This window comes from Candidatus Rickettsia kotlanii, from assembly GCA_030295365.1.
In the GTDB taxonomy this organism is placed as follows: domain Bacteria; phylum Pseudomonadota; class Alphaproteobacteria; order Rickettsiales; family Rickettsiaceae; genus Rickettsia; species Rickettsia kotlanii.
This window is the reverse complement of the sequence record AP027062.1, coordinates 826,687-1,204,030: the sequence shown is the minus strand read 5'-3', so window position 1 is coordinate 1,204,030 and position 377,344 is coordinate 826,687. Positions and strand designations below refer to the sequence as shown.

Genomic DNA, 377,344 nt, shown 5'->3' with positions numbered 1-377,344 from the left:
TTAAAACTGCCACGGTAAGTTATTTTGTTTCCAGCCTTTATCTTGATTATTTCCTTCAAAGCCGTCACTAACATTATAACAATTTTTATAACCTATATTAGTTATAAAATTTGCTGCGATAAATGACCTACATCCTGAACGGCACAGGAAAAATATTATTGCATGAATTTTATCGTTAACGATAGATAAAAAATTATCTTCAAAATCTTTATTCAATTGCCAACTTAGAAAGACCACCTTATTTTTATTATCTAAATGAGGTATCCCCACTTGCTGCCACTCTTCTCTAGTTCTAACATCTACAAGAAAAGCATTATCATTTGAAATTAGCATATCATAAGCTTTTGTAGAACAGATATTTTGAACCGACATATTTACGCTTTTTTGCTGTTATTGATAATAAAAGTTAATAGAATTTTACCCATGTAGAATGGATTTATTAGAGTGCTGAATTATTAAAGCATTTTAAAATGATCTTGGTATCTGATTGTTTTAATAATATTATTATAAAAAAATTTTGCAAGATGTTATAGATGAATAAATTAAATAAAAACTCTTTACAAAAGAAACTTTTTTACCGTAGTAAAAATCGCGGTTGCAGAGAAATGGATTATATACTCGGTAGCTTTGCTGAAAAGTACCTATCCTTAATGGATGAACAAAAACTTGGAAGCTATTCTTTAATACTTGATCAAAATGATAATGATCTTTATAATTGGATTAATAATAAATCTTCTGCTCCTTCTTATCTAGATGCCGAAATAATTGATAAATTACGCAAAATAGCAAAAATATAAACTCCTGTAGAATGTTACAACAAAAAGTCCCGGCAGCTGCTAAATCTTTCTTTGCAATTGATAATTTTACTAAGAATCTTAAGCAAGATCTCATCTTGAGTGCGAGTAATGAAGAGGAGGCGTTGCAATTATACAAGCAAGCTTTATTTTTTTCTTCTAATGAAAATATTTATTATTTTCCAAGCTATGATACCATTCCTTATGACCATACGTCACCAAATGCCAATATCTCATCTAGACGTGCAGAAACATTAACCAAGCTAACAACAAATAATAGTAATAGCAAATTACTCATCACTCATACAGCGAACTTATTAAACAGATTACCACCGAAAGATTTTTTTGCTAAATATTTTTTGAAATTATCCCCTAAAATGAAATTTACTACGGATGAGCTTGCTATGTTTCTAGTAGAAAATAGTTTTACAAGAAATGCGAGTAGCATCGATGCCGGGGAATTTGCGGTTAGAGGCGAAATCATTGATATAATATTGCCCGGTCCTAAAGCTTATAGAATTCATTTTAGCTGGGGTTATATTGAATCAATAAAAGAATTTGATATTGATACACAAATTTCGACTAAATCTTGCAAGGAGCTTATTATTAGTCCTGCAAATGAGATAGTTTTAAATAGTGAAACTATAGGTAATTTTAAGAATAATTACTTACGAAATTTTGGAGTTAATCATACTGATAATGCTTTATATGAGGCGGTAATATCTGGAAGAAAATTCGCAGGATATGAACAATTACTCCCGTTATTTTACGATTCCTGCTCTAACTTAATAGATTATTTAAACGATCCTATTTTCATATTCGATAATTTGTCAAAACAAGCCATTTTAGAGTTTGAACATAGTTATAACGATTTTTATTCAGCAAGGTCAGAGGCAAATAAACTTAAATTTAATAGTTTCTATCCCACCCTTTCACCGACTAGCTTATACTTTACCGCTTCTGAAATAACGGAATTACTAGAACGAAAAAATAATATACTACTTACTTTTGAAAACTCAGAGCAAGCTAGCTTAATTGAAAATATAGCTGCTACAAGTTTTATAGAAAAGAAAACGGTTTTCGATAAATTATTTGAGGTTATTAAAGCAAATTCTCATAAGAAAATTATTATAGGCTCAAGCGTTTTAAGTAGTTTTGAGCGAATCAAAAGCATAATTCAAAATTATGAATATAAATATAATGAGATAAATAAATTAGATGAGGCTAAGGCTTCAATAATAAATGTTGGGATAATTCCTTTAAATCAAAGCTTTTATACAAAAGAATATTTATTTATTACCGCTAGCGAATTATTAGAAGAAAAACCTGGTTCTACAAACACTGACAGAAAACTTAAAAATATCTTGTTGGAGCTTGATAATTTAGCTGAAGGCGAATTTGTTGTTCACAAAGATCATGGAATAGGGCAGTTTTTAAAGCTAGAAGCTTTAGAAATCAAAGGTAAACCACATGATTTTTTAAAGATTTTATATGCCGGTAATGATAAATTATATATACCAGTTGAAAGTATAGAGGTAATAAAAAAATATGGCAATGATAATGCGGAGCTTGATAAGCTGGGTAGCGTTGCATGGCAAAGAAGTAAGGCAAAGCTTAAAAATCGTATAAAAGAGATAGCACTGCATTTAATACAAATAGCAGCTAAAAGGAAACTTAATAGTAGTGCTCCCATTGAATTTGACCTTGAAGAATATGATAAATTTTGTGCTAATTTTCCTTTCAGCGAAACGGAAGACCAATTAACCGCTATAAACGATATTAAAGAAGATCTAAGAAACGGTATGTTAATGGATAGGTTAATATGCGGTGATGTCGGGTTTGGTAAAACAGAGGTAGCAATGCGTGCCGTCTTTATGGTAGCAAAATCTCTAAATGAACATTTACCTCAAGTAGCCGTAGTTGTACCGACAACTATTTTATGTAGCCAACATTTTTCAAGGTTCATAGAAAGGTTCAAAGGTTTTGGTTTAAATATCAAGCAATTATCTAGCATCATTAGTTCTAAAGAAGCAAAAATTATAAGATCGGAGCTTGAAAGCGGTAAAATAAATATAATAATAGGCACTCATTCTTTATTACATAAAAATATAAAATTCTTTAATTTGAAATTGTTAATAATCGATGAAGAACAACATTTCGGTGTCAGTCAAAAAGAATTTCTTAAATCACTAAAATCCTCTTCCCATGTACTTGCAATGTCGGCAACACCGATTCCTCGAACGCTGCAAATGTCAATGACCGGTTTAAAAGAACTTAGCATTATTGCAACACCGCCTCTAAACAGGCTGGAAGTTCGTACCTCGGTTATACCGTTTGATCCCGTTATTATCAGAGATGCATTATTACGCGAACATTTTAGAGGCGGAAGAAGCTTTTATGTAGTCCCAAGAATTAAAGATATAGAGGATATCGAAAGACAATTAAAACAAATTGTGCCGGAATTAAGCTATAAAATAGCTTACGGAAAAATGACTCCGAGTAAAATTGATGAGGTTATGAGCGAGTTTTATGCCGGCAAATTCAATATACTAGTCTCAACTACTATTATAGAATCAGGGATTGATATAGCCGAGGCAAATACCATGATCATACATAAGGCTGATATGCTGGGTCTTAGTCAGCTATATCAATTGCGTGGTCGCATAGGTCGAGGTAAAATGCGGGGTTATGCCTATCTAACGGTAGCAAGTCATAAAAAGATGACATTGCACTCCTTAAGACGCTTAGAGATAATACAAAATAGTTGTACTTTGGGCTCAGGTTTTACTATTGCAAGCCGTGATATGGATTTACGAGGTTTCGGTAATTTGGTAGGTGAAGAACAATCAGGACAAATTAAAGAAGTAGGTACAGAACTCTATCAAGAAATGCTAGAAGAACAAATAGCTATTTTTAAAGATGAACCGATTGTTTCAGAACAACCATTTATCCCGACTATTAATTTAGGATTATCCGTCTTTATTCCAGATAGTTATGTAGCCGATGCAGCTCTTAAACTTGGACTATATAGAAGAATAGGTAATTTAAGTACAGAGATAGAAGTAGAGACATTTAAAGATGAGATGATTGATAGATTCGGTTTACTACCGATTGCATTTAATAATTTACTTGATATTGTAAAAATAAAACTATTATGCTTTAAATTAAATATTGAAAATCTAGATTCAGGAGATAACGGATTTGTAATTAAATTTTATAAAAATGCCGATATGACTGATAAAATTTTAAAATTCGTTAGTACTTACTCTGATCAGGCAAAAATCAAACCAGATAATAAATTAGTATATATCAAGAAATTAGTAGATAAAAATATAATTGTTGAGGCAAATCAACTACTTTGGAATTTATCAGAGGTGTAGACTCGATGTCATTCCTGCTCCGTTATTGCGAGCAGCCACAGGCTGCGTGGCAATCTCATGAAATAATAACGAACTCCTGAGATTGCTTCGTCAATTGCTATGCAATTTCCTTGCAATGACGGTAACACATTTTTAACATAATAAATATGTCCCATAACCTAAAGCAATTATTTCAACAACATAACGTAAAAGGTTTGTCGATTAATTCTAAAACCGTTAAGGATAAAGACGTCTTTTTTGCGATTAAAGGACGGAATACTGATGGAAATGATTTTATTCAGGATGCTTTAAGCAAAGGTGCAGTATTAGTAATTACGGGCAATAAAAAAAATATTGTTATAGATAAAGTAATTTACGTAAAAGATGTGCAGGCAGCTTTATATGAAGCCATAGAAATATTCTATCCTAAAAAACCAAAGGATCTAATAGCCGTAACCGGTACTAATGGTAAAAGCTCGGTAGTATCCTATATAGCTCAAACGTATTCATTACTTGGGCAAAAGGCAGCATCTATAGGTACGATAGGGGTAGAAATATTTGGCTGCGTTAATCTTATAAATAATAATGTACCGGAATTAACAACTTTAGACTATTTAAGCTTTAGAAAAATTGCTCATAATTTAGCTGAACATGGTATAGAATATTTAGTTTTTGAAGCTTCTAGTCATGGTCTTGATCAAGCAAGACTTAGGGAAATAAAAGTAAATATTGCATGTTTTACTAGCTTTAGTCAGGATCATCTAGATTACCACCATACAAAAGAAAATTATTTATTAGCCAAACTGAAATTATTTATAAATCATTTATTACCGAACGGCATCGCAATATTAAATTCTGATATAGAAGAAATAGAGTTTGTTAAAGATTATCTACATAATCATAATATTGAATTTATAACCGTTGGGAAAAAAGGTGATTTAGAAATAACTAGAATTAACGGTTCTTTAAAAGGACAAAATATTAATTTTACATTTAATAATAGAGAATATAATTTTAATACCCCGATAATTGGTAGCTTTCAGGCTAGTAATTTATTAATTGCCGTGCTTAGCATTCATTATATTGGTTTTGCTTTTGATGATGTCATAGATTCTTTAGTAGAAGTTAAAGCAGTAAAAGGCAGAATGGAGAGAATAGATAACACTAATATCTTCGTTGATTATGCCCACACTCCGGACGCTCTTGAAAAAGCTTTAACGGAACTGAAAAATATTAAATTACGTGATAGTAAGCTAAGTGTAGTTTTTGGTTGCGGCGGTAATCGTGATAAGGCAAAGAGAAGTCTTATGGGGCAAATAGCTGCAAAACGTGCCGATGCCATTATAATTACAGATGATAATCCACGCAATGAAGACCCAAAGCTTATTAGAGCTGAAATCATAAGCGGTATAGAGAAAGCAGATTATACAGAAATAGCAAATAGAGAAGATGCTATTAAATACGGTATAAATAATTTAAAACAAGATGATATCTTATTAGTTGCCGGCAAAGGTCATGAAAATTACCAAATTATAGGCGATAAGAAACTACCTTTTGATGATGCTGAGGTTGTGAGGAAGTGTGTAAAAGTTTGTCATTCCGTGGCTTGACCCATGTATACCGGACAGTTTTAAAAAAACTTGATGTCATCCTCGCGGAAACGGGGATCAAATAACTTCAATATTAATACAGAAGTTACATATTTGATAAAATAAAACAATATAAAAAGCAAGCTTTTTATATGTTTACTGGCTTCCCCGCCTACGTGGGAATGACACAAACAAGCCATACAACAACACATAAATAACAAAAACATATGATCTGGAACTCTAAAACTTTAAGTGCTGTTCTCGGTATAACAATCTCTAATTCTATAAATTATAATGAAGTACAATTTAATTCCAAAGATGTTAAAAAAGGTGATTTATTTATAGCACTTCACGGTAATAGAGATGGTCACGATTATGTTCTAGATGCAATAGATAAAGGAGCAGCAGCCGTAATTATTAGTAAGCGAGTAGAAATCAATGATAAAGATAAAATTATCTTAGTCGATGATTGTTTTGAAGCTCTACAAAAAATGGCTTTATATAAACGAAAGAATTCAAAAGCTAAATTTATAGCTATAACAGGCAGCGTCGGTAAAACTTCTACCAAAGAAGCACTGAAAATATTATTACAACATGATTTTCTAGTTTTTGCTAGCCGAGGTAACTTCAATAACAAACTCGGTATGCTTGTTAATCTTGCTTCAATGGCTGATGATGCGGAATATGCTATTTTTGAGCTTGGCATGAACCATAAAGGTGAAATAAGAGAGTTGGTTCAAATATTAAAGCCGCATATTGCCATGATTACTAATATTTCGGAGGCTCATTTAGAATTTTTTAACTCGCTTGAGGAGATAGCTGAAGCTAAATGTGAGATTTTTGCAAATTTTAGCAAAAATGATATTGCCGTTATTAATGCCAATACTAATTGCTATAACAAAATATTATCGATATTAAAAAACCTTTCTATCACCGATATACATAGCTTTGGTAGATCATCTAAAACTTCAGCAGAATTAATTTTATATGAGAACCTAGGAGAGCAAGTCTACTTAAAGTATAAGATAAATAATAAAGTCTTAGATGTAACGATACCGTTTATTCCTCGGCATTTTACTGAAAATTATACCGGTGTACTTTTAATTATCGATATATTAGGTAAAGATATAGAGATAGCTGCAAATCGCTTAGCAAATATTTCTCCTACTAAAGGAAGAGGGGAAATTATCAATATACAAAATTGTCGTGTAATTTGTGATTACTATAACGCAAGTCCGCAGTCAATGAAAGCTGCATTAGAATATTTAAAACAAGTACCTGCTGAGAATAAAACTGCTATAATAGGCGATATGCTAGAGCTAGGAGAAAATTCTAAACGATTACATGAGACACTAGTGCAGTACATATTAGATGCCGCTTGTTCTAAGGTCTATTTAGTAGGAGTAAATACTAAATATATTGATGATTTACTACCTTCCAAAATAGCTAAAAAATACTTTAAAAGTGTTGATGAATTAATTACGCATATTACGGATTTATTTGAAGGTAATGAGCTTATTCTAATAAAAGGGTCCAGAGGCATAAAACTTGATAAGATTGTTGATTATTATAAATAAATACACTAGGATATTCTTAATATTGTATGGTTTGATTGCCCGTCATTGCGCGGAAATTACGTAGTAATTGACGAAGCAATCTCAGAATGTTTGACAAGATTGCCGAGCAGTCTACGACTGCTTGCAATGACGATTTGGTATCCATGCACAATAAATAGCATCAAAATATACTTTTAAATTTAAATCTACAAATGTTATACAATCTTTTACTCCCTCATATCCATAATTCACATATAGCTAATTTATTTCACTATATTACTTTTCGTAGCGGTCTTGCTATTATTATAACTCTAAGTCTTAGCTTTATCACGGGTCCGATATTAATAGAATTTCTGCGATCTCTTCAAAAAAACGGTCAGCCTATACGCTCAGATGGACCTGAATCACATCAAACAAAAGTAGGTACTCCGACAATGGGGGGTATTATGATTATTTTGTCTAGTTGTCTTTCTACTTTATTACTTGCTGATTTAACTAATGAATATATTTGGATTACGTTATTTGGTTGTATTAGTTTCGGTATTATAGGATTTATGGATGATTATGCTAAGGTAACTAAAAATAATCATTACGGAGTAAGAGGGAAAAGTAAGCTTTTACTTCAAGGAATTATTAGCTTCATTATATGTGTTTTACTAGAATATCTAGATAAAAGTCCAAGTCATTTACTTAACATACCGTTTTTTAAAAATTTAAGTTTGGATCTTGGTTATTTTTATATAGTTTTTGCTATATTTGTTATAGTCGGCTCTTCCAATGCCGTGAATCTAACAGATGGGCTTGATGGTCTTGCTACCGTTCCTATTGTCTTTACTGTCGGTTCTTTTGCTTTAATAAGTTATTTAGTAGGAAATCTAATTTACTCGAACTACTTACAGCTAACCTATATACCGAATACCGGAGAGTTAACGGTGTTATGTGCGGGATTAGTCGGTAGCTGCCTTGGATTTTTATGGTTTAATGCACAACCGGCAGAAGTTTTTATGGGCGATACCGGTAGTTTAAGTCTTGGTGGTGTGCTTGGTATTATTAGCGTTATTACTAAGCATGAAATAGTTTTAGCTATAGTTGGCGGCTTGTTTGTTATTGAAACGGCATCCGTAATTTTACAGGTATATTACTTCAAAGCTACTAAAGGAAAAAGAATATTTAAAATGGCACCGCTCCATCATCATTTTGAAAAACACGGCTGGGCAGAATCAAAAGTCGTAATAAGATTTTGGATTATTTCAGTTATATTTGCTCTTATAGGCTTATCATCCTTAAAATTACGTTAATTATATTCGTTTATCTATCTTTTTATCAAAAATACATTACATAAATTAACTTTCTTTTTGCTTTTGTACAAGAAACTTATTATAATACTGATATTAATTTATAGTAGGTGTATGGCATGGCTAAAGAAATAGATATAAATAAATTATTAGTACAAGAAAGCAATGCTTTAAATACTATATTAAACCAAGTAAATGAATTATGCGAACAAAATAAGCATTTGCAAGGTTTAATCGAAATACAAAATGAAACTAAAGCACTAGCAAAAGAACATAATAGATCGCTGCCTTGGTTTAAAAGATTTGTAAAAACAGTTTCTAATGTAAAGTATATTTTTATAAAAAGTGAAGAACAGTTAACAAATGAAGCAATAAAGTATAATAATAAAATATTAAAAGATATTGATAATAAGATATATAATATAGCGGAGAAATCTTCACCTTTAAAGCAAGAATTACAAGAAGAAATCGCAAAAAATTTTAAGGATTTAGCAAAGAAAGATTTATCTAAAGATCAAAGAGAAAGATTATCGGCAGTATTTTTTAGTTATAAGAGTAAACCTGAAAGATTTTCAGCTCTATATATGACAAATCCCTTACAATTCATTAATGCTGAAGAACTAGAGAAACAATATAATTCTTTAAATGCTACAAAACAAAACATCCAAAATTTAATATCCGCAAATTTTAATATCAAAGAACTTAAAGAAATACAAAAACAGGTTGCTGAAATTAGGGCAGAAGTACCTTATACATTTTTTGAAAAATTAAATAATATTTGGCAAAATGTTAAAAATGTTTTTGTAAATAATAGTGAGCAGGTTTTAGCAAAAAACAAAGAGAGTAATACTAGAACAATTAGAAAGATTGATGAACAGTTATATAAAACAAAGCATAAATTTGAGGAATTAATTAAAAATAAAGAAAGAAATATTAGTGATATAGTTGCAAAATTACCTGACAATGAGGAGTTACAAAAGATAGTAAGTAACCTTACAAATCACATGGCTTCAAAAAAAGAACCAATATTAGCAAATTCATCCTTAGCTAAACCTTTGGAAAATAACATTCCACCGCCACCGCCGCCTCCTTCTTTACCGGAAAATAACGTTCCACCACCGCCACCGCTGCCTCCTTCTTTATCGGGCAATAACGTTCCACCACCGCCACCGCTGCCTCCTTCTTTATCGGGCAATAACGTTCCACCACCGCCACCGCTGCCTCCTTCTTTATCGGGCAATAACGTTCCACCACCGCCACCGCCACCACCACCTATGCCTACGATGACTCCGGCTGAGACATTATCTAAGCCTGTAGAAGCTACTACGGTTAAAACACCAGAAAATCAACCACGTCCTTCTATAGATACTGCTGATTTAATGAGAGAAATAGCAGAGCCAAAAAAACTAAAAAAAGTTGAATTTGACCCTAATACAGGAAAACCAGTTGCACATCCTCATAGTAAGCCTGCTCAGAATGTTGACAAACCTAATGGAGTTGCATCAATTTTAGCACGAAGAATTGCTATAGAGGTGAGTGATAGTAGTAGCAGTGAAAGCGATAGTGGTAACTGGAGTGATGTTAGTGTTAATAGGCATAAATCAAAAATGCTAAAAACTAAAGGAGAACGAGATGCTAAAGTGACTGTGCATGCTCAAAAAATTCTAAATAATAAGCACTCACAAAAACCATCATTTGTTAGATAATAAATGTCATTCCCGCAGGAGCGGGAAGCCAGTAAAATCTATAAAAAACTTGTTTTTTAGGTTTATTTTATTAATTATAGTTATGCCGTCATAAAGAAGTCCTTTAAGAGCAGCTTCAGCCGAAGGATATAAGTTTTAAATTATTTAATATCTATTATTTAAGAAATAAGGAGGATTTTCAAAAGCAGTCAAGGACATACACAAGTTTGGTATATTAAAGAAATACTTTACAAGAAATTAAATTTAACCATTGCTGCTTGTTTTTTGTATTCATCAACAGTATTAGTAACTGCATCAAATATTAATGACGATATAACAAGAAAATTCTAAAAAAATTATAGTTATGTAGTGACTTATGATAAAGATATGTCCTCAAGAGCGAGTAGCGATGCTGCTATGTCATTAATTGAAGGTTACCGTCAATTAGATGATGCTATGTTTGCCGATTCAGATAATATAGCTGTATGTAGCAGTAAAGAAGATCTTAAGTTATATTACAAGGTTTACTGCTACATCTTGGATTATGGTAGGTAATCATGAAATAGGAGGTTATGGAGCAAGAGCAAAGCATTCGATTTAAAAGTAACAAAATATGCAGTAGATCCTTTTGAGGGTACAACATATTTTAAAACTAAAGATTTTAATTCTTTGCAAGTTCATAAGCAAATTGCTATAGATATAGGGGGAATGCAAGCAAGTTATTTGTTATCTGAAAATATTAAAGATAGATACATGACAAGTAATAAAATTAATCCTACTTACGGTATAGGTTATTTATAGACAAGACTAGATCAAGCAGGTTATATTTTTAGTACTAAGTTTGATGGCAAAGATAAAAGCGGTAATGATATAAATGCATATGTAAAAGCGATTAACTCCATATACGGTAAAAATTATATTACTAAAAATAAAATTCGTTCATATGCTTCTTTAGATTTATTTGATCCATTTTTATTCTATTCAGGATATTCATTTATAATGAATACTAACTTAAATGATATTCCAATGATTGAATTAGAACCGGTTAAATATTTACCGGCTACTAGAGCGATACTTGCTCCATACGGTTTAGAGCGTGGTTTAGTTAACCATTTTGTCATTGATAACAAATATTTAAGTTAATATTAATTACGGCAAAAATCAAAAATTTAAGTCTTACGGTGTTGGAGTTAAAGCTAATAACTTAATCAAAGTTGAATTTATTGGTTTAGGTTTAGAAGCAATATTTTGGAATCAGCCTAAAATGTTAACTGCTGCCCCTTTAAAAGAAAGTTGTAAGCAAGATGGAATTGAAGCCGTTAATTTTGAGCTTAGCTTAAATGAAACATTTAAGAGAGTCAGCTCGGACAGTTACAAAACAGCGTGATTTATAGAAGGTATGGCCTTTAAAATCCTCAGCTATAGTTAGAGTAGGGTTAGAATTAGATTTATAAGAGAGAGCTTTGTTGCATGATTAATATGTCATTCCTGTGAAAGCAGAAATCCAGAAAAAAGCACAATACATCGAGCTTTTAATTTTAAAAACTTACTGTGTATGTACCGTTTAATTACTGGATTCCCGATTTTGCAAGAATGACATATTAGTCATAATTTGTATATTTTATTATTCTTCTTTTATTATAAAGTGTATATAAAAGTGTATATATTTGTATATAAGATAATTATGACTATATATGCTAACTATTTTAGAAAAATTCTTATTCTCTTCTGTAAAAACGTTTATCAATATACGTGAAGATACCGTATCTGCTCTTAAAAGGCTTGATATTAACAATATTCGTGATTTATTATTTTATCTACCTGTTTCATATCAAAATAAAATATTATCGCCTAATTTAACTGAAGTTAGAGACGGTGACATAATCCAAACAGAAATTGTAGTTGAGAGCATTAATTTACCACAGAAAAGTAGTCAGCCTTTAAAAATTACAGCTAGAAATAATACTGGTTCTTTGTTATTAGTGTTTTTTCATAAACCCCCACCGTTTATTTTTAATAAGCTGCAAGTTGGTACTTCTCATATTATCAGCGGAAAGGTACAATTTTTTGATCATTACTTACAAATTTCGCATCCTGAATTTATTGTAAATCCTAAACTCACAAAAGAAATAGAGCCGATTTATTCCCTGACATATTTACTTAGTAATAAGCAGTTATATTCATATATCATAAAAGCAATAGAGATATTTGAAGAGAAGTGTAAAAGTATAGAAGATAAAGAAGTAAAAGATTATTTAGATATTATATTGCAGAATTTGCAAATGTTGCATGTTTCCCGTCATTGCGAGGAGGCATGTATGCCGACGAAGCAATCCAGTAATGTAAAATTAATAAATTCTAAATTGCCGCAGCCCCTAAAGGGGCTGCGCAATGACGATTTATATACTAACGCCAAAAAACAACTAGCAGCTAAGGAGCTTATCGCTAATCAAATATCTCTTTTAAATATACGTACGCAAATAAGTAGAAGACGAGGTAATATTTACTCTAAAGCTGTATCTATTCAAGCAAATATATTAAATGAGTTAGGATTTGAGTTAACTTCTTATCAAAAGCAAGTCATAGAAGAAATAGAGCGTGATCAAAGAGATAAAATAGAAATGATGAGATTGTTGCAAGGCGATGTTGGCTCCGGTAAAACTTTGGTAGCTCTGTTGACGATGGTAAATGTGGTAGCCACTGGATTTCAAGCAACGCTTATGGCTCCAACTGATTTGCTTGCCAATCAGCATTATGAGTTTTTTGTTAAAGCTTTAAAAAATACTAATATAAGAGTCGGATTACTTACAGGTAAGATACTGGGGGCAGCTCGTAAAAATATTATGATACAACTTGACAACGATGAGATTGATATATTAGTCGGCACTCATGCTTTATTTCAAGAAAAAGTAAGTTTTAAGAAACTAGGTTATATAGTTATTGATGAGCAGCATAGATTTGGGGTGCAACAGCGTTTGAGTTTAATAAATAAAGGAGTAAATCCCGATGTGTTAGTTATGACTGCAACGCCGATTCCTCGAAGCCTTGCACTTACTATGTTTGGTGATATGACTATCTCAAAGCTAATGGGTAAGCCGAAAAGTCGTTTACCTATCGCTACAAATACCATGTCCGTTAATAAGATAGAGCATATTATAGCAGCAATAAATAAGAAGCTTATTGCAGGTGAGCGGGTATATTGGATTTGTCCATTGATAGAGCAGGGAGAGAAGAAAGAAACGCTGGAAGAGGATAGTTTTTTGATGGATGTGATGAATCGTTTTAACTCTATTGACAATATCTATCAAGGTTATACCGGTATTATTCACGGTAAGATGAAGAACGAGCAGAAAGACCAAATAATGAAGCAATTTAAGGAAGGTGCAATTAAGATATTAGTTGCAACAACCGTTATTGAAGTCGGAATAGACATACCTGAAGCCACTTTGATAATTATTGAAAATGCTGAGCAATTTGGTCTCGCTCAACTTCATCAGCTTAGAGGTAGAGTAGGGCGGGGTAGTTTGCAGTCATATTGTATATTGTTATACAACCCTAAAAGGCTTAGAAAAGTTGCACGAAGTAGGCTTGAGATAATGAAACAAACTAATGATGGATTTTATATAGCTGAGCAGGATTTAAAACTTCGAGGTAGCGGTGAGATTTTAGGAGTAAAACAAAGCGGCGAAATCGCATTTTTCTTCGCCGATTTAGCGGACGATTATGACCTACTTCTTAAAGCGCATAAATTTGCGGAAATAGGCTCAAAAGGTAATGTAAATTTTGTTAACTTTCAGATAAAGCTCTTCGCCAAATCTCAAGTAAGCGAGTTAGTTTAGTTTGAAGATGCTATTTCCGCTTGGTATTGGCGGGTTGTTGCGTGGTTTGATTTTTACCGTCATGGCGAGAAGAATTACGCAGTAATTCGATGAAGCAATCTCGTGCCAAAGTCCTGAGATTGCCGTATTCCTTTCAATCGCTTGCAATGACGAAAAACCACACCGTGCAAGTAAGCTTTTTTATAAAATGAAAATCTAGAATACTATAAGTTAAAACTAATCCTGTGTGATTTCAGCAAGTCTAGTAAACAGAGCATCAATCATATCCCAGCTTTTTTTGAATAGTGAGTAAAGAAGAATCATTAATGTTTATTTGTTTTAATAAATCTATTCCCATTTGTTCATGTCCAGGATCAAGATGCATATGTGTTTTGAAATGTTTTGCTGCTTTATGATTCAAAAATATTGATCCTAGTTTTTCATAAAATATAGTAGTACAAGACTCTATTACTAAATGGACAAGGACGGCTCTTTCACTATCTCCAAGAGTCATCGTGTAAACCAAGAACCTAAGGGCTTAAAAATAGAATCTGTAGTTTCTTCATTATTTTCTAGATTTTGGAATAATTCTATATTATGTCCAAATTCATCGGTAAGATGCTCCCATGCAAGTTGTTGAAATTCTTTTGTTTCAGAAAACACTACTCTTGCTAATACCATTTTTTGAAATTCGTCTGATCAAATCAGAAAATGTTTAAGAAATTTATTTTTTCGTAGCATACTATCTAACTTAATTTTAAATAGTTTGTTTTTTTTAATTGCTCTTTATATTGTTCATTATCCAAAATTAAATGATTTATTATATTCATATATTTAATTATCAATTTATTTAAATATATTATAATATTAACTAAATTACGCTATCACTAATTATTAATGTTTATTTACCAATTTTTAAAACCATATGTGTGTTTATAGATGAATATGAATTGTAAGATCATAATGTGTATGCAGTAAATATATAAAACATTGCGACTTATCCATTTTAGATTTATAGCTACTTTTTGTAAATAATTGCTTAGGATCATTAATATATAGGTCATTATTAAGAAATTGAAGTTTAAAATTAAGTCGGTATTTGAAAAATTAAACTCATTAAAGGAAATCGCAAGAGTAAAAAGAGTTGAATGCACGAACAAGACAAAAATTGCTATAAAACAGCAAAGTTTTAAGTTTGCCTGCTCATGTTTTGAAATAAATCCAAGTATCATTATAGCAATTACAAGAGTCCCGTAATCAATCAAAGTCCAGCTAATATGCCACAATAGTACCATTATAATTGCATGACAATAACCGCTATAGAAAAAGCGAGTTAAAAAATTACGAAAATAATAAATATACCATTGCCCTAAATAGATAGAGATTAGAATATTTGTAGTAAGAAACTGTTTAAATAGTACAGTGGTATATATTTGTAATAAAACACCGAATATTATTATATGGGTTTTTGGTTTCTCATGAAAATTATAACCGGCAAAAAAGCAAAATATTGGCATAGCTGTACGACCTATGATCCGCATAATTGTTAATTCAGGATATAGATATAAACCTACATGATCAATGATCATGGCTATAATAGCTAAGGCTTTTAGCCAATCCTGATAATTTGATTGGTGCTTATTGCTTGTTATTATCATAATTAACCGCTTTTAATAAATATGCCATACCGAAAAATGCTCCCATTCCAACTGCAATTGTACTACCTAGCATACAGACTTTAATCAGTAAATATTCTGAATAAAAATATTCTAAATAATAATGCTTTATTAAAGCAATTATAATAGACATTAATGTACAGCATAACAAAATTTTACCGCAGAAAAGTTTTATACCGGCTTCTATATGAAGCTTATTTTGTTTTGTAGTATAGCTATATAATAAACCTAGATTATACCAAGCTGCAATAGATGTACCAACTGCAATACCGATATGTTTCAAACAATCCATTAATAATAGGTTCATGCCAGTATTAATTATTATTGAAAATAAGGTTATTTTGAGCGGTGTTTTAGTATCTCCGTTAGCATAAAAAATAGGAGTTAAAATTTTTGCCAAAATAAAAGCAGGAAGCCCAAGTGCAAATGCAGAAATAGTTTCAGCTGTATTTATAGTATCTTGGCTTGTGAATACTCCTCTTTCATAAATTATATTAATAATCGGATGAGATAGAATTATAATACCGAATGTAGCAGGCAACGATAATAACAATCCAATTCTAATAGCATTATTCTGTATTTTTTTTGCAGCTACTATATCATTTGATTTATAGATTTTTGACAGCTCAGGTAGCAATATAGTAGAGAAGCTAGTACCTATTATTGATAAAGGAAATTGATATATCCGGTCGGCATAAGCTAATATAGAAATAGCACCTTCAATAAAGCTAGCAATAGATTGGGATATGAAAAGGTTTAATTGCTGTATGCCAGAGCTAATGGTTGCCGGTCCCATATTAATCAAAAGCTTTTTTACATCGGGATCGCTTGGATTAAAAATTATCGGAAAGTTTAAATCTGCTCTTTTCACACAGACAAACATAAAAGAAACTTGTAATATTCCGGCCATTATTAAAGATAAGCTTATTGAGATAGTAGATTCTATATAATGATCAAATGTTAAAGTAAAAATTATTACGCATATACTTAAAATAACCGGTGAAAAAGCAAATGCAGCGAATTTTTTTACAGAGTTTAATATTCCGCCAAGTAGAGCTGTTAATGACACAAATATTAAATAAGGTATTGTAATTCGGCATAAAAATACCGTAAGCTCAAACTTTTCTTTTTTACCGTGAAATCCAGGAGCAATAAACAGCATTAATTGTGGCATGAAGATTTGCATTAATGCTATTATTACTATTAATGTCAGAAGTAAAAGGGTAAAAACCTCACCTGAAAAATTATTAGCGGCTTTCTTAGAAATAAGCATTTTTTCATTATAAATAGGAATGAATACGCTTGATAATGCTCCTTCTGCAAAAATTCTTCTAAATAGATTCGGTAGTTTAAAAGCAACATTAATGCTATCACCCATAGGCGTAGAGCCGAATAATGATGCAATAAACTGTTCACGCACTAAGCCAAATATGCGAGAAATTAATGTGAAAAAAGCTACTACGACTCCTGAACGAAATAATCGACTTCTTGCATAACGTGCTCCTAAAGGTAATTTGTGCGTCAATCCGGTACTCGCATCCTCACGTACTAAAGTGTATGCTGCGGTGTTGCGTTCTGTGTTTCCTTCAAATTCCTCTTTATTAGCTACGTTATGCAAGAAGTCTGTCACTGTTTGTTTTTTATCTTATTTTTCTGATGTCATCCCCGCGGAGGTGGGAATCCAGTAAAACCTATAAAAACAAGTTTTTATAGGTTTATTTTGTTAATTAATATATCATTGTTGAGATTGGGATTAAGGCTACTTTTGCTGGATTCTCGCCTCCGCGGGAATGACATCAAGCACCATGCAAGCAACGTCGTGAATTCTTATCCCTAGCTGACCCTATCTATTCCTTCATTGATTAAAGCGTCTGCTTTTGATTTATTTTCCCATCCAGTAACTTTAACCCATTTGCCTTTTTCTAAATCTTTATAATGCTCAAAGAAATGCACGATACGTTTCTTGAGCATGTCACATAAATCATCTAGCTCTTGAATATGATCAAAAGTAATATCGAGCTTAGAAGTTGGTACTGCGATTATTTTCTCATCAAGCCCTGATTCGTCTTCCATCATCAATACGCCGACTGCTCGGCATTTTATAACCGACCCAGGCACTACCGGATGATGAGCTACAACAAGTACGTCTACCGGATCACCGTCATTTGAAAGAGTATGAGGAATAAAACCGTAATTGCATGGATAGCTCATGGTAGTTTGCATAAAGCGATCAACAAAAACTGCTCCTGATTCTTTGTCAAACTCGTATTTGATTGGACCGCTATTCATCGGGATTTCGATAATTACGTTTATTTCGTAATTATTTGCTTTTGCTTTGATTTTATCTATAAACATATTTTTATTTATTTGGTTGGTTTAGTGATTTTGCGTCATTGCAAGGAGAATTACAACGTAATTCGATGAAGCAATCTCAGGCCTATTTTACTAGATTGCCACGTCGCTTCGCTCTTTACAATGACGTTGTTATTGCGGAGGTCTGTAATTCTCATCATGCTTTGCAAGTAATTGTTTTGCTATAAATTTCCCGTTCGATAATTGCCCGATGGCAATAATTCCTTGTCCTTTACGAAATAGAGCCGGAAGGGTTCCTTGATATAATATCTCTAAATCCTTAATATTATCGGTAATAACAAAACTTATCTTATCATCAGCAATTTTATTTATTGAGTCTGTTTTAACAAGCCCACCGACTCTTAATTCTTTGTCTTGTTCTATTTCATTAATTTTTGACGGTGGCAAAAAAAATACTATATTTTTCTCTAAATTGTAAAGTATTATACTAATTCCTAAACATGCTGAGCAGAAACAAACAATTATTGTTATTAATCTATTGCTTACTCTCTTTTGCATTCAAGTTCTGTTTATTTTTCAATGACTTGTAATTTAAAAAACTTACAATTAACAATATCGCTAAGGTTAAAAAGGTAAATAAATACGCTACCGATATATAATTATTCATTTCTTAAAAATTCCATAATTTCCCTAGGTGAAGAATCTAAATAGAAATGTTTCAGATATTTTCCGTTTGCATCGATTAAATATGTAAAAGATGAATGATCAAGCATATAGTTCGGGTCGTCATCATCACCATGCACACGAGCATAGAAAATCTTGAATTTATCAGTTACATCTTTTATTTGCTGTTCGTTACCGGTAAGACCTATAAATTTCGGATGAAAATGTTTTAGATATTCTTTAAGTGCTATAGGAGTATCACGTTTTGGGTCAATAGTAATAAAAACAGGTAGAATATCTATTTGATGTTTATTTAAAATTTCTACAATCTCCGTCATTTTATTTAGAGAGGTTGGGCATATATCAGGACAATTAGTAAATCCAAAGTAAATGAGGCTTAAGTTGCCTTTCAACTTATCACTATTAAATATCTCTCCATTTTGGTCTATTAGTTCAAAATCACCACCGATTTTTACGTTATCTTCATAGATATTAACTTGACCAGCAAGCGGTTTTTTAGGCGTTCTTAAAGATAACAACAAATATAATGCTCCTACTCCTATTAATAAGCTAATTACGATAATTATTTTTATAACATTTGACTGTATTTTCATAAGATATTATCCATTTTTGCGTTGTTATCCTAGTGGGTCCTGCTGTATGGCTCTTATGTCATTCCTGTGAAAGCAGGAATCCAGAGAAAAGTAAAAATGTTATACCTGTGGCTTGACTACGGTATCTTGTATCATAGGCCGTGTCCTGAGATCCCGCAATCAAGTTGCGGGATGACATTAAAGGTTACTGGATTCCTGCTTTCGTGGGTATGACATAAAAAGACCATACAACAAAGTCTACTCTTTTACACAAGCCTTAATTTTTTAGGTTTAAAATATTTGACCCAAATATCTATTAACAATTTAGTAATGATAATCGCCGAAAACATTGAAGATATAATCCCGATCGTTAATGCAACGGCAAAACCTTTTATTGCACCTACTCCAAATATATAAAGTAAAAAAGCGACAATTAAAGTAGTTAGGTTAGCATCAAGGATAGTGGCAAATGCAGATTCAAAACCGGTTCTAATAGCATAAAGATTAGAAACTCCTTTATGCAGTTCCTCTTTAATTCTTTCGTAAATCAATACATTAGCATCAACAGCCATACCCATAGTGAGTATTATTCCTGCAATTCCTGGCAGAGTTAAAGTCGCTTGGAAAAGTGAAAGTAAAGCTAAAATATATAACAATGCAAGGCTTAAGGCTATATTGGCAAATACACCAAGCACACCGTAAGACCAAACCATAAATATACACACTGCTATAAATCCTATAAGTCCTGCCTTTTTGCCCGACTCTATAGAATCAGCACCCAAATTTGGACCTATACTTCTCTCTTCAATAATTTTAAGTGGGGCAGGAAGCGAACCGGCTCGCAATAATAGTGCAAGCTCATTTGCCGACTCAACGGTAAAATTCCCTGTTATTATACCACTTCCGCCCATAATCGCTCCGTTTATCGTTGGAGCACTTAGTAATTTATTGTCTAAAACTATAGCAAGGCGTTTACCGGTATTATTTTTGGTTATTTCACCAAATATTTTACTACCTAAATTGTTGAAAGAAAAAGCAACTACCGCTTGCGAATTTTGGTCAAAAGAAGCTGAAGCAGTTGTAAGCTGATCCCCACCCAAAACAACTTTTTTCTTTATAACGACATAATACTCCCCATGACTTTTGCTATCTCCCTTAACTAGCATTGAACCTACAGGGACATGTCCTTTTACTGCTTCTTCGATATTGGCATTTTCATCAACTAAATGAAAAGTTAGCTTTGCAGTTTTCCCTAATATATTTTTTAGGTAAGAGGGATTTTCTTCACCGGGAACTTGCAGTAATATATGCTTATCACCTTGTTTCTGTAGGATCGGCTCTTTAGTGCCGGTACTATCAACTCTCATGCGAACGATCTCAATAGATTGGTCTACTACCTTATTAAGTAAGTCATTTAATCTAGATTTGCTGTAGCTAAGCTTTATTTTATTTTCATTGACTTCAGCGATAATTTCTGGATCGATTTTATTAATTATTTTCTTTAACGGCTTTAATTTCTCAGGCGATTTTACTTCTAATTGAATGCTATTTTGTCTAACTAACAGATTTTTATAGCCGATTTTATCCTCACGAAAATTTTTGCGTAAAGTGTCGGCAAGATTTTCCATTGAATCATTTAAATAGGTGTCAAAATCAACATCGAGTAATAAATGGGCTCCTCCTCTAAGGTCAAGTCCTAGATTTACTGAATCATGAGGCAGAAACTTAGAGTTTACCTGCATGAAATTAGGTAAGGTACAAATAACCGCAAAAACCGTACATATAATTGAAAGAAAAATTTTCCACTTAGGAAGATTTTGCACCGCCTACCTTCTTATCTTTTTTGTTGTTTTCTTTTTTTACTGCTACTTCTTTTGTACGACTAGTTATATCGATAATAGCACTTTTTAAAACTTTAATACGTACGTCTTTAGCTATTTCGATTTCAATATTATTGTCATTTTCACTTACTTTAGTCACAATACCGTAAATGCCACTATTTGTTAGAACTTCTTCACCTTTTTTAACTGTACTTACTAATTTCTCTCTTTCTTTGCGTCGTGTTTCTTGTGGACGTAATAATAAGAAGTAAAATACAGCAAAAATTAAAATCATCGGTATTAAGCTTGTTAACCCCGATTGTAAAGAATTTGTTTCTACAGGCACTCCCTCAGTGTCTTGTATTGCTATAGTGTCGTTATTATTTGCCTGACTATCTTGCATATTTGCTGACATATGTAATTTCCTAATTGTTGCGTCTTCTCTGTATAACCTCTTTCTAAAAGTAATTTGTATACCGCAGATACTTCAAAAGTTGGAAGCCAAATAAGTAGTGAGCTTGCGGAGCGTAGAAAACTACGTGAACAAAGACGAAGCCCAAAATTTGACGTACCAAATCTTGAAGTATCTGCGGTATACATCAATCCGGTACATCTCACGTACCTTTTTGTATGCTACGGTGCTGCGTGCCGTATTTCCTTAAAATTTCTCTTTATAAGATAGGTTATGCACTAAGTCTAATAAAATAAAAATAGCTACCTAATAGCTTTAATGCAAGGGTAAAATAATAATATTAAATATATTTAAATGTATTGTATACTAATATAAGTTATCACAAAACCGATAAATGGCTATTTTTATGATAGTTATAACTACTAGAATTTCTAATGAACTAGATATGATACTTTCTAATGTTGCTAAGGAAATCGATAGACCAAAAGGATATACTATACGTAAAGCAATAGAAAGTTATATAGAAGAAAAAGCAGATTTATTAATTGCTTTGTCTCGTATAAAAAAAGGAGAAGAAGTAATTTCATTAGAAGATATTAAGAAAAAATATGGTTTAGAAGATTGAATTTATGATAAACTTACACTGATGTCATTTGCAAAAGGGCATTTGTTGCTCAGCTCGAAAAGCATGCTCTATATCATCCCCGCGTAGGCGGGGATGACATAAAACGGAAAAAATCATTCGGAAAAAATCATTGGAGCGGGTGAAGGGATTCGAACCCTCGACTTCGACCTTGGCAAGGTAGCGCTCTACCCCTGAGCTACACCCGCTTAAATAAAATAACGGTATTTTAATGTAAAAAGTTTAAGGGGGATCATTAATTACATATAAAGTGCCTTAGTGTTTTTTAAGCTAAGCGAGTCTGAATATAAGTAATTATAAGATAAATTGCAAGTATTAAATTAGAAATTTATTGGCATATTGCTAAATAAAGATAGATTATTTAATAAATTAACGCCATTGCATAACGCCATTGCAAGGAAATTACAAAGTGTATTGACTAAGCAATCTAGTTAAAAACTCTGTAAACTAGAATTTATTATTATTTTTTTTAGATTGATATGCTCCAGTCGCTCAGCTCATTACGACACCTGTCTTGAGTTAGCAATGTTATAAAATCTAATTTTGTTAAATTTATAGAAAACAGTATAGTTCTTTATTAATTTTAACTAATCTGTAAAAAAGTATGTGAAGTTACGCAAAAGAGCAAAAAAGTTTAGTCCGTAATCAAAAAGAAGCAATAGGGCTACTATTGATAGGTACGTTTCTTGAATATTTTGATCTCATGCTCTATGTACACATGGCGGTACTACTTAACAAGCTATTTTTCCTGAAGCCGATGCACGAGCAGATTCTCTATATTCTGCCATTGCATATCGTGCAACATATGTGTTTAGACCTATCGGTGCTTTAATATTCGGTTGGATAGGATACTATAGGTCGTAAGGCCACGGCCATTATTACAACTTTTTTAATGTTGCTTTGTTGTTGTATAATTACGACGACTTTTGTAGTAACTGTGTATCGTATCGCTCAGGGGATGTCCTTTATAGAGGAGGTAGTAGGTGCCGAGTTTTATCTAGCCGAAATAACAAAAATTCTTCAACATTATTGGGTAGTGGCTTCGCTTGTTGTTTTTGTAATGTTAGGTGCAACCGTAGCCTTGGTGGTATAGGAACACTTGTTACTTCTTTTGGACTTGATTGGCGTATTGCATTTTGGTTTGGAGCAGCTCTGTAGCACAAGCGGGGATAAATAGTAATCGGCTAAAATCAAGCCCTATTTGGAGTGAAAAAATTAATAAACCAACAGCAATAGTTTTCTTTTTTATATATTGTGGAGCTCCGTTATGGTTTTATATTGTTTATATTTATTGCGGTAATATGTTAAACCCATTTCTTATTTCATTATAATTTTTGGGCTATTAATTAAAAAATTAGGCATTGCCTAGAAAAAGTTGATAATTTGAACAGTTTACGTCATTACCACACTCTTTGCAGTCCCTTATTAATCCTAAAGTCAAAATATAACTATGTCAAACCGTAATAGTTTAGAAGTACAAAAGAGTACGCACAAGCTAGCTCCTTAAATAATACTAATCTAACTGCATCACAGAGTGAGTTAATACTAACTGTTGCAAATTTATTGTTCAAAGAGTCAAATATTAATAATAATCAGAATATACAAAGAGATCATAATATATCTTATGAAAATAATATTACCGACTTTGAAAATCAGGATACAAGTTGTGGTATATGTAAATGTCTTGGAGCTATAGCTACTGTTTGCTGCAATGTGTATGTATTTTTATTTGAATAAACACCAAATTTTACACTAAAAAAATATGAGCAAGGCTTAAGAAAGTTAGGAAACCTAGAGCATCGGTTATAGTTGTTAGAAATACACTAGAGCCTGTAGCGGGGTCTATATCAAAATAATGCAGTATTATAGGAATAGCAGAGCCAAATAATCCGGCTACTAAAAAATTTAAAATAACTGCAATAGCAAAAATAATGCTAAGATTTAAGTCAAGCAACATCACAAAGCTAAGTCCTGCTCCGATAATTGCAAGTACAAAACCGTTAAAAGCTGATACGGCTATTTCTTTTAATATAACTTTATTGACATTATTATAATGAATATCTTTATTAGCAAGGGCTCTAACCGTGACGGTCATGGCTTGTGTTCCAGCATTTCCGCCCATTGAAGCTACAATAGGCATAGTGGCTGCAAGCGTTACAAGTTTTGCAATAGTATCGTTAAAATGGTTAATGATAAGTGAGGTCATGCAGGCAGTGATTAGATTAACAAAGAGCCAGGGAAAACGATGTTTAACGGTATACAATACATTGAAGAAAGTATCTTGAGTGTGTACCCCGCTTAATGATAATATATCTTTGCCGGCTTGTTCTTCGATAATATAAATTATATTATCGATTGATACGCTACCTACTAACTTACCGTTTTTACTTACTACCGGTACAATAGTTAAAGCATATTGTCTAAAAATGAAGCTTAGTTCATTTAAGTCGGTAAAAGCATCTGCAAGCTTAAAATCTTTGCTCATCAAATCTTGTATCAATTCATTTTTTTTGCCTTTAATTAGCGTGCTAAGAGAAATAATACCGATAGGACGTAATTTATTATCCGTAACGATTGCCGCATAAAAGTCATTCTTTACGTTCTTGATAAAATTTAATGATTCCTCGACCGTCCATCCTTCTTGAAGATTAATAAAATCTCGCTCAATTACCCTACCTACCGTATTTTCGGGATATGTACAACCTACGGTAATTTGGTGTTTTTTTTCTTTAGTAAGATTATTTAGGATAAGCTCTTTTATACCATCGTCTAGATCGATTACTACTTCAATAGCATCTTCTATAACTAGCTTATTGATTAATTCTGCAGATTTTTTTATGCCTAAAGTTTCTATTATTAAAGGTTTACTATAAGCATTTAATGATACTAACGTTTCAGGCTTAATTTCATCCTGTAATAAGGGAATAATTATTTTATATGTTTTATTGTTAAGATTATCTAAGAAATCTGCTAAATCGGCATAATGAAGCTTGACCAGCCTGCTTGCAGCAGCATCATAATTGTGATCTTCAATCAGATCGTTAATTTGATCAAAAATTTCAGCAAATTGATCGTGATGATCTGGTAAGATGCTTTTAAATATATTGAAATTAGGCATAGCCTATGGACCTAATAGTTTTTATAGACTTATTATAATTATTTAAAGCTAGTTAGCTAGGCTTGGTACAGAATTGTGTACAATTTACCAGTCAATATAAATCACAGAGTACAAATAAGCAATAGTTTTTATTTCAACTCTTTTTCATTTATCAGGAGTATACAATTAGCACAAACATTTGCTAACAAGAAGAACTTAGGAGTAAATATAAAATCTGAAGTGTCGAAACAGACAAAAACTTGACTTTGTGAAAAACCGGCGAATGGTGCGGTCGAGAAGACTTGAACTTCCAATCTTTTTACAGAACAGCACCCTCAATGCTGCGCGTCTACCAATTTCGCCACGACCGCTTAAGTTTTACTCTATAGCAGATTATGAGTAAAATATCAATAGAGCTCTTTTTATGTCATTCCCGCTTCCGCGGGAATGACATAAACTAGCCATGCGACAACACCTTTAGTCGTTCGCAATGACTGGCAAAGCTATTTAAGATAAATCAACAACAAAACTAGGTGTAATCGATTGCTTAACAGCAGCTTTCATTAAACTATCTAGTTTTTCATCAATATTATCAAAATCAATATGATATTCTCTAGAATTTCCAGTTAACACTAGGGCAGAGTCTATACCAAGGCGATTTGCTGCAAGTATATCAGTGTAAATAGTGTCCCCAATCATTAACATGCGATTCTTAGGGATATTATGACATTCTTTTAAAATTTTGCTATATATTTCTTCATATGGCTTCCCGCTATAAATTACTTTTCCGCCAAGCTGCTTTATTTTTTCGGCATAATAGCCGCTACAATATCTATAAACACCGTGCTGATTTATTCCAAGGTCAGGATTAGCGCAAATATTGACCATTTTACGTTGTACAACAATTTTAAATAATTCATCGAATTCGTTTAAATCTAAATTTTCGTTTTCGTCTCTGTAAATAGTCATTAAGAAAATATTAGCTTTGTTAATATCATCAGTGATAGGACATTGCATTCTGTTTATTATATCATTTTCTAAATGTCCTAAATAATATATTACTGGTTTTTCTATACCGAGCCGCTCTTTACTTTCTAGTATCATTTCTACTGCTATTTCGCCTGAGCTAATGATCATTTCCGGTTCTGCATTTAATCCCCATGATTTAATTATTTGATGCAGTGAAAAAATATTTCTTGGAGCATTAGTAACAAAATATACTTTTTTTCGTTCAATAATCTTGTTGATATTTTGTACGACGCACGGATAGGTACGCTCCCCTTCGATTATTACCCCCCAAAGATCGAATAAGAACACGTCATAATCATTAATTACGTCGAAAATATTTTTTAACTTTAATACATTCATTGTTATCTCGCTAATTTTAAATCAAGAAACTTTACTATTTTAATAAGTTACGTTATAGTCATTTTTATTATTTCTAGCAACAAGTAATAGAGCCAAATACCAAATATATAATATGTCGGAAATTGAAGAAAAATTTAACGCATCATCATACGGTGCTGATTCCATAAAGGTTTTAAAAGGTCTTGAAGCCGTAAGAAAAAGACCAGGAATGTATATCGGGGATGTCGGAGACGGGTCGGGTCTACATCATATGATTTATGAAGTAGTCGATAACGCTATCGATGAGTCACTTGCCGGTTATTGTGATCTAGTACGAGTAACATTAAATAAAAATGGTTCAGTAACCGTATCCGATAATGGGCGAGGTATACCCGTTGAAATTCATGAAGGAGAAGGAATATCGGCAGCTGAAGTTATTATGACGCAACTTCACGCCGGCGGTAAGTTTGACCAGAACACTTATAAGGTTGCAGGTGGTCTACACGGTGTTGGTGTATCGGTTGTAAATGCTCTTTCTGAATGGCTTGAGCTACGTATTTGGCGTAATAATAAGGAATATTTGATTAGATTTAATAACGGTATAACGGAAGCTCCACTTGCGGTTGTCAAAGAAAATATTGATAAAAAAGGTACAGAAGTTACTTTTTTTCCGTCTGTAGAAACGTTTACTAATATAGAATTTGATTTCGGCACTATAGAGCATCGTCTTCGTGAACTTGCTTTTTTAAATTCAGGCGTAAAGATTTTACTCGTCGATAATCGCTTTGAAGAAGTTAAAGAAGTAGAGTTTTATTATACAGGCGGTATAGAAGCTTATGTAAAATATATAGACAGAGCGAAGCACGCTATTCATCCATGTATAGTAGTTAATACGGAGAATGCTGAGTCCGGTATAAGCCTTGAGCTTGCGATGCATTGGAACGATTCTTATCATGAAAATATTTTATGCTTTACTAATAATATTAGGCAGCGTGATGGCGGAACTCATCTTAGTGCTTTCAAATCAGCGATAACACGTGTTATTACCTCGTATCTTGATAAAAAAGCTAAAAATGACTTTAGTGGTGAAGATACTAGGGAAGGGCTATGTTGTGTGCTTTCCGTTAAAGTGCCTGATCCTAAATTTTCTTCTCAAACAAAAGATAAGCTAGTAAGCTCCGAAGTACGACCGGTTGTTGAGAATACCGTTTATACAAAGGTGCTTGAGTGGTTTGAAGAGCATCCAGCAGAAGCTAAGGCAATTATAGCTAAGATTATGGAAGCTGCGAATGCTCGTGAAGCTGCTAGAAAAGCAAGGGAATTCACTCGAAGAAAATCAGCTTTAGAAGTTTCGAATTTACCAGGTAAACTTGCAGATTGCCATGCAAAAGATCCTACTATTTCAGAATTGTTTATTGTTGAGGGGGACTCTGCGGGCGGTACTGCAAAGCAGGGTAGGGATAGCAAAATTCAGGCTATATTGCCTTTGCGTGGTAAAATTTTGAACGTTGAGCGTGCAAGATTTGATAAAATGCTCAGTTCGGACCAAATCGGTACGTTAATTACAGCTCTTGGAATTAGTGTTGAACGAGAATTTTCCCTAGAAAAGCTTAGATACCATAAAGTTATTATTATGACCGATGCTGATGTTGACGGTTCGCACATTAGAACTTTATTACTCACGTTTTTCTATCGTCATATGCCTGAGCTAATAAATAAAGGCTATCTATATATAGCTCAGCCACCGCTTTATAAAGTAAAGAAAGGAGCAGCCGAGCTTTATTTAAAGAATGAGCAAGCTCTGCAAGATTATTTGATCACATCAACTATTAATGATGCAACCTTAATTCTAGATGGTAAAGAGCAGTTAGTGGGTGATAATTTAGAAGAGTTAATTAATAAAGTAGTTAAGTTTAACGGCTTGCTTGACCATGCTAGCAAAAAATTTAATTGCTCAATTACTGAAATTCTTGCGATTAATGACTTACTTAATAACAAAATATTTGAGCCTGAAAGTGATTTAAGACTTAAAAAAGCTTTAGATGTTTTAAATAGCTTAGGAGATTCGCCTGGTAAGACTAATTGGGAAGTTTTAAAACATGAAAATAAAATAGAGTTCTTCCGCTTTAGTAGGGGTTTAAAAAAAAGTGAAATATTATTGAAAGAGCAGTTAGAATCATTTGAGTTTGTACAAATATCAAAGCTTGCTTTAACGATTTTTGATATATTTAGTAAGCCATTAAAGCTTATAGTGAAAAGTCAGGAATTCGATATTTTAACACCGAGTCAGTTGTTAAATACCATTATAGAATGCGGGAAAAGAGGTATAAATATTCAGCGTTTTAAGGGTCTTGGTGAGATGAATTCTGACCAGCTATGGGAAACTACTCTTGACCCTACAAAAAGAACTTTGCTTCAGGTAAGAGTCGCAGAAATTGATGAAGCAGAAGGCATTTTCTCTACTTTAATGGGTGACGTTGTTGAACCTCGCAGGTTATTTATCCAAGCGAATGCGTTGAATGTCGTGAATTTGGATGTATAATCGGTGTCATACCGTGGCTTGTCCACGGTATCCAGAAAATAACTAAAAATACTAATAATATTTAGATTTAATATAGTATTTTTAACTGGATCCTGTGATCAAGTTGCGGGATGACAATTTAATCGGTTTCTCCTCGCAATGATGTTACAATTTTATCAAAATAATTTATGCACAAATTAATTATTCACGGTGGTACACCTCTTAAAGGTAGTATTAATATTAGCGGTGCTAAAAATGCCGTGCTACCTATTATGGCAGCGTCTATTCTTACCGATCAACTGCATATTACTAATGTTCCAAAGTTAACGGATGTTAGTACTATGAAAGATTTGCTCCGAAGTCACGGGGCAGATATTGAAATAATAGAACATCAAGATGAATTTGAGCTTATAATTAATACCAAAAACATAAATAACTTTACTGCAGATTATGAAATAGTCCGTAAAATGAGAGCATCGATTTGGGTGCTTGGTCCTTTGCTTACCAAATACGGTAAAGCAAAAGTATCGCTTCCGGGTGGTTGTGCTATTGGAGCAAGGCAAGTAGATTTGCATATTGCTGTATTAAAAGCTATGGGAGCTACGATTGAAATAGAAGATGGTTATATTAACGCTTCAAGTAAAGGACGCTTAAAAGGTACTCATTTTGTTTTTGATAAAGTTTCCGTAGGTGCTACGATTAATGCAATACTTGCAGCTGTTTTAGCAGAGGGGGAAACTATGCTTTTTAATTGCGGTCGAGAGCCGGAAATAGTTGATTTATGTAATTGTCTTATCACAATAGGAGCCGATATTGCAGGTATCGGCACTAGCGAAATAACAATTAAAGGCAAGGATTCTTTAAATAAAGCGAGCTATAAAGTACTTTCTGATCGTATTGAAGCCGGTACTTATATGTTTGCGGCAGCTATTACTAAAGGTGATGTAAAAATTTGTGGGATTGATTACCATATTATAGAAAATATAGCTTTAAAACTTATCGAAACGGGTATAAAAGTCGTGCCGATCAATAACGGAATTCAAGTAACTTATGAAGGGAAGTTAAATTCAGTTGATTTAGAAACTAATCCCTATCCTGGCTTTGCTACTGATTTGCAAGCACAATTTATGAGCCTTATGACGCTTAGTAGCGGTGTTTCAATGATCACCGAGAATATTTTTGAAAATCGTTTCATGCATGTTCCTGAATTATGTAGAATGGGAGCAGATATAGTAGTACGAGGTAATAAGGCAGTTGTTCGAGGTGTAGAAATGTTAAAAGGCGCAGAAGTTATGGCAAGTGATCTTAGAGCTTCGGTATCGCTAATACTCGCCGGTCTTAGTACTAATAGCAAAACTGTATTACACCGAATATATCATTTAGATCGTGGCTTCCAAGATTTAGAAAAAAAATTAAATAATTGCGGTGCAGATATAAAAAGGGTATAATATACTCGATCAACTTCAAAAATTGGCTACGTCGTTCTACAAGAGCTGCGGTACTCACGTATTAAGTATACGCTGCGTTCCCTTGTGAACTCCTTACTTTTTTTGAAGTTGATCTGCGTGTGCTCGTTTCCTATTTATTTGTAGTATACTATTTTTAATGGAGAAAGATTATGGCAAGGATTACAGCAGAAGATTGTAATAAAATTATACCGGATAGGTTTCGGCTTGTTGTCCTAGCAACAAGATATGCTAAATTATTAAATTATAAAGTAGAAACTAATCAAATCAAAAAAGAAAAGCGTGATAAGCCTCCTGTTATCGCATTACGTAGAATTGCTGCTGGAAAAGTATTAGTAGCTCAGTTAGAACAAGATTTAATAAATAGTCTACGTACAAGAACTATGATAGAGCCGCTTGTTAATCAAGATGCATCAGAAGCTGTAGAAGAAAAATTTGAGTATTTACCTGAAGTTTATATCGGGGACGATTATTCTGATTTAGATGATCAAATCTTTATTGATGAGAATGGCGAAGATTATGAAACTGGTAAGTAAATGCTTATTGGTGTTGGTATTGATATAGTACAAATTCCTAGAATCGAGAAAATATTACATTTATATCCAGAACTTTTTGCTAAAAAAATTCTAACTTCAAGGGAATTAAAACAGTTTGCTTTGTTGGGGAAAATAAACCATGCTGCTTTTTTAGCCAAGCGTTTTGCTGCTAAAGAGGCTGTTAGTAAAGCCTTTGGAGTTGGTATAGGTCGAGGTATAAATTTTAAAGATATTACTATACTAAATAATGATTTAGGTAAGCCTATAGTAGAAGTTAGCTCAAACTATACAAACAAACTCTCTCCTTTTAGTCTTCACCTTTCTCTTGCAGATGATTACCCTGTATGCGTAGCATTTGCTGTGATTGAGAGTAGTTATAATGTTATTCTTGGGTAGAGGTATTACTGTGTGAATCTTATGTCATTCCCGCGTAGACATTGTTACGTGGACACCTAAACCGTCATTGTGAGGAGCGGAGCGACATGGCAACCTCATGCAGTAACAACAAGCCCTTGGAATTGCTTCGTCACAACTTACAGTTTTTCCTCGTAATGGCACTTGGTATATGGGTAATACCCGCTCTCGCAATGACAAAATATAAATTACGATCCGGCTTTGCTGTCTGCTTTAGGTAACATGATTTTTAAATCAGCTTTAGCTTCTAAATCAGCAATATATTTCTTTAGTACTTCTGCAGCTAATATATTATCAATAGTTACTTTTGCTTCTTCTTTTGTTGGAATAGACACAGGTTTTTTCTCAAGCACTTTAATAATATGCCAACCGAAATTGGTTTTTACAGGAGTTGAAACTTCATTTACTTTTAAAGCAAAAGCTTTCTTTTCAAATTCCGGTACTAACTGCCCAGGTTGATTTAGTAGAATGTAACCAATAACGCCGCCGTTTGAAGCTGAAGCTTTATCAAGAGATAACTCTTCTGCAAGCTTAGTAAAGTTTCCGCCTTTGCTTAATTTGGTTTTTACATCATTAGCTTCTTTTTGAGATTTAACTAAAATATGAGCAACTTTTATTTGTTCTTTACCTTTAAGATTATCGACATATTTATTATATTCGTCATCAAACATCTTATCTGTAATGTTAGATTTTATGTAGCTTGCTAGTAATTCTTGTTGAGCTAATTGACTTTTTGCATTTTCAAGTTTTTCTTGGAATTCTTTAGAAGCAGTAATATTTGACTTAGCAACTTCTTCTTTTAACAAAAGATTATTAACATAAATTTTTATTAATTTTTCCTGATCTTGTGGTGGGAAATCATCAAAATTTTTGATTGTTTCACCTGATTGAAGATTAAGCTGAGGCTTAAATTCTTTCATAATTTGCGATTCTTTTACTTCACCGCCTTTATAGGTAGCAACTACCTTGTCTTTATCAGCAAAAGCAATACCGGAAAGCATGCTAACTGATAAAAACATAACAGATAATTTTTTCATTTATGACTCATCATTGTGTTAAATATAAGCTTAAATTTTATAAAAATAATATATAACCGTCAACAGCTATTTGAGAATATTTTATTTATTAATAATAATTTACAAATATTTGTAGTAAAAAATTATTCATTTAAATAAAATTATAACATTTGATAATTTTATAAAATATACCTATACTTAAGTACTAAAATATTAAAAGTATCATAAGGACTTTAATGCTTTCTATTTTAAAAAAACTTTTCGGTACTGCAAATGATCGTACTGTAAAAAAACTATTTTCTGAAATTACAAAAATTAACTCGCTTGAACCTGCTATACAAAAATTATCAGATGAGGAGTTAAAGAATAAAACTGTGGAGTTTAAAGAAAAGCTTAAAAACGGAGCTACTTTAGACGATATAGTATATGAGGCGTTTGCGGTAGTTAGGGAAGCAGCTAAAAGAATTTGTGGTATGCGTCATTTTGACGTTCAGCTTATAGGCGGCCTGATATTACATCGAGGTATGATTACCGAAATGCGTACCGGTGAGGGTAAGACCTTAGTTGCAACGCTTCCTGCTTACTTAAATGCTTTAACTGGAAAAGGTGTACATGTTGTAACCGTAAATGATTATCTAGCACGCCGTGATTCTGCTTCCATGGGTAAAATTTACAATTTTTTAGGTTTATCGGTTGGATGTATTGTTGGCGGTATGCCTGATGAAGTAAAACGAGCCGCCTATAACGCCGATATTACTCATGCAACAAATAATGAACTCGGTTTCGATTATTTAAGGGATAATATGAAGTATAGCTTGCAGGAGCGGGTACTTCGTCCTTTTAATTTTGCTATCATCGATGAGGTTGATTCGATTTTGATAGATGAAGCAAGAACTCCGCTCGTTATCTCGGGCCCGGTTAATGATAATGCAGAATTATACGGTAAAATTGATAAAATAGTACGTTTGCTTAATGCAAGTGATTTTGAAAAAGACGAAAAATTAAAAACTATCAATTTAACGGAAAACGGCATTACACATATAGAATCGCTTCTAAGTAAAGAAAATATTATAAAACCGGATACCAGTTTGTATGATTTTGAGAATTTAACTTTAGTACATTATGTTAACCAAGCCTTAAGAGCTCACAATATGTTTACTGTTAATGTAGATTATTTGGTGCGTGAAGGTAAAGTAATGATTATTGATGAGTTTACCGGTCGTGTAATGGAAGGGCGTAGATATTCGGAAGGGTTACATCAAGCATTAGAAGCAAAAGAAAATGTGAAAATTCAAAATGAGAACCAAACTTTAGCATCTATTACTTTCCAAAATTATTTTCGTAATTATCCTAAATTATCGGGTATGACTGGTACGGCTATGACCGAAGCATCGGAACTAAAAGATATATATAATCTCGATGTGGTCGCAGTCCCAACCCATAATAAAGTTACAAGGCTTGACCTTGATGACGAAATTTACGGCAGTAAAAAAGAAAAATATGATGCTATCTTAAAGCTAATTAAGGATTGTTACGATCGTGGACAGCCTATACTTGTCGGTACGATAAGCATAGAAAAGTCAGAAGAACTTTCAAGCGTTTTAAATAAAGAAAAAGTCCCTCATAAAGTATTAAACGCCAAATTTCATGAGCAGGAAGCTTTTATTATTGCTCAAGCAGGTAGGTTTAAGGCAGTAACGATTGCAACTAATATGGCAGGGCGTGGTACTGATATTATGCTTGGCGGTAATCCTGAAATGTTAATAGCACAGCTGGATAAAGCACATAATTATGAAGCTAAAATAGCTGAAATAAAAGCTCAAATTGCCGCAGAAAAGAAGCAGGTTATTGAAGCAGGCGGCTTATTTGTGATAGGTACGGAAAGGCATGAAAGCCGTAGGATAGATAATCAGCTAAGAGGAAGATCAGGTAGACAAGGTGATCCTGGTAAAACTAAGTTTTTCCTATCACTTGATGATGATTTAATGCGTATTTTTGCATCAGATCGTATATCAGGAGTCCTTAGAACACTTGGATTGAAAGACGGAGAGGCTATCCACCATCCGATGATTAGTCGTTCACTTGAGAAAGCGCAGCAAAAAGTGGAAGGACATAACTACGAAATGCGTAAAAATTTATTACGTTTTGATGATGTAATGAATGACCAACGTAAGATAATATACGAGCAACGTACTGAAATTATTAAATCTAAAGATAGTCACAGTTTCTTAAATAGTACTACTGAGGAACTTGCCAAAAAGATAGTATTAACTTTCATGCCGGTAGGCTCTTATAGAGAAGATTGGGATATAGAGAATTTAAGTGTAGAATTACATCGTGTTTTTTCTATAAAATTTGATCATAATGTAGTAAGTAAAAATGATGTAACAGGAGAAGAAATCACGAAGACCGTTATACAAATGGCTTATGATATATATAAGTCAAAAGAAGAAGCCTATAGTAGCGAGTTAATGCATAATGCCGTGAAATATATTTTATTAACTACCCTTGATCAAGTTTGGAAAGATCATTTATATAGCTTAGATCATTTAAGACAAGGTATATCTCTTCGAGCTTATGCCCAAAAAGACCCTCTGAGTGAGTATAAAAGAGAAGCATTTAACTTATTCGAGCAGATGCTTAATAATTTAAAAGAATTATTTATTCAAACCGTATACCATTTCCATATTGACTTAAAACATGTTCAAAAAGAAGATGTTTTGCTTGAGTATAAAAAACTTCAGAAAAATATGCGTGAGAGCCGGGAAGATCCGGCATTTAGTAAATATAACGCAGGAAGTAGCCTTGAGACTGACCTTAAACCAGTCGTATCACGCATTGACCCAAAAGATAGGAACCCTGATGATCCTACTAGTTGGGGTAGGGTATCTCGTAATGAGCTATGCCCGTGCGGTTCAGGCAAGAAATATAAATATTGTCATGGTGCAAATGAATAGATGAAAACCTATAATACCCTACGATTTCTACTCTATGTTATTCCCGCGGAGGTGGGAGAATCCAGCAAAACTCGAAAAAATCAAAAGGTTATAGCTATTTCTTAAAATTTCTTTACATTCTTAGAAAAAGTAAAAATTCTTCAAGATTTTTATACTTTCTGGATTCCTGCTTTCGCGGGAATGATATAAAACGAGCCATTAATTCTTAAGACAATACAACCTTTTTAAAAAAGTGGATGCGGGTTTTTTATTGATTGCAAATATCCATTTGAAAGAGGCGAATTAAACAAAAGTGTTTTTTATCTTCATCAAGACAGTAGAAAAGTTGAAAAAAATCACCGAAAGAATCTGCATGGTAAGGATTAATCAGTAGGAGTTCTCAGTATTGTCTACGTGTCTTCCTAATTGTCATTGCAAGGAAATTGCATAGCAATTGACGAAGCAATCTCAGGAGTTTGTTATTATTTCATAAGATTGCCACACGGCTTACGGCTTGCTCGCAATGACGATTTGGGTATCCAAGCAAGTCTTTTGCAGGAATGGCAATGAGATCTTTATCACCTTTAAGAAATACAAAGTATAAATAAGTAGAATATGATAAAAGAACTATTAAATAGTAATTTAACTCTGTTGCTAAAGTCAAAAGAGTAGTGCAAGATATAGAACATTATGTAAAACAATGTAGCTTTGACAATGTTTTAAAATAGTCTATTTTTCTTGACTATTAAACTATTTTCGGTATCTACAAATAATACACTAAAAATTGTTAAATGGTTAGTTGAAGCAAAAAAGCAAATGTTAATATGTGTAGTGATATTTTGAAGGATACTCCTTGACATTTAGCCGCACGTCACGGAAATTACAAAGTAGCAGAATATCTAATATCAAAAGGCACTACAGTAAATGGGAACGATGGAGCTTGGCTAGGATCACCTTTATATGAAGTGGTAAGCACTTTAATGTAGCAATTACTTAAGAACGGAGCTAAGGTGGATCAAAGAAAATCCGGAGGAATACCTTTGCATGCGGTTGCTAAAAACGTTCGATGTACTTCTAAAGATATTCAGGATGATGAAATATATAAGCTGTTAGTATCATATGGTGCTGATATCAACGCAAAAGTAGAATTTAAAGGAGTAGGGTTTAGTATATATGATGGAAAAACGATATCAGAAATAGTAGAATTTAAATAGTATTCGTCGGTGAAAGTGAAGTATAATAACGGAAGAATAATGATGTTTTGAGATATCTTAACATATTTATAGGCATTGCCTAGAAATCGTTGATACCGTCATTGTAAGCGGCTGTAGGCTCCTGTTGCATGGATACCAAATCGTCATTGCAAGCGACTGTAAGGAGCGTGGCAATCCAGAAAAATGATAAAAATGCTATGCATTTTACTAGATTGCTTCGTCAATTACTTTATAATTTTCCTCGTAATGACGTAAACTTTTCAAATTATCAACTTTTTCTAGGCAATATTTATTTATCGACACGGTAGTTATTGACAAGTTTAGGAAAAAGTTTTATATTCCCCACAAGTTTAAGAAAAAGTTAATAGTATATGTCTAAAGCAAAAACAGCTTCCAAAAATAACCCGACTTCTAGGGAACAGGCTAAAGAATATTTTCATAACGGTCAGAAAATCAAACCAGTCAAGCTTATTGCTGCTCAAAAGTCTTTTCTAGCTGCCGAATATGAATCTTCCGGAGATTTAGTCGTAGGGAGCAATGGTCAGCCATTACCTTGGGGATTGGTTAAAAGCTTATCTTAATATTTTTACTTCTCAAAACCTCGTCAATAAATAATCGGGGGCATAGCTCAGGGGTAGAGCATCTGCTTTGCACGCAGAGGGTCAAGGGTTCGATTCCCTTTGCCTCCACCACTTCCGATAAGTGTTTCAAAGCTTTTTGAAATTTAGGGCTTTGAATATTCCTTTTGTTTTAATTTGCATCCCATGTCTTGCTAAAAAAATATTCTGTACCTACTATTGGCTATGGGAAGTATTTACAACAGCAGAATCTAGGCAAAAACAATAATCTACATACTTAAAAGCTTAGGTTACTATTACTTGAGAAAGAAATATACGAAGCTTTGCTAGAAACTCAGTAATTATAGCAGTGAAGAGAATAATAAATGATTAAATACAACTTATTTTCTTATAAATTAACAAAAAAATAAGGACATAACATGAGTGATACAACAAAAAATATAAATGCAAAGGGAGCAGCAAACATGGGTCTTGATAGTTGGCTTGGCGTTACTGTAGGTGATAATATTACTCACTCTTTTAGTTTAGATACTAATAGTAATATTATTTTAGGTATCACCGATACTAAAAACAAAGTCGTCCCCTGATGTAACGTGAAGTAAATTCATGTTGTGTGGTTCATTTTGTAAAATCGTACATGTATGAATATCACAATCACTTTCTGAATTATCTTCTTGTATATGGTTTCTGCCGCTACCACCTTCCATTAAGGATTTTAAGCTAGCAACTACTGGTAAAAGCTTTGTTTGGTGTTCCCAGCTATTATGTGATTTAGAAGTATTCCTTGAAGTATTAAGATTAGCTTTTTTGTGTTTTGATTGTTCAAATGGTGCGTAGGAATTAGATTGGTTTGTCAACTTTAGCTAATTTCTGCGTTTTATGTTACCTTATGCAATATTGCCGGATCTATATCTAGTTCAAATACTTTAATAAGTCTAGTATTGTTTTTACTTTAAATTGAAAATTATATTAAATATATTTGGTCTATCGAATAAAATAATGACCTACTTTTTCTAGGACTTGGAAATACCCAGTCGCTAATTATTTCTTTTGTGTCGGCTTCTTTTTGTCTTCTTTCTAATATATCTATAGCTGGTGGCAATAGTGGTATTACATGCGGTTTCCCATTTTTAGTATTTGGAATTTCCCAAGTCTTTTTTTCCAATTAATATCTTGCCACGCCATTGCCAATACATTTCCTTTCCTAGTGGCAGTATAAAGAGAAATACAAACATAATCTCTCATTAACGGTGTATAGCATTTTTAAATGCTTAGAAAAAGCTTGTATTTCTTTTTCTAATAAGTATCTAACTCGTTCTTCTTCATCATATATAGGGTTCTTTTCAAGAAAACCCCATGTAATAAGTTTATTAAATATTCTTTTAAACCTTTCCATTGCTACGTTTGCAGTTCTAAGTTTTTTAGCATTAGTTAAGTCATTACTTTAATTTGTACCTAGCGTTTATTTTTTTACCATAATAAAAAGTTTTACTACTGCCATAATATGCTATTAATACTAAGTCTTGTAATTTATCGTCTTTATATTTTACTTGACCTTCTTTGGGCATTGTAATTTTAATAAGCCCGCTATGTGTAAAATCAAGTGAGTCCTTAGTCATAATTATTTTTTAATTTAAATTTTATATTTAACCATAAGTTGACTGATATAACGCGATTAAAAAGGATATGCAAGTCCTAATTTTAAAAAATATTATGGCATTGCTAACTAAAAACAAATTAGTTAATAAATTAACATCATTGCAAAAAATTCATAGCAATTGACGAAATTATAATGTTCTCAATATGTCCCATTTAATTAAAATTTGACTTGGAATTTAATAATCATTGCTAGATAAGGCAATCTAAAATAGTATTCAAGGACTATTTGATTAAAACGTTATAATTATTAGGATTTCAAGGAGTAAATAAGAAGAAATTATGATAGTTCTCAAATTATATCAAAATAGATCCTCTGCCTGTCACGCAGAAGGCCGCGGGTTCAAGTCCCGTCATCACTCCCACCAAAGACTTATTAGGGTTTTAGGACTTTTCTAATTTCACTAAAAAATCCATATGTGTTCTATATGTGTTATTCAAGTTAAAATTTCTGACATATAACATCCTAAAAAGTCCATCTCTAACTGGTCTACAGAGGGAGGTTATATGACGGAAATTTTAACTTTCCCCTTCACTTTTGTCGATAATCGTGATACTATCTTTTACAATGTAGTTGACAATTTCATTCCATATGAGTGGCGAAATCTTACTAACAATTGTGGCAAGCGATTAAGTATCACCGCTCGTCAACTTTTGTCGCTGATAGTTTCTCGCCTACAATTTGATAACAAGAGGGATAAGCAAGTAGAAGAATTACAGGAAGGCTATCTTTTTTTTCAGCAAAAGCTAGGAGTTGGTCAAAGACGGGTAAGGCAATGTCTATTAGAACTGAAAGATAGTGGTTTGATTGATTTTTATTCAACTTTTGATTATACGTAATATGAGATGTCCTCATATTCAATGTATCAAACTTCTTAAAAATTTTGTCAGTTCCCGTAAAACTAATTATCACTCTAATCAACAAGAATTTTTAAAACAATCTGAAATAAACCATAACTCAATAGGTCAAAATATTCAGCCTAACCCGCAAAAAATTTCAGGTCAACCTGAAAAAAATTACACCTCAACTGAAAAAATTGAAAAAATTTTCCCCCACTCAATATAATAGATAATAATATATTTATATCTAGATATGGCAAAAAAAATTTTTTTGAAGAAAATTGTGGACAAAGTTTGGAAGAGAGTAAATCAACGGAAGAGCAAAGTTTACAATCGGAAGCAACGGTAAGTTCAGTAAGTAAGATACCACCCATAAATTCTAGTGAATCCTCTCCAATCAGCGATTCAGGCAGTGACTCAGACTCTGACTCAAAAGATGATGATGCAGGTAGTGGTGGGGTTAATCAACAATCTTGCCACAAATTTGCTGGTGTGATTAGTAAAATTACCAGCAAGGTTAAAGGTTGGGGTTTGCCTCAGAAGTTAGAAGAGTTTCATCCATTGACTGAAGACGATAGCGATGTGCTAAGAATGAGATCAGGACGTGACTTCAACTTGAGTTTTATCAACAAGTTGTTGATGAGACTAAGCGAGCAACGTCCCAATAATTACTTTTGCAATAAGCAAGCCGTGTTAAGTTACATAACTTTGGCTTTGATGCATGAAATGCGTCAACCGACATTGGCAAATAACGAGAGCTTTAAGTTCAAAATGGATGATACTACTAGGACTAGAGAGAGTTATTTGCAGAAGGTAGAAGCGAGTCTAGACACTAGTCCAACAAATCAACTGAAATATAAGATTGCTGGAGTCTTTGAGCGTGATACTGCATATAAGTTGCTGACTAGTTGTAGTTTCTTAGGGGTCTTTGGCGATGCATACAGGATTAAGCTAACACAGGATATTAGCTTGCTTGAGCATGAAAAAAGCAAATTATTCAATCAAGTACAAGCGGTATACGGCAACAAGGTACAGCACTTGGAGATTATTAACAAACTACCACAACTACCGATAAATCAAAATCAAGCTATTTAGGACTAAGCCAGCTAAATCCACAGTCAGTGTGGTACAAAGTACGGCAATATTTACTGGAATCTTATGGTGAATTTGTTGATAAAGCATGGTTTAGCCAGTTAGAAGTGGTTGAAGAGGATATGAGTTGCAAAAAAAACCATTCTCAAGCCAGCAACAGCCTTTATTGGTGATTACATTAAGCAGAAGTATGGTATGGATCTAAGGCATGCTTTTAACAGTCATAATTTTACTTTTAAGTTTATGAAAGTTGATAATGGTGCAATGGCAATTTAGAGAGATAGCACTTAAAGCTATTTTAAGCGTATTATAAGAAAAAAGGTATATTATAAATAACACTATTATACGAGCCTGTATTTGCGAAATTTTAAGATGTTATTTCAATAATTGACCAATTTGTTTTAAAAAAACATAGTTTAAAGTGATGAAACGTGAGAAAAGCGAAAATTTGAGTTGGCAGTTATAGTTTGATAAAACTAATTGTATTAGTTGAGAAGAAAATAATTACGATATGGTTAATAAATAATAGAAATTTGGTTAATGAAGGTGAAAAATACATATAGAACACATATGAAATTACAAGAATGTGTTAATTCTAAGAGTTATAGGGTTTACAAGACTTTAGTCTTCTGCCAGTTTGGCAAAGACTCTTGCCCTAAATTAGTTATTGATAGCTATTTTAGCAAGATTTTATACTATTTTTAGTGGTTTTTTCATTTTTTTTGCAAAAATAAACTTCGTAAAGTCAATAGGGGGCTATGCGGCATAAAATCAAGTGTAGGGGGGGGCTTTTTGTAAACTTTTTTTTAAGGTAATTAATCGCTTATTATTAATAATTTTTATTTTTTTATTACTAGCAATAATTTGTGTTATTTGATAAAATTAAATCTAAAAAAAGGGAAAGTTATGAGTAATATTAAAACTAAGTTTTACATACCATTGGTGTCACTACTTGGTATATTCATTTATTTACTAAATTATTTTAATAAAATATCTCAGTGTTCTTTAATATTTGTGTGTTTAGCTTTAACTACCAATATTATATCTGAGCTATATAGTAGAAAGAAAGCTTTGAGTGCTGTGGCGTTATGTATAATAGTAAGTTTTGGTTTGTTATGGAACTTCAATTATTATATTCATGGTCGTGTTATTAAAGGAGTTGTTTTTGCATCTTTTGTATCTGTATTATTATCAACATATTGTAGTACAAGTGTATTTTCACAACTTAAGCCAAGATGTTCTTTGAATACAAGAAATTTTGCTAGTTTAATAATCTGTGCGGTCGTAGATGGTATTGTGATGTCAGGATTTTTTATAAATGTATTCTCTACAAGTAGAGTTTTTTCGATATTTTATAAAGAAGTATCATATAAATGTGCATATTCATTAACAGTTTATATATGTATATTTTTAGTTCAAAAATTATATGGCAATAATTGGAGTATCCGCGAACTGAAAAATTTTTGAGTAAAAATATATAGCTAACCTCAGCTCGATGTAACAAGCTATATAGCAAATTCAGTATTCCTGTGAAGGCTGATATAGTATTCTTGGCTATAAGAATATAAAAATGTAGGACGTAATTCATTTGCAAGTAACACTGAAAGCGCTATAATATAAGATATTACAGGTATTCTATGGATTATTAATGATCAAGAATTACAGTTTATTTGAAAAATATTTAGAAAAGATATCATCCAACACTATCAGCAAGTTTTGCTCAATAGATAAGATCTCTAGTTTTCTGTTATATCTTGGAGAGTGTGGCAACATCATTACTGCTGTTAGCAAGGCTGGGTGTATTTCGCCGCTTATGTTACACCGGATCATTCACAGTGATAAGTATCTAAACAAATGTGTTAATTTAGTTTTGCAATGTGCAGTAGATAGAGCAGAAGAGGTTTTGTATGATCGAGCTATTAACGGCTATGAGGAAATAACCTATAACAATTATTAATAGCAATGGCGAACTTGGAGGCTATGGCGGGGGGATTACATCGTAAAAAATGGCTTATTGAACATGAGAGAAAATTTACAACAAATTAGAAATATTTTACTTGAGAATGCTACTATTCCTGTAGAACGTAGAACGCTATTCTTGAAAACTAGAGAAGGAGAGTATGACCTACCGTGCCGACTTTATGTATAATAGCTAAAAGTTATTATAATTTGGATATGGAGGATTGAAGCCGACTTATTACTTTAGAATTTAATGAAGAGAGATTTTTAGCGTTAGCTATTTTGATTATGCAATATCAGACAGCATAAGATAAAGAGTTTTTGTATAATTTTTATTTAAACAATATAAAACACGTAAATAATTTTAATGATAAACATGATTTAATGCATAAAACAGTAGGTTGGATGCTACGTGAAGCAGGAAAAAAGATGAAAAACAATTAATAGATTTTTTGGATCGCTATACTTTACAAATGCCCAGAACCGCAGTTCGTTATGCTATAGAGAGATTACTACAAGAATTGTACAAAAAATATCTTTTAAAAAACTAGATTTATATTTAATCTATGCTAATATTTAATTTTAATTTATTAAGGGTATTATTATGCTAAAAACATTACTAATTAGTTTTATAACTTTAATTTGTGCAGTAAGCTATGCTGATAACCAAACAGCTCAAAATCCTAATTCTACAAATTCTTCTTCTGATCAGTCCGATGATTTACCTGCAGAGGCAGCCGTTCACTTTGTACAGCCTTGGGCAAGACCTACAACAAACGTGCAAGGTAAAGTTCACAATTCTGCTATGTATTTTACATTAATAAATAGTAGAAGTAAGAGTTATAATTTAGTGAATATATCTTCAGATAAGATAAGTGGAATAGAAATTCATCAAACAATTAATGATCAAGGGGTTAGTAAAATGGTAAAAGTGGATTATCCATTTTTAATTGCTGGTAATATTAATGTTGATTTTAAGCCCGGTGGCATGCATATTATGCTTTATGACCCAAAAGTAGATTTAAATGTAGGAGATGAGTTTAAAATAACCTTTTTCTTTGATGACAATACACACAAAATAGTGAATGTTAAAGTCGCAAATGACAATCCATATAATAAAACGGGGAATTGAGGGTTATTGTTACATGGTGCACTCTTCTATGTCATGTCCGCAAAGACAGGAATCCAGTAAAACCTATAAAAAGCTTGTTTTTTAGGTTTAATGTGTAATTTTTATATCAATATTAAGGTTATTTTTTCTGGATTTCGGCTTTTAGCTAAGAATGACATAGGACACTATACACATGACCCTAGAAATTACCGGAAGTGAGTTAATTAAATCTAAACTTATAGATGCTCCTGAACATTCAGGGGTTTATCGAATGTTTGACGTTAACAAGCAAGTTATTTATGTCGGTAAAGCTAAAAATTTAAAGAAACGCCTTACTAATTACATTAAAAGCAATTTGGATAATAAGACACTTCGGATGATTGCAAATACTTGTTTTTTAGAGTATAGCATCACTAATTCCGAAGTTGAAGCACTACTTTTAGAAGCACAGCTAATCAAGAAATTTCAGCCAAAATTTAATATTCTTCTTAAGGACTGCAAGTCTTTTCCTTTCATTAAGTTACGTTTAGATCATGATTTCCCACAATTACTAAAGTATCGAGGTAAAACTCTAAGTGACGGAAAGTTTTTTGGTCCTTTTGCCTCGAGTGCAGCAGTTAATACTACTTTGACCGAACTACAAAAAATTTTTAAATTACGTTCCTGCGCGGATCATTATTTTAATTCACGTACTCGCCCTTGCTTACAATATGAAATAAAACGTTGTTATGCTCCTTGCGTTGGTAAAATAAATAAGGAAGACTATAGAGACTTAGTAACTCAGGTTAAAGATTTCTTACAAGGTCGCACTAAAGAACTCCAAGAGAACCTATCTAGAAAGATGGAAGAGCTAAGTAGTCAGATGTGTTTTGAAAGGGCAGCAGAAATTAGAGATCGCATTAAAGCACTTAGTTATGTGCAGCTTAAGGCAGAGATTTCAGATGTCGTTAAAGACGCAGATATAATTGCTATTGTGGAAAAGAACGGGCATTATTGCGTGGAAGTGTTTTTATATAGGGCAGGGCAAGCATGCGGTAATATTCCTTATTTTCCTACTTCTGCCGCAAATAGTACCAAAGAAGAAGTATTAGAATATTTTTTATTACAATTTTACCAAAAACAACACGTGCCTGCGGCAATTATAATTAATCATAAAATTAATGATAAAGAGAATGTGATAGAGGCGATTAAGAAAATCAACAATATACTTCAGCTTAATATTACAGTACCTAATAAAGGCGGTAAGGCTAAATTAGTTCAAAATGCCGAGACAAATGCTTTATTTTCTCTAGAGCAGTATTTGAAGAAATTTACAAAAAATCAAGAGATTATGTTTGAAATTAAAGAGCTATTTGGTCTTTCTGAAATTCCTGAAAGAATTGAGATTTATGATAATAGCCATATTCAAGGTAAGTTTGCGGTTGGAGTGATGGTAGTTGCTGGTAAAGTCGGTTTTGATAAAAAAGAATATCGGATTTTTAATGTCAATGCTTCCTCTCTCGTATGTCATTCCCGCGAAAGCAGAGATCCAAAAAGGTTAATGGATTTCCGCTTTCGCGGGAATGGCATAAAGAACTACAGGGGTGACATAAAAGGTGACGATTATGAGATGCTCCGGCAAGTCCTAACAAGGCGGCTTACAAGGTTAAGGCAAGAGCCGCATAAATTGCCAAGCTTAATGATTATAGACGGCGGCAAAGGGCATTTAGGTGTCGTTAAAGAGGTAATGGATAAATTTGAAATGAATATTCCTTTTGTTTGTATGTCAAAAGGAGTAGATAGAAATGCTGGTTTTGAACAGTTCCATGTGATAGGTAAGGCAGTATTTACTCTAGATAAGAATTTGCCGGTTATGAAATATTTACAAATCTTGCGAGATGAGGCACATAATTTTGCCATAAAGAATCATAGACTAGGTAGATCACGTGCTATAAAAATATCAAGCCTTGACGATATAGAGGGCGTAGGTGAAACTCGAAAAAAAGCATTACTGCATTATTTCGGTTCGTATAAAGCAGTATGCGATGCAACCATAGATGAGCTTGCTAAAGTAAATGGTATTAACAAGTCACTTGCTGAGATGATTTTTAATGTTTTGCATAGAAAAAACTAATATTATAACTCATGCAAAACCTAGTTGTATGAGTCGCGATGTCATTCCCGCGGAGGCGGGAATCCAGTCACTAAAAAGTCTAGACATACTAAATTTTAAAAATTAAAAGCTCGATTTTCCTACTTGTCACTGAATTCCCGCTTCCGCAGGAATGACATCGAGCAGGTTTCTGGATTCATGCAATAAGGCTAGTTTTTTATATCCTCAATAGGATTTTTAAATTCTTGGCATACTTCGCCTATTAATTTAGGTTCATCATTCTGAGATAAATCATTAATATTAAATTTAGTTAAGTCAGGATAATATGGAGTCATTGTACCATGAATGGAATAATTTAAAGCTCCTGTCATTAAAGAGTTAACAGCATCATTTTTTTTGCTTAGTAGAGTAATACATATTACGCATATTTTCTGAATATGTAGCTATATCAGCTAAAGTGCTGCCATTAACGTCATCACATGAAATAAGCTTAAATTTTATTCTCCCATTTTCGTCTTCAATAGGAATTATTATGCTATATTTTCCTTCAATACTATTTTGCTTAGACATAAAATCCTCATAATTCAATTATTAACCTTGAGTTAATATGTTAAATTATTAAAACTTCAAGTAAATAGATAATATATTTTATATGGCTTTCCTCGTAATGACATTAGAATAACACCATCCTAGAATAAATATCATAAGACTCACCATCGTCCCTATAAACGCTCCTCTAAGGTTGAAATATTGCAACGATAAAGAATAATATTCCCATATTAAGAAGATAGCTGCTCCGCCAAGTGATGATAAGACCATTATAGTTTTAGATGTTCTGATACCAAAAAGTGTTGTTATTAACGGTACTAATATTACCGGTCCCCAGAAACCAGTGAAGAATACTACTAAGTCAATTACATTACTAAATTTTAAAGCTACAATTATTGCAAAACTTCCTATTATAACGTTAATAATTCGAGCAATTAATAATAATTTTTGCTGATTTTTAATCTTAAAAATAGGATTGATGATATCTTTAACAATAGCTATAGAAGTAACGTTTAAATCAGAATCAGCAGTAGATATAACGGCAGCTAAGAGTCCGCTCATTACTATCCCTTGAATTAAAGTTGGGATGATTTGGTTGATTAAATAAAGTAATACTAAATTTGACGGTTGGTTTGGATAAAGCTTATAAGCAATTAAACCATTTAAAGTAATGCAAATCAAGAAGAAAAAATATATAGCGGATTTTGCATATATTGCTTTAGTTGTTTGTGTAGGATTTTTATTAATTAAAGCTCTTTGAATGAATGTAGGATATAGATTCATGACGCTAAAGCTTAAAGCTGCTGCAATTGTATAAGAAAATAGGTTGCTCTGATCAAAATTTGTATTTTCCGTAGGTAGGTTATTAATAAAATTTACAAAACCGATTTTATTTAAACTGATAAAAGTTATGGTTGGTATAGCGATTATCATCGCCAAAAATTGTAGTAAGTTAGTAAAAATAATAGATTGTAAACCGCCTATTGTAGTATATATAAGTACTATACTATAACTTAAAATTACCCCATTTACATCATTTATTTCTAAGATATATTGAAAAATATAGCCGCTAACGCTTATTTGAGCAGCCAAAAACCCCACTGAAACGATAACCGCACTAACCCCTCCGATAAAACGACCTATATTACCGTAATATGTACTCAGGATATCACCGATGCTTTCAACTCCGTAATGTTTGGCAATTAAAGGTACTATATAGATTGCAATTAATATATCTATAGGTATTGTAAGTATAAGAGCGTAAGCATAATATTCATGCCCCAAAAAAGTCTTTTCCATAATGCCAAAAGTGGTGGCTCCTCCGACAGAACTTACAAATATCGTAGCTATTAATAACAGCTTACTATTTTTCGCTTTACTTTCAACATTTGCATAGTTCTTAAAACTACTATGTTTAGCTCGGTAATATATACCAATAAGTAGAATAGATATTAAGTATATGAATACGATAATATTATCAATAGGTAAATTAAACATAAATTAGATTTTAAAGCTCAAACTTAGCATTTGTTCACAATATATAGTCAAGAATGCTAGATTTATAATTATGTGTCGTAATCTGTTCCAAGAAGTTCAGTATTCAGTGTCCAAATATCTTGGTTGGGATCATGTTTATATATTTTACCGTGGGGTTTAATTTTTTTTTTAGTAGTTTTTTTCTTTAGGGGATAGTTAGCGTTTGATTGAGTTGTAGTTTTTATATTTTTACAATATTTATGTATTTTAAAAATACTTATTTTAAGTTGCGGCATAATTAACCTTTATTTATGTAAAAAATAAAATCATTATTAACATTAATCAATAATTATTTCAAATAAAACATAATAAAAATTAATAAGTCAATATTTTTTAAATTAACCTATATTAAAATAGTTCTATAGGTCATTATTGAGTATGTTTAAGAAACCTATTCATGTACTTCACCAGCTAATTCAAGTCCCAACTCTTCAGGATTTTCGTCAGCAACCACAACAATTTTAGATATTTTGGAACCTGTATAGAAATTTGTAGTATCATTTAATTTTTCTATATCTTTAGTGGTAACAAGAGAATTATCTATTGTGCTAGAATTATTATTTTGAGACGCTATTGCAAGGCTTAAAAAAGCTTTTAATTCAGGTTTATCATCGGGTACTAATCCTATTAGTTTTTTATCTCGATGATCTGCTCCATATATTATTAGTAATTTAACCATTTCTGTGTAGCCTTCATGAGCAACTAATTTAAGAGGTGTATATCCATCTAAATCTTTTAACTCGGTTGAAGCTCCTTTTTCTAGTAAAAATTCAGCTATATCATAAAGTTTGCGGTAAATAGCCTTATGTAGAACCGTGTGATTAAACGAATCTTGAATATTGATATCATCACCTTGATCTAAAACCTTTTTTATAAGATGTTTTAGTTGAGTGGTTTGAAAAAACTTGGATTGGTAAAAAGAATATGCCCCATAAGTGATGTGAAACTGTTCGAATAGTTTATCTAGTGTAATGTAGCCGGAGTCTTGTGCAGAAGATGAAGATATCAGTGGTACTTCTTGAATGGCCGATAAACTAATGCTAGGGATAAAATTGGAAGAAGAAATAGGAGTTAGGGTGTCGTCTTGCTCTAGTAAGGTAATATCCAGACACTATACCTGTATCATAAGAAGATGTTTGTTCTGTTATTAGAATAGCCATGTTTGTTTCTATTTCTCTAACTTTAGCCATAAAATTACTATAATCATTTACCTTAAATTAATATATTAAATAATATGAATTTTCAAAGTGAAAATCACTTAAAAAAATCCATAAAATCATTGGATTAAGCTTTGTTGTGTGGTTCGATGTTATTCCTGTATGGTGTTGTTGTGTGGATCAATTTCTCCTCTGTCCTCCCGCGACTTGATCGCGGAATCCATTCTAAAATACTAATATTATTAGTATTTTAAATTATTTTTTTGGATACCGTGGTCAAGCCATGGTATGACATCTTAATAATTTACTTCATCCTTGTTAAAAACCCTTGACTCCTTGATATTCCTATAATATCCTATAGTTTCCCATTAAATCCCAAATTAACCCAAATTATACCCATGAATGTATTTTTATCTAAGTATGTAAATGGTGTTGATAAAAAGAGTAGGGTGTCGGTACCGGCGAATTACCGTGCGGTACTAGGGAAAGAATTATTTAACGGTGTAATTGCTTATCCGTCGATTAGGAATAATTGTATAGAGGTGTGCGGTATTTCGCATATCGAGAAATTAAGGCAGATGATAGAGACACTTGATCCTTATTCCGAGGAGCGTGATGCGTTTGAGACTATGATATTCGGGGAAGCTGTACAACTTCCCTTTGATGGGGAGGGAAGAGTTATATTGCCGCAATCTTTAATGAAGCATGCAGGAATCGAAGAGCAAGCATGTTTTGTAGGTAAAGGGGTAATTTTTGAGATTTGGCAGCCGCAGAATTTTGAGAAATATTTAAATGCCGCTCAAAAAATTGCTCATGAAAAGCGGTTAACTCTAAGGAATGCTCATTAATGATACAATCTCACGTGCCTGTAATGCTAAATGAAATGTTAGAGGCCTTAAGCCCAAAAGACGGTGAGTCTTATTTAGATTGTACGTTTGGAGCAGGAGGGTATAGCAAAGCAATATTAGAAAGCTGTAACTGTTATGTCACAGCCTTGGATCGTGATCCAAACGTGATTAAAAGAGCTGAAGAAATTCAGCAAAATTATAGTGAGAGATTTGATTTTGTAGAAACAAATTTTGCAGATAGTTTTGCAAAGCTTAAGGGAAAAAAATTTGATGGGATAGTACTGGATTTAGGCGTTTCATCAATGCAGTTAGATATAGTAGATAGAGGATTTTCGTTTTTGCATGACGGACCACTCGATATGCGTATGAGTGGGCAAGGGCTTAGTGCCGAGGAGTTTGTAAATACGGCAGAGGAAAAAGAGCTAGCTGACGTAATTTACCAATACGGAGATGAGAGCTTTTCACGAAGAATTGCTAAGAGAATTGTAGAATATAGAAAAACGGCGAGAATTGATAGTACATGCAAGTTAGCTAAGATTGTTAGAAGTAGTATAGGATTTAGAAAAGGCAAAATTGATCCTGCAACTAAAACCTTTCAAGCCATTAGGATTTATGTAAATGATGAGCTTGGGGAGTTAGAGCAGTTTTTAGTGAATGTAAAAAATATATTAAAGAAAGACGGACGTTTAGTTGTGGTGTCTTTTCACTCTTTAGAAGATAGGATAGTTAAGAATTTTTTTAAAGAAAATTCGGGAAAGCCGGTAGTAAGATCAAAATATGCTAAAGACGACGTGACGATTGATCCAAATAAGTGGCTTAAGATTATTACTAACAAAGCTCTAGCACCGTCAGATAAAGAAGTAGGGCTAAATATTAGAGCGAGATCGGCAAAACTTCGAGCAGCAAAAGCGATATATGAGTAATTAATTATGAGTATAAGAAAGCTTCACTATTTAACATTATTGATAACAATTATAGTAATATGTAGTTTGTTTAGCATAAAGGAGCGAGTTTCAACTCTTGATTATCAATTAAGTAGCGTTGTAAAACAGATAAATAGTGAGAATAATAATATTCATATTTTAAAAGCAGAGCAAGCTTATCTACTTTTGCCGGCTAGGTTGGCAAAACTTGCGGAGGCTTATTTAAAATTAGAAACAGTTAAATCTTATCAAATGATAAAAGACCCGTTAGGGCCAAATATCGATCAAAATATTAAATTTAATCATAACATTAGTATTTCCAAGAGTGGTAAATGGCGTTATAAAAGAATTACAAATAATAAGTATATACAGACTGTTTCGAGTAGAGTAAAGGATACTCAATGAACTTCAAAAACTGGCTACGTCATCCTACAAGTACTATGGTACTCACGTATTTAAGTATACGCTCCGTTCCTCGTCTTGTGGATTCCTTGCTTTTTGAAGGTAGGATTGTTGCATAGCTTGGAAAAAGCGTTCGATGTCATTCCCGCGTAGGCGGGAATCTAGAGTAAAGCGAGATAAATTGAGCTTTTCAAAAAATCTTGATTTCAAAGATTTTTGATTTTTCAAATCAAGTTTTGAAAAGGTTTTAAAATACTGGATTCCTGCTTCCGCGGGAATGACATAAGGATTGCGGAAATATTAGTGTTTGAAACACCATAAATGACATATGAAACAAATTTTGGAAAAATGGAAACCTACAATTAAAAGTCTAACAATTTGGAATGTTTGTAGTAAAAATACAAAAATCCGATTATTAATGGTTATTTGTGGCTTTGCTTTTCTTTTTTGTACTTTATCTTACAGATTGATAATCGTTGCTACGAATGTTTACGATAAAAATATTAATTCCTTTAAAAAAAATCGTCAATTTAGAAAAGAAATAGTTGATCGAAACGGTAATTTATTAGCAGTGAACCTACCTTCTGCCTCATTATTTGCTAATCCACAAATAGTACTTGATCCTGAAACTTCCATAAAAAAGCTAGCAGAAATTCTACCTGATATTAATAAAGATAAATTACTTGCAGAACTTAAGTCAAATAAAAGCTTTATATGGGTAAAAAGGGATTTACTACCTAGTCAGCAAGAAAAGATAACTAGCCTTGGGTTACTTGGTTTTGAATTTGAAGAAGAGCAAAAACGAATTTATACCTTTTCTAATTTATTGTCGCATGTTGTCGGTTATGTAGGTAGAGACTTGGTAGGGCTTAGTGGCTTAGAGCTCGCGTATGATAAGTATTTAACTAATTCTGATTATGAATTAAACGAACCAAAGAATCGGAAAGAACCACTTCAATTATCTATTGATATCAGATTACAAAGTATTTTAAGTGAGGAGATTGATAAAACTTTAAAGCAATTTAAAGCCATAGGAGCAGTAGGCATTATTGCTGATCCAAATAATGGCGAGATTTTAGCATTAGTAAATAAGCCTGATTTCGATCCGCATTATCCGAGTTTAGCCAAACCGGAAGAGCTGTTTAATATAGCAAGTCTTGGCATTTATGAAATGGGTTCGGTGTTTAAGGCATTAACTATGGCAGTCGGCTTTGATACCGGTGCAATAAATATGAATGATGCTTATGATATAAGCTATATGAAAGTAGGAGGATTCCAGCTTAAGGATTATACGCCAAGGCAAGGATGGCATAGTGTACCTGAGATTTTTCTATATTCTTCAAATATTGGCACAAGTCAAATTATGCTTGAAATCGGTAAAAGCAATTTTAAAAAATACCTAAAGAAATTAGGTCTATTAGATCAGTTACAAATAGAATTACCTGAACGAGGTACTCCGTTATTTCCTTCTGAGAAAAGATGGAATGAGTTAACGAGTGTTACTATGTCGTATGGCTACGGCATTTCGATTAGCCCTTTGCATTTTGTTAGAGCAATGTTACCGGTTGTTAATGGCGGTACTTTATATGATCTTACTTTATTAAAAAGAAAGGATGAAAAAGTAATAGGTACAAAAGTTTTTAGTGAAAATACCTCTACCCAAATGAAGAAATTATTTAGAGCGGTAGTAAAAGAAGGTAACGGTAAAAGAGCAGAGGTCAAAGGCTATCTTATCGGCGGTAAGACCGGTACGGCAGAAAAACTTTCACAAGGGGCAGGGGGGAAAAAGAAATATCTAAAAAATAGTAGAGCGTCATCGTTTTTAGGTATGCTGCCTGCATCTAACCCGCAATATATTATTTTTATTAGATTTGATGAGCCAAAACCGACTAAAGAAAGCTTTGGCTTTGCAACCGCAAGCTGGACGGCTGCCCCTACTGCCGGTAGAGTATTTGAACGTATGATATCTTTATATGGTTTAGAACCGATAGAACAAAGTGAGGAAGAAAGTTAAAATATTATTTAATAATTATAGATTGTGTCATTGCGAGCAGGCATTGTTGCGTAGATCGGTAAAACCTACTTGATGTCATCCCTGCCTATACGGGAATGACATAAAACGATCTGTGCAACAAAAAGCCTAAATTTTCTAGTAATGACGTATTTATAAGCTAAAAAGGAGGTCTTTATGTCAAAAAATAAAAATATAACAGATAAACCTAGTATACCTATCCCACGGCTTAAGTCTTGTGATCTAAATAATATTATATTAAAATAACTACTTATATCCACAAGTTCCGAGGCACAAGAAGAATTAGAGCTTAGCGGTAATGATACAAGACCTAACCCTAGTTGTTGTAAGTTATTGTAGAATCCATATTCATTTTTTAAAACTGTACAAAATAGAAAATTAATTTATATTTTGTATATGGTTGATATGGTCGTTGGGTGACTTCGATTTTTTTATTGTCACCCCGTGGCTTGACCACGGGGGCCAGTAAAAATGACCACACAAAATGTTGTTTATATATTCCGCAATCAAGTCTTGGAATGACACAACCTAATTGCCGATCAAGTCACGGTATGACACAACCTAATTGCCGATCAAGTCACGGTATGACACAACCTAATTGCCGATCAAGTCACGGTATGACACAACCTAATTGCCGATCAAGTCACGGTATGACACAGTACAAAACTATATAACAAAAAACTATTTATGTTGAAGATAAAACAAGAAATATATAAAAATAGCTTACAAATAATATTAAAATTGCTGTTTGCTTTGCTATGTTTTTTTATAATATTATTTCCGCTAGTGAGTTATAAAATAAATATTCATAGCAGAATCTTTCCGGCAATGGAAATGATATTTATTTATTATTTTATGTCATTATATTCCTTAAATATTTTTAGCATATTTTTTCTCGGTCTATTTATAGATCAAATGAGTGGTATACCTATCGGTACAAATTCGCTAGTTTTTTTATCAGCATATACGATTTATAAGTTATCTTCAAAATATTTTGTAGCTAAAAACTATTTAATAAATTTCATTATTTTTTGCGTTTATTGTTTATTTATATTGAATTTTAAATATTTACTAATAACGATCAAGAAGTTAGAAGCAGATGAATATTTAATAATTTTCTTTCAATTTTTAACAACTATATTTTCTTATAATATAATTCGTCTTATACTTGACTCTCCTATGAATTACTTTAAAAAGTATGCTAAATAAGAAAATACTACATGGTGAGTTAATTTCACGAAGAGCCTTTGTAATCGGATTAGGTAAACTCGGATTTTTATCGTTGCTTGGAATAAGAATGTTTTATTTACAGCTTATTAAAAGCGAAGAGTATAAGACTTTATCGGATAAGAATCGTATTAATTTCGTTGTACTTCCACCGACTAGAGGAAGAATTTACGATGTAGACGGCAATATTTTAGCTACTAATAAACCATGCTATCAGCTAGTAATAGATAGGAGCATTAATAATAATTATAGGGATGAATTAGAAATAATTAGTAATATTCTAAATTTATCTCCGGAAAAATATAATTATATTGAGCGAAAAATTAAAAAATCTAGTCGTCACACTCCTTTAATAATATTTGATCAACTTGATTGGCAGCAAGTATCAATGATTGAAGAACAAAAGCATAAACTCGCTTCAATATTTATTGATATAGGTTATTTAAGGTTTTATCCTTTTTCAAGCATTACTTCTCATTTAATTGGTTATCTTGGTCAAATAAATGAGCAAGAGAAGCAGGAATTAAATATACATAGTCTAAGCGATTTTAATATCGGTAAATCCGGTATTGAAAAATATTACGATAACAAACTACGAGGAGCATTTGGTTATAAAAAAGTTGAAGTAAACGCTTACGGTAAGCAGGTAAGAGAAATAGCAGGAACCCCTACTAAATCGGGTGAAGATATGCATTTAAATATCGATGCGTCTCTTCAGCAAAATATCCAGCAATATTTAAATCCTAAAGGTTCTTCGGCAATAGTTATGGATACTAAAACTGGAAATGTACTAATTTGTGCTTCCACCCCAGGTTTTGAATCAAATCATTTTAGTAAATTATCGGAAAATTATTGGCAAAGTTTAACGAGTGATCCTTATAAGCCTTTAATTAATAAGGTAATACAAAATTCTTATCCTCCAGGCTCGGTTTTTAAAATAATTACCGTACTTGCCGCCCTTGAAGTAGGCATTAATCCTAATAAAACCGTTTTTTGCGATGGTAGCTCTGCTCTTGGTACTAATAGCTTTAGATGTTGGAATCATAGCGGACACGGAACGTTAGATATGATGTCTGCTTTAAAGCATTCTTGTAATATTTATATGTATGAATTAGCAAGAATAGTAGGTCCGGATAAAATTCTTGAAGTTGCAAAAGAATTTGGCCTCGGCTCAAAAACTGGTATTGATTTAGCTCCTGAAAGTAGTGGGTTTGTACCGTCAAAAGAGTGGAAAAAGAAAAAATTAAAGCTTCCTTGGTCAATAGGAGATAGTTTTAATTTAGCAATAGGACAGGGGTTTCTAGGGGTAACACCGATGCAGCTTGCAAGGTTTATTACGGCTATTGCAAGTAACGGTAAACTGTATACGCCTAGAATATTAAAAAATGATCCGGAATTTTATAATGTCAATATTAAGCCCAAAAATATCACAATAATCCAAAAAAGTTTGTATAATACCGTTAATGTTGTGGGAGGTACGGCGTATTATAATAGAATTTTAGGCAAAAATAGGCAGCTCGCTGGTAAAACCGGTACTTCGCAGGTACAAGGTAAACTAAATGCTAAAGATGATTTAAGCCGTAAATCTATTGTTTGGGAGAGGCGTAATCATGCCTTGTTCTTAGGCTTCGCTCCTTATCACGATCCTAGTTATTCCGTTACCGTCTTTATTGATCATGGCGGAGGCGGTAGTAAAGTCGCCGCCCCTGTAGCTCGTAAAATTATGTCGGACGTGTTGGATAAATATTTATAGCTTTTTTCAGTTTGTAGTTTGTGCTATTATGGTGTCGTAATGTGTTATTAATTAAAGATAGGTCACAGGATGGCAAGACTGAATTTAACTATTCTGGACGAACTAAATAATAGTTTAGCATAGTCAGCAAAAAACTTAGACAGATCAAAAGGGTATATTAGTACGTAAAGCAATTGGATATTATCTACAGGAAATATAAGAAGATTCAGAAGATGCTAAAATTGCTTTGCAAAGAACTTAATGCCCCTGGTTTTAAAACTTACACTACTGATGAAGTTAGGGAATGTTAAAAAGACAAATGTTTAAAGTTATATGAGAAAATAAGGCACGTGCAGAATTAGCTGAATTGTGTGGTATCCAGAAAACAACTTAAAATACTAATAATATTAGTATTTTTAACTAGATCCCGTGATCAAGGAACTAGGTGACAATGGCAAAACTGATCCAATGCTAGCTTTATATAATTATATCTTAACTCATATTATAAAAAATACTTTATTTTAGTTAGTAGTTTGTGTTATTAATAACTAGGCTTTGCGTGCGGAAAATTAAATTAATCTATTTTTTGTTGTAAATCATAAGATTTTTTTGAAATAGGAATAACTACAAAAATCTTATTAATTTTCTTTTACAAAACCTAGGATTATTATAGAGGTATATATGTCTAAGAAAAAGCAGGACGACCAAATAATAAAAGAATTAGAAGAAAGACTAGCAAAACTTAAAGGTACTCCTCCATCACTTGAAGAATTAGAAGAAAGGTTTGCAAAGCTCCAAGATAGACCTTATATCCCCACAAAAAAATCCAATAATGAGGTAGACGATCTAATTGAGCAGCTACAATCTGAGCTTAAACTAGAACAAAAAAGTAAAAGCCTTAGTGATCAAAAAGACCAAGCAATACGTGATAGGCTAGATAAATTGAGAGAAGACAGCCCTATAATGCAAAAAAAGACACTTATAGATCTTTCTTTTAATGATACTAAATCAATAATTACCGATACTATAGATTCTCAGGCAGATATAGCTAGTTCATATGCTAATTGCTCTACCGAGTTAGAGGAGAAAAAAGCATTACTCCATTTAGCTAATAATCTAACTGAAGCGAGAGATATTATTAGGGATATACCTCCTATATCTAAAGAATATGCGCCTAAACTATTAGATGTTATTGCTAGTGGGTTAGGTAAAATTTATGAAGGAATAAAGAAAATAGCTTCGCCTGCAGTTAATATTATAAAAGACATAGGTAGTAGTCTTGTTAATTCGATTAAATCACTTCCGCACAAATCTGCCAAGCAACAAATAAAATTAAAGAAGTTATATAGAACATATGCTGATTTGAAAGGAATAAAGCCAAAGATAAAAGAAGAGTTTCTTAAAAAACATTATGAGCGAATTGATCAGCTACAAACTCCTAAGGAAATATTTGTAGAAACTGTCAAAATTACTAAGTCTATAAGGATAGCTGGAAAACAAAAGATAAATAATCTTAAACAACAAATGATTAATAGAATGAAGCAGCAAAGTCCTACTACTTTTATAAATAATAATTCATTTACACCGTCTAATACTCCTGCTAATAAAGCAAGGTCTCCCAAGAGCAACCAAAGGTAAATGCTATGTCATTCCTGCGAAAGCATGTATCTAGAAAAAGAACCCTTAATATTGGACAAAATTATACCCTTAACAAAATAAGCATATAAAAAATTTTTTATATATTCTACTGGATCCCCGCTTCCGTGGGGATGACATACTGAATGTTTGTATAAGGACCAAGATATTTAAAGATTATTCTACTCCTTTCATTTCACTTGTCTTAGCTTTATCAAACGAAGTATCTTTAATTGATGCTTCGGTAAAATCGGCATTTGTTAGGTCGGAGTTATTAAAACCCACCTGATCAATTTTAGCTAATTTAAATATACTATCTGTTAGTATTGAGTTTGAAAAATCTGTTTTAGTAAGTATTGCTGCAGAAAAATTAGCCTCTTTTAAAATAGAATTTTTTATTACCGTATTTGTTAGGTTAGCATTTTTAAAGATACTATTTGAAAAATCTACTCTATCAAATATTAAGTTGCTCAAGTCAAAATTTGTTAAATTCATATTTGCTAAGTGAGTTATTTTTTGCAAATCTTTTACCGAATTTATTACTATATTATTTGGTAGAATTTTGTTCGAATTATCACTATTAAAAATAATATTATTAGAAACATTAGTATTAATAAAACCGGAATACGCTTGGTAGTTAATATTATTTATTTGCGAATTAGAAAGGACGGAGTTAATAACCGCAGTATTTGTTAGATTGGAATTTATTAGAGCTACTTGGTTTAAATTGCCTAAAATAATTTTAACATCTGAAAAATTTACGTTTTGTATTAAAGATTTAGAGAAATTTATATTATTAAATTGTCCGTTAGTTATATTTGAGTTTATTATTTCACTACTGTTTAAGTCAGTATTAATCACTATAAATTGTTTAAAATCATTATTGCTAAAAGTATTATTAGTACAGCTAATATTATCTAAAGTAATATTTGAGCCTTTAGTTTTATTAATCCTTACAAAATTAGCATGACTATTTTTTATTGATAAATTATTAAATTTATTATCATTTAGACTCATATTATTTAATATAGCATTATCGATTTTAAAATGATTTAAAACTGAACTACTAATTGTACTATTTTGTAAATCACATTTAGTAAGGATAATATTTTGTAATGTTGAATCTTGAAAGGAAGCGTATGAAAAGAAAGAGTTATTACTTTGTACGTTATTAAAATTTACTTCATTAAAAATACTTTGTGTGAAGTTAGAATCCTTAATTATTACTGCTGTTAATTTAGTTTGACTTAGGTCGCTAGATTCAAAATAATTATTAGTAAAATTGGTATTATTTATTATACTTTTTTCTAAATCTGTACCGTAAAATATTGAATTTGTTATATTAGTATTTTTAAAGCTATTATTCTTTAGGTTAGCTTTTTGAAAATTAACACTGTCGATAGTATTATTGCTCCATAATACATGACTCAATTTAGAATTTTCAAAGTTGACATTTCTTATAGTAGTTTTATTAAAAGCAGTATCACTAAAATTTGATTGAACAAAATTTGTATTTTGTAATGTTATATTGTGAAAAATTGAACCTTGAAAGTCAGAATTATATCCAGAAATATTTTTTATTACCGAATCTGCAAAATTACTTTCTTGAATTATAGCATTTGTAAATATTGCTTTTTCTAAATTGCTACCTGCAAAATCAGCACGTAATATTTCGCAGGAAGTCAAATCTATTCCTGATAAATCTTCATGTGTTAGCTGTACTCCTATTAATTTTACTCCTTTTAAATTTGAACCAAACTTCTTTTTAAGGTTCACTTTAAGGTTTTTAGAATTTTGCGATATTATATAATTCTGAATTACCGTGCTTTGGCTATCCGTAAGTAATCCGTTCGCATCACGAGTAGATTCGGAGCAGCTGCTTAATAACAAATAAATTGTAATTATTGATATGACTTTAAGTATTTGCTTCCTCATATTCTTCTTTATTTATTCTATTTGTAGGAGGTATATGTAAGTTTAATAATTTTAATTTACGATGCAAAGCCGACCTTTCCATACCGACAAATGAGGATGTTTTTGAAATATTATTATTAAAACGACTCATTTGTGCCGATAGATATTGACGCTCAAAAACTTCTCTAGCTTCTCTAAGCGGCATAGATAACATATCAAAGCTATCTTCAAGTTTTTTAAGATTAGCACTATGTGCTAATATTTCAGAAGGTATCATATAAGGTTTGATAATTTCATTATTACCTGTAATTAACGGATTCATAATTAAAGTCCATTCAACAACGTTACGTAATTGTCTAATATTGCCCGGCCATTCATAGGATTGAAGAGCAGCGATAGTTTCATCGGCAAAGCTACGTTCTTTTAAACCTGAAAATTTTGAAAGTTGCTTAACAAAATACTTAACAAGTAGCGGTATATCTTCTTTTCTTTCATATAATGAAGGTACTTTTATAGAGGATACATTAAGGCGGTAATATAGATCTTCTAGGAATTTGCCATTATTAACTTCATCTTGGATATTTTTAGAAGTACCAGTGATGATTTTTATATCAATTTTAATATTTTTTCCGCAAGGTTTTGTAATAGTTTGATCTTTAAGGAATTTTAATAATTTTACTTGGATAGGAATAGGAATATTACTGACCTCATCTATATATAAAGTACCGTTATTGGCAAATTCTAAGATAGTAGGGCGTTTATTATTGTTTGCCTGCTTTTCCGATTCGCCGAATAATTCTTGATTGATTTTTTCCGTAGTCATACAGGTAGGGCTAAAAATAATGAACGGATTATTAACCCTTTTAGATTGTTTATGAATTAATCTTGCTGCAAGTTCCTTACCGCTACCGACTTTACCGTGAATCATTATACGACTGCTAGAGCTAGCTGCCTTTTCTATTGCCATTTTATATTTTAAAGTTACCGCACATCTGCCTACTAATTCAGTTTTATCTATAACCTTTGATTTTAAATCTATATTTTCGCGTTTTAACTTTGTTACTTCACAAGCTCTTGTAAGTAAAATAACTAATTTATCATTATTAAACGGTTTTTCTATATAATCGTAAGCACCCATTTTTATAGCATTTACTGCTGTTTCTATAGTACCGTGACCGCTAATAATTATTACCGGCATTAAAGGATAGCGTTTTTTAATTATCTCTAAAATCCCAAGCCCGTCAATTTCACTTCCTTGAAGCCAAATATCGAGTATAACTGCAGAGACTGGTTTTTCGGAAAGTATTTTAAGGGCTTGAGTACTATTAGCGGCAACCTTAGGGTTAAAACCTTCATCTTTCAAATTTGCAGCAATGAGATTTCGTATACTCTCTTCATCGTCTACTATTAAAACATCTAGTTGTGACATTATAATTTACCTTAAATATTAATACTAGGTTCTTACGCACGATTTCTAAAAAGATTTAATTTTAGCCATTTTTGCTACAAATTATAAGATTTTTTTTGAAATATGAATAACTAATTCTTTCAAAAATCTTATTAATTTTCGCTAAAAAATATTGTAAAATAGTAAATCAATTAGAAATCGTGCGTAAGAACCTAAATATATACGTTAATGCCGAATGTAAAAGAAAGCAACATTTTTTTATAACATTTTTGTCACAATAGCTATTTATAATGCAAAGGTTGGCTAAGATTACATAATATTAAAATTATTTAAGGAATTTTAATTAATTTTATTTACAGTTTGTAGTGTTATAAATGATTATATATAATGAGGGGGGAGGATATCCAAGTCGTTATTGCAAGCGACTGTAGGGAACATAGCAATCTCATGAAATAATAACAAACTCCTGAGATTGCTTCGTCAATTATTTCGTAATTTCCTCGTAATGACGACGACGATTGTGTATCCAACACTAAAACCGATTTTAAAAATTATGCTTAACATCTTTTTAATTATTATTTCATTATTTATTTGCTTAATAACCTACCTATTTATCAGCAAAACGGATATTTTTACAAATTTATTAATTTTAAATAGCTTCACGACTTTAGCGAGTTTATTTATTTGTTGTTTAGGTTTATACTCGGGCAATAGTTCATATTTGGATATAGCAATTATTTATTTTCTTCTAAGCTTTATAGCAACAAACGGATATTTAAAATATTTCATAAATGAATCGAATGAAAACAAAACAGATTGATAGACATCTTTCCAAATTACCTCTAGAAGTAGAGTTTGGGGAGATGTCTAATACGGTAATTTTAGGGTGCGGTCTGAGCGGCATGTTAACAGCGCTTTCTTTCGCCCAAAAGGGTATAAAAACTACTATATTCGAGAGTAAATCGGTAAAAAGCCTAGAGTTTTTTAAAGATATAAGAACTACTGCTTTAACACCACATTCTAAAAATTTCTTATTCTCTATTGATATATGGGAAGAGCTTGAGAAGTTTGTAGCAGAAATGCAAGACATATATGTAGTAGATAATAAGGCTTCAGAGATATTAGACTTACGAAATGACGCTGACGCTGTACTTGGATATGTGGTTAAGAATAGCAACTTTAAAAAAATGCTATTGTCAAAAATAACTAATAATCCGTTGATAACATTAATTGATAATAATCAATATCAAGAGGTTATAAGCCATAATGACTACTCGATTATAAAATTTGATGATAAACAAATTAAGTGTAATTTATTAATTATATGTGACGGAGCAAATTCAAAAGTGAGGTCTCATTATTTTGCTAATGAAATTGAGAAATCTTATCAAACTGCTCTTACATTTAATATTAAGCATGAAAAGCCGCATGAAAATTGTGCTATGGAGCATTTCCTGCCGCTTGGTCCTTTTGCTTTGCTGCCTTTAAAAGATCAATATGCTTCATCCGTAATATGGTCAACTTCTTCTGGTCAGGCTGCTTTAATTGTTAATTTGCCTGTAGAAGAAGTTAGATTTTTAACTCAAAGAAATGCCGGTAATTCCCTAGGTAAAATTACTATTAATAGTGAGATTAATAGTTTCCCACTAAAAGCCCGTATAGCAAATAGATATTTTCATAACCGTATAGTGCTTATTGCCGACACTGCCCACACAGTACATCCGCTCGCCGGACAAGGGCTTAATCAGGGTATAAAGGATATAGAGATTTTGAGTATGATCGTTAGTAATAATGGCACATTACAAGAATATCAAAAGCTAAGGCAAGAGGATAATTTTATTATGTATAAGCTGACTGATGAGTTAAATAATATTTTTTCAAATTATTCCAAAAATTTAAGATGTTTAAGACAAATAGGATTTAAGGTGATAAATAATTTTAAACCTGTAAAAAACTTGATTACTAGCTATGCGATGGGGCAGAGGTGAGTGTTTTTTGTATTATTTCTAGCTAGTTCTTGATGTCATCCCCGCGCAAGTGGGAATCTAGTAATCAAGTAATCAAGAATCGATAAAAGCATTGTTTGTTTATACTTTTTAAAAGATGGATTCCCGCTTCCGCGGTAATGACATAGAATATGAAATAACATAGAGCATAATTTTATGAGATATGCATGAGTAAAGAAAATTTAAGCAGTAAATCATCTATGAATACTCCTGAAGCAGGAATAATGCAGCAGGAAAAAGAACGCTGCAAGAGGATACGGCACTTTACGGTGTTAGAGTTGCTCGTGCCGGGATCGTTACAATTGGAGTAGCAATCGAATTGGTACAGGAGGGCAGTAAAGTTATCGTTAGTTCTAACGTTGAAAAAAAGTAGCAAAAGCTTATGATCAGGTTAACACACTTCAGCAAGGTGCAAAAATTAAAGAAAAAGGTTCCCCAAGTTTCGGTTTAGCCGATAAGGCATTAAATAAAATCAGGACACTACCCAGTGGTGAAACTGCAGCAAATGTTCTAGAGAAAACAGTAAGACATGCGGCTAGAATTGGTGGCGTTGCAGTATCGTTAGTCCTTAATCCTGCTCCCATCGGGGTTGGGCTTGCTGCACTTTCTTTATTAGCCGTTGCTTATAGTGTTGGAAGAGAAACTTTAGAAGTAACAGAAGATAAGCGTTTAGATAGAAAGAAAAAAACTTTAGAAAATATTAAAGCTAATTATGTGAAGCAAGCAGAGTTAGTAGTTACTACTCGAATAGATATAGTCCTGAACTTAAAAATTTCTTGGATACTCAATTACCTAAAATTTACCAAGAAAAAGTTGAACCTGAAAAATTAAATACAACTAGAACTAAAGAGATTTTAAAAGCAATACAAGGAAGGATACTACCTTAGAGACGTTATCTTTAGTAGCGTGAGCAAGTTCTGTGGGTGGTATTGATGCCACGATCGGAAAATAAATAAGCTTTTTTAATCCTTGATCAGAACTAATGGCTCCTGCTACATCAAACCGAGAATAATTAACTTGTCTATCAATTCTACTATACGGCATAAATGAAAAATCATCCTTAGTAGTTAATATGTTTTTTCTTTTGTAAAATCATTTATATTTGATAAAACGGCATGTCCTTTACTATCGGTTTTTACTATAAAACCAAGATCGGTAACTAAAATTAATCTTTTATCTTGAGATATAATGTTATTATTGTCTTTAGCATAAACTTTTGCTAGAAATAACCCCTTGGAATAGCTGCCTGCTTCTTCTAAATTAAAATATTTACTGAAATCTAAATCGGTATAATGAAGTAAATTTAAATTTTGAGAGTTAACTATTACTGCCTCTTGAAATACCTCGGAAATATTATACTCATTAAAGGTATATTCATTTATAAAAGTCGGATTTTGGAAAATATTATATCTATTTGTTTGGCTGATTAAATGATTAACTTTTTGCTGATTAATCTTATCGATTTCTAAATATAATTTATCTATGTCAAGTGAATATATGGGAAGCTTTCTTTCGCCGGCTAATGAAAGAATAGAACCGTTGGACATTAGCTTAACTTCTTTAGGGTTACCCGGTATTTATACGATTTGAAAATAATCTGAGCCGAGTGTTAAATTATCCGATGTTTTAACACCTTGATTTACTTTAACAAGTAAAGCTCTTGAGGCAAACGTATCTACTTTAAAACTATGCATAGTAGTAATACTTTGGGATGGAAGATAAAAGCTCAAAATTTATTTTTTACTCGATTTAAGAATATCATCGGTTATTTCTTTCGGATTTTGCCATGTATAGTTTTTTGCCTGCAACTCCTAAGAAAGCCAGTTTATCCTGCGGTAATAAAAATAATTCTAAATGTTTTTTTATTTCCTCACCCAAAACCGGTATATTTGTGGTAATTATAATTATCTGTTCCGGTTTTAGTTTATTATCTTTAACAATTGTAGCAGTACTATTAGTGATTTTTAAATATGAGGATAGACTTGGAATTAATACATTTTCTTTATAAGAATATCTTATTATTCGTATTGAATTTGATAGAAAACAGTAATTTTTCTTTAGTTGAAAATTTTATAAACTCTATTCTTTCTTCTAGAGTTTTAGGATCGATAGGATAGTTAAAAGCTATTTTAGTTTGAACGAATTTTTTGGAAATATCGATATTATCCTGTAGATAATTCATTTCTTTAATTATGTATGCTACTTACACAGCTTTACCTACAGAAGAGCAAAAAAATTTTCTACAACAACAAAATCTATCTACTCAACGAAAAGCGCTACTTCTAGGTGTTGCACAATATTATTATAAAAATAATAGTGACCATAAGGATATATTACCACGCATTTTGCAAGAGCTAGAAAGATATCTGAATAATAATCAAGAGGTTCAATAAAAAGTCTGTAATGTAACCAGTGTAAGTCCAAAAGTAGTTAAGGCAGTAGCTAGAGCTAGAAGAGATTTGATGAAATGAGAAGATGCATTAAACCCTGATACTATTGATGCAAGTAAAAAATTTGCTCCTTCAATTATTGAGGTTATAAAACAACCATATAAAATTGTATTAGATGGTCCACTTAGCAATAAAGCTCATGCTGAAATGAGAATAATACAGTATATAAAAGCACAACTTCTAGATCATGATAATCAATTAAATGCAGTAAGATATATAGGAAAAGGGGGGAATTAAAGATTAAGGACGCCCCGCTTAAAATAAACCGGAGAAAGAACATAGCAAAGATAAAGAAAATGAACCTTTGAAAAAACAAAGACAAAAGAAATTGACTGCTGACACTTCTTCTAGTGAAGCTGAAGCAAAAAATGAACCTAGGCAAAAGATAATTGCTGCTACAGTTTATAACTTTCCCTTTTCTGCAGCACAAATACAGCCTATCATTTCTATAATACAACCAAATGTACCTTACTACACTTGGAGGAAATTACAAGCTGAAAAACAATACGATGAAGTAACTTAAAAGTCAAAACTTAGCTTTTGAAAAAACAAAAGCAGATCTTGTTTATGCACAAGAAAATACCATAAAAATCTTTCAGCGGATGGGTTATACCAGGAGCTGTTAAGATATCCTGATGTGTCGGTAGAATTTCTTCAACTTCCTATTTCAGAAAAACAACAGCTAAATAAAGGAAAAGGAGCAAATAGTAAATCTAACGGTATTACTGCAGAAGACAAAGAGAATGCTTATAACAGATACTAAATATCTTTATGAGGCTCGTGATATTAAAACAATCGCTCCGGCATTAATAGATGAAACAAAAACTAATTTGGCAATTTTTCCCCAGATCAAAATGATCCAGATTATGAAACGAAGAGTGAAAACATAAAAAATATACAAGAGTCATTTCCAAAATTAACCAAAGAAAAGCCTATAATAGGAATTTATCATATACCTGGGAGGATAGGACATTGGACAAGCTTTGCTATCTTAAAAGACGAAATGATCAAAGTGGTACTACTTTATAAAGCTTCTATGGGAGGTAATTGTCCAAAAGATATTCAGAAAGCAGCAGAAATGTATTCTAATGGTCAAACTGTAAAACCCATTGTAAATAACTCCAAAGAATCAGGAGGACATTTAACTAATAAGGGCGTTGATGTTAATTGTGGTATATATGCTTTAAAAAATGCCCAAATAATATATCAAAATAAAAATAAAAAATTTTATTGAAAATTTTACAACTTGGGGCTTTGGCCCTTTTACTGAAGCACAAGCAGCAAGAAATGATCAATTTTAAAAAATATGTAATTGGTACATAAATCAGTTACTTGATCAGAAGATAGAATCACAGTTAACGAAATACATCTCTGACTACCATAAAGAAGAACTTAAAATGCTTCAAACAATATTAGGCATAGAGAACTGTGAAATATTAGATAGTACATTCTCGACTACTAAATATAATAAATAATAAGCCTAAATTATATTTGGACCTTGTGGGAATAAAAGAAAAATCAGGTGAGTATAGCTATAAATATCAAATATCTACTCCTATAAGCAATGCAAAGTTGGTAAAAGAAAAATTAGAGAAAGTTCTTGGTATATCATATGATGAATCAAAAGAGACTAAGCCTATAGAAGGCATAAGTTATATTGTAGCTCCTGATGAAATTAAAACACTGATAAAACTAACATCACATATTGAAAAAAAGAATGTTGAGGCAATTAAGATAAATTTAAAAGCTGCTTATAAAGCTGATGTTGTTAATCTACCAAATGTTCTGAATGTTAATTACGATTAAGAAATAATAGCAGAATATACAATGAGTGTATCCCAGCCGACTTCACATGTAAATCCTCTCAATTTATCTTCTCATTTGAGTCCTAGGAATCGTGATAAAGAAACACTGGATCCGTATCTTAACGCACAAAATAAGGATATAAATTTTCCAGGAGACTCTAGTCATCAGTTAAGTTCTAATAGTAGTGATAAGGATATGCAAACTACACCCCCACCTGAATTTAATGAAACGATAGATGACTTAAAAGCAGAAAATCAAATCCTCCAGCAAAAAAATGAAAACCTAGAAAAAGATAATAACAGCAACGAAGAACTAAGTATAATCTGTAAACCTATAAATTTTTATGATAACATTATGGCGGTCCCTTCAAAAAGCCTAAATCCTACTTCTTTCCGCTTTCAACCACTTGGCAGCTCACCTCAAGATACTCCCCAAGCTCTGTTCCTACTGATGATGTAGAAAGTGGTGAAATGCGCTCTACACCTAACAGTATTGAGGAGTTGCAAAGTAAAAGCTCTAGCGCTTCTCAAGACTTATTATCTAGTAGCAGTAGTGAAGAAGAACTAATATTTAATAGGAACATATTACCTCCCGATAATGAGTTGCCACGTAAAAATTCTAGCACAAATACAAATAAACGCAAACATATTGCCCGTGAGAATGAAGAGTTAAAGCTAAATGATAGCGAAGATGAGGTAATAGCAGTGTTAAGCAGCAGTTAAGTAAAAAACTTAAAGTAAGCAACTTTGATGAGGTGATGCCCATACTTTTTGATCTAGTCAAAAACTTAAAATTTAGTAATCTTACTCGCGTCGGAAAAGAAAACCTTACTAATTTATTATTACGAGAAGAGCTAAATATAAATGGAAAATATAATTGAACCGAGCGTTTAGCGGCTGTAAATGATAATAAAGAGTTACTGAATAAGTTTGATAGAGAAGCGGTAATTACGGCAAATATAGCTTTTAAAGCAATTGATACAAAAGCAGCTGCAAAAACAGGCTCAGTAGAAATTAGAGCAGAACATAATCATTTAACTAATTATACTAATAACACTAAAGCACTAATCGCTGAAATTCAAGCAGGTACTATTAATAAAAATACGGTAATAGCTACTGAACATAAGCAAATATGGCGAAAATCTTGGTATGAAAGACGTAATTAAAATAACAACTATATTAGAGTATAATGAAAAAAATCCTGATACTCCTATAAAACGACCTGCAGAACTAGAAAATACACCTATATTATAAGATGCTCTTTATATATAAGATAGCTAAAGACAATAAAAATATGACGAGCGTAATTAATGAGATTCGTGGTACAGGATATAATGTAATTGCAAGTGTAGGCTCTAGTCATCTGGTTAATTTAGAGAAAAACTTAGAAAACGGTAAAAAACATGATATAGAATTTAGTCACATACCTAGAAAAATACTACAGAAAGCTTTAAATATTGGAAGTGCCATTCCAACAGGAATGGTTAACATGAGAGCAAGCACTAAAGGTAATAGCATGGTACAACAGAAAGCTTTAAACGATCAGTCAAGAAGAAATATCTCAACGGGGAGATAACTCTATATAGAAGAAAAATCTTTATTTCCCAGGAATAAATGTGTTTCTTTTTTGCTTAAATCTCACTTGGTAAAGCTAAATCCACCTCGCTCAAAATAAGTTCTTTATCCTTTACATAGGTAATTGTGTTTAAGAAGTCAAGATAAGAGCTAATTTTTTGGCTTTTCCTTTTTCTACAAGTCTTTTATAAAAAGGGTTCACTGCAGCATTATATCCTACAGACGTAACAGTTGCCATATATAATGCTACCCGCATCGTTTTTCTACCATCTTTAGTTTTTGCTAACCTAACACTTAAACCTGAAAAACTTGATTTTCTGCATCCGCCGTTTGATTTATTCATAAAAGTGAAAGAAATTGAAGAATGGCGCACCCGAGAGGAGTCGAACCCCTAACCTTATGATCCGTAGTCATATACTCTATCCAATTGAGCTACGGGTGCTAAGTTTGAAGTATTTTTAAGCCTTATTTCTTGTTGCTAACATACGAAGGAGCATATATAAAAGCATAGCATTTGTCAAGAAACATAGAGTATTCTTATGTTTCTCTGAATAATAAAATATAAAAGAGGTTCATAAATTGATATGAGAAATAAAATTAATCATAATTTACTTACTTTGGATTAATATGACTGCACAAGCAGACAATATATCGGAAAGTGCTAAAAAAAATTTAGCGATAATTAACTCTTTAAATGTTGAGGAAAAGTGGCAAAAAGGTAATGCAATAAATTGTAAGTCGGGAGAAACTTTATTAGGAGAAACAGAAAAATATAACTCTCCTAAGTTAAAGCGTTTGACTCATTGTAGTTGTTTTGCATATGCTGTTAGTGCAGCCTTAGGGCTTCCAAATCAGTCTCTACTTCCTCATCCTAAAAGCGATAAAGAATTTATACCTACTTTATCAAATAAGCAAGCTGAGTGGCTTGAAACAGACGGAATCAAGAACGGATGGCATGTTATGAAAGTAGGAAATCGTGATGATAGTTTTATTCAAGCACAAAAATTTGCTAATCAAGGATATTTTTTTGTATCCGTATATAAAAATGCTAATCCAAAAAGAGCAGGGCATATTGCCGTTGTAATACCAAGTAGTAAGGATATAGAGAAAATAAAAAATGAAGGACCGGACACGGCTCAAGCCGGTAATATTAATTTTTCCTGTGGCTCTTTGAAAAAGGGTTTTAGGAATAAAAAGGATGCATTTAAAAACAACGAAATAAAATTTTATTATTATAAAATATAACAGATGTCATCAGTAAGGTAACCGGATAGTTTTTATTCTATGTCATTCCTGTGGGGCATTGCCTGTGTGGATCGATTTCCTGTTGTCATCCCGTGGCTTGACCATGGGATCTATAAATATGATAAAAAAATACTAGTATTTTTAACTGGACCCAGCAGGTACAGGCTACGGGGTGATAATAGTGGAGTCGATCTATGCAGGCAATGTCTTCCTGCAGCAACGGGCCCACCAGTGTTTTAAGTTATTTTTTTGGATACCGTGGTCAAATCACGGTATGACACAGTGGATTTTACTGATTCACGCACCAATGTCTTGCGGGAATGGTGCCGATTTATGCAACAACGTCCCTGGTTTGTAGGGATGACATAATCAGCTTTTTTAGTTATTGGCTATTTTAGAGATTTATGCAACAGCATCTACCCATGAAATTTCTATGCTACCGGTGAGATCCACTTGAGGAGTTTCGCTGTAGCTTGGTAAGCTATCATACACAAGATGAGCTAAGCCGGCTATGCCGTTTACTATCCTTGCTGTATTTTCATAAGCAAATTTTGTTGCTTCTATTCCTGTATAAGTCGTATTTTTTAATAACTCAAATGTATTCTTCGGCGAATATGCAAGAGCTGCTCCAGCGCCAATCCCTATATCAACTGTAGGATGAGCATAAAATTTCCATGCAGCTGTTGGATATTGATGCTTTTACAAATGTAGGCATAGCCCATCCAAAAGCGTGTCCTGTCATTACTTTACCGGCTACTACTTCATAAGTACAAGCACCCATAAAAGCACTACCAAGTACTTTATAACCGTAACCAGCTGCTGTACCAGCAGATGTTGCACAACCTACAGCAGCTTCTATAGCATTTGCAAAATGAGCTGTAGCATTAGCAAAATACTCAAATGTTGCTTCAGACGCTTTTACTCCTGCATATGTAGTCGAATTATTTACTACTTTTTCAGGTGATATGTTATTAGAAATTGTATTTAAATTTAAATAGATCGCTAAATATAATTTTCCCCTTTTAAAAATTTTGATTAAATTTAATTTTTACCTAAAAAAGTAATAATTAATATATTCTCACTGAATATTATAATGCGTTATTGATAGTTCCTTTTGTGTCTTAAGTGCATTACGCACTAATAGACTGTCGCGTGTCAAGAGAGAATATAAATTTTTACTGCAATACCTAACAAATATATTCTATCATTGACCGTCTATCTCATATGTGGTTATGTCTATACTATTCTAAAAAATATTATATGTAATGATGTTATTTAAAATAAATCCTGAATGGATATTGAATTTTAGAAGTGAAATGTTAACTAGCTGGTTTAAAATATTTCCCTTTTCCGCTAGTGATTATTTTTACATTACAATTATTGCGATTGCTTACTGGCTAAATTCAAGAAAGAGATTATTTTTGGATTTAGGCTGGCTTATATCATTTGCAACATTATTGAATGTTATTATTAAAAAAGTTTTTTCTATTCCTCGTCTGTCTAGTACATTACATATGTTACCTATTAATGATGGATCATTTGGTTTCCCTAAAAATAATATCTATCACAATTATTATTAATATTATGCTTTCACGCCTATATCTTGGAGTACATAGTATATATGATATTATAGGTGGTATGATTTTTGGAGTGTTAATTGTTTTGGTTTATAGAAGTAATTTTATGTAAGCACAAATAAGTAGATGGGAAAATAGTGCTAAATCTTATCATTATATATTGGCTTTTGTGATAGGTATATGTTTCTTTTTATGGAAAGACAGTCCTTTTCCCTTACTGCTTTTATTACCAATAGGAACTTTATTGGGTTATGGTATCGTATATATTTATTTTTAAATACTGATTTGATCTTAAATAATGCTCAAAAAACTATAGATATAATTATTAGTTTCATTCTGTTATTCTTTTTTTATAAAACTTTTCCTATAATAAAAAATTCAACAATATTATTTAATTTTACACTTTTGCTTAAATTTGCTTTATTACCTGTTTTGATTTATATTTTACTTCCTATGATGCAAAGAGAACTAAAAAATAGATTAAATTTCTTTCACAAAATACCAATGTACAGATTTACAACTATTCACATGATAATCTAATATATCAAGTATTGACAAAGTACTTACATTCCTTATAACATTGAGAATGGTTGTATTATGAGTATCAAACTAGATTCTTACAAACAAGATATTGAAGATAATTTTGAAAAGCAGTAAAAAATTGATGATAGAAGTGAAATAGCTTTGCTTCAAAAATTTGCAAAAGCACATCTTAGTAAAAAAGGATCTGTTACTATTAAGATCGCAGAACATAACATAGAAGCAATAAAAATTAAAGATTCTAAGCATGGTTTGCCTTATCAGACCTATCTTAATATGCTAATTCATTCAGACGCTACTAAACTCTAAATATTATGACCACGTATAGATATAATCATGAAAAGAACGTTAAGTTATTGCATGAGCGTGGTATAGGCTTTGAAGAAATAATACAGAAATTTTATATGTTCGCATGATTACGCAAGTATATGTAGTACTTTATAAAAGGTGATAAAGATGCTATTTCCCTTAACACTTTATTTCCTAGCAGAAAAGCAAAAAAGGAATTTTTAAAAATAAGAAATAATATATGTGTTTTATAGAAGAATTCGTAAATAAAGGATATTTCCATCAATGTACCGATTTGGATCGGTTAACTGCTATAATGACAGAAACAAAAATAGCTGCGTATATAGGCTTTGACTGTACTGCTACATCACTCCACATCGGTAGTTTAATGCAAATAATGATTCTGCGGTTGCTCCAGCAGCACGGGCATAAGCCTATTGTAATTATCGGTGGTGGTACGAGTAAAATCGGTGATCCTACTTGGAAAGACGAAGTGCGCAAAATTTTAAGCAAAGAAGATATAGCTAAAAATGCCGAAGGTATTAAAAAATCTTTGTCAAAGTTTATCAAATTCGGTGACGGTAAAAGTGATGCTATTATGCTGGATAATGCAGAGTGGTTAGATTCATTTAATTATCTAGATTTTCTACGGGATTTCGGTAGCTATTTCTCGGTAAACCGTATGCTGACTATGGATTCGGTAAAACTAAGGCTTGAGCGTGAGCAGCATTTAAGCTTCTTAGAATTTAACTATATGTTATTGCAAGCCTATGATTTTTACTATTTAAGCAAGCATTACAATTGCAGCTTGCAGCTTGGCGGTAGTGATCAGTGGGGCAATATCATAATGGGAGCGGATTTAATTCGTAAAATAAGTGGCAAAGAAGTATTCGGTATGACGACACCGCTACTTACGACTAGTTCCGGTGCTAAAATGGGCAAGACTGCTGCGGGAGCAGTATGGCTTAATGAAGATTTGTTAAGCCCGTATGATTATTACCAATATTGGCGTAACTGCGAAGATGCCGACATAGTTAGATTTGCCAAATTATATAGCGAATTCACTCAAGAAGAGCTTAATAGGTTTGAGAGTTTAGCGGCAGAAGATGTTAATGCAGCTAAAAAACAGCTTGCTTATGAGCTAACTAAGCTTTGTCACTCGGAGCAGGCAGCAAAATCAGCTCTAGAAACTGCAGTAAAGATATTTGAAGAAGGACAAATCGATGAGAATTTATCTACAGTTGTTTTAGAGCAGGAAGTATTACAAGCAGGTATTAGTGCATATGAATTATTTCATGAAGCAGGGCTTGCTACTTCTAAATCGGAAGCACGCAAGCTTATAAGAGGGAATGGTGCTAAGATAAATGATAGATTAGTCGAAGATGAAAATATGATAATTGACACTAATTTCTTACTCGATAAAAATATTATAAAGCTCTCTGCCGGTAAGAAGAGACATATATTGGTTAGGGTTTGAATATTTCCCTAGATTACCATGCTCCCTTCAGTTGCAGCATTATTGTATGGATCAAATATATTATGTCTAATTGAAACTACAACTTTCAATTAGACAAATTGTATATTTTCTATCTAATGGGCCCTTATAACATAAGTTAAATTCAAATTTAAACAGTAATGACTAAAATAAGGCTTGATGAATATTTGCTGCAAAAAGGTTTTGTAACAGATATTACCATAGCACGAAGTTTGATTATCCAAGGTAAAGTACATAATAAGCATGAGCAGTTAATTAAGCCTGGGATACAGGTTAATATAAATGACACCGACATTAAGGTAAAGCTACCGAAGCATAATTATGTTTCAAGAGGGGCATTAAAATTAATTGCTGCTTTGGATTATTTTAAAATTGATCCCGAAAATTTAGTTTGTATTGATATTGGTAGTAGCACCGGCGGTTTTACAGAAGTATTACTTGAGCGTAAAGCAAAATTAATTTTTGCTGTAGATGTCGGTTATGGCGAACTTCATCCTAAATTACGCGATAATCCACACATTAAGGTGCTTGAGAAGACTAATGCACGATATTTAACCAATAAACAAATAATAACAAAGCCTGATTTAATTGTTTGCGATGCCAGCTTTATTAGTTTAACTACTATATTACCGACTGCACTAAATTTAGTTAAAGAAGATTGCATGCTTATTGCTTTAATAAAACCACAGTTTGAGGTCGAAAAGCATGAAGTAGAGCAGGGAGGAGTTATTAAAAATCCTCTCTTACATCAAAAAGTATGCGATAAAATCAAAGATTGGCTTGAGAAAGAGCATAATTTTAAAATATTCGGTATAATAGCAAGTCCAATACTAGGAGCTCAGGGGAATCAAGAGTTTTTAATATGCGGAAAAAGAAAAACGGTTATTTTTCTATAGTTTATCCTTAATTAAATTTTTATGGAAATTTAGCAACTAAATATGAAGCAGTGGTAAATGAATTTTTTAATAGTAATAGTTTTAATACTGAAAAACCTGAGAAAGGAATACAGCCACATGAAATGAAAAATTTTTTAAATCTTACCAGCAGTAGTATTCTAAAGGTTTTAAGTGCATATAGCGAAACAGATGAAGTAGATCTTTTAGAAGTGATCCAATCAGCATTAGAGAATGATCATAAATTTAAAAGGGCGGTATCAAAAATTGTTGGTATACACATGTAGGGCGTAATATGCCTTCAGAGTTATATCAACCTTGTTGCTGAAGAGCTTATATCAAATGTAGATGAGGGTAACAAGCTGGTAACGGAAATATTAAATATAGTAGGAAAGCATTTTGTCAGTGCTGAAAAGAAGCAATATGATGAATTAAAAGCAAAGTATAATATAGAAAGTTTTGAAAGTCATAAAATAAAAATCGAAATAGAAAGTGCTGATAAAAATACGGCAAAAATAAAATTTTATAGACAAAATGAACAAAAGTAATACCACACAAATATGGGCATTATTACTGTTAAAGTAGGAGAAAAATACAGTGAATTTACAGTTATAAAAACCGGTCATGATGAAGAAGGTCATTATTATGAATGTTTAATAAAGCAAAATCCTAATGGAACTGTAACAAATTATTTATTTGATTCTGAGAATCAGCTGGCAAAAGTACACCCTTCATATATTGAATCAGATATCGAAAACAATAAAGACATCGTTCTTATCAGCGGTAGGTCGGGGGAGAGAGCCATTCTCTATTTCTATAATTAATAGTATAACAAATGAAGAAAATGTTAAGCCTCCCGCCGTTATGCACATTATTCACTCTACTAGAAATAAAAACAGTGATACATTTCAATTAGATACAGTTGTAAAAAAATTAACTGATATTGCAGCAATATGTGATACTGAAATTCACTATGATAAATTTTATACTCAAGATAGTTATAATAATATTAATGAGAACGATAATATACATAGCTTCATGTAGAAGCATTTTGTTCATCAGGAAGAGACTATGATCCATCTCTAAGTGGACCAGGAGGATTATCGAGTATTTGTCCCTTTATGAATATAGTTTTACAAAAATATAAAGTTAAATATTGCTTATATATTCTAATTAGTGTATTTTTGTTGCGGATAAGCATTATAAAAATTATAAGAGGTGGGTTTATCCCACCTTTTTTGTTATAAATATCAAATATGCAAACTATTGAACAACAAATAACAAACGTAATAGAAGAATCCTTGACGGATATGGGGTTTGAGTTAGTTCTTGTTAAGTGTAAAGGTGTTAACCCTAAAGTAGTCGAGATATTGATTGATAGCTTAAACGGCGAAAAAATATCTGTAGAAGATTGTACTAAAGCAAGTAGGACTATCTCCGCTATTCTAGATGTTGAAGATTTAATAGAAACTGCATATTCTTTAGAGGTAGCATCAAGCGGTCTTGAACGTCCGTTAGTAAAGTTTAAAAATTATAATAGATTTTTAACAAGAGAAGTTAAAATCAAACTTAAAGCATTACTGAACGGCAAAACTCGTTATCAGGGTAAAATAATTAAAGCCGAAAATAATGAAATATATTTAAAATGTGAAGAACAAGAAGTACTAATTGATTATGATTTAATTAAAAATGCTAATCTAGTTTTAACTGAAGAAGTATTTAAAAAATTGCTAAAGCAATAAGAGATAATGTATGTCTAGTATAGGTAATGTAGAAATTTTACAAATTATAGATTCTGTAGCCCGTGAGAAAGGAATATCAAAAGAAATTTTGATTTCAACGGTTGAACAAGCGGTACAAGCAGCAGGACGAAAAAAATACGGTAATGAATATAATATTAAAGCTCAGATAAATAGGAAAACCGGTGAGATAAATCTTTTAAGGATCTTAAAAATAGTAGAAGATGTAGAAGATTACTTGACGCAAATCTCACTTGAAGAAGCTTTAATAAAGAATCCGGAAGCTAAAATCGGTGATGAGATATATGAATATTTACCGCCGATTGATCATGCTAGAGTATCGGCTCAAGCTGCAAAACAAGTGATAACTCAACGTGTTATAGAAGCTGAACGTGAAAAACAATATCATGACTTTAAAGATAGAAAAGGCGAAATTATAAACGGGATAGTTAAGAGAATAGAATACGGTGATATAATAGTTGACTTGAATCGTGCTGAAGCAATAATAAAAAAAGATCAATTAATTAAGGGTGAGAATTTTAAACCTAATGATCGTATAAAAGCATATGTACAGGATGTAAGGCAAGAAACAAAAGGACCGCAGATTTTCTTGTCTAGAGTAGATAACCAAATGCTAGTTAAACTATTTAAGCTGGAAGTACCTGAAATTCTTGAAGCTATTATTCAAATAAAATCAGTAGCACGTGATCCCGGTTCAAAAGCAAAAATAGCGGTATTTGCTTCGGATAGTAGTATAGATCCTGTAGGCTCATGTGTAGGTATTAGAGGTAATAGAGTAAAAGCCGTAACAAATGAATTAAACGGAGAGAAAATTGATATAGTATTATGGAGTAATGATCTTGCACAGTTTATAGTTAATGCTCTTGCACCGCTTGCCCCTGGGGAAATCACAAAAATTTTGATTGATGAGGATAGGCATAAGGTAGAAGTAGTAGTTTCGCAAGAAAATCAAAGTATTGCAATAGGTAGAAGAGGGCAGAATGTTCGTTTAGCTTCTCAGCTTACAGGTTGGAATATCGATATAATGACCGAAGAGCAAGAATCAAAAAGACGAAATGAAGAGTTCTTAACTTCTACGGAATTATTTATGGAAGCTTTAGATGTTGAAGAAGTTATAGGTCAGCTTTTATCGGTAACGGGTTTTAATTCAGTAGAACAAATTGCTAGTAGTGAGATTAGTACTTTAACAAGAATCGAAGGCTTTGAGGAAGAACTTGCCATAGAGATTAAAAATCGAGCTATTAATTACGTCGACCTTAAGAATGAAAAGATTATCAAAAAGCTAGAGGATCTAGGAGTTGAGCAAGAATTAATAGATATATTAGAATTATCGCTTGAATTAATATTAAAATTTGCCGAATATGGTATAAAGACCATAGAAGATTTAGGAGAGATGAGCGTAAATGAATTTAAAAATTTAGCTCCAAATTCTAATATAACGGACGAAAATATTAAATTGCTGATTAAAACTGCTAGACAGCATGGTGAATTGAAGGATAGTTAGTGGGTTGAATGTATGGTGTATGTCATTCTTGCAAAAGCAGGCATCCAGAATAAACAGCTTAGTAATTAGGGTATCCTATAAAAATAAATTTTAGTAGATTCCCGCTTTCGCGGGAGTGACATAAACGAGCCATCAAGCAACGCTGCTTTTAGCTAGGAATGACATAATCAAGTAGTAGACGGAAAAAACAGAAACACAAAGGTTTTAAATATGACGGATAACCAGGAAATCAAACCCAAAAAGTTGACACTTGGCAATTCAAAATTATCGCTTAATAAGTCTTTTGACTCTCTTACAGGAGCTCAAAGCTTTGTTAATGCTAAATCTAAAACGCTAGTAGAAGTTAGAAAAAGCTCTACCGGTAGTGCTACTACCCTTTCATTAAATAAAGAAAGGAATAGCTTAGATCAAACTGTTATTGATGCTAATAAGGAAGAATTTAACAGACGTTTATCTATTCTTAAAAAAGCTGCTGAGCAATCTAAATTAAATGACCCTTCAAAAATAAGCACTTTAAGTAAACTTGCAAGTATTAACCAGTATGCTAACTCCAAAATAGAACCGCTAGAAACTGATAAAGAAGTTGAACAAAAACAGCAAAATACCGAAGAAAATAAAGTAGAAGTTAGTGCTAAAATCGTTCAAGATGATGAAGATATACTATCACAAATACCTAAAAAGAAAGACGAAACTTTTGTAAAGTCTCCTTTAGTAGGAATGCGGACACGTTATGGTATAGAATCAGAGAAAGAATTAGATAAAACAGCAGATAGTAAAATAGTCGCACCAAAAATTAAGCTAGAAGAGCCACAAAAAATCAAAAAAGCTGATCTTTTCAATATGCTTAGCGACGACGAAAGCGGTAGCGGTAGAACTAGAAGTCTTGCTTCTATAAAAAGAGCTAGAGAAAAAGAAAAGCGTAAATTGGTATCACAAGCACCTGAGAAAGTATATAGAGAAGTGACAATCCCGGAAGTTATCGGAGTCGGTGATCTTGCAAATGCTATGTCTGAAAGAGTGGCTGATGTAATTAAAGAATTAATGAAACTCGGTATTCTTGCAAATGCTAGCCAAACAATAGATGCCGATACGGCAGAACTAGTTGCAACAAATTTAGGGCATACGGTAAAAAGAGTCCAAGAGTCAGATGTTGAAAATGTTTTAATTAGTGATGATAAGGTTGAGGATTTGAGAACGCGTGCTCCGGTTGTGACAGTAATGGGTCATGTCGATCATGGTAAAACCTCATTGCTTGACGCTCTTAAGTCTACAGATGTTGCTGCAGGTGAGCTAGGCGGAATTACACAGCATATTGGGGCTTATAGAGTAACTCTTGCAGACGGTAGAGCAATTACTTTTATTGATACTCCGGGGCATGAAGCTTTTTCGGAAATGCGGTCAAGAGGTGCTAAAGTAACGGATATAGTTATTATAGTGGTCGCAGCAGATGATGGAATCAAAACGCAAACGGTTGAAGCAATTAATCATGCGAAAGCAGCAGGCGTTCCTATAATTGTAGCTATTAATAAGATTGATAAGCCTGATATTGATATTGAGCGTATAAAGAACGAATTATATGTCCACGGAATTATCGGCGAAGAGGCAGGTGGTGACGTTATGATTATTCCTATCTCGGCACTAAAGAAAATTAACTTAGATAAACTTGAAGAAGCAATTTTATTAATTGCAGAAATGCAGGATTTAAAGGCAAATCCTTTCGGTGCAGCTGCCGGTGTTGTAATCGAGTCAAAAATTGCACAAGGAAGAGGAACACTAACTACTATATTAGTTCAGCGAGGTACTTTAAAAAACAGTGATATTATAATAGCTGGTACTTCTTACGGTAAAGTTAAAAAGATGACTAATGATAAGGGCCTAGAAATAGTAGAAGCAACTCCGTCTGTTCCTGTAGAAATTCAGGGTTTAAATGAAGTGCCTTTTGCCGGTGATAAATTTAACATAGTACAAAATGAGAAACAAGCAAAAGATATAGCCGAATATAGAATGCGTCTTGCTAAAGAAAAAAAAATATCTATTGCACCGCGTTCAAGTTTAGAAGATTTGTTTTTAAAAGCTTCCGGTAATAGTAAAATTAAGGAATTACCTTTAATTATTAAAGGTGATGTTCAAGGGTCGGTTGAAGCTATTTCAGGTAGCTTATTAAAATTACCAGGTGATGAGGTAAAGCTTCATATACTTCATAGCGGCGTAGGTCCGATAACGGAATCCGATGTATCTCTTGCACATGCTTCTTCGGCTATTATTGTCGGCTTTAACGTTAGAGTAGGAGCAAATGCCTTAATTGCCGCAGAAAAAGAAAAAGTCGATATTCGATATTATAGTATAATATATCATTTAATTGATGATATAAAAGCCATTATGAGCGGTATGCTTAATCCGATCGTTAGAGAGCAGTATATCGGAAGCGCAGAAATTAGACAAATATTTAATATTACCAAAGTCGGCAAAATCGCCGGTAGCTATGTAACTAAAGGGATTATTAAGAAAGGCGCGGGCGTACGCTTATTACGTGATAATGTAGTCATTCATGAAGGAAAACTCAAAACTTTAAAACGCTTTAAAGATGAATTTAAAGAAGTTAGAGAAGGATATGAGTGTGGTATAGCATTTGAAAATTATGAAGATATTAGAGAAGGAGACACAGTTGAAGTTTTTGAGCTAATTCAAGAACAAAGACAATTATAATATACTCGTTGAACTTCAAAAATTGGCTACATTATCATATAAGTACTGCGGCGTTGTTGTATGGATACTACTAAATTATCATTGCGAGTAGTCATAGACTGCATGGCAATCTCATGCAATAATAACAAACTTCTGAGATTGCTTCGTCAATTACTTTGTAATTTCCTCATAATGACGAAAAGTGAGAACCACGCAACAACGTCCTGCTTTCGCGGGCATAACATTTAGTAGAATGTTCCTTTTTGATAAATTAGTCAGTTTTAAGTAAAATATAATAAAAGTTAATAATTATTAGCCTTTATCTTGACCTCCTCATAATTTCTATTATAATGCAGTGCTGATTATAATCAGACATGAGGAAGAATTATGGCCATAACATTAATCTTTAATAAGTTACAAAATTTAATCCCACATAATACCGCTCCGAAGTCAGCCTCCTATCTTGCTAACGATGAATTTGAGTTTATAACTTCTCCAAAGCAAACTACTAATCAAGAAGAAAATACTAATCAAGAAGAAAATACTGATCAAGAAGAAAATACTGATCAAGAAGAAAATACTGATCAAGAAGAAAATACTGATCAAGAAGAAAATACTGATCAAGAAGAAAATACTGATTTTTTAGCAGCGTTAGATAATTCAATTAAGCAGTATGATGAACAAAGTGCAAGATGTAATAAAAAAATAGTAGAAGCTCAAGCTAAATATCCTTTTTTAAATTCTAAAATAATCTTCCAAGAAGCAGTAAAAGGTCAGCCAGATACTCTAGGCATCTCTCAAATCAAATTTACAGATATTTTAAATGAGCTTGATGGTAGTGAAAAAGTAACTAACACACCTAAAAGTAAAGGTTTTTTCAGTACATTTAGTTCATCATTACAAACAGTTTATGATTTGGGAGTAAAGAGTTGTAATATTATAAAAAATATATCTAGTGTTCTTTCTTCTAAAGTGGCTGAAACTTTTAATTTTGTGAGTAATAAAGTTTTTTCTTATTTAAATAATAACGCTGAAGAAACATTTAATCTCTTAGATCAACTTGAAACTTTTTCTGATAATGAGTTAGTAGAAGCAATTTTAAACACGCCTGAAAATGCATTAGATGAAGTTTTTGAAAAGATGACATATAAAAAATTGGTAGAATTAATTAATAATATTTCCGATGAACAAGCACAAAAATTAGTTAATTATATTTTACCGGAGCATTTTGAAAAATTAATGAAATTTATTCCATTAGATAAATTAAATACATATATAGATACTACCATTTCTTTAGAAGAGCTTACCGAGCAGGAACTAAAAAAATTATCAAATGAGGATATTTCTGATGAACAGCTTGAAAATATAATTATTTTAGCAGGAGAAGAAAAACTTGCAGAAAATTTTGATATTATTCCAAATAAAAATTTAGTAAGAATCATGAGTAATATTTCAAATGATAAGCTAGCAACAATAATTTTGTACGCCTCAGATGAAAGTCTAGTAAGAGTCATTGATATTATGAGCTCGGATAATCATGATTTATCGAAATCATTAGTTAGGCAAATAATAGCCTTAATACACGATAAGAAGTGTGTAAAGCAAGAATCAGGTGCAGTATCTGATAGTGATTTCGGATTCTCTGATTGTGAAGATGAAATAGAAGTATCAGACAATCAAGTAGAACACTCTAATAGTGATTTTACTATGACGTTATCAGGTGAGAAATTACCTTGTAATTATTTGGGAGTCTTTAATTATGAAGATGATGTAGTATACGTGTAATAAAGCTCTTATGTCATTTCGCTGATTACAGAAATCCAGTAATAGATTCCTGCTTTTAGCTAGGAATGGCATAATTAATTGCGATTTTAGCATCAGGAGGGCGTATGTATAGTGGCTCGATAGAGCTATTTAGTTTTATATCGCTCGACAGTTTACTAGCAATATATCTACAGATCACCCAAGCTTTAACTCGTGCAAAACGTGGCAAGGTTATTATATTCGGCAAATGCATAATTTGGTGATATATAAATTCAAGTCCGCTACCGCAACAAACTATGTTCCCTTTCTCATTTGTAAGCAGTTTTATAGCATACTCGAAATTTATCAATAACGGTTCTTCTATTTGTCCTGATTTATGAAAGACTTGCATATAAAGCTGTGAGCGATAAGCGTTTAAAAAGACATATACTTTATCATAATCTTTAACTTGAGTTATGGCTCTAAAATAAGCATATTCAAAATTGCTAACTGCTACTGCTTTAATATTCTCTTTGGAAAATAATATACCTTTAGCACTAGCAAGTCCTATTCTAATGCCGGTAAAGCTACCGGGTCCGTTAGTTACCGCTAAACAATCTAAATCATTATATGAATATTTAGCTAATTTCATCACGTCTTCTATCATCGGCATTAGATTTTCTGCTTGCATAGACGGACGTAATTCTTCTATATATGCAAGGATATTCTCATTTTCGGATATTGCTACCGATGCAGTATTATTGGTTGTGTCAAATGCTAGTATTTTCATAGGTTATTATTTGAATAAGTCACTATGTGTACCGGTATGTATATAGTGTACCAGGAGATTTTTGAAAAGCCCTTATGTCATTCCTGCGAAAGCTGGAATCCAGGCTAAAAAAATCTTGATTTTAAAGATTTTTATTATATTACTTTCTTCTTGAGTAAAGCTTTTAAGAAGCTTTACTCAACTAAATATGGAATAAAATAGTAGAGGTTTGCAGAATTAAATTAAGCTTTTTATACATTTCTTTATACGTAGAATATTTATTAATATTTAAACCTTTTGCTGATTCTTCTAATATTTTTATTGATTCTGCATTTAATGCTTTTTCCTGTTCTATTTTATGATATATCGCTTCTCTTACAAAATGCATAATAGTATCATTTTTATGTGCAGTGTGAACTTTAAGAAAATGATGTAATTCGTTTGGTATATCTATGCTCTTAGTCTAGTCATATTACATACTTATTTAATTAATTACTTAGGTAAGCATATCATAAGATAAGAAAAATAAAAGTAAAATATAGTCTCTAAAAATTATTTAAAGTATATTCAATAAAAGTTTGGCGTGCTTCAACCTGTCTATTATTATGAAATAAATATCTATTAAAAAAATAGTTTGTTAGAGCTAAAGCTTGCCGTTTTTCTTCTAATGTAATCTCACTATTATCTGAAAGTAAAAATCTTGGTAACATCAATAATTTATCTTTATAAGGTTTCCCTACTTCATATGATAATGCTCTAGCTGATTTAGGTGATACATAGATTAAATCAGTTGTAACATGGCTCACGCCGCACTTGGTAAGATCAAGCTTATAACCCGTCTCGGCAAGTAAAGCTAGCTCAAAATTAATATAGTCACGAAAACAAAAATTCTTTGATAAATTATCTAAATAGTTAATTAGAAATGAAAAAAATTTAGAATGTTCTTCTCTTTCATGAAATAATTCTTTGATTAAAGATATAACGGAATTAAAGGCATATAATTTAGCTTTATTTGTGATAAAATAACCGGTGTAAGATTTAATGAGTTCACATTTAGCCATGCCAATATGTTCATGTAATCTTGCCTGCCAAAGAAAATCTATAATATTCCCTTCTTGATATATAAATTTACTTTTTCTAGAAAATTCTTTTACAACTCCCGAATATAAACCATGATTTTTAGTAAAAACCGTAATAATAAATGTATTTTCTTTCAAAGGTTTTTTAGCAATTATTACTCCTATATCTTTGATATTCATGGTTTTTTTTATTAAATTTTCATTATTGCAAGGTAATGTAGGTTTTGTTGCATGGATAGGTTTATCCGTCATTGCAAGGAAAATTACGGAGTAATTGACGAAGCAATCCAGTTAAAAATGCTAATTTTTAACATTTTTTTAATTATTTTCTGGACTGCCGTGTTCCTTTTCAGCCGCTCGTAATGTGACGGTTTGATATCCGTACAACAACCCCCTAGCTTCCTCAGAATTTCCTGTATATGATATATTCTTATACCCTAGTTTGATTGCAGTAAATAAAGCGGCGTGATCCTCTCCTACATTTACGGTAAAATCTAAAACTTTTTCTGGAAATTCTTTACTGAGAGTTTTAAACATGTAATCAATTGCTAGCATACCGTAATATTTTACGCTAGAGGCATGATTTGTTAATATCAGCTGCTCTTCTACACTAGATAAAAAATTACGTGCTTCTTCCAAATTTCTTATTTCATAAACTATACTCATTTAATTATCTCTTTTAGGTCCTTTAAATGTGAGACGGGAGATATAAAGTCATACGTTAAATTTTCAAATTTAGAGCAGATAATCTTATTAAATCCAAGTTTTACGGCTTCTTTTATTCTTGTTTCTGCTTTTGCGGTTTTTCTTATTTCACCCGATAAGCTTATTTCGCCGAAAAAGACGCTATGTTCGGGTACAGGTTTGCCGGTTGCAGCAGATATTAAGCTCGCTGTTACTGCTAAATCAGAAGCAGGATCGGCAATCTTAAGTCCCCCCGCAATGCTTAAATATACCTCATAATTAGCAAGGTTAAGTCCTATCCTACTACTAAGCACGGCAAGTATCATTGATAACCTATTAGCATCCCAGCCCACTGCAGCGCGTCTAGGAGTTACCATATTTGAGGGTACTATAAGGGCTTGTACTTCCATAAGTAATGGTCTTGAACCTTCGATTCCTGCAAAAATAGACGTACCTATAACGTTCTGTTCTCGCTTCATTAAAAATAGTTCAGACGGATTTGTTACTTCAATAAGCCCGCTGCTGCTCATCTCAAATACTCCTATTTCACCCACACCGCCAAAACGATTTTTATATGAGCGTAAAATACGGAAATGATTATTATGATCTCCCTCAAAATATAGCACGGTATCAACTAAATGTTCAAGTATCTTAGGACCTGCTAGTTGTCCGTCTTTAGTGACGTGACAGCTTAATAAAATAATTATATTATTTTGCTTAGTATAATTAACAAGCTCATTTGCACATGTACGAATTTGCGAAACAGTGCCTGGAGGCGATGATAATTCTTTTGTGGTAATTGTTTGAATAGAATCAATCACTATTAAATTAATATTATTTTTATTAGCTTCTATACTCGCAATAATATCTTCCAAATTAGTAGCTGCTAAAATATCGGTATTATAGTGAGTTAGGTTTAGCCTTATGGCCCTTAATTTTATTTGGTTTAACGATTCTTCGCCCGTTATATATAAGCAATTCACCCTTGATGCAAAGTTACTTGCTGCTAGCTGTAGTAACAAAGTAGATTTGCCTATACCAGGGTCTCCTCCTATTAATATAGCAGAACCAAGCACTAAACCGCCACCTAGTACTCTATTTAATTCACCTATAGGAGTAGGGATGCGTAACTGCTCGGTTACATGCCCTAAAAGCTTATCGAAGTCTTGCTTGCTACCGGCTTTAACAATTTTTTGATTTGCGCTTACTATCTCTTCGACAATACTACCCCATACACCGCAATCAAAGCACTGCCCTGACCATTTAGGACTAATATTTCCACAGTTAGAACATATGTAATGCTTTTTGGTCATGTTTGTTTTTTTATGTCTTGTTACGCGGTTCCATGTCATCCCCACGAAAGCGGGAATCTAGAAAAAATAACGTTAATACAGGTACAAAATTATATACTATTAATAAAATAAACATATAAACAAGTTTTTATATTTTATATGTTTTACTGGATTCCCGCCTTCGCAGAAATGACGGTAAAGCTCAAAACCAACAGCTTACTCTTACCATATAGTTTTTCACATATAATTTCAATATTGTCATCTAAAACATAATCATCTGTTTTAGCCATCTCAATAACTATAATAGCACCGTCTTTGAGCCAATTATTTTTTATCAGCAGTTTCATTACTTTAGGCACTATATTTTTATGATAAGGGGGGTCTATAAAGACAAGATCGAATGATTTATTCAACATCTTCTCAAACTTTGCTTCTAGAGGTAGTTTAGACGTCGATCCGGTACTCGCATCCTCACGTACTAGTGTGTACGCTGCAGTACTGTGTTCAGGGTCTCCTTTAGATCCCTCTCTATAAGCTGGTTTAAAAAGATGTCTAGTAGCTTTCGGTAGATTTAAAGCATCAATATTAATGAAATTAACATTATTTTCAATGTTTAGAGATTTAGCAAATCCTTCTGCTATTTTTAATGAGGATATATCAATATCAATTAAGGTAGCAAAACCTGCTCCTCTTGATAGGCTCTCAAAAGCAAGGCTGCCGCTACCGGCAAATAAATCGAGAATATGAGTATTTTCATTAAATAATTTATTGCTGGTAAACTCACCGGAGGTCAATATACTAAATATTGCCTCTTTGAGCTTACCGGTGGAAGGTCGATATTTGATATTTTTAGCGGTAGGTATAATTTGGTTTCTATATTTACCGGATATTATTTTTAACACTTATTTAGTTATATGCTTCTTTTGTTGAGCATGATTTTTTTTCATCTTTTATTTTTGTGGCAAATCCTTTACCTTCAGTGTTAGGCTTAAATTTTGCTGCGAATGTATTAGATTTTGCTTGTTGTTTTTCTACAGTTTTATCTTGCTTTTCTTTTATTTCTACTTTTGGCGTTGTTTGGTTTAAATTATTTTGTGCTTGTTTTAAAAGATCTGGTTCTTTAGCTTTATCAATATTATTGTTATTTACATTATTTAAATTTTCTTCCCTTTCTTTAGATTTTTCTGTCTCAGCTTTTTGTCTTGCTTGTTGTTTTTCTGTTACTAATTCATCAATATTTTCAGGAGGCGGTGAGATATAGTTATCTATCCTAATAGCTAAGTTTTCAAATAACTTCTGAAGATTGCGTAAAGGTTTTTGAGTGATTTTATAAGTTCCGGTAGCGACTAGCCCTCCGGCCAAAATACCTGCTCCTAGAATTACGGCTTTAGTAGTAAGGGCCGTGCCGGTAGCCAATAACACAGGCATTGCTACGAAAGGTGCAGCTGCTACTGCAAGACCCGCTACTACGGCAAGTCCTACTAAAAATTTTTTACTTGCTAAAAAATTTGTTACGCGGCCCATGCTTGATATAGTACTTTTAGCAAGTTTTGTACAAAGCTGTCCTACTCCGGTTTTCAGAAACCAACTGCTTTTCTCTCTTGCATGAATTTTATCTTGTAATTTAGCATGTTCGTTAACATTGACAGATGTTTTTTTACCGTCTTTATCTTGATGCTCTAAATTCCCTTTAGCCTCACCTTTAGTATCATGCATCTTTGTAGCATCGTTGATTTTTGCTTTATCAAAATCTGCTCCTTCTTTATTAATTCCAGCTAGATTTGCTGCTTTTAGATTTGCTTGTTTTAGCTTTGCTTCTTTAAATATAGCCTCGGCTGCTTCTACTGCTTGCATATCGGCATTTTCCAACACTGCTTTAGTGAAATTGGCTTTAGTAAGATCGGCACGCTGCATAATTGCATTTTTAAAGTTAGCTTCCTTAGCATTAATATTTTTAGCAATAGCATCCGAAATATTTAATCCTTCGGCTTCTGCTTTTTCTAAAGTAGCATTACTTAACTTGGCAAATTGTGCAGTTGCATTAGTAAGCGTAGCGTTTGTAAGATCGGCATACTCAAGATTTGCTTTATCAAGCTGTGCTTTTGTTAAATCAGCGTTCTTAAGTTTAACACGCTGCATTATAGTTTCTCTTAAGTCAGCTTCTTTTAAAGATAGTATATTTTCAAATTCAGCATCGCTAAAATAGGCATTTCTTGCAGTTATGCCTTGCATATTACATTGTTCTTTAAATTTTGCTTCTAATGCATGTGTTTTATTCATAAAAACACCTTCAAGATCAGTAGAAACGATATTTGCTTGATCTAGAAGTGCATTATTTAAAACTACCCCCTGCATTTGAACTCTTTGCATATCTGCGTAAGCAAGCGATATACCGGTAAGATTAGAATTTTTCCATTCTGAATCTTTAATAATTAACTTTTCGGCATCGGCATTAACCATCATAACTGTATTAAATTTGCTATTTGTTACCTCTACTTCAGATAAATCTACTTTAGGCATGTAAGCTCTTGACATATCACTATTTTCAATTTTACTCTTTTTAAGATCAGCAAAAAGAAATCCTGCGTTACGAGCCGTAACATTTTGAAAAACGGCATTTTGTAAATTAGCTCCTTCAAAATTAGTAAAATCTAAATTACAATTTGAGATTTTGATATTCTCTAAGTTGGCTGAAGCAAATAATGTATTTTTCAGGTTAAGATTAGTAAGAGTTTTACCTGATAAATTAATCGCTGAAAGATCAGGAACTATATTTAAATCTTCTGAAAGATTTTTTTGCTTTCTAACAAATTCGGTAAGAGATAATTTTGTATTGGATTGTTTGGCTGCTTCAGCTAAATATAGATCAAATTCAGCAGAAGTTAATTTTATATATTCTTTCGGTATATCCCGCTCTTTGGCAGTTGAACCTATAATATATGATGGGTCTAGTTTTATTTGTATTTCTTCATCTTTTAACTGCTCAAAAATACCATCTAAACCCTTACCGCAGAACATTCTAAGATTATCTAAAGCATATACTTCAGTTTCTAATTTGTTTACTTCATGCTGTAACTTATTGATTTTTTCTAGTTCGTTTTGTTTGTGTCTAGCAATAGTTTCTGTACTATACCAAAAAGCATTTAAAAGATTGGTAGCAATCCCAGGATTATCTAAATTTTGCTTTAGAGTTTCTAACTCTTCTTGCTTAGTCTTTAGCTCTTTTGATTTGATTTCCCATAAAGTGTTTTCGCCTTCTCCAGCCAAAATATATTTCTTTGTCTTCGTAGTTTCGTCTATAACTATTTCTTTGATACGTTCTTTTTCTAAATCTTTATCTATATATTGATTTAATCTTTCAAGATCTGAAAAAGATAGTTTTATATCTCGTATTTTATCTTTGAGATTGGGGATTTTATAGTTATCATAATCATAATCTTTATAATTAAAATCTGTATAATGAAGATTTGCTCCTCTAAAGTCGGTACCGATAAATGTACAATCATTAAATTTTACATTTGTTAAATCTGAATCACATAATATGGTATTTGTTAAGTCACAATTATTAAATACGGCATCTGTTAGTATTGTACCTTGGAAATTAGCATTGGCTAAATCTGCGTTAATTTCCATATTTTCTAAACTAGTAATGATAATTTTATCATTATCTTCAGCAAAATATTTATTTTTGATAAAATCATTTAGCGAGACACTAGGGTTATCTTTTATATAACCAAGGTAATCGTTTAGGTCTTTTTCTTCACATTTATATATATTAAGATTTGTCATGTGTATTCTATATGATTAGTTAAAATATGCTAACAATAACACATTACTAATTATTTTTCCAGTATCTTATTATTTATTTCTTTATAATCTCCGGGTCTTAGATTATCTATTGTAAAACTACCATATTGAATCCTAATTAATTTGTTAACTTTTAGTCCAAAATGCTCGAATATTCTTCTAATTTCACGATTTTTTCCTTCAAATAAAACTACTTCAAACCAAGAATTAGTCTTATTTTGCTTAAGTAATTTTATCGAATGAGGATTATAAAACATCCTGTCAATTTCTAAATTTTTATAATTGCTTTTTAGTAAAATATCAGACTTACCATACGCCCTAACATGATATACTCGCTTTAACCTACTTGAGGGGAGCTCAAACTGGCGAGCTAAATCACCGCTATTAGTTAGTAATAATAAACCTTCGCTATTTAAATCCAGCCTACCTATTGAAATAACACGAGGTAAACCGGTTAGCTGTTCAAACACCGTTTTACGAGATAAAGGATCCTTATGAGTGGTAATTAAACCAACAGGTTTGTAATAAATCCAAAGCCTTGGTTTGTGTATATTATTGATTAATGTGCCTGATACTTCAATTTGATTACTAATATCAACATTTGTAGCCGGTGATAAAATTGTAATGCCGTCTACTTTTACCTGTCCTTCAACTATCAGCTTTTCAGCATCACGCCTAGAACAAACTCCTGCATTACTAATTATTTTAGCTAATCTATGCATTTTTAAATATAGTACATTTCAATAGACCTCTTCCCAAGCGTCGCTTCGAGAGGTAATTTATACGTTGATCCGGTACTCGCATCTTCACGTATTTCTATATACGCTGTGGTGCTGTGTTCCGTGTCTCCTTTAAATTCCTCTCTATAAGCTGGTTTGGGAAGAGATCTAATAAAAATATATAAAAATATCCTTAAAAAGCAATATTAATATAATTATACTATACCGCTATATATGTTTTAACAAAATTATACGAATGTTAATTTTACTTATCAAAACTTTTTATTCTTTAAAATTCTTATCTTCTTTTTTTAGCTGATTTTCTTTTTAGCAAAAATTAAGTCCTTTGCTTTAATCTAAACTTCATTAAATTATGCAAAAACTTATTGGTTCAATCCTGTTAATTTCAGGTACACTTGTATAGGTAGTGGTATGATAGCACTACTCATCATGGTATTAGCAAAGTTAGGTATAATACTTTAGTATAATATTAATGTTTATAATTTGGTTTATAATGTATTATACTTCTTTAATTAACCTAGAGCTTAATCTTCAAGCTGGTAAAGGCTTGACACTGGGCATTGGGAAAATATTTTTCAGGACATACTGCTCAAATCATCGGTACGGTAAACCTTAAGCTCTTTTCATATGCTTTACTTGCAGTATTTATGTACGGAGGCTCTTCAATATTACAGCAGTTATTAGCTTTAAATACAAGTATAGCTTATATAGGAGCATGGTGTATTATTACCTCTAAAGTTAGTAGATTATATAAATCGGGTACTATTTAATCGGATTGCTTATAATAATTGCAATTTTAGTTATTGGACTTGTTTCTATGATTCAGTTGGATAATTTACTGTTATTTTCACCAAATTATAAAGAAATATCTATATGTGGTATAATCACTCCGGTAGTGTTTACTTCATTTGGTTTCCAAGTAATCTTCCATACCTTAACTAATGATTGTAACAAAAATGCTAAAGACGGCGTTTTTATTTGGAAGCTTAATTCCTGCAATAGTATATATAATTTAGACTTGTAGTATTCTTATTGTAGCACATCATAATAATCCAATATTTGATCAACAAATGATTACCAGTAATGTAGAAGTCGGAGATTTAAGGAGTTAAGTAATACAGCAAAATGGCAGTCTGTACAATTATTAGTTTGGATAATTTCAACTCTTGCTATCGTTATATCAATACTCGGAGTAGGATTAGGGCTATGTGATTCCCTTAAAACTATGTTTATGAATTCGATACCAAATGTAGTCGTAATATGACCGCTTCTATCGTTACTATATTACCAGCTTATATTGTAGCAGTAGTAGTACCTAATGCTTTTATTATAATTTTAGGATTTGCTGGTATGATTCTTGTAATTATTGCAATTTTATTACCGGTTTATCTGTTATATAAAGCAAAGATAAATAATTTATTATCTTGAATTACAAATGAATTACAAAAACAATATCTAATTATTATATGCGTAATTGTCGAAATGCTTATAATGGTAATGGGCTATGAACTTGTTAATATAGTAACTAAATAATGAGGCTATTTATTATTAATAAGTATACTAATAATATTGAAAAATAGGAATTTTGTAAATATAAACATTATGAGATAATAGGAAACAAACATGTAGGAAATAACGGGTAAATATCCCTGGGGAAGAAATATGCAGGAAAACAGATACAAGTTTTAACCTTAAGTGGCGGTACTATAATAATAAAGCCCGGTAAGTTCATTCCTGATAATGAGATGTGGCTTTATAGGAACAATAATAACGGGATGCTTGATAAAGTAATAGGATGGACAGAAAAAAATAAAAGATAAACATCGTCATTGCGAGGAAGGTATGAAGTAACTGACGAAGCAATCTCAGGAAAAACTCCTGAGATTGTCATGCTCACTAACGTTCGCTTGCAATGACGATTTGGTATCCACGCAATAATGATGTAAAGCAATTCTGATTTAATTAGAGTTAAAAGTTCTTGTCTCTAAATTACCAAATTTAGAAAATTGACTATCATAATAAAGCGGAACATTTCCAACTGGTCCGTTACGATGTTTTGCAACAATTATATCGGCAATATTATATACTTTGTTAAGCTTATCTAACCATTCGGCATGTTTAGCATTGCCTGCTGCCGGTTCTTTTCTAGTTAAATAATATTCTTCACGATAAATAAACATTACTATATCAGCATCCTGTTCTATAGTTCCAGATTCTCGAAGATCGGATAACATAGGTTTTTTATCCTCACGTAGTTCTACCGCTCTTGAAAGCTGAGATAAAGCAATAACCGGAATATTTAACTCTTTTGCTATTGCTTTTAAACCTTGGGTTATTTCTGAAACCTCGCTAACTCTATTTTCAGATTTACTTACTCCTCTAATTAATTGTAAATAATCAATAAATAATATACCGAGATTATGCTTGCGTTTCATTCTTCTAGCTCTTGTTCTTATAGCGGAAATAGATAGAGCAGGGGTATCATCGATAAAAAATTGTAATTCCGATAAAGTATTTGCTTCCTTGCGAAGACGGTTATATTTTTCTTCACCTAGAATCCCCGTACGAAGAGAAGTAGAATCAATTTCTGCACACATTGAAAGTAGACGTGTGGTTAGCTGTTCTGAGGACATTTCTAAAGAGAAAAAACCTACTGACTGGATTTCTTGATTATCTCTAATATTTTTAAGACGCATATTATTACAGGCATTAAGTGCAAGATTTATAGCAAATGCCGTTTTACCCATCGACGGACGTCCTGCAAGAATTATAAGATCGGAATTATGAAAACCGTATAATTTATTATCTAGATCAATCAAACCGGTAGATATACCGATTACATGATCATTATTTTTCATAGCCCTATTAATACTAGCTAGTGACTCTGAAATAGATATACCGATTTTGGTAAAACTTTTTTCATTCAAGCCCTCGCTAGCTAAATCGTAAAGTTTAGCTTCAGCATATTCAATCTGTTCCTTTGCTTCAACTTCTAATGAAGAATTATAGGCATTATTTACTACTTCTTCACCGATATTTATTAAATTACGCTTTATTGCTAAATCATATATTATTTTACCATAATCAACTGGATTTATTACCATCATTGACATAGTTATCAATTTTGCTAAATACTCTGCTCCTTCTACTTCTTGAAATAGTTCATCTTGAGTTAACATACTACGTAAAGTAATAGGTGTAGCTATCAGCCCTTTTTCAGTAATTTTCTCAATTGCCTTATAGATTTTTTGATGAATAGGTTCAAAAAAATGTTCATCACGTAAAAATTCCGATACGTAATTTAGTAATTCGTTATTGGTTAAAATCGCCCCAAGTAACATTTGCTCTGCTTGAACATTTGAAGGTAAAACCCTTGGTATAGGTAAATTATCTTCGTTATCAGCTAATATATTTGTTTCGTTATTTATTTTATTACGTGCCATTGTTGTTTGTTAAATTATTATATGGTGTGAAAAAAGAAGCCCTTTATGTCATTCCCACGAGGTATTGTTTCGTAGACACCGAGTCGTCATTGCAAGCAGTCGTAGGCTGCGTGGCAATCTAGGAGAATGATAAAAAAATTCTGTAAATCAGAATTTTTACTGGATTGCTTCGTCAATTACTTATGTAATTGCCTCGCAATGACGTTAAAACCGATCCACACAACAAAGCCCAAAACAGAACATTTTACATTATTCATTCTTTGCTTCATTTCTATGTTTATCTACTAAACTTTCTTCCGGTGAAAAATATTTATTGATGATATTACGGGCTTTTTTTAATGCAAGTTTTAATAGTAAAGTTGATACTTTATTGCTCATAACTATCCCAGCGTTTAATTAAATTAGTTTCGATATTGAAAAAATCTAAAACTCTAGTAATAGAATGATTCACTATATCATCTATACTTACAGGGTTATTATAAAAAGCCGGCATGGGCGGTGATATAATGCCGCCGTAACTCGCTACTTTTAACATATTTTCTAAATGTCCAATATGTAAAGGAGTTTCACGGGTCATTAAAATAAGTTTTCTTCTGTCTTTAAGTACAACACCTGCCGCTCTACTAATTAAGTTATCTTCCATTGAGTGAGCAATACTTGCTAAGGTCTTCATACTACAAGGGGCTATTATTATGCCTGAAGTTTTAAAAGAGCCGCTTGCAATAGTAGCACCTAAATCTTTATCGTCATAATAATAATTAGCTAGTAACTTAACTTCATCTATAGAATATTTAGTTTCAAGTTTTATAGTAAGAGCTGCTCCCTCTGAAATAACCAAATGAGTTTCGATATTTTGTTGCTTTAGTACTTCAAGCAAACGAATACCGTATATTGCTCCTGAAGCTCCAGAAATTGCTATAACAATTTTTGTTTCTTTATTCATCTAGGTTTCTATAATTTATCAGTTTAGTATATAATAAAAAAAAAATTATAAAATACATTATATATGCGAATAGCAAAAATATTATTACCGGTAGCAAAATTATTTCCGCTAGATTATTTAATACCTGAAGATTTAGAGCTAAACATAGGTGATCTTGTTGTAGTGCCTTTTAGAAATAAGGAATTAACCGGCATAGTATGGGAGCTTGTTTCAAATTCCGAGGCAAAAAAAATAAAAACTATTATAGCGAAAGTACCGTTAAATTTAAATATTACTTCAGAAGTTTTAGGATTAATTAAATGGATGAGTAGCTACTATATGTCAGAGCTTGGGAGCATAGCCAAGTTAGTATTACCTATAGATATTGCTGAAAAACCGATTAAAGTTAAGGAGCAGAAAGTCAATAATAACTTTATGCTGCCTGATTTGTCAGAAGAGCAGAAACAAGCAGTAACAATTTTAAGTGAAAGTAATAAGCCAACACTTGTTAAAGGTGTTACAGGATCAGGTAAAACAGAAATATATTTTCATCTAATAGCAAATTACTTAGCAAAAGGTAAACAAGTGCTTGTTATGTTGCCTGAAATTGCTTTAAGTACACAAATTATTAATCGTTTTATAGAGCGATTCAGTTTTGAGCCTATCATATGGAACTCAAGCGTTACCAAAGCTCACAAGAAAATGATTTTAAGAGGTATATTAAGCGATAAAGTTAAAGTAGTAATTGGGGCTAGAAGTAGTTTGTTTTTACCTTTTAAAAATCTTGGTTTAATAGTTATAGATGAGGAGCATGATGATTCCTATAAACAAGATGACGGTATATTATATAATGCTAGGGATACGGCTATCGTAAGAGGTACATTTGATAAAGCACAAATTGTTTTGTGTTCGGCAACACCATCTATTGAAACAATACATAATATAGAAATGGGTAAATATCAATTGGTTACATTGGTTAATAGATATAAAAATGTCAATTTGCCAAATATAGAAATAATCGACATGACTAAAGAAAAGCTATCTAAGAATTCCTATTTATCCAAGCTTCTTATAGAAGCGATCAAGGGTAATTTAGATAATAAAAAGCAAGTCTTATTATTTCTTAATAGGCGTGGTTATGCTCCGCTCATGCTATGCAAAGCTTGCGGTCACAGATTTACCTGTAAATTCTGCTCTTCTTGGATGGTAGTACATAAAGCGACTAAAAAACTTGAATGTCACCATTGCGGTTATCAAAGTAAAATTTTTAGTTCTTGTCCTGAATGTCTAGAGGATAAAACATTAACTATCTGTGGTCCAGGTATAGAGAGAATAGAGGAAGAAGCAAAAGCACTTTTTCCTGAGAGTAAAATTGCGGTGATAAGTAAAGATCATGCTAAAAGCCCAGAAAAAATAGCACAGCTTCTACATCAAATGGAAAATTTAGAAATTGAGATTTTAATAGGCACACAAATAATAACAAAAGGTTATCACTTTCCAAATCTTACTTTAGTTGGAGTAATAGATGCCGATCTTGGAAGCAATAATGCCGATCTTAGAGCATCTGAGCGAACTTTTCAGCTACTACATCAAGTAGGTGGTAGAGCTGGTAGAGGAAATAGTAAAGGTGTAGTATATTTACAAAGCTATTATCCTGATAATGCAATTTTTAGTTATGTTAAAGCCGGTGATGAAGATAGTTTTTTTGCAAATGAACTTGAAATAAGAAAATCAGCAGATATGCCGCCATTTTCTAAAACAGCAGCGGTAATTTTATCAGGTTCCAGTGAGGCTAAAATTCTAGAAATTGCTAGGGATATGGTTCGAATTGCACCAAAAGCAAACGTGAAAATTTTAGGACCGGCAAGCTCATTAATGTCAAAGCTCGCTGGTAAATATCGTTACCGGATACTTATTATAGCCGATAAGAAATTTAATTTGCAGAAATATTTAAAATTTTGGCTAAGTCTCATAAAAATTCCTTCTTTTTGTCATCTAAAAATAGATATCGATCCTAAAAGTTTTTATTAGCTTTTTATATCTTGCTCCTTAATTTCTGCGACGGTGGAACATTAGATGAATGAGGAGTAGGATTGGTAAGAGATTTTTGTATTTCTGCTATAGCTTTTTTAGTATTTTGAGTAGAATTTTTTATAGCATCTTTATAAAAAGCAGCTTTAGCTTTATCTCCGGTAAAAGAATATTTTATAAAATTACCAATATTTTTCCAAATAAGATTATTATCCATTTGTGTAGTTTCTTCACACCATTTTACCTACCTCTTTTAGTTTTGCTTCAACTTTAGCTATAGCAGCTGGATTATATTTATTATCATCATAAATCTGAATAATATTATTTACTTTTTCTTTAAATTCAATGTGTTTTCTACTTTGTTTCAAATGAGCTATTATATAATCATTGTTTACTAATTCTCTAAGATTATCAATTATATCAGATAATTTAGGTGGTTCAGGTAATTTATAATGTTGATTGATTTTTTCAGATGTATCTTTGTGTGGATGATTCTTTATTAGATTATCTTCTATATAAAGAAGCAAACTCTTTTTGAGGTACTCCTACTTGTTTTATTAGCTGTCCTAATGATTGTTCATAAGCTTTAATAGTAACATCAAGACGCGCTGCCCTGCCATAGAACCGCTTAATGCTATATAGCGGCTAAATTCTGGAATCAAAGCATCTTTGGTATCAATATTATGATCTTTAAAAAATTTCTCTATTTTCTCTTTTACGGTTGAATTAGATTGTTTTTTAGGTGTTTCTTCCGGTACTTTTGTTTCTTCCGGAGCCGGTTTTAAAAAAATAATAAGCCTTTGGGTTTCAACGTGCGGAGATGGGGTGTTGACAAATATACCAAGTGCTTGGGAACGTGTAGTTAAGTCAGTCTATTTTTTATGTGCCTCGTTCCATGCCTTTATTTGCTCAGAAGTGGGTTTTGGAGGAACAGCCGGTTTTGTATTTTTTGTTGGGTTATTTGACGTATTTTTTGATTTTTTTCCTACTCTTGTATTCTATCTTTTACTGATTTTGGAATATTATCTTGTGTCATATTAAGCTCCTATGTTTATTTACATAATTAAACAGTTTGCTTAAATTTTTTATAAATTGCAAGCAAAATTTCTTTTTGTAATGCAATATTTTTACTATAAGATAGTTAGCTTATATATTAGAATCCAAGTTATTAACTAAAATGAGATATGAATTTTATGTACCCCCATATTAGACTTAGAAGAAATAGAAAAGCTTTTTGGCTTAGAGAGTTAATATCCGAAAGTAATTTATCGGTTAGTGATTTAGTGTTACCTTTATTTGTTGTTGAAGGATATAATGAAAGGCAAAAAATTAAAACTATGCCTGGTATATATCGTTTATCGATTGATCAAATAGTAGAAACGGCAAAAGCAGCAGCAGAGCTTGGTATTAATGTTATTGCATTATTTCCGAGTATTGATCAAAGTCTAAAAAGTGAAAATGCCGATGAGGCTTATAATTTAGATCATTTAATATGTAGAACTATTAGAAGCATCAAAAACGCTAATATCGATATTGGTATAATATGCGATGTAGCACTTGATCCTTATACTACACATGGTCATGATGGTATTGTGCATCATGGGGAAGTTGATAATGATAGATCAGTAAGAGCTTTGTGTAATCAAGCATTAGTGCTAGCAAAAGCTGGAGTAGATATTGTTGCACCTTCCGATATGATGGATGGAAGAATCGGGGCCATAAGGGAATATCTTGACAAAGAGGGATTTATAAATGTTGGAATTCTTGCTTATGCCGCTAAATATGCTTCAAGTTTTTACGGTCCGTTTCGCGATGCTGTTAAGAGTAATAAAAAGAATTATTTAGATAAATCAAGCTATCAAATGGATGTACGTAATATTAAGGAAGCAATGCTTGAGATTGAGCATGATATAGCCGAGGGAGCCGATATGGTAATGGTGAAGCCTGGTATGCCGTTTTTGGATGTTATTCGTGAAGCGGCAAATAATTTTAATGCTAAAATTTTTGCATATCAGGTTAGTGGAGAATATGCAATGTTAAAATTTGCATCAGAAGCAGGGGCAGTTAATTGGGAGAGAGCTTTGATGGAGTCATTAATTAGTTTTAAACGTGCCGGTGCTACAGGTATATTTACCTATGCAGCTCTTGAAGTAGCTGAAATATTAAAGAACAATAAAATTAAGTAGAGAATGGCTTCTGTCCTTGATATAAAATAAATAATATGTTTTATAATTATATCAAAATTATCAATTTGATATAAATCATTATAAAGAGGCGAAGATGACGCAAAATAAGAAATCAGTATTTAAAGGTTGGAATTTTTTAAAACCTAAAGAAGGTGGAGCTAATGAGGTAGGAGAGCATGGCGGAGTATATCAAAGCTTAGACGGTAAAATTACGGCGATGATAAAAAAAGAGGCTTCAAGCTCAAAAAATATAGCCGAGTTTTTAGGATCTCAAATTTTTGAAGCTATAAGTCCTGGAAATGGAGCAAAGGTTAATTTAATTGCTCCTGATGATTTTAATAAATCTAAAGCCGTTGATGCGCAAATATATGTCAAATCTGAATTTTTTGAGAATTATAGTAGCGATATGTATGTGGACATGGATAAACATATGTCTGCTAAAACTAAACCAAGTTCTTGGTTTAGAAAGGACGGCGGTAGACCGCTTTTTATGGGGACTAGAAATAAATTATTTAGAACCTTAGAAAATGCTTTTAAGGAAATTAAGTATCAGAACTTTGAAAACATTATGCCGGCAAGTTTATTGATCGGCGATTTTGATGTACATGTTGGAAATATAGGAGTTATCAGAGATCAAAAAAAAACAAAAATTTTACCTAAATTAGTAAGAATTGATTTTGCTGGTAGTTTTGATAATTTAACAAATAATATATATCCGCATTCAAGAGCTAAACATTTGCCTGGATTCGGCCCCACTAACCATTTTAGAGAATTTCCTTCTAATTTCAGAACAAAAAATCCTAATTTTGCTGATAGCTTACTTGCAGTTTCTAAAATTGATTTAAGCAAAACTATTGATAAAAGTTTTGATGAATTAACTAAATATTATAGTAATGAAGCAATTGCAGAATTTGCAAAACAAGCGATGCCAAAGCAGTTTAATAATAAACAATCTAAAGAAATAACGCCTGAAGAAATTAAGGCTAGTTTAATAGATACAATGAAAAAAAGGCAAGAATCCTTAAAGGAATACGGCTTAGAAATTAAAGTAAATAGTTTAATTTCTAAAAAATATAGTTGTCCTTATTACGAAGTAAAAGAGCAAGAATTAAAAACATTAATGAAAGAGTATCCTGATTATTTTGCAAAAATTTTTAATTATGAAGAAAGAAAAAAAGGAGGACAAAAACTTAAATTAAGAAATAAAATTGCTACTAATTTTGCAAGAATTTTAGAAATATTTGGTATTAGAGATAGTGCGAAAAAACATTTAATCAAGACAATAAAAAGTTTAAATGAAGATATTAAAGATGAAAGAAATTTAGTTAGTTCTTCTGATAAAATAAAGAAAGAACCAAAACAAAAATCGGTAAAGACAAATATATATGCAAACAGAGAATATATAGATGCTCTAGAAAAATTTAAGAAAAAAGTTGGAACGGATGATATTGTTAGTATTATTCCAAGTCAATTAGGTCTAGCTAAAAAAGCTAAACAAAGAGATCAAGATTTATTAAAATTAGATGGAGAAAATCTAAACCATACACTAATAAAGAATCTAAAAGAAAAGATTATGAAGCCTACTCAAACTACTGCAGCTAGTATTGTTAATAAAAAGTCTACACCGGCTAAAACGAGATAATAAATGAACCAAGCAGCAAGAAGCCGATAACTAAGTAATTAATCAGTAAAAGCCCATATTGCATTGGCAGCTTAATTATCTCAATCTTTTTAGAAAAATACATGGCTTTTACTACTTTAAGATAATAAAAAGCAGCAACTACGCTGGTAAAAATACCACAATAAGCTAATGCGAATTCTTCTTGATTAATTGCTTGGTAAAAAAGGTAATATTTACCGAAAAATCCTGTAAGAGGAGGGATTCCAATCATTGAAAACATAACTATGCTAATTATGGCAGCTATAGTTTTATGATGCTCTGCAATCCCTTGTATAGTTTTAAAACTAGCTTTATCGGCGTCTTTACCGAGCAGTATAATTAAGCAAGTAAAAAATCCTATACTCCCTACCACATATATTAGAATATATAGTAGAGCTGCTTTATATCCTTCTTGATTATGCAGAAGAATGCCGATTAATACATAACCGATATTTAAAATAGTACTATAAGCCATTAATCTTTTTAGAGAAGTTTGACGAATGGCTCCAAAAGCTCCAAACAGCATAGATAATATAGCAATTATCTTTATTAAATTATAATTAATAGGGTAGTAATTACCTATAATTAATTTGCTGATATTTAATAAAACAATAACCATACCTATTTTTGAGGCAGCAGTGAAATAAGTAACCGAAGTAATCGGTGATCCTTCATATACGTCAGGGGCCCAAAAATGGAGTGGAACACTTGAGAGTTTAAAGAAAATACTACTTAAAAATAGTACAATACCGATTATTAAACCAAGATTCATTCCGGAATTATCATTTAGTTTATATAAGATATCCTCAAATTGTAGGCTCCCGCCGAATCCGTATATAAAAGAAATACCGAATAATGATAAACAACTAACTAAACTACCTAAGATAAAATATTTTAAAGCACCTTCCGATGATTGCATATCATTTAATTTGAATCCTGCAAGTGCATATGAAGTTAAAGCAGTAAGCTCCATACCGCAGAATAATAACAGAAAATTCCGTGATGAAATTGCAACAAAAATACCTACGACCGATAATAACATTAAAGTAATAACTTCAAACTTTAATTCCTCAGCAACAAGAATAGAGTAATCACGGTATATAATCATGGAGATAATAGTGAATAGTAGCACTATGCTTTTACTAATACCGATATTTATTCCGGTAGCAAATGAGTACCATACTTCTTCATAACTTGAGTACTTAAAGGTAAGAAAAATTGATAATATGCATAGTAAAATAATGATATTAGAAATAATTCTATTTTTATTTGGGATCATTACGGCAAAAAACTGCCCTAAAAGTGCTATTAAAGTCAAAGTTATTTCAGGAAGTAGCAATAGCATATAAAACTAATATTATTTATGAAAATATAGATATTAGTAAATAAATCATTTTTTATCAACAAACTTATATATAATATTGAACTTTAATACTACCTCTAATTAAAATTATTTTCTTTGTAAAATTATATTATACAAAAAACGCCTAAACATGATGAGATTGTACGTAGTGCATTTGAAAACCCTATAGTTAATATTTTAGATGTTCGTTTCATATTTTTATATTTCATAACCATAGGTGCTAATTTTGTTGGGTGCATAATTTCTTATATATTAATAATTAATAGTTGCGATAAATAAAAAATAAATTATTTTGGTTAATCAATTTTAAATTGCTTAAATAAAATTAAATTCTTAAACTCACACCTATAATTGTTTTAATCTAATTAGGTTTCCTAATAAAAATATACTTTCTACCATTAAGTAAAAATATGAAGCCTTCTGCTTCAAAATCATTAACTGACAAGTTAAGAACCTTATATAGCTCTCACGATACTTTACCAAAGCTAATAGAAGATACGAATACGTAAAATTACAGATATTATTGAGTGAAAATTAAAGCTCAGTCTTTAGATGAATATGACGATGAAGCAGTTAAAGCAGCATTACGCGATAAAGTTGTCGGAGAAAAGAGATCGATAGAAATTTTTAAAGCCATAGATACGGAAAGATAAGAGAGCTGTTTAATAAAAATTATCAAGTTCAAGAAGAAATAATATAGTTAAGTCACTAAATGAAGAGCATAAGTTTGGGATACTTTGCAGAAATCTACCTAATAAAAGTGAATCAGAAATAAAAAATATCATTGAGCAAGTAAACAGAATAAAAGCAGATGTCGGTAAAGTACTGTTACTCGGTAGTGTAGGAATAGGTAAAACCACGTTAATGCATTATATATCTTATAAATGGGGAAAAAGGGAGTTATGGAGCGATAAGTTTGATTATGTTTTTACAGTTAGGTTAAAAGAATTATTAAATGAAAATTGGAAAGACGGTTATAGTGGGTATTTTGATATTAATAATTTATCTCAAAGTAAGCTTAATTGTTTTATCCATTATTGTTTAGGCAGTAGTGAAAGTACCTTAAGTGTTAAGGAAATAATGGATATCCAAAATAAAGATAAGATATTGTTATTACTTGACTGGTATGGCAAAGTAGCAAATCTAAGTCTAATGTTAATCTCTTCTGACACCTAATAAATGTAAAATCAGATAAGCAGCAATTGCCACTCTCCTAAGAATCGTGTATGCTGGTTTTCCCGCACACAGCTCAAACCTTGTTAGACCCAGCTATTTGGTTATGTGTCACCTTACTCCCATTCAATGGAGCGTTTTATTATGAACCTAATGCACATGTGATGAGTTTCTTTTGAGTCGGCTCACGCTTTTCAAAATATTTCTTATATGCCGGATCATATATTGTTAGTATCCATTTTAACTTTCACATGTCTTACAATCGGTAAATATTTCATTTTGAGTTCTTTATTCATGCTCTTAGGTTTATCTAGTGACATAGATAGATGATTGCCTAGCGGAAATAACTCTTTGATACCAACCTCGTGTCACACACTATTATGTGGTTTTTCGGTTATTTAGGTATATGTTAAATATTGCTAAATATCATAGAAAGTACTAAAAAACACAAAATTTCCTTTCATATATCCTTTAGTGTTTTATAATGGCATACAAAAATATATTGCTCTTTTAAAAATTTATGGGAATTATTTGAAAATAGTAAATTAGTAAAAGCTATTTGGATTAATGATTATTAGCTAATTAATGTTCATGAAATTCCTGATGAAAAATTGACAGAAAATACTTGGCCTGGAATTTTATAATTTTTTATGAAGCACATTCATACACGAGATTTATTAAAGAGATGGTAAGAAATAGCAGACCTTTTACCTATATTTGCTGAGGTTGATATAGGGATTGATTATATAGAGTTAATTTTATTCTACATTTTGACCAAACTTAGTCAAAATGATATAATATAGTATAGCCAAAAATTTAATCACAGTCGGTGTAAAAACTGATTTAATAGCTACCTCAACCGGATTAAAGAAGGAAGAGATTGAAAAACTTAAATAAATTACTTATACATGTATTTATTATTATTTATATTAGGAGGATTAAATGCATTACTCCGTCAATTATATTTATCAATTAGCTCTATAGAGTTTTATAAAGACGTATATAAAAACTATCAAGGGTACGGAATAAGATATGTATTTACCTTATCTTTTATCCCATCAATAATGTATTGTATTTTTATATTAAATTACATAATAACTTTAAAAGACTATTTTAACGGAATACAATCATCAAAAGTTACAGCCAACATTGAATATATCATCAATCAATTACCGGAAATTAAATATAATAATTCAAACATTTCAGTTGAAGAAGTAGAGCCTATATATTTATATAGCAAGAATAACAATAAAATAGTCGTCATTGATACAAAAAATCAAGTTTCTAACAAAGAAAAAAGCGAAATACCGTTTGTACTTGAAGAGAATAAGCTGAAGATAAATTTAATTGTAGCCAATACTAAGAAAAATTTCCTAAGTACTGTTAACTATTCTGAGATATTCAAGCAAAATGACGTAATTTTAACTCCTGAAATAATAAAAAAATATTTTGCCGATAATTTATTATATGCACCAAATTTATTTATTTATTTCGGTATGCCGGCTATTGTATTATTTTGGTTTGTAACATTCTTATTAGAGAGAAGTATTATAATTTTGTTAGTATATAGCTTAGCCAATTTACTTACTACTAAAACTTCAATACAAACTTCTATAAGGCTAGTAATGTTTTCAAGCGGAGTCCCGATAATATTACAACCGGTTATTATTATATTAATACCGGAATTAAGCATGTTATTACAGCTACTACAAATGTTTACAACTTGTTTAGTATTTGTCGCTATTTGGCAAATTAACAAGAACCTATCGTACCATATATAAGAAAAATCAGTTATCATACAATATGTGATTTTACATCCTCAATTTACTAAAAAACAGCCTGTTATTAAAAAAATAAAAGTTTTTATTGTTAAAATGAAACCTAAAGTTATTTATAAATTTAGGTCATTTAAATGGGTAAGCAAAAAAGAAAGTAAGGTTTGCAGAAGAGCCGCACAGAAGAGCCGCAAGTTAAGGAATTTTCACAAGATAAAGAAGCAATAGAAGTAGACCTTGATAAGAGGAAGAGTAATTAATATTTATGATAAAGGTGGTTACTTAAAGCCAGATCAATTGGTAATTCATGAACGCGAAGTTATTGGAGTAAAAAATGTTGAAGTAAAGAGCAATCTAAGTTTCTTTCAACAAATTTTTGCTGCAGTAGGTCTTATAAAAGACACAAAAACAATCCAAGAAGAATTTACTTATACTACCGGCGATATACAAGGAATATTAGAGGATAACGGTCAATTTATTAATAATTCTGAAGAAATTAGAAAATTTGTTGATAAAAATAGAGATATTCAAATTGCAGATATTGACGGTATCGGTATTGGTAATTTAAATCATCAGGGTAAAATACAAATTAATTTAAAGTTTGGACTAAGTAATGAAAAAATTATTCTTTATAAGGATGGTCAATTAGCTGCTATTGAAAGAAAAGGTCCACTTATAAATCAAGAAGGAGAGCCTTTATACAAAGATAACTTAGTCTAAAAAGATAATAAAGTTTATCTAGTTGGAGATGCCGGAAGAAATATTGATATACCTTTTAGAGATCCAAAAACTAGAGCTAGAGATAATTGGAAAAGATTAATAAAGAAATTTAAGCATGCTTTAATACCGGAACATGAGTTAGGAAAATTAAACGATGCAATAGTAGATTCTGTAAGAGTTAAAGTAGTTCATCCAAAGCCAAAACTTGCAGAACATCATCTTCAAGAAATAGCTCAAGGTAAACAAATATGGGATGGGCATGAATTTAAAATATTACGTATGGGACCAGAGGAAAAAAATCACCAATTATTCTATGATACCTCCTCTCAAAGATTACTTGATGCTAACGGTAAAGTAGCTTCTACTATCGGTAAAGACAGTAAAAGCATGAATAATGTTCAAGCATTTGTAATGGGAGAGGATGGAACAATTTATATGGGTATTCATAAAAATCAATATTTGCCAAATACTAAAAATCTTGTTCATGGTTCATTTTTAAGTGGGAAGCCTGTGGAAGCAGCAGGAGTTATAGGTATAAATGATAGGAGAAAAATTGATTACCTTCGTAATAATAGCGGTTATTATTAACCTGAAGCTTTAGATATATACTGTGTTGTAAAAAAATACAAGAAACTATGTCCGGTGCTTTAGATAAAAATTGTCAAATCGATATTCAAAGGCATCTACGAATACTTGTTACTGATTTTGTAAAAAATATGGAAACCAAAGTAGGTTTCAGAAAAAATGCTAAAACTCATTATGAAAAACTAAGAGAGGGAAGAATAAATTATCAAGCTAATTTAAAAATATTACTGCTTCTTCAAAACCTAAAGCTAAAAATAGAACAACAAACAGAGGGCATAGATAATCAAATAATTAACTACTTATAATTAAATGTCATTCCTACGAAAGCAGGAATCCAGCTAGATGTCATACCTCGGCATTGTTGCGTGGATTGGTAAAACTCATGTCACCTAGTTCGCTTGACCACCGGGACCATAAAAATAATTGAAAGTACTAATATTTAAGTTGGGGCCCGCTACAAGCTTCTGGGATGATGACAAAGCAATTTTGGATTCTCGCTTCTAGCTAGGAATGAAGGTGTTTTTTGCACCATGCAACAATGTCCCTAGGTAATTTTGGATTAATCACTTATTTATAACATTCTCTCCATCTTTTCTACTTCTACTAGTTTCTACACAATTAAATTTTAGTTTATATTAACAAGCTAATTTTTTATTAAATAATATAATTATATACTTGACTAAATTACTTGGGTATTGTAAACATAAAACTATTTTAAGTTTTAATAGGTTGGTTATATGATGCTGACGACAAAAGGAAGATATGCCGTAATGGCAATACTTGAAATGGCTTCAAAATCAAGTGCCGAACCGGTCACTTTGAATGAAATGTCCGTAAAACAAAATATATCGCTTAACTATTTAGAGCAGATATTTTCTAAACTTAAAAAAGCTGATCTAGTCAAGGCTATTAGAGGATCGAAAGGTGGGTATATTTTAATCGGTAACCTAGAAGAAATAAAAATTTCTGATATTATGGATGCCGTTAACGAAAATTTTATAATGACTACCTGCTATAAGAAGTCAGTTAAAACTTGCGTGCCTGATACAATAAAATGTAATTCGCATAAATTATGGCAAGGTCTTGGTAAGCATATTAGAGATTATTTTGAAAATATCTCAATTAAAGATGCTTTAACTCAAATTTAAATATATGATATATTTAGACCATAATGCTACTACTTTTATCGATCCTAGAGTTAAGGAATTCATAATAAGTTTAATGGACAAGGAGCTTAACCCTTCATCAGTACATAGTTCAGGTAGATTTGCTAAGAATCTCATAGAAACGGTACGCGCACAAATAGCAGTGGCTCTTGGTATAACCTTATCATCTAGAGAATATGATATTACTTTTACTTCATCAGGGACTGAAGGTAATAATTTAATAATGAAAAATTTTTATGACGGCGATATTTTTATTTCAGCTATTGAACATTTATCGATCTATAACCATATAAACTACGCTCCAAATATTAAAGTTATAAGAGTTAATACGCAAGGACTAGTTGATTTAGAACATTTAGAAGAGTTACTAGCTCAAAGTAATACTAGTAAAAAACTAGTGTCCATAATAATGGCTAATAATGAAAGCGGAGTTTTACAAGATATAGCTGAGATAGGTAAAATAACTAAAAAATATGAGGCAAAATTTCATAGTGATTTAGTGCAAGGTTTTGGCAGAATACCAATAAATATCAAAGCATTAGGATTAGATTTCGCTACAATTTCAGGGCATAAAATAGGAGGGGGGCAGGGTGGTGCTGCTTTAATTTCTAGCTCTAATTTTCAAGTTACTCCAATGATTATAGGAGGAGGGCAGGAAAAATCAGTGCGCTCAGGCACTGAAAATGTTTTAGCAATTGCAGGATTTGGTTTAGCGTCTGTATTGAGGACAGACAACATCTCAGAAAATTATATAAAAATTAAAAAGTTACAAGAAAATTTAGAGAAAAGATTAAAAAAATATCCTAATGTAAATATTGTTAGTAATAATGTAGCTAGATTGCCTAATACTACCTTAATTACTATACCAAATACGGATGCACAAGCGAAATTAATCGGGTTTGATTTACATAATATTTGCGTAAGTTCTGGTTCTGCTTGTTCATCGGGAAAAATATCTAAATCGCATGTATTAACCAATATGGGTGTAGGGGAAGAAGAAGCAAAATCTTCGATTAGGATATCTTTAAGCCATACTAATACGGTAAGTGATATAGAGGCTTTTATAGAGGCTTTTGAGGAGATTTATGATGTCATTCCTAGCTAAAAGCGACGTTGTTGCACGGCTCCGTTTATGTCATCTCCGCTTTCGCAGGAATGACATCGATATCGATGACTTTCTAAACTATACCAAAACATGAATTAATTTAACTATATGAACCCACAATTAAACAATTTAACCTTACCGATATATATGGATTATCAGGCGACGACTCCAATAGATCCAAGAGTAATGGAGGCAATGTTGCCTTATTTTACTACCAAATTCGGCAATCCTCATTCACGCAGCCATTCTTTCGGTTGGGAGGCAGAAAACGCAGTTGAAGAGGCAAGGGCTATGGTAGCAAAGTTAATAGGAGCGGATACTAAAGAAATTATTTTCACTTCCGGTGCAACTGAGTCTAACAACCTTGCAATAAAGGGAATAGCAAAATTTTACAGCAATAAAAAGAATCATATTATTACCGTAGTCAGTGAACATAAATGTGTACTTGATGCTTGCAGGCATTTAGAGCAAGAAGGTATAAAAATCACATACTTACCGATTAAGCCAAATGGAATAATCGATTTAGAAACTCTAAAAAATGCTATTACTGGTCAGACTATGTTAGTTTCAGTTATGGTGGTTAATAATGAAATAGGTGTTATTCAGCCTTTAAAGGAAATCGGGAAAATTTGCCGTGAAAAGGGCGTTTTTTTTCATTCCGATATTGCTCAAGGTTTTGGTAAAATTCCAATTGATGTTAACGCGTTTAATATTGATCTTGCCAGTATCTCAGGGCATAAAATTTACGGCCCGAAAGGAATAGGGGCATTATATGTAAGGAAAAAACCTCGTGTGCGTGTTACACCGCTCATAAATGGTGGTGGGCAGGAAAGAGGTATGCGTTCAGGTACGCTACCGACTCCTTTAATCGTAGGGCTTGGCATGGCTGCTGAAATAGCGTATAGTGAGATGGAAAAAGATACTAAGCATGTAAATTACTTATTCGACAGATTTTTAAATAATATACATAAGCGAATTTCAAAAGTTTATTTAAACGGCGATAAAAATCAAAGATATAAAGGTAATTTAAATTTAAGCTTTGCCGGAGTTGAAGGAGAATCAATTATCCTTGCTATTAAAGATTTAGCGGTTTCCTCTGGTTCTGCTTGTACTTCTGCCTCTTTAGAGCCGTCATATGTTTTACGTTCTATGGGGATCGGTGAAGAGCTTGCCCATACTGCAATTAGGTTCGGTATAGGTAGATTTACTACTGAGCAGGAAGTTGACTACGCAGTAAATTTAATATGCTCAAAAATCGATAAACTAAGGGAATTAAGCCCTCTTTGGGAAATGATGCAAGAGGGAATTGATTTGAAAAAGATTAAATGGGCTGTACATTGAGAATATCGTCATCGCGAACAACTATAGGCTGCGTGGCAAATATACTGAGATTGCTTCGTCAATTACTTCGTAATTTTCCTCGCAATGATGGTTCAGATATTCACGCAAATATAACATACAAAACCAAATTTTAGAGAATAACAATGGCTTATAGCAAAAAAGTGATAGATCATTATGAAAATCCTCGTAATGTTGGGTCGCTTGATAAAGAAAATAAAAATGTTGGTACAGGACTAGTTGGAGCTCCTGCTTGCGGTGACGTTATGAAGTTACAAATCGCAGTTGATGATGATGGGATTATTACAGATGCTAAATTTAAAACATTCGGCTGCGGTTCAGCTATTGCTTCAAGTTCTTTAGTAACGGAGTGGGTTAAAGGAAGATCGGTAGAAGATGCCAAGACTATTAAAAATACCGAAATAGCAAAAGAATTGTCACTTCCACCGGTAAAATTACATTGCTCACTACTTGCTGAAGATGCAATAAAAGCAGCTATAGCCGATTACAAACAGAAAAAAGAAAGCAAAAAAGACTCTTAAAACATGAAAAATGTTATTTCATTAACCGATTCTGCTGCAAAGCAAGTAAAATTGCTAATAGAAAAACGTGCCAAGCCTACCTTTGGTATTAGGGTAGGGATTAAGTCAGGCGGTTGTGCCGGTCAGACTTATTACGTGGAATATGCCGATAGTAAAAATCAATTCGATGAAGTAGTTGAAGAAAAGGGCGTACGGATACTAATCGACCCAAAGGCATTAATGTATATGTTAGGTTCTGAAATGGACTATGTAGAGACTAAATTCAAATCCCAATTCACTTTCACCAATCCCAGCGAAAAAGCTAATTGCGGCTGCGGCAAATCTTTTAGCGTGTAACACTTTAAAATCAATAAAGGTTTTAAAATATGTTTAACTTATATTATTTAATAATTTGAAAATTCTTTTTACTATTCAAGCTAGTAAAGATTTGGAAGAACTCGAAAATAATAAAGGATTAGAAAAACGTTTAAAAACAGTAAAAAACACTGGCATATCTACAGGCAAACCCTCGTCATTCTAGTTTAAATACCCATAAATATAAATCTGTTAAAGGACATAACGGAAAAGAAATATTTGAAGCTTATGCTGAAAATAATACTCCTGCTGCTTATAGCATTTTTTGGTATTATGGACCAAACAAAGATAATATCACACTTAGTGGTGCGATTTGGCATATTAATTCCTAAAATTATTTTTGATAATCAATCTTTTGTTTAGAAATCAAAAGTAAAATAATTATAGTAGTTTTAACTATTGCTAAAAATCATTATTTCAGCTATTTTAAAGCTGTTTCTTTAAATTAGATTAATATGTCACAAAAATTAGGTTTCTGGGCGGTTTTTGCCCTAGTAACCGGCAGTCAAATCGGTACTAGCATTTTTATATTGCCGTTAAGTTTAGCACCATTCGGTATATACAGCATTTGGGGCTGGGTACTTTCATTATTCGGTGCTATGAGTATAGCACTTGTATTTTCTACCCTTTGTGCAAAATTTCCTAAAACAGGAGGTCCGCACGTTTATGTACGGGAAAGTTTCGGGGATAAAATAGCTTTTTTCACTGGTTGGACTTACTGGGTTATATCCTTTGTCAGTACAAGTATAGTAGTCATTTCGGCAATAAGTTATCTAACACCTTTTTTTAAATCACAAGCGATTTTAGACTTAATATTACAGATCATATTATTAGGTGCTATTATGGTTTTAAATTTAAAAGGTCCTGACGTAGCAGGAAAAGCAGAGTTTTATTTAACTCTCTTAAAATTTGTTCCATTGCTTGTAGTAGGTTTATGTGCTTTATCACATTTTAATATAGATAATATAACTATTGCCGAGGAAGTAGAGCATTTAAGTATTCCGAGCATTATAGGAAGGGTTGCACTTCTTACTTTTTGGGGATTTATCGGCATAGAATGTGCAACTACCACGGCAGGTGCGGTAAAAGATCCGGCAAAAACCATTCCACGAGCCATAATAGTTGGAACTTTTTGCGTAGCAGTGTTATATATTATTAATAGCATAGGTATAATGGGATTAATCCCTGCTTCTAAACTTATTAGTGCTAAAGCTCCTTATGCCGATGCCGCTTCATTATTATTCGGAGATAAATGGTCAAGCGTAATTACGGTTATAGCCTCGATTATATGTATAGGTACGCTCAATGCTTGGGTGCTAACTAGCGGACAGATAGCTCTTGGGCTTGCAGAAGACGGTTTATTACCGAAATTTTTTGCTAAGAAAAATAGCAATAACGCTCCAACTTACGGAATTATTGTAAGCTGCCTTGGCATTATGCCGTTATTAGTCTTTACGGCAAATGATAATTTTGCCAAACAGATTACACAAATAATAGATTTCTCGGCAATAACATTCTTATTCGTCTATTTAATTTGTAGCTTAGCTTTCTTAAAGATGATTTTTAGCTCAAAAGAAAATTTTTCTTATTATTATTTACTTATAGCTATAATATCAATTATCTTTTGTGCATGGGTTATCTATGAAACACCTGTTAAAACTCTGATTATAGCTAGTTCTTTTACTATCTTTGGTATTCCTTTGTATCATGGATGGTATAAATGTCACCCCCGTCTATGAGCGTTGCCTAGTTGGATGCTGAGTCGTCATTGCGAGCGGCTGCAAGGAGCGTGGCAATCCAGAAAAAATAATAAAAAAATTCTGTAAATCAGAATTTTTTAACTGGATTGCTCCGTCAATTACTTAAGTAATTTCCTCGCAATAACGGCTTAGCCTCCCAGTGGGCAAAAGCTCGATATAAGAGATATAAACATGACAAAAATCCGCATTAATCTGCTTAGGAATTTATTCACAGAATATGATATAGACGGTTATATAATTCCGTCTAACGATAAATATATGAGTGAATATGTTCCAAGCTACGCAAAGAGACTTGAATATATAACAGGTTTTACTGGTTCAAACGGTATAGCTATTATATATAAAGATACAGCATTATTCTTTACCGATGGACGTTATTTAGAGCAAGCAAATAAAGAGCTGGATTTAGAGCTTTTTAAGCTTTTTGACTTAAAAGATATATCTAAGTTTGGTAAAGATGCAAAAATAGGATACGATTCTGAATTATTTACTTATCCCACTATATCAAATTTAAAGTTCAATTTTCAGAAGATTAATGGAAATTTAGTTGATAAGATTTGGCCAAATCAGCCGTTAGAGCCAAACTCTAAAGTTTATTTGCATGATATTAAGTTTGCAGGAGTTAGTCATACTGATAAAATAAGTAAATGTCGTGAAATTTTGTTGGATTCCCGCTTTTGCGGGAATGACACCGAGCAATCTGCCTTAGTCATTCTCGATAGCTCCTCCATATGTTGGTTACTAAATTTGCGGGCTAGTGACGTTGCTTATATGCCTTTAATGTTTGCAAAAGTTATACTCACTTCTACACAATTATATTTGTTTATAAATCCTACAAGAATCGATGCCGAAATTATTAATGCTCGTCCTGAAATAACGATTTTACCGGAAGAAGAATTTGAAAATATTTTAAGAGATAGCAAGAATAAACTAGAAGCGAAGTTTGGGAAGATGTCTAATATTTTTATTGATGATACTATAGCATCTGTTCATATAATGGACTTAGTAGCTGATAAAAAAGTACAAAAAATTACTGATCCATGCTTAATGCTTAAAGCTTGTAAGAACGATGTAGAAATTAAGCATGCAATCGATTTGCATATTAAAGATGCAGTAGCTTTATGTGAATTTTTTGCTGATTTTTCTCAATGTCATCTCCGTGAAAACGGGGATCTAGAAAAACAATTGACCGAGTATTCCCTCGGTTTAAAGCTTATAGAGCAACGCGCTAAACAAGAGGGATATGTTTCGGATAGTTTTCCTGCTATTTGCGGATTTCAGGAAAATAGTGCTATTATTCATTATAGAGCTGATCAAAAAACTGCTAAAAAAATTGAAGGGCAGGGGATATTACTGATAGATTCCGGTGGTCAGTATCAAGGTGCTACTACCGATATAACTAGAACAATAGTAATAGGTACGCCGACAGATGAGCAGAAAAAGCGTTATACGCAAGTACTTAAAGGACATATTGCTTTAGCTCAAGCCAAATTCCCAAAAAATATCATCGTAGGAGCTAATCTTGATATACTCGCTCGGCAATATTTATGGCAAGAAATGCTAGATTATCCACACGGTACAGGGCATGGGGTAGGGAGCTTCTTAAGTGTTCACGAAGGACCGCAAAGCATAAATCTTTGTAATAAAACAATACTTAAAGCAGGTATGATCTTATCTAATGAACCGGGTTTTTATATTCCTGGAAAATATGGTATTAGAATTGAGAATTTGATGTATGTAAAAGAAAATAAAGAAAATAATGGATGGCTTGAGTTTGAGACCTTAAGCCTCGTGCCTTATGCTAGTAAATTGACTGATATGAAACTACTTAATACTGATGAAATAAACTATATCAAGGAATATTATAACAAAATTAAAGCTAAAATTTATGATTTATTATCCACGCAAGCGAGAAATTGGCTTAATAATGAAATAAATTTATTTTTACAATCATTATTGTAATTGACGTTTCTGCTATTTATTGTTATTGTTATAAAGTCTACATTCTACTTATTCTACTTTTTTTTACATTGGGACGTCGCCAAGTGGTAAGGCAACGGTTTTTGGTATCGTCATCCGGAGGTTCGAATCCTCCCGTCCCAGCCAAGGTAATTGTTCTATAATCTATATTATGGAAAATAAATGATTTAGTGATGGTGCACTCGATTGGATTTGAACCAACGACCTTTGCCTTCGGAGGGCAACGCTCTATCCAGCTGAGCTACGAATGCAAATATTTAATAAGAGCGATCCAAAATAAATTTAATAATCGAAAACAAATAATCTTTATAAGTAATATTCTGAACCGGAATTTTATTTAATAACTTACTTGCTTCATTTTCTAAGTTACTCAAATAATTAACTGTTGCATTGTAAATTTCATGCTTTACCATTAAGTCATGTATTTTTATAAAGTCATCTTTAGTACGCTTATCACATTTAATTATATTTTCGAGCCAAAGCTGCTTATCTTGCTCTAGCTTATTATATAAAAAGATCAGCGGTAACGTAACTTTTCCTTCTAAGAAATCATCGCCAATATTTTTGCCTACCTGTTTATTATTACCCAAATAATCAAGCAAGTCATCTATAACCTGAAATATCGTACCGAGTAATTTCCCAAAGTCCTGCATATCTTTAGAAATATGGTCTACCTGCTCTGCTATAATAGCTCCAACTGTACAAGCAGCTCCAAATAGTTCGGCGGTTTTAGATTTAACTATTTGCTGATATTCGTCTATAGTTATAATACGTCGTTCATTTAACTTCACTAGCTGTACTACCTCCCCTTCGGAAATAATTGCCGAAGCTTTAGCTAGAACATTCATAGCTTTAATAGAGCCGGAAGCTACCATTAACTTAAAAGACTGACTAAAGAGGAAATCACCCACTAAAATACTTGTTTTACTGCCCCAAATAACGTTAGCCGTAGGTTTGAATCTTCTTAAAGTGCTGTCGTCTACCACATCATCATGAAGCAATGTGGCGGTGTGAATGAATTCAATGGCACTTGCGAGCTTTATATGATTATCGCCTTTATAATCAAACATTTTAGCAGTTATTATAGTTAAAAGCGGACGAATTCTTTTACCTCCTGCTTCTAGTAAATATTTACCGACCTTTTCTATTAACTCTTCATCACTTTTTAAACAGCTAATAATTAAATTGTTGAACTTAGTTACTTCATCTTTTAAATCTTGTTGTATTTTTACTATAATATTCATGGTATTTTTATAAATTGTTCTGTCATTACAAGAAAAAGATTAACGAAGTTCATCGAGTATACATTCCTCTAATATTTTTTGATTAACATTAGGAATTAACTCCATAATTTTTTCTTTTACATTTTCACCGGGTCGCACTTTTTTTACTGCTGCTTGATATAAAGATAAATAATATAAAGGTATAAGTTTATTTATATCATCTATATTACCTATTTTAGCTTTGTTTAAACCGGACAAATCAAACACATACTCAATGCTAGCATCAATTAAATTAGATGAATTCGGGTGATCGGAAATAGTTTTTAAAAATGCTTTTAAAGCATTCCCGTATACTTCCTTACTCTCTTCCGAAAAATTTTTAAAATCCCCTACTCCGTATATATATGCACTTAAAACATCTATTATTCTAGAGTAATCATTAATTACTATCGTACCTTTACTGTAAGAATCTTTAAGAGCATTTACTATAGTTTCATTTGTTATATTAAATCCCGATGCGTTTGAATAGAGACTTAAAGCATTTATCTGTGCTCTAGTTAATTTGTTTAATTCAGTCACTAAATTAATATTTAAATTAAAATTATATTCCCTATCTTCAAAAATACTAAAATTATATTGTTTATTATTATTTAAAATATAGCTTAGTTCATTATTAAAATCTTTATATAACTTATTATCAGAAAGTTTAAATAAATAGGTTTGTTTATCGTAATATTTCTTTATAAACTCTAATGAATCTATTATAAAACCAGGTTTTAGCTTAAATTGCGAATCTACCAAAAGATCAATATTATTATTGCCGAAATCGTTTAACTTGCCTTTATATAATAAATTAATATTATTTTCAAAGTTATTACTATTGATTTTTGCATTAGTAACTTCAATTGTTAAATCTTTAGCGATATCTTTAAAATGTACACTACTAGTACTAATCAAGAAATTACCGGAAAATTTGAAATTATTATTCCAAGCGGGTCTATATAATAATAAGCCGGCAGGTATTATTCTATCTTCAAGGTTACTTTGTACTATTTCGGTTTCATAATAAATTTCTAATTTTTGCGGTATGTTATCAAGGAAATCCTGTTTACTTGTATAATACTTACTTTTGTCAAATAACATAGTAAGTATAGTATGATCTTCTTCATATAATTTTTGATTATCGACTAAGTCAAAAATTTCTGTTTTACCGGAAGTAAATTTAATATTTTCTATTAAATTTATAACTTCAAATAAATCTTTTTTAAATCGTACTATTTCAAATAATTTAAAATTTAACGGTATTTTTGTTGATAATATACAGTTTTCATTATAAAATCTTACTCCAAAGCCTCTTTGAACCGGCTTAAATTTTCCGAATGCTTCTCCGGAAAAATGTATAAATAATTTCTGCTTAAGTAAATCATAACCGATATTTATCGGTGTGGTAAATTCAGTTGCTCTATTAATACTCTCTTCCTGCCAATTAATTACTGAAATACCTAATTTGAAAGGAAAACCATATGGCTGAACTTTAGAAAACTTAATAAGATATTGCTGATTAGGATTATTATCAGCTTCTTCTATATTAAGGTTGGTACCGGCATATTTTTGATTTATAGAGTGTGATAAAGAGAACATAATAGTAAACCACAGCCCACTATATGCAAGTATAATAAAGATAGTTATAAATAATATTATTTTAAGAATTTTTTTCATCTTTAAATCGGTATTATAGTGTGATTTTCGATAAGTTTTTTCATCATTGCAAGGCAAAGTTGAAAATTTTGACGAAACACAAAATCTCAGGAATTTTATATTACTTCATGAGATTGCCACGCAGTCTACGACTGTGCTCACAATGACTGGGTGGTATCCACGCAACAATACCCGCTCGCAATGACGTTTACTTACATAGCTCTATATATTCCTTATTCAATTTTATAACGTTCCAAATCCATAAACTCATCATAACTATAAAAGTTACTAATAAATATATTATAATAGAATCAAAGGTAGCAGTCGGAATAATAATAAATATCAAAGACTGTATAAATGCTCCAAGCGATTTACCGAATTTAGTACCTATTACCTCTACGGCAGCTTTTCCCTTAGTTCTAAGCTCTAAAGATAAAGGAATATACGCCATTTCTTTTGTTGAATCGAATAATGAATATTTGGACGATTTACTCAGTATGTTCTGAATTGCTCCAACAATAATCGCTGCACATAGAAGATTAAAATCACCGAAACATGCTCCTATTTCTTCAATAAAAATTATAAAGATAAAAAACATCAAGCTGGTAATAGACAACATAATAGGAGTGAATAATGCAGAAATGAGCCAACCGAGTCTTCTAAGCACATTACTGCCTATTATCATGAAAGTAACGCATGATATCCCCATCCAAATATTAAACCTGCCCATAAAGTTAACATAGTCTATAGTACTTGGATGTAATTCTTTTATTTTTGCTTTCCAAGGTCCTTCAACTATATTTATTAATAATCCATAACAGATTATTAATAAGGCAATACGACCTATATATTTTGAGTGAATTACTAATTTGATACTTTCAACTACCGAAAGTTTTGTTTTCATTTTAGCTGTAACTTTTTTTGCATCTAAAATATTTATGGAATCTGTTAAAATAAATCTATTTATTATTCTAAATAGAAGCATAGCAATTATTCCTGCAGTAACAATAATTGACATGATTGGTTGAAGCATTATAGCATTTCCAGCAGATGAATTAAAAGAATCCGGTAATAATTCTGAATCAATGACGTCCTGCCCGCTTGAGAAAAAGACTAGTACGCTGCCTGCTATTATAAGACCGATATTACCGACCATTCCAAGAACAGGATAGAATCTTTTAGCTTTAGAAGTATCAAAAATGTGATTGGCAAACTGCCAAAACATTAAGTTTATGACTACTGCACTCCATAATTCCGCGAAAATATACATCAGTGCATAACTCCATTGACTACCTATTTTAATAAACCATTTAAAATTAGGGTATGAAGCAATTAAGTTATTTATCATTTCATCATTAGGATGATAAATATCTTGATTTGGATAAATAATATAGGCAAATAATAAGAAAAATAGTAAAAAACTGCCGACTATAATGTAGAAAATATATTCAAAATTTAATTTATTACTAAATTTAACATAAAGTATGGTAAAAATTACGCACGAGGGTAATACTAACCATAATTTTAAGAAGCTAATAATTTCAGCCCCCATAGAGGGTACTACTAAACTATCTTTGATAGATCTTAAAGCACCAAAATTAAAAAGGATACATAACATCATTAAAGCCATAGGTATAAATAGCTTTAATTCTTTCCTTTCTATAGGCCACATTATTTCTTTAACTTTTGCAAAGAAAATTTTAGGCGGTAACATTTTTATTGTAACCTTACATATTAAAGTTAACTTTTAAATCTCTTAAGTGCTAAAGTCAATTAAAATAATTAATTTATGCTACTTATCGCCATAATATTTTGTGATCTTATCTAATTTGTCTTCCATAATTCCTGCTTATCGGTACTATAAAAGTTGCAGTAATTATTACTGCTAGAAAAATAAAAAAAGATAGTATTAAATTCGTACGAGACGTTTACATATTATAAAAAATTAATGCATGGATTTTAACAATTAATAACAAAAGCGCAATAAAAATAGCAATAAAAAATTTATTAGTTATTTATATACTCAAAAGAACCTATATAATGTTTTTTATCAAAATGATGAGGTTATAAGAGCTGCATTTGAAAACCCTATAGTTACTCAAGAGTTCTTTACTTTACTTTTTTGAAGCTTTTAGAATGGAAAAAAGATAGTTTTGTAGAGCGTAGCCTAAAGAAATCTAGATATTTATCTTTACTTCTGATCCGTAATTTATTAAATAGAGATGGCAAGAAGTAGCTGATCTTTTACCAGAATTTATTAAAGTTAATATCGGTATAGATTATATAGAGCTAATTTTGTCCTACACCTTGAATAAGATTAGGAAAAATGATAAAATAGAGATAGACAAAATGCTTAAATCGCATTTAAACCCTGCATTAGGAGGAAACCTTATGAATAGCTTAGCTCATAGCTGGCAACAAGAAGGTATTGAAGAAGGTAGAAAAAAATAGAAAATTACTATGGCTAAAGAAATGAAAAAAGAAGGATTTTCTTTAGAAGCTATTATGAAAAGAACACAATTAGATAAGAAAGATATTGAGAAATTAAAATAACATGATTACATTACATGCCGCAAATAAACAGGATCCTCACATTTTTACATATTAAGCCTATAGGAGCTTAGAGCTAAAGGCATATATACTTGATGAACTTCAAAAATTGGCTACGTTGTCTCATAAGTTCTGCGGTGCTCATGTATTAAGTATGCGCTCTGCTCCTCGCCTTGTAGACTCCTTACTCGTCTATCAATTCTTCATTTACTCGAAGTATATAATTCATGTTAAATAACTCTCGTTTATGTATTATTTGGTTTTTTGGGCTTATTAGCGGTTTTAATTTAATGATTACCGGTAATACTTTAAATTATTGGCTTGCTAAAGAAGGTATAGCACTGCAAACAATCGGTATATTATCATTCATAACGCTTCCCTACTCTATTAATTTCTTGTTAGCACCGATTTTTGATGCAGTGCAAATTAAATATTTAAACAAAATGTTTGGTCAGAGATTATCTTGGATTTGCTTAACTAGTAGTGCATTGATATTTCTTATATATGTTTTCAGTTTTCTAGATCCTAATACTAATCTATTATTATTTGCCTTCACAGCTTTAATTATTGCTTTTTTTAGTGCTGCACAAGATACTATATTAAGTGCTTTAAGAACGGAAATAGTACCTAAAGAATCGCTTGGGTTTACTTCAGGAATATATATATTCGGTTATCGGGTCGGTATGCTTTTAGCCGGTTCCGGAGCTATTTATTTATCTATTTATTTAACATTTAATGAAATATATAAAATCTTTGCCGGTTTAGTATTTGTTTATTTAATTTTATTGATTGTAGGAATTAAGTATTGTTATTTAAACGAGAACATACATATACAGATAATCAAAAATGATGTAAAAAATAATCAAAATAAAAAAAACATAATAAATTTTATATATAATGCGTTAAAACCTATAGGTTCTGTTTATTTCATTATGCTTATATTAATTTTCCTAGTATTATATAGGTTACCGGATCACTTAATTAATGTTATGATTAATCCGTTTTTGCTTCATCTTGAGTATGATGCTTTTGAAATAGCAAGCGTTGGAAAGTTGTGTGGAGTTGTAGGAGCTATAATCGGTGGACTTGTCGGCGGTGTTATTATGAAACATAAAAATATATTAAATAGTATATTTTTATTTGGTATTATTCATGCTTTAGGACATATTTTATTTATTTTTCTTGAAATAAACGGTAAAAATTCTTTATTATTATTTATTACGATAGGAGTAGCAAGTATTACTGGCGGTATGACGATGACTGCTTATATTGCTTTTATTTCTGCACTCTGTCAAGGTAAATTTCGAGCTACTCAATATTCTTTTCTTTCATCGATGATGGGGATTTCTCGCTCAATTTTTCCTATAATTTCAGGCTACATGGTAGTAAATTTCGGTTGGCAAAATTTCTTTTTATTTACTACTATTATAACTATCCCATCTTTATTAATATTATTAAAAATAAAAACTAAATTGCAATAATGAATGATATATTAAGTGCTTTTTTGCATGGCATCGTTTTAGCTCTCGGTTTAATAGTGCCGCTCGGAGTACAGAATATTTTTATATTCAATCAAGGAGCAAAACAGCCAAAGTTTAGCAAGGCTTTACCTAGCATAATTGCAGCCTCAATATGTGATACTATGCTTATATGTATGGCAGTTCTTGGGATATCTTTGTTAATTCTTGAAATTTCTTGGTTAAAATTATCTATATTTATTGTTGGATTTATTTTCTTAATTTATATGGGATATAATACTTGGAATCAGCCGCCTATTGATCTTACAATGAATTCCGGGGCTTTGTCAGCTCAAAAACAAATTTTACTTGCTATATCGGTGTCAATATTAAATCCGCATGCAATTATGGATACAATTATAGTAATAGGTATTAGTGCTTTAAAGTATAGCGGTATTGCAAAAATTATATTTACCTTAACTTGCATACTTATATCTTGGATATGGTTTTTTTCTTTAGCAGTTGCAGGTTATAATATCAGAAAGCTAAATAAAAGTAGTACGATTTTAACTATAATTAATAAAATAGCTGCTATTATTATTTGGGTAGTTGCTTTTTATATTGGAGTACAAATATTGTATGAAATCGGTTTTATTAACTAGACATATTGAAGAAAATGATGAAACTATAAAGGAAATAAGTAAATATAATTTAGATTTACGTGATATTCATTGTCCTTTAATTAAATATAAAACTCTAGATTTTAATATCGATATTTTAGATAATTACTCAAATATAATAATAACTAGTAAATATGCGGCAAGTATCTTAACCGGTCATAACTTAAAACAAGATATTTGGGTAGTAGGTAGTAAGTCAAAGCGATTATTAGGCAAGAAAGTAATGTATACTGCTAAAAACGTGGAAGATTTGATTAAGCATTTCCCTCCTGATTTATATGAGCAGACTATATACTTATCTTCAAATGAAATTACTAAAGATTTACCTAGCAAAATAGCTAGACGTATCATTTATAATGTAGAATATTTGAATGAGCTGCCCGTATCTATTATAAAAGAATTTAAAAATAATATTGATTTTATATTACTTTATTCTCAAAATAGTGCTAGGACTTTAGTAAAATTATTACTGCAAAATAATTTACTAGAGTACTTACAAGATAGTTTAGTTGTAGCCATAAGTTTGAAAGTTGCAAATATAGTTAGACCTTTTATAAAAAATGTGGTTTATTGTTATGATCAAAACCTTAACAATATAGTCAAATTATTATCTGAAAATGTACAAATTCGATAGTTTATTTAAAAACAAAAACATCTTTTTTACAGCAATAGTAATATTTGTCTTATCTTCTTTTACTCTTTATCATAATAAATCCGATATTTTAAAACTGTTTAAAAGTGAAAATAAGGATTTAAGCCAAATTCCTGATCAAGCAGTAGAAAATAAAGAAAATACTATCCTGGAAGAAAAGGAAGCAGCTCCTCTATTATCTACAAAGTCGCTTTTAAATTACGTAAGTTCTTTAAAGTTTTCTGAAGCACCGACTAATTTAGTAGAACCAAAATTAGAAATTGTAGTCAATTCAGCCTCATTCGGATACAAGGAACAAGGAGCAAAGCCTATAACTAATAGGAGAGCGACGAATGACGAGGTAGGCGGATGGGTATCACTTGACTATATTAATTACTTATTAAATGTAAATCTATTGGTATATAATTTTATGCAAGATAAGGATTATAGTAAAGAACTAAGAATGGTAAAATCCCGCCTGCTGCCTCAAGATATAAGGAATATTTTAAATAACTTAGAAGCATACAATAATTATCTTTTTTCTAAATCAAGTAGTACGGAAGTAATTTTTCCTACCAACCATAAGTGGCTGGAGAAGTTTATCAAAATTGAAAAAAAAACTTCTGCTATGATGATAAAAGAACAAGATAAAGCTCTAATTTTAGAGAACTTAAACTATCTAATCGATTGTCTTTATTCAGAAAAATTTATGCAGGAGTTTGTAAATAAAGATGTTTAGGTTATTATTAGTATGTATTACTTTTTTACTGCTTTATTTCGGGTTTACTTTTATAGAGAGTTTTGATTCAAAAGTTTTTATTAGTTTATATGATTATAATATAGAGATTACCTTGTTCTTTAGTCTTATTTTAGGGCTTTTATTACTAATTTCTTGTTTTATTGTCATTAGATTTCTAATATTAATTATCGATTTACCATCTAAAATACATAATATTTTTAGTAAACGAAAAATTAATCATGGTAAATATGCTTTAATTTTAGCTTGTGCTGAATATATTATGAATAATAAAGCTAAATCTGCTTCTATTGCTCGTAAAAATTTATCTTCTAGAGATCTAAAAGATTCACAAGAATTCCATAATTTAATCTTAGCCGTAACTGAAGAGGATATAGATAGAAAAATTTCCTATTTTCAAAAACTTGTTACATCTAAAGAATTTGCTTTTTACAGTAGCAAAAATCTAGCAAAACTTTATTATGATAAATCTTTGTATGAGAAAGCAGAAAATTACGCAACAAAGGCTTATAATTTCAATGAACTTGATATTGACAATTTAATTACTTTAATGCATTGTTATGCTAGACTTTCTCTATGGACGAAATTTATTTTTATAACGAATAAGCTCGCAAAATTTTATAAACATGAGTCTATGCCGGAAATTGCTGAGTATTATTTATTAGCAGCAAAGCAAGAAGTAGAAAGTAATAATACGGCTAATGCTATAGATTATTTAGCAACGGCTTTAGATTTAAATTTTTATAACGATGAATTACTGGAATTTTACTTTAATTTAAATAATAAGCTTAATGTTAATAAAAAGATCATAATATTAAAAGATGCTTTTCGTATTATCCCCTCTTTAAAATTAGTGCAGCTATTTAAAAAATTTACTTCTCTATCAGATAGGCAAATTTACGAAGAATTAACCCAAGAGTTAGATGCTAAAAAAGATGAAATATTAATTTTAGCAATAGGAGCTTATTTAGAATTGTAGACGTTGTGATATGGATTCTTTTATGTTATTCCCACGCGGATAGCAAATCGTCATTATGAGCAGCCGTAGACTGTGTGGCAATCCGGAAAAATAATAAAAAAATTCTGATTTACAGAATTTTTTATTTACTGGATTGCTTCGTCAATTGCTACACAATTTCCTCGCAATGACAGATGAGCCGAACCACGCAACAAAAACTAATATAAAAATAATTTCTTTGGGCTCTTACTAATTTCTTCATTTACATTATTATTATGGTGACGATAATTAGATTGAATTGTTATTAAATAAGCATTTATTGCTTTAGAAAATTCTTCAGTTTTATAACGAAAGAAATGATCAGCTCCATTGATAATTTTATAATCAATTTTAACATGGGATTGTTGCTTAGATAATCTATTTGCTAGGTCTTTTACATCATCTGCCGATACTATACTATCATTATCTCCCTGTAATATAAACCCTGGAATAGGACAAGGTGAGAGGAATGAGAAGTCATATTTATGAATTGTATTAACCGGTGGTGAAATAGCAATAAAATGATTTATTTCTGGACGTCGCATTACAAGTTGCATAGCTATCCATGCTCCGAAAGAAAATCCTAATATCAGATTAGACTGAGCATTTGGGTTATTCTGCTGTAACCAGTCGAGAGCTGCCCCCGCATCAACCACTTCACCGACTCCGTTATCAAATTTACCTTGTGATCCCCCTACTCCTCTAAAATTAATACGTAAGACGGTATAACCGTTATCTGCTAAAATCTTATAGGCATTATAAACTACTTTATTATTCATATTACCCTCATATAAAGGATGAGGATGAAGAACTAATGCAATAGGGGCATTAGGCGAGGTAGCTTTTGCATATCTTCCTTCAATTCGTCCTTCCGGACCGTTAAAATAAATTTGCGGCATAATTATTCATAATATTTAATTTGTTCGATATGACATTTTACCACTTTTTCTTATTAGTGCAACTATTCTTAATTAAAATATGATTGTATTGACGTATGCCGCCTATACTAAAATGTAGTCACAGTTGGATTTAATTACACGGAGCAAGAAGCGCAGTCTTATAGATAATAGGAGAGCGATGAGAGACGATGATGTAAGTGAATTCAAATCATTTGACTATAGCGGATAATAATAACTGAATGGAGCTATATTATGAATACAGTAGATATTAGATTACGTGTTTCAGCAGATATAAAAATTGAAGCAGCAGAAATATTTAAGCAAATTGGTTTAACTATCTCAAATAATACAAAAGAAATGTTTAATAAGTTAGGCACCTAATTTGTATCATCATTGCAAGCGACTAAAAACCTTGTTGTACGACTTCTATGTCATTCCTGTAAAAGCGGGAGTCTAGAAAAATCACCTTAATATTAGTATAAAAATTACAGATCATTGACAAAATAAACCTAAAAAACAAGTGTTGTATAGGTTTTTCTGGATTCCCACTTTCACGGGAATGACATATAAAGATTATCTAAGAAAATACTACTTGCTCCACTGCATCTACGCTATGTTGCAATACATCCTTAGCAATTTCTTTAGTAATCATCTTTTTTAGGCCGTTTTTAAGTTTTGGTCTAACACATCCAAGCATTTGCGGTTCTGCTACAATAATCAATTCCTTATATTTAGCTTGATCAGCAGTAATTACTTTCTCTAAATGTTTAATAATGCTCTTTGCTATTTCTTTATGTGCTATATCTTTTAGCAAAGTATGCGGTTCAAACAATGAAGTCGGTGTAGATTTATTTTGGTAAAGGCTTTGTCTTTTTTCTCTATGGTGGCGATGCTCCTCTCACTCCAAAGATAATTTTAAAGGTGTATTAGTAGTAATTTTGACTCCTTGAGCGTCGGTAAAGCATCGTTTGCTTACTATCGATAACCGCAATTAATTTTAACGGTGCTGTACTTATCATAAATACCTCCATAAGAACTAAGTTGTAATTTTATGATCATACTAATTATTTTTAAAACCTAATATTAATTTAATAATTTTTGCTTTTCACTGTTAATAATTTGCTCAACCTTGTCATTAAGTGTACGTACCTCTGTTTTCTCTATTTCGTCTTTTCCTATTACACCTATAATCTTTATCTTTATAGTTCCAGGTCGCTTAAACCAAAAACCTCTAGGCCAAAATAAACCAGCATTATGAGCCATCATCACAATTGGAACTTTAGTAATTGAAGCAAGCTTTACGGCACTTGGTTTAAATTTTACCGTTCTATCAGGCGGAATTTTAGTTGATTCCGGAAATATTATTAACCATAATCCTTCTTTTATTTTTTCCTGACCTTCTCTTAAAATCTGAGCAACCGAGCTATTAGTGCCACGGTCAACCGCAATAGGTTTAACCATCCGGAGTCCCCAACCAAGCAGGGGTATATTAAATAATTCACGTTTTAATACCCAAGAATGTTTAGGAATGATCAGTTGCATAAACATTTGATCCCAAAAAGATTGGTGATTAGACACGACTATTGAAGTAGTCTTCGGTAATTTCTCAAGTCCCTCTACTTCATATTTTAAACCGCAACAAATTTTTGCAAGCCACACAAAAGCATAAGAAAAGATAATGGCAATTCTATACCTTATTTGATAGTTGACATTGAAAAATGTTACGGGTATGTAACATATAAGAAAAAAAATAAATGTAAATAACGATAATAATCCATAAAATGATAAAATTCTTAAACGCCATAGCATAATTAGTGAGATAATTATATTAATTAAAATGGTATTTATAACATAATTTTACAATGAGTAAAATAAAAAGGTATTAAATGAAAAAAACTGTTCTTTCCGGTGTACAAGCAACCGGTTCTTTACATCTCGGTAACTATCTTGGTGCAATTAAAAACTGGGTTAAAATGCAGGAAGAATATAATTGTTTTTTCTTCTTAGCAGATTTGCATGCTATCACAGTTGATATTAAGCCATCAGAACTTAACAATTCAATTATGGAGGTGCTTGCTGTTTATTTAGCAGCAGGGCTTAACCCCGATAAAGTAACGATTTTTGCCCAAAGTATGGTGAAAGAGCATACTGAACTTGCTTGGCTACTAAATTGCGTTACACCGTTTGGATGGTTAAAGCGCATGACGCAATTTAAAGATAAAGCAGGTAGCGATCAAGAAAAGGCTTGTCTTGGGTTATTTTCCTATCCGGTGCTTATGGCAGCGGATATCTTAATATATAAAGCCGATATAGTGCCTGTAGGTGAGGATCAGAAGCAGCATTTAGAGCTAACAAGAGATATTGCAGGGGTAATAAATAGAAAATTTAACAAAGAAATTCTAAAAGTTCCTGAGGTTTTAATTAGTGAAACAGGCACAAGAATCATGAGCTTACGGGATGGATTAAAGAAAATGAGTAAATCTGATATTTCGGATTTTTCCCGTATCAATTTAAAAGACGATAACGATCTTATTCATCAAAAAATAAAAAAAGCCAAAACCGATCATTTAAGTTTTGTTAGCTATGATCAAGAAACAAGACCGGAAATTAGTAATTTATTAGATATTTATAGAAGTTTATCCGAAGAAAGCTTGGAAAAAATAATCGGTAATTATCAAAACCAAGGTTTTGCAAAATTTAAAGAAGATTTGACAGAAATTATTATTACAAATCTACAACCGATACGTGATAAATATTTAGAATTAATGAATGATAAAGAATATTTATTAAAAATACTACACAAAGGAGCAGAAAAAGCAAGAATTAGAGCTTCTGAAACGGTTAATGAAGTGAAAGACCAATTCGGATTTGTAATTTAAATGCATATATTGCAAGATTCCCCTTGAAATATATAAGATTATTTGGTATGAATCTTCTTGGGTAGGTGGCCGAGCGGTTTAAGGCACTAGTCTTGAAAACTGGCGTACGGGCAACCGTACCATGGGTTCGAATCCCATCCTATCCGCCAGCTCGGTTTATAGTATTATCTCGGAACATAAAACGGAAAGCTTTTTGAGCTTAATAAAAGCTTACGTTATGCTTACCATATTAATTTTATTTTTTTCTTCATCCTATTCAAAAGAAGCATGCATTTTTAGCCTTTAATCAATTAATTTAATAATACTTAGCTCTATACTAAATGTTCATATATTTATATGGGTAATAAACCATACTATTTAGTTTTAAATTAAAATTTAAGAAAAAATTTATTAATTATTTTATTGCCATATTTCATTATTCCAAAGAGTATCTAAAAATTCTTGAATAGGCCAAATGGTAATTTTTTATTTTCTAAATTAATTATACGTTTTGTTTTTTCAAAAGATATAACATGTCACTATCTTTACTAAATTTTTTAAATGATTTTTTTGTATAGAAGAAGCAATTTAAACTTCAAATGCATTATTTTGAAATATAAAATCAACCTCATATCCTTCTTTAGTACGCCAATAAAATCACTCATCTCTTTTGTCGTTTAAATATTTATAAGCTATTAACTCTAAGAATACATAATGCTCAAAAGATTTACCAGCATCAAACCCTGTCATTTCCTGATATTCATATTTTTGCTTCACACTGTACTTCAGGTAAAATATAGTCATATAAATAAGATGCAAGATATTTATGAATCTTTTTTGATGCAATATAATGCTCTATTAGTCCATGATTAAAAATTTTATGTCAATCAAGCTCTTTTATCTCAGAATAACATAGCGGTATCTCCAAGCTCTCCCGCCAAGTAAATTGCTACCTGTGTTGATTTTAAGCGCCTAGTACTAGAGCTACAAAGGATAAATTGTAAAGATTTATTAGATTCTATTAAATAATAAACCTCATCTAACAGTAAAGGAATTTTTTGCACCTCATCAATAATAATAGTTGAGATGCCGTCTTTTGACTTAAGCTCTTCTCTTAAACATTCAGGATTTTGAAAGTAAACTTTATAGATATCAGCTTGTAATAAATCTATATATAAACGTTTCAGATATGTTGACTTACCAGTTTTACGTGCTCTCTACAAAAAACAGGACTGTCCTTTTGGTAATTCTAAGTCTAAAAATCTTTGTATTGTCATGATAATGTCTTGCAAATTTAGAGATTTTAGGAGTATATTCCCTAAATATCTATTTATCTAGTTGATTTAAGAGGTTATATTGATAAGATTTTTGATAGGATGTTATTCATATTTCAAAAAAATCTTATAATTTGCAGCAAACAAGAATTAAATTATCGATTAAAATTTATTTACAGATAGCTTCCAACATCATTTTAGCGACTTTTATGCCTGCTTCTGTTGAAGTTTTTATATTGGTAGTTTCGGTATGGAAAGTTATTTTATTGCCGTCAAGGTTACCGAGCATAAAATCGGTTTGTATATTAGACATCTTCCCAAACTCTACTTCTAGGGGTAATTTGTACGTCAATCCGGTACTTGCATCTGTGTGATCGCTTTTGTACGCTGCGGTGGCAAGCGCTTCCGTGTTTCCTTCAAATGCCTCCCTATAAGCGAGTTTGGAAGGATGTCTAGGATCTGCATCTAGATATTGTGAATAAGCAGCAATCGGGGTGCGGCAATTAGCATCTAGATACTCTAAAAATGCTCTTTCGGGTTTTATTAGTTCAAAAGTGGGAAGATGATTAATTTGGTTGCATATCTCAAGCATAGCATTATCATCTTTTCTAATCTCAACTGCAATGACTCCCTGCCCTATACACGGTAACATCTGTGAATACTCTATCAAATGGCAATACTTCGGATTAAACACCTCTAACCTTTTAAGACCTGTATATGCTAAAATTGTTGCGTCAACTTCGCCGGTCATTAGCTTTTTTATTCTTGAATCAACATTCCCTCTAAAAACCGTTACCTTTAAATCCGGTCTTATTTTTTGGATAAATGCTTTTCTTCGTACTGCCGAGCTACCTATTACGGCATTTTGCGGCAGCTCTTCTATAGATTTATATTTTAGACAAACAAAAACATCTCTGGGGTCTTCACGCTCTAAAACAGCAGCTATTACTAGCGGTTCAGGTATTCTACCTGGTACATCTTTTAAAGAATGAACAGCTAAGTCAATTTTTTTATCAAGCAAGGCTTGCTCTATTTCCTTTAAAAATAAAGCTTTACCGCCTATATCGTATAATGGTTTATTTTGGATTAAATCCCCGCTAGTAATAATTGGCACTATTTTACAATGAATATCAGGAAAAAATTGTTTGATTTGCTGAATAACTAAATTAGTGTGTATTAAAGCAAGTGGACTTTTTCTTGTACCTATTTTGATAGAATTTGTCATTTGTTTTCTACTATTTCAAAAGGGCTAGTAAAACTTAAAACCTTACTGTTTATAATTACTTCATGATTTATAATAACCGGATGATTTGCTTCTCCATGCCCTGTTCCTGCTACTTTATAAGTTCCAATATTTTGAATATGATTTAAACAAAAACTTTTTATAGCTTGTTCTATAAACTCATCCCCTTTAGTAAAATCACCAAAGATTATTGCCTTTATGCATTCAAATATACCAGTATTTTTAAATTGAACTAGATTACGATGTACGGCATAGGCTTTTTCATTAACGTCTTCAAGCAATAGAATTTTATTGTCATCCCCGTGAAAATGGGGATCCAGTATTATTTTTTCTAGATTCCCGCGGAAGCGGGAATGACATAAGGAAGCATAGGAATGAAAATGAATTTGCAAACCAGTACTAATCCATTTAGTTAAAACTGTTAAATTTCCGTCTGTTATTGTACCTGTTATATTTCCCTCACTAATTTTCTTTATAGGTATAAATTGTATTTCACTCTTTTCTCCTTTAAGAACATTTATTATAGACATAATATCCTGATTAGTAGGCGGTAGTAACGAAGTTAACACTGAATTGTGAATAGTTGGGATATTATAATGGTTATTTAGTAATAAATGCAAAACGGTAATATCGCTATAGCATATTAGGGCTTTATCCTCTTTTTGTTCTATATTAAAACAATCTTCTACAAATTCACTGCATCCATATCTGCCGCGAAAAGCCCCAATTATTTTAACCTGTTTATTTTCCATAGCTTCTTTAAACATTCTCAACCTTTCTTTTTTAGAAGCAGCGAAAAAAAGTAATTTATCACCTGAAAAAATCTTATCATCTACTAAAGTTTTAAAACTATGCAACGCTAGTATTTCAATAGCTTCCTTTAATTTATCTTGTGCATCTAGACAGCTTGACGCCAGTGCTATTATTGATATAAAATCTCGTTGTTTATTAAAAATAATTTTTTTCATAATAATGTCATACCGTAGCCCCGCCAAGGTATGACAGCAAAAAATACTGGATTCCTGTGATCAACGGAATGACATTTTCAATTACAAAGGCATCATAAAAATAAAATTAGTCTTCCCCTGTTTATCGTTTTCTGCTCAAATTTTTCCAGCGTGCAGTTCTATTACTTTCTTACATAATGCAAGTCCTACTCTTCTACCTCCTGCCGGTGTACGTGTTTTAGAGCTTACGACCAATACACTGAATACACTCTGCAATTCCTCTTGCAGTACTCCTATTCCATCGTCTTTTATACTAAAACAAGATATTATTTTCTTGCATGTGTAGATCAATGTTTATTATTTCCTCACTACAATAGCTGATAGCATTGATTATTAGATTGTAGAATATAAAGCAATATAATTATCTTGACCAAGATCATTAATATCTAAACCTAATTGTATAAATTTTTCAATTTGTGTCTTACGGAAATCATCAGAAATATACGACTCCATAGCAACACGGAAAAAATTATGAATTTGTGCTTTCTCAGTTGAAACAAATTTTGCCATAAGTGCAGGGTTATGATGAAATACATCAATAACATTGGAGCTATTACTCCAAATACCCCATTCAAGTATAGTATTACCGTTTGTTTGTATCTTTCTTATCCCAATTAGTGTCAGGGATGAGGACAATTTTGTTTAATATCTGTACAGCAGCATTTTTTAAAATATTTTTAACATTTTGATCTTATTGTTGATATATTAAACTATAAAGAGCTTCAAATTAAGTTTGTTGTTAATATTAGTTCCGTTTAATATAGCCGGTATTAATTGTATGTTTCCTGAAGTTAATTATTAAAAATTAACTATTATTTAATACCAAGGTGCGAGCGATAAGTTTATTTTAATCCCTTTAACGGTAACATCAGCTTCTTTATTGGCACAATATTTTTCTTCTCTGATTAAGGCGATTGCTTTGTTGTGATAACTTGAGCATATTACACCGATTTGATTGTTATCTGCGAGTATTTCTTCATCTTTAACTAATGAAGATAAATCTTCATCTGCTGTAATTTTATATATCTTTCTTCTTATAACTCCTTGATATTTAGCCCTTGAAATCACTTCCTGCCCGACATAACAACCTTTATCAAAACTAATTGCATTTAACTCCTCAGCACCATACATATTTGGAATAGATTTATCTGTGATTAAATCTTCCACACCATCTATTATTGCAAAATTATATTTATCTTCTAGGTATATTGGATTCCCGCTTCCGCGGGGAGATGTTGTTGAGGGGGGTGGTCCGCCCTTTGTTACCCCGTGGCTTGACCATGGGGTCCAGTCTTTTTTAATTATTTTCTGGATACTGCGGTCAAGCTGCGGTATGACATCGAGCTTATTTATTGAGCGGAAACCAAGCTTAGCATAACGAGGATCACGAACCGTAATTAGCGAGTCTATATCTAATTTTTGAAGTGAGTAGATAACTTTATATTCGTCACTACAATCTATTACTTGTATTTTTGAACGAAATTTATAGAAGTTTAAATACTCTATCAAAGCAGCTTTATTACTTTTATCAATATCAAGGTAAATTTCCTCAGGGTTATGAACATACACGAAAAAATCAAATAAATATCTTCCTTGATTATTAAGCAAATAAGTATAGCAATAATTATAGTCAATTGATTGGGACTCGCCTACTGTGTTACTCGTCGTCTTGCCTATTATTATAGGTTTCGTTCCTCGTTCTGTGTATCCGAATTCAACTGAATTGACTATACTCTTATAAATATCGTTAGTAATGAGATTTTGTAGGAACTTTACGGAATCGAAACCTATTATTTTGATAACTTCTCTATTATTTAATATTTCATACATATTATAATATTATTGACTTTATAGGTTCCTAACTACTATACTCTAAATTTATATAAATTAAACTTAATAATCATGAGATGTTCATCTTACTGTACTTCGTCCGAATATAAGATGAGTGATCTAGTTACTAATTTAAAAAAGATTGGTCTTGAACCTCAACATTTTGACGATGTTTTATATATTCGGAAAGAGATAAATAAAGATTCTGATTTTATAGAGATATTTTTCTTCCCGTTTGGTTGTGTAACTATTTGGGGTGGCGATGAAATTCAAGAAAAAATAGTTTTAAGCGATACTGATTTAGTACCAGTAAATAAGCTTAAAGAGCCGGTATCCGATTATATTTATTTTGAATATAATATGGAAGTCAAGAAAACATTTATTGATGAAGAGAAAAATAAAATAATCTTAGCAGATAAATCAGTTTTTGTTAAACTTTCTATTTCTCATGCTCTTGCACAATCAGTTAAACTTAGCGTTCTTGAGCAATCTGTTAGTAACTTAATTGTTCAGACAACCCCTATACAACAGGAACTAGCTAGAACCGGTAGCGTATCGCTTTCTAAAAAGGAGATATTACAGCAAATAGGTATATTATTTAACGAGCGTTATTCAATCAGTTTGCATAGTGATATATTCGATACTCCGGAATTCTTTTGGCGTCGTCCGAGTTATGAGCCTCTATATCTCATGACGGCAGAGTTTCAAGACATAGAAATACGGCAAAATATAATGAATCATCGTCTTAATATGATTCATGAGCTTTTAGACATTCTTTCAAACGATCTTAATTATAAACATTCCACCAAACTTGAGTGGATTATTATTATTTTAATCGGTCTTGAAGTTGTTCTGTCGTTATCTCATACTAATCTTTTCTTAAAAATTATCGGAGCTTTATAAATAGCTTCTATGCAAATTATCGATAATCAAAAAACATTAGAAGAATTTTGTAACCGGTTAGCAAATAAGGCATGCGTAAGCATAGATACGGAATTTGAGCGTCGCTATACTTATTATGCTCAGCTTAGTATAATTCAAGTTAAAGCAGAAGAATATTGCGGAATAATTGATGCGTTAAGCAATTTAGATCTAAATATTTTTAATAAGCTGCTTGCAGATAATAATATTACTAAAATATTTCATGCTCCTCGTGAAGATTTAGAGATTTTCTATAATTTATTTAAAACACTACCTGCTAATGTTTTTGATATACAAATTGCAGCAAATATTTGCGGATTCGGTAAACAGCTAAGCTATGATGATCTTTGCTATAAGCTAATCGGTATTACTATCGATAAAACCCACCAAAAATCTAACTGGCTAAAACGCCCTATTACTAGTGATATGTTAAATTATGCAATGTTAGACGTGGAGTATTTGTATAAGATATATAAAGAGTTAAATAATATAATTATTAAAAATAATTTAACTAATAAATATCAAACTACTCTTAGTTTTTTATTAGATGTTAGAAATTATAAGGTTGAGCCGAAGGATGCTTGGAAAAAAATAAAATATAGAAGTGATGATAAGAGTTTTAATCACAAAATTCAAATGCTTGCAGCTTATCGTGAAGAGAATGCACAAACTATAAATATTCCTCGTAAGCATTTTATTTTAGATGAAGATTTAATAAAGCTTAGTAAATACCCGCCATTGAATCACAAGGATTTTAAAAATCTAAATTTAAAAAGCAAATATTTACACAAACAAAAATATAAAGATAAAATAATAAGTTTGTGTAATAACTTATAAGAAAAAAGCTATAAATCAAATAACTTGTAGCCTATTATGAATAGAAAAAAATTAGCCAACTAATGTAACTTGTATCTCACTACCTTGTACTACTTTGACATATTCGTTGTATACATTCCAGACAAGTTACTAAATGCCTGATCTATGGATAAGTGTCCCTACTCCTACTAATGCTAATTGAAAGCAAATATCTCCAGTCTGAGTATCGCCGGATATTTGTCCTGTTTCTAGCCACTCCCCAACTGCTTGTGCAAACAAAAAGCAAAAGGTACACCGGTCAATACGACAATTTTTTTATTATATCAACCATTTGACCCTAAGATAATATTTTACAAAATAAAAAAAGTTAAAAAAATTAAGGTTATTATACCGGAATCATACATTTAAGCTTACGATCATGAGATTCAATCAGAAAATTATCTATTAATTGTTCTTTTAAACAAACTCCCACGGTTAATATATTTCGGTTATTATTAAGATATTGGTCAAAATATCCTTTGCCGTATCCAAGTCTATAACCCTCCTTACTAAATGCAAGTCCTGGGATAATAACTAGCTCAGGAACAAAAAAATCATTATTTATAGGTTCATAGGTTTTAAAAGCACCTAAAGCCAATTGATCGTTATAATGATAAGGACAATATTTTATCTCATTTTTTATGATTTTCGGTAGGAAGAATCTTATTTCAGGATGTAAGTTTGTTATTTCAAGTAAGTTAATTTCGTATTTTAGAGGAAAGTAAAGTCCTACTGTCTTTCCTTTTAACTCCTGTAATAATCGGCTAATTTTATTAATTAGAGAATTTTTGACTAAATCGGAATTAATCTTATCTTGGTTTTTTATTAAAAATTCTTTGAAATAAAGACGTAGCTCTTGTTTGGTCATAAATATCCTTAAATTCGTTGTTGCAAGCAACTGAAGGCCTTGTGGCATGGCTCGCTGCATTTCTGTTATCCCGTGACTTGTTCGTAGGATCTAGTTAAAAATACTAATATTATTAATATTTTTAGTGGTTTTACTAGATACTGTGGTCGAGCCACGGTATGACACCGAACTGGTTTTTCAAGCCATGCAACAACGCCGCGACTGCAAGGAGCGTCGCAATATCATAGCAGGACGCCTGAGATTGCTTCGTCAAAACTTATAGTTTTTCCTCACAATGACGTAGAAATATATCACATATTAATAGTCCTCTTATCTACACTAAGTGCTGCCTCTTTTATAGCCTCGCTTAAAGTGGGGTGAGCATGGCAGGTTCTTGCTATATCCTCTGAAGCTGCTCCGAATGCCATATAAGCCGTAAGCGCGGCAATTAATGTACCTGCATCAGCTCCTATAATATGAGCTCCTAAAACCCTATCGGTTTTACTATCAGCAAGGATCTTAACCATCCCTTCCGTACTACCGATTGCTCTTGCTCTACCATTTGCTAAAAACGGAAACTTACCAACTTTATAATCAATACCTTTTTCTTTTAGCTGTTCTTCTGTTTCACCGACGCTTGCTACTTCAGGATAAGTATATATTACGCTTGGAATTAAGTTATAGTTAACATGTCCTGTCTGCCCTGCCATAATTTCCACGGCAGCTATAGCCTCTTCCTCGGCTTTATGAGCAAGCATAGCTCCTTTTACCACATCACCGACTGCGTAAATATTTGAAATTGCTGTTTGGAACCGGTCATTAATCTCAATGCTACCTTGCTTATCCGTAATAATACCGACAGACTCAAGTCCTAGATTTTGCGTATAGGCTTTTCTGCCTACTGCCATCAACACAACATCGCTTGTTATTATCGAATTCTTACCGCCCTCCTCTATTGTCAGATTTACTTTTCCTGACTTTACTTCAGCAGATAGCACTTTAGTATTCAGTTTAAACTCTATACCTTGTTTTTGCTGTAGTTTCATAAATTGTGTAGCAATTTCTTTATCAAGCATCGGTAAAATGCTCGGTGCATACTCAATAACCGTTACTTTAGCTCCTAAACGACGCCAAACTGAACCAAGTTCTAAGCCTATATATCCTCCGCCAACTACTATTAAGTTCTCAGGTACTTTAGAAAGTTTTAAAGCACCGGTAGATGAAACAATAAATTCTTCGTCTATTTTGATATTCGGTATTTCTATGACGCTGGAACCTGTAGTAATTAGGATATTTTTGGCGTTAATTTGCTCTTTATTTACTTCAATGATATTACTAGCGCTAATTTTAGCTTCACCTTTTATCCTAGTAATTTTGTTTTTGGCAAATAGACTTTCTATACCTTTTGTAAGATCAAGAACTACTTTATCTTTATTAGCTAGCATTTTTTGTAAGTCTAGTTTTACATCTACAGTAATACCTATATTCTCAAAATGTTTTAGAGCTGCTTCATATTTTTCCGAAGAATTAAGTAAAGCTTTCGATGGTATGCATCCTATATTTAAACAAGTGCCGCCAAGAGTATCGCTTTTCTCAATACACGCTACTTTCATACCAAGCTGAGCAGCCCTAATACTACCTGTATAACCGGCTGGACCGCTACCTATTACCACTAAATCAAATTCTTGCATATTTGTTTGACCTTAATAAATTGTTGGATCGTCATTGCAAGCAGCCGCAATCTTGTCAAATATCCTGAGATTGCTTCGTCAATTACTTACATAATTTCCTCGCAATGACGTAATACTGCTAAAAATACACTACTATCACCTTTATAACAACTTTAATCTTATACTATTCTTATTTGGTGAAGCAATAAAACTAATTAAATTAATATTATCTTCAAAGCCGTTTGTATAATTTTGTAGTAAAGAAAACATCTTTTTAGAAATAGCATAATTATGACTAGTATTTAGTGAATTTGCCTCACCTATATTTTTTATTGCTCTCATTAAAGCTAAAGGATTATCAAATTTTATCTCTATATTTTCATAGTCAACAATTACTTCGGCAAATCCTGCTTGCGAAAATAAAATCGGAACATGATCAAAATGAATAAAAGGAGCAATATGAGGAGAGTGTTTAAAATCACTTGCTATTTCGGCATCTATTAAGGATTTACGTAAACTCTTTAAGCTATTTCCTCCGACAAAATTACCGATAAAAATACCGTCAGACTTTAAAAATATTCTTATATTAGATAAAAAGTGTTGTACATCATTTATCCAGTGTAACCCTAATGAATAAATAATTAAATTAAAAGAGTCTTTTGGCAATTCTAAATCTTCATCATCGATTAATAATTTATGATTATGCTCAAAAGAATCAAGCAATAAAGGTGACATATCTGTTACGGTAATATTGGCACTGCGATAAGCATTTTTTAGTAAGCTCGTAAGATAACCGCATTTAGCCGATATTTCTAGAATATCCGAAAAATCCTTATCAATCATCCCTAATCGACTTATTATATCATTAGCTGCATACTTGATAAATAAGCTGTTACTTATCCCCTCTACTGCATTATTTCGGTGATTTTTTAGCTTTAGTCTGTTGAATATATAATCCTCTCCTATCTTGAATTTTCTCTCCTAAAATTTTTGGTGGCAGTCGAGAAATAAAACCCCCTAAAAAATCTCCTAGCAAACTATTTTGAACAAGTTCTCTCTGTCTTGCAGTGCGAATATCATCCCCTTTAACTCTATCTAGCCCTTCAAAATTCTCCTGAACATCTACAATTTATAGGTTTCGTATTGTTATTATTAGGTGATAAAGGTTCTAGCCTCAACAGGCTTTTTTCTGCAGGATTTAAATCCGAAGTTAGATCAACATGCTCCAAGTAGACAGGTTTTAGTTGTTTATCATTACTAGAAACTTTTTTTCTTTCTATCGCTGAAACATTGTTCTCGGACTTATTAGATTCTCCTAGAGATTTATAACTACTTATACACAACAATACTAATATAAATTTCTTTAACATAAACAACCCTGTATATTATTACAGTTAATATAAATTAAATAATATATGCATCGAGTACTGAAATAAATTAAGGGAATTATATACTTGTATAACCTATATTTTCTTTTTATTTATCCAAGATGTAAATTCAGACATACTAAACACTTCTATTAAATTACTGCCAACTTGATCCTTGAGCCGTTTCAAGGCTTTTTTCTTATATCCATCACCATCAATTATTATAGTATCATAAATTCCTTGTTTTTTTATGTTTAGCACAAGATAAGAATATTTTTCATCAACCGATCCTCTTGATTGTTGCCACTTAAATTCTATAACTAGGTAATTGGGGTGACGTTCTGGATGATATAATATAAAATCGCATTTCCATTTAGTATCATAAATATTTTTGCAACTTCAAACTGTCTAGTATCAATAGGCTACTTAAGGATCTTAGCTGCACTAAATCTTTTATTAGATACAAAACAATATCCTTCTCTTTTTAGTCGATCATGTATAAAAATCTCAAGTTCGTTTCCAGTTTTATTAGCTTATAAAATTGCAATTTGTTTTACCATTGTACTAATAATTTCTTATTAAAACTTCATTAGCTCCTTGCCTACTGTCGGATTTACAATTTATGCTTCTTGGTGCATTTACTATATCTATACCAAAGTTCTTTATAAAATCGCTATCTGAATTTGTAAAGCTTTACTACACGCAAGTATGTTGTCCTTATCAAGAATATTAGGATTCATATAAGTAGTGCCCATCGGGATATTGCACTCTCCTTTGCTATTTACTCTATAAAGACCATTATAATAAGTCTTGTTAAGGTATATGAAACGTGTTGCTATCTCAATAGGGTTATTGCTATTTGCGTTCTTTCTAACAGCATAGTAATAATCTTGAGAGTGATTAGCTTTATGCTTAGCTAACAGCTCAATTAATGCTCGAGTTTCATCCTTAACTTAAATATCTCTCTATGTGTTTTTTACTAATAGTATAATATACATGTTTATAGTCAAGCCGGCTTTAAACAGGTCGGAGAATATAAAGCTCAAAGCATGGCATTTTAAAGGTAATACAAGTTATTTAATGATAAGAAATATATTAACATAAGCTTTACCCCACTTTCTACTTCTCATTTTTTGCTTTTTTTAAAATGGCTAGAAATGCCACATATAAAACTATGGTGGGATAAGGATATAGGATGGAGTTTAGAATTGATTGCACAAAAATACTCAATCTATGTTAGAGGGCATAAGCTAGAAAATAATGAGCCTAAAAATATACACGCTTACATTATAGAAGCAGACTGTATTCCTATAGGATGCATCCAAATTTACAATGCTTATGATTTTGAACGTTCAGACCCATTAATAAACTTACCTTCAAAACTTGCAACACTTGATTATTTCTTTAATGCTTAGGTTTTGTGGACATTTAATAGAATCATCATAATTATAACTCTTTTTTGCTGTAAATTATAAGTTTTTTTGAAATATGAATAACTACTCTTTCAAAAATCTTATTAATTTTCGCTAAAGAATACTTCAAAATAAAAAATCAATTAGAAATCTTCACAGAACCTAGATATATTAATATATATTAAGTGTAAAAAGAATTAGTGAGAAAATGCTAAAAGATCAGAATTTAGATATAGAAAGAAAACAAGACCATATTGAAATTAATCTTATGAAAAACGTTGAATCTACACTTAAAAGTGGTTTTGAATCTATTCAATTTATTCATAATGCATTACCGGAAATTAACTACGATAGCGTAAATACAACTACTACTTTCCTCGGGAAATCTTTACAAGCCCCTATCCTAATTTCGAGTATGACCGGAGGCACGACTAGAGCTAGAGATATTAACTATAGACTTGCACAGGTCGCTCAAAAAGCCGGTATTGCTATGGGGCTTGGCTCTATGCGGGTTTTGTTAACGGAACCGGATACAATCAAGACATTTGCAGTAAGGCATATAGCTCCCGATATCCCTTTACTAGCCAATATCGGTGCAGTACAGCTTAATTACGGAGTGACACCTAAAGAATGTCAGTATTTAGTGGATGCTATTAAAGCCGATGCCTTAATTTTACACTTAAACGTGTTACAGGAACTGACTCAGCCGGAGGGTAATAGAAACTGGGAAAAGCTGTTACCTAAGATAAGAGAAGTGGTTAATTACCTCTCTATTCCAGTAATTGTTAAGGAAGTAGGATACGGTTTATCTAAAAAAGTTGCTGAGAGTCTTATTGATGCAGGGGTTAAGGTTCTTGATATTGCAGGGAGCGGTGGAACATCTTGGAGTCAAGTAGAGGCTTATCGTGCTACAAATTCGTTACAAAACCGTATAGCTAGTAGCTTTATTAACTGGGGAATTCCGACTTTAGATTCTCTAAAAATGGTGCGGGAAGTTTCAAAAGATATTCCGATTATTACCAGTGGCGGGTTAAAATCCGGTATTGATGGTGCAAAAGCAATTCGTATAGGAGCTAATATTTTTGGATTTGCCGGTCAATTTTTAAAAGCGGCAGATACTTCTGAAAGTTTGCTTTCCGAAGAGATACAATTGATAATTGAGCAGCTTAAAATTACCATGCTATGCACCGGATCACGCACTTTAAAAGATTTAGCAAAAGCAGAGATTAGGTTGTAGTAAAATTTATATTCATAATATATTGGCACCAAATTCAACAATAACTCTTTCAGCCTTATAATCACTCATTTGAACAAGTTTAACTGCTTCAAGATAATTACCTTTGGTAAATTCGTTAATGACTTTCTACCAAAGTATTAATGCCGATTTATTTTCAGGAATAACCGCAACTTCCCATAATCCTTTATGTATTTGCCAAATTTGCTTAGCTACTTTTATATTGATCTATGGAAAATTTATGTTTTTTCAATAAATATTTAAAATTTTCTATACATTCATATGTAGCAATTTGATGCCATATATCACTGACTTCTTTTTTCCATGATGAAGACCATTCGCCTTTAACTATATTTCGCACAGGATTTAAATATTCTTTTTTTTCTTCAATATCCATTATTAGGCAAAAGAGCCCATAAAACTTTGTTTGGATAATAATCTGTTAATGCTTTTTCTTGATTGAATTTGAAGGCATCAAGACTACTTGTTAAAGGATTAATTAATATAAAACCTCTACGACCTAGATGTCCTACAATATGATCATTTAAATCTTCGTTCGGTACTAAACTCGGTACGGAATATCCTTTTAAATATGGCTTTACAAATTCAAGATCTTTAGAAGCAGAATGTTCTACTACACTTAATAAATATAAAGTATCTTTTAGAGTTAATTCTTCAATTGGCGAAGCTTTATTTTTATACAGAAATGTATCTATTAAAATACGTCTTTTTGCTTCTGCTTTAGTTTGTTTTTTGTTTTATAGTTTTCTTACAATTATCACATGAACAACTAGAGTTATTGTTATGATTACATATAGGACCTAATAGAGCAAAACTCGTTTCTCTATAAACATAGCTATAATAATTTCTACTCTTTAGCTTAATAACTGAATTTGTATCTAGGCCGTATTTACAGAATAATTTATAATGCGTAACAAGCAGAAATAAACTAACTAAACTAATTAGGAGATACATTAACATTAAATTCTTCTAATAAATTAGCTATTTTCTCATAGTTATAATAACGTTTTATTAAATCTTTGATTTGTTCTCCTGTTAAATGTGATAAATCTTTATGAGCCATAACTTAATATAAATTAATTGATTATTAGATATATAATTGTGAAAATTACATCTGTAATATAAATATATAACTATTTTTATTATAAAAGTAAAAATAGACTGCAATAACAAATGCATATGAAACTTTTAAATACTCGACAGTGGAAACCTTGATTACTATTTGGCTTTCCGGTTCAATAAACTACAAAAATTGGCTAACTGTCCAAACTAGAGCATGGTAAGCTAGTATTACAGAAAAAAGATATTTTTGTTTAGGTAAAGTTGATGGTAATATTTTAACAGTCCGTTTTATGTTCCGAGATAATCATGTAAGAATTTTTGGAGCAGGATACTGGCGTAAAGGTAAGAGAATTTATGAGCAAGAGGAGTAAAATACACTAGTGGGGAAATAGGAGAAGTAAAAATAGTCAAAGACTTCTTGCTACACCCTAGAGAACTTTTATTAAAAGATGATTCAGTAAAAGTAACCATTTCTTTAAGTAAAGAGAGCGTAGAATTTTTTAAATCAGAAGCAGTAACTACACATGTTCCTTATCAAAAAATGATTAGGATTTTACTAGATAAATATACTAAGTATTATAAAGAAAATAAACAAGCATAACATACTCTTCTGCTTTTAAGAATTGCTTGTTGTTATCTTCATGAATTCACGTACTCACTTATTAAGTATCAGCTGTACACACTCACCATTTGATAACAAATTCAATTCTTGAAATCATTCGAGTATACCATAAACTGAGCTGGCGGAGAGAGGGGGATTCGAACCCCCGACACGCTGCCGTGAACACGCTTTCCAGGCGTGCGCCTTAAACCGCTCGGCCATCTCTCCCAAATTTTTAGCATTGCCTGTATGGCTTCCTATATCATTCTCACAAAGTATTGATGTTGTTGCATAGAGTAAAAAGCCTACTCGATATCATCCCAGCGGAAGCGAGGATCCCAAAAAATAAACCTATAAAAACAATTTTTTCGTAGGTTTTACTGGATGCCAGCCTTCACGGGAATGACATAAAACGATCTATGCCAAAAAGCCTTTAGTCGCTTGCAATGACGACTTGGGTATATCCATACGACAAAGCTAAGACTTATTCTGAAAAAAAATATTATTGGCTTCTTCTAGCTCATTTTTAGTATTAACACCAACAATTAAATCATGATCAGTAGATAATAAATATGAAACTTTTTCACCGTGATTTTTACATATTTTTACTATTTCAGTTAAATAAATTTCCTTATGACCGTTAGTATTAGTGGCAAATAAAGGTAAGTATTTATTTAAAATTTCGCTACTGAAAGCCATAATACCTGAATTACAAAGCTTTATGTTTTTCTCTTCTGCGCTTGCATTTTTATGTTCGATTATCTCTAAAAATTCACCATTTTTATCAGTAGCTATTCTCCCATATTGAAGCGGATTTGCTCTCTTAAAGCTTAAAGTCACTAATGCAGAATTAGTAAGGCTTAAATAAGCTATTAATTCATGCATAAGTTTTGGAGTAATAAGAGGATGATCAGCGTATAAAACTAATATTGTTTTATTTTTATTAATGAAATCTATTGCTGCATAAGTAGCATGAGCTGTGCCTTTAGGTTCTTCTTGCAGTACAAGGCGACACATATGTTCATAGGGCGTTAAATGTTTTTGAAGTTCTTCTGAATAAACTATAATTACATCATCTGTGACGCTAAGTGAATTCTTTAATACCGTTTCAAGCATTGGAACTCCACCGACTTTATGCATTACTTTTGGTAAATCGGACTCCATCCTAGTACCTTTACCGGCTGCTAAAATAATTATTTGATAATTTGCATTGTTATAAGTCATGGTTCTCCTTGTATTATTTCGTAAACATCATCAGATAACTCATAATTCCCAAAAACTCTTTGCACATCATCGCTTTCTTCTAAAACTTCTACAAGCTTTAGTAATTTTTCAGCTTTGTCCTTATCATCTATAATTATTGTATTTAATGGGATCCAGCCTATATACGAATCTTCAGGTATGCCGTATTTGCCAGTGAAAAATTCTAGAACTTTAGAGAAATTTTCAATATCCGTATAGATGGTATGGGTGGTATCATTAGATATAATATCATGTCCCCCAGCTTCTATGACTGCCTCTAAAACATCTTCATTAGATGCTATATTTACTGGATACTGAATAACTCCGCAATGGTTGAATAAATAATTGACACTACCGATTTCACCTAAACTCCCACCATATTTAGTAAAACTAGAGCGTACTTCTGCAGCAGTGCGGTTTTTATTATCGGTTAAAGCTTCAACTATTATAGCAATACCATTCGGTGCATAACCTTCATATCTAATTTCCGTATAATTTTCGGTATTAGAAGAATCATTAGCACTATTCATAGCTTTATCTATTCTTTCTTTAGGGAGATTTTGACTACGTGCGGCGGTTAAAGCATTTCTAAGACGTGGATTATTTTCAGGGTTATTAGAAGAACCGGTTTTAGCTGCAGTAACTATTTCACGAATTAATTTAGTGAAAACTTTTGCTCTTTTTTTATCTTGAGCCCCTTTACGATGCTGAATATTTTTGAACTTTGAATGACCGGCCATATTTATTTCTTTTTTTTAAAAGTAGTATTATATACTCTAAAGTAAAATGAAAAGTAATATACGAAGATCAACTTTAAAAAGAGCAAGGAATCTGCAAACCGAGGAACGGAGCATATAATAAACACTCAGCACTCGAGGACTTAAAAAGACGACGTAGCTAATTTTTCAAGTTCATCGAGTATATTTTTTTTTCTCCAAAAACGATTAATTAACCTTGTTTTGCTTTAAATCTTTTATTCTTTTTATTTATTACAAAAATTTTGCCTTTTCTTTTAACGATCTGACAATCTTTATCACGTTTTTTTAAAGATTTTAATGAGCTAACAACTTTCATAAAATATACTTTTACATTTAATTTGGATTGATAATAAACATTTTTATTTAATCAGTCAATTAGGTTTTGTACTCTTGTAATAGAATAATCATAATTATGGCTATTTTAGCTGCAAGTTATAAGATTTTTTTTGAAATATGAATAACTATTTCTGCAAAAATCTTATTAATTTTTGCTAAAAAATATCTCAAAATTATAATCATTAATCAAAAGTGTACAGGACCTAACAATTTAAAGCATTTTTAAAAATACCATGCTTCGTGGTTTTTAAATATAAATTCAACCAATAATTACAAAGGGATCAAATTATGAATAAATATTCATTATATAACTTTACTCAAGAAACTATAAATAAAATCAAGCAAAATGGAAGAGAATGGAGTTTAAACAAACCATATTATGATGAATTTCTTGTTGAATTACCAAAATTAGTTCAAAAATTTGATCTATCTGAGATAATTACAAAAGTAGGTTTTATCCAGGTAAACATGTATCCATATTTAATGTAGTAGGGGAGCTAGTATCATATGCTCAACTTGCTAAATGGGCTGGGAATGTTATTAAAAATGAGCAGCAAGGTGAACATGAAAAAGTTAATAATCAATGGAAAGCTATAAAAGCAGTATTGGAGCATGCTAAAACATCAAGTATAGATTATTGTAGTTTAATAAGAGGCTGGGAAAATAATAAAGGGTAGCACAAGGCGATCAGATACTAAAACTTCTTTTAAACAAAATATTGACTTAAGTATAGATGAGCTGAAGATAGCTAAAATCATAATAGACGAAGCAGATAAAGGAGAATACGGCTTATAAGTTATTCCAAATAATTATAAAAATAATGAAAATGCAAAACATGCAGCTAACGAACATAAAAAATGGTATGAAAGCGTAATTAAATATGATGATTTTTCAATGTTACAAGCTTTAAGCTATAGTGTGGATACAAGCTCTATATTGCAAGAAGCAGATCTTGATTGATCTATCTGAGAATGATTTGCTATATCTCCAGAAATGTCAAAGGAATAAAATAATCTTAACTATCAACAATTTGCAGCTTTGATTCATCAAGCAACTGCTCACGCTAACAGAGAGGAAATACCATAATCTTCTAATAGTTCTAATAGAGGAGAGAGTGGTACAGAAGATACTATTTGAGGTATGCAAGCTAAGGATTTAGTAACATTAATTAGTGCCAGAGTGCAAGCTTTAGATGGGATTACTAATCCTTCAAGATGCTCAAGGTAGCACTGCTGAAGACTTTGTAACATCAGTAAGTAATCTTTTGCAAGCGACAAGAGGCGATATTAATAATTTGTTGGATATGGTACCTGATATATTAGGTAATCCTCAAAACACTAATAATGCTGCTTGGGATTTAGATTAAATCCTTACCTCTTAAATGCTATAACTTCCCTTGCTTCATAAGATAAGTTATGGTATGCTAGTTTGTCTTATTGTAACTCAAGTTATTTTAGCGTTGCTGGTATGGTTTGGGAATTATGCCAAAATTGTCATTGCAAGCGACTACAAGGAGTGTGGCAATCCAGCACAACGATAAAAAAATTCTGTAAATCAGAATTTTTTACTGGACTGCTTCGTCAATTACTCCATAATTTTCCTCGCAATGATGTTAAAACCATGTTACTCCTATTATTATCCTTTATCCTCTTCTCTAAGCCGGCTATTGCCGATCCTGAAATAGCTGAATCCTTTAAATGTTCAAAACTTTTTCCTTACTTTGAAAAAAAATTTAATATCCCATCTAATACGTTACATTCAATAGCTTTAAAAGAATCGGGAAAAAAACATACAACCCGTAAAATTAGAGTAGTATGGCCTTGGACGGTAAATGTTGAAGGAAAAGGCTATTATTTTAACACAAAAAGAGAAGCTATAAGTTTTGCTAGAATAGAGCTTATAAAAGGACGAGAGAGTATTGATGTCGGATGCATGCAGATTAACTTAAGGCATCATTTAGGGGCTTTTAATTCCCTTGAACAGGCATTTGATCCAAATAATAACATTCGTTACGGTGCAGAATTTTTGCGTTCAAAGTATGATCAGCTAGGGAGCTGGCACAAGGCGATAGCTCATTATCATTCAGCTACACATTCTTTAGGGTTTAAATATAAACAAGATGTAGTTAAAATAGCAAGTAATATGGCGCTTTATAAAGCATTCTTACATAGTTATCTAAATAATAATGAAGGGGCTTTAGAAGATACAATTCCAGTAAATAATAACAAAGTTCAAAAAAAATCACTTTTTAGTGGCAATAAAAGATATAGAAGTAGTATTATGATACCGGTTCCTGCTAAAATTAATTAATTCTATGAATATTAAATTAATTACATGTTTTTTAATATTAGTAAGTGTGGTAAAAGTAAATGCCGATTTTAACAATATTCAAGATAATTTTAAATATCAGAAAAAGCAACTAATAATAGAATTGCCTTGGGGTGATTGTACCGAAATTCATAAATTATTAGAGAAAAAATTATCTTTTTCAGAACAACAAATAAAAAAAGAAAATAAAATTCATGAGAAATATAAACAATTTTATTTAAAACATAATAATCCTACTAATTTTTCTATGCAATTTCTTGAGAAAAAATCTGAGACTAATGGAGTAGAAACTTTAATATCAGGTTTTTTAAAATTTTGTGAAGATAATTTTCAAACTAGTAAAAGTAAATCTAATGCTCTAAATTATTATATTAAAAAACAACAAAACCAATGGTTTAATAATATAAGAAATGAGAATTACAAAATATATTATAGAAAAAAATACAAAGATAATATCCTTAGAAATAATTAATTAAGGCAACTATATATCTTGTATAACCTAAATATATGTTAGGCTAACGGAGCTTATTATCCGTATTGCAGCAACCAAAAGATTTTTCATTATGCAGATGGAACGAATCACATAGTATCAAAAGTCAGCACAATTTTTGAAAATAGTAAGATTTCTTTAAAGAAATGGTTTAGTTTACAGCAAGTTTTGCAAGTTACTACGCCAAAAAAAGTTTATCATCGTTACAGCTTTCAAGAGATATTAATATTACCCAAAAAACTGCATGGTTTATGCTTTTCATAGGATTAGAGATTGGTGGTAAAGAAAAGGTACACACATATTGAAACTAAGCTGTGCTGCTAAAGACTTAACAAATGAAGCGGAAGCTTTAAAAGTTTTTTCAGGGTTTGATGCTACAACTATTCTGGCCCAAAAAGATAATGCTTTATTACTTGAGAGAGTGGTATCCGGTATTGCCTTAAAAGAATATTCATCAGATAACAGAATTGCTATAGCTTGTTCTGTTATGAGCAAGCTGTACAAGAGCATCTATACCAAAAATGCACCAATCCCCTAATATCAAGGGATCAGCTGAAAGCTTTGGATAAAGAATGGGATTTGCCTAAAACTTACTTACAAAAGGCAAGAAAATTGAGAGATAAACTTCTTCACAATCCTGAACCTCAAATTTTACTTCACGGTGATTTACATCATGAGAATATATTACAAAATGATAAGCAATGGGTAGTCATTTTATTTTATTGCACTACTTCTTTCATCATATATTTCAAAAGCTATGTAAGCTCTTTCCCCTCCTAACATTGCCACATCCATATGCCATATTTTTGGCCACATATCAATAACAACTTTAGGCATTTGATCAGGATCGGATGTAAACTTTGCATAAGTTTGTCCTGGAATAGTAAGAGTGGAAAATTCTTTATCTATATTCTCAAAAGAAGTAACTTCTTTTCCAAGAAAGTAAGTATATTCCCCGGTAGCATCACTCTCATAATTTGTATAAACTGAAAAAACTTTTTTCGGAGTTTTTCTATTTAGGATTTTGTCTTGTAATTGAATATTATCTAACTTTTTTTGAAAAACAAAAAGTCCTTAGTTTATAATATGTTTATTGTGTGAAGTATTGAAATAGCAATAAGACATGGTGGAGCCAGGGGGAGTTGAACCCCCGACCTTTTGAATGCCATTCAAACACTCTACCAACTGAGCTATGACCCCAATATAGTCAATTGATTTGAACTCACTTGCATTGTCACTCGTCGTTCTCCTATTAGTTAGGCTTAACTCCTTGCTCCTGGTGTACAAATCCCACTGACTTGACTATAATTCTCTTATACTATCTTTATACTATAATAATAAAACTAAATCTATAAAATTTAATCTTTATTTTGCTAACAATGCCATAGCATCTCTAGAAGACATTATATTATCTACTAATCCAAATTTTTTTGCTTCTTCCGGTGACATGAAATTATCACGTTCCATACTTTTTTCGATATGTTTTAACTCTTGTCCAGTATGTTTACTATACAATTTGTTAAGTAACCTTTTAATTTTTAGGGTTTCTTGAGCGTGTATTTCTATATCGGTAGCTTGCCCTTTATAACCTCCTGACGGTTGATGGATCATAATACGACTGTGAGGTAAACTATAACGCATCCCCTTCTCGCCCCCGCACAGTAAAAGTGAACCCATAGAACAAGCTTGACCTATGCATAATGTAGCCACTTTAGGTTTTATATATTGCATTGTGTCATAAATCGCAAGACCTGCGGTTACAACCCCTCCGGGGGAATTGATATACATATATATATCTTTTTTAGGATTTTCTGCTTCAAGAAACAATAATTGTGCAACAATTAAGTTTGCCATATGATCTTCAACAGTACTACATACAAAGATTATACGTTCTTTTAGCAATCTTGAATATATATCATAAGCACGTTCACCGCGTGATGTTGGTTCAATTACTATCGGTACATACGACATTAATATTTTCTCCTGAAATTGATGAATTAAGTAGTTTTTCGTCATTACGAGGAGGTTATTGTAATAACCGACGTGGCAATCTCATGAAGTAGCATAAAACTCCTAAGATTGCTTCGTTGAAACTTACAGTTTCTCCTCACAATGACTTATAGATTATTACTTCTTATCTTCTAAAGCATTAGCAAGTATATCTCCCATATTGGTAGTATTATCACTAGAACCATATTCTTTGAGAGCTTTTTGACGTTCTGCTATTTTATGAGTTTTTACCGATAATAAAATTCTACCGGTTGATTTCTCGATAGAAATAACTTTTGCTTCTATTTCTTCGTCTATTTGAAACATTTCAGGCTTCTGCTCGTCTTTTTCATCTGATAGTTCAGTTCTTTTAATAAAACCTGTTACTTTATTGTTTAATAATACTTTGAGTCCCTCATCTTTAACTTCTTTTATAATGGCTTTAACTATTGTGCCTTTTTTATATTCATCACTGATTTCTTGATATGGATTCGGCGACAATTGTTTTATACCTAAACTAACTTGTTCTTTTTCAATATTAATGGCTAGAACTTTGCATTCTATTTCCTCACCTTTTTTGTATGATTTTAATAGATCCGTTCCTTTATCTTCCCAGCTAATATCACCTTCATGAATCATGCCGTCCATATTATTACCGAGTGCAACAAAAATACCGAAATCCGTAATATTTCTAATCGGTGCTTTAATTATAGTACCGACAGGATTATTTTCAGCGAACTTTGTTAAAGGATTTTCTTGGCATTGTTTAATACTTAAAGAAACACGATGCTTTTCAGTATCGACCTCTAAAACTACGAATTCTACTTCTTGCCCTATAGTTAGCGTTTTTTTAGGATTTTGATTAGATTTTAACCAACTAATTTCGCTTGAATGAACAAGTCCCTCAAGCCCGTCTTTTAATTCTATAAATACGCCGTAATCAGCAAAATTTGTAACTTTACCGGTCATTTGTTTACCGACGGGGAATGCTTCTTTAATTGCTTCCCATGGGTTAGAATCAAGTTGTTTTATACCGAGTGATATTCTTTTGGTTTTTTCATCAAACTTAATAACCATTACTTTAACCTTTTGGTTAAATTCTAACACTTCTGAAGGATGGTTAACTCTTCCCCAAGAAATATCGGTTAAATGTAATAAACCGTCAACACTTCCAAGATCGATAAACGCACCGTAATCAGTAATATTTTTTACGGTTCCTTCTAATACCATGCCTTCTTTAATTTTAGATAGCATCTCATCTCTAGCTTCGGAGCGTGATTCTTCTAAAATAGCTCTTCTTGAAACTACTATATTACCAAGCTTTTTATCCATACTTAAAATTTTAAACGGTTGCTTGATATTCATTATAGAAGTAGGATCTTTAATAGGTCTAACGTCAACTTGGCTCCCAGGTAAGAATGCTACTACACCAGATAAATCCACGGTAAAGCCTCCTTTTACACGACCGAAAATCGTACCATCAACAAATTCGCCCTTGGAACACATGATTTCTAATTGTTCCCATAATTCTTCTTTAACTGCTTTTTCACGGCTCAATATCGTTCTGCCGTTACGTCCTTCAATTTTTTCGATGAAAACTTCAACTACGTCCCCAACTTCAGGTAAAGCTAAAAATTCAGACTTAGGTATTCTACCTTCATTTTTTAATCCAACGTCAACAATAATTATATCGTTTTTTATTTCGATTACTTGACCTTTAATTACCGTTTTTTCTTTTATATGACTTGTATCAACGGTTTCAAGCATTTTAGAGAAATCTTCTTCAAATTTGTGATTCATTGCTGCAAGTTGTGGAACAAATCGTTGTTTTAGTTTTATTGACATATTCTTCTCGTAATATTAGCTAAAGTGCTTGGGCTAATAAAATTTTTTTGTAAGGTTAATAAAATTGGATGTTCTTGTATGGCTAAAAAAAGCGTTCTATGTTATTCCAGCGTAGATGGGAATCCAGAAAAAGCGAAACTATTTGAGCTTTTAATATTAAACATTCAGTGTGTTTTGACCTTTTAGTTATTGAATTCCCGTCTACGCGGGGTGGACATACTAGCCATGCAATAACGCCATAAAATCGAATAAAATAACCTAGCACTTTTTCAAGTTATTTTATTCTTTATATAATTTGTTACTTCTTCTACGACTTCCATAGCCGAAAGCTTTGAAGTATCGATAATTAAAGCACCCGAAGCTGGTAATAGCGGTGCAGCTTTTCGCTCTTTATCTCTTTTATCTCGCAAAATTATTTGCCGTAAAATCTCATCAAGTATACATGTTTTTCCTTTTGCTTGCAACTGCTTATATCGTCTTTCCGCCCTAATTTGAGGGTTTGCGGTTATAAAAATCTTTAAATCGGCGTCAGGTGCAACAACGGTGCCTATATCCCTACCCTCCATAATCATTCTAGGTGTTGTTTTTACTAGATTACTCAGATATTTGTTTATATTGTTTCTAATTTCACTTATTATGGCAATTTGCGATGCTATATTTCCTATATTCTCATTCTCTAAGTCAAAATTATTGTCGAGTTTTAATTCTTTAGATAAAGCAATTACCTCATCTATATCAGTAACATCTATGTTTTGACTAATACAGTCAAACGCAAGCTGCCTATAAACAATACTTGACTGAAAATATTTAAGAGCAAATTTCTTGGCCAGTATTAAACCGATAGTCCCTTTACCTGAAGCAGCAGGACCGTCAAGAGAAATAGTGAAATTTTGAGAAAAATTAAAGGCTTTAGTTTTTAAATCCACCATAAAATTATAGACTAAATAATAAAATATTATAAATAATGGAAATAAAGCTTGAAATCTAGTACATTAATGAATTTTAAAAAAAAACAAGGGTTAAAAACTACATATAGATTTAATAATACACCCTCCTATGGGGTAATCAACAAATTAATTTTTTGATTTACAGCTTAAGAAATTAGGAATATGATGTCCGCTTTCCATTCTTGCTATTTGAGCTTGAGAAGTAGACATTTTTAGTAACATCTGCCTGAGTCATATTAGATGCAAGACGAGCCTTTATTAAAGTGCTTGCTATCTCAAATTCCATTTTTTGTTCTTCATAAGTTTTTTTACTTCAGGGTTTTAACTCTTTTTTAAATTCGTCAAAGTTTTTCATTAAAACCTTCCTTTAATCTTAAGTTTTAGCTATTGAAATAGCTGTTTTAGGAGTTTTTTCTGTTTTTTTAATAAATGTATGCAATATAACTATTTTTTTATCCATAGCTAAATAATAGTTCCCAAAGTTTGCCTTCTATATAATCTTTTTAACATATAACTTGAACTAATCAATTGACACTTATCTTAATTGTAAATATTATAAGGTCCATAATTCGATAAAGCCAAAACTACATAAAGATTAAAAAAATTATAAGGGTGATTAGCTCAGTTGGTTAGAGCATTACGTTGACATCGTAAAGGTCGGTGGTTCGAGCCCACTATCACTCACCATTCTCCATTTTTCGGTATTTCTACAAAGGTATCAAATGGCGAACGCAGCATAAAGTAGAGGCTTTTCAGCGTTCAAAGAAAGGTTAGAGAATATCAATTAGATAGATAAATCAATTGAGAATAAAATTTATAAACCTTCGGTAGTTCGGTAGGGTAAATCTCCAAATGGTGACCGTTAATAAATACTCCAGCTTCTTTAGGGTTAGTCTCATAATTAAAATTTATTAATAACTCTTTTCTTGTGTTTTCATAAATTTTATCCGTTAATATACGTTTACCGGCGTTAATTTTTATTTCAACAGCATTCTCCTGCAAAAATTTAACTCCATTTATTCCATATTGATGATGTCTTATTCCTTCCTCCATAGCTTTCTCAAACTGTGGCAGTAAAGAATCAACAGCTTTCTTTATTTTTTCATCAATAATACTATAACAATCTTGACCTTTATATTTACCTATATAAGTAGGTTCAGTATTTTTAATATACCCTTTCTCTGGAATATTCCATGAAGTGATATAATGAGTAATTTTATGACTTAATATATGAAGCTGTTGTTTTTTAAGCTGATAATACTGATAAATTTTTTTGCATCATATTGCTTAAATAATTGATCTAAATCCTCTGCGTTATTAACCTCTCCAAAATCATTTGTAAAAATTTCTTCTTGTTTTTCCTTACTTAACTGGTTTGCATATTCCTTAGCTTTATTTATGTCATTATTAAGTAAAGCAGCATTTATTCCAATTGCTAAAGTTTCTTCATTTTGAGGGGCGTCTTCTAAAACTTTCTCTACATTTTGTAAAACGTTTTGAGCATTTTTAGAAACAAATTCTTTTGCATCTTCTGTTATTAGCGAGATGCTGGCAGCATTAAGGACTTCTGTTATTTCTTCTTTTTTTAATGTGTTTGCATTATAAATTATAGAATTTGGATCAGGAAAAACTGCTAAAGTAGATAAATTTAAACTTTTATAAATAGCAATATCGTTGTTAGGAATGTTATTTAATATATTACGTGCTACATCCAATTGTTTTGTATAAATGGCAACCGAAAGTACAAGTAACTCATCAGTATTATTGACATCAGTTTTTTAAATTATTGTATTTAAATCCTTTGCTAAACGTATTTTTTGTGCAATTTGCCTCTCATCTGAAAGAGTATTATATTTAGCAGTATATTTATAAAGCCCAAAACTTTGAACGTGGTAAGGTAATAAATTTTTAGAATTCATTGTCTCTAATTTTTCATTGGTTATTTAAGTCTCGACCTAATTTTAGTAAAGCTTTAAGGTTACCTTCAGGCATTTTATTTAGTAAATTTTCTATATTTTTTGAATCAGAGTGATAACCAGATAGTCTATAAATTATATATGATTTCTTCCTCTTCAGGTAACCTATCTATTGCACTATTATAATATTTTATAGCAAGTGCTAACTGACCAGTTTTATAATAAACAACCCTTAAGTTATACTGACACCAACCTATATCTTTGGCATTGACTTGATCATCAATCTTTAATAATTTTATCTCCATACTCCATTGATAAAACTGATTGACTAACTCAAATAAAGTATTGGTATAAGCTTTATGAATTTGAAATTCGTATTGGGAATATATTAAATTTAAATCTATATTTGTTTTTGACAATATATCTATAAATAATTTTCTGCTACTTCCACATGGTTATGCATTATACTGTAATGTATAGCAGTGATTATCCCTTGAAGTGTATTAAGTTTTAGGTTTGTTACTTGTGGAATACCCAATTTTTTTGTTATTTTGCTATCTAAAGAGTGTAAAAGAGTTGTTGCTATTTCTGCACTGGCATCTATAGCACTTTTTACATTTTTTAATGGTTCTATTTATTCCTCCACGACAATTAAAGACTTTTTTGATTTACACTCTATTATTTTATTGTGTGACAGTTATAGGATTAAATTTTGAGAATGCTAAAGATTTAGGATTTTTTAATCATAATACTTATTAATAAATAGGCATGTATTATAAAGTAAATCCACTAAAATACTCATTTTTTAATTAAAGTTAATAACTTGAAGCATTTCTATTGGTATTTCACCTTTGCTATTTTAACTCTTAATAAACACCAATTCGTTGTTGGATGAGTGTTTAGTACTAAATGTATGACCTAAATATGAGAAATTCTTAAGCAGCTCAGGTGAGTCAATTAGGTTGTTAGCAATAACCTTGATCATCGCCCCTCGAGCTTTTTTAGCATTTATACCGATTGTTAATAATTTACTGTTCCTATTTTCTTTAAAATGAACGTTAACTAATTGATATTTAAGTTTATTTGGATTTATTACAGATGAATATTCTTGTGATGCTAGGTTGAGTAAATATTTATTTTCCTGTTTAGCAAGAATTTTATTAATATAATTAGTAACTTCATCTTGCCAAAAGTTTGTTAAATTTACTTCATTTAATTTTGTTGCCATTTCTAATCTATACGGCTTAATAGTATCTAGCGGTTTTAAGACTCCGTAAAGTCCTGATATAATAAACAAATGTGATTGCAGGAAATTTAATTCATGATTAGTTAATTTTTCTATATGTATATTATTAAAAACATCTCCTGCATAAGCAAAAATAGCCGCTTTACTCTCTTGATTATCAAAATCCTTAAATCTTTCTTTATTTATATGTGCAAGTTTTGCACTTATATTCATTATTTTCGATAATTGATTCTCAGAATAGCTTTGGAATATAGAAAGTAGTTGATTAGTTAACGTAAGGAACATTGGAGTCGTCAGCTCCATCTTGGGAGCTAACTTCTCGAAATTTAAAGTTTTAGCAGAAGAAATAATAGCGAGCATTTCTACCTAACTGAAGTACTCGGAAGAGAAGAAGTAGTGCTAGCGATATTTCTGTTAGTACTATCAATTGTTTGCATAATTGCATAGCTTGGATCACCATCAAGCTCTACTACTTTTTTGGGTTTCGTAGTTTTTTGACCGGCACAGCCAATTAAAGCTATAGAAGCAAATAAAATTATTAAATATCTTACCATAAATACTTTGTTTTAATTTTACACTTAAGATAGCTACCTATTATTATAATGTCAAGTGAGAGGGAAATTTTATTACCCTACCCTATAACCTTTCAGTAATAGTCTAAAGATTCTTCATAATACTTAAAATCTAATTCTGCATAATTTAAATTAGGTTCATCTTCGCTTCTTTCTATTTCGGGTTCAGTTTTAAGCTTATCATAATTTTTTTTAGTTTTTAAATAATATTCTAAAGTTTCTTCATATTCCCATCTAGGTAGAGGGTGATTATCAGATTCTTTGTCTAAATATATCATTATTGATGATGTTTTTTCCTTTAAAGATTCATTACATAATTCTTCAACAATAGGATAATATTCTTTCTTATTTAGATACTAAAGGCATGATTGTTGATTTACTATCATTTAAGTAATTATATCATACTTCAAAAAAAGAATCATATTTCCCATTATCTATAATATCGTGATATATAAAAAAGTCTATATTAAGTGCTTGAATAATCAACTTCCCATCTAGCGATAATATTTTTTTGAAGAGTTCTAAATCTTCAATATGAAGAACCATGGAAAAAATATTATTATGTAGTACCATGCTTTTTATTATTTGCCACTTCTCTATAGTACTATATTTAGCCCATTCCATAACTTATTTAGTCCTTAAATAAATTTTTAGGCATTTTGTAATAAACCGTATTATAGAATTTTTTGCTTTCAGGAAATTTGCGTTTGTGGATAGAGAAATTACCGAAATTTCTGATTTCGATACGCTTTTGTTCTTTAAGAGATTCGTTTAAATAATCTAAAATTAAATCTACTGAATCTTTAACATCTTCTTTAGAAAGATAATTCAGCTTATCATGTATTTTATCTATTAAATAATTCTTAGTAATCATTATTAAAAAATCGCTTTAATTCCGTTAAAACTATTTCTAAAAAAACTAGGTGCTATACTATCAAACTCTTCAAGTATTATGTCCATTAATTTTGGTTTTGGTTTTAATTGATAATCTTTAACTATTAGATTAACATTAATTTTCTGAACTTCCTGTAACCATTTTAATGCAGTATCTTCCGAGCCTATAGCATCCACAAGCTTTAACTTTAAAGCCTGACGACCTGAATATACTCGTCCATCTGCGAGCTTTTTTACTTCTGCTATAGGAAGATTACGCCTCTCTGAAACAAGTTCAAGGAAGAAATTATAAGTATCTTCTATATTTTCCATAATGGCTACCCGTACTGCTTCTGTCAGTTTTTCAGTAGGATTTGGGACAGCTTTTAATTCACCTGATTTGAAATTATTAAATTTAATCCCCAATTTTTGAGCAAGCTCCGTTACCTCGGCTGTTTGTAGTATTACACCGATTGAACCCGTAATAGTTCCGTTATGGCTGATAATATAATCACCTCCAAGAGAGATTAAATAACCGCCGCTTGTAGCCACTGTTCCCATAACTATCACTACCGGCTTTTTTGCGGATATTTTACGCAGAATATTATAAATTTTTTCAGAGCCGACTACCGTCCCGCCGGGAGAATTTACGTTAACTATTAACGCTTTAATATGAGAATCATCGATTATTTTTTTGAGTTTTTTGTCACGCTTTTCGTCTTCAAGAATTATTTCGTCTATTAATACGGAAGCTATATAGTCTTCATTACTATTAATAGGTAAAACCTTTTTTAGAGCAAAATCTTTACCGACTAGTAAGAATACGATCGCAATTAAAATAATAGCTGCTAGCTTCCAAATTAACAAACGAGATTTTATTTGTCTTCTTTCAATTAAATAATCAGGTGTTATACTCATGATCTTATATACTTTTTTAGAATATTATAGTCAATTCAGACCTATACTGTGACAGGCGAGCCGACGAACAACGAAGCACAATATAGGTATCAATTGACTATAGACCGTTCTTAGAACGTTCAAGACTCTTCATCATCTCAAAAAACTCACCATTAGTTTTAGTATTTTCAAGTTTTTTGAGTAAAAATTCTATTGCTTCACTGCTACCCATCGGATCGATAATACGACGAAGAACCCACATTTTATTTAATATTATTTTATCTACTAATAAATCTTCTTTTCTAGTTCCTGATCTAGTTATATCAATAGCCGGATAAATACGCTTATCGGCAATCTTACGATCTAGAACTATCTCGGAATTACCTGTACCTTTAAACTCCTCAAAAATTACCTCATCCATACGAGAACCGGTTTCAATTAAAGCCGTACCGATTATAGTAAGCGAACCGCCGTTTTCAATATTTCTTGCTGCTCCGAAAAATCTTTTAGGTCTTTGAAGAGCATTAGCATCAACACCGCCCGTTAACACTTTACCTGATGACGGCACTACAGTATTATAAGCACGAGCTAAACGTGTTATCGCATCTACTAAAATTACCACGTCTTTTTTATGTTCTACTAAACGCTTTGCTTTTTTGATAACCATTTCTGCAAGCTGCACGTGCCTACTTGCCGGTTCATCGAAAGTAGAGCTAACAACCTCCCCACGCACGGAACGTTGCATATCGGTTACTTCTTCAGGTCTTTCGTCTATTAACAGTACTATTAAAAATACTTCCGGATTATTGGTTATAATTGCATGTGCTATATTTTGTAATAATACGGTTTTACCTGTACGAGGCGGTGCTACTATTAATGCACGTTGTCCTTTACCCATAGGAGCAACAAGTTCAATAACCCGTGTACTAAAATCCTTACTATCTTTACTATTATTTTCAAGTTCTAATCCTAATTTTTCATCAGGATATAAAGGGGTTAAATTATCAAAATGAACACGATGATAAGCTTTAGAAGGGTCTTCAAAATTTACTCTATTGACTTTCAGTAAAGCAAAATAACGTTCTCCGGCTTTTGGAGCTCTGATCTGACCTTCTACAGTATCGCCGGTACGCAGACCAAAGCGACGAATCTGACTAGGAGAAATATAAATATCATCAGGGCCTGCTAAGTAGTTTACTTCCGGCGAACGTAAAAAACCAAATCCGTCAGGTAGTACTTCAAGTACTCCCTCTCCCACTATTAAACCTCCCTGCTCTACGGATTTTTTCAAAATTGCAAAAACTAATTCTTGTTTAAGTAATGAATTAATATTTTCAACTTTTAGTTCTTCTGCTTGAGCTTGTAGTTCCTCCGGTAATTTACGTTTTAATTGTTTTAAATTAATAATATTACCGTTCTCTGCAAAATTATTATAATTGTTATTGGATTCGGTATTGTTAAGTTCTACTGTGGATTCTTTATTAGTTGTGTTCATTATTTTATTATTAATAGATTATAATTGAAAAGTTGAGTTAGCAATTAAGTTTAAAGGTAAGTAATATACTTATTTAAGTTAGGAATCAAATCAGATTTTTAGAAAGTTTTATTTATTCTTGCGGTTTGAAGAATTATTTATCTTGTTAGCTTATAAGAGCTGGCTATGTATGTAAAAGCATACTAACAACATTAATAGCACATTGTCAATCCAAATCGTCATTGCAAGCAGGTAATCGGTGAATGGTCATTGCGAGAAAATTACAAAGCAATCTTAGAAGTTTAGTTATTATTTCATGAGATTGCCCTGCAGCCTACGGCTGCGTCTCATGACGACTCTGGTAACCTCTTCTCGCAATGACGGATAAATCAATCCACATAACTCTAGCAATCCTTTGATTTTAACAATAACACATTTGTATTAAGTAATGGCATGCATACGTTTTTAAATTCATTTAGTAAGGTCTCGTTGCTTATTTCTTGATTTAATTCGTTGCGTACCGCATCAAATATTTCTCTTAAACTTTTCTCTTCTACCATATATTTAAAAATATATTTAGTGCTTCTAAATATCGACATTGAGATATTAACATTATTTAATATCCCATTATTAATAGTAAAATTAATAGCATTATTTACTGGTGAAGGATTAGATTCCAAATACTCATAAATTTGTTTAGCAAAATTGATAATATTATGGAAGTACGGTATATTATCAAGGTCATCAAGAGAGGCTACACTATCTTTTTGATTTGATACGTAAAATGAATGTTTAATAATATTACCGGTAAGTATTTCGGAAATTGCTTCTCTAGTTACTTTATCCATCTTTTTAACTTTTTGTAAAAGTGAAAAATCTTTTATATAATTTTCCGGTCTTAATAAAATTTTCTCTAAAGGATCAAGATAATCAACAAAATTTAAGCTTGCTTTTTCTACGAATGCATACAACTCAGGAACAGAATAGGCTCTATCCTGTTTGTGCAGGAACATATCATAAACTCCGACATCACCGAAATTTTGGTAATCTGAAAATAACTCCCAACCTCTTTTATACCAGTTAGTAGCAGGCAAATTATTTAGAATTAGCTTCCCGTTCATTACTTCTTCGACACGGTTCTTAGTATCTTTATTTATCATTTTCATTAAATCCTGAATTTGATAAACACCGGTACGTCCGTATTTAGCATATACCATTAAACCCATACCGCCGGTCGGCTTTAAAGAATCTTTTAGATTTTTTAAACCTTCATCAGGATTTGCTAAATGATGAAGCACGCCAGTACAATTTATGTAATCGAATTTTCCAAGTTTTAGATTAGGTATATTTAATATTGAATCATTAATCCATTTAATATTTTTAAGACCTCGTATTTCTGCACGTTTTTGAGCTACTTCCATGCTAGGTTTGCTGAAATCTAGATATATTATTTCGGCATTTTTATCTTTTAACTGTTCAGCAAGATAAATAGTCGAATCACCAGTGCCGCCGCCTGCTATTAAGCATCTAAAATTATTATTAAAATTTTCTTTTCCTTGATATAGAAAATGATTTAATTCTCCTAAGAACTCGCCGCATATTGCAAGTAAACGTTCTTTTTCTTGATTTGGGTCTCTGAAAGGATAAGGATAATCTTGATAATGCTCTTGTACTTCTACTAAGTCTTTAGAAATGGTAGTATTTTTTGTTTTCTTTAAATGGCTCATAAATTATTATTTTTAAAGTTATCATTATATATACTCGTCTATCTACTCTTTTAGCAGTATATCTTTTATAATTAATTGAATAGTATAATTACCTTGCCAATTATTAGTTTTTAACGTTCCTATTGCAGCAATATTTTTTGCTTTAGGGCTTAATAAAACATCTTCAAATACAGTTCCTACCGAATTAAAAGCAATAGCAGATAAGGCTTTATTACCAAATCCTCGCTTATTTGGAACAAGCATGCATTTAATATGCTTACTTCCAACTATATCTGCTTTTAATACAAATAAATTATCGAATTTAAATATAGGCTCATGATTTCCTTGACCGAAAGGCTCTAAAGTGTTTAATTCCTCCACTAAAGGGAAATGCACACTATTAACTGTTAAATCAATATCATACTCCGCATGCTTATAATTTTCTAGTTTATTTATACTAATTCTAAAAGCATTATTAAAAAAATCCTGCAATTCTTGTAATTTTTCAGCAGTTACGGTAAAACCTGCCGCCATAGCATGACCTCCGCCTGCTATTAGCAAATCTTTGCTTTTCGCATTGATAACTTCAGCACCAAAATCAATACCTAAAATAGAACGGCATGAAGCTTTACCAACCCCATCATTTAAAGCTATAACTGCCACCGGCTTATCAAATTTTTCTTTTAATTTGCTGGCGACGATTCCTATAACGCCTTGATGCCATCCTTCTTTTACGATAAATAATAAACTATTATCTTGTTGTGTCAAAGCAATTTCCATCGCTTCTTCTATCATTAATAACTCAATTACCTTACGCTCATTATTATGTTTTTCAAGTTCTTCAGCTAATTTCTTTGCTTCATTAGAACAACTAGTAGATAGGAGATTAGCCCCTAAACTTGACTTTCCTACTCTACCGCCCGCATTGATACGCGGACCTAGAATAAACCCTAAATGATAACATTTTGGTATTTCATTAAGTCCTGCTATATCATATAATGTTTTAATCCCTATATTTTGCATTTGTTGCATTACTTTCAATCCGTTTGCAACAAATGCACGATTTAAGCCTGTTAATTTCATCATATCGCAAACAGTACCAAGAGCCACTAAATCTAGATACTTCATTAGATTAGGCTGAAGCATTGTTTGTGTGAAATAATTTTGCTTTTTTAAATTCGATAATATTGCAGTTGCAAATAAGAAAGCAACTCCTACGGCTGCCAAATGTTTATATTCGCTTTGTTCATCAATACGATTTGGATTTACTATAGCTACTGCACCCGGTAATATTTCCGTAGCTATATGATGATCGATTACTATAACATCAAGGTTAACGTCTTTTGCGTATTTTAGGGCTTCATGTGCCATAGCACCGCAATCAACCGTAATTAATAATTCTGTGCCGTTATCTTTAATTTTTTGCATAGCAAAAGGAGTTGGACCGTATCCTTCAGCTATACGATCAGGAACATAAATATCACATAGTATATTTAAATCTCTAAAAATATTTTTAAGTAAAGCGGCTGAAGTAGCACCGTCTACATCATAATCGGCAAAGATACATATTTTTTGGTTATTTAAAATAGCTGTAACGGTTCTATCTACAGCCTTTTCCATATCAAGTAGATGAAAAGGATCAGGTAATAAATTTTTGATTTTCGGTATCAAGAAATTTTCTGCTTCCTCTAGATTATTTACTCTTAATGATACTATCCTAGCAAGTAAATCACTAATTTTGAAACTACAACATAACTCAGTGACTATATCTTCGTTAATCAGTTTCTGCTGCCAGATTTTACCGTTTATAGATGCTTGTGGTTTCATTTGTTTATTAGGCTGTATTGTTGCTGTATATCGTCATTGTGATTAGGCACGGGCTGACATAGGTGAAATTGATCTATGCGACAATGCCTAATCACAATGACGATATACACTTATATCTCCAAAAGTTTTTTAGCTTCATCATCTGCAATTAAAGCTTCAACAAACTCATCTAATTGTCCGTTTTTAACTACTTCGTCTATCTTATAAAGTGTTAAGTTTATTCTATGGTCGGATACTCTTCCCTGTGGGAAATTATAAGTACGTATCCGCTCCGAACGATCTCCCGAACCTACCTGCCCTCTTCTGCTATCGGCTCTTTCTTGTTCCTTTTTACGTCGTGCTTCTTCATAAATTCTAGCACGTAGAATTTTTAACGCCTTTGCTTTATTTTTATGCTGTGACTTCTCATCTTGCAAGGCTACGGTAATACCGGTAGGGATATGAGTTATACGTACGGCAGAATCGGTAGTATTAACGTGCTGTCCACCAGCCCCTGAAGCTCTATAAGTATCGATCCTTAAGTCTTTATCTTCAATTTTAATATCAACCTCTTCAGCTTCAGGAAGTACTGCAACCGTTGCTGCTGAAGTATGAATACGTCCTTGTGATTCCGTTTCCGGTACTCTCTGTACTCTATGAACGCCTGACTCAAATTTGAGCTTCGAAAATACATCTTTGCCTTTTATTGACGCCGATGCTTCTTTATAACCGCCTATTCCCGTATCAGAAATTGCTAATATCTCAAAACGCCATCCTTTTAACTCAGCATATCTTTGATACATATTAAAAAGTACGGCAGCAAAAAGTGCAGCTTCTTCTCCGCCGCTTCCTGCTCTCACTTCAATAATAGCACTTTTACTATCCGCATCATCTTTCGGTAATAAAGCAATTTTTACGGCTCTTTCAAGTTTTGGTAACGAATTTTCAAGAGTGTGTATTTCGTCTTCAATCATTTCTAAAGTGGCATTATCAAGCCCCACTTCTAGCTTAAAATTATTTGCTTCTTCAAGCTCAGATTTAGCCTTATTATATTCTTTAATTTTTGCTACAACATCTTCAAGTTCTGCATATTCTTTAGATGCCTTAACAAACTCGTCTCCCATAATGCCGGAAGATAGTTTGTTGCCTAAATTTTCATATTTATCTAAAATTTTTGCTAAATTATCTGAAAAACGCATGTTATTTTATTGTGATTTATTTATGGGTAAGATTTCAACGTTATTGCGAGAAGAAACTGAAAGTTTCGACGAAGGAATCTCAGAATATGTGACGAGATTGCCACGTAGCCTATGGCTGCTCGCAATGACGACTTATATCAACATCAAACAACATCAAAGCGGGACGCTCTATAAACTTTTTAAATGCTGCCAAGAACTCAGCACCGATTGCTCCGTCTACTACTCGGTGATCGGCAGAAAGAGTTACATCCATAATTGTTGCTATAGTTATTTGATCATTCTTGACTATAGCACGTTTTGTACTAGCTCCGACGCCCATTATACAACTTTGTGGTGGGTTAATTATAGCATTGAAATTTTTAATACCGTACATACCGAGGTTAGAAATGGTAAACCCTCCACCCTGAAATTCTTCGGGGGTTAATTTATTATCTTTTGCTTTTTTTATTAATTCTTTCATTTCACGAGATAGTTCTAGAATGTTTTTTTGATTGGCATTTTTAACTATCGGCGTAACAAGCCCGTTCTCAATTGCTACCGCTACTGAAATATCAACATTATTGTAGTATTCAATTGCATCTTCTCCCCAGCTAGCATTGGCATTTGGCACTTCTTGTAAAGCTTTGGCTGCTGCTAAAATAATAAAATCATTAACCGATATCCTTGTTGATTTATCTTCAGAAAAAGATTTATTAATGTCTTCTCTTATATCTAACAATTTATCGACATTACATTCTATAGATAAATAAAAATGTGGAACTGTTTGTTTAGATTTAAGCAGACGCTTGGCTATAATCTTGCGGATATTATTATTTGGTACTAAACGATATTCTTCAGGATTTCTGCTAACTATTTTATTATGAGCAGTGCTAGGAGTACATGATAAGATATCTCGTTTGATTATTCTACCGTGCGGACCGCTACCTTTCACGCTCTCAAGTCTAATATTTCCCATTTTGGCAAGTCTTTTTGCAAGCGGTGAGGCGAATATTTTACTAGTATCATGTTTTATTACTGTCACCTGTTCTTCTACATTAGCTATACTCTCATGGGGTTTCGGAAGATTAGCATCTGTTTTCGGTGACGGTGATACACTATTATTTTTTGCAATAAACGCATCAATGTCCGTTTTTTCTTCTCCCTCTTCACTTAACACGGCAATTAAAGAGTTAACAGGTACATTTTGACTATTTTGTGGAATAACTATTTTGGCAAGTATACCTTCGTCTACTGCTTCTACTTCCATCGTTGCTTTATCGGTTTCAATTTCAGCAATTACTTCTCCAGGATTAACTTTGTCCCCTTCTTTTTTTAACCACCTAGCTAGATTTCCTTCCGTCATAGTTGGAGATAAAGCAGGCATTAAAATTTTAATCGGCATAACTTGATTTAGATTTGATTTTTTATTGTTGTTATTACATGTCATTGCGAGGAGAAGCAACGCCTCGACGCGGCAACCTCATGAAACAGTAAAATTCCTGAGATTACCACACTATCTACGTTCGTGTGCAATGACGATTTGAGTAGCTATTGCACCTTAATACTAGGGCTAACGATCATTATCATCTGCTTACCTTCTATTTTAGCATGCTGATCAATTTTAATAAGTCCTTCGAGCCTTACTTCTATACGTTTAAATAGTTCTTGACCGACCTCTTTATGAAGAATCTCTCGTCCCTTAAACCATAAAGAAATTTTTACTTTATCCCCGTTTTTTAAAAATTCTTTTATTTTTCTTAACTTAGTTTCAAAATCACCTATACTAATATTAGGTTTAAATTTCATTTCTTTAAGTACGACAATTTTTTGCTTTTTGCGTGCTTCATGCAAACGTTTTTTGCTTTCGTACTTAAACTTACCAAAATCTAGAATTTTACAGACAGGGGGTACAGCATTCGGTGATATCTCGACTAAGTCAAGACCAGCTCTTTCCGCCATATCTAATGCTTCTTTAATATTTACGACGCCGTACATTGTGCCGTTTACGCCTACTAAACGAACTTCTCTAGCTCTGATTTCTCTATTAGCCTTAGGAAAATTATTTTTAGAAATAAAACTTCTCCGTATTATGTTTATAAATAAATATATATTGCATTTAACTTATTTTATTTAAAATTACAAGTAAATAAAATATTTTATCTTTAATTTTTATTTAGAAAGTTTTAAAAAAATTAAAACTACAAGGCAAATTCCAAATATTAATAAACAGATTCGTGTTAATTTAGCGACTCTTTCCTGTATTTTCAAGTTTTTTAAGTCTATAGCATGCTTATGAGCTTGTTCTTGCTGTGCCATATGCATTAATTCCTGTAAAGTACCGGGATAAATACTCTCATACTCACTGATTAAATCAATTGGTGGTAATATACGTTCAAATTTTTTACAGTAAAAATTATTATGAGGTTCGTTTACACTAAAAGTCTTAGCATAACCTTTATTTAATCTATTATTTTTGTTAAAAAAACGTTTAGTCTCTTTCATGTTCCTTTTTTATTTTTTGAAATGTATATAATATATTACTTTCAACTATTTTAAAATAATCAATTAATTGCGTTTCTTTTTTTTTTTGTTGTTTGGAGCTTTTCATATTTATTATATTCTTTAGCTCTGCATATACTAATTTTATAAAACTTTGTTTCATTGATTATACTAAATTTATAAAACCTGTTTTTGGTATTAGCGGTTCGTCCCTAAAATTTATAGCATTATTAAATTTATTGCAACAGGTTATAAAATTTTTATCACATCCGGCAGTAATTTTTACTTCCTCTGCATCTTTAACATAATCTGGTATAATATCCTCTAATATAATTAAATCACCGAAATTGCTTAGAACTTTAATGTTAAAACGATTTTCGCTGAATATAATTTGACCGCCGTTATAATAGCTGTTTTCTTTATCTAAATCTAGTATTCTTAAACTTTCCTTGAGCATTTCTTTAACCTGTTGTCGTAATGCCGTTTTCCTCAAAAATACCTTCAATGATTATATGGTTTTGTGCGGGATCGTTAAATTCCGCTTCTTTTAAATCTAAGTCGGAATTCGGTAAAAAACTCTCTCTTCACTTTTTATAGCATGATCGCTATTTGTTAAGTTTAGTGCCTCACTGCTAGCTCGCTTAATTTGAAAACAATAAACAAAATTCGTAAGCTTTGTAATTACCTCTTCAATCGCAATACTCATATAATCCCCTCCACTAACTCTATGTTGGATAACGCTATAGAACCATCATTACAATAAGAATATTCAAAACGATCTATTATTAGATAACTCGTTCGTAAGGAGCAATAGGATCGCTATATATCTTCCTTAGCTGAAATTTATTTAAATTACCATTCCTTTTAGCAATAACTTCGTTAATTCCTCTATAATCTGCATAATTCCTAAATTTCAAAGCAAAATTACTTCCACGTCTTGCTTTAAAAAAGCTATTAAATTGCTCAAATTCCATACTGCTAACCTTGCATTTTTAATTAAATATTTCTAACTCGTTAATTGCGAAAGGATCTTCACTATTTTGCTGTTGACATATTTCAATAGTTTTTACGTGAGTAACAACACTTGGTTTGAGAAATTTTTCATTAATACTTACTGACAATAAGGAGGTATTTATACATTTTCCATGCTTAAGTTCTCTTCCGACTAAGATCATAATATCTCTAAATTGTGTTATATTTATATTTTGAAGTTCATAATTAGGCATTTTTTTATTACTTCGTTACATAATCCTACTAAACCTTCACATGCTTATTACCCGTAAATAATGTACATTTAAAAGCTTTTTCAATTTTACAAAAATCTTGCATTAATGTACTAATGTTATTAGAAGAAAGTTTTTTAAATCCGTTTAATTGCTCATATGCATTTGTTAAAAACGCTTGAGACAGATAACTTGGATTGTTATTTTCTTGGAGCATATATTTATTACCTTGTTAAATTGGAGCTTAAGTAGAAGCTAACAAAATTAAATCTACAATTTAAATTTAGTAATATTTTTGCTCAATAAAAGTTCAGCAGTAGAAAAAGAGATTATTTGTTTGGAAGGTAGTTGCAATATTATTCTGCCAGTATTATCGATATCTTTAAAAAGACCGGTTACTATATCATTTTGATATTTAACGCTAATATTTTCATATAACTTATAAGCATGTTCTAACCATTTTATTCTAATAAAAGGAAAACCATTATTATGCCAAATTTGATAATATTCTTCAAAATTTTCTATTAATATCTCAAGTAAAGCTTGTGGTTCTATAGGTGGTAGATTTTCGCTTATTAAGCTAGTAGTAGGTTGGTCGATATTATCAGGGTGATAGGTAATATTAATGCCGATACCGATAATAAGGTAATAATTATTTTCTACTTTAACAGATTCAAGAAGTATACCGGCAATTTTCCGACCATTCATTAATACATCATTGGGCCATTTTAATTGTATAATGTTATTTTCGTTCCTTATGTCATTCCCGCTTTCGCGGGAATGACATAAGGAACTATGGGAGTGATATAAAGAGGTTATACTATCATAAACACTAAGTGCCGTAACAAAAGATAATTGCGGCAATAATGCTAGCTCTTTATCAGGCTTTATTAGTAAACTTACATGTAAGTTACCTGACCTAGATTGCCAGTGTTTGCCGCTTCTACCACGTCCATTAGTTTGAGATTTGGCAAGTACTGCATAGTTTGAATCAACTTTAGCATTCTGAGCTATTTTCATAGCCTCAGAGTTTGTACTTTCTAGCTTGTCAAAAACAATTAGTTTAAATTTACTAATATTCATTTTTTTAGTAGCCGTCAAGGCGAGCTTTGTTGCATGGCTTGGAAAATCAGCTCGATGTCATTCCTGCGAAAGCAGGAATGACATAAAAACACCTAACTCACCCCCTATTGACATGACTTGTAGCTACACTATGTTTGTTTTAAATTTTTGGTGCTGCGCTTTTACTCTTAGTTATAAAACTTGCTAAAGCTTGTTTAGTAAATTTAAACTTAGCAATATTTTCATCAAAGGTTTTTTAGTTTTATCAAATCTTACATCTTTATTTTTATCTATTCCAAATACCTAAATGAAACTATCTTTTATTTTAATTGAAGCAGCAGTATCACTTAAGGTATACAATAAAGCGTTCAATGAGTTTGTATCAGTTTTTAGTGTATTATTACGACTAGTTGCAGCAATAATTACATATTTTTAAGCTTTCCATTTGATTCTTTTTCGTTTAATGCTCCGGCTTTACAAAATGATAATAACATCTTTGCTTTATCATCATGATTTTCAATAACTCCTTCTTGCTATTTAGAAGTATTATTTTCTTTTGACAGAATAAACATTTCTAACAATTTAGTGCCAAATGTTTTATGTAGATTTTTATTATCATAAACTTCATAAACATTTAGTAGAAATTTTTGATGGTCAAATATTTTATCTACTTCTTTGCCAAGGGCATGATTATTCAAATGTTCTCTAGTTTGACAATATACTTTAATATGCAAATAATCAGAATATTTTTTGTGCATCTTTGAAATCCAAAGTATCTATTCCGACAGTATCTAAAACAACTTCTTCTACTTTTGCAAGCGTCTTAAATAATATATCAGCTAAAAACTTTACGATATCACTTGGGCTTTCAAATTTTTTTGCACTCTATATATAGTAATATTTGCATCAGCTTCCATACCCGTTTGCTTTTTAGCTAAGGTAACCTCCTCAATATTATCAGTTACTGCTAATTCTAAATCCTTATACTGCACTGGATCGTATTTTCGCAGTAACGCTATTATATCCTTAAAATATATTTTACCGCCTTTATTTAACTGTACTATAATCAGCAAAAAATCCTTTTTTTCCAAGTAAAGTTTGCAGATTTGTATTTTTAGAAATTTCTGCAAATCGCTCAGGTGGTGTCCCAAGAGCTACCACTGTGGCAGTTATAGCACCAGCGGAAGAACCTGCTACTGTCTTGACATTAGCTAAAATACCAGCTGTTTTTGCTGCCTCATAAGCTCCGGAATATATTGCTCCCTTAGCTCCTCCACTAAAAGCTATATATTCGATAGGAGCTTTTTGTGCTTGCTCTAACCCCTGCAATGTTTTTGTTTGATTGCTAGAAGATTGTTGAATTTTTTTAGGTCTTTTAATTCCTCTAATATATCAGATTGCTCATTAACTACAGGAGTTTTTGACTCTTGCTTCAGATTATTAATAATAGGATGTTTTCTTACCTTTATATCAGTCATAGTTTTATTTTATTAAGTTATCTTCTACAAACTTCCAGTTAATCATATGCTTAATAAATATGTCAACATAATCAGGTCGTTTGTTACGATAATCAATATAATAAGCATGTTCCCATACATCACATGCAAGAAGCGGCTTCATACCATTTGCTATAGGTGTACCGGCATTAGCAGTTTTTATAATTTGTAACCTATTATCGTGATATACAAGCCATGCCCAGCCACTACCGAACTGCCCTACTGCCTCTTGCTTAAACTGTTCGCAAAACCCTTCAAAACTACCGAAATCTTTATTAATTTGTTCTAATATTTTACCGTTTGGCTTACCTCCGCCCTGCGGCTTTATTGAATGCCAAAAAAAGGTATGATTCCATATTTGGGCGGCATTATTAAAAATAGCCGCATTTGAGTTTTGTGATGACCATTCTATTATTTCTTCTAAATCTTTTTTTTGTAATTCTTCTTTATCTTTGAGTAAATTGTTTAGATTTTGTACATAAGTATTATGATGCTTGCCATGATGATAATCAAAAGTCTCGAGAGTAAAATGTGGTTTAAAACTTTCTTTCTTATAAGGTAAATCAGGTAAGATAAAAGGATATAAGGTTTGATTAGATTTGTTGCAATAGGTCATGTCATTTTCTACTATGTTAGTTTTTATATATTTTATAGCAAGAACCAATACGTCATTGCAAGGGAAAACTGCAAGTTTTGACAAAGCAATCTCAGGAGTCCTACTTTATGAGATTGCCGTGCTCCTTGCATTTGTCCGCAATGACGATTTAGTATCTACGCAGGAATGACATCATAGTAACTTACAAAAATCGGAAGCTAAATAAAGTGATCCGGTTATTATAATATTTGCGTTATTATCGCCGTTTATCTTCTTTATATTACTAATCGCTTCTTCGAGTGAGTCGCTTTCGCTAAAATCAATACCACTCTTTTTGCCTTCCAAATTTATTGTTTCTGCACTATGGCTTAACGGTTCAGATAAAACTTTAACACCGTAACCTTTAATTGTCAAACCCTTAAAGTAAGAGCAAAATTCCTCGATATTCCTATTTTTAGTCATACCGAGTATTAAATATATCGATGATTTTAAATTATCACGTATCCAATTTGCCAAAACTTGAGCTCCACCATTATTGTGAGCTGCGTCTACCCAAATTTGAACATTATCACCTATTAATTTAGAATATTTGTTCGGTTCTATTTTTTCAATTCTAGCAGGCCAAATAGTATTTTGTAATCCTCTAGCAATAACCTCATTATTAATATTAAATTGTTTGTTAATAAGGCTTATTAAGGCAATAACGCTTGTAGCATTTATTAATTGATGATCACCAAGTAGCGAAGGAGTTGGAAACTCATAGGTAAAATTTCGTGATGAATAAATAAATCCGTTGTCCGTCTTTTTAATACCGAAATCATATTCATAACAGAAACTCGGTACTTTTAACTCTTCAGCCTTTGCAAATAATGTTTCATAAACTTCCAAAGCCTGCATACTTATAACGCAAGGAACGCAAGACTTCATAATACCAGCTTTCTCAACTGCTATTAGGGGTAATGTATTACCCAGTATATGCATATGATCATATGAAATAGGTGTAATTAAAGTAATTAACGGCTGTTCTACTATATTTGTTGCGTCTAATCGACCGCCTAGTCCCGTCTCTAAAATTAATATATCGGCTTTTGTTTTCTCAAATGCTAGAAACGCTGCTGCTGTAATACCTTCAAAGAAGCTAGGTTCAATATTAAATTTTTCGCTTACTACCCTCACTTGCTCACAAACCTGCCATAATTCATTATCCGATATTTTCTCACCTGCAACTACGATTCGTTCATTAAATTCTAATAAATGAGGAGATGTATAGCAATGTACCTTATAACCGGCAAGCGTAAAGATGCTTTTAAGCATAGCACTGCTTGAACCCTTCCCGTTTGTACCTGCTATATGTATGACGGGAGGAAGCCTTAAATGAGGGTTACCTAAGGCTCTTAAAAGTTTTGCTATATTTTCAAGATCATATTTAATGTTATTTTTCCAGGTCGGCACCGGAAAATGCGGCATTAGCATTGTTATTGATTTTTTTTATGAATAATAGAGTTATACCATATTTGTTGTCAACTTAAAAATCGATGCCATTCCTGCAAAGGTGGTGTTTTTGCATGGCTTAAAAAATCTACTCGATGTCATTCACGCGTAAGCGAGAATTCAGGGTAAAGTGAGATAAACCGAGCTTTTAAAAAGCTTAAAAGTAGTGGATCCCTGCTTGCACGGGAATGACATCGAAACTTTAGATCAACTGTTTTTAGGTAATACTGAAGTTCATCAAGTTTTTGGTTTTACTGCATTGATAAGTCCAATTAATAATACTGATTTAATTATGCCCGGTATTATAAAAGGTAATACGCCGCCGTAAAATGCACCGCTTGCTCCTAAGAATGTAGAGAGCCACATCCAGCCTAAACTCATAATAATTATATTACCGATCAAACATAAAGATATCTGATTTAACCATTTATTAGAAGTAAAAATTTTATCTTTTAAGCTAGCCATAACATATACGGCAATTACAAAACCTGCTAGATATCCTCCGGTAGGACCAAATAATATTCGTAAACCGCTTGAAAATTCTCCGAATACAGGGATTCCTATTGCCCCAAGAGTTATGAAAGATAATATTATTAAAGGTGCGGTAGTCTTATCATATGTAAGTCCGATGAATATCACTGCAACGGTTTGTAATGAAATAAATATAGGCTTTATAGGTATTACTATTTGTGAACCAATAGTAAGTAATGCTATTCCTAAAACTATTTCTATTGCTTGCCTTGTGGTTAATGGTAGTGAGATTGAATTAAGTTGCATAAAATTACCGTATAATTTATTTTTAAGTAATTACACTAAATAAAATTATATAATGTCCTTGTCAAGAGAATATAAAATGAAAATAAAAGTTTATAATGATCTAGGTGTTTCAAAAGAAAGTATTAAGCATTGCATGCATACCTTAAGACTTTATGCTCCAAAGTATAACGTAGATTATATTACTGCACAAGAAATTATAGACGAAAAGTGGGTTCAAAACACCTTATTACTTATTTTACTCGGTGGAAGAGATTTATACTATGTACAAAAATTGCAAGGCAAAGGAAATGCTAATATAAAAAATTATATTAAAAACGGTGGTAATTTTCTTGGGATATGTGCAGGCAGTTACTACAGCGGTAACTATGTAGAATTCGCTAAAGGAACAGATATAGAGGTTATAGGTAAAAGAGAATTAAAGATTTTCAATGGAACGGTTAGAGGACCATTGCTTGCTCCTTATTGTTACAACTCACATAAAGGAGCAAGAGCCGCTTATCTAAAAATAAATCCAACACTTAATTTAAATATTAAGGATTGTTATGCTTTTTATAATGGCGGTGGATATTTTATTGATGCAGAAAATACCAAAGATACTGAAATAATAGCAAGTTATGAGGATTCTCAGGCTGCAATAATAAAATGTACTTACGGTGACGGGACAGCTATTTTAAGTGGAGTGCATCTTGAATATGAGCCTGCACTCATAAAAAATCAATCTTTTAATAATATTCATAAAATACTAAAAGCTCATGATACGAAAAGAATCAAATTATTAAATTATATATTAGACTTCTTCAGAAACTCGCTTATAGAGAGGAATTTGTAGGAAATACGCAGCACAGCACCGAAGCGTACATAGAAGTACGTGAGAGGATGCGAGCAGCGAATTGACACAAAATTACCTCTAGAAGTAGAGTTTCTGAAGAAGAATATTCAAAAATCTAAATCTGTATAATAGTTTGGAGGGGTAAAGCCAGGGATTCTATCTTGTAGTAATAACCTAAAAGCCGGTCTTGATTTAATTAATGAATACCAATGTTTGATAAGCGTCCATTTATCCCAATAAATCTCACCGAAATAATCGAGTACCGATAAGTGACAACTTACGGCAATATCGGCAATAGTTAGTGAATCCAATACAAGATAACTTCTTTTTTCTAGTAAAGAAGTTATATATTCTAAGTGATAATTTAAATTATTTTTTGCAGCACGTAAAAACGCGGTTCGTGGGCTGCTCATTTTAGCAATTGATCTTATAACTTTTTCATCGATGATAATCTTAGTAACTTCACGATAAAATTTATCATTAAACCAAAAGAATAATCGTCTAATTTCACAACAAATATCAATATCTTCATCTAAAAAATTAAAATTCGGATATTTGCTATTAAGATATTCAACAAAAGGATAAATGCCTACCACAAATAAGCCGTATGATTCTGCTAAAATAGGTAAAGTTCCGGCAGGATTTATTTTTAAGAAATCTTTATTGAATTGCCAATAATCTTCTTTAATCGTAGTAAATTCTACATCTAATTCTTTTAAGAAGACACGGGCTTGTCTTGAAAGAGGACAAATAGGATTATGATATAACTTTTTCATTAAATTGTGTTATAGCCCTAGTCATTCCGCGACTTGATCGCAGGATCTATCAATATTTATTAAGCTGTTTTCTAAGCTCCCACGATCAAGTCGCGGGATGACGGTCTATAAGCCGGATTCTGTATGAATATAAATTCATTGCAGTTATTTATCTAGGATAAACGTTACCGTTTACCTCAAGCGATCTACCCGCATTACAAACCGGTTAGAGATAACCCGGGAACTTGATAAGTTCTGTAACGCCTATTTGATCTTGCTCTTGGTGGGGTTTACCATGCGTAATTTGTTACCAACTTACCGGTACGCTCTTACCGTACCTTTTCACCCTTACCAAAAATACTTGATCAACTTCAAAAATTGGCTGCGGCATTCCACAAGTACTATGGTACTCACGTATTAAGTATACGACGCTTCGTTCCTCGTCTTGTGAACTCCTAGCTTTTTTTGAAGTTGATCTTCGTATTCATACTTGGCGGTGTATTTTCTGTGGTACTGTCCCTAAAGTAATAATACTCTGCCGGAGGTTAACCGGCACCATACCTCTATAGAGTCCGGACTTTCCTCGTGATCTATAGCTTTGCTATATCATCACGCAACTGCACGACCATTTAGAATTATGGTCAATTTTCTTAAATTAGTCAATAACATTTAGAATAAGTTCAATTAACTTATTAGGTTCTATGAAGGTTTTTAATTGATTTGCTATTTTGAGATATTTTTTAGCGAAAATTAATAAGATTTTTTTTAAAAATTTGACTTTTGTACACAGAATATAATTAAATTAATAATAATAACAAATTTAAATTTAACGTTGCTACTATTTTTTTCATAATGTATAAACATGTATTTAATACTCCTAAACACATAAATTGTTAGCAAATTTTGATATATGATATGAATAAATTAATTTATTATTTTGGCAGTAATGGTAGTGATGGAAACGCTAGCATGAAAAATATACTTGGTAACAAAGGTGCTGGTCTTGCTGAAATGTCCAACCTAAAGCTACCTATTCCTGATGGTTTTACAATAACTACAGAGCTATGTAATTACTTTTATACCCACAATAATAACTTTCCTAAAAACTTTCAAAGCGACTTAAAAAAAGCTATCACCGAACTTGAAATAACTACCGGTAAAATTTTCGGCAGTACAAGTAATCCTTTGTTATTATCGGTGCGTTCGGGCTCTACGATTTCAATGCCTGGAATGATGGATACTATCCTTAATCTTGGAATGAATAACGAAGTGTGTAATGCTCTTGCGGATTCCTGCGGTGATAAACGATTTGCTCTTGATAGTTACAAAAGATTTTTAGAAATGTACGGTTCAACGGTATTATCTATACCTAGTGATCTATTTGAACAAATTTACGAAAAGCACAAGATACAAGCCGATATTCATAAAGATAGTGATATTACCGTAGAATTGTTAGAAAAAATTATTGATGATTTCAAACGGTTGCATGTTAAGTATACTAAGCAACTAATTAATGATCCTTATGAACAGTTAGAATCGGCAATTACAGCGGTGCTACATTCTTGGATGAGTAATAGAGCGGTTATATATAGAAAAATCAATAATATTTCGGAGGATTCCGGTACGGCTATTAATATCCAAGCAATGGTTTTCGGTAATTTAGGTAAAACTTCAGCTACGGGAGTTGCTTTTACTAGATCACCTTCTACAGGAGAAAAAAAGCTCTTTGGAGAGTTTTTAATAAATGCTCAAGGTGAAGACATAGTATCGGGAACTAGAACACCTATACCTATTATTGCAAATGATTCAAATTCTATGCAAGCAATGATGCCGGAAGTGTTTAAGGAGTTATCACAAATTGCGCAAAAGCTTGAAGAACATTACTTAGATATGCAGGATATAGAATTCACTATAGAAAATAATAAGCTATATATTTTGCAAACACGTACTGCAAAAAGAACAGCCATCGCTGCTATTAATATTGCCGTACAAATGGTAGAAGAAAAGCTTATTTCTAAAGAACAAGCCTTAATGCGAATCGATCCGGAATCATTAAATCAATTATTGCATACAAGAATTGATTACAGTAAGGGGCTTACTTCTATTGCTGAGGGGCTACCTGCTTCTCCTGGGGCTGCAACAGGTATGGCAGTATTCTCACCTTATGATGCCGAAAAATTATCTCATCATCATAAAGTAATTTTAGTACGCCATGATACTAGTCCTGAGGATATTAACGGAATGCATGTTTCTTCAGGTATTTTAACTATTAGAGGGGGAATGACTTCACATGCCGCAGTTGTGGCCAGAGGTATGGGGAAGCCTTGTGTTTGCGGTACAAGTAATTTATCTATAGATGAGAAAAAGCAAATATTAACAGCAGGCGACATAGTTATTAAACAAGGTGATATTATAACGATTGATGGAGGTAGCGGTAAAATCTTCTTAGGTGAAATGCCTTTAATTCAACCTACTTTCAGTGAGGAATCAAAATTAATTTTAGATTGGGCGGATGAGATTAGTAGCTTAAAAGTTCGTGCAAATGCTGAAACAGTTAACGATGCTTTAGTATCTATAAAGTTTGGAGCTCAAGGTATAGGTTTGTGTCGTAGCGAACATATGTTTTTTGATAAAAATAAAATTCCTTTAGTAAGAGAAATGATTATTGCTCCTAATATAGAACGGAGAAAGCTTGCTGTGCAGAAATTATTACCTCTGCAAACTGAGGATTTTAAAGCTTTATTCAGAGTAATGAAAGATAAACCGGTGAATATTAGATTACTTGATCCGCCGTTACATGAGTTTTTACCTGCCACTGAAGAAGATAAAAAGAATTTGGCCAATAGCTTAAATCTACCTTTATCCGTGATTAATCAACGTCTTCATGCTCTGCATGAAGTAAATCCTATGCTTGGTCACCGTGGATGTAGACTTGGTATATGTTCGCCGGAAATTTACCAAATGCAAATTGAAGCAATTTTTACAGCTATTTTTGAGCTACATAAAAAAGAACATATAGAATGTAACTTAGAATTAATGATTCCTTTAATTAGCAATGTAGGTGAAATAAAAAAGCTTAAAATGGATATTTATGCAGTAATAGAGGAATTAGAGCAACGTTATAGATATAAGTTTTCCTTTACGCTTGGTACTATGATAGAACTACCCAGGGCAGCACTCAGCAGTAAGAAAATAGCTAAGGAAGTTGACTATTTTAGTTTTGGTACTAATGATTTAACTCAGACTACATATGGAATTTCTAGAGATGATATTGCCTCTTTTCTTCCATATTATTTAGAAGAAAAGATTTTTGAATCCGATCCATTTACTACTCTCGATGAAGAAGGAGTAGGAGAATTAATTGAAATTGCTATAAAACGTGGAAAAAGCAGTAATGCTAATTTAAAACTCGGAGTTTGTGGAGAACATGCAGGGAACCCTGCCTCTATAGCATTTTTTCATAGAATGAATTTAAACTATGTTTCTTGTTCTCCATACCGTATCCCTATAGCAAGAATCGCCGCAGCACAAGCTAAAATTAAACATGGGTGATAAAGGCGTTGTTGCGAGCGGGTATTGAGACCTATAATACCGGACATTTTCGTTCTATGTCATTCCTACGTGGCCTTGTTGCGTGAATCAATTTTACCTCTGTCACCCCATGGTCAAGCCACGGAGTGACATAGTGGGTTTTACCGGTCCACACAATGATCAAAAAATTATTTACAAATTAATATGATCATAATACCGATATTAAGCATTTTTGGGTTTTCATCTTTTTTGGCCAAATATTTCAAAACAAAATTGACTTTCGCTATTCCTGTAACAATCAGCATATTAGTACCGATTTTATATTGTTTTGCTATGTTAAAGTTATTACCGGCTGCAACATATATATGTTATTTCATCGGTATATTTTTAGCTTTCATGTCATTCTTGCATTTCATAGGCGTTGTTGTAGGGGGTGGCTCCGCTCCTGTTATTCCGCGACTTGATCGTGGGATCCAGTTAAAAATGTTTAGTATTTTAAAGTTATATTTTAGGATACCGTGGTCAAGCCACGGTATGACATTGCATGCATTTCTTGATCTACGCAATAATACCTCCTTCATGTCATTTCTGTGGAAGCAGGAATCTAGAAAAAATATAATTGAAATCATTGTATTTACTTTATTGATTCTTTTGTTTTTTTTTTATACCAGAGATGCATCGCTGCATGCTTATGATGATTTTTCACATTGGGGAATATTTACTAAAGAATTGTTATATTTCGGTGTTTTTGAAAATCAGTCTTCGTTAACTTCTATTATTACTACTCATGCCCATTATCCAAGAGGAGCGGCCGTTTATCATTATTTTATGCTGCTACTTTCAGGTTATTCGGACGGTAACGTATTATTTGCTCATTTCTTATTACATTTAGCATTTCTAGCTCCTTTGGCCGCAAATAAGAAATTGTGGCAAACCGGAATGTTGTTTTCACTTTTACTTTGCGGCGTAGTATTATATACGACCGGAATTCGTTCAATATATAACGATAGTACTATTGGCTTAATGTTCGGAGCTATTTTTGCAATTTATATCCTTGCGGCGGAAGACAAGAAAAAAGCATTATTGCTTATTTTACCTATTACGATATTACTTGCCTTTTTCCGAGAAATTGGAATATGGCTTGCTAGTTTTGCTTCGATAATTCTTATAACTCATTATACAATTTTTTATAAAAAGCCTAAAAAATCAAGTGATTATATTACGTATCTGATTTTACTTACTTTACCTATTTTGTGTAATTTTATTTGGATGAGTTATTTTAAAAATACCCATGATTTTTTTGACAGATGCGAACATAGTTTTAGCAATTTAGTATATATTGCTGAAAATTTTAATGAACAGCATAGATCATTATTACTAAATTACGGTAAATTTCTCTTATTATTCTTATTAAAAGAAGGAAGTTTAGTTGTATATACTATTTGTATAGCTGCATGGTACGGAATTCGTAAATATAAACTGGATTTGTTGAAAGAGTATAAATTTTTCCTGATAAGTACGTTTGCGTGTTTTCTAATTTTTGTTTTGTGGCGGTTATATTTATATTTCTTTACCTTTAGTTATGAAGAAGCAATTAGAGGGGCATCGTTACTTAGATATCTTGGATGTTATGTTATAGCTATCGGAATGATTGCAGCTTCATATGTTAAAAATAGTATTTTCTTACACAAGCAAAGTAATAAAGAGTTATTTATATTCCTTCTGCTTCTTGCTGTTTCTACGTTTTCCGTAGTAAAAAATATACTAAGAATCAAACACTTAAACTTAGAACAAAAGAATTTTATCCAGCAAACAACAGAAGTTAAAAAGCTATTGGAGCAAGGCAATAAAATTGAATTTAACTTTAGCGGTAAGAAAGATAATTTACAATGTTATATATTAAATTACAATCTAGTACCGTATTTAAGTAAGAAATCCTTACAAGAATGCATAAAAGCCCCTAAAGAAGCGATTATAGAAACAAAAGAAGAAGCGGTATACGCTCCTTTTAAATAGCGTTGAGGATTTGTTGCACAGCTCCTATGTCATTCCTGTGTGGCTTTGCTGTGTAGATATTACCCTATCATTGCGAGCAGTTGTAGTACTTGCGTGGCAATCTCATAAAATAATAACAGACTTCTGAGATTGCTTTGTCAATTGTTATGCAATTTCCGTAGCTTAGACGGGAAAGCTGATTCACGCAACAACATCACGCGATGAATAACATAAAACCAATATAGATTTTAACAATTATGGATATAAAATATAATTTAGTTGCCGCTTACCGAATAATGGTGTATTTATCGCTGGATGATCATACTTATATACGCATCTATCCGCAAGACCTAAAATGCCGCGTTTTACTATATTTTATCCTTTTGGACTAAGATTTGAAGAAGTAACTACAGAGAATCTTTTAAAAGTTAGTTTAGACGGACAAATTTTAGAAGTGGAAGAATATCAATATAATAAAACCGGTTACTTTATGCATGGTAGTGTTTATAAAACACGCCTTGATATTTCTACCATTTTTTATTATCGTGCTCCTGCAGCTATTGCCGTTTCTGCTTTAAAATGCGGACTTTTACCGATCAGTCAATGGGCATTACATTTTTACGACAGAATATCATAATTATAATTCTCTAGTACTAGATGTTGACAAACAGAGTAATAGACTTATTACTGACCTTAAACAGAATTATGTGATGTTACTTCGTAATCTTGTAAAACACAATGCCTACTAAATTCTACAAAAGAACAAGAGCTTACAACCCCTTCCGTAGCAATATGTAAGCAGACGGTAAAAAGCTTATTATCGTTTGAAGAAGATTTAGGCAAACGTGACTGGGCAGCTTGGCTACGACTTGTGAAGATGTGATCACAATACTACGACTCCAGCGACTTTACTTGCTTGTTTTAAGGATTTATCAAGTGTTGCTATTGGTAACCCACAGCGTGATGCTAGCTCTAAATAACTAGCATCATAAAGTGTTAATCCATATTGTACAGCTAAATCCATTGTCTTAAACCATATATGTTCCAATGTTATTTAATCAATTTTGATGTAAAGATCCTTTAAAATGTAAATTGCTTGGTGACGTTGATTTGCAGTAAGACGTTTTGCATGCTCTGCACATTGCCATGCAGCCTATGGCTGCTCACAATGATGACTCAGTGTCCATGCAACAACGCCTCCTTGCAATGGCGTAGCTTTTTCAAACCATTAATATTTATTTAGCAATGCCATTATTTCATTACAATAGCTGATAATATATTCTGATTATAAGGTTCTTGCAAATGATATGAACGTCTTTTACTTGGATATTTTAACGGATTTGTGTAAGTATCTTCAGCAATATTTTTTATATCTTTGACGCCTGCTTCTTTAAGTTTTAACTGTACAAAAGCCGGTAAATCAAACATATAATGATTTTCTTTTATAGAGTTTATAAAAAACTGTTTATTGTTAATATCCTTACTTAAGAAAGCTTTATAATATTCATCATCAACTTCATATGAACTTTGAGCTATAGCAGGACCTATCACTGCTATTAAATTCTTTGCTCCTTTTTCTGTTATTTTAGTAACTATATTACTAATAATATTATTTATACTTCCTTTCCAACCTGCATGTGCTGCTCCGATTATTTTACCGTCGCCGCTTGTAAGTAATACCGGTACACAATCTGCCGATTGTACCGCTAATACTAAATTTTTCTTAGTTGTAATGCTGCCATCTGCTTCAGGTACGGCAATTATAGACTCATCAGCATTAACAATTTGATTGCCATGTACTTGGTTTAAAATTAAAATATCTTGTGCTTTAAAATAAGTAGTAATAGATTTTTTGTTTTCAACTATTTCTGTTTCATTTATAGAGTTATTTTTTTTTATATATCTATGACTAGAATTATTGAATGTTTTATCAAAAATTTTATAATAAACTGATCCGTTTATTAATCCTTCCATGAAAATACCTAATATTGATTATAATAGTTTTATTAATACTTTATCCGGTCGTTTACAAAAAAATAAACAGCTAGAAAGAATAATAGCACAATTTCATCAAGACTATAACCTAATCCCTATTATCGGCATAGAAATAGAGTTTTATTTAAGTCACAATATTGATATAGCTAAATTTGAAATACTTTCAAGAAAATACTTAGCTAGATTTAAAATTGCTAAAATAAAAAAAGAAAAAGGCAATAACCAATTTGAAATAGATCTTCCCCCTTCTGTAAACTTAATACAATATATAAAAAATATATTAGAAGTTAAAACTATTTTAAAAAAAATGGCACAGCAGTTAAACGGTTATATAGATTTTTCGCCTAAGCCATTTTTGGATGATTATGGTAATAGTATGCATTTTCATATTAATTTTAATTCCGAGTTCAATGATCATTATATAATTTTAGCAGCACAAGGGCTATGTCACTATATGTTAGACACTCTACTCGCTTTTATGCCTACTACTCTAGATTATTCACGGATCAATAAAAAATTTATGGCTCCTACGCATATATCGTACGGTGGAAATAATAGAAGCGTAGCCGTACGAACTCCAAATGCTTTTCCCAAACGTTTAGAACATCGCTTATCTTCCCCCGAAACTGATCCATATATAGCAATTTTTACGATTTTAAAGTCAATATTATTGGCTTTAAAATCTCCAAGTGCTCTCCAAACAATAGAAAAAATTTACGGGAATGCTTTCGATCCACAATATAATTTAACTCCATTACCGACATCATCTCAGGAGAGCTTTATGTTATTTAAACCGGATTTTTTTAAATAATTTGTATTTTGTTTACAAAACTTAAAAGCTAAACAATAATTGTTTTTTTACAACTAAAATAAAGATTGATATAAAATATTAAATATAAAACTGCTGAAATTATTTCAATTAATTATTTTATTTTTGTAAAACTAAATACTAATGAAGTGCTTTAAGCTGCACTTCACTCTATATTTTCATAATTTTTCATTAGATAATTAAACTCCGCACCATAGATAAATATCATATTTATAATATAGAAGAATATTAATGTAACTATTATACTACCAAGGGAACCATACATTAGATTTAATTGATTATAGTAGACTATATAACTTGAAAGCAAATAGCCGCTTATTATCCATAATATCACAGTTAATAAAGCCCCTGGAAATACATCAATAAAATTTAGTTTTACATTAGGTAATATATAATACAAAGACGAGGCACCTAAAAATAATAAAATTAAAATTAAAGAATATCTTACAAAATTTAAAATGATCTTATATTTTTCAATGGTCTCTAATATTATCGGAATTTTTGTAAATAATATTGGAATCACCACTAAAAGAAACATAGTAAAGGTAATCAAGACACTAATTATAAGAAACTGTATAATACTAAGTAATCTTCTTCTTATATAAGGGGGTGGAGATTTTATTTGATATACACGATTTAAAATAGTCCTTAAACATTCTACAAAAGAAGAAGCAGTCCAAATACTGCCTACTATGGCAAGATTCATTAAACTTTGAGGAGGAGTACTTAGTAATTCTCGTATTCTTTTTTCTATTGATTCCGTTGCTTGTTCCGGAAGACTCTCTAGAAAAATTTGTATAAAATTTTGACCAAGTTCTGAAGCTCCTAAAAAGCTTGTTAAAGCTAATAAGAATACTAGAAAAGGGAAAATGGATAAAAGTATCATGAATGACATATATCCCGAATGTTCAATGCCATCATCTTCTATTGTTCTAAATAAGGCTACGTAAAGACAATTAAAAATTTTTCTCATGATAAAAGCTAAGTGGTTATTATTAATTTTATATTTAATCTTAAATAAGTTCGCTGTAAATAATTAATTTATAATTAAAATGAAATTATACTTTATCCTTGATTTGAAATATTAATATAGAAATGAAATTTTTTCTTGCATTAATTTTATATTTTTCTATAACACACCAAAATTTTATTTTTTTTATAAATTGTAATTTTTAGTAAATAAGTTTTTAAAACATATTCATATTTTAGAAATAATTTTAAAGTTCTTATGATATTTTTATTTGATAAGAAATAATTTTATTCTTTGATAATTATTTACCAAATGATTACAAAAAATGTTATTTTATAATTGCTTATAATATTAATTTATGGTATTATTTCTACTTACACTTGGATAAGTTTAATAGTATTAAATTATTAATAACCATATTTTGTTCAAAGAAAATTTTTAAATATAGATATAATTAGTAACTAAGGAGAGGATAATGGGTAGAAAAAACGATATTATACAAAAAATCGATAGTTTTATTGGTGAGAAAATTTATTCTTTAAGACTCGCTAAGGGGTTGTCTCGTCAACAACTGGCTGAAGTAATTGATGTTACGCATCAACAATTACAAAAATATGAAAAAGCAATTAATAGAATTTCTGTAGGAAGGCTAGTACTAATCGCAGAAGCTTTAGATAGGAATATTGATTATTTCTTTGAAGGTTTAGAAGAAGCTAATAAACCGAAGCCTGTACATACTCAACATCAACGTATGTGCATTGAAGTTTCAAGAAATTTTATGAAAATTAACAGCACGGAAGAACAACAAGCCGTTAATAATTTAGTAAAATGTTTAGCTGGGAAAAAACTAAAAACTAATGCATAAAGGCAAGCTGCCACCCTGATTATGTTGTAGTATCATTTATGTCATTCCCGCAGAAGCCGGAATGACATTGCTTGCCTTAATAATATACAGAATACAAATCTTGATCAGCGTTGTGGAGAGGAAGACTCTCTTTTAATAGGTATTGATTTATTTAAATTTTCTGACTGAATGCTATCCCTTGCATTCATTAATGCGCTCATAATTTTTACATTCTCTTTGATATTAACTCTATCTCTTCCTACTACCATTTTAGCTTTTTCAATATCCGGCCTATCTTTACTTATAGGTTTTAATTTAGATTTGCCTGATACTACCCTTACATCTTCTGTTTTAACACTAGGGTTTTTAATTGCTTCTGCTCGTTTTTGTTCTTGTAATAACTTATCTATAACTTGTAAACGTACCTCTTTAGATAAAGTTTTATCATCAATTAAATTAGCTTTAATGAAACTTTGCTGTTCTTCAATAGAAGATTTAGTACCAAATACCTTTACCAGCTCATCTACTTTTTTTATTGATTCTTCTTTTTTTTCTTCAAGAGTTTTAAGGTGACCATTTGGAGAAAGCATAGCACGAAAATTATTGACTTTCTCAACTGCAAGCTTAGAGATATTATTTAATATACTAGAAGTTTCTTGTACAATTCTTTCTTCTGCCGACACTACCGGTCCTTTAGATTTTTCTAATGCTTCTATAACAGGATTAACAGCGTTAATTACTTCCTGAGCTTTGTTATATATATCATCGCGAGGCTGATTTTCTTCTATATTTTGTCCTTTTAACCCTTCAGTTAAATTTTGAATTTCTCTATCTAAAGCTACCTCATTCGCTGCATCTTTAGCTTTTTTAAGTGCCTCTTTCTCGGAGTCATTAATATTACTATTATCGATTCCGCTAGAAACTGCCTTAGTTATTTCAGGACCTCCTTTGCCTTCATAAATACCGTCTACTAACTCTTTAGTCATTAGCTCTCTATCAGGTAAATTGGTCTTACTTTCTGCAATACCTTTTTCCGCTGATGCCATAATAAGTGCTTTATTAGGTAAGGATAAAGAGGCATCACTATGAGTAGCTATAGTTTCGCCTGCCCCTTTAACAATCGCTGCTTTGTCTTGAGCTTCAAGTGAGCTCCCTGCAACTGTGTTAGTAATTTCTTGAATTATTTCGCCTTTAACTTTTGCTGTAGCCGGACCATCTAAAACATTAGATATAATGGCTTGTACGTTTGTTGTTTTTAATGCAGTATTACTTAGAGGATCAAACAAAATATCATTTACCTTTTTTATTGTATCTTTTTTAGTTTGTTCCGCTATAATCTTAGCTAAATTCTGCTGCATCAATTGTTGTTGTGCCGGACTGAGAACTTGGGCTTCTACACCTTTCTTTAATACAGAACCTAATAATTTTTGTTTTCCCGCATTGCTTAATGCAGAGACATTAACTTCATCACCTACTGCTATAAGCATTGTCCCTTTATCTTCAGTAGGAAGGTTACTTTTTATTACAGCATCCATAATACCGTCAATTGCTGTAGCTCTACTTGTATCATCTTTAAGACTTAAACCGATACCTACTGCCTTTTCTAACATCTGCTGTTTTTGCTTCGACTCAAGATTCTCTGAATTTAAAGCGATAGCTACTGTAGCTTCAAGCATTTTTGATTTTTCTAGGTCTGGGGTATTCTGATCATTTTTTATGGTTTCTAATACTGCATTGATTCCAGCTACTTTTGCATCCGGTGTGAGATTTTTATTATTGACCATATTTTCAGCTAAAGCAATGATATTAGCCTGCTTTTCAGCAATATCACTTTTCTCATTATTAAGAATTGCCGTGGCTGCTTCTTTAATTAAATCAATTTCTTTTGTTAATAAATCCTGCATGTTGCCTGATAAAGCCATAGCGGCATTAAGAATGTTTGGATTCACTTGTTGCGACTGTGGCATTTGTGAAGTCTCAGGTTGCAATGGTTGGTTAGTAGGAGTAATTGGCGGTACTTGTTGTTTATACTGAGGTGGTTCAACCGATGAACTTGCTGTTTGCTGTGGAGTTATTAGCGGTTGTTCCTTACTTTGTCCTTGTTCTATTATAATATCTTCAGCTTGTGATAAATCAACACTCTGCCCTTGGTTTAGTTCTACCTCTTTCATCATTTCTTTATATTTACCGCGTGTTACCGCAAGTGTATAAATTTCTCCACCATGCTCTATATAAGCTATTGCGTCATCTCCAGTTCCAGCAAATTTTAAAGGTTTTGGTGAGCTTATTTCTTTAAGTTGAGGTTTACCGTTTGGCCCTTCTTCGTAGTGGGCAGTGAAATATACGGCTTTATCTTTGGAGGGCTTTGTGCCATTAGCTTTTAATGCTACCATCGATAAATGCATTGACCCATTGGCTTTATCAAGTTTTATAGGAAAATCTATTCCCCTATATGAGCTGATCTGAACCTGAGTACCGTCTTGTTTAGCTACAGTAAAAGGCTTGGTTTTAACAGTTGTTTCATTTAAGGTACAGAGTTCATCACCTGCATCGTTTTTAACTACTGTTGCTCTAAGATCGCTTGCACTTACTTGACTTTCCCACTGTACCGGTTTAAATCCACCAGGGTATCCACTAGCGGCACTAAATGTATTATGAACATTTTTATAGCCGGCTATTTCTATTGATTCTAATTTCTTTTTAAGCTCAGGATTTTCTAAAGCTTTATCAATAAATTCTCTATTAGTCGGATTACCGAAAAAAGTACTTAATGTTTTATCTTTTTCTTTTTCTTCTTCTATTTCTTTTCTTTTTTGTTCAGCTAAATCACGGTCTGTAAGGGCTGCCAGGTCTTTTAATATTTGTTCTATTAAATTATCTTTTTGCGGTTGTATAATTGTTGCTCTTACAGCCTTGGTTATTGGGTCTGATGTCTGACTGTCAGGAGAGATATTGCCCGATAAAGCACTAATTGAATGGGTAGATTGAGCAGAAGATGCAAAAGTAACGATAAAACTATCGTCAGCTTCTAGTGAGGGGGTTGTAGTTTGAGATAAAAATTCTTTTTGCTCTTGTTCTTCTGTATATTCCTTATTTGCTAAAGGATCAAATTCACTTGTATCTAGGTTACCGTCTTGACTCATAAAACCTCTCATTTAACCAAAAAATTAGTATAAACTATAAGTGATGCGTAGTCAAGCCGATATTGTTATAACGATAAAGAACCCTCAATAAAAGTTTGTTTTTCTTCCGAAAAATAAGTTTTGCCGTTTAAATAATCTATTTCATGCTGAATTACAGTTGCTAAAAAACCTTCTGCTGCTAGTTCTTGCTTATTACCGTTATAATCAAGATATTTTACCTTGATTGCTTTTGATCGTGTAATAGATGCTTCAATGCCTGGAGTTGATCTTTATCCTCTATGTCATTCCTGTATAGGTAGGCATCCAGTCACTAAAAAGTCTAAGCACACTGGATTTTTAAATTAAAAGTTCGATTTATTTCGCTTTTTTCTGGATTTCCGCTTACGCAGGAATGACATAACATGTCCTTTTTCACGGTTTGTGTTATACTGTCAAAGATAGTGTATAGAGATATTATTGAGAAAATTTAATAGAATTTTTATATTCTTTATTGAGTGCTTTAATTGCCCAAAGCCAGGTTAAGCAAGTAATTATAAATATAATCATTAAACAGATGGAAATAGATTGATAATTAGCAGAAGGTAATATTATAAATACCAATGATTGTAAAAATGCACTACCAGATTTACCGAGTTTTGTACCTATCACGTCGGCAGCAGCTTTACCTTTTATTTTTATTTCTGGCTCTAAAGGAACATAGGCCATTTCTTTTGTTGAATCAAATAAGGTATATTTGCTTGATTTACTAAGTACATTTTGAATAGCACCTATTGTTATAGCAATAAAAGCAGGATCGGTTAGAATAAAATTTGCTATTATTAAGCCGGCAAATCTTTCAAAATTATTAACGGCAAAAAATAATATACCGGTAATAAAAACTATTAAAGGGGTGATAGCAGCTGCCGTAAACCAGCCAAGTCTTCTAACTATATTTGAACCAAGTACGACAAATAAAATAGTAAATACTCCGGTATAGCTCAAATAACTTCCTATAAAAGCTGCATATTCGGTTGGAGTTTTATAAATTTTAGTAGCTGCTGCTTTCCAAGGACCTTCCACTAAATTAATGGCAATGCCATAGCAGATAAGCAAAGTTGCAATTAATCTAATATGTCTTGACGATAGAAGCATCTGAAAACTTTCGGCAATAGTCATAGATTTTTTCCTTGCTTTAAACCTGAGTAACGCCATATGCTCTTTGTCTAGTACTTTATGATTAAGCAACCAAAAAGTTTTAATAGCTATTATTCCTAAAATTAATACTATAGTTAGTATAATTTGTATAGAAAGTGTATGAAAAGACGATTGCAATGCAAATTTATTAGTTACGTAATCATTAATATTACTTAGATTTTCTAAAAACTGCCCTGCTAAATAAATACCTGTTTGACTAAGTAAACCGAATAATGGATAAAATCTTTTAGATTCTTCTACTGTAGTAATATTATTAACAAACTGCCAAAAAAGTAATGCGAAAACTACGTTTGGCCATAATTCGGCTATTATATAAAATAACGAAAAACTCCATTTTGATAAAAGCAATATAAACCATTTTAAATTAGGTAAACTTGCCATTAAATTTTGAACGGTTACAGGGCTTAAATGCAGCATTTCATGATTTGGAAAAATAACGTAAGCAAAAAGAGCAAAGAATGTTAAAAATATTGATATCATAAGATAAAATATATTTTCTGCTTTCATCTTATTAATAAGCTTTACATATATAGCAGTTATTAAAAAAGCTGACGGCATCACTCCCCAAAACTTCAAAAATGAGATAATCTCGGCACCGATCATAGTAGTAACAATACTATCTTTTAAAGCTCTGATTAGATTTTGGATAAATAAAATGCAGAACATTAATAAAGTGATGAATAAAAATTTAGAAACTTCATGGCGTTTTATAGGCCAGATATAATCGGTAAGTTTGGAAAAACAGCTATTGATTTTAGAGGAAGAATTTTCTATATTACTGGGGTTAATCGTCATTATTTGGTCTAACCTATCTTGCTATTGGCTAGAGCTATATATTAAAGATTTTCTAAATTTAAGTCAAGTTAAATCAAATTAAAATGAGTAATTATTGGTTAAATTTTTATAAACCAAAAGGTATAAGTTCTGCTCAACTTGTTAGCATAGTAAAAAAAATACTCGGTAAAACCAAGATAGGACATGCTGGTACTTTAGACGTAGAAGCAGAAGGAATATTACCGCTTGCTGTAGGTGAAGCTACAAAGCTGATACATCTGCTAATTGATGCTAGAAAAACCTATATTTTTACCGTAAAATTCGGAACGCAAACCAATAGCGGCGATTATACCGGTAAAGTAATAGCAACGAAAGATTGTATCCCTTCTCAAGAAGAAGCTTATGCCGTATGTTCTAAATTTATCGGTAACGTAATACAAATACCGCCGGCTTTTTCAGCTCTTAAAGTTAACGGTGTAAGAGCTTATAAATTGGCTAGAGAGGGGGCAAAAGTAGAATTAAAGCCACGCAACATAACTATTTATGATCTAAAATGTTTAAATTTTGATGAGAAAAATGCTACCGCTACATACTATACGGAATGCTCAAAAGGTACTTATATAAGGACTTTAGCAGAAGATTTGGCATTGTCCTTGCAAAGTTTAGGATTTGTGATAGAATTACGCCGTACTCAGGTTGGAATATTTAAAGAAGAAAATGCTATCCGAATTAAATCGCCTGACGAAATTACCCAAAATTCCCTAGAGGAAAAAAGTATAAAGATAGAAGCAATACTGGACGACATCCTGGTTCTTGATGTAACTGACAGCCAAGCACAGCAAATTAGATATGGACAGAAATGTTTATTTAATTATGAAAAAGATTTTAGACATCTTGCCAAATTACCTCTAGAAGTAGAGTTTGGCAAGATGTCTGTTGATCTTTTATGGGTTCGCTATAAAGGCACTTTGCTTGCAATAGGTAGCTTAAACAAGAGTTGCTTTAATTCTTTACGGGTATTTAATTTAACACAAGACTCCTTTTAAAACTGGAAGTCTATATATTTAAGGAGAAATTATCGATGTCGATTACTACAGAACGTAAACAACAATTAATTAAAGAATATGCTATAACGGAAAATGATACCGGTTCAAGTGCAGTGCAATGTGCTATCTTAACTGAAAGAATCAATAATTTAACTGAGCATTTTAAATCTAACCATAAAGATCATACTTCAAGACGCGGATTATTAATTTTAGTCGGGCGTCGCCGTAGATTACTTAACTACATTAAAAAGAATAATGTTAGCAAATATTTAGATTTAATAAGTAAGCTAGGAATTAGAAAGATTAAGTAATTGGATAATCGCCATTGCGAGCAGCCAGCCGTAGGCTGCATGGCAATCTCATCAAATATCCTGAGATTGCTTCGTCGAATTACTTCGTAATTTTCCTCGCAATGACGTGGTAGAATACACTAAAATATAAATTATGAAATGAGATAAATAGATGTTTAACGAAATAACTAAGAGTGTTACATGGAACGGGAAAGTTCTTGAGCTTAGTACAGGTAAAATAGCAAGGCAAGTTAACGGGGCAGTTACGGTCAAAATGGGTAATTCCGTTTTATTATGTATGGCAGTAGTAGCTAACAAAGCAAAAGAGGGCATAGGTTTTTTCCCTTTAACAATTAATTATAGAGAAATGGCATATGCTGCCGGTAAGATACCAGGGGGATTTTTTAAACATGAGAGGAAACCATCAGATAGAGAAGTTTTAGTATCTCGTTTAATAGATAGACCGATTAGACCATTATTTCATCCGGCTTTTGTGAATGAAACGCATGTAACTTGCAGTGTTCTTTCATATGATCCTGAAACTCCGGTAGATATACTTGCAATTATCGGTGCATCGGCTGCACTTAGCCTATCCCCTGCTCCTTATCTAAAAATAGTTGCGGCAAGTAAAGTAGGTTTAATTAATGGTGAATTTGTTTTAAACCCGACACTTGAATTATTAAAAACAAGTCAGCTTGATTTAGTAGTTGCAGGAACATCAGATTCAGTAATGATGGTTGAATCGGAAGCTCATTTACTCTCTGAAGAACAAATGTTAGAAGCCGTAAAATTTGGATTTAAAAGCTTTCAGCCGGTAATCAAGATAATCAAAGAACTAGCAGAAGAAGCTAAAAAACCAAAACTTGAAATGCAAGATTTATATCCTGCTTCATTAAAGAAAGAAATTGAGAAGTTATTTGTAAAAGAAATTGAACAAGCTTTTGCAATTAAATCTAAACAAGAACGTAACACTAATTTAGATTTAATAACTGAAAAAGTTCTTACACATTTTGTAAGCGACATAGAAAATAAAAAATATAGTAATTATCAAATTGAATCAGCTTTAAAAGCTATTGAATCAGATATATTACGTAACGAGATTTTAGAAAAAAATAGACGTATCGATGGAAGAAGTACCACGGATATAAGACAAATTGCTTGTGAAATAGGTTTACTACCTTCCGCACATGGTTCAGCTTTATTTACTAGAGGTGAAACGCAAAGCTTAGTTAGTACTACATTCGGTACTAGTTTAGATGAGCAGATAGTTGACAGTTTAGAGGGTGAGTATAAAGAGCGTTTTATGCTCAATTATATCTTTCCACCCTACTCTGTAAATGAAGCAATGCCGATGAAAGCACCTAGTCGTCGTGAAGTCGGACACGGTAAACTCGCATGGCGTGCTATTAATCCAATATTACCTAATAAAGTACAATTTCCTTATTCTATTAGAGTAGTTGCCGAAACTACGGAATCTAACGGTTCTTCTTCAATGGCAACTGTTTGCGGTAGTTCTCTTGCTTTAATGTATGCCGGTGTACCGATAAAAGCACCGGTTGCGGGTATTGCTATGGGACTTGTTAAGGAAGGCAAAAAATTTGCTGTATTATCCGATATTCTCGGCGATGAAGATTATTTCGGTGATATGGACTTTAAGGTTGCAGGAACCAGCGAAGGGATTACTGCATTACAAATGGATATCAAAATATCCGGAGTAGATTTTAAAATAATGCAAGTAGCTTTAGAGCAAGCACGACTCGGTCGTTTGCATATACTGGAGCAAATGAATAAAGTTATCAGTAAACCAAATAATGAACTAAGTAAAAATGCTCCTTCTACTACTACTATAAAAATAGATAAGGATAAAATTAGAGATATTATAGGACCGGGCGGTAAAGTAATAAAGGAAATTTGCGAAACTAGTGGTGCTAAAATAGATATAAGTGATGACGGTACGGTGTCTATTTATGCTTCAGATAGAGATAAGCTAAAAGTTGCCTTAGATAAAATTAAAGCTATTGCCGTTGAACCTGAAATCGGTGAAATATTTAACGGTACGGTAATGAAAGTCTTAGATTCCGGTGCTTTTATCAATTATTTAGGTAATAAAGACGGCTTTGTTCATATTAGTGAAATTTCAGAAGAAAGAATAGAAACGGTTAGCGGTATTTTAAAACAAGGCGATATAGTAAAAGTTAAGCTAATAGGCTTTGATAATAAAGGCAAAGCAAAATTAACTATTAAAAATGTCGATAAAGATAAATCTTCAAATAATACCAAGCCAAAAACTAATGTTAATAATGCTAAGGGTAATTCAGAACCTGAGCAGCGATGTGATTTTAGTAAAAAACGAGCTTGGAATGAAGATAATAATGCTGAAACTGCTGAAGTAATTACAGAACGTAAGTATTTTAATTGATATGAAGCTTAATCGTTATTGCGAGGAAAATTACGAAGTAATTCGATGAGGCAATCTCAGGAGCTTGTTATTATTTCATGAGATTGCCACGCAGCCTACGGCTGCTCGCAATGACGGTTCGGGTATCCACAAAAATAGCTCATAATACTAATAATTTGCTGGATACCGTGGACAAGCCACGGTATGACAATGAGTAAATAAATGACCAACACAAATAATTACCGAATCATCGCAAAGAGGGTTATTTCTAGTGAAGCAGGTGCTTTAGAAAAATTATCCGAAAATATCCCTGAAGACTTTAACAGAATTATAGAATTTTTACTATCTTTTAAAGGACGGATAATCCTAACCGGCATAGGCAAAAGCGGTTATATTGCAAGAAAAATAGCTGCTAGCTTTTCTTCAACCGGTATGCCTGCTTTTTATTTACATCCGGCAGAAGCAAGTCACGGCGATTTAGGTATGGTGATGAGAAATGATCTAGTAATTATGCTATCTAATTCCGGCGAAACTAAAGAACTATTTAATATAATTGAATATTGCAAGAACTCTTGTATAAAAATTGCTGCAATGACAATGAATAAAAATTCTACTTTAGCTAAAAGAAGCGATTTTTTATTAATAGTACCTGAATACCCGGAAGCTTCTGTAATTGGAGTTCCTACTGTATCATCTTTAATCATGCTATCACTCGGTGATGCTTTAATGACTGTTATACATGAAAAACGAGGCTTTACTAAAGATGATTTTAAAATTTATCATCCGGGAGGTATAATCGGTGCTAATTTAACAAAAATTAAAAACCTCATGCGTAGCGGTGATGAAATACCTTTAGTACATGAAGATACTTCCTTTGCTGACACTATAATTATTATGAATAAAAAATGTTTAGGTTGTACGCTTGTAATAGATAAAAGTCAACATTTGGTGGGAATTATAACTGATGGGGATTTACGTCGTCATATTAACGATCAAATCCACTTAAAAACGGCATCAAGCATTATGACCAAAAACCCTATTCATATCTCATCGGAAATATTTGCAAAAGAGGCTTTAAATTTAATGAAAGCCAAGAATATCACTAATATACCGATTGTTGATGATAATATTATTATAGGCATTATTCATATTCATGATTTACTACACATAGGGGTTAGCTAAAATCTATGCCCTTTGCTTATAAACGGCGAAAAAAAATTTGGAAATCTATATATCTTTTAATAACAGTTGGAATTTTGTACATAGGATATATTTTAATTAAAAGCGGTTATATTAATGAAGAAAACGATATTAACGTTACAGAAAATAGTTTAAAAGATAATAAAAATTTTGATTTAAAGTATAATATTATATTGAAAGATGCAATGTTTGCAGGAGTAAATAAAAATTTAAATGCGTATAAGATTAAAACTGAACGAGCTATAAAAGAGTCGAATAACAAATACAAACTAGATGTAATAAATGCTATTTATAACGTAAATCAAGACCAAACTCTTATTATCAATGCGAAAGAAGGCTTTTTAGATGAAGAATCAAACATATTAGATTTAAAAAACGATGTAAAACTTTTTTTTGATGAGATCATATTTAACACTAACGATGCAAGGATTGATTTAGTAAATAAGAATATAATCAGTCATTCCCCTGCTAAGTTACTTTACAAAAACTCTTCAATTACTGCGGATAGTTTTAATACAAAAGATGAAAATAATATTATAATTTTTAAAGGCAATGTCTCTACAATCATTGATTTATCGGATTAGACATCTTTCCAAGCCAGCTTATAGAGAGGAATTTAAAAGAGACATGGAACGCAGCACCGCAGCGTGCAAAGAAGTACGTGAGGATACGAGGACCGATTCGACGCCTAAATTACCTCTAGAAGCGAAGTTTGGAAAATGTAAATTTGAAATATTCTCATCATTAGCATATATTATGGTACTAAGATGTCTATTATTAAACTTGTTTTACTTCTTATAATTAGTACCATAATATATGCTAATGATGAGAATATTTCAAATTTACATATCACATCTGATAGTTTAATTATTGATAGAACCAAGCAAAAAGCAGCATACCTTGGAAATGTTATTGTTTACTTCGATAATGCGATACTTAGAACGAAAGAATTATATATTTTTTATAAAACAATAGATGAAAAGCAAACTATTGATCATATAGTTGTCCCTACTAAATTGACTGCAGAAAGAAAAATAAATAATGAATTATTACTTGCAGATAGTGCTAAATATTTTTGCGATAATAAACAACTTATTCTATTTGGTAATGTAATATTACAGCATGACGATAATGTTTTAAAAACTAATAAACTAATCTACTATGTAGATATTATTAAGAAATAGAGCTATTTGCCGGTGGTACTTCATTGCAAGAAGTATGACAATCCAGAAAATAATTAAAAAAATGCTAAAGATTAGTATTTTTAACTGGATTGCTTCGTCAATTACTTACGTAATTTTCTCACAATGACATTGAAAATTAATCCACGCAACAAAATCTTAACAAATAAAAAAGATGGACAGCTTATACGTTAAAAATATATCAAAATCCTACAAAAAGAGGAATATATTAACTGATATATCTCTGAATATAAAACAAGGAGAGATAGTTGGTTTATTCGGTCCGAATGGAGCCGGTAAAACAACTTGTTTTAACATTATTATTGGTTTAATGAAACTGGATTCAGGGCAATTACTTTTAAATGATATAAATATTACCAACTTGCCTATTTATTTACGAGCAAGGCTTGGACTTGGCTATCTTCTTCAAGAACCTTCGATATTTCGGGGATTGTCGGTTGAAGATAATATTAAGGCTGTAGTTGAGATATCTGACAATGATAAAGAAGTAATTGAGCAAAAAACCCATAATTTGTTAGAGAAGTTTTCGATAGTTCATTTAAAAGATTTATCCGCTGCTAGCTTATCAGGTGGTGAAAGGCGTAGGCTTGAGATTGCACGTGCACTTGCAATAGAGCCTAAATTTATCATGCTTGATGAACCGCTTGCCGGTATTGATCCGCTTGCTATTTCCGATATCAAAAATCTAATTACTTATTTACGTGAATTTAATATAGGTATATTAATTACCGACCATAACGTACGTGATACTTTAGATATAGTCGACCGTGCTTATGTTATTTTTGAAGGTAAAGTATTATTAGAAGGAAGTGCTAAGGAAATAGCAAATAGTAAGAAAGTTAAGGAAGTGTATTTAGGTGAGAGCTTTAGTTTCTAGACTGTGCAAATTCGTCATTGCGAGCAACTTGCAGGTATTGTTTCATGGATTGTTTTATGTCATTCCCGCGGTAAGCGGGAATGACATAAAACAATCCATGAAACAAGGCTCTTTTGTAGGAATGACATAAGAGCCATGTAATAATATTCAAAACAGTTTTCTATGCAAATTAACAAAGAAATTTTTAGGGCTTATGATATAAGAGGCAATAGCCTTAAAGATTTAACGGAAGAAGTAGCTTATAAAATCGGTTTTGGTTTTGCCAAGATGACTATAACGGAAGATAACGATAAAATCTGTGTTGGTTTAGACGGTCGGCTTAGCTCCCCTACCCTTTGTAAAGCTTTAGAACTAGGATTAACTAATGCAGGGGCTGAAATCATAAATATTGGCGTAGTTCCAACGCCAGTTTTATATTTTGCCGATAAACACTTTACACCCGCCGGTAGTATTATGGTCACGGGGTCACACAATCCTCGTGATGATAATGGCTTTAAAATACTACAAAACGGTAAACCTTTTTTCGGTGATCAGATACAGGAGTTATTGACTAAGATTTTGGATCACTACTCCAATATTACACCAGCATCCCCTTATGTCATTTCTGCGAAAACAGGAATCCATAATATACAATCTAAATACCTAAAACGTATTTTAGATGGAATAAACATTAATCCAAAATTAAAAGTAGCTTGGGATTGCGGCAATGGAGCAACCGGCGATATTGTTGAAGAACTTAAAAAGCATCTCTTAAACACGAATATAATCATACATAGTAAGATTGACGGGAATTTTCCAAACCATCATCCTGATCCTACAAATCCTGCTAATTTGCAGGAGCTAATAAAAGTGGTTAAAGAACAAAATTATGACCTTGGTATAGCTTTTGATGGTGACGGTGATAGAATCGGCATTATAAGCTCAAACGGTAAAATATTATTCGGTGATCAAATTTTATGCATTTTTGCTGAGGATATTTTAAAGGAAAATCCAAACGCAACTATAATAGTTGATGTAAAAGTCAGCCAATTTATAGTCGCTAAAATAAAATCATATGGAGGACATCCTATAATATGGCGAACAGGTCATCCTTTTATTAAAAGCAAAATGCTTGAGACAAAGGCTTTACTCGCTGGCGAAATGAGCGGGCATATATTCTTTGCCGATAAATATTTTGGTTTTGACGATGCAATTTATGCAGCTCTTAGATTTTTAGATTTACTTAGTAGATCAAGTAAAACTCTAGATGAGATAATAGAGGATGTACCGAAAAGCTATAGTACACCAGAAATTAAAATTTTTGTTCCTTCAGAGTTAAAATTACAAATTATTAAAGAGATTAAAGAAAAATCATTAGAAGAGAAAATAGAGTTTAATGATATAGACGGTGTACGGGTAAATACTGCTCATGGTTGGTGGCTCTTGCGTAGCTCTAATACCGAATCTATTATAGTTGCAAGGGCTGAATCAGATAGTAAGAATGGTTTAGAGGAAATAATCACTATAATTAATAAATATCTTGAAAAATATGGGTTATTAATTAATTATTAAAACATTATTGCTTTCTAAAATATTGTTTTATATATTTTTCTTACATTAAATTAATATAAAGAAAAATAATATGTTAAAAATCCAATCACTCATCATAGTGACGTAGTTGCATCTAACAGTTTAAATAGGCTAGCAGTTGACTACAGTGATGCAGGCTTATTTAGTGGACCAGCAGATGGTAATGCTAATACTGAGACTTTAGGAAATACTATTAATACTGATGAGACCGTTTAAGGGCATGAGATCATTTCTGCGAGGCGTTGTTACATGGATAAGTTTTGCTGTTATTGCAAGGAGTTGCGTTAGCAACGACATGGCAATCTCATAAGATAATATAAAAAACTCCTGAGATTGCCATGCCAGCATAAATGCTGGCTCGCAATAACGATACAAGTTCGTATTTATTAGTTACACAAGTGATAAAGAAAGAAATACACTCAAGTGATTTTGAGAATGGGAATTTAATAGGTGATCCGAAGTTTTGTAGAAACAATTCTTCAAAGCAGAAGAATATAATTATATTATGCGGGCCGACTGCTAGCGGGAAGTCTTATTTAGGGCATGAACTGGCTAAAGTTTATAATGGTGAAATCATTAATATCGACTCAATGCAGGTTTATAAGGAAATTCCTATTATTACCGCCTCCCCTCCGAAAAGCTACAAAACTGAAATCTTGTATCACTTATATAACTTCTTATCAATGACAGAAGATTTCTCGGTAATAAAATATCTAAAACTTGCGACAGAAAAAATAAAAGAAATAACCGACAGGGGTAAGCTACCTATATTAATAGGTGGAACGGGTTTATATATCAATTCTTTAGTTTTTGGCTATAATAATATTCCTGATATATCAGAAGATTTACGAGAACAGGTAAGAAACTTACATGTTAAAATAGGCAATATAGAATTATGGGATAAATTAGAGAAGCTTGACCCGCTTGCTGCTTCTAGAATAAACCAAAATGATACTCAGCGTTTAATTAGAGCTTATGAAGTATTTATGCAAACCGGTAAATCTCTTTTTTCTTTTCAAACTTTGCCAAAAGAACAAGTCTTATCTGATTTTAATTTCAAAATTATTTTCTTAAATCCTGAGCGAAAATTTTTATATAAAACATGTGATGAGCGTTTAGATAAGATATTTAAAGAAGGGGCAATTGACGAAATAGCTTTAATAAAAAAGCAATTTTTTCCTAAAGATTATACGAATTTGAAAGCTGTAGGGATAAAAGAAATTTTAGCTTATTTAAACAGCAATCTCACTTTAGATGAGGCTTTAAATGTAGCTCAAATACGAACCCGTCAGTATGCTAAAAGACAAGTTACTTGGTTTAAAAATCAGATACAAGATAAAATCACATTGGAATATGCTAACCAAGAAGAATTTACTCAAACTTTAAAAAAAACCTTTTAAAACTATATAGCTTATCTACGTATTTCTTCTTTCTTTTTATTATTGGAAATAGGAGTAATGGAAAGTGTATTTGTCTTAGGTTCTACAATATTAATCTTACTATTTAAATTTGAGACGATACTTTGTGCTGCTTTATAATATATCAGCCGGAACTTTATTTTCTAATTCTGGTTTCTTATCAGATTTTTGATTAAAATAACCAACTCCCGCTTTAATACAACATTTAGTATTTGTTTAATAATATTCAGTGCTTGCCCTTCTTTCCAAACTAAACTACCTATACTAGTAGCAACATTAATATATTTTTTATTTTCAATATTTTCTCAGATTTGAATCAGTGTATCCGGTTGGTTGAGCATAGGTGTTAGTATCGAGTTTATTTATACCAATGATTCAGGATTATCAAGTAATATAGGCATTACATATTATATTCTTTCAGCATGCTTTGTATATTCGGAGTATTTTCAATAATAGCTGAGGCAATATCTGGTAAGACTGTTTTATTATCAGTAAAAAACTTTTTAATTTATTGTCACCCGCTACCATTTCTAAAGATTTCTCAAGAAGTCACCATTACTCCTTGGTTTGCATTCAGAGTATCAAAAATCTCTGTTGTTTAAGGCATTTTATTTAATAAAGTAGGAATCTTATAATACTCGGATCAACTTTATAGCTTCAAAATATTCTTTTAAGAAAGGTTTAGTTTATTCTTTAGTTTCTATTAAGAAACCTTCTATAATTATTTATTTTTCAGAAGATAATTTATTAAACCTGTTTAGAGCATTAGGATTGTTTATATTTTCAGCCAGCTCTTGTTTAAACTCAGGATGTTCATTAAATATTTTTATAACTTTTGCATATGTACATTAACTTTGAGGTTTTTGTAATATATAATCAAAAGCTTTTATATAGTCGCTTGGAAGTATTTCAGTTGTATAATTCGCAATATCGTTACCTTTTTCATTAAAAAATTTAAAGCAATTTTTATCCGTGGATAACATGTCTAATGTTTTAGAATATAGCCCGATACTTCTTGCTTTATCTCAAGTGCAATTTCTTGAAGGCTTTTAAAGTACAGCATCATTTTTAAAACATTCTTTTAATGTTGTAGCCCCTGGTGATCTAGAAAACTACCTGCTTGAAGTTCTCTAAAACCTGCTTTTGCTAAGACTTGTCCTATTTTTGGTAAATCATCGGCATGCTTTTTTAGAAAATCCTATATTTTGGATTTTTTAAGAACAGATTTTTGAAACTTTGAATCAAGATATATATCAGAGGAGCGTGAAAGTTTAACAAGATTATAACTATTCATGGGATTAGTGAAGGCAAACTTCGCACCTTTTAATAATGCTTCTATACTGACATTTTTTTTCTTTTGAGATACAAGGTCATAAATAAAGCATTGTCAATACCTTTCTGTATCAGGAGAAGATAATGTCCCTTTAACAGTTTTATTAAAATTCTTTAATTTAATATCTTTAATGGAATTTATAACTTTGATCTAAGATTTATGGAGTTGTCTGTGCATTTGTTTACTTTTTGTAGGTAATGATGCATAAGTATCTGATTGATCGTGATTATCTACTATTATATGCACTTTATTATCTAAATTTGAAACTATATTTTTTGCTTCTTTTAAAACATTTAATTTATTAATTTTTTCAAACTCATTTTTAAAATTATCTTTTAACTGTTCATTAAAGATTTCTTTTGGTAAATAAATTCCACCGGTAATAGTACCTATCCCAGTATATTTAGATTTAGACTTTAAAGTAGAGGCAATATTACTTGCTAACTTTTCTAGATTTTTTGGCTCTAAAAAATTATTTATATGATCAGGATTTTCTTTAGAATATTCAGAAACGATAAGTTTTAGCATCTGATTCATCATGTAAAAATCTTCACCTCTATTATCACCTTTACCAAAAAGTTTTTGTGATATTTTCTCGCTTAAAATATTTGCCAATAAATTACTCTTAATATTTTGTTTATTTGCAATATTTTCATATAAAGGGCTCAATATTTGTAATGGAGAATTTACATGATTTGTAATATGTTTATATTGATTTGTTTTAGGAGTAGCTAGGTTAGTAACCATATTCATAGGTAGTGAATTTAGTTTTTCTATAATATAGTCTTTAATCGTTTGATTTTCTTCATATAATCTTTTTACTTGTTGAACAAAATTTTTTTTACTAAGTACATTTCTTTTTCCTTCAGCTTGTATTTGTAAAAATACTTTATCAATTGCCTTATCAATTAATTTTGTTTGTTGTTCTTTAATAAGTTTAGGTCCTAAAGGAGGGATAGCCTTGTCAAGATTGTAAGTATCAGTAAGTAGCATTAAATTATCAGGTAATTTAGCCTCTGCTAAATTAACATTTTTAAAATTACAATCTTTTAAAGAAGTTACTTTAGTTAAATCTGCATTTTTTAATGATACGCCTGAGAAGTCGATATTAGATAAATTACCTACTAATATAGCTCCCTCTAAGCTGAATTTTCCATTTTGTATTTTATGTAAATTATTTCTAAGAGTAATTTCATCTATAGTTTTATTTTTAAAATCTTGTGGTGGACTAAATACATCTTTTACTTTTTCAGTAGCATAGCTAAAACCTGCTTTTATAATATTCGGTAATTGCCCTTCCAAATAATTTGTTTTTTGAGCTAGATTATATATAGCACTAGCAGCCCCACGATAATTACTTTTTTCAATCTCTTCTATAACTTTAACTAATTCATTAGGATGGTTTAACATTGATGGCAGTACATTATATAATTCTTTTTTATCAAGACTATTTATACCTGGTATTTCTACTAAAGTTTTATCTAAAATACTTGCAAATATTTCTCTATTATTGTTTAAATACTTTTTAATTTCAGGCTTGTCTTTAGTTAAAGCTATTAACTTTTTTGCCATCCCCATATAATCACCTTTAATAAAATCTTGAAAAACCTTTTTTAATGATTCAGATTTATCAAGTAATATAGGCATTACGCTCGTTAGCTTTGTAATATCACTCGCGTCCAGACCGTAATTTATAAGCTGTTGTTTTATAGTTTGGCTATTTTTTGCATCTTGTTCCAAAACTCCTGTAATTAAATTATCAAATAGACCTTCTTTACTTTGCTCTACTAATATATCTTTTAATTTAAATGAAGGATCATTAAGGGCGGAGATTATATTACCGGTTAAACTCATATAATCGCCTTTATTTAAGTTTACAATAATCTCATAAGCAATGTCCGGTTTTGACATAACTTCGCCTACAATATTAAGTATTTGTTTATCAAAATTATATTCTTTTGTTATGCTTTGTACGCTAGGAGTATTTTCAATAATACCTAAAGCAATATTTGGTATGATTGTTTTATTATTAGCAAAAAAACTTTTTAATTTATCATCACTAGCTACCATTTCTAAGGATTTCTCAAGAGATATCATTATACCTTGATTTGGAGCATTAAGAGTATCAAAAATCTCTTTTATCTCAGGCATTTTATTTAATAAAGCAGGAATAATATCTAAAATATTAAGATCAATTTTGTAAGTTTCAAAATGTTCTTTTAAGAAAGGTTTAGCTTGTTCTTTTGCTTCTTCTAAGAAATTTTCAATAATTATTTGTTTTTCAGGAGATAACTTATTAAATCTTTTTAGAGTATTAGGATTGTTTATATTTTTAGCCAGTTCTTGCTTAAAATCAGGATATTCATTAAATATTTTTAATAAATTTTTGTTTTCAGGTTTTTGTAATATATCATCAAAAGTTTTTATATAATCGCTTGGAAGTATTTCAGTTGCTCCTGTACGTATGTATTGCGTAATATCTTCACTCTTTTCGTTAAAGAATTTTTGGAAGTTTTTATCGGTAACCAGCATATCTAAAGTTCTAGAAGTCACTTTATTCCAGTCCGGTTGCTCTTGCTTTACTTCAACTGCAATTTCTTGAAGTTTTTTAAGTACTTGTTCATTTTTAAAACATTCTTTTAGTATTTCGAGTCCCTTTTTATCTAAAGCACTCTTATCTTGAAATTCTCTAAAGCCCGCATTTGCTAAGATTTGACCTATTTTAGGCAAATCATCCGAATGTTTTTTTAAAAATTCCCATATTGGAGATTTGTTAAAAAGTGATTTTTGAAATTCCGGATCAAGGTATATCTTAGAAGACTTAGCAAGCTTAACAAGATTATAAGTATTTACAGGATTAGTTAAAATAAATCTTGCTCCGAGTAACATCGTTCTTAAACTTATACTCTTTGAAGATGATAAGTCCTGAATTGCACTCTTTAGTACTTGATTAGCTTTAGAAGAAGATAAAACTTGTTCTACAACTTTTTGATAGTTTTTATTATTTTTTTTATTATTTATTATAACCATAAAATTACTCGAAATTTTTAAAAATAAAGATCAGATATTTTTAATTTTTTGTTATTATTGTTATTAATATGTATACTTCGACACAACATGTTCAGCATCCGAAGACTTACAAAAACATGGATGCTAATTTTTCAAGTGCTATCTGAGTATATTATTTAGCCTCTGCTTTTGGCGTCCATCTCAATGAATACCTCTTCCCATGAACCGGTAGTCGCTGCTTTTGAATATTCAGTTGCTCTATTTTCAAAAAAGTTCGCATGTTCGACTCCGTTTAGCATTTCATCAAGCCAAGGAAGGGGGTTATGATTTACCAAATATACATCTTTGAGTCCTAGCTGCATTAAACGACGGTCGGCAATATAACGAATATATTGTCTTACTTCATATGCCGTTAATCCCTCAATACCGCCAACTTCAAAAGCAAGTTCAATAAAGGCATCTTCAAAATGTACAATAGTCGTACAAGCTTCATAAATACGTTTACGTAAAGTTTCTGTCCAAACTTCAGGGTTCTCTCTTACAAAAGTCTTAAACAGAGTAATAATTGAATTAGTATGAAGTGTTTCATCACGCACTGACCAAGCAATAATCTGTCCCATACCTTTCATTTTATTAAAACGAGGGAAATTAAGCATGATCGCAAAAGAAGCAAATAGCTGTAATCCTTCAGTAAAAGCCCCAAATACTGCGAGTGTAGTTGCTATATCTTCTTTGGCATCCACTCCGAATTGCTGCATATAATCATACTTGTCTTTCATTTCCTTATATTTAAGAAATGCTGAATATTCTACTTCCGGCATACCTACAGTATCAAGTAAATGTGAATATGCCGCGATATGTACTGTTTCCATATTAGAAAATGCTGATAACATCATTAATATTTCAGTCGGTTTAAATACTCGTGAATAATGCTTCATATAGCAATTATTCACTTCAATATCTGCCTGTGTAAAAAAACGAAATATTTGTGTTAATAGATGTTTTTCCCCTGGAGTTAAGTTATATTTCCAATCTTTAACATCATCGGCAAGCGGTACTTCTTCCGGTAGCCAATGAATTTTTTGTTGAGTATGCCAAGCTTCATATGCCCATGGATATGAAAACGGTTTATAAATTGGACTTGCATCAAGTAGCGACATAATTTTTCTTCTTTTAATTTTTCTATTTCTTCTTTTGAAAGCTTAGTATATTTAATTATTTCCTCTATCAGTTCATTATCCGCTAACATTTCTTTTACTATTTCAATACCCTCAGCTTCCCCCCTCATTATATTTACTTTTTTGATTTAACTCTTTCATTTGAGTAGAAAGCATCGCTTTAATATAATTATCTATATTCTGCTTCGCTTCAGTTAAATTATTCAATAGTTTTATAAACTGATAATGCTGTTTTCATCTTTTATATGTTGCGGGGGTTCTTTTGTTCTATCGAATTTAGCCATCATATATAACCAATCATCTTCTCAGCTTTCTAACTCATCTGCTTCTTTTTCTTATTTATCTAATTCAACAAATACGTAAGACAAACATTTAAGTTGATGCATATTGCCAGAGTTATCTCTAACTTTTACGTCTACTATATTCCTTTTATTTCGCCCTAAATCCGGCGCTTGTTCGTTTGAAATATATTCAAGGTCAACAATCTTCAACTCTTCCATAATATTATTGAGAAAGCTTAGTCACCTTGTTTTATCCGTCAATTTTTTAAATGCTACATCATTTATTGGGTCTAAATATTCTAAATATCTTTGCGTAATTATATTATACTTACTGACAAGCTAAGCATTCTTCGTAGTTATCGGCTTCTGCTAACTTATCGTTTTGTTCTTCTAAATCTTTAAAATCGGCCTTTAATACGTCATGCGAGACCTTATCGGCTCGCTGTATTGATGTCGATCTACAGTAATATAAACTTTTTACTCCTTGTGTCCAGGCTTTAAAATGAATATTATTTAAATATTTCTTACTAACATTTCCCCGTAAAAAGATGTTTAAAGATTGTGCCTGCGTAATGTAAGGAGTACGATCGCTTGCCAGTTCAATTAGCCAATTCTGATCAATTTCGTAAGCGGTTTTGAAAACCTGTTTTTCTTCTTCAGATAAAAATGTTAAATGTTGTACTGATCCTTCATGTGTTGCAATCGAAGACCAAACTTGATCATTATTAAATCCTTTCTCCTCTAATAACTTTTCTAAATGTTTGTTACGCACGTTAAAAGAACCGGTTAAAGTCTTTTGTACAAAGCTATTAGCGGCAAACGGCTCTATTCCGGGTGAGGCATTACCTGCTATTACCGAAATTGAAGCGGTAGGTGCTATTGCGGTTTTATTGCTAAATCGTTCATTACTTCCTGCATCTAGAGCATCAGGACATGCTCCTTTTTCTTTACCAATTTCTATTGAGGCTTTATCAGTTTCAGCAGATATATATTCAAATATTTTTTTATTCCAAACTTTTGCCATAACCGATTCTATCGGTATTTTTTTTATTTGCAAAAATGAGTGGAAGCCCATTACACCAAGTCCAACGCTTCGCTCACGTAAAGCCGAATATTTAGCTCTTGCCATAGTATCCGGTGCTTTATTAATAAAGTCTTCTAAAACATTATCAAGGAACAACATAATAGAATGGATAAATTCTTTATCATCTTTCCACTCTTCGTAATACTCTAAATTTAAAGAGGAAAGGCAGCAAACAGCAGTTCTTGACTTTCCTAGATGGTCAATTCCCGTCGGCAATGTAATCTCGCTACAAAGATTAGACATTTTAACTTGAAGCCCTAATTTTTTATGATGTTCAGGGATAGATTTATTAACACTATCGATAAATAACAAGTAAGGCTCACCTGTTTCTATTCTAGTAGTTAATAACTTAACCCATAAATCTCTTGCTCTAACTTTATTTACGACTTTTTTGGTAGCAGGACTAACAAGATCAAAATCCGTATTGTTTTCAACTGCTTTCATAAATTCATCGGTTATAGCTATACCGTGATGAATATTAAGAGCTTTACGGTTAACATCCCCACCTGTCGGACGTCTTATATCGATAAATTCTTCAATTTCAGGGTGATTAATAGGCAAATATACAGCCGATGAACCTCGTCTAATAGAACCTTGCGAAATAGCAAGAGTCATAGAATCCATTACTTTAATAAACGGTATAATACCGGATGAATGACCTTTATCACGAATCCCTTCATTAATAGCACGAACATTACCCCAATAACTGCCAATCCCGCCACCGCGTGCAGCAAGCCAAACATTTTCTATCCATAAATTTACTATATCGTCTAAGCTATCATCGGTTTCATTCAAGAAGCATGAAATAGGAAGCCCCCTATCCGTTCCGCCGTTACTTAAGATTGGTGTTGCTGGCATAAACCACATTTTACTCATATATTCATATAACTTCTGAGCATGCTGTTTATTTTCGGCATAATAACTAGAAACTCTTGCAAATAAATCTTGAAAATCCTCACCTTTCATAAGATATCGATCTCGCAGAATAGCTTTACCGAAAGGAGTAAGTAAATTGTTATGGTTGTTATTTATAGTTATTTGAAATTTATTTTTTTTAAGCGTGTTCATTATAGGTACTAAGGGGGTTGTAGGCATTATTTATAATGCTTATTTTGAAAAAATGACACCATATTCAGTGTATAGAATCTTCACCTAAGTAGACACGAGAATAATAATTTATTCAATATAAATATTTATTTTTTTTTGAGATTTTTTGCTTGACACAAATCACTTGCGATTACTAATATAGAATAGTTTTTAAAATATTATACTTTCTTAAGGCACAAGCAGTCTTATCTTGTGGAAGTAAGGCAATGTTGCGTGGTGCCTGGTTACATTTTCGTGTAGACATAAGTTTAAGGATCAATTCTATCTATGTCATCTCATGATCAAGTTACAGCATAACAGAAAAAAAACTGATCCATGCAATAAGACCTTATCTATGCAGGAATAACGTTAAAGATATTCTCCATCATTCGTATTAAGACCTATCGCTGTAACCTCATCCTTATATTCAACAATAAACGATGCAACAAACGTGGTGTGTCGGCTACTGCACAGGTTATCCAGTTAAACGTTGGATCTTTTAATTCCGCTCTTATTTCTTCATTAGTGTAGCATTTACCCAATCTGTATCATCTGTACGCCCACTATTAAGAATATGCCTATCTAGTGGTAGCGGTTCCCCTGTTTCATTCAGTTTCCACTCTTCATCTATTAGCTTCTTATCTACACAAACTTGTTTCATTGTGTAAAGCTGGAATATTATTCGACCATGTTTTGGAGTTAGTTGATTGTGTTATTCTTCATTTTTCATAAATTTAACCTTTATTTAAGTTAAAAATATTAAGTAACTACCAAATACTAAATGTAGTTATAGTAATATAAAACTTAAATTGTTTTTGATATTATAATAAAAATATAACTTCATAATACCGGACAGCAATGTCTAGCACCCTAGGAGTCAATCCATGCAAGCAACAAAGTTAGAATCTAGGCTGAAGAATTTTGATTTTAAAGATTTTTTATTATATAGCTCTATGGCTGGGTTACGGTAATAGTGTCTTGAAACGTGCCGGTAGCAGCAAGAGGTTGTGACGGCAGGTGTGCATATACGGTATAGTTTTTTGTGACCGGTTCAAGACCTAGTGTATAGCTATCGGTAAATGTTACTACAGTACTACTATTACCGAGGATTTGAGTAAAACCAGCATACCGGTATCTTTATACAAATAATAATTCAGCTTACGTATCCCATTAATCATATTTCTTGGGTTATAAATATTAGCAGCTCTCGTACTAAAAGTTATGGTATAGCTAACAAGTAGTGATAATAAAGCACTATAAGTAACGGAAGTTGTGCTAACGGCACCGACATTAAAACTACCGGAATTTACGGTTAAAACTGACGAATTACATGTTGCAAGTAACGCCATAGCATTGCCTGATATAATCATGTTGATTAATAATATTATTATTGATTTCTTGACATTGCTTAAAAAGTATTTGTCATACCGTGGCTATGACCACGGCATGACAACGGAGCGTTTTTTAGTCCACACAGGAGTAACAATAAGACCTTCGTTTGCATATTACTTCGCCTAAATCAATTACAGGGTTATTTATATCTCTATTAACCGGTACACTAAAATGACAGCATTTATTATTCTCCTCATTCTCGTCACAAATAGAATCGTTTAATACTTCAAGATCTTTAATATCATTATTATATATATCTTACTGTCATAGCCTACAAATATTTCTCCATCTATACTCACGTACTATCAAATGGAATCAAATGTTTATTACTATCAAATACTGTCATTTCAATGCTTTTAATTATTTTAATATTAAAGTCTAATAATATCACTGATTTTGTTTTTGGAGCAAATTTCAAAGCAATTTCTGCAAACTCTGTATTAAGAGGTAGATTTTCATCGTCTAGTCTTATTTTGGAAGGAACATATGGTGTTAAGTTAGGTACAAGCATTTTACCTTTATCATCGGTATCACCCGCTAATAGATTATTATAAACTCCGATATTCTTTAAACTATTTACTTTAATCAAAGTAAGATCTCCGTTAGGTCTTGTCGCATAATAGCTTTTATCAATAGAGAAAATTCCTCCTTTGATATTAAACTGTTTCATTATTGCGGTATCATTTTTCTGCAGATAAACTCCAATATCATTATTTTTACCGTTACGGTTAACTTGTACATTGTAATTTGTAGCTTTAGCTTTGATCAGATTAGCATTATATCCCCATCCCATATTTGAAGTAATTGGCAAGGAAACACCAAGTTACTTCGTATGATATTTATTTTGATATAAATCGGTACCTATAGTAAAACTTAAGAAACCTTTTTTAGTAATATTTCTTTGATAAGTTGATGATAATATATATTTGAGCGTTTACCTTTTTGTATTGTGTTATTTACGACAAAAGATTAAAAATTAACACTTATATTACCAAAATCAGTATTACCGCAGCTATGAAATCTGATAATTGAAACTTGAGAAAATTTTATCGGGATAGTGATATACGTCCTGATAATTACTATTAATATCAAAATATTCCGATTCATAAGTATAGCCGCGATTAATTCTTTGAGAGCAACCGAAATTTTGATATTATTTGCAGTTGAAATATCTATAATGCTAAAATTTCTGATTTTTAAATTATTAGTTACCACTACTGCTTCATGATTTTTTAAAAATTCAAAATGTCCGCCGCTTGTTAAATAATCATTCATACCAAGCATATAATCAGTATTTAGAACTAAATATTTATCAGCATTGTTATATATAGTAAAATCTTGTCTTTGAAAAGCTGCTTCGTAAGAGAAATGTGAAAGCCCGGGACGTAATAAACTCGGTGATGCCATAATAAGGAATAGTAATTGTCTGAACTTTACCGATTATATCTTGCGTTTTAACTATTAAATTAACCTCTACCGGTGATAACCGGAATATTGGTTATATCAAAATCCCCCATATGAGCTTTAGCATTATATATAGGTATACTATTTAAAAATATCTCTATACTGCTTGGAAGTTCTGATTTTTCCCCAAAATCCAGTAACGTATAGGTAACTAAATTCGGTCTAACTGCAAAATTAGTAGCATACTGAATACCGGCAAATCTAGTTGAATTAGATCAAGAAGATACTTTAATTATGCTATCCCCCCTACCTGCCAATTAGTAATCTTATCCATATTCTCATATGTCCAACAATTTGTGTCTAAATGTGTAAATTTATTTTGGTTTTTTATTTGTGATTTTAGAAAAATTTGATTTAACGGCTTCAGTTTGAAATAAGAAACTATAACTATATACACCGTTGTCAGTGCAATAATTGAGTTCCTCTACTCTGGTTAAATAATTAATATCATCATTTGGACTAAGAGTCACATCATAGTTTAAATATACCCCACTAATAAGTTTAGTATCGACGTTCTTTATAGGACCACCCAAAGCATCAAATGATTGAGTTTGCATTTTTCCCGCTGGAAAAGTAATATTTAAATCTAAATTCTCAAAGTTTAAATCATCTTTAGTACCCTCAAGCAAATCTAAATTAATATATGCAGTATCATGATAATTCACTAAACCCTGCTTAAGATAATCTTCTTGAACATCAAAATGTTCTATATCTTCAAGAGGAATTATTTCGGTATAAAAAAATAATACCTATAAAACTGATATTATTGTATTCAAAAAGCACATTGCTTTAATTTATTTAGTTTTAAAGATTTTTAACCTGATATTGTTATAGGTATACTATGCTGGATAACAAGATCTACGTTGGAGGTAACACTATTCTCTAACTTCACTCTACGAGGTAATTCTTTTATAAAAATTCTATAGTCTTTTGCTTTAGTAGAATAATTCTGTGTGTTTTTTAAAGCTACCCGTATCAATTGTATTTTACCATCATTAAGGTAAATGTTACCGGAGTGGCCACTAAATCTTTAGTTTCTTTATATTCTTCTATACCATTTTTATATGTACGCTTTAAAAGAATTAATTGAAACTTTTTAGGCGCATAATCATTATTCCGTCATAGCTGCTATTCTATTATCTTTGTTTATCTCTATATTGACAGGTACGATAGTAACACTAGCAAAAGAATTAAAAGTCAATAATATAGATAGGATAAGTAGAAATCTTAAAAAATATTTTTTCATAATATCAATATGCTACGGTTACTGTAATTGTATCATTATAAGTATCGGAAGATCCTTGAGGTATTTTGCCATATATTGTGAGTGTTTGATCTAGTCCTGTGCCCATTACCCAGTCACTTGATTGATTCCCCCAATTCTGCGTTCTCTCTGCATTGGAGTAAAGATTATAAAGTAAATAACTAGTAGTGTTAACAAGACCAATCATTTTACGGATACCAGTTGTAGCAGCAGGTGCAGTACCGACATTTGATGAAACAGTATAATTAGTACCGAAAGTACACTTTATGATAATTGTATTTGTTTGCAGAGCATCGACAGTTGGAACATATGTACCGAAAGCTAAAGGAGTAGCTGTAACTATACAAGACGGTAAAACCGTCGCACTAACAAGAACAAAAGCATTAGTGGAGGATGCAAAACTATTGCTCGTACTTATAGTTAAGATAATAAAACCGATAATATTTCGTAGAATCTTAATTTGCATAATTTATTATAAAAATAATTAATTATTAATCTTTTACAAAGTTTAACGCTTTTACAAGGCTAGTTTAAGAAATGGTTATATTTAAATATGAATTGATGATATTTTTCTCACAGAATTTATTTTGGTTTTAAATTTTATTTTTTACATTAAAATATTATAAATATAACCCAAATTAGCTAATTGACCACTTTATTTGACTATTATAGTATAATAACTTTTATTTTTTGCAGGTTATTAAATGACTATTAAAATAGCAATAAGTCAATTTAAATCTTATTACCTTGCAATAATAGAAAAATTACAAACAGATAAAGAATCGATTATAATTACCAAAAGAGATAGGGAAGTAGCACAAATGTTACCTATAAATACTAAAAAATCTCATTATTCGGTATGCTAAAAAACAAAGACGAGATAAAAGCCGATATATTAGAACCCGTAGAAGAAAAGTGGAATGCAGCACAACCTTTAAATGCATCTCGTCTAGTATAATATCCAACAGTTTTTAAAAATCCCCCTGCGAAAGTGTTGGATTTCTATAAATATACTCACATAACCATTGATTATTCTCTCAATATCCAATAAAATCCTTTTTAAAATTTAAATATAAAAAGTATGTATAATTATGTATAATACTGATATTGTAATAATAGGTGCTGGTCCGGTTGGATTATTTGCAGTTTTTCAAGCAGGAATGCTTGGCATGAAATGTCATGTTATTGATGCACAAGAAGTTGTCGGCGGTCAGTGTATTGCCCTATATCCTGAAAAGCCTATTTGCGATATACCGGCATATCCTAAAATTTTAGCAGAAGAGCTAATAAAACAGTTAGAACTTCAAGCAGCTCCTTTTAACCCTATATATCATTTAAATCAGCAAGCTATAGAGCTAAGTAAACAAGATGATTTTTTTGAAATTAAAACCTCAAAAAACACTCTTATTAAAAGCAAAGTTATTATTATTGCAGCAGGAGCAGGTTCATTTGGTCCAAACAAACCGCCCCTTGCGAATATTGAAGATTTTGAAAGTAAGTCGGTTTTTTATTTCATCAATGATAAAAGCAAATTTGCAGGTAAAAATATAGTTATAGCAGGCGGCGGGGATTCGGCTGTTGACTGGGCTATTTCTCTTTCAGATATTGCAAATAAAATATATTTAGTACATAGGCGGGATAAATTTACGGCAGCTCCTGAAAGCGTAAGGCAATTAAGGCATATTGCAGAAACCGATAAAATCGAGTTAGTAACTGGTTATCAATTAAATGCTTTAGATGGCAATAATAGTGAACTTCAATCGGTTATAGTTAAAGATTTACAAAATAATACTCGCAAATTGGATGCCAATATATTACTACCTTTTTTTGGTTTAAAACAAGATTTGGGTAGCTTAGCAAATTGGGGTTTAAATGTTAAGTTTCACCATATTGAAGTAGACTCTTCCTATTATCAAACTAATATAGAAGGTATTTACGCCATTGGCGATGTTGCTCATTATGTCGGTAAGCTTAAGCTGATCCTTACGGGTTTTGCTGAAGCGGCAAGCAGTCTTCATCATGCTTATAGTAGAGTATTTGAAGGCAAGGCTCTACATTTTGAGTATTCTACTACCAAATATAGGAAAAAAAAGTAAGAGCGTTACTAAATAAGACGTTAAAATTGAACGGAGACAAAAATAAAAGAGTGAATAATATAATTGACGGTAAAGCATTAGCCAATGAGATACTAGCAGACTTAAAGCTAGAAATTCAAGAACTTACAAGCCAAACCAACACTTCACCGAAGCTTGCTATAGTTTTAGTAGGAGATAATCTGGCAAGCATTGTTTACGTAAGAAACAAAATAAAAAATGCACATAAAGTAGGAATTTATACTTTATTAGTAAATCTATCTACTACTATTCATACTAATGATTTAATATCAAAAATCAATGAGTTAAACCTTGATAACGAGATTTCAGGAATTATAGTTCAACTTCCTTTGCCAAGCTCTATAGATCAAAATAAAATTTTATCGGCAATATCGCCTTCTAAAGATATCGATGGTTTTCACCCTTTAAATGTCGGTTACTTACATAACGGGATTAGTCAAGGCTTTGTTCCTTGCACTGCTCTTGGTTGTCTTGCAGCTATAAAAAAATACGAACCTAATTTAACCGGTAAAAACATTGTAATTATTGGACGCTCAAATATAGTAGGAAAACCTTTAAGTGCTTTACTGTTAAAAGAAAATTGCAGCGTTACTATTTGTCATTCTAAGACATGCAATTTAAGCTCTATTACTTCTAAAGCCGATATTGTCGTTGCTGCAATAGGCTCACCTTTAAAATTAACTGCAGAATATTTTAATCCTGAATCTATAGTAATTGATGTAGGCATTAATAGAATTAGCGGCAATAAAATTATCGGTGATGTTGATTTTGAAAATGTTCAGTCTAAAGTAAAATATATTACTCCTGTCCCAGGCGGCATCGGACCGATGACTATTGCGTTTTTACTTAAAAATACGGTTAAGGCATTTAAGGATTCCTTATCTTGATCGGTTAAATATCTAAATATCTAACAAATTTTGCAGGGGGATCCAATCCATAATTCTTAAGATTTAATTATCTTCTTTGGCGGGATAAGACTTCCTGCCGCAATAAAAGCATATTCTTCTATTACTGCATAATCCATTATCGTAGCACTCATACCGATAAAAGCATTATTATGTATTGTACGAGAGATGACCGATAGTTATATTATCACCGATTTCACCGATCCGTTAAATCTTGAAGTATGAATTACACTACCGTCTTGTACATTAGTTAGTATTATTTCCTATTTTTATCGATTCTTGGCGTAACTCCTTTGTAAGGGATAATGAGCATTAATTATAATCTACCCAAGAAATATTACCGTCTTTACGATAATAAACTACATTGATACGATCATTATTTATATTTTTAAATACTACTGCGGGTAAATCTTCTAAATCCATTTTCATTACCGCTTCTTTTACTGATAATTTTAATATTTCTACAGGCTTTTCAGCGATAATTACCGGATTATCATTATCTTCGGCGTTAGAGGTTTCACTATCAAATTGCGGATTAATAATATATTTGGTACCTTCGTAAGCAATTTCTGATATTTTTACTTTACCCGCATGATGATTTTTGAATTTTGATTTATATTTTCTAAGCTGTTTTTCTAGTTTTGACATAGCTTTATCAAAAGCTACATACATATCGCTACAACTATCATTACTTTTGACTATATTATGTTTACCTGAGCCATATTTTACTATAATATCACATTTAAAGTTAATTCCCTCTTTTGAAAAATGTATATCTATATTTATTATATCGGTAAAATATTTTTTAACGACTTGCGTAACCCTCTCTTTTGAATATTCTTGTAAATTATTACCGATAGAAATATGTTGACCTGAAACTGAAATAATCATAAATAACCTTTATAATCTGAAATAATTAACTGTATAAGCGTTACTAAGTAACACCTATACAATTAATTTATATTTAGAGTAATTTCAAGTTTTATTGCAAATTAATTTATTTAAACTTTAGCCTTAGAGTTTAGGACGCTTATCCTTATTTTGTTACGATTTAATTAGTTTTTTAGCAGTCTTTCTTACATAATTAGTTCTAAGCAGGTAGCATTAAAATTTTCATTATTTTCAAAAAGTCATTTTTTAGCGTTATATTCTGCTTTTGTTACCTCTTTCTTGTTAGAAGTATTAAGTTTGCCTGCATAATAATAGCACTTCTAAGAGCAATATCGGGGGTATAGGATATAAAGTTTAATACGCTCAAAAGGAGTAGTTAATTTAATGACATATGGTTTAGTCATATCAAATCTCGTAAGGTTTTGTTAATATAAATGTAACCAATAGGTTTTTCTTTTTTAACAAAGTCCTTAAAAAGTATAATCATTTTCAAGGCTTCAACTAGCAGTGACTGATTTGGATTAATAGAGATATCTAGTAATTATAGTATTAGGAATAAGTATAAAATCGAAACGTTAGGTTCTGTATATTTTTTGATAAAATACGATTTTTACTCTTGCAGGAATAGAAGAATTGTTATATACATTGTTATCTTTATATATACTCAAATGATTTCAAGAATTGAATTTTATTTTGAGAGATGACCACCCACAGCCTATACTTAAATAGATGAGGATGCAATCCTTGATAAAATGAAAGAGCAATTCTTAAAAACAGAAGGGTATATAAGGGGGTGTAGCTCAGTTGGTTAGAGCATCTGCCTGTCACGCAGAAGGTCGCGGGTTCGAGTCCCGTCACTCTCGCCAAGCCCTTTCAGGGTTTCGGGATTTCCCGTCGTTTTCTAAAAAATTCATATACTCCTCTTATTCACCTTTTGTTTTAATTGTTATATTAAACTCTTTTAAATTCCAAATTTTAAATATTATAAAAAACTAACTTTGTATATTCCTTAAAGCAGCCTCAACTCATTTATTTACACTTTTAGTTAAATTTCTATTGTGTCCTTAAACTTCTTATTATAGATTCTATCTATAAGCTCATTTTTAACAAAAAATTAAAAAATATAATTACGCTTAGATGGTTTCAGCCCTCAAATCAAGAATTAATAAGAACTAAAATATCGCAGAAGCACAAAAATTAATTGCCGCAATGGATATTACTGAATTAAGTAAAAGATATTTATATTAGCAGGACTATTTGCAGCATCCGTACCTATATTTTGAGTTACATTACCGTCACCTATAAAATTCAATGTACCGCCTACACCGCCGGTGCTAAGTATTGCTTCATTTGCTCCTACGCTACCTGTTACCGTTCTATCACCTGCAAATATTAACTTACCACACATTATTATTAATAAATTTAAGAGGACCGAAATTAGGAGTAAGACCTACTGTTGCACTAAGAGCACCTATTGATACTTTGCTTTATCTGCCGATATTTTAATTCTAAGCCCTCCAACCGCTATTTGAATAATATTGCCGTTATTAAATACTCCTTCCTACAAGACCGACACCGATACTCAAGCTTACGCTACCAAGATTAGGAATTGTTGCTTAGAGCTAGTGAATAATGTTTCGTATAATGATGCCGTTGCTAAAAATTTTCTTAATATTTTTGATTCTTTCATTAATATTAACCCCAATCAATACATTTAATTAATAATTTGTAACAATTTTTTTTACAACAATAAAATAGAAGCAGATAGAGCTAGATTCAGAAAGCTTTAGACAAGATGAATTGACGACCGAGCCTGTGGAACGCATAAAAGTACGTGAGCAAAGGCGAATGTCAGAAAATTCATTTGTATCAAGCTTTCTGAACGACGCTGCACCAAAAAAATATTGTTACTTGGTAGTGTAGAAATTTAATTATGTATTTAGAATTAAGTTAAAGGAAATTCTCAATAAAAGTTGGAAAGCAAAAAATAAACTAAGATGTTTTGTCTTTTATTATAGGCATGGATTTTACTACCTCGGATAAGCCGCTTTGAGTAGCTGCCGCAGTAGTAGCAGCATTACTGTATCACCCCCACGGGGTCCAAAAAACAATAAAAAATACTAAAAGTATTAGTATTTTTAACTGGATCCCGTGGTCAAGCCACGGGATGACAGAGGTGAAATTGATCCACGCAACAATATAGTCGATTCAGCCCAATTTGGCGAGCTCAAGATAGTCATAAGCAAGAAAAATCACATTTTGATTGAAAAGCCAAAAAGAATTACTTTACTATAGCTTACATTAATTTAATATATGATATTTTGACTATTAACAAATCTCTATTTATTTATTGGTGTTCCTACCAAAGCATGCTTAAGTACTTGATCAATATTTGATACAGATATAATTTCTAGGCTTTCTTTTATACTCGGCGGTATATCTTTCAAATCTTTGACATTCTCTTCAGGAATCAACACAGTTTTAATACCTCCCCTACTTGCAGCAAGTAACTTTTCTTTAAGACCACCTATAGGTAAAACATTACCTCTTAAAGTAATTTCACCGGTCATTGCTACAGTACGATGTACGGGTCTTTTAGTCATCAATGAAACAATAGTCGTAAATAAAGCACAGCCGGCAGACGGTCCATCTTTTGAAATAGCTCCGGCCGGTACGTGAATGTGAATATCAAAATCCTTATAATTGTCGTACTTTAATCCAAAATTTGTTGCTCTGCTTCTAAAACAACTATAGGCAGCCATTGCCGATTCTTTCATAATATCACCGAGTTTTCCGGTGGTCTTTATTTCACCTTTCCCTGGAAATGCTAAAGCCTCTATAGTTAAAAGCTCTCCACCTACTTCAGTGTAAGCAAGTCCCGTAGTACTTCCTATTTGATCTTCTTTCTCGGCAAGCCCGAAATTATATTTCTTAACTCCTAAAAATTCTTCAAGATTATTACTATCTATGGCAATACGCTTAACACTTTTATCTGTTAAAATCTGCTTTAATGCTTTTCTAGTTAATGCCCCTATTTCACGTTCTAAAGCTCTTACACCTGATTCCTTGGTATAATATCTAATTAAATCCAAAATTGCCGTCTCGGATATAGTAATTTCATCTTTTTTAATTTTATGCATTTTAAATTGTTTTGGAACTAAATAATTCCTTGCAATTTGGAGTTTTGCTTCCTCTACATAACCGGAAATATATATTTTTTCCATTCTATCACTTAAAGCTCTAGGTAAATCATGAGAGTTAGCAGTAGCAATAAATATTACATTTGATAGATCATATTCTACTTCTAGATAATGATCAACAAAGTGACTATTCTGCTCAGGGTCTAATACCTCAAGCAATGCGGATGCCGGATCACCTCTAAAATCAGCACTCATTTTATCAATTTCATCAAGCAGCATTACAGGATTACTAGTCTTAACTTTCTTAAGTTGACCTAAAATTTTACCGGGCATTGATCCAAGGTAAGTTTTTCTATGCCCTCTGATTTCTGCTTCGTCTCTAACACCGCCGAGCGCAATTTTAGTATATTTTCTACCCATTCCCTCGGCAATAGATTTTACAAGTGAAGTTTTACCGACCCCTGGCGGACCTATTAAACATAATATAGGTCCTCTAATTTTACTTGAACGCTGTAATACCGCTAAATATTCTATAATTCGTTCTTTAACTTTTTCGAGTCCAAAATGGTCACGATTTAAAATTTCCTCTGCTTGGTTAATATCTATTTTGCTATTATCATACTTACCCCAAGGCAGGCTAAGCAATATCTCAAGATAGTTACGCGTTACTCCCGACTCCGCTGACATTTGGTTCATGGTACGGAGTTTCTTAAGTTCAGCCTCAGCTTTTTCTTTTGCTTCTTTTGATAATTTTAAACTTTTAATTTTTTTCTCAATATCGGCAAGTTCTGATTTATCCTCATCAAGCTCTTTTTGAATAGCTTTCATTTGTTCGTGCAGATAATAATCACGCTGCGTTTTTTCGATTTGCTTTCTTACTCTTTGCTGCAATGCCTGCTCGGTTTCTGAATTTACTATATTGGAAGTAAGCGTATTAATAACCGTAGTGATACGCTTAAAAGGACTAGTTTCTTCTAATAAATGCTGCTTTGCCTCAAGTGAAGTTATCAAATGTGAGGCTAATATATTTATAATATCTATGAAATTAGTGCTATTACTTATTTCTTTATTGATAGTTTCAATAATTTCTGCATTAACTTTTTTATCATTAATCGCATATTTACTAAATAGTTGTACGGCATTATCAACGAGTGAACGCATGTTATTAACGTCAAATATTTCTTCATCCGGAATAATTTCATAATTTGCTTCAAAAGCTTCCTCGCCTTTGATATTGCTTAGCTTTACTCTTGCTACTGCTTCTATTAAGATTTTTGCCGTATTACTAGGCAGCTTCACTATTTGGATAATCTTGGCAAGTATAGCTGTGTTATAAAGTTCGTGTGTACTGGGGTTTTCTTGATCAAATTTTTTCTGTAAAGTTACTAAAATATATTTACTATTATCTTCCTTGGAAATGGTAGTATGAGAGAGTGCTTGCAGCGATTTTTGCCTACCCACAAAAATAGGAGCAATTACTCCCGGGAATACTACCATATCTCTCAGTGCCATTAACGGAAGGGATTTTTTATTCATCAATTAAAACCTTTTAAAATTTCTAATTATTAACTATATAATATAGTATCAACCTGATTTCAAGCTACCATTATTAATTATATTTATGAATTTATTACTACAACCTCCTCAAAATGTAGCAGCCGCACATAATAGAATAAAACAATATCTACATTTAACTCCGATCATTCACTCTGAAAGCTTAAATGAAATGCTCGGTCATGAGATTTTTTTTAAGGTTGAATCATTACAAAAAACCGGCGCATTTAAAGTTAGAGGTGTGTTAAATCATTTATTAGAATTAAAAGAGCAAGGAAAACTACCTGATAAAATAGTTGGTTATAGTACGGGTAACCATGGAATCGGTCTTGCTTATGCGAGTAAATTATTCGGTATTAAAACAAGGATTTATTTACCGTTAAATACTTCAAAAGTAAAACAGCAAGCAGCTCTTTATTACGGCGGTGAAGTTATATATACATATTCTCGACAAGAAGCGGAAGAAAAAGCAAAAGAAGATGAAAAGCAAGGATTTTACTATATGCATCCTTCCGATAGTGATTCTACAATAGCAGGAGCAGGCACGTTATGCTACGAAGCATTACAGCAGCTAGGTTTTAGTCCTGATGCTATTTTTGCCTCTTGCGGCGGCGGTGGTTTAATTTCCGGCGCATATCTTGCCAAGGAATTAATATCACCGACAAGCTTGTTAATAGGTTCAGAACCTTTAAATGCCAATGATGCTTATTTATCTGTTAAAGATAATAAAACATATAGATTTAACTATGCTCCGAATACTATTGCGGACGGTCTTAAAACCTTGAGTATATCAGCTCGTACATTTGAATATCTGAAAAAACTTGATGATTTTTATTTAGCAGAAGAATACGAAATATATTACTGGACAGCGTGGCTTATTCATTTACTTAAAGTAATATGCGAACCGTCAAGTAGTATAAACATGGTTTCAGTGGTAAATTTTTTAAAAACACAATCCAAACCTCAAAAATTACTAGTACTAATCTCAGGTGGTAATATCGACCCTATTCTTTATAATAAATTATGGAAAGAGGAGTATTTAAGCATCTCACCTAAATCTTTATGTTCTGATGTCATTTCTGCGAAAGTAGCAATCTAGTAACCCTCAATGTCATCCCGCGACTTGATCGCGGTATCTTAGGACTCAGCTGATGATACAAGCCCGGGGCGACAATAAAAAATCTAGATTCTCGCTTTCGCGGGAATGACATAGAAGCAATGTAACAAAGTCTCCTCACAATGATGAAGTTATATTAAAATTTACCCCTTTTCTTCCTACTGCTTCCTGATTTTTAGTAGAAGTATTAGGAGTGATTTGCGGAAGTTTTATATTAGAACTTCTTAGTTTTTTTGAATCTTCAAATATGTTTTTATCAAATGCTATTGGATTGATTTTTCTGAGTTCTGCTAAATTTAAATTATTAAGTTGTCGCGGTTGAATTATAATAGACTCACCCGTAACAGGAATTAAATTTTTAAATTCAGGATTAGTTGCTACTTTATCTTTATTTTCATTTAAAAATTTTGTTAGACCTGCAGTAATTTCAGGATTTGTTAAAGCGTTTGAAAAGATTTTATCATTAATTGTCTTCGCTACATATCCATCACTCAGAGTAATATATTTATCTACAACTTTTCCTAATCTTTCTTCCAAATAGTTTCTACCTGTAAATATCTGCTTAAATTTTTCCCATAAAGAAGTACCTATATCATTAATATCTTTTAATTCAGTGGCTATTTTAGTACTATTCTCAGTTAGATAAGTAGCATCTAACTTATTTAATTCCCTTATTATTTTATTAGGATTCTTTATGCCTGATGAGTTAGTAAGGATAATAGTTTGTTCTAATTGCTTACTAATTTTATTATTTTTTTCTAATCTATTACTAATCTGCTGCACCGTATAAGTGGCGGCCTTTTGTAATTCCTCAAATTCCACTTGAGATAATTGATTTACTCTTGGGATAAACTGCTTACTATCTTTATTAAATTTCTGGTTTTTATCTCCTTGAATAATAAATTTTTCATATTTCTCAAGTTTGTCTGGAGTGTTTTTAGGATCTTGTTTTAAGATTTCTATAGCTTGATCTTTTACAGCCTGTGCATATTGCTCTTTAGGTATAGACTTTCCGCTTACGGCTATTAATGCTTCTTTAGTTGCTCTTATAGGATTGGCAAAGATTTCTTCTTCATTTTCTATACCCATCAATGATAATTCATCAAAAGGTCCTCCTTTATTTAGAGGAAGTACAAAACCCTTAAGTGCTGCTTCAGTCCTTGCGACATCAAACTTTAGCTTATCTGCTAAACTAGGTACTAGTTTTATATCTTGTCCTAAATTGATATGCAAGTTATCTACTAATTTCTGTATATCTTTATTTTCTACAACTTCACTAATAACTTTACTGGCAAGTACTTCAAGCGTACTAGTGATATATTCTTCAGATTGTAAATATTGTTGAATAGGATCGGGAGTAACAATATTTTTATTCAAAGTATCTAATCTACTATTTACGTTTTTTATATCAACTATTTTATCTTTTACTGCAACCAATATCTCAGTCACTTCATCATTTTTTTTAATAGTATCATCTATATTAGTTATAATCCCTGCCATATAATACTCATTATTAAGTTATTTGATATAATGAACTAAATTATCAAACTTTTTAAAAATTCGCAACTACATTATCATATAAATCACTACTTACTATGCCCTGACTGTTGCCCACTCTCTCTACTTTTATTAAGGTTTTCAACATGAGATATTAGGGGTTGATATAGAAGATTTATAGCCTTGGGGTATTGTTTTATTTTGCTTTACAATATTTGGTGCTTGTTTTTCTCTTTGTAGTTCTTCCGACAAATTTTTCGTTTCTACATGTAGACTATTACTTTTTGCAAAGTTAGCAAATGCTTTATCTATATTTTTTTGAGCATAATCCTGCTACTATTCTTTGCCATAGCTTAGGTTTGGTTACTCTTTGTAATTCTAATGCTATACTTTCTCCCCATCCGTGTTTCTTAAATATCCAGGATTTAACTCTGGTAATACTTTTTTAGTACTGTTAACAATTATAGGATTGCTGCTCTCAAGTAATAGGGTAAAATTCTTGATAATTTCTTTACCTTGCTCTATCATTTTTTCAGGCGGTAGTTTACTTATCGCTGGTAATAAAGTTTTAATTATATTAGGCTCATTTACTCCTAACTCATTAATAGACGATAAAGCTTTTGCTTCTTTTTCATCTGTTTGAAAAGTAATTTTAAAAAATTCAGCCATCTTTAATGCTGCTTGTGTTAATGCTTTTACTTATTTTGGATCATTAATTTGCTCTTGTTGATCAAGTTTAGGGGTAGTGTTTTTAGTAAGAAATTTTCTGTGGTTACCTGATGTTGTTTCCGAAACATTTTCTTTAAGATTATCTAATGTTTTATCTATTAATTTCTCTCTATATTGTTCTTTAGATATTTTTTGGTTAGCTAATTCTAACATAGCTTTTTCTAATGGTTTTTTATCCATCACTTCATCTTCGCTTAAGCCATTACGCTTTTCGTCGTTCATCTGCTCTACTTGAGACTCACTTAAATCTATGGCAAAGCCTTTTAAAGCATCTACATGTTTAGCATTTGCAACGCTATATTTTCCTTTTTCCTCTTCCGACGAAATTAATTTAGTTACTTCATCATGAGTGTTATATATAGTGTCATTTAAAGATTGAACTACATCATTTGGTAAATAATTAGTACTAAAAGGAGCAAACTGTGATTCTATTGCAGTAAAAATATTTTGTCTAGTAGCGGCAACATAGTTAAGAGGAGCAGAAGTATCTTTAAAAAATTGAATTTGAGTATTAAATTTAAATACTACTTATATTGTCTAAAAACTTATTATATAATTCTTCTGTACTTAATGGAGCCTAACGATTTCCTTCAGGTTTATTAGCATCTTTAGCCATAACACTTCCTCTATTAATTTAATTAGATAATAATTAGTTAAAGAATGCAAACCAATTTAAACTTTATGAATAAAAATTAATTAAAACTTATAAAAAGAATTGTATTTTTTCATAGAAGAGGTCCTAATCGTAATTTCATCAGGAATTTCGGTTATGAACCTTGAAGGGTAAGAACGGACTATTTCATAAAATATTTTTCTGCTTTCAGCATGAGTAATGTAGAGGTCTTTTTTGGCTCTCGTAATGCCAACATAAGCAATGCGGCGTTCTTCTTCTAAGCCTTTTTCGCCGTCTTCGTCTAGAGATCTTTGAGACGGGAATACCCCCTCTTCCCAGCCCGGTAAAAATACCACGTCAAACTCAAGCCCTTTAGCTGCGTGCAGGGTCATTATAGTAACAGAGCCACCGTAATTGGTTTCAAGCACTTCATTTTCCATAACTAAGCTTGAATGTTCGATAAAATCATGAACATCGTTAAATTCAGCAATAGCTCTAAGCATTTCGTTAATATTTTCGATTCTACCGAATGCTTCTTCGGTTTTTTCTTCTTGAAGCATTTCAAGATAACCGGAATCATCAAGTATTGCTTTCACTACGTTTATTGGAGCATCTATACTAAATCTTTCGTACCAATTATCGATTTTAGTAACCAAATCTTTTAGAGTTTCATATGATTTTGCTTTAATCTCACCTATTTTTAGCATTTCTTTAATGGCTGCAAAATTAGAAATATTTCGCTCAAGTGCATAGACTCTAATTTTATTTAAGCTAGTTGCACCTATTGTCCTTTTCGGCACATTTATAATACGCTCAAGTGCTAGATTGTCATTTTGATTCAAAGATATACGGATATAAGCAAGTACGTCTCTTATTTCCATACGTTCATAGAACCGCAAACCGCCTATAATTTTATAAGGCATAGCACTATTTATAAACGCTTCCTCAAAACTTCTTGTTTGAAATCCGGCTCGTACTAATATTGCAATATTGCCGGCATTATACCGGTTTTCTCGCACTAACTTACCTATTTCACCGGCTATATATCTTGCTTCTTCTTTATCGCTCCAACAAGAGATAATTTTTATCTTTTCACCGCTTTCCCTATCCGTCCATAACGTTTTACCGTGACGGTTTTTATTATTATTGATAACATTGGAAGCAGCAGCAAGTATTGGTAAAGTTGATCTATAATTCTGCTCTAATTTAATAATTGTTGCACCTGCAAAATCTTTTTCAAAACGTAATATGTTCCCGACTTCTGCTCCTCGCCAACCATAAATAGATTGATCATCATCCCCTACACAGCAAATATTTTTATATAAACTTGCGAGCATTCTTGCCCATAAATACTGGACAACGTTAGTGTCTTGATATTCATCGATTAAAATATATCGATATTTTTCTTGGTAATATCTTAGTATTTCAGGGTTTTTAATAAAAAGCTCATTATTATAAAGTAGCAAATCTCCAAAATCTAAAACATTAGAAATAAGTAAATTTTTCTGATATTCTTCGTATACAAGTTTTGTAACCCTCTGCAGCGGTAAATTAGTATCTGATACTGATAGTTTAGTTGGTAATAATCCTTGATCTTTCCATCTAGAAATTATGATATGTATTAATTTAGGAGCATATTTTTTAGCATCAATATCTTTTAGCTTTACTATATCTTTCACTAGTTTTAATTGATCATCATGACTAATAATAGTAAATCTATTATTTAAACCAAGATTTAAATGCTCAATCTGGTCACGCAATATCCTAGCTGCCATTGAGTGGAAAGTGCCTATATTCAGACCATAGCAATTAATTAGGCTATTAACTCTTTCAGCCATTTCTTTAGCAGCTTTATTAGTAAAAGTAACGGCTAGAATATTTTGAGGCGAGGCTAAATTTTGGTAAATAATATTAGCTATTCTTGAAGTAAGTACCTTTGTTTTACCTGTCCCCGCACCTGCAAGCAATAAAAGCGGTCCTTCAGTGTGAAGAACTGCTTGTTGCTGCTCTGGATTTAATGTATGTATGAAATCTTGATTTTGCATTTGTTTTAAGGATGTTGTGCTATGGCTCTACTATGTCATTCCCACTTTTGCGGGAATGCATTAAAGCATTATATCACCTTATTCTTCTTAGATTTTTAATAATATACGAAATAGTAATTATCGGACTATAAATAATTATTTTAAATAACCTAAAATAAGAGCTTAAATTTCTATCTTCAATAAACCAATTATATAAATCATTTATAGGTTTAATCTCAGCAGGAATAATATATTGATCTTTAAATAATTCTTTTAAAACTCTTTTTGCCTGTTTTGCTTCTACTTTACGCTCTATTGTTAAGCTTTGATCATGTACTCGGTAGAAATATAAAGATTCCGGTATATGAGCAAATTTCGTAACAAGCCCAAACCTTAGCCAATATTCATAATCATCCACTAACTGCATATTTTCATTATATCCACCTACTTGCCTTGCTAAATCAGCTCTATATAAGAAACATGCACCGACACAATCTCTAATCGGTAAAAACTCAGGAGGTTCTTGATAAAGTCTTATTCCTACTTTACCGTGGTCATCGATCAAAGTATAATCAGTATATACAAGCCCTATCTCAGGTGAATTATCAAGTATCTTAACCATTTTTTCTAAAGCATTTTCATGAAAAAGATTATCATCTGAAGTCCAAGTAAAATACTCCCCCTTGGCCTCTTTAAAAGCAATATTAAGACTTGCTGGTAATCTTTTATTGGTCTCATTTACTATTATCTTAATACGCGAATCCTGCTCTGCATATGTCCTAGCTACTATAATGCTATTATCTTTTGAGCAATCATCAATAATAATAAGCTCAAAGTCTTTAAAGCTTTGATTAAGGCAGCTCTCAATAGCAAAAGGTAATAGCTTCTTTCTATTATAAACCGGTAAAACTATTGAGATTTTTGGAAGATTACTATGCATGTCCTCCTAACATATCAAGAGTATTTAAACTATTAATTATACTTTCTATTAGTTCTGATTCTTCAGATTTATATCTATCTTCAAGGATTAATAATATATTGCTTAAAGCATTATTAAGAATTTTGGGCATTATAGTATTTTGCTCTTCAAACCTTTTAATTAGTTGCATCAAAGGATCAACATATTCAATTGTTAACGATTCTTTATATTGATCTAATCTCGGCAAAACAATCAGATACTGCTTATAACAAAAGATTAGCTCCTTTATTCTCTATTAAATCAAATACTTCATACATTTTCTCAATTTGTACTTCAATATTATCTACAAGCACTAGCATAATTTTTACCATTTATTACTTAGATTATTACATTTTCTATGTCATCCCTCCGAAAGCGGGAATCCAGAAAAAATAATCTTAATACTGCTACAAAGAATTATATTTTTTATATTCTTTACTAGATTCCTGCTTTCACAGGCATGACATAAAAGGAACCATGCAGGTATTCTTAATTCTGTAAATTAATATATTTCATATTAGATATGCAAATATCCCTTCAAAAAAATCTTCAACTCCAAAACCTGAAGCTTTACGTCCTGCAAAAGGTGCTTTTGCATTTGCAGGTAACGGGTTGTTAATCGATACCATACCAAAATCAAGCTTATACACTATCATTTGTGCCACGGATACATTATTTGAATATACATATCTTTGCAAGCTGTATTCGGTATTATTTGTACGTTCTATTACTTCATCTAAATCTTTAAATTTATAACAAGCAACTACCGGACCGAATATTTCTGTTCTAAAGATATCCATATTATCCAAACAGTCAATAATAATAGTAGGCTCAATAAAATTATCAACGCGCATCAGCGAGTAACTTTTGTATTTTTTCTATGGCAGCAAAATTAATTAATGGACCTACATCCGATTCCTTATCAAATCCGTCACCGGCTTTAAGTTTAGTAAATTTAGCCTTTAGAATTTCTATAAATTTTTCATATATAGATTCTTCTATAAATATTCTGTTAGGTGAAATACAAGACTGTCCACTATTTCTAGTTTTAGCGATTACTAAATCACTTACTACTTTCTCTAAATTATTATCTGCCGTTATAATGAAAGGAGCATTACCGCCAAGTACCAAAGATAAACGTTTTAGAGTATTTGCGGCATTTTGATATAGAATTTTACCGACATTTGTAGAGCCAGTAAATGATAATTTCCGAAACCTAAAATCTTTACAAAAAGCCTTACCTATAATATCTGAACTACCTGTAATTACATTAAATAATCCGGCAGGCACACCGGCATCGCTTGCAAATTTCGCAAGTACTAAAGCCGATAGAGGCGTAAAACTTGACGGTTTTAATATAATGCTGCAACCTGCAGCTATTGCAGGTACTACCTTGCGAGTAATCATTGCATTTGGAAAATTCCAAGGTGTCATAGCAGCAGATGGTCCTACAGGCTCATATTGCGTAACAATTTTATGAGTTTCCGGATTTGTATTAATCGCTGAATTAATCTCAGATAATCCCAAATTCAGAACTGTAGCAATTTCTTTTAAGGTCGCAGAATTAATAACGGATATTTGCTTTCCGAACTCTATAAATTCACCGTTTATATAATTCTTTCCCGTAATATTTTTAAGTAAGTTCATATATTTTTCATTACCTGCATGGATACTAAAGCCGTCTTGCGAGCAAACATTAGCGTTGTTGCATTGCTCGAGAAAAGTGTTACAATCTTATCTTACTTATCTTAAAATTATCCAGCAATACTAGCAAGAGAAATATTGATAATGAATTATTTATATCCGAATCTTCACCACCCATTTGACTTTCTAATACATCATAAGAAATATTTTCCAAATTAGCATGTTTTATAATATTAATGATATCTTCAGGAGCTATTGCGTTTAATATAAGATTCAATATTTCTTGAGGAAATTTATATCCAATGTCAGCTAATATAGCAGAGTTTTCAGTTATATTATAATACAAGTAATACACCTGCCTTGTTTTAAGTCTTCTAGAATATTTTCTCACAATAAATTTGATACTTTACCTACCTTTATAGCCTCAGCTATTTTAACCCATAACTCAGAGGGACTTATTTCGTCTTTGCCAAAAGCTATTAAATTCTTGAATAGCTCTAAATAAGTACCTTTAACTCCTTTAATACTTCCCAATGCATACTCAACAACCTCAGATGAAATATCAGAGTAATATTTTTTCTTAGGATTTATTAATTGTGACTCTAAAGAGATCACAGCTGAGAGCAATGCTTTTTCTAAGTTATTAAATAACTGCCTTTACTAAGATTTATATTTGCTAACAGCCAACCATTTGAGTCATCTCTATTCAAAATCCAATTTTGATGTAACATTGAGTCAAAAGTAAAATTTTTAAATACATTAAGTAGTTGTAGGCTTATCAGTAGCTAACCTAACATCAGGAGCCTTTATCACTTGATCATATCTAACTCCGGTCACTTCTAGCTCTATAAAGTTTTCACTTTGACTATTTGGATAAAAATAATTTAAGTAAAATTTTAGAATATATTAAAAATTTTTGTGACAATGTGGCTTCTTCTAGCTCTACTTCTAAATTTTGTATGTTAAAACTACCTCATCCAACTAAAAATTTTATAAGTAATGGATATATATCAATATTTTGTTTTTATGGTGGTATATTATTTATTATGTTCCAAGTCATTATATTTGTACCTAATTAAATTAATACACAATGACTATAATAAGTGTCTTACTGAATGCAACAATTTTTTATTAACTTATATGTTAATTTACAGCTAAAAAATCTAAATTATTTATTTAGAAATTTTTCAGCCTCAAGAGCCGCCATACAGCCTGTTCCTGCAGCAGTTACTGCTTGTCTATAAATTTTATCCTGAACGTCACCAGCAGCAAAAACACCTTCTACACTAGTTCTAGTAGTGCCTGACTTTGTGATGATATAATTATCGTCATCCATTACAATTTGTCCGGTAAATAGCCCTGTATTCGGTGTATGCCCAATAGCTATAAATACACCGCTACAATTCAATAAACTAATCTCTTTGGTGTGAACATTTTGAATTTTAATTCCGGTAACGAATTTTGGTTTATTGCTACCTACAATCTCATCTACTACATGATTCCAAATTACTGATATTTTAGGATTTTTAAATAATCGATCCTGTGATATTTTCTCAGCTCTGAAACTATCTCTTCTATGTACTATAGTGACTTTGCTAGCATGATTGGTTAAGTATAAAGCTTCTTCTACTGCACTATTTCCTCCCCCTACTACAACTATTTCTTGATTCTTAAAAAAGAAACCATCGCAAGTAGCACATGCCGAAACACCAAAACCACGAAATTTCTGCTCTGAAGCTATACCAAGCCATTTTGCTTCCGCACCGGTACAAATTATTATGCTCCCCGCGTCATATTCATTTCCTGCTCCTGTAAATACTTTAAAAGGTCTTTTTGATAAATCCACTTTTTTTACGTAATCACTAACAATTTCCGTACCGACATTTTTAGCCTGCATAGACATCTGCTCCATAAGCCAAGGTCCTTGCACCGTTTCCGCAAATCCTGGATAGTTCTCAACATCGGTGGTACTTGTAAGCTGTCCGCCTGGCTGCATACCATTTATTAATATTGGTTTTAAAGCAGCTCTAGCTGTATAAATAGCGGCACTTAAGCCCGCAGGTCCTGAACCTATTATTAGTACTTTAGTAGTAATTTTCATAATTATTATTTATTAATTTAAATGATACCTATGTCATTCCTGCGAAAGCAGAAAAAACAGTTTTTTATATGTTTATTTTATTAAATATGTTAAGGTTATTTTTTCTAGATTCCCATTTCCGCAGGGATTACATCCTGAACGTTCGTACAATACAAGGTCATACAATCTAAGACTTCTTTTCTAACCAAGATTTGACATATTTAATTTCTTCAGGGTTCATTAGAGAAGGAGCATGACCGGCATATTTTATTTCATAAAGATCAAAAACTTTTGTTTCTTTCATCTTTTTAATAGTAGATTTTGTTAAAATTTGAGATTTCATCCCATGAATTACTAATATTCTACATTTTATTTTATTCCATACAGACCATAGTTTAATATCTTCCTGGTTACTAGCATTTTTTATTCCTTTTGTTATAGCAGGATCATAATTCATTTTATATTTTCCGCCGAATGTAGAAATTACACTATATTTTGTTAAATAATCCCAATCTTCTTCATCTTTAATACCACTTTGTGCATAAATAAGTTTTAAATGTTCTTTTGCACTAGCCAAATCATCTAAGAGTATCGTTTTTTTAGCATAACCTCCAATTTTAATTAAAGGAGTAGCATCAATAAACGCTCCTATATCATTTAATATTAAGGCTTTAAAAATATTTTTATATTTACTGGCAAGTATCATACCTATAATACCGCCCATTGAAGTACCAAGCCAAATAGGATTTTTGATATTTAGCCTTTTTAAAAAAAATAACGTATCTTTAATATAAGTTGTATAGTTATAATGATTAGCTTGTTTAAAATTTTCGCTATCACTGCGACCGGGATAATTTATTGCAATTACTCTATAATTTGTACTCAACTCTTTAGCTATTTTATCAAAATCATGAGCATTTCTAGTTAAACCGTGAGCACATACTATTATATTTTTATTTTTAGGATCACCGAATTCCACATAAGAAATTTTATGTTTCGGTATATATTGAAGAGGTAACAAATTAATATAGGGACCAATTTTTATTGAATTAATTTTCATATGAGCCTATTAATACCAATTTAGAATAAATTTAAAAAAAATCATTGTCATCATGTTATTAATTTAAGTCACTTAAAAATATACTGACCATGGTCGGCATATATATAACTACAAAAAGCAAAGATAAAAACACAGTAGCTGCAACTTTTTCAGGGTAACATTTCTGTAAATTCGCTATAACTATAGTATTTGCTGCGAGTGGTGCCGTAGAAAGTAGTTTTAGGGCATTATAATAATCATTGTTATACCATTTTGTTACAAAATGATCAAACATGATAAATAACCCTACTCCCAAAGGATAGAATAGAAATTTAGCAGCAAAAGTAGCAAGAGTAAACTTGATATCGACTTCAAATTTTTGTAGAGCCGAAAGAGCAAGACCTACCATCACCATACCGAGTATCGAAAAAGAGCCTTTCATATTATATATAAAATCATCTAAAAAATCCGGTAAAGTAAAACCGCAAAAACTAAATAAACATCCCAAGAAAAAAGCGTTTAAAATCGGTAATTTTACTACTTTTAATATACTATCGGTGGTATTAGCAAAGCTCCTCATACAAATATAAAAGCCGACGGAACATTCATAAATATTCACTCCTATAACAGCCATCATGTAAATACTTAATGTATAATCATCAAAAAGTGCTGCAGCTATGGGCAACATAAAATACCCACCATTTGCCGTACCTGCAGACAAAGCTATAATATTACGTGTATGATCCTGCCAAAATTTACCAAAAAAATAATAAGAAAAGAGTGATAAGAGTGTTGCAATTACAAATGTTACGACTGTAACGCTTAATGCCGCAAGTGTTAAGGTTGTACTAGCAGGTATCGTAAAAAATACTATAGGCGATATAAAATAGAACAGTAACGAAGAGATACTATCTCTTTCCACATTTGAATATTTACCTGCTAAAAATCCTATTACTACACTTAATAATACCGAAACGGTTTTTAAAAAAACTATACTAAAGATTATCATGTAATGAGCTAAAGATATAATTACTTATAATATATGAGGTTTTATTTTTTTTTCACTAAATTTTGTAAAGATTTTTACTTCATCAGACCAAAATAAATTTCTAATTGAAACTTTTACAAGTTTATGTTATTTAAGGCGTCTAATTTAATATGAAATTTTCATATTATTTATGCCAAATCTATTATCATTATTCATTATATTTTTTTGTTTAAATATCTATTCTAATCCTATACCACTTGGGCTTGAATTAAATAAAACTATCAATATAGATCTAACAAACAAATACAAAATCATCAATAAAGAACCTAATTATTAGCAAGGATATAATTATTATATAGAACCAAATACAAAAACTATATCTAAAGCTTTAGTGATATGTAATGATTTTAATGTAATAGAAATCGTTATTTTAACTATAGATCAAAATAAATTTGAAGAGTTTTATAACATTTTAAAAGATAAATATAGTTTAGAAGAAGAAAATGATAAAGTGGTCACTTTCAAGGATGGTGAATGTGTAATCATACTTGAATCTTCTGAATTAAATACCAAAATGGAACTTGTATATATAACAAACATTTTTTATAAAGCATTTTTAAACAAACTAGATATGTAAAATTTCCTTTGCTATTGCTTCATCACGTAAAAATAAAGTAATGTTATTACAGTTTTGTGCTGCTAAAGAAGCAAGGCTAGTACCAAAACTCCCTCTCCCATAAACCGCAATATTTTTAAATTTGTTCATGTGCCTATTTTTTCTTTGTCACTTGCAGGTTTGTAGGTATCGTTACTTGGCTTGTTTATGTCATTCTCACGAAGACAGGAATGACATCGAGCGAATTTCTCGAGCTATAAAACAATACATACTCACAATAACAATTTCATTACTCCACAACTTTCTCAAGATTTACTATTATAACGGGTGACTTATTAATTTCTTGTTTTAAGGTTTTACGGATTGTTCCTTTTATTGCCTCGATTACTTGTTCATCCGACAATGCTTTTTTAGCCTGTTTATTTTGAATGGTAACAAGTTCTTTAATGTCATTTTTAATGAGGTTAACTAATGCCATATCCTCTTTTGGGTCAAGCAGCCCGGGCATAGACAGGATTGGGTTTGCAGCAAGCAGTCCTTTTTTATTAATGACTACTGATGCTACCACGATACCCGACTCACGCATATGTCTTCTAGCTTTGAAAATCGGGGATTCAATGGGCAGCAAATAATTACCGTCAACAGCTAAATAACCGTTTTCAACCTTTGAAATTACTTTTGCATTATTAGGTACAAGCAGTACTACACTACCGTTTTCAACCTCTACTGCCTGTTTTATGCCATTTTTCTTAGCAAGCTTAACATGTTCATGAATATGTACAGGCTCGCCATGAACAGGTATACAAATATTCGGTCTAATTAGAGAATACATTTTTTGTAACTCGTCAATCGATGGATGTCCTGAAACATGTACAAAATGGTCTCGCTCAGTAATAACTTCTACACCGGCTTTAACAAATATATTAAATAGCCTGAATATTTTCTTTTCATTACCCGGAATAATTCTTGAAGAAAAAATCATTGTATCCTTAGGAACAAGCTTTATAGACGGGTGAGAATTACTAGCCAATTTTGTGGTGGCAGCCATAGTCTCACCTTGACAACCGGTAGCAATTACTAATAATTCTTCTCTTCTAAATCTGCTAACATCACGTTCACTAATTAGAGGAGCAATATCTTTCAAATAGCCGCTTTCCTGCGCAGCAAGCATCATACGGTGCAAACTTCTACCAGTTAAGACTACTTTTCTACCTGCAAGTCCTGCAGCATGAATTATTGTATCAAGCCGTGCTAAATTAGAGGCAAAGGTTGAAACTACTACCATTTGAGGACAACCGGCTATAATATCTACTAAACTTTTTCTAATATCCCCCTCGGAACCTGAGCTTCCTTTATTAAATACGTTAGTTGAATCACAAACAAGCGCAAGAACCCCTTCATCTCCGTAAGATTTTAAAAGCTCTTCATCGGCTTTTTTCCCAAGTATCGGATCGTTATCAAATTTCCAATCTCCCGTATGTAAAATATTACCTGCATCCGTACGGATCATAATTGCTTGCATTTCAGGAGCCGAGTGAGTCAGTGGCACCATCTCTAAGGAAAAAGGATCCAGATTTATTTTACTACCAGGTTTTACTTCATGAATTTTTATATTTTTAGCAAAATCATATTCATTTAAACGCATTTTTAAAAAATTTGCTGTAAAAGTAGTAGTATAAATAGGACATTTAAGGTTATTCCATAAATATTGGACTCCACCTAAATGATCCTCATGAGCATGAGTTAAAATCAGACCTACTATATCTTTTTTATATTTCTCGATAAAGCTGCTATCAGCAATTATCATATCAACACCGGGTAAATAATCATCGGCAAAACCGCTACCACAATCAATCATTAACCATTTACCTTGATAATGGTAAAGATTAAGATTCATACCTATTTCATTAGATCCCCCTAGCGGTACAAATAGCAGATCATTTTTATGATTTTTGATGTTGAATGATGACATAATTTAACTTAATATTTATTTTATTGCCTTATTCTTATAACTTATTATTAGTTAAGCGTCTATATATTAAAAATATTAAAAAAGAAATTCATATAATGAATATAAATAAAATAGCATTGATTTATAACCAAAATTCCAAACATTTAGCTATTATAGAGGAAATAAAAAAACTCTATAATTATTGTAAAATAGAAGAAGCGGAAGTCATTATCGTAATAGGCGGGGATGGAGAATTACTACATAATATTCACCGCTATATGCATCTTAATGTACCTTTTTACGGAGTTAATTTAGGAAGCCTCGGCTTTTTAATGAATCCTTTAGATACCAAAAATTTATTACAAAATATACACGAAAGTACGGTTTCTATCCTAAATCCTCTTCTTATGCAAGTCGAAGATACGAGCGGTCAAATATATACAGCACTTGCTATTAACGAAGTATCAATATTTCGCAAAACTAATCAAGCTGCTAAATTTAGAATAGACGTAAACGGGATAGAGAGAATGAGCGAATTAGTAGCAGACGGAGCTTTAGTTGCAACACCTGCCGGAAGTAGTGCTTATAATTTATCTGCCAGCGGTCCTATTTTACCGCTTGAGTCAAACATGTTATGCCTAACCCCTATCTGCTCGTTTAGACCGCGTAGATGGCATGGTGCTTTACTGCTTTCATCTGCTACGATTAAATTTGAAATACTTAATACAAATAAACGACCGGTAAATGCTACTGCCGACTTTCAGGAGTTTAATAATATCACAAATGTTACCGTTAAATCTACTAAGGATAAGCCTATCAAACTGCTCTTTAATAAAAACCATACGCTGGAAGATAGAATTATTAAAGAGCAATTCGGTGGGTAATTATTAAAAAATATTAATAATTTTTTGACTAAGAATTACACTAATGTATGATGCTTTGTTAAAAATAACTAGGCATCATATATAAAATTAAAAAGGTTTTCTATTAACTTTTTTATAACCATATTTTATGGTTATCACTTGAAACTCGTAATATTACCTTAAATACAGCTATAGAATTGTACTCAGCAATAGTTAAGGATTTTGATATAAAAAATAATTATTTAAGAACTATTAAAGAAATAAGAAATTCAAAATTAGCTTCAGAATTTGCTAATTTAGCAATTAAGAAGATAAAAGAGGTTAAAACCCAAAAAAGCTATTGGAATGTATATAAAAAACAGTTACGAAGAACTTAAAAATCATAAGTTATTTCAAGATGATGAGATTAGTGGATACAATGCTTTAATTAATAAAAATTCTAAAGTAGAAATATTTTTTGAATACAAACCTAGCTCCAATTCTTCTAACCCTATCACTAAGATTATCAATAAATTTATCGCTAAGGAAAATATTTTTCGTTTAGCCGTAGTAGAAAAGAATATTTCATTAATGGCAGAAGTAGCTAAAGATATACTTAAATCAGCACCTATAGTTTTAAATTTACTTAAAACTCAAGGAGAATGGCATAAAAAATATCTAAATGTTATTGCAGAAATTTTGTTATTTGTAAAATCTGAATTTCAACCTGAAATTATTAAATAATTAGCAAATAATGTTGCTATTTTCAGCTCTTTTTCTGAAATATTGCTTGCACCACGACTAGCGAATCTAGTAAATAATAAGCAAAAACAGGAAAGTAAATTCATTCATTTTTGCCGTTATAATTTATCAGTAGCAATAATACAGGAAAATTATCATTAGACAAAGAGCAATTATTACGCATTTTAAAGGATCGACCAAGCAATAGCGATTCAATCTATAGCTTATTTAATATTTATTTACTTAACGGAAGGGCAACAGAAACAAAAAATTTAATCAAAAATGCTCTTACAAATATCAAAATTTTGATAGCAATGAGTTTTAATTTAGCTGAAATTACTGAAGCTAAATTAAATCTAATTAACCAAGACAATTTATCTAAAGATAGTAAAGAACAGTTTCAATGTTTTCAATATATTGCCAAATACAATCAATAGTCTGCTGCTGAGAAAATTGTGAATGAAGACAACTTAAAGGATGAGTGAATCGAAATTAGCAACTCTATTGGTGGTGTTATATTACTATCTACAACAGCCTTATATACCAAACAATATGAATTAGCTAAACAATTTATACAAAAAATACCTAAAAATAAAATAACTCCATATCTCTGTAATATCTTCCAGGCAATAGAATTTTTATTAAATCCTGAAGAATATATTAACCCAATTCATATTGAAGCTCTTGTTAGCAACCTTAATTTTGCACAAGCACAAGCTATAGAAAAAATTAATAAGATTATCACTTGTTTAATCACAATTAAGAAATACGACTTAGCGTTAAAGAAAGTTAAAGAAATTGTACAATATGATAATAAAAATCAGGGAACCATTGAGAATGGACTCACAGCTACAAGGCTAGCTAATGATCACGAAAAGATACAGGAATATATTGGTTTATTATCACTTAAAGAAGAGCTCTAGAGCAGTATGAAAATTAAAATCCTATAGAAATTTATGAATATTATCAATCAATAAAAAATGCACATTTACTTCATACTATCGGGCAGGTTATTCCTAGTTACAGCAGTTGGAAAGTTAATCAAGAAGGAGAAATTACAAGTAAAACACTACTGCTTTAGGCAAATATTAAGGACTTGAATGTTATGGAAGAATTAGCAAAAATTACAAGAAAAATTAGATAAGAATCAATGTGATAAATTTATAAATGCCTTAAAGAAAGATATAATATATAGACAACAGAGGGATAACGGCGTTAAATTTATTGGTAAAAAAGTAGTTGAAATTAAAATTGATGGTGACCAGCGTTTATTCACAAATATATTACATTCAAATGAACAAGGTGAATTACTGATGCATTTTGATCATCAAGGGAATCATAATGATGTAATAAAATTCGCCGACGAACATCATCTAGAATTTCATTAAGATTCACTATAACTTTAATAAAATAAAGTTTATTAATTTTTACTCAAAAGGTTGGCGTAGGTTAATAGCAGCAGATACAGTACCCTCGTCTAAATAATCAAGTTCACCTCCGATAGGTATACCGCTAGCAAGGCGAGAAATTTTAGCAGGATGCTCTTTTAAATATTCTGTAATAAAATAAGCAGTAGTCTGACCTTCTAAAGTAGAATTAGTAGCAATAATAACTTCTTTAATATCTTCTGCAAAACATCTTTTAAGTAGTTTAGGTAACCGAAGTATGCTAGGGTTTTGTCTACTAGCTGCCGATAAATTATGACCGAGTACATGATATAAACCTTTAAAATTACCGCTACGCTCCATTGCCCATAATTCAGCCACAGTTTCGACAATAGCAATAATTGATTTATCTCTATATTCAGAAGAACAAATACGACAAATATTTTCCGTATCCATATTACCGCAAATCTCGCATTTTACTATTTTCCTATCTATCTCTACAAGATTATTAATCAGGCTTTTTAATCTTACGTCTTTATCTTGCAATAGGTAAAGCGCTATACGCCTTGCCGATCTACTACCAAGACCGGGTAATTTTGAAAAAAGATAAATTAGCTGATCTATATCATTATCATTTGTTTCATTCATAAATATACTCGTTTAATTTGAAAAATGAGCTACGTCATATCATAAGAACTGCGGTACTCACCTATTAAGTATACGCTCCGCTCCTCGCCTTATAGACTCCTTGCTCTTTTCCAAATTAAACTTCGTCTATTACTTAGGAGTATATTTAAGACTTAATAACGACGGTTCCGGCTATTTTATCATGTAATGCTTGTTTTTTAGAAGAAAAAAGTATGAAAAAAATACCGATAGGAAAAGTCATATACCCTAAAAATCTTTTAACTAACTGCTTTAAAGTTGGACGATTTAATGTTACGGCATCTACGATTTTCATACGTAAAAACATTTTACTAAGCGTTGCACCTTTATAATACCAAAGCGTTATGAAATATGAGCCTATTACTAATATATTAGTAACAAAAATTGAAATATTAAACAAAATATATTTATTAAAATTTCCTGCCTTAAGATATTCATAAAATTCCTGACTCATAACCGAGTTAAACATTTCATTGGAATTATGAAGATTAATGTTATTGCTAAGGAAATAATCATTAAAGAATAACCATAATAAATTAAAAGAACAAAATTGTGATATTGGGATTGCTATAAAGGCAAATAATGATAAATCAAGTGCCGTAGAAAAAATTCGTGCTATAAAATCAGGATAAATAATTTGTTTTTTCATTGCCAGTTACTTTATTTTGGTGTTAGATAGTAAGGGTTGTGGCAATCTCATGATTTTGGCATGAGATTGCTTCGTCAAAACTTACAGTTTTTTCTTGCAATGACGATTAATACCCCTAATCAAAATTCAATATATTACATTCATGAATCAATTTGAAGCATATAGTTTATTATTTGTTGATAGTTTTGTTTCAAATCTTGTTATAGGTTTTCAGAATGAATTAATATTTCATTCTATGAAAATGTTCGGAGGCTATAATAGTTTAATAATGCTGTTAGTAGCTATTTGTGCTTCTCTTAGCGGTAATGCAGTCAATTATATTTTTGGAAGAATAGTTTTAAATATCTTTTATGCTTCCAAAAATGCACAAAATATTTTAAGATATAAAAATTTAACAAAACTATATTATAAATATGAGGTATTTATAATTTTCTTAATGGCATTTTCTTTTTGGGGAAGCTTTATTTCTTTATTCTCCGGTTTTTTTAAAACAAAATTTCTAAAATTTTTAGGTATTGGTTGTTTGGCAAAAGCATGCTATTATGCCTTAGAATTGTATATATTTTAATTCATGAAAAAATTAACCAAAACTAATTCTCATAGACAACAAAAATTAGCAAGCATTATAAATAAAGCATTAATAGAAATTCTAAGGCGTGGCAAAATGCTGGATAGCAGACTTTTTGATTGTCCTCTCACTATTACAAAAGTTATAGTGACTGCTGATCTCAAAATAGCTAATTGTTATTTCTGGCCTTTTAATACTAAACTAACAATAGATGAAATTATGGATGCATTAAATAATTCTAAAAATGCTATCAGAAATTTTATTACTAATAAAATAAATATGAAATTTTCGCCTAATATAAGATTTCATTACGATCACGGATTTGATAATGCTATAAAAGTGGCACACTTATTAAAACATTTCTGAATATAAGAATCTAATCATTTATTAAAAAAATTATTATTAATAAATTGTTTTAATATTTAGGTTATTGTATCATAACATATTTTAATCAGTAATATTATAACTTAAATATGGCATAACAAAATAGATAACTTAAAAAAAATAAAAGGATTAACAGGTTTACACATGTATTGCCAGAGTTTATCCCTTACATTTATTTATGCTTTTATGCGTATTAATGCAGAGTCGATTTTTCTAGAAATTCTTTCACCCTCCGATAATTCTTATGCTTTTCTTCTTAATGTGTTCCTTATTCAAGCATGGGGGTTCACGGATTTAGTATCTTGGAATCAACCTTCATATTCAATAAGTACGGAAATGTTTGCATATTAATTATTTCCTTTTTTAATATCATTGATGCACAGATTATCAATAATTAAGTTATTGATAATTTTGTTATTTATATCTTATTGGATAATTTCTGCTCCTTATGCTTTTCAATGACTGCAGATCCATATTAGTCGAAAGAGTACAATTTACTTACGATAAAAGCTTAATAATGTTTTTAAGTGTATTTATAGTTGTATAACATTTTTTATTACAAAATATATAAAATCTTTGAAACTTAATTATATGATTTATGATATTATTACATTTGTAGGAATTGCTGTTTTTGCTTATATTTTTATTATAATTAATGCAGAAACCAGAAACACTTTGATGGCCTGCAGTTGGCTTATCCTTAATAATTATTGGAACATCTAATGATTCAGGATTAAGTAAACTTATTTTCGGGAATCCAATAACATATTTTCTAGGTCAAATTTCATATGCTTTATACCTTTCTGCTCTAACTACAGAATTTTTTGTAGCATATTACTGGATTTATCCAACTCCTTTATGGCTTAAATGCTACTTCGGTTACAATAGCTACTATTTTGCATTATATAATTGAATTACCAGCTTCAATAATTATCCGTTATACTAAAAACGCTTAAAAATTAAGCTTTAGTACAACAGCCCCCTAGCATAAATGGACTAAAGGCTATAAATATTTTGCAATGATGGAGTTTAAACATCGTAATAATTAAAACAATCAAGATATTTTAGTTATTTTTTAAACTTTAAGTATAGCTCAAATAAAAATAAGCCCTTATTTTTATTAAAAAACTTTAAAAGATTATTTTTTTATATTAAAATATAAGAATAATCTTTTAATAAAAATAAATAGAAAATGTCTCCTCAAATAATAGAGTTATTAATTTTTGCCATTATTGCCTTTTACATTATCAACAAATTAATTACGACTCTCGGCTCTACTTCAGAAGAGGAACAGACAAAGCAAAAATCTTATTTTGGCGAACCGGTTATTAAGGACGTAACTTACAGTACAGTTAAATCTAATAAAGAAGAAACAAATATTCCAACAGCCCAAGATATTAAAGCTTTTAAAGATATAATAGTAGAACATAATATAACTGCGGTCGTAGATGGAATGGAACAAGTCCATAAACGCCTTTACTACTTTGATCCGGTTAAATTCATAAATAATGCTAAAACTGCTTTTCAAATGATTATAAAAGCTGCTTATAAAAAAGATACTAAAGAATTATCTGAGCTGATAGATAAAAGATACTTGGAAGAATTTGAAAAAATAACACCATCCTATGGTGATTTTTTTGACTCATCGGCTTTAAGTGTAAAATATTCAGAAATTTACATGTTCGGTAATAACATATTTATTAAATTACTATTTCAAGGTAAAAATGTAGTTGACAAAATTGAAGATTTAAAAGAAGAATGGACATTTACACGTAATGCTAATACCAAAGAAGTTGATTGGTTTTTAAGCAATATTGAGAGAGTGTAGCAATTATATTTTATGACCTGGATGTCATTTCCGCGGGAGTGGGGATGACATCAAAAGGCTACAAAACTAAATAACAAACTATTAGTAATGAGTAAAATTTTCTATATTATAGGCACTATATTAATAATAAGTGTCGGTATTTTTATGTTTCAAATGCAAACGATAACGGATAACAATCAAATAATCCCCAGAAAAGTTTTATTTGGCAACCCTGATAAAGCAAGGGTTTCTCTAACCTATGATGGCAAATATATTCTATATGTTGCACCGAAAGACGGTGTATTAAACATTTGGCTAGCACCCTCAGATGATATTAGTAAAGCAGAAGCTATAACCCATGACAAAGGACGCGGTATTTGGTCTTATACTAAAGCTTATAATAATAAAAATATTTTATATACCCAAGATTTTAACGGTGATGAAAATGACCGAATTTATAGCTATAACATAGAGACAAAAGAAACAAAATTACTTACTCCTGCAAAAGGAGTTAAAGCCGAAATAGCCGGAGTAAGTCATAAGAAGCCAAATGAGATATTAATATCTTTAAATGAGCGTAATCCTGAATATTTTGATATTTACAAATTAAATCTAGATACTCTAGAAAAAGAACTGATTTATAAAAATGATAGGTTTACTGATTATGTAACCGATGAAAATTTAAATTTAAGGTTCGGTAGCTTACTAGATAAAGACGGAGCTGTTGAATATTATGAATTAAAAGACGGAGAACCAAAGTTATTTACTAAGATATCAATGGAAGATTCTTTTAACACTTCCATACTTGGTTTTGATGCTAGCGGTGAAACTTTATATATGCTAGAGGGACGTAATCGTAATACCTCCGCACTTAAAGCTATAACACTAGCTACAGGTAGTGAAGAAATATTAGCCGAAGATGCAAAAACTGATATTGGCTTATTTACAGTTCATCCCACAAAACAAACTCCGCAAGCAGTATCTATAGATTATGATAGAGTCTCATATAAAATATTAGATAAAGATATTGAAGATGATATTAAATATTTACAATCTATTGATCGCGGTGATTTAATTATTAATAGTAGGACGCTAGACGATAAAACTTGGATCGTTGCTTATATGGCTGATAATGCACCGGTGAAATATTATAAATATGATAGGGCAAATAAAAAAGCTGAGTTTTTATTTACTAATCGCAAAGAACTTGAGCAATATAATCTTGCTAAGATGATACCGATCATTATCAAGTCACGTGACGGGCTTGATTTAGTTAGCTATATCACTTTTCCAAATGATGTAAAGCTCGATAAAAATAATATACCCGATAGAAAAGTACCTCTAATTTTAAATGTCCACGGCGGTCCGTGGGTACGTGATAGCTGGGGATATCATCCTGAGCATCAGTGGCTTGCAAATCGTGGTTACGCAGTTTTAAGTATAAATTACCGTGGTTCTACTGGTTTTGGGAAAGATTTCTTAAACGCCGGTAATTTAGAATATGCCGGTAAAATGCATACTGATTTAATTGATGGTGTTAATTGGGCTATTAAGAATAATATAGTTGATTCTGACAAAGTTTGTATTATGGGCGGAAGCTATGGAGGTTATGCAACGCTTGTAGGTCTTACCATGACGCCTGACGTATTTGCTTGTGGTGTTGACGTTGTCGGTATGTCTAATTTATTAACTCATGTGCAATCTAAAGCTCCTTATATGACACCATTGTTAAGTATATATAAAACACGTATAGGACCTTGGGATACTGAAGAAGAAAAAGAGTTTTTAAGACAAAGATCACCGATTAATTTTGTTGATAATATCAAAAAGCCTTTATTTATAGCACAAGGTGTTCACGATGTGAGAGTCGTGCAGGCAGAATCAGAACAGATTGTAAATAGCATGCAAGCAAAGCATATACCAGTAGTTTATGCACTTTACAAAGATGAAGGTCATGGATTTGCAAAACCCGGTAATAGAATCTCATATTATGCTCTTGTCGAGCAGTTTTTAGCTAAGATTTTAAAAGGAAGAGTGGAACATATAGGAGATGACTTAAAGAATGCTAATCTCATTCTGAATGATAAAGAAAAAATTAGTGGTACAGAGGCAGAAAAGATCATAGATAAGGCAGTTGGAAATTAGGAAGAAACTGTCGTACTGCGACGCGGCATCCCCGTGGCTTGTCCATGGGATCTAGTTAAAAATACTAATAATTTTAGTATTTTTTATTGTTTTTTAGATTCATGCTTTCGCAGGGATGAAATAGAAGAGTGAAAATAACATTACTGCAAATTCTTACGGCTTAATTGCAAAACTTTTTTACTGGATCATGAGCATTATAGTTATAGTAATGCTCGTTATCAGTTTCTTAATGGACAATTTCGTAGAACTTCCTTTAAAATGGCAATTATACGGGATACATGAAGCACCGGTATAGTTGTTTTATCTTTAGTAATAATAAGGCTTTTATAGAAATTCTATAATACTAATGTTTTGCTACCGGAAGATATGCCGAATTGGCAAAAAAGCCGCTAATATTAATATAAATTTGCTATAGCTTTTAATGTTATGAATGCCGATAAGCGGGTTTCTAATGACTATTTTATTAAACCATTATAAAGAGAATGTTGAATGAGTAACCTTATTATAAACTTATTGACATATAATAAATTGTGTTTTATATACAAAGTAAGATTAGATAACTTACTATATTAGTATTATGAGTAAAAGTGCCAGAGTAATAGTCTCATCGAAAGGACAGGTAGTGGTACCTAAATATATAAGAAGGTAAACATAAAGCTAAAAACACGGTCCGGTGGATGTAGATGAAGCTATTAGTATTGCGGTTATCGAAAATGATAAGCATTGACACTAATATCTTAACTTGTACTTTTCTTGAGGATGATGAAATACAAGATAAAGCAGCTCAAAATTTCTTAAAAATAATATCACTAATAAGATTTTTATTGCATCATATGCATTACTTGGGTTTGTATAGGTGTTGAGAGTAAATAAATTTACTCTCCAGGAAATTTATGAAGCAGTAATTAATCTTATTGATTTCCGGCTTTATCATTAGGCATCAAGACATAATAATATCAGCTACTGAGAAATATATTAAAGGTAAAGCGGTTTACCGATTATATGATTATTGCAGAAGGAGAAGTCAATAGTGCTAATAAGTTTATCGCTTTTGATAAAGACATAGTAAGAGAAGTTAAGAATGCATCTTATCCATAAAAATTAATAGCAATTTAAATAAATTATTTAAAATGAATATTCATGAATATCAAGCAAAAGAGATTTTAAGAAAATATGGCGTACCTACTGCCACTGGGCTAGTTGTTACGAAAACTGAAAAGATTAATGAAACCATAGATAAATTAAATACGGAAGTATATGTAGTTAAAGCACAAATACATGCCGGCGGTAGAGGTAAAGCAGGCGGTGTTAAGGTTGTTAAGAGTAAAGAAGAAGCCAAAAAAGTTGCTCATGACATGTTTGGTATTAATTTAGTAACGCATCAAACAGGCCCTCAAGGACAAAAAGTAAACCGTCTTTATATCGAATCAGGTTGTGATATTTTAAAAGAATATTATTTTAGTATAGTATTTGATAGATCGGCTAGCTGTATTACTTTCATAGCTTCTACAGAAGGAGGAGTTGATATTGAAGAAGTAGCAGAAAAAACTCCAGAAAAAATTATTAAATTTTCCGTTGATCCTGCAACCGGCTTACAAGATTTTCATATGCGAGGCATAGCTTATGAGTTAGGCTTTAAGGATAACCAAGCAAAACAGATGAAAGAAATAGTAAAATCAGTCTATAATGCTTTTATTGAAACCGATGCAGCACAAATTGAAATCAACCCATTAATTGTAAATAGCGACGGAAACTTATTAGCGTTAGATGCAAAAGTTACTTTTGACGATAACGGCTTATTTCGGCATCCGAATATTACGGCAATGCGTGATTATGATGAAGAAGATCCTCTAGAAACTAGAGCAGCAAGTGCAGGACTTAGCTATGTAAAAATGGACGGTAATATCGGTTGCATGGTTAACGGTGCCGGTCTTGCCATGGCCACTATGGATATTATTAAACTTTACGGTGCTTCGCCTGCTAATTTCTTGGATGTCGGTGGTGGAGCTGATCGTGAGCGTGTAAAAGAAGCTTTAAAAATAATTTTATCTGATAAAGAAGTACAAGGGATTCTAGTTAATATTTTCGGCGGTATCATGCGTTGTGATATTATAGCAGAAGGGATTATTGCAGCTGCAAAAGACATAGGTATAAAAGTACCGTTAGTAGTTCGTTTAGCCGGTACAAACGTTGAAAAAGGCGAAGAAATTTTATCAAATTCCGGTTTAGAAATAATACCGGCACATGATTTAGCAGATGCGGCAAATAAAATAGTTGAAGCGATACGGTAGATAACCGTCATGAACTATGCAGGGGTTGACCTTGTTGTATGGCTCGAAAACCAGTTCAATGTCATATCGTGGTCAAACCACAGTATCCATAAAAAAATTAAAAAAGGACTGGATCCCACTATCAAGTCGCAGGATGACATCGAAGTAAAATAAAAACAATAAAAATTATTTAACATGGCAATATTAATAAATAAAAAAACACAAGTTATCTGTCAGGGTTTTACTGGTTCACAAGGAACTTTTCACTCTGAACAAGCGATAGCGTACGGCACTAACATGGTTGGCGGTGTTACACCCGGCAAAGGAGGTCATACTCACCTTGATTTACCTGTATATAATACCGTACATGAAGCAAAAGCAAAAACCGGTGCAAATGCAAGCGTTATATATGTTCCGCCTGGCTTTGCTGCTGATTCGATATTAGAAGCAATCGATGCCGGAATTGAATTAGTAGTATGTATAACGGAAGGAATTCCGGTGCTTGATATGGTAAAAGTAAAACGTGCTTTAGTCGGTTCTAAAACTAGATTAATCGGTCCTAACTGTCCTGGAGTTATCACACCGGGTGAATGTAAAATCGGTATTATGCCTGGGTATATTCATAAAAGAGGAACGATAGGTATTGTTTCAAGATCAGGTACTCTAACTTATGAAGCAGTAGCACAGACAACAGCAGTAGGACTTGGACAATCTACGTGTGTCGGTATAGGCGGCGATCCTGTTAACGGCACTAATTTTGTTGATTGTATTGAGATGTTTTTGAAAGATGATAAAACAAAAGCAATTATTATGATCGGTGAAATTGGCGGTAATGCAGAAGAAGATGCGGCTGAGTTTATCAAGCAGTCAAAAATCAAGAAACCTATAGTAAGCTTTATTGCAGGTATTACAGCACCTCCAGGAAAAAGAATGGGACATGCCGGAGCTATTATTGCTGGAGGAACAGGAAGTGCCGAAGATAAGCTTGAAGCTCTACAAAGTGCCGGCGTAACTATCACTAGATCCCCTGCCGATATCGGTAAAACTATGTTAGATTTACTAAATAAAGGCTAAAGTTATTCAAGAGCAATTGCTGTCATTCCTACTAGACCTTGTTGCGTGGAGACTGAAGGTTGTCATTACAAGGAAATTGCGTAAGTAATTGACGAAGCAATTTCAGAGTGCTTGACAAGATTGCCACATCACTTCGCTCCTCACAATGGTGGTTTGGTATCCATGCAATAGTGCTTTCGCGGGGATAACATAAAAAGCATTTACTGGTCTACGCAACAATTCTTAAGAACTCTTATTATCCCTAATTTCTTTAACTATATTTAGTAATTGTGGGAAATCTATTAACCCAGGTATTAATTTTGCATCAATTATATACGCAGGTACTCCTTGAATTCTAAGACTTCTAGCTATTTTCATATTTTGAGTAATTAAATCTTGAATCTCATAGCTATCGGCACTTTCTTCAATTTCTTTAGCATTTAAGCCATTCTCAGTTAATAATTCTTTTATAGATTCCTTAGAAACATCTCTTATTTTTATTAATTCATCATGAACAGCTTTGAATTTACTTGGATTAACCTTATAAACGGCTAAAACTATTCTTGCAAGATATTCGGAAGTATCTCCAAGGACAGGAAGCGGTCGTAATACAACTTTAACTTTTGGATCATTTTGCAATAATTCATTTATAGAAACATCGCCTTTGTTACAATAAGAACAATTGTAATCATAAAAAGCAATTATTGTTACATCACCGTCTTTATTTCCTATAACAGGAAAGCTTGTGCTATCTTCAACACCTAACTTATTATCTTTTAGATAGTTATTAACTTTAGTCTCATTTTCCCGTACTTTACGTTTTTGTAACCCTTCTATTGATTCTATTATTATTTCCGGAGTTTTAAGCAAATAATCTTTGATTATTTCTTGTACTCTTTCCTCTTCACTTTTTCTTGCATCTTTGCTTTGTTTAACCTCAACGGAAACCAAATTTGTAGAATAAGTTTTCATTGTTTTGAAAACAAATAAAACTCCTATCACAACTACAAATATAACCAATATTTTACCTATAATATGCCGCATAAATACCTTTTTTAAAATTTAATATCTTTCTAAAGTCTAAGTAATGCTATATGTCATTCCCGCGTGAGCGGGAATGACATATAACAAGCTATGTAACAAAGCCGGCTTATCATCCGGTATAGCAAAGTCCATTACTTCTGTCTTATTAATCTGCTCTGATCTCTTTTCCAGTCTTTTTCTTTAATTGACTCTCTTTTATCATATAATTTCTTACCTCTAGCAATACCAAGTTCAACTTTCACTTTATTTTTTTTATTAAAATACATAGAAAGAGCTACTAGCGTATAGCCTTTTATTCTAATTCTACCGATAATTTTCTTTATCTCTTTAGTATGCAACAATAATTTACGCGGTCTACGCGTAGCATGATTAAATCTATTCGCTTTTTCATATTCTGCAATATGGCAGTTATACAAAAATACCTCATGTCCGGTATCTGCCGCATGACTTTCTTCTATAGAAGCTTTGCCTTGACGCAGAGACTTTACTTCACTACCCTTTAATACAATACCCGCTTCTAATCTTTCTTCAATAAAATAATTAAAAAGGGCTTTCTTATTTTGTACAATAACTTTCTTATATTCAGTCATATTTTTATAGATAGTGATGTTATGATGTTTTCAATTTGTTTTTTGGCACTATCGCTTGCTTCAGTTAATGGGGGTCTAATTTCATTTTTACATAAACCTAAATAATGTACAGCATATTTTATCGGAATCGGATTAGATTCTACAAATAATGTTGTATATAAAGGTAGTAATTTCTGATGGATTTCTAATGCTCCTTTAGTATCATTCTTATTCCATTTTTCTAATAGCTCTTTACATATATTAGGAACAATATTAGAGGCTACAGAAATCCACCCTACCCCACCTTGAGCATTAAAAGCTAAGACTACTTCATCATTACCAGTTAAAATATTGAAATCCTTTTTAACTGTTGCTCTGATCCGCAATGGACGTTCTAAATCTACACCACAATCTTTTAATGCTAAAATACGCGGTAGCTTGCTAAGTCTCAATATTGTCTCATCAGAAAAATCTACTCCGCTTCTAGTTGGAGCTGAATATAACATAATAGGTAGATTACACGCTTCATGCAATGCTTCAAAATGCTTATAAATCCCGTGTTGGGTAGGTTTGACATAAGATGGTGGACTGGCCATAAAACCATCTACGCCGATTTTTGTAGATTCCGCTGCAAGTGCTCTTGCATAAATAGTATTATTTGATGAACACCCGCTTATTATAGGAATACACTTATTAACGATTTCTACGCTAGTTTGCAGTAATAATTTATATTCTTCAAAGCTTAAACTACTACTTTCTCCCGTTGAGCCTGCAATTAATACTGCATCGACTTCATGCTTTATTTGATGTTTTATAATTCTCTCTAAAGCATATAAGTCTAACTTATTATCTTTAAAAGGTGTTATAAGTGCGGTAATTAAACCTTTAAATATGTTATGCATGATTTTTTTGATTTTAATTGTTTAGCTTATTAAATCGTCATTGCAAGAAGAATTACGTAGTAATTCGACAAAGCAATTTCAGGAGTAGATTGCCACGCAGTCTTTGACTGCTCGCAATAACGACTCGGTATCCAATACGCAGACAATACCTCCGCGCAATGACGTTTCTTCTACTCTCTAACAACACGCCGATACTCTTCTTTCAAACGATCTGCAATTTTATAATCATCAAAAATAATCTTTTTATTGCCAAGATCTATAGAATCAATATTTTGTATCTCAATTGCCGTGCCTGTAACAAAACATCCGATAAAATCCTCTATTTGCTCTAATTTTAAACGCTCTTCTTTTACTTCTAGATCTAAATCTTTTGCAATTTCAATAATAGTCTGTCTTGTTATACCGTTTAAAAACCTATCGGCAATTGGAGTATATAATACTTGATCTTTAACAAAGAAAATATTTGTTGTAGTGCATTCAGCAATATACCCTTCATAATCAAGTAATAATGCATCATCATAGCCAAGAGTCTTAGCTTCTTTTTTACTCGTTATTGCCATATTATATTGAGCGGCAGATTTAGATTGTACTGGGGTGCTATCAGGCATTGCTTTACGCCAGCGGCTTACATGCAAATTTATACCTTTCTCAAAAGACCTCGGCATAGATGGAACACCCGCAATCAAAAGATTAGTAGATAAAGACTGATTAGTAATATTTAGTGACTCGTCTCCACACCAAATAAGCGGTCTTATATATGCATCCTTAATATTATTTTGTTTTATTACAAGTTCATGAGCTTTTATTATCTCGTCTACATTATAAGGTACTTTTAAACCTAATGCTTCTGCTGATTTGATTAATCTCGCCGTATGTTCTTTTAGTTTAAAAACTTTGCCGTTATAAGCTCTCTCACCCTCAAATACCGATCCTGAATAATGCAGGCTATGAGTCAAAACATGAATCCTTGCAAACTGATAAGGAACTAAATCACCGTTAATCCAAATATGCCAAAAAATTTGCTCTGGTTTTATCATTGTCATTAACTTATATTTATATTAAAGTATTGTCAATCGTCATGAACTATACGGCCGTAATTTCTTATGTCATTCCTGCGAAAGCGGGAATCCACTAGTATTTATCCCGTAACTTGATCGCAGGATTTCAGACCCACGACATAAGATCCCGTGGTCAAGCCACGGGATGACAATAGTGAAATACAATTTTTTTAAATTAAACGAGTATAAATGCATACATACAAAGTACATATTTTAATCGTTGATGATGATAACAGAATATTAGCGCTTTTAAAGCAATTTTTAAATAAAAACGCATTTTTAGTCTCAACGGCAAGCTCGGTTATAGAAGCTAAAAATCTATTAAAAACTTCTAATTATGATTTAATTATTTTAGATGTTATGTTACCTGAAATAACAGGGCTTGATTTTGCTACTACTATAAGGGATGCCGGTAATAATATTCCTATAGTTATGCTTACTGCTTTATCGGAAGCCGATGACCGTGTTAAAGGACTTGAAGCTGGTGCCTCTGATTATATAACTAAACCTTTTGAACCGAGAGAATTATTACTTCGGATAAATAACTTAATCAATAATTATAATAACTTTAAAAAAGAAACGAATATAATTAAATTCGGCAATAATTTTTATAATTCCGATACAAAAGAATTTACCAAGAATAATCAAATTGTATCTCTTAGCTCTACTGAACAAAAATTACTTGAGATATTAATAAAAAATTCCGGTAAATCTACTAGTCGTTTTGAACTGTCAAAAATAATGGGAGGGCTTAGTATGCGTTCTATCGATGTACAAATTACAAGAATAAGAAGCAAAATAGAAGATAACCCAAAAGAGCCGAAATATTTAAAAACCGTGCGTAATGAGGGCTATGCACTTTATATCTAAATTATTACAGCATATTTCAAAGAGTTTCAGACAAGATGAATTTAAAAGTGAGCCTACACAGCGTATAAAAATACGTGAGCACAGACGAATCTTAAAAAATTTGCTTGTATCAAGCTCTTTGAAATATGCTTTACCGAGAACATTATTTGTACGGTTTATGTTTATTATAATCATCCCGATTTTAATAGGACAAATCGTTGCTATATTTTTGTTTTACGATCGTCATTGGTATAATGTTTCATATTATACTAGTACTATTATTATCAATGAAATAGAATCATTGATTAAAGAACATAGAAATAATTCAAGAAAGATAACCCATTCATCGGAAAATTATCTTAATTTATCTTATCAGTTTCAGCTTAATAAAAAGTTATCTATAAAACAGCCTAAATTAGGTGAACCTTTAACTATATTTAAAAATATTTTAGCTACAAAAATCCATGAAAAAAATATAGTTAAACTAAATAAGGAAAATAAAATTGAAGTATTTTTAGAATTAAAAGATGGAGTATTATATATTACTTTTCCTGCAAAGTTACTACTTAATCCTACAGTATATATATTTGTTTTATGGATTATATCTTTAACTGTTATATTACTTTCTGTTTCTATTATTTTCTCCAAAAATCAAATTAAATCAATACTCACTCTTGCGGATAGCATGGATAAATTTGGTCGAGGTGTTTTAAAAGGCAACAATTTCAAACCTTCAGGAGCCTTAGAAATAAGAAAAGCAGGGCTTGCTTTTTTAAAAATGAAAGCTCGTATTGAAAAACAAATTACTAAAAAAACCACTATGCTTGCTATGATTTCTCATGACCTTAGAACTCCTTTAACAAGAATGAAGCTACAACTTGAATTGATGGAAGCAAGCGAAGAAAGCGAAGGATTAAAACAAGATATATTAACTATGCAGCAAATGATAAATTCTTATTTAGATTTTGCTAAAGGTGAAAGTACAGAAGAATTTGAAGACATTTTATTATTACCTTGGATGGAACGTTTTTTTAACAAATGGTCACATGTAAATATTGAATTTATAAAATCTACTAATTTAGATAAACTAGAAGTATGCATTAAGCCGAATTCTTTTGAAAGAGCCTTGTCTAATTTAATCGGTAACGCTATAAAATATGGGACTAAAATTAAGATATCCTCAAAAGATAATTCATCTACCGTAGCTATAATTATTGAGGATAACGGTCCCGGCATAGATGATACGGAAACACACCTTGTATTTAAACCGTTTTATAGATCGGATAAAGCAAGACAGCTTGATAATGCAAGTAACGTAGGACTTGGGCTTGCTATTACTAAAGAAATAATAAACGATCATAAAGGCTCTATTTATTTAGAAGATAGCAAGGATTTAGGTGGGCTATCGGTAAGAATCGAAATACCTAAAATATGACTGCCGATTTCATTCCCGTGTAGATACCAAATCGTCATTACGAGGAGAGGCAAAGCCAAGAGCATGACAATCTTAGAAATTTTATATTGTTTTATGAGATTGCTACGCTCCTTGCAGTCGCTCAAAATGACGGAAAAATCGATCCATACAGCAACATCTAAAATATAAAATAATGACTAACATAAAACATTTAGCAATAATAATGGACGGTAATGCTCGTTGGGCAGATCGGCATAACTTAACAAAATCTGAAGGGCATAAAGCAGGAGCCGATAAAATTCGTGAATTACTGCCTGAATTTATTAACCTTAACATACCTTATATAACTTTATATACTTTCTCTTCCGAAAATTGGCAACGCTCAAGCACGGAAGTAGATTTCTTAATAAAATTATTAAGTATTTATTTAAAGACCGAATTAAATAATTTACATAAACACGGCATTAAAATAAAAGTAATAGGTAGGCTTAATTTATTAAGTAGCTCATTGCAAAAACAAATAAATGATGCTATAGAATTAACAAAAAATAATAATAAAATAACGCTTTGTATAGCTTTTAGTTATGGAAGTCGTCAAGAAATAGTTGATGCCTGCACAAAAATTATTACAAGCGGTAAAAAAGCAGTAAGTGACAGCGATATACAACACGCTTTATATGATCCTGAAATGCCGGATGTAGATTTATTAATAAGACCAGGTGGGGTTTATCGCATCAGTAATTTCTTGCTTTGGCAAGCAGCTTATGCTGAATTATATTTCTCACCCAAATATTGGCCTGATTTTAATAAATATGATATACAAGAAGCTATAAATGATTACTCAAAAAGGAAAAGAACATTTGGCAAAAGATAAACAAAAATCAAAAATATATTTAAGAATCCTGTCCGGTATAGTTCTAGTTCCGTTATTTGTCGTAGCTATATTATGGTGTAAGCCTTTATTCTATATTCTAATGATATTAGTAGGTACAGGAATGTTAAGTGAATGGTATAATATGACCTACTCTTCTATTCCTTATCTATTAATCGGACTAATTATTATTCCGATTCCTATAAGCCTATTAATATTTTTAAGTATGGAAGATACCAATAGATGGCTTATTATGCTTTATTTTTGCATAATGTGGTCGGTAGATACTTTTGCTATGGTTGGCGGCAAAACTTTTAAAGGAGCAAAACTTGCTCCGAAACTTAGTCCTAAAAAAACCTGGAGCGGTTTAGTGACGGGAATATTATTAGCAGGTTTAGTTGCGGTATTAGTTAGTTTTATATCAAACTTTCATATTGAAAATTACTATTTTTCAAATAAAATTTATTTGTTTACAATTAGTTGTATATTAGCATTAATAACTCAATTAAGTGATTTATTTATTTCATATTTTAAGCGAAAATTTAATATTAAAGATAGCGGTCATATAATACCCGGTCATGGAGGAGTGCTAGACAGATTTGATAGTATTATTTTAACCGCTCCAATATTATTTCTTATGAAGATATATTTATGATAATACATTTAAATAATCATTCTAAAAAAATAATTTTAAATATCTTCTTAGCTTTACTGCTTGGATATTTTGTTTTTCATTGCATATATGGTAACAAAGGGATTATTGCATATTTAAAAGTAAATAGGCAGCTTGAAAAAGCTTATGATGAACTAAAAGGCTTACGAGCAGAAAGAGTAGAACTTGAGCATAACGTCAAATTACTTCGCACGGAATCTCTAAATAAAGATATGTTAGAAGAACAAGCAAAGAAAGTTTTAGGAGTAGCTGCTCCAAATGAGCAGGTGTTTAATCACCAATAACATAATTTTGTTGTCATCCCACGACTTGATCGCGGGATCCAGTCTTGTTTATTTTATTTTGGATACCATGGTCAAGCCACAGTATGACACAGAACGCATTTTTCGATCCGCACAACAACATTATTGATTAAAAGGAATTAAAAATCATTTATGACTATAAAAATTTATCAAAATGACCTACCTAATAATTTTGAACTCGAAGGAGATCTAGCTATAGATACCGAGACAATGGGGCTAAATCTACATAGAGATAAACTATGTTTGCTACAATTTAGTAACGGCAATGGTGAAGCTCATCTTGTTCATTTTACAAATCAAGATTATACAGCTCCTAATTTAAAAGCATTATTACTAGATAAAACTAGATGCAAAATATTTCATTTTGCTAGATTTGATCTAGCATCCATAAAAAAATATTTAAGTATAGATTTAGAAAATATCTTTTGTACTAAAATATCTTCAAAACTAGTTAGAACTTATACCGATAGTCATGGGCTTAAGGATTTGTGCCGAGAATTGCTTAATATAAATATTTCAAAACAACAACAATCTTCCTATTGGGGTGCAGATAATTTATCTTCAGAACAAAAAGAATATGCAGCAAAAGATGTGCTTTATTTGCATCAGTTAAAAGATATTTTACAACAAATGCTACTTAAAGAAAATAGGTATGAACTTGCCCAAGATGTTTTCCATTTTTTACCGACAAGAGCTAATTTAGACCTTATTGGTTGGAATGAAATCGATATTTTTATGCATTAATTTATTAATACCATTTATTGACTTCAGGTATAAAATCAGGTGCATTATTTAATAGTCTATCTGTAATAAATTTTAATTAATAATTGAAGATGTTTGCAGAAATAGTAGTTCCTATTTCAAAAAATCTTATAATTTACAGCAAAGAAAATAAATTATCGGTTTAAATTTATTACAGACAGTCTATTAGTAGCTAATTGATTTTTTTAAGTTACTGAGCCTACAATAGACTTATTGCATAATATAGCTAATAAGGAAGAATTTGAAGGAAACACAGAAACACTTGCCACCACAGCGTACATAAAAATACGTGAGGATGTGAGTACCGGATTGACATACAAATTTACCCTTAGACGCAAGTTATACAAAAAGTTTAATTAATTAGTAACTAAAAAGGGGGGCTTTATAACTAATAGAAAAAAATAGACGTGCTAGATTCAGAGTCAGATTTAAATCTAAGTCTAGATAGTATAGCAAACCTCTGTTATTCTAGGATTATAATTTGTGAAACAGAAGAAGACACTTTAAGTATTGATGACGGTGTTTTTGCCGCATTTTGGTGGGCAGTCAATTATATAATCGATAAAGTATTAATGCTAATAACAGATAATATTTACTATTACCTTAGAGAGAAGAGGCATTATGAAACTTCATCTTATCAGAGTTATAAGGGTGCTTCAAAAGATACTTATTATAATCATTGCAGTAATGTTATAAATGAGACGAAGCAGCATTATCACTCTGCATTAGATAAACATAAGGAGGTAGTTTTAGGTTATACTACTACTTTTTTTTGGTTAGTATGGTGGTAATACAATAAAAGTATGCTAGGTGTCATACTGCGGCTTGACCAATTTAAAAATAACTTAAAGTACTAGTAATTTTGGTATTCTAAACTAGATCCCGCGATCAAGTCGCGGGATGACAGATTCAAAAAATAATATACTTCTGATAAATGAACAGTAGATAGACGCAGTTTAATTTGGAAAGAGCAAGGAGTCTGTAAGCCGAGGAGTGGAGCGTATATTAAATTAATACGTGAGCATTCGAGAACTTACCAAAACGACGTAGCCAATTTTCCAAATTAAACGAGTATATTCACAATTTTACGAGGAACAAGGATAATCTTCTTCGGCTCTTTCCCTTCTAAGAACTTTTGCACCTTTGGCAGACTGACGGTAACTTGCTTTATTTCATCTTCACTTACGGAAGTTTTAAACTCATAGGTATCACGGAGTTTGCCGTTAACCTGCACTACCATAATATATGTATCTAACTCTAGCATTGATTCATCAAATGCAGGAAAAGACGAGTTATATAATCGCTCTTTATTGCCAAGCTTCTGCCAAATTTCTTCCGTAATATGCGGGATAAAAGGATTTAGTAGCTGTACTAAAACATTAAAGCCATGCCTTACGGTTTTAACATCAATTGTATCTTTGGATATTTCAGCAGATATAGCATTAGAAAGCTCGCGCATACGTGCTATTGCTCTGTTTAGAGCCAAATGCTTTATATCTTCGACGACGTACTTTATTGTAAAATGTACTAACCTATTAAGCTCTTTATTAATCTCGCTATTCACATCATCTTTTAAAGAATCTATCGCCTTAAACATATACTCAAGCTTATTAATAAAACGTGAACAACCTTCAATACCGCTTGCTGACCATTCTAGATCTTTCTCAGGCGGACTATCGGACAGTACAAAAAGCCTAATAGCATCTGCCCCATATTGCTCTTGCATTGTCTCAAGATCGATGAGATTCTTTTTAGACTTACTCATCTTTTCAATGCGTCCCTGCACTACCATATTATTGCTTTCTTTATGAAAAAATTTATTACCCTTTTTAACTACTTCTTCAGGATATAACCAATTATTATGTTCATCTTTGTAAGTGGCATGCAGCACCATACCTTGAGTAAATAGCCCTTTAAAAGGCTCTCGAACGCTTACGTAATTCTGTTCGTTCATTATTTTTGTGAAAAACCTTGCATATAATAAATGCATTACCGCATGTTCAATACCGCCTATATATTTATCGACCGGTAGCCAGTAATCACAAGCTTTTTTATCAGTCATCTCTGTAGCATTGCTATTGCAATATCTCATAAAATACCAAGATGATTCAAAAAATGTATCAAAAGTATCAGTTTCACGCACAGCCGACTTATCGCACTTCGGACAATTAATATGTTTCCAACTAGGATGATGATCAAGCGGATTACCGTGACCGTCAAAATTTACATCATCAGGCAAAGTAACGGGTAAGTCTTTGTACGGTACGGGCACTATGCCACAAGTTTTGCAGTGAATCATAGGAACAGGACATCCCCAAAAGCGCTGCCTTGAAATCCCCCAATCCTTTAGACGATAATTTATGCTGCGTTTACCTATGCCTAGTTTCTCAAATGCTCCGATGACTTCTTGTTTTGCTTCGTTACTAGTTAAGCCATTTAGAAAATCCGAATTAATTAAAATTCCATCTTCCATATAAGCGGTCTTTTGTACATCTATATCTGCTTTAATTACTTGTTTAATAGATAAATTCATTTTAACAGCTAATTCATGGTCACGTTCGTCATGAGCAGGGCAACCAAATATTGCACCAGTGCCATAATCCATTAGCACAAAATTAGTAATAATAACCGGTAAAACTATATTTGAATCGAAAGGATGAGTAACAAAAAGACCGGTAAATACACCTTCCTTTTCAGCCTTTTCTAGTTCACTACTTCTTGTAATATGCGAGCATTTAGTTATAAAAGCGAGTATTTCAGATGTTTTAGAAACTAACCGCTCTATTATCGGATGATTAAAGGCAATTCCTATAAAGCTAGCACCAAAAATGGTTTCAGGTTTGGTTGAGAATACTTCTATAGTAGCCTCTTCATTATCCTTAATTTTGAAATGAAAATTAGCACCTATCGATTTACCTATCCATTTTTCTTGCATAGACCGAACAGCCTCAGGCCACTCTTTTAAATTCTGAATTTCGTTTAATAATTCTTCCGCATAATCGGTGATTTTTAAGAACCATTGCTTTAAATAACGTTTTTCAACTATTGCACCTGAACGCCAACCACGCCCGTCTACAACTTGTTCATTCGCAAGCACGGTATTATCAACCGGATCCCAATTAACAAACGATTCTTTTTGATAAGCAAGATTTCGTTCATAAAGCTCTAAAAAGAATTTCTGCTCATGTTTATAATACTCAGGATCGCAACTATTGATCTCTCTAGACCAATCATAAGAAAAGCCCATAGATTTTAGCTGCTTTTTCATATTCTCAATATTAGAATATGTCCATTTTTTTGGGTGAGAATTATTTTTTATTGCGGCATTTTCGGCAGGTAGCCCGAAAGCATCCCAGCCCATCGGATGAAGCACATTAAAACCTTGCATAGTCATAAACCTTGCAATAACATCACCTATAGAATAGTTGCGTACGTGACCTACATGGATTTTACCGGAAGGATAAGGCAGCATTTCAAGTACGTAATATTTTGGCTTGCTACTCGAGTTTGATACCTCAAAAGCTTTTTCTTCTTGCCAAATGTGCTGCCATTTTTGTTCTATTTGGTTCATATTTTTTTAATTTATATACTATATCGTCATTGCGAGCAGTCGTAGACTGCACGGCAATCTCATCAAATATCCTGAGATTGCTTCGTCAATTACTCTGTAATTTCCTTGCAATCATGGGAATACTGTTATTACCTCACACTATTAATATATATATCTCTAGCTTTTCTTAAAATTTTATTTTCAAGCGTGATAGCAAGATTTGAGGTGTTTTCATTAAGTACCCATTGTTTATTTTTAAGAATTTCTTCAAATACTTTCACTTCGATTGAATCAGGGCTTATTACATCGTCTTTAATAAATATATTTATTTTAAATCGAAAATTAGGATTAGAACGTGGGCTATACCATTCCGTAATAATCACGCCGCCGTTTGAGTCGGCTGATGCAAGAGGAGCAACACTTACAATCTCTAATGCTGCTTGCCAAAGATACTTATTAACTGAACCTCTTACAGCTTTAGTAGATTCGTTCTTAACCCTACTCGGTCTAAAAACTAATCCTTCTTCACCTGCTATAGAACCTACTTCGTCCCATTTCTGCTCTCGTTCTGTTTTTGGATAATCACCCGCTAAGATACTAGTACTTATTGCACTAAGTATAATTACAAAAAATAATCCGATAATTTTCTTCATAACCAATATTTAATTAGTGTGCTTGAGGGAAATAATAGAGAAGCTCTAGCTATTAGTCAAAAATTATTTCTCCCCACTGTTCTTTGGCATTGTTATATGGCTCAAAAACCCACTCGATGTCATGCCCGCCTACGCAGGAATTACATAGGGCAGATTTAATTATTTCTCAAAAATAAATTCAAAACGTGGAATATTTTTGTCGTATAATAAAACCTTTCAAGCGGCCTTACCCAAAGCTGGGAATTATCATATAATGCTTTATAAACTACTAACTCTTGCAAAGTTTCAGTATGTTTTGCAGTATCTATAACTTGATATAATTTTTCTTTGTAATGCTTATATGTTCCAGTTCTCATAAAACTTACACCTTAACAGGCATGACGACAAAAATATTTTTAGGATTCTCAGGAAATTTAATAAGTACCGGTGCTGAAACATCTGAAAAATATAGTTCTACTAAATCCGATTTCACTGCTTTTAAGACATCTTCCAAATATTGCGGGTTAAAGCCTATAGCTAAAGACTCATCACTATTATATTCATAAAAACTTTCCTTATCTTGTGAAGAATTAATAACCTCTTTTGCGTTACCTCTTGCTTCACCGACAGCACTAATCTCTAAGGTTTCACGAGATAATGATAATTTTACTGCTCTAAATTTTTCAACAGTTATTATCGCTATCCTTTCTATACTATCTGCAAACATTTTTCGATTAATTACTAATTTTGAGCTGCTGCTTTCCGGAATAAAAGCACTATAATCAGGAAAAGTACCGTCTATAAGTCTTGATAGCATAATAGTATTTTCGTTACATATAAATTTAATCTTATTGCTACTTAATAGAATTTCTATATCTTCATTTATATTTTTAGGATCTTTAACAATTTTTAAAATTTCCTCTGCACTTTTTTGCGGTAATATAACTCCAAAATTCTTTATTTGTTTTTCTAATGTTACCCATGAAACCGAAAGTCTATGCCCATCGGTACTTGCCGAACAAAACTCTTTGTCTTTTATGTGTAAAAAAACACCGTTTAAATTATAACGAGTTTCATCTAAAGAAATCGAAAATTTTGTTGATTCGATTATTTTAGCAAAATCTGTGCAAGAAATTTTAAAACTTGCTTCAGGATTGATACTATCCATTTTAGGAAAAGAACTAACCGGCAAAGTAAATAAATTAAATTTACAATTTTTTCCTTTGATCTCAAGTCCTGTTGTACCGAGATCTGTTAATGTAAGCTCGGAATCCGGAAGTTTTCGGACTATATCATTTAGAGTTTTCGTAGAAACGGTAAATTCACCTTCACTTACTACCTGTACTGCTATTTTTTGACTTAAGTATAAATCTATATTAGTAGAACTAAGCTCTAGATTGCCGTCTTTTGCCAATAATTTAATGTTTGCATATTCAGGTATTACATTACGTTTTTCAACAACGGAACTTGCAAATCCTAGAGACTGAACTAACGTTTTTGTTTCAACTATTAATTTTAACATATTGTTATTCTCTTAATGTTCCTTGAAATTTTTGCGAGATGGCAGTAACTAAATCTTTACTGAACGAATTTAAATCAGTATCAGATAATGTCCGATCATCTGCTTGTAGCTCTATTTTAACCGCTATAGATTTTTTACCTTCAGGTAATTTATCACCACTATAAATATCAAATAATATAACTGATTTAACAAGCTTTTTATTAAAATTATTTATATATGATATTATTTCACCAACTCTATGATCTTGATCAACAATAAATGCGTAATCTCTAAAATTAGCTTGGAAATCCGATACTGTAAATTCGTCTTTTTTACCAAATTTAGCTTTTATCAATGGCAAATTCGTAATATTTAGCTCGAATGCAAATGTTTCCTGATTAATATCGTAATGTTTCAAGATTTTAGGGTGTATCTGCCCAAAATGACCTAATAAATTTTTACCAAGCCCTATATTTACTGCTCTAGTTGGATGATAATATTGTGGCAATGCTGTCCCATTTGTTACTATACATTTATCTATAGATAGTCCTGCATAATCAGCTACCAACTCTAAATCGCCTTTAAGATCAAAAACATCATAGCCTCGTCCAAGCGAATGAGGATTTTTATTATTATATGAACCACTTATAATTGCCGTTAAATAAGTTGCTTCCGTATTTAAATCTATAAAACTTGGTCCAACTTCAAAAAAAGCCATATCTTTTATAGAGCGTGCTAGATTTTTACTTACTATACTTAACAAATTCGGCAATATAGTAGGACGCATATAGTTATTTCCTATGCTAATAGGATTAAGCAAAAATAACTCTTCTTTTAATTCAGCAAACAACTTTGCATCTTCACTACTCATAAAAGAGTTCGTTACTACCTCATCATAGCCTTTGCTTGCTAATATCCTTTTAAAACTAGATATTCTTTTATGCTCTCTTAGCTTATTATTATCTTGGTCTAGTTCGGGTAATTTTATACTCTCTATTTTATCATAGCCGTAAATACGAGCAATTTCTTCAGCTATATCTGCTAAAATAGTTATATCGTGACGCCAAGAAGGAGCTATTACCTTTATAATCTCACCTTTAACATACGTAATAAATCCTAGTTTATTTAATATGGCTTCTATCGCTTTGATATTTAGTTTAATTCCTGTAATTTTTTCTAAATAACATGCTGAAAAATCTAAAGGTTTTTTTTGTGACTCTTTTTCACCGACTTTCACTACTTCCGATACTTCCGATACTTCACCGTTTCCGCATATTGACAAAATAAGATTAGTTGCTATGTCCAAAGCCTTTTCCGTAAAATTTCTATCGATATTACGCTCATTACGATATCTAGCATCCGTATCAATTTGGAATCTTCGCCCGCTAGCTGCAACCATTTTAGCATTAAAACAAGCAGCCTCAAGTATTATATTAGTCGTACTATCAGTACAGCTACTATCAGCCTCGCCAATGACACCGGCCAGACCTCGAATACCACTTTCATCTTTTATAACTAAATCATTTTCGGTAAGTAAATATTCTTTGCCGTTTAAAGCGTGGGATTTAGCTATGTCATTGCGAGGCTGCAAAGCAGCTGTGGCAATCTCATTTTGTTGTTCTGAGATTGCTTCGTCGCTACGCTTCTCGCAATGACGTGCTACAGTAATCCCCCCTTTTATCCTATCTGCATCGTAAGCATGCATCGGCTGCCCAAAGCTATAGGAAATATAATTTGTTACATCCACTAAGCTTGAAATAGTTTTTACCCCAACATTTTTTAATAATTTCTGTAACCAATCAGGGCTTGGTTTATTTTTTAAATTTCTTATCTCTCTAAAAGTAAATAACGGACAGACTTTTTTATCTTGCACGTTAAGCTTGATTTTAGAAATAAATGTACTCTTTATTGCCGGGATTTCTAGCTCTTTAAGTATGCCTATTCCTTTAGCTGCTAAATCTCTTGCGATGCCGTAAACTCCAAGTACATCACCACGATTAGGAGTAACGTTAATAACAAATATAGGATCATTTAAACCGTAATATTTAGTAAAATTCTCTCCAACTACGGCATCTTCAGATAGCTCTATAATCCCTTCAGACTCTGAAGCTAGCAGTAATTCCTCTTCAGAGCAAAGCATACCACAGCTTTTTTCGCCTCTAATAACAGATTCCTTAATCTTAAATTTACCGTTTGGTATTTCTATTCCGATATTTGCAAGTACTACTTTTATACCTGCTCTTGCATTACGCGCACCACAAACTATTTGCAGCATACCGCTTTTAGTCTCAACATCACAAAGCTTTAATTTATCAGCTGACGGGTGAGGTTTAATATTTGTAATATATGCTACTTCAAACTTTTGTAACTCCACCGCTTTATCTATCACCTCTTCCACTTCAAGGCCAATAGCTGTTAGGGCTGCGGCAATTTCAGTAACTGAAGCCGATGTCTCTAAAAATTGTTTTAACCATGATAATGTAAATTTCATTTCGTAAGCCCTCCTGCTAAATTCGGTATATCAAAGCTCCCAAAATTATAATGTTTAAGCCAACGCATATCTCCTTCAAAAAATTGTCTTAAATCCTTGATATTATATTTTAACATTGCAAAACGCTCTACTCCAAGCCCAAAAGCAAAACCTTGATACTCGCTGCTATCGATCCCAACATTTTTAAGCACGTTTGGATGAACCATCCCACAACCAAGGACCTCAAGCCATTTATCGTTTTTATTCATCCGAATATCAACTTCGGCAGAAGGTTCGGTAAATGGGAAAAAACTTGGTCTAAAACGTAATTCAATATTAGAATTTTCAAAAAAGCTTTTTATAAATGCCGTGATAACATATTTTAAATGTCCCATATTGATATTTTCATCAATAACAAGCCCTTCTATTTGGTGGAACATTGGCGTATGCGTCATATCCGAATCCGATCTATAAGTCCTACCCAGTGCTATAAACCTAAAAGGTGGTTTGCCGTTTTTCATAGCTCTAATCTGCACTGTTGAGGTATGAGTACGTAATAACAATGGCTTATTATTTTCCTGACTTTTCAAATAAAAAGTATCATGCATTTGCCTTGCGGGATGATCATCTTCAAAGTTGAGAGCGGTAAAATTATGAAAATCATTCTCGATATTCGGTCCGCTTTCTATAGTAAAACCAAACTGCGAAAATACTTGTATTAACTCCTCACTACATTGTGTTATTGGATGAATAGAACCTTGTTTATATCTCCGTGCAGGGATTGTTAAATCAATTTTATCGGCAGCAAGTTTAAAATTTAGTTCCTGCTCCTCTAAAATTTCTTCTTTTGTTTTTATTATATTCTGTATTTTATCTTTTAATTTATTGATTTTTAAGCCAAATTCTTTACGTTCCTGTTCATTTAAACTACCTAATTTTTTAAGCTCACCGGTCACTATACCGTTCTTGCCTAAAAATTCTACTTTATATTCTTGCAGAGCTTTTAAGTTTTGTACTAATAAGATTTTGTCTTCAGCAAGCCTTAATATTGTTTCTATATTTCCCATGATTGTTTTTTTGTTTTTGATTTTTTATTGTACGGTAGAACATCATTGCCAGGAGGTATTGTTGCGTGGTCCTGTTTATTCGTCATTACAAGGAAATTGCATAGCAATTGACGAAGCAATCCAGTTAAAATTCTGATTTACAGAATTTTTTTAATTATTTTCTGGGTTGCTACGCGTCGCCTACGACTCTTCGCAATGACGACCTTCAGTATCTACGCAACAATACCTCCTGGCAATGATGTTCTACCAACATACACTTCATATAATTCTCTTCTATCCCCACCAACTTCGCTTTAAATATCTGCCCTATTTCTAAAGGTTTATCTAGCTTTACCGGAATAAAATTTTCGGTATGGGCAATATTATTATTCTCTACTAATAACTCCACTTTCTGTCCTATATGTTTTTTAAAGAATTCGGTCAACTGGTTTTGCCCTTCTTGCCTTAAAATTTCTGCCCTTTCTTTTCTTATATTTTTAGGTACTTGTGACATACGTGCTGCAGGCGTTCCTTCTCTTTCCGAATAAGGGAAAACATGTAAATATTGTAGTTCCGCTTCTGAAATTAATTTTCTTGTATTTTCAAACATTTCAGGAGTTTCAGTCGGGAAACCAGCTATAATATCCGCACCAAAAGATACTTCCGGTCTTATTGCCCGCAGCTTCCAACAAAACTCTATTACGTTTGCTCTATTATGACGTCTTTTCATACGTTTTAATATCATATCGTCGCCTGCTTGCAAACTAATATGAAAATGCGGCATTATCCTTTCACTATAAGCTATAAGCTCAAAAAGTTCATCATCTATTTCTGCAACATCTATTGAAGATAATCTAAGCCTCTTTAATTCAGGGACTAAATTCAACACTCGTTTAATCATTTGTGCAAATGTTGGACTTCCCGGTAAATCACTACCGTAAGCCGTGACATCGACACCGGTAAAAACTACTTCTTTAAAGCCGTTTAATACCAAATGCTTTACCTGCTCTACTATAGCTCCTATTGCTACTGATCTACTTTTTCCTCTACCATAAGGGATAATACAGAAAGTACAAAAATGATCACAACCGTTTTGTACCTGAATAAAAGCACGAGACCTACCGTCAAAGCTACTTACTAAATGACTTGCCGTCTCTTTCATCGACATTATATCGTTAACTGTTATTTTTGCATCGGTAATTTGGTAGTAATTAGGTAATAACTTCTCTTCATTACCTATAACTTTGTCAACTTCTGGCATATTACCGTACATTTGCGGACTTGTTTGAGCACTACAGCCGGTAACAATAATTTTTAAATCAGGATTATTTTTTTTAGCCTTGCGTATAGCTTGTCTTGCTTGTTTCTCAGCTACTTTAGTTACCGCACAAGTATTGAATATTGCCACATTATCGATACCCGATAATTCCAAGTTTTTTCGTATTATCTCACTTTCGTAAATATTAAGTCTACAGCCAAATGTTACTACGTCTTGTCTTAAATTATTGCTCACAATAATATTCCCCACGTACTATAAGCGTAGCTGCCCCTTGCATTATTATATTACCGTTTTCTTCTTTCATAGTAAGGTTACCATGCTTAAAGACTATAGTACTTGGTGAATGGATAAAACCGCGCTTTAAACCGGCAGCAAAACTACTGCAAGCTCCGCTTCCGCAAGCAAGCGTGAACCCTACCCCCCGCTCCCAAACGGATAAATAAATTTTATTATCTTTTACTTCAGCAAAATTAACGTTTACCCCATCTGCGAATAATTCCTTAGCCTGCAATTTTTCACCGACAATTTTTTGATCTTGAGGTTCTAACTTACTAAAAATAACCACATGCGGATTACCTATATCAACGCAAATAATTTCCTTTAAATCAATCATATAACGCTCTGCAAATTCCCAAACTTTATCACGAATTGGCATCCAAGTTTCATTAAAACTAACACTTCCTACATTAACGCTAATATTATTTTCATCATTGACATTACATAGTAATTTTTTATTGCCTACCATTACGGTAATATCTTTCTTTCCTGTATCAAGATAAATTAACTTGGCTAAACATCTTGTAGCATTACCGCATAATTTAGCACTAGAGCCGTCTATATTATATATAACCATTTCATAAAAATTATTATGCTCTTCATAAATAATAAACTGATCGCAACCGATACCTGTATGACGCTCAGCCATATTTTTTGCTAACTGCGATAAATCATATGAGCTTGATAAATCTCGCTTGTTAACAATAATAAAATCATTACCGAGACCATGCATTTTTACAAAATTAATTTTACTAATCATAATGTTTTACATATTAGGAAATTGTATTATAGCAAATTTCTTGGAATTTGCTATAATGAAGTGATGATATATAAAAATATAGACTATTATGCTAATTTCACGTTTCTTAGACCCTAAAAATAACTATGCATTTTTAAAAATTTGCGGTACAGAAAAAAAATAAGGATATACTTTTTTCTAAATGACATTTTAGGTTATACGGGGAAAGAAGTAATTACCAAAGTTACTTTTTTAACAACAATCTAAGATCCTGATACCGCTGCTTATAAATAATCTATAGTTGGTGCGTTATGTAGAGATAAACACGGTACTCAATATTATTGTAGAGTGCAGGTCAGCAAACATCCAGGTTTTGAAAAACGAGCTCAGTTTTATACAGCAAAGGCCTATTCAAAACAAATAATAAAAGAAGATGCAGATCATAAAAAAATAGCAGTATATACAAAACTTCGAGGAGTAATATGCTTAGCTATTGCCGATTTTATTTTATGGCCTGATAAAAAAGATTGGAGATCAGATCATAGATTACTTGATACTAAAACTTATGAGAACGACCTACAAGATTTTTATTTTATCTTTTTAGAGCTTGAGAAATTTAATAAAGAATTAGAGAACCTTCAAGAAAAATGGGCATATTTCTTTAAACATGCACATGAAAGCACTCTAGAAGCAATGGAAAATTTGATAGGTCATGATTTTATTATTAAAAATTTTATGCTTTGGATCAAGCTAGTTGGTCTAAAAAAGAGTTAAATACTTATGAAAAAATGATAAAAACAGAAATGGATAATCTAGCCGTAGAAGAGCAGAAAATTATGGATGCTGAAGCTAAAGGGGAAGCAAGACAAAAAATTTCTATAGCTAAAAAAATGTTAGCAAAAAATAAACCTTTAGATAAAATTATAGATTTTACCAGTTTAACAGAAAAAGAAATCGAGCAATTAAAGTAATGAAGATCCTTAATATTATGCTAAGTCGTGACCTTGGCGGCATTCAACAAGCATTTTTAGATTATAGCACTGCTTTAGAGATGCAAAAAATTGAGGTTATAAATATCACTTCTTACAAGGCAAAAATAAATTCCTTTCTACACAAACAAAGCTTAAAACTACCTAATATAGTACTATTTGATTTACTCTCGGTACTTATTCTTAAGTATATAATTCATAAGACTAAGCCCAATATAATTATAGCACACGGTAATAGAGCAATAAATTTTAGTAAATTTGCTAAATCACAAAATATAAAATTAATCGGTATCGCTCATAATTATAGTTTAAAAGGACTAAGCAAATGTGATTTTGTTATTGCCTTGACGCATCATATGAAAGAATTTTTACTAACAAATAACTTTGCCGAATCTAGGATATGCATCCTACCGAATATGATAAATATTGCTAAAGACTTTATTCTAAATAAAACATATAGAAAACCTGTCGTAATTGGTGTACTAGCACGATTTGTAGCTAAGAAAGGTATTGATGTTTTTATTAAAGCTATCAAAATTTTAAAAGAAAAAAAATATGATCTTCATGCAGTTATAGGTGGAAGCGGCGAGGAAAAAGATAATTTAATTGCTTTAGCACATAAACTTAATTTACAAGATCAAATATCATTTACGGGATGGGTTAACGATAGAGATAAATTCTTTAAACAAATAGATATTTTTTGCTTACCGTCTCTTCATGAACCGTTTGGAATTATAGTGCTTGAAGCAATGGAGGCAAGCGTGCCTATCGTTAGTACAGATACTGAAGGACCTGCAGCAATCTTAAACGACACGCAAGACGGGCTTATTTGTAAAGCCGGCTCTGCTGAAGATTTAGCAGAAAAAATTGTCTATCTAATAGAGAACCCTATAAAAGCAAAAGAATTTTCTAAAAATGCCTACCTTACTCTCAAACAAAATTATGACATTAAAGTTGTTTCGGAAAAGTTACAGCATATTTTAAAAAGCTTCAGATAAGATGAATTTAAGGGTGAGCCTACACAGCGTATAAAAATACGTGAATACAAGCGAATCCTGCAAAATTCACTTATATCAAGCTTTCTAAAATATGCTGTAGCAACATTATTACGTAATTATAAAAATAGTTAGTTGAAAATAATAGTCTATATTGACATAACGGTTTAAAGATTCATAATTAACATTAAGTAATATGAATTTATTTTAATGAACCTACTCGATGAACGTCGCCGATTTTTCATTTACTTAAAATATATTCTAGTTTTATTGATTTCATTATTTCCTCTATGTGGTTGCAACACACGATAATATTCCCCCTAAATTCTCATTACCTACTACTTGGAATAATTATTCTCTAGAACAAAATAATAATGCATCCTCTAAGTGGTGGCTGCAATTTAACGATCCAGTGTTAAATAACCTAATCGAAGAATCTTTAACCGGTAACTCCGATGTTGAGCTGGCAATGAGTAATGTGTTAACAGCAAAAACACAGCTTAACCTTATTAATTCTTATAGATTTCTATAAATCAATTTACAAGGCGGAGCAAATCGAACAAAAAACAGTAAAGAAACAAAAGCACCGAATGAGCTGAAATTCTCTAATAATTTGGGGCTAGCAAGCGTGCTTAATTACGAGCTGGATTTATGGAGACAGCCGCCAACGCTAGCGAATCGGCTAAAAAAACTTTCCTTGCAAGTGAGTATAGCAAGGCAGCGGTACGTTTATCGGTTATAAGCAACGTCACTATAAGTTACTTTAATCTTTTAGCATTAGACAAACAAATCTATCTAGCAGAATTTGATATTGATAACATTACTAGTACTAATAGTAATATTAGTGATCTAAGTAATAAAACATCATCATAAAAGCAGTAAACAAATTACTATAGCAGCTCCGGTTGAGGTAACACAAGTTATCAGAAAAGACGTACCTGATGTGATAGAACTTGCAGGAGTAGCTGAAACTTACCAAAGTGCCGATATTCAATCTCAAGTTATAGGCCAAATATTAAGTGTAAATTTTAATGACGGACAAGAAGTCAAAACAGGTGATTTATTATATGAATTCTCATCCGTTTCAAAATCAATGACAGCAAGTACAAGCAAATTTACTAAGTGATACTTATAACCTTGAAGATGCTATAAAAGAAGAGGCAAGATATCATGCTTTATACGAGAAAAAGTCGTTTCAGAAGAGCAGTATTTACAGATGCTAACTAATATGAATATGCTTAGGGCTACCATGGAACGCGATAAAGCAATTATTGCAGACGCTAATTTACAAATCGAGTATTCAAAAATAGTAGCTCCTGTTGATGGTAAACTTATTGAGAGTAATGTGGATATAGGTGATTTAGTATTGCCGGATTTTGTGCATCTAGTAATTATCAATACTATCTCGCCCATTTATGTTAGCTTCTTCGTACCTGAAAAATATCTCGATCGTATTAATAAATCTCAAAAATCTAATGATTTAGCTTTGACGGTTAGAACCCGTAAGCGACCAAGAAATTACAGACGATGAGATCTTCTTTGTTGATAATTTGATTGATCCAAATGGCGGCACTATCAAAATTAAAGCAACACTACCTAACTAAAACGAAATATTATGGCTGGAACAGTGTGTTCATGTATCCCTAACGATTTACATCGAAAGAGGCTTTAATAGTTCCATCTAAAGCCATACAAACTAACGATCAAGGTCCTTATGTATTTGTTGTCGATCAAGATAATAAAGCCGTGGTCAAGAATATAGATATAGTGTTTTCTAATGATGATTTTATTGTTATTAAAAGCGGTATAGATGAGGGAGAAACGATAATCACCAACAGGCAGCTACGATTATCTAACGGAGCAGAGGTGAGTGTTAGGGAGGAGTAGTATCAAATCGTCATTGCGAGCAGGCGTCATTGCGAGGAAATTACAAAGTAATTGACGAGGCAATCTTAGGAGTTTGTCATTATTTCATGAGATTGCCACGCTTCTTACAGTCGCTCACAATGACGATATGTATGATGGAAAAAATCCATAAAACAGGGGAAAAATAATTGGGTATTTCAGAAATATTTATTAAGCATCCAGTTCTTGCTACTTTATTCATGGCAACTATTTTGCTGTTTGGAGCATTCGGCTATAGGCTATTACCGGTAAGCGTTTTACCTGATATCAACTGCCCGACTATTCAGGTTTCAGTAAGCTTGCCTGGAGCTAATCCTACTACTATGGCGTCTTCAGTTACATTACCACTTGAAAAGCAATTCTCGACGATATCAGATATTGACTCGATGAGTTCAGTTAATAGTAACGGTACTACTCAAATTACTTTGCAGTTTAATTTAGACCGAGATATAGATGCAGCGGCACAAGAAATACAAGCAGCTATAGAATGACTTACTTCCCCACTCATATCGTAAAGTAAACCCTACCGACGTACCTATATTTTCTTTATCTTTAACCTCTGATACTCTCCCCCTTATATACCGTGGACTATTACGCCAAAATAATTATAGCTGAGCGTTTATCTATGCTACCGGGTGTTGCACAGGTACAAGTTTACGACTCACAACAATATGCAACCCTATTAAAATGGCAGCAAATAATATAGGACTTGACCAAGTATTGATTGCTATATTTCTCTTTCTACATAACTGACGGTCCGTGATTATTCCGAGATGGAAAAAGGCGAAAGTAAAATAGCAGCATGTATTAACGGTACTAAGGAAATAGGGTTTACTATCGTCTTAAGGACTTTATCCCTAATGACGATATTCATCCCAATATTATTTATGAGCGGAATTTTAGGGAAGCTGCTGCACGAACTTGCAGTTGTTATTACTACCGCTATTTTACTCTCGGGAGTTATCTCGATAACTGTAACTCCTATGTTATGTAATGTGTTTTTGAGGGATTATCATTGCGAGGAACGTAGTGACGAAGCACTCTCAGGGCAACCAACCGAAATTGCCACGGCGTCTTTGACGCCTCGCAATGACGACCTACCACTAACCGAACAAACCTTTGAATATGTCAAACAAAAATATGGTAGCAGTCTAAAAACAGTAGTAGAGCATTCAAAAAAAACTACTATGCTTATATTTCTCTTAGTAATCATCGCAACGGCTTATTTATTTGGGAAAGTACACAAAGGCTTTATGCCTGATTCCAATACGGGACAAATCTTAGTTTTTACCGACACCGCTCAAACTATTTCTTTTGATGTAATGGTGTAAGAACAACAACAAGTAAGTGATGTATTACTTAAAAATCCTAATATAGATTCATTTTTTTGCCACAGGTGTTTTAGGTAGAAACTCTGCCGTAAATCAGGGTACGATTTTGATTAACTTAAAACCTCGTGATCAAAGAATAGGAGCTGACGCCGTTATAGATCAGTTACGTTCAAAACTAAATCATTTAGTAGTTTTAAAGGTATATATCCAGAACGTACCTACTATTACGCTCGACAGACAAGCAACCAAAAGCCAATATTAATATACTATGCAAGAACTCGATCAAAATGTGCTATTTAGCTTTGCACCGAAATTAAAGTATAAACTCACAAGGCTGCCAGGTTTTATTGGCGTAACTTCAGATTTACAAATAGCACAACCACAAACTTTATTGCAGATTGATAGATATAAGGCTGCAAAACTCGGTATATCAGTCGAGCATGTCCAGAATATCTTATATGCAGCTTACGGTGCTGAGCAGATTGCCACATTATATACCCCAACAGCTCAATATGACGTTATTTTAGAGCTAGATCCTAAATATCAAATAGATTCGTCAATGTTATCTTTAGTCAATATTAAATCCGCAAGCGGCAATTTAGTACTGCTAACTACCCTTGCTAAAATTGTTAATACTGTTATCCCGCTTAGTATTTCATATTTCGGGCAATTACCTTCAGTTACGGTATCATTTAACCTGCAAGATGAATATTCAATTAGTGATACCATTCCAAAAGTTAATCAAGCAATAAGAGAGTTACAAATGCCAGCTACGATTACGGGAAGCTTCCAAGGAACAGTTCAGGCATGTCAGTCATCTTTTCCCGATCTTGGCTTATTGCTTGGACTTGCCGTTATCGTTATTGACATCATCCTTGGCATGTTATATGCAAGTTTTGTGCATCCTATAACTATACTTTTAGGACTACCTACCGCTATATTTGGAGCATTACTTACTCTACTAATATTTAATAGCGAACTTGATATGTACGGATTTGTCGAACTTATAATGTAAATCGGTATAGTGAAGAAAAACGCTATCATGATTATCGATTTTGCCTTAGAACTTGAGAGAACTGGCAATAAATCTTCGCATGAAGCAATTTATGAAGCATGTATAATACGATTCAGACCGATTATGATGACTACCCTAGCTGCCTTAATGAGAGCTATGCCTATTGCTCTTGGAGTCAGAGCAACAGGAGCAGAGAGAAGATCACTAGGGCTTGCAGTAGTGGGAGCTTTACTCACATTGCAATTACTTACTCTTTACATCACACCGATAATTTGCCTATATTCAGAAACAGCTAAGAAATGGTTAAAGCATAGCAATTATAAAGCTGAAATTAGAAACTATCCGGAATTAAATTGAAAATCTTAATGTTGTTGTATGGCGCGAGAAACTCGTTCGGTGTTATACCGTGGCTTGACCACGGATATCCAGAAAAACAACTAAAAATACTAATAATATTAGTATTTTTAACCAGACCCCGTGGACAAACCACAGCGTGACCATGGTATCAAGTTTGTTCAGTATGCGGCGTCGTTTGCTCTTCTCCAGCAACCGTAATTTCATCACTATCATAATTAAATGTGTCAGTTGTAGAAGGAGTAGACGGTACAGGCAATGTGCTTACTAACTCAGAAGATTTTTGATCTAAATAGTCTCTTACTTCTCGAGCATCATTTTTATTACTTTCTTTTATATATGCTTCAGGAATATATGCCTTAATATATTCCATATCAGATGCGTTTTTTAATAAATAAGGTGATACAAATTCTAATATGTCCTTACCGCTTCTTTTATAATTAGCAAATGAGTAAGCAACACAAATACCGTAGTCATTTAATAAATGCTTGTGTCTTGTCTGTTGAATGTTGTTTTGTAGATTCCACAGCTCTTAAAGCATATAATACCTGTTCTCTTGTTGCTTGAATAGAAACATCATCTGAAGCCATGTAAGACTAGCAGTACTTGCTGAGAGTTTATTTTTCATAATATACCTATTAATAAATTTAACATATTTCTATATTCAAATATTAATTTTTATTAATAAATAATAAACCTATAGTGATAAATGTATTACATCAGAGATTGCTACATATATCTAAAGACTGGAGATTTCTGCTTTTAGCTAAGAATAGGCTTATTATATCGAATAAGCATTACTGCCGTTATCATCATCTTCACGGATAAATTTTTGCTTTACCTTAGAATTGTTATTATACGGCTTACTATTTTGTACCGGTGGATAATTTACAGGCTCATAATTTGTAATGGGCGGAGCATAATTTTGATTTACTACAGCATTTGGACAAGTATATTTTGATATATCACGCTTAGTTTCTCTAAGCATAGCTTTTATCTGATTTAATTCCTCTTGTATCTTTTTTTCTTTATCGCTATCATCTTTTCTAACCTTTTTATTCGCTCTACTGAAAGTCATAGCATCATCGGGTTCAACGAAGCCGGCTTCTGCTTTTTGCCTTGCTATATCCCTTTTAATCATCTTAAGATACATTTCACGATTTCTCTTTACAGGATCGATTCTTTCTCCTCTTAAAGGACTATCGCTATCATAGTCATCATCATCGTCGTTATCATAATCAAGATTATCTTCTACTATATTCTTTTTAGCCAAAGTAATATATTTATTATTATATACAGGTTTTCTCTTGCCGCCTTTAGCACCTTTGCTATCAACCAATCTGTTATTTGCTGATCTTTGAAAATAGCTTCTAAAATTATCTGTACAAGCCGAAAGTAAAAACATTCCTAAAAATAATATTATAATTTTTTTTAACATATATTTATTCCAAAACTTTTATTAGACTTTCTGCATAACTTGCTTCTAAGGGTAATTTGTGCGTCAATCCGGTACTCGAATCCTCACGTACCAAAGCGTACGCTGCGGTGCTGTATTCCGTGTCTCCTATAAATTCCTCCTTATTAGCTAAGTTGTACAGGAAGTCTATTATGATTAATGCCACATAATAGCCAAACTTGCAAGGATAAAGAGCCGAACTGCTATGTACTTAATTAAATTATTGTTATTCTGAGGTATTTTTGGCCTTATTGTATGTCTTCCACCTTGTCATTGCAAGCGACTAAAAGGAACGTGGCAATCTCAGGACTTTAGCACGAGATTGCTTCGTCAAAACTTACAGTTTTTCCTCACAATGATGGAAAACAAAATCTAAATTACCTCTTCTATCAGGTTACTTAATAGCTTATGCCCTTCTTTTCTTCTTTTCAATAAATTTTGTGAAGCATCCTCTAATATTTTTGGATTACTTATCAAATCGAATATTTTATCTGCTAATTTTCCTGCCGAAATATTATTCTGCTCTAAACACCATCCTGTTTTTTTATCTTCCAATAATTGTGCATTATAATATTGATGATTATCCGCAGCACTAGGCAGTGGAATAAAGATTGCCGGCAATCCTATATAGGTCAATTCTTCTATAGTAGATGCCCCTGCTCTTGAAATCACTAAGTCGGCTTCTTTATATTGCAATGCCATATTATCAAAAAATTCAGCAAATTTATAAGTAATGTTTAATTTCGAGTATATATCTTTTATTTTTACTTGATCATCTAATGCTGCTTGCTGGATTATATTTAATTCAAGACTTGGCTGTTTTTGCATCAAAATTTGAATACTTACAGGTATCAGCTCTGAAAATAGCTTAGCTCCTTGACTACCGCCAAAGATGAATATTGTAAAAAGCTTGTCATTCCGTGGCGTGACCACGGAGTCCAGTGCTTTTATTAAAGACTTTTTGGCCCTCGTGGTCAAGCCACGGGACGACATTTCTATAACTTTTAATTCCCTAATATTCTCTCTAACTACCCCACCGGTAACTACTATTTTACTTTTTGCAAATTCCGGTAAATTCTTTATTTTGTCATAAGAAATAGCTATCTTTTTAGCAAAGCTTGCAAAAAATTTATTAACTTTTCCAAGGTAAGAATTCTGTTCATGAATTATAATCGGTACTCTTAAAAAAATTGCCGCAAACATTGGAGCTATAACAGGATAACCGCCAAACCCTACAGTGACGGAAGGCTTCATATTATATAATAATTTAATAGCCTTTAAAACTGCAATTGATAACCTAGGTAAAAACAAGAAAATATTACCTGAGCGTTTTAAATCTAGGATATGAAAAATTACTTTCATATCCTGCTTTATATATTGTTTGCATCTTAAATCAGTAATAAAATGCACTTCATAGCCACGTTTGATTAATTCTTCTCCAAGAGCAACTGCCGAAAAAAAATGTCCCCCCGTCCCTCCTGCTACCAAAATGATTTTTTTCATATTTCAATATTACGAATTTTGTACGAATTTAACGGCGTTCGGTGTCTTGTAAAGCCAAGAAGCATACCGGTAGCGATAGCTATTGCAAGCGTTGAAGAACCACCATAACTAATAAACGGTAATGTCATACCTTTAGTAGGAAATAAATGTAAAGTCACGCCCATATTAATTATTGCCTGAAGCCCCAATTGTGCAATTATACCGCTAGCAGCAAATTGTACAAACTTATCTGTTTCGTTTAATAACTTAATAAGACTTCTTAATACTATAAAAGCAAATATACCTATAACAATAAGGCAAATAATAGCTCCAAACTCCTCACCTGCTACAGCAAAAATAAAATCCGTATGCGAGTCGGGTAGTACCTGCTTTACTGCCCCCTCTCCTGGACCTCGTCCATATAACCCGCCATGCTCAAAAGCCTTAAGAGACTTACTAACTTGATAATTCTCGCTACTATCTGAATCTAAAAACGAATTAATTCTTTGCGTTACGTGTGGTAACCAAAAATAAGCAATCGTTACTCCTATCATTCCTAAAAAACCTGCTAAAACAATCCAAAATATTGGCATACCCGCAATAAACAGTTGAATACCGAAAACTGCCGTAATCATTACAAGCATTCCAAAATCCGGCTGAATAATTAAGAGAATAGCAACAATAGAATAAAGTATTACACAAATCGTAAAACTTGGAAAATCATCATTAAATTTTATCGATAATATCCAGCCCGTAACAACTGCAAAAAACGGTTTGATAAATTCCGAAGGTTGAATAGATAGACCTAGAATATTAATCCATCGCACTGCGCCTTTTACTTCATAGCCAAAAAATTTAACTGCTATTAATAACACTATACTAGCAATAAATCCAACTATTGCAAAACGCCTTAACCATTTTTTATTAAGACATGAAAATAATAATATAAGTCCTGAAGCGGCAGCTAAATAAAATATTTGTCTAGATGCAAAATAACTTTCTTCAAGACCTATTCTACTTGCTACTGCTGAACCTGAGGTAGTAACAAGCATTAGACTAAAAGCAAATAAGATAATTAAAGAAATTATTATTTGCCTATCGGTACTCCGCCACCATAATTTTATAAAGTTATTAGATATTTCGTTATTCATATTATAGTTATTCAATTATGGCTATATTTATAATGTTATTGGCATGGATTGGAAAATACCCTCGATGTCCCTTCGTGGCTTGTGACCACGGTATCCAGAAAAACAATAAAAAATACTAATATTATTTATAGTATTTTTAACTAGACCCTGTGGTCAAGCCACGGGGGGACAGGATACTATACAATTTTATAAACAACTCGCCACGCTCTTCAAAATTTTTAAACTGATCATATGAGCTACAACTAGGTGCTAACAAGATATTTTTTACCTCCGCGTTATCACTTACTGCATCCTTATAAGCAAGATCAAAAGCCTGCTCAAGATTATCACATATTACAAAATCTACTATATTCTTAGCAGTATTTGCAAACATTTCTTTAGCTTGGCCATAAAAATAAGCTTTCTTAATTTGACTGAAATAAGGCTTTATTTCCTCAATACCACCCTCTTTAGGGATTCCTCCCGCAAGCCAGTAAATATTATCGAGTGCTTTAATTGATTGCACGGCAGATATGGCATTTGTCGCTTTACTATCATTATAAAAACTTATATTATTTATACTACCGATATACTGCATTCTATGAGGTAAACTTTGAAAACTACTTATAGATTCAAGTATTTTTTTAGGTTCTACTCCTATTATTTTAGCGACTGCATAACTTGCTGCAATATTCTCACAATTATGCACTCCTTGCAGGTTTTTATTAAAAGGTAAAGCATAATGCATAAAGCTTGATACAAGCGAATTTTGTAGGTCTCGCCTGTGCTCACGTATTTTTATACGCTTCGCAGACTCACCTTGAAATTCATCTTGTCTAAAACTTTCTGAATTACGCTGTAATTCAAAACTGATATCATCAAAAAAATTAGCGCTAATTTTATCATCAACTACTGAAACACCGTTTTCAAGAATTTTAGTAACCGAAAAAGGAATTAGCTTTATACGCTGCTCTTGCTGCAATTTTATAAAGACTTCATGACAATAATCATTATCGATATTAATTACTGCATAACTCTCTTGATCCATTCGATCAAAGATCTTAGATTTTGCTGCAATATAGCAGGTCATATCCTGATGTCTATCTAAATGGTCAGGAGTTATATTAAGAAGCACGGCTATTTTAGCTGTAAAGGTTTTTACTAGATCTAGCTGAAAAGAAGACAATTCAAGTACATATCCATCCTTACTAGCTTTAGCTTGCAAAGCAGAAACTCCAATATTACCGGCAACCGGATAGTCTAAACCGCTACTATTTAAGATATGGCTTATTAAAGCAGTAGTAGTACTTTTACCGTTTGTACCGGTTATAGCTATAAATTTTAAGTTTTTTGATTTTGCAAATAATAAGTCTATATCGGAAATGATTGGAATATCAAAATTTTTTGCAATATTGACTATCTCATGCGTTAAAGGAACTCCAGGACTTAAGACAATTGTATCTAAATTTTGCCATCTTAAATCAGATAAAGCAGCGATAGCTGTTTTACTATATAATTCTTCAAATATATCTCTATTTGCTTTTAAATCATCATAAACAATTACATCATATTTATTTCGCAATTCCTCGTAAACCGATATACCAGTTTTACCAAGCCCAAAAACACCTATTTTTTGTTTTGTATGAGAATTCATGAATTAATTTGAAAGAACATTGCAGTCTTAGTATTCAAGAACAGGTATATTCATGTCCTGCATTAATGCTTGTTCACCTTTATTAAATTCACCTTGTCCTTTTACATTACTGTAAGTTGTTTTGCCATGCCTAGGATCAGGTAAATAATAATGAGGAGGAACTTCTAGTGCTTTAGCACGCTGTACTTGATACTCATTAGGGCCAGCTGTTGATATACCTACAGTTTCTTTTAACTTTTTACTACAAGCAGAAGTAATTAATAAAACAGTAAATAATAAAAAAACCTTTTTCACTTAAACACCTATAAATTAAAATTATATTAGACTCCTTGCAAAATGAACCTCTATAGGTAATTTGTATGTCAATCCGGTACTCGAATCCTCACGTAGGTCTAATACGCTACAGTTCTATGTCCCGTGTTTCCTTCAAATTCCTATCTATAAGTTTAATTTTGCAAGGAGTCTATTTTATCGTTACCACCCTTATCGGTATTACAAAATTTTTTAGCCATAGCTTCAATTTGAGCATTATCATAATTCCCTTTAGCCTTTTCTTCAATAACTTTTTTAGTACTATAATAATCTTCTATCAAGATAATTACTCCTATTGTAATAAAGCAATCAGCCAAATTAAATACGGGGAAGCTATAATTCTGATAATGAAAATGGATGAAGTCAAAAACTGCTCCTCTAAAAAATCTATCAATTAGATTACCAACAGCTCCGCCGATTACAAAGCTATAACCGGCAAAGCTTCCGATCGTTTTTGAACGTATCATCAAATAATATAAATAACAGACAATAATCGTGTTCGTTATTAAGAAAATAGCATTGCTATATTGATAATATTCACGCATTAGGCCAAAGCTAATACCGTAATTCCAAGTATAAACCATATTTAAGAAAGAAGTAACATTAAGCATTAAGCCCGGTTTCCATCTCAAACTATCAATAAACCACCATTTACTTAACTGATCAATAATCACTAAGGTTATCATTATACGACTACTACGAGCAAATGTGAGATATAGTTTCTTTATTAGTGGAAGCATAATTGTAAATGTCATTCCTACAAAAGCAGGAATCCAGAAAAAAAATAACCTTAATATTATACAAAATTATATATTTGATAAAATAAACCTATAAAAAACAAGTCTTTTATAGCGTTTACTAGATTCCCGCTTTCACGGGAATGACATAAGAGTCGTACAACATAAAGTTGATTACGGCATGATAAGGATCCACTCTACAATGAAACGGTGGCTGCTTTATCAGCTTGCAATTCCTTATCAAGCTTAACACTTAAAGTTTTTATTTCTTTTTTAAATTGTTTAAATTTCTCTAAATTTTTTCCGTTTAATTCTATACCCGGTGTTGTTTTAACTGACATCGGATTAACATGTTTGCCATCAATTTTAACTTCATAATGTAAATGTGGAGCTGTAGCTCTGCCGGTACTTCCAACATATGCAATAATTTGTCCTTGTTTTACGATACTTCCCACTTTTAAATTTTTTGCAAAATTCGAAGCATGCGCATAAGCAGTAGATAGCGTACCACTATGTTTTACCTGAATAAATTTTCCATAACCCGACTTCCAACCTATTTCTGTTATAACTCCGTTTCCTGCGGAATATATAGGCGCACCGGTTGGAGCTGCAAAGTCAACCCCCTTATGCATTTTAGTATAACCGAGTATCGGATGCTTTCTATTACCGTAATGTGAAGAAACTTTTATAACTTTTAGCGGAGTTTTAAGTAAGTTGCTTTTTACGCTCTTACCGTCTTCGGAAAAAAATGCATAATTATTTGCGCTATTGTCATGAGGATAACGATATATATTATATTCTTTCCCTGAAAGATTTAATGAAACATATAAAACTTTACCGTGGTGGGAAAATTTACCGTCTTCTGTTACGTATTGTTCTGTTATTACGGTTACAGTATCACCGCTTTTTATTTGACGCTGAAAATCGATTTGATAAGCATAAGCATTAATTAACTCTATTGTACTGTTATCCGATAAGCCCAATCTTTTAAGAGCTGACATAAAATTTGCTTCAATACTTACCGACGATTTAGCAACTTTTTTACTTAAAGGTACTACAATTTCTTCAACTTTAAAATTATCACCTTCTCTAATTACTTCAATAGTTTTTAGCTTATCGATAATTATAACGATTTTATTTAAGAATACTACCTCTGAGGTTAAATCTTCATCCTCGTTTTCGGTAATTTTTGTTTCATATTCAAAAATAATTTGCTGCCCTATTTTAAGAGCAGAAGATAATTTTCCCTCTTTTATTAAACTTACAATCTTGTCTATTTCATTTTTAGGGATATGTTGTTTTATCAAAATTGACTTTATAGTATCACCTTTTTTTACTACTACTTCTTTAAATGAAATTGTTTCTTCTTCACTAATATCAGGTTGTACTAAAGTTATGGATAAAGTGTCGTTAACATAATTATTAACGGCAAAAGAGACAAAAACAACTAATCCTACAAATAATAATAAGGAGGCGAAGGTGAGGATTTTCCTGAGACGTGCACTAATAAAAGATGATGGTAATATACCATTAAAATCATAAGATAGCGCGGTATCATTCATTAAAATTGCTCTGAAGATTATTTGAATCAATTTTTCACTACTAAACTACTAACAATAATATGAACTATATACAAACAAATTACAATAGAAATATTGTAAAATTTTTTATTTCTGTCTTTATTAGTTTTTTTATTGATTAAAATCTAATTTAAGTTAATTTTCATTAACTTAATATAGATAAATATTATGCCTAGATTTTTCCTATTTTTATTAATTTTTATAAATCTTATGTCCTGCTCATCTAGCCACAATACTGTTAAATTATCCAAAATAGAATATTAAATAAAAACTGTCCTATAAATAGTAAAATAGTTCTTCTAGTAGGCGGTTGTTTTGATTTATTACATTACGGTCATATAGAATTTCTATGCCAAGCTAAAAAACACGGTAAATACTTAATCGTTGCTTTAGAGCCGAATAAAACAATTATTAAATATAGAAAACGTCAACCTATCCATAATCAATTTACAACAAGCAAAAATTTTCAGTTCTTTCACATTTGTTAATAAAGTACTTATATTACCTAAACTAAAAGATTTTAATGATTATGCTCGGTTAGTGCAAAATATTTGTCCTTCTGTAATCGCCGTAACAAAGCATGATCCTCAGTTAATAAATAAATTCAAGCAAAATTAATAAATGCGAAAGTAATAGAAGTTATTGACTTACTGCAACATCCTAATATAGGTACACTTTCTAGTTCAAATATTATTTAAAATATGTAGTTTTACAAAAATTTATCGATTTTTACTTTAATAAAACTGTATATCCATTTATATTAAATATAAATAACTTTATATGTGCTATGAAAAATATTATTAGATATCTTTCTAAACCAGCTTATAGAGAGGAATTTAAAGGAGACACTTCCCCTCGAACCACAGCGTACACTTTAGTACGTGAGGATTCGAGTACCGGATCGACGTATAAATTACCTCCAAACGCGAAATTTGGGAAGATGTTTATTGCTTTAATTTGTTTTTTGATTGTTAGTAGTAATTGCTTTGCTTCCGAGCCGTTACCTTGGCAAGTAACGTTCCAGCCGCCGGCAAGTCCGATTATGGAGGAATTACATCATTTTCATAATTTTCTGCTTTACATCTCAACAGCTATTGTTTTATTTGTTACTGGATTACTTGGCTTTGTATGCATAAGATTTAATGCAAAAAATAATCCCGTACCGGCAAAATTTTCACATAATGTTTTACTAGAAATAATTTGGACTGTAATACCTATAATAATTTTAGTTATTATTGCAGTGCCGTCTTTTAAAATATTGCGTCATGCCGAAAAAATACCCGAAACGGATTTAACTATTAAAGTAGTAGGCTATCAATGGTATTGGCATTATATATATCCTGATCATGATAATTTAGAATTTGATAGCGTAATGATCTCTGATGAGAATTTAAAACCTAACCAAAAAAGATTATTAGATGTTGATAATCGAATTGTTATCCCTGAAAATGCTACCGTAAGGTTTCTCATTACCGCAGGTGACGTAATACATAGTTTTGCCGTTCCATCACTTGGGTTTAAAATAGACGCAGTCCCAGGCAGAATAAACGAAACTTGGACAAGAGTAGCTAAAAAAGGCGTATATTACGGGCAATGCTCTGAACTATGCGGCATCCATCACGGCTTCATGCCGATTGCTATAGAAGTAGTAAGTCAAGAGGATTTCGACAATTGGATTGCAAGCAAGAATAAAACTGCTATGAATGGCAAGCAGCCAAAATTGGCAGCTAACTAATTATATTTAGAAGTTCTATGGAAAATTATAATACAAAAATATCTGAACTAGATAAATTACTAAACGATATAACCGATATCAAGAAATTATTAAGTAGTGATGATTCAGCAGGTAAAGAAGCATGATAATTTATAACGAAAGTATTTTATAAACTAAAACTATTACTTTAAATTTTTTAATATATGACTAACCACAATAACCCTTATTCTCATCTTTTTCCTAGACAAGCGAAAGAAACGATATTTTTAAAACATTTTATCCATAATCCAAATATTAATAGTTGGAGATTACACTTATTACAATGACGCTACACCCTGAGAAATTTGAATATGAAAATGTTAGAGGAGCTTATTTTGTTAAATTGATTATAGGAAAATTTTGTGCTATTGCTATGGGTACTAGTATAATATTGTAGTATAGTATTGTTGTCGGTAATCCTGCAAAGATAGTACGCTATAGATTCCCTGATGAAATAGTTGAGCAATTACTTGAAATTAAATTGTGGGATTGGGATTATGATAAAATCACTCGGAATATTCCAGCAATTGTTGGAGCAGATATCGAAAAATTAAAACAGGCAGAATAATAATTATGGATATAACTACTAACGAAATTTATCACGATGACCATCACACCCCACACGGTTGGAGGCGATGGCTTTTTTCTACCAATCACAAAGATATCGGCATTATGTATATCATATTTGCCGTTTTTGCCGGAATTGTCGGAGGTTTGTTCTCACTGCTTTTTAGGTTAGAGCTTGCAATGCCCGGCGGCACTTTCTTAAATCATGATTTCCAGCTATATAACGTGCTTATCACAGCACATGCGGTTATTATGGTATTCTTTATGATTATGCCGGCTTTGTTCGGTGGCTTTGGTAACTATTTCGTACCTCTGTTAATAGGGGCTCCCGATATGGCATTTCCACGCCTTAACAATATCAGTTTTTGGCTACTAGTTCCTGCTTTTCTTTTACTTATGGGATCAGCTTTTTTTGATGGTGGGCCGGGAACAGGCTGGACGCTCTACCCTCCTTTAAGTAATTTAAGCGGTCACCCCGGTGTAGCCGTTGATATGGCTATTTTCAGTTTACATTTAACCGGTCTATCGTCAATCCTTGGATCAATTAACTTAATCGTTACTATCTTTAATATGAGAGCTCCAGGAATGGGGCTTTTCAAGATGCCGTTATTCGTTTGGTCTATTTTAGTTACCGCATTTCTAATAATTCTTGCTATGCCGGTACTTGGTGGAGCTATTACTATGCTACTTACAGATCGTAATTTTGGAACTACTTTCTTTAAGACTGACGGCGGCGGTGATCCTGTATTATTTCAGCATCTATTTTGGTTTTTTGGTCATCCTGAAGTATATATCGTAATACTTCCAGGCTTTGGTATAGTAAGTCAAGTTATTTCAACTTTTTCACGCAAACCTATATTCGGTTATCAAGGTATGGTCGGGGCTATGGTGATAATAGGCTTTGTTGGATTTATTGTATGGGCTCACCATATGTTTACTGTTGGGCTTTCTTATAATGCACTTATATATTTCACTGCCGGAACGATGATTATAGCAGTTCCGACGGGTATTAAAATATTTAGCTGGATAGCAACTATGTGGGGCGGTTCGATTACATTCCCAACTCCTATGCTATTTTCGATAGGATTTATTATATTATTCACGATCGGCGGCGTAACCGGCATAATCCTATCAAACTCGGCACTTGATAGAGTTCTGCACGATACATATTATGTTGTTGCACATTTCCATTATACGATGTCGCTCGGTGCTTTATTTACGGCATTTGCAGGCTTTTATTATTGGTTTGGCAAAATATCTGGTAAACAATATCCGGACATTTTAGGCAAAATTCATTTTTGGATTACCTTTATAGGCGTTAATTTAACTTTTTTTCCACAGCATTTCTTAGGTCTTGCGGGCATGCCAAGAAGAATACCGGACTACCCTGAAGCTTTCGCCGGCTGGAATATGGTTTCGTCAATAGGAGCAGGTATTTCTATGTTTGCTGCCCTTTATTTTGTATTTATCGTTTTCTATACGCTAAAATACGGCAAAGATTGTCCAAACAATCCTTGGGGAGAAGGAGCAGACACATTAGAGTGGACACTTACCTCACCACCGCCGTTTCATACTTTTGAAACACCACTGCATATTGAAGGGTAATAGTGGCTTTGCTGCGTGGATGCCAAGTCATCATTGCGAGGAGCTGCGTTAGCAACAACGTGGCAATCTCATCAGATAATAAAAAACTCCTAAGATTGCCACATCAGCATAAATGCTGGCTTGCAATGACGGGACCTTTATGAACCGTCTGGTACTATGAAGAATGACATAGCTGACAGAAAAATAATAAAATAATAATAAAATGTATAAAAAACCGATAATAGGTGTTACACCTGATTTAGCTCAAAATTGTGAAAAATATACTTACGCTGCTTTTCCATGGTACGCCTTGCGAAGAAACTATACCGATGCGATTATTGCAGCCGGTGGTGTACCGCTATTATTACCTTATCAAAGTGATACAGTAAATCAGCTTATGGAACTTGTTGATGGTGTTGTAATGCCAGGCGGTGATGAGGACATACATCCTAAATTTTATGAGCCGGAACATGCTACAGATGTAGTAGTTTCCAATGAAGAACGTGATAATTTTGAGATATTAGTTTTAAAGAAAGCATTAGAGAAAGATATTCCGGTTTTAGGAATATGCAGAGGCATGCAGTTATTAAACGTTATTTTTAAGGGTACGCTTATTAAACATATTCCTGATTATATTGAAACTGTAATTAATCATACACAACATTCACCTAAAAACATCGTTTCGCATGCAATTAATATAGAAGCGAATACTAAACTTGCTAAAATAGCTAATAATCAGCTACAAACTATGGTTAATTCGACTCATCACCAGGCTGCTAAACAACTTGGTAATGATCTTATTGTATCTGCAAAAGCAGAAGACGGTATAATTGAAGCCATTGAATCAACGAAACATAAATTTGTTATCGGCGTTCAATGGCATCCTGAATATCTTAATGATAATGGAATAGATTTAGAATTATTTAAAGAATTCATAAAAGTTAGTAAGTAAATTTAGTTTTTAACATCATTAGATGAACATATTACAAACGCTTTATTATATTCATATCCAAGCAGCCAACAACATACGGAATTTTTAGAGCGTTCATATACGAAAGTAGAACCTCCACCATTGTCTTCTAGTTGATACTAACCAAAAATTACAGGTCCACATTGTTCTTGCCAAGCAATTGAATATTTTACCCGATTATCTTGCACATCCCATTGTTATAAACAGCCGCTAATAATACAATTCATTTCAGTGACAAATAGTTTAACCAATTTTTGCATTACCAAATATGCTTGTTGTTCTACTTGTATATTATTACAATAAGCAATATGTGAGTTTAAATTATTAGCATAAGCTCGTAATGTTATAGAGACTATAATATTAAATAATATAATAAAAATTTTCATACCTTATTAAGTATTATATATTGTACTATATTATCATTTTAAATAAGATTTCGGACCTTTGATCTGCTATATTATCGTCAAAAACATTATTTATGACTGCTGATTATTCTTTTTTAAAAAGTTTTGCTGAGTATATCATTGATAAATTAGGTAAAGGTACAGAAGTGCAAATAATATTGCCTAATAATTTCTCATGCCTAGAATTAAAGAAGATTTTAACCGATAAATATAAAATTAAATTACCTATCATTATTCCTTTTAATTCTCTTATTGCAAAAAAAAATAATTCGGATTATATATCTAAAATAGAAGAATTACTTATTTTATCATCCATTATCATCAAATATAAAGAATTACCTTTTAATAAAAATGAATCATTAAAAGCTGCAGAACTTTTAAGAAAATTGTTTAATGATCTTATAATCAATAATATCGATATAAAATTAATTGAAGTCTATAACAATTCTAACTATTGGCAAAAGATTTATAAATTTCTAGAATATTGCTTCTTAAGATGGCAAGAAGAAATATCGTTTACTCAAAAACAAACTAAAGCAGTTTATAAATTAAAGCTATTACAAGAAGAAATAATAAAAATAAAAAAGAGACATACGCAGGTAATACTCGCCGGAATATTCAAGCCTAATGTTTTTTTAAAAAGATTTGAAGAAGAATTAAAGGATTACATAATTCACTATAATCATGCCTCCAAACAGATTAGCGATGGTATATCTTATTATGAACCTAATGACATTTATGAAGAAACTAAACAAATAGCTTATATATGTAGCCGTAATAAAGACAGACGGATTGCAATCGTTACAAATAATAATAAGCTTAAAAGAGTGTATTGTAATTTTTTAGACAAATATGAAGATCTACTAGGTAATGACTTAAGGCTTACTAATATAGGTGAATTACTAACTTCCATTATTAAAATATTATGTAATAATTTTGATTTAAAACTTCTATTTTTATTACTTAAAAATCCTTTAATTAACTGCCCTATTGTGCAGCAGTTAGAGTTAATGCTATCTAATAAAAACCGTTTTATATCCTCACCAAAATATTTATTGCAATTACAATTTGATAATGAGGATATAAGAGAGTATTGCCATAACTTAATAGATATTTTATTTACCGATACTCCACATAATATACAAGCTATTCTAATCTTAACTAAAGAAATAACTGAAAAACTTTTGCCTACCATTTGGGACAAAGAAGGAGGAGCAGAACTACTTGAGTTTTTAACAAATTTAACCGCATATAGTAAATATATAAATTCAATGGATAAAAAGGATTTTCCTAAAATTTTTTCTTTTTTACTTTCTAATATCAAATATTACAAAAATACCAATGCTGCTAGTATTATTATAGGACGGCCTGAAGATTTAGCATTATGTGAATTTGACTTAATTATATTACCGCATTTTAATAATGGACACTGGACACTCAGTGCTAAAGCTCACCCATGGCTTAGCAAGAAAGCCCTGCAGATACTAAATATAGATTACGATGAAATCGCCCCTACTCTATATTCAGATTACTTCAATTTATTTCTACAAAATAAACAAATAGTTATACTGAATGCTAAAAAATATGATGGGAAATTGTCAGTGCCGAGTAATTTATTTTTGAAGCTAGAAAAAGATTCTGTGTCACCCCGTGACTTGATCACGGGATCCAGTAATTATATGGATACCGTGGTCAAACCACGGTATGACAAGAGTATTAAGATCCACAGCCCCTCTTTCCCAACCACCTTGTCAGTAACCGAAATAGAAACATTAATAAGAAACCCATACGGTTTTTATGCTAAGAAAATTCTTGGACTATGTAAAAAAGATCATATATGGAAAGAGCCTAAAATATCGGATTTCGGTAATTTGATTCATAAAGTTTTAGAGGAATATTCTAAAAATTACGATACACAATATATTAATTTAAATTTGCTTGATAAACAAAATGCTTTAATAAATATCGGTAATCATATTTTATATAGCACTATTTTACCAAGCTACACAAAAAAAACTTGGCAAATAAAACTCACAGCTTTCAGCAAAGCTTTTGTTTTATTTGATATAGAACGCCGAAAAAACTGTAAAGAAATCTATTTTGAAACTAAAGGGGAGTTACGGCTAAATATTGTAGGTCAAGATATAAAAATAATCGGTATAGCTGACCGAATTGAAATAAGTAAATCAAACAATATAACTATACTAGATTATAAGACCGGTACTATTCCGACTAAGAAAGAAATAGAGCTCGGACTTTCTCCGCAACTTATCATAGAAAGTTTGATGTTACTAGAAAACGGATTTACGAAATGTAATTCTCTGTCCCTTTTATGTCATCCCCAGCCCCTTTTGTGTTATGCCCACGAAAGCGGGAATCCAGTTATGAATAACAATATTACTATCGCCTACGTAAAAATAACTAGTACTGAACCTTATGTGCACACAACGGAAATAACTTTAAGCATCGAGACTTTAAATAGACATAAAGCAGGATTAGTAAAATTACTTGAACATTATATTACAAATAAATTCTTTTCTTATGATTTGAATTTATCAAAGTATAATGATTATTTGCATTTGAGTCGATAGGCTAATCATGTCATTCCTAGCAGGTGCATGGGTGTCAACTTAAGACTCGATGTCATTCCCGCGTAGGCAGGAATCCAGTATTTTAAAACTTTTTTTAAAGCTCGATTTATCTCGCTTTACCCTAGATTCCCGCCTACGCGGGAATGACATAAACAAACCATGCAACAAGGCTTCCAGTCGCTCGCAATAGTGCTTATAACCCCATCACTAACTTAAATTCTTCACTTTTAATAATCTTACTATTCGTATTATAAATAATCGGATCGTTAATTTTTTCATGACCAAATCTATTTGTTTTAAATACCGGTATATCTAAACTATCTGCAAAATTACGAAGCACTAACATTGTAGCATCAAGATCTTTACCAAATGAACCAAATATTATCGCCTTAACATCCTCAAGTAACCCTGCTTGCTTTAAGTGTAAAAGCTCACGATCTAATCTAAAAGGAGCTACATTCACATCTTCTAAAAAAAGAATTTTGCCCTTAGTCTTTATTTGCCAACTCGTTCCTATACTAGTCTGCACCATAGTTAAGTTACCGCCTGTTAGTTTGCCGTTAACAAGATCACTTGATTTTGCTATATCGTTAAGAGGCACTAAATTATCTATAGTAACCTGCTTTACTTTACCTTTTAATATTTCAGCAAGCTTGGTAAAATTACCTTGATCTTGTTCCGGCTTTAAGAGATCGGCTATATTACTGCCGTGAATAGTTTTCCAGCCCCATTCTTGTGATAGAAAAAGATGTAACGCCGTTATATCGCTATATCCTATAAAGAATTTCTCTTTATTTGGTTTTGATAGCTTTAGTAAATCGGGAATTATTCTCGCAGAGCCGTAACCACCTCGTAAACTCCATACTATATTATCAGACTCATCAAATAATGCATCCCGCAGACAATTAAATCTTACTTCATCGTTACTTGCAAGAAAGGGTAGCTTACCTTTAGCAAAACACTTAGAAGAAATTTGTAAATTTAGTCCATTAATATTTTTTAAATCCGACAAGGTTTTATTATCCGCTCCTGTTGCCGGAGCAACAATAGTAATAGAGATATTTTTTAGACTATGACCAGCAGAAAAAGTTGATATTGAAAAAAATAATATTATTAGTAAAAATATCTTTTTAAGAATCATGAATATAACTGATAGGTATTGTTATATGAACAGGTAAATTCTACCATGTCATACCGTGGCTTGACCACAGCATCTAGTCTTTATTTTATTTTTTCTAATACCGTGGACAAGCCATACTATGACAGAGACAAGCATTGGATTCCCATTTTAGCTATGGATGACATAAAAGGGAACAGAAATGACATAGAAAATGCGCATAATCTTAAGAAACTATTCTAAACAAAAAGCAGCATCATCACCGGTAAGCTCTACTGCTTTAGCCTTGATTTGGTCAATAGTAAGGCCACTATATTCTACAAACCAACCTAATACAGTATCGTCCTGACCAAAAAAATTAATGTTCTTAACAACAGTTGCTTTATCTAAATTACCTTTCCTCATATCATATACAAGCTTTAATGCTTCTTTTTGTGCTGGTAGTTCATGAGTATTAGATAGTGCTAAAGTCTTTACTTGTTCTCCAAGTTTATTCGCTAAAACCTCTAATATTTCATTATCTTCAGATTTATCAGTTGAATTTTTGCTTATTCTAAGGTTTTCTATTGTAGGTTCAACAAGCTTTGTCCATAGCTGGTCAGTTGAACTACAATTACAATCGGCTAGATATTTTCTACCTTCTTCTCCAGTTTTTACAGCATTATCAAAAAACTCTTTAACTATCCACGTATTGTTAAATTTGTTATAAGCAGCTTTTATGAATAGTTCTAAATTATTAGAACCTAAATCTAAGAATTTTTGTTTAAGGTCCATCGGGATATGACTTTTTGTATCTAGCCATGTTTGCATTCCTGATAATATTTCTGATATTACCTTATTAAGGTCTTGTGTCGGTACAGTAATATTATTACTCTTCATAGTAGCCTCAAGTGCATTTTTAGTACTAGCATCCAAGTTAGATACTAAGTTTTCATATTGGGCTGGGTTACTTTTAGCTTCTTTTAAAATGCTTACTATTTTCTTAAATCTTAGTACTATTTCTGAATGGCTACCCGTAGTGCTTGTCATCCAATCCCATTTAAAATATTCAAACCCGCCGGTAGCATGATTTTGGATTCCAACATGTGCAAATTTGTGGTCATATCTAATGCCGATTACATTAAGATCGTCTTTATATTTCTTTACTTGAATATCGGTATCATTACGCTGTTTTTTAAAGTATTGCTCTAATTTTTTCATACTCTCCTCCTTAATTCATATTTTTAATTAGTGTCCACCATGTTATACTTATGTGTTACTATATGTCAAAATAAAGTACTAATAGAAATTAACTTTTTGCTATATCACCAGTATGTAAGTCACGCTTAAAGTACAAACTACTATTCTTATTTAAGATTATCCGATAAATCTGAACATTTTCAAGTACTCTTTGCACGTAATCTCTTGTTTCTCGATAAGGTATAAGTTCTATCCAGTCAATAACTTTTCTTGTATCTTTTATATCCCTTGGATCACCAAACCTATCTATCCATTTTACTACATTATGACTTCCGGCATTGTAAGAAGCAATGGATAGAATATAAGAACCTTTATGATCATCTAATAATTTTTTGAAATGATGCGAACCAAGTTTAATATTATATACCGGATTTCTAGTTAAGTCTGCTACATTACATTTAACATTTATGGATCTTGCGGTATCACAAGCAGTATCTTTAATAAGTTGCATGAGACCCATAGCATTTGCATAACTTACTGCTTTATGATCAAAAACCGATTCTTGTCTAATTATTCCATAAATTAAATGAGGTGGGATAGGCAAACCTACTAGATTATAAGGCGTTGGAAAAGCACAATCCGGAATAAAAGCATTATTTTGGGCGGCAATTTTTGCCACCTCAACCATATGATTAGTATTATTACTTGCTTTAATAATATTCGTAATTATTTGAATTTCTGCAGAATTTTTAGTGTTTTTCATTGCTGCTTTGGAATATATCAGGGCTAAGTAGCTTTTATTATATTTAACCAATAACCTTATTGCTTTAATAATCTCTTTATTTTCTATAATTCTCCTTTCTTCAGAAGTTATTACGGGAATAGGAGGTAAAACTAACTTGGTCCTATTTAATTCAATGTTTGCTACCTGCCCATAAAAGGTAAAAGAATATTTGGCTGCCTGCTCGTAAAATTTTCTAGCTGTTTGCTTATCACCTTTTGCTGCATAAGTACGACCGAGCCAATAAAACCCACGTGCCAAACTAATCGGAGTCTTAACAACTTTAATAAACTTATTAAAATGTACTAATGCTTGATCAGGTTTTTCTAAAAAACTTAAGGAAAGCCAGCCCGCAAGCCATTCCTGTTCCCTTATAGTTTCAGGACAAGTAGCAAAAGGAAGCGTTGCCATTCTATAGCTATTAGCAAAATCTTTGTAATCGATGAATTCACGAGCATAATAGGACTGAATACGACACCATTTAACAAAATGTTTACGGTTATTTTTAGCTTTCTTAAACAAAGTAATAATTTCCTTTGTCGGCTTTTGCATTTTTTTAAAATCTAAATAACGATATAATAAACCAGAAGTATAGTATTTTTCAGGAATACTTTTAAAAAGCTTGTCAGCATTTGGCGCTTTACCTATAATCGCAATTTGAACTTTAAAAGAATTACGGTAACCTTGATCTACATATTTCAGAGATTGCTCAGCAGATCTAATATCATTTTTCCATAAATGTTCCTCTATTCGCGCTAAATGATCACTCGCAGTTAAATATTTATGCCACTTATTGTAATATGCATTTTCTTCTTCAGAAGTGAAATTGGCGTATACCCAAGCCTCTTTAATAATAGGTAGTAATATCTTCTGATCTTTGATTAAACTACTTGCAGCTGCCGCATAAAATTTATAACCTTTGCCGGTAAGAGGAGGATGTTTACTAAACCAATCAAAAATTACTTTTTTATTTGTATTATTATTTAGATATTCTTCCGCTCTTTCTTCAAGCAGCTTATTTTGAGGCCAATCCGGGTTATTGCATAAAAACCTTATTACATGTTCAAAACTATTATCTAAATATTTATTATCTAAATATTTCTGAGAAAGTACAATTTTTGTTAAAATTTTATTATTTACTTCTAAAGCTAAATCTTCGGCTTGTGACCAATTTTTTTGATCGATATAGGTAAAAACTTGCTTAATATTATCTACAGAATCAGAATTAGCATTTACTTTTAAAGCTAATAACAAGAATGTAGAAGTTAATAATTCTATTATAATTTTCATAAGTTTTATGATTTGTTGCGTGGATACCTAATAGCCATTACGAGTTACTAAAAGCGTTGTTGCATGGCTCGTTTATGTCATTCCCGCGAAAGCAGGAATGACATAGAGACCAACTAAACACCCGTAGAACCAAAGCCACCACTACCACGCATCGTTTCCATAAGACTACTACTTTCTTTCCATAATATACGTTCGTACTTTGCAATTATCATCTGTGCAATTCGCATGCCTTTTTCTATAATGAAATCTTTTTTACCGAGATTAATAAGAATGACCTTTATTTCACCTCGATAATCTGCATCAATAGTACCGGGTGAATTAGCAACCGTGATACCGTGTTTAACGGCAAGACCCGAACGTGGTCTTATTTGGGCTTCAAACGAATCTGGTAGTGCTATAGCGATGCCTGTTGGAATTAGCTGTATTGCGCCTGCTTTTATTGTTATAGGTTGCTCGTTTGCAGCTATTAAATCCATCCCTGCACTATGCTCTGTAGCATATTCCGGCAGACTGCCGGAAAAATTTTCTAGTTTTTTAATTTTAACTTGTGTTATTGTCATATTATTTCATATCAAATTTATCGTTAATAATTTTATTTTCTACCGCATCAATTAAAGAATTAGCAAGATTATCGGTTAATATCTTACTTCCCATGCCAAGTTTCTTTTTAAGCCAAGGTTGTCTAGCACATAGATATTGAAACTTAATATTATCACCGAATTTTTCTTTCATTACGCTATACATATCACCTATGCCGTCAATTAAGCCGTAATCAAGCGCCGTTTGTCCTGCCCAAAATTCACCGTTAAATAAAATTTCGTCTTGCTGAGTTAACTTCCCTGCTCTCCTTGTTTTTACGTATTCTATAAAATGTTCATAAACCTGCTTTTGCAAATCTTTGATAATTTTAAGATCATCTTTATTAATAGGTTTAAATGGATCCAATACTGATTTATTCTTACCTTCCGTATAAACTCTTCTCTCTATCCCAAGTTTATTAATTGCTTCATGAAAACCGAATCCGCTTGATACTACTCCAATACTACCGATAACCGAACTCGGCAAAGCATATATCTGGTCACCACTGCAAGCAAGCCAATATCCGCCTGAAGCCGCCATATCTTCAATAAAACTATAAATTTTTATTTTATTTTCTTTAGCAAGGTCACGAATACGTTTTGCAATAAGTTCAGATTGTACCGGAGAACCGCCAGGAGAATTAATAATTAAACATAATGCTTTTAATTTCTTTATTTTAAAAGCTTTTTCTATTAGTTCATTTAATGATTCTAACGTAAGTCCCGATTGCATAGTACTTACTTTACCGATAACACCACTAAGGCGTAAAACGGCAATCACCTCTTTAGAATTACCAAAAACCGAAGCAAATAATTGATCTAATTTACTTATCTGCCGTTTGGTGATTATCTGATCAAATTCAGCATTCGCCATAGTTGATGTATTTACTTCATTCATTAACTTTACTCATTTTTAATTTAATATACTCGTTTAATTTGAAAAATTGGCCGTGTCGTCTTATAAGATCTGCGGTACTCACCTATTAAGTATACACTCTGCTCCTCGCCTTATAGACTCCTTGCTCTTGTCCAAATTACACTTCGTCTATTTACTTGGAGTTAATCTATAGCATCCTTTTTTATTGGCGGCAAAGGCTTAGCCAGTTTATTCAGAGATTGCTCGTTATAACTATTTTTAGGTTCAGGATAATTTTTGGGAATGGCAGATAAAATAGTATCTCTAACTTTTTCGTCATACCAATTTGTATTACCGACAAAGCTAGTTACTATTTTGCCGTTTGGGTCTATTAATATACTAGTCGGTAAACTAACAACCCCTAAGGCTTTAAATAATTCATTTCTATAATCATGATAAATCGGCAAATATCTTATTTGATAGCTTTTAAAATATTCTTTCACGACTTTTATGTCTTGATAATCTTCTGAAATCGGGATTACTGAAAAAGGTAATTTCCTAAAATCTTTTTGCAACATATCAAGATCAGGCATTTCTTTGACACAAGGAGCACTCCAAGTAGCCCAAAACACTAACAATATAGTCTTTCCTTCAAACTGATCAAGAGAATATTGATTTTTTTCTTCATCAAAAAAAATTATATTATCAGGAACGCTTGAACCTCTTAAAAATGCTAATTTACCCTTAGGCTTCTCATAAAGCTTAGCATGAATTTTAGGAATAAAAATTATTATAGATAATAAAAATACTATAATATATATAAGATATTTACTATAATTTCTTAAGGTCATATAATAATTTATATTAATGAAGACATTTTATTTATTCGCATTAGCACTTACATTATGTAGTTGTGGTATAAAAAAGCCTTTAGAAGCACCACAGAACGAGGCAAAACATCATTGCGAGCAGTTGTAGACTGTATGGCAATCTCGTCAAATATCCTGAGATTGCTTCGTCAAATTACTTCGTCATTTTCCTCGCAATGACGTACTGTATCAATACCTCTTAAGCGTCGTACCTTGCAAAACTAAGTCAAAACAATAAGACGGCATATTTTCTTGCGGTTCGATCAATATCGGATTTACTTCACCGCACTCATTATTACACATATTTTGATTAGATAAGTCTAAGCGTGTTTCGAGAGTAGTAAGACTAGGATGCTCTATTCTTATATTTGCACTTCTCAAATAACGAGAAGATTTATAAGGCAACATGCTAATAAAGTAATATTCTCCTTTATTATTAGTAGTAGCAATACCGGAACCGGTAAAACTTGAATCGCTTTTACTTGTAAATTTTCTTTTATCAACTCTAGTTTTTAAAGGTTCGTAAGGATATTTACCTCCGCTTCCTGCTTGCCATAAATAAACTTTAGCATCCGCAACCGGCACACAATTTTGATCTAATACTTTCCCTTTAATTAATATCCTTTCTCCGTAAAATTTTGATAATCTTCCTGTTTTACGTAATAAATTATTAGTAGTTTCAAAAACTTTCGGTTCATAATCATTAAATATATTTCTAGTAATTTTACAACGATTAAGCTTATTAGGGTAATTTTTAGAAGCAGCAAATATGTTTAATGTCCATAAACATAAAAAACAAAATATAAATTTTTTCACTTTTCACCACTATATTTATAAAATTCTGCATCTAAATTTAAATCAATTATTTTTATTAATCAAATTATTTTTATTCTCATTTGATTATTAAGTAATTGATTGTTATAGTACACTTTGTTATACTAAAATATTATATATAATATGCAAAAATTTTTATCTTTAATAATTGTAATTCTAATACTTTACAATATAGTAAAGTTGAAAATATCTCCCGACAACAATAATCCTACAACTGTAGAGCAAACGGCTTCAAATAATTCATCTACCAATGAGAACCAAACTAGTATAAATAATGAACCACCTATTTCATTAAATGGTAACTTATTTGAACGTACGGTTTCAAAAATAGTAATAAATGCTCTTAAAACTGAAGAAGGGAAAGCATTTTTTGAAAATATTTTACAACCGTTAAATGGACCTATCAATCCTAATGATTACACTATTGAAGTACGTAAGGATTTAGTAAAAACACTGTTCAAAATTCATACGCTCGGTAGCGGTAATATCGGTCCTGCTTCTTGCGGACATGTAGTTACCGTATTTTATCAAATATCAGATATGAACAATACTTTAATATCTGAAGATACTAAGACTTTTACTTTAGGCTCTGCTCCTGTAATGCTTGGCTTAGATAATGTAATAATCGGTATGATGGTAGGAGAAGCACGAGAAGCTATTATTCCGGCAAAATATGCCGTTAATAATAGTAATAATATTATCTTCGATGATGCGTATAATTATAAAGTTAATGTAATTTTAAAATCCATATTACCGCAAAATTTTGTTAAAAGTAATGAAGTTAAAATTTATGACGATGAGATAGCTTATCGTGTTCCTTTATTATGTGGTGAAAAAGTAAGCTTTAATGCCAAAATTACTCGCTTATCAAACGGTAAAATACTATATGATTCAAAGGCAAAAGGACAACAAATAGATATGAAAATCGGCGATATTACATATCCTTTAATTTTTTCTTACGCCTTACAAGGTAAAGTAACAGTTGGAACACGCAGTGTTATTGCTAAAGGCAAAACATTTAAAACTTTAGGTTCTAACATAAATAAAATTATTTCTCATGCATCGTTACCGATAAATGAATATCTTTTGCTTGAACTAGGGGACTTTAAACAAAATTAAATAAATATGAAACAAAATAAAATTCAAAGACAAAAAAATTATATTTTATTATCTATCCTTGTCATAATGATAATAATTGTATATCTTATAGCATTAATAAAAATTGCAGGATAAATTTTGTAATTATTAAAAATTTAAAACTCAAATTAAACGAGTATATAAACATCTTACTTTAAAATTATAGTATGGACATTATTAAAAAAAATAAAAATATTATTATATTAGTAGGTTTAATATTTTTAGCAGTAATTATTTATATCTCTACAAGTAAGAGTCTAGATAATAAAACAAACGATAATATATTAGAGGTAAAGATAGCTATACAAGACCATAAATTTGTTCCGAATATAGTTGAAGTACCAAAATCGACTAAGATAAGGTTAATTATTCATAATGAAGATAATACGGTAGAAGAGTTTGAAAGTCATGATTTACATCGTGAAAAAATAGTTATGCCAAATGAGTCAATACATATTATACTTGCACCTCTCAAGTCTGGAAAATATGAATTTTTTGGAGATTTTCATCAAGAGACGGCTCAGGGTTTTATAATTGTTAATGATTAGATAAAAAATATGTTTAAAATTGCTTTAGTAGTGTTTCGTGAATGTTTAGAAATATCCTTATTACTTGGTGTAATACTCGTCGTAACAAAACAAATAGAAAAATCACGTCTTTATATTATTGCTGGAGTAATGCTTGGAGTAGTATTTGCTTCAATTTTTGCATTTTTTACACGTAAATTATCTTTATCTTTTGGCGGAATAGGCGACGAGTTGTTCGATTCTGGAATTATGATACTAATAACCATTTTGATTAGCTGGACAATAATATGGATGCAAGGTTACGGTATAAAAGTAAAGCAACATATAAACGACCTATCAGTAAAAATTCATGAAGGTAATGCCAGTTATTTCATGTTGTTTTTTTTAGTTGCCACTACTATATTACGAGAAGGTGCAGAAATTATTATTTTAGTATATAGCATATCTTCAGTTGAAACAATACCAAGCAGTATTTACTTGCAAGGAGTGATAATAGGTGCTACAAGTGGCTTCTTACTTGGTGTAGTAATATATTTCGGTTTCATTAAGATTGCTAATCAAAAATATATTTTTAAAATCTCTACCGTATTATTAATGCTAATAGCAGGTGGATTTGCAGCCAGTGCTGCAGGTATTTTAACCTCTTCCGGTCTAGTTATGTTTTTATCCGATCAACTTTGGGATAGTTCATGGTTAGTAGCAGATAGAAGTATGGTAGGTAAAATCTTACATATTGTTACCGGTTATATTGCAAGACCTAACGGACTGCAAGTACTGGCTTATTTTACTACTATATTACTGATAAATATTGTCATACAAATAAAATTAAGATATTCCAAAAATAACTTAATATCAGTACAAAAAAACGAATCAAATTAATTTTATTAAAGAGAACAATTAAATTAAATATGTTAAAACTTTTATCAGAAATTGGTCCAGTAATAGCATTTTTTACAGGCTTTTTTTATGGAGGCGGTATACAACACGCTACTCTTTATATGCTTATTACCTCTGTTATTTGTATTACCCTTTGTTATGTTATAGATAAGAAAGTATCCAAGCTTTCTATTATTTCTACGACTGTTTTATTAGTTTCGGGAAGCATTACTTTAATTAGCGGCAATTCAATGTATATAAAAATCAAACCTACTATATTATATGTTATTTTTGGAATAATATTTCTCATGAGCGGTATAAGAAAAAATCCTTTTATCAAATATGCTTTAGAGAGTATAGTACGTCTTAAAGAAGAAAGTTGGATAACCTTAAGCTATAGAACAGCGGCTTTTTTCTTTTTTATGGCTGTAGTTAATGAAGTAGTTTGGCGTAATTGCTCAGATGAAACATGGGTCAAATTCAAAGTATTCGGTGTAATACCTGTTACTTTTATATTTATTTTACTGCAATTACCTCTTTTATTAAAGAATAAATTACCGGATAGTAAGATATGATATATGATACCTTACTATTTTTACTTTATGTTATTACCGTGTAGGCTTTGTTGCATGGACCGGTAGAATCCACTGTGTCACCCCGTAGCTTGGACCACAGAATCCATACCAACAATTTAAAATACTAATAATATTAGTATTTTAAGCTGGATCCCACGATCAAATCGTGGGATGACAAAGAAAAACACTGGATCCCTGCTTTCACAGAGGATAACACTGATAGCTTTTTAAAAATCGTAGAGTACTATTGTTATGATATTACGAGTTCTAATTTTTATAGCTCTTTCTTCTAGTCTATCTGCTTGTTTACCTGCTATTTTTACCGCAGCAACCACTACCGGCATTGTCGCTTCACAAGATCAACCAATATCTGAAATATTAAATGATGCAAGGATTTCTGCCAGCATTAAAGCTGATTTAGTAAAAAATAATTTTAGAGATTTAGGTGCTAAAATAAAGGTTAAAGTATCACAAGGAAGAGTATTATTAACAGGAAATATTCAAAAAGAATCTGATGCGTTAAAAGCCGTAGAAATTGCCTGGAATCAAAAAAGTGTAAAAGAAGTTATTAATGAGTTGAAAGTAAATAAAAATAGTAATCATTTTGACTTAGCTCAATATGCTAAAGATAGTATGATAACCACGCAAATTAAAGCTAAAAATTTAGTCAGAAAAGACATTAAATTTGCTAATTATACTATTCTAACTATAGATAATATTGTTTATTTATTTGGAGTTGCAAGATCAGAAGAAGAGCTAGAAAAGCTTGCTTCTATTGCATCAAAAATAAAAGGTGTTGAAAAAGTTGTGTGTTACGCTAAAATAATGAATAACTTTAATACAAATAATGATAATAGTGAAAAATCATAAATTTAAATTAGACCTTTTGCAGAACAAAGCTAATAAAGAGAAAATTGAAGGGAACATGGTACGTAGCACCGCAGCGTACACTTTAGTACGTGAGGATGCGAGTCCCAGAATGACGTATACCGCAGATATTTCAAAAGTTGAAAATCAAATAAGTGGTGAGCCTGCACAGCGTATAAAAATACGTGAACACAAGCAAATCCCGAAATTTGACGTACCAAATCTTGAAGTATCAAAGGTATACAAATTACCTTTAGGAGCAGGTTATGCACAGGGTTTATTACTTTTGTTAATTTTTTGTTTTAGTCTAAGCGGTTGTAATACCTCAAAAAGATTACCTTATTCCCATAAATATTCTTACAAAGAATTATCAAAAGATGATCCTCATAATCTAACTTATAAAGGACATTATAAAGTCGGTAAAAATTATAAAATAAAAGGGAAGACTTACAAACCTCACAACCCTAAATCTTTTACCGAAACAGGTTATGCCTCATGGTACGGTGGACATAAAGACGGTTTTCACGGTAAAAAAACAGCTAACGGCGATAGATTTAATAGAAATTTATTAACTGCTGCACATAAAACTCTTCCGCTCCCTTGCTTAGTTAAAGTTACCAACAAAGCCAATAATAAAGCAGTAATTTTAATGGTTAATGATAGAGGCCCTTTTAAGAAAAATCGTATAATAGATGTTTCTCAAAAAGCGGCTGAAATTTTAGCATTTAAAAATCAAGGTATAACTAAAGTAAAAATAGAATATTTACCTAATGAAACTGAGAAATTTCTAAAAAGAATTAATCTAAAAAAACCGCAAAGTAAAACTTTAGCTAAAAACTCTAAAAAATCTTCATCTACTAAAGTTACAAAAAACAATAAATGTAGCGTTAATTGTCATATAAAACTTGTAAATTTAAAGTATAAATTGGCAGTAGATGTGTGAATATTAAATCGTCAGTAGTCGTAGGTGTTGTTGCATGGCTCGATTTTTAACATCATTGCGAGGAGCAATTTAAGTTTTGACGAAGCAATCTCAAGAGTTTTTGTATTACCTCGTGAGATTGCTACAACCACTTTGTGGTCTCGCAATGACGATACATATCAACTACGTATATTCTTTTTCTTTATTATTTTTGGTTTAGCTTTTGTAGTAGATTTATTATTAGAGGCAAACTTGATTGAAGGTTTAGGGACTATAGGCTTAATATTAAAATGCTGATCTAGTAGCCCCATCATCTTTTGATCACGAGATGCGGCACTTTTACTACCTGTAACAACGGCAATCAATGATTTACCGTTCCTAGAAGCAGTAGTTACTAAGTTATAACCTGCCGGTGTATGAAAACCTGTTTTCATCCCTTCTGCACCTTGATAATTTTTAGTAACTCTATTATGTCCGTTTACTACGTTTCCACGAAATACAAAGCTAGTTTTAGCAAATAACGGATAAAATTTAGGATAATCTCTCTTCAAAGCCATAGCAAGTTTAGCCATATCTCTTGCGGTAGTTTGCTGCAATGGGTCATGCCAACCTGAAGCATTTTTAAAATAGGTATTCTTCATACCTAGCTGTTTAGCTTTAATATTCATTAAATGAGCAAAAGCTTTCTCTGAACCTTTCATGCCCTCAGCAACTGTTACAGCAGCATCATTAGCAGATTTTATAATTAATCCATTAATTGCCTCTCGAACGGTTATAGTTTCCCCTGCTTTTAAACCCAGCTTACAAGGCGGCATTTTTGAAGCTTTTGCTGATACAAGTAATTTTTTATCTAAAGGTAACTTACCGGCTTCAATTGCTTCAAACATTAAGTATAGAGTCATTAGCTTAGTTAAAGAAGCAGGGTAAATCCGAATTTGTGAATTATGGGCTTGCAACACTTTACCGCTTTTTGCATCAATGACTAAACTAGTTTGAACAGGAGGCTTAGGGGTATTTTTTACGGTTTTTTTTGCTTCGCTTATAGGCGTAAAGAAAAATGTTACAACAAAAATATAAGGTAATAAAAATTTCCTAAACATTTTAAATAAATAAAATATTATTCAAATTAAATCAAGCGTGACTTTTCATCATTGCGAGGAAAAATTGAAAATTTTGACAAAGCAATCCAGTAAAAAATGCATAACATTTTTTTATTATTTTTCTAGATTGTCACGCTTCCTACGGTTGCTCGCAATGAGCAATGACGATGAAAATAATACTTACTACACATTAATCTTTTTATTAAGATACATTAATATAAACAAAGCAGGCAAGGCTAAAATTATAGTAAAGAGGAAAAAACTGTCCCAGCCCATCATATTTACAAGTTTTCCAGCATAAATAGTAACAGTATTGTTACATAAACTACTAGCACTACTAAGTAAAGCATATTGTGTTGCGGAATATTTTTTATTACATAAATTACCTATATATCCGACTAAAGCAGTAGCACCCATAGCGGCAGCAAAATTCTCTACAGTAATAGCAATTAATAAAGCTGCAAAAGAAGGAGGCTGATGATTAAGCCAAATAAATGCAAAATGCGTTAAGCTTTGGGCAATACCGGTAATAATCAAACCTTTAAAATTCCCCACCCTGTACATTACAATACCACCAACAAAACCACCGACTAAGGTTGCAATCAATCCATAAAGTTTAGCTATTATTGCTATTTCACCTTTTGTATAACCAAGCTCTATATAAAAAGGTGAGGCAATCGCTCCAAGCATAGCATCGCCTAATTTAAAAAATATTACCGCAAGTAAAATAGTTGCAGCAAATTCTCTTTTGAAAAAATCCTTGAAAGGATTAATTACTGTAGAAATCCATGAAGTAATAGAAATAATATTAATTTCTTCTCTTACTAATTCTTTTTCGTTTACGGTTATTATAAATATCGTTGCAACGACAAATATTATACCTATAACACAGAAAGTTAGTGGCCAATTATTTCCAGTTATTTCTGCAAGGTACAAAGCACCTGCCCCTGTAATAAGCATACCGATTCGATAACCGAATACGGCAGTTGCACTAGCTATGCTTTGTGTTTCTTGATCAAACTTATCTATACGCAACGCATCAACGGCAATATCAAACGTGCTAGATAAAAAGCCTAATAATATAGTCAAAAAATAGAAAGAAGTTAAAGAAACCTTAGGATTTTCCTTGCTCATAGCAATTAGTACTAAAGCCATTAAAGAGCTACATAATATAAGCCAGCTTTTACGATGTCCCCACCTACTTAAAAAAGGTATTTTAAAATTGTCGACTAGAGGCGACCAAAATACTTTTAACGAATATGATAACCTTGCAACTGCAAAAGTAGTAATAACGGCGATATCTATACCGGATTCTTTTAACCATACCGCAAGAGTAGAAAAAATTATAACCAGCGGCATACCGCTAACTATTCCTAAAATAAATACTTCAAATAATCGATAGTCTTTAAAAATCTTGGTAATGTGCATTGTGATATTTCATTAAATCGTTATTGTGAGGAGGAGCACAGTCCCGACGTGACAATCTTGTCAAGCATCCTGAGATTGCTTTGCCAATTACTTACATAATTTCCTCACAATGACGAAAATATTAGTGTTGCAATAATAATTAATAAAATTAAGCAATGTAAGCTATTTTACTTTATAAATCAACCATTTTCTCTTAACTCCTTATTATACAACCTATAATATTCATCTTTATTCTTAAGCAATTGTGTATGAGTTCCTTGTTCACAAATCTCACCGTTTTTCATAACGATAATATTATCAAGATCGGTAATACTGCTTAAACGATGCGTAATAATTAAAGTGGTTTTTCCTTGGCGTAATTTCTTTAACGATTTTAGAATTTTCTGTTCGGAAGCTTGGTCTAAGCTGCTTGTTGCTTCATCCCAAATTAAAATAGGGGCATTTTTTAAGAAAGCTCTAGCAATAGATAAACGCTGACGCTGACCGCCTGAAAGAGTTGTCCCCTGCCCCCCTATCTGCGTGTCATAACCGTTCGGCAGATGCATAATAAACTCATGAGCATCGGCATATTTTGCTGCTCTAATTATTTCTTCTCTTGTAGCGTTTTCCTGACCGTATGCTATATTTTCTGCAACAGTTGTATCAAATAAATAAGTATCTTGAGTAACTAAGGAAATCTGAGCTCTAAGTGAAGTAAGCTTAATATCTTTAATATCATGATTATTAATTAAAATTCTTCCTTCATTTGGATCATAAAAACGCACTAATAAATTACTAAGCGAAGTCTTAGCACTACCTGAACGCCCGACAAACGCAATAATTTTATGAGGCTCTAGCCTTAAATCTATATATTTTATAGCTATTTTACTCTCAAACCTTAAAGCTAGTTTTTCAAAAGTAATTTGTGGATTATATAAATCTACGTCTTTAGCATCTTTATGATCCTTTATAAGAGGTTTGGTATCCAAAATACTAAATACCCTCTTAGCTGCTGCTATTCCTTCTTGCAAATTAATATTTAACGATACCAAACTTTTAAACGGTCTATAAGCCGCTGCAAAAGAAGCCAAAAAAGCAAAAAGAGCCCCTGGCGTACTTTTTCCCTCCAGGACTAGCTTACCTCCATACCATACCATCCCTCCAACTGCAAAACCGCTTAAACCCTCCATAATCGGTGAAACCATCGCATCTAGCTTAGATGTTTTTTTGTAGAACTCTAAAATATTATTAATAATCAACAATGCTCTATTACTTTCTATTTTTTCGCCTACAAAAGATTTAATAATCTTAATTGACTGAAATGTTTCATCAAGCCGAGAGGTATAACACCCAAACTCTTCTTGTGACTGTGCAAATATTCTTCTTATCTTTCGACCCATCCTTTGCACCGGATAAACAGCTAAAGGGAAAATAAGGAAAACTACGCAAGATAATAGCGGTTCTAAATGAAACATTGTTGCTATTAAACATACTACAGTTAGGAAATGTTTAGCACATCCGACAAGTAAGTTAGAAACAGCTCCACGCATCAAAGAAATATCGTTAGTAAAACGAGATATTAAACGTCCTGAAGATTGATTTTGAATAAAAGCAATATCGGCAAATAACAAATGCTCATACATTTTTATCTGTAAATCGTTTAGTACCCTCTGCCCAACAAATTTTATTAGATAATTCTGATAATACTCTGAAATTCCTTTTATAATAAAAGTTATAGTAAGCATTATAGGCATGATTATAAGCATTTTCTTATCATGCGTTAAAAAAACCTTATCAATAATAGGTCTGGCCGCATGTACGATCACTGCCGTACAAAGTGCTGCAACAACCATACAAAATATCGAAAAATATATTTTATTTGCGTAAGGTTTAACATGATCTTTTATCAGCCTTTTTATAACACCTGCGGCTGTGTAGTTATCATTTAAATTATTGTTATTCATTCTCGTTAAAAATATTAAATTGATGATGTGATTGATTCGGTACAGGCATTTTCAAATGCTCAAAAGCGGCAATCGTGATTACCCTACCTCTAGGAGTTCTTTGTAGTAAACCTATCTGTATAAGATAAGGCTCTATGGTTTCTTCAAGTGCGTCACGTTGTTCAGACAAGGCAGCTGCAATCGTTTCAATTCCAACAGGGCCGCCATTATAATTATCCGCTATGAATTTTAGATAACGATAATCATTGCTATCAAGTCCTATGCGATCAACTTCCAAACGATTTAACCCAAAATCAGAGATTCCCTTATCTACTCTTGATTTACCATCAACTGCTGCAAAATCTCTTATACGACGAAGCAATCTTAATGCAATTCTTGGCGTTCCTCTACTTCTTTTAGCTATTTCTTCAGAACCTGAATCGGTCAAATCAATATCAAGTAGTTTACTTGCTCTATTTAGAACTTTCTTCAATTCCTCAGTATTATAGAAATTTAGCCGCATAGGAATACCGAACCTATCACGCAAAGGATTACTAAGTAGCCCGAGGCGTGTGGTAGCACCGATTAAGGTAAATTTCGGCAAGGTTATTTTCACTGACCTTGCGGCAGATCCTTCACCGATAATTATATCAAGCTCAAAATCTTCCATAGCAGGATATAAAACCTCTTCAACCGCAGTATTTAAGCGGTGGATTTCATCAATAAATAATACATCGTTCTTTTCAAGATTGGTAAGAATAGCAGCAAGATCAGCTACCTTAAGTATAGCAGGACCGGAGGTGGATTTAAAATTACCACCGATTTCGTTAGAGATAATTTTAGCAAGCGTAGTTTTACCAAGCCCGGGCGGACCGTAAAATAAAGTATGATCAAGATGCTCATTTCGAGATTTTGCAGCCTTAATAAATACCGAAAGATTTTCTTTAATCTGCTGTTGACCGACAAATTCTTGCAAATATAACGGCCTTATCGGCAATTCTTGATCATTTTCACTTTTTGCAGGTGATAATATATTAGTCATTATTTTAAATCGAATATAATAACTAATAATAGCTAAAAAATAGTTTTATGCTATAAATTATTTTAGACCTTTAATTAGCCCTCTTCACAGAAACTAGTTATCTCTTCTCTAAGTTTATCTACGGTTTCAAAAAATTTTTCTGTATCAGTGACGCATAAGTTTTATAATTCTTCTTTAAGGTAATTTTTATTTAATCCTTTATATAACTTGAAATAATGACCAAATATCTCATTTGATAATTTTGATAATATTATATTAGGATTTTCATAATAATTTTTCAAAACTTCTGTTACATCTTTTAGAGTAAGGTTATTTTCATCAGTTATTTCTGTAATTTGTGCGTCCAATGCTTGTCTATCTTGAGATTTCATTCCTATCTTATAACCTAAAATATTACATCCAATTAAGCTTTTATTCTCTTTTATAGCATCTGATAAGGCTTTCTTTGATTCCTCACTTACTTCTGTACTTAATAAAAAATTCAATCCGGCAAGTTTAGTATTTTTAACAAATGAGGATCAGGCAGGAACATTATTATTATCAAAAAATATCCCACTTATATCTAAATCGCTTATTTTTGTTTCGTTTATATCTTCGAGTAATTTTATTAAATTTTCTTGTGTTATAGGATTTGATGAAATATCAAGAGCTTCAATATTAGATTCTTTAAGAAATTTAATAAAATTATTTATTAATCTATCTAATCCCTTATCTCTTAAATAATTATGAGCTAGTTTAATATTTTCTATAGTTCCATTTACTCTTAAGGTATCTAAAAGAACATCTATCTTATTAACATTATTCAAAGCATTTATAAAACTAATGTCAGTAATTCAGCATAGCAGATCTTTAAAAAATTCAGCAAATAACTTTATTGATTTTAAACTCCACGAAAAACTATCAGTGCTTAAGTACTTTATAGTAGCGTCTCCTTATAAAGCATTAAATAACCCATTTAAAGCATCTGCAGAAATTTTAGAGTATCCAGCGACTACAAATACCGCTGATTGTGGTACAAAATTAACCTCGGTAGTACTTAAAGTAGCAGGATCTTTCTCTAACTCTTTTAATATTTCTTCAGCCTGTATTTTGCCTAAATATTCTATTAACTTGGACATATATTTTACCTATTAATTTTTTTAGTAATTAAAATTAATATAAAATAACTGCTAATTTATCAACTAAAAATTAGAATGTCGATTTTTCAGGGCTGTTTTGATTAATTCATCAATAGAGATTGCGGGATTTTGGGTAATGATGCCTTGAACAGCGTTTTGAGCTTCAAATCTAGAAAATCCTAGATTTACTAGAGCTTTTACTACTTCATTACTTGCAACGGGTGTGATATTCTTAATATTTAAGCTCTCTTTAATAATAGCTGAACCGCTTGACATTTTTGCTACTTTACCTTTCAGCTCTAGCACTATACGTTCAGCAAGTTTAGCCCCTACTCCAGATATTGCTTTAAACATATTTTTATCTTCATTATTTACAGCAATTTGAATATCCAAAGGCGTAAGGCTTGATAAGATAGATAAAGCCATTCTTGTACCTATACCGTTTACTGATTGTAGCAAATTAAAAAAATTCTTCTCTTCTAGAGTCAAAAAACCGTAAAGATGAATATGTTCCTCTCTAACATGGGTTTCGATAAATAGTTTATAAAACTCCCCTTCAACAAGTTTACCTAAAGTTTTACCTGAAGCATAGACTAAGTACCCTACCCCGTTTACGTCAATTATAACGTAATCATCGCCTTGGGAATCAACTTGACCGCTTAATTTACCGATCATATATTTACTTTTTCTTTTTACTATATATTAAAATTAGTGTCGGTAAAGCGGTAATAATTGCTGCTAAGATGTAATGAATAACAAGCGGTCTATCCATCATATGACACTGCCCATCATTAGGGATAGTTTGAGCCAAAACCATATAAGTAACTATTATCATCACCACTATATATAGACCGGTAAAAAACAAATATTTTATAAAATTTTTCATGTTAATCTCTTTTTAAATCAGTGATATGATGTTATTCCTGCGGAAGCAGAAATCTAGGGGTAAAGCAAGATAAACCGAGCTTTTAAAAAGCTTTAAAGTACTGAATTCCACTTTTGCGGGAATGGCATCAGAGGTTTTTTCTTCTCTTAAGTCAACACTCATACATGAAAGCGGGAATGAAATTAAAAACTATACAAACTTATAATAAGTTTGATTCTTACCTCCTTTACTTATTAAAAGTTTATGCTCTAAACCATATAACAAATCTCTACTAGCCGTTGCCGTAGAAATACTTTTATATACAGTATTTCTAGAAAACCATTGATCTATTAAATTAACCTTAGCAAATTCCATTCTAGATAAAGGCGTATTTGCTTCATATGTAATATTATTACTATATAATCTTAATGCTGCAACTATTTTATCAAGCATAAACTCGATAAATAAGGTCGATTCACCAAGCTTATCACACTTACTTAAAACACTATATAATATTCACTTTGATTATTCCTTATCAAACTTTCAATGGAAATATACTCAAAAATTTTATTAGCTTGCATTAGTAATAATTGTTGCCATAATCTACCGATTCGTCCGTTACCGTCTGAAAAAGGATGGATAAATTCAAACTCATAATGAAATATACAAGCTTTAACTATTCCAGAAATTTGCTTATCTTGTGCTATAAACTCAAATAAATCCTGCATTAATTAAAGATACACGGCTTGCCGTAGGGGCAAAGTGTATAATCTCTGTGCCTTTAAATATAGCGGCATTACCTTTACGCCACTTTCCGTTATCTTCTACTAATCCTTGCATTAATATCTCATGTGCTTTTAATAATGATTCAATTTTGAAGGGATTAAATATAGTCAGATTATTGTATAGTTTTATAGCATTTTTTACTTCTACAATATCTTTTTCAGGTGCAAGTATACGCTTGCCGTTTATTATATCGGTTACCTGCTCTACGCTTAAACTATTTCCTTCAATTGCTAAAGAAGAATGGATAGTTTTAATTTGATTATTTTTTCTAAGTTTTATAGGTTGAGGGTAAAGCTTGCCTGGCTAAAATACCAAGCTCATAAGAAATATCTTGTGATAACTCCAAGATTTTATTAGTTATTTGAAAAGACGGTGTACTATTCATTATATGATACTATCATTGTCTACGAAGAATATTTTTGCTACATCATTCACATAGGGTATTAGCCTTATTGCATAACTCCAAAATCGTCATTGCGAACAGCCGTAGACCGCGTGGCAATCTCATGAAATAATAACAAACTCCTGAGATTGCCTCATCAATTGCTATGCAATTTCCTCGTAATGATGTATATCTCTTTACTTTACAATACACTCATTAGACTACCTATCTCAATATCTTCTATAACACCACTTTTACGATCTTTTAATTCAACAATATTATTTGCGGCTTTTTTAGGACCAATTATAATTTGATGAGGTGAGCCTATAAGATCATGCGTTGCAAATTTACTGCCTGGACGTGCTTCAGTATCGTCATATAACACTGCTATATTTTTATCTGATAGTTCTCTATAAGCTATTTCCGCAAGCTCTATGCATTCACTATCATGAATATTTAAATTAATTAGAGAAACTTTGAAAGGAGCAACGCTAGAAGGCCATATGATACCTTTCTCATCGCAATTTGCTTCTATGATAGCCGCAACTAACCTTGAAATGCCTATGCCGTAAGAACTCATTTCTATAGGAGTTAGTTTACCATGCTCATCATTAATAAATGCATTCATATTAACCGAATATTTTGAGCCTATATAAAAAATATGCCCGACTTCTATTCCTTTACTGCTGGTTATTTCTTGTTCAGATATAGGTAATTTATTATGTTTTTCTTCAGCTGCCGCGTACCAACTTTTAATTTCCTCTACATCGATATCAGGATTATCTTTTAATGTATTAAATTTTTTATCGTAATAAATAGTACTTTCACCAGTTTCAGCGATTATATGAAACTCATGGCTTAAATTGCCACCGATCGGACCGTTATCAGCAATAACAGGGATAGCAAATACACCTAAATCCCTGAAAACATTGATATAAGCCTTATACATTTGATTATAGGTTTTAACGGCATTTTCTTCATTTATATCAAAAGAATAAGCATCTTTCATTAAAAACTCTCGTCCTCTCATAACACCAAAACGAGGTCTAATCTCATCACGAAATTTCCATTGGATATGATAAAGATTTTTCGGCAAATCCTTATATGACTTAATATTATGACGGAAAATATCCGTAATCATATCTTCGTTAGTAGGACCGAACAGTAAAGTATTATCGTGGCGATCTTGAAATTTCAGCATTTCTTTACCGTAATTATCAAAACGTCCCGATTCCATCCATAAATGTGCCGGCTGAATGCAAGGCATTAGAACTTCCAAAGCTCCCGCTTTATTCATATTTAAGCGTACTATATTCTCAATATTCTTCAATACTTTTAAGCCAAGCGGAAGCCAAGTATAAATCCCTGCTGCTTGCTGCCTAATCATTCCACTTCTAAGCATTAATTTATGCGAAGTTACTTGAGCTTCACTTGGCTCTTCCTTTAACACAGGTAAAAAATATTTTGATAATAACATATTTTATTTACTGTCTTGCTATATTTATAATCATTTATTTTGTTATCCCGTGGCTTGACAACGGGATCCAGTTTTTTAAATGTTTTCTCTAGATCCCGCGATCAAGTCACGGTACGACAAAATTACTGGATTCCCGCTTCCATAGAAATGACATTAATAACGTATCACCTTTTAGCAGTAAGGTTTAAAAACTCATGACGATATTTCTGCTGTTCGGCAAATATACCCGTATAATGCATAGTATTCATAACGCTATTATCTTGCATTACGCCACGCATTGACATACAGCTATGTACGGCAGAAATCTTAACGGCAACGCCAAGCGGCTTTAAATTCTCCTGCATGCTTTCTGCTATCTGTACCGTCATTTTTTCTTGGATTTGTAGTCTTCTAGCAAAAATATTTACTATTCGTGCTAGCTTACTTATGCCGACAATACAATTATCAGGAACATAAGCTATATCTACTGTACCGTTAAAAGGTAATATATGATGTTCACAGAAAGAGGTAAATTTTATATTCAGTAAAATAAAATCTTGAAAATTACAAGTTTCATAAAACTTGGTATTTAATATTTCTGCTACATCCTTTCCATAACCGGAAAATATTTCTGCGTAGCTATTAATTACTCTATCAGGCGTTTTAAGCAGCCCTTCTCTGCTTGGATCTTCACCAATGAATTTTAGTAACGTTCTTACCGCCTCTTTAGCTTCTTCTCTAGTTGGTTTACTCATGTGCTAGTTTTATACTTTTAAAAAACATTACTTTAACACAAATATATACAAACATCAAGCTGCCTACTATAGCAATGAACCCTCCTCCGCCCATCATTCCCATTAATAGCTTATCTGACATCGGCATTACACTATTTGGGTCTTTCCGCATAACACCGTAACCACCGGCGAATGCTAGACCTAGTATGTGCAAAATCTGCCCGAATGTTAGGAAGTAAAATGTAAAATTAATAATATTGTCATTGCGAGGAGACACGAAGTCCTGACGCGGCAATCTAGGGAATTTTTGTATTACCTCATGAGATTGCCACGCTCTTTTTAGTCGCTCACAATGACGTTGATACCTCCCAATACCTAAATAACTACACCCCATACAAGCAATGCTAATCCCTACTATAGACCCGTGATAATGAGCAGGAATTGCTACATTTATACCTGTGATATTCAGTGCTATAAGCCCACCAAGTAAGAATAAAGTAATAGAGCAAAGTAAGATAGTTTTGATTACTCTATCATCTATTGTAACCGTGTCATCCCGCGGCTTGACCGCGAGATCAATAACATTATTCTGATATTTTGTTTGGATTTCGCGGTCAAACCTTAGGATAATAAATACCCACACCAACTCAACCCCTATACCTATTAAACATAAAACAGGAGCAATGCTGCCTAGATATTTCATATGATTTGTATAGAATACTTTGAATGCTCCATCGATAATATCATAAAATATATGACCGAAAAGTGTAAGAATTCCGAAAATAAAATTTAAATAAAGTAAGAAAAGATAGAATTTTTGAAATTTCAATTCTCTAGCTATTAACTCTCTAAATAAACTAACCCAAATAAATATTAATATTTGAGTATATATAAATTGCAGTAAATGACCTCCGCTCCAAAAAAGTAATTCATAATAAAATTCTATCTCGATTGGAATAATTTGAATGATGTTTTGTAAGCCATTATAAGACCATCCAAAACAAACAAAGCTTAAAATAAACATTATAATAGTCGATAATACGGTAAAATTAACTAGACTATTTAAGTTCGTCCAATCGAAAAAATATAAAATATTTATAGCGTACAATAGCAACGTAACACCAAATAAGCTTAACCCCAAAATAAATACGATATTTTCAAGCATCGGTATATAATTATTCATCACCGGATTATGCCCGGCTATTGGGGAGATGGCGATTAGAAGAGTAGCTAGAAAAGCAAGTTTGGGGTAAAGGCGGAACACGTCATTACGAGCGAATGTAGAGAACGTAGCAATCTCAGGAATTTTGTATTGTTTCATGAGATTGCCGCGTCGAGGCTTTGCCTCTCCTTGCAATGACGTTTCACCTCCCCAAACACTAGCCGTAACGGACAATAACCAAATCAATACCGATAAATTAACATGAATAATGAAAGCAGATTTGAAAATATGCGGATTTAGGAAAAAGCTTGATAATTGCGGGGTACGTAGTACCATCAAAATAATTGAATATAAACCCGCAAATCCCAAGGATAAAATACCAAGCTTAAGCCAAGAACAAGAATTAGTTAAGCTATTATTTTGTAATTGATTGGTAGAATTCATAACTACAGGTAAATATTAAATATAATCTACAAATAGCTCACGGTATTTAAATAAGCAATATTTTTTTATTTGCTTTAGAAGTTAACATACGATATTACAGCCCAGAGTTAATAGTTATGACTAACTATCTACGTATCGGTATTTTAATAGGAATGAAATTTTTATTAGGTAAACGTATTAGTTCCCATGGTGAGTCTAGTTATGCTCCTGTCGGTGGACATTTAGAATTTGGAGAAACATTTGAAGAATGTGCTATCCGTGAAGTTTTAGAAGAAACAAATCTGATCATTGAAAACCCACAATTGATAGCGGTGACTAACGATATTTTTGAAAAAGAACAAAAACATTATGTCTTGCTTTTCCTTAAAGCTCATGGTTTAAACAAGCATAAATTACAGAATTTTAAGCCTCATAAAGTAGAAAGCTAGTAGTGGTTCGCTCTTGATAATTTATCCTCTAACCTTTTTCTACCTCTAAAAAGACTCATTGAGAAAAAATGTTATTTATATAAAAAAGTATTGATTAACTAAGTTTATCTAATTTTAAATATCCGGACGCGTATTTTGTATAAAACACTAGCAATAAGAGTTTGATAAGACATTCTTTCTTGTGCTGCAATTCTTTGTATATGATTTAAATCGTATAACGGCAATCTAATATAAAAAATTAGCTGCAACAATTTTAGCTATATTTTTTGGCTCTCTAGTTCTTTTTTAGGTAACTCTAAAAGCTCATCTTGTTCAAAATAATTTAGTATTTCTTGTTCTTTTTCAGTAAATTTGTATTTTTTCATAATCTAAAGCTTAGCTTAACAATATCATCCTAACTTAGCAATATTAATAAATGATTACCTTGATTTATAATTATAATACAGATTTTATTGTTGTAGCAGATTGAATGGTGGGTTTGAGAAGACTTGAACTTCTGACCTCACGCTTATCAGGCGTGTGCTCTAACCAGCTGAGCTACAAACCCACAGTGTAGAAGTATGGTGAGCTCACCGGGATTCGAACCCGGGACCCTTTGATTAAAAGTCAAATGCTCTACCGACTGAGCTATGAGCTCTTAAATATATTGATATACTCAAAAATTATGTTTTACTTTATCGCCCAAAAAGGCTAATCTGTCAACAATTATTTTTTAATTTAAATGTAGGAAGTTTATGCAGCATCAGGACGTGGCTATAATTATCCCCTCAAGGCTAAGTTCAACTAGGCTTAAACAAAAACCGCTGCAGCTTATCGGCTCTATAACTTTAATCGAGCGGGTATTCAAACAAGTAAATCAAGCGGACCTTGAGCATACATATGTTGCGACCGACTCGGCAGAGATAGCAAGCATTATTACAAAAGTCGGAGGAAAAGTAATATTCACGGATAGTGCTATCCCAACCGGTACTGATCGCACTTATGAAGCTTTTAAATTAATTCCAAATAATCAAAACATTAATTACATAATTAATGTACAGGGAGATATGCCTTTCATTGAACCTAGCTCTATTTTGAAAATTATAGAATATTTGAAAAACAGCGAATATGATATTGTTACACCAATAGTAAAAGTAGATAGGGAATCAGTGGAAGCTAGTAGTAATGTTACCGTAGCGGTTGACTCGACGGGGGCAGCATTGTATTTTTCGCGTAGCCTTATTCCAAACGGTGCAGAAGAATTTTTATATCATGTAGGCATGTATGGTTTTCGCAAAAACGCTTTAGAAAAATTTGTATCTCTTAAGCCAACTTTTTTAGAAAAAATAGAACATTTAGAACAATTACGTGCCCTTGAAAACGGCATGACTATAGGTACATGTTTAGTTGAGAATGTTCCTATTTCCGTAGATACGGAAGAAGACTTAAAAAAAGCAGTAAAATTTTATAAAAATATTAGTAAATAGGTTTATAATAATGGTACATTTCATTTTTGTTACCGGCGGCGTCGTTTCATCACTCGGTAAAGGTCTAACGGCAGCATCTCTTGCTATGCTATTGCAAGCGAAAGGTTTTAGAGTAAGTATACGAAAACTAGACCCTTATCTTAACATTGACCCGGGAACTATGAATCCTCACGAACATGGTGAGGTATATGTAACCGATGACGGAGCAGAAACCGATCTAGATCTTGGCCATTATGAACGTTTTACCGGAATTCCCGCATGCAAATTTGATAGCATCACAACAGGTGCGATATACTCAAAATTACTTAAAGATGAACGTTTAGGAAATTACGCCGGTGTTACTGTTCAAGTCATCCCACATGTTACAAATATAATAAAAGATTTTATACTTTCAAATACCAAGGATTTTGATTTTATTATTTGTGAAATAGGTGGTACAATCGGTGATATTGAAGGTCTACCATTTTTTGAAGCTATAAGGCAAATTGGTAACAAATTAAAAAGCGAAAATTGTTTATTTATTCATTTAACATTATTACCTTATGTTAAAACCGCCCGTGAATTAAAAATAAAACCTACCCAACACTCAGTTAAAGCATTACGCGCTATAGGTATTTCACCTAATATACTAGTGTGTCGTGCAGAACGTAACATTTCAAAAAACGAAATAGATAAAATAGCTTTATTGTGTAATATAGAATCTGAGTATGTTGTCCCGGCAATAGATCAAAAAAATATATATTTAGTACCGATGGCATATCATAATTCAGGTCTTGACAATAAAGTATTAAATTTTTTTAATATTAATGTCATGCCGTCTAAATTAGATAAATGGCATGATATAATTAATAGGCTAAAAGATTCTAATTCAAAAGTAAGAATCGCTATAATAGCTAAATATCATAAATTAAAAGATGCTTATAAATCAGTAATCGAGGCACTTAATCATGCAGGTATTTATTACAAATACAAAATTGATTTAGCATGGATAAATGCTGAAAATCTAACTGAAGAGAATATTAATAAAAAATTATTAGATATAGATGGGATTTTAGTACCAGGCGGATTTGGGGAACGGGCGACTAAAGGAAAAATTATAGCAATAAAATATGCCCGTACTAATAACATACCTTTTTTTGGAATATGTTTTGGTATGCAACTTGCGACGATCGAAATAGCTCAGAATTTAATCGGTATTAAAGATGCAGTAACGGAAGAATTTAAAATAGATGGTACAAAAATTATTGAGAAAATAAATAAAAACTGTGAAGACTCAAAAATAACAGGTGAAAATGTAAAAAAGACTATGAGGCTTGGCTCTTATCCTTGTAGTTTGGTCGCAAGTACCATTGCAGCTAATGCTTATAAAAGCCTTGAAATAAATGAGAGACATCGTCATAGATATAAATTTAATAATGAATTTCAAAATATTTTTGAAAAACACGGAATAGTATTTAGCGGTTTTTCAAAAGATGAAGAGATTGTAGAAATAATTGAACTACCGCTACTGCGTTGGTTCGTAGGAGTACAATTTCATCCGGAATTTAAATCTAAACCTTTTGAAGCTCATCCGTTATTTATTCAGTTTATTAAAGCAGCGATTGAGTATAACAAATGTAACAACAATATATGAGACTATTTTAAAAAATCTTGACACAGTTTTTATTATAGTCTAGGGTGCATAAAAATAATATAGCCGGACAGTTTCTGAAAAGCGTTTAAGGTCATTCCCGTATATGCGGGAATGACCTATAAAGCTCTAAGCCTTGCAAAAACATAACATTTTTAAAAACTATCCGGTACTAAAAAAAATAAGCTCATAGTAAATCAATGGATAGCGTGGATTCTAATTTCACAATTTGGAATAAAGCCAGAAACAGTAAATTTAGACATATAGTATGGCCGATTAGATCATATGAATTAACCAAGTTCATCCCGATGGCCTTACTAATGTTTTTTATTCTACTTAATCAAAACTTAGTTCGTAGTATTAAAGATAGTTTTGTTGTTACCTTAATTAGCTCGGAAGTATTAAGTTTTATCAAACTTTGGGGCGAAATGCCGATGGGAATTTTATTTGTTATTTTTTATTCTAAACTCTGTAATATTATGACAACAGAGCAAGTTTTTAGGATAGTTACCGGTACTTTTTTATTTTTCTTTGCAATTTTTGGTTTTATTTTATTTCCATACAGAGAGTTTTTTCATCCCGACCCCGAGTTAATTAAGTACTATATCACTGTTCTTCCTCACCTAAAATGGTTTTTAATAATTTGGGGACAGTGGAGTTTGGTATTATTTTATATTATAGGAGAGTTATGGCCGGTTATAGTCTTTACTCTTCTGTATTGGCAGCTTGCAAATAAAATTACTAAAGTCGAAGAAGCACCAAGATTTTACTCATTTTTTACTTTATTTGGACAAACTAATTTACTCATCTCAGGAACCGTAATTATTTATTTTGCTAAGAGTGAGCATTTCTTATTACCTTTATTTTCTTATCTAAACGATACAAATGAAATTCTTTTAAAATCATTTATTACAGTTATTTTAATATCCGGATTAATTTGTTTAGCTCTTCATAAACTGATTGATAAATCAGTCGTAGAAGCTGACAAAAATATTAAATTTAAAAACCAAAGAACGGATATATTAAAATTAAGCTTGGTTGAAAGTGCAAAAGTGATATTAACTTCTAGGTATCTCGGTTTTATTTGTCTTCTTGTAATGTCTTATTCTATGAGTATTAGCCTAATAGAAGGGTTATGGATGTCCAAAGTAAAGCAACTCTATCCCGCTACAAAGGATTTTATAGCCTATCACGGTAAAGTGTTTTTTTGGACGGGAGTACTCACGTTAGTTAGTGCGTTTTTAGGCAGTAGTTTAATTAGAATATGCGGCTGGTTTTGGGGAGCTATTATAACACCGATTATGATGTTTGGAGCAGGTGTTATGTTCTTTTCATTCACGGTTTTTGAAAATCACCTAGGAAATATCGTAAATACCCTCGGCTATAGCGCACCGCTTGTCATGATAGTTTGTATCGGCGGACTTTGGCATATACTTTCTAAATCCGTAAAATATTCACTTTTTGATGCTACTAAAGAAATGGTATATATTCCGCTCGATAGTGAAATGAAGACCAAAGGTAAAGCTGCAGTTGATGTTATGGGTGCTAAAATCGGTAAATCAATAGGTGCTATTATTCAATTCATATCCTTTAGTATTTTCCCGAACGCCGTACATAACGACATAGCCGGTTTATTGATGTTCAGTTTTATTATTGTATGTCTATTATGGCTATATGGCGTGCAAGTTTTATCGAAATATTATAATAAGATGATACAACGTTGATAAGGATATCTATTCCTGCAAAGGCTTGCTTGCGTTGATATCTAATCTTCATGAGCTACGTAGGCGTTATTACATGACTCAGAAAAGGCATACAATGCTGGACAGGAATGACCAGTGCTTTTAAAACATTACCTGATGCTATGAATTAAACTACTGTATTTTGAACATCCTCTCCTATTAATCCTTGATCAGGCAAATCAAAAGCCTCATCCAAGCACTTACTATACTGCATTTTCTTAAGCTACTTCCGAATAATCTGCAATTAACCCTAGATTTTGACAAGTAATAACAAGTTGCACTTTTAAACCATCACTCTATTGATTTTTAATATAATCTAATATTATTCTTAAAATAGCTCGGCCACTATCCTTTGCTTTTTCATATTTATTTTTTAAGCTCTGTAATCTGTCAACATATACTCTTAACGTCTCTACTTCTTTACTTTGATATATTAAGCCCTCTATTTTTTTAATTTGTTTTACCGCTCTGCCTCTTCATGCGGTTCTTTACATTGTCTTACTCAATGTGCTTTTGTAAAATTAGTATTAGCATTGTTATGCATTAATAGTGAAAGAATAATTTTATTTTCTACTGAGTTACGACTACAGTAATGTAATATTTCACCCATCTGTTTATAATCATTCACCGTAGCACCATATTCAAGTAACATTTTGGCTTTTTTAAAATTACCTGTAACCTCTAAAGCAGTCTCACCATTCTCATCTTGTATATTAAGATCAATAAATGCGTAAATCATGAAACATTTCTGGAACGGTTTTACATTCTTTTGCATTACTCCCCTTTCCTATACAAGATTTTAAAATATTTATTAACTTAGAAATTTTAGGTATAATTATTTTTTTAGTTATTTTATTACAATTCCATGTTTCATGGTATTTTTGACTCGACATTATATTAATCTATTTTAATAAAGTCAATGTGAATGGTTAATTTTTATGAATTAACCAATTAACAATATAATTTAAAAATTCTTTTTTCTTGAATCTATTTGTAATATAGTAATAGGCATATTTAATATTTGTAGAGGGAATAATGAAACAAAATCCAAAAATCTCATTAATAGGTAGCGGTAACATAGGTGGCACGCTTGCTCACTTAATTAGCCTTAGAGCACTCGGAGATATCGTGTTATTTGATGTGACTGAAGGAGTACCGCAAGGAAAAGCATTGGATCTCATGCAAGCCAGTACAATAGCCAGGTCTGATATCAAAATAAAAGGCACAAACGACTATAAAGATATTAAAGGATCTGATGCCATAATTATTACTGCCGGTGTACCAAGAAAACCAGGGATGAGTAGAGACGATTTAATTAGTATTAACACTGGTATTATGAAAACGGTTGCAGCAAATGTTAAAAAATACGCTCCTGATGCCTTTGTAATAGTAATTACCAATCCACTTGATGTTATGGTATATGTCATGCTTAAAGAAAGCGGATTGCCTCACAATAAAGTAATCGGTATGGCAGGAGTACTTGACTCATCAAGATTTAATCTTTTTCTTGCTGAAGAGTTTAAAGTATCGGTTAGCAATGTTAATAGCATGGTTCTCGGCGGTCACGGCGATGCTATGGTACCTCTTGCAAGATATTCTACAATATCAGGCGTACCGATACCTGATTTGATAAAAATGGGCTTATCAAGTAATGAAAATATTGAAAAAATAATCGATCGTACGAGAAACGGTGGCGGTGAGATTGTTGCATTACTTAAAACAGGTTCTGCTTATTATGCTCCCGCAGCCTCAGCAATAGAAATGCTTGAGTCATACTTAAAAGATAAACGTCAGATTCTAACTTGTGCCGCTCATTTACAAGGTGAGTACGGCGTACATGATTTATATGTCGGAGTGCCTATTATGATCGGTAAAGAAGGTGTTCTAAAAGTAATAGAACTACAGTTAACCGCAGAGGAAAAAGCACTATTTGATCAATCAGTCGAGGGAGTTAAAAAACTCATTGAGACGATAAAATAAATGATTAAATTACATTAATGAAGCACAAATATAACAAGATTTAAAATATTGAATTAATATTAATTATTAGTATTGTTAATTGAATATAAATGGTATTACATTTTGGTTTATTTTTATTAATAAAGGGAAATTATGAAACATAAGAATGAATTAGACTAGCTAATAAGAAATCTTTATTTAATAAAAAATACTAATTTAAATAATATTTTAGAAACAGATAAACTAGCTATAACACGTACAACTAATTTTATAGAAGCTCTAATAAACAAAATAGACCCTAAAACGCTGGGACCGCCGTATGTTTCTCAGCAATAAGCTAACTTCAAAGTAGCAAATGATAAAAATATACAAGGTGCTAGTAAAGAAATTTATTTAAAAAATCTACCTATTAGTATTGGTAAAGTTGAAGGCTTTAAGGAAGACGGAAAAGGTAGAAAAACAAAGGCTCAACTTGATGTCCTAATATCCCTTTCAGATTTTTCAGCATATTAAGACTAAGTAATTCATTACCGATCACTAATGAGCAAGAACTAGAAATAAAGGGCAATATTAATCTATTGCAATTGATAGAAGAAGTTGTTCAGAAAGTAGGGGAAAAGAGCTTAAATATACAGCAAGATAAAAAAGTACTTACCTCATAAAAAAAACGAACAAGCTATAACACATGGTTAACAAAAAGTAGAACTTAGCCTTAAAGAAGCAATAATCAAGTTAAGGGAAGCAGTTCAAGAAACAATCAAAAATCCAACTAATAATGCAGAATTTAATAAAACATCAAAAGAAATTTGTTTGATTAATAATATCAACTCTCATCAACCACCTAGATTACAGGCAGCTAGAAATAAAATCCTGAGTAGCGGAGAAAGCCCTAATACTCAAAATACAAAAATAGAGAAATTGTTTCTTGAACAACATGAATGGGATCAATTTCAAGAATGAAGAGAGAGATTACAAAAAATAAAAGAGCTTAGAAAAAAATTAGATGAAATGAAAAATTTTTATGATGCGATTAATTCATTAGATAAAAATATCATGCTAGGAGTAATATAAGAGAAACACAAAGTGCAACAAGCTTCCAATCAAAAAGCACAAGAGATTATAAGAAGTAAATTTTTATACCTTGATAAGGCCGGAGATTTTTCAGACGGTTTACAAAATTTATTTGAGAAGTTAAAAAATAAAGAAGAGACTGGGGGAAAAAGAACTTATAGAAGCTTCTAACAAGACACTCAGCAAAAGTATATCAGTAAATAAAAATTACTTCCATAATACTAATAATTCAAGCGAATTAGATTTACAATATAAGATATTATTAATCTAGAAAATTCATTCAATAAACTAGCATAATTCACTGATAAAATATTAATAGATGTTGGCAAATCTTATGTACAACAGACAAATATTAATCCTAAATCTAATACCGTTTTTAGATCTTCTTCTATTGATTCAGGAATAAGCTTAAGTCAAAAAGAATTATCTACCACATTTGGAAAAAGCAGCTCTACTAATTTAATTGAAGCTCTTGATTGAGCACAATAGAAAATTTTATCAAATTCAAATACAGCAAAAGATAAGTTAACGGCAACAAAAGAACTACAAAAATCTATCCCACAAAAAGAAGTAAGCAATGAAAAACTTACTCAAGAAGAAATAGATAATATTTATAAGACACTAGGTATATTTGAAGAAATTAAGGAATATGAAAAGAGCGACAATTCACGTGTTCCTCGTTTATTAAATAAAAATTACTATAAGCTAACTGATCCTCGTGAGGAGCGTAGAAGCAATAATATCGCTTTAGAATGGGATGATACTAGAATGCTAACTACTGATACTGATTTAGAATGGGATGACACCGAAATACTGCCTCCTGCCCCAAATAGTACCGTTTCAGATAAATTAAAAGAAGCAGTAGATGATTATATATCTAAACTACAAAATGAAAAACTATCTAAAGATACATCCCCGAAACAAGTTGAGGCAACAACTCATCCAATACAGGCAGCAATACCGACTCCTCCTGCTCTTTCCTGAAATACTCATCCTATATTCGATGATATAATAAAGTTCTTAAAGATGTTTAAAGAAGAGATCGATAAATTTCCACAAGATTATACTAAAGCCTCTACCATACCTCTATATTGAAGTAATGTTAATAGAAATTTAGGAAGAAGTGAATTTTTAGCAAGTATGGTATCAACTCCTCAACAAGATGAGAGAATTAATGATATATTAGATAAACTTCAAAAAATTTCTACTAATTGTAATAAGATAAGTAATAATAATGATAAATTTAATAAAGAGATTAAAGAATCTTTTGTAGAAATTAATACTACATTAAAAAATATAATAGAATATAAAGGACCCGAAATAGAATATTTAAATTCCAATATAGAAAAAGTTCAAAAGAATTTATCTAATTTAGAATCTTTGACTTATGAATATCTAAAAATACATCTCCGAAACATATTAAGCAATAAATCCAAGATCAACCTAAAATATCTACAGGAGCAGTTACCAGTATAAAAGATAGAATAGCAAAATTTGAAGCAGACTCTGACAGCAAAATCAAAAAATACTGGACAGAAGAAAAGAAACAGACTGTAGAAAAACAACATGAAAATATTTAATCTGACTATATAACTCCTCAGAAAAATTTTGAGTTTGAAAATCGAGGTAAAGAAATTAAAGAGAATAGCACCAGAAATTTAATAAACAAATTTGAAAAAGGCTTTGATAGTAAAATAACAAAATACTGGACATCACCGGCGGAATGGGGTAAATGGGAGGGGAAAAAATAGAAAGGTACAGGAAAAGAGAATGAACTAATAAGACCTCGTACAAAATTTGCAATAGAACATTCTAAACATACTCAATCTAAAGAGCCTATATATCATCTAATTAAAGCTAAAAGGCAATACAAAAAATTAAAAGACAAATTTGAAAACTTAGCAAAAGAAGCACAGTAAATTGGGATACAAGCACAGCAAAGTTCCAAATCTTCAAGTAGTCCTAGCATAAAACCTACAGATTGCAGTAAAAACGGAAGAAATATCTAAGGCCATTGATGTTATTCTTGTTTTTGGGTCTTGTTGCATGGCTCATTTATATCATTCCCGCAGAGGCAGGACTCCAGTAAAACATGTAAATTCTGTATCAATATTGAAGTTATTTTTCTAGATCCCCGCTTTTACGGGGATAACATTGAGTAGGTTTTCAAGCCATGCAACAAGACTTTACTTTTGTAAGGATAATATCCTACGTAAAACTAACACTGTACTCATTAATATTATAAGCAAAAATATGAAAAAGCTTAAAGTTAGAGATAGTGACTTAAAATTTTGCCATAACAACATACTAAAGAAAGGAGTAGTTGAGGATAGAATAATACCTCCAAAAGAATGTGATAGACTATAAAGTCTCATTTTAACATTAGTCTTAAATAAGGATTGAACAATAATTTGTAGCGGTACTGCATAAAATGCTGCAAGTCCTATTAATATAATGGGACAGAGAATATTAAATACTTGTTTGCATAACATTATTTGCATTCCTAAAGCAACAATAATGCTGGTAAATAAAGCCCATGTAATCTGTCTTAAAGGGTTTATTTTATCGGCAAATAGCCCTGCAAAAACAGCTGATATTCCATAGGTAGCAGTAAGAGCTATATTCATAAATCTTATTTCAGGATGATTTATAAAAGCTATTTTTGTTAAAAAAACTCCTAAGAAAATTACTAAAAAGTGATACACTCCTCCAATAGCACCGTTTATTAGTAATGCTATTATAATGGATAATTTATTATTCCATATAATTTGCCGCAAGGTACTTTTTGATGACGTTCTTAAAAATTCGCTACTTTCTTTAAAAAACTTTCTCATCAAAATAGCGAATAAACCAAATATTGCACCAATAAAGAAATTAAAACGCCATAAATATTGGATATCGGAATTACTAGCGTAATAATAAGCTATAGCCGCAAGTAATGCACCTATTTGGCTACAGCATGAAACTATTCCTATATTTAAATTTTTCTGATTATCTCCTGTTTTTTCAGCTACATAAACCTTTATTCCGTCAACTTCTCCGGCAAGGCTTGCTAAAAAAACCATTCGACATAATGTTAGTATTACCGTAGCAAAAATACCTATTATCTCAAAGGAAGGAGTAATAGCAATTAATCCGGTAGAAATGCTACTCATGCACATTGATATCTTGATAGATTTAGTACGCCCGTATTTATCTCCGATAAATCCAAAAATTAAGGACCCTAAAGGTCGTACTATAACGACTGCACTAAGAATAGCAAAAAAACCGAGTAGTTGTTTATCCTGCTCTATATTAGGTAAGAAATTTTGTGCAAGAATACTAGCCGATAAACCGAATAGAGCATAATCATAATAACGGATAATCGTTGTAAAAAATGCAACTAAAAAAGCTGAATTAGACATATAATATTTTCTTTTTGTGGTAATATCATATGATACCAACTATTTAGGCTATGTAAAAGAAAATTAATTTAATCTATTTTTACTCTTTGTGTCTACAAATTATAAGATTTTTTTGAAATAGGAACAACTACAGCATAATTTCAATTTGTAGTTTTAATTATAAATTTTATATTTGGTATATATTCAATTTTTAACTGTTTTAAAAATATGCACTTAGAATATAAAGTTACTATATCTGAAAATGGCAGAATAAATATTCCTGCAAAAATTTGTGATCAATTACATCTTGCTTCAGGAGATCAGTTAATGCTAATACTTGATAAAGAATTAACATTGATTCCTCTAAAAAATAAAATTAAAGAATTTCAAGCATTAGTAAAATCTAGAAATAAAGATAACATATCACAGTAAATATAGCAGAAGTAGTAGCTGAACTAGATAAAAAATTGAACATATCTTTTATTCAAAGTAAAGAAATGATCTCAGCTTCAATAAATAAAATTGTAGCCTGAGATTTTGATCAAGCTATAGAAATTGGACGCTTAAAGAAAGAAACAGAACAATTTGACTTATCTCTTGGTGACAGAGCTTGCATTAGCCTAGGATTAATTACAGGCTATCCTATATATACTGCAGATAAAATTTGGGCTAAACTGCAATTAAATTGTAAAATCGTTCTAATTCGCTAGGCTTTATGAAGATTTCTAATTGATTTGCTATTTTTTAGCGAAAATTAATAAGATTTTTGAAAGAATAGCTACTCCTATTTCAAAGAAACCTTATAATTTGCAGCAAAAAATAACCAAAATTAAATCTTCATAGAGCCTAACAGCCCATTTTATGATAAAATTTGAAAAAAGAGCCATTATGATACTATAATAATTACTTTCCTTTTCCTGAGTGTTGCTTTTCTATTTTTTCTCTTCGTGCTTTCATAGCTTTTGCTAGTTCTTCTTTATGCTTATCTCCTCTTTAAGGCATTTGTTTAGCAATATCCTTTGCCTCTTTTTTTATAGTTTTTGGAATTGATATAGGTGGTGGCGGAGACGATGGGGGAATAGGAATACCACTTCCAGACATTAGACATTGGAGGCGGCATCGGTATAGTACCGCTAGGCATAGTTGGAGTATTTTTGAATATTGATTAACAGCTTCTGCTTGCTGCTGCTTTATCTTCTCTTCTTTCATACGTTTTATACTGCTAATGCTCCTTGTTGCTGCAAATCTGCAATTGTCGGCTCTCTTTTTGTAGAAGTTAAGTGTTTATTTTTATTATCAAACTTTTTTTCTCTATCGGAAGCACTATTAATATTATTATGTTCTTTTTCTATAGCCTTAAATTGATTATTAATAGCTTCTAATTCTGCAGCGATTTCCCATCTCTCTTCTTTAGTAATATTAGAATTAGATTTTTTTCTTCAAGCCCCTTTTCCCTCTCTTCTAGTTCTTTCTGTGTTTGCTTTAATTCTTCTATACGTTTTGCATGATTATCTATTTTTCCCTCTGTACTCTTTGTTTGCTGCTCGAAAGAATCCTTTACTTATCTCTGCTTTGAACTTTTTTCTTTAACTCTTCATCAAAAGAAAGCGGTTTATTTCGTACAGGTTTTCCTAAATCAGAATGTATTAGATCTTTACAATTTTCTCTAGAAGCTAACGGTTTTTACTGGTATCAGGTATTTGAGGACCATGTTCTCGTAAATCTTTTGTAATTTCTTGTATAGTTTGATGAAGTTCTGTAATCGACATCACTTTACCTCTCACAAGTTAATTGATTTTAAAGATATAGTAATTACACCTCTTTTATAGCTTCAACACAAGCAAAAGTTGCTATTTTTAGTATTTCATTAGCTGTTGCTGCAGCTTGAAGTATTTGAACGGGTTTTTCAAAACCGTTTGTTATAGGACCTATAAAGCTGTTTGACGAAAATTCTTGTAACAACTCAGTAGAAATAGCAGCTGAATTTAAACCAGGCATAATTAATACATTTGCAGATCCTGATAATCTACAAAATTTATATAATTTACGTAAATCACCATCTAAAGCCACTTTAACCGACATCTCTCCGTCATATTCAAAATCTACCTTCATGCCGCTCAGCTCTTCTTTGTTCTTGCTAAAATTATCTAGTATACTTACTGCTTCACGAATACGAGCTGTTTTTGCCTTAGAAGAATTACCGAATGTTGAAAAAGAAAGAAGTGCAACACGAGGCGTGATTCCCATATTTTTAGCAATTTCTGCAGTTTGGGTTGCTATTTGTGCAAGTTCCCAGCTGTTTGGATATTCCTTAATACAATTATCGGCAATAATAATATTATTATCTTTAGCAATCATAATTGAATAGCCAAGGATGCTACGATTAATTTTTGGTGAAATGACTTTCATGATATCTTCTAAACTATCGATATAACTTTTCGTAACACCGGTTAAAAGAGCATCACCGTCACCGCATGCTAACATACAAGCAGCGAAAATATTCTTATCAGTTTTAACAAGCTTTGCACAATCACGGTATAAATAACCTTTTCTCTGAAGTCTTTTATATAAATAATTAGTATATTTCTCTAAACTATCGCTTAAGGCCGCATTCATTATTTGAATTCCGTCTAAGCTAATATCTTGACCTATCTTTTTTAACATAGCCTCAATGCGTTCAACACGACCAATTATAATCGGATGACCATATTTCTTATCTCGCATCATAAGAGTGGCAGAAATTACTTCTTCTTCTTCACCTTCAGCAAAAATAATCCGTTTAAGCGGTGCATTATGAATTTTTTCAGCTAAGAAATTCATATAGTTAGCAGTAGGATTTAATCTGCTACCTAATTCTTTCTTATATTTACCTATACTAAAATCTTTAACCCTAGAAACGCCGCTTTCTATTGCAGCAACGGCAACCGCCGCTGCTACTACAGTAATTAAACGAGGATCAAACGGTACAGGAATGATATATTCCTGACCAAAAACCATCTTACGCCCTGAGTAAGCTTTATATACCTCTTCCGGTACAGGTCTACGGGCTAAATCTGCAATGGCTTTTGCTGCGGCTATTTTCATTTCTGTATTAATAGTCTTAGCTCTTACATCTAATGCTCCTCTAAAAATATAAGGAAATCCCATAACATTATTAATCTGATTATTATAATCAGATCGCCCTGTTGCTATAATCGCATCATCGCGCACAAGTTTTATATCTTCCGGAGTAATTTCCGGATCAGGGTTAGCCATAGCAAAAATAATCGGATTACTTGCCATTCTACTCACCATATCTTTAGTTACTGCCCCTTTTACCGATAACCCTATAAATACATTAGCGTTATTTAAGCTTTCCGCTAAAGTTCTAAACTTGGTATCACTTGCATATAGCTCTTTCCATTTATTCATACCTTCTAGGCGTCCTTTGTAAACAACTCCTTTAGTATCACATACAATAATCTTTGATTTATCAGCTCCAAGAGCAATTAATAAATCAATGCAAGCAATAGCTGCTGCACCTGCCCCGTTAACTACGATTTTTAAATCTTCAAGCTTACGATTAGTAAGATACGCAGCATTTATTAGCCCTGCGGCGGTAATAATCGCTGTTCCATGCTGATCGTCATGAAAGACCGGTATATCCATTAAAGATTTTAATTTTTCTTCTATCATAAAACATTCTGGAGCTTTAATATCTTCAAGATTAATACCCCCAAAACTATAACTAAGATACTTCACGGCATTAATAAATTCTTCAGGATCTTCCGTATTCACTTCCAAGTCAATTGCATCAATATCAGCAAATTTTTTGAATAGTACCGCTTTACCTTCCATTACCGGTTTTGAAGCGGCAGCTCCTAAATTACCAAGCCCAAGTACGGCAGTACCGTTAGAGATTACGGCAACTAAATTACCACGAGCAGTATATTTATATATATCCTCTAAATTTTTAGCAATTTCAAGGCAAGGAGCTGCAACCCCGGGGGAATAAGCAAGTGATAAATCTTGCTGAGTAACTAAAGACTTTGTTGCAACAATAGCGATCTTACCAGGCTTATCTCTTTCATGATATTCAAGGGCCTCAGCATAATTTATTTTATTCATTTCATCCATTTTAGAAATTCCTGTTTTATTTGTTTGTTTTGGTTTTTCGTCATTGCAAGCAGACGCAATAGGCGTCGACGAAGCAATCTCAGGCAATATTCCTGAGATTGCCACGCTCCTTGTAGTCGCTCGCAATGACGTGGTAAATTCATCCCATTATATACATAATAATTGATATAGTAACTACCGAGAAAAAAGTAGTAAATGTTATAATTGATGCCATAGAATCAGGATCACCATCAAGTTGACGAGATAAAACATAAGCCGTACTTGCACATGGAAGGCAGCTATATAATATTCCTACTGATCTATCTAATCCGTCAATAGACATTAACCATAGTACTACTACACTAACTAGAGGAAATGCAACTAATTTAACAAAGCTTGTAAACATTACGTTACGTAAAAGCTCTTGTCTAATAGTAAAATTAAGCCCTGCCCCAACATTTAGCATACCGATAGCTAAAGCAGCATTAGAAAGGCTATCTAACATTTTCTTAAGCCCTAAATGTAATTCAAGATTTAAGTAATTAAAAATGAATCCTACTAAACTTGCGATAATTAACGGATTACGCACAATTAATTTCATCATTAAAACAAAACTAGTGCTAATAGTACTAGTAACGGATTTATTAGGGATATAATAAGCGAAAATCATTACCGATAAAATATTGGTAAAAATAATCATATAAGAAGAAATAACGGCAACGATTGAAAGCCCGCTAGAACCAAGCAAGGGACTACTTACCCCAAAAAAAATGTAGCTATTATAACGAATCGATCCTTGAAAAATGGAAGTAAATTGGACTTTATCTATGTTGTATTTTTTTTGGTAAATTATAAGACCGATTGACACAAGAATAGTGGATATAACAAGAGCTACTACTAATTTAATTATGGATGTAACACTTAAATCGGCAGTAGATACGTAATTAAACAGCATGGCAGGAAATAGTACAAAATACGATAATTTCTCAATACCACGCCAAAATTCTTCTGAAGTTAACCATTTATTTTTGATAATACTACCAAGCAGCGTAATTAAAAAAATAGGTAACGTACTACAAAAAATTTCATTCATTTGTTAATAGTTTTTATTTTAACGTCATTGCGAGGAGCAAAGCGACGTGGCAATCTCATCAAACTTCTTGAAATTGCCACACTCACTTTTGTTCGTTCGCAATGACGCTTAGATACCCATGCGGGAATGATATATAGGCTACAACTGCCCTTCAACTAGCTTTTTCATTTCCTGCACCCCGTAAAGCTTTATAAAAGTCCCAAGTCTTGGACCTTCATTCTGTCCAAGCAATATTTGATATAAATCTTTGAAGTAATCACGCAGATTTTCATATCCTGCTTTCATTCCTATATCATATATTGCTTTCTGAATTGCTTCAGCTTCGGTTTGATCAGCTATATCAGATAACATATCTAATATATCCTGCAAAATAACCTTATGCTTTTCAGAAGGAGATAAATATGATTTATGTGCTTTAATAAAGTCATTATAATATCTTATAGCAAATTCTGCTAAATGGTCAAGATAAGGGTTAGTATTTGGAGTTACTTTTGGCTCATATTTGCTTATAAATCCCCAAAGCACCGATTTATTGGAAGGATTACACACAGAAGTAAGATTTAAAAGCAACGAATAAGTAATTCCAAAAGTCTCAATTTTCGGTACATTTCCGTGATGGATGTGATAAACAGGATTTGCATAACGCTTTGCCCTATTCTCTTCTAAATGATATTTCTGATTAAAAGTAATGTATTCATCAACATTTTTAGGAATTACATCAAAAAACAAACGCTTAGCTCTAGTCGGATTTTGATACATAAATAATGCCATACTTTCAACAGGAGCATATTTAAGCCAATCATCAACGCTAATACTATTGCCTTTTGATTTTGATATTTTCTCACCGTTTTCATCTAAGAATAACTCATAACATAACTGCACCGGCGGCTTTCCTCCTAGGATTCGGCAAATTTCTGAATAAAGACGAGCATTTGCCAAATGGTCTTTGCCGTACATCTCATAATCGACTTGAAGCGCAGCCCAACGCATACCAAAATCCGGCTTCCACTGTAATTTGCAATGCCCTCCCGTTACCGGTACCTCTCTATAATTACCGGCTTTGTCTTTATACGTTACAGTGCCTGCTTTAACATCCCATTTCTCTATAGGCACTTGCAGTACCTTACCTGTTTTCGGACATATAGGCATGAAAGGTGAATAGGTAGCCTTACGCTCTTCTCTAAAAGTTGGTAGCATTAGCTCCATTATCTCGTCATATTTCTCAAGCACCATTATCAGCATCTCATCAAACATACCAGCTTTATAACAGTTAGTACTGCTATAAAATTCATACTCAAAGCCGAATTTATCAAGGAATGAGCGAAGCTTTGCATTCATATAATGCCCATAACTTTCACATTCACCGAATGTATCAGGGATAGAAGTAAGCGGCATATCCATATACTGTGCCACCATTTCAGGATTTGGTATATTGCTAGGTACTTTACGAAGCCCGTCCATATCATCGGAAAAGCAAATTAGTTTAGTCGGAATATCAGATAATTGCTCAAATGCTTTCTGTACCATCACCATACGGGCATTTTCACCAAAAGTACCGATATGAGGTAAACCTGAAGGACCGTAACCCGTTTCAAATAATACATACCCCTTCTCAGGAATTTTACCGTTTAAGCTGTCTAATATCTTCTTAGCCTCAACAAAAGGCCACGCGTTTGACTTAATAGCATCTTCCCAAATTTCTGACATTGATTTTTCTTGCACTTTAATTAATAATCAGTGACAATATACTAAATTTATTTATTTGTAAAATATCAAATTAAACGCCGTCATTGTGAGGAGCAAAGCGACGTGGCAATTGCATCCAACTTCCTGAGATTGCCACGCTCCTTACAGTCGCTTGCAATGACATTAAAAACAAAAAAACATGCCATTTAATACTACTATAAATTACATCAGAAAAGATAGTTATAAAGTTCTACATTTAGGACTGATTGCAATTTCTATAATAGCACTTGCTATCGCTTATATTGCTGAATATATATTCCATTATACACCCTGTCCTTTATGCGTTTACGAACGATTCCCCTATTTAACCCTAATCAAAATTTGCTTAACTACTTTAATCATTCGACAGTTAAATAAGTATACTTTAATATTCATTCTCCTAACTATTCTTAGCTCTTGCATATTATCAACCTATCATAGCTTCGTAGAAAGAGGCATAGTACAACCAAGTGCTCTTTGTTCATCAATGATGCGCATCCCGAAAGGCTTGTCTATACACCACATCAAACAAATGTTCTACTCACAGCCAATCACGTCCTGCACGAAACCTGCAATCAAAATCTTTGGTATTTCTATGACAGAGTATAATCTACTCTTAAATATCGCTCTTCTAATCTGTTTACTCCTCGTTTTGTTTTATCCAAAGTCTAATTAATAGTTAAAAAATTAACTATTAATTTGCAAAAATTAAAAATATTGTGTATAATGACAATTCTAATATTTTTATATATTTCAATTTTTTAAGAATTAGTTAGGAAAATAATAATTTCAACTAATTTAAAAAAGAGTAAAAACTATGATGAATGATCATGAAAACAATCTACTCGCAACACTAGCTTTTGGTGAACTTAGCAAAGTTCAAGCTTATTAAAAAAAGGTGTTAACCTTGACAAACACAAAAATGCACGTGGAGAAACAGCATTACACCATACATTATTTACAGGATATATGGACAGAGCTAAATTATTACTTGAACATAATGTTAGTCCTAATATTAAGGATAATTACAGACAAACGATTTTACATAAACTCATATCATTTAATTCTATAGATAAAATGGAATTTTTACTTCAAAATGCTACTAATATTGATTTAGAAATAAAAAATCATTATGGCTTTACGCCTTTATATTCTTCAGTATTTGATGAAAATATTAAGGCTGCCGAGCTTTTACTTAAAAATGGTACTGATGCTAATTTTGGTTTCACTCCTTTAACAAGCATAATGCAAAGTCAAACCATCACACCAATTGCAAAGCAAGAATTAATTGAGATTTTACTTCAACAAATAGTAGATAACAATAACCCTCCTAAAAGAGTTTGGACATTTGAGCATTTAAATGTAAATAATGAGATTATACTTAAGTCTTTATTAACTTATAATAAACTACTAACCTTTAATAATATCTCTAATAATTTTTTAACTATTAATAATGTTAATATTGATGAGGTAAGACCTAAAGCCATGTTTGAACTCAAATATTCAAATAATATTCATCATAAAGTAGTCAATAACTTTCTTAAAGATGCGATAGTTAACTCAGACAATAAAACAGGAAATAAAAATTTTATAGACAGTTACAATAAATACAAAGGTTTTTTAAAAAAGAATTATGATGCATATAAATATCAAATGGATAATAACCTTCTATATTTTCACCCCCCAATTACTTCATTAGGAACATTTGAAGATCCTACTTTTACAAAAAAGATTGAAAGTATTGCCGCATTTTTTAACAAAGATACACAATCCTTAGAATATAAAGCATTCAAGACACTTTTATCTTTACATCCTAGTTTTAAAATTACGGGTAGTGATATTATATTAAAGGAAGTAGCAACAAGTAAAGCAACAGGGGACAAACTAAATATCACATTTGATATGAAAAGTACCAAAACAACCTCTTATTAGACTGAAACTCAGAGCAAATAATTTATGATTCAGCTAATCTTTTTGAAACTGAACTAACAGGCAATATTGCTTAATTCTTATGCCATTCCTGCGGGAACGCATGAGTTTCAACTAAGAATCTATGTCATTCCTGCGAAAGCAGGAATCCATTAACCTCTAATATCATCCCGCGACTTGATCGCGGGATTCAGTCTTGTTTAATTTTTTTTCTGGACCCCGTGGTCAAGCCACGGGGTGACAGTCATTTTATGGATACCCGCTTTCATGGGTATAACATTGAGTAAGACTGCTCTTAATTTAATATCCATGCACAGAAGCAGGAATTCTCAGTCACTAAAAAGTATAAACATACTAAATTTTTAAAATTAAAAGCTCAAATAATTTCGCTTTTTTCTAGATTCCTGCTTCCGCAAGAATAACATCACTACAAATATTAAATTTTATTAATTAATAATTAAAAAATTAACTATTAGCTTGCAGAAATTTAAATATTATATACAATAATGCTCGCACGACAAAATAATATTTAAACATAAAGGAATATTTATATGATGAATCAACCAATAAATAATGCTAATTACAGACTTCCAGACGGTAGTACGGTTTTACATAATGCAGCACGTATAGGGCACGGATTAATTATGAATCCTGAATTTTATTCTGATGATGTTACAAGAGAGAAATTAATAGAAAAACTTTTTAATTATAATATTAACGATAATAATCTAGTAATAGCTCCGGTAACAGCATCAGCACCAGTAACAAACCACTACTTCTACAAAAATAGCAGCAGAGAACAATGTACGTGCACCAAACTATGAAATATATGACACCTTAATTGAAGCTAAAGACATCCGTACACCGTTTAGTATAGCAGTCTCGGCCGGGAATACAAATATTGTTCAAAAATTAATTGAGCAAGGTCATGATGTCAATACTAAGGATGAAAAAGGAAATACGGCATTATTTTATGCAAGCACTAAAGAAATAGCTAAAATTTTATTAGACAAAGGGACAAGTTTTGAAGTTGAGCATGAATATCTATACTCACCTATACATTATGCGGCAACAATAGGAAATAAGAAGCTTTTTACTTTAAAAAAATGTGGATGTTAATACTAAAGATGGCAAGGGACGTATACCTATATATTATGCAACTTATTCTAAACAGCACGAAATAACTCAAATTTTATTACAACCCGGCAGTGAAATTGATACAGTAGACAACTATGGCGACACACCTTTTTTCTATTTGCTACTAAAGCATGAATCAAGTTAAAATAAAACGTTACTGGACTTCTTTTTAAATAATAACGTTAATCTTAATATTAATGCGTGTGGTGAGTCAATTTTTAATCACGAACTCACATCAAGAGATAAATGGTTACTTGAGAAGTTAATATCTAAAGGTGCTGATATAGGACAAGACGTTCTACTGCGTAATCCATTCGATCGCAGTATAGCAGAACTTGTCAAGATAGGTATTGATAAAGAAAAGATAGTTTATGCATTAAAAAATATAATTCTCATATTAATAAACAATTAAAAATTAACACCATACAAAAATACTTGGGTGCAAAATCAGCCAACAATTATAAAGACATGGATGTTAATGATTATAATTTACCGGATGAAGAAGGGTTTGCAAAAAATACACATGAACAATTAAAAGATGTTATGCAACGTCTTAAAAACAGTGAAGATAAAGATGGTATTATTAATACATTAATTGAGATTAGTATTAATGAAGATACAAGAGCAGAGTTAATAGAAAAAGTTTTAAATTATAATGTTAATGATAATAATCCTTTAGCAGCTCCAGCATTAGTTACTCCTGTAGCAGCCCCCTATAGTACCGGCTCCATCAACTTCAACAGAAAAAAAGTTATCAGCTGAATTGAAGACACGCCTTTACAATAGGAAAAATAAGGATGATATTATTAATTTCGTGCTTCTTTATCAGACTACTAACGAGAATGTAAAAAGTGAGCTAATAGATTATATTTGTGAATATTCTTTCGGTACTGAATTAGCCGGACAGATAGGTGCAATATTCAATTCTAATTTAAAATCTCCTTAAGTTCTTTCAAAGAAAAACCCGGTGGTTTTAGGTAGTCTAGTACTACCTTACCACTATCTAAGACTATAAGCCTTTTGCCGTAATTTACAGCATCTTCTAAATTATGCGTGATCATAACGGAAGTTATCTTATGTTTCTCTATAATTTCTGCTGTTTTTTTCATCACTTCCAAAGAAGCTTTCGGATCTAAATTTGCCGTATGTTCGTCTAGAAATAATATTTTAGGTGGATGAGCTATGCTAAGTGCCAGCAGTATAATCTGCTTTTCTCCACCGGAAAATTTACCTAATGGCTGTGAAAGTAAAGGCAAAAAGCGTTTAGGCAAACCTGTAAGCTCTAACAACTCGCTACTTGTTAACCGTTCATTACTAGAGAATCTACTTTCCCACAAAATGATATTTTCTTCAAGGGTTAGCTCGGTAAATAGCCTCTCTTCAGCTTTTTGTGTTAATGTAACTAATGTAGAAGCTTTTTGTCCTTTAGGTATTGTATCGATTCTGACTTGATCTAGACACACTTTCCCGTTAGTAGGTTTTAAATAGCCAGCAAGTATTTTAGCTAAAGTAGACTTACCGCTACCGTTATGACCCAATATTACAACAAACTCTTCTTTAGCAATATTTAAAGTAGTTTCAGCAATTATAGGTTCGGTTCTTTCTTTAACTTTGAACTGTATATTTTCTGCATATAAATAAGGTTTCATAAAACCTCTCTTTTTACAGAACCCAACGAAATAAACAATACTATCCCTAAAATAAGCTTAAGATTTATCGGATCGATGCCAATTCGGAGTAAAAAGCCCAGAGTAATGAAGTAAAATAATATACCTATCAAACAAGAAAATATCTCTTTAAATGCATTAAAATTATTAGCATGGATTAAAATATGACGCCCTATAACAATCGCACCGATACCGACTAGTGCTACCCCGAAACCCATATTAATATCGGCAAAACCATTTACTTGTGCAGATAAAGTACCGGTTAAAGCAGCCAAACAATTACTTATGCTAAAACCGATAGTACGATAAAGCTCGGCAGGTTTTCCTAAATTAATCAATAAATCTTTATTAAAACCAAAAGCACGAAGAAATAAACCGAGCTTACCTTTTAATAAAATTATAACCGAACATATAATAAGACAATTGATGATTATTAAAGGTATTAACCAATTTTCAAGATCTAATACAGATAATAGAGTCGGCATACCAAGAACCGATATATTAGGACGCTGCATAATTTGTAAGTTAACCGAATAAAGCATAAAACTTGCAAGTATTCCGGCTATAAGCCCGTTAATTCGGTTATTCTTCTGCATAAAACTAACTATACTGCCTATAATTCCGCCTGCTATTACGGCAAATATTAATGCAGGAAATAACCCAAATGAAAGGCTGCGGGCAAACACTGCTGCACCAAGTACATAAGTACCGTCTACGGTAAGATCAGTAATTTTGAGAATCCGATAACTTATATACATCCCTAAAATAAGCGGCAGCATTATTAAGGATTGCTCAAGAGCAGTAACTAAAATGTTCATGTTACTACTCTTCAATTTCTTTACGCGCGAAAGGAAGTACGGATAAATTTTCTTTAGTAAGAATATCTTGTTTAACAAATGATTTAAGGTTAATAAATAAAGTTAAGTCTTTCATATCCCCAAATGGAATATCTTTCGGTTCTATTCCTTGTAAGATTTTTTTTGCCATTAAACCTGCTTCTACGCCTATTTGTTTCTCTTGTACTCCTACCGCAATAGTTGCCCCGCTAATTACTGAACCTTCATCGGAAGCAATTATCGGAATACGGCGTTTAAACGCTTCTTGCTTTAAAATATTAATCCCACTGACTATTAAGTGATCTTTCAAAATTATAAAACTCTGCGTATTTTCAGGAGCATTTTTTACAGCCACAGGCATATCATTGAAATTTTGTATCATTACCGTGTGCAGAGAAATATTGTTTTGTTCAGCATATAATTTTAACATTGCTACTTCAGGTATAACTTTCTCGCTACTGCTATAAATTAAAGTGATATTCTGTAAAAAAGGTAATTTACTAATGGTGTCAGTGATTTTTATCTCATCGTTAACACCGGTAACTAAAGGTAGGTTTTTACTATTAATCATAGCAGCAGCACAAACAATTGGTTTATTTGTTATATGAGAAATAACAGTTTGACTGGCTGTCGTGCCTATTGGAATTATTACATCAATATCCTGATCTGTTATTTGCTTTATAATGGCAAGTAAAATATTAGAATCAGCATGAGCATTTTTAACTATAATTTCTGCATCTATATCTTTTAATGACTCTTTAATTCCTGATATAATCTCAGTCATTGCGGCATGTTCAAGTGGAACAATGACTGCTACTTTTTTTTGATCCGCATAAACTGCAGCTGTGATGAATAAAACAAAAAGAAAAGAAAAAAATTTTTGAAAAATACTAGAGATAAACATTTTAATATCCTGTTATAAGTTATAATTTAATAATCAAAATTTAAATTTGCATACAGCAAACACATAAACGCAAAAAATTATCTACGCCAACGCCAATTTTGTATTAAACTATTAACCTTTAAAGATATCATAAATATTTTTAACTGTAGAAATATAAAGTAAAGATAAAAAACTTATCTTTCTTTGACTAGAAGCTAAATAGTCAAGAAAGCTCTACCTAGAGGCTATCTGTAAATAATTTAATTACCAATGAAAACTTATTTACAGATAGCCTCTTAATTTTTAATGTTTAGCACCATTTTAAGATTATGTCAATAACCAATAAAGACAATTCAGCACCCATGCAGCAAGGCTTGCAAAATGAAAAAGGAATTCATTTCTTAAACTATGTTTGTTCTAATACTGTTTGCCCTAGTAATTGCGATAGAACATCTTGGCCTGCTTCAGTCCAACTTACAGGTGGCTCTTCGTTTGGTAAACCTGTACCATACCGATCATTAAATACTCTAACTGCTTGCTGAGTAAATTGATCAAATGTACTTGTAGATTCTACTCCATAGCCATATTCTTTTAAATTTGCCTGTAAAGTATTAACTTTTTCTCCAGTACTATTAAGACTTAATAATAATTTACTCTTTTGCTCTTGTGTAGTCTCAAAATATCTACCAAAACCAGCTTCAGCTAATGCTTTCCAAGGAAATTTTGATCCAGGAGCTATATGAGCATTTCCTTCTCGGTTTACAGTTACTTCACCAAGACCGACTAAATCATGTTTTAAATCTAAATTTGGATATCTTGCTGCTACATCCTTAAGAAATTCTTTTAATTTCCCTATTTGCTCTTCAGGAAAATCACTTTTTGCATCATTAATAAGCATGACCCCAATACCAAACTTATTAACACCTACTTCTCCTTTCCAACTACTCTTGCCTGCATAAAAAGCTTGATCTGTTAAATCATTATGATATTCCTTTTGAGTCCCATCCTTATCAATTATGTAATGAACACTTGCACCTCGCTCATCCAATACTGCACGAACAGCCTTAATATCATTGATTACAGAATAAGTAATTACTACACAGGTAGGTTTTACTCCTTCCGGTCTTGGAGACATATATTTACCGTTTGGACTATTGGTATTACTAATACCGTTATTTTCGATAGCCTTACTTTTACTCATAAACTTCCTCCAACATATTTAATAATTGTTGATGATTCAGAATTTACTAAACCTTAACAAAAATTAATACTTTGGTAATGCTAAGTCAATAAAAATTTAAATATTATTCACAAGGTATCGATACTGATCTGACAAGTTCAATGATTATTGTTATTTGGATTTTGTACTCTAGTAAATGCTCTAGTTAACGATAACAGTGCTCTTTCCATAGTCCTTGATAATTCTTTATGATCAAAAGAGATGTCATGTTCATATTGCCCTTCTTCTTCAGCAAATTATTTAAGAAATCACTTTCTATTTCTTTGAATAGATATTCAATTTTATTATTAGGAGTATTTTCATCGTCAGCTTTTAACTTTTCTTCTTCAGAACTATTAAAGAAATATTTTAAAGGCGTATTTAAAACTCTTGCAAAAACATATAACCTCTTATAGGTATATTACTTAAACCTTCTTTATATTTTTAAACTTGGAGAGCACTAATATCTAAAGCTTACCCTAATTCTTTTTGGCTAATACCTACAGCAAGACGTCATTCTTTTAAACGTTCACTTGCAAGTTTGTCTGGATGTTTTTTATTGAATCATTCATTTTAATAATAAGCGTTAATTATTAATAATAAAGGCTATTCAACTTTAAATATAGTATATATTAATATATTTAATTAATCAAACAACTTTATTAAAAATTTAATATAATAATGCTAAAACCCTTTGGTTATCAAAAATCAAGGCTAATAAATAATTAATTAAAAGTATAAAAACGATGAGCAATAGAATAGTAAAATTACCGAATTGCGAGAATATAGTGGGAGAGATTAGTTTTTTAGGAATTAAACTTTGAATATAATTTATTTCATTTAGATTTAGTTTTTTTATTGCTCTGCCAAAAGGATCTACTATAGCTGAAATACCGTTATTCGCTACTCTAATCATAGGTAAACCGTTCTCTACGGCTCTACTTCTACTAATATGAAAATGCTGATATGGACCGCTTGATTTACCATACCATGCATCATTTGTAATATTAATTATTACATCGGCTATTTCATTATTCGTCCGTACAAAATCAGGAAAAATAGATTCATAACAAATCAAAGGTTTAATTTTAAGATTATATTTTTCAAGATAAACAAACCCTCCGTTGCCTTCTTTATAATCAATTAAACCATGAGTTAATTTTTTAAATGGTAGTATCTTTTTAAGAGGCATATACTCACCGAAAGGTACTAAATGTGATTTATGGTATTCAAATAATTTATGATGATTTTTATCAAGAGCATACATAGCTGAGTAAAGTTCAAACTCATCACCTTGTTTTTTATTATCCGAAATTCCTCCTGTTATCAAAATAGCATTTGTAGAATTTAGCATTTTTAATAATTGTGATTTAACTTGCGGTATATCATCAGGTACTACTAATGCTGCCTCAGACCAAATAATTAAATCGGTAGGTTCCAAATTTTCCGATAAATTAATATGTAGCATTAAATTATGCCAAAATTCTTCTTCATTCCATTTTTCGGTTTGAGGTATTGAAGGTTGCACTAATCGTACTTTTATATCAGTGAAATTTGTATGGTTATTACTTAGCCTTACTGCTCCGTAAATGACAATTATGGTTAATACTAGGACTGAACTAGCTAGTAATATTTTTAACTGAGTAAATTGCTTGCTAAATAAAGGATAAGCTGATGTAGAAATATATATAACTATAAAACTAAGCCCATATATCCCTATTATACTTAAAGGCTGTATTAAAATATCTGAAAACGAAAAAGCATAACCTATCAAATTCCAAGGAAAACCGGTAAAAATCCACGAACGTACCCACTCAAATAATACCCAACATAAACAGAATATAAATTGGTAATATTTATTATTTTTAACAAAAAAACTAAGCATACAGCTTGCCGATATAAAGCAAGCTAAAACTATAGGTAGTCCAAATAACGCAAAAGGAATTGCCCACCAAAAATCTGCAATATAAACGCTAACACCGATACTTATCCAATATATTCCACTTAAAAAATGCCCAAAACCGAATAAATAACCAAATTTTACGGCTTCTTGCCAATTTTTGGATTTTTGAACTATATAACATAAGTAAGATAATGTTAATAATGCCGGTATAAAGAAAGTTGGAGCAAAAACTAAACCGCTTAATATCCCTAGCAGTAAACATATGATTTTAGGTTTATACATTTTTATCGATTATTTGTTTACAAAATAATACATCATGCTATCATTTCAGCAAGTTTTAATATAATGAGTAAATAAATGACTACAGGATTACTACAAGGAAAAAAAGGCTTAATTACAGGTATTGCAAATAATATGTCAATATCGTGGGCGATTGCACAGCTTGCTAAAAAACACGGAGCAGAACTATGGTTTACTTATCAATCGGAAGTACTAGAAAAACGAGTTAAACCACTCGCTGAAGAAATAGATTGTAATTTTGTTAGCGAACTTGATGTTACGAAGCCAGAATCAATTAGTAATTTATTTGATGATATAAAAGAGAAATGGGGTAGCTTCGATTTCTTACTTCACGGTATGGCTTTTGCCGATAAAAATGAATTAAAAGGACGTTATATTGATACTAGCTTAGAAAATTTTCATAATTCTTTACATATATCATGTTACTCTCTTTTAGAACTCTCAAGGTCCGCAGAAGCCTTAATGCATGACAGCGGAAGCATTGTGACATTAACTTACTACGGCGCTGAAAAAGTTATACCTAATTATAACGTTATGGGAGTAGCCAAAGCTGCACTTGAGGCTAGTATAAAATATCTAGCAAACGATATGGGAGAAAATAATATTAGGGTAAATGCTATTTCGGCAGGACCTATCAAAACTTTAGCATCTAGTGCAATAGGTGATTTTAGTACTATGCTTAAATCTCACGCCGCAACCGCACCGTTAAAACGTAATACTACCCAAGAAGATGTAGGAGGAGCAGCAGTATATTTATTTAGTGAATTATCTAAAGGTGTTACTGGTGAAATCCATTATGTAGATTGCGGTTATAATATTATGGGAAGTAATAAATTATTGTAGGCATTAATGTCATCCCCGCGAAAGACTTGCTTATATGGACCAATAAAATCCACTATGTCCCCCCGTGGCTTGACCATGGGGTTCATAAAAACAATAAAAAATACTAACAATATTAGTATTTTAAGCTAGATCCCGTGAATAAATCACGGGATGACAGCTGCATTTTTCAAGTCACACAATAAAATCATCACAATCCATGATTTCTTTTTTTAAGGTGTTCAGGTTTTGGAGGAACAGGTGGCTTTTTAGATTTTGCCTGAACCTTTTTAGCCTCTAACAGCAATGCTGGATTCTTTAATCTATTTAATTCTTTTGCGATTTGTTTTAACTGTTCTTGTACTTCTATCTTTAAAGGAGTATGAGAATTTTTCATTTTACTATTTATTATTGTGCCTATTTTTTCAAGATTTTCTTTAGAAATGGAATATGATTTTATACCTATATAATTAATAATCTTTGACCACCAAGTTTGTCTTTTATCTAATCCTTGATATATTACATCTACTAAATCATTTTTTTTGAATGTTAATATATAATCAGAAACTCCTTCTAAGGATTTAGATAAATGCCTTTTTATTTCTCCTTGTCTCTTATCTTTAATATTTACTTTTTTGTCTTTCTTGAGTTTTATTATTGCTTTTTCAATTATTGAAGATATCTTAGTTTCTTTTCCTTCATGTGCTTTATTTTCTAAATTTTCTTTGGTATTAAAATTTATATTAGTTCCTATTTTAGCATCTATTAATTGTTTAGCATACTTACCGTTAGGATCTTGTATTTCTCGCTCTATCTCAGCAGATTTTAAACCTAATTTTGTATATATATCTGATTCTCGGAAAAGTGGAGCATATAATAAAAAATTAATACTTTGAGCTATTCTACTATCTATCAAATCTTTAGAATCTCTTTTGGGATAAAATTTTTCTTGTAAAATACAATAGTGATCTAATATTTCCTGTGTTATATCTTGTACATCAAGAGATTGTAATTCTCCTTTATCATTAAATTTTGCTTTCATACCTGAGCGTTTTGCTTCCAATAATAATATTTCTTGAAAAACTTTATTATTAGGAGTACGACAAACGAAATTAGGATCGTTATCCGGCATTAATTCATTTGCATTTTCCATTATTGCTTGATTGAGTTTATGTAATTGCTCTTTATTAAGCTTTTTATCTAACAAACTTATAAAAGCTTCTCTTTGTTTTTGCTTACTTGCAGTACTAAAAGCCTGCTGCATCTTTTGCAAAACACTAAAATCAAAATTTTTGTTACCTATTTCTTGGATAACTAAATTTGCTAAATTTTTTGTTTCAGTATTCACTGTTTCTTTTTTATTTTTTGTAGCCATATTTATTATTAATCTCACTTATAATTATTTAAATATTAATGATAGATTAAATTAATTTCTAGATGTTTTTAATATATTAATAATCAAAATCAAAACTTTAAAACAGTATCTAGCAAGTCATACTGGTCCTTAGCTATTACCCAAAATTTCTATTGATTCTATTGTTTCATTATTCGATTGACTATGCATTACTAAATCTAAAATATTTGAAGATGCTAAATTGCTAATATAAACACCTTGTACATCATTTAATACATAATCAACCACTAATAATTTAGAATCAGCAGAAGTTCCATACAATGACATTTTTGCCTCAAATAATTTTTTAAATGTATCTAATTCAAGTAATTCTTCACATACAGCATGTTCTTTAATATCTCTACTTACAAATAAACCCATTATGCTTCGTGCTAAACTATTTTTAATATAAAATTCTTTTAAGCATTCAATAAAATTTTCAAAAAAATTTAGTTCTTCAAAAGGAATTTTGGAATCAGGTAATAATTCTTGATATAATTTTTTCTGCAATTCCTTTTTTTCAATTAGTTCTTCAAAAGGAATTTTGAAATCTAATTCTTGATATAATTTTTTCTGCAATTCTTCATCCTCAAATTTTTTCAAATAGAAATTATTAATTAATAACTTATAAAGCTCAAGTATCCCACTAGGAAAGTTAATTTTCAAAATTCCTTTTTTATCAATTTCTACAGTAAACTTGTTTTCCTTTGCTTCTAAATATATTAGATCTCGAAATATACTATCCTCTTTTGTTCTACGAAGTAAAAAAGCTGCATCTTTAGAATCAACTAAATCTAAAGCATGTTTCATTATTTCTGCATTAAGCCCATGTAACCTACCGTTAGATATCATCTTTTCTACATCTGCTAGAAAAGATTTTTTATCATCTATTTTTAATTTCCTTAAACTTTCTAGAACTTCTAAAGTTACTGCTCCTTGTTGAATTTTTTTAAGTAACTCATAATAGTTGCTAAATTCTACTTCTTGATTTTTGCATCCTAACCCGGCATAAACATTGCATCCAGATTCTTTCTTTTTAGCTAATCTAGAATATTCTTTTTCAACATCTCTAGGTTTACTAATACAAGAGATCATAATATCTTTTAGCTTCATATAATTTATTCCTTACCTTTAAAAGAAGTATTATATTTAGTTAAGAAATATTAACAAGTACTTTATAGAAGATTAAGATAAATTAATTTTTATTGAGAGGATGATGCAACAATGCTTTCTTGAGATGATTAGTTTGAAGATGAGTATATATTTGGGTAGTAGATATATCAGCGTGACCAAGCAGCTCTTGAATTACTCTTAAGTCTGCTCCGCCCTCAAGCAAATGACTTGCAAAACTGTGACGTAATATATGCGGAGAAATATACTCAGGGTTAAGTCCTGCATAAAGGGCAGCAGATTTTAACAGAATAGCAAAATTTTGCCTAGTCATATAACCCGCTAAAGCTGATGACGGGAATAAATAAATTAGATTTCTTGGTTTAGCTTTATTCACAAAAACATCTCTAATTGCAAGATATTTAGCAATACTGATAACTGCCTGTTTATTTATTACTATGACTCTTTCCTTATTACCTTTACCAAGTACCGAAAAGATTTTTCTTACTTCTCCTTTAGACGTTTTATTAGTCAGAATATCAGCAAGCTTAAGACTAACAAGCTCTGAGACTCTAAGACCGCTAGCATAAAGCAAATGAATCATAGCATTAAGCCTGATACCTTCAGGAGAATGATCTTGAGAGCAATGTTCAAGTAACGATTTAATTTGATCTATAGATAATATTTCGGGAAGTTTATTTTGATATTTGGGCAAATCTACGTTAAGAACCGGATTAAAAACGGTATGGTTTTCGCTAATTAAAAATTCATAATAACTTTTTATAGTTGAGATTTTTCTATTGATTGAGCGTGCTTGCAAATCATTATTTGCTAGATACTCAATCCAGTCTCTAATATTCTCAGTAGTAATATTTAATTCGGATAATTCTTGTTTAGCAAGATAATTTTGAAAATCAAATAAGTCACGCTTATAGCTAAGTATAGAATTTTTTGACAATGCTCTCTCAGCTAAAAGCATTTCTAGGAATTGCGCAATAAATTCCATAAGATGTTTTAATTTCTATAATGGAGGCCAGGGTCGGAATCGAACCGACGAAATAGAGGATTTGCAGTCCACGGCATTACCACTTTGCTACCCAGCCTAATCAGTGTCATACCACAATCCTATGTCATCCCCGCAAAAGCAGGAATCTATAAACGGATGATTGTATTTTTATTTTACTGGATTCCCGCTTTCGCGGGAATGACATAAATACTACCAACATCCATACAAAAAAGCAACTATTTTTATATCAAACTCCTAATCCTTCAGGATATTTAAACGATTTATCCTTCATAAAATTCAAGAACTGGCTAACTGAATCTACTATATCATCATTTTTAATATGGGGAAAATTCAGTAATTCCTTTAAAATTATACTTGATTGTTTAGGTATTAGAACACTAGCTGATTGAAATAAAGGAACTACCGAGGCGAATCTTGTAACTTTATCAAAGCTTGGCTTAATCCCTATCACTCTAATATTACCACCTAAATCCTATATCTTGAATCAATTGTTAACCACTTGCTTTATCTTCGATTAATATAAATTTTGGCTGATATTCTCTAGCTAATTTTTCCGTCAAATTTTTAAGCTCAGGATAATTAATTTTTTTCCGTACTAATGATACTAGATAATATTTCTGTTCCCTCCATATAGTATAAACACTATAATCTAAGCGGGATCTTCGGAAATCTTAATTGCCGTATCCCAGCTTTACATAAAATAATCAAATCTTAAAGGTAGATTTTTATAAAAGCTAATATCTTCCATATTCAGTAACGATGACCTTTGTGCTATCGGTTCTTATAAATATTGAGCATTATCATTATAGCTACCTATTTCCTGTTCTAATTTCATTAAACAATCAGGAGGTTCTCTATAGCTGTCTAATACTTTACCACTAAGATATTGATATTCTTTATTCATTAATTTAAAGAAGTAATCTTGAATGCTAATCGCCGGAATTTTTTAATGATGCCATGAATTGCTATGATTAAGTAGATAACTGGATAAATCATCCATATGCAGACGCTGCATAACTAAAACTACCGTTCCCTTATTACGATTATTTAGCTTGCTAACAAAAGTTTGCTCAAACCAATCTATAACTTTCTTACATATTTTAGGTTATGAGAATCATCGATAATTAAGATATCATCGCCCTCACCTATTGCCGATCCTCCAACCGATGTTGCAAATCTAAAGCCATTAGCTGTCGTTAAAAACTTACTTTTTTGATTATAGGGTTTACTAAGGATAGTACTTGGGAAAAGTTCTTTATACCAATCAGAATTTAAAATGAACCGACAATCTAGTGAGTGTTTAATGCTAAGTATTTGAGAATAGCTGGCAACCATAAAATCCTTTTGGCAGGATTAATCCCCAATAAATAAGCAGGTCAAGCAATGCTAACACAAATAGATTGTAAGCTCCTTGGCGGTAGGTATATTAATTATTAAACAATTAATATCACCGCTTTGCGCGGCATTGAAATAATCGGTAATTATTCTTATATGCTTGCTTGGATAATACTCCGCTCCAGGATTAATAGTATTAAATACCTTAATCATAAAACTATGAAAATCCTGTCGTAAAATAGAATTTAAGAGTTCTTTAGAGTGGAGCATATCGTGCCTACATCGTCATTGCGAGGAAAAATTGTATTGTAAGTTTTGACAAAGCAATCTTAGGCAAAATTCCTGAGATTGCCACGTCCTTGAAATCGCTCACAATGACCTTTAAACCTTATCATAAATTATCATTGCCATTAATCCCCTATAGTATATAATTTCGAAAAATAATATATTATCTATGAAATTACTAAAAATTATTTTTATCATTACTATATGTATTAATTTTCCTATATTCGCAGAAAATTTAGAGTCGGTTACTACAACCGAAGATATTGAAAATGACGTATTTATCCTTCTTGATGACAATCATCCTATTTTAAATCCAAACGATAATGATAGTTCTGAGTTTAAGAATTATACAAATGGCAAAATTATTGCTCTAAATAACATTACTGCTACTTCTGAAGAGATAGATTTTAAAGTCGGGGAAGAAAAATACTTCGGTAATATAAAAATCAAATTGCACAAATGTATAAAAAACCTTGATCCATATAATGAAGATAATTATTTGTTGATGACCATAACGGAATATAAAATAGACGCAGATCCTAATTTACTCTTTCAAGGATGGATGATTTCTTCAAGTATTTCACTTTCAACGTTTGAACACCCAATCTACGAAATTTTTGCTAAAGATTGTTTTTAGATGCAATATTTAATTTCAAGTTTAATATTTTTAATTCCAAGCCTTGGGATGCTGGCAGGCTTATCAGCTGCAGCTACTATTACAATTTTTTTGCTTATATCATTCCTGCGAGGTATTAATCGTCATTGCGAACGACTGAAAGGAGTGTGGCAATCCAGTAACAATGTCATACCGTGGCTTGACCACGGTATCCAAAAAATGAAAAAAGACTGGATCCTGCTACAAGCTCACAGGATAACAATGTTATTCACCGCTTGGTGCTTTATATCTTGTTTATTCGCAATGCATCTTATTAATAGCTTAGCTACTTTTACTCAAGTTTTTATACTCTTATTTCTTGGCTTTGCAGTTAGTAATTCTGCTCCTTTTCAAAATCGCTTACAGCTTAAAAAAGCCTTAATATTCGGGATTCTCACAGCAATATTATTATTCTTCATCGAATATTCTTCTCATGGATTTTTAACAAGAATATTCAAAGCTAGTTTTGGCTTATATATGCTAGATCGTGGTTGTGCTTTACTTTCGATTACCGCTTGGGTAGCGATTATAATTTTACTTTCTAACGGTAAAAAACGACATGCCTTAATGCTATATATATTAGTGCTTTATTTACTAAGTATTTCCGATAGTTTAGCAAGTTTTTTAGGCTTCGGTATAGGAGGAGCAATATTTATTTTAACAAGATTTATGAAGCCGATATTTTTCAAATTAATCGCAATAAGTTTAATTACCGGCTCGTTACTATTTCCTGTGATAGCTAAACAAATAAAACCACGAGATTTATCTGAAAAATATTTAGCTACACAACCTTCCGCTGCTCATCGTTTATTTATTTGGCATTTCGTCGCAAACAAAATCATTGAAAAGCCGATTTTGGGCTATGGCTTAGCTTCTTCTAAATATATCGAAACTGGTGATAGCGAAATGATCGATTACAACGGAGAAAAATGGCATCCTTTGCCACTTCATCCTCATAATAATATATTACAAATTACTCTTGAACTCGGTATAATAGGTTTAATATTATTTTTATGCTTAGTTTATAAATATCTCAAACAAATTAGTAATCTCGAAAATAAAAATTTCAAGGCAATTTCCTATGCATGTTTTATAAATTACTATATTATCGGCATGATTTCATATAATATTTGGCAAATATGGTGGATATCAAGTGGTATTTGGGTACTAGTTTTAATGAAGCTACTAGTTAAACCTGATATTGTCATTGATAATTGATGCTATTTGAGGTAAATATAGAGTTAAGTGTCATTAAAGCTACGTCATTGCAAGCAGCCGTAGGCTGCGTAGCAATTTCATCAAATATCCTGAGATTGCTTTGTCGAATTACTGTACAATTCTTCTCGCAATGACAGAAAAATATAATAAAAAACATATGCTACAAAACTCAGAACTTTTACAAGAATATCTACCGATTGCTATATTTTTTGGTATTGCGGTATTGGTTTCCGGTTTAATAATCATTCTACCTAACCTATTATCGACAAAAAAATATAATAAAGATAAGCTAGAACCTTATGAGTGCGGTTTTGAGCCTTTTAGCGATGCAAGATCAAGATTTGACATACGTTTTTACTTAGTTGCTATTTTATTTATTATCTTTGATCTTGAAATTACATTTTTAGTGCCTTGGGCTATTAGTCTTAATACGATAGGTAAAATAGGCTTTTTCTCAATGATGTTTTTCTTATTCGTACTTATTATCGGGTTCATGTATGAATGGAAGAAAGGAGCTTTAGACTGGTAGTAATATGAAAAATAATTTTTATCAAGAAAACGCATTATTAAGTAATGAGCTTTCTAATAGGGGATTCTTACTCACTAAAGTTGATAACGTTATAGGCTGGGCGAGAGCTAATTCCTTATGGCCTATGACTTTTGGGCTTGCTTGTTGTGCTGTTGAGATGATGCAGGCAGCAGCAAGTAGATATGATATGGATCGCTTCGGTATGTTATTTAGACCGAGTCCAAGACAGTCCGACCTTATGATAGTTGCAGGAACGCTTACTAACAAAATGGCACCAGCTCTACGTAAAGTATATGATCAGATGGCTGAACCTAAATGGGTACTTTCAATGGGTAGCTGTGCCAATGGCGGCGGCTATTACCACTTTTCCTATTCGGTAGTGCGTGGCTGTGATAGAATCGTACCGGTTGATGTATATGTCCCTGGCTGCCCTCCTACCGCCGAAGCATTAATTTACGGGCTTATGCAGTTACAGAAAAAAATTAAACGCACTACAGGTTTTAAGTATGACGCTAGACAAACTCATTGAAAGACTTGCAGCTAAATCTAGCATTTTAATAACTCCGATTATGGTTAAAGATTATTTAGCTTATAAAATCGAGCCGAATTTTTTATTGCCGTTTTTAAAAGCTTTAAAAGAATCGGAAGAATTGCGCTTCACTTTACTTACTGATTTATTTGGGGCTGATTTTCCTCAGAATAACGTAGTCAATTCAGTCGGGCTTGGCTACAAGGGACAAGGTGCGAAGCCTATAACTCATAGGAGAACGACGAGCGACAATGTAGGCGAGTCCAAATCAATTGACTATAAAAGGTTTGAAGTAGTATATAATTTATTAAGCTTAAAATTAAATAAGCGTCTTATAATAAAAGTATATATATCTGAAAAAGAAACTATACCTTCAGCAATGAATATATTTAGTGCCGCTTGTTGGTATGAGCGTGAAGTGTATGATATGTACGGAGTAAATTTCGAGGGTAATGACGATAAAAGACGCATACTAACCGATTACGAATTTGAGGGGCATCCATTACGTAAAGATTTCCCGTTAACAGGCTATACACAAGTTAAATATGATGAGAAACTAAAGAAAGTAGCTTATGAACCGGTTGATTTAGACATAGAATATCGTGAGTTTGATTTTAGCTCGCACTGGCATAGCCCGAGTTATGTATTGCCAGGTGATGAGAAGGCAACCGATGTCATTCCTACGAAAGCAGGAATCCAGAAATAAAATGAATGTCATCTTGTGACTTGATCGCGGGATCCAGAAAAAATAAAAAAGACTGGCCCCCATGGTCAAGCGCACCAGGTAACAGTAGGAAAAATACTATGACTAACAACACCAAAACTATAACTCTAAACCTTGGGCCACAGCATCCGGCAACTCACGGAGTTTTAAGGTTAATCCTTGAGATGGACGGGGAAGTAGTAAATAATGCCGACCCTCATATTGGGTTACTTCATCGTGGTACGGAAAAGCTTATTGAGCATAAAACATATTTGCAGGCTATACCATATTTTGATCGTCTTGATTATGTTTCACCGATGTGTCAGGAACATGCATTTGCTTTAGCGGTCGAGTCGTTATTAGAATGCGAAGTCCCACGAAGAGCTCAGTTTATCAGGGTACTATTCTCAGAGCTAACAAGAATTTTGAACCATACTTTGAATATTGGCAGCCAAGCTTTAGATATCGGTGCTACTACTCCTTTATTATGGCTCTTTGAAGAGCGAGAAAAGATCATGGAATTTTACGAGCATGTTTCCGGCTCTCGTATGCATTCAAACTACTTTAGACCAGGCGGGGTTGCAGCAGATTTACCCGAAGGTTTACTTGAGGATATAAATAAGTTTATAGAACAATTTCCTCCTAAACTTCACGATATTGAAAGTCTACTAAATGAAAATAGAGTATGGAAACAACGTTTAGTAGATATCGGCGTTGTGTCTCAAAAAGAGGCAATGGACTGGGGGTTTTCAGGACCAATGCTTAGAGGTTCGGGTATAGCTTGGGATTTACGCAAGTCAAACCCTTATGACGTTTACGATGAAATGGACTTTAAAGTACCAATCGGCAAAAACGGTGATTGTTACGACAGATATTTCGTTCGTATGCTTGAAATGTACGAATCAATCAAGATAATCAAGCAATGTATAGAAAAAATGCCGAGAGGTGCAGTTAAAACCGATGATCCTAAATTAATACCACCGACAAGAGCCAAAATGAAAGAATCTATGGAAGCAATGATTCATCATTTTAAGCTCTATACGGAAGGATATAACGTCCCAGCCGGCGAGACCTATAAAGCCGTAGAAGCCCCTAAAGGCGAATTTGGTGTATATTTATACTCGCAAGGAGGTAATAGACCTTATAGATGTCGTATTAAAGCACCCGGCTTTGCTCATTTGCAAGGACTAAATTTTATGTCTAAAGGTCATTTAATGGCAGATGTTATTACTATTATTGCAACGCTTGATATAGTATTTGGTGAGATAGATAGGTAATATATTTGTCATGCCGTGGGCTTGTACTTGCGTTGCTCTGTCATTCCTGTGAAAGCAGGGATCCATAAAATAAAACTAAAAAACAAAAAATGTATTGGGTATATATATTGATACTCTAATAAGCATGGACTTTATATTGGTATTACTAATAATTATAATAATGCTTATGAACATAAACAAAAAATAATAAAAGGTTTTACCTCAAAAAATAATATTATAAAGCTTGTTTATACAAAAGAATTTACTGATATTCAAGAAACATTTACAAGAGAAAAAAACTTGAAAAATGGCAACGTAGTTGGAAAATAGAACTGATAGAAAAAACTAATCCTGAATGGAAAGATTTAATTGAATAGTTCTATGGATTGCTGCTTTTGCAGGAATGACATAAAACTATACCGTACTAAAAATATATGAATACAAAAATTACAAATTTTACATTTGATAAGAAGAATTTAAATCTAGCAGAAGAGATTATAAAAAAATATCCACCGCATGGAAAAAGAAGTGCAATACTTCCGCTGCTTGATCTAGCACAACGTCAAAACGGCGGCTGGCTACCTGTTCCTGCTATCGAATATGTCGCAAATATGTTAGAAATGCCTTATATGCGAGCTTATGAGGTTGCAACATTTTATACTATGTTTAACTTAAAGCGAGTTGGTAAATATCATATCCAAGTATGTACTACTACTCCTTGCTGGCTGCGTGGTAGTGATGATATAATGAAAATTTGCGAAAAGAAATTAGGTGTAAAACTCAAAGAAACTACTGAAGATCAAAAATTTACTTTAAGTGAGATAGAATGTTTGGGAGCATGCGTTAACGCTCCGGTCATACAGATTAATGACGATTATTATGAAGATCTAACTCAAGAAAAAATGGAAAAAATAATGGATAAGCTTCAAAATGACTAGAATCTTCTTATTATTACTTAGATTTTATCAATATTGCATTTCTCCACTACTTGGCAATAATTGCCGGTTTCATCCCACTTGTTCTGAATATGCCAAAGAAGCTATATCAATACACGGCAGCATAAAAGGCTTGTGGCTTACCCTTAAAAGAATTATCAAATGCCAACCGTTTTGCGATGGCGGATATGATACCGTTCCAATCTCTATAAAAAATTCTAAACCACTTAATAAAAAAATATAAATTATGTTTATTGTAAACCTTAAATATACCTTAGGCTTAGACCTTTCTTCTGTTGAAAAATTTATTACAGGACATAGAAAATTTTTAGATACATGTTATGATAAAGGATATTTTATTAGGTCCTATACATCCAAGAATTGGCGGTATTATTTTAGCTAATATAGAAAAACTAAGTCAGCTTCAAGATAGATTAAGAGAAGATCTTTTTTATATAAATAATTAGCTGAATATGGAATTAACTCCTACAAAATGGCATAAGAATTTAAATATTTTTTTCAAAAACATGAATAAACTAATCCCTTTATCTCGTGAATTTTTTGCAAGAGCTACTAATGTAGTAAGCACTGAGTTAATCGGTAAAGCTCTTTATTTCCAAGGTAAAACAGCTATCATTACTGAAACTGAAAGCTATGTAGGACAAAATGATCCTGCTTGCCATGCAGCAAGAGGGCGGACAAAAAGAACGGATATAATGTTTGGTCCTGCAGGCTTGAGCTATGTCTATTTAATTTACGGAATGTATTATTGTTTAAATTTCGTAACCGAAGCTCAAGGCTTCCCTGCTGCAACCTTAATAAGAGGTGTACATGTTATTTCGCCTGAAAATCTATACCTCAACGGTCCAGGTAAATTATGCAAATATTTAGGAATTAATATTTCTCATAATAAATGCGACCTTATAAATAACAACGAATTTTTTGTCGGCGATATCGGCTTAAAGCTACCCTACTCTACTACTGCTCGTATAGGTATTACTAAAGGCACGGATAAATTATGGCGTTATGTTGTTACAGATATCACTAATTTAAACTCTCAATATAATGTATAGCCTTAATAAGGTCATATTGATTTACGGCGCAAGGGCCTTGAAAAGGTTTATCTAATATAAATAATAACAAAAGCATTGATGATGAAGTGATGCAAACTAAACCAACTGAAATCTTATGTAAATAAAGCTTGGTGCCAAGTATACAGACAAAAATTAAATTAATAGCAATCATTATACATACAACTATCCAATATTGAATATTTAAGGAAAATAGGACATTTTAATCCTGTTATACCTTACTGTATAAAGCTCTTTTTTCTCCTCAATGATTTCCTGCTTAGTCAATAGCTGCATTTGCTCGCCTGCTTTATAAGCTTGTAGTCTCTTACTCTTGGAGGAAACTAATAGCTTCATAACTGATTTGTTTGCCGCCTTTCATTAATTGCCATTCACGCTGCATCACATCTTTGGTATAATTTTTAACATCTAGATAAATTGTAGGTCTCATTTCATGGAGAAGCCAACCTACACTATCTGCAAGCCTTATCAATACTACAGATTCTGCTGCCACCCCTTCTTGTGCTTTATTAAAAATTACCGAGTAAATAAATTAATATAAAACCGGTTGATACTGCATACATACTACCAACTACACCCAAAAACCTGCCAAAGACTCCCAAGCTCTTCTTTTTGAAATTATTAGGAATAATGTATTTTGTTAAAAATAAACATCCCACATAAAAACTCACCAAAATAATATTTATTATGATGAATAAAACAATATTAGACACGGTATAGATAAAGTCAATTATATGATTATATAGGTATTATTAACCATATCCTGCTAAATATTTATGTAATATACTAGAAATAAGAGTTTGATAAGGTAACCCCTCCTAAGCAGCTTTTTGTTTTATTCTCATTTTAGATATTTCTGAATAGCTTTGCGACGTGGAATAATAGTCTTTAAAAAAACTGTTCAATCAACTTCAATAATAAAAGGCACTAAATAGGCGTATTCATTAAATTTAACTATATACATTTTTTGCTCTGAATATTCATTAGGATTTGGATGTTCTATTATATCCAATAAACAATTACTTTCTATAACTGATATTATTTCTTCAAAACTTACCTTGTGCTCACTTATTAACTTATAATTTTTTTTCAGCAGAAAAGCGATGATTACATTTCTTTGTCATCTTATACTATTAGTACAATGTATGCTTTATGTCAACACTACACTTCCGTCTCTTCTAAAACCACTGTAGAATCAGCAAGTTTAGTAATTTTTTCAATTTTTAACCGAGCTTCTTTTAGTTTTTTCTCACAATGATTCTTAAGTAAAATACCTCTTTCAAAGCTATTAACTGCCGTCTCTAGACTCTCTTGTCCGTTATCTATTTTTTTAACAATTTCCTCAAGCTCTTTTAAAGCTTCTTCAAAGCTAATATTTGTTTCTAAAGTTTTAGTATTAGTCATTTATTTTTATTTTTTAATGGTTATCTGTAGTAGTTGTGTCTTTAGTTGTTTGGGGTATAAGTAATTTTTTTAGCTCACTACTATCAAAAGTTTTCTTAGGAGCAAAAATATTCCCTTGCATTTTTATATTAAGATGTGCCAAACTATCTTTATCAGAACTTGTATTTGAGGTATTTAACTTAACAAGCCTTGCCGGCACGTAAAATGATAAAATACTAGATGCATCCATATCAAAATTATATATATTAACTGCAAAAGAGGCCGCACCACTACTATATTGTGTTGCAAATTTTACTTTCTTTAAAAGGGCAATACCTTTTTGTAGTTCAATATCACCGCTTATCCCTCTAATATTTTCTTGTCCTGTGGTTATAGCACTATTTATATCTTTATCTAAATTTTGTACCTTATAATCAGTTGTATCAATTTTTTCTATAAAAGAATCAATTGCAAAATTATTAATATCTATATTGTTTATAGCAAATTGTGATTTTGTAGTAAGGTTATATAACTGGCTTTGAAGAGTGTTACCATTAGTTCCTAAACTACCACTTATACTGATTTTCCCGCCACTTGCAGTAAATATTTTAGGCATAAGAGCCAAAACTTTGTTTAAATCTATTGTATTTAAAGCATATACGAAATTTATAGCATAAGGTTCTAATAAAATATTGCCGTTACCTTGAAGCTTACCACCTAATAATCCTGCTTCAATATTATTAAATTGTAATAAATTATTATTATTTGCTACATAAAATTTAACATTTTTCAATATTAAATCATTTTGTAATAATGTTGACAATGTACCGGAAACTTGTAAGGTAGCTTTATCTAAACTATAATCATTTATTAATTTATTTCTTAAATTAAGCATTCCTGCCGGTGATAATAAATCAGTAGTAAGATTACCGTCCTTAATTTCTACGGTCAAAGACGGTAATACACTTGATGCATCTAAGTTCCAGCTAGTTGATAAATAGCTATTAGCAGTTTTAAAATCTAAATTACTAATTTTTACATTAGCCGGTACGATTTTAGCAAGCAAATTCATTTTGTCAAATACATGATCGTTATACTTAACGCTATCTATCAGAATATCTAAATTAGCTAAATATCCTATTGTTCTAATAGGGATGAATTTACTTGGATAATCTAGAGCTTTCATATCTTTAGTTAAATTTTTCGTAAATTCGATAAGCGGCGAAATTATTGGATACGTTCTACTGCTTAAGTCAAGCGAAGATATATTAAGCGTAGCGTCTAAACGAGGTGTTTGAGCAATAAATTTACTAGAAAAATTTCCCGATAAATTTAAATTATCTGTTTTGAGTAATAAATTTTTAAAAAATAAATCTATTAAAGTGAGTTTTAAATCCGATGACAAGCTAAAAGGAATAGCTTCTTTAATAGTAACGTCGTTAAATCCTAAAATATTCAGTAACGAATTTATATCGTTGTGCTTTAAATATAGCTGTCCATCGAACATACTTCTAACGGCATTCTGTGTTACATTACCTGTAAGCTTAAATTCTCCACCTGACTTAATATTACCTGAAAATTCATTTATCTTTAAAGTACCCTTTGATAAGTTAGAAGAAAAGACTATTTTTTCTAGTTCTTCATTATTACTTAAAATTATTTTGTTAATTGCCACCTCTGCTTTAAGTAATTTATCGGCAAAAATAAATCTAATATTTGAAGAAGAAGTATTAAATGTTACCTCTGCATTTGGAGAAATTAACGAACTTAAATCTATTTTAGGAAAATCTAGTTTTACATTAGTAGTAATATTATCATTTTTAGCAATGTTAACAAATCCATTACCAATAATAAAAGATGATGCTATTACTATGTCTTTTAGTTTTATTTCATCTTCATTATTTGAAATATTAAATTTAACGTTTACTGCCTCATGTTGATTAAATTTATTAAAAAGATGGTTTAAATCTGGTAATATATTATACATTACCGATGCTAAATTTTTAATCTGATATTCACCACTACCGCTAGTAAGCTTAGAATCTTTGTAAATTTGCGATAACTTAAAACCATAATCATTATTATCAATATTAAGATTAAAATCTACTATATCGTCACGTTTATTAATTGAACCTGAAATTTCACCTATATAGTTACTTGTAGTTTTAAATATGTAATTAGACGATAAAGCATTTTCTTTTTTTAATATACAATTATTAAAATTTAAAATAGAATAATCTTGTTTATTAATAATACTTAGATTAGTAATATTTATATTTTGTAATCTATATTTAAAGAAATTCTTTATTAACTCTTCATGATTATAAATATTTAATACATTAGAATGTGAATAAAATTTAGCATCTAATATATCTATTTTATTAATTTTAGGATTAAATTTTATAAGCGACCACAACGAAAAATGAATTTTAATCTGCTCTAAATTTAACTTTCCTTCTTCTCTTATCGTCTCAATAACTAAATAGGGCAAAGGAAATTTATTCATCTTTATTTTTTCGATATTTTCTTTTGCAATTCCTAAATGACTGGTAAAATTATTAGTAACCGAATTATAGTTAACAAACGATAATGCACCAAACATTATAAATAACAATAATGAGAAACAAATTATGACGCCGGCAGCTATTTTTTTTATCATGTCTGTAAAAAAGTTTTTAAATATATTATTATATATAATTATCAAAATTTAAAGGCAAATTAATGAATTCTTTAGAAAAATTAATTTTAGTCGGTGTAATAAAATCATGCCATGGAATTAAAGGTCATGTAATGTTAAAATCTTTTACTGCCCCTGCTACAAAAATACTTGAAAGAAATTTAGTAAATGAGTCAGGAGCAAATATACATATTAAGCTAATTAGCCAAAATGCTAAAGGAGAATTAATTTGTACATTTAATGATATAGCTACTCGAAATGAAGCTGAAAATTTAAAAGGTTATAAAATATTTTGCTTAAGAGCAAGTTTACCGGAACTAGAAGAAGATGAATTTTATATAGCGGATTTAACTCATTTACTGGTATTAAATCAAGATCATAAAGAAATAGGCAAAATTAAAAATATTCTTAACTTTGGTGCTGGTGACATAATTGAAATAGAATTTTCAGATCAAACAACCGAATTATTACCTTTCAATAAAGAATTTTTTCCTATTATAACTAAAGATTATGTGATTTTAAATTATCAAAGAGAAGCTTGAATAATTTACCATAGTTTTCAATTTTTTTATAGTACCCTACGATTCTTATTCACCTCTGTCTCGTCCCGTGGCATGACCATGGAATCCAGTTAAAAATACTAAATTTATTAGTATTTATTGTTTTTATGGACCCCGTGGTCAAACCACGAGGTGACACAGTAGGTTTTACCGGTCCACACAACAACATCTCGTAGGAATGACATAGAATATATAATATTTCAATCCTTAATTGAGTAAATTATATAAAATTGACAATTAATCCTTAAATACTATAATTAATACATGTATATAAATAGAAGATTAAGCTCTATGCCTAAAACTTTAAAATACTCACTTATTATATTTATAAGTATAATATTATTATTAATTGTTATTCCTTTCTTTATTCCTGTAAATAATTATAAAGGAATAGTAATAGATAAAGTTAAAGAGGCTACAAATAGAGATTTAACTATTAATGGCGACATAAAATTATCTTTACTACCGAATCCCGCAATATCACTATCAGAAATTAAATTATCATCAATAAACGGTACAAAAGAACCTCATCTAGTTTCCGTTGAAGGTGCTAAAGCGTCATTGCGACTTTTTCCTCTTTTTAGAGGAGCAATTCAAGTAGCTTCTATAGAACTGCAAAAACCGATTATAAATCTAGAAGTCTTAAATAATAGACAAAAAAATTGGCAATTTTCTACACCTAATAATGCATCCAAAACAAATGAAATGAGCTCTGTAGAATCTACCGATACTAAAACTGAATTAGCACTTCCTATTTTGATTAGTCATTTTAAAATTATAGACGGCAAAGTAATATATATAGAAAAAAACAGTGAGAAAATATTTAACGATATTAACTTAGAGACTAAAATGAAAAGCCTTAAGGGCCCTATAGATTTGACTTTAGCTTTAAAGGCTTTGGAACAGCAAATTAATATAGACGGGAATATTGAAGAAATCGGTAAAATAATCCCGTTAAGTGCCAATATTAATCTTGCCGGTGCAAAAATTAAAATCGAAGGAAAATTTGATAGCGGAAATAATTCTTTCATAGGTAACGCAAATATTAAAGGTAATACTAAAACTTTAGGTATGCCTACTGATTTACAAAATGACTACGAGCTAACTACGGCAATTACTGCCGATAGTAAAAATATAGATATTAAAGATGCTAGACTTAATTATCCAAATATAGCATTACTAGCAAATGCAAATTATGATATAGAGCGTAATAATCTAAAATCAAATATTATTATCAATCCCGGTAACATTATAACCAAGATTAGCTCTAATTTAGATAAGACAAATATTATACTACAAGCGGATAGTTTAAAACCTATACTTGATGCTCTAAAACTAAAGACTGATAAATTATCGCCTATTATTAACCAAAAACTTATACTTACTGCTAATGTCATTAGTAATTCTCAAGCAATAAAATTACAAAATATTAATTTATCGACTGCAAATAGTAATCTAACTGGAGATATTGAGCTTAAAAATTTAGCACAAAATATAACTATTTCGCACAATCTAAAAATTAATAATTTTGAGTCGTTTATGTCTCTTATGGGAGTAAGTAATTTAAGTAAGATTGGGGTATTGCAGTTAAACGGGGGAATGCAAAAAATTAAAGATACTTTCCATATTAATAATAAAATATCCGCTTTTAATACTAATATATCTATTAAAGGAGATATTAATTTAGCAACTCAGAAACCAAATTTTAATCTTAACTTATACAGTCCGTTAGTTAATTTGGATAAAATTCTTACAAGTAACAGTCCTACTCCTGCTCCAAATAAAACTAATATTCCTGCTACTCAAAACACACCTACAGCTAAAAATAATTCTCCTTGGTCAAATAATCCTATTAATTTAGGGTTTTTAAATGAAATTGAAGGGCAATTATCCGCAAATATTGATAAATTAACTAACGACTCATTAATCATAAATAATTTAAAAGCAAAATTAAATATCACCGGCGGCACGCTGAATATTACTTCAATTAATGCAAGCATTTACAATGGCGAACTAAGTAGTACCGGTTATGTGAGTTCAGCCCAAGACCAAAACGCTGCAATTAAAATCGATTTAAAAAATGCCTATCTTAAAAGTTTCACTCCGCAATCGGGTAAAATAAAAATCACTGATGGACGACTAAGTTTTAAAGCCGATCTTACTTCTCACGGTAATAGCGTTTATACATATGTTAATAATCTAAATGGACAATTTAACGTAAATAGCGATAACGGAAAAATAAGTGGATTTGATTTAAACCGAATCGCAGATGCGGTAAATAATGCTAAAAATACCGAAGGAGTATTACGACTTATTAACAGCTCCTTTAGTGGCGGATCCACATCTTTCAAAAATTTAATTGCCAGCGGAAATATAATGCAAGGCAAGCTTAATTTAACTGAATGTAGTTTAGATGCTTCACCTGCCACAACAAATGCAAGAGGTCAAATTAACTTACCACAATATATGATGGATGTTAGTGCAAGCATTACTATTGCGGATTTACCGCCTATAGCCGTTAAATTATACGGATTCATAAATAATCTGCAGCATAAATTAGACGTTCAAGCCTTTCAAACATATTTAGTTAAAAACGTATTTAATAGCGTTATTAAAGACTTAAAAAGCGGAGAGAAGAAACCTGAAAATATTATTAAAGATGCTTTGGGTCTCAGAAAGAAAAAGGATACAAATACAAAGGAACAAAGCAGCCCTCCGCAGGGAAACCAACAAGCAGATCCTGTGAGTAAGTTTCTACAAAAAGGATTGAAGAAACTGTTTTGATGTGACCGTCACGGGTATTGTATGACTTACTATTCCTCTCTATGTCATCATCCAGCAAAACATATAGTGTAGTAACAATGTTGAAGTTATTTTTTCTAGACTTAGTTAGCAAGCAAACTAGATGACAATGCAAAACTTGTAAATACCCACGTTTTGATACAGTTATTCCTGTGCCAAACCTAATTGGATACACATCCTTTGTTTCCTAAGTATCTAATACCAAATTAGGTATGTTTTTAGGGAAATCTTGAATTGCTTTAGTAATTTTTGCTACTTCTTCATCATAATTTGCCTTTTTCAACACAATAATAAGGTCTTCATATAATGATTTTTTATTTGGATTTAACCCTATAGCTCTTTTGATAGAAGCGAGTGCTTCCTCTGGATTTATTTTATGTAGTTTATTAAAAAACTCTTTGTGATAGTATGCTTTACTTGGATCTAGTTTAATAGCTTTCTTTTATGATTTAATCGCATTATCTTTTTGTTTTTCCATTAAAATAGAACTTAAACTATGAAAAACTTCAGCTTCTCTATTGTTATATTTTTCAGTTTTGTCATAAGTTTCAATAAAATTTGAAAGTTCTTCAGGATCAGTTTCAACGAATTTTCGTAGATTGTCTTTTTCTTCTTGATATTGATATCTGTTATGAAGATCGAGATATTTTTTCACTACTGTCTTTAGCAATTTCAGGAGTTTTAAACTTCCAATAAGGCAAAATTTCATTTTTATATGGTTGACAAATGCATATTCCTTGCTCACCTTTACCTACTCTACAGCTTTCTGGGTATTTACGATACTCAATATCATTTTTCCATTTATAACTTTTATTATCAAAATTTAGATAGCTTGGTTTTTCCATAACTTATGATATATTTATAATTAATAATTTATAACTACAATTTTAATGTAAGTAAATAAATCTGAAGTTTGTAAAGCTAAGTAAGTATTTTAAATATCGTATGATTAAGAAAATAGTACAAAATACAAAAACTTTGCACGTACGTCCTAATGGAAGATCAGCTGATTATATAACGCCTAACTTCATGTATGGCCGTGCCGGAGGTTGCAACAATAGTTATTGTTATGTTATGCGTCATAACTATGAGACATTTCTAACTCTTCCTACTTATCAACATTACAAAACAAAAGCATAAAATTTAAAAATTACAGTTATAAATAAAAAATCACTTGCATGAAAATAAACTTATGATATGTTTCTTCACGTTGGGTTTCAATTTTATCTTCCATAAAAGTAACTCAATACTATTATCTCTCAGCTAATAGTGGATATAGTGTTAGTTGAGTACAAAAGTAAAAATATAAAAAACAAGTAAAATATTGAATAGACAAAAAATCGTTTAGCTTGTTTGTCATCAGGGGTATCATAGAATAAAGAACCGGCATAATATAGAAATACTACCCCAAGAATACCAGAAATTATTAAATATATAAAATTATTCATTCCAATAAAAAAAGGCATTAGCGAAACAATAAATAAAAGAATACTGTAAATTAGAATTTGTTTTTTAGTATATAAAGTCCCCTTTACTGCAGGCATCATCGGTACTTTACAGTTTTTATAGTCATTGTTGCAGAATAAAGCAAGAGCCCATGAATGCGGCGGCGTCCAAATAAAAATAATCAAAAATAATATAATCGACTCTAGAGATATAGTATTGCTTACCGCTGCATAACCTATCACAGGAGGTAATGCTCCCGATACTCCGCCAATAACGATATTTTGTATAGAACGACGCTTTAACCAAATAGTATAAATACAGATATAATAAAAAATAGTGAATAGCAGTAAAAAGGATGCAAGTAGATTAACACATAAAGCCATAAAAAATACTGCAAAAAATCCCGTTATCAAACCAAAAGATAAAGCTTCATCAGATTCTATAACTCCTCTTACTATCGGTCTTTTTTGGGTACGTTTCATTAAGCTATCGATGTCTCTATCGTACCACATATTAATTGCCCCTGCACTACCTGCCCCAAGAGCTATGCAAACAACTGCAATACCAGCAATGAAAGGATGCACGGAATAAGGAGCAAGCCACATACCTACAAAACCCGTAAAAATCACAAGCAACATTACACGCGGTTTCATAAGTAAAATATAGTCTTTAACAGTACTTTGTGAATGATTGATTTTACCTAAAGTGATTGGTCTTACTAAAGAACTCATATGAAATATTTTTTAATTAAATATAAAAAGTTTTAGGTTAAAAATCAATGATTGACTTTGATGCAAGAAATGTATATATTTTTTTGTAATTCAAATAATAAGTTAAGGATATTATCAGTGACAAGAATTGTTCGTTCTAAATATAAAGCTAGTAGAAGACTTGGAGTAAGTCTATGGGGTGATAGCAAGGATGCTTTCAATACACGAAATTATCGTCCCGGGCAACATGGGCAGAATACCATGATTAAAACTTCAGATTATGGTTTACATTTAAAAGCTAAGCAAAGATTGAAATGTCACTACGGTCGTGTCACTGAAAAACAATTTAGAAATATTTTTGCACTTGCTCAAAAAATGAAAGGTAATACCGGTGAAAATTTCATTGGGTTACTTGAAAGTAGACTTGATACGGTAGTTTATAGAATGAATATAGCCCCAACTATTTTTGCTGCAAGACAGTTAGTTTCACACGGACATATTAAATTAAACGGTAAGAAAGCCGATATCGCAAGCATACGACTGAAGGCAGGCGATGTTATAGAAGTTAAAGAATCCGTAAAACAAATACCGCTTATCCAAGAATCCGTTTCAAAACAAGGTCAAACAACACCGGGATATTTATCATTTGATGTACCTTCATTAACCGGTAAATATTTAAGAGTTCCTGCTCTTGCTGATGTCCCATATCCTTTTGAAGCAGAAGTGCATTTAGTAATCGAGTTATATTCTCGTTAATAATTACAAAAAGGCAGGTTTTATTTATCTGCCTTTTTACTTTCTTCCCTATCCTACGTTTTTTCTTTATACTATAATACAACTTATCACCTAATTCGGCAGCGTTTATTAAAGATAGATTAGTTAAGAATTTAATGTCTGAGCTAAAACTATCATTTTTGACGAAGCAAGGAAGTATAAAAATGCTAATTTTTAGTATTTTTTTATTATTTTTATGGAGTGCCACGCTACTTTCAATCGTTCGAAAGGTATTGCTGTGTGGATCAGTTTTTCAGTTGTTTTTGGATACCGTGGTCAAACCACGGTATGACACCGAGTGCCTTTTTCGATACACACAACAACACCTGCTCACAATAACAATATCTATTTTTAATAAATAATGCCCTATATATAATGATTGTTTCTACTCGCGTATTATTTTTAAGAACATATAATGCTGCTTCTACCTTGTTCAAGAAGTTAGCATATGGAACGCATTTAATAATTAGCGGTATAACTGGTTTTATTGTAAATGGGACAACAGGAAGCAGTCTTTTTGTTTCGGCAACTCTTGCTGATAAAATCTTAATAACTGAAGGATATTTTCAGAAACATTATCTTACTTCTACCACATTTAAAGGAAGTTTAATCTACCCTATTAATACAAATCTCATTACAACTTTTCCTAATTATGCAGTACCAATTTATTTAACTTCTACAGCTGTAAATAGTAAGATTAGCATATTATAGGACTGATTTCTTAAATTATCAGGAAAATTTAAAAAAATTCAGACAAACTTAACTCCTAATATTAGGGTAATTGATCCTAATATACTTTCTAACAATTTTAAAAATGATTTAAAAAATGAAATTAAAGATGTAACCCAAGGGTTTTAGATTTAATTGAAGCATACATAAATAGTAGTTTTATTAACTATACCGGAAATGATGGCAAAATACATTAATTGCATTAACCTTACTCATACAGGACCCTAATGCTGCTATAGAACCTCTTGTTTCTTAAGGAGCAAAAATCAGTATTTTTTATAGTGTGGGGAAAATATAATAAGCACACTATTCCAATCATATAAAACTTCTTTAACACAAAATACTCAAGATTTAATCGAACAAAAAGCTTTAGAACTGTTACTAAACGAGGAATATAAAAGTAAAATCTTAGGATTAAAGGATATAGAAGCTATTACTAATAATTTATTTAATGATCTTAATAATACTTTCACTATTGGAATTTTATAATTAGGGAATTTAATCACTCAAAAAATTATACAGCTTATTGCATTGCAAAATATAATGAATTTAGTTCCAGGAGCTATTATATTTAATGCGTTTGAAAATATTACGCAAGGATTTTTAAATATATTATATCAACTGGATATTTCTTACAGGCAAGAAGTAGAGAAAATTAAGTAAAACATGGAGAGATTACGCCTGAGCAAGCTCTACTACTTAATCCGTGGCTTGAAACCCTAAAATCATTCTTAACAAGTTCCTCACTAAAAATAATCTTTAGTAGAGCAGTTATATTGCAAGCGAGAATTACAAAATTAATAGAGGTCATTTCTTCTGAGAATAAAAAAGGAGTAACATGGTCTACTAATGATACAAACGATGAACTTGTAATTTCTGATTATAACCTAATTATAGAAGAAAGAACTATTTTGAGTTTTGAAAAATTAGTATTCAAACTAGGAGCACATGATCTTCTTTCAGCTTCTTCAGGAAAAGGCAACACTACTTTTTTAAAGAGTTTAGTCAATTGTATTGCTGATCCATGCCATAACGTTGGTGAAATTGCCATACCTACCCATTATCAAAATCCCCAAATAATATTTATTGATCAGAATAGTTACATACCAGTTTAATCTACTTTATTTGAAATAATAACCTCCAGCCTTGATCAATCTAATCATAAAAAGTAATAAGCAATTATTTATAAAATTAGATCTAGTTACATTAATTACGCACTTAAGTGATAAAAATTATGGCAGTCAAAAGAAAAAATTGGAATCATTAAAGTTATAATTTCGAACCCTAAAATATTAATTTTAGACGAGGTACTTGCTAATCCTGATAAAATACCTATAGAAAATGCACAACAAGCTTTAAAAGCATTTTTACCAGAAACTTTAATGCTTGTAGTGCATCATGACGGTAAATCTCATGACTATAATAACTTTTATGATCAGTATATAAATATTTATCATGAGTATATACTAAATCTAGATGTTCAATTATGGGAGTTTTTTAAGATTTCTTTATAGATTTCAAGGTTTTTTCTTAACATCAGATCAAGAGAGAAATTATTAATTACCATATGTCTTGCCGCTTCTTGGATTTTCTTAGCAGTATCAGTACCTAAAATCGAGAAACAATAATCGATTTTTTGTGCTAACGCTTCAGCATTATTTGGTTCTACGTGAAAACCGGTTATATTATTATTTATTGTCTCTATTGCCCCGCCGATATTAGTTGCAATAACAAGCTTCTCCATCGCCTGCCCTTCTATAATAGTCCGCCCGAAAGCTTCAGGCTCGATTGAGGCAGAAATGATAATATCGGAAATCCCATATAGGTTTATTATATCCGAATCATTACCGAAAATTTGAATTTTATTTTGAAGTTTTAGATTAGCTATAAGCTCTTTTACTCTATTAGTAAAATTGGGATGTCTAGATATATCACCGACCATTAAACAATAAAAGTCTCTATGTTTTAATTTACTTAATGCTTCTACTAGAACAAGATGTCCTTTCCAGCTTGTCATTCTAGAAGGCATTAATATTATCGGCACATTACTCGGTACATCATATTTATCATAACATTTTTCAAGTTTTTCCGGCGTTAAATTTGCGGGATCGAAATAATCACAATTCACTCCACGCTCAATTACTACTATTTTATCTTCATCAATTTTATAGTTTTCAAGCAAGTGTTGTTTTATAAAATTAGACACAGCAATAACTTTCTTGCCTTTTAACATTATGCTATTATAATATTTTTTAAAACTATTCGGGATATTATAAACCCCATGAAAGGTAGTCAAAAATTTAGCATTTGTCCATTTTGTTGCTAGATATGAACTCCATGCCGGTGCTCTTGATCTTGTATGAACTATATCAACATCATATTTTTTGATTATTTCTGCTATCAATTTTGCATTATTCAAAATTACAAAAGGATTTTTACTGTTACTATTCATTTCAATATGCAATATATCTTCCTTATCTAACTCTTTAACTAGAGTACCACCTGCTGAAATTATGATAGGAGTATGACCGAGAATTTTAAGATATTTTGCAACTTCTATAGTACCTCTTTCAACCCCTCCCGAAACTAGAGCAGGAACTACTTGCAAAATAGTATACTTATTATATCGTTTACTTAACTTTAATGAAGGCATTAAATCTCAATCTATTAAAATAATTATTTAAAATGCACAAGCTTTATAATAAAACACAAGACAAATTTATTGTCTATGATAATTATAGAATAATTAATACAAATATTCCATCTGTAATTTTTTTACACGGCTTGATGTCTAGTATGCAATCAAATAAGACTATCTATTTAATAGATTATTGTAAAAAACACAATTATAATTTTATTGTTTTTGATAATTTCGGCCATGGAAACGCATCGGGACAATTTAAGGATCAAACAATTAGTGATTGGTTAGAAGGAGTATCACTAATTTTAGACAAATTAATTAATACGGAGGCGATATTAATAGGTTCAAGCATGGGAGGATGGCTAGCACTTCTTGCGGCTTTAAGATTTCCTAATAAAATAAAGGGACTTGTGTGTGTAGCCCCTGCTCCAGATTTTACTGAAAATATTTGGCAAAATATATCTCTAAATGATCAAAATAAGATGCAAAAAGAGGGAATACTAGAAGTAAGAGGTAAAAATTGTGAGCATAAATATGCTATAAGCTATAAACTGATAGAAGATGCAAAAAAACATTTATTATTGACAAAGAAACAGATTGATATAAATATACCGGTACATCTAATTCATGGGATGTTAGATGAAGACGTGCCTTATAATGTTTCAGTAAAATTATTAGAAAAAATAACAAGCAAACAAATAGTAATGAAGTTAATTAAAGACGGTCATCATAATTTATCTAGAGAAGAAGATTTAAAGGTAATGACAAATTCCTTAGAAGAAGTAATTAGACTCTTAAGTAATATTAAATAAACAATAAATATGTATAGCAAAATAAATAAAGTTCATGATTTTAAAGAAGTTATAGAAGCGGTAAAACAAGCCGATAATACTAGCTTGGTGCTTTTTGATGTAGATGAAGTAATTGTAATGGATAGTGATGAATCTAGGTTAACACATGATTATAGAAAAGAATTAATAAAGAACATTGAACAAAGACTTACTAGACAAGAATGTGAATTATTACTTAGTATTGTTCTTAAAGATAGGAAAGCTAGATTTGTTAATCCAGATATCTTAACGATATTTGCTCTACTTGCAGAAAAAAATGTACCGGCAATGGGTCTTACTAAACTTCCTACCGGTAAATTGGGCGTAATTGAAGATATGATCGAATGGAGAATTCGTGAACTCACTAAATTAAAGGTAAATTTTCAAGAATTTTCACCTTTAGAAGATGAGATAATAATAGAAGATTTTAATGCTGGCCACGGTAAACCTACATTAAAAGACGGAATAATTTACACTGCGGAATATGATAAAGGAAGCATGCTTGAGTATATATTAAGAAAAACAAATTATTATCCACAATCAATAATATTTATCGATGATATAGAAGAAAATTTATTATCATTACAAGAAATTTGTAAGAAACTAAAAATTAACTATCAAGGATTTGAGTTTACCGGTTCTGCTATCGTTCCTGAACCTGTTCTTGATGCACAATTAGAAAAAATTAGATTTGACATTCTAGAAAAAGAATATAAATGGTTAACGGATGAGGAACTTAAAAAGCATACTTTGTCATCTAGCAGCTTGTCCACAGTATCCAGCTAAAAATGTCACAACAACATACACTTTTAGTTGCTTTGCCTGGATGCCGTGGACAAACTACTAGATGACACCTATTCACTTTAGAGTATAATATGATGTCTGCAAAACTTACTGTTCTTTTTACCTTACTTATCTCGCTTTCTACTATGGCAAATAAAAAGGAAGAAGAAAAAATTACAGGAGTAAAAGCAACTAAAGTACAAATTGCTGAGCTTTACGACATATTTAATATTGTAGGGCAATGCCAGAATGATAATAATCGTGATTATTATGCTAATGCCACCGGAGTAGTTGAACAAGTCTCAGCACATCAAGGAGAAATAGTAAAAAAAGGGGATATATTGCTAGTTATAGATAAAAACATAGCAGAAACCACTAAATCTAGAGCAGCAGCGTTATTAAATACAAAACAAGAAGATTATAATAGAAAAGAAGCTTTATTCGCTAAAAAACTTGTAAGCAACGAGGAATATAACAGGGCAAAAAGCGAACTTGAAGATGCAAAATTTAATTATTCCAAAGCTCTAAAAACATATAATGATATGATAATTACTGCACCCTACTCCGGTAAAATAGGCGTAATTAAGTCTATGGTCGGCGATGAAGTAAAAATAGGTGACTATCTTTTTAGCATTACCAGAACAGAAAACTCACAAAGTATTTTTATTGAATTGCCGGAGTCTTTAAGCGGAACAGTTGGAGTCGATACTGAAGTTTTAATTGCAGGAAAAATTAAAAGTACAATCAGGGCAATATCGCATTACTTATCAGATAATGGCACTTTAACAGCTAAAATTATTTTACCTATGGGTACAAAAATCCTGCATAATAGCTTTGTAGATGTTATGCTTATAATTAACCCTCATAAAAACCTAACCGTTCCTGAAAGTTGTATTCAACGAAATAATCAAGGTAATTTTATTTATAAAATAGACGGTTGTACGATAAAACAATTATATGTACAAATCGGCACACGTACAGAAGGTCTAATTGAAATTATCTCTGACAATATTAAAGCAGGTGACTTAGTCGTTACCGAAGGTATGACTAAGATTGGTAACGGCTCAAAAGTTAAGATACTTGAGGAATAGTTATTTATATATGCTTTTTAAGCCATCTCTGTATTCTAGAGATTGTTGCACGTATTCCTTCTTGCCTTATAGAAGTAATAGTTAATAAAATCAAAATTTTTGTCACAAAGAAATAGGTTCGTATTTTTTGAATTACATAGTTATTTTTGAAAAAAGAAATATTACTTTTTTTATAATCTTCATTTTTATTTTCTAGTAATCTTAATTGTGTAACAGCTGCTAATAACAAATTAATAGTAAATGGACTAAATTTACTTAAATAAGAATCATTAAGAACATAAGAAGTAATATTTATTAAACCTACTGAATATTTATTTGGGTCCATAAACGTATTAGTACCACCGCTAATTCGTACTTTAGACAATTCTTTGTCTATACCGCCTATTAAGTTTTTACTAGCAATAGATATCCATAAACAACAATCTTCACCGCTTCTTATATTTTCAGGAAATAAATTTTCTTGGAATAATGTCAAAGTTCCCATAACTGTCGGCATTGCTATTGGACAGGTTTGTATGACTTGAGGAAAAACATTACCACTAAAAAGCCCGGAATGAACAGATTCTATATATTTTCCTTTTTCACTTATTTTTTGATATGAAGTATGAGAAAATATAAAATTATTTTCTTCCATAAACTTTAATTGGATTTCTATTTTATCCTTATAAAATAAATCGTCTGAATCAAGGAAAGCGATATATTTTCCTATAGCATTTTTAATACCGAAGTTACGTGCAGCAGCAGGTCCTTCATTTTTTTTATGAAAATATTTTATTCTTTTATCTTTTTTGCATATTGAAGTTAATTCTGATATATCATCAGTCGACCCATCATCTATTATAAGTATCTCAAAATTTTTGTGTGTTTGAACAAGTACACTTTCTATAGCTTCAATTGCCCAATTTATTCTATTATATACCGGTATAATAACACTAATTTTAGTATCATTTAGTACTTGTTGAGCCATGGTATTTGCTAAATCACAGGCTTTTTTATACGGAGTATTATTGGATAAAAAAGTAGCTGTACGAGTTAAAAATAAATAAGGAGAACCTTCCATTTTAATCATTTCTTCTTCTGTTAACTCGTGAAGAAACGATGACCATAATACATTACATTCTTCGTTATGATTTGATATTTTTTTACTACCTTGCTCTGAATGAAAACGAGATTTAATGAGGATAGATTCGTCAAAATGAATAGGGGCAACACGGAAAATTTTAAACCATAAATTATAATCTTGCGTTGTCGGTAAAGCCTCATTAAATATACCGACTTTATGAAAATATTTAGCCGGAATCAATAACGAACAACCATGTA

The 377,344-nt window shown here is 31.7% G+C and carries 352 protein-coding genes, 14 tRNA genes, 1 other RNA gene and 59 pseudogenes (1 of these 426 cut by a window edge); 205 read left to right on the top strand and 221 right to left on the bottom strand.

Features of this window, described 5'->3' with window-relative positions:
* Positions 1-372, bottom strand: coding sequence for a rhodanese-like domain-containing protein (locus QUD19_RS06660; protein WP_498808097.1), 372 nt, complete (start codon positions 370-372; stop codon positions 1-3).
* Positions 373-533: 161 nt separating this feature from the next.
* Between QUD19_RS06660 and QUD19_RS06655 the strand changes: the two genes are divergently transcribed.
* The 10 genes from QUD19_RS06655 (at position 534) to QUD19_RS06610 (ending at position 14,117) form a co-directional block, all read left to right on the top strand.
* The gene (locus tag QUD19_RS06655; protein WP_498808096.1) at positions 534-797 is read left to right on the top strand and encodes an FAD assembly factor SdhE; all 264 of its coding nucleotides are present in this window, start codon (positions 534-536) and stop codon (positions 795-797) included.
* A gap of 11 nt (positions 798-808) precedes the next feature.
* Complete coding sequence (mfd, locus tag QUD19_RS06650) at positions 809-4,174, top strand: transcription-repair coupling factor (RefSeq protein WP_498808095.1); 3,366 nt, start codon at positions 809-811, stop codon at positions 4,172-4,174.
* Between the two features lie 146 nt (positions 4,175-4,320).
* Positions 4,321-5,763 (top strand): UDP-N-acetylmuramoyl-L-alanyl-D-glutamate--2,6-diaminopimelate ligase, encoded by a 1,443-nt coding sequence (locus QUD19_RS06645; RefSeq protein WP_498808094.1) that lies wholly within the window; start codon positions 4,321-4,323, stop codon positions 5,761-5,763.
* Positions 5,764-5,969: 206 nt separating this feature from the next.
* A complete protein-coding gene (locus QUD19_RS06640; RefSeq protein WP_498808093.1) occupies positions 5,970-7,319 on the top strand; it encodes a UDP-N-acetylmuramoyl-tripeptide--D-alanyl-D-alanine ligase in 1,350 nt (449 codons plus the stop codon).
* 191 nt (positions 7,320-7,510) lie between these two features.
* Positions 7,511-8,596 carry a phospho-N-acetylmuramoyl-pentapeptide-transferase gene (mraY, locus tag QUD19_RS06635; protein ID WP_498808092.1) on the top strand — a complete coding sequence of 362 codons (1,086 nt, stop codon included), beginning with the start codon at positions 7,511-7,513 and terminating at the stop codon, positions 8,594-8,596.
* Between the two features lie 116 nt (positions 8,597-8,712).
* Entirely contained in the window at positions 8,713-10,299 is a 1,587-nt protein-coding gene (rickA, locus tag QUD19_RS06630; protein ID WP_498822859.1) for an Arp2/3 complex-activating protein RickA, read from the top strand.
* A 348-nt stretch (positions 10,300-10,647) separates the two neighbouring features.
* Positions 10,648-10,833 (top strand): hypothetical protein, encoded by a 186-nt coding sequence (locus QUD19_RS06625; protein WP_498808090.1) that lies wholly within the window; start codon positions 10,648-10,650, stop codon positions 10,831-10,833.
* A 114-nt stretch (positions 10,834-10,947) separates the two neighbouring features.
* The gene (locus QUD19_RS06620) at positions 10,948-11,079 is read left to right on the top strand and encodes a hypothetical protein (protein WP_498808089.1); all 132 of its coding nucleotides are present in this window, start codon (positions 10,948-10,950) and stop codon (positions 11,077-11,079) included.
* Positions 11,080-11,277: 198 nt separating this feature from the next.
* Positions 11,278-11,421, top strand: a complete 144-nt coding sequence (locus QUD19_RS06615) for a hypothetical protein (protein ID WP_498808088.1) — start codon at positions 11,278-11,280, stop codon at positions 11,419-11,421.
* A 551-nt stretch (positions 11,422-11,972) separates the two neighbouring features.
* Positions 11,973-14,117, top strand: a complete 2,145-nt coding sequence (locus QUD19_RS06610) for an ATP-dependent DNA helicase RecG (RefSeq protein WP_498808087.1) — start codon at positions 11,973-11,975, stop codon at positions 14,115-14,117.
* A 216-nt stretch (positions 14,118-14,333) separates the two neighbouring features.
* On the opposite strand, the pseudogene QUD19_RS06605 reads toward QUD19_RS06610, so the two are convergent.
* The 8 genes and pseudogenes from QUD19_RS06605 to yajC all read right to left on the bottom strand — a co-directional run bounded on the left by QUD19_RS06605 (position 14,334) and on the right by yajC (position 21,576).
* A pseudogene (locus QUD19_RS06605) lies at positions 14,334-14,926 on the bottom strand (hypothetical protein).
* Between the two features lie 75 nt (positions 14,927-15,001).
* The gene (locus QUD19_RS06600) at positions 15,002-15,754 is read right to left on the bottom strand and encodes a TraX family protein (RefSeq protein ID WP_498808086.1); all 753 of its coding nucleotides are present in this window, start codon (positions 15,752-15,754) and stop codon (positions 15,002-15,004) included.
* On the bottom strand, positions 15,735-17,297 hold the full coding sequence (gene murJ, locus QUD19_RS06595; protein WP_498808706.1) for a murein biosynthesis integral membrane protein MurJ: 1,563 nt from the start codon (positions 17,295-17,297) through the stop codon (positions 15,735-15,737). Before murJ ends, QUD19_RS06600 begins: the two co-directional genes overlap by 20 nt.
* A gap of 308 nt (positions 17,298-17,605) precedes the next feature.
* Positions 17,606-18,127 carry an inorganic diphosphatase gene (ppa, locus tag QUD19_RS06590; RefSeq protein ID WP_498808085.1) on the bottom strand — a complete coding sequence of 174 codons (522 nt, stop codon included), beginning with the start codon at positions 18,125-18,127 and terminating at the stop codon, positions 17,606-17,608.
* Positions 18,128-18,256: 129 nt separating this feature from the next.
* A complete protein-coding gene (ccmE, locus tag QUD19_RS06585; protein ID WP_498808084.1) occupies positions 18,257-18,643 on the bottom strand; it encodes a cytochrome c maturation protein CcmE in 387 nt (128 codons plus the stop codon).
* A gap of 101 nt (positions 18,644-18,744) precedes the next feature.
* Positions 18,745-19,362 (bottom strand): SCO family protein, encoded by a 618-nt coding sequence (locus tag QUD19_RS06580; RefSeq protein WP_498808083.1) that lies wholly within the window; start codon positions 19,360-19,362, stop codon positions 18,745-18,747.
* Positions 19,363-19,607: 245 nt separating this feature from the next.
* Positions 19,608-21,164, bottom strand: a complete 1,557-nt coding sequence (gene secD, locus QUD19_RS06575) for a protein translocase subunit SecD (protein WP_498808082.1) — start codon at positions 21,162-21,164, stop codon at positions 19,608-19,610.
* Positions 21,148-21,576, bottom strand: a complete 429-nt coding sequence (gene yajC, locus QUD19_RS06570; RefSeq protein WP_498808081.1) for a preprotein translocase subunit YajC — start codon at positions 21,574-21,576, stop codon at positions 21,148-21,150. The genes secD and yajC overlap by 17 nt, the downstream gene beginning before the upstream one ends.
* 54 nt (positions 21,577-21,630) lie before the next feature.
* Here yajC and QUD19_RS06565 point away from each other — a divergent pair, with 54 nt between their 5' ends.
* Both QUD19_RS06565 and QUD19_RS06560 read left to right on the top strand, forming a co-directional pair.
* Positions 21,631-21,843: a palindromic element RPE5 domain-containing protein gene (locus tag QUD19_RS06565; RefSeq protein WP_498808080.1), complete on the top strand. Its 213-nt coding sequence runs from the start codon at positions 21,631-21,633 to the stop codon at positions 21,841-21,843.
* Positions 21,844-21,967: 124 nt separating this feature from the next.
* On the top strand, positions 21,968-22,198 hold the full coding sequence (locus QUD19_RS06560; protein WP_498808079.1) for a DUF6290 family protein: 231 nt from the start codon (positions 21,968-21,970) through the stop codon (positions 22,196-22,198).
* 131 nt (positions 22,199-22,329) lie between these two features.
* Here QUD19_RS06560 and QUD19_RS06555 read toward each other — a convergent pair.
* Positions 22,330-22,404, bottom strand: a tRNA-Gly gene (locus tag QUD19_RS06555).
* A 749-nt stretch (positions 22,405-23,153) separates the two neighbouring features.
* Here QUD19_RS06555 and QUD19_RS06550 point away from each other — a divergent pair.
* Together QUD19_RS06550 and QUD19_RS06545 are read left to right on the top strand one after the other, a co-directional pair.
* On the top strand, positions 23,154-23,309 hold the full coding sequence (locus tag QUD19_RS06550) for a proline/betaine transporter (protein WP_498808078.1): 156 nt from the start codon (positions 23,154-23,156) through the stop codon (positions 23,307-23,309).
* Positions 23,310-23,666: 357 nt separating this feature from the next.
* A pseudogene (locus tag QUD19_RS06545) lies at positions 23,667-23,953 on the top strand (hypothetical protein).
* A gap of 10 nt (positions 23,954-23,963) precedes the next feature.
* Here QUD19_RS06545 and mgtE read toward each other — a convergent pair.
* From mgtE to QUD19_RS06530, 3 genes are all read right to left on the bottom strand, one after another.
* Positions 23,964-25,334 (bottom strand): magnesium transporter, encoded by a 1,371-nt coding sequence (gene mgtE, locus QUD19_RS06540; protein WP_498808077.1) that lies wholly within the window; start codon positions 25,332-25,334, stop codon positions 23,964-23,966.
* Between the two features lie 263 nt (positions 25,335-25,597).
* A tRNA-Leu gene (locus tag QUD19_RS06535) sits at positions 25,598-25,684 on the bottom strand.
* A gap of 136 nt (positions 25,685-25,820) precedes the next feature.
* Positions 25,821-26,681 (bottom strand): TIGR01459 family HAD-type hydrolase, encoded by an 861-nt coding sequence (locus tag QUD19_RS06530; RefSeq protein ID WP_498808076.1) that lies wholly within the window; start codon positions 26,679-26,681, stop codon positions 25,821-25,823.
* 112 nt (positions 26,682-26,793) lie between these two features.
* Here QUD19_RS06530 and gyrB point away from each other — a divergent pair, with 112 nt between their 5' ends.
* The 4 genes from gyrB (at position 26,794) to acpS (ending at position 31,579) form a co-directional block, all read left to right on the top strand.
* Entirely contained in the window at positions 26,794-29,202 is a 2,409-nt protein-coding gene (gene gyrB / locus QUD19_RS06525) for a DNA topoisomerase (ATP-hydrolyzing) subunit B (RefSeq protein WP_498808075.1), read from the top strand.
* Positions 29,203-29,369: 167 nt separating this feature from the next.
* Positions 29,370-30,629: a UDP-N-acetylglucosamine 1-carboxyvinyltransferase gene (gene murA, locus QUD19_RS06520; RefSeq protein WP_498808074.1), complete on the top strand. Its 1,260-nt coding sequence runs from the start codon at positions 29,370-29,372 to the stop codon at positions 30,627-30,629.
* 170 nt (positions 30,630-30,799) lie between these two features.
* Positions 30,800-31,183 (top strand): DNA-directed RNA polymerase subunit omega, encoded by a 384-nt coding sequence (gene rpoZ / locus QUD19_RS06515; RefSeq protein ID WP_498808073.1) that lies wholly within the window; start codon positions 30,800-30,802, stop codon positions 31,181-31,183.
* Entirely contained in the window at positions 31,184-31,579 is a 396-nt protein-coding gene (gene acpS, locus QUD19_RS06510) for a holo-ACP synthase (RefSeq protein ID WP_498808072.1), read from the top strand. It abuts the gene before it with no gap.
* Positions 31,580-31,785: 206 nt separating this feature from the next.
* Here the strand turns inward: acpS and QUD19_RS06505 are convergent, their stop codons facing one another.
* The gene (locus QUD19_RS06505; RefSeq protein ID WP_498808071.1) at positions 31,786-32,634 is read right to left on the bottom strand and encodes a peptidylprolyl isomerase; all 849 of its coding nucleotides are present in this window, start codon (positions 32,632-32,634) and stop codon (positions 31,786-31,788) included.
* 215 nt (positions 32,635-32,849) lie between these two features.
* Between QUD19_RS06505 and secA the strand changes: the two genes are divergently transcribed.
* Positions 32,850-35,570, top strand: coding sequence for a preprotein translocase subunit SecA (gene secA / locus QUD19_RS06500; RefSeq protein WP_498808070.1), 2,721 nt, complete (start codon positions 32,850-32,852; stop codon positions 35,568-35,570).
* 466 nt (positions 35,571-36,036) lie between these two features.
* Here secA and QUD19_RS06495 read toward each other — a convergent pair whose 3' ends face one another.
* Positions 36,037-36,213, bottom strand: coding sequence for a hypothetical protein (locus tag QUD19_RS06495; RefSeq protein ID WP_498808069.1), 177 nt, complete (start codon positions 36,211-36,213; stop codon positions 36,037-36,039).
* Positions 36,214-36,436: 223 nt separating this feature from the next.
* Here QUD19_RS06495 and QUD19_RS06490 point away from each other — a divergent pair.
* The 5 genes and pseudogenes from QUD19_RS06490 to QUD19_RS06470 all read left to right on the top strand — a co-directional run.
* A pseudogene (locus tag QUD19_RS06490) lies at positions 36,437-36,535 on the top strand (ankyrin repeat domain-containing protein); the annotation flags it as partial.
* Positions 36,536-36,559: 24 nt separating this feature from the next.
* Positions 36,560-36,803 (top strand): annotated as a pseudogene (locus tag QUD19_RS06485) (hypothetical protein).
* 331 nt (positions 36,804-37,134) lie between these two features.
* Complete coding sequence (locus QUD19_RS06480; RefSeq protein WP_004998070.1) at positions 37,135-37,344, top strand: hypothetical protein; 210 nt, start codon at positions 37,135-37,137, stop codon at positions 37,342-37,344.
* A 36-nt stretch (positions 37,345-37,380) separates the two neighbouring features.
* Positions 37,381-37,455 (top strand) — tRNA-Ala (locus QUD19_RS06475).
* Positions 37,456-37,760: 305 nt separating this feature from the next.
* Positions 37,761-37,928, top strand: a complete 168-nt coding sequence (locus tag QUD19_RS06470) for a hypothetical protein (RefSeq protein WP_498808717.1) — start codon at positions 37,761-37,763, stop codon at positions 37,926-37,928.
* Here QUD19_RS06470 and QUD19_RS06465 read toward each other — a convergent pair.
* The 3 genes from QUD19_RS06465 to QUD19_RS06455 form a co-directional block, all read right to left on the bottom strand.
* Positions 37,890-38,198, bottom strand: a complete 309-nt coding sequence (locus QUD19_RS06465) for a hypothetical protein (protein WP_498808068.1) — start codon at positions 38,196-38,198, stop codon at positions 37,890-37,892. The two genes, QUD19_RS06470 and QUD19_RS06465, sit on opposite strands and share 39 nt — an antisense overlap.
* Positions 38,199-38,305: 107 nt before the next feature.
* The gene (locus QUD19_RS06460) at positions 38,306-38,506 is read right to left on the bottom strand and encodes a hypothetical protein (RefSeq protein ID WP_498808067.1); all 201 of its coding nucleotides are present in this window, start codon (positions 38,504-38,506) and stop codon (positions 38,306-38,308) included.
* 274 nt (positions 38,507-38,780) lie between these two features.
* Positions 38,781-38,960: a hypothetical protein gene (locus tag QUD19_RS06455; protein WP_498808066.1), complete on the bottom strand. Its 180-nt coding sequence runs from the start codon at positions 38,958-38,960 to the stop codon at positions 38,781-38,783.
* 544 nt (positions 38,961-39,504) lie between these two features.
* Here QUD19_RS06455 and QUD19_RS06450 point away from each other — a divergent pair.
* From QUD19_RS06450 to uvrC, 9 genes and pseudogenes are all read left to right on the top strand, one after another.
* Entirely contained in the window at positions 39,505-39,837 is a 333-nt protein-coding gene (locus tag QUD19_RS06450; RefSeq protein WP_498808065.1) for a hypothetical protein, read from the top strand.
* 1 nt (position 39,838) lies between these two features.
* Positions 39,839-40,063 carry a hypothetical protein gene (locus tag QUD19_RS06445; protein WP_498808064.1) on the top strand — a complete coding sequence of 75 codons (225 nt, stop codon included), beginning with the start codon at positions 39,839-39,841 and terminating at the stop codon, positions 40,061-40,063.
* Positions 40,064-40,131: 68 nt separating this feature from the next.
* Positions 40,132-40,932: a hypothetical protein gene (locus QUD19_RS06440; RefSeq protein WP_498808063.1), complete on the top strand. Its 801-nt coding sequence runs from the start codon at positions 40,132-40,134 to the stop codon at positions 40,930-40,932.
* 903 nt (positions 40,933-41,835) lie between these two features.
* A complete protein-coding gene (locus QUD19_RS06435; RefSeq protein WP_498808062.1) occupies positions 41,836-42,396 on the top strand; it encodes a VUT family protein in 561 nt (186 codons plus the stop codon).
* A 181-nt stretch (positions 42,397-42,577) separates the two neighbouring features.
* Positions 42,578-42,886 carry a hypothetical protein gene (locus QUD19_RS06430; protein ID WP_498808061.1) on the top strand — a complete coding sequence of 103 codons (309 nt, stop codon included), beginning with the start codon at positions 42,578-42,580 and terminating at the stop codon, positions 42,884-42,886.
* A 63-nt stretch (positions 42,887-42,949) separates the two neighbouring features.
* Positions 42,950-43,116: pseudogene (locus QUD19_RS06425) on the top strand (DNA alkylation repair protein).
* Positions 43,117-43,125: 9 nt separating this feature from the next.
* Positions 43,126-43,439, top strand: a pseudogene (locus QUD19_RS06420) (DNA alkylation repair protein).
* A 53-nt stretch (positions 43,440-43,492) separates the two neighbouring features.
* Positions 43,493-44,020 (top strand): copper chaperone PCu(A)C, encoded by a 528-nt coding sequence (locus QUD19_RS06415; RefSeq protein ID WP_498808060.1) that lies wholly within the window; start codon positions 43,493-43,495, stop codon positions 44,018-44,020.
* 172 nt (positions 44,021-44,192) lie between these two features.
* On the top strand, positions 44,193-46,112 hold the full coding sequence (uvrC, locus tag QUD19_RS06410; RefSeq protein WP_498808059.1) for an excinuclease ABC subunit UvrC: 1,920 nt from the start codon (positions 44,193-44,195) through the stop codon (positions 46,110-46,112).
* A gap of 188 nt (positions 46,113-46,300) precedes the next feature.
* Here uvrC and QUD19_RS06405 read toward each other — a convergent pair whose 3' ends face one another.
* The 6 genes and pseudogenes from QUD19_RS06405 to QUD19_RS06380 form a co-directional block, all read right to left on the bottom strand.
* A complete protein-coding gene (locus QUD19_RS06405; RefSeq protein WP_498808058.1) occupies positions 46,301-46,462 on the bottom strand; it encodes a hypothetical protein in 162 nt (53 codons plus the stop codon).
* 16 nt (positions 46,463-46,478) lie between these two features.
* Positions 46,479-46,661: a hypothetical protein gene (locus QUD19_RS06400; protein ID WP_498808057.1), complete on the bottom strand. Its 183-nt coding sequence runs from the start codon at positions 46,659-46,661 to the stop codon at positions 46,479-46,481.
* Between the two features lie 78 nt (positions 46,662-46,739).
* A complete protein-coding gene (locus tag QUD19_RS06395) occupies positions 46,740-48,137 on the bottom strand; it encodes a sodium:solute symporter family protein (protein WP_498808056.1) in 1,398 nt (465 codons plus the stop codon).
* 68 nt (positions 48,138-48,205) lie between these two features.
* Positions 48,206-48,412, bottom strand: a complete 207-nt coding sequence (locus QUD19_RS06390) for a hypothetical protein (protein WP_498808055.1) — start codon at positions 48,410-48,412, stop codon at positions 48,206-48,208.
* Between the two features lie 155 nt (positions 48,413-48,567).
* On the bottom strand, positions 48,568-48,855 hold the full coding sequence (locus QUD19_RS06385; protein WP_498808054.1) for a hypothetical protein: 288 nt from the start codon (positions 48,853-48,855) through the stop codon (positions 48,568-48,570).
* 3 nt (positions 48,856-48,858) lie between these two features.
* Positions 48,859-49,014 (bottom strand): annotated as a pseudogene (locus QUD19_RS06380) (ankyrin repeat domain-containing protein); the annotation flags it as partial.
* A 717-nt stretch (positions 49,015-49,731) separates the two neighbouring features.
* Between QUD19_RS06380 and mraZ the strand changes: the two are divergent.
* The 7 genes from mraZ (at position 49,732) to QUD19_RS06345 (ending at position 58,135) form a co-directional block, all read left to right on the top strand.
* Complete coding sequence (gene mraZ, locus QUD19_RS06375) at positions 49,732-50,181, top strand: division/cell wall cluster transcriptional repressor MraZ (protein WP_498808053.1); 450 nt, start codon at positions 49,732-49,734, stop codon at positions 50,179-50,181.
* Positions 50,181-51,104, top strand: coding sequence for a 16S rRNA (cytosine(1402)-N(4))-methyltransferase RsmH (gene rsmH, locus QUD19_RS06370; protein ID WP_498808052.1), 924 nt, complete (start codon positions 50,181-50,183; stop codon positions 51,102-51,104). The genes mraZ and rsmH overlap by 1 nt, the downstream gene beginning before the upstream one ends.
* Positions 51,105-51,110: 6 nt before the next feature.
* Positions 51,111-51,509 carry a cell division protein FtsL gene (gene ftsL / locus QUD19_RS06365; protein WP_498808051.1) on the top strand — a complete coding sequence of 133 codons (399 nt, stop codon included), beginning with the start codon at positions 51,111-51,113 and terminating at the stop codon, positions 51,507-51,509.
* Between the two features lie 325 nt (positions 51,510-51,834).
* The gene (locus QUD19_RS06360) at positions 51,835-53,520 is read left to right on the top strand and encodes a peptidoglycan D,D-transpeptidase FtsI family protein (RefSeq protein ID WP_498808050.1); all 1,686 of its coding nucleotides are present in this window, start codon (positions 51,835-51,837) and stop codon (positions 53,518-53,520) included.
* Between the two features lie 705 nt (positions 53,521-54,225).
* Positions 54,226-54,747 (top strand): hypothetical protein, encoded by a 522-nt coding sequence (locus tag QUD19_RS06355; RefSeq protein ID WP_498808049.1) that lies wholly within the window; start codon positions 54,226-54,228, stop codon positions 54,745-54,747.
* Positions 54,737-56,518: a penicillin-binding protein 2 gene (gene mrdA, locus QUD19_RS06350; protein ID WP_498808048.1), complete on the top strand. Its 1,782-nt coding sequence runs from the start codon at positions 54,737-54,739 to the stop codon at positions 56,516-56,518. Before QUD19_RS06355 ends, mrdA begins: the two co-directional genes overlap by 11 nt.
* Before the next feature lie 660 nt (positions 56,519-57,178).
* Entirely contained in the window at positions 57,179-58,135 is a 957-nt protein-coding gene (locus QUD19_RS06345; protein ID WP_498808047.1) for a hypothetical protein, read from the top strand.
* A gap of 174 nt (positions 58,136-58,309) precedes the next feature.
* Here the strand turns inward: QUD19_RS06345 and QUD19_RS06340 are convergent, their stop codons facing one another.
* On the bottom strand, positions 58,310-60,055 hold the full coding sequence (locus tag QUD19_RS06340; RefSeq protein ID WP_498808705.1) for a pentapeptide repeat-containing protein: 1,746 nt from the start codon (positions 60,053-60,055) through the stop codon (positions 58,310-58,312).
* Positions 60,048-61,475, bottom strand: coding sequence for a sigma-54-dependent transcriptional regulator (locus QUD19_RS06335; protein ID WP_498808046.1), 1,428 nt, complete (start codon positions 61,473-61,475; stop codon positions 60,048-60,050). The genes QUD19_RS06340 and QUD19_RS06335 overlap by 8 nt, the downstream gene beginning before the upstream one ends.
* A gap of 532 nt (positions 61,476-62,007) precedes the next feature.
* Between QUD19_RS06335 and QUD19_RS06330 the strand changes: the two genes are divergently transcribed.
* From QUD19_RS06330 to QUD19_RS06320, 3 genes are all read left to right on the top strand, one after another.
* Positions 62,008-62,274, top strand: a complete 267-nt coding sequence (locus tag QUD19_RS06330) for a monovalent cation/H+ antiporter complex subunit F (RefSeq protein WP_014392375.1) — start codon at positions 62,008-62,010, stop codon at positions 62,272-62,274.
* Entirely contained in the window at positions 62,255-63,442 is a 1,188-nt protein-coding gene (gene ubiH, locus QUD19_RS06325) for a 2-octaprenyl-6-methoxyphenyl hydroxylase (RefSeq protein ID WP_498808044.1), read from the top strand. The genes QUD19_RS06330 and ubiH overlap by 20 nt, the downstream gene beginning before the upstream one ends.
* A 185-nt stretch (positions 63,443-63,627) precedes the next feature.
* On the top strand, positions 63,628-63,771 hold the full coding sequence (locus tag QUD19_RS06320; protein ID WP_498808042.1) for a hypothetical protein: 144 nt from the start codon (positions 63,628-63,630) through the stop codon (positions 63,769-63,771).
* A 90-nt stretch (positions 63,772-63,861) separates the two neighbouring features.
* On the opposite strand, the gene QUD19_RS06315 is transcribed toward QUD19_RS06320, so the two are convergent.
* Together QUD19_RS06315 and QUD19_RS06310 are read right to left on the bottom strand one after the other, a co-directional pair.
* Positions 63,862-64,044: a hypothetical protein gene (locus tag QUD19_RS06315; protein WP_498808041.1), complete on the bottom strand. Its 183-nt coding sequence runs from the start codon at positions 64,042-64,044 to the stop codon at positions 63,862-63,864.
* Positions 64,045-64,391: 347 nt separating this feature from the next.
* Positions 64,392-65,654 (bottom strand): annotated as a pseudogene (locus QUD19_RS06310) (alpha-2-macroglobulin family protein); the annotation flags it as partial.
* Here QUD19_RS06310 and QUD19_RS06305 point away from each other — a divergent pair.
* The 8 genes and pseudogenes from QUD19_RS06305 to QUD19_RS06270 all read left to right on the top strand — a co-directional run bounded on the left by QUD19_RS06305 (position 65,653) and on the right by QUD19_RS06270 (position 69,291).
* Entirely contained in the window at positions 65,653-65,853 is a 201-nt protein-coding gene (locus QUD19_RS06305; protein WP_498808039.1) for a hypothetical protein, read from the top strand. The pseudogene QUD19_RS06310 and the gene QUD19_RS06305 sit on opposite strands and share 2 nt — an antisense overlap.
* A 264-nt stretch (positions 65,854-66,117) precedes the next feature.
* A pseudogene (locus tag QUD19_RS06300) lies at positions 66,118-66,307 on the top strand (hypothetical protein); the annotation flags it as partial.
* A 240-nt stretch (positions 66,308-66,547) separates the two neighbouring features.
* A complete protein-coding gene (locus tag QUD19_RS06295) occupies positions 66,548-66,673 on the top strand; it encodes a hypothetical protein (protein WP_498808037.1) in 126 nt (41 codons plus the stop codon).
* Positions 66,674-66,913: 240 nt separating this feature from the next.
* Positions 66,914-67,144 carry a hypothetical protein gene (locus QUD19_RS06290; RefSeq protein ID WP_498808036.1) on the top strand — a complete coding sequence of 77 codons (231 nt, stop codon included), beginning with the start codon at positions 66,914-66,916 and terminating at the stop codon, positions 67,142-67,144.
* Positions 67,145-67,410: 266 nt separating this feature from the next.
* Positions 67,411-67,716 carry a hypothetical protein gene (locus QUD19_RS06285; protein WP_498808034.1) on the top strand — a complete coding sequence of 102 codons (306 nt, stop codon included), beginning with the start codon at positions 67,411-67,413 and terminating at the stop codon, positions 67,714-67,716.
* Between the two features lie 21 nt (positions 67,717-67,737).
* Positions 67,738-68,175, top strand: a complete 438-nt coding sequence (locus tag QUD19_RS06280; protein WP_498808032.1) for a coiled-coil domain-containing protein — start codon at positions 67,738-67,740, stop codon at positions 68,173-68,175.
* Positions 68,176-68,186: 11 nt separating this feature from the next.
* Entirely contained in the window at positions 68,187-68,438 is a 252-nt protein-coding gene (locus QUD19_RS06275; RefSeq protein ID WP_498808030.1) for a hypothetical protein, read from the top strand.
* Positions 68,439-69,009: 571 nt separating this feature from the next.
* The gene (locus QUD19_RS06270) at positions 69,010-69,291 is read left to right on the top strand and encodes a hypothetical protein (RefSeq protein WP_498808028.1); all 282 of its coding nucleotides are present in this window, start codon (positions 69,010-69,012) and stop codon (positions 69,289-69,291) included.
* Between the two features lie 129 nt (positions 69,292-69,420).
* On the opposite strand, the gene QUD19_RS06265 is transcribed toward QUD19_RS06270, so the two are convergent.
* Both QUD19_RS06265 and QUD19_RS06260 read right to left on the bottom strand, forming a co-directional pair.
* Positions 69,421-69,633, bottom strand: coding sequence for a hypothetical protein (locus QUD19_RS06265; protein ID WP_498808027.1), 213 nt, complete (start codon positions 69,631-69,633; stop codon positions 69,421-69,423).
* 22 nt (positions 69,634-69,655) lie between these two features.
* Positions 69,656-69,732, bottom strand: a tRNA-Arg gene (locus tag QUD19_RS06260).
* Between the two features lie 185 nt (positions 69,733-69,917).
* On the opposite strand from QUD19_RS06260, the gene QUD19_RS06255 reads away from it, so the two are divergent.
* Complete coding sequence (locus tag QUD19_RS06255; RefSeq protein WP_498808025.1) at positions 69,918-70,535, top strand: hypothetical protein; 618 nt, start codon at positions 69,918-69,920, stop codon at positions 70,533-70,535.
* 402 nt (positions 70,536-70,937) lie between these two features.
* Here the strand turns inward: QUD19_RS06255 and QUD19_RS06250 are convergent.
* Positions 70,938-71,250 (bottom strand): annotated as a pseudogene (locus QUD19_RS06250) (hypothetical protein).
* Positions 71,251-71,800: 550 nt separating this feature from the next.
* On the opposite strand from QUD19_RS06250, the gene QUD19_RS06245 reads away from it, so the two are divergent.
* The 13 genes and pseudogenes from QUD19_RS06245 (at position 71,801) to srfC (ending at position 83,062) form a co-directional block, all read left to right on the top strand.
* A complete protein-coding gene (locus QUD19_RS06245; RefSeq protein ID WP_498808716.1) occupies positions 71,801-72,115 on the top strand; it encodes a hypothetical protein in 315 nt (104 codons plus the stop codon).
* On the top strand, positions 72,063-72,224 hold the full coding sequence (locus QUD19_RS06240; RefSeq protein WP_498808024.1) for a phosphatase PAP2 family protein: 162 nt from the start codon (positions 72,063-72,065) through the stop codon (positions 72,222-72,224). Before QUD19_RS06245 ends, QUD19_RS06240 begins: the two co-directional genes overlap by 53 nt.
* Before the next feature lie 485 nt (positions 72,225-72,709).
* Positions 72,710-72,961, top strand: a pseudogene (locus tag QUD19_RS06235) (CopG family antitoxin).
* A 5-nt stretch (positions 72,962-72,966) separates the two neighbouring features.
* Positions 72,967-73,194: pseudogene (locus tag QUD19_RS06230) on the top strand (hypothetical protein).
* Complete coding sequence (tyrS, locus tag QUD19_RS06225) at positions 73,182-74,417, top strand: tyrosine--tRNA ligase (RefSeq protein WP_498808022.1); 1,236 nt, start codon at positions 73,182-73,184, stop codon at positions 74,415-74,417. The pseudogene QUD19_RS06230 and the gene tyrS overlap by 13 nt, the downstream one beginning before the upstream one ends.
* A gap of 158 nt (positions 74,418-74,575) precedes the next feature.
* Positions 74,576-75,331, top strand: coding sequence for a TlyA family RNA methyltransferase (locus tag QUD19_RS06220; protein ID WP_498808020.1), 756 nt, complete (start codon positions 74,576-74,578; stop codon positions 75,329-75,331).
* Between the two features lie 50 nt (positions 75,332-75,381).
* The gene (locus tag QUD19_RS06215; protein ID WP_498808019.1) at positions 75,382-75,615 is read left to right on the top strand and encodes a hypothetical protein; all 234 of its coding nucleotides are present in this window, start codon (positions 75,382-75,384) and stop codon (positions 75,613-75,615) included.
* A 273-nt stretch (positions 75,616-75,888) separates the two neighbouring features.
* On the top strand, positions 75,889-76,152 hold the full coding sequence (locus tag QUD19_RS06210; RefSeq protein WP_498808018.1) for a hypothetical protein: 264 nt from the start codon (positions 75,889-75,891) through the stop codon (positions 76,150-76,152).
* 40 nt (positions 76,153-76,192) lie between these two features.
* A complete protein-coding gene (locus QUD19_RS06205) occupies positions 76,193-76,372 on the top strand; it encodes a hypothetical protein (protein WP_498808017.1) in 180 nt (59 codons plus the stop codon).
* Between the two features lie 212 nt (positions 76,373-76,584).
* Positions 76,585-77,070: a ribosome maturation factor RimP gene (rimP, locus tag QUD19_RS06200; protein ID WP_498808015.1), complete on the top strand. Its 486-nt coding sequence runs from the start codon at positions 76,585-76,587 to the stop codon at positions 77,068-77,070.
* A gap of 10 nt (positions 77,071-77,080) precedes the next feature.
* Positions 77,081-78,592 (top strand): transcription termination factor NusA, encoded by a 1,512-nt coding sequence (gene nusA / locus QUD19_RS06195; protein WP_498808013.1) that lies wholly within the window; start codon positions 77,081-77,083, stop codon positions 78,590-78,592.
* A 210-nt stretch (positions 78,593-78,802) separates the two neighbouring features.
* Entirely contained in the window at positions 78,803-81,298 is a 2,496-nt protein-coding gene (infB, locus tag QUD19_RS06190) for a translation initiation factor IF-2 (RefSeq protein WP_498808012.1), read from the top strand.
* 366 nt (positions 81,299-81,664) lie between these two features.
* Positions 81,665-83,062 carry an SrfC family effector protein gene (gene srfC / locus QUD19_RS06185; protein ID WP_498808011.1) on the top strand — a complete coding sequence of 466 codons (1,398 nt, stop codon included), beginning with the start codon at positions 81,665-81,667 and terminating at the stop codon, positions 83,060-83,062.
* Positions 83,063-83,117: 55 nt separating this feature from the next.
* Here srfC and tsaB read toward each other — a convergent pair whose 3' ends face one another.
* From tsaB to QUD19_RS06140, 9 genes and pseudogenes are all read right to left on the bottom strand, one after another.
* Positions 83,118-83,810, bottom strand: a complete 693-nt coding sequence (gene tsaB / locus QUD19_RS06180) for a tRNA (adenosine(37)-N6)-threonylcarbamoyltransferase complex dimerization subunit type 1 TsaB (protein WP_498808010.1) — start codon at positions 83,808-83,810, stop codon at positions 83,118-83,120.
* Between the two features lie 181 nt (positions 83,811-83,991).
* Positions 83,992-84,177 carry a hypothetical protein gene (locus tag QUD19_RS06175; protein WP_498808009.1) on the bottom strand — a complete coding sequence of 62 codons (186 nt, stop codon included), beginning with the start codon at positions 84,175-84,177 and terminating at the stop codon, positions 83,992-83,994.
* A 157-nt stretch (positions 84,178-84,334) separates the two neighbouring features.
* Positions 84,335-85,048 (bottom strand): DNA repair protein RecO, encoded by a 714-nt coding sequence (recO, locus tag QUD19_RS06170; RefSeq protein WP_410956434.1) that lies wholly within the window; start codon positions 85,046-85,048, stop codon positions 84,335-84,337.
* A 138-nt stretch (positions 85,049-85,186) separates the two neighbouring features.
* Complete coding sequence (locus QUD19_RS06165) at positions 85,187-85,534, bottom strand: hypothetical protein (protein ID WP_498808008.1); 348 nt, start codon at positions 85,532-85,534, stop codon at positions 85,187-85,189.
* Positions 85,531-86,865 carry a DNA repair protein RadA gene (gene radA / locus QUD19_RS06160; RefSeq protein WP_498808007.1) on the bottom strand — a complete coding sequence of 445 codons (1,335 nt, stop codon included), beginning with the start codon at positions 86,863-86,865 and terminating at the stop codon, positions 85,531-85,533. Before radA ends, QUD19_RS06165 begins: the two co-directional genes overlap by 4 nt.
* A gap of 143 nt (positions 86,866-87,008) precedes the next feature.
* Entirely contained in the window at positions 87,009-87,746 is a 738-nt protein-coding gene (locus QUD19_RS06155) for an RsmD family RNA methyltransferase (protein WP_498808005.1), read from the bottom strand.
* Between the two features lie 4 nt (positions 87,747-87,750).
* Positions 87,751-90,633 carry an effector protein SrfD gene (srfD, locus tag QUD19_RS06150; protein WP_498808003.1) on the bottom strand — a complete coding sequence of 961 codons (2,883 nt, stop codon included), beginning with the start codon at positions 90,631-90,633 and terminating at the stop codon, positions 87,751-87,753.
* A gap of 50 nt (positions 90,634-90,683) precedes the next feature.
* Complete coding sequence (locus tag QUD19_RS06145; RefSeq protein ID WP_498808001.1) at positions 90,684-91,373, bottom strand: pseudouridine synthase; 690 nt, start codon at positions 91,371-91,373, stop codon at positions 90,684-90,686.
* A gap of 17 nt (positions 91,374-91,390) precedes the next feature.
* A pseudogene (locus QUD19_RS06140) lies at positions 91,391-91,543 on the bottom strand (palindromic element RPE1 domain-containing protein); the annotation flags it as partial.
* A 408-nt stretch (positions 91,544-91,951) separates the two neighbouring features.
* On the opposite strand from QUD19_RS06140, the gene QUD19_RS06135 reads away from it, so the two are divergent.
* The 3 genes and pseudogenes from QUD19_RS06135 to QUD19_RS06125 all read left to right on the top strand — a co-directional run bounded on the left by QUD19_RS06135 (position 91,952) and on the right by QUD19_RS06125 (position 92,819).
* Entirely contained in the window at positions 91,952-92,161 is a 210-nt protein-coding gene (locus QUD19_RS06135; RefSeq protein ID WP_498807999.1) for a to amino acid permease, read from the top strand.
* 47 nt (positions 92,162-92,208) lie between these two features.
* Positions 92,209-92,415, top strand: coding sequence for a hypothetical protein (locus tag QUD19_RS06130; protein WP_498808703.1), 207 nt, complete (start codon positions 92,209-92,211; stop codon positions 92,413-92,415).
* 201 nt (positions 92,416-92,616) lie between these two features.
* Positions 92,617-92,819 (top strand): annotated as a pseudogene (locus tag QUD19_RS06125) (aromatic amino acid transport family protein).
* Positions 92,820-93,349: 530 nt separating this feature from the next.
* Here the strand turns inward: QUD19_RS06125 and QUD19_RS06120 are convergent.
* From QUD19_RS06120 to QUD19_RS06110, 3 genes are all read right to left on the bottom strand, one after another.
* A complete protein-coding gene (locus QUD19_RS06120) occupies positions 93,350-94,834 on the bottom strand; it encodes a replicative DNA helicase (protein ID WP_498807997.1) in 1,485 nt (494 codons plus the stop codon).
* Between the two features lie 249 nt (positions 94,835-95,083).
* Positions 95,084-95,212 (bottom strand): hypothetical protein, encoded by a 129-nt coding sequence (locus QUD19_RS06115; protein WP_498807995.1) that lies wholly within the window; start codon positions 95,210-95,212, stop codon positions 95,084-95,086.
* Positions 95,202-95,777 carry a UbiX family flavin prenyltransferase gene (locus QUD19_RS06110; RefSeq protein WP_498807993.1) on the bottom strand — a complete coding sequence of 192 codons (576 nt, stop codon included), beginning with the start codon at positions 95,775-95,777 and terminating at the stop codon, positions 95,202-95,204. Before QUD19_RS06110 ends, QUD19_RS06115 begins: the two co-directional genes overlap by 11 nt.
* A 63-nt stretch (positions 95,778-95,840) precedes the next feature.
* Here QUD19_RS06110 and QUD19_RS06105 point away from each other — a divergent pair, with 63 nt between their 5' ends.
* Positions 95,841-97,787 carry a primosomal protein N' gene (locus tag QUD19_RS06105; RefSeq protein WP_498807991.1) on the top strand — a complete coding sequence of 649 codons (1,947 nt, stop codon included), beginning with the start codon at positions 95,841-95,843 and terminating at the stop codon, positions 97,785-97,787.
* A 4-nt stretch (positions 97,788-97,791) separates the two neighbouring features.
* Here the strand turns inward: QUD19_RS06105 and QUD19_RS06100 are convergent, their stop codons facing one another.
* Both QUD19_RS06100 and QUD19_RS06095 read right to left on the bottom strand, forming a co-directional pair.
* Positions 97,792-98,004, bottom strand: coding sequence for a hypothetical protein (locus QUD19_RS06100; RefSeq protein WP_498807989.1), 213 nt, complete (start codon positions 98,002-98,004; stop codon positions 97,792-97,794).
* 13 nt (positions 98,005-98,017) lie between these two features.
* Positions 98,018-98,314, bottom strand: coding sequence for a hypothetical protein (locus QUD19_RS06095; RefSeq protein WP_498807987.1), 297 nt, complete (start codon positions 98,312-98,314; stop codon positions 98,018-98,020).
* 666 nt (positions 98,315-98,980) lie between these two features.
* Between QUD19_RS06095 and hemB the strand changes: the two genes are divergently transcribed.
* Positions 98,981-99,973 (top strand): porphobilinogen synthase, encoded by a 993-nt coding sequence (gene hemB / locus QUD19_RS06090; protein WP_498807985.1) that lies wholly within the window; start codon positions 98,981-98,983, stop codon positions 99,971-99,973.
* A 94-nt stretch (positions 99,974-100,067) separates the two neighbouring features.
* On the top strand, positions 100,068-101,615 hold the full coding sequence (locus tag QUD19_RS06085) for a hypothetical protein (protein ID WP_498807984.1): 1,548 nt from the start codon (positions 100,068-100,070) through the stop codon (positions 101,613-101,615).
* Here the strand turns inward: QUD19_RS06085 and nuoN are convergent.
* Positions 101,602-102,978 (bottom strand): NADH-quinone oxidoreductase subunit NuoN, encoded by a 1,377-nt coding sequence (gene nuoN / locus QUD19_RS06080; protein WP_498807982.1) that lies wholly within the window; start codon positions 102,976-102,978, stop codon positions 101,602-101,604. The two genes, QUD19_RS06085 and nuoN, sit on opposite strands and share 14 nt — an antisense overlap.
* A gap of 545 nt (positions 102,979-103,523) precedes the next feature.
* On the opposite strand from nuoN, the gene QUD19_RS06075 reads away from it, so the two are divergent.
* The 14 genes and pseudogenes from QUD19_RS06075 to QUD19_RS06010 all read left to right on the top strand — a co-directional run bounded on the left by QUD19_RS06075 (position 103,524) and on the right by QUD19_RS06010 (position 115,620).
* Positions 103,524-103,649 carry a hypothetical protein gene (locus QUD19_RS06075; protein WP_498807980.1) on the top strand — a complete coding sequence of 42 codons (126 nt, stop codon included), beginning with the start codon at positions 103,524-103,526 and terminating at the stop codon, positions 103,647-103,649.
* Between the two features lie 211 nt (positions 103,650-103,860).
* On the top strand, positions 103,861-104,172 hold the full coding sequence (locus QUD19_RS06070) for a hypothetical protein (RefSeq protein ID WP_498807978.1): 312 nt from the start codon (positions 103,861-103,863) through the stop codon (positions 104,170-104,172).
* 905 nt (positions 104,173-105,077) lie between these two features.
* Positions 105,078-105,950: a DUF1189 family protein gene (locus QUD19_RS06065; RefSeq protein WP_498807976.1), complete on the top strand. Its 873-nt coding sequence runs from the start codon at positions 105,078-105,080 to the stop codon at positions 105,948-105,950.
* 231 nt (positions 105,951-106,181) lie between these two features.
* Positions 106,182-106,664, top strand: coding sequence for a hypothetical protein (locus QUD19_RS06060; RefSeq protein WP_498807975.1), 483 nt, complete (start codon positions 106,182-106,184; stop codon positions 106,662-106,664).
* Between the two features lie 279 nt (positions 106,665-106,943).
* Positions 106,944-107,252 (top strand): hypothetical protein, encoded by a 309-nt coding sequence (locus QUD19_RS06055; RefSeq protein ID WP_498807973.1) that lies wholly within the window; start codon positions 106,944-106,946, stop codon positions 107,250-107,252.
* Between the two features lie 47 nt (positions 107,253-107,299).
* Positions 107,300-107,532, top strand: a pseudogene (locus tag QUD19_RS06050) (hypothetical protein).
* 454 nt (positions 107,533-107,986) lie between these two features.
* A pseudogene (locus tag QUD19_RS06045) lies at positions 107,987-108,405 on the top strand (Fe-S cluster assembly transcription factor).
* Positions 108,402-109,520: a cysteine desulfurase family protein gene (locus tag QUD19_RS06040; protein ID WP_498807972.1), complete on the top strand. Its 1,119-nt coding sequence runs from the start codon at positions 108,402-108,404 to the stop codon at positions 109,518-109,520. The pseudogene QUD19_RS06045 and the gene QUD19_RS06040 overlap by 4 nt, the downstream one beginning before the upstream one ends.
* Before the next feature lie 108 nt (positions 109,521-109,628).
* On the top strand, positions 109,629-110,861 hold the full coding sequence (locus QUD19_RS06035; RefSeq protein WP_498807971.1) for an IscS subfamily cysteine desulfurase: 1,233 nt from the start codon (positions 109,629-109,631) through the stop codon (positions 110,859-110,861).
* 143 nt (positions 110,862-111,004) lie between these two features.
* Positions 111,005-111,400 carry a Fe-S cluster assembly scaffold IscU gene (iscU, locus tag QUD19_RS06030; protein WP_498807969.1) on the top strand — a complete coding sequence of 132 codons (396 nt, stop codon included), beginning with the start codon at positions 111,005-111,007 and terminating at the stop codon, positions 111,398-111,400.
* A gap of 3 nt (positions 111,401-111,403) precedes the next feature.
* On the top strand, positions 111,404-111,736 hold the full coding sequence (locus QUD19_RS06025; protein ID WP_498807967.1) for an iron-sulfur cluster assembly accessory protein: 333 nt from the start codon (positions 111,404-111,406) through the stop codon (positions 111,734-111,736).
* A 473-nt stretch (positions 111,737-112,209) separates the two neighbouring features.
* Complete coding sequence (locus QUD19_RS06020; protein WP_498807966.1) at positions 112,210-113,493, top strand: APC family permease; 1,284 nt, start codon at positions 112,210-112,212, stop codon at positions 113,491-113,493.
* A 192-nt stretch (positions 113,494-113,685) separates the two neighbouring features.
* The gene (locus QUD19_RS06015; RefSeq protein WP_498807964.1) at positions 113,686-115,476 is read left to right on the top strand and encodes an aminopeptidase P family protein; all 1,791 of its coding nucleotides are present in this window, start codon (positions 113,686-113,688) and stop codon (positions 115,474-115,476) included.
* 69 nt (positions 115,477-115,545) lie between these two features.
* Positions 115,546-115,620 (top strand) — tRNA-Gln (locus QUD19_RS06010).
* A gap of 48 nt (positions 115,621-115,668) precedes the next feature.
* Here QUD19_RS06010 and QUD19_RS06005 read toward each other — a convergent pair.
* The 4 genes from QUD19_RS06005 to tlc3 all read right to left on the bottom strand — a co-directional run bounded on the left by QUD19_RS06005 (position 115,669) and on the right by tlc3 (position 120,129).
* Positions 115,669-115,745, bottom strand: a tRNA-Arg gene (locus tag QUD19_RS06005).
* Positions 115,746-115,751: 6 nt separating this feature from the next.
* On the bottom strand, positions 115,752-116,738 hold the full coding sequence (locus QUD19_RS06000; RefSeq protein WP_498807962.1) for a polyprenyl synthetase family protein: 987 nt from the start codon (positions 116,736-116,738) through the stop codon (positions 115,752-115,754).
* 39 nt (positions 116,739-116,777) lie between these two features.
* Complete coding sequence (locus tag QUD19_RS05995; RefSeq protein WP_498807961.1) at positions 116,778-118,436, bottom strand: hypothetical protein; 1,659 nt, start codon at positions 118,434-118,436, stop codon at positions 116,778-116,780.
* Positions 118,437-118,623: 187 nt separating this feature from the next.
* Complete coding sequence (tlc3, locus tag QUD19_RS05990; RefSeq protein WP_498807959.1) at positions 118,624-120,129, bottom strand: nucleotide exchange transporter Tlc3; 1,506 nt, start codon at positions 120,127-120,129, stop codon at positions 118,624-118,626.
* Positions 120,130-121,192: 1,063 nt separating this feature from the next.
* Here tlc3 and QUD19_RS05985 point away from each other — a divergent pair.
* The 5 genes from QUD19_RS05985 to QUD19_RS05965 are packed head-to-tail and all read left to right on the top strand — an operon-like array spanning position 121,193 to position 125,469.
* Positions 121,193-122,446, top strand: a complete 1,254-nt coding sequence (locus tag QUD19_RS05985; RefSeq protein ID WP_498807958.1) for an AmpG family muropeptide MFS transporter — start codon at positions 121,193-121,195, stop codon at positions 122,444-122,446.
* Positions 122,443-123,084 carry a LysE/ArgO family amino acid transporter gene (locus QUD19_RS05980; protein WP_498808702.1) on the top strand — a complete coding sequence of 214 codons (642 nt, stop codon included), beginning with the start codon at positions 122,443-122,445 and terminating at the stop codon, positions 123,082-123,084. The genes QUD19_RS05985 and QUD19_RS05980 overlap by 4 nt, the downstream gene beginning before the upstream one ends.
* On the top strand, positions 123,062-123,736 hold the full coding sequence (locus QUD19_RS05975; protein WP_498807956.1) for a uroporphyrinogen-III synthase: 675 nt from the start codon (positions 123,062-123,064) through the stop codon (positions 123,734-123,736). The genes QUD19_RS05980 and QUD19_RS05975 overlap by 23 nt, the downstream gene beginning before the upstream one ends.
* Entirely contained in the window at positions 123,720-124,472 is a 753-nt protein-coding gene (locus QUD19_RS05970) for a palindromic element RPE2 domain-containing protein (RefSeq protein WP_498807955.1), read from the top strand. Before QUD19_RS05975 ends, QUD19_RS05970 begins: the two co-directional genes overlap by 17 nt.
* Complete coding sequence (locus tag QUD19_RS05965) at positions 124,465-125,469, top strand: tetratricopeptide repeat protein (protein WP_498807953.1); 1,005 nt, start codon at positions 124,465-124,467, stop codon at positions 125,467-125,469. The genes QUD19_RS05970 and QUD19_RS05965 overlap by 8 nt, the downstream gene beginning before the upstream one ends.
* Before the next feature lie 197 nt (positions 125,470-125,666).
* Here the strand turns inward: QUD19_RS05965 and QUD19_RS05960 are convergent, their stop codons facing one another.
* Positions 125,667-126,386, bottom strand: a complete 720-nt coding sequence (locus tag QUD19_RS05960) for an alpha/beta hydrolase (protein ID WP_498807951.1) — start codon at positions 126,384-126,386, stop codon at positions 125,667-125,669.
* Positions 126,387-126,638: 252 nt separating this feature from the next.
* Between QUD19_RS05960 and QUD19_RS05955 the strand changes: the two genes are divergently transcribed.
* Entirely contained in the window at positions 126,639-126,767 is a 129-nt protein-coding gene (locus tag QUD19_RS05955) for a type II toxin-antitoxin system RelB/DinJ family antitoxin (RefSeq protein WP_498807950.1), read from the top strand.
* 196 nt (positions 126,768-126,963) lie between these two features.
* Here QUD19_RS05955 and QUD19_RS05950 read toward each other — a convergent pair.
* Both QUD19_RS05950 and QUD19_RS05945 read right to left on the bottom strand, forming a co-directional pair.
* Positions 126,964-127,405 (bottom strand): annotated as a pseudogene (locus QUD19_RS05950) (host attachment protein).
* Between the two features lie 64 nt (positions 127,406-127,469).
* Positions 127,470-128,195, bottom strand: a complete 726-nt coding sequence (locus QUD19_RS05945; RefSeq protein WP_498807948.1) for a lysophospholipid acyltransferase family protein — start codon at positions 128,193-128,195, stop codon at positions 127,470-127,472.
* Between the two features lie 77 nt (positions 128,196-128,272).
* Between QUD19_RS05945 and trpS the strand changes: the two genes are divergently transcribed.
* Both trpS and QUD19_RS05935 read left to right on the top strand, forming a co-directional pair.
* Complete coding sequence (gene trpS / locus QUD19_RS05940; RefSeq protein WP_498807947.1) at positions 128,273-129,265, top strand: tryptophan--tRNA ligase; 993 nt, start codon at positions 128,273-128,275, stop codon at positions 129,263-129,265.
* 59 nt (positions 129,266-129,324) lie between these two features.
* Positions 129,325-129,414 (top strand) — tRNA-Ser (locus QUD19_RS05935).
* A 732-nt stretch (positions 129,415-130,146) separates the two neighbouring features.
* On the opposite strand, the gene QUD19_RS05930 is transcribed toward QUD19_RS05935, so the two are convergent.
* The 6 genes and pseudogenes from QUD19_RS05930 to ygfZ all read right to left on the bottom strand — a co-directional run bounded on the left by QUD19_RS05930 (position 130,147) and on the right by ygfZ (position 134,598).
* The gene (locus QUD19_RS05930) at positions 130,147-130,416 is read right to left on the bottom strand and encodes an AAA family ATPase (protein ID WP_498808700.1); all 270 of its coding nucleotides are present in this window, start codon (positions 130,414-130,416) and stop codon (positions 130,147-130,149) included.
* Positions 130,417-130,687: 271 nt separating this feature from the next.
* Positions 130,688-131,743, bottom strand: a complete 1,056-nt coding sequence (hemC, locus tag QUD19_RS05925; RefSeq protein WP_498807945.1) for a hydroxymethylbilane synthase — start codon at positions 131,741-131,743, stop codon at positions 130,688-130,690.
* Positions 131,740-132,729 (bottom strand): LD-carboxypeptidase, encoded by a 990-nt coding sequence (locus QUD19_RS05920; RefSeq protein ID WP_498807943.1) that lies wholly within the window; start codon positions 132,727-132,729, stop codon positions 131,740-131,742. Before QUD19_RS05920 ends, hemC begins: the two co-directional genes overlap by 4 nt.
* 135 nt (positions 132,730-132,864) lie before the next feature.
* Positions 132,865-133,114: pseudogene (locus QUD19_RS05915) on the bottom strand (ATP-binding protein); the annotation flags it as partial.
* A pseudogene (locus tag QUD19_RS05910) lies at positions 133,102-133,405 on the bottom strand (hypothetical protein). The pseudogenes QUD19_RS05915 and QUD19_RS05910, both read right to left, overlap by 13 nt.
* Before the next feature lie 179 nt (positions 133,406-133,584).
* Positions 133,585-134,598 (bottom strand): CAF17-like 4Fe-4S cluster assembly/insertion protein YgfZ, encoded by a 1,014-nt coding sequence (gene ygfZ / locus QUD19_RS05905; protein WP_498807941.1) that lies wholly within the window; start codon positions 134,596-134,598, stop codon positions 133,585-133,587.
* 111 nt (positions 134,599-134,709) lie between these two features.
* On the opposite strand from ygfZ, the gene QUD19_RS05900 reads away from it, so the two are divergent.
* Positions 134,710-135,501 (top strand): RMD1 family protein, encoded by a 792-nt coding sequence (locus QUD19_RS05900; RefSeq protein ID WP_014409277.1) that lies wholly within the window; start codon positions 134,710-134,712, stop codon positions 135,499-135,501.
* 9 nt (positions 135,502-135,510) lie between these two features.
* Entirely contained in the window at positions 135,511-136,356 is an 846-nt protein-coding gene (locus tag QUD19_RS05895) for a ribonuclease D (protein ID WP_498807940.1), read from the top strand.
* Positions 136,357-136,407: 51 nt separating this feature from the next.
* On the opposite strand, the pseudogene QUD19_RS05890 reads toward QUD19_RS05895, so the two are convergent.
* The 7 genes and pseudogenes from QUD19_RS05890 to QUD19_RS05860 form a co-directional block, all read right to left on the bottom strand.
* Positions 136,408-136,637: pseudogene (locus QUD19_RS05890) on the bottom strand (hypothetical protein).
* 83 nt (positions 136,638-136,720) lie between these two features.
* Positions 136,721-137,242 (bottom strand): 5-formyltetrahydrofolate cyclo-ligase, encoded by a 522-nt coding sequence (locus tag QUD19_RS05885; protein WP_498807939.1) that lies wholly within the window; start codon positions 137,240-137,242, stop codon positions 136,721-136,723.
* 290 nt (positions 137,243-137,532) lie between these two features.
* Positions 137,533-138,912, bottom strand: coding sequence for a dihydrolipoyl dehydrogenase (lpdA, locus tag QUD19_RS05880; RefSeq protein WP_498807937.1), 1,380 nt, complete (start codon positions 138,910-138,912; stop codon positions 137,533-137,535).
* Between the two features lie 141 nt (positions 138,913-139,053).
* On the bottom strand, positions 139,054-139,773 hold the full coding sequence (locus tag QUD19_RS05875) for a class I SAM-dependent methyltransferase (RefSeq protein WP_498808699.1): 720 nt from the start codon (positions 139,771-139,773) through the stop codon (positions 139,054-139,056).
* A gap of 31 nt (positions 139,774-139,804) precedes the next feature.
* Positions 139,805-140,261, bottom strand: a pseudogene (locus QUD19_RS05870) (hypothetical protein).
* A 93-nt stretch (positions 140,262-140,354) separates the two neighbouring features.
* Positions 140,355-140,621, bottom strand: a pseudogene (locus QUD19_RS05865) (PD-(D/E)XK nuclease superfamily protein); the annotation flags it as partial.
* 299 nt (positions 140,622-140,920) lie between these two features.
* Positions 140,921-141,181, bottom strand: a complete 261-nt coding sequence (locus tag QUD19_RS05860; protein WP_498808698.1) for a DNA adenine methylase — start codon at positions 141,179-141,181, stop codon at positions 140,921-140,923.
* A 234-nt stretch (positions 141,182-141,415) separates the two neighbouring features.
* Here QUD19_RS05860 and QUD19_RS05855 point away from each other — a divergent pair, with 234 nt between their 5' ends.
* Both QUD19_RS05855 and fni read left to right on the top strand, forming a co-directional pair.
* Positions 141,416-141,673, top strand: a complete 258-nt coding sequence (locus QUD19_RS05855; RefSeq protein ID WP_498807935.1) for a hypothetical protein — start codon at positions 141,416-141,418, stop codon at positions 141,671-141,673.
* Positions 141,674-141,878: 205 nt separating this feature from the next.
* On the top strand, positions 141,879-142,907 hold the full coding sequence (fni, locus tag QUD19_RS05850; protein ID WP_498807933.1) for a type 2 isopentenyl-diphosphate Delta-isomerase: 1,029 nt from the start codon (positions 141,879-141,881) through the stop codon (positions 142,905-142,907).
* Between the two features lie 129 nt (positions 142,908-143,036).
* On the opposite strand, the pseudogene QUD19_RS05845 reads toward fni, so the two are convergent.
* From QUD19_RS05845 to QUD19_RS05835, 3 genes and pseudogenes are all read right to left on the bottom strand, one after another.
* A pseudogene (locus tag QUD19_RS05845) lies at positions 143,037-143,132 on the bottom strand (acetyltransferase); the annotation flags it as partial.
* Entirely contained in the window at positions 143,113-143,301 is a 189-nt protein-coding gene (locus QUD19_RS05840) for a hypothetical protein (RefSeq protein ID WP_498807931.1), read from the bottom strand. The pseudogene QUD19_RS05845 and the gene QUD19_RS05840, both read right to left, overlap by 20 nt.
* A 561-nt stretch (positions 143,302-143,862) precedes the next feature.
* The gene (locus QUD19_RS05835) at positions 143,863-143,988 is read right to left on the bottom strand and encodes a hypothetical protein (RefSeq protein WP_498807929.1); all 126 of its coding nucleotides are present in this window, start codon (positions 143,986-143,988) and stop codon (positions 143,863-143,865) included.
* A gap of 417 nt (positions 143,989-144,405) precedes the next feature.
* Between QUD19_RS05835 and QUD19_RS05830 the strand changes: the two genes are divergently transcribed.
* The gene (locus tag QUD19_RS05830; RefSeq protein WP_498807927.1) at positions 144,406-144,588 is read left to right on the top strand and encodes a CopG family transcriptional regulator; all 183 of its coding nucleotides are present in this window, start codon (positions 144,406-144,408) and stop codon (positions 144,586-144,588) included.
* A 140-nt stretch (positions 144,589-144,728) separates the two neighbouring features.
* Here QUD19_RS05830 and QUD19_RS05825 read toward each other — a convergent pair.
* The 4 genes from QUD19_RS05825 to ykgO form a co-directional block, all read right to left on the bottom strand.
* A tRNA-Ser gene (locus tag QUD19_RS05825) sits at positions 144,729-144,816 on the bottom strand.
* Positions 144,817-145,065: 249 nt separating this feature from the next.
* On the bottom strand, positions 145,066-145,812 hold the full coding sequence (locus QUD19_RS05820; protein WP_498807925.1) for a sugar phosphate nucleotidyltransferase: 747 nt from the start codon (positions 145,810-145,812) through the stop codon (positions 145,066-145,068).
* The gene (locus tag QUD19_RS05815; protein WP_498807923.1) at positions 145,809-146,570 is read right to left on the bottom strand and encodes a YebC/PmpR family DNA-binding transcriptional regulator; all 762 of its coding nucleotides are present in this window, start codon (positions 146,568-146,570) and stop codon (positions 145,809-145,811) included. Before QUD19_RS05815 ends, QUD19_RS05820 begins: the two co-directional genes overlap by 4 nt.
* Positions 146,571-146,778: 208 nt before the next feature.
* Complete coding sequence (ykgO, locus tag QUD19_RS05810) at positions 146,779-146,904, bottom strand: type B 50S ribosomal protein L36 (protein WP_498807921.1); 126 nt, start codon at positions 146,902-146,904, stop codon at positions 146,779-146,781.
* A gap of 308 nt (positions 146,905-147,212) precedes the next feature.
* On the opposite strand from ykgO, the gene QUD19_RS05805 reads away from it, so the two are divergent.
* From QUD19_RS05805 to QUD19_RS05775, 7 genes and pseudogenes are all read left to right on the top strand, one after another.
* Positions 147,213-147,413 (top strand): hypothetical protein, encoded by a 201-nt coding sequence (locus QUD19_RS05805; protein ID WP_498807920.1) that lies wholly within the window; start codon positions 147,213-147,215, stop codon positions 147,411-147,413.
* Positions 147,414-147,818: 405 nt separating this feature from the next.
* Positions 147,819-148,290: pseudogene (locus tag QUD19_RS05800) on the top strand (hypothetical protein).
* 101 nt (positions 148,291-148,391) lie between these two features.
* A complete protein-coding gene (locus QUD19_RS05795) occupies positions 148,392-149,234 on the top strand; it encodes a lytic transglycosylase domain-containing protein (RefSeq protein ID WP_498807919.1) in 843 nt (280 codons plus the stop codon).
* A 4-nt stretch (positions 149,235-149,238) separates the two neighbouring features.
* Positions 149,239-149,724 (top strand): DUF2532 domain-containing protein, encoded by a 486-nt coding sequence (locus tag QUD19_RS05790; RefSeq protein ID WP_498807917.1) that lies wholly within the window; start codon positions 149,239-149,241, stop codon positions 149,722-149,724.
* Between the two features lie 120 nt (positions 149,725-149,844).
* Positions 149,845-149,999: pseudogene (locus QUD19_RS05785) on the top strand (IS1595 family transposase); the annotation flags it as partial.
* Between the two features lie 44 nt (positions 150,000-150,043).
* A complete protein-coding gene (locus tag QUD19_RS05780; RefSeq protein WP_498807915.1) occupies positions 150,044-150,280 on the top strand; it encodes a hypothetical protein in 237 nt (78 codons plus the stop codon).
* On the top strand, positions 150,220-150,522 hold the full coding sequence (locus tag QUD19_RS05775; protein WP_498807913.1) for an aminoglycoside phosphotransferase family protein: 303 nt from the start codon (positions 150,220-150,222) through the stop codon (positions 150,520-150,522). Before QUD19_RS05780 ends, QUD19_RS05775 begins: the two co-directional genes overlap by 61 nt.
* Here QUD19_RS05775 and QUD19_RS05770 read toward each other — a convergent pair.
* From QUD19_RS05770 to QUD19_RS05740, 7 genes and pseudogenes are all read right to left on the bottom strand, one after another.
* Complete coding sequence (locus tag QUD19_RS05770; protein WP_498808697.1) at positions 150,457-150,765, bottom strand: GyrI-like domain-containing protein; 309 nt, start codon at positions 150,763-150,765, stop codon at positions 150,457-150,459. The two genes, QUD19_RS05775 and QUD19_RS05770, sit on opposite strands and share 66 nt — an antisense overlap.
* A gap of 101 nt (positions 150,766-150,866) precedes the next feature.
* Positions 150,867-150,942: transfer RNA gene (locus tag QUD19_RS05765), tRNA-Ala, on the bottom strand.
* 165 nt (positions 150,943-151,107) lie between these two features.
* Complete coding sequence (clpP, locus tag QUD19_RS05760) at positions 151,108-151,713, bottom strand: ATP-dependent Clp endopeptidase proteolytic subunit ClpP (RefSeq protein WP_498808695.1); 606 nt, start codon at positions 151,711-151,713, stop codon at positions 151,108-151,110.
* Between the two features lie 156 nt (positions 151,714-151,869).
* Positions 151,870-153,576 (bottom strand): 30S ribosomal protein S1, encoded by a 1,707-nt coding sequence (locus QUD19_RS05755; RefSeq protein ID WP_498807911.1) that lies wholly within the window; start codon positions 153,574-153,576, stop codon positions 151,870-151,872.
* A gap of 269 nt (positions 153,577-153,845) precedes the next feature.
* Complete coding sequence (gene cmk / locus QUD19_RS05750) at positions 153,846-154,505, bottom strand: (d)CMP kinase (protein ID WP_498807910.1); 660 nt, start codon at positions 154,503-154,505, stop codon at positions 153,846-153,848.
* 125 nt (positions 154,506-154,630) lie between these two features.
* A pseudogene (locus QUD19_RS05745) lies at positions 154,631-154,878 on the bottom strand (helix-turn-helix domain-containing protein).
* An 18-nt stretch (positions 154,879-154,896) separates the two neighbouring features.
* Positions 154,897-154,983: a type II toxin-antitoxin system RelE/ParE family toxin gene (locus tag QUD19_RS05740; protein WP_201766281.1), complete on the bottom strand. Its 87-nt coding sequence runs from the start codon at positions 154,981-154,983 to the stop codon at positions 154,897-154,899.
* Positions 154,984-155,133: 150 nt separating this feature from the next.
* Between QUD19_RS05740 and QUD19_RS05735 the strand changes: the two genes are divergently transcribed.
* A tRNA-Val gene (locus QUD19_RS05735) sits at positions 155,134-155,210 on the top strand.
* A 93-nt stretch (positions 155,211-155,303) separates the two neighbouring features.
* On the opposite strand, the gene QUD19_RS05730 is transcribed toward QUD19_RS05735, so the two are convergent.
* The 27 genes and pseudogenes from QUD19_RS05730 to QUD19_RS05600 form a co-directional block, all read right to left on the bottom strand.
* The gene (locus tag QUD19_RS05730) at positions 155,304-155,576 is read right to left on the bottom strand and encodes a hypothetical protein (RefSeq protein ID WP_498807908.1); all 273 of its coding nucleotides are present in this window, start codon (positions 155,574-155,576) and stop codon (positions 155,304-155,306) included.
* Between the two features lie 170 nt (positions 155,577-155,746).
* Positions 155,747-156,238 carry a hypothetical protein gene (locus tag QUD19_RS05725; RefSeq protein ID WP_498807906.1) on the bottom strand — a complete coding sequence of 164 codons (492 nt, stop codon included), beginning with the start codon at positions 156,236-156,238 and terminating at the stop codon, positions 155,747-155,749.
* A 63-nt stretch (positions 156,239-156,301) separates the two neighbouring features.
* Positions 156,302-156,442, bottom strand: coding sequence for a hypothetical protein (locus QUD19_RS05720; RefSeq protein ID WP_498807904.1), 141 nt, complete (start codon positions 156,440-156,442; stop codon positions 156,302-156,304).
* A gap of 125 nt (positions 156,443-156,567) precedes the next feature.
* Positions 156,568-156,858, bottom strand: coding sequence for a hypothetical protein (locus QUD19_RS05715; RefSeq protein WP_498807903.1), 291 nt, complete (start codon positions 156,856-156,858; stop codon positions 156,568-156,570).
* Positions 156,859-157,298: 440 nt separating this feature from the next.
* Positions 157,299-158,045 carry a YaaA family protein gene (locus tag QUD19_RS05710; RefSeq protein ID WP_498807901.1) on the bottom strand — a complete coding sequence of 249 codons (747 nt, stop codon included), beginning with the start codon at positions 158,043-158,045 and terminating at the stop codon, positions 157,299-157,301.
* 2 nt (positions 158,046-158,047) lie between these two features.
* Positions 158,048-158,239 carry a hypothetical protein gene (locus QUD19_RS05705; RefSeq protein WP_498807899.1) on the bottom strand — a complete coding sequence of 64 codons (192 nt, stop codon included), beginning with the start codon at positions 158,237-158,239 and terminating at the stop codon, positions 158,048-158,050.
* 92 nt (positions 158,240-158,331) lie between these two features.
* Positions 158,332-158,535, bottom strand: coding sequence for a hypothetical protein (locus tag QUD19_RS05700; RefSeq protein WP_498807897.1), 204 nt, complete (start codon positions 158,533-158,535; stop codon positions 158,332-158,334).
* Between the two features lie 121 nt (positions 158,536-158,656).
* On the bottom strand, positions 158,657-158,881 hold the full coding sequence (locus tag QUD19_RS05695; RefSeq protein ID WP_498808715.1) for a hypothetical protein: 225 nt from the start codon (positions 158,879-158,881) through the stop codon (positions 158,657-158,659).
* Positions 158,882-158,888: 7 nt separating this feature from the next.
* Positions 158,889-159,131, bottom strand: coding sequence for an HU family DNA-binding protein (locus QUD19_RS05690; protein WP_498807895.1), 243 nt, complete (start codon positions 159,129-159,131; stop codon positions 158,889-158,891).
* A gap of 2 nt (positions 159,132-159,133) precedes the next feature.
* On the bottom strand, positions 159,134-160,048 hold the full coding sequence (sppA, locus tag QUD19_RS05685) for a signal peptide peptidase SppA (RefSeq protein WP_498807893.1): 915 nt from the start codon (positions 160,046-160,048) through the stop codon (positions 159,134-159,136).
* 97 nt (positions 160,049-160,145) lie between these two features.
* Positions 160,146-161,522 carry a transcription termination factor Rho gene (gene rho / locus QUD19_RS05680; RefSeq protein ID WP_498807892.1) on the bottom strand — a complete coding sequence of 459 codons (1,377 nt, stop codon included), beginning with the start codon at positions 161,520-161,522 and terminating at the stop codon, positions 160,146-160,148.
* A gap of 383 nt (positions 161,523-161,905) precedes the next feature.
* A complete protein-coding gene (locus QUD19_RS05675) occupies positions 161,906-163,228 on the bottom strand; it encodes a class I SAM-dependent methyltransferase (protein ID WP_498807891.1) in 1,323 nt (440 codons plus the stop codon).
* A 42-nt stretch (positions 163,229-163,270) separates the two neighbouring features.
* Entirely contained in the window at positions 163,271-165,034 is a 1,764-nt protein-coding gene (recJ, locus tag QUD19_RS05670) for a single-stranded-DNA-specific exonuclease RecJ (RefSeq protein WP_498807890.1), read from the bottom strand.
* Positions 165,035-165,144: 110 nt separating this feature from the next.
* Positions 165,145-166,212, bottom strand: a complete 1,068-nt coding sequence (gene prfA, locus QUD19_RS05665; protein ID WP_392506529.1) for a peptide chain release factor 1 — start codon at positions 166,210-166,212, stop codon at positions 165,145-165,147.
* Between the two features lie 109 nt (positions 166,213-166,321).
* Complete coding sequence (locus QUD19_RS05660; RefSeq protein ID WP_498808694.1) at positions 166,322-167,593, bottom strand: pyruvate dehydrogenase complex dihydrolipoamide acetyltransferase; 1,272 nt, start codon at positions 167,591-167,593, stop codon at positions 166,322-166,324.
* A 146-nt stretch (positions 167,594-167,739) separates the two neighbouring features.
* Entirely contained in the window at positions 167,740-168,228 is a 489-nt protein-coding gene (gene infC, locus QUD19_RS05655; RefSeq protein ID WP_498808693.1) for a translation initiation factor IF-3, read from the bottom strand.
* 132 nt (positions 168,229-168,360) lie between these two features.
* A complete protein-coding gene (locus tag QUD19_RS05650; RefSeq protein WP_498807888.1) occupies positions 168,361-168,693 on the bottom strand; it encodes a DUF2335 domain-containing protein in 333 nt (110 codons plus the stop codon).
* On the bottom strand, positions 168,680-168,853 hold the full coding sequence (locus QUD19_RS05645; protein WP_498807886.1) for a hypothetical protein: 174 nt from the start codon (positions 168,851-168,853) through the stop codon (positions 168,680-168,682). The genes QUD19_RS05650 and QUD19_RS05645 overlap by 14 nt, the downstream gene beginning before the upstream one ends.
* 3 nt (positions 168,854-168,856) lie before the next feature.
* Positions 168,857-169,147, bottom strand: a complete 291-nt coding sequence (locus QUD19_RS05640; protein WP_498808692.1) for a phage BR0599 family protein — start codon at positions 169,145-169,147, stop codon at positions 168,857-168,859.
* 96 nt (positions 169,148-169,243) lie between these two features.
* Entirely contained in the window at positions 169,244-169,396 is a 153-nt protein-coding gene (locus QUD19_RS05635; RefSeq protein WP_498807884.1) for a hypothetical protein, read from the bottom strand.
* Positions 169,393-169,687, bottom strand: a pseudogene (locus tag QUD19_RS05630) (hypothetical protein). The gene QUD19_RS05635 and the pseudogene QUD19_RS05630 overlap by 4 nt, the downstream one beginning before the upstream one ends.
* Positions 169,683-169,916 carry a hypothetical protein gene (locus QUD19_RS05625; RefSeq protein ID WP_498807883.1) on the bottom strand — a complete coding sequence of 78 codons (234 nt, stop codon included), beginning with the start codon at positions 169,914-169,916 and terminating at the stop codon, positions 169,683-169,685. The pseudogene QUD19_RS05630 and the gene QUD19_RS05625 overlap by 5 nt, the downstream one beginning before the upstream one ends.
* 267 nt (positions 169,917-170,183) lie before the next feature.
* Positions 170,184-170,996 (bottom strand): biotin--[acetyl-CoA-carboxylase] ligase, encoded by an 813-nt coding sequence (locus tag QUD19_RS05620; RefSeq protein ID WP_498807881.1) that lies wholly within the window; start codon positions 170,994-170,996, stop codon positions 170,184-170,186.
* Between the two features lie 139 nt (positions 170,997-171,135).
* A pseudogene (locus QUD19_RS05615) lies at positions 171,136-172,453 on the bottom strand (patatin-like phospholipase family protein).
* A 4-nt stretch (positions 172,454-172,457) separates the two neighbouring features.
* Positions 172,458-173,087, bottom strand: a complete 630-nt coding sequence (locus QUD19_RS05610) for a superoxide dismutase (RefSeq protein WP_498808691.1) — start codon at positions 173,085-173,087, stop codon at positions 172,458-172,460.
* A gap of 171 nt (positions 173,088-173,258) precedes the next feature.
* A complete protein-coding gene (locus QUD19_RS05605) occupies positions 173,259-174,539 on the bottom strand; it encodes a folylpolyglutamate synthase/dihydrofolate synthase family protein (RefSeq protein ID WP_498807879.1) in 1,281 nt (426 codons plus the stop codon).
* 255 nt (positions 174,540-174,794) lie between these two features.
* Positions 174,795-175,334 carry a biotin transporter BioY gene (locus tag QUD19_RS05600; RefSeq protein WP_498807877.1) on the bottom strand — a complete coding sequence of 180 codons (540 nt, stop codon included), beginning with the start codon at positions 175,332-175,334 and terminating at the stop codon, positions 174,795-174,797.
* Between the two features lie 76 nt (positions 175,335-175,410).
* On the opposite strand from QUD19_RS05600, the pseudogene QUD19_RS05595 reads away from it, so the two are divergent.
* Positions 175,411-176,228 (top strand): annotated as a pseudogene (locus QUD19_RS05595) (BPL-N domain-containing protein).
* A 42-nt stretch (positions 176,229-176,270) separates the two neighbouring features.
* Here the strand turns inward: QUD19_RS05595 and QUD19_RS05590 are convergent.
* Both QUD19_RS05590 and rnpB read right to left on the bottom strand, forming a co-directional pair.
* A complete protein-coding gene (locus tag QUD19_RS05590; RefSeq protein WP_498807876.1) occupies positions 176,271-176,939 on the bottom strand; it encodes a glutathione S-transferase family protein in 669 nt (222 codons plus the stop codon).
* 94 nt (positions 176,940-177,033) lie between these two features.
* Positions 177,034-177,551, bottom strand: an RNA gene (rnpB, locus tag QUD19_RS05585) — RNase P RNA component class A.
* Positions 177,552-177,833: 282 nt separating this feature from the next.
* Between rnpB and ppdK the strand changes: the two genes are divergently transcribed.
* On the top strand, positions 177,834-180,470 hold the full coding sequence (gene ppdK / locus QUD19_RS05580) for a pyruvate, phosphate dikinase (RefSeq protein WP_498807875.1): 2,637 nt from the start codon (positions 177,834-177,836) through the stop codon (positions 180,468-180,470).
* 167 nt (positions 180,471-180,637) lie between these two features.
* Here the strand turns inward: ppdK and QUD19_RS05575 are convergent, their stop codons facing one another.
* Positions 180,638-180,754, bottom strand: coding sequence for a hypothetical protein (locus QUD19_RS05575; RefSeq protein ID WP_014408648.1), 117 nt, complete (start codon positions 180,752-180,754; stop codon positions 180,638-180,640).
* Positions 180,755-180,782: 28 nt separating this feature from the next.
* On the opposite strand from QUD19_RS05575, the gene QUD19_RS05570 reads away from it, so the two are divergent.
* Entirely contained in the window at positions 180,783-182,465 is a 1,683-nt protein-coding gene (locus QUD19_RS05570) for a hypothetical protein (RefSeq protein WP_498807873.1), read from the top strand.
* A 236-nt stretch (positions 182,466-182,701) separates the two neighbouring features.
* A pseudogene (locus tag QUD19_RS05565) lies at positions 182,702-183,327 on the top strand (class II aldolase/adducin family protein).
* On the opposite strand, the pseudogene QUD19_RS05560 reads toward QUD19_RS05565, so the two are convergent.
* Positions 183,328-183,585, bottom strand: a pseudogene (locus QUD19_RS05560) (type II toxin-antitoxin system VapC family toxin); the annotation flags it as partial. It abuts the pseudogene before it with no gap.
* A 110-nt stretch (positions 183,586-183,695) separates the two neighbouring features.
* Complete coding sequence (pgeF, locus tag QUD19_RS05555) at positions 183,696-184,418, bottom strand: peptidoglycan editing factor PgeF (RefSeq protein WP_498807871.1); 723 nt, start codon at positions 184,416-184,418, stop codon at positions 183,696-183,698.
* On the opposite strand from pgeF, the gene QUD19_RS05550 reads away from it, so the two are divergent.
* Positions 184,417-185,250, top strand: coding sequence for a type I glutamate--ammonia ligase (locus tag QUD19_RS05550; RefSeq protein ID WP_498807869.1), 834 nt, complete (start codon positions 184,417-184,419; stop codon positions 185,248-185,250). The two genes, pgeF and QUD19_RS05550, sit on opposite strands and share 2 nt — an antisense overlap.
* A 163-nt stretch (positions 185,251-185,413) precedes the next feature.
* On the opposite strand, the gene QUD19_RS05545 is transcribed toward QUD19_RS05550, so the two are convergent.
* Positions 185,414-186,241 carry a YihY/virulence factor BrkB family protein gene (locus QUD19_RS05545; protein WP_498807867.1) on the bottom strand — a complete coding sequence of 276 codons (828 nt, stop codon included), beginning with the start codon at positions 186,239-186,241 and terminating at the stop codon, positions 185,414-185,416.
* Positions 186,242-186,713: 472 nt separating this feature from the next.
* Here QUD19_RS05545 and QUD19_RS05540 point away from each other — a divergent pair, with 472 nt between their 5' ends.
* The gene (locus QUD19_RS05540) at positions 186,714-187,103 is read left to right on the top strand and encodes a helix-turn-helix domain-containing protein (RefSeq protein ID WP_498807865.1); all 390 of its coding nucleotides are present in this window, start codon (positions 186,714-186,716) and stop codon (positions 187,101-187,103) included.
* 104 nt (positions 187,104-187,207) lie between these two features.
* On the opposite strand, the gene QUD19_RS05535 is transcribed toward QUD19_RS05540, so the two are convergent.
* The 3 genes and pseudogenes from QUD19_RS05535 to tlc4 all read right to left on the bottom strand — a co-directional run bounded on the left by QUD19_RS05535 (position 187,208) and on the right by tlc4 (position 192,214).
* Complete coding sequence (locus tag QUD19_RS05535; RefSeq protein ID WP_498807863.1) at positions 187,208-190,225, bottom strand: Sca4 family spreading effector; 3,018 nt, start codon at positions 190,223-190,225, stop codon at positions 187,208-187,210.
* A 113-nt stretch (positions 190,226-190,338) separates the two neighbouring features.
* Positions 190,339-190,491: pseudogene (locus QUD19_RS05530) on the bottom strand (peptide deformylase); the annotation flags it as partial.
* Positions 190,492-190,678: 187 nt separating this feature from the next.
* Complete coding sequence (tlc4, locus tag QUD19_RS05525; RefSeq protein ID WP_498807862.1) at positions 190,679-192,214, bottom strand: NTP/NDP exchange transporter Tlc4; 1,536 nt, start codon at positions 192,212-192,214, stop codon at positions 190,679-190,681.
* A gap of 83 nt (positions 192,215-192,297) precedes the next feature.
* Here tlc4 and truB point away from each other — a divergent pair, with 83 nt between their 5' ends.
* The 10 genes and pseudogenes from truB (at position 192,298) to miaA (ending at position 202,175) form a co-directional block, all read left to right on the top strand.
* Positions 192,298-193,239 (top strand): tRNA pseudouridine(55) synthase TruB, encoded by a 942-nt coding sequence (gene truB, locus QUD19_RS05520; protein WP_498807861.1) that lies wholly within the window; start codon positions 192,298-192,300, stop codon positions 193,237-193,239.
* Positions 193,240-193,274: 35 nt separating this feature from the next.
* Entirely contained in the window at positions 193,275-193,550 is a 276-nt protein-coding gene (gene rpsO, locus QUD19_RS05515) for a 30S ribosomal protein S15 (RefSeq protein ID WP_004995678.1), read from the top strand.
* A gap of 151 nt (positions 193,551-193,701) precedes the next feature.
* A complete protein-coding gene (pnp, locus tag QUD19_RS05510) occupies positions 193,702-195,948 on the top strand; it encodes a polyribonucleotide nucleotidyltransferase (RefSeq protein ID WP_498807857.1) in 2,247 nt (748 codons plus the stop codon).
* A 201-nt stretch (positions 195,949-196,149) separates the two neighbouring features.
* Complete coding sequence (locus tag QUD19_RS05505; protein WP_498807855.1) at positions 196,150-197,109, top strand: KpsF/GutQ family sugar-phosphate isomerase; 960 nt, start codon at positions 196,150-196,152, stop codon at positions 197,107-197,109.
* Between the two features lie 5 nt (positions 197,110-197,114).
* Positions 197,115-197,711 carry an LPS export ABC transporter periplasmic protein LptC gene (gene lptC, locus QUD19_RS05500; RefSeq protein WP_498807854.1) on the top strand — a complete coding sequence of 199 codons (597 nt, stop codon included), beginning with the start codon at positions 197,115-197,117 and terminating at the stop codon, positions 197,709-197,711.
* Positions 197,707-197,859, top strand: a pseudogene (locus QUD19_RS05495) (palindromic element RPE1 domain-containing protein); the annotation flags it as partial. The gene lptC and the pseudogene QUD19_RS05495, both read left to right, overlap by 5 nt.
* Before the next feature lie 35 nt (positions 197,860-197,894).
* Positions 197,895-198,311, top strand: a complete 417-nt coding sequence (locus QUD19_RS05490; RefSeq protein ID WP_498807852.1) for an LptA/OstA family protein — start codon at positions 197,895-197,897, stop codon at positions 198,309-198,311.
* A gap of 172 nt (positions 198,312-198,483) precedes the next feature.
* Complete coding sequence (lptB, locus tag QUD19_RS05485; protein ID WP_498807850.1) at positions 198,484-199,206, top strand: LPS export ABC transporter ATP-binding protein; 723 nt, start codon at positions 198,484-198,486, stop codon at positions 199,204-199,206.
* 162 nt (positions 199,207-199,368) lie between these two features.
* Positions 199,369-200,757: a phosphomannomutase/phosphoglucomutase gene (locus QUD19_RS05480; protein ID WP_498807848.1), complete on the top strand. Its 1,389-nt coding sequence runs from the start codon at positions 199,369-199,371 to the stop codon at positions 200,755-200,757.
* A 368-nt stretch (positions 200,758-201,125) separates the two neighbouring features.
* Complete coding sequence (gene miaA / locus QUD19_RS05475; protein WP_498807846.1) at positions 201,126-202,175, top strand: tRNA (adenosine(37)-N6)-dimethylallyltransferase MiaA; 1,050 nt, start codon at positions 201,126-201,128, stop codon at positions 202,173-202,175.
* Positions 202,176-202,186: 11 nt separating this feature from the next.
* Here the strand turns inward: miaA and QUD19_RS05470 are convergent.
* From QUD19_RS05470 to QUD19_RS05410, 13 genes and pseudogenes are all read right to left on the bottom strand, one after another.
* Positions 202,187-202,549 (bottom strand): annotated as a pseudogene (locus tag QUD19_RS05470) (hypothetical protein); the annotation flags it as partial.
* Between the two features lie 50 nt (positions 202,550-202,599).
* Positions 202,600-203,658: pseudogene (locus QUD19_RS05465) on the bottom strand (pentapeptide repeat-containing protein); the annotation flags it as partial.
* A gap of 18 nt (positions 203,659-203,676) precedes the next feature.
* On the bottom strand, positions 203,677-206,556 hold the full coding sequence (locus tag QUD19_RS05460; RefSeq protein ID WP_498807845.1) for a pentapeptide repeat-containing protein: 2,880 nt from the start codon (positions 206,554-206,556) through the stop codon (positions 203,677-203,679).
* Between the two features lie 155 nt (positions 206,557-206,711).
* Positions 206,712-207,695, bottom strand: coding sequence for a ribonucleotide-diphosphate reductase subunit beta (locus QUD19_RS05455; protein WP_498807843.1), 984 nt, complete (start codon positions 207,693-207,695; stop codon positions 206,712-206,714).
* A 627-nt stretch (positions 207,696-208,322) separates the two neighbouring features.
* The gene (locus QUD19_RS05450) at positions 208,323-210,146 is read right to left on the bottom strand and encodes a ribonucleoside-diphosphate reductase subunit alpha (RefSeq protein ID WP_498808690.1); all 1,824 of its coding nucleotides are present in this window, start codon (positions 210,144-210,146) and stop codon (positions 208,323-208,325) included.
* A gap of 419 nt (positions 210,147-210,565) precedes the next feature.
* Positions 210,566-210,825 (bottom strand): annotated as a pseudogene (locus QUD19_RS05445) (hypothetical protein).
* Between the two features lie 216 nt (positions 210,826-211,041).
* Positions 211,042-211,513 (bottom strand): annotated as a pseudogene (locus tag QUD19_RS05440) (spore coat protein U domain-containing protein).
* Between the two features lie 338 nt (positions 211,514-211,851).
* Positions 211,852-212,349, bottom strand: a complete 498-nt coding sequence (locus QUD19_RS05435) for a fimbria/pilus outer membrane usher protein (protein ID WP_498807842.1) — start codon at positions 212,347-212,349, stop codon at positions 211,852-211,854.
* A 176-nt stretch (positions 212,350-212,525) separates the two neighbouring features.
* On the bottom strand, positions 212,526-212,963 hold the full coding sequence (locus tag QUD19_RS05430) for a hypothetical protein (RefSeq protein WP_498807841.1): 438 nt from the start codon (positions 212,961-212,963) through the stop codon (positions 212,526-212,528).
* 371 nt (positions 212,964-213,334) lie between these two features.
* Complete coding sequence (locus QUD19_RS05425; protein WP_498807839.1) at positions 213,335-213,577, bottom strand: hypothetical protein; 243 nt, start codon at positions 213,575-213,577, stop codon at positions 213,335-213,337.
* Positions 213,538-213,748 (bottom strand): annotated as a pseudogene (locus tag QUD19_RS05420) (hypothetical protein); the annotation flags it as partial. The gene QUD19_RS05425 and the pseudogene QUD19_RS05420, both read right to left, overlap by 40 nt.
* A gap of 383 nt (positions 213,749-214,131) precedes the next feature.
* Complete coding sequence (locus QUD19_RS05415) at positions 214,132-214,266, bottom strand: hypothetical protein (protein WP_498807837.1); 135 nt, start codon at positions 214,264-214,266, stop codon at positions 214,132-214,134.
* Positions 214,267-214,270: 4 nt separating this feature from the next.
* A complete protein-coding gene (locus QUD19_RS05410; protein ID WP_498807835.1) occupies positions 214,271-214,750 on the bottom strand; it encodes a Csu type fimbrial protein in 480 nt (159 codons plus the stop codon).
* A 238-nt stretch (positions 214,751-214,988) separates the two neighbouring features.
* On the opposite strand from QUD19_RS05410, the gene QUD19_RS05405 reads away from it, so the two are divergent.
* The 3 genes from QUD19_RS05405 (at position 214,989) to folD (ending at position 217,285) form a co-directional block, all read left to right on the top strand.
* Positions 214,989-215,150 carry a type II toxin-antitoxin system Phd/YefM family antitoxin gene (locus QUD19_RS05405; RefSeq protein WP_498807833.1) on the top strand — a complete coding sequence of 54 codons (162 nt, stop codon included), beginning with the start codon at positions 214,989-214,991 and terminating at the stop codon, positions 215,148-215,150.
* A 225-nt stretch (positions 215,151-215,375) separates the two neighbouring features.
* Positions 215,376-216,380: an NAD(P)/FAD-dependent oxidoreductase gene (locus tag QUD19_RS05400; protein WP_498807831.1), complete on the top strand. Its 1,005-nt coding sequence runs from the start codon at positions 215,376-215,378 to the stop codon at positions 216,378-216,380.
* A gap of 50 nt (positions 216,381-216,430) precedes the next feature.
* Complete coding sequence (gene folD / locus QUD19_RS05395) at positions 216,431-217,285, top strand: bifunctional methylenetetrahydrofolate dehydrogenase/methenyltetrahydrofolate cyclohydrolase FolD (RefSeq protein ID WP_498807829.1); 855 nt, start codon at positions 216,431-216,433, stop codon at positions 217,283-217,285.
* Between the two features lie 59 nt (positions 217,286-217,344).
* On the opposite strand, the pseudogene QUD19_RS05390 reads toward folD, so the two are convergent.
* From QUD19_RS05390 to QUD19_RS05380, 3 genes and pseudogenes are all read right to left on the bottom strand, one after another.
* Positions 217,345-217,582: pseudogene (locus QUD19_RS05390) on the bottom strand (LbetaH domain-containing protein); the annotation flags it as partial.
* 33 nt (positions 217,583-217,615) lie between these two features.
* The gene (gene hpf, locus QUD19_RS05385) at positions 217,616-218,194 is read right to left on the bottom strand and encodes a ribosome hibernation-promoting factor, HPF/YfiA family (protein ID WP_498807827.1); all 579 of its coding nucleotides are present in this window, start codon (positions 218,192-218,194) and stop codon (positions 217,616-217,618) included.
* Positions 218,195-218,347: 153 nt separating this feature from the next.
* A pseudogene (locus QUD19_RS05380) lies at positions 218,348-218,598 on the bottom strand (hypothetical protein).
* Positions 218,599-218,983: 385 nt separating this feature from the next.
* Between QUD19_RS05380 and QUD19_RS05375 the strand changes: the two are divergent.
* Positions 218,984-219,060, top strand: a tRNA-Asp gene (locus QUD19_RS05375).
* A gap of 350 nt (positions 219,061-219,410) precedes the next feature.
* Here QUD19_RS05375 and QUD19_RS05370 read toward each other — a convergent pair.
* Both QUD19_RS05370 and lon read right to left on the bottom strand, forming a co-directional pair.
* Entirely contained in the window at positions 219,411-219,602 is a 192-nt protein-coding gene (locus QUD19_RS05370) for a hypothetical protein (RefSeq protein ID WP_498807825.1), read from the bottom strand.
* 931 nt (positions 219,603-220,533) lie between these two features.
* On the bottom strand, positions 220,534-222,870 hold the full coding sequence (gene lon / locus QUD19_RS05365; protein ID WP_498807823.1) for an endopeptidase La: 2,337 nt from the start codon (positions 222,868-222,870) through the stop codon (positions 220,534-220,536).
* A gap of 85 nt (positions 222,871-222,955) precedes the next feature.
* Between lon and QUD19_RS05360 the strand changes: the two genes are divergently transcribed.
* Positions 222,956-223,987, top strand: a complete 1,032-nt coding sequence (locus tag QUD19_RS05360; RefSeq protein ID WP_498807822.1) for a serine/threonine dehydratase — start codon at positions 222,956-222,958, stop codon at positions 223,985-223,987.
* Positions 223,988-224,122: 135 nt separating this feature from the next.
* Here QUD19_RS05360 and QUD19_RS05355 read toward each other — a convergent pair whose 3' ends face one another.
* The 13 genes and pseudogenes from QUD19_RS05355 to QUD19_RS05295 form a co-directional block, all read right to left on the bottom strand.
* Positions 224,123-225,505 carry a hypothetical protein gene (locus tag QUD19_RS05355; protein ID WP_498807820.1) on the bottom strand — a complete coding sequence of 461 codons (1,383 nt, stop codon included), beginning with the start codon at positions 225,503-225,505 and terminating at the stop codon, positions 224,123-224,125.
* Between the two features lie 381 nt (positions 225,506-225,886).
* Positions 225,887-226,171, bottom strand: coding sequence for a hypothetical protein (locus QUD19_RS05350; protein WP_498807818.1), 285 nt, complete (start codon positions 226,169-226,171; stop codon positions 225,887-225,889).
* A 30-nt stretch (positions 226,172-226,201) separates the two neighbouring features.
* Positions 226,202-226,453, bottom strand: a complete 252-nt coding sequence (locus QUD19_RS05345) for a hypothetical protein (RefSeq protein ID WP_498807816.1) — start codon at positions 226,451-226,453, stop codon at positions 226,202-226,204.
* Between the two features lie 474 nt (positions 226,454-226,927).
* A complete protein-coding gene (gene pcrA, locus QUD19_RS05340; RefSeq protein ID WP_498807814.1) occupies positions 226,928-228,889 on the bottom strand; it encodes a DNA helicase PcrA in 1,962 nt (653 codons plus the stop codon).
* Positions 228,890-228,962: 73 nt separating this feature from the next.
* Complete coding sequence (locus QUD19_RS05335; RefSeq protein ID WP_498807812.1) at positions 228,963-229,808, bottom strand: glycosyltransferase; 846 nt, start codon at positions 229,806-229,808, stop codon at positions 228,963-228,965.
* Positions 229,801-230,034, bottom strand: coding sequence for a hypothetical protein (locus tag QUD19_RS05330; protein WP_498807810.1), 234 nt, complete (start codon positions 230,032-230,034; stop codon positions 229,801-229,803). Before QUD19_RS05330 ends, QUD19_RS05335 begins: the two co-directional genes overlap by 8 nt.
* 281 nt (positions 230,035-230,315) lie before the next feature.
* Positions 230,316-231,473, bottom strand: a pseudogene (locus QUD19_RS05325) (aldehyde dehydrogenase family protein).
* Between the two features lie 79 nt (positions 231,474-231,552).
* Positions 231,553-231,861: a hypothetical protein gene (locus QUD19_RS05320; protein ID WP_498807808.1), complete on the bottom strand. Its 309-nt coding sequence runs from the start codon at positions 231,859-231,861 to the stop codon at positions 231,553-231,555.
* Positions 231,858-232,085: a hypothetical protein gene (locus QUD19_RS05315; RefSeq protein ID WP_498807806.1), complete on the bottom strand. Its 228-nt coding sequence runs from the start codon at positions 232,083-232,085 to the stop codon at positions 231,858-231,860. The genes QUD19_RS05320 and QUD19_RS05315 overlap by 4 nt, the downstream gene beginning before the upstream one ends.
* Before the next feature lie 91 nt (positions 232,086-232,176).
* Positions 232,177-232,431 (bottom strand): annotated as a pseudogene (locus tag QUD19_RS05310) (hypothetical protein).
* Positions 232,432-232,638: 207 nt separating this feature from the next.
* Positions 232,639-233,571, bottom strand: coding sequence for a thioredoxin-disulfide reductase (gene trxB / locus QUD19_RS05305; RefSeq protein ID WP_498807804.1), 933 nt, complete (start codon positions 233,569-233,571; stop codon positions 232,639-232,641).
* Positions 233,572-233,737: 166 nt separating this feature from the next.
* Positions 233,738-234,610: an alpha/beta fold hydrolase gene (locus QUD19_RS05300; protein WP_498807802.1), complete on the bottom strand. Its 873-nt coding sequence runs from the start codon at positions 234,608-234,610 to the stop codon at positions 233,738-233,740.
* Positions 234,611-234,668: 58 nt separating this feature from the next.
* Complete coding sequence (locus tag QUD19_RS05295; protein ID WP_498807800.1) at positions 234,669-235,598, bottom strand: AEC family transporter; 930 nt, start codon at positions 235,596-235,598, stop codon at positions 234,669-234,671.
* A 370-nt stretch (positions 235,599-235,968) separates the two neighbouring features.
* On the opposite strand from QUD19_RS05295, the gene QUD19_RS05290 reads away from it, so the two are divergent.
* Positions 235,969-236,214 carry a hypothetical protein gene (locus QUD19_RS05290; protein WP_498807799.1) on the top strand — a complete coding sequence of 82 codons (246 nt, stop codon included), beginning with the start codon at positions 235,969-235,971 and terminating at the stop codon, positions 236,212-236,214.
* Here QUD19_RS05290 and QUD19_RS05285 read toward each other — a convergent pair.
* A pseudogene (locus tag QUD19_RS05285) lies at positions 236,209-236,343 on the bottom strand (NAD(P)H-dependent glycerol-3-phosphate dehydrogenase); the annotation flags it as partial. The gene QUD19_RS05290 and the pseudogene QUD19_RS05285 overlap by 6 nt on opposite strands.
* Positions 236,344-236,482: 139 nt before the next feature.
* The gene (locus QUD19_RS05280; protein ID WP_498807798.1) at positions 236,483-238,165 is read right to left on the bottom strand and encodes a ribonuclease J; all 1,683 of its coding nucleotides are present in this window, start codon (positions 238,163-238,165) and stop codon (positions 236,483-236,485) included.
* A 95-nt stretch (positions 238,166-238,260) separates the two neighbouring features.
* Between QUD19_RS05280 and QUD19_RS05275 the strand changes: the two genes are divergently transcribed.
* Entirely contained in the window at positions 238,261-239,028 is a 768-nt protein-coding gene (locus tag QUD19_RS05275) for an NAD kinase (protein ID WP_498807796.1), read from the top strand.
* Between the two features lie 324 nt (positions 239,029-239,352).
* Positions 239,353-239,730, top strand: a complete 378-nt coding sequence (locus tag QUD19_RS05270) for a hypothetical protein (protein WP_498807794.1) — start codon at positions 239,353-239,355, stop codon at positions 239,728-239,730.
* Positions 239,731-241,154: 1,424 nt separating this feature from the next.
* On the opposite strand, the gene recR is transcribed toward QUD19_RS05270, so the two are convergent.
* Both recR and QUD19_RS05260 read right to left on the bottom strand, forming a co-directional pair.
* Positions 241,155-241,760, bottom strand: coding sequence for a recombination mediator RecR (gene recR, locus QUD19_RS05265; protein ID WP_498807792.1), 606 nt, complete (start codon positions 241,758-241,760; stop codon positions 241,155-241,157).
* A 145-nt stretch (positions 241,761-241,905) separates the two neighbouring features.
* A complete protein-coding gene (locus tag QUD19_RS05260) occupies positions 241,906-242,427 on the bottom strand; it encodes an RDD family protein (protein ID WP_498807791.1) in 522 nt (173 codons plus the stop codon).
* 142 nt (positions 242,428-242,569) lie between these two features.
* Between QUD19_RS05260 and QUD19_RS05255 the strand changes: the two genes are divergently transcribed.
* The 8 genes and pseudogenes from QUD19_RS05255 (at position 242,570) to sucD (ending at position 250,675) form a co-directional block, all read left to right on the top strand.
* Entirely contained in the window at positions 242,570-242,995 is a 426-nt protein-coding gene (locus QUD19_RS05255) for a YqaA family protein (RefSeq protein WP_498807789.1), read from the top strand.
* Positions 242,996-242,998: 3 nt separating this feature from the next.
* Positions 242,999-243,361, top strand: a complete 363-nt coding sequence (gene rbfA, locus QUD19_RS05250; RefSeq protein ID WP_498807787.1) for a 30S ribosome-binding factor RbfA — start codon at positions 242,999-243,001, stop codon at positions 243,359-243,361.
* Between the two features lie 1,210 nt (positions 243,362-244,571).
* A complete protein-coding gene (locus QUD19_RS05245) occupies positions 244,572-245,207 on the top strand; it encodes a Tim44/TimA family putative adaptor protein (protein WP_498807786.1) in 636 nt (211 codons plus the stop codon).
* Positions 245,208-245,294: 87 nt separating this feature from the next.
* Positions 245,295-247,331, top strand: a complete 2,037-nt coding sequence (locus QUD19_RS05240) for a S9 family peptidase (RefSeq protein WP_498807784.1) — start codon at positions 245,295-245,297, stop codon at positions 247,329-247,331.
* Between the two features lie 187 nt (positions 247,332-247,518).
* A pseudogene (locus QUD19_RS05235) lies at positions 247,519-247,735 on the top strand (cytochrome b).
* Between the two features lie 309 nt (positions 247,736-248,044).
* Positions 248,045-248,429 (top strand): annotated as a pseudogene (locus QUD19_RS05230) (DNA-binding protein).
* 32 nt (positions 248,430-248,461) lie between these two features.
* Positions 248,462-249,622 (top strand): ADP-forming succinate--CoA ligase subunit beta, encoded by a 1,161-nt coding sequence (gene sucC / locus QUD19_RS05225; protein WP_498807782.1) that lies wholly within the window; start codon positions 248,462-248,464, stop codon positions 249,620-249,622.
* Between the two features lie 174 nt (positions 249,623-249,796).
* Positions 249,797-250,675, top strand: a complete 879-nt coding sequence (gene sucD / locus QUD19_RS05220) for a succinate--CoA ligase subunit alpha (protein ID WP_498807780.1) — start codon at positions 249,797-249,799, stop codon at positions 250,673-250,675.
* 222 nt (positions 250,676-250,897) lie between these two features.
* Here the strand turns inward: sucD and QUD19_RS05215 are convergent, their stop codons facing one another.
* The 4 genes from QUD19_RS05215 to QUD19_RS05200 all read right to left on the bottom strand — a co-directional run bounded on the left by QUD19_RS05215 (position 250,898) and on the right by QUD19_RS05200 (position 254,212).
* Positions 250,898-251,698, bottom strand: coding sequence for a DsbA family protein (locus tag QUD19_RS05215; RefSeq protein WP_498807778.1), 801 nt, complete (start codon positions 251,696-251,698; stop codon positions 250,898-250,900).
* Positions 251,699-251,829: 131 nt separating this feature from the next.
* Complete coding sequence (smpB, locus tag QUD19_RS05210; RefSeq protein WP_498807776.1) at positions 251,830-252,288, bottom strand: SsrA-binding protein SmpB; 459 nt, start codon at positions 252,286-252,288, stop codon at positions 251,830-251,832.
* On the bottom strand, positions 252,285-253,169 hold the full coding sequence (gene dapA, locus QUD19_RS05205) for a 4-hydroxy-tetrahydrodipicolinate synthase (protein ID WP_498807774.1): 885 nt from the start codon (positions 253,167-253,169) through the stop codon (positions 252,285-252,287). Before dapA ends, smpB begins: the two co-directional genes overlap by 4 nt.
* A 170-nt stretch (positions 253,170-253,339) precedes the next feature.
* Entirely contained in the window at positions 253,340-254,212 is an 873-nt protein-coding gene (locus QUD19_RS05200; RefSeq protein WP_498807772.1) for a branched-chain amino acid transaminase, read from the bottom strand.
* Between the two features lie 204 nt (positions 254,213-254,416).
* Between QUD19_RS05200 and QUD19_RS05195 the strand changes: the two genes are divergently transcribed.
* The 8 genes and pseudogenes from QUD19_RS05195 to QUD19_RS05160 form a co-directional block, all read left to right on the top strand.
* On the top strand, positions 254,417-255,097 hold the full coding sequence (locus QUD19_RS05195; protein ID WP_498807770.1) for a response regulator transcription factor: 681 nt from the start codon (positions 254,417-254,419) through the stop codon (positions 255,095-255,097).
* Positions 255,081-256,511, top strand: coding sequence for an ATP-binding protein (locus QUD19_RS05190; RefSeq protein ID WP_498807768.1), 1,431 nt, complete (start codon positions 255,081-255,083; stop codon positions 256,509-256,511). Before QUD19_RS05195 ends, QUD19_RS05190 begins: the two co-directional genes overlap by 17 nt.
* A 172-nt stretch (positions 256,512-256,683) precedes the next feature.
* Complete coding sequence (gene uppS, locus QUD19_RS05185) at positions 256,684-257,364, top strand: polyprenyl diphosphate synthase (RefSeq protein ID WP_498807766.1); 681 nt, start codon at positions 256,684-256,686, stop codon at positions 257,362-257,364.
* Positions 257,324-258,016, top strand: a complete 693-nt coding sequence (locus QUD19_RS05180) for a phosphatidate cytidylyltransferase (protein WP_498807764.1) — start codon at positions 257,324-257,326, stop codon at positions 258,014-258,016. The genes uppS and QUD19_RS05180 overlap by 41 nt, the downstream gene beginning before the upstream one ends.
* Entirely contained in the window at positions 258,013-258,318 is a 306-nt protein-coding gene (locus tag QUD19_RS05175; protein ID WP_012150781.1) for an FtsB family cell division protein, read from the top strand. Before QUD19_RS05180 ends, QUD19_RS05175 begins: the two co-directional genes overlap by 4 nt.
* Before the next feature lie 150 nt (positions 258,319-258,468).
* The gene (locus QUD19_RS05170; protein ID WP_498807761.1) at positions 258,469-259,080 is read left to right on the top strand and encodes a ribonuclease D; all 612 of its coding nucleotides are present in this window, start codon (positions 258,469-258,471) and stop codon (positions 259,078-259,080) included.
* A gap of 425 nt (positions 259,081-259,505) precedes the next feature.
* On the top strand, positions 259,506-259,889 hold the full coding sequence (locus QUD19_RS05165; protein ID WP_498808714.1) for a hypothetical protein: 384 nt from the start codon (positions 259,506-259,508) through the stop codon (positions 259,887-259,889).
* A 175-nt stretch (positions 259,890-260,064) separates the two neighbouring features.
* Positions 260,065-260,165: pseudogene (locus tag QUD19_RS05160) on the top strand (palindromic element RPE5 domain-containing protein); the annotation flags it as partial.
* Here the strand turns inward: QUD19_RS05160 and leuS are convergent.
* The 8 genes from leuS to dapF form a co-directional block, all read right to left on the bottom strand.
* Positions 260,162-262,669 (bottom strand): leucine--tRNA ligase, encoded by a 2,508-nt coding sequence (leuS, locus tag QUD19_RS05155; RefSeq protein WP_498807760.1) that lies wholly within the window; start codon positions 262,667-262,669, stop codon positions 260,162-260,164. The pseudogene QUD19_RS05160 and the gene leuS overlap by 4 nt on opposite strands.
* A gap of 128 nt (positions 262,670-262,797) precedes the next feature.
* Entirely contained in the window at positions 262,798-263,301 is a 504-nt protein-coding gene (locus QUD19_RS05150; RefSeq protein WP_498807759.1) for a DUF3576 domain-containing protein, read from the bottom strand.
* Between the two features lie 155 nt (positions 263,302-263,456).
* Positions 263,457-263,657 (bottom strand): DUF1653 domain-containing protein, encoded by a 201-nt coding sequence (locus QUD19_RS05145; RefSeq protein ID WP_498807757.1) that lies wholly within the window; start codon positions 263,655-263,657, stop codon positions 263,457-263,459.
* A 5-nt stretch (positions 263,658-263,662) separates the two neighbouring features.
* The gene (dnaN, locus tag QUD19_RS05140; protein WP_498807756.1) at positions 263,663-264,802 is read right to left on the bottom strand and encodes a DNA polymerase III subunit beta; all 1,140 of its coding nucleotides are present in this window, start codon (positions 264,800-264,802) and stop codon (positions 263,663-263,665) included.
* A gap of 4 nt (positions 264,803-264,806) precedes the next feature.
* Positions 264,807-267,272 (bottom strand): phenylalanine--tRNA ligase subunit beta, encoded by a 2,466-nt coding sequence (pheT, locus tag QUD19_RS05135; RefSeq protein ID WP_498807754.1) that lies wholly within the window; start codon positions 267,270-267,272, stop codon positions 264,807-264,809.
* The gene (pheS, locus tag QUD19_RS05130; RefSeq protein ID WP_498807753.1) at positions 267,269-268,318 is read right to left on the bottom strand and encodes a phenylalanine--tRNA ligase subunit alpha; all 1,050 of its coding nucleotides are present in this window, start codon (positions 268,316-268,318) and stop codon (positions 267,269-267,271) included. The genes pheT and pheS overlap by 4 nt, the downstream gene beginning before the upstream one ends.
* Positions 268,319-268,523: 205 nt before the next feature.
* Entirely contained in the window at positions 268,524-269,825 is a 1,302-nt protein-coding gene (gene mtaB / locus QUD19_RS05125) for a tRNA (N(6)-L-threonylcarbamoyladenosine(37)-C(2))-methylthiotransferase MtaB (protein ID WP_498807751.1), read from the bottom strand.
* Entirely contained in the window at positions 269,800-270,612 is an 813-nt protein-coding gene (gene dapF / locus QUD19_RS05120; RefSeq protein ID WP_498807749.1) for a diaminopimelate epimerase, read from the bottom strand. The genes mtaB and dapF overlap by 26 nt, the downstream gene beginning before the upstream one ends.
* Before the next feature lie 88 nt (positions 270,613-270,700).
* Here dapF and QUD19_RS05115 point away from each other — a divergent pair.
* From QUD19_RS05115 to QUD19_RS05065, 11 genes and pseudogenes are all read left to right on the top strand, one after another.
* Positions 270,701-271,562: pseudogene (locus QUD19_RS05115) on the top strand (Rpn family recombination-promoting nuclease/putative transposase).
* Entirely contained in the window at positions 271,562-272,578 is a 1,017-nt protein-coding gene (locus tag QUD19_RS05110; protein ID WP_498807748.1) for a glycosyltransferase family 4 protein, read from the top strand. Before QUD19_RS05115 ends, QUD19_RS05110 begins: the two are co-directional and overlap by 1 nt.
* Positions 272,579-272,867: 289 nt before the next feature.
* Positions 272,868-273,107, top strand: coding sequence for a hypothetical protein (locus QUD19_RS05105; RefSeq protein WP_498807746.1), 240 nt, complete (start codon positions 272,868-272,870; stop codon positions 273,105-273,107).
* 119 nt (positions 273,108-273,226) lie between these two features.
* A complete protein-coding gene (locus QUD19_RS05100; protein WP_498807744.1) occupies positions 273,227-273,448 on the top strand; it encodes a hypothetical protein in 222 nt (73 codons plus the stop codon).
* 70 nt (positions 273,449-273,518) lie between these two features.
* On the top strand, positions 273,519-273,701 hold the full coding sequence (locus tag QUD19_RS05095; RefSeq protein ID WP_498807742.1) for a hypothetical protein: 183 nt from the start codon (positions 273,519-273,521) through the stop codon (positions 273,699-273,701).
* A 123-nt stretch (positions 273,702-273,824) separates the two neighbouring features.
* On the top strand, positions 273,825-274,106 hold the full coding sequence (locus QUD19_RS05090; RefSeq protein ID WP_498807741.1) for a hypothetical protein: 282 nt from the start codon (positions 273,825-273,827) through the stop codon (positions 274,104-274,106).
* Between the two features lie 140 nt (positions 274,107-274,246).
* Complete coding sequence (locus tag QUD19_RS05085; protein ID WP_498808688.1) at positions 274,247-274,462, top strand: permuted SH3 domain-containing protein; 216 nt, start codon at positions 274,247-274,249, stop codon at positions 274,460-274,462.
* A gap of 167 nt (positions 274,463-274,629) precedes the next feature.
* The gene (locus tag QUD19_RS05080) at positions 274,630-274,971 is read left to right on the top strand and encodes an efflux RND transporter permease subunit (protein ID WP_498807739.1); all 342 of its coding nucleotides are present in this window, start codon (positions 274,630-274,632) and stop codon (positions 274,969-274,971) included.
* A 282-nt stretch (positions 274,972-275,253) separates the two neighbouring features.
* A complete protein-coding gene (locus QUD19_RS05075; protein WP_498807737.1) occupies positions 275,254-275,811 on the top strand; it encodes an efflux RND transporter permease subunit in 558 nt (185 codons plus the stop codon).
* Positions 275,812-275,917: 106 nt separating this feature from the next.
* The gene (locus tag QUD19_RS05070; protein WP_498807736.1) at positions 275,918-276,073 is read left to right on the top strand and encodes a hypothetical protein; all 156 of its coding nucleotides are present in this window, start codon (positions 275,918-275,920) and stop codon (positions 276,071-276,073) included.
* A gap of 6 nt (positions 276,074-276,079) precedes the next feature.
* A pseudogene (locus QUD19_RS05065) lies at positions 276,080-277,183 on the top strand (efflux RND transporter permease subunit).
* A 148-nt stretch (positions 277,184-277,331) separates the two neighbouring features.
* On the opposite strand, the gene QUD19_RS05060 reads toward QUD19_RS05065, so the two are convergent.
* From QUD19_RS05060 to QUD19_RS05020, 9 genes and pseudogenes are all read right to left on the bottom strand, one after another.
* A complete protein-coding gene (locus tag QUD19_RS05060) occupies positions 277,332-277,553 on the bottom strand; it encodes a hypothetical protein (RefSeq protein WP_498807734.1) in 222 nt (73 codons plus the stop codon).
* 408 nt (positions 277,554-277,961) lie between these two features.
* The gene (locus QUD19_RS05055; protein ID WP_498807732.1) at positions 277,962-278,618 is read right to left on the bottom strand and encodes a hypothetical protein; all 657 of its coding nucleotides are present in this window, start codon (positions 278,616-278,618) and stop codon (positions 277,962-277,964) included.
* A gap of 25 nt (positions 278,619-278,643) precedes the next feature.
* Positions 278,644-278,790 (bottom strand): annotated as a pseudogene (locus tag QUD19_RS05050) (palindromic element RPE1 domain-containing protein); the annotation flags it as partial.
* A 218-nt stretch (positions 278,791-279,008) separates the two neighbouring features.
* Entirely contained in the window at positions 279,009-280,139 is a 1,131-nt protein-coding gene (gene murG, locus QUD19_RS05045; protein WP_498807730.1) for an undecaprenyldiphospho-muramoylpentapeptide beta-N-acetylglucosaminyltransferase, read from the bottom strand.
* Positions 280,136-281,269: a putative lipid II flippase FtsW gene (gene ftsW, locus QUD19_RS05040; protein WP_498807728.1), complete on the bottom strand. Its 1,134-nt coding sequence runs from the start codon at positions 281,267-281,269 to the stop codon at positions 280,136-280,138. Before ftsW ends, murG begins: the two co-directional genes overlap by 4 nt.
* A gap of 136 nt (positions 281,270-281,405) precedes the next feature.
* Positions 281,406-282,902: a UDP-N-acetylmuramoyl-L-alanine--D-glutamate ligase gene (murD, locus tag QUD19_RS05035; protein ID WP_498807726.1), complete on the bottom strand. Its 1,497-nt coding sequence runs from the start codon at positions 282,900-282,902 to the stop codon at positions 281,406-281,408.
* A gap of 27 nt (positions 282,903-282,929) precedes the next feature.
* A complete protein-coding gene (locus QUD19_RS05030; protein ID WP_498807724.1) occupies positions 282,930-283,196 on the bottom strand; it encodes a DUF3035 domain-containing protein in 267 nt (88 codons plus the stop codon).
* 152 nt (positions 283,197-283,348) lie between these two features.
* Complete coding sequence (lspA, locus tag QUD19_RS05025) at positions 283,349-283,954, bottom strand: signal peptidase II (RefSeq protein WP_498807722.1); 606 nt, start codon at positions 283,952-283,954, stop codon at positions 283,349-283,351.
* A gap of 194 nt (positions 283,955-284,148) precedes the next feature.
* Positions 284,149-285,513 (bottom strand): M23 family metallopeptidase, encoded by a 1,365-nt coding sequence (locus QUD19_RS05020; protein WP_498807720.1) that lies wholly within the window; start codon positions 285,511-285,513, stop codon positions 284,149-284,151.
* Positions 285,514-285,773: 260 nt separating this feature from the next.
* Between QUD19_RS05020 and QUD19_RS05015 the strand changes: the two genes are divergently transcribed.
* The 5 genes and pseudogenes from QUD19_RS05015 to QUD19_RS04995 all read left to right on the top strand — a co-directional run bounded on the left by QUD19_RS05015 (position 285,774) and on the right by QUD19_RS04995 (position 290,387).
* Complete coding sequence (locus tag QUD19_RS05015) at positions 285,774-286,019, top strand: adenylyltransferase/cytidyltransferase family protein (RefSeq protein ID WP_498808687.1); 246 nt, start codon at positions 285,774-285,776, stop codon at positions 286,017-286,019.
* Between the two features lie 299 nt (positions 286,020-286,318).
* Positions 286,319-287,266: a cytochrome c oxidase subunit II gene (gene coxB / locus QUD19_RS05010; protein WP_498807719.1), complete on the top strand. Its 948-nt coding sequence runs from the start codon at positions 286,319-286,321 to the stop codon at positions 287,264-287,266.
* 182 nt (positions 287,267-287,448) lie between these two features.
* A pseudogene (locus QUD19_RS05005) lies at positions 287,449-287,852 on the top strand (LbetaH domain-containing protein).
* Positions 287,853-287,857: 5 nt separating this feature from the next.
* Positions 287,858-289,456, top strand: coding sequence for a cytochrome c oxidase subunit I (ctaD, locus tag QUD19_RS05000; RefSeq protein ID WP_498807717.1), 1,599 nt, complete (start codon positions 287,858-287,860; stop codon positions 289,454-289,456).
* Positions 289,457-289,658: 202 nt separating this feature from the next.
* The gene (locus QUD19_RS04995) at positions 289,659-290,387 is read left to right on the top strand and encodes a gamma-glutamyl-gamma-aminobutyrate hydrolase family protein (RefSeq protein ID WP_498807716.1); all 729 of its coding nucleotides are present in this window, start codon (positions 289,659-289,661) and stop codon (positions 290,385-290,387) included.
* Between the two features lie 215 nt (positions 290,388-290,602).
* Here QUD19_RS04995 and QUD19_RS04990 read toward each other — a convergent pair whose 3' ends face one another.
* A complete protein-coding gene (locus tag QUD19_RS04990; RefSeq protein ID WP_498807714.1) occupies positions 290,603-290,791 on the bottom strand; it encodes a hypothetical protein in 189 nt (62 codons plus the stop codon).
* 92 nt (positions 290,792-290,883) lie between these two features.
* Between QUD19_RS04990 and QUD19_RS04985 the strand changes: the two genes are divergently transcribed.
* Positions 290,884-293,400: a PD-(D/E)XK nuclease family protein gene (locus QUD19_RS04985; protein WP_498807713.1), complete on the top strand. Its 2,517-nt coding sequence runs from the start codon at positions 290,884-290,886 to the stop codon at positions 293,398-293,400.
* A gap of 193 nt (positions 293,401-293,593) precedes the next feature.
* On the opposite strand, the gene QUD19_RS04980 is transcribed toward QUD19_RS04985, so the two are convergent.
* The 7 genes from QUD19_RS04980 to QUD19_RS04950 all read right to left on the bottom strand — a co-directional run bounded on the left by QUD19_RS04980 (position 293,594) and on the right by QUD19_RS04950 (position 300,886).
* Positions 293,594-294,541 (bottom strand): LD-carboxypeptidase, encoded by a 948-nt coding sequence (locus QUD19_RS04980; protein WP_498807712.1) that lies wholly within the window; start codon positions 294,539-294,541, stop codon positions 293,594-293,596.
* 210 nt (positions 294,542-294,751) lie between these two features.
* A complete protein-coding gene (gene srfF, locus QUD19_RS04975; RefSeq protein ID WP_498807710.1) occupies positions 294,752-295,717 on the bottom strand; it encodes an SrfF family effector protein in 966 nt (321 codons plus the stop codon).
* Between the two features lie 88 nt (positions 295,718-295,805).
* Positions 295,806-297,767: a lytic transglycosylase domain-containing protein gene (locus tag QUD19_RS04970; protein WP_498807708.1), complete on the bottom strand. Its 1,962-nt coding sequence runs from the start codon at positions 297,765-297,767 to the stop codon at positions 295,806-295,808.
* Between the two features lie 113 nt (positions 297,768-297,880).
* Positions 297,881-298,327: a dUTP diphosphatase gene (gene dut / locus QUD19_RS04965; protein ID WP_498807706.1), complete on the bottom strand. Its 447-nt coding sequence runs from the start codon at positions 298,325-298,327 to the stop codon at positions 297,881-297,883.
* Between the two features lies 1 nt (position 298,328).
* Positions 298,329-299,243 carry a S49 family peptidase gene (locus tag QUD19_RS04960; RefSeq protein WP_498807704.1) on the bottom strand — a complete coding sequence of 305 codons (915 nt, stop codon included), beginning with the start codon at positions 299,241-299,243 and terminating at the stop codon, positions 298,329-298,331.
* Positions 299,244-299,404: 161 nt separating this feature from the next.
* A complete protein-coding gene (locus QUD19_RS04955; RefSeq protein WP_498807702.1) occupies positions 299,405-300,052 on the bottom strand; it encodes a TlpA disulfide reductase family protein in 648 nt (215 codons plus the stop codon).
* 207 nt (positions 300,053-300,259) lie between these two features.
* A complete protein-coding gene (locus tag QUD19_RS04950; RefSeq protein ID WP_498807701.1) occupies positions 300,260-300,886 on the bottom strand; it encodes a dioxygenase family protein in 627 nt (208 codons plus the stop codon).
* A 141-nt stretch (positions 300,887-301,027) separates the two neighbouring features.
* On the opposite strand from QUD19_RS04950, the gene QUD19_RS04945 reads away from it, so the two are divergent.
* The 6 genes from QUD19_RS04945 to QUD19_RS04920 all read left to right on the top strand — a co-directional run bounded on the left by QUD19_RS04945 (position 301,028) and on the right by QUD19_RS04920 (position 305,829).
* Complete coding sequence (locus QUD19_RS04945; RefSeq protein WP_392506379.1) at positions 301,028-302,023, top strand: FKBP-type peptidyl-prolyl cis-trans isomerase; 996 nt, start codon at positions 301,028-301,030, stop codon at positions 302,021-302,023.
* Between the two features lie 185 nt (positions 302,024-302,208).
* A complete protein-coding gene (locus QUD19_RS04940) occupies positions 302,209-302,589 on the top strand; it encodes a cupredoxin domain-containing protein (protein WP_498807699.1) in 381 nt (126 codons plus the stop codon).
* Between the two features lie 9 nt (positions 302,590-302,598).
* Entirely contained in the window at positions 302,599-303,447 is an 849-nt protein-coding gene (locus QUD19_RS04935; RefSeq protein ID WP_498807698.1) for an FTR1 family protein, read from the top strand.
* A gap of 29 nt (positions 303,448-303,476) precedes the next feature.
* Positions 303,477-304,019 carry a septation protein A gene (locus QUD19_RS04930; protein ID WP_498807696.1) on the top strand — a complete coding sequence of 181 codons (543 nt, stop codon included), beginning with the start codon at positions 303,477-303,479 and terminating at the stop codon, positions 304,017-304,019.
* Positions 304,020-304,271: 252 nt separating this feature from the next.
* Positions 304,272-304,889 (top strand): BON domain-containing protein, encoded by a 618-nt coding sequence (locus tag QUD19_RS04925; RefSeq protein ID WP_498807694.1) that lies wholly within the window; start codon positions 304,272-304,274, stop codon positions 304,887-304,889.
* A complete protein-coding gene (locus QUD19_RS04920) occupies positions 304,867-305,829 on the top strand; it encodes a septal ring lytic transglycosylase RlpA family protein (protein WP_498807692.1) in 963 nt (320 codons plus the stop codon). The genes QUD19_RS04925 and QUD19_RS04920 overlap by 23 nt, the downstream gene beginning before the upstream one ends.
* Before the next feature lie 158 nt (positions 305,830-305,987).
* On the opposite strand, the gene QUD19_RS04915 is transcribed toward QUD19_RS04920, so the two are convergent.
* The 13 genes and pseudogenes from QUD19_RS04915 to QUD19_RS04855 form a co-directional block, all read right to left on the bottom strand.
* Positions 305,988-306,908: a D-alanyl-D-alanine carboxypeptidase family protein gene (locus QUD19_RS04915; RefSeq protein ID WP_498807690.1), complete on the bottom strand. Its 921-nt coding sequence runs from the start codon at positions 306,906-306,908 to the stop codon at positions 305,988-305,990.
* 183 nt (positions 306,909-307,091) lie between these two features.
* Positions 307,092-308,336, bottom strand: coding sequence for an AmpG family muropeptide MFS transporter (locus QUD19_RS04910; RefSeq protein WP_498807688.1), 1,245 nt, complete (start codon positions 308,334-308,336; stop codon positions 307,092-307,094).
* Positions 308,337-308,515: 179 nt separating this feature from the next.
* Positions 308,516-310,279, bottom strand: coding sequence for an ABC transporter ATP-binding protein (locus QUD19_RS04905; RefSeq protein ID WP_498807686.1), 1,764 nt, complete (start codon positions 310,277-310,279; stop codon positions 308,516-308,518).
* Positions 310,272-311,300, bottom strand: a complete 1,029-nt coding sequence (gene ruvB, locus QUD19_RS04900) for a Holliday junction branch migration DNA helicase RuvB (protein ID WP_498807685.1) — start codon at positions 311,298-311,300, stop codon at positions 310,272-310,274. The genes QUD19_RS04905 and ruvB overlap by 8 nt, the downstream gene beginning before the upstream one ends.
* Positions 311,301-311,374: 74 nt before the next feature.
* Positions 311,375-311,671: pseudogene (locus QUD19_RS04895) on the bottom strand (hypothetical protein).
* Positions 311,672-311,818: 147 nt separating this feature from the next.
* Complete coding sequence (locus tag QUD19_RS04890; protein WP_498807683.1) at positions 311,819-312,106, bottom strand: hypothetical protein; 288 nt, start codon at positions 312,104-312,106, stop codon at positions 311,819-311,821.
* Between the two features lie 126 nt (positions 312,107-312,232).
* Positions 312,233-312,418, bottom strand: coding sequence for a hypothetical protein (locus QUD19_RS04885; RefSeq protein ID WP_498807681.1), 186 nt, complete (start codon positions 312,416-312,418; stop codon positions 312,233-312,235).
* A gap of 63 nt (positions 312,419-312,481) precedes the next feature.
* Positions 312,482-313,093 (bottom strand): Holliday junction branch migration protein RuvA, encoded by a 612-nt coding sequence (gene ruvA, locus QUD19_RS04880; protein ID WP_498807679.1) that lies wholly within the window; start codon positions 313,091-313,093, stop codon positions 312,482-312,484.
* Between the two features lie 4 nt (positions 313,094-313,097).
* Positions 313,098-313,304, bottom strand: a complete 207-nt coding sequence (locus QUD19_RS04875) for a Holliday junction ATP-dependent DNA helicase RuvA (RefSeq protein ID WP_392506366.1) — start codon at positions 313,302-313,304, stop codon at positions 313,098-313,100.
* Positions 313,305-313,493: 189 nt separating this feature from the next.
* Positions 313,494-314,454 (bottom strand): annotated as a pseudogene (locus QUD19_RS04870) (Fic family protein).
* A gap of 199 nt (positions 314,455-314,653) precedes the next feature.
* Positions 314,654-315,928: a proline--tRNA ligase gene (gene proS, locus QUD19_RS04865; RefSeq protein ID WP_498807676.1), complete on the bottom strand. Its 1,275-nt coding sequence runs from the start codon at positions 315,926-315,928 to the stop codon at positions 314,654-314,656.
* 164 nt (positions 315,929-316,092) lie between these two features.
* Positions 316,093-316,662 (bottom strand): GTP cyclohydrolase I FolE, encoded by a 570-nt coding sequence (gene folE, locus QUD19_RS04860; protein WP_498807674.1) that lies wholly within the window; start codon positions 316,660-316,662, stop codon positions 316,093-316,095.
* Complete coding sequence (locus QUD19_RS04855) at positions 316,655-318,247, bottom strand: hypothetical protein (RefSeq protein WP_498807672.1); 1,593 nt, start codon at positions 318,245-318,247, stop codon at positions 316,655-316,657. Before QUD19_RS04855 ends, folE begins: the two co-directional genes overlap by 8 nt.
* Before the next feature lie 116 nt (positions 318,248-318,363).
* Between QUD19_RS04855 and QUD19_RS04850 the strand changes: the two genes are divergently transcribed.
* Positions 318,364-318,675 (top strand): nucleotide triphosphate diphosphatase NUDT15, encoded by a 312-nt coding sequence (locus QUD19_RS04850; protein ID WP_498807671.1) that lies wholly within the window; start codon positions 318,364-318,366, stop codon positions 318,673-318,675.
* Positions 318,676-319,145: 470 nt separating this feature from the next.
* Here the strand turns inward: QUD19_RS04850 and QUD19_RS04845 are convergent.
* Positions 319,146-319,222: transfer RNA gene (locus tag QUD19_RS04845), tRNA-Ile, on the bottom strand.
* Positions 319,223-319,236: 14 nt separating this feature from the next.
* Positions 319,237-319,312: transfer RNA gene (locus QUD19_RS04840), tRNA-Lys, on the bottom strand.
* A 97-nt stretch (positions 319,313-319,409) separates the two neighbouring features.
* Here QUD19_RS04840 and QUD19_RS04835 point away from each other — a divergent pair.
* The 3 genes from QUD19_RS04835 (at position 319,410) to tlc2 (ending at position 323,495) form a co-directional block, all read left to right on the top strand.
* Positions 319,410-320,141 carry a 3-deoxy-manno-octulosonate cytidylyltransferase gene (locus QUD19_RS04835; protein WP_498807669.1) on the top strand — a complete coding sequence of 244 codons (732 nt, stop codon included), beginning with the start codon at positions 319,410-319,412 and terminating at the stop codon, positions 320,139-320,141.
* A gap of 10 nt (positions 320,142-320,151) precedes the next feature.
* Positions 320,152-321,774, top strand: coding sequence for a CTP synthase (pyrG, locus tag QUD19_RS04830; RefSeq protein ID WP_498807668.1), 1,623 nt, complete (start codon positions 320,152-320,154; stop codon positions 321,772-321,774).
* Between the two features lie 197 nt (positions 321,775-321,971).
* Positions 321,972-323,495: a nucleotide exchange transporter Tlc2 gene (gene tlc2 / locus QUD19_RS04825; protein ID WP_498807667.1), complete on the top strand. Its 1,524-nt coding sequence runs from the start codon at positions 321,972-321,974 to the stop codon at positions 323,493-323,495.
* A 520-nt stretch (positions 323,496-324,015) separates the two neighbouring features.
* On the opposite strand, the gene QUD19_RS04820 is transcribed toward tlc2, so the two are convergent.
* Entirely contained in the window at positions 324,016-324,288 is a 273-nt protein-coding gene (locus QUD19_RS04820) for a hypothetical protein (protein ID WP_498807665.1), read from the bottom strand.
* Positions 324,289-324,548: 260 nt separating this feature from the next.
* Here QUD19_RS04820 and mdh point away from each other — a divergent pair, with 260 nt between their 5' ends.
* From mdh to QUD19_RS04795, 5 genes and pseudogenes are all read left to right on the top strand, one after another.
* Positions 324,549-325,493 (top strand): malate dehydrogenase, encoded by a 945-nt coding sequence (gene mdh, locus QUD19_RS04815; RefSeq protein ID WP_498807664.1) that lies wholly within the window; start codon positions 324,549-324,551, stop codon positions 325,491-325,493.
* Positions 325,494-326,555: 1,062 nt separating this feature from the next.
* Positions 326,556-326,714, top strand: coding sequence for a hypothetical protein (locus QUD19_RS04810; protein WP_498807662.1), 159 nt, complete (start codon positions 326,556-326,558; stop codon positions 326,712-326,714).
* A 597-nt stretch (positions 326,715-327,311) separates the two neighbouring features.
* Positions 327,312-327,527, top strand: a complete 216-nt coding sequence (locus tag QUD19_RS04805) for a hypothetical protein (protein ID WP_498807661.1) — start codon at positions 327,312-327,314, stop codon at positions 327,525-327,527.
* 156 nt (positions 327,528-327,683) lie between these two features.
* Positions 327,684-327,896, top strand: a pseudogene (locus QUD19_RS04800) (hypothetical protein); the annotation flags it as partial.
* Positions 327,897-327,973: 77 nt separating this feature from the next.
* Positions 327,974-328,294: pseudogene (locus QUD19_RS04795) on the top strand (hypothetical protein).
* Between the two features lie 435 nt (positions 328,295-328,729).
* Here QUD19_RS04795 and QUD19_RS04790 read toward each other — a convergent pair.
* Positions 328,730-329,947, bottom strand: coding sequence for an MFS transporter (locus QUD19_RS04790; RefSeq protein ID WP_498807659.1), 1,218 nt, complete (start codon positions 329,945-329,947; stop codon positions 328,730-328,732).
* Positions 329,948-330,154: 207 nt separating this feature from the next.
* On the opposite strand from QUD19_RS04790, the gene QUD19_RS04785 reads away from it, so the two are divergent.
* Both QUD19_RS04785 and QUD19_RS04780 read left to right on the top strand, forming a co-directional pair.
* Positions 330,155-330,358: an AbrB/MazE/SpoVT family DNA-binding domain-containing protein gene (locus QUD19_RS04785; protein WP_498807657.1), complete on the top strand. Its 204-nt coding sequence runs from the start codon at positions 330,155-330,157 to the stop codon at positions 330,356-330,358.
* Positions 330,352-330,636, top strand: a pseudogene (locus QUD19_RS04780) (PIN domain-containing protein); the annotation flags it as partial. The gene QUD19_RS04785 and the pseudogene QUD19_RS04780, both read left to right, overlap by 7 nt.
* Before the next feature lie 1,102 nt (positions 330,637-331,738).
* Here QUD19_RS04780 and QUD19_RS04775 read toward each other — a convergent pair.
* From QUD19_RS04775 to QUD19_RS04765, 3 genes are all read right to left on the bottom strand, one after another.
* Entirely contained in the window at positions 331,739-334,042 is a 2,304-nt protein-coding gene (locus QUD19_RS04775; protein WP_498808686.1) for an NADP-dependent malic enzyme, read from the bottom strand.
* 139 nt (positions 334,043-334,181) lie between these two features.
* The gene (locus tag QUD19_RS04770) at positions 334,182-335,114 is read right to left on the bottom strand and encodes an AEC family transporter (protein ID WP_498807655.1); all 933 of its coding nucleotides are present in this window, start codon (positions 335,112-335,114) and stop codon (positions 334,182-334,184) included.
* Between the two features lie 138 nt (positions 335,115-335,252).
* Complete coding sequence (locus QUD19_RS04765) at positions 335,253-336,821, bottom strand: lysine--tRNA ligase (RefSeq protein ID WP_498807653.1); 1,569 nt, start codon at positions 336,819-336,821, stop codon at positions 335,253-335,255.
* A gap of 178 nt (positions 336,822-336,999) precedes the next feature.
* On the opposite strand from QUD19_RS04765, the gene QUD19_RS04760 reads away from it, so the two are divergent.
* From QUD19_RS04760 to QUD19_RS04735, 6 genes and pseudogenes are all read left to right on the top strand, one after another.
* Entirely contained in the window at positions 337,000-337,515 is a 516-nt protein-coding gene (locus QUD19_RS04760) for a disulfide bond formation protein B (protein WP_498807652.1), read from the top strand.
* Between the two features lie 221 nt (positions 337,516-337,736).
* A pseudogene (locus QUD19_RS04755) lies at positions 337,737-338,771 on the top strand (ankyrin repeat domain-containing protein); the annotation flags it as partial.
* A gap of 548 nt (positions 338,772-339,319) precedes the next feature.
* Complete coding sequence (locus QUD19_RS04750; protein WP_498808713.1) at positions 339,320-339,592, top strand: hypothetical protein; 273 nt, start codon at positions 339,320-339,322, stop codon at positions 339,590-339,592.
* A complete protein-coding gene (locus tag QUD19_RS04745) occupies positions 339,555-339,887 on the top strand; it encodes an ankyrin repeat domain-containing protein (RefSeq protein WP_498808685.1) in 333 nt (110 codons plus the stop codon). The genes QUD19_RS04750 and QUD19_RS04745 overlap by 38 nt, the downstream gene beginning before the upstream one ends.
* Positions 339,877-340,050, top strand: coding sequence for an ankyrin repeat domain-containing protein (locus QUD19_RS04740; protein WP_498807650.1), 174 nt, complete (start codon positions 339,877-339,879; stop codon positions 340,048-340,050). The genes QUD19_RS04745 and QUD19_RS04740 overlap by 11 nt, the downstream gene beginning before the upstream one ends.
* Before the next feature lie 290 nt (positions 340,051-340,340).
* Positions 340,341-340,753 (top strand): annotated as a pseudogene (locus tag QUD19_RS04735) (hypothetical protein).
* A 78-nt stretch (positions 340,754-340,831) separates the two neighbouring features.
* On the opposite strand, the gene QUD19_RS04730 reads toward QUD19_RS04735, so the two are convergent.
* From QUD19_RS04730 to lnt, 5 genes are all read right to left on the bottom strand, one after another.
* Positions 340,832-341,554: an ATP-binding cassette domain-containing protein gene (locus QUD19_RS04730; RefSeq protein ID WP_498807648.1), complete on the bottom strand. Its 723-nt coding sequence runs from the start codon at positions 341,552-341,554 to the stop codon at positions 340,832-340,834.
* Positions 341,551-342,390, bottom strand: coding sequence for an ABC transporter permease (locus QUD19_RS04725; protein ID WP_498807646.1), 840 nt, complete (start codon positions 342,388-342,390; stop codon positions 341,551-341,553). The genes QUD19_RS04730 and QUD19_RS04725 overlap by 4 nt, the downstream gene beginning before the upstream one ends.
* 4 nt (positions 342,391-342,394) lie before the next feature.
* Positions 342,395-343,312: an ABC transporter substrate binding protein gene (locus tag QUD19_RS04720; RefSeq protein ID WP_498807644.1), complete on the bottom strand. Its 918-nt coding sequence runs from the start codon at positions 343,310-343,312 to the stop codon at positions 342,395-342,397.
* Between the two features lie 385 nt (positions 343,313-343,697).
* On the bottom strand, positions 343,698-344,492 hold the full coding sequence (locus tag QUD19_RS04715; RefSeq protein ID WP_498807643.1) for an N-acetylmuramoyl-L-alanine amidase: 795 nt from the start codon (positions 344,490-344,492) through the stop codon (positions 343,698-343,700).
* Between the two features lie 688 nt (positions 344,493-345,180).
* Positions 345,181-346,695 (bottom strand): apolipoprotein N-acyltransferase, encoded by a 1,515-nt coding sequence (lnt, locus tag QUD19_RS04710; protein WP_498807641.1) that lies wholly within the window; start codon positions 346,693-346,695, stop codon positions 345,181-345,183.
* A 75-nt stretch (positions 346,696-346,770) separates the two neighbouring features.
* Here lnt and fabI point away from each other — a divergent pair, with 75 nt between their 5' ends.
* Positions 346,771-347,556: an enoyl-ACP reductase FabI gene (gene fabI / locus QUD19_RS04705; RefSeq protein ID WP_498807640.1), complete on the top strand. Its 786-nt coding sequence runs from the start codon at positions 346,771-346,773 to the stop codon at positions 347,554-347,556.
* A gap of 187 nt (positions 347,557-347,743) precedes the next feature.
* On the opposite strand, the gene QUD19_RS04700 is transcribed toward fabI, so the two are convergent.
* The 8 genes from QUD19_RS04700 to QUD19_RS04665 form a co-directional block, all read right to left on the bottom strand.
* Entirely contained in the window at positions 347,744-348,907 is a 1,164-nt protein-coding gene (locus QUD19_RS04700) for a DUF5410 family protein (protein WP_498807639.1), read from the bottom strand.
* A gap of 129 nt (positions 348,908-349,036) precedes the next feature.
* Positions 349,037-350,038 carry a DUF5410 family protein gene (locus tag QUD19_RS04695; protein WP_498807637.1) on the bottom strand — a complete coding sequence of 334 codons (1,002 nt, stop codon included), beginning with the start codon at positions 350,036-350,038 and terminating at the stop codon, positions 349,037-349,039.
* An 82-nt stretch (positions 350,039-350,120) separates the two neighbouring features.
* On the bottom strand, positions 350,121-351,041 hold the full coding sequence (locus tag QUD19_RS04690) for a site-specific tyrosine recombinase XerD (protein ID WP_498807635.1): 921 nt from the start codon (positions 351,039-351,041) through the stop codon (positions 350,121-350,123).
* Between the two features lie 21 nt (positions 351,042-351,062).
* Positions 351,063-351,138 (bottom strand) — tRNA-Cys (locus QUD19_RS04685).
* 150 nt (positions 351,139-351,288) lie between these two features.
* Positions 351,289-351,513, bottom strand: a complete 225-nt coding sequence (locus QUD19_RS04680; RefSeq protein ID WP_498807633.1) for a hypothetical protein — start codon at positions 351,511-351,513, stop codon at positions 351,289-351,291.
* 330 nt (positions 351,514-351,843) lie between these two features.
* The gene (locus QUD19_RS04675) at positions 351,844-351,966 is read right to left on the bottom strand and encodes a hypothetical protein (protein ID WP_498807631.1); all 123 of its coding nucleotides are present in this window, start codon (positions 351,964-351,966) and stop codon (positions 351,844-351,846) included.
* A 176-nt stretch (positions 351,967-352,142) separates the two neighbouring features.
* On the bottom strand, positions 352,143-352,397 hold the full coding sequence (locus tag QUD19_RS04670; protein ID WP_498807629.1) for a hypothetical protein: 255 nt from the start codon (positions 352,395-352,397) through the stop codon (positions 352,143-352,145).
* Between the two features lie 51 nt (positions 352,398-352,448).
* Complete coding sequence (locus QUD19_RS04665) at positions 352,449-352,610, bottom strand: hypothetical protein (protein ID WP_498807627.1); 162 nt, start codon at positions 352,608-352,610, stop codon at positions 352,449-352,451.
* 241 nt (positions 352,611-352,851) lie between these two features.
* On the opposite strand from QUD19_RS04665, the gene QUD19_RS04660 reads away from it, so the two are divergent.
* From QUD19_RS04660 to QUD19_RS04615, 10 genes and pseudogenes are all read left to right on the top strand, one after another.
* Positions 352,852-353,319: a DUF2155 domain-containing protein gene (locus QUD19_RS04660; RefSeq protein WP_498807626.1), complete on the top strand. Its 468-nt coding sequence runs from the start codon at positions 352,852-352,854 to the stop codon at positions 353,317-353,319.
* Positions 353,320-354,555 (top strand): O-antigen ligase family protein, encoded by a 1,236-nt coding sequence (locus QUD19_RS04655; protein ID WP_498807624.1) that lies wholly within the window; start codon positions 353,320-353,322, stop codon positions 354,553-354,555.
* Positions 354,556-354,712: 157 nt separating this feature from the next.
* Positions 354,713-355,084: an NADH-quinone oxidoreductase subunit A gene (locus QUD19_RS04650; protein ID WP_498808684.1), complete on the top strand. Its 372-nt coding sequence runs from the start codon at positions 354,713-354,715 to the stop codon at positions 355,082-355,084.
* 4 nt (positions 355,085-355,088) lie between these two features.
* Positions 355,089-355,613, top strand: a complete 525-nt coding sequence (locus QUD19_RS04645; RefSeq protein WP_498807623.1) for a NuoB/complex I 20 kDa subunit family protein — start codon at positions 355,089-355,091, stop codon at positions 355,611-355,613.
* On the top strand, positions 355,591-356,319 hold the full coding sequence (locus tag QUD19_RS04640) for an NADH-quinone oxidoreductase subunit C (protein ID WP_498807622.1): 729 nt from the start codon (positions 355,591-355,593) through the stop codon (positions 356,317-356,319). The genes QUD19_RS04645 and QUD19_RS04640 overlap by 23 nt, the downstream gene beginning before the upstream one ends.
* A gap of 98 nt (positions 356,320-356,417) precedes the next feature.
* Positions 356,418-357,593, top strand: a complete 1,176-nt coding sequence (gene nuoD, locus QUD19_RS04635) for an NADH dehydrogenase (quinone) subunit D (RefSeq protein ID WP_498807620.1) — start codon at positions 356,418-356,420, stop codon at positions 357,591-357,593.
* A gap of 89 nt (positions 357,594-357,682) precedes the next feature.
* Positions 357,683-357,949 (top strand): annotated as a pseudogene (locus tag QUD19_RS04630) (GIY-YIG nuclease family protein).
* Between the two features lie 57 nt (positions 357,950-358,006).
* Positions 358,007-358,510, top strand: a complete 504-nt coding sequence (gene nuoE, locus QUD19_RS04625; RefSeq protein ID WP_498807618.1) for an NADH-quinone oxidoreductase subunit NuoE — start codon at positions 358,007-358,009, stop codon at positions 358,508-358,510.
* Positions 358,503-358,751 (top strand): membrane protein insertion efficiency factor YidD, encoded by a 249-nt coding sequence (yidD, locus tag QUD19_RS04620; RefSeq protein ID WP_498807616.1) that lies wholly within the window; start codon positions 358,503-358,505, stop codon positions 358,749-358,751. Before nuoE ends, yidD begins: the two co-directional genes overlap by 8 nt.
* A 283-nt stretch (positions 358,752-359,034) precedes the next feature.
* Positions 359,035-359,580, top strand: coding sequence for a DNA-3-methyladenine glycosylase (locus QUD19_RS04615; RefSeq protein WP_498807614.1), 546 nt, complete (start codon positions 359,035-359,037; stop codon positions 359,578-359,580).
* Here QUD19_RS04615 and QUD19_RS04610 read toward each other — a convergent pair.
* The 3 genes and pseudogenes from QUD19_RS04610 to QUD19_RS04600 all read right to left on the bottom strand — a co-directional run bounded on the left by QUD19_RS04610 (position 359,552) and on the right by QUD19_RS04600 (position 363,640).
* Positions 359,552-360,269 (bottom strand): annotated as a pseudogene (locus QUD19_RS04610) (bestrophin-like domain). The gene QUD19_RS04615 and the pseudogene QUD19_RS04610 sit on opposite strands and share 29 nt — an antisense overlap.
* 490 nt (positions 360,270-360,759) lie before the next feature.
* The gene (locus tag QUD19_RS04605) at positions 360,760-361,002 is read right to left on the bottom strand and encodes an exodeoxyribonuclease VII small subunit (RefSeq protein WP_498807613.1); all 243 of its coding nucleotides are present in this window, start codon (positions 361,000-361,002) and stop codon (positions 360,760-360,762) included.
* A gap of 13 nt (positions 361,003-361,015) precedes the next feature.
* Positions 361,016-363,640: an exodeoxyribonuclease 7 small subunit gene (locus tag QUD19_RS04600; protein ID WP_498807611.1), complete on the bottom strand. Its 2,625-nt coding sequence runs from the start codon at positions 363,638-363,640 to the stop codon at positions 361,016-361,018.
* 62 nt (positions 363,641-363,702) lie between these two features.
* Between QUD19_RS04600 and rimM the strand changes: the two genes are divergently transcribed.
* Positions 363,703-364,200, top strand: coding sequence for a ribosome maturation factor RimM (rimM, locus tag QUD19_RS04595; protein WP_498807609.1), 498 nt, complete (start codon positions 363,703-363,705; stop codon positions 364,198-364,200).
* A 309-nt stretch (positions 364,201-364,509) separates the two neighbouring features.
* A complete protein-coding gene (locus tag QUD19_RS04590; protein WP_498807607.1) occupies positions 364,510-367,002 on the top strand; it encodes an AsmA family protein in 2,493 nt (830 codons plus the stop codon).
* A gap of 460 nt (positions 367,003-367,462) precedes the next feature.
* Here the strand turns inward: QUD19_RS04590 and QUD19_RS04585 are convergent, their stop codons facing one another.
* The 3 genes from QUD19_RS04585 to cyoE all read right to left on the bottom strand — a co-directional run bounded on the left by QUD19_RS04585 (position 367,463) and on the right by cyoE (position 369,197).
* Positions 367,463-367,675, bottom strand: a complete 213-nt coding sequence (locus QUD19_RS04585; protein WP_498807605.1) for a hypothetical protein — start codon at positions 367,673-367,675, stop codon at positions 367,463-367,465.
* Complete coding sequence (locus tag QUD19_RS04580) at positions 367,650-367,865, bottom strand: DUF4385 family protein (RefSeq protein ID WP_498807603.1); 216 nt, start codon at positions 367,863-367,865, stop codon at positions 367,650-367,652. The genes QUD19_RS04585 and QUD19_RS04580 overlap by 26 nt, the downstream gene beginning before the upstream one ends.
* Before the next feature lie 414 nt (positions 367,866-368,279).
* The gene (gene cyoE, locus QUD19_RS04575; RefSeq protein WP_498807601.1) at positions 368,280-369,197 is read right to left on the bottom strand and encodes a heme o synthase; all 918 of its coding nucleotides are present in this window, start codon (positions 369,195-369,197) and stop codon (positions 368,280-368,282) included.
* A gap of 117 nt (positions 369,198-369,314) precedes the next feature.
* Here cyoE and rpsD point away from each other — a divergent pair, with 117 nt between their 5' ends.
* From rpsD to QUD19_RS04560, 3 genes are all read left to right on the top strand, one after another.
* Positions 369,315-369,932, top strand: coding sequence for a 30S ribosomal protein S4 (rpsD, locus tag QUD19_RS04570; RefSeq protein ID WP_498807599.1), 618 nt, complete (start codon positions 369,315-369,317; stop codon positions 369,930-369,932).
* A gap of 393 nt (positions 369,933-370,325) precedes the next feature.
* A complete protein-coding gene (locus QUD19_RS04565) occupies positions 370,326-370,661 on the top strand; it encodes a hypothetical protein (protein ID WP_498807598.1) in 336 nt (111 codons plus the stop codon).
* 794 nt (positions 370,662-371,455) lie between these two features.
* On the top strand, positions 371,456-371,794 hold the full coding sequence (locus QUD19_RS04560) for a hypothetical protein (RefSeq protein WP_498807596.1): 339 nt from the start codon (positions 371,456-371,458) through the stop codon (positions 371,792-371,794).
* A 365-nt stretch (positions 371,795-372,159) separates the two neighbouring features.
* Here the strand turns inward: QUD19_RS04560 and QUD19_RS04555 are convergent, their stop codons facing one another.
* Positions 372,160-373,332, bottom strand: coding sequence for a glycosyltransferase family 4 protein (locus QUD19_RS04555; RefSeq protein WP_498807595.1), 1,173 nt, complete (start codon positions 373,330-373,332; stop codon positions 372,160-372,162).
* A gap of 32 nt (positions 373,333-373,364) precedes the next feature.
* Between QUD19_RS04555 and QUD19_RS04550 the strand changes: the two genes are divergently transcribed.
* The 3 genes from QUD19_RS04550 (at position 373,365) to QUD19_RS04540 (ending at position 376,024) form a co-directional block, all read left to right on the top strand.
* Positions 373,365-374,132 carry an alpha/beta hydrolase gene (locus tag QUD19_RS04550; RefSeq protein WP_498807593.1) on the top strand — a complete coding sequence of 256 codons (768 nt, stop codon included), beginning with the start codon at positions 373,365-373,367 and terminating at the stop codon, positions 374,130-374,132.
* Positions 374,133-374,141: 9 nt separating this feature from the next.
* Positions 374,142-374,936 (top strand): DUF2608 domain-containing protein, encoded by a 795-nt coding sequence (locus QUD19_RS04545; RefSeq protein ID WP_498807591.1) that lies wholly within the window; start codon positions 374,142-374,144, stop codon positions 374,934-374,936.
* An 89-nt stretch (positions 374,937-375,025) separates the two neighbouring features.
* The gene (locus tag QUD19_RS04540; RefSeq protein WP_498807589.1) at positions 375,026-376,024 is read left to right on the top strand and encodes an efflux RND transporter periplasmic adaptor subunit; all 999 of its coding nucleotides are present in this window, start codon (positions 375,026-375,028) and stop codon (positions 376,022-376,024) included.
* Positions 376,025-376,028: 4 nt separating this feature from the next.
* Here QUD19_RS04540 and QUD19_RS04535 read toward each other — a convergent pair whose 3' ends face one another.
* Positions 376,029-377,344, bottom strand: partial view of a glycosyltransferase family 2 protein gene (locus tag QUD19_RS04535; protein ID WP_498807587.1) — the 3' portion only. The gene runs 499 nt beyond the window's last position; only the last 1,316 of its 1,815 coding nucleotides appear in the window; its start codon lies off the right edge, out of view; its stop codon occupies positions 376,029-376,031.

What these genes read in the sequence shown, in the direction of transcription:
- QUD19_RS05190 (WP_498807768.1), top strand. Translation starts at nt 255,081, where the DNA reads ATGCACTTTATATCTAAATTATTACAGCATATTTCAAAGAGTTTCAGA.
- QUD19_RS05260 (WP_498807791.1), bottom strand. Translation starts at nt 242,427, where the DNA reads ATGAAAAAACAAATTATTTATCCTGATTTTATAGCACGAATTTTTTCT.
- QUD19_RS04640 (WP_498807622.1), top strand. Translation starts at nt 355,591, where the DNA reads ATGACGCTAGACAAACTCATTGAAAGACTTGCAGCTAAATCTAGCATT.
- ppdK (WP_498807875.1), top strand. Translation starts at nt 177,834, where the DNA reads ATGAATAAATTAATTTATTATTTTGGCAGTAATGGTAGTGATGGAAAC.
- QUD19_RS06110 (WP_498807993.1), bottom strand. Translation starts at nt 95,777, where the DNA reads ATGAATAAAGAAACAAAAATTGTTATAGCAATTTCTGGAGCTTCAGGA.
- dapA (WP_498807774.1), bottom strand. Translation starts at nt 253,169, where the DNA reads ATGCATAACATATTTAAAGGTTTAATTACCGCACTTATAACACCTTTT.
- QUD19_RS05400 (WP_498807831.1), top strand. Translation starts at nt 215,376, where the DNA reads ATGTATAATACTGATATTGTAATAATAGGTGCTGGTCCGGTTGGATTA.
- QUD19_RS05975 (WP_498807956.1), top strand. Translation starts at nt 123,062, where the DNA reads ATGAAATCGGTTTTATTAACTAGACATATTGAAGAAAATGATGAAACT.
- QUD19_RS05540 (WP_498807865.1), top strand. Translation starts at nt 186,714, where the DNA reads ATGGGTAGAAAAAACGATATTATACAAAAAATCGATAGTTTTATTGGT.
- rimM (WP_498807609.1), top strand. Translation starts at nt 363,703, where the DNA reads ATGAATTCTTTAGAAAAATTAATTTTAGTCGGTGTAATAAAATCATGC.
- QUD19_RS05020 (WP_498807720.1), bottom strand. Translation starts at nt 285,513, where the DNA reads ATGAATGATACCGCGCTATCTTATGATTTTAATGGTATATTACCATCA.
- pheS (WP_498807753.1), bottom strand. Translation starts at nt 268,318, where the DNA reads ATGGGAAATATAGAAACAATATTAAGGCTTGCTGAAGACAAAATCTTA.
- QUD19_RS05535 (WP_498807863.1), bottom strand. Translation starts at nt 190,225, where the DNA reads ATGAGTCAAGACGGTAACCTAGATACAAGTGAATTTGATCCTTTAGCA.
- QUD19_RS06435 (WP_498808062.1), top strand. Translation starts at nt 41,836, where the DNA reads ATGAGTAATATTAAAACTAAGTTTTACATACCATTGGTGTCACTACTT.
- QUD19_RS04920 (WP_498807692.1), top strand. Translation starts at nt 304,867, where the DNA reads ATGATAATAGTGAAAAATCATAAATTTAAATTAGACCTTTTGCAGAAC.
- miaA (WP_498807846.1), top strand. Translation starts at nt 201,126, where the DNA reads ATGCTGGCTCGCAATAACGATACAAGTTCGTATTTATTAGTTACACAA.
- QUD19_RS04720 (WP_498807644.1), bottom strand. Translation starts at nt 343,312, where the DNA reads ATGTTTATCTCTAGTATTTTTCAAAAATTTTTTTCTTTTCTTTTTGTT.
- QUD19_RS04600 (WP_498807611.1), bottom strand. Translation starts at nt 363,640, where the DNA reads ATGATAAAAAAAATAGCTGCCGGCGTCATAATTTGTTTCTCATTATTG.
- QUD19_RS06455 (WP_498808066.1), bottom strand. Translation starts at nt 38,960, where the DNA reads ATGACTAAGGACTCACTTGATTTTACACATAGCGGGCTTATTAAAATT.
- QUD19_RS04670 (WP_498807629.1), bottom strand. Translation starts at nt 352,397, where the DNA reads ATGGTTGCCAGCTATTCTCAAATACTTAGCATTAAACACTCACTAGAT.
- QUD19_RS05795 (WP_498807919.1), top strand. Translation starts at nt 148,392, where the DNA reads ATGGTTTGGGAATTATGCCAAAATTGTCATTGCAAGCGACTACAAGGA.
- QUD19_RS04550 (WP_498807593.1), top strand. Translation starts at nt 373,365, where the DNA reads ATGCACAAGCTTTATAATAAAACACAAGACAAATTTATTGTCTATGAT.
- QUD19_RS05350 (WP_498807818.1), bottom strand. Translation starts at nt 226,171, where the DNA reads ATGGCTGAATTTTTTAAAATTACTTTTCAAACAGATGAAAAAGAAGCA.
- recJ (WP_498807890.1), bottom strand. Translation starts at nt 165,034, where the DNA reads ATGAAACCACAAGCATCTATAAACGGTAAAATCTGGCAGCAGAAACTG.
- QUD19_RS05240 (WP_498807784.1), top strand. Translation starts at nt 245,295, where the DNA reads ATGAGTAAAATTTTCTATATTATAGGCACTATATTAATAATAAGTGTC.
- QUD19_RS05690 (WP_498807895.1), bottom strand. Translation starts at nt 159,131, where the DNA reads ATGATTACTAAGAATTATTTAATAGATAAAATACATGATAAGCTGAAT.
- QUD19_RS06390 (WP_498808055.1), bottom strand. Translation starts at nt 48,412, where the DNA reads ATGCCGCAACTTAAAATAAGTATTTTTAAAATACATAAATATTGTAAA.
- QUD19_RS05835 (WP_498807929.1), bottom strand. Translation starts at nt 143,988, where the DNA reads ATGGCTCATAAAGATTTATCACATTTAACAGGAGAACAAATCAAAGAT.
- QUD19_RS06265 (WP_498808027.1), bottom strand. Translation starts at nt 69,633, where the DNA reads ATGAATAAATCAAACGGCGGATGCAGAAAATCAAGTTTTTCAGGTTTA.
- cmk (WP_498807910.1), bottom strand. Translation starts at nt 154,505, where the DNA reads ATGGTGGATTTAAAAACTAAAGCCTTTAATTTTTCTCAAAATTTCACT.
- clpP (WP_498808695.1), bottom strand. Translation starts at nt 151,713, where the DNA reads ATGTCGTATGTACCGATAGTAATTGAACCAACATCACGCGGTGAACGT.
- ftsL (WP_498808051.1), top strand. Translation starts at nt 51,111, where the DNA reads ATGAGTATAAGAAAGCTTCACTATTTAACATTATTGATAACAATTATA.
- QUD19_RS05600 (WP_498807877.1), bottom strand. Translation starts at nt 175,334, where the DNA reads ATGCAACTTAATTCAATCTCACTACCATTAACCACAAGGCAAGCAATA.
- proS (WP_498807676.1), bottom strand. Translation starts at nt 315,928, where the DNA reads ATGTTATTATCAAAATATTTTTTACCTGTGTTAAAGGAAGAGCCAAGT.
- QUD19_RS05945 (WP_498807948.1), bottom strand. Translation starts at nt 128,195, where the DNA reads ATGCTATGGCGTTTAAGAATTTTATCATTTTATGGATTATTATCGTTA.
- QUD19_RS04995 (WP_498807716.1), top strand. Translation starts at nt 289,659, where the DNA reads ATGTATAAAAAACCGATAATAGGTGTTACACCTGATTTAGCTCAAAAT.
- dapF (WP_498807749.1), bottom strand. Translation starts at nt 270,612, where the DNA reads ATGATTAGTAAAATTAATTTTGTAAAAATGCATGGTCTCGGTAATGAT.
- QUD19_RS05490 (WP_498807852.1), top strand. Translation starts at nt 197,895, where the DNA reads ATGTCTATTATTAAACTTGTTTTACTTCTTATAATTAGTACCATAATA.
- QUD19_RS05620 (WP_498807881.1), bottom strand. Translation starts at nt 170,996, where the DNA reads ATGAATATTAGTAAATTTAAACTAATTGTTTTTGACAAGCTAGAAAGT.
- QUD19_RS06255 (WP_498808025.1), top strand. Translation starts at nt 69,918, where the DNA reads ATGACTGCACAAGCAGACAATATATCGGAAAGTGCTAAAAAAAATTTA.
- QUD19_RS06305 (WP_498808039.1), top strand. Translation starts at nt 65,653, where the DNA reads ATGTATGCTACTTACACAGCTTTACCTACAGAAGAGCAAAAAAATTTT.
- QUD19_RS05610 (WP_498808691.1), bottom strand. Translation starts at nt 173,087, where the DNA reads ATGACCTATTGCAACAAATCTAATCAAACCTTATATCCTTTTATCTTA.
- QUD19_RS05060 (WP_498807734.1), bottom strand. Translation starts at nt 277,553, where the DNA reads ATGGAATATATTAAGGCATATATTCCTGAAGCATATATAAAAGAAAGT.
- QUD19_RS04725 (WP_498807646.1), bottom strand. Translation starts at nt 342,390, where the DNA reads ATGAACATTTTAGTTACTGCTCTTGAGCAATCCTTAATAATGCTGCCG.
- ppa (WP_498808085.1), bottom strand. Translation starts at nt 18,127, where the DNA reads ATGTTTATAGATAAAATCAAAGCAAAAGCAAATAATTACGAAATAAAC.
- QUD19_RS05195 (WP_498807770.1), top strand. Translation starts at nt 254,417, where the DNA reads ATGCATACATACAAAGTACATATTTTAATCGTTGATGATGATAACAGA.
- QUD19_RS04650 (WP_498808684.1), top strand. Translation starts at nt 354,713, where the DNA reads ATGCTACAAAACTCAGAACTTTTACAAGAATATCTACCGATTGCTATA.
- QUD19_RS06385 (WP_498808054.1), bottom strand. Translation starts at nt 48,855, where the DNA reads ATGGTTAAATTACTAATAATATATGGAGCAGATCATCGAGATAAAAAA.
- nuoN (WP_498807982.1), bottom strand. Translation starts at nt 102,978, where the DNA reads ATGCTATTGCTACTTCCTGAAATAACTTTGACTTTAATAGCACTTTTA.
- dnaN (WP_498807756.1), bottom strand. Translation starts at nt 264,802, where the DNA reads ATGTTAAAATTAATAGTTGAAACAAAAACGTTAGTTCAGTCTCTAGGA.
- QUD19_RS06360 (WP_498808050.1), top strand. Translation starts at nt 51,835, where the DNA reads ATGAAACAAATTTTGGAAAAATGGAAACCTACAATTAAAAGTCTAACA.
- QUD19_RS04715 (WP_498807643.1), bottom strand. Translation starts at nt 344,492, where the DNA reads ATGAGTAAAAGTAAGGCTATCGAAAATAACGGTATTAGTAATACCAAT.
- QUD19_RS04690 (WP_498807635.1), bottom strand. Translation starts at nt 351,041, where the DNA reads ATGGAATTTATTGCGCAATTCCTAGAAATGCTTTTAGCTGAGAGAGCA.
- QUD19_RS04980 (WP_498807712.1), bottom strand. Translation starts at nt 294,541, where the DNA reads ATGATTCTTAAAAAGATATTTTTACTAATAATATTATTTTTTTCAATA.
- QUD19_RS05700 (WP_498807897.1), bottom strand. Translation starts at nt 158,535, where the DNA reads ATGATATATTTAGACAAAGAATCTGATAATCACCCTCTACCTAGATGG.
- QUD19_RS06065 (WP_498807976.1), top strand. Translation starts at nt 105,078, where the DNA reads ATGTATTTATTATTATTTATATTAGGAGGATTAAATGCATTACTCCGT.
- lptB (WP_498807850.1), top strand. Translation starts at nt 198,484, where the DNA reads ATGGACAGCTTATACGTTAAAAATATATCAAAATCCTACAAAAAGAGG.
- nuoD (WP_498807620.1), top strand. Translation starts at nt 356,418, where the DNA reads ATGACTAACAACACCAAAACTATAACTCTAAACCTTGGGCCACAGCAT.
- QUD19_RS06450 (WP_498808065.1), top strand. Translation starts at nt 39,505, where the DNA reads ATGACGGAAATTTTAACTTTCCCCTTCACTTTTGTCGATAATCGTGAT.
- sucD (WP_498807780.1), top strand. Translation starts at nt 249,797, where the DNA reads ATGGCAATATTAATAAATAAAAAAACACAAGTTATCTGTCAGGGTTTT.
- mgtE (WP_498808077.1), bottom strand. Translation starts at nt 25,334, where the DNA reads ATGCCTAATTTCAATATATTTAAAAGCATCTTACCAGATCATCACGAT.
- secA (WP_498808070.1), top strand. Translation starts at nt 32,850, where the DNA reads ATGCTTTCTATTTTAAAAAAACTTTTCGGTACTGCAAATGATCGTACT.
- QUD19_RS04700 (WP_498807639.1), bottom strand. Translation starts at nt 348,907, where the DNA reads ATGGCTACAAAAAATAAAAAAGAAACAGTGAATACTGAAACAAAAAAT.
- pheT (WP_498807754.1), bottom strand. Translation starts at nt 267,272, where the DNA reads ATGAAATTTACATTATCATGGTTAAAACAATTTTTAGAGACATCGGCT.
- rbfA (WP_498807787.1), top strand. Translation starts at nt 242,999, where the DNA reads ATGAAAAAATTAACCAAAACTAATTCTCATAGACAACAAAAATTAGCA.
- ruvA (WP_498807679.1), bottom strand. Translation starts at nt 313,093, where the DNA reads ATGATCGGTAAATTAAGCGGTCAAGTTGATTCCCAAGGCGATGATTAC.
- QUD19_RS05920 (WP_498807943.1), bottom strand. Translation starts at nt 132,729, where the DNA reads ATGAAAAAAATTATTTTTAATAAACAACGAGATTTTATATCAATAATA.
- QUD19_RS06275 (WP_498808030.1), top strand. Translation starts at nt 68,187, where the DNA reads ATGCGCTCTACACCTAACAGTATTGAGGAGTTGCAAAGTAAAAGCTCT.
- QUD19_RS04655 (WP_498807624.1), top strand. Translation starts at nt 353,320, where the DNA reads ATGCAATATTTAATTTCAAGTTTAATATTTTTAATTCCAAGCCTTGGG.
- QUD19_RS04925 (WP_498807694.1), top strand. Translation starts at nt 304,272, where the DNA reads ATGATATTACGAGTTCTAATTTTTATAGCTCTTTCTTCTAGTCTATCT.
- QUD19_RS06315 (WP_498808041.1), bottom strand. Translation starts at nt 64,044, where the DNA reads ATGGGAGCAGGATTAAGGACTAACGATACTGCAACGCCACCAATTCTA.
- QUD19_RS05965 (WP_498807953.1), top strand. Translation starts at nt 124,465, where the DNA reads ATGTTTAGGTTATTATTAGTATGTATTACTTTTTTACTGCTTTATTTC.
- coxB (WP_498807719.1), top strand. Translation starts at nt 286,319, where the DNA reads ATGAAAAATATTATTAGATATCTTTCTAAACCAGCTTATAGAGAGGAA.
- ctaD (WP_498807717.1), top strand. Translation starts at nt 287,858, where the DNA reads ATGGATATAACTACTAACGAAATTTATCACGATGACCATCACACCCCA.
- QUD19_RS06330 (WP_014392375.1), top strand. Translation starts at nt 62,008, where the DNA reads ATGCTTAACATCTTTTTAATTATTATTTCATTATTTATTTGCTTAATA.
- QUD19_RS06205 (WP_498808017.1), top strand. Translation starts at nt 76,193, where the DNA reads ATGCACATTATTCACTCTACTAGAAATAAAAACAGTGATACATTTCAA.
- QUD19_RS04820 (WP_498807665.1), bottom strand. Translation starts at nt 324,288, where the DNA reads ATGCAAAAGAATGTAAAACCGTTCCAGAAATGTTTCATGATTTACGCA.
- QUD19_RS04855 (WP_498807672.1), bottom strand. Translation starts at nt 318,247, where the DNA reads ATGAATTCTACCAATCAATTACAAAATAATAGCTTAACTAATTCTTGT.
- nuoE (WP_498807618.1), top strand. Translation starts at nt 358,007, where the DNA reads ATGAATACAAAAATTACAAATTTTACATTTGATAAGAAGAATTTAAAT.
- srfF (WP_498807710.1), bottom strand. Translation starts at nt 295,717, where the DNA reads ATGAAAAAATTAGAGCAATACTTTAAAAAACAGCGTAATGATACCGAT.
- uppS (WP_498807766.1), top strand. Translation starts at nt 256,684, where the DNA reads ATGACTAACATAAAACATTTAGCAATAATAATGGACGGTAATGCTCGT.
- recO (WP_410956434.1), bottom strand. Translation starts at nt 85,048, where the DNA reads ATGAATATCAAAGATATAGGAGTAATAATTGCTAAAAAACCTTTGAAA.
- tyrS (WP_498808022.1), top strand. Translation starts at nt 73,182, where the DNA reads ATGTGTTTTATAGAAGAATTCGTAAATAAAGGATATTTCCATCAATGT.
- trpS (WP_498807947.1), top strand. Translation starts at nt 128,273, where the DNA reads ATGAAAAAAACTGTTCTTTCCGGTGTACAAGCAACCGGTTCTTTACAT.
- QUD19_RS04935 (WP_498807698.1), top strand. Translation starts at nt 302,599, where the DNA reads ATGTTTAAAATTGCTTTAGTAGTGTTTCGTGAATGTTTAGAAATATCC.
- yidD (WP_498807616.1), top strand. Translation starts at nt 358,503, where the DNA reads ATGACTAGAATCTTCTTATTATTACTTAGATTTTATCAATATTGCATT.
- QUD19_RS06165 (WP_498808008.1), bottom strand. Translation starts at nt 85,534, where the DNA reads ATGAGTATAGTTTATGAAATAAGAAATTTGGAAGAAGCACGTAATTTT.
- ruvB (WP_498807685.1), bottom strand. Translation starts at nt 311,300, where the DNA reads ATGACTAATATATTATCACCTGCAAAAAGTGAAAATGATCAAGAATTG.
- QUD19_RS06660 (WP_498808097.1), bottom strand. Translation starts at nt 372, where the DNA reads ATGTCGGTTCAAAATATCTGTTCTACAAAAGCTTATGATATGCTAATT.
- QUD19_RS06290 (WP_498808036.1), top strand. Translation starts at nt 66,914, where the DNA reads ATGATCAAAGTGGTACTACTTTATAAAGCTTCTATGGGAGGTAATTGT.
- QUD19_RS05415 (WP_498807837.1), bottom strand. Translation starts at nt 214,266, where the DNA reads ATGAAAAAATATTTTTTAAGATTTCTACTTATCCTATCTATATTATTG.
- QUD19_RS06100 (WP_498807989.1), bottom strand. Translation starts at nt 98,004, where the DNA reads ATGGATAATAATCTTATTTGGAAAAATATTGGTAATTTTATAAAATAT.
- QUD19_RS05625 (WP_498807883.1), bottom strand. Translation starts at nt 169,916, where the DNA reads ATGCCTAATTATGAACTTCAAAATATAAATATAACACAATTTAGAGAT.
- QUD19_RS05505 (WP_498807855.1), top strand. Translation starts at nt 196,150, where the DNA reads ATGACCAACACAAATAATTACCGAATCATCGCAAAGAGGGTTATTTCT.
- ftsW (WP_498807728.1), bottom strand. Translation starts at nt 281,269, where the DNA reads ATGAATAACGAAATATCTAATAACTTTATAAAATTATGGTGGCGGAGT.
- murD (WP_498807726.1), bottom strand. Translation starts at nt 282,902, where the DNA reads ATGAATTCTCATACAAAACAAAAAATAGGTGTTTTTGGGCTTGGTAAA.
- mdh (WP_498807664.1), top strand. Translation starts at nt 324,549, where the DNA reads ATGAAACAAAATCCAAAAATCTCATTAATAGGTAGCGGTAACATAGGT.
- leuS (WP_498807760.1), bottom strand. Translation starts at nt 262,669, where the DNA reads ATGAACCAAATAGAACAAAAATGGCAGCACATTTGGCAAGAAGAAAAA.
- QUD19_RS05055 (WP_498807732.1), bottom strand. Translation starts at nt 278,618, where the DNA reads ATGTTAAAAAAAATTATAATATTATTTTTAGGAATGTTTTTACTTTCG.
- QUD19_RS06070 (WP_498807978.1), top strand. Translation starts at nt 103,861, where the DNA reads ATGCATTATATATCTTATAAATGGGGAAAAAGGGAGTTATGGAGCGAT.
- QUD19_RS04775 (WP_498808686.1), bottom strand. Translation starts at nt 334,042, where the DNA reads ATGGATGAAATGAATAAAATAAATTATGCTGAGGCCCTTGAATATCAT.
- QUD19_RS06640 (WP_498808093.1), top strand. Translation starts at nt 5,970, where the DNA reads ATGATCTGGAACTCTAAAACTTTAAGTGCTGTTCTCGGTATAACAATC.
- QUD19_RS04905 (WP_498807686.1), bottom strand. Translation starts at nt 310,279, where the DNA reads ATGAATAACAATAATTTAAATGATAACTACACAGCCGCAGGTGTTATA.
- QUD19_RS04805 (WP_498807661.1), top strand. Translation starts at nt 327,312, where the DNA reads ATGCTAACTACTGATACTGATTTAGAATGGGATGACACCGAAATACTG.
- QUD19_RS06560 (WP_498808079.1), top strand. Translation starts at nt 21,968, where the DNA reads ATGGCTATTTTTATGATAGTTATAACTACTAGAATTTCTAATGAACTA.
- QUD19_RS05200 (WP_498807772.1), bottom strand. Translation starts at nt 254,212, where the DNA reads ATGACAATGATAAAACCAGAGCAAATTTTTTGGCATATTTGGATTAAC.
- mraY (WP_498808092.1), top strand. Translation starts at nt 7,511, where the DNA reads ATGTTATACAATCTTTTACTCCCTCATATCCATAATTCACATATAGCT.
- QUD19_RS06345 (WP_498808047.1), top strand. Translation starts at nt 57,179, where the DNA reads ATGTCTAAGAAAAAGCAGGACGACCAAATAATAAAAGAATTAGAAGAA.
- QUD19_RS04565 (WP_498807598.1), top strand. Translation starts at nt 370,326, where the DNA reads ATGATTGTTTCTACTCGCGTATTATTTTTAAGAACATATAATGCTGCT.
- QUD19_RS04555 (WP_498807595.1), bottom strand. Translation starts at nt 373,332, where the DNA reads ATGCCTTCATTAAAGTTAAGTAAACGATATAATAAGTATACTATTTTG.
- sucC (WP_498807782.1), top strand. Translation starts at nt 248,462, where the DNA reads ATGAATATTCATGAATATCAAGCAAAAGAGATTTTAAGAAAATATGGC.
- QUD19_RS05995 (WP_498807961.1), bottom strand. Translation starts at nt 118,436, where the DNA reads ATGAAAAAAATTCTTAAAATAATATTATTTATAACTATCTTTATTATA.
- QUD19_RS05755 (WP_498807911.1), bottom strand. Translation starts at nt 153,576, where the DNA reads ATGTCAATAAAACTAAAACAACGATTTGTTCCACAACTTGCAGCAATG.
- tsaB (WP_498808010.1), bottom strand. Translation starts at nt 83,810, where the DNA reads ATGAAAATACTAGCATTTGACACAACCAATAATACTGCATCGGTAGCA.
- QUD19_RS06115 (WP_498807995.1), bottom strand. Translation starts at nt 95,212, where the DNA reads ATGAGCAATAAAGTATCAACTTTACTATTAAAACTTGCATTAAAAAAA.
- sppA (WP_498807893.1), bottom strand. Translation starts at nt 160,048, where the DNA reads ATGAGTATAACACCTGATTATTTAATTGAAAGAAGACAAATAAAATCT.
- ygfZ (WP_498807941.1), bottom strand. Translation starts at nt 134,598, where the DNA reads ATGTATGAAATATTAAATAATAGAGAAGTTATCAAAATAATAGGTTTC.
- murA (WP_498808074.1), top strand. Translation starts at nt 29,370, where the DNA reads ATGCACAAATTAATTATTCACGGTGGTACACCTCTTAAAGGTAGTATT.
- QUD19_RS04660 (WP_498807626.1), top strand. Translation starts at nt 352,852, where the DNA reads ATGAAATTACTAAAAATTATTTTTATCATTACTATATGTATTAATTTT.
- QUD19_RS06395 (WP_498808056.1), bottom strand. Translation starts at nt 48,137, where the DNA reads ATGTTTAATTTACCTATTGATAATATTATCGTATTCATATACTTAATA.
- QUD19_RS05730 (WP_498807908.1), bottom strand. Translation starts at nt 155,576, where the DNA reads ATGGAGGAAGGAATAAGACATCATCAATATGGAATAAATGGAGTTAAA.
- trxB (WP_498807804.1), bottom strand. Translation starts at nt 233,571, where the DNA reads ATGAAAATTACTACTAAAGTACTAATAATAGGTTCAGGACCTGCGGGC.
- mfd (WP_498808095.1), top strand. Translation starts at nt 809, where the DNA reads ATGTTACAACAAAAAGTCCCGGCAGCTGCTAAATCTTTCTTTGCAATT.
- QUD19_RS05900 (WP_014409277.1), top strand. Translation starts at nt 134,710, where the DNA reads ATGAGTGATCTAGTTACTAATTTAAAAAAGATTGGTCTTGAACCTCAA.
- QUD19_RS05640 (WP_498808692.1), bottom strand. Translation starts at nt 169,147, where the DNA reads ATGCTCAAGGAAAGTTTAAGAATACTAGATTTAGATAAAGAAAACAGC.
- QUD19_RS06130 (WP_498808703.1), top strand. Translation starts at nt 92,209, where the DNA reads ATGATTCAGTTGGATAATTTACTGTTATTTTCACCAAATTATAAAGAA.
- QUD19_RS05175 (WP_012150781.1), top strand. Translation starts at nt 258,013, where the DNA reads ATGATAATACATTTAAATAATCATTCTAAAAAAATAATTTTAAATATC.
- QUD19_RS04540 (WP_498807589.1), top strand. Translation starts at nt 375,026, where the DNA reads ATGATGTCTGCAAAACTTACTGTTCTTTTTACCTTACTTATCTCGCTT.
- QUD19_RS05245 (WP_498807786.1), top strand. Translation starts at nt 244,572, where the DNA reads ATGTCTCCTCAAATAATAGAGTTATTAATTTTTGCCATTATTGCCTTT.
- QUD19_RS04910 (WP_498807688.1), bottom strand. Translation starts at nt 308,336, where the DNA reads ATGCACATTACCAAGATTTTTAAAGACTATCGATTATTTGAAGTATTT.
- QUD19_RS06445 (WP_498808064.1), top strand. Translation starts at nt 39,839, where the DNA reads ATGAGATGTCCTCATATTCAATGTATCAAACTTCTTAAAAATTTTGTC.
- QUD19_RS05335 (WP_498807812.1), bottom strand. Translation starts at nt 229,808, where the DNA reads ATGCATAGTAATCTTCCAAAAATCTCAATAGTTTTACCGGTTTATAAT.
- QUD19_RS05480 (WP_498807848.1), top strand. Translation starts at nt 199,369, where the DNA reads ATGCAAATTAACAAAGAAATTTTTAGGGCTTATGATATAAGAGGCAAT.
- QUD19_RS05425 (WP_498807839.1), bottom strand. Translation starts at nt 213,577, where the DNA reads ATGCAAACTCAATCATTTGATGCTTTGGGTGGTCCTATAAAGAACGTC.
- QUD19_RS06085 (WP_498807984.1), top strand. Translation starts at nt 100,068, where the DNA reads ATGACGCAAAATAAGAAATCAGTATTTAAAGGTTGGAATTTTTTAAAA.
- QUD19_RS05970 (WP_498807955.1), top strand. Translation starts at nt 123,720, where the DNA reads ATGTACAAATTCGATAGTTTATTTAAAAACAAAAACATCTTTTTTACA.
- QUD19_RS06025 (WP_498807967.1), top strand. Translation starts at nt 111,404, where the DNA reads ATGAAAAATGTTATTTCATTAACCGATTCTGCTGCAAAGCAAGTAAAA.
- folE (WP_498807674.1), bottom strand. Translation starts at nt 316,662, where the DNA reads ATGAGTAAACCAACTAGAGAAGAAGCTAAAGAGGCGGTAAGAACGTTA.
- QUD19_RS04785 (WP_498807657.1), top strand. Translation starts at nt 330,155, where the DNA reads ATGCACTTAGAATATAAAGTTACTATATCTGAAAATGGCAGAATAAAT.
- infB (WP_498808012.1), top strand. Translation starts at nt 78,803, where the DNA reads ATGACGGATAACCAGGAAATCAAACCCAAAAAGTTGACACTTGGCAAT.
- hemC (WP_498807945.1), bottom strand. Translation starts at nt 131,743, where the DNA reads ATGACAAATTCTATCAAAATAGGTACAAGAAAAAGTCCACTTGCTTTA.
- QUD19_RS04930 (WP_498807696.1), top strand. Translation starts at nt 303,477, where the DNA reads ATGTTAAAACTTTTATCAGAAATTGGTCCAGTAATAGCATTTTTTACA.
- QUD19_RS05705 (WP_498807899.1), bottom strand. Translation starts at nt 158,239, where the DNA reads ATGGTAAGATATTTAATAATTTTATTTGCTTCTATAGCTTTAATTGGC.
- QUD19_RS06270 (WP_498808028.1), top strand. Translation starts at nt 69,010, where the DNA reads ATGACGAGCGTAATTAATGAGATTCGTGGTACAGGATATAATGTAATT.
- QUD19_RS04835 (WP_498807669.1), top strand. Translation starts at nt 319,410, where the DNA reads ATGCAGCATCAGGACGTGGCTATAATTATCCCCTCAAGGCTAAGTTCA.
- yajC (WP_498808081.1), bottom strand. Translation starts at nt 21,576, where the DNA reads ATGTCAGCAAATATGCAAGATAGTCAGGCAAATAATAACGACACTATA.
- QUD19_RS04850 (WP_498807671.1), top strand. Translation starts at nt 318,364, where the DNA reads ATGACTAACTATCTACGTATCGGTATTTTAATAGGAATGAAATTTTTA.
- QUD19_RS05075 (WP_498807737.1), top strand. Translation starts at nt 275,254, where the DNA reads ATGGAAAAAGGCGAAAGTAAAATAGCAGCATGTATTAACGGTACTAAG.
- QUD19_RS06615 (WP_498808088.1), top strand. Translation starts at nt 11,278, where the DNA reads ATGAATACTAACTTAAATGATATTCCAATGATTGAATTAGAACCGGTT.
- QUD19_RS05635 (WP_498807884.1), bottom strand. Translation starts at nt 169,396, where the DNA reads ATGAGTATTGCGATTGAAGAGGTAATTACAAAGCTTACGAATTTTGTT.
- QUD19_RS05885 (WP_498807939.1), bottom strand. Translation starts at nt 137,242, where the DNA reads ATGACCAAACAAGAGCTACGTCTTTATTTCAAAGAATTTTTAATAAAA.
- QUD19_RS05295 (WP_498807800.1), bottom strand. Translation starts at nt 235,598, where the DNA reads ATGATAATCTTTAGTATAGTTTTTTTAAAAACCGTTTCGGTATTATTA.
- QUD19_RS06430 (WP_498808061.1), top strand. Translation starts at nt 42,578, where the DNA reads ATGATCAAGAATTACAGTTTATTTGAAAAATATTTAGAAAAGATATCA.
- QUD19_RS05215 (WP_498807778.1), bottom strand. Translation starts at nt 251,698, where the DNA reads ATGCGGCATATTATAGGTAAAATATTGGTTATATTTGTAGTTGTGATA.
- QUD19_RS05145 (WP_498807757.1), bottom strand. Translation starts at nt 263,657, where the DNA reads ATGAGAACTGGAACATATAAGCATTACAAAGAAAAATTATATCAAGTT.
- truB (WP_498807861.1), top strand. Translation starts at nt 192,298, where the DNA reads ATGAGTAATTATTGGTTAAATTTTTATAAACCAAAAGGTATAAGTTCT.
- rho (WP_498807892.1), bottom strand. Translation starts at nt 161,522, where the DNA reads ATGAACACAACTAATAAAGAATCCACAGTAGAACTTAACAATACCGAA.
- QUD19_RS05430 (WP_498807841.1), bottom strand. Translation starts at nt 212,963, where the DNA reads ATGGCATCACCGAGTTTATTACGTCCCGGGCTTTCACATTTCTCTTAC.
- QUD19_RS05270 (WP_498807794.1), top strand. Translation starts at nt 239,353, where the DNA reads ATGTATATAAAAAACAGTTACGAAGAACTTAAAAATCATAAGTTATTT.
- QUD19_RS05405 (WP_498807833.1), top strand. Translation starts at nt 214,989, where the DNA reads ATGACTATTAAAATAGCAATAAGTCAATTTAAATCTTATTACCTTGCA.
- rsmH (WP_498808052.1), top strand. Translation starts at nt 50,181, where the DNA reads ATGATACAATCTCACGTGCCTGTAATGCTAAATGAAATGTTAGAGGCC.
- QUD19_RS05410 (WP_498807835.1), bottom strand. Translation starts at nt 214,750, where the DNA reads ATGCAAATTAAGATTCTACGAAATATTATCGGTTTTATTATCTTAACT.
- nusA (WP_498808013.1), top strand. Translation starts at nt 77,081, where the DNA reads ATGTCTAGTATAGGTAATGTAGAAATTTTACAAATTATAGATTCTGTA.
- QUD19_RS05150 (WP_498807759.1), bottom strand. Translation starts at nt 263,301, where the DNA reads ATGAAGAAAATTATCGGATTATTTTTTGTAATTATACTTAGTGCAATA.
- QUD19_RS05300 (WP_498807802.1), bottom strand. Translation starts at nt 234,610, where the DNA reads ATGAAAATTAATTCAATAAAAATTGGTCCCTATATTAATTTGTTACCT.
- QUD19_RS04875 (WP_392506366.1), bottom strand. Translation starts at nt 313,304, where the DNA reads ATGAAAAATTTTATAAAATATTTGTTTTTTACCGGTCTATATATAGTG.
- lptC (WP_498807854.1), top strand. Translation starts at nt 197,115, where the DNA reads ATGCCCTTTGCTTATAAACGGCGAAAAAAAATTTGGAAATCTATATAT.
- QUD19_RS06530 (WP_498808076.1), bottom strand. Translation starts at nt 26,681, where the DNA reads ATGAATGTATTAAAGTTAAAAAATATTTTCGACGTAATTAATGATTAT.
- QUD19_RS05650 (WP_498807888.1), bottom strand. Translation starts at nt 168,693, where the DNA reads ATGAAAGAGACTAAACGTTTTTTTAACAAAAATAATAGATTAAATAAA.
- QUD19_RS06610 (WP_498808087.1), top strand. Translation starts at nt 11,973, where the DNA reads ATGCTAACTATTTTAGAAAAATTCTTATTCTCTTCTGTAAAAACGTTT.
- acpS (WP_498808072.1), top strand. Translation starts at nt 31,184, where the DNA reads ATGCTTATTGGTGTTGGTATTGATATAGTACAAATTCCTAGAATCGAG.
- QUD19_RS05815 (WP_498807923.1), bottom strand. Translation starts at nt 146,570, where the DNA reads ATGGCCGGTCATTCAAAGTTCAAAAATATTCAGCATCGTAAAGGGGCT.
- hpf (WP_498807827.1), bottom strand. Translation starts at nt 218,194, where the DNA reads ATGATTATTTCAGTTTCAGGTCAACATATTTCTATCGGTAATAATTTA.
- tlc2 (WP_498807667.1), top strand. Translation starts at nt 321,972, where the DNA reads ATGGATAGCGTGGATTCTAATTTCACAATTTGGAATAAAGCCAGAAAC.
- QUD19_RS04675 (WP_498807631.1), bottom strand. Translation starts at nt 351,966, where the DNA reads ATGAATAAAGAATATCAATATCTTAGTGGTAAAGTATTAGACAGCTAT.
- QUD19_RS04750 (WP_498808713.1), top strand. Translation starts at nt 339,320, where the DNA reads ATGATGAATCAACCAATAAATAATGCTAATTACAGACTTCCAGACGGT.
- QUD19_RS05100 (WP_498807744.1), top strand. Translation starts at nt 273,227, where the DNA reads ATGGAGACAGCCGCCAACGCTAGCGAATCGGCTAAAAAAACTTTCCTT.
- rpoZ (WP_498808073.1), top strand. Translation starts at nt 30,800, where the DNA reads ATGGCAAGGATTACAGCAGAAGATTGTAATAAAATTATACCGGATAGG.
- QUD19_RS05960 (WP_498807951.1), bottom strand. Translation starts at nt 126,386, where the DNA reads ATGCCGCAAATTTATTTTAACGGTCCGGAAGGACGAATTGAAGGAAGA.
- rickA (WP_498822859.1), top strand. Translation starts at nt 8,713, where the DNA reads ATGGCTAAAGAAATAGATATAAATAAATTATTAGTACAAGAAAGCAAT.
- pcrA (WP_498807814.1), bottom strand. Translation starts at nt 228,889, where the DNA reads ATGCAAAATCAAGATTTCATACATACATTAAATCCAGAGCAGCAACAA.
- QUD19_RS04765 (WP_498807653.1), bottom strand. Translation starts at nt 336,821, where the DNA reads ATGTCAGAAATTTGGGAAGATGCTATTAAGTCAAACGCGTGGCCTTTT.
- QUD19_RS04615 (WP_498807614.1), top strand. Translation starts at nt 359,035, where the DNA reads ATGAATAAACTAATCCCTTTATCTCGTGAATTTTTTGCAAGAGCTACT.
- srfC (WP_498808011.1), top strand. Translation starts at nt 81,665, where the DNA reads ATGGCCATAACATTAATCTTTAATAAGTTACAAAATTTAATCCCACAT.
- QUD19_RS05645 (WP_498807886.1), bottom strand. Translation starts at nt 168,853, where the DNA reads ATGAAACAAAGTTTTATAAAATTAGTATATGCAGAGCTAAAGAATATA.
- QUD19_RS04915 (WP_498807690.1), bottom strand. Translation starts at nt 306,908, where the DNA reads ATGTTTAGGAAATTTTTATTACCTTATATTTTTGTTGTAACATTTTTC.
- QUD19_RS05345 (WP_498807816.1), bottom strand. Translation starts at nt 226,453, where the DNA reads ATGAACGACGAAAAGCGTAATGGCTTAAGCGAAGATGAAGTGATGGAT.
- QUD19_RS06335 (WP_498808046.1), bottom strand. Translation starts at nt 61,475, where the DNA reads ATGTCACAACTAGATGTTTTAATAGTAGACGATGAAGAGAGTATACGA.
- QUD19_RS05985 (WP_498807958.1), top strand. Translation starts at nt 121,193, where the DNA reads ATGTTAAATAACTCTCGTTTATGTATTATTTGGTTTTTTGGGCTTATT.
- pnp (WP_498807857.1), top strand. Translation starts at nt 193,702, where the DNA reads ATGTTTAACGAAATAACTAAGAGTGTTACATGGAACGGGAAAGTTCTT.
- QUD19_RS06055 (WP_498807973.1), top strand. Translation starts at nt 106,944, where the DNA reads ATGGGACCAGAGGAAAAAAATCACCAATTATTCTATGATACCTCCTCT.
- lpdA (WP_498807937.1), bottom strand. Translation starts at nt 138,912, where the DNA reads ATGCAAGAATTTGATTTAGTGGTAATAGGTAGCGGTCCAGCCGGTTAT.
- QUD19_RS06175 (WP_498808009.1), bottom strand. Translation starts at nt 84,177, where the DNA reads ATGCATTTTGTAAGAGAAGCGATATATCATAAAATAGAACAGGAAAAA.
- cyoE (WP_498807601.1), bottom strand. Translation starts at nt 369,197, where the DNA reads ATGAGTTCTTTAGTAAGACCAATCACTTTAGGTAAAATCAATCATTCA.
- QUD19_RS06400 (WP_498808057.1), bottom strand. Translation starts at nt 46,661, where the DNA reads ATGTCTAAGCAAAATAGTATTGAAGGAAAATATAGCATAATAATTCCT.
- QUD19_RS04645 (WP_498807623.1), top strand. Translation starts at nt 355,089, where the DNA reads ATGAAAAATAATTTTTATCAAGAAAACGCATTATTAAGTAATGAGCTT.
- QUD19_RS04605 (WP_498807613.1), bottom strand. Translation starts at nt 361,002, where the DNA reads ATGACTAATACTAAAACTTTAGAAACAAATATTAGCTTTGAAGAAGCT.
- QUD19_RS06415 (WP_498808060.1), top strand. Translation starts at nt 43,493, where the DNA reads ATGCTAAAAACATTACTAATTAGTTTTATAACTTTAATTTGTGCAGTA.
- QUD19_RS06405 (WP_498808058.1), bottom strand. Translation starts at nt 46,462, where the DNA reads ATGACAGGAGCTTTAAATTATTCCATTCATGGTACAATGACTCCATAT.
- QUD19_RS05090 (WP_498807741.1), top strand. Translation starts at nt 273,825, where the DNA reads ATGGAACGCGATAAAGCAATTATTGCAGACGCTAATTTACAAATCGAG.
- QUD19_RS05280 (WP_498807798.1), bottom strand. Translation starts at nt 238,165, where the DNA reads ATGTCATCATTCAACATCAAAAATCATAAAAATGATCTGCTATTTGTA.
- QUD19_RS05740 (WP_201766281.1), bottom strand. Translation starts at nt 154,983, where the DNA reads ATGGATAAAAAAATAGTTATATTGCATACATTTATTAAAAAAACAGAA.
- QUD19_RS04695 (WP_498807637.1), bottom strand. Translation starts at nt 350,038, where the DNA reads ATGAAGCTAAAAGATATTATGATCTCTTGTATTAGTAAACCTAGAGAT.
- srfD (WP_498808003.1), bottom strand. Translation starts at nt 90,633, where the DNA reads ATGACAAATCTTAATATATATAAATGTGAAGAAAAAGACCTAAACGAT.
- QUD19_RS04885 (WP_498807681.1), bottom strand. Translation starts at nt 312,418, where the DNA reads ATGTCCAAGTTAATAGAATATTTAGGCAAAATACAGGCTGAAGAAATA.
- QUD19_RS04790 (WP_498807659.1), bottom strand. Translation starts at nt 329,947, where the DNA reads ATGTCTAATTCAGCTTTTTTAGTTGCATTTTTTACAACGATTATCCGT.
- QUD19_RS05855 (WP_498807935.1), top strand. Translation starts at nt 141,416, where the DNA reads ATGCCACATATAAAACTATGGTGGGATAAGGATATAGGATGGAGTTTA.
- QUD19_RS05460 (WP_498807845.1), bottom strand. Translation starts at nt 206,556, where the DNA reads ATGGTTATAATAAATAATAAAAAAAATAATAAAAACTATCAAAAAGTT.
- QUD19_RS05435 (WP_498807842.1), bottom strand. Translation starts at nt 212,349, where the DNA reads ATGGGATGGGGATATAATGCTAATCTGATCAAAGCTAAAGCTACAAAT.
- QUD19_RS04730 (WP_498807648.1), bottom strand. Translation starts at nt 341,554, where the DNA reads ATGAAACCTTATTTATATGCAGAAAATATACAGTTCAAAGTTAAAGAA.
- QUD19_RS05895 (WP_498807940.1), top strand. Translation starts at nt 135,511, where the DNA reads ATGCAAATTATCGATAATCAAAAAACATTAGAAGAATTTTGTAACCGG.
- QUD19_RS04590 (WP_498807607.1), top strand. Translation starts at nt 364,510, where the DNA reads ATGCCTAAAACTTTAAAATACTCACTTATTATATTTATAAGTATAATA.
- QUD19_RS05360 (WP_498807822.1), top strand. Translation starts at nt 222,956, where the DNA reads ATGAATTTATTACTACAACCTCCTCAAAATGTAGCAGCCGCACATAAT.
- QUD19_RS04940 (WP_498807699.1), top strand. Translation starts at nt 302,209, where the DNA reads ATGGACATTATTAAAAAAAATAAAAATATTATTATATTAGTAGGTTTA.
- rpsO (WP_004995678.1), top strand. Translation starts at nt 193,275, where the DNA reads ATGTCGATTACTACAGAACGTAAACAACAATTAATTAAAGAATATGCT.
- murG (WP_498807730.1), bottom strand. Translation starts at nt 280,139, where the DNA reads ATGAAAAAAATCATTTTGGTAGCAGGAGGGACGGGGGGACATTTTTTT.
- QUD19_RS06470 (WP_498808717.1), top strand. Translation starts at nt 37,761, where the DNA reads ATGAGTGATACAACAAAAAATATAAATGCAAAGGGAGCAGCAAACATG.
- ubiH (WP_498808044.1), top strand. Translation starts at nt 62,255, where the DNA reads ATGAAAACAAAACAGATTGATAGACATCTTTCCAAATTACCTCTAGAA.
- QUD19_RS05180 (WP_498807764.1), top strand. Translation starts at nt 257,324, where the DNA reads ATGATTACTCAAAAAGGAAAAGAACATTTGGCAAAAGATAAACAAAAA.
- QUD19_RS06220 (WP_498808020.1), top strand. Translation starts at nt 74,576, where the DNA reads ATGACTAAAATAAGGCTTGATGAATATTTGCTGCAAAAAGGTTTTGTA.
- QUD19_RS05660 (WP_498808694.1), bottom strand. Translation starts at nt 167,593, where the DNA reads ATGCCGATTAAAATTTTAATGCCTGCTTTATCTCCAACTATGACGGAA.
- tlc3 (WP_498807959.1), bottom strand. Translation starts at nt 120,129, where the DNA reads ATGTTACCGCCTAAAATTTTCTTTGCAAAAGTTAAAGAAATAATGTGG.
- QUD19_RS06280 (WP_498808032.1), top strand. Translation starts at nt 67,738, where the DNA reads ATGAGTGTATCCCAGCCGACTTCACATGTAAATCCTCTCAATTTATCT.
- pgeF (WP_498807871.1), bottom strand. Translation starts at nt 184,418, where the DNA reads ATGGAAGGATTAATAAACGGATCAGTTTATTATAAAATTTTTGATAAA.
- pyrG (WP_498807668.1), top strand. Translation starts at nt 320,152, where the DNA reads ATGGTACATTTCATTTTTGTTACCGGCGGCGTCGTTTCATCACTCGGT.
- QUD19_RS04545 (WP_498807591.1), top strand. Translation starts at nt 374,142, where the DNA reads ATGTATAGCAAAATAAATAAAGTTCATGATTTTAAAGAAGTTATAGAA.
- QUD19_RS06000 (WP_498807962.1), bottom strand. Translation starts at nt 116,738, where the DNA reads ATGAATATTATAGTAAAAATACAACAAGATTTAAAAGATGAAGTAACT.
- QUD19_RS06210 (WP_498808018.1), top strand. Translation starts at nt 75,889, where the DNA reads ATGGGCATTATTACTGTTAAAGTAGGAGAAAAATACAGTGAATTTACA.
- mrdA (WP_498808048.1), top strand. Translation starts at nt 54,737, where the DNA reads ATGCTAAATAAGAAAATACTACATGGTGAGTTAATTTCACGAAGAGCC.
- hemB (WP_498807985.1), top strand. Translation starts at nt 98,981, where the DNA reads ATGTACCCCCATATTAGACTTAGAAGAAATAGAAAAGCTTTTTGGCTT.
- QUD19_RS06145 (WP_498808001.1), bottom strand. Translation starts at nt 91,373, where the DNA reads ATGCATAGATTAGCTAAAATAATTAGTAATGCAGGAGTTTGTTCTAGG.
- QUD19_RS04990 (WP_498807714.1), bottom strand. Translation starts at nt 290,791, where the DNA reads ATGAAAATTTTTATTATATTATTTAATATTATAGTCTCTATAACATTA.
- tlc4 (WP_498807862.1), bottom strand. Translation starts at nt 192,214, where the DNA reads ATGACGATTAACCCCAGTAATATAGAAAATTCTTCCTCTAAAATCAAT.
- QUD19_RS04665 (WP_498807627.1), bottom strand. Translation starts at nt 352,610, where the DNA reads ATGATTAAGGTATTTAATACTATTAATCCTGGAGCGGAGTATTATCCA.
- smpB (WP_498807776.1), bottom strand. Translation starts at nt 252,288, where the DNA reads ATGACTGAATATAAGAAAGTTATTGTACAAAATAAGAAAGCCCTTTTT.
- QUD19_RS06105 (WP_498807991.1), top strand. Translation starts at nt 95,841, where the DNA reads ATGCGAATAGCAAAAATATTATTACCGGTAGCAAAATTATTTCCGCTA.
- QUD19_RS05790 (WP_498807917.1), top strand. Translation starts at nt 149,239, where the DNA reads ATGAATATTAAATTAATTACATGTTTTTTAATATTAGTAAGTGTGGTA.
- QUD19_RS06015 (WP_498807964.1), top strand. Translation starts at nt 113,686, where the DNA reads ATGACAAAAATCCGCATTAATCTGCTTAGGAATTTATTCACAGAATAT.
- QUD19_RS05590 (WP_498807876.1), bottom strand. Translation starts at nt 176,939, where the DNA reads ATGAAAAAGTTATATCATAATCCTATTTGTCCTCTTTCAAGACAAGCC.
- QUD19_RS04970 (WP_498807708.1), bottom strand. Translation starts at nt 297,767, where the DNA reads ATGAAAATTATAATAGAATTATTAACTTCTACATTCTTGTTATTAGCT.
- iscU (WP_498807969.1), top strand. Translation starts at nt 111,005, where the DNA reads ATGGCTTATAGCAAAAAAGTGATAGATCATTATGAAAATCCTCGTAAT.
- dut (WP_498807706.1), bottom strand. Translation starts at nt 298,327, where the DNA reads ATGACAATAACACAAGTTAAAATTAAAAAACTAGAAAATTTTTCCGGC.
- QUD19_RS05170 (WP_498807761.1), top strand. Translation starts at nt 258,469, where the DNA reads ATGACTATAAAAATTTATCAAAATGACCTACCTAATAATTTTGAACTC.
- QUD19_RS04945 (WP_392506379.1), top strand. Translation starts at nt 301,028, where the DNA reads ATGCAAAAATTTTTATCTTTAATAATTGTAATTCTAATACTTTACAAT.
- fabI (WP_498807640.1), top strand. Translation starts at nt 346,771, where the DNA reads ATGACTACAGGATTACTACAAGGAAAAAAAGGCTTAATTACAGGTATT.
- QUD19_RS05275 (WP_498807796.1), top strand. Translation starts at nt 238,261, where the DNA reads ATGAATATAAATAAAATAGCATTGATTTATAACCAAAATTCCAAACAT.
- QUD19_RS04960 (WP_498807704.1), bottom strand. Translation starts at nt 299,243, where the DNA reads ATGAATGAAGTAAATACATCAACTATGGCGAATGCTGAATTTGATCAG.
- uvrC (WP_498808059.1), top strand. Translation starts at nt 44,193, where the DNA reads ATGACCCTAGAAATTACCGGAAGTGAGTTAATTAAATCTAAACTTATA.
- QUD19_RS06645 (WP_498808094.1), top strand. Translation starts at nt 4,321, where the DNA reads ATGTCCCATAACCTAAAGCAATTATTTCAACAACATAACGTAAAAGGT.
- fni (WP_498807933.1), top strand. Translation starts at nt 141,879, where the DNA reads ATGCTAAAAGATCAGAATTTAGATATAGAAAGAAAACAAGACCATATT.
- QUD19_RS05450 (WP_498808690.1), bottom strand. Translation starts at nt 210,146, where the DNA reads ATGAACACGCTTAAAAAAAATAAATTTCAAATAACTATAAATAACAAC.
- lspA (WP_498807722.1), bottom strand. Translation starts at nt 283,954, where the DNA reads ATGCTTCCACTAATAAAGAAACTATATCTCACATTTGCTCGTAGTAGT.
- QUD19_RS06240 (WP_498808024.1), top strand. Translation starts at nt 72,063, where the DNA reads ATGATGGATCATTTGGTTTCCCTAAAAATAATATCTATCACAATTATT.
- lnt (WP_498807641.1), bottom strand. Translation starts at nt 346,695, where the DNA reads ATGTATAAACCTAAAATCATATGTTTACTGCTAGGGATATTAAGCGGT.
- QUD19_RS06035 (WP_498807971.1), top strand. Translation starts at nt 109,629, where the DNA reads ATGAACCCACAATTAAACAATTTAACCTTACCGATATATATGGATTAT.
- ccmE (WP_498808084.1), bottom strand. Translation starts at nt 18,643, where the DNA reads ATGCAAAAGAGAGTAAGCAATAGATTAATAACAATAATTGTTTGTTTC.
- QUD19_RS06320 (WP_498808042.1), top strand. Translation starts at nt 63,628, where the DNA reads ATGAGTAAAGAAAATTTAAGCAGTAAATCATCTATGAATACTCCTGAA.
- QUD19_RS05605 (WP_498807879.1), bottom strand. Translation starts at nt 174,539, where the DNA reads ATGCTAATGCCGCATTTTCCGGTGCCGACCTGGAAAAATAACATTAAA.
- QUD19_RS05805 (WP_498807920.1), top strand. Translation starts at nt 147,213, where the DNA reads ATGAATAAATATTCATTATATAACTTTACTCAAGAAACTATAAATAAA.
- recR (WP_498807792.1), bottom strand. Translation starts at nt 241,760, where the DNA reads ATGAATGAAACAAATGATAATGATATAGATCAGCTAATTTATCTTTTT.
- QUD19_RS06120 (WP_498807997.1), bottom strand. Translation starts at nt 94,834, where the DNA reads ATGGCACGTAATAAAATAAATAACGAAACAAATATATTAGCTGATAAC.
- QUD19_RS05570 (WP_498807873.1), top strand. Translation starts at nt 180,783, where the DNA reads ATGTTAAAGTTATTACCGGCTGCAACATATATATGTTATTTCATCGGT.
- QUD19_RS04760 (WP_498807652.1), top strand. Translation starts at nt 337,000, where the DNA reads ATGCCATTTAATACTACTATAAATTACATCAGAAAAGATAGTTATAAA.
- QUD19_RS05355 (WP_498807820.1), bottom strand. Translation starts at nt 225,505, where the DNA reads ATGGCAGGGATTATAACTAATATAGATGATACTATTAAAAAAAATGAT.
- QUD19_RS05695 (WP_498808715.1), bottom strand. Translation starts at nt 158,881, where the DNA reads ATGGAATGGGCTAAATATAGTACTATAGAGAAGTGGCAAATAATAAAA.
- QUD19_RS06600 (WP_498808086.1), bottom strand. Translation starts at nt 15,754, where the DNA reads ATGATAATAACAAGCAATAAGCACCAATCAAATTATCAGGATTGGCTA.
- QUD19_RS05370 (WP_498807825.1), bottom strand. Translation starts at nt 219,602, where the DNA reads ATGTGTGGTAAGTTAATATTTGCAGGTGATAGAACGGTAACAGGTAGC.
- QUD19_RS05545 (WP_498807867.1), bottom strand. Translation starts at nt 186,241, where the DNA reads ATGAGAAAAATTTTTAATTGTCTTTACGTAGCCTTATTTAGAACAATA.
- QUD19_RS05820 (WP_498807925.1), bottom strand. Translation starts at nt 145,812, where the DNA reads ATGACTTATAACAATGCAAATTATCAAATAATTATTTTAGCAGCCGGT.
- QUD19_RS05675 (WP_498807891.1), bottom strand. Translation starts at nt 163,228, where the DNA reads ATGAGCCATTTAAAGAAAACAAAAAATACTACCATTTCTAAAGACTTA.
- lon (WP_498807823.1), bottom strand. Translation starts at nt 222,870, where the DNA reads ATGAATAAAAAATCCCTTCCGTTAATGGCACTGAGAGATATGGTAGTA.
- gyrB (WP_498808075.1), top strand. Translation starts at nt 26,794, where the DNA reads ATGTCGGAAATTGAAGAAAAATTTAACGCATCATCATACGGTGCTGAT.
- radA (WP_498808007.1), bottom strand. Translation starts at nt 86,865, where the DNA reads ATGACCAAAAAGCATTACATATGTTCTAACTGTGGAAATATTAGTCCT.
- QUD19_RS04985 (WP_498807713.1), top strand. Translation starts at nt 290,884, where the DNA reads ATGACTGCTGATTATTCTTTTTTAAAAAGTTTTGCTGAGTATATCATT.
- QUD19_RS04770 (WP_498807655.1), bottom strand. Translation starts at nt 335,114, where the DNA reads ATGAATGAAATTTTTTGTAGTACGTTACCTATTTTTTTAATTACGCTG.
- QUD19_RS06655 (WP_498808096.1), top strand. Translation starts at nt 534, where the DNA reads ATGAATAAATTAAATAAAAACTCTTTACAAAAGAAACTTTTTTACCGT.
- QUD19_RS05710 (WP_498807901.1), bottom strand. Translation starts at nt 158,045, where the DNA reads ATGCTCGCTATTATTTCTTCTGCTAAAACTTTAAATTTCGAGAAGTTA.
- QUD19_RS04580 (WP_498807603.1), bottom strand. Translation starts at nt 367,865, where the DNA reads ATGGAAAAACCAAGCTATCTAAATTTTGATAATAAAAGTTATAAATGG.
- QUD19_RS05550 (WP_498807869.1), top strand. Translation starts at nt 184,417, where the DNA reads ATGAAAATACCTAATATTGATTATAATAGTTTTATTAATACTTTATCC.
- QUD19_RS05955 (WP_498807950.1), top strand. Translation starts at nt 126,639, where the DNA reads ATGAATACAGTAGATATTAGATTACGTGTTTCAGCAGATATAAAAATT.
- QUD19_RS06040 (WP_498807972.1), top strand. Translation starts at nt 108,402, where the DNA reads ATGATATATTTAGACCATAATGCTACTACTTTTATCGATCCTAGAGTT.
- QUD19_RS05455 (WP_498807843.1), bottom strand. Translation starts at nt 207,695, where the DNA reads ATGTCGCTACTTGATGCAAGTCCAATTTATAAACCGTTTTCATATCCA.
- QUD19_RS06480 (WP_004998070.1), top strand. Translation starts at nt 37,135, where the DNA reads ATGTCTAAAGCAAAAACAGCTTCCAAAAATAACCCGACTTCTAGGGAA.
- QUD19_RS06020 (WP_498807966.1), top strand. Translation starts at nt 112,210, where the DNA reads ATGTCACAAAAATTAGGTTTCTGGGCGGTTTTTGCCCTAGTAACCGGC.
- rimP (WP_498808015.1), top strand. Translation starts at nt 76,585, where the DNA reads ATGCAAACTATTGAACAACAAATAACAAACGTAATAGAAGAATCCTTG.
- QUD19_RS06355 (WP_498808049.1), top strand. Translation starts at nt 54,226, where the DNA reads ATGTTGAAGATAAAACAAGAAATATATAAAAATAGCTTACAAATAATA.
- QUD19_RS06245 (WP_498808716.1), top strand. Translation starts at nt 71,801, where the DNA reads ATGATGTTATTTAAAATAAATCCTGAATGGATATTGAATTTTAGAAGT.
- QUD19_RS05110 (WP_498807748.1), top strand. Translation starts at nt 271,562, where the DNA reads ATGAAGATCCTTAATATTATGCTAAGTCGTGACCTTGGCGGCATTCAA.
- prfA (WP_392506529.1), bottom strand. Translation starts at nt 166,212, where the DNA reads ATGCGTTTTTCAGATAATTTAGCAAAAATTTTAGATAAATATGAAAAT.
- QUD19_RS05575 (WP_014408648.1), bottom strand. Translation starts at nt 180,754, where the DNA reads ATGCTGATTGTTACAGGAATAGCGAAAGTCAATTTTGTTTTGAAATAT.
- QUD19_RS05840 (WP_498807931.1), bottom strand. Translation starts at nt 143,301, where the DNA reads ATGGATATTGAAGAAAAAAAAGAATATTTAAATCCTGTGCGAAATATA.
- QUD19_RS04955 (WP_498807702.1), bottom strand. Translation starts at nt 300,052, where the DNA reads ATGACCTTAAGAAATTATAGTAAATATCTTATATATATTATAGTATTT.
- QUD19_RS06580 (WP_498808083.1), bottom strand. Translation starts at nt 19,362, where the DNA reads ATGAAAATACAGTCAAATGTTATAAAAATAATTATCGTAATTAGCTTA.
- QUD19_RS05255 (WP_498807789.1), top strand. Translation starts at nt 242,570, where the DNA reads ATGAATCAATTTGAAGCATATAGTTTATTATTTGTTGATAGTTTTGTT.
- mraZ (WP_498808053.1), top strand. Translation starts at nt 49,732, where the DNA reads ATGAATGTATTTTTATCTAAGTATGTAAATGGTGTTGATAAAAAGAGT.
- QUD19_RS06505 (WP_498808071.1), bottom strand. Translation starts at nt 32,634, where the DNA reads ATGAAAAAATTATCTGTTATGTTTTTATCAGTTAGCATGCTTTCCGGT.
- QUD19_RS05720 (WP_498807904.1), bottom strand. Translation starts at nt 156,442, where the DNA reads ATGAATTCTAAAAATTTATTACCTTACCACGTTCAAAGTTTTGGGCTT.
- ykgO (WP_498807921.1), bottom strand. Translation starts at nt 146,904, where the DNA reads ATGAAAGTTGTTAGCTCATTAAAATCTTTAAAAAAACGTGATAAAGAT.